This window comes from Pandoraea captiosa, from assembly GCF_902459775.1.
GTDB lineage: Bacteria > Pseudomonadota > Gammaproteobacteria > Burkholderiales > Burkholderiaceae > Pandoraea > Pandoraea captiosa.
The window spans coordinates 1-461373 of record NZ_CABPSQ010000001.1 but is presented as its reverse complement, the minus strand read 5'-3'; the positions used below and the strand labels follow the sequence as shown (position 1 = coordinate 461373).

Below are 461373 nucleotides of genomic sequence, written 5' to 3'. Positions count from 1 at the left end.
TCGGACTTGGATCTGCCGTTTAAAAGGCAGGCGAACTTGTTAGAAGTCCTTTAATTACGCGAGAATAGCAAATCGATTTTTCTGACGAAAATCAGGATTAGCACGAAGAAGGGCCAACGGGTCGCAATGTCGTCTTCCGCTCCGGATGAAACGGACGCCCCCGGCAAAACAAAAAAAGCCGCAGACGATGCTGCGGCAAAGAGGGAACAAGAGGGAACGCTTGTGGTGATCGACTTGCCCTATGCAAGATCGACCGTCCCGGGCCCGGTGTCGCGGCTGTTCAGCGCTTTGCCGTGTCGTCGTCGACTGCGTCGCGGGCCAGATAGGTCTGCGTCACTTGCGGAAGGTGAGCAAGCAACCAGCGCGCCATCTCGATCTCCTGCGGCAAGATCATTTCGCACGTCTTGCGCACGTCGTCACGTCCGCATTGCCTGGCCGCTGCGATGAGCGTCGTATACGCCGCAATTTCGATGTTCTCGAAGACATAGCCCGCCATCGCGCCCTTGACCACTTCGTCAGACGCAAGACCACCACCGAGCGCCTGCCCGAATGCGCCCACACGGGCGGTGAGGTCTTTCATCGTGGATGGACTGCTACCCAGCCCATCAAGGCAGGTCTCCAGCAATTTCTGCTGGTCGACGGTCTCCTCGATGTGCTGCTCGATTCGCACCTTGAGCTCGGGGTAATGCTCAAGCCGCGACGCCTGTGCTTTCAACATGGTTTCGGCGTGCTTCTCCATCGCATATGCGTCCCGAAGCCAGTCGATCAGGTGGTCAAGTGATTCGTTCATGTACCTCTCCGTTTGCGTTGAAAATCGGCAAGTCCGCAAATCCCTCCCGTGATACGGCATACGGCTCACACGCCAGCCGCCGCGATCTCGGAAAGCCATTGCTTGACGCTGCTCAGATGCTCGTTTTCCTGCTTCAGCGCCTCGCCAAATGCCTGCGCCATCTCGGGCACCCCTTCCGCGTTTGCCATCTCGATGAGCAATTCCCAGCCGCATTGATCTGCGGCCTCGACGGCAACCAGCGCCGTGAGCGCCTGAGGAACGTCGGTACGCGGGTCCGACAAGACCTGGATGAACCCCATGCTCATGACACCGCAGACATCAGCCGCTGGGGTCTGCGCCGTGGGATCGGCCCCGAGTTGGTGAATGCAATCGGCGAGCATCGCGAAATGCGCCGCCTCCTCAGCCCGGAAGTGCGCGAGCCGCGCCTGCATTGGCCCATAGTCGTCACCGCAGTTTTCGACTTTACTGATCAGGGCTTCGTACAGGCGCACGCCGCTGCGCTCGAAAGCAAGTCGCTCTCCGAGGCGGTCGAGGAACATCGGTGACGCAGCGGTCGCCGTGACGCTCGTCGATGTGCCTGCAGGCCGCATACCCGAGATGCCATCCGTCGGTATCGACCCGATCGCGTCCGCCTCGGCGGCACATGTGGCGCGCATGTCGGCAATCGATGACGGTGACGCATCGGGATCCGGTGGTTGGGCTTCTGCGAAATCTCGCAACTTGCGGCCGTCGACAGGGTTGAACAGAAACCCGGTTCGATTGACGTTCTCACGGTTGGGAAGGCTCATCTCAATATCCTGGAGGTCCTGGAGGTCCTGGAAGTCTTGTGGGGAAATGACGGTCGCGTCGTCACATCACTCAGCTTTCACACTGAGTTCGGTGCCGGGCGCCCATTGATAGCCAGCGGCCACCGTATCGGTCGGCGACCCTTCGGCGTTCAGTCCATCGCGATAGGCGCGAGACGCTTCCGATGCGTCTGTCGACGGGACATACTCGCTGCCCTTCGCCCCCATCTGCACTTCCGCGTGCAACACGCTCCGCACGAAGTCGCGCTGACTGCGCATGTCCACGGGCTTGGGCAGCGGACCGACAAGGACTTCCGCCGGATCACGCCGCTCGTGTTGCTTGAACAATTCGCACACGAGATTCAGATGCCCCAGCTCGTAATCGAGGAAGCGCTCCCAGATCGCTTTGATGCGCGCATTGGGCTCGTGAACCACGCAGCTGTAATAGGCGTACGCCTCCATCGCCTCGTGGACGAGCCATTTCTCGAGCGGAGACTCGTGCGGATCCGACAGACAGCCGTACTGGGTCACGTGCTGCTCCTCGATGGACGCGATCTCGGCGTAGAGCGCACGCGCGACCGGGTCGGCAAATGTCGGCCCGATCGTCATGTAGTAGTCATGTGTCTGGTACTCGGCGCCCGTGAGCATCGCCGCATGGATTTTTGTGATCAGCGCGGCCTGTTTGCGGTCGTACGGGCGACGAATGTCGTCCTGCGGTGCGCGGTGCTCAACGCGTGTAGGTCGGCCCGGCACGATGTCGGTATAGCCCTGGAGGATGTTGTTGGCATCTTTGCCTTCCACGCGATCGAGCAGCGCCGAATATCGGTAGAGGTGATCGAAATCTTCCAGTAACCCGAAGCGATAGGTCTGCGCCTGATACGGATCGGGTTCGGCTTGCGCGACGGCAGCGGTCACCTCCACCGCCACCTGCTCATAGGCAATGGTGGTCTCGATCGGCGAATGGTCGGCAGAGAGCAGCCAGTTGACCATGGTCGCCTGATGCTGCTCCACACGCCTGACCTGAGCCAGCGGGAGTCGAAGTTCGCCGCACATGCGCGAGAGAATGTGCTTCAGGCGCAGTGCGTCGCTCTCCACGCCATTCATCAGAATGACGCGCACGCGCGTGAAAGCGTCGTCGTCGAGTTTGCTGATCGGCTTGCCGACCATCTCTTTCCACGTGAACCGCTGTCTGTCGAGCGGCGTGCCTTTGGCGTCCAGCAAGTTCGTCAAGCTTTCCATACCCTCTCCTCGTGAGCGATTCGAAGCAACTCGTGCGCAACGGTCGCGCCACGTCTGCGACGCAATTGCCGTGCCACGACCGCCGCCCCGCCGGGGACGCGCACAGGAACGCTCGCGATGGAAAAACTGCACGATTCTGTAGAAAGGGCGACCGCACGACGTTGTGTGCTGCGCAGGAGAGGCGTCGGGGCGGCGACGGCGCGAAGGCCGATGAAGGAAGGAAACTTGCTTACGGCGAGGGGAGCATGACGCCTTCCCCTAGTTCGCGACATCCAAGGAGCAAGCCGTGGCAACCAAGCCGGAGAACGACCAGACCGATCAGGACACGCGCGAAGACACGCTCGGTACGCCCGACGAGTTCGACAGGCTCCCGACGAAAGAGGAGCGCCTGGCGTATCGGCTGCTGCACGAAGATGGAGACGAAGAGACGATCGGCACGCATCACGGGCGCGTCGGCAACGGCTACTGGCCGTCGCACGAAGCGTCGGCGCCACCGATATCGCCTGTTGCCCCCGAACCACTGTCGGATGGCATTTCAACGACGGGAGACGACACCGAAGCCGTCAGGAAGTCCAGAACGAAGCCACGCGGGCAGCGCCCCTCGGATCCGCCGCTACGCCCATCGTCGGAGGGGCTGGATACCGGCAATGCCCCGGCGCCGACAGACGAACCCGAGACTTAATCGGACACCGGGATATAGACCTTCATCGTGTAGCGGGCGTCCGGCATGACGACGAGGCGCGCCTCGACGACATTCATGCCTTCCACGCGCGTTCTGACCGGCAGCACGTAGACGCAATCGAATACGCGCTGCACCACGGGGTCTTCGCCGGAAGCGGGGGCCTGTAGCCGCATGGAACGCAAGCGGTCGAGAATGAACCCGCGCACGTCCTGCTCCGAAGGCGTCTCCACGCCGATGGCGCGCGCGAACTCGTCGTGAGCGAATTTCCGGACGAGATCCACCGTCTCATCGAGGTTTGCCTGAACCGCGACAGTCTTCATAGCTTTCCTGTGTCAACAAACGACGCTGCGTCTCGAAGGTCATCGATTACCACCGGCCATCCACCCAGTCCCTTGCCAGGGTACCGATGGACTCCAGGGCATCCCTCTCCTCATGGAAAATGGCGCCGCCCACCTGGCTCACGGGTTGATCCCGCCCCAGCCCGTCCGCCACCTTCAATATCTCTGCCACGCCACGGACTTTACCATCGGGGGCTGGCATGACCGTACATACGATTCGGAAACCTTTATAAGAGAACGACCTGACCACCGGCATCTGAAATCACTCCTCGCGTACTTCGTGCCGTCGGGCCAATTCTCCAACGTTCAGGGCCCCTGTCCGGCACCGCAATTTGCATAAATCCATGAAAAACGGGCGCAAGAAAACCAACGCCCGACCGTGTCGCCAACAAAAAGATAGGGTAAGTTCGCAGCTTTAAAAGACTGTTTTTTCATACAGCATCGTTGCGCGTGCCGAATGCTGCGGATTGCCGTTGAATCGGGATGGGGGATTGGGGATTGGGATCGCCATGCACCAAAGAAAAAGGCACGAACCCGGCGAACCGGTTCGTGCCTCCTGGATGGCCTGCAATATGGCCTGGCGCAGCTTGCGAGCGGCCGGCACGGCGACTTGCCGCCGCCATGTCAGGCCATCAGGTCATTAAGCCGTCAGACGTGCGAGCAACGTGCGCGGACGCCCGGCACGCGCCTGTGCGGCGAGCGCCGCCTCGCGCCAGCGTGCCGTCGGCACTTCCGACGGCGAGAGCAGGCTGTCGAAGCCGCACGCCCACAACATGGCCAGCTGGTCCGGCAGCAACGGCCCCGCTGCCCGGATAGCGCCCTGGAAATTCCACTTCTCACGCAGGACCTTGGCGAGCGTGAAGCCGCGCCCGTCGCGCGTCTTCGGGAATTCGATCACCACCAGTTCGAGCTGCGGCAACAGCGCCGCGATGCGTGCCGGATCGTCGTGCCCCTGCACGCGAATGCCCGCAGGCGCCACGCCCCGCTCGTTCGCGGCGAGCCATGCGTCCAACGGCAGCACGGTGTCGTGGCGGGCGTCGTTCGCGGCATCGGCCGGGATCTGGGCGTCCGCGGCGAGATAAGTCCAGGTATCGTCGGCCGGCAATCCGTTACGATCAATCAACATGCAAAGCTCCCTTGAATGCTTCGGCACCGACACGTCCGAGCGTGTCGATGAAACGCTCACCTTCGTTGCGCAGTTTCAGATAGCGCTGGAGGATGTTCTCGATCACTTGCGGTACGGCTTCGTATGAGACACCCGGGCCGAGAATCTTGCCCACGGCCGCATTGTCGTCCGCGGAGCCACCCAGCGTGATCTGATAGTTTTCCTTGCCCGCCTTGTCCACGCCGAGAATGCCGATGTGCGCCACGTGGTGATGCGCGCAAGCGTTGATGCAACCCGACACGTTAAGCGTCACCGGTCCGATGTCGCGCTGCTGTTCTTCGGTAAAGCGCAGTGCGATGCGTTGTGCGACCGGCACCGAACGCGCATTCGCGAGCGCGCAGTAGTCGAGACCGGGGCACGCGATGGCGTCGGAAATCAGGCCGATGTTCGGTGTCGCCAGGCCTGCCGAGCGCAGTTGCTTCCACAGCGCATACAACGCGTCGCGCTGCACGTGCGGCAGCACAAGGTTCTGTTCGTGCGTGACACGCAGTTCGCTGAACGAGTATTCGTCGGCCAGATCGGCCAGCACCAGCATCTCCTGCGCACTCGCGTCACCCGGAATACCGCCCGAGGGTTTGAGCGAGACGACCGCGCTGATGTAGCCCGGCACCTTGTGTTCGTGCGTGCACGTGTCGACCCAGTGCTTGAAGTCGATATCGCTCTCGTATGCCTGCGTGAACGCGCTTGACTCGGCCGGCAGCGTCGCAAACTCGGGGACGACGAAACGCTCGCCAATGGCCTTGACGACGTCTTGCGCCAGGGGGCGATGCGTTTGTGCGATGCGTGCGAACTCTTCCTCGATCATCTCGATGAACTTCGCCGGCTGCATTTCCTTGATGAGGATCTTGATGCGCGCCTTGTAGATGTTGTCGCGACGACCCAGTGCGTTGTACACGCGCAGAATCGCCTCGACGAAGCGCAGCAGGTCGGCCTCGGGCAACCACTCGCGCACGAGCGTGCCGACGATCGGCGTGCGGCCCAGACCGCCGCCCGCATAGATCTGGAAGCCGACTTCGCCCTGGTCGTTGGTACGGGCCAGAATGCCGATGTCATGGAAACGCACGGCAGCACGGTCCGTCTGAGCGCCGGTAATGGCGATCTTGAACTTGCGCGGCAGATAGGTGAACTCGGGGTGATCCGTCGACCATTGACGCAGGATTTCGGCGTACACGCGCGGGTCGAGCAGTTCGTCCTTCGCGGCACCGGCGAACTGGTCGGTCGTCACATTACGGATGCAGTTGCCGCTGGTCTGAATGGCATGCAGATCGACGTCGGCAAGCGCCGACAGAATCTGCGGCGAATCGACGAGCGTCGGCCAGTTGAATTGCAGGTTCTGACGCGTGGTGAAGTGACCGTACCCCTTGTCGTAACGGTTCGCGACGTACGCGAGCTGACGCAGTTGAACCGCGCTCAGCGTACCGTAAGGAATCGCCACCCGCAGCATGTAGCCGTGCAATTGCAGGTACAGACCGTTCATCAGACGGTAGACCTTGAAGTCGTCTTCGCTCAGTTCGCCACTCAGACGTCGCGCTACCTGCTGACCGAATTCCTTCGCGCGGTCTTTGAGGTACTCGCGCTCGGACGGATCGTAGCGATAGATGCCCGCATGTTCCGGGGCAACGCTCAGCGCCGGGGCATTGGCCAATGCGGCTTGCACTGCGCCGTCGGACGCCTGCTTGCCGAGATCTTCACGAACCGACGGTCCGCGTGAACGAAGTTGCTCGCGAAAGTCGACCGGCACGGGACCGGCGTCGCCGACTTCGGCAGGACGCGGCACGGGGTCCACGACGAGATTGGCGGCAACGGCGGCCTTGGCGGCGGCCTGGGCCTGATCGAGGCTGTGCTCGTCGAACACATGTGCCTGTGTGAGATCGTCCACCCAGTGATGTTGCTGGTCCAGCCAGACGACCAGACCGTCTTGGAGTCGGTTCGCCGAAATCAGATTGCCTGCATTCATTCGATGCTCTCAATACCTGTCATTTTGGCCGCGAGTTGGTGGGAAACAATTCGCGATTAGAACCGCAGGCTATCAAGACGCGAAGGAATATACGAATATTCACTAGTTATGTCGTCATTACGAGATGTTGTTAGGCGAAAAAATGCTAAGAAATACTGTATTTTTATACAGTGCTCATGCTACATTCCGAAGCATTCAACTTCATCGTGAGCGAGATCATGAGCGACGCCAAATCCATCAAGTTCATCGTCGTGCCGTATCGCAAGAACAAGGACGGCGTGTTGCAACCCGGCGAGCTGCGTCAGGCGAGCACGGAGTTCGGCGCCGTGCGCATCGCGCAGTCGATGGCGTCCGGCTTTGCGGGCATTGCCGCCTACGAAGTCCTGGTCGACGAGGAAGACGGCACGATGGACGCCCCGCGCATTCTCTTTCAGGAAGGGGCGATCCCGGCGATGGCGGAGTGAGGCGCCTGAGCGAAGCCGGCTCGCGCAAGTCGCGAACGGCGGCCGGTGGCGCCTGTCTGTGGCACCTGTCTGTGGCGCCTGTCTATGACACCTTACTCCGGGCGCGACGGGCGGGGAATGCTGTCGAACGTCCGGGTCTGGCGCGGGTGCTGCAGATCCCGCGTGTCGAGCGCCCGGCGCTGCGCGAGCACTTCCTGAACGCTCGGGCCGGTGGCGGGGCCATTACGCTCGCTAGCCGTGCGGTTGATGCTGGCGCTCGCGCTGTGCGCGTCGGTCACCGCGGTGCTCTGGCCGCCGAGCGCCGCCACCGAGGGGCTCACTGCCGGCGTTTGGTTCGATTGCCGGATGCTGCCGAGGTCGCCCGCACCGAGGTACGACTGAGCGCCGGCATGGCCGAATACCAGGGTGCCGGTCAGGCACAGGCAAGCGGCAAAGACGTTGATCCGGTTCATGATGCCCCCCATTTGGCTTGTCAAAGTGCGTATATCCGTGTGGACGACTGAATTCTCTCAGTCGCCCGGCGTCTTGTCGCCCTGCATTAATCACAGTTGACGCTCTCTCCCAGACGCTCGGCTGGCTATCAGATTTAATAGCCCGTTCTGCTACACTTCGCAAAAAAGAGCCGAAGGCTCAAGAGAAGAAAAAGCAATAACGGGGGATCCCATGTCGGACGATGTCAGTTTTCGCCGAGCATCGGACGCGGTTCGGGCCGTGGGGGCCGGGGACGCAGACTGGCTCGACGTCGTACACACCGCGCGCGAGTTCCTCGGTGCGGACGCCGCCACGTTTCTCTGCCACGACAAGCAAAGCCGCTCGGTCCGCTTCGTCGAGCAATCCGGGCACGAAGCGCGTCTGATCGAGGAATACGCGGAGCACTTCTATCAGTACGACGATGCCACCCGACGCTTCTGGCACGCCCCTGCCGGAACCTGGTACGACTCGAACGTCGCGCTCGAACACGAATCCGAAAACGACCGCATATTCTGGAACGAGTTCATGCGCCCGTATCAGCTCCAGCAGTTGGTCGGGGTCGTGATCTGCAATGACGACGACGCCGTCACGGCGCTGAGTATCCAGCGCATGCACATCGTGCAACCCAGCTACGCGCATGCCGCGCGCATCGCAGAGTATGAGCGCCTGCTCTCCGCCGCCTTTGCGGCGCGCCGCGCGAGCACGCGGGCCAGCCTTCATGCGCTAAGCCAGATGCTCGACCCCGCACGCGAGGGCTTTCTCATCGCCTCGCCCGATGGTCGGGCGCTGGAGTTCGCGCCGGGGCTCGAAACACTGCTCGGCAGTCACGACAGCCAACTGATGCTCGTGCAACGGCGCCTGACGCACCGCCAGCCCGAATGGCAAACGCGTTTGCAGGCTGTCTTGCGGCAGGTCAGCGCCAACGGAGAATCGGTGTCGCTGGTCTTGCCGGACTCCTGGGGCCATGCTTACCGGCTGACGTTGCGGGGTTTGGGCAAGCCCATGAATCACGGCCTGCGCGCCGCTGTCGGCGTGCGCATCGAGCGGCGCAGTATCTTCAACGTGCCTGGGGAAACCGCCCTTCGGGAGCACTTCGCACTGACGCACGCCGAAGCGCGCTTGTTTCACCACCTCGTGGCGGGCCTGACCATTGGGGAATGCAGTGAAGTGCTGAACCTGGGGACAAGCACGCTGCGTACCCAGCTATCGGCCATTTTGCGCAAGACGGGGTGCCATCGCCAGGGCGAGTTGCTACGGTTGGCCGCCATGCTGGCACCGTAACGTTGCGCACCGCTATCGGCCGCCCGACACCGTTTCGGACATCGTACGGGCCGTGGCCGCCCCGCTAAGGACAATCGTGCTGATTCGATTCCGCCCGCTTTGCTTGGCGACGTAGAGCTGTTCGTCGGCCGCTTTCAGGATCGCCTCGGCGCTGTCGCATTCGCTGGCGACGCCCGTCGCCGCGCCAACGCTCACGGTCACCATGCCATTGGCGCTGTCGACATGATCGATGTGCAGACGCTCGATGTCGCGGCGCACTTGTTCTGCCATGACGGCCGTCGCGTGCGCGTCGGTATCGGGCAGGATCACCGCGAATTCCTCACCGCCATACCGCGCCGCCATGTCGCTGTCGCGCCGCACATGACCGCCGATATTCTTGGCGACGGCACGCAGCACGTCGTCCCCGATTGCGTGGCCGTAAGCGTCGTTGAAATGCTTGAAGTGGTCGATGTCGACGAACAGGATCGACAACGGCGAGCCGGAACGTTTCGCCCGCCGCCATTCCGCGGCAAGCTTGGCGTCGAGCGCGCGACGGTTGGCCAGCCCCGTGAGGCCGTCGGTCACCGTCAGGCTCGCGAGCCGCGCCGTGGCATTCGCTCGCGCGCGCATCGCGGCCACGAGCAGCCATGAGCCGACAATGAGCGTTGCCGCACAGATGCCTGCAATGACGCTGAACAGCACGGTATGCCGCAACCACTCACGCATGAGCACGTCGGTCGACGGCGTCACCACCACGTACATCGAAACGCCCGGAACCCGCACCGACCGATAATCCGTTGCGCTCATGCCCAGAGGGAACGACAACGCCGTCGCCAGGTCGCCGCGTCTGGCCGCCTCGCCGGGCAACGCCACCAGTTTGCCCGGCCGCGCACCCGCGCATGGGTCGCAGGCCAGCACAGTCCCCTTCTCTTCCACGATGTCGATGGATTGCAGATCGGCCGAATCCACGTCGTTGACCAGTGTGCTCAGATGGTCCAGACGCAATGCCAGCACGGCCACCCCGGCGAACGAACGATCGGGCGCGGCGATGCGCCGTGTGAGCGCCACCGACAGCACGCCCCCGTGCGTGCGCGACGCATAGGGCTGCGAGATATAAAGGCCCAGCGACGGGCTGGATTCGTGTGAGCGGAAATAGTCACGGTCGGCGACATTGACCGAGGGGCGCTGCGACTGATCCAGCGGCGCCGCGATACGCCCGTGCTTGTCGACCACATACGCGTCATCGAGAAAATCGCGGCTCAGCGTCTGTCCGAAGCGCACCCGATCGCGCACGCGCTCGGGAAATAGCGGTGTCGTCGGATCCTCGGCATCGCGCACCATCTCCCTGAGCAACGCGTCGTAGACGGCGATATTCCCGCCAAGACTTGCCGCCACCACCGACGCCACACTCTGTGCGCGCTCCAGCGCATGCGTATATCGCGCCTGACGATCCGCCCGAAGTAACAGCGCCACCCCAACGAGCATCGTCACGGCGACAGCCGTGCCGATGACGCCGACCATCGAAGGGCGTTCGTCGAACCGGTCAAAGCAGGCGCGAAGTCGCTTTGTCATCCAACTCCGAAAATGAGGTACACCCAAACGTGTGGTCATAACGAATGGCCTGACAGGGATACCGACGTGTGAATGCGTGGAGAGGCCTCAGGCGCGTGAATGATCTCAATGGCGCGGATCACGGGAACTACGCGCGCTGTGCGAAAAATCGTCGAGCAACGGCACGATGGCCAACATGACGAGGATGACCGCAAGCGGAATCGTCGAGACGAAACCGAGATGCTTGAAACCCAGCGCCCCCGTGAGCCCGCCCAGAAAGAACATGCTCAGCAACGCGCATAGCAGTCGCAGCTTCTGCCGGTCCCCCGCCACGCGCGGGAGGTCCTGTGCCACACCGGGCCGGTTCCAGTAACCCATCTTGCCCAGCTCGATGCCGATGTCCGTGACCAGCCCGGTGACGTGCGTCGTGCGGATCTCGGCACGTGAAATTTTCGTAATGATGGCGTTCTGCAACCCCATCACGTAGCACAGCAATCCAACGGTGGCGGGTACGTAGAACCAGCGCTGCCCTTCGAGATTGGCGCCCATCATGCCGAAGCTCAGCAACAAAATCGCTTCGAACATGAGCGGCGCCGCGTATTCGCTGTGCGTATGGTGTCGCCGTCCCCAGTGAATCAGCACGGCCGACGTGGCGGCGCCGAACAGAAACGCCAGCAAGGCGCTCAACCCGGCGAGCACGAGTACCAGTTGGCCCAGGACCAGATTGTCGGACAGCGACGCGACGATGCCCGACATGTGAGACGTGTACTGTCCGACAGCCAGAAAGCCGCCCGCGTTCGCCGCGCCGGCCACGAAGGCGAGCGAGCAGCCCAGACGTCGGTTCGCGGCGTCGGTGCGCACTGGCTGGGTGAAACCGCGTAAATAGTTGATCGGCATGGCGCGTGAGGCTCCCGGGCATCGCACTTGGGGTATTCTAATGCGCGTGGACGCAAAGTCGACGCCAATTTCCCGCGACTGCCCTGGCGGTGTCGCGGCGCGGGCACAGTGATATGGGGACCTAACAAAATAATGACAGAGTGTTACGCGTACATCAGCCGTGCCTTGCCCGACCTCGATCCGCTCGCGCTTTCGAAAATCATCGTCCATTCCCGCGGGTTCAACGAGACCCACGGTGTGACCGGCGTGCTGCTCTACGACGGGGCCACTTTCTATCAGTACATCGAAGGTCCGGCCAGCGCCGTGTCGGATGCCCGCGAGCGCATCGAAGCGTCACGTCATCATGACGCGATCCAGGTACTGCTCGACGGCACGCCCCGCAATCCCGGCGCGTTTTCGACGTGGAGCCTCGGCTACCTCATGCTCGACGAACCGGCGCATGCCCTGCATGCGTTCGTCATGCCGGCGGACCACGCACAACTGATCGGCGCCTTCAACGGCCTCGCCGCACAGGCAGATGTGATGTAGACCGTCCGGGCACCGTCGCTTCGCACGCCTTGCATTCCATCGATACCGTGCCGCCCATGCGGCAACTGTCTTGCCAAAGAAAACGCCGGGTCACCCTGAGGTGCCCGGCGTTATTCATGGGGACGGCTCAAGAGACGAGAGGCGCGCGTCGCGCATGACCAATGCATGCGCGCGCCCCTATCTCCGGATTACTGCTCGATCTGGCGGTTCCAGCGCTGATCCCACTGAGCGCGACGCTGGTTGACGGCGTCCCAGTCGACCGTCTTGATGTTACGGGTCAGATCGTCGAGCTTGCCCAGACGCTTTTGCATCGCCGGCGGAATCGTCGCTTGCGGGTTGGTCGGGATATAGGCGCCGGCGGCGGCGGCCAGCGATTGCCCCTTGGCCGACAGCAGATACTGCGCGAGCTTCTGCGCCATGGCGTTATCCGGGCTGTTCTTCACCACGCACAGGTCGACGAGCAACTGCACCGCGCCTTCCTTGGGGGCCACGTAACCGACCTGAATGCCCTTGTCCTGAAGGTCGCTCACCGCCGTCGGGGTCAGCGGGAAGATCGCGGCTTCGCCGGTCTGGATCATTTCCGAGAGCTTGGCCGAGTTCGGGATGTATTCGACCACGTTCGGTCCGACGGTCGTAGCCCACTTCGTGAAGCCGGGCTCGACGTTCGTCTCGCTGCCGCCCCAGATGCGGTTCAGTGCGAGGAAGCCATGCAGGCCGAAGGTGCTGCTCGACGCCGACTGGAACACCACCTTGCCCTTGTACTTGGGATCGGCGAAGTCGGTCCACGAGGTCGGCGCGGCCCAGCCCTTTTCCTTGAAGAGCTTGGTGTTGTAGCCGATGCCGGTCATGCCGAGCTGCACACCGGCGCCCATGTCGTCCTTCACGCGCGCCGACGGCATCAGTTCCTTGAGCACGGGCGAATCGTCGAGCTTCTGACACACGCCCATGCTGATCGCGCGCGCCATCACGCCGTCGTCCAGGAAAACGACGTGCATCTGCGGGCTGTTACGGTTCGCAAGCAGCTTGGCCAGCACGTCCGAGGACGTGCCCGGCACCACCACGACCTTCACATTGTTGGCCTTCTCGAACTCCGGAAAGACCTGGCTCGTGTAAGCCTTTTCCATCGGGCCGCCATTCATGCCGATGTAGAGCGTTTTGGACTGCGACCAGGCCGCGCTGCTCGCGCCCAATGCCAGCGCCGCAGCGCACATGACGACCTTAACGGATAGCTTCATCGTGGTTCTCCTTGCGTTTCCAGGGAATAGAAATGTTGTTGTGGGACGGACTCTGAACGTTTGCGATGCACAGCGGTTTCTCAAGCCTCGACGCCGACCTTGGCGAACCGGTCGACGGCAAAGGCATCGATCGGCGTCGACGTCTCACCGAGGGTGACAAGATCGGCCAGCACTTCGCCGACACCGGGGGCCAGCAGGAAACCGCCGCCCGAGAAACCGAAGGCATGCACCAGACGCGGTGTCGTGCGGCTCATGCCGATGATCGGGTTGTCGTCGGGCGTCTCACCCTCCACACCGCTCCAGGTGCGAATGAGCAGCGCATTGCGCAATGCCGGCAGCAAGGCACAGGCCTCGCGCATGACCGCGCGCGTAGTCTCGGCCGAGGGCTGGGCGTACTCGCCGTCGCCCGTGCCGCGTCCGCCGCCGATCACGCAGTTGCCGCGCTCGACTTGTCTTGCGTAGACACCGCCACCGTAGACGCCGAGGCTATGGCCCACGAACATCGGCAGCGGCTCGGTCACCCACATGTTCGGGTAGATGGCATGCATCGGCACACGCTCGCCGAACGCGCCTGCGATGTGGTTCGCCCACGCGCCGGACGTATTGAGCAACCAGTCGCAACTCACATGCATGGCGTCGCCCTGCTCGGGCTGTGCCGTCAGTTGGAAGCGCACGCCGTCGTGCGCCATCGACGTGATCGGCGTGCGTTCGCGAACGTCCGCGCCGAGGGCGCGCGCCGCACGGGCGAAGGCCGGCGACACGAGACGCGGATTGGCATGCCCGTCGCTCATGCACAGCGACCCGCCCACCGCGCCCGGGCCGAGCCACGGGAATCGCTCGCGGAATTGCGCGCCGCGAAATACCGTGGAGGACAGACCATAATTCGCGGCCATCGCGGCCCACGCATCGAGCGGTTCGAGATCGCTCTCGCGACGCGCGAGACGCAAATGGCCCGAGCGCACGAATTCGCCGTCGGTGCCGATCAGTTCCGGCAAACGGTCCCACACGCGGCGCGCACGCATCGCGAGGGGCAGTTGCGCCTCGGGGCGGCCCTGGCAACGCACGCCGCCGTAGTTGACGCCACTGGCCTGCGCCCCACAGTAGCGTCGTTCGAACAACGCCACCTTCATCCCCCGTGCGGCAAGCTCGCGCGCGGCGGAGGCACCGACGAGTCCGCCCCCGGCGACCACAACGTCGTAATGCATTGGCCTGCTCATCGGCAATGGCTTACTCATCGCGGGCCTCGTCGGGAATGGCCGCCACGTTTTCGTCGAACAGCATCGGTGCAATCGGAATCGGTTTGATCGGGGCCTGCGCACGCAAACGCCCCACTTGCGCGAACGTCTGCCCGCTCGCGTCGGCCAGCACATGGCAAGCCGCTTCGCCGCACATGCGCCCCTGACAGCGTCCCATACCCACCCGGGTCAGCGCCTTGAGGCGATTGATCTCGGTCACGCCGTCCACGCGCACGCACTCGCGCAACGTGCGCGCGCTGACTTCCTCGCAACGGCACACGAGCATGTCGTCCGGCCAGCGCGCGGCGGGGTCTTCGGGCAAGGCAAAAACCTGCTCGATGCCCTCGCGAAAGCGCCGAATGCTCGCGAGCTTGCGCTCCAGGGTCGCGGCGTCGGGCGCGCCCGGCACGCATGGCGAAGCGATGCCGATATCTTCGAGCAAGGCGAGCGCTGCGCGACGACCGGCGAGTTCGGCGGCGTCGGCACCGGCAATCCCCGCACCGTCGCCCGCCAGATAGATGCCGGGTTGCGAACTGCGCCCGGCTGCATCGCGCTCGGGCAGCCAGCAACGGTTCAGGTCGTCGAAGACGAAGCGGCAGCCAGCGAGATCGGCCAGTTGCGTTTCAGGACGCAGGCCGTAACCGAGCCCCACCGCACTGCATTCGAGAGCGTGCCGGCGACCGGCGCGCTGCCAGCGGATCGCACGCACGCCGTTCGTGCCGTCGATCCCTTCGAGCGTCACCCCGTGCTCGATGCGCACGCCTCGCGCCCGCAACCATCCCACGTAGTAAAGCCCCTTGGCGAACGTGGCCGGTTGGTTGAGCAGTCGCGGGGCGGCCTTGGCCTGCGCGGCGAATGCGCTGGTGTCGAGCACGGCCACGACGTTGGCCCCCGCCTTGGCGTATTGGTAAGCCACCAGATACAGCAACGGTCCGGTACCCGCGAACACGACCTGCTCACCGATCGCACACCCCTGAGCTTTGAGCGCGACCTGCGCACCGCCCAACGTGTACACACCCGGCTGGGTCCAGCCCGGCAACGGCAACACGCGATCGGTCGCGCCGCTCGCGATGATCAGATGACTGAACGCGACCGGTATTTCTCGCCCGCCGTGCATGGTATGCAGCCGCTTCGGATCGCACGCCCACACGAGGGTCTCGGGTCGATAGTCGACCTGCGGCAACAGCGCAGCCATTGCGTTGTGCACCGCGTCGGCCTTCGCGGCTTCGAAGCCGTAAAGCGCTTGCTTGCTGCGCGTGAAGCCGGCGTTCTCCGGTGGCTGACGGTAGATCTGACCACCCCAGCGCATATTCTCGTCCAGCACGATCGGGCGCACGCCCGCCGCGACAAGCGTTTGTGCGGCACGAATGCCCGCAGGGCCCGCACCGACGATCACCACGTTGAGATCCCCGGGCGTCATCGGATTCACCAGACTCGGGGCGCGCTCAGCCATGCGGGCCTCCATGGATTTCGTTGATGTCGGCGGCGCGCGTGACGACGCGCATGCCGGGCTGGACGATGGTCGAGCACGCGCGCAACCGCGTGAGTTGCGCGTCGCCGCGATCTTCACCGGCGAGCGCGGTCGTCGGCTCGCAACGCACCCAGCAGTCCTGGCACGCGCCAATCATGCAAAAGCCTGCGCGCGGCGTGCCGCTGAACTCGCTGATGCGCACGTGGCGCTGGTGCGTGAGGATCGCGGTGAGCACCGTGTCACCGGCCAGCGCCTGGACCGGCGCGCCGTCGATGTAGAACGTTACCGGCGCGCGTGCAGTCTCGCTCAGGCGTGTGAGCTGCGCGTGAGCCGCCGGTTGTCCGGGCGCGCGCGCGTCCTGTGAAGCGTATTGGGAGGAACTGGACATAGGAGTCGTTGTGCGCGCGTTCAATGCTGGCCGATCAGAATGCGGTTCAGGCCGTAGATGCGGTCGAGCAGCAGCATCGCGCCGAGCGTCACGGCAATGACGAGCGCCGAGACCGACGCCATCATCGGATCGATCGATTCCGTCGCGTACATGTACATGCGCACCGGCAGCGTGACGGTTTGCGGCGCCGTCAGAAAGACCGACATCGTCAGTTCGTCGAAGCTGTTGATGAACGCCAGCAACCAGCCGCCGGTGATGCCCGGCAGAATCATCGGCATGGTCACGCGACGGAACGTCGTCCACGACCCCGCGCCGAGCGAGGCGGCGGCGTTCTCGACACTGCGGTCGAGCCCGCTGATGGAGGCGAGCACGAGACGCATGATGAACGGCGTCACGATGATCATGTGCGCGAAGATCAGCGCGCCGAACGAGCCGGTCACGCCGAGCATGGCGAAGAAGCGCAACAGCGCAATGCCGAGCACGAGCCCCGGGATCACCAGCGGCGAGAGCAGCAGACCGTTGAGGAAATTGCGTCCCGGGAAACGCGAACGGCCGATGGCCAGCGCGGCGGGCAACGCGATCACGAGCGAGAGCGTGGCCGAAATGAATGCGAGCTTCAGACTGGTGAAGAACGATGCGATGAAGTCGGGGTAGTCGAGAATCGCACGGAACCAGCGCAGCGATATACCGCGCGTGGGCAGCGAGAGCGTTTGCTCGGGCGTGAACGCGACCAGCACCACGATGATCATCGGGGCGAGCACGAAGAGAATGACGAGCGTGTGGAACGCGAGCGCCAGGGGACTGTTTTTACGCATGATGGCGAGTGAGTTCTGTTCTGCGGTGGCCTTAGCCCATGCTTCGCGAATAGCGGCGATCGAGCAGGCGGTAGTACGTGAGCATCACGATCAGGTTGGCCACGAGCAGCAGCACGGCGATGGTCGCGCCCAACGGCCAGTTCAGTGAGCTGAGGAACTGGTCGTACACCGCGGTGGCAGCCACCTTCAGACGACGCCCGCCCAGCAGACTCGGAATCGCAAAGGCGCTCGCCGACAGGCCGAACACCATCAGGCTGCCCGACAGAATGCCGGGCACCAGTTGCGGCAGGACAATGCGACGCAGCGTGGTTGCCGGAGACGCCATGAGCGAGAGCGCTGCGTTTTCCGTCTGCGGGTCGAGGCGCTGGAGCGATGTCCACACCGGAATCACCATGAACGGCAGCATCACGTGCGCCAGCGCCACCACGATGGCGAAGTTCGTGTACTCCATCTTGTACGGCCCCATGCCGATCAGCCCGAACGCCTGATTGATCAGGCCGCCGGAGCTCATCAGCATGCTCCAGCCGAACGCACGGACCACGATGGACACGAGCAGCGGCGAGAGAATCACCAGCAGGAACAGCGAGCGCCACGGATCGCCCATGCGCGAGAGCACGTAGGCCTCGAACGTCCCCACGACCGCGCAAATCACGGTGACGGAGAGCGAGATGCCGAAGGTGCGCAGAAAGATCGTGTGGAAGTACGAGTCGAACAGCACTTCCCGGTAGTTCTCGAACTGGAATGCCGCGATCGGGCCGCTCGCCGGATCGAATTGATAGAACGTGAGCGCGAGCGTCATGAGCAGCGGAATGAGCACCAGCGCCACGAACAGCAGCATGGCCGGCGCACTCATCACCCACATCGGCAAATAGGCGTGCCACGGCGCGCGCGCACCCGGCGCGGCGTCGGTGTGCGGAACTTGCAGCGTCTCAGCCATTGGCGCACGCTCCTGCCGCAACGAAGCGCACGGCTTCCGGATGCCAGTCGAGGCCGACCGGCGCGCCTTCGTCCAGCGGCTCACCGCCTTCGTTCTGGCAGCACACGAGCACTTCGCCCAGCGCGCTGTCCACGCGGTAGAGCCACTGGCTGCCGAGGAAGAAGCGGCTCGTCACAGTGGCAGACAGACGACCGGCCGACGGGGCGCAAAGGCGGACCTTTTCGGGGCGCAGGCACATGGTGATCGCATCGCCCACGGCCATGGCGCGGTCGCGCGGCGAGAGTTCGGTGAGCGCGGCGCGTTGGGTCAGTTGCGCGCCCAGTTCGATATGCAGATGCTCGGCATCGCGCGCGGCCACCCGGCCCGCGAGCATGTTGGCCTTGCCGATGAATTGCGAGACAAACGGGGTTTCCGGACGCTCGTAGGCGCGGTACGGCGTATCGACCTGCGTAATGCGCCCTGCTTCCATGACCACGACCCGATCGCTGATCGACAGGGCCTCGGACTGATCGTGCGTCACCATGATCGTGGTCGTGCCGATCTTGCGCTGGATCGAGCGCAGTTCGAACTGCATGTCCTCGCGCAGTTTGGCGTCGAGGTTGGACATCGGTTCATCGAGGAGCAGCACCGGCGGTGCAATCACCACGGCACGAGCGATGGCCACACGCTGACGCTGGCCACCGGAGAGTTCACGCGGGAAGCGATGGCCGAGGGCATCGAGTCGCACCAGCGCAAGCGCCTCGCGAATGCGCTCCTTGCGTTCTGCCTTATCGACGCCGCGCATTTCCAGGCCGAATCCAACGTTGTCCGCCACCGTCATGTGCGGGAACAGCGCGTAGCTCTGGAACACGATGCCCAGACCGCGCTTGTTCGGACGCATGTGGGTAATGTCGCGCCCGTCGAGCGTAATGCGCCCGGTCGTGGCTTCGACGAAACCCGCGATCATCTGCAACGTGGTGGTTTTGCCGCAGCCCGACGGGCCGAGCAGCGAGACGAACTCGCCCTTCTCCACCGAGAGATTGACGTTCGAGACGGCATTGAGCTCGCCAAACGTCTTGGAAACATCCGTCAAAGTCAGAAAAGACATGGTCACTACCTTTGGGGCACGCATGCGCCACATGAAATGCAATTGCCTCGAACAGTAGCGAGCCAAATTGCATGTCGCAAGATAACGATTCCATGAAATGAGATAAATTTTCAGATTATTTCGTTTGACGGAATATATGCCGCTCGCACGAGCCCATTTCTTTCGCGTCAGCGTCTCGGGATAATCCCTAGGTCATGCCTAAGTTATGGTGATTATTGGTTGTTTTTGCCGGTTTTTCGCTGCATTGGTAGTTTTCAAGCCACAGGGGCTTACGTTAGTATTCCGTTTGACGGAATATTCGAGACCCTGATGAACACCTCCGATTCACTCGGCACGCCCGGCGCGAAGGAAGCGTCTCCTGCGGAATCTGCGGGCGCCGGCATTTTGCAGCGCACCTTCGCCGTGATCCGCGCCCTAGGCGCCGCCAAACCCGAAGGCGAGCGTGTGACCCACATTGCCAAGGCCGTTGGGCTGAGTCAGGCGACCGTGCACCGGATTCTTCATGCGCTCATCGCCGAGCACGTCGTGGAGCAGGACGAAACGTCCAAGCTGTACCGGCTGAGTATCGATTTTTTCGCGATGGCCGCGCAGGCAGGCAACCCCAGCGGCATGCGCACGTTGTGCCGCCCGTCGTTGTTGCGCCTTTGCGCGAGCCTTGGCGACACGATCTTCCTGCTGGTGCGCAGCAGCTTCGATGCCGTGTGCCTCGACATGTGCGAAGGCCCATTCCCCATTCGCTCGTTCACCGGCGATATCGGCGGGCGCGTGGCGCTGGGCGTCGGTCAGGGTAGTCTGGCGATCCTGGCGTTTCTTCCCGAAGCCGAGCGCGAGGAGATCATTCGCTTCAATGTGCCCCGGTTGCGTGGCTACGGCGTGCTCGACGAAGTCTATCTGCGCACGGAAATCGAACGAGTGCGTCAACTGGGCTACGCTGGGAGCAACAGCGGCGTGCTCGACGGCATGGCCGGGGTCGCTGTCCCGGTGTTCGACCGCATGGGCCACGCCGTGGCGGCACTGAGCGTGGGAACGCTCGCCGCACGCCTGTCGCAGGATCGACTGCCGATGGTGGTGGAGTTGCTGCGGCGTCAGGCCGAACTGATCGGCCCTCAGACCAACCCGTTCGACGTGGCGATGCGCCGTCCCATGCACGGCCTCACCCGCGCGCTGACGACGGAACCGCTCGCCTGAGGGCGCCGATGCAGCAGCCATCGAAGGCGCCAGGCACCGGCCGCGTGTCGTCGGAAACCGACCTTCTGATGACCGAAAATGGCCAGCCAGCGCCGTGCCCACCTGCGACAATCGCGCGTGGGCCTGGCGGCAACCGTCATCGTTGCATTCCGTCTTTGCATCCCTCTTTCCCCTTCGGCTGCCGGCCCCAAGTGGAGACCTCTCATGGCATCAGGCGAACACGAGTACCGCGTCAACGTGACGTGGATTGGCAACGAGGGCAGCGGCACCTCGGGTTATCGGACATACGGCCGAAACCATGACATTCGCGTCGACGGCAAACCCACGATTCCCGGCTCCGCCGACCCGGCCTTCCGAGGCGACGCTTCGCGCTGGAATCCGGAAGACCTGCTCGTCGCGTCGGCAAGCGCCTGTCACAAGCTGTGGTATTTGCATCTATGCGCCGAAGCGGGCGTCGTCGTCGAGCAGTACCGGGACGACGCGGTCGGTACGATGATCGACACCGCCACCGAGGGGCGCTTTACCCGAATCGTGCTACGCCCTCACGTCACGATCCGTGCGGGCGGCGACGTTGCGCTGGCCGAGCATCTGCATCACACGGCGCACGAGAAGTGCTACATCGCCAACTCGGTCAACTTTCCGATCGAGTGCGAACCGGTCATCGAGACGATCGACGTCTGACGGGGAACGCGGCGGCACAGTGACGCCCGTCACCGGTCGAGCAGTTGCATCAGGGTCATCGCGTTGCGCTGGCCCTGATCCTCGTAATTGTTGTTGAACACCACATACACGCGCGCCACCACCTTCGCGATCACGCGAATCGGATCGACCAGCGCCGCGAGCTCCGCCTCGCGATAGTCGTAGTTGAAGCGATCGGATGCGGCAGTGCTGTCGCGCACATTCCAGGTTTCGTGGTTACGGCCATGCAGGCGCACAACGGCGGCAAGGGGCGACGTTGTCGTCCAGATTTGCGGAATGCTGTTCGTGAAGCCCTGCGGCTCGTCGACGGTCGTGTTCACCCAGCCCATGTCGCGCAACCACGCCAGTGTGTCGTCGCGACGCGCTCCCTCAAACCACGCCCGGTGCCGAAACTCGGCGGCAATGCCATAGCCCGACATCCGTCGTGCACAGGCCTCGACATGAGCGCGGCTCGCACGGTCGCCATTGAGCCATGGCGGAAACTGGAAGTGCACCAGCCCGAGCTTGCCGGCTTCGCGCAGCGGCTCGATCGCTTCGAGATAGCGCCGCCAGATCTCATCGATGAGCGGCGCGGGCATGTCCTTGTAATAAACATTCGCGCGCGGCCCTGGCGGCAATTCCGATTGCAGATCCTTGGGCAAGGCGACGCGCGGCGTCTGGTGTCCGGTCAGCAGGCGAAATGCCTTGATGTTGAAGACGAACGCATCGGGCGTGCGCGCCGCCCACAGCCGCGCATTGGACCCCGAGGGCATCGCGTAATAACTGCTGTCGACTTCCACCATCGGGAACTGGCTCGCATAAAAGCGCAACCGTGCCTCGGCGGACGTGTGCCCCGGCGGATAGAAGCGCTTGCAGGCGATCAACGACTTGTCCGTCCATGACGCCGTGCCGACGTATACGTTATCCATCCCATCCTCCCGGGCCAGACGCGCTGTGTTGACGCGATTGACGCGATCGACGCGATTGACGCGATTGACGCGACGTCTCCGGGATCAGTATAGGGCGCACGGACGAAGTGCTCGCCTGGGTGACCCTCATGGGTAGCGCTCATGGGTAGCGCTCATGGGGGGCCCGCATGGGGTCTTGCATCGAGTCTGCCAGGGGCGGCCCGAATGTGACCGTAATGGGACCGTACGGGGACCGGACTGGGACGAACGCATGAAATACTGGCCCCACATCTGATCCGGCACGCGCTCCCCGCACCGTGCCGTTTGCGGCCCGCAGCTGACCCTGCGGGCCGCCTTTTTCGGCACGCCACCCACCGCGCTATCATGGCTCGACCGATCCCCACGATGCCCCGCGATTGCCATGACCGAACGCCTGCCTGTCGAATTAGCCAAAGCCTACCGCCTGCTCAACCACGGCCCGACCGTGCTCGTGGGCAGCGCCCACGCCGGACGTCGCAACGTCATGGCCGCCGCCTGGTCGATGCCGGTGGACTTTTCGCCGCCCAAGGTCGCCGTCGTCATCGACCGCAACACCCTCACGCGCGAACTGGTGGACGCCTCGGGCGAGTTCTCGCTGAATGTGCCTTCACGCGCCATCGCGCGTGAAACGCTGTTCGTCGGCTCGGTGTCGGGGCGCGAGACCGACAAGTTCGCCGACGGTAGCGGTGTGAGTGCCTTCGCCGGCTCGCACGTCGCCGCGCCGCTGATCGACGGCTGCCTCGCCTGGCTCGAATGCCGCGTGATTCCGGAACCCCACAATCAGGATCGCTACGACCTGTTCCTTGGCGAAGTGGTCGCGGCCTGGGCCGATTCGCGCGCCTTTCGCGACGGACACTGGCAGCCGGCTCCCGACGCCGGACACGAATGGCGCAGCCTGCACTACATTGCCGGCGGCAACTTCTTCGAGACGGGCGAAGCCTTCGAAGTCAAATCCGACACTGCATCCGACGTCAATTCATGACCCACGCATTGCCTGCGCCTCGCGCCACCGACAACGTCGACGACGCCGCCCGCACCGCCAAAATGGCGCTCGCCCGATGGCTTACCGGCGGGCCGTCCGGGGTTGCGTCGCCGAATTTGCCAAGCGGCGTCGGGCGGGGCAGAATTGACAGCGTTACCGCCGTTTTCGATGGCGAGTCGACGTGGTTGCGTGAGCGCTCGGCGTCAGCAGCGTCGGCGGCGTCGCCTTTGCAGCGCTTAGTGCATCAAGCGTCTTTCGAACATTCCGTGCAGTCGCCGACCTTGCACCCGGAGTCCTCGCCACCGGCACTGCTGTCGTCCACCCCCTGGGCCTTGCCCGACCGTCACGACATGACTGCATCCGATGCCGGCTCTCCCCGCTTCAACGACGCCCGTGCGGGCGAGCGACGTACGCCGAGCTCGCCGCTGGCGCGTACCCCCGATGCGAGTTTCAACGAGGCCGAACGTCTCGCCGCCCTTCGTCGCTACGAAATTCTGGACACTCCCCCAGAACCGGCATTCGAGCGGATCGTGCGGCTCGCGTCTCATGTGCTGGGCGCCCCCATCTCACTGATTTCCCTCATCGACGAATCGCGTCAGTGGTTCAAGTCCAGGCGCGGCATCGAGGCGACGCAGACCCCGCGTTCGATGGCCTTCTGCGCACACGCGATTCTCGGCGACGACGTGCTCGTCGTGCCGGATGCCCGCGCCGACCGTCGCTTTGCCGACAACCCGCTGGTGACCGGCGATCCGAATATCCGCTTCTATGCGGGCGCGCCATTACGCACGCCCGAAGGCCATCGGCTGGGCACATTGTGTGTCATCGATCGCCGTCCCCGCGAGCTCGACAATGAAAAGCGAGATCTGCTTGCGGACCTGTCGGCGCTCGTGGTGGACGAACTCGAATTGCGCCGGGTGAACCGTGTGCTTGGCGATATGGCAATGCGCGATGGCCTGACCGGCTTGCTCAATCGCCGCGCCTTCCTGATGCAGGCCGAGCGCCTGTTCGCAGCCGCACGGGCGCAGCAGCGCCGGCTGTCGGTCCTGATGCTCGACATCGACCATTTCAAAGTCATCAACGATACGTGGGGCCATGCCATCGGCGACCGCGTCATCGTCGAACTGACATTGGTCTTGCGGGCCGCGCTGCGCAAGAGTACTGTGATCGGCCGTCTGGGCGGGGAGGAGTTCGCCGTGCTGCTGCCCGAAGCCGACGCGCAGCGCGCCGTGCAAGCCGCCGAACGCATGCTCGTTGCCATCGGGGGCGCCAGTGTGCCCGGCCCGAACGGTGTCGGCGCGCCGGTGCGCTTTACCGCCAGCGTGGGGGTGGGCAGCCTGAGTCCGGACGATGCCGATTTCGGCGCCCTGCTGCAACGCGCCGATCGGGCGCTCTACGCAGCCAAGCAGGCCGGCCGCAACCGCGTGGCCGTGCTGTGACATCCATCCGGTACTGACAAAGACACAAAGCCATGGGCAAAAGCCGACTCGAAGCGTTCAGCGATGGCGTGATCGCCATCATCATCACGATCATGGTGCTGGAGATGAAAGCGCCTCACGGCAGCGAACTGGCCGACCTGATACCGGTCGCGCCGACCTTTCTCACCTACATCCTGAGTTACGTCTATGTCGGCCTTTACTGGAACAACCACCACCACCTTTTTCAGGTCGTGCAGCGCGTATCCGGCGGCGTACTCTGGGCCAATCTGCATCTGCTGTTCTGGCTGTCGCTGATTCCGTTCGTCACCCACTGGCTCGGGGACAACCACTTCACCGCCTGGCCGACGGCACTGTACGGCGTGGTGCTCTGCATGGCCGCCATTGCCTACTACATTCTTTCGCGCGCCCTGCTGGCCGTTCACGACGGGGGCAACAAGAAGCTCGCGGCCGCACTCGGGCGCGATTACAAGGGAAAGCTATCCGTGGTCGTTTATGCCGTGGCCATCGGGCTGGCCTTCGTGCTCCCGGCGGCGTCGCTCGCCCTGTATGCGCTCATGGCTGCCGTGTGGCTGATCCCGGATCGTCGTCTCGAACACGTGATCGACGGCTGAGACCGGGCGGCTCACCGATTCGGCGGCGCACATCACGGCAGTCGACGCGCATCGGCTTTTTACGTAGTATCCGCTCCACTATGCAAAACGTAACTTTTGAACTGACGGGCGAATTCGTCGCCCTGAACGACCTGCTCAAGCTCACCGGCGTTGTCGATTCCGGCGGTGCGGGCAAGGTGCTGGTGGCCAACGGCGAAGTCACAGTCGACGGCCAGTTGGAGACGCGCAAAACCTGCAAGATCCGCGCAGGCCAGACCGTCGCCGTGGGTGGCGTTCGCATTCGCGTCAAAGCGGCTTGATTCAAAAAACAAAGGCAGCGAAGGCCACCGCCCCTCCTCACTCAATACCGTCAGGCGACCGCTTTTCCCGAGACCGTCCGACCGCCCGGAAGTGCGCTATCGTTGCGACGCGCTCCCGATTTCTCCCATGTGGGCCTGCCTGCGCAGGTCGCTATACTTGAAAGCGATTTTGGCGTGTCAGCCCCAGTCACACCCGACAATGTTCGCAGGACGTCCGAGGAGGCCCTCCCGATGGTCGTGCCCGGTTCACCGTCCGCCACAGGCGCCGCATCGGCTCCCGGGCGCGACGCGCTGCTCGACGCTCTCGATCGCTCACTGGGCATGCTCACGCTCACGCCGGACGGTACCGTTGTCGACGTCAACGACAAGTTCCTGGGGGTTTTCGGTTACACGCGCGACGAACTGATCGGCCAGCGCCATGGCATGTTGTGCGACCCGCTCGACGCCACCTGCGGCGACGCACTCGCCCAGGTCGTGAGCACCGGACGCGCGCACACCGGCCAGGTCCGGCGTCTTCGTCACGACGGCAGCGTCGTGTGGCTCGAAGCCACCTACAATCCGGTGTTCGATGACACAGACAAACTCACGTTCGTGATCAAGTTTGCCGTGGACGTGACCGATCGCGTGGCGCGTCAGGCAGCCGACGACGCGCGCATGCATCTGCTCTCGCTCGGTGTCGACGAAACGGACAACGCGGTGCTCATCACCGACGCACAAGGCAGCGTGCGTTATGTGAACGCAGGCTTCACGCGCATGCTCGGCTACGCGGCGAACGACGTCGTCGGCAAATCGGCGCTCGCACCGTTTGACGACACCTCGCTGGACGAATTCGCCGACGGCAACTCGGCCGTCGACGTCAAACAGGCCCTCTCGGGATGCCTCGTCGCCGCACGCGACGGCCGCAGTTGTCACTGCGAAGTGCTCGTTCGCACAGCACAGCATCAGCCGCTATGGGTCTCCGTGGTGACGAACCCGATTCTCGATGCGCAGGGCAAACTGGTGAACGCCGTGGTGCTGTTTACCGACATCACGCAATCGAAGATTCAGGAAGTGCTGCAACACAAGGCCCTGGCGGCCATGGTGCGCGACGCACCGCTGGTCGAAGTGCTCACGCTCGTGTGTCGCGAACTGGAGCAAATCGCCCCCGAGGTCATGGCGTCCGTTGTCCGCGTGGACGCCGAGGGCAAGTTGCGTCCGCAGGCCGGGCCGAGCTTGCCTGCGGAGTATCACCAGAGTGTGGATGGCGTGGCCATCGGCCCCAGCGTCGGCACCTGCGGCACGGCGGCATTTCTGGCGCGACCGGTGATCGTCACCGACATGGCGAACGATTCGCGCTGGGCCGATTTCCGCGACATGGCCGCGAAGTTCGGGCTGGCCGCGTCGTGGGCAATGCCGATCATCGCGAACGACGGACGCGTACTCGGCGTGCTCGCTTTCTACTACCGAACGGTGCGCGGCCCCAATGCCTTGCACGAGCGTCTCGTGGACGTGTGCGTGCATCTGTGCAAACTCGCCTTCGAGCGCGACGAATCGCGCACGCGCATCCGCCAGCTCGCGTTCTCGGACAGTCTCACCGGCCTGCCCAATCGCAGCATGCTCGGCGTGCTCGCGGCGCAGGCCATCGCCAGCGCGACGGAGTTGGGTACGCGTATGGCCGTCATCTTCATCGATCTCGATCGCTTCAAGCAGGTCAACGATTCGCTCGGCCATCAGGCGGGCGATGTGCTGTTGCGCACGATCGCCCAGCGTTTGCGCCGAGCGCTGCGGGGCGCGGATATCGTGGCGCGACTGTCCGGGGACGAGTTCGTGGCCGTGCTCACCGAGTGCGACCCCGAGCGCCTCGACATCGCCATCGAGCGCATGCGCAGCGCCCTCACCGCGCCATGTCAGATCAATGGCGTGACGCTCGTGCCGTCCGGCAGTTTCGGCATCAGCCTTTATCCGAACCACGGCAGAGAGTTCGACGTCTTGCTGCAACACGCCGACATGGCGATGTACCAGGCGAAGATGACCAGCCCGGGCAGTGTGCGCTTCTACAACGAAGACATGAACATCCACGCGCAGGAGCGGCTGGAACTGGAGACCGCGCTGCGCGACGCCCTGCGTCTTGGCAAGCTCCAGCTGTTCTATCAGCCGCAGATCAACCTGCTCGACGACTCGGTGTACGGCGCGGAAGCACTCACGCGCTGGCGGCATCCGCAATACGGCGACGTACCGCCGTCGCGCTTCATTGCGCTCGCGGAAGAATGTGGCCTCATCGGCGAGTTGGGCACGTGGACGCTGCGCGAGTCGTGCCGCCAGTTGGCGGACTGGCGGCGGCGTGGCGTGGGTATTGGCAACGTATCCGTCAATCTCTCGCCGACCAACTTCCACGACCACGACCTGCCGCACACCATTGCCGAAGCGCTGGCCGACCACGAATTGCCGCCGTCATGCCTGGCGATCGAGATCACGGAGAGCGTGCTGATGGACCACAACCCGAGCACACTGCGCATCATCGAGGAAGTCCACCATATGGGCGTGCGCCTGTCGATGGACGATTTCGGCACCGGCTATTCGAGTCTGGGCTATCTGCGGCGTCTGCCGGTCTCGGAGCTGAAGCTCGACCGAAGTTTCGTGCATGACATCACGCGCGATGAAACAGTGCGTGCGCTGACCAATGCCATCATCAGCATCGGTCGCAATCTGCATCTGACCGTGGTGGCGGAAGGCGTGGAAGACGAAGCGCAGCGCGACCTCCTGGTGGCGCAGGGCTATCGTGTGGCCCAAGGGTATCTGTTCTCCCCTGCGCTCTCGGCGGGCGATCTGGAGCAGTGGCTCGAACAGTGGTCGGCACGACGCCACACGCCTCACCCTGTTCAGACCTGAATCACGGCGCCAGCCCCAATTCCATCTGATGCAGGGCCGTTTCGATGGCCTGACTCTGTTCGCCGTCGAGCGCTTCGGCAGCAACGCTCGTCTCCCGACGGTAGATCATCTCGCCATAGACGTTCGCCAACGCACGCGCAGCCGGGCACAGCGACAGGTTGCTGTCGGCGGCCTGGTGGCTGGTCCAGTAGTTGATCGCCTGTTCGATGTCGGCGATGGAGTAATTGGCTTTCATGGGATATCTTGTCTCGCCGTGGAGTGAAGTACTGTAATTATATACAGTATTCCGAGGTCTGGGCATCGCCCGGTGAAGGCCTGGCAAGGCAGGGGGATTCGACGACGTATAGGGCCATTCTCGGGCGCACGTTTCGGAACTGCAACACTTGACGCGGCACACGTGGCGCCGCACGCCTTCAAGCCGCCCACGATTCCCGCAAAATCATCCACTTAGCGATTCCGGCACGATACTGGCTTCAGGCAGACGGACATGCGGCGCACGCCGCCCATCCCGTTTGCCCCGACGGAGTCCATCATGCCGCCGAGACACGTCATCGCGCACCTCATTGCTCGCGTCATAGCGCATGCGTTGGCGCACGCCCTGTCGCGTCGCACGCGTCAGGCCGCGTCGCCTGTTCGATATGTCGACGACCCCGGCTGGCCGGGCAGGCTCGCATTTGCGCTTGCCCTCGTCATGCTGGGCGTCGCGCCCCGAACGCACGCGCAACTGACATCTCCCGGCCCGACGTCGGTCGATTCGTTCCACCAGCCGTGCGTGGCGGTGAGCGGCATCCCGCGTGCGGCGCCCGGCGACACGCCCCGGCGAATGCAATTTCACGGACAACACGGACAGCACCGAGCGGAAGGATCGAGCGTCGTCGTCGGCAAGGCCGTTCGTAAGCGCTACATCGAACTGGACGACCGATGCGCGTCCGCGCCTGCTTTTGCGCCCACGCGCGACGTCGATTCGACCTCCGTGTGGTACGTCGACACGCCCGCCGGACACGGGTATGCGCTATCGCAGCACGCAGGCAAGCGGACCTTGCCTGGCGTCACCTCGTGAGCGACCCGCCACCACGTTTGCTATGCTGCGGCTTTCGCGTAGCAGACCGGACCGCACCGGCCACCGCTTCGTCAGCGCTTCCCAGGCACATCGTGGTTGCGTCGTTGCTGTGTCGTTGCTGTGTCGTTGCTGTGTCGTTGCTGTGTCGTTGCAGCCTCGTCGCGCTGTTGCCGTCTGGTCCCGCTATGCACCTCGTCTTTTCAAGAATCGTCATGTCCGCCAACACCCCTGAGCCTCAGCACTCCGCCAACCGCAACGCCAAATCGGGCGCTGTCGATGTCACGCCGCCGCCGCCGGGCGCAATCCCGCTCGCGTGGATTGGCCTGCTGGCGGCCGCCGCCTGGGTGCTCAAAAGCCCCAATCCTACGTGGGGTGTCGGCGTACTGTGCCTTTGTGCGGGACTGATTTCCTCGTTCGGGGCACGACGCCGCGGTCGTGCGCCCTGGCCGGCATTCTTCACGGGACTGCTGCCCGTGGGCGTCGCCCTGTTCTTTGCGCTGCTCATGCTGCGTCCGTTGCTTCGGTGACGTTGCTTCCGGAGAGGCACGGCGTCGACGTCGCAATGGACGTGCGTCGTCCCTCAAGAGTTACCCACAGCTTCTGTGGATAACCCACTGGATAACCCGGCAGTACCCCCTCAAAATGCCCGCCAATACAGGTTGTCAAGAGGATTGCCCGTTTCGGCATCAGGATCGGAAAAATTTATTGCGCTTGACGTTTCGCCCCCGCTTCTGTGCGAAATCGTCACGGCGTTGACATGACGTCCCGGCACCGTCGCATGACGGCGAGAACGCGGGTCAGGCGACGATGCGGCGCGCCGGGACGTGGCCGTTATCGCGTGCACCGGAGGGTTCGCAGCGTCGGGGAATCGGCCTATGATGGAGACATGCGATACCTCGCGAAGGAGAACGTCTCGTATGACCCAGTCCGACAAGCCGTCTGTCAGTCCCTCGCCCACCGACGCAAATCGCGCCAGCAGCGCGCCGGTGACGGAAGCGGAACGCGTCCATCTGGACGAACTGCTCGCGCGCCACTCCGTGACGGAGACCGTCGACCGGGCCTCCGTCATCGATCTGATCAACCGATTGCGCGAGCCTGACGTGAAGACGTCCGAAGACCGTGACCGCGTTGTCAAGGAAAGCCGGTTGTGGAAGGAGGTCTCGCATCGCGACACCGCCATGTCCCTGCTCAATTCGCTGGCCCAGATGGCGCCGATCTTCCTGAACCAGATCCACTGGTAACACCCGTCGCGCCGGTCACCGCCGGCGCGCTCTCCTCTGCCTGCTTCCGTTTGCGTCTGCGTGCCGCCGATTGTCATCGATCGTCGCCACGTGCCCTAGCCATCGCGCAGCAAGGTGTCTCGCCATGGACCGGCCTTGTCGGCTAGCGACGCCGATCCGTTGATCTGGGTTAACTTTGTGCGTGGCCGTCAGCCCGCAAACAGGACGGTGTGGTCTGTGTGCCTTACAATGCGGGTCGCCCAAGATTTCCCTGTTGACCCGACATCATGACCACCACGCTGGACACCCCGACTGAATTCAAGAGCTGGATCTGCCTGATTTGCGGCTGGATTTACAACGAAGCCGAAGGCGCACCGGACGACGGCCTGGCCCCCGGCACGCGCTGGGCCGACGTGCCAGCCGACTGGCGGTGCCCGGAGTGCGACGTTTCCAAGGAAGATTTCGCGCTGTCGGAATTCTGAAGACGCCGGGTCGGCCTCACGGGCTGCGCCTGAAGCGACCGACACACCTGCTACGACGTCATGTCCGCCCCACCGCCGGTGCGGCTCAACGGGCATGACGCGTCAGTGATGCCCGCCCCACCCATGGCCACGACCGCGCCACCCGCGACCGTAGCCGCCGCCATAGTAGCCCCCGTAGTAACCGCTCGACACGCCAAACGTCACCACCGGTGCAGGTGCCACGGCATAGCCCGGCGCGTAGTAGCCCGGCGCGTAATCGTATCCGTTGTCATATGTGCCGCCGTAGGCGGGCGCCCCGTAGGGCACCGCGACACAGCCGGCCATCGCCATGGCGACGGCAGCGCCGCCCGCCAGCATGAGAATGCGTTTCACGATGAAGTCTCCCGCACGAATCTTTTGCATCCACCGAATCGGTGAGGCACGAACCGTCGCGCTGGGCTGCATCGCGTTGGGTTGCGTCGCGCTACGTTACGTCTCGCCTCACTTGCTTGATTCGTTAGACATGCGGGTTCCCGCGAAATGCGGTGAAAGGCTGCGCTGATTGGTTACCAAACGTGACATTGGTAACGCGGTGAAATGCGGCGCCGGACGCTCCCTCAGAACACCCAGCAACGATCGCGTCCAGCCCGCTTGGCGCGGTACAACGCCATGTCGGCACGCTCGACCATGTTCATCGGCGAATCCGTGTCCTGCCATTCGGTAATGCCGAAGCTGGCCGAGAATCGCAGCGGCGGTTCACTGCCTTCGAGCGACTCGCGCTTGCAGCGCTCACGAATCCGATCGGCCACCCGCAAGGCATCTCGCTCACTGGCACCCGGCAGCAGGATCGCAAACTCCTCGCCGCCGATACGGCCGATCAGGTCGTCGCCGCGCAGTGTCGACGAACACACGAGCACGAACCGGCACAGCACCTGATCGCCGATCGCGTGCCCGTACGTGTCGTTGATCGATTTGAAGTGATCGAGGTCGGCCACGATGAGGCTCATCGGCTCGTTCCTGCGCTGCGCGGCTTCCAGCAACCGCTCGAAGCGGTGGAAAAAGTAGCGACGTGTGAGACTGCCCGTCAGTTCGTCGTAACTCGCCTCGAACGCGAGTTGATTGTTCGCCGCGCGCAGTTCCTCGTTCGACTGCCGGGTCTCGCGATGCTGCGTGCGCTCACGCCAGTACGTCCAGCCGGCCAGTGTCACGATGATGACCCCGCCCAGATAGAGCAAAAAGCACAGCGCCAGATCCTTCGCGTGCTGACGGGTGAGCGCGTCCCAGGCGTCGACGCTTTCCACGGCGTAGACAATGAGATCGTTGCTTGAACTCGGTCGCGACGTGATGATGAACGGCTTGCGCAGCTCATTGAATTCCGACATCCGGTCGAGCAGTTCCTGGGGAACCCAGGCATTGGCGCGGCCCGGGGCACGCTGGAACTGCGAAATCGGCATCCGTGCGAAATCGTGCCGCTGATACAGCGCGAACCGCTCGGTATCGGAGAGCGACCCGACCTTGCCGTCGAGCATGAATCGATTTTCGAAGCGGGGGTCGTTGGCCATGACGACGACACCGTTGCCGTCCGTGATGAACGACTCGCCGCTGCCGACCCAATGGCGCAGGCGCGTGAGTCCGATCTTCGTCATCACCACGCCGATCAGTACGCCTTCGCGGTACATGGGGGCACTGAAGTAGAGGCCGGGGGCCTGGCGCTCCCAACCTGCGGCATAGCTCTCGAAGCGCTCGCCCAGTAGCGCATGCGTGACATAGGGCATGTTGGCCACCGACTGGCCGACAGGCGACGGCGCATCGCGATAATTGCTAGCCGCCACGCAAACGCCGTTGGCGTCGATCACCCATACGCGATCGACACCAAAGTAGCCTTGCGCACCGCGCAGGAATTCGTTGGCTCGCTGAGTCACTTCCGGCCCGGCGGGTCGAGCGCCGGCGCCTGACAGGACATCACGCAGCAGATCCACTTCAGCCAGCGTCGAGGGAATCGCCCGAACCATCGACAGATCCGTATTGATGGTGTGAACCATGCCGTCGGCAACGCGATCGGCGACCGTCTGCCCCGCGTCGACACTTTGCGCAAGCTTGTCACCCACCAGCGACGTGGCCGTGCGGTCGGCGGCAACCCAGCAGGCGACCAGCACGCCGACCGAGACACAGGCGGCATAAAGCCAATGCCTTATCCTCATCCGAAAATCAAACGCTCGTTCTAATATTTTTCACTTGTTACGTTGGCAAAGTCCTCGCCTCTTTCGAATCGCGTTTCTGTCACTTCCCCGGACAGAACTTCTGGTCGCGACCGGCATTTGTGATGCCAGCGAATGCCCGCCAATTCTGGTCTGCGCGTCAAACACTTTCCCTCGTTTCCGATCCCCGGCTTGTCGCGCCCCGTGCCTACGGATCCTGACTGCCGCACCATTGTCCACCCCGACAATTGCAGGCTGTTGACAGCCATCGTCCACTCTCCGATCTCCTGCCGGTCCGGACATTAGGCCATCTGTTCATGCGATTGGAATACTTCGCGAGAACGAAGTGATTCTATAGTACTCCGACGATGCCGCCGCACGAAAAACATCAAATAATCGATAAATTATGAATGTCCATTTAACGTATTAACTAGCTTCATTTGATGTTTATTATTTGCATCTTTTTATCGGCAAATACCAAAGCGGGCAATTAGCGAATCCAGCTGTTCAATTTCCACCGGACGGGAAAATAGATAGCCTTGCGCACTGAGCGGTACGAAATGCCGCAACCAATCCAGTTGTCGATCGTTTTCCACACCTTCGACAATCAGATCGATACCGAGCGAGCGGGCGATGTTCACGATGTTCGAAATCATGAGACATGAGCGCGACGAATCGGGAATCGATTCGACAAACGAACGATCCACCTTCAGGGTGTCGACGGGAAACCGTGTCAGATAGGACAACGACGAATATCCAGTGCCGAAATCATCCAGCGCAATGCGCAAACCGGCCCGCTTGAACTGCTCGATCTTCATCTCGACGAGCGCCGGATTCTTGACCATCACCGATTCGGTAATTTCCAGTTCGAGACGGTGAGGCTCGATGGCGTACTCCTTGACGAGGCGCTCGACCAGCTCGCCAATGTCGCCGCGCCAGAACTGCACCGACGATACGTTGACCGCCAGTCGGAGCGAACCCAGCGGCGTATCGCGCCAGGCCACCAGTTGACGGCATGCCTGCGTCAGTGCGAATTCGCCGATCGCCACGATCTGCCCGGTCGTCTCTGCCAACGGAATGAATTCCCCGGCACTAAGCACCCCACGCTCCGGGTGACGCCAGCGAATCAGTGCCTCCATGCCGCATACACAATCGCTGCCGAGCGAGATAATCGGCTGGTAAGCGAGAAAGAACTCGCCGTTGGCCAGCGCCTGCTCCATCTGCCGCTCCCAGACGACAAGCTGATGCGCCTGATGCGTCATCTGTTGCGTGTAGACGCGCACCACGCTCTTGCCCGCCTCCTTCGCCGAGTACATCGCCAGATCCGCCTTCTTGATGAGGTCGGCTTCCGTCTCCTCCGGCTTGGTCCAGAACGTCACGCCAATACTGGCGTGCAGGGCGAACGACGTACCGTCGGCGACCATCGGCGCCTTGAGTGCCGAGAGTAGCGTCTCGCCCAACGGCTCAGCTTGCTCCGGCGCGCCGTCACCTTCGAGCAGAACCATGAATTCGTCGCCGGCAAAGCGAGCGAGCATCGCCCCGGCGGGCATGCGCGGAATGAAGCGCTCCGAGACCTGACGGATGATTTCGTCGCCCTGCGTGTGGCCAAGCGTGTCGTTCACGCTCTTGAAGTTGTCCAGATCGATGTGCAGGAGCGCGACTTTTCCCAACTGGTCCGGACTCGACAGGGCCCGCCGCAGGGACTCCATGAGTGCGTAACGATTCGGCAAGCCGGTAAGTGCGTCGAACGAAATCAGTCGGGTGAGTTGCTGATCTCGCCCGATCAGCCGTTGCATAAGATACGCAATGAGGCCGAAGAACACGACCAGCGCCACCGAAATGAACGTGGCCATCGTCAGGTAGACGCGCTCTACGTGGCGGTACTCCGCCAGTTCCTCGTCCAGCGATAATCCGACCTGCACGGCGAGCGGATAGTCCTTCAGATGGCGATACGCGACGACGCGCTCGACGCCATCGATCGGATCGCGCTGCACGCCGGAGCTGCGCTGGTCGGCACTAAATGGCGGCAGTTCACCCGTGCCGGTGATGGCAACGCTCGCCCCTGTGCTGCGCGCGAGCAGTGCTCCGTCGTCCGCAATCACGGCGATCTGGCCGTACTGGCCGAGCACGGCATTCGTATAGAAATCGGAAGTGAAGTAACTCGGCTCCTGAGACACCACGACCACACCCGCGAAGGTCCCGTCGGAGTGGTTCAGACGTCGGCTGAACTGAAGCACCCACTTGCGCGAGACCCGGCCGAAGACCGGATGGCTGATGAAAAGCCCGTCGCTCTCGTCGTCGAGATGCACGCGGAAGTGTTCACGATCCGCAATGTTGACGCCCGCGGTGCCCGGCATCGTGGCAGCGACGATATTGCCGTTGGCATCCGCCACACTGACCAGCACCATGAAACGTTCGGCCACGATGCCCTGGGCTAGCGTCTGCTTCAGATCGAAATCGCTGCGGCGGCGTTCGTATTCATACTTCACGAAACGGGTGATCTGATCGACCTGACGAATCGCACGCAGCGTCTGTTGCTCCAGCGCGGTGGACACCGTGGAGGCCGACGCCGCCGTGTCGCGAAGAATGGCCTTGTGCTCGATGGAGACGCGCCATAGCACGGCCGTCCAGAGGAGGACCAGAATCAGGAGACCGAAAATCAGGATTGCGACGATGGAGCGATAGGAGGTCGCCCAACGTCCGCGCCGCGCTCCCGTCATGCTCGGTTCCGCCATAGGTCGAGATCCTTTCAGCCCTCGCGCCCGCGCGCGATAAGGTCGGTATTGGCCCGTTTATCAGGAGGATCCAGGGGACGTCGCTGACCGACGTCATGATTTCCGGCAAGTGTAAGACAATCCCCGCGGCCCCGGAAGTCGTTCCGCCTTGCCTCAACCGACGGATGTATGAACTTCATCGGGCCAGACGAACGCTAGCCCGCCTCGCAGCGTGCTCTATCTCGGATTACGGAAGTTTCGGCCCCCGCCGCATTAGGAGAATCCCGAAGTCGGCGGATCGTGAGAGGCCATTGGGAAAGCAGCGCAAGGTGCCCACGGGGCCGCGCTCAGGAAGGCTCAGGACTTGAGCAAGTCGATGACGGACTCGATACGGCGGCGCAGGTCGCCCACGTCGAGTGCCGTGTCGTCGGACACGACGCCAGCCGCCTCGCCCCGTTGGGCCGCACCGCCGGCGGCCCCGCGAGTGCCGCGCGGCGTGTCGGCTTCCAGACGATTGCGGGCACCGTTGATGGTGAAGCCCTGCTCATAGAGCAGTTCCCGGATACGCCGGATCAACAGGACTTCATGGTGTTGGTAGTACCGCCGGTTGCCACGTCGCTTGACCGGACGCAGTTGCGTGAACTCTTGCTCCCAATAGCGCAGCACATGCGGCTTGACACCACATAGCTCGCTCACCTCACCGATGGTGAAGTAACGCTTGGCGGGAATCGGCGGCAAGGCAACGTGATCCATCGCGGCGTTAGCGGAATGGGACGACGGTTAAATTGCGGACGAAAAACCAACGGCCGCCACAAAATGCGGCGGCCGGGGAATTACTTGCTCAGTACGCCAGACTCGACCATCGACTTGAGTTTCTGGCTGGCGTGGAAGGTAACGACGCGACGCGCAGCGATCGGAATGGCCTCGCCCGTCTTCGGGTTACGGCCCGGGCGTTGCGGCTTGTCACGCAACTGGAAGTTACCGAAGCCGGACAGCTTGACGCTGTCACCAGATTCAAGCGCGTCGCGAATCGATTCGAAAAACGCCTCGACCATGTCCTTCGCTTCGCGCTTGTTCAGACCGACGTGCTCGAACAGCAACTCGGCCAGTTCGGCCTTGGTCAGCGTTGGCGCCTCGGTCGAGACCTCGTTCACTTCGCTGCGACCCAGCGCGATGCGCTGCGCCGCGAGCATGGCTTCAAATTCACCAGGATTCATTTCGTTCATACGTCCCACGCGATGGCGATGACAGTGCGATAACCCACTCGCACCCGGATTTTTACTGAGCTTTAGGCGCGCAAACGTGCGCCGAACCCTTCTACCCGTTGTACCAGTGCGTTAATGGCGCCCTGGACCGTCTCGTCCTGCAACGTACCCGAGGGGTCTTGCAGAGTAACACGAAACGCCACGCTTTTGTCCTGCGCGCCCAGGGAGCCCGACGCTGCGCCGGCCTTGGGCCGGAACTCGTCGAACAGGCGCACCGATTGCACTACGCTGCATGCCGGATCGTCGTGACGGGCGGCCAGCATGGCATCGAGCAATACCTGCACCGGCTGCGACTGATCGACCACCAGGGCAATGTCACGCGTCACCGGCGGGAACTTGGAGATGTCCTCATAGCTCGCCACGTCACGACCGAACAATGCCTCGGCTTCGATCTCGAACAGCACCGGCGCCTGCGGCAAGTCATACTTCTGCTGCCAGCGCGGATGCAACTCGCCGATGAAGCCGACACGTTTGCCGTCGATTTCGATCGCGGCACTGCGTCCCGGATGCAATGCCGGATGCTCGGCCTTCACGAAGCGTGCCGTACGCGGCGCAAGCAACGCTTCCAGATCGCCCTTCACGTCGAAGAAGTCGACCTGACGTGCCGCGGCGCCCCACTGCTCTTCGAGCACCGGGCCATAGGCCAGCGCTGCGACCGTCAGCGGTTGACGATAACCGCCAACGCTCAGTTCGCCCGACGCCACCGTGTTGTCACGGTGATAGGTGCGACCGATCTCGAACACGCGAACACGCGATGCCTTGCGATTCAGGTTGTAGCGTGCCGTCGCAATCAGGCTACCGATGAGCGTCGAGCGCATCACGGCAAGGTGGCTTGCGATCGGATTGAGCAACTTTATCGGATTGTCGTTGCCCGCAAAGTCGGTTTCCCATTCCACATCGACAAAGCTGAAGCCGACCGTCTCGTGATAATCGCGCGCCGCTACGGCGTGGCGCACGGCGTGTTGCGAGCGACGCCCCTCCTGCGTCGGGCGCATTTCGCTCGCCGCCACCGGCGGATTGGCCGGGATGCGGTCGAAACCGTAGATGCGTGCGACTTCTTCGATCAGGTCTTCTTCGATTTCGATGTCGAAACGATACGACGGGGGCGTGACTTCAAACACGCCGTCACTCAGCGTGAACGGCAGGCCGAGGCGCGTGAAGATCGCACTCATCTCCTGCTCGGAGACAGGCACGCCCAGAATCTTGACGGCTCGTGCCACACGCATCTTCACCGGCTGGCGGGCAGGCAACTTCGCGACCTGATCTTCCAGCGGACCCGCCTGGCCACCGCAGATTTCCAGCACCAGTTGTGTGGCGCGCTCAAGTGCGCGCACGTTACCTGCGAAGTCGACGCCGCGCTCGAAACGGTGCGATGCATCGCTCGTGAAGTTGTACTTGCGGGCGCGCCCCTGAATCGCTTGCGGGAAGAAGAACGCGCCTTCCAGGAAGATGTTCTGCGTTTCCAGTCCGGCCTTCGTCGAGTCGCCGCCCATGATGCCGGCAAGGCCGATCGGGCCGCTCGCGTCGGTGATCGCGAGCGTACTTTCGTCAAGCGTGACGGTTTGCTCGTTGAGCAGTTTGAGCGTTTCACCGGCACGGCCGAAGCGCACGTCGATTCCCCCTTGCAGGCGGTTCAGATCGTAGACGTGCAGGGGCTGGCCCAGTTCGAGCATCACATAGTTGGTGATGTCGACCAGTGCCGAAATGCTGCGCTGGCCGGCGCGCTCCAGGCGCTCCACCATCCAGCGCGGCGACGGCGCTGCGGCATTCACGTTGCGGATGATGCGGCCACCGAAGCGCCCGCAACCGTCCGGCGAGCTGATACGCACGGGCAGCGTGTCCGTGATCGTGGCCGCTTGTGCCCCCTGCCCCGGCAGATCCTTGAGCGGTGCGCCGGTGATGGCTGCGACTTCGCGAGCCACGCCGAGCAGCGACAGGCAGTCCGCCTTGTTCGGCGTGAGCTTCACGACGAATACCGTGTCGTCGAGGTCGAGATACTCGCGAATATTCATGCCGACCGGGGCGTCGTCCGGCAGGATCATCAGGCCGGCGTGGTCGTCAGAGAGCTTGAGCTCGCGTGCCGAGCACAGCATGCCGAAACTCTGCACGCCGCGCAGCTTGCCGATCTTGATCTGGAACGGCGCACCGCCCGCCTCCGCCGGCGGCAACGCCGCGCCCACGGTTGCACACGGCACCTTGATGCCGGGCGCGACGTTCGGGGCACCGCACACGATGGTGAGCGTCTCACCCGTGCCTGCGTCGACCTGGCAGACGTTCAGACGGTCGGCATCCGGGTGACGGGCGACTTCGAGGACCTTGGCCACGACCACACCGGTAAACGGTGGGGCGACCGGATCGGTTTCTTCGACTTCGAGCCCGGACATCGTCAGGGCATGCGCCAACGCGTCCGTCGACAAATCCGGGTCGACCAGGGTACGCAGCCACGATTCAGAGAATTGCATGGATCAGTTCGCTCGCAGTTAAGTCTTCACTTCCGAAGCCCGGCGGCAGCGACTTCGCGCGCCAGCCATGGGCTACCGGCATCGATTACATGAATTGGCGCAGGAAGCGCAGGTCGTTCTCGTAGAACAGGCGCAGATCCTGTACGCCGTAGCGCAACATCGTCAGACGCTCCAGGCCCGAGCCGAAAGCAAAGCCGATATAGCGCTCCGGGTCGAGCCCCATATTGCGGATCACCGTCGGATGCACCTGACCCGAACCCGAAATTTCCAGCCACTTGCCGGCGTTCTTGCCGGTTTCGAACTGCATGTCGATTTCGGCAGAGGGCTCGGTGAACGGGAAGTACGACGGACGGAAACGCACCTGAATATCGTCGCGCTCGAAGAATTTGCGCAGGAAGTCGGTGTACACGCCCTTCAGATCGGCGAAGCTGATGTCTTCGGCGATCCACAACCCTTCGACCTGATGGAACATCGGCGAGTGGGTCGCATCGGAGTCGACGCGATAGGTGCGGCCCGGTGCGATCACCTTGATCGGCGGCTTGTTCATGCGCGCATAGCGCACCTGCATCGGACTCGTGTGCGTGCGCAGCAGCAATGGCTTGCCGGCATCGTCGTTGCCTTCGACGTAGAAGGTGTCCTGCATCGAACGCGCCGGATGGTTTTCCGGGCTATTCAGTGCAGTGAAGTTGAACCAGTCGGTTTCGATCTCGGGGCCGTCGGCCACGTCGAAACCAATGGAACGGAAAATCTGTTCAACGCGCTCCCAGGTCGTGAGCACGGGGTGCAGACTGCCAGCGCCCAGGCCGCGGCCGGGCAGCGTGACGTCGATGGCCTCGGCGGACAGACGCGCATCGAGCAGCGCATCGGCCATGGCCTGACGGCGCGCCTGCAAAGCGCCTTCGATCTGTTGCTTGGCCGCATTGATCCGTGCGCCTTCGGTCTTGCGCGCTTCGGGATCGAGCTTGCCGAGGCCCTTGAGCAACTCGGTCAGCTGGCCGGTCTTGCCAAGAAAGCGGGCTTTCTCGTTTTCCAGCGCGGCGGCGTCGGGAGCGGCGGCGAACGCACGCTGCGCTTCGCTGACGATAAGTTCCAGATCCATATGCTACAGACTCAAGTTAGGCGGTCCGAAGGGCCGCAAATTCAAGCAAAAAGGCAGGCGAAAAACAAAAGGGGGCTCCGATGAGAGCCCCCTCTTGGCGAACGGCGCGCGATAAAAACGCGCTATACGCTAACTACAGCTTAGGCTGCGACGGCGGCTTTCACCTGAGCGACAATCGCGGCAAACGCCGGCTTGTCGTTGATGGCCATGTCGGACAGCACCTTGCGGTCGAGTTCGATCGAGGCCTTCTTCAGACCAGCGATGAACACGCTGTAGGTCATACCGTGCTGACGCACACCTGCATTGATACGCGCAATCCACAAAGCGCGGAACACACGCTTCTTGTTACGGCGATCGCGGTAGGCGTATTGCCCAGCGCGCATGACCGCTTGCTTGGCGATGCGGAAGACGTTATTGCGGCGGCCGCGGAAACCCTTGGCTGCTGCGATGACTTTCTTATGGCGGGCCCGTGCGGTGACCCCACGTTTGACTCGAGGCATGTTTCTCTCCTATCTAAGTCGGGGTTTAAGCGAAGGGCAGCATTGCGCGTACGGAGTTCAGATCAGACTCATGAACGCCGACGGCACCGCGCAGGTGACGCTTATTCTTGGTGGTCTTCTTCGTCAGAATGTGACGCTTGAAGGCCTGACCACGCTTGACGGTACCGCCAGGACGCACGCGAAAGCGCTTCTTGGCACCGCTCTTGGTTTTCATCTTGGGCATGAAAAACTCCAGGGTTTTTAACATGATCACAGGTGTGACGCCAAAATCGCGCCCCTTTTAGAACCCGAGACCACTTATTTTCAGGGCCGAACCGCACCCTGTATCGCTGCCGCACCCCTCACGGGCTACGGCGGCAATGCTGACTGCCCGGCGGCGCCATTCGGCACCGCCACGGCATTATTTCTTCTTCGGCGCGATGACCATGATCATCTGACGGCCTTCCATCTTCGGCATCTGTTCCGGCTGGCCGAACTCTTCGAGATCGGACTTCAGACGTTCCAGCATACGAGCACCGATTTCCTGGTGAGCCATCTCACGGCCGCGGAAACGCAGCGTGATCTTGGTCTTATCGCCGTCTTCGAGGAAACGCTTCAGATTGCGCAGCTTGACGTTGTAGTCACCGTCGTCGGTGCCAGGACGGAATTTGACTTCCTTGATCTGGACAACCTTCTGCTTCAGCTTGTTCTCGTGCGCTTTCTTCTGTTCCGAATACTTGAATTTGCCGTAGTCCATCAGACGGCAAACCGGCGGATTCGCGGTCGGTGCAATTTCCACCAGATCGACATCAGCCTCTTCGGACAGACGGAAAGCCTCTGCCAGTTTCACAATGCCGAGCGGCTCGTTGTCGACGCCATTTAGACGCACTTCGGGCGCAGTAATCTCGCCGTTGATGCGATGCGACTTATCGGTAGCGATGTTGCTTATCCTCGAAAAAAGTCAAAAATTTAGCCGCGCTGTCCGACAGGCGTTATTGGAACGATGCGCATTCCTGCGCAAGGCGTTCGATGAGCGCGTCAACGGGCATCACACCCAGATCTACGCCGCCACGGGCACGCACGGCTACCGTATTCGCCTCCTGCTCTTTGTCCCCAACTACAACGAGATAGGGAACTTTCTGCAAGGAGTGCTCGCGTATTTTATAGCTAATTTTCTCGTTGCGCAAATCGCTCCGAGCCCTAAGCCCTTGTTCTTTCAACTTTTTCGTCACTTCCTGGGCGTAATCGGCCGTTTTTTCCGAGACATTCATCACGATGACCTGCTCCGGCGCGAGCCAGACCGGCAATGCACCAGCATGGTGCTCGATCAAAATGCCGATGAAACGCTCGAGCGAGCCCAGAATCGCGCGGTGAAGCATGACCGGACGCTTGCGACTGTTGTCTTCCGCCACGTATTCGGCATCCAGGCGCTCCGGCATTGAGAAATCGACCTGCATCGTACCGCACTGCCACTGACGGCCAAGGGCGTCCTTGAGCGTGTATTCGATCTTCGGACCGTAAAACGCCCCGTCACCCTCGGCAATCACAAATTCGCAACCCGACCGGCGCAGCGATTCCATCAGCGCGAATTCGGCCTTATCCCAGTTCTCGTCGGAACCGACACGATGCTCAGGGCGCGTGGCGACCTTGTAAATCATGTCCGTGAAGCCAAAATCCTTGTAAACCGAATGCAGCAGCGCCGTGTAATTCACGCACTCGTCGAGAATCTGGTCTTCCGTACAGAAGATATGACCGTCGTCCTGCGTGAAGCCGCGCACGCGCATCAGGCCGTGCAGACCGCCCGACGGCTCGTTGCGATGGCACTGTCCGAATTCTCCGTAGCGCAGCGGCAGATCGCGGTAGCTGTGCAGCGACGAATTGAAAATCAGAACGTGCCCAGGACAGTTCATCGGCTTGAGCGCGTAAGCCCGATTCTCCGACTCCGTCGTGAACATGTTGTCCTTGTAGTTCTCCCAGTGGCCCGACTTTTCCCAGAGCGAGCGGTCGAGAATCTGCGGGCCCTTCACTTCCTGGTAGCCGTTGTTGCGATAGACGCGGCGCATGTACTGCTCGACTTGCTGCCAAAGCGTCCAGCCTTTCGGGTGCCAGAAGATGAGCCCAGGCGCCTCTTCCTGCATATGGAAGAAGTCCAGCGCGCGGCCGAGCTTGCGGTGATCGCGCTTTTCGGCTTCTTCGAGCATGTGCAGGTAGGCGTCCTGGTCTTCCTTCTTCGTCCAGGCCGTGCCGTAAATGCGCTGCAGTTGCTCGTTCTTCGCGTCGCCGCGCCAGTAGGCGCCAGCCACCTTCATGAGTTTGAAGACCTTGAGCTTGCCCGTAGACGGCACGTGCGGGCCGCGGCACAGGTCGACGAACTTGCCTTCACGGTACAGACCGATTTCGTCCGTCGCAGGGATCGATTCGATGATCTCTGCCTTGTACTTCTCCCCCATCGACATGAACAGACGCACGGCGTCGTCACGCGACATCACTTCGCGCGTAACGGGCTCGTCCTTCTTGGCGAGCTCATGCATCTTCTTCTCGATGGCTTCGAGGTCTTCCGGCGTGAAGGCGCGATGGAACGAAAAGTCGTAGTAAAAGCCGTTTTCGATGACCGGGCCGATCGTGACTTGCGCTTCCGGAAACAACTCCTTCACGGCGTAAGCCAGCAAGTGCGCCGTCGAGTGACGGATGACGTCCAGACCGTCGGCGTCCTTATCCGTGACGATCGCGAGACTCACGTCGCGATCGATCAGGTAGGACGTGTCGACCAGCTTGCCGTCAACGCGGCCCGCGAGGGCGGCCTTGGCCAGCCCCGTACCGATCGAGCCGGCAACTTGCGCCACCGTGAGCGGGGCTTCGTACTGGCGTTGCGAACCGTCAGGCAAACGTACCGAAATCATGTCGCACTCCCATGCGCAAAAACGTCACGCGCGGCCCACGCCACGCGGGAAAACCACGAAAAAAAACGGCCTCGACTGTCGTCGAGGCCGTCTCTTCATTCCTTGCATCCAGACGAAAAACACCCTCGACTTAACGTCGCACCTTCACCACTGTGAAAGTTCGGGCAGTCTTCAACATGAGTGTTTTCCAGCGCCTGTGTCTGCGGGGTTTCGCGGACTGTAATGCATTAAATTTCGTTGGTAGGCTCGATTGGATTCGAACCAACGACCCCCACCATGTCAAGGTGGTGCTCTAACCAACTGAGCTACGAGCCTACTGCAAGAGAACGAGATTCTAGCAAGGTTTGGTCACATCGCCAAGCGATTATTGTGCCTGCCGACGAAAAACCGCATCCTTCAAGGCTTTCACGCGTTGTTGCACCGCAGGAACGACGCTGCCCCCCCGCTACCGCCGGACACCGCCGTCCCTCCGCGCCTGCAACTTCGATCCGCTCGTACGCTCGTCTCGTCGCCGCAGTTGCAACGGCCTTAATGCCTTGATGCATTAAGACCTTACCGCCGACGCGACGACACCACGCCCGCCACGCCGGTCAGTTGTGCCAGTGCTCGCTGCAACTGCCCGCCGTCGCGCACTTCTACCGTGAACTGCATGAATGCCTGCGCGCCGCGCGACTGTGTGCTGACACCCGTCACATTGAGCTTCTCCCGCGAGAAGACTTCGGAGATGTCTCGCAGCAGCCCCTGACGGTCGGTCGCCTCGATCTGGATGTCCACGGGATACGCCGCGACGCCCCGGCCTTCGAGCACATCTGACGACCAGGCTGTCTGAATCACCCGTTCCGGCGCACGCGACTTCATCGCCTGGAAACTACTGCAATCCTGACGGTGAATCGACACCCCCTTGCCGCGCGTCACAAATCCCACGATGGGATCCGGCGGCGCGGGCCGGCAGCATTTGGCCAGTTGCGTGAGCAACGCACCGACACCGACCACCAGCACACCGCTCTTGGCGCCTTGCACAACGCTGGTGTCGAGACTCTTCTTCGCGACCAGCGTGTCTTCGTCGCGCGGCTCCGGTCCCGGCGCATTGCCCGACAGCGCCTGCTCCACATGACGCAGGCTGAACTCGTCCTTCGCGATGGACGCGTAAAGATCGTCGGGCGTGCGAAAACCCAGACGCGCGGCCAACTCCTCGAGATTGACCGACGTCTTGCCTTCGCGCTGCAGTGTCTTGTCGATGAGCGTGCGCCCGTGCGCAATCGTCTCCTCGAGATCGATGGCGTTGAACCACTGGCGCACCTTCTGGCGCGCCCTGTGGCTCTGCAGGTACCCCAACTGCGCATTGAGCCAGTCCCGCGAAGGCCCGCCCTGCTTGACCGTCACGATCTCGACCGTCTGCCCGTTCTGCAGTGGCGTGTTGAGCGGCACCATGGCGCCGTCGACCCGCGCACCACGGCAGCGATGCCCCAACTCCGAATGCAGGTGATACGCGAAATCGACCGGCGTCGCCCCCTGGGGCAACGCGATCACGCGGGCCTGCGGCGTGAGGACATAGATGTGATCGTCGATGGTCGCGCGCTTGAGTTGCTCCCACGGCTGCACGGCGCCATCCGCACCGACCGTGTCGGCCACATCGTCCTTCCACGCCAGCAACTGGCGCAACCATGCGATCTTCTCGTCGTAGGCGTCGTTGGCAGAAAATGCGCCGCCATAGCCTCGCTGGCCAGCTTCCTTGTACCGCCAGTGCGCCGCGATGCCGTACTCGGCAAAGTGATGCATTTCATGCGTACGGATCTGCACTTCGAACGCCCGCCCGTCGTCGCCGATCACCACCGTATGCAGTGACTTGTAGCCGTTGGGCTTCGGCCTCGAAATGTAGTCGTCGAACTCTTTCGGAATCGGTTGCCACAGGTTATGGACGATGCCCAGCACCGTGTAGCAATCCTTGATGTCCTCGACGATCACGCGAAACGCACGCACATCGTACAGCTCGGCGAAATCGACGGCCTTACCGCGCATCTTCTTCCAGATGCTGTAAATGTGCTTCGGCCGACCTGACACTTCGGCCTTGACGCCTGCGCGCGCAAGTTCGTCCTGAAGGCGCTGGATCGCCCCTTCGATGAACGTCTGGCGCTCGACGCGCTTCTCCTCGAGCAATTTGGCGATCTGCTTGTAGGTCACTGGCTCCAGGAAGCGGAAGGCGAGATCCTCGAGCTCCCACTTCAGTTGCCAGATACCGAGACGGTTCGCCAGCGGCGCATAGATTTCGAGCACCTCGTGCGGCATATCCGCCGGTGGTGCCTTCTTCTGCGCTGCGTACCACCGCAGGGATTGCAGACGCGAAGCCAGCCGAATCATCACGACACGGATGTCCTGCGCAAACGCGAGCAGCATCTTGCGCAAGCCTTCGACCTGCGACTTTCGCTCGGCAGACGCGTCCCGGTCACGACCATCGGACGGCATCGCCTGCGCGGCGCGCGCGCCCGCACCGGAGAGCCGCTGCAACTTGCGTACGTCAATCACGAGCGCCGCCACTTCCGCGCCGAACTTTTGCGTCAGCGTGGTTTGCGGATCCGGGAGGAATTCGACAGCAGAAAAGAGCGCTGCCGCCTGATGTGTCGCCTCATCGACACGCAGTGTGTCGAGAATGGCGAGCATGCCGCGCGCATGCGCCATGATCGGCTCGCCGGACGACAACGCGTTTTCGCCACACAGGGATGCGGCAAACGCAAGGGCGTCGTCGAGAGAAGCAGGCAGAGGCGCATCACCCACACCCGGCGCCTGTGGCGACTCAGTGGATGTCGGTGCTTGATGTTGGTTCATGTCGGTGCACGGGGCGACTTGCGCCCCGGATGTTGCGGGACGTGCACTCAGCTTTCGCGCTGAGCGGCCACGACCACGATTTCGACGAGCATGGCAGGGTCGGCGAGCAACGCCTGCACGGTGGCGCGGGGGGGCGCATTGCCGGCCGGCACCCATTCGTCCCACACCTGGTTCATTTCACCGAAGTACTTCATGTCGGAAATAAAGATCTGACACGACAGAATCAACGACTTGTCACTATTGGCTTCCGCAAGCAGACGGTCGATGTGCGCGAGCACCTGACGCGTCTGACCTGCCATGTCCTGTGTGCGGTCATCGGGCGTCTGCCCCGCGAGATAGACGGTGCCGTTATGCACAGCCATGTCCGACCAGCGCTTCTCTACGTAAAAACGTTGTACTGCCATGATGTAAAACTCCTCGTGTTCTTATGACTCGGATCTGTCGGCACAGCCGTGGGTCCGTGTCAGTCGGCGTAGCCTTCAAAAAAACGGCGTGCGATCTCGATCTGATCCGCATGCACGAACGTCGGCGCGTGTCCCACGCCGGAAATTTCGACAGCCCGCGCGTGCTGCGCGTGCTTCAACATTTGATCGAGCGTCGTGCGCGAGAGCAGGTCCGACTGCTCGCCCCGCACGATCAACGTGCGCCCCGGGAACGCCGCGAGCGATGCCCAGAGCATGGCTTCACCGGCAGCAATCGCCTCCGGGGAGACCGCGCCGAACGCCGCACCGATGGACGGATCGTAGCGCAGGACATACCCGTCGCCGTCGGCCTTGAGCAGCGGCTCGCTCAATGCAAGCCACTCCTGGCGCGTATGCGGCCCAAACGCCGACGAGATCGACCAGAGGTAATCGGCGCCTTCCTCCAACGTCGCGAAACGCTTCGGAATACCGACATATTGGCCGATGCGCGCGAGTGCGGCCGCATCGATATGCGGGCCGACATCATTGAGCAGCAGGCTCCTGATCGGCGTATCCGGCAGCCCCGCAAGCCCCATGCCGATAAGCCCGCCCATCGACGTTCCGAACCAATCGACGGTGGTCACATCGAGGCGCGCGATGAGCGTCACCATGTCGGAGACATATTGCGGCACCACATAGCCGGCGGGATTGACGAGCCACGACGATTGGCCGCGTCCCACGACATCGGGACACACGACACGGTAGTCGTTTGCAAGCGCACTTGCCAGCGCGTCAAAATCTCGCCCGCTTCGCGTGAGGCCATGAACGCACACCAATACGCGCGGGTTCGCCGGATCGCCCCACTCCGTATAAGCCATCCGATGCAACCCGGACGGACTCAGACACTGAACGTTCGACAGACGCGGCACGTGGCTCGACATGGCAGACTCATCGGATCGGTTTCCAGATCCGAATTCTACCGCGCTTGCCGCAAACCGTACGCTAGAATGAGGTCACTCATGAGCCACATCAAGCCGCACTTTGCGGGCGCGCTCATCGATGAAGATCAACCTGAATGTCGTCCCTCACCCCACGCGCACGGAGACCAAGTGATGCTTAACGGAAAAATCGCCCTCGTGACCGGCTCGACCAGCGGCATCGGCCTGGGCATGGCACAAGCGCTCGCCGCGCAAGGCGCGACGATCGTGACGAACGGATTCGGCGATGCCGAAGCCGCGCGCGAGGCCATTGTCGCTGCGGGCGCGAAAGCCGGTCACGCGGCGACTCGGGTCGGCTATCACGGCGCCGACATGAGCCGCGCGAGCGAGATCGAAGCGATGATGCAGTACGTCGACGCCGAATTCGGCGGCGTCGATATTCTGGTGAACAACGCGGGCATCCAGCACGTGGCCGAAATTCAGGATTTTCCGACGGACAAATGGGACGCGATCATCGCGATCAATCTGACGTCGGCGTTTCATACCACGCGACTCGCCTTGCCCGGGATGCGTGCGCGCAACTGGGGACGCATCATCAACATCGCTTCGGTGCACGGGCTCGTCGGCTCCGTCGGCAAGTCGGCTTACGTGGCTGCGAAACATGGCATCGTCGGCCTCACGAAGGTGACGGCCCTGGAGAACGCGCAGACCGGTATTACGGCCAATGCCATCTGCCCCGGCTTCGTGCTCACGCCGCTGGTGCAAAAACAGGTCGACGATCGCGCCGCTCGCGACAAGCTCTCCGGCGACGAAGCGAAGCGCTCGCTGCTCGGCGAGAAACAGCCATCGGGGGAATTCGTCACGCCGGAGCAACTGGGCGCGCTCGCGGTGTTCCTCTGCAGCGATGCGGCGGCGCAAGTGCGTGGGGCTGCATGGAATATGGACGGAGGATGGGCCGCGCAATAGCCAGGACACGTGCACGATGCGTGAACGGCGGCACGCTGCGCGTTCAGAACGACTCCCAAACGGCGCAATGCAAAACGGGCGGGGAAACACCCCGCCCGTTTTACGTATTACCGTACCACCGTCCTACAGTCCAACATCCAACATCGGTCACCGGGTTCAACGGCCTCGACGACCGTCAGCAAGTCAATGCGGCGCCCGCCGAATCGAATCGAATCGCACGAGCGTCACGTCCTTCACAATCGCTCAGACAGCGCTCGTGTCGAGCGGTGCGCCGGTCTTCTGCGAAATTTCTTCCTTCGTCACGCCCGGCGCCAGTTCCACGACCTTGAGGCCATCCGGCGTGATATCGATCACACCGAGGTCGGTGATGATGCGATTGACCACACCAACGCCGGTGAGCGGCAGATCGCAGGCCTTGAGAATCTTGTGAGCATCGCCCTTGGCAACGTGCTCCATGAGCACGACCACGCGGCCAACACCTGCCACGAGATCCATTGCGCCGCCCATGCCCTTGATCATCTTGCCCGGGATCATCCAGTTCGCGAGATCGCCCTTTTCGCTGACCTGCATCGCCCCGAGAATCGCCAGGTTGATGTGACCGCCGCGAATCATCGCGAACGAGTCGGCCGACGAGAAGATCGACGAGCCCGGCAGCGTCGTGACCGTCTGCTTGCCGGCATTGATCATGTCGGCGTCGACTTCCTCTTCGGTCGGGAACGGGCCGATACCGAGAAGGCCATTTTCCGATTGCAGCCAGACTTCCATACCCTCCGGCACATGGTTCGCCACAAGCGTGGGCAAACCGATGCCGAGGTTCACGTAAAAGCCGTCTTCCAGCTCGCGCGCCGCGCGCGCAGCCATTTCGTCACGATTCCATGCCATGGTTATCTCCTTGATCTCGGCGCTTACTTGGCACGTACCGTGCGCTGTTCGATGCGTTTTTCCGGATGCGCGTTCAGCACGATGCGCTGAACGAATATCCCCGGCAGATGCACATCGTCCGGATCGATCGAACCCGTCTCGACCAGTTCCTCGACTTCGACGATCGTAATCTTGCCGGCCATGGCGGCCATCGGGTTGAAGTTACGCGCCGTGCGATTGAACACGAGATTGCCTGCGCGATCGGCCTTGGCGGCCTTCACCAGCGCAACGTCGGCGCGCAGCGAACGCTCCATGACATAGGTTTCCCCGTCGAACTCGCGGGTTTCCTTGCCTTCGGCCACGACGGTGCCTACGCCCGTCTTCGTGAAGAATGCCGGGATACCGGCCCCGCCGGCGCGCAGCTTTTCGGCCAGCGTGCCTTGCGGCGTGAATTCGAGTTCAAGTTCGCCCGCCAGATACTGGCGCTCGAACTCCTTGTTCTCGCCGACATACGACGAGATCATTTTCTTGATCTGGCGGGTCTCGAGCAGCAAACCGAGGCCGAATCCATCGACGCCGGCATTGTTGCTGATACAGGTAAGGCCCTTGACGCCCGAGTCGCGCAGCGCGGCGATCAGGGCCTCCGGAATGCCACACAGGCCGAAGCCACCGACAGCGAGCGTTTGCCCGTCTGCGACGACACCGGCAAGCGCCTCCTTGGCGCTGGCGTATACCTTGTTCATCGTTTGGCCCTTTCCCTCGGTTGAGAATTGAAATTATGCCGCGCTCTCACGCGTTGCAAGGCTTGCCATGACCCGCGAAACGCCACGACCCACGCACCTCATGCAACCACAGAGCTTACGGTGCCCGTCAAATGGGGCACAATACGTGAAATTACATATCTTCCCGTGCACCGGTCCGCTCACCTGCGACGAACCGGCGCGCAACCTGACCAGTTCCGTACTTCCCCAATGCCGACGTTCGACTACCAGACAGCCTTCCACATCGCCCCCGTCGGTCTGGTCATTTCGCGCCAGCGCATCATCGAGGATTGCAACCGCCAACTCGGCAAGATCTTCGGTTACGACCACGAGACGCTCATCGGTCAGTCTTTCCAGGTCCTGTATCCGTCGCCCAAGGAATTCGAGCGCATTGGTGAGCGCATACCGCCCATCATGAGCGCCCAGGGCGTCTATTCCGATGAGCGCATCATGCGGCGCGCCAGTGGAGAGCTCTTCTGGTGCCACGTCACTGGCCGCTCACTCGACGTCAACGATCCGCATGCCGCAGGTCTCTGGACCTTTGAGGACATCTCCGCTACACGCCGCGTTGCCGTGGCCCTGACGGCCCGCGAGCGGGAGATTGCCGCTCAGCTCGTGCAGGGCAAGACCAGCAAGCAAATCGGCAAGATCCTCGACATCAGCCCGCGTACCGTGGACATCTACCGGGCGCGTCTGATGCAGAAATACGGCGCAGGCACGGCAACGGAACTCGTTCAGCGACTGCTGGGCAACTGACCTACTCCGCATTCACCCCGTTCACCGAGGAAACTGCGCAGGGCTGCGCACCCTGCACATCGCGCGACACGACGCCGCCGTGCGCTACGCCAGCCACTGCAGTTACTACAATTACTTCGATGACTGCGCCGCAAACAGTGTCCGCACCACCTCCGGCAGCGGCACAGACTTCTCGGCCTTGTAGTTCACCCATACGATCTTCGCACCACCCTCGGCGACAAGGATCTCCGGCGTGTCCGCGCGCCGAAGCTCGAAACGCGTATCGACGCTGCTACGCCCGGGTGTGCCAATGAACATGCGGCAATCGATATCGCCCGGATAACGCAACTGACGCAGGAACGTCATATTGGCGTTGACGATGACGGGGCCTTCCCCCGTCGCACTCTCCTCTGACGCGATATTCAACGTTTCCAGCCATGAGATACGCACCTGCTCCATGTACCGGAAATACACGGTGTTATTGACATGACCGAACGCATCCATATCGCCCCAGCGAATCGGCATGCTCATGCGAAACACTTCCTTGAACTCTGACGACACTGCAAATTCCCCGTGATCAAAATCAGCGCCCTGCCGCGAATTGGCGGGCGTCATGGGGCTAAAGTGTAGCGCTTCGGATCGACGAACGTGCGGCACGCCGGGGTGATTTGCCACGAACGGAGGCACTTTCGGAATAACGAGAGACCGCCGCCTCAGAGCATTCCGAGGCAGCCGGAGGAAGCAAGATGGCGTGAAAGGACGCGCGACGCGACACGAAACAGGTGGCAACACGCAGCGCAAGATGAAGCGGGACCCGACGCGCGACGATACGGCCCGGCACGCCTGGCACAGGCAGTATCAGCACGCCGCAGGCACGGTCACTTGCGCACGCCGAGGGGTTGAGCCTTACCCGTCATCGCATCGTCCTTAACGGCGGCTTCAGCCTTCTCGACGAGATCGCGGCCCACCAGCGCCTTCCATTTCGCGTAGACGGGGCGTGTGGCGTCGACAAAGCGCTGACGCTGTTCCGGCGTAAGGCGCGTCACCTTGACGCCGCGCGACTCCAGGTTCTCCCACATGCCCTGCCCCGTGCTTAGCAGATCTTCGCGTGCCAGCGTCACTTCGAAGCGAGCGGCTTCCGTCGCCGCGTCGCGCACGATGTCGCGATCCTGAGGCGACCAGCTGTCCCACACCTGGCGGTTGACCACAAACACGATCGGATCGGCCACGTAATCCCAGACGGTGATGTAACGCTGCCCGGCCGTCTCGAGCTTCGTGTTGTTGAAAATCGTGATTGGATTTTCCTGTCCGTCGATCTTGCGCGCACGTAGAGCGCGAATTGCCTCGCCCCACGTCATCTGGGTCGGCACAGCGCCCAGGGCCGTGAAGATGTCGTTGAAAAGCAATGACCCGACAACACGGAAGCGCAAGCCGCGCATATCCTCGGGCGCACGAATGGCGCGACGCGAATTACTGAGTTGACGAAAACCGTTCTCGCCCCAGGCAAGCGGCACGACGCCCTGCTCTTCGACACGGCGAAACAACTCGCGCCCGACATCGCCTTGCGTGAGCGCATCGACCGAGCGATAGCCGCGCAGAAGAAACGGCAGCGAAAAGACATTGAACTCGGGAATGGCCGAAGACCAGTTGATCGTCGAGCCGACGGCCATGTCGATGACACCCTGACGCAACGCCGTGAACTCGCGCGTCTGATCGCCGCCCATGAGTGTGGCGTTCGGATGCAGCCGGATATTGATGCGCCCGTTCGTCCGTTCGCGCACCATATCGGCCCACAGTTGTGTCCCCTTGCCCCACGGCGTGCCCGTATCGGGCACGATCGACAACGTGTATTCGGCCTTGTAAGGTTGCGCGGCCAGCGGCGGCGCGATTGCGGCGAGGGCAAGCGCGACTCCGACGAGCCCCCGCCAGCCTTGATTACGCATGTTGTCCTCGAGATGATTCGGGATCCGACGTCAACCCGACGCCTTGTTTCCTTGTGTGATTCCCGTAAACGTCCCGAAATTATGCGCTCGTCGTCGTCGCGCTGACTGCCTCGGACAATCCCCGATTGCCGCATTGCAGCGAGCCTGCCCAACTCGGCCCCACCCGAGCACCACCCCGGCACCACCTCGACAAATTCGCTGGGCGTCAACCTCAGGTCTCAGCCCGAGCCACCGCGCGACACCGATCTAACCGACGGCCAGACCGTCGTCGATGGTCATGATCGACCCGTTGATAAATCGGGAATCATCTGAAGCCAGAAGCAGAATCAGCCCATCGAGGTCGCCCGGTTCGCCCACACGCTGTCGCGGCAACATCTGAATCAGCTTGCGGCCGGCTTCGGTCTGCCAATGATCGTGATTGATTTCGGTGTCGATGTATCCGGGACAGAGCGCGTTCACGTTGATGTTGAAGCGCCCCCATTCGAGCGCCATGGCGCGGGTCATATGAATCACGGCCGCCTTGCTCATGCAATAGACACCGAGCATGGAGATCGCGCGCTGTCCGGCAACGGACGCCACGTTAACGATCCGGTGCTGACGCTGCGGGTCGCCCTTGCTTCGACGTATCATCCGTTTGGCCACTTCCTGCGCCACGAAGAAAGCACCACGCGTGTTCGTATCGACGACGTAGTCGAAGTCCTGCGGCGTCACGTCGACAAGCTTCTGCTGTGTCGATACGCCCGAGTTGTTGATGAGAATGTCGATGGCGCCGGCTTCGGTTTCCGCATGCGCGACACCGGCGCGAATGCTGTCGTAATCCGTCACGTCGAGCGGCACGACGTGTGCGGCTCCCCCCTGCGATTCGATTTCCGCGCGCAACTCCTTGAGCCGCTCCACCCGGCGACTCGCCAGCACCACCTTGGCCCCCGCCTGCGCCAGCACCTTGGCGAACTGCATGCCGAGCCCGCTCGACGCGCCCGTCACCATCGCGACCTTGCCTTCCAGATTCAGCGAACGCCCCATCTTCTTCTCCCTCCGGCCCGAACCAGCATTGGACGACGGCGACACTCGAGGGGCCGCCGCTAGAGCTACCTACCTACCAAACCGAACGATCGTGCTATTAATATGCGGTTGCGAGGTGTTCCCCATTCCCGGAAAATGGCCGCACCCACGAATTCTAACGTTTATAACAGGAGCATCAATGGATCCCAAGCTGCTTGAGCAGTACGGCCCGAGGGAGTCGATGGAATATGACGTCGTCATTGTTGGCGGCGGTCCGGCCGGCCTGTCCACGGCTATCCGTTTGAAGCAACGTGCACAGGAAGCAGGCAAGGACATTTCCGTTTGTGTGCTGGAAAAGGGCTCGGAAATCGGCGCCCATATCCTCTCCGGCGCCGTCATGGATCCGCAGGCGCTCACTGAGCTCATCCCTGACTGGAAGGAACGCGGCGCGCCGCTCGACACCCCCGTGGTCGAAGACCGATTCCTGTTCCTGAGCGAGAACGGTGCGACCGCCACGCCGTCGTGGCTGCTTCCCGCCTGCTTCCAGAACCATGGCAACTACGTCATCAGCCTGGGCAACGTCGTGCGTTGGCTCGGCCAGCAGGCCGAAGCGCTGGGCGTCGAGATTTTCCCTGGCTTCCCGGCGGCCGAAGTGCTTTACGACGAAAACGGCGCCGTCATGGGCGTGGCCACGGGCAACATGGGCGTGGGCAAGGACGGCGAGCCGACCGAGAACTTCCAGCTCGGCATGGAGTTGCATGCCAAATACACGATCTTCTCCGAAGGCGCGCGCGGCAGTCTCGGTCGCCAGTTGATGCGCAAGTTCAACCTCGACGAAGGCCGTGACCCGCAGGCTTACGGTCTGGGCATCAAGGAATTGTGGGAAATCGATCCGGCCAAACACAAGGAAGGTCTCGTGATCCACACGGCCGGCTGGCCGCTCGACTCGAACACCTATGGCGGCTCGTTCCTCTACCATCTGCCGAACCATCAGGTCGCCGTGGGCTTTATCGTCGGTCTCGACTACGGCAATCCGTATCTGTCGCCGTTCGAAGAATTCCAGCGCTACAAGACACACCCGTCGATTCGTCATTTCCTCGAAGGCGGCAAGCGCATTTCGTACGGCGCACGTGCCATCACCGCAGGTGGCCTGCTGGCCTTGCCGAAGCTGGTCTTCAAGGGCGGCGCGCTTGTCGGTTGCGAAGCCGGGTTCCTTAACGTGAGCCGCATCAAGGGCAGCCACGCCGCGATCAAGAGCGGCATGATGGCCGCCGATGCCGCGTTCGACGCCCTCGTTGCCGATCGTCAGCGCGACGAACTCACCGCCTACCCCGCCGCATTCGAACAGTCCTGGCTGCATGAAGAACTGAACAAGGCTCGCAATTTCAAGCAGTGGTTCAAGAAGGGGCTGACGGTCGCCACGCTGATGACCGGCATCGAGCAGAAGCTGCTCGGCGGCAAGATGCCGTGGACCATCCATCGCAAGAAGGCCGACCACGAATGCCTGCTTCCGGCGGCGCAATGCCAGCCGATCGTCTATCCGAAGCCGGATGGCAAGCTCACGTTCGATCGTCTGTCGTCGGTGTTCATCTCCAACACCAACCACGAAGAGAATCAGCCCGCGCACCTGACCCTCAAGGATGCGAGCGTTCCTGTCGGTATCAATCTGAGCGAGTACGCGGGTCCGGAACAGCGTTATTGCCCGGCCGGGGTGTACGAGTTCGTGAAGAACGACGACGACTCGGAGCGCTTGCAGATCAACGCGCAGAATTGCGTGCACTGCAAGACGTGCGACATCAAGGATCCCACGCAAAACATCGTGTGGGTCACGCCAGAAGGTGGTGGCGGACCGAACTATCCGAATATGTGATGTTGTATTGCCGCCGGTTCGCCCGGCGGTTTTTGTTTGGGCGACTTGCCCGCCATTCGTGTGTCGAATTCTCTCGAATTCCCTCTGAATTCACGCCGAAAGCAAGGAGGCACGATGTCGAAAGTCACCAAAGGCATCCCGGGAGCATTGCTCGCAGGCGCACTTGCGCTTGCCGGGAGCGCCGCGCAGGCGAAGACGGTGAGCTACCTGTGCGATAACAAGCACGTCGCCGTGGTTGTCTACGACGATCACAATCTCGGTGGCGACGTGACGCTCTATTGGATGGGCAAACGCGAAGTGCTCAAACCAGCCCGTGCGGCGAGCGGCGAAAAGCACGTCGGACGAACGCTCATCTGGTGGAGCAAAGGCTCCGAGGGCACGCTATACACGGCCAAGGGCGAACAACCCATCACGCAATGCCGCGAGTGACGCGAGTGACGCGAATAGTGCGACTAGTGCGAGGAAAGTCCGCCCGGACTCGCTGAGATGCGGCTATCCGGAAACAAAAAACGCCAGGCAGTCTCTGTCTGGCGTTCTGGCTTGATGCGTGGCGTTGGCCCGCCAGTGTCGGCGCGGCGTAATCAGCCCGGTGCGCGTCCCGGAATCACCGGCGTGGTCACATGAACGTCGCCACATTGGGCACGGTGACGCAACGCGTGGTCAATCAGCACGAGCGCCAGCAGCGCCTCGGCAATCGGCGTCGCACGAATGCCGACGCATGGATCGTGACGGCCAAACGTTTCCACCGTCGCCGGTTGCCCCGTTACGTCAATCGACTGACGCGGCGTACGAATGCTCGACGTCGGCTTGATCGCGATGGAGACGTCGATGTCCTGACCGGTCGAAATGCCGCCGAGGATACCGCCGGCGTTATTGCCGATGAAGCCTTGCGGCGTCAGTTCGTCACCATGCTCGGAACCCTTTTGCGTCACGCTGCGGAATCCGGCGCCGATCTCGACGCCCTTGACGGCATTCAGCCCCATCATCGCGTGCGCAATGTCGGCATCCAGCCGGTCGAACAGCGGTTCACCCAGGCCAACCGGCACGCCTGTGGCGATCACGCGAAGCTTCGCACCGACGGAGTCGCCGGCTTTGCGCAGGTCGTCCATGTAGGTTTCCAACTGAGGCACGACGTCCGCGTTCGCCGCAAAAAACGGATTCTGCGACACTTGTGACCAATCGGTCTGCGGAATTTCAATGTCCCCGAGTTGCGTCATGCAGCCGCGAATCTGGACACCGTAGCGCTCAGCCAGCCACTTCTTCGCGACCGCCCCGGCCGCGACGACCGGCGCCGTGAGGCGTGCCGACGAACGGCCACCCCCGCGATAATCGCGCACGCCGTATTTCTGCAAGTAGGTGTAATCGGCATGGCCCGGGCGGAAGGTCTGGACGATGTTGCCGTAATCCTTGCTGCGCTGGTCGGTATTGCGAATGAGCAGCGCAATGGGCGTGCCCGTCGTCACCCCCTCGAACACCCCGGAGAGAATCTCGACGGCGTCCGGTTCGTTACGCTGCGTCACGTGACGCGACGTGCCAGGACGACGGCGATCCAGTTCGATCTGAATGTCGGCTTCCGTAAGCGCCATTCCCGGCGGGCATCCATCGATCACGCAGCCGATGGCCGGGCCATGCGATTCGCCGAAAGTGGTGACGGTAAACAGGGTTCCAAGCGTATTGCCAGACATACGGGATCAAGGTGGGGTGTGACGGAAAGTGACCATTATACCGGCCAGGGGCCGCGAAGCTTGAGCACCTTGTCGCGCAGCGCCTCCGGCGTGGCCTGTGCTGGCGCGACCGGCTCTCCGATCACCAGTTCGAGCCGATTTAGAATGCCGCGCTTGAACGGACGCGTCATCGCTGCTCCGCCGTGTCGCGAGAAAAAACTTCCCCATAGCCCGCGCAACGCCATCGGCACCACCGGCACCGGCGAACGCTCGATAATACGTTGCACCCCTTGCCGGAAAGCCTGCAATTCGCCCGAGGCGGTCAGTTTGCCCTCCGGAAAGATGCACACCACGTCGCCCGCATCGAGCGCCTTGGCGATGTCTCCGTAAGCGCGCTCCAGACCCGCCGCATCCTCATGGGCCGGTGCAATGGGAATGGCCCCAACGGTTCGGAAGAACCAGGACAACACCGGGATTCGAAAAATCCGGTGGTCCATCACGAAGCGAACCGGCCGCCGAATCGACGCACCGATTACCACCGCATCGGCAAAGCTCACGTGATTGCACACCAGCACGCAGGGTCCCTCGCCGGGAATCTGATCGGCGCCTTTAACGTCGATCCGATAGACGGTGTGGAGCATCAGCCACATCACGAACCGGATCAGGAACTCCGGCAATAGCGTGTACAGATAAACCGCCACCAGCGCGTTCAGAATCCCGATCACGAGATACAACTGGTCTATGGTGAATCCCGCTTTGGTGAGCAGCATCGCCATGATGGCGGACACCACCATGAACAGCGCGTTAAGAATATTGTTAGCCGCAATGATGCGCGCACGATGCGATGACTTGCTGCGACTCTGGATCAAGGCATATAACGGCACGCTATAGAATCCGGCGAACATGGCCAGCAGGAACAAATCCCCCAGAACGCGCCAATGTCCTGGTTGCACAACGAATTGCCCGACGCTTTGCAGCGCAGCGCCGCCGACACCGCCCTGGCTCGCAAAATACAGATCGACGGCAAACACGGTCATACCGATCGAGCCGAACGGCACCAGCCCGATTTCTACCTTGCCGCCCGACAAACGCTCGCATAGCAGCGATCCGACGCCGATACCCACGGAGAACATGGCGAGCAGCAGCGTGACGACATCGGGGTTCGCACCGAGCACGTCCCGCGCAAAATTGAAAAACGAGGCGAGGAACGTGGCACCGAGAAACCAGAGCCACGAGATACCGAGCAGACTCTGGAACACTGCACGGTCGGTGCGCGCGATGCGCAGATTTCTCCATGTCTCGGTGAACGGGTTCCAGTTGATCCGCAGATCCGGTTGCGCCGCCGGCGTCTGGGGCACCCACGTCGATATGAGCCGTCCGAGCACGGCCAGCGCGACGCAGACCCCGCCAATCCAGGGCAACGCCCCGCCGCCAAACGCGGCCATCTCTCCACCGATGATCGTGCCGACGAGGATCGCGACAAAGGTGCCCATCTCGACCAGCCCATTGCCGCCCACCAACTCGTGGTTCGCGAGATGCTGAGGCAGATACGCGTACTTCACGGGCCCGAACAACGTCGAATGCAGCCCCATAAGGAAGGTGCACAAGTAGAGCAACGGCGCGCTCGTCCAGACGAATCCGGCCGCACCGACGACCATGATGGCGATCTCGAGCGTTTTGACGAAACGGATCAGGCGCGCCTTGTCCCACTTGTCGGCGATCTGACCGCTGGTCGCCGAAAACAGCAGGAATGGCGCAATGAAAATGGCGGAGATGAGGAACGCCGCGGTCTTGCCGTCGACGTCCTGAAACAACGATGCGTGGTAAGTGACGAGCGACGTGAACGCGATCTTGAACACGTTGTCGTTCATCGCGCCCAGGAACTGCGTCCAGAAGAACGGGGCGAACCGGCGCTCCCTGAGCAGTCGTGATTGATGGCCGTCGCCGCGAGCCTCGCGCTGACCGGCCTCGCTCACTTTACGTTTTCCGCTTCCTCGGCCGGCCAGTCGCGAATGTAGGCCTTGAGCATGCGGTTCTCGAACGATTGCTCTTCGACAACGGCGCGGGCCACATCGTAGAAGGAAATCACGCCCATGAGCGTGCGGCTCTCCATGACCGGCAGATAACGCGCGTGACGCTCGAGCATCATGCGACGCACCTCGTTCACGTCGGTCTCGGGGGTGCAGGTGAGCGGATGATCGTCCATGATCTTGCGAATCGTGGAGGTGCCCACCGTGCCACCATTCTTGCTGATCGTATTGATGATTTCGCGGAACGTGAGCATGCCCACGAGGTCGCCGTACTCCATCACGACGAGTGAGCCGATGTCATGCTCGGCCATCGTGTCGACGGCATCGGCCAGCGAAGTTTCCGGGGTGACGGTGAAAAGGGTGTTGCCCTTTACTTTCAGAATGTCAGACACACGCATGGCACACACTCCTCTTTGTGTTACTCGGGCGAACGTAGCGGAACGCTGCCGCCGAATGTCGCCGAATGCCGCCCGACCTCAGCTTGCGAGACGGAACGCCGATGCGTACGCCCGCTGTCTCCGTGTCAAATGGCGATTGGAACCTGTTCGATGGATGCTATCGGAAAGCGTCCGAAAAGGAAAGGCGAATGGCGCTCCCATGACCGTGCGATGCGGGTTTTCGGCCGATTCTGCGGGTGGCATCGGACAACGCCTTACCTCGGACATCGGACAACACCGCAATTTCCCTGACGGACCTCACAAAGCCTGCCGCCGCGCCCAAGGGTGGTGCTAGGATTGCCGTATACGTAAAGTCTGCATCGTGCATTAGTCGGGCAGGCAGGACCGGCGTTGCTCATGTAGCCACTGCGCGGCCATTGCGCTAAGGACTGCATCAGCGACTGCATTTGCCACTGCATTTGCCACTGCATTAAGGGCCGCATTACCGACTGCAACAGCCACTGCGTGGTAGCCACAGTCACGTGCCGCCAGGGGGCGATGCCTGACGATCATGCGCGCATCGTTCGGATCCACTTCTCACCATCAGCGAGGCCTTCTCCGACATGTCAGTTCCGCACTTCGACACGCTTGCCCTTCACGCCGGGGCGGCTCCCGACCCGGCCACCGGGGCACGTGCCACGCCGATCTATCAGACCACCTCGTTCGTCTTTTCCGATGCCGATCAGGCGGCTGCCCTGTTCAACATGGAGCGTGCCGGGCACGTTTATTCGCGCATCTCCAATCCGACGAACGCGGTCTTCGAGGAGCGCATGGCCGCACTGGAAAACGGTGTTGGCGCGATTGCCACGGCCAGTGGGCAAGCGGCGCTGCATCTGGCAATCGCCACGTTGATGGGCGCGGGTTCGCACATCGTTGCATCGAGCGCGCTGTACGGCGGTTCCCACAACCTCCTCCATTACACGCTGCGCCGATTCGGCATCGAGACGACGTTCGTGCGTCCCGGCGACATCGATGCCTGGCGTGCCGCCGTTCGCCCCGAAACCCGGCTGTTCTTCGGCGAGACGCTCGGCAATCCCGGACTGGATGTGCTCGACATCGCACAGGTCAGCGCCATCGCACACGATGCCGGGGTGCCCTTGCTCGTCGACAGCACCTTCACCACGCCATGGCTCATCCGCCCGTTCGAGCACGGCGCGGACCTCGTGTATCACTCGGCGACCAAGTTCCTGGGCGGGCACGGCACGACCATCGGGGGCGTGTTGGTCGACGGCGGCACATTCGATTTCGAGAAAAGCGGCAAATTTCCCGAACTGACCGAGCCATACGAAGGTTTCCACGGCATGGTCTTCGCCGAGGAAAGCTCCGTCGCGCCGTTCCTGCTGCGTGCGCGCCGCGAAGGACTGCGTGACTTCGGCGCGTGCCTGCATCCGCAGGCGGCATGGCAACTGCTGCAAGGTGTCGAGACGCTGCCGCTGCGCATGGAACGTCACGTGGACAACGCGCGTCGGGTCGTTGAATTTCTGGCGAGTCATGAGGCCGTGGCAAGCGTCGCCTACCCTGAGTTGCCCTCTCACCCCGACTACGCGCTGGCAAAACGCCTGCTGCCGCGCGGCGCGGGTGCCGTATTCAGCTTCAACCTCAAGGGCGACCGTGAAGCCGGTCGACGCTTCATCGAGGCATTGCAGTTGTTCTCACATCTCGCCAACGTGGGGGACGCACGCTCGTTGGTCATTCACCCGGCGTCCACCACGCACTTCCGCATGGACGCCGCCGCCCTCGCGGGCGCGGGCATCGGCGAAGGCACAGTGCGTCTGTCCATCGGACTCGAAGACCCCGACGACCTGATTCAGGATCTCAAGCGGGGCCTGAAAGCCGCAGTCAAACCGGCGTCGAAGGGGCAAGGTCGATGAATTTCGAAATCGCAGGTCAAAACGTCTACGCTTACACCGGCGGAAAACCGTTGCTTCGGACACAGCCGACGGTCGTGTTCCTTCACGGCGCTCAGCACGATCACAGCGTCTGGGCCCTGCAGAGCCGCTATCTGGCGCATCACGGCATGAACGTGCTTGCACTGGACCTGCCCGGTCATCATCGAAGCACCGGCGCACCGCTCACGTCGATTGGCGAGATGGCCGATTGGGTAGTCTCGGTGCTGAACGCGGCGGGCATCGACACCGCCGCATGGGTCGGTCACAGCATGGGCTCGCTGATCGCGCTCGATGCAGCGACGCGGCATGCCGAACGCGTGACGCGCATCGCGCTCGTGGGCACCGCCTACCCGATGAAGGTCTCCGACACATTGCTGGAAGCCGCCGCAGAGCGCGAGCCAAGCGCCATTGCCATGGTGAATGCGTGGTCGCACAGCACGTTGGCGGCCAAGCCGTCGGCGCCGGGGCCGGGATTCTGGACGTGGGGCGGCAATCAACGCTTGATGGAGCGCGTCGCGCAACGCAACCCCGCAAAGGTGTTTCTCACGGATTTTGAAGCGTGCAATGGCTATGACCGGGGCACGGATGTGGCCGCTGGCATTCGGTGCCCGGTGCTTGCCGTACTCGGAAAACGTGATCAGATGACACCGCCACGCGCTGCCCAGGCGCTGCTCGATGCCTTGCGCGAGGCCGGCGTACCGGTGACGACGGCGATCGTCGACGCCGGCCACGCCACCATGTCGGAACAGCCCGACGCGCTGCTCGATGCGCTCAACCGGTTTATGCGAGATTGAGCGAAATGGGGCGAAACGGGGAGAGATGAAGCGAAACTGCGTGAATGTTAGCGCGACTGCCCCCCCGTCGACGTTGCGCCCCGGCAGATAGACAAGGAGGCCTGCCATGAATCAGGGTGAAAGTGAAAAGCGGGATCCCCCGTCGGCCGCGCGAACTTTCGAGCGGTTTGCGGATTTTTACCCGTTCTATCTCGGTGAACACCGGAACGCCACCTGTCGCCGCCTGCATTTCGTCGGCTCGTGGGGTGTCATCGCCTTTCTGGTCACGTTCGCGCTCACGGGTGACGGATGGTGGCTGCTCGCGGCGATCGTTTGTGGTTACGCGTTCGCGTGGGTCGGCCATTTCTTCTTCGAAAAAAACCGACCGGCCACGTTTCGTCACCCGATTTACAGCCTCATGGGCGACTGGGTGATGTTTCGCGATATCTGCGTGGGGCGCATCAAGCTTTAGGGTGTCGTCGGGTCGGACTGCCGGCCCCGGCCGACATTGGCGTTGGCGGACTTGCTGGCCTCGGCGTCGTCATCAGCACCAGCTTCCGCTTCCGTAGCATCCAGCGAAGCGTCGCGGGGCAGCGCATCGGCCAGGGAAACGTCCCACTTCCCTTCACGAAGGATATCGGCCACGTGCGCGCCGTCCAGCGCATGACGCTCCATTTGCCGCGCCAGTTCGTCGACATTGAGCGCGAGTTGGGCAACGAGCGGCGAGAGCGTCGTCGTGCGCGGGTTGGCCAACAACAGCCAGCGTTCGGCGGGTGGTTGCATGGTGAGGCGTCCGACCCAGCCCATGCGTTCGAGCCGGCCCAGCAAGTCGCCGGCATGCTCCAGACTCGTGCGCATCAGACGCGCCAGCTGCTGAGTCGTGTAGCCGCCCCCGCCCGCCTCGCGATCCTGATTGAGCAGATGGATGAGTGTGAGACCGTCGAGCAGATCGCTTCCTGGGAAGCGCGGGTATTGGAAATGCCCCAGGCGCAATGCCGGCAGCACCGACGTAATCGTCGCACCGGCCAGCGCCACGAGCCACGACAGGTAAATCCACAGCAAGAAGATCGGCACCGCGGCGAACGCGCCATAGACAGCGGTATATGTCGGAAACTGACGGATATACAGGCCGAAGCCGCGCTTGGTCAGATCGAAAGCCAGGGCAGCCACTACACCGCCGACGAGCGCGTCACGCCAATCCACTTTGCAGTTCGGCATGTAGACGTACATCAGCATGAATGCCACGCTCGTCAAGGCCAGCGGGATCAGACTCAGCATCGACGCCACAGCCGGGGGCAGCGTGCTCACGAGCGACATCGACTGCGTGAAGATGTACGAACTGATCGAGAGACTCACGCCAAAGAGTAGCGGCCCCAGCGTGAGCAGGCTCCAGTAAATCAATAGCCGCTGGGCCAGCGGGCGCGGACGCGGCACGCGCCAGATCACGTTGAAGGCCGATTCGATCGTCATCAAGGTCAGCACGGCGGTTACCAGCAAACCGATCAAGCCGAACGCCGTCAGGCTCTTCGCCTTCGACGCGAATTGATTGAGATAGCTGAAGATCTGCGCATTGACGCTTTCGGGCATCAAATGCTCGAGCAGGAAGCTCTGCAGCGCGTCGCGAAACGAATTGAAGATCGGAAAGGCCGTGAACAAGGCGAACATCACGGCGAAGAGCGGCACGATCGACAGGATCGACGTAAACGTCAGACTGCCCGCCACTTGCGGAATCCGATCGTCCTGCGCGCGCGCTAGCGCGTACCTCAGCAGTTGGCGAACGTGACTCCAGTTGATGCGGGACAATTTGCGCAAATCGGGCTCCTCGGCGAGAACATGGGTACGACATCGGCGCGACGCGCGGGCGCTGCAAGCGCGGGATCGGCATGCCCCCGGAGTCGGAAGACGACGAGACATGCCGGCAGGCATGAGACGCTTCGCACTTCGCTACGCGTCTTCAAGGCGTCACACCATTAGGAACGCCCTATAATACCCGCACTTTTCGCGGGCTTTTCACTCCGGACACAAGGTTTTGGCGCGTTTGCCGCCCGAGTGCCCGACTTTCGGCCCGCACCTGACCGCTCGAATCACCTTCATGACCGAAATCCTCGTCCTGTACTACAGCCGTCACGGCACGACCGCGCAACTCGCTCAGTGCATCGCCGCGGGTATCGACAGCGTGCCGGGCGCGCAGGCGCGCGTGCGCACCGTGCCGGCGGTGTCCACAGTATGCGAAGCCAGTGCGCCGGACATTCCCGACAGCGGCCCGCCGTATGTGGAATTGCACGATCTCGAAGCGTGCGCCGGTCTCGCCCTGGGCTCGCCCACGCGCTTCGGCAATATGGCCGCAGCCCTGAAGTACTTCCTCGACGGCACGACGCCGCAGTGGTTGTCAGGCGCGCTCGCGGGCAAGCCGGCCTGCGTGTTCACGTCCAGCGCAAGCCTGCACGGCGGGCAGGAAAGCACGCTGCTTTCGATGATGATTCCGCTGTTGCACCATGGCATGTTGCTCATGGGACTGCCGTACACCGAACCCGCGCTGAGCAGCACGCGCACCGGCGGCTCGCCTTATGGCGCAACGCACTTCGCTCATGACGGCAACCCGCTCTCGGCGGACGAACGTCAGCTCGCGACGGCACTCGGCGCGCGACTCGCACGCGCCGCCTGCAAACTGGCAGAATGAGCGTTCATCATGTATCGACGTCCCTGTCGGTCCTGATCGCGTCGACCGTCGGCCCGAATGGGGTGGCGAGTTCCGGACCGGCGCATAGATCGAAGGGGCGCAATGCGTCGTCTTGCGTCAATCCGTTGCCCGCTTTCTGCTCGCCCGTCAGCACGCAGTAACATCGGCCTCAGAACATCGGCCTGAGAATAGCGGCCTGAGAATAACGGCCTGGGAATAGCGGCCTCAGAATTCGGCCTCGGAATACCGACCGGCCCCAGAGACAAGCCAATGACTGTTACACCGCCCGACCCGTCACATGAGGCAGTACGAGACAACACCCATCGACGCAGCGCCGATTCGCGCAACGCTCGATGGCTGCGACAGGTTAGCGTCGCGAGCCTGCTGGCGCTGATTGCGCTGTCGGTCGCGTGGGAGTTGTGGCTGGCGCCGCTGCGCCCGGGCGGTTCCTGGCTCGTACTCAAGGCTGTATTGCTGCTGTTGCCGTTGCGCGGCGTGCTGCGCGGTAATCTCTACACGCTGCAGTGGTCGAGCATGTTCATCCTCCTGTTTCTCGCCGAAGGCGTGGTGCGCGGCATGACCGATACCGGCGCGTCGGCCTCGCTCGCCTGGATCGAAACGCTGCTCTCGCTCGTCTTCTTCCTGGCGACGATCTGCTATTTGCGACCGTTCAAGCGCGCCGCCAAAGCCCGTGCGGCGCAAGCGCGGTAGTCGGACCTGGCGACGCCCATGACGAGCGCCATGCCTTTACCGTCGACCGGGGGCTTCGCGTACGCCCCAAATGCGCCGAACGCCCTGAATGCAACCGTGGCGACGCCTACCCTGCCATGAACGACTCAGCTTTCCTTACCGCCTGTCGCGACTTGCTCGGTCGCGACCATGTACTGCAAGACCACGTTGACACGAGCGGCTACCTCACGGATCAACGCAAACGCTATGTGGGTAACGCCCTCGCCGTGATGCGCCCTGCCGACGCCGCCCAGGTTGCCGCGCTCGTACGACTGTGCGTTGCGCACGGCGTGCCGATGGTGCCGCAAGGCGGCAATACCGGTCTCGCCGGCGGCGCCACGCCCGACGCGAGCGGACGCCAGATCGTCGTCAGTCTGCGACGGCTGGACCGCATCCGTCAGGTGGACGCCGATAACATGACCCTCACCGCCGAGGCCGGCTGCCTGCTGGCCAATGTGCAGGCGGCCGCTGCCGCTCATGAACGCCTTTTCCCGTTGAGCCTCGCCGCCGAAGGCAGTTGCACCATCGGCGGCAATCTCGCCACGAACGCGGGCGGCACGGCGGTGCTGCGTTACGGCAATGCCCGCGAGCTGTGTCTCGGGTTGGAAGTTGTCACGCCGCAAGGCGAGCTGTGGGATGGCCTGCGCGGCTTGCGCAAGGACAACACCGGTTACGATCTGCGTGACATTTTCATCGGCGCGGAAGGCACGCTGGGCCTGATCACGGCGGCGACGCTAAAACTCTTTGCCCAGCCCGTCGCTCGCATGACCGCACTCGCCGCCCTCGACAGCCCGGCACACGCGCTCGCGCTGCTCAATCTCGCCCAACGCATGGCCGGTCCCCTGCTAACGGGCTTCGAACTGATGTCGGATTTCTGCCTGAAGCTCGTGGCGCAGGTTTTCGAACAGCAGCGCTACCCCTTTGCGCAACCCTATGCCCAATCGGTGTTGCTCGAACTGTCGGACAACGAAAGCGAGTCTCACGCGCGCGATCTGCTGGAGCGCATCCTCAATAGCGCCATCGACCAAGGGATCGTGCGCGACGCCATCGTCGCGAACAGTCTCACGCAATCGAACGCGCTCTGGCATTTGCGCGAGAGCATTCCCCTGGCGCAATCCGCAACGGGACTCAACATCAAGCACGATATCGCGGTGCCGGTCTCGCAGGTCCCGGCCTTCATTGCCGCGACCGACCCGATCGTGCAACGCATCGCCCCCGGCGCCCGCATGGTGACATTCGGCCATCTCGGCGACGGCAATCTGCATTACAACGTGATGGCGCCCGAGGGCGTCGATCCCGCCAGCTTTCTCAAGCAACACCAAACGCAGGTGACGGCAGCCGTGCATGACAGCGTGCATGCCCACCGCGGCACGATCAGTGCGGAGCATGGCCTCGGTCAGTTCAAGCGCGAAGCGTCTGCCCGCTACAAATCGCCCGTGGAAATCGCATTGATGCGAGCGATCAAGGCGGCAGTCGATCCGCTCGGGTTGATGAACCCCGGCAAGGTGCTGCCGGACTGACGTCGGCGGACGGCGCGCTCCGCATGGCGATTCGCATTCAAAAATCGCCAAATTTCGGAGAAATGTCGTCAATTTCGCGACAAAACGGCGCAGAACCTGGCCATTTCCTTTACAGACACGCGCCAAATCCCTAAAATCGATGCTTTCCAATTACGACGGAGTTTTCCGTGGGCAGTTGCTCTAGTAGCACGCAAGCGTCGGCAAAGACCGACAACGCGTTGGCCCGGTAACCCGCAGTCGTCACAGACTGCCGCTGCCGGCCCGCAATGCCGCAGCGGTAGTGCATCGATCGCACCGAGTTTCGATGGCGTTCAGGCCATGCAGTACCTCTGGTAGCGATCCGGTTTTCGCGCGTTTTTCGTAGTTTTCGTACTTTTCGCTTTTTCTAGCGTTACGCGCGCTCCCGCATCGACCCGCAGTTCAGCGTTTGTTTGCCGGATGGGCATCCCTCATCCGGCACAAGGCACGCCCAAAGCACCGCAATGCGTCCGACATGTCACCGTCGATCGCCAGCAGTGCCCAGAAGCCTGCCGACGCTTGCGTCGAATTTACGCATCGCACGTGGTTTCGCGCGTTGGTTCCCCCGCCGGGCGATCTGACGTTGCGAGAAGCGACGCGCCATGCACACGCCAAGCCCCGGCATCCGCCGTCTCAGGCCCTTGTTTCAGGAGGACACCATGACGCTGCAATTGCTTATCCCTTCGCTGTTCGACCGTGCGCGCGCACGCCTGTCGACAAAGCCAGCGCCGACGTCGAACTTCGCCGCCTCGAACCGCATCGCGGGGCAGGCGGCCGCCACGCAGACGGCGCAACCGACGCCGCAATACCGCCTGGTAGTACTGACGCTGGCCTCGAAGGCCGACGCAATCGATGCGGCGGTATGCAACGCCTTGCGCACCCAGCGGATCTCGCCCGAGACGGCGACCCGTACCAATCGCTCGGGCGGCTATCTGCTCGAACTCGACTATGTCCTGCGGTGCGACCGGGGCCGCCGCGCCGCACTCGTCCACCTCGTCTCCACGCTAGGCGACACCGCCGGCGTGCGTGCCATTCGCTGGGAAACCGCGACGCAACCGGTTTCGCGCTGAGCCCCCCACACATCGACGCCCTTCGGCCCGGCGATCCCCGACACGCACATGTCGAGGGGCGCCGGGCCGTTCCTTTTTCGCAGGACTCAAACCTGCACGTTCACGTATAGGTTGTGCTATGATCCGGTCATCGTTTGATCGGAGGCACCCCAATGTCCGCAGATCTCGCTCCCGACTCCCCTGCTGCAGGCCCCTCCGATGCACCGGAAGGCGACGCCGCGTTGCTCACCGTCGGCCAGGCGGCTGCCGCCCTTGGCGTCACCGCCCGTACGTTGAAGTATTACGAGGAACTGAATCTCGTCGTTCCCGCACGCAGCGGCGGCCATTACCGCATGTACACGCAAGCCGATCTGGCAACGTTCGGCCGCATTTTGCGTATGCGCTCGCTCGGTTTCTCCATTGCGGCGATCACGGAAATGCTCAAACGCCCCCGCCGGATGGTCGAGGCGGGCAAATCCCGAATGAACGAGGAGGACCTGCAAGCGGTGCGCGAAGCGCTGACCTCCCAGCTCGAAACGCTGCGCGAGCGCACGGCGCAGGTGCGACGTGAATTGCGTGACGCGGAAAAGCTCGAAGCGCAGATCGCGCACGATCTCCAATACATCGAGCAGCGTCTGCGCGGCGTGCCTGCCGATGAACTGCTGGCTGAGCGCGCGGCGAAAGCGCACAAGGCGTCTTCGCGATAACTTGAACTGCCCGCCCCGACTTGGACTCGGCCCCGCTCGCTCTTGAATCATCCCGGCATCGCACCCACCCCATGACATCCGTCGCCCCGCCCACAGACAACGCCACCGCTGCCTCTGCGCCTCCGCGCGGGCCGACATCCGGTGGCACCGGCGGTACCGGTGGCGGTGGCGCCGACCCGCTGCGCCCCATGCGCGTAGAAGCCTATCGCTATGCGCTGGGCCTGATCCCCGGTCTCGAGTTCTTCGAAAACGCACTGCTCGTCTACTTCGCCGTCTACGTGTCAGGCGGCGTCGATGCGTCGCCCAAGGAATTCGTGTGGATGACGACGGCGTACGGAATCGCATCCGTGCTCGCGATTCTTAAACAACAATGGTTCGTCGAGCGCATCGGCTATCGACGCTATCTCAGCGCGTCGTTGCTGCTTTACGCTTGCGGCGCCATGCTCGCCGGCACCAGCGAGGGCGTCACACAACTCGTGATTGCGCGTGCCTTTCAGGGCTTTTGCGCCGGCAGCTGGATGAGTTCGTGCCGCATTCTCGCGCAGGTCAGCGTGCCGGCGGAGCGCCGCGGCAAGGCGATTCAGACGTTCGCCCTGCTACTGTTCACGGGGTCTGCGGCAGCACCATTGATCGGCGGATGGCTTGTGTCCGAATACACGTGGCGCACGCTGTTCCTGTGCACCGCCCCGCCTGCCGTCCTGCTTGCCGGTCTGGCCTGGTTTGCCGTGCCCGACGTCGGCCGTCTGCGCGATCGCGCGGCGGGCGGGCGCTATCCGTTCGCGCCGTTCATGGCCTTCGCGCTCGCCATGGGCGCGTTTCAGGTCGTGCTCCAGGAGATGCGCTACACACTTTGGCTGCAAACGCCCGTTCTCCCGCTGCTGACCGTGGTTGGCGTAGGCGCACTGGTGTGGTTCGGCTACCACCAGTGGCAGCATCCGGCGCCGTTCATTCGTCTGCAGTCGCTGCGCCGGCGCGAGTTTCAGGTGGGGCTGCTGCTCTATGCCGCCTACTACTACCTGGCGAACACGCAGAGCTACCTGATGCCGCGCCTGCTCGAACAGGGCCTCGGTTTTACGGTGCAACACACCGGCCAGTTGCTCGGCTACTCGGCACTACTCACGGTCATGCTTCTGCTCGTCTACTTCCGCATCGCGAAGTTCATCACGCACAAGAAGCTGCTGATCGTGAGCGGCTTTCTGATGACGATCGCGACCAGTCTCTGGCTCGGCGCCATGCCGCCGAATGCAGGCCAGTCGCAGCTCTACGGCGTGCTCGCACTCAAGGCGGTGTTCGGCATCTTTACCGTGCTGCCAGTGGCCAACCTGACGTTTCGCACCTTCGATCACGAGAGTTTCGTCCATGGCTATCGGTTGAAGAACATACTTCGCCAGCTCTCCGGCTCGTTTGCGGTGTCCACCATCGTCGCCTTCGAACAACATCGCGAGGCCCTGCATCGCACCCGGCTCACGGAAGTCGCCAATCCCTACAACCCGATCTTCGCCCAGACGCTGGAGTCGCTGGCCAATGCACTCACCCACGCCGGCGTTACCGCCTCGCAGGCGCATGGGGCCGCGCTCGCGCAAATTGCCCAGATGATTCAACGTCAGGCGTCGTTTCTCTCGTTCATCGACGGCTTTCACTTCATCGCCATCGTGGCGTTGTGCGGCGCGATTTTTGCGGCAATCCAGAAGCAGCTAAATTAGAATCTGTGCGTCATTGCACTCGCATGCACACCGCTCAACCTCGCCCGGCCCAATTTGGCAACGCCTGTCATGCTCAAGACTCTGCTCGCCAGTCTCGGACTCTCCCACCACACCAGGACCATCGACGATGCCGTCTGGCACGAGGTCGTGAGCGCATTGCCGTTTCTCGCCAGACGAAGCGCTGCCGACCTGGCCAAGCTTCGGACATTGGCCGCCGAGTTCCTGGCTGGCAAGCACTTCTCCACCGCACACGATCTGGCGCTGACGGACGCCATGTGCGTCTCCGTGGCCGCGCAGGCCTGCCTGCCGATCCTCAATCTGCCGTCGGCGCTGTACCGGGGGTGGACCGGCATCGTGCTGTATCCGGGCGAATTTCTGATTCGCAAGACGGTGCAGGACGAAGCGGGCGTCGTACACGATGTCGAGCAGGAGGCGAGCGGCGAGGCATGGGACGGCGGTCCCGTCGTGCTGTCGTGGCAGGACGTGCAGGCCAGCGACGTGCTGGCGTACAACGTCGTCATCCACGAGTTCGCGCACAAGATCGATATGGAAGACGGCGAAGCCGACGGCGTGCCGCCCATGTTGCGGCGTCTGCACGGCGATCTGACGACCGGGACATGGTGCGAGGTCTTCGACCCGGCCTACGAGGCGTTCTGCCACCAGGTGGCGAGCGTGCCGGAGGCCGAGTGGGACGCCTTCGCATCGACGTCCCTGATCGATCCGTATGCCACGGAACACGAGTCGGAGTTTTTCGCCGTATGCACCGAAGCCTTCTTCGTCGCCCCAGAGGCCTTTCTCGCCGAATATCCGACCTTGTACGCGCTCTTTTCACGCTATTTCCTGCAAGATCCGGCGGCGCAGCACTCCACGCCGCCCGACGGCCAGGAGCCCCTGCCGCCCGGCGCTGCCGCAACCCCATGAAAACTTTGCGAAAATCGGGATTTTCATGGCATAATGCGCGTTTTCCAAATCCGGAAAGTGGTTGACGCGTTTCCCGTCGCAAGGCGGCGATGGCGTTAGCGGGCAAGGGGCTCGCGCAGACTGGCTACCGACTTAACTCAAGGTCCATCATGAAAGAAGGCATTCACCCGAATTACCGCGAAGTCGTGTTCAAGGACATGACCCCGGGCATCGACTTCCAGTTCATCTCGCGCTCGACGATCCAGACGAAGGAAACCATCGAAGTCGATGGCAAGGAATACCCGCTCGTGAAGCTGGATACGTCGTCGGCATCGCACAACTTCTACACCGGCGAAACCCGCATCATGGATGCTGAAGGTCGCGTCGACAAGTTCAAGAAGAAGTTCGGCGCCCGCGCCGGCGGCAAGGTCGCCTAAGTTTGGCGATACACCGCGCAACGCGATGCGGGGCCTGACAGACGTTTGCAGGCCAGCGCATCAGGGGCAATACCCCCGCGTTGCGAAAAGCTTTGGAAAGGGCAGCTCAGGCTGCCCTTTTTTCTTGGTTCTGCCCTGCGCCACACCACCGGTTACTGTCATACTGTCGGCTTTTCCGGGTACCCCGGGTGCGCCTGTGCGATGACATACCGAGCGTCGCTGCGGGCTTGACCACGAGTTTGCCCGCGCGCCGATTCCGGCCCGCTCCTCAGTTTTCCCGATCCGGCCATCCCGCCGGTCCTGCCGTACTGCCTATGAAACGAGTTCGCATCACCGCCTCCGCTACCAGCGCGCTACCGCGTTCGCTGCTGATCGCCATTTGCGTCATTTATGTGCTGGCGGGGTTGTTTGGTCGCGACCCGTGGAAAAACGAAGACGCTGCCGGGTTCGGCATCATGTGGACGATGGCCCACGGCCATCTGGCAGACTGGCTGCTGCCGAACATTGCCGGCAAGCCGATTTACGACAACGGCCCGCTCGTCTCGTGGCTGGGCGCGCTCGCCATCCGCGCCTTCTCCTGGCTCGATGCTCCCGACGCCGCACGCATCGTCACGGGTCTTTGCTTCTACATTACGTGCACGTTCATCTGGTATGGCACCTATCTGCTCGGCCGCCGCCCGGAAGTCCAACCGTTCAAATACGCCTTCGGCGGGGAACCGGAACCCCGCGACTACGGCCGCACGCTGGCTGACGGCGCGCTGCTGATTCTGCTCGCCTGCTTCGGGCTGGCCGAGCGCGGCCATGAGACGACGGCCACGGTCGGCCAACTCACGCTCATCTCGATGGCGATCTACGGTCTCGTACGGAGCCTCGACAAGCCGCGCCAGGGCGCCGTGTGGTTCGGTCTGGCACTGGGCGGCATGGCGCTCGCGTCGTCGCCATTGATGACGCTCTCGCTGTGGATCGCCGGCGTCGTCGCGGCCATCGTTTGCCGGGCGCTGCCGCTGCGCATGTTGTTGCTGGTCTCCACGCCGATCACACTGCTCATTGCCTGCACCTGGCCGCTTGCCGCACTCAAGTTTGCCGACGGTGCGCGCCGCTGGCTCGGCGAATGGGCCGATATCGGCGTCGACGCTTTCAGTGGCCCGACACTCAGCTCGCTTAGCTACATCGCCAAGAACCTCGCGCTGTTCGCCTGGCCGGCGTGGCCGCTCGCCGCCTGGTCGCTGTATTCGTGGCGCGGCATGCGACGCGCGCCGCACATCGCGATCTCGCTCGTCTTTGCCGTGACCCTGCTGGTGCTGATCGTGTTGCAAGCACATCAGGGCAACCAGCTCTTCATGCTCGTGTTGCCGGCGCTCTCGATCATTGCCGCGTTCGGCCTGCCCACCCTCAAGCGCGGCACGGTCAACGCCATCGACTGGTTCGCCGTGCTGTCTTTTACCGTGCTGGCCGGCTTCGTGTGGATCGTCTGGCTGGCCGGTATTACGGGCTTCCCCGCCTCGACAGCACGCAACCTGCGGCGCCTGGTACCGGGCTTTCAGCCGGAATTCAGCTGGATCACGCTGATCAGCGCCCTCATCGTCACCGGCGCGTGGGTGGCACTGGTGGCGTGGCGGGTGTCGCGCAGCCCCAAGGTGCTGTGGCGCAGTGTGGTGCTCTCATCCGGCGGCACCACCCTCATGTGGGTGCTGCTCATGACGCTTTGGCTGCCGGTCGTGAACTACGGCAGAACGTATCGGGACGTGGCCGCACAAATCACGGCGCATCTGCCGGCCGACTACACCTGCATTCGCACGGCACGGGTGGGCGACGCACAGCTCGCGTCGTTCGCCTACTTCGGCAACATGCGCTTCGGCTCGTCCGACGACGATTGCGACGTGCTGCTGCGTCAGGATTCTCAGGACTACAGCGAACCACTGTCGCTCGCACCGTACGAATGGCGACAGCTGTGGGAGGGCCGCCGTGCGGCTGACCGCGACGAGCGCTTCCGCCTGTATGTGTTGCAAGAACGTCCCTGGCGGCGCGCAGCGCGCCCGCGCTGATTGGCTGCAAACCCTACCGTCCCCACCATGTGGCAAGACATCAAACGCATTGCCGCGCTCGCATGGCCTGTCCTGATCGGTCAGCTCGCCGTCATCGCTTTCGGGGTAATGGACACCGCGATGGTCGGACGTGCCTCGGCATTCGACCTCGCATCGCTCGCGCTCGGCGGCTCGATCTACATCACCGTGTATGTCGGCCTGATGGGCATTCTGGTCGCCCTCTCCCCCATCGCCGCGCAGTTGTACGGCGCCGGCGAGCGCTCGGCTATCGGCGAGGAAGTGCGCCAGACCTTCTGGCTGGCGCTATTCCTCGCGATCCCCGGCATTCTGGTGCTGTCGAACCCACAGTTCATTCTGCGGCTCTCGCAGGCCACGCCGGAACTCGAAGCCCGCGCAAGCGCCTACCTGCATGTGCTTGCCTACGGGCTGCCTGCAGCGATGTTGTTCCGCGTGTATTCGTCGCTTTCGACCGCCGTTGCGCAACCGCGCATCGTGATGGTCATTCAGGTGACGGGGCTCGCGCTCAAGGTGCCGCTCAATCTTGCGCTGATTTACGGCGTCGAACGACTCGGCATTCCGGCGTTGGGCAGTACCGGCTGCGCCATCGCGACGACCGCCATCAACTGGGTGTCATGCGCGCTGGGGCTCGTGCTGATGGCGCGCCATCCGACGCTGCGCGAATTCGGCGTTTTTACGAGATTCTGCTGGCCGCAATGGCAGGCCATCCGCGCACTGCTCAAACTCGGTGTGCCAATGGGGCTGAGTTACCTGATCGAAGTTACGGCCTACTCGTTTATGGCGATCTTCATCGCCCGCCTGGGCGACGTGACGCTTGCCGGTCATCAGATCGCCGCGAACCTCGGTGCGCTCATGTACATGCTGCCCATGTCGATCGGCATCGCGACGGCGACACTCACCGCTCAAGCCATCGGGTCACGTGACTACATTGCGGCGCAATTGGTGGGACGCCGAGGTGTCGAGCTCGCGGGCACGCTGGGGCTGGTGATGGCCGCGGCGATGTGGTGCGGTCGTTCGCTGGTGCTTGCGGCATACACATCCGATCCGCTGGTCGCCGCCGTCACGACGCCACTGCTTGCCATCGTTGCGATTTATCACATCTTCGACGCCCTTCAAGTCAACGCCGTCTTCGTGTTGCGTGCCTGGAAGGTAGCCGTCGTGCCGACCGTCATCTATGCGCTCTCGCTGTGGGGAGTCGGTCTTGGCGGCGGCTATGTACTGGGCTTCGACGTCGGCGGGCTCTCCCCTGCATGGCTGCACGGGGCGACGGGCTTCTGGGCCGCCAACAGCGCGAGCGTGGCCGTGGCCGCCGTCGGGTTGCTGTTGTATTTGCGCTGGGTCGTGCACGTCAAAGCCCGCTGACGACGGCGCCAACGAGGTCGTTGGCCGGCGAATCGCCAATCAGTTGTACGACAACGATGATTGCCCGCCCCCTTCGGTCATTCCGGCAGCCCGCTCAACCCATCTCTTCGTTACCCGGCGTTATGTTCATGCGCAGACGGGTATACCCTCAAAGGCAAGTCAGGGAACTTTCCATAAAATGTTGTCTGACGACATACAACAGTGTCGCATGTCGCAACCACTGACTCCCTTTGGTCTGATCACCGTTCCCTGCCATGAGCCGAACCCCCATCGTCACCGAATTGCGCGTCATTCCCGTCGCGGGTCGCGACAGCATGCTGCTGAACCTGAGCGGCGCGCACGCGCCGTTCTTCACCCGCAACCTTGTCATTCTTCAGGACAGTGCCGGGCATGTCGGCGTTGGAGAAGTCCCCGGCGGAGAATCGATTCGCAAGACGCTGGAAGACGCACACCCCTATGTCGTCGGGCAATCCGTGGCGAACATTCAGGCGATTCTCGGCCAAACACGTCGCGTGTTCGCGGAGCGCGACGCCGGCGGGCGCGGTCTGCAAACCTTCGACCTGCGCACAACGATCCACGCTGTCACCGCGCTCGAAGCCGCGCTGCTCGATCTGCTGGGTCAGCACCTGGAAGTCCCCGTCGCCGCACTGCTCGGCGAAGGCCAGCAGCGCAGCGAGGTCGCGATGCTAGGCTATCTGTTCTTCATCGGTGAGCGTCGCGCCACCGACCTCCCTTACGCCGACAACCGGGACGCGCGCGACGATTGGGAGCGCGTTCGCACCGAAGTGGCCATGACGCCGGATGCCGTGGTGCGCCTCGCCGAAGCTGCCCATGAGCGTTATGGCTTTCACGACTTCAAACTCAAAGGCGGCGTGCTCGATGGCGAAGCGGAGATCGAAGCCGTCACCGCGCTCGCGAAACGCTTCCCGCAAGCACGCATCACGCTCGATCCGAATGGCGCCTGGTCGCTCGCACAAGCGGTGCAGTTGTGCCGCGACAAGCACGACGTGCTGGCCTACGCGGAGGACCCCTGCGGCGCGGAGAACGGCTATTCGGGACGCGAGATCATGGCGGAGTTCCGTCGCGCGACCGGACTACCGACAGCGACCAACATGATCGCGACGGATTGGCGGCAGATGGGCCACGCCATTCAACTGCAATCGGTCGACATTCCGCTGGCGGACCCGCACTTCTGGACCATGCAAGGCTCCGTGCGCGTTGCCCAGATGTGCCATGACTGGGGCCTGACATGGGGCTCCCATTCGAACAATCACTTCGATGTCTCCCTGGCTATGTTCACGCACGTTGCGGCAGCTGCGCCGGGCAGGATTACGGCGATCGATACGCACTGGATCTGGCAGGATGGTCAGTACCTTACGAAGAACCCGCTGCAGATCGTCGGCGGCAACGTACAGGTGCCGACCTCTCCCGGCCTCGGTGTCACGCTCGATATGGATGCCGTGGAAGCGGCGCACGCGCTTTACCTCGAACACGGACTCGGTGCGCGCGACGATAGCGTTGCCATGCAATATCTCATTGCGGACTGGAAATTCGATCCGAAACGCCCGTGTCTTGTGCGCTGACGAACCCAATGCGAAAGTGAATACGGGGGTGTCCGCAGGCCACATACCGGACGCCCCGACATCGCTAATGCGCCATGCGCGCGATGTGCGAATTTCCGACGAAGTACGCGAAAACGCCGCAAGGCAATTCAAGTCACGACGAGGCGGAAAAAATTGGGATATCGATACGCCCGTCAAACCTCATTGCGAGGTGTCGGAATACGGCGTAACGTCCCAAGCGGAAGAGACGATGAGGATAAAAAAAGCCCAGGCGGTTAAGCCTGGGCTTTCTTCGTTTGGCGGAGCGGACGGGGCTCGAACCCGCGACCCCCGGCGTGACAGGCCGGTATTCTAACCAACTGAACTACCGCTCCAAACTTGCTGCAGCATCGTGATGTCACTCACTTTGCTTTCCTGCTAGTTGCCCGGCGTTGCAGCGTTTTCACGCGCAGATCACCGAACTTCGTAGGTTTTGGCGGAGCGGACGGGGCTCGAACCCGCGACCCCCGGCGTGACAGGCCGGTATTCTAACCAACTGAACTACCGCTCCAAAACCGACAAAAAAACCCGCCTAACTTTCAGCGGGCTTTACGCCACCAACTGCTTGGCATTTTCAAACTGATACCGACTCGCTACCGGCACCAATTCTGGCGTCCCCTAGGGGATTCGAACCCCTGTACTCACCGTGAAAGGGTGATGTCCTAGGCCTCTAGACGAAGGGGACAAAATCGTCAAAACTTTGTCTGTTTCGCTAACTGCTTACTGCATTTCGCGAAGAACGCCATTCTAAACAACATTTCTTCGCTTGTGAAGCTTTATTTTCAAGTTTTTTGCATCGTTTTTGCAAGAATCTTGCTCTTTCGACGCAGCCTGAAAATCAAGCCTCGGAATCCGTGGTGGAGGTAAGCGGGATCGAACCGCTGACCTCTTGCATGCCATGCAAGCGCTCTCCCAGCTGAGCTATACCCCCCCGAACAGAGAAATGAGATTCTAATGACAAACCCATTTCCTGTAAATACCCTTCTCGCATTTTTTCCGCATTATTTTGCGAATCCGTGCGAAAGATGAAAAAACGGCGACTCGAATGAGTCGCCGCTTCCTATCGTCCATCGTCGTCCTAGCGTCATCCTTCCACGGCGGCGGCACGCACTCGCGCCGCGCCGGGTGATGACATCTGGACGCCCGTTCTTACTGAGCGTCGCCTTCGCGCTTGACGAGCAGCGAACCGCCCTGCTTCTCTTCTTCGGTCAACGCCTTGTGCGACAGACGCAGGCGACCCTTGTCGTCCTGCTGGATCACCTTCACGCGTACGGCCTGACCTTCCTTGACGTACTCGTTGATGTCCTTGATGCGCTCGTTGGCGATTTCCGAGATGTGCAGCAGACCGTCCTTGCCCGGCAGGACCGAGACGATCGCGCCGAACTCGAGCAGCTTGAGCACGGTGCCGTCGTAGACCTGACCCACTTCGACTTCCACGGTGATCAGTTCGATACGACGCTTCGCTTCGGCAATGCCTTCCGCGCTCGGGCTGGCGATGGTGACCACGCCGTCGTCCGAAATGTCGATGCTCGTGCCGGTCTCTTCCGTCAGCGCGCGAATCACCGAACCGCCCTTGCCGATCACGTCACGGATCTTTTCCGGGTTGATCTTGATGGTGACCATGCGCGGCGCGAATTCCGACAGCTCCGTGCGAACGCCCGACTGGGCTTCCGTCATCTTGGCGAGGATATGCAGACGGCCTTCCTTGGCTTGCGCCAGTGCGACCTGCATGATTTCCTTGGTGATGCCCTGGATCTTGATGTCCATCTGAAGTGCGGTCACGCCGTTGGACGTACCTGCCACCTTGAAGTCCATGTCGCCCAGGTGATCTTCGTCGCCGAGAATGTCGGTCAGCACGGCAAACTTGTTGCCTTCGAGGATCAGGCCCATGGCGATACCGGCGACCGGCGAGGTCAGCGGCACACCGGCGTCCATCATGGCGAGGCTACCGCCGCAGACCGAAGCCATCGACGACGAACCGTTCGATTCCGTGATTTCCGACACCACACGCACCGTATAACCGAAATCGTCGGCGCCCGGCAGGCATGCCACCAGGGCACGCTTGGCCAGACGGCCGTGACCGATTTCGCGACGCTTGGGCGAACCCACGCGACCGGTTTCGCCCGTCGAGAACGGCGGGAAGTTGTAGTGCAGCATGAAGCGATCACGGTACTCGCCTTGCAGCGCGTCGATGATCTGCTCGTCGCTCTTGGTGCCCAGCGTAGCCACCACGAGTGCCTGCGTTTCACCACGCGTGAACAGGGCCGAGCCGTGAGCGCGCGGCAGCACGCCGGTGCGGATAGTGATCGGACGCACCGTGCGCGTGTCGCGGCCGTCGATACGCGGCTCGCCAGCCAGAATCTGGCTACGCACGATCTTGGCTTCCAGGTCGAACAGAATGTTGCCGACTTCGATTTCGTCCGGCGCCGCTTCGCCCTTGGCAGCGGCAGCTTCAGCCAGCTTGGCGATGACGTCCGTGCTCACGGCACGCAGTTGTTGCGTACGAGCTTGCTTTTCACGCGTCTGGTAGGCCGCGCGCAGCGGACCTTCGGCCAGTTCGCTGACTTGCGCGATCAGCGCTTCGTTCTTGGCAGCCGGCGCCCATTCCCACTCGGCCTTGCCACCGTCACGCACCAGGTCGTGAATGGCGTTGATGGCCGTTTGCATCTGTTCGTGACCGAACACCACGGCGCCCAGCATCACATCTTCCGGCAGCTCTTGCGCTTCCGATTCCACCATCAGCACCGCTTGTTCCGTACCGGCAACGACCAGGTCGAGCTTCGACTTGGCGATTTGTTCGCGCGACGGGTTGAGCACGTACTGGCTGTCGACATAGGCCACACGGGCGGCACCGACCGGGCCATTGAACGGCAGACCCGAGATGGCCAGCGCAGCCGAGGCGCCGATGAGGGCCGGGATATCGGCCGGCACTTCCGGATTCAGCGACACGACTTGCACCACGACCTGGACTTCGTTGTAGAAGCCTTCCGGGAACAGCGGGCGAATCGGGCGATCGATCAGGCGCGACGTCAGCGTTTCGTTTTCCGACGGACGGCCTTCACGCTTGAAGAAGCCACCCGGGATCTTGCCGGCGGCGTAAGTCTTTTCCAGATAATCGACCGTCAGCGGGAAGAAATCCTGGCCAGCCTTGGCCTTCTTTGCGCCGACAACCGTGGCGAGCACCACCGTATCGTCCATGTCGACGAGCACGGCACCGGAGGCCTGGCGAGCAATCTCACCCGTCTCCATGCGAACCGTGTTTTGTCCCCACTGGAAAGACTTCACGACTTTATTGAACATTTGCACTCCTATATCGAATCGCGCGAATGCAGCAGCGGCGCGATATCGCTGCCGGGGTGATCCCGACGCCTTACAGGGGGGAGTGTTATGCCATTCCAGCGTAGCCCGCGCAGAAGGCGCATTGGTGCGCCCTCGAGACGACCCTGGAATGACACAAGCCCTGCTTGCCGACGAGGCCCCGTAAATCGGAAAAACCGGAGAAAACCGGAGAAAACCGGAGAAAACCGGAGAAAACCGGAGAAAACCGGAGAAAACCGGGGAAAACCGGGGAAAACCGGTCGGTCGCCCAGCCCATCGAGGCCGGGCGCGTTGCCTGATCGACGTCCAAAGGATTTCAATCAGGTACCGCCCAAAAAACAAAATGCCTGCATCAGCACGCTGATACAGGCATCTCGTCGCAATCGTAATCGCTTACTTACGCAGGCCCAGCTTCTCGATCAGGGCGCGATAGCGGTCTGCATCCTTGCCCTTGAGGTAGTCGAGCAGCTTACGACGACGGCTCACCATGCGCAGCAGACCGCGGCGGCTGTGGTGATCCTTCATGTGTGCCTTGAAGTGCGGGGTCAGTTCGTTGATGCGCGTGGTGAGCAGCGCAACCTGAACTTCGGGCGAGCCGGTGTCATTTGCGGCGCGGGCGAATTGCGCCACGACTTCCGACTTCTTGATATCTGCGTTCGACATTTTCTTTCCTTTGGATACACGCGGTCACGGAAGAATGGCCGTGCCGTGAACTTACGAAAAACATGTACGTTGCCGTACACAAACAAAACTGCAAGTGCGCGATTATACGGGAATTGGGCCTCTACTGCCACTTTTTTCCACACGGCGTCACCCTGAACGGGGCGAAATGGTCCGTGAAAACGTCGGAAACGGGTCGATAACGAGAACAATCCTGAAAAATCGCGCAGATTATCTCGAAATCCGAGATCAATCGTCCCCAGTCGACCGGCCAGCGCCAGGGCCGAAGTCGCGTCAGCGCTGGCGCGCCATGCGGCAGCTGCTGGGTAGGGCAACCTTGTTCGCCGGCAACTCCATCACGGTCCGAAAGCCGTACCCCGATCCCTCGTTGTCGAATTTCACGTTCGGCTCGCCCGCGCGACGCATCACGGAGACATACAGCGGCTCGATCATCTGATGATCGTTGGCACGCATCCACGCATCGGCGGGCGCTTCGCGCACCCGGCGGTTCTCGAGGGCACGCGCCACCGTTGTGACGTCCGTCGTGCCCGCCTGCTCCAGCGCCGAGGCAATCATGTCGATCATCACGCTCATGCGCAGCAGCGGGTAGTCGTCCCGCGCCTCGGGGTAACGCGCCCGGAACGCCTTGTAATACGCGTCCGACGCCTCGCCCCCCACATTCGGGTGCCACTCCGCCACAGCGTACACGCGCCCGACACCCGCATCGCCCAGCGCCGCTGGGGCGCCCAGCGCATTGCCGTAGAAGGTGTAGAACTTGAGTTCCATGCCCTGCTCTCTCGCCGCCTTCACGAGCAAGGTCAGATCGTTCCCCCAGCTGCCGGTCACGACCGTATCCGCGCCCGATGCGCGAATGCGTGCCAGATATGGCGTGAAATCCTTCACCCGACCGACCGGGCTGAACTGCTCGCCAACGATCTGCACGTCCGGACGCTTCGCACTGATCATCTGTCGCGCGAGTCCCGCCACCTGGCGCCCAAAGCTGTAATCCTGATTGAGCAGGTAGATCTTCTGAATGTTGTCGTCTTGTCGGATGGCCTCGCTCAGCGCCTGCATGCGCATCGCGGCGTTGGCATCAAAGGCGAAATGCCAGAAGCTGCACTGCTCGTTGGTCAGCGCCGTGTCGACGGCCGAATAGTTGAAAAACAGCATGCGCTGACCCGGTTCACGCGCGTTTCGCTTGTTGATGGCGTCGATCAGCGCCGAGGCCACGGCCGAGCTGTTGCCCTGCAGAACAAAAGGAATGCCGAGATCGCCCGCCGCCTTGAGTTGGACGAGGCTATCCTCGACCGCGCCCTTGCTATCGAAGACGGTCAGCTCCAGTGGGTGCGCGCCATCACGCAGCTTCACGCCGCCACGTGCGTTCACGCGATCGATCGCGAACCGCAAATTGCGTTCGACCATGGCGCCGGCGTTGCCAAACGGACCGCTCATGCCTTCGATGAGCGCGAAGCGAATCGGCGGGGCCGCATGTGCCACACCAACGACGGCAAGCATGCCGAAAGTACAAAGGACGGTGCAAATTCGCGAAAGCAAGGCTTGAGATTTCATCGAGGCCCCAGTAGTGTCTCGGCGCGCATCATAACGTCCGCGCCCTGGTGCGGCAAGCCAGCACGCCCCCACGAAGCGCAACGGCGGCGGTATCCTACCCAAAAGCGACAGTCGTCCCTTCTCGCGCAATGTTTGCGGAATTCCCCATCATCACGAGGCCCACCATGACGTATCGTTCTCCATCACGCCAGGATACTTTTCAGGCGTCGACGCAAAGGCAGTCCGGCCACCGCGGCGCGCCCCGGTTCATGCAGGCGTCGCGACGGATCGCGCGGGCATCGGCACGCTGGCTGGTGGCCGGCGCGCTGACGGCGACGCTGGCCGCGTGCTACACGGCGCCGTGGCAGACGCTGCCGCCCATGGCGTCGCAAGCGGAAGTGCAGGCGCGGCTGGGCAAACCGAAGGAGGTTTACCCGCTGGCGCCCGGCGTCACACGCTGGCTGTACCCGACGAAGCCGTTCGGCGAGGAAACGATCGCTGCCGACTTCGATGCGCAAGGCCGCATGCTGGCGATGACACAGGTGCTCTCCACGCAGGAATTCAATAAGGTCGAAATCGACAAATGGACGAAAACCGACGTGCTCCATCACTTTGGCGAACCGGTCGAGACTTCGGCATTCCCGTTGATGAAACGTGAAGTCTGGACTTACCGCTTCAAGCAGGATGACGTGTGGTTCTCGATGATGAACTTCTATTTCGACTATGACGGCATCGTCAAGACCACGCAAATCAGCCCGGACCCATTGCACGAGAAGCGGGATAACAATCTGTTCTGAACACAGGAGAGCGCATTATTTCCGCGAATTCGCATTGGGACGCCACGTACCTCGCCCATCTTCGTCGCGATCTGCTGCGATTCGCCCGATTGCAATTGCGAGATGACCATCTGGCCGAAGACGCCGTTCAGGACGCGCTGACGGCAGCCTGTCTGTCGTCGGGCAAATTCGCGGGCGCACGTCCATCTGCTGCGCTGTTCCGGATGCCGTGCCTACGCCTCCCGTCTCGCGACGCTTCGCCTCATCGCGCGGGTAAGCTCAGGTCGGATCGATACGGATTCACGCCCGGAAGACGACCGGTAAAGTTTTTTCCATTGCCGCTGTCATATCCGGCATCTCCGCACGACTAAACGGTGCGATCGGCAGCCAACGTGCAGCACGGTCGAACCTTTTGTCCTTCAGCATTCAGGAGATGCCCACCATGAAGACGTCCATTCTCGCCGTCACGACCCTCGCCATCTCGACCCTGTCGAGCTTCGCCACCGCCGCGCCGATAGGCGAGCGCTCTCGCGCCGAAGTCCGCGCCGAACTTTGGGCTCTGCATGATGTGGGCTACACGTCGGCGAGCGACAACACGCGTTATCCGGCAAATCTTCAGGCGGCCCAGCGCAAGCTGACGCAGCAGGCCATGCCGCCGTCGACGGCACCGATGCATCAGGCCTCGGGCGTGGCAACGGGCGATGCCGCGCCGCTCGACAAGATGGCAAAAACCGCGTCACCGCGGCCTCGATGATGAAGCCTGCCCTTCGGCCCCAGTCGTTCTTCGACGCGACGTTCCGCGGGCAGTAATCCAGTCGCTTCCGACATCCTGACTGTCAGCCGTTCGCGAGTCCAAGGCACCACCCGCGAACGAACTCGCTCCTCAGGCGGGGTGCATTCGGCCACCGGAGCGCAACCGCCGACATCCGATGGAGAGCTTCCCATGCATCTCTTGCAAACGCCTTGCCCGAACGCGCTTCGCCTGGAGCGGCTCGCCTACCATTTCGCGCGCTACGCTGTCGTCGGCGTCTTCGCCGGATATGGCCTCTACAAATTTACAGCGCAGGAAGCTGCCGCCATTTTTCCGCTGGTCAGCAGCCACCCACTCCTGGGCTGGCTCTACCTGATCTTCAGCCCGCAAGCGGTTTCCAATCTGGTTGGCATCCTCGAACTCGCAGCGGCACTTACGCCTTCACGGCCCGGGCCATCCCGCGCTGCGATAACAAAAACGCCCGCCCCTGACGAACAGGGGGCGGGCGCTGTCGCGACACTTCGCGTGCCATCGCACCACCGGGACATTACCGCGGCATCACCGCGATATCACAATGAAATCACAATGAAATCACAGTGAAATCCCGGACGATCACGGCGTGAGTTGCGGGTTCAGCTTCTCGGCCTTCGAGTACAGCTTGTTAAGCGCCGACAGGTACGCCTTGGCCGATGCCGCAACGATGTCCGGGTCCGTGCCCACGCCGTTCACGATACGACCGGCTTTGGACAGACGCACCGTCACTTCCCCTTGCGACTGCGTGCCGGTCGTGATCGCATTGACCGAGTACAGCAGTTGCTCCGCGCCGCTCTTCACCTGCGACTCGATGGCGTTGAGCACCGCATCGACCGGCCCGTTGCCGTCGGACTCGCCCACGAGTTCCTTGCCCTGTGCGGTGAACACCACGCGCGCGCTCGGACGCTCGCCGGTCTCGGAGTGCTGCGCCATCGACACGAGGTAGAAGTGCTCGCCGCCTTCGGCCTGCGCTTCGTTCGAGACGATCGCCAGAATGTCTTCGTCGAAAATCTCGGCCTTCTGATCGGCGAGCTCCTTGAAGCGGGCGAACGCCGCGTTCACGTCCTGCTCCGACTCCATCTCGATACCGAGTTCCTGCAAGCGCTGCTTGAACGCGTTACGGCCCGAGAGTTTGCCCAGCACGATCTTGTTGGCGGTCCAGCCCACATCTTCCGCACGCATGATCTCGTAGGTGTCGCGCGCCTTGAGCACACCATCCTGATGAATACCGGAAGCGTGTGCGAACGCGTTTGCGCCCACGACGGCCTTGTTCGGCTGCACGTTGAAGCCGGTGATTTGCGAGACGAGCTTCGAGGCCGGCACGATCTGTGTGGTATCGATGCCAAGATCGAGGCCGAAGTAGTCCTTGCGGGTCTTGAGCGCCATTACGACTTCTTCGAGCGACGTGTTGCCCGCACGCTCGCCAAGCCCGTTGATCGTGCACTCGATCTGACGCGCACCGCCCAGTTGCACCCCGGCCAGCGAGTTCGCCACGGCCATGCCCAGGTCGTTATGACAGTGCACCGACCAGACGGCCTTGTCCGAGTTCGGCACGCGCTCGCGCAGCGTGCGCACCAGTTGCCCGTAAAGCTCCGGCACGCCGTAGCCCACCGTATCGGCCACGTTGATGGTCGTCGCCCCTTCGTCGATCACGGCTTCGAGCACGCGGCAAAGGAAGTCCAGATCGGAGCGGCTGCCGTCTTCCGGGGAGAATTCGATGTTGTCCGTGAACTGGCGCGCATAACGCACGGCCAGCTTCGCCTGCTCGAACACCTGATCGGGCGTCATGCGCAGCTTCTTCTCCATGTGCAGCGGCGACGTGGCGATGAAGGTGTGGATACGCGACGAATTCGCGCCCTTGAGGGCTTCGGCGGCACGGGCAATGTCGCGGTCGTTGGCGCGCGCGAGCGAGCACACCGTGCTGTCCTTGACAATGCCGGCAATGGCCTGAATCGCTTCGAAATCACCGTTCGAGCTGGCAGCGAAACCGGCTTCGATGACATCCACGCGCAGACGCTCCAGTTGACGGGCGATGCGGATCTTCTCGTCGCGCGTCATCGACGCGCCCGGCGACTGTTCGCCGTCGCGCAGGGTCGTATCGAAAATGATCAGCTTGTCAGCCATGTTTTGCTCCTGTGGGGATCTCGAAGGGGTCGATTTGTTCTTGATTGTCCGGCGGCGGCGCCTGCGCAGGCCGAAGCCCAGGCGGCCATGGCCGACGACGGCGGGCAACTACCGGAAGGGAATCAGCGCGCCACGCGCGCAGGCATGACCGGCCCGAAGGCGGAGAAACGGCATGGCGTTGGCGGTGCGAGAGGAAGGCCCGGTGCCGGAATGGCGCCTGAAATCATGAGCGCCAATATAGTCGCAATCGGGGGTTTTCGCAACGCGATGACCCGGCGGCGAAGCCCGTGGCAATGGGACTCCGGGCGTGCCGACGCCGAAACGAAACAGCCCGGCGCGAGGCCGGGCTGAAGGTCAAACGGAGCGCATCGTTACAGCGGCGGAATCCGCAGTTTCTGGCCCGGATAGATCCTGTCCGGACTGGAGAGCATGGGCTTGTTGGCTTCGAAGATGGCGTTGTACTTGTTGGCGTCGCCGTACTCGGCCTTCGAGATTGCGGAGAGCGTGTCGCCCGACTTGACGGTGTAGTACTTCGCCTCCGGCGACGCCGTCGATACGGACATCTTGTCGTCCACACTCACCACCCCCTTGACGTTGCCGCAGCACAGCAACACCTTTTCCTTGGTCGCCTGATCCGCGGCCACACCGTAGGCGGTCACCGTGCGCGTCGCGCCGTCGAATTCGACGTTCAGCGCGGTCACATCCAGATTTTGGGTCTTGATGTAATTTTCGATGGCCTCACCCGCTGCGCGGTTGGCCGCATCGGCGTCGGGGCCGGGTGCCGGTGGTTCTGCTGCTTGCGCTTTACCCAGAAGCGCTTCGCCTGCCTCTTTCACGAAGTCCAGAATGCCCATGATTTCTCCTTCGTCACGTCGAACTGCGGAAACAGCGCCGGATTCAGCCTGATCGACCACGCCCAACCCGGGCCGCAAGGGGTATTGCAGGGGGTACTTCAGGGTACATCGGGGTACTGCGGTGTCTGCCATCTCCAAGAGTAGAACATCCCGACGATGGCATGCCTGACAACTCTGACAGGCGGATGTGACAAGGGGCGTACCAGGACGCCCCTTGTTCGAACCCATTTATTCGTCGACTTCGCCGAAAATCCGCTGCCGACGGCCCTTCACGAAACGAATTGCCCACAACACGTAGCCCGACATGCTGTAGACACAGAACATGCCGAACAGCGCCAGCGGCGGGTCGGAAGACACCAGGATGAAACCGACCATGAACAGCAGCACCACGCCGAACGACACACGCTGGCGCACGTCGAGCGCCTTGCCACTGTAGAACGGCGCGTTCGAGACCATCGACATCCCGGCGTAGATCGTCAGAAAAAATGCCACCCAGGGCATCCAGTAGACGTTGACCGGCAGCTTGTTGTCGATCGTAATCCAGACGAATCCGGCGATCAGCGCCGCCGCAGCCGGACTGGCCAGTCCCTGAAAGAAGCGCTTGTCGACCACGCCGATGTTGGCATTGAAGCGCGCCAGACGCAGTGCCGCGCCCGCCACGTACACAAAGGCCGCCAGCCAGCCCCACTTGCCGATCTCGTGCAGAATCCATTCGTACATCACCAGCGCCGGCGCCACGCCGAACGAGGTCATGTCGGAAAGCGAATCGTACTGTTCGCCAAAGGCGCTCTGCGTGTTTGTCATGCGGGCAACGCGCCCGTCCATGCCGTCGAGCACCATCGCAAAGAAGATCGCAATGGCAGCCTGCTCGAAGCGGTCGTTCATCGCCTGCACGATGGCGAAAAAGCCGCAGAACAATGCAGCGGTCGTGAACGCGTTGGGCAGCAGATAGATGCCGCGATTGCGCGGGCGCACCGGCACGTCGTCGTCCACACTCGGGTCGTGGTCTTCGTTCATCGATGACTCTGATGGATGCTTGTGACGGCCGAATGGCGAGAGATGCCTGACATTGTTGCGCAAGCGGCCGCGATGGTTTTCCGGCATCTATAACTCCTTGACGATGCTAGGGTCGGTTCACAGACCCCAAGACTGCGGGCGGACCCGCGACGGATCACCGCTATTGGAACGCGAAAAGCGAAAGCAGTTGCAAGCCGCGTCGTCCGACAGGACATGAAGTGACGAACCGGCGGCGCGCGACCATTGTCGCCCTGCCGCCCGCGGCCCCGATGCAAGTTCGGGTGGCTTACAGCTCGGCGAGAATCGTCGAGGTGGCCGACACCTTGTCGCCAATGGCCACGCGCGGACGCGAGCCCAGCGGCAGGTACACGTCTACGCGCGAACCGAAACGGATGAAGCCGTAGCGCTGACCGCGCGTGACGCGATCGCCCGCTTTGACGTAGCACAGAATGCGGCGCGCAATCAGGCCAGCCACCTGCACGCTCGTCACGATCTGACCGCCCACATCGATCACCAGGGCATTGCGCTCGTTCTCGAGCGATGCCTTGTCCAGATCGGCATTGAAGAAACGGCCCGGAAAATATTCCACCTTGGTCACCGTGCCGTCAACCGGGGCACGATTCGAGTGGACATTGAAGACGTTCATGAACACGCTGATCTTCAGTGCTTCACGGCCTGCGTAGGGATCCTGCGTGGTTTCGATGGCCACGATGCGGCCGTCTGCCGGGGAGAGCACGGCGCCGGCCTGTTGCGGCACTTCGCGCGGCGGGTCACGGAAGAATTGCAGTACGAACAGGGCGATCACCCAGAACGGCGCGGCCCAAAACACGCCGGCCACGAAATGCACGACGAGCGCGACGGCGACGGCGATACCCAGGAAGGGCCAGCCCTCGCGGGCAATGATCGGGTGAGGATAATTCATGCGATTGAACTCGCGTCCTTGGTAAAACGGTTGAGTGAGCGGGTTGGCCTGCATTGGGCCAAACCGTGACGTGGCGGCATTGTAGCAATGCGCGCGACGTGGCGACACTTTTTCCCCAATCGACACGCTCGCGTCACTTTCCCGTGACCGGGAAAAATCGGCGATGGCGCGACGCAAACACCCATGAGACGACGCCGGAACCGCACGGGAACGCCAACGCGGCGAGCGCGATCCGGGCGGTGAACAGCAAACGAAAAGGCCGTCCGCCTTGCCGTCGCCTCATCGGCTACGGCAAAACGGACGGCCCGAAGCAACGGCTCACGCGTTACGGGTCGACATGTCGCCATGCGCCCTGCCCGCCATCACCGTCTGCCGCCGCTGCATGTCGCCCGGCATTGCCGAACGCACGCACCGGACGGCACGTCATGGTGACGGCTTAGTTCTTCGACTGGTCGACCAGCTTGTTCTTGGCGATCCACGGCATCATCGCGCGCAGCTTGCCGCCCACTTCCTCGATCTGGTGCTCGGCCGTCAGACGACGACGCGAGATCAGGGTCGGAGCGCCGGCCTTGTTTTCCAGCAGGAACGACTTGGCGTATTCGCCGGTCTGGATGTCCTTCAGGCACTGCTTCATGGCCTTCTTCGTCTCTTCCGTCACAACGCGCGGGCCAGTGACGTATTCGCCGTATTCGGCGTTGTTCGAGATCGAGTAGTTCATGTTGGCGATACCGCCTTCATAGATCAGGTCGACGATCAGCTTGAGTTCGTGCAGGCACTCGAAGTAGGCCATTTCCGGTGCGTAGCCCGCTTCCACCAGCGTTTCGAAACCAGCCTTGATCAGCTCGACGGTACCACCGCACAGCACGGCTTGTTCGCCGAACAGGTCGGTTTCCGTCTCTTCGCGGAAGTTGGTTTCGATGATGCCGGCACGGCCGCCGCCGTTAGCTGCAGCGTACGACAGCGCGATGTCGCGAGCAGCGCCCGACTTGTCCTGCGCCACGGCGATCAGGTGCGGCACGCCGCCGCCTTGCGAGTACGTCGAGCGCACCGTGTGGCCCGGGGCCTTCGGGGCGATCATGATGACGTCGAGGTCGGCGCGCGGGATCACGGCGCCGTAGTGCACGTTGAAGCCGTGAGCGAAGGCCAGGGCTGCGCCTTCCTTGATGTTGGCGTGAACTTCGTTCTTGTACACGTCGGCGATCTGCTCATCCGGCAGCAGCATCATGACGATGTCGGCCGACTTCACGGCTTCCGCCACTTCCTTGGTGTTCAGGCCGGCGTTGACCGCCTTGTTCCACGAAGCGCCGTTCTTGCGCAGACCGACCGTCACGTTCACGCCGCTGTCCTTCAGGTTCTGTGCGTGGGCGTGGCCTTGCGAGCCGTAACCGATGATCGTGACTTGCTTGCCCTTGATGAGGGAGAGGTCGGCGTCTTTGTCGTAGAAAACTTTCATTTGGAGTGTCCCGTATTACCAAAAATAAACTGAAATCAGAATGGATCGAAATCCGCTTACCGCGTTGCCGTTGCCGGTCAGACCTTCAGGATGCGCTCACCGCGTCCGATGCCCGAGCCACCGGTACGAACCGTCTCGAGAATCGCCGTCTGGTCGAGCCCTTCGATGAATGCGTCGAGTTTCGACGAATTTCCGGTGAGCTCGATCGTATAGGTCTTTTCCGTAACGTCAATGATGCGGCCGCGGAAAATATCCGACATCCGCTTCATCTCTTCCCGCTCCTTGCCCACCGCGCGAACCTTGATGAGCATGAGCTCGCGCTCGATGTGCGCGCCCTCGGTCAGATCCACCACCTTCACCACTTCGATGAGTCGGTTCAGGTGCTTGGTGATCTGCTCGATCACGTCATCGGAGCCCGTCGTGACCACCGTCATGCGTGAGAGCGACCGGTCTTCGGTCGGCGCAACGGTGAGGGTCTCGATATTGTAGCCACGTGCCGAAAACAGCCCGACCACGCGCGACAGCGCGCCCGGCTCGTTCTCGAGCAAAACAGAAATAATGTGCCTCATGGTGTATCCCGGATTGTCCTGGTTTGGGACGTCGCGCCCGCACGCCGGTCGAACCGGCATTCGCTGGCAGCGCGAACGTGCCGCGTCGTCTTACAGATCTTCCGAACCGAGCAGCATCTCGCTGATGCCCTTGCCCGCCTGGACCATCGGCCAGACGTTTTCGGTGGGATCCGTTTGGAAATCCATGAATACCGTACGATCCTTCAGGGCCAGTGCTTCGCGCAGTGCCGGCTCGACGTCCGACGACTTTTCGATGCGCATGCCCACATGACCGTACGCCTCGGCGAGCTTCACGAAGTCCGGCAGCGCGTCCATGTACGAACTGGAGTAACGCTTGCTGTATTCGATCTGCTGCCACTGGCGAACCATGCCCAGATAGCGGTTGTTGAGCGACAGAATCTTGACCGGCGTGCGGTATTGCAGGCACGTCGAGAGCTCCTGAATACACATCTGGATCGAGCCTTCGCCGGTGATACAGGCGACTTCGGCATCCGGATGCGCCATCTTCACGCCCATGGCCGCCGGCAGGCCAAAGCCCATCGTGCCCAGACCGCCGGAGTTGATCCAGCGGCGCGGCTTGTTGAAGCGATAGTACTGCGCGGCCCACATCTGGTGCTGACCGACGTCCGAGCACACGAAGGCTTCGCCGTCCGTGAGCTTCCAGTACGTCTCGACCACGTGCTGGGGCTTGATGATCTCGCTCTCGCGGTCGAACGCGAGGCAATCGCGCGAGCGCCATTGCTCGATCTGCTTCCACCAGTCGGCCAGCGCCGCGGCGTCCGGGCCATGCTCGGCCGTTTGCAGATTCTCGATCATCTCGCGCAACACTTCCTTCACGTCGCCGACGATCGGAATGTCGACCTTCACACGCTTGGAAATCGACGACGGGTCGATGTCGATGTGAATGATCTTGCGGGCGTTCGAGGAGAAGTGTTCCGGGTTGCCGATCACGCGGTCGTCGAAGCGCGCACCGATGGCGATGAGCACGTCGCAGTGCTGCATGGCCATGTTGGCTTCATACGTGCCGTGCATGCCCAGCATGCCGAGGAACTTGGGATCGCTCGCACGATACCCGCCCAGGCCCATGAGCGTATTGGTCACCGGATAGCCGAGCAGATCGCAGAACTGGTTCAGTTCCTTCGATGCGTCGGCCAGAATGATGCCGCCACCGGTGTAGATATAGGGGCGCTTGGCCGAGAGCAGCAGGCTCATCGCCTTGCGGATCTGGCCCGAATGGCCCTTCGTCACCGGGTTGTACGAGCGCAGCGCCACCGACTTCGGATACTCGAAGCGGCAACGGGCCTTGGAAACGTCCTTCGGAATATCGACCAGCACCGGGCCCGGACGGCCCGTCTTGGCGATGTAGAAGGCTTTCTTGATCGTGGCGGCGAGATCGCGCACATCCTTCACAAGGAAGTTGTGCTTCACGCACGGACGGGTAATGCCGACCGTGTCGCACTCCTGGAAGGCGTCCTGACCGATCGCGGCCGTGGGCACCTGCCCGGTGATGATGACGAGCGGAATCGAATCCATGTACGCCGTGGCAATCCCGGTGACCGCATTGGTCACGCCGGGGCCGGACGTCACGAGGCACACGCCGACCTTGTCGGTGGAACGCGAATAAGCGTCGGCCGCATGTACGGCTGCCTGCTCATGGCGCACCAGAATGTGCTGGATCTTGTCCTGCTTGTAGAGTTCGTCGTAGATGTAGAGAACCGAACCGCCGGGATAACCCCACAGATGTTCGACCCCTTCTTCCTGAAGCGAGCGCACGAGGATCTCGGCGCCAATCATGTCTTCGGAAGTATTTTGGTGGCGTGTAGCTTCCGCCTCGGAGAATTCCGCGCTTGGCATGTTCATCGTCGACCTTTCAAAGTTTCGGCAAAAATTTTGATCGGGTGCTCTCCCCACGAACTTGTGGTCCGGGCTCAAGCTGCGCGTCTGAATGATGGACACACCGGATAGGCGTGCCGATATTGAGACAATCACAGATATTGCGAACTGGCAACATTACTGGTTTGCAGCAAAATGGTCAAGCAAGTTTATGCATTTGCAGCACAATCGCGAAGTGCGCTTCGCAAAATTCCCACACCCCGCCGCATACCGTCCCATGGTGGTGCACAATCCTCACACGATAGGAACCTGACGAACTTCCCTCTGTGGGAATCGTCAAGCCATGGCACGCAACGCAACACGACGCGACACGACCGAAAGCAAAAGCGGTTACAGGCAAGCGCGTTTTTGGTAGCATCCGCACCGACTACGCGATCTTTACGTAATCTTTACGCTTACACGGCATTTCACAGGCGCAGCGGCAGACGCTGCGTGTACCCCACCGGATGGCATCTGACAAGGAACTGGCGGATTTTCTCGCGGGCATCGAGCGGCGCGCTTTCAAGCAGGCCGTCTATGCCGTACGCGATGACGAGGCCGCCCTCGATATCGTTCAGGATGCAATGATCCGTCTGGCCGAGAAGTACGGCGACAAGCCGCCGGCCGACTTGCCGTTGCTGTTCACGCGCATCCTCCAGAACACCATTCACGACTATTTCCGCCGCCAGAAGGTGCGCAACACCTGGGTGACGCTATTCTCCAATCTCGCCGGTCCGGGAGACGACGAGCGCGACGATTTCGACCCGCTGGAAACCTTGCTGGGCGAAGATGGGTCAGTGCAGACCGAGAGCAGCGAAGACTCGGTTTCACGTGCCGAAATCCTCACGCTTATCGAGGCGGAAATACAGAAACTACCGACACGTCAACGAGAAGCCTTCCTCATGCGTTATTGGGAGGACATGGACGTTGCCGAGACCGCCGCCACGATGGGGTGCTCCGAAGGCAGCGTCAAGACGCACTGTTCGCGTGCCACCCACGCGTTGGCACAGGCGTTGAAGGCAAAAGGGATCAGGTTATGAGTCACGATCTGGAAACGAGGGAAATTCGCTTCGCACATCGCGTGCGTCGGGCATTGGACGAAGCGTCCGATTCGCCGTCGCCGAACATCGCAGCCCGGCTGGCCGCCGCGCGCCAGGAGGCGCTCGCCCGCAAGAAGCCCGAACCGGTCGCCGTCGCGCAACCGGCGCTGGTGCTCGCGGGTGTCGGCACCGTGCAATCGCCGGAGATCGGCGGGCCGCGTCGCGTGTTCGACAAACTCGCGCGTCTGGGCCTGCTCTGGCCGCTCGCCGCTCTGGTCGTCGGTCTGGCGGGCATTGCGTATTGGGAACATCAGCAGCATATTCAGGACCTGGCGGATATCGATGCCGCCGTATTGAGCGATGAACTTCCGCTGTCGGCGTATGCCGATCACGGTTTCAACGCCTACGTGAAGCGTGCCCAGTAGTCCCCCCATCCAAGACCACCCAGTGACGCGACGCAACGTACTTTTTCTGGTCGCCGCGCTGGTCGTCGCCGCAATTGCCGGCACGGCCGCGCTGCGCCGCTCGCCAGCGCCGGAACCGGTATCGGACGTACCGCCGGTGATCGACAGCAGCGCCTCGGCCGGCACTGGTGCGCAAAGCGCATCGTCCGCACCGGTCGGCGCGCTCAGTACCGGTGCATCCTCCGTCAACGCCAGCACGCCCACGGCAGCACTGCCCTCGCCGGGCGGCGCCTGGGCGAAACTCAATGCGGAACAGCAGGAAGCGCTTGCGCCACTCTCCCAGGATTGGAACCGCATGAGCGAGCGTCAACGCGAGAAGTGGATCGAGATTGCCAAGCGTTTCCGCACGCTGTCGCCCGACGCTCGCAAGCGCCTGCACGACCGGATGGCCGACTGGGTGCGTCTGACGCCTGAGCAACGCCAATTGGCGCGTGAGAGCTATCAGAACGCCAAGACCTTGCCGCCGGAGCGCAAGGTGCAGGTGTGGGAGCAGTATCAGCAGCTCACGGAAGAACAGAAAAAACGCCTGGCGGCCGATGACAAGAAGCTGTCCAACCGTCCCAACGTGGTCAGCGCGCCGCCGTCGGGCCGCTCGGGCGTGAAGAATCCTTACGCTGCCGTGCATCGCAAGGACGTCGGCGCGGCCGCCAAGAACGGCGCGTTGCCGGTACCCGCTCCGACAGCCTCGGCGCCAAGCGCCGCTTCCGGCGCCGTGGCCGCCGCCTCGTCGGCGTCCGCCCCGGCACCGGCGGCCGCCAGCAACGGCACGGCGAGCGCCGCGCCGGCCAACGGGGAAAAGAGTGGCGACAAGAGCGGCGACGCCGTCTTCAATTCGGACCTGTACCACCACAACTAACGCACTGCGTCGCACTATGTCGACGCACGACGGCCGCCTTCGGGCGGCCGTTTTCGTTTGCGATGCCCCCCCTGCCTCGGGCTGGCTGGCCCATCCACGCAATCTTCCGCATAATGGGCGACGCGCCCGGCGCGAACACACATCGCACGAGCACAAACGCACTGCCGCACCGCTAGACTTCCGACCATAAGACGCAGACTCGACGCCAGACCACGCCGCGATGACCGACACCGCTACGACTCAGCCCGCCAAGCCGTCCCGCTCTCCTCGTGCGCCTCAGACGTCGGCACCCGCCGAAGGCGCGCCGGCGAGCCATGCCGTCCCGACGCTGCGCCGCCGCGTGCTGTCGATGGTGTACGAGTCCCTATTGCTCTTCGGCGTACTCTTTCTGTCCGGATACCTCTTCAGCGCCCTGACGCAGCAGCGCAGCGGCCTGATGTACCGCCATGCCATGCAGGCGTGGCTGTTTTTCGTCCTCGGTGCGTATTTCGTTTGGTTCTGGACCCACGGCGGACAAACGCTCGCGATGAAGACCTGGAAAATCCGTCTGGTCGACGCGCACGGTCGGCCGGTGCGCGCAGGCCGCGCGCTGCTGCGCTATGTCCTGGCATGGCTCTGGGTACTCCCGGCCATGGCGATCGACTGGATATTCGGGCTGACGGGCTGGAGCAGCGTCGCGCTGCTGGCGGGATGGGTCGCGCTCTGGGCGCTGACCATGCACGTGACGCCGGATCACCAGTTCCTCCATGATCGGCTGGCAGGCACGCGGCTTGTCAGCGTATTGGGCAAATGAGCCGCCGATGAGTCGCCAATGAGCCCTCCGCCGACAGGGTCCCCCCGCCCCGTGCTGCGCGCGTCGCGTCCGCATCTGATCTATGGCGGCATAGAGATCGGGCTGTCGATCATCGTGGCGATCGCGACGTGGTCGGCATGGCATAGCCCGTGGACGACGTTCCTCTGGACGATATTGTGGCTACCGGTCTCGCACGCCATCGGCCTCGCGGCGGGCTTCGTCATGGCGGCCCATGGCGATCCGACGCCCGAGCGCCGCACGCCGGCCACCACGAACGTCGCCATCTGGGCCTACGAGTGTGCCGCGTCCATCCTGCTGCTCGACCTCTACCAGCCCTGGTTCAGCGCCGCCCCGCTCGCGACGCCCCGCGGTCCGGCCCGCCCCGTCGCCGTCTTGCTGCTGCACGGCTACGGTTGCAATCGCGCGTTCTGGCTGCGCTTTTCCCGCCATCTGGCCGACGCCGGCTATCACTGCGACGCGATCAACCTCGCGCCGGTCTTCGGCGACATCGACGATTACGCCGGGACCATTGCCAACGCCGCCCGCGCGCTCGCCGAACGCACGAGACTACCCGTCGTGATCGTGGGCCACAGCATGGGCGGCATCGCGGCACGAGCCTGTTTGCGGCGTTATCCGACGTTGCCCGTCGTTCACACGATCACCCTCGGCTCACCGCACTTCGGCACCCTGCATGCACGGCACGGTATTGGGCTGAATGTGCGTCAGATGGGCCTCGGCAGCGACTGGCTGGTCGCGCTCGCGAGCAGTGAGAAAGATGCCGAGCGTGCGCGCATCACGTCGATCTACACGGCGCACGACAATGTCGTCTATCCGGTGCGCACGTCGATCCTGCCCGGCGCCCACAACATTGCGCTGGACGGACTCGGTCACGTATCGCTCGGCACGCATCCGCGCTCGCGCGCTCTGGTGCTCGAAACGCTTGAGCGGGTCGCGCAGGGGTTGCGCAGCGGCATTTAGGCGCGACGACACCGCGCTGCCACGCATTACGGCCCATGCGCCTCCTTGCGCCCCTTTTCAGCCGCGTCCTTTTCAGCCATGTCCGTCTCATCGACGTTGCCCGTCTGTCGCATCGCCGCGACGCCAAAAGACACTTTCGCGACACGCGCATGACTGTCATCGTCCCTTCATGAAGCCGTGGCGCAATGCACGCATGTTCAACGCGACGTGCGAGCCGCTATGACGACGACCCCTACCCTCGAGTTGCCGATCACCCCACCTGCGGCTCGCGCCGGACACTTCGCAGAAGCCCCGCCGGGCCGTCCCGCCTCCCCGCCCGCCAGTCCTCCCGCCGCACCGCCCTACACCATCGACCTGCCTCCGGACACACCGGATCCGCTTGACCCGCCGCCCGAAGGCATCACCCGCTATCGCACGATCTGGCTCTCGGACATCCATCTGGGCACACAGGGCTGCCAGGCCGACTATTTGCTCGACTTCCTGCGGCATCACGACTCCGACTATCTCTACCTGGTCGGCGACATCATCGACGGCTGGCATTTGCGCAAGGGCTGGCACTGGCCGCAGGCGCACAACGACGTCGTACAGAAGATGTTGCGCCGCGCGCGCAAGGGCACGCAGGTCGTCTACGTGCCGGGCAACCACGACGAGGCGGCGCGCCAGTTCTGCGGACTGGCGTTCGGCGACATTGCCGTGCGCGACGAAGCGTTTCACACCACCCTCGGCGGCAAGCGTCTGTGGATCACCCACGGCGACCTGTTCGATGGCGTGATCCAGCACGCCAAGTGGCTTGCCTACCTGGGCGACTCGCTCTACACGCTCACGCTGCTGCTCAACCGCTGGTTCAATCGCGTGCGTACACGCTTCGGCTTCCCGTACTGGTCGCTCTCACAATACCTGAAGCATCAGGTCAAGAACGCCGTGAACTTCATCTCGGCCTTCGAGCATGTGATGGCCGACGAGGCGCGCCGCCGCGGATGCGACGGCGTGGTCTGCGGTCACATCCACAAGCCGGAAATCCGCGAGATCGACGGCCTGCTCTACTGCAACGACGGCGACTGGGTAGAGAGCCTGTCCGCCCTCGTCGAGACGATGGAAGGCGAGCTCAAGATCATCTACTGGACGCAGAAACGCCGAACGCCCATGCGAGCGAGAGCTACGCCTGTGAGCGCCTGAGAGCGCGAGAGCGCCTTAGAGCGGACTCAGATCGAACCGCGATGGGCGGGCGAGCGGACCGAGGTCGGAGCGAGTTCGCACATTCGCCGACGCAAACGGCGTTGTCCTGGACCGCCAGACCGCCCTTGATCAGAGACCCGTCTGCCTAACGAATCCGACCGGTGCATGAACGGCGGCTGAACGCCGGGCGTGCACGGCTTTACACGCGGCAACGCGTGTCAATTCCACCCGCGCGAGACGCGCGAAGGAGCGCCCGATGAAAATCATGATCATCACCGACGCCTGGGATCCGCAGATCAACGGCGTGGTCCGCACGTTGAAAAACACGCGCGCTCAGCTCGAAGCTTCCGGCCACCGTGTCGAGTTGCTCACCCCGCAGGAATTCCGCACGATCCCGTGCCCAACCTATCCGGAGATCCGCCTCGCCTTCTTCGCCGGTGGACGGGTGTCGCGCCGCATCGAGGCATTCGCCCCGGATGCACTGCACATCGCCACCGAAGGCCCGCTCGGCATGGCCGCACGCAAGTGGGCGTTGCGCCACGATTTTCCGTTCACCACCGCTTATCACACGCGATTCCCGGAGTACGTGCAGGCACGCTTCGGCTTCCCGCTAAGCACCACCTACCGCTTCTTGCGGTGGTTTCACAGGCCGTCACGCGCCGTGATGGCGCCCACGCCGGTCGTCAAGCGCGACCTGGACGCAGCGGGCTTCAACAATGTGGTGTTGTGGACACGCGGCGTCGACCTCGACATCTTCCGTATGCAGGAAGCACATGTGCTAAATTCGGCACATCCGATTTTCCTCTACGTCGGGCGCGTGGCCGTGGAGAAGAACATCGAAGCCTTCCTGAAACTGGATTTACCGGGCTCGAAATGGGTCGCCGGCGAAGGGCCGCAACTCGCAGAACTCCGCTCGCGCTATCCGGACGTGAACTACCTCGGCATGCTCTCGCAGCCGGAACTGGCGAAGGTGTACGCGTCGGCGGACGTGTTCGTCTTCCCCAGCCGCACCGATACGTTCGGACTGGTGCTGCTCGAAGCGATGGCGTGCGGCCTGCCCGTGGCAGCGTTTCCGGTGACCGGTCCGGTCGATGTGCTTGCCGGTTGCCCTGACGGTGAAGGCGGCGCATTGCGTGAAGATTTGCGCGAGGCGTGTCTCGACGCCCTCAAGGTTTCGCGAGCGAGCGCACGCGCCTGGGCCGAGCGCTTCTCGTGGCAGGCGGCCTCCGAGGAGTTCGCCTCGCATCTGCACCCGCGCAAGCCTGAGCCGTCGCTCGCGCCCGCGGTCTGATCCACCTCCAGAGCCCGTTGCGGCGAGGAACCTGACGCTTGTTCATCGATCACCCGCCGCCACGCGACAAACAACCGAATCCGTACAAGGGCAACCGGGGCGTCATGCGCGCATGGCGTGCCCTGAAGTACTCGCTGTCCGGATTCAAGTTCGCCGTTTTCGAAGAAAGCGCCTTCCGCCAGGAACTCGCGCTCGCCGCCATCCTCTTGCCTGCGGCGATCTTTCTGCCGGTCACCGCCGTTGAGCGCGTACTGCTGATCGGCTCCATCCTGCTCGTGCTCATCATCGAGCTGATCAATTCGAGCATCGAGGCAGCCATCGATCGCATTTCGCTGGAGCGTCACGAACTCTCCAAGCGTGCGAAGGATTTCGGCAGCGCTGCCGTGCTCGTCGCACTGGGCCTTTGCCTGCTGACCTGGGCCTCGCTCGCGGGACCGGTCATCGTCGATCTCGTGCGTACGGCGTTTTTCTGATATCGCTCGTCGTGCCCCGTCCCCATGCTTGGCAGTGGTCGGCTGCCGGGTATAATCGGTCGCCGTATACCTGATACTCAACTCATAAACGCAAGCGGAGAACCTCCTTCGCCGAGCTTGCCGCTAACCGGGGCCGACAGACATGGAAGCAAAGCCGCCACGCCGAACCCGCGAACGAATTCTTGAAGTGTCGCTACGACTCTTCAACGAAATCGGCGAACCCAACGTCACCACCACCACGATTGCCGAGGAGATGAAAATCAGCCCGGGCAATCTGTACTACCACTTCCGCAACAAAGACGACATCATCAACAGCATCTTTGCGCAGTTCGAGCAGGAAATCGAACGACGCCTGCGGCTGCCCGACGATCACAAGCCCACGCTCGACGAAGTCTGGACCTATTTGCAATACATGTCCGAATTCCTGTGGCGCTTCCGTTTTCTCTATCGCGACCTGAACGACCTGCTCGCACGCAATCGCACGCTTGAGACACATTTCAAGCAGATCGTGGGCCACAAGAAGCGCTTCGCACGCGAGATGTGCGACTTGCTCGTGGCGGACGGAGAAATGGAGATCACGCCGGAGCAGATCGATGTCGTCACCACCAACATGGTGGTGCTGTCCACGTACTGGTTGTCCTACCAGTTCGTCATGAACCCGCGCAAGTACAACGATCCTGAAGAAATCGGCGCAGGGTTGCATCAATCGAGCTATCACATCCTCTCGCAAATGGCCCCGTATCTGAAGGGCAAATCGCGCGAGCTGTATGACAAGATGGCTCACGAGTCCTCATCCAAGGGAGTGCAGTAAGGCATGTCGTCGGAAGTCAAATCCATTTGTATTTACTGCGGCGCCGCCACCGGTGTGCGGCCCGCGTATGCGGAAGCGGCCCGTGAACTGGGTCGTCGCATGGCCGAAGCCGGAATCCGCCTCGTGTACGGCGGCGGCAAGGTCGGCCTGATGGGCATCATCGCCGATGCCGTGCTCGCGCACGGCGGTCAGGCCGTGGGCATCATCCCGAAAGCCTTGATGGAAAAGGAAGTCGGTCATACCGGACTGACGGAATTGCATGTCGTCGAGAACATGCACCAGCGCAAGCAGATGATGGCCGACCTCTCGGACGCCTTCATCGCCATGCCCGGCGGCATCGGCACGTGCGAGGAGTTATTCGAAGTCTTCACCTGGCTGCAAATCGGCTATCACGCAAAACCGATCGGCCTGCTCAACGTCGAACAGTATTACGACCCGTTGATGGTGTTCCTCAAGTCGATGGTGACGGAGCAGTTCCTCAAGGCGCCGCAACTGGACCAGTTGCAGATCGCCGCGTCGCCGGAAGCCTTGCTCGACACGATGCGTCACTTCAAGCCGGCGCAAATCGATCGTTGGGCACACCAACGCACGCAAATCTAAGCGTCGCACCGGAGCGCTGCGTGGGGTGGCTTGGCGTGGCCTAGCCTGGTGTGAGCGCCGCGCCGCGGCCTCCCCCAACCGCACAGCTCCGCTTCACCACGCCGGCCGGTGCCCCGGCGGCAACGCGACGGCATCTTGGCACGCCGCTACGTCGCACGCCTTGCGTGGCACACCCGCCGGAAGATTCCACGACATCCCGCGACTCGTGCCGCAATCGTCTGCCGACTGCGCCTCGATCACTCTTGGATCGCCCCTCAATCACGCCTGGGTCGCCCCTCAGTCGCCGCCAATCGCTGCCGATCGTGCGTCAATCGTCTGGATATTCCCGCGAATATCGGGAAACGTCCGTCTTTGCGACATCATTGAACTCTTGCCCCGCACGACACTCAGACATCCGTAGCATGCGGACCATCGCATGCACGCCCGCCCCATGCCCGCCTGGGTTCATCTCCTTCGACGAGCAACCTGTCCATGATGTTAAAGATGCTTCGCCCCATGCGGCTGCTGCGCTCGCGCTGGTTGCGCCCACATGCCGGTCTGCTGTTGCGCCGTAGTCTGTGGCAGGCCACACCGAGAGGTGTCGCGGTCGGGTTGGCGTGCGGCGTTTTCTTCGGCATCTTGATCCCGGTCGCGCAAATGCCGGTGGCCATTCTCGTGGCGGCCTTGCTGCGCGGAAATCTCTTTCTGGCGACGATGGGCACACTGATCACGAACCCATTGACGGTGCCCTTCGTCTATCTGGGCGCACATCACGTCGGACGATGGCTGCTCGACTGGTCACCCAAGGCGGAGATCGAAGCGACCGTCGTCGCCGCCGGTCAGGTCGGCGAGAGCTTCTGGGTACAAATGACGAACTTCGACTTCGGCGCTGCGACCCTGCATCTCGGCGCCGGCCTCGCGACGTTTGCCATCGTTGGTGGCGGGCTCGCGTATGTGCTCGGCTTCTTCGCCATCCGCTGGCAGCAGCACCGGCGTGCGGCCCCCATGCGGACTACGCCACCCGCCTGATCTCCCCCGAACCGACGAACCGGGATGACGAAACCGATACGTCAAACGCAGAACCCGCTCAGAAAGACGATCCTGGCTGCTTCAGAAACGCAAGCTCCTCGGGCGTGGATTCGCGGCCCAACGCCGCGTTGCGATGGGGATAGCGCCCGAACCGCTCAATGATGACCGCATGCTTACGGGCGTAGTCGAGGTTATCGACGAGGCCGAACGTCTGCGCCAGTTGCTCGTACAAGGCCAGCGAAACGTGCTGGCTTTCCAACGATTCATCGTGCTCGAACGGCAGATACGCGAAGACCCGATGCTGCGCGGTCGGCAGCCGCTGGTCGTCCCCGGCATCGACCAGTTGACGCGCGATGGCCAACGCCTGCGCATCGCCAGCGAACGCCTGCGCCTGATGCCGGAACAGGTTTCGGGAAAACTGGTCGAGCACCACAATCAGCGCACAGGCGCCGAGCGGCGTGCGCGTCCAATGGCTCAACTCCCCCGCCACCGCCTGCGCGTGCAATGCGCCGAAACGGACGCGAATTTCCTCATCGAACGCATCCGACTTACGGAACCACTCGGCACGCGCCATCCCGTACACGTCGGAGCCGGGCTTGCCAAACCAGAAGTCGAGCACCGCCTGCCAGGGTTGCAACGGTTGCGCGTGCGAAGGAATCTCTGCTGCCGACATCGCCATCGATAGTCCTCAAGGGAAGATTGGGGGATGGCGCGATGATGCCAGACTCAGGCGAAAGCCAACACCACGCGGCGCGTACGCGACGTTTTCTTTTCGATCTTTGCCACGCGCAACGCCCCGATCTCCGAGGTGTTGCCCACATGCGTGCCGCCGCAGGGCTGCAAATCGATACCTTCGATACGCACCAGCCGCACGCGCCCCAGCCCGACCGGCGGCTTCACGCTCATTGTGCGCACGAGTTCCGGGCGCGCCGCCATTTCCTCGTCGCTGATGCTGTCGATTGCCACCGGGCGGGCCGCTGCGACCAACGCTGCCAGACCGGCTTCCACCGTCTCGCGCTCAATCGGTTCATTCGTCACGAAATCGAGCCGGGCGTATTCGGTGGTGATGCTGCATCCGTCCACCGGATGCGGCAGTACGGCACACATCAGGTGCGACGCGGTATGAAATCGCATATGTCGAAAGCGCCGCTCCCAATCGATTTCGGCGCGCACGACGTCTCCCACCACAAGCCCCGCCAGCACCTCGGCCTGGCCGTCGGCCGGCACATGCACAGCGTCGTCGGGCGTCGCGCCCTCATGTTTGGACTTACGCGTATCGGCTATGGCAAGACGCGCGCCGTTCGCCAGGACGAACGCCCCCGCGTCGCCAGCCTGTCCCCCACCGAGTGGATAGAAAACCGTGCGATCGAGCATGATGCCCGTCTCGTCGATATGCGTGATGCGCGCCTCGCATTGGCGCAGATAGGCGTCTTGTCGGAACAGCGCTTCGGTGGCCATGTCGTCTCCTGTGGGAACGCGTCATGTTCGCGCGACTCCCCGGCGATGACAAGGCACAATCCGGCGCCTCGATGCCGGTACGGTCTTGCCCGGCGCGCACGGCCCACGGTTCCCCGTCCGTGTCCCAACGGAAACCGCTTTGCGCCAATACGCCCCCAATCCCTTAGGTTGCGCCCCAACCCAACGCAATCTGCGCGAATTCTCGACACCGTTTGTCTTGGCGCAAAAGCCGTCAATTTGTGGGGACCGCACATTACGTGGCGATCGCACCTATGCGGTCGAACGTCGAATTCGCAAGGAAAGACATCATGACAAGACCCTCCGTAGCGCGACAGCAAGCTGTCGATACGGGCGCGCGCTCACACCCGCCGTCGCGTCCCATGGCGACGTACGTGCGCGCCCCGGCCATCAACGGACCGATCGACCACCGAACGCTTGCGCATGCGTACGCGCTGCATGCCCGCAACGATCTCGAAGGCGCCGCATGTGCGCTTGCGCAAATATGTCGCAGGCTTCCCGCCGGTGCCGAGGCATACCGCGCCTTCGGCTACGTGCTGTGCCAGCTCGGCGACTACGCGAATGCCATCGCGCCGCTGATGATGGCCGTGGCCCGCGAGTACGGTGATCCGGAGCCGTTGTACTTCGCCGCATGCTGCATGCAGCAGATGGGCGACACGCAGACAGCGCGCGAGATGGCCACCGATGCCATGGACATGGTGCGGTGTTCGAATCGTTATCCGGACCTGCATCTCAGGCTCACGCGCCTGATCGACTCGCTCTGATGTCCTTCGCCGACGTGCTTTGCCGACATGCTTCGCTGATGTCCCGGCTGACGTCGCCGCTTCCCTCGCTTCCCTCGCTTCCCTCGCTTCCCTCGCTTCCCCCGCTTCCCCCGCTTCCCCCTTTTTTCACTTCCCCCCATGACGCACACTCGCTTCACCCCCGCAGCCGCCGCTTCGCACTCGTTTGCCGCCAGCAACGCAACGCCGCACGCTGACAACAACCCGATCGGGACCGACGCAGCCAAAGCGCTTCAGGCATTGGCGGGAAACCACGGCGGCCCGCGCACATTTGGCTCCCATGGCTCCCACGGCTCCGTCAGTTCCCTCGGCTCTCTTCGGGGTCTCGCGCCGTCGCCCCCGAGCGTCGGCCGATTTGCCGCGTTGATCCATCATCTGAACAACTTCGCACTCAGCGCCAGCGCACTGGGCGTCGCAAGCCTGAGCGCCATCAAGGAAACGTACGACACCAGCGCGCTATCGAGCGCGCACAAGATCACGCTGACGACCGCCACGGCGGCGTCGCTCTCGAGTCTGATGGATCTGGCCGTCGCCGTCGGCAAGTACTGCAATCCCTCGTCCACGAGTTCCCAGATCCAGAACACCGCCTGGCTCGCCTCCACGGGCAAGCTGCTAGGGTCAAAACATCTGGAGACGTATGGCGGCAAGTATCAGTCGACCTTGCTTGGCACATCGATGATGCTGTTCGTCAACGGCGCCGGGCAGATCGCCGGTGGCCACGGCGCCCGGCACGACCACGAAGGCACAGCGCACGCCACGGCGACGCCCGACACGCTGGGCTTGCCGTCCCCGTCGAGCGCACCTGAGACCGGGTCACACGATCTGGACGCGCTGGAGAGTTGTATCGGCTTCGCCGCGCTGGCGTATCGCGCGTTCGGCGATGCTGCCACGACGGCAGTGATCGACTGGATGAACGCCAAGGAAGCGCGCCGGAACATGGATGTCGTGGAACGGCATCTTTCGTACGAGGCGCCCTATGGCACGGAGGGGACATTCAAGCTCAGAGACCCCGAGCTTGATATCGACGCTTCGGATGACAGCGGTGTGGACGACCGTTCGCTGAGCAGCGTGTCGTCGAGCGTGCCACATGTCATGAACGTTTGATGTTGCCGGAGAGGCGGGCGGATAGGGTGGGCCTCAGGCCATATTCCGACGTCAGCCCGCCTTGTTGCGCATCCAGTCCGCCGTGCCGTAAAAGGCCTGCATCAGACGCTCCTGCAACGTCGCTTCCACGCCAATGTCCTGCATGGCCAGCGCCATGCAGCGCAGCCACTGATCGCGCTCGCTCGACGCAATCGGGAACGGTAGATGGCGGGCACGCAACATCGGATGCCCGAAGCGTTCGATGTAATGGTTAGGGCCGCCGAGCCAACCGCACAGGAACCAGAAGAGTTTGTCGCGCGACCCGTCGAGCGAGGCCGGATGCATGCCACGGATGCCCGCGAACTCCGGCTCCAGATCCATCAGGTCGTAGAAACGGTCGACAAGCTCGCGTACGCGCGCTTCGCCACCCAGCAGGGAAAAGGCGGTCGGCTGGGCAGGTGCGTCCTGCACGTCGTCATCCGCCGCCGCGTTTTGAGAGGTATTTTCAGTCGTCATGACCGATATTGTGCACGACGGGCGGCAGGTCTGCCACGATCCGGGTTCGCGAGGAACGCGCAAGGCGTGGGGGACATGCCTGCGCTCAGACGTCGCGCAGCGTGCGCAGGGCCGACTGCCGCAGGACCGCTCGCAGGCCGCTCCAGCCACCGATCAGCGCGCAAAGCACGCCCGCGCCAATGCCGAGCACCGGCAACCACGGATTGAACGTCAACGCGAATTCGAAGACGTACCGCGCCAGCGCCCAGCCGAGTGCTCCGGCCCCGAGCGAAGCGAGCAGCCCGGCCAGTGCCCCCACCGTCACCAGTTCGGCCAGATGGACATCGCGAAGCTGTCGCGACGACGCGCCCAATGCACGCAGAATGCCGCTCTCGCGCATCCGTTCGTCTCGCGTACCAGCGAGCGCTGTGTATAGGACCAGCACGCCGGCGGCCAGCGTGAAGAGGAACAGCGCCTGCACCGCGTCGATCACCTGCGACAGAATTTGCTGGATCTGCGCGAGCAGCGCGCCCGTGTCAATCACCGTGACGTTCGGGAACTGACGCACGAGCGCATCGGCCACGCCTTGCTGTTGCGCTTCGAGATGGAACGAGGTGATCCAGGTCATCGGGAAATCGCGCAAGGCAGCAGGCGGCATCACCACGAAGAAATTCACGCGCATCGATCCCCAGTCCAGCTTGCGCAAGCTCGTGATCGGCGCATCGATGGTCTGTCCGGTGACTTCGAATCGCAGCACGTCGCCGAGCTTGAGCCCCAACGTTTTCGCAATGCCTTCCTCCATGGAAATCTGCGGTTGGCTGGCGTTGCCGTACCACTGACCTGCCGTCACCCGGTTTCCCTCGGGCAACGCCGAGGTATATGACAGGTTGAACTCGCGCTCGGCAAGACGTCGCGCGCGCTCGTCTGTATAGCTCTCGCCCGTCACCGGCTTGTCGTTGATTGCCGTCAGACGCGCGCGAATCATTGGTGAGAGCTGCACATCGGGCAGCCCGGCCGCACGAAGTTGCGTCAGCACCGGCGCGTCCTGCCCCGGCTGAATATCGATGACGAACCGGTTGGGCGCATCCGGCGGCGTCGAGTGACGCCATCCGGCCACCAGATCGTTACGCGTGACCGCGAGCAACAGCAAGGCCATCAGGCCGAGGCCCAGGGCCACGACCTGCAACGCGCTTCCCAGGCCGCGACGTCGCAGCCCTGCCACCGCATAGCGCCATCCGATGCCGCCCATCGCACCGCCCGACGATCCATACCGACGCGCCCACGCGGCAAGCCCGCGGATCGCCAACCACGCCAATACGCCGAACACGAGCGCGCCGGCCACGAACCCGCCCGCGACCATCGCGCCGAGGCGCAGATCCCGCGCGGCAAAGAGCAGCAGCGCCCCGAAGGCCATTGCACTGGCGCCGTAGGCAAGCCAGCCCTGCCGGCGCGCGCCGCCGACAACGTCCCGACGCAGTACATGCAGCGGCGCGACTTCGGAGAGCGGCAACAGGGGCGGCAGCGCAAAGCCGAGGAGCATCACCAGCGAGCTGGCCAGCCCGAACACGGCCGGACGCCACGTCGGCGCGGGCAGCCCCGCAGGAATCACATCGCCGAGTTGCGCGAGCAATACCCAGTGCGCGGCGTAGCCGAGTGCGACCCCCAGCACGCCACCGATGAGTCCGAGACCGATGAATTCGAGGGTCACCATGCCGCGCAATGCACGACGCGGCAGGCCCAGACAACGCATGACCGCACAGGCATCGAGATGACGCTCGCTGTAGCGACGTGACGCAATCCCCACGGCGACGGCCGCCAGCACGGCGGCGAGCAACGCCACCAATGAGAGGAAGCGCTCGGCGCGGTCGAGCGTCTGGCGCACCTGCGGCTGGCCGTCTTCGAGCGATTCGATGTGCACGCCGCGCGCCTGCTCGGCGGCCGGACGCGCCCACGCGGCGAATCGGGCGACCTGCGCGTCCGTGCCCGCCACCAGCAGGCGATAGGTGATACGACTGCCGAACTGCACAAGGCCGGTGGACGGCAATTCGTCGAAACGCATCATCACGCGCGGTGCGAGCGAGCCGAAGCCGTAGCCGCGATCCATCTCGCGGGTAATCACAGCCGCAATGCGCAGCGAGCGATTGCCCACCCGGATCGCATCTCCTGGTTTGACGTGCAGCGCATCGAGCAAGGCGGCGTCGACCCACACCGTGCCCGGCGCCGGAATGTCGGAGGCGGGGATATCCGGCGTGTCTGCACCGGCATTGGGGGTGGCGTTCGGAGTGGCATTGGGGGCGGCATTGGGGACAATGCGCACGCGTCCACGCAACGGATACCCGTCGCTCACGGCCTTGAGCGACGTCAGACGGCTTGCGCTCGGCGCGTCCCCGGGCGGGGCGGCCCGACCGCTCCCATCGCCCGCCGCTTTTCCGCCGCCCATCGCACTCGCCATGCTCGGGAAATTGGCAATGACGGCGGTTGCCAGCCCCTCGGACTGCGCCCGGCGCGCGAATTCGGGTGCGAGGGGAGCGTCGCTGCGAACGACGAGATCGGCGGCCAGCATCTGGCGGGCATCGCGCTCAAGCCCGCCCTGCATCCGGTCGGAGAGGAAACCTACGCTGGAGAGTGCGCCCACCGCCAGCAACAGCGCAACGAGCAGCAGATGCAATTCACCTGCGCGCCAATCGCGCAGGAACATCCGCCATGCCTGGCGGGCAACTTCAGTGAACCCCATCGTTCCTCAATCCTTTGACTCGCGCCAATACCGAGCGCCATCCACGCCACACGCGCGGCAACCACCACCACGCCAGCACGACGAACACCAACAACATCACGAGAAAGACAGCAGGAAGGAAGAACGCAAGCGCCAGTCCACCTACCGTGGAGACATCTTCGCCGGCTGAGGCCGCGACATTCGAGAAAGGTTCCGGCGACGTATTGATCAGCGCGCGACTGCCCGCTTTGGCCAGATGCGCCGTGCCGGCGAGCGCGCCGCCGGCCAGACCGGCCAGCACCGTGACCGTCGGATCCATCTGCCCGAGCGCCGCCGCGCCCAACACGATCCCGGCAGGAATGCGGATGAACGTGTGCACGGCGTCCCACGCACTGTCGACGAAGGGGATCTTGTCCGCGAAGAATTCGATGGCGGCCAGCACGCCGGCCGTGGCAATGACCCAGGTCGACCCCAGCACGACGAGCGAAGGCGGCAGATGCAACCAGCCCAGCCGCGCAGCAAGCCCGGCACAGAACACCGTCAGGTACAACCGCAGGCCGCTGCCCCAGGACAGCCCTGCGCCGAGTGCAATCGATTCAAGCATGGTGACCTCGCTGCCGCCGACATGACGGCGTCGCACGATCACGCGTCTCCTACCACCGACGCGGCAACAGCCACCTGACACACAGCCCGGGTTCCGGTATTGTCCGGTATCCGGCAAAACGTTGCCCGGCAGGTAACTCGGCTGCTACCGCGTCATTATGCCGCGCGATGCGGCAACGCACCACCCGTCACCCTACGGGGCAAACGACCGGGATATTTGTCGCCGAAACTGTCGCTGAAACTGTCGCGGATTTGGCGCGGAATTGCCGGTGTATTCGCCGCCATCAGGCGGCGGTAAGCTTCAGCCCGACCAGACCCGCGAGAATCAGCGTGACGCTGGCGATGCGCGCGGCCGATGCCGACTCCCCGAAGAGCACGATGCCGAGCACGAATGCCCCGACTGCGCCAATGCCTGTCCAGATGGCATAGGCGGTGCCCAACGGCAGCGTTCGTACCGCGAGCGCCAGCAGCCAGACACTGCCGACCATCGACACGATGGTGAAAACGGAGGGGATGAGACGCGAAAATCCTTGCGTGTACTTGAGGCCGACGGCCCAAGCCACTTCGAGCAGACCGGCGAAAACCAGCAGAATCCAGGCCATGGCAGACTTCGATGAGAAAGACGGGGTCGTCCCCGGGAAGCGATGCGGTACCCGCACGAACCGATGGCCGGGTCGTCCCGGCAACGGTCTCCCATCGAACGTCGAATGAATGGCGGAGTGCCGGACGCTGCACAGGGAGCAGCGCGATTTTAGCAAAGCCGCCCGTTCGCCGTGCCGCCGCCGATTTTATCCTCGTTGCCAGCAGGGCCTTTTGACGTTTCCCCTTCGTGCACCGTTTCAGCCTGCGGCGTCGACCTCGAGCCGATAGCCCACCCCGGTCTCCGTGAGAATGTGTTGGGGCTGCGCCGGGTCGGCTTCCAGCTTCTGGCGCAGGTGGCCCATGTAGATGCGCAGGTAGTGATTGCTCTCGACGTGCGACGGCCCCCACACCTCCTTGAGCAACTGACGATGCGTGAGCACGCGCCCGGCATGCCGCACGAGCGTGACGAGCAGGCGGTACTCGATGGGCGTAAGGTGCACCGGTTCCCCGCTGCGTGTGACCTTGCGACGCGCCAGATCGATGTGGATGTCCCCGAACGAAAACGCTTCGTCGAGCGTCTCCGAGTTGCCGCCCCGGTGATGGCGGCGCAATTGCGCGCGAATGCGTGCGAGCAACTCCGACACACCGAACGGCTTGGTCAGATAGTCGTCCGCCCCCACGTCGAGTGCGACGACCTTCTCCGCTTCTTCGTTGCGCGCTGACAGTACGATGATCGGCATGTCGGTCCAGCTACGGACTTCGCGAATGACTTCTACGCCATCAATGTCCGGCAATCCCAAATCGACGATCAGCAGGTCAGGTTTGCGCGTTGCCGCCTCGACCATGCCCTGTCGGCCAGCTTCCGCCTCATGCACGACCATGCCTTCGGCTTCCAGCGACGTGCGCAGAAACCGTCGGATCTGGCGCTCGTCTTCAATCACCACAATGTTGATGGTCGGTTCACTCATGTGGCTCACTCATGTCGTTGTATCGCGTTTGCGTCGGTGTCCCGAAGGGGCGGTTCGGGGATGTCCTCCGCGGCGTCCGGGGCGGCCGGCGGGGTCTCCACCGGCAGCGTAAAGATGAAGCGAGCACCGTGTCCATCGGTCACGTTGGTCGCGTGAATCTTACCGCCGTGCGCTTCCACGATGGCACGGCAAATCGCCAGGCCGAGCCCGATCCCCGGCTTGGCGGACTCCTTCTCGCCGCGCATGAATTTCTCGAAGATCCGGCCTTCCATGCCGGGCGGCAGACCGGGGCCATCGTCGCTCACGCTCACCTCCACGTCCTCGCCGGCCACGCGGGCCGCGATCTCGATGTGCGACCCGACCGGCGAATACTTCGCGGCATTTTCCAGCAGGTTCGTGAAAAGACGTTCGAGCAGCACGGCGTCCACGCGCAACAGCGGCAGATCGGCGGGCAGCCGGGTCGTGACTTCATGACCGCCGAGCATGCGTCGGCACGCACGCAGCGATGTGCCGACCACCTCTTCGAGCATCTGCCACTGACGATTGAGCTGCACACCGCCCGCCTGCAACTTCGCCATGTCGAGCAGATTCGTGACGAGACCGGTCATGCGCTGCGCCTCCTCGTGGATCGCGTCGACGAGTTCGAGACGCAGCGGCCCGGGCGTCTGCGCATTGCGGCTGAGCATGCTGGCGAATCCGACGATGGACGTCAGCGGCGTGCGCAGGTCGTGCGAGATTGCGGAGAGCAGCGAATTGCGAAGACGCTCGGACTCCATCGTCACCAGCGCGTCCTGTGCGATTTCCACGTAATGCACCCGCTCCAGCGCCAGCGCGATCTGGGCGGCGAACGTATCGAGCAGGCGCTGCTGTTCGGGCGTGCCGATCATGCCGCCGTCCGATCGCTCCTCGGTGCGATCGACCACGTCGGGCGCGACTACCAACACGCCGCGTGTGCGCATCGGCGCGCGCAGCGGAAGATAGTAGGCGTTGGAGCCGGGCAGCGTGTTGGTGCCGCGCCCTGCCGCCTGCTGACGGTCGTACACCCATTGCGCGACGTCGGTATCGATGTGCTCGGGCATCGTTTCGGCCCGCGCATTTTCCACCGGCTGGCGCACGCTGCCCTGGCTATCCGGCAACAGCAACGCCACACGCGCCTGAAACACCTCGCGCACGTGACGGGAGCCGATCTCCACGATCTGGGGCGTGGTGAGCGCCGCCGCCAGTTCGCGGGCCATCGCATATACCGCCCCCGTGCGCCGTTCGCGCCATGTGGCCAGCCGCGCCTGAAAGCGCAGACTCGTCGTCAGATGGCTGATGACCAGCGCCACGGTCAGCATGACCGCAAACGTGAGCAAGTACTGCGTGTCGGAGACCGACAACGACATCGTCGGCGGCACGAAGAAGAAGTCGAATGCGACCACCGAGAGAAACGAGGCCAGCACGCCCGGCCCGCGTCCCAACCGCATCGCCGCGACGATCACGCCGAGCAGATACAGCATCGCGATGTTGGCCAGATCGAGAAACGTGGTCAGCTCCGCCGCCGCGAGCGACACGACCCCGCAAATGCCGACGGCCCAGGCATAGGCCCGCCATGGCCGACCGACGAGTCCCAACTCCGGCGCCGTATCGAACCAGTCGCGCCAGTCACCCCGCACCACACGCTTGTCGGCCGACGTATCCCCGGCAGCGGGGCCGATGAGCACGACGTCCACGCCGCGCGCGAGCCGCACCAGCTGCTCATGCAGCGGGGTCCGGGCCGTCCACCAGCGTCGCGCGCCGCTCGCGCCCACCACCAGCTTGGACACGTTACGCATTTGTGCATAGGCCAGCAGTGTGGTGGCGGCCTGCGCGCCGTCCAATGTCAGCGTTTCCGCCCCAAGCTCATGGGCCAGCTTGAGCGTGGCATACACGCTCTCGCGACGCGCCGTCGACTGCCGCAATATCGCCGGTGTCTCCACATGCACGGCAAGCCAGTCGGCGCGCAGACTCGCCGCGAGCCGCGCGGCCGCGCGCACCAGCGCCACGCCCTCCGGCCCCGGCCCGATGGCGACGAGCAACCGTTCGCGCGCCTGCCAGACCTGACTGATCGACTGGTCCGCGCGGTATTCGCGCATTTGCGCATCGACCCGGTCGGCGGTGCGACGCAGCGCCAGCTCGCGCAACGCGATCAGATTGCCTTTTCGGAAAAAGTTGCGCACGGCGCGCTCAGCCTGCGCCGGCATGTACACCTTGCCCTCGCGCATGCGTTCGAGCAGTTCGTCCGGCGGCAAGTCGACGAGCTTGACCTCATCGGCCAGATCGAACACGCGGTCGGGAATCGTCTCCCACACGCGAATGCCGGTGATCTGACCGACGACGTCGTTGAGTCGTTCGAGATGCTGCACGTTGAGCGTGGTGTACACATCGATGCCCGCATCGAGCAATTCGTGCACGTCCTGCCAACGCTTGAGATGCCGCTCTCCGGCAACGTTCGCATGGGCCAGTTCGTCTACGAGCGCTACGGCGGGTTTGCGCGCAAGCATGCCGTCGAGATCGAATTCGTGCAGCACACGTCCGCGATATTCGACCGACTTTTGCGGCAGCACTTCAAGCCCGTCGAGCAGGCGCGCCGTCTCTTCCCGGCCGTGCGTCTCCAGCACACCGACCACGACGTCGGTGCCCTCCTCGCACAGCTTGCGTGCCGCCTGCAACATGGCAAAGGTCTTGCCCACACCGGCAGACGCGCCGAAGAAAATCTTCAGACGGCCACGCCGCTCGCGCGCTTCGTCGCGTTGCAGCTTGCCGAGCAGTTCGTCGGGATCAGGGCGTTCGATGCCAGCCATCGGGTCAGTCCACTATGAAGACGCGAGCCACGTCAGTACAAAAAAACGCGGCACGCGCCGGGCGTGCCGCCAATCTACCGCAGGCCGACGAGCAAAACCAGCGATTCCCGGGTCTGCCCTGCCTGCGGTGCCGTCTTTCAGACGGCGCCTCGTGCCAATCCATCCAACGCGAGGTTGAGCTTCAGAACATTCACCCGCGGCTCTCCGAAAATTCCCCATTGACGGCCCTGTGTGCTGCGCGCCACCAGCTCACGCACCGCGTCCGTGCTCAGCCCGCGCGCCTTGGCAACGCGCGCGACCTGATACTCGGCCGCCGCCGGGCTGATGTCGGGATCGAGGCCGCTGCCCGAAGCCGTCACCAGGTCGGCCGGTACCGGCAGTTGCGCTGACGGGTCGGCATCGCGCAGCGCCGCGATGCGTGCCTTCACGGCATCCGTCAACGCCGGGTTGAGCGGGCCGAAGTTCGAGCCACCCGACGCGGTAGCGTTGTTCGGATTCGGCGACGTCGCCGACAGGCGGCCCCAGAAGTATTTCGGTTCGTCGAAGTTCTGACCGATCAACGACGAGCCAACCGCTTTGCCGTCCTTGTAGATCAGGCTGCCGGCGGCTTCGCGCGAGAACGCGGTCCGGCCAATGCCGGTCACGACCAGCGGATACACCAGCCCGGTGATGACCGAGAGCACGACAAACAGGCTCAGCATCGGGCGCAGAAGGGTTTTCATGACATCGATTCCTTAGAGTGTCAGCAGTGTGGTCCGAGCGCGCCGCGGCGTGGCCGCCGCGCCCGGATACCGCGCTTATCAGGCCCAGCCCAGCGCGGCGATGATCATGTCGATGACCTTGATACCGACGAACGGCACCAGAATCCCGCCAAGACCGTAGACGAAGAGGTTGCGGCGCAGCAGCGTGGCCGCCCCCAACGGGCGGTACTTCACGCCCTTGAGCGCCAGCGGAATCAGCACCACGATGATCAGCGCGTTGAAGATCACCGCCGACAAAATGGCCGACGACGGACTCGCCAGTCGCATGACGTTGAGCGCATCGAGCTGCGGATAAGTTGTGGCGAACGCCGCCGGAATGATCGCGAAGTACTTCGCCACGTCGTTCGCAATCGAGAACGTCGTGAGACTGCCGCGTGTCATCAGCATCTGCTTGCCGATCTCCACGATCTCGATGAGCTTGGTCGGGTTCGAGTCCAGATCGACCATGTTGCCCGCTTCCTTCGCCGCCTGCGTGCCGGAGTTCATCGCCACGGCGACGTCGGCCTGCGCAAGCGCGGGCGCGTCGTTCGTGCCGTCGCCGGTCATCGCCACGAGCTTGCCTTCGGCCTGATACTTGCGGATCGTCGCGAGCTTCTCCTCCGGCGTGGCTTCCGCGAGGAAGTCGTCCACCCCGGCTTCCGCCGCGATCGCCGCTGCGGTCAGGCGGTTGTCGCCCGTGACCATCAGCGTGGTGATGCCCATCTGACGCAATTCGGCGAAGCGTTCCTTGATACCGCCCTTGACCACGTCCTTGAGTTCGATCACACCCAGGGCGCGAGCGCCATTGGCGTCGTGCTCTGCCACGACCAGCGGCGTGCTGCCGCGACGGGCGATGTCGTCCACCGAGGCTGCAAGCGCGACCGGCCACGTGCCGCCGGCCGCTTCGACGTAACGCTTCACCGCCTCGGCCGCCCCCTTGCGGATCTGTTTGTCGGCAAGGTCCACGCCGCTCATGCGCGTTTGCGCCGTGAACGGGATAAAGAGCGCGTTCAGACCGCTCATCTCGCGCTCGCGCAGATTGAATCGTTGCTTGGCGAGCACCGCGATACTGCGGCCTTCCGGCGTCTCGTCAGCCAGCGATGCGAGCTGCGCGGCATCGGCCAGTGCGCGCTCGTCCACGCCCGGCGCGGGCACGAACTGGGACGCCTGACGATTACCCAGCGTGATGGTGCCGGTCTTGTCGAGCAGCAGCACGTCGACGTCCCCAGCCGCTTCCACCGCGCGCCCTGACGTGGCGATCACGTTCGACTGCATCATGCGGCTCATACCGGCCACGCCGATGGCCGAGAGCAGCCCGCCGATGGTCGTCGGAATCAGACAGACCAGCAGCGCGACGAGGACGGTAATGGTGACCGGATTGCCTGCGTGGGTGACGAACACACTGTAGATCGAATACGGCAACAGCGTGGCCGTCGCGAGCAGCAGCACCAGCGTGAGCGCCACGAGCAGAATCGTGAGGGCGATCTCGTTCGGCGTCTTCTGGCGCTTCGCGCCTTCCACCATCGCGATCATGCGATCGAGGAACGCTTCGCCCGGATTGACCGTCACCTTCATGATGATCCAGTCGGAGAGCACGCGCGTGCCGCCGGTCACGGCCGAGAAGTCGCCGCCGGACTCGCGGATCACCGGCGCGGATTCGCCCGTGATGGCCGATTCGTCGACCGACGCCACGCCTTCGACCACCTCGCCGTCGGCGGGGATGACGTCGCCGGCTTCGACCAGCACGAAGTCGCCCCGACGCAGACTGGCGCTGTCGATGACAAGGCATTGCGCGTCGCGGCGCGCCGAGCGCAGTTGCTTGGCGGGCACGTTTTTCTTCGCCTGACGCAACGACGCGGCCTGGGCCTTGCTGCGGCCTTCGGCCAGCGCTTCGGCGAAGTTCGCGAACAACACCGTGAACCACAGCCACAGCGTGATCGCGAGGATAAAGGGCGCGCTCGCCTCGGCATGCCCCGCCACGGCCATGCCGAACAGCACGGTCGTGAGCAGGCTGCCGACGTACACCACGAACATCACCGGGTTCTTGGCCTGGGTGAGCGGGTGCAGCTTGCGAAACGAGTCCACGATGGCCGGCTTCACGATGGCGGGGTCGAACATCGACTTCGTTGCCGATGTATGCCCCTCGCCCAGTTGCCGGGTGACGGTATTTCCTGAGGGTTGATTCATGAGTGCCTCGAATGCCTCATTTCATTATTCAATGCGCACCGATCATCGCCAGATGTTCGGCGACCGGACCAAGCGCGAGGGCCGGCACGTAGGTGAGCGCGCCCACCAGCAGCACCGTGCCGAGCAGCAGCACGACGAACAGCGGACCGTGCGTGGGCAACGTGCCCGAGGTCGCCGCGATACGCTTCTTGCGCGCCAGCGCGCCGGCAATCGCCAGCACCGGCACGATCACCCAGAAGCGGCCGAACCACATCGCGATACCCAGCGTGGTGTTGTAGAACGGCGTGTTGGCCGACAGACCCGCGAAGGCGCTGCCGTTGTTGTTTGCGGCCGAGCTGTACGCGTAGAGGATTTCCGAGAATCCGTGGGTGGCCGGGTTCGCCACACCGGCCTGCCCGGCGGGCACCAGCACGGCGAGCGCTGTGCCGAGCAACACCAGCAGCGGCGTCATCAGCACGGCCACGGCGACCATCTTCATCTCGTAAGCTTCGATCTTCTTGCCCAGATATTCCGGCGTGCGGCCGATCATCAGGCCGGCGACGAATACCGCGAGCATGGCAAAAACGAGCATGCCGTACAGGCCGGAACCCACACCGCCGAAAATCACTTCGCCCAGCTGCATCAACAGCATCGGCACCAGTCCGCCCAGCGGCGTGAGCGAGTCGTGCATCGCATTGACCGCACCGCAGGAAGCCGCGGTCGTGACGGTGGCGAAAATGCCCGAAGCCACGATGCCGAAGCGCGTTTCCTTGCCTTCCATGTTGCCGCCCGACTGTGCGGCGCTCACCTGCTGATCGACGCCAAGTGTTGCGAGTGTCGGATTGCCCGCCTGTTCGGCCGATACCGTGGCGACGGTCGCGATCGAGAACGCAATCGTCATCGCGGCAAGAATCGCCAGTCCCTGACGACGGTCGCCGACCATGCGCCCGAACGTATGGCACAGCGCCGCCGGAATCAGGAAGATCGCGAGGATTTCCAGGAAGTTGGCGAGCGGCGTGGGGTTCTCGTACGGGTGAGCCGAGTTCGCGTTGAAGAAGCCGCCACCGTTGGTGCCGAGCATCTTGATCGCTTCCTGTGAGGCCACCGGGCCCATCGGCAACGTTTGCGTTTGCGTCTGTGCCGGCGTGGTCACCGGCTTGCCGGCAGCGTCGAGCTTCGGCTGACCGTCCGGGCCCAGGACCGGATTGTCGTAGTGCGTGACCTGCAGCGTCGTCACGTCCTTGTACGCGTCGAAGTTCTGGATCACGCCCTGGCTCATGAGGCAGGCGGCGAGAACGACCGACAGCGGCACCAGGATGTAGAGCGTAATGCGGGTCATGTCGACCCAGAAGTTGCCGATGGTCTGCGCCGTGTGACGGGCGAAACCGCGAATCAGCGCGACGACGACAGCAATACCGGTCGCGGCCGACAGGAAGTTCTGCACGGCGAGTCCGAGCATCTGCGTGAGATAGCTCATCGTCGATTCCCCGGCGTAGCCCTGCCAGTTCGTGTTGGCGACGAAGCTCACCGCCGTGTTCATCGACGAATCGGGCGTGATGTTGCCGAACGCCTGCGGGTTGAGCGGCAGCCAGACTTGCCAGCGCTGAAGGGCGTAGACGAAGAACGCACCGACAGCGTTAAAGCCGACGAGTGCGATGGCGTACGTGCGCCAGTGCATTTCCTGTTCGGGACGCACTCCGCACAGGCGGTAAAGGCCGCGTTCGAGCGGTGCGAACCAGCGATTGACACGCGATTCGCCGGCAAGCACATCGGCCATGAAGCGGCCCAGCGGGCGCGCGAGTACGAGCAGCACGACGAGGAACACGCCGAGCTGGATCCAGGCATTGAGTGTCATGCTAGATCCTCCGGCTTGAACAGCGCGTAGACGAGATAAGCGAGCAGCGCGAGCGTGAGTCCGCCGCTCAGCCAGTACATGGCTGTCATTGCTGCCCCCCTACCGACGCGCAGAACGCGACAAAGCCGACGGTCGTGGCAACGAACGCCACGATCACGCCGAGATATAACCAGTCCATGACAACTCCCTATCGTGTGGCGGCCGGCACGCCACGGGCGCGACGCGCCCTCGCATGCGCATGCCAGCCGTGCCCTGAACGATACGTAGGGGCGCGTAAAGACGGGGACAAAAGGGGTAAAGGGGGTGTAAACAACGCGTAAACGCGGAGCACAAACGTGTAAACGACAGCGCCCGCCGATATCGCTATCGGCGGGCGCTTTGCCTTGTCTCGCAGGGCGTTGCGGGGGTGTCCCCGCACGGGCTTCAGTCGGACGTCATTCGGTCACTTGCGAGCCCTTGTGCCAGACCTCGATCACTTCCTTGCTCGGTTCGAGGTTCAGGTTCACGTTACGCGGCGGAATCGGCTGCTGGAACCACTTGCGCTGGATGCGACGGATGTCGCCCGAGGTATAGACGTGAGCCAGCGTGGTATCCACAAAGCGCTTGAATTGCTGATCGTCGCGACGCAACATCAGGGCGTTGAGTTCGGTCTCCAGCGGTGCACCGACGATGGCGAACGACTCCGGATCGCGGGCGTTGGCGCGAAAACCTGCGAGCAGCACGTCGTCCAGCGCGAACGCCTTGGCGCGTCCGGTTTCCAGCGTCATCATCGACTCGCCGTGATCGCGCGCCGGAATCACGCGATAACCGATCTTCTCGGCTTGCATGCGGGCCAGGCGCTCACCGGTCGAACCGGCCGACGCCACCAGATTCTGGCCCTTCAAATCCTCCAATCCCCGGATGTTGTCCTTCTTGTTGACTAGCAGGCGCACTTCCGAGACGTAATACGGATTGCTGAAGCCGACCTGCTCCGCGCGCTCCGGCGTGATGGTGTTCGGCGCGCAATCGAGGTCGACGGTGCCGTTCTTCACGAGCGGGATGCGGTTCTGCGGCGTAATCGACATTTCGCGCACGCGCAGATTCGGCAGGTTCAGCGCCGTCTTCACGGCGTCGACCACTGCGTAGCACAGGTCCATCGTATAACCGACCGGTTTGCCCTTGTCGTTCACGTAAGAGAACGGAATGGCGGCCTCGCGATAACCGAGCGTGATCAGCCCCGTGTCGTGAATCTTCTTGAGCGTGCCGGTCAACTCGCCGCTCACGGTCGGCAGCGCGACCACAGCGCCAGACTTCGCCTGGGCGGACGGTGCGGCCGTTGCCGTCATCACACCTGCCTGCGCGGCAAACCACACGGACAGCCCAAGCGCGACGCGCCGGGCAGCGATTTTCCAGGTGGCTTCCTTGGCACCCATCACAGCTTTCACAACTTTCACAGCAAATTCCTATCGGATTAACAGCACGATAGGAATTTACAGACTTACCCCGTTTCGCACAAAGAAACCTTTGTCATTAGCTTATGCGTCATGCCGCATCACGATCCGGGCTGCGGGGACGTTGCCGCAGGCTCCCGCCCGGCGCGCTTGCCGCTGCTTCCATCTTCACTCGCATCTTCACTCGCATCTTCACTCGCATCTTCATTCGCATCTGCATGCGCATCTACTTCGCGGGCGCCGTTCTCCCATAGCGCCAGCACTTCGGCAGAGGGCTCGACCGCCAGAGGGTGTCCGTGGGGCGGCACCGCCGCCTGAAACCACTCGCGCTGGAGCCGTGCCATCTCGCCGCTACGAAACATGGACGCGAGCACGGCATCGACTTGCGCCTTGAACGCCGGATCGTCCCGGGGCAGCACCAGCGCGTAGTGCTCGGGCGAATCGGAGGAATCGGAGGAACTGGAGAGGGGCGCACCGACGATACGGTAAGCGTTCGGCGTTTTGCTCCTCGCCCTCAGGCCTTCGAGCAATACGTCGTCCAACGCCAGCGCTTGCGCACGTCGTTCGCGCAGCATGCGAAACGCGTCGTCGTAGTCACGGGCCATCAGCAGCTGAAACCCCGTGCGGGCGTGTCGGGCACGCACGATCCGCTCGGCGGTCGTGCCCTGCACCACGACCAGTCGCAGCCCGCGCATGTCGTCGAGGGATTCGATGCCCGTTGCCTGTCGCACCATCAGCCGGATATGCGCCGCGTAATACGGCAAGCTGAACGACACACGTTGTGCCCGCTCGGCCGTCACCGTCGATGGGGCGCAGTCGATGTCGATGGCATCGCCCTTGATGAGCGGTCCGCGCATCTGCTCGATCACCCGCACGGGTGTGCTGCGCAATTCGGGCATCGCCATGGTCCGCTGCAATGCCGTGACAATGCGCTGGCACAGCGCCCACGACAGTCCCATCGGCTGATCGCTGGCATCGACATAGGAAAACGGAATGGCCGCCTGACGGTAGCCCAGGAGGATGCGGCCGCGCTCGCGGATGCGCGCGATCGTGGGCGCCTCGTCTGTGGGCGAATCGGGGACTGAAGCGCTTTCACCGGAAAACGATGTCGTGACCGGTGCGGTTGCCACCACCGCGCTCAGACGCGGCAGGCCTGGCATGGGTGGGCTACCCGCGTAGGTCGCTGGCGAAGCGGACACAATCGCCGTAGCGATCAGTGAGGTAATAACGCGGCGAGGCCAATCTCGGGAATAGGCGCGTGAAGACAGAAGGTCCATGGTCGGGGCTCGAACGAGAAGGGAAACGCCCGTACCTTAGTCATCGCCGTCCACGGGATTTTCGCCCTGCCCCACGATTCGGAAAAATCCCTCCGCCTCTGCGTCCCTACGTCTCTCCGTCTCCGCGTCTCAACGGGTGTGCGCTAACAGCGTCTGCAACAACTGTTCATCGTCCTCCGGTGTCGGCGACGTATTGTCGAAACGCACAAGCCCCGGAAATGCCGCGGCGGGCGGCAGGTAACGCCGCACCCGGTACTCGTCCCAATGTTCGAGCTTGTAGGCGTCGTTCGGATTGCCCCGGCTCACGATGCGCTCCTTCGCGCTGGCTTCGTCGAGATCGACCCACACGACGTGCACGCCCACGTCGTCGTCGACGTCGAGCCAGGCACGGTCGAACAGGAGCCCTTCGCGCAACTCGCGCGACAAGGGGCCGACGACCAGCACATTCACGCCCAGACGCAGATTCTCGCGTGCCGTCTCGAGCAAGCCGGCGTACTCCGGCTCGCGCAGCGTCTGCAAGTACAGCGGGCTGTCGCGGTCGTTCGGATTGCCGGTCAGCGCGCCCATGACCGACGCACTGTACGCACCGTACAGGGTGTCCTTGTCGAGCAGGCAAAAGGCCTCGCCGCTGCGCGCGATCAGCGGGCGAATGAGGCGCTTGGCAAGCGTTGTCTTGCCTGCCCCGGCATGGCCGCAGAAGAAGATGAGGCGTGTCATGCGGCCGCCTTGCGCTCGAACATCACGAAGTGTTTGCGCACCGGCTCCACGACTTCGAAGACCCCTTCGAAGCCCGCCGGGATCACGCAGGCGTCGCCCGGCCCGAACTCGGAGGCGTTGCCCTCGAGATCGCTGATCCGGATACGCCCTTCGATGACCGAGAAATACTCCTGACGATGGGCGCCGAATGCAATGCGCCACGCGCCGGGTTCGCACGTCCATTCGCCGCAGTCGAATTCACCGAGCGCATCGGTATAGAACGTACGCGTCATCCGTTGGGGATTGCCGCTCACACGGCGCGCCTGCGCCGGATGATCGAATACGGGCTCGCCCGCCTGATCGGGAGCGAAGGTGATAAGAGAAGGTGCAGAAGATGTCGTCATGGGTCAGGTCGGAAGTCGGGAAGAAATGCGTCGCTCAATTGAGCGCCGCGCTGAGCTTGCGCCGCCATGCGGCGACGGTCGCCGGGTCGCGCTCGGCCAACGCGTCGAAGATGGCGAGCATCGACTTGCGGGCAGCATCGTCGCCAAACGACCGGTCGCGCTGCACGATATCGAGCAGCGTCTGCAAAGCGGGCTCATAGGCCCGGTCCGCCAGATAACGGTTGGCGAGATCGAGACGCGCCTGCAAATTCTCGGGTTCGGCGTTCACACGATCGAGCAATTGTGCCGCCGGCGGCAGTTGGCTCGCCTGTTCGGCGGCTTCGATGCGCGTGGTCAGGGCGGCAATGCGCGCGTCGCCGCTGGCGGCCGTGCGCGGGGACAACAGGGTCAGTTCCGTGCGTGCTGCTTGCGTGTCGCCCATGCCGAGCAGCACATCGACCAGATCCAGACGCACATCGTCGTGCGCGGGATCGAGGGCCAATGCGGCCTGCAGGGCATCGCGGGCCACCGTCGGCTGCCCGTCGGCCAGCGCCGTGCGCGCCACCTTGCGCGCCATCTCCGCCGGATTCGGCACGATGCGGTCGATGAACGCACGCAGTTGCCCCTCCGGCAGCGCACCGACGAACTGATCGACCGGTTCGCCGTCGACGAAAGCGACGACCGTGGGCAAGCTGCGCACGCCATAGTCGGCGCAAAGTTGCGCGTTCTCGTCGGCATTGATCTTGACGAGCCGGATGCGCCCCTGCGCTTCGGCTTCCAGCTTTTCGAGCATTGGCCCGAGGGTGTTGCACGGGCCGCACCACGGCGCCCAGAAGTCGGCCAGCACGGGCACCTGATGCGAGACGGCCAGAACGTCGGTATCGAAGCTGGCGAGATTGGTATCGATCATAGGTTCTGTCGAGCGTGGTAAATTGCGTGAATGGCGGCCGTAGCACTTGAAAAGTCATGGCACACGGCCGTCCGCTTGAAGCATGGTAATCGCAAAACTGGGCAAAACGGTACGGACGCGCGCCAGCGCCCCGGGTTCCCGCCTCGGCCACGCGTCTCATCACATGCCCCGAACCGTCCGGCGCCCGTCGGACATCCGGCAGGGAGACACATGCACGCAGGCCACGGCACGGCGATTTTCTTCACGCAACTACTTTTGCTGGTTCTCGTCGGTCGCCTGCTCGGCGAGGTCATGCAGCGACTGCGTCAACCCGCGGTCATGGGCCAACTGCTCGCCGGCGTGCTGCTCGGCCCCTCCATCTTCGGTGCGATCCTGCCTGCCTGGCAACACGCCGTCTTCCCCGACAACGAAGCGCAGAAAAAGATGCTCGACGCCGTCTCGGAGCTGGGCGTGCTGCTGCTTCTGCTCTCGACGGGGCTGGAAACGGATCTTGGCCTCGTGCGCCGAATGAAGCGCATGGCCATCTTCGCCTCGGCGGGCGGCATGATGATTCCGTTCGTGTGCGGCTTTGCCCTCGGGTGGCATCTTCCTGACAAACTGCTGCCGCATCCGGAAGCGCGACTCGTCACCTCGCTGTTTCTCGGCACGGCGCTGTCGATTTCGTCGGTCAAGGTCGTGGCCATGGTCATTCGCGAAGTCGACTATTTGCGGCGCAACATTGGCCAGATCATCCTCGCTGCCGCCATTCTCGACGACACCACCGGCTGGATCATCATTGCGGCAATCGCGGGCCTTGGTGCAAGCGGCTCCATCGACCTGGGGCATCTCTCAATCAGTCTGGGCGGCACACTTCTGTTCATCGTGCTGTGCTTTACGGTGGGCAAACGTGCCGTTGCGGTGGCGATTCGCTGGACGAACGATCGCTTCACCATCGAGATGCCCGTGCTCAGCGCGATTCTCGTGATGACTTTCGTGCTGGCCCTGGCCACGGACAAGCTCGGCGTGCACACCGCGCTCGGCGCGTTCATGGCGGGGGTCATGATCGGACAGTCCCCCATATTGTCGGAAAAGATCGAAGCGCAACTGCGGGGACTGATCGTCGCCCTCTTCGCACCGGTGTTCTTTGGTGTGGCGGGCTTGTCTGTCGATCTGACCATTCTGCTCGACTGGCGCATGCTCGGTCTCGTTGCGGGACTGATTCTGATCGCCAGCGTGGGCAAGTTCGCCGGTTGCTTCATCGGCGGGCGTCTGGGCGGCATGTCCTCGGCCGAAGCGCTGGCCCTGGCCACCGGGATGAACGCGCGCGGCTCGACCGAAATCATCGTGGCGAGCATCGGTTTGTCGCTCGGTGTGCTGAGCAAGGACCTTTTTACGATGATCGTCATCATGGCGCTCATCACCACGCTGATCATGCCGCCGGTACTTCGCCGCGCGCTGGTTCGCATTCCGCTCTCGGACGAGGAAAAGGCGCGACTGGAGAAGGAAGCCGCAGAGGAAAAGGACTTCCTGCCGAACGTCGAACGCATTCTGGTGGCAGTGGACGGCAGCGCCAACGGACGCTTCGCCGCATGGATCGCCGGACTGACCGCCGGCGTGCGCGGCACCCTCACGACCGTGCTTGCGCCCACACCGACGCCGACCGATGGCGGAAAGGCAGCCCGCGAGGTGCGCGAGGCCGAGGAGATCGAGGAGATTGAGGAGGCCGCGCCGTCGAAGCCGCGTGCGACCGCACCGCCCTCGGCAGACGGACGGCGCAAGTCTCTCGATGATGGAGATGGCGGCAATAAGGCGGAGGACGCCTCTCGCGTCAGTGACGACGAGGGCGCGAGCCGCGACGCTTACGACATCGCCGTCGCCGCCGCGAAGCGCGCCATCGGCCGGGCACCCGCAACGCCGGGCGTCGAGGAGGACAAGCCCGTCGACAAGGCCCGCGAGGCGGCGCGTCTGGTGCTGCGGGAACGCACGGGCAAAGCGCCTCAGAAAACGCCCGAATTGCCGCATGGCCCCATCAAGGACGACACACATGACACCTCGGGCGACGACAAGTCACCGGCGTCGGGCGCGCCCGCTCCGAAACATGAACCCGTGGGCGAAGCGCATGACGACAAGCGCGTGAGCGAAGCCAGGGAAGAAGGCGAATTCGTGGCGAGCGACCCATCGGATGCCGCACGCGAGCAGGAGGCGGAACAACCCGACAGCAGCCATGAAGCGACGCGCATCTCGGACGAAATCGCCAAGGGGTACGGTTTCGTGATCGCTGGGTTCGACGCCCCCGGCGAAGAATCCGACTCCGACGTCCCGCCGTTGCCGCTTCCCACGGGCGTGCTACCGCTTACCAAGGCGTTCGACGGGGCGATCGCCATCGTGCTCGCGCACGGTGAGCACGTGCGCAGACCGGATGCGCCGCTCGACATCCTCGTGCCGGTCTCAGGAACCGACTACTCGCGTCACGCCGCCGAACTGGCCATTACCCTGGCGCGGGCCGCCGACGCGTCGGTGACGGCGCTGCACGTCTCGGCACGCGTGGCGCCGGGCATGCTGCACCGCCAATGGCGTGCGCGCGTGCTGCGCCCGGACGCCGCCGAAGCCGCCATGATGGACAACCTGCATGCACTGGCCGAGCGCAACGGCGTGAAACTTCGTACGCGGCTGCTCGCCGGTGGCAAGATCGAGGAGGCCGTGCTCCATCAGATCCATCACGGCAAACACAATCTGCTCGTGCTTGGCGTGCAGCCGCGCTTCGGCGACCGCCTGAACTTCGGCGCCGTATCGCATCGCCTGCTCGAAGCGCGGCATTGCTCGGTCATCGTGCTGAGCGCCTGAGGCGCGCCGGGGCTCAGTTTGCCGACGGCTTGCGCTCCGGCAACGGAATCCATTCCGTCTCGCCCGGCACCTTACCCATTTCCTGCGCGGTCCATGCGGCTTTTGCCTGATCGATGCGCTCACGGCTCGACGATACGAAGTTCCAGAAGATGAAGCGCTCGCCATCGAGCGGTGCACCGCCCAGCAGCATCAGCCGGACCGGCTTGTCGCCCGCCACGATGCGCACGTCGCCGCCCTGCACGAGTACCCCCATACGGTGCTCCGGCAGCGTCTCGTCATTGACCGTCACCTCACCCTGCACCGTGTAGACCGCACGCTCCGCATATTCGGGCGGCAACACGAACGCCGCGCACGGCTCCATGTCCACAGCCAGATAGAAGATCGGTGAGAACACCTTCACCGGCGCCTTCTCGCCGAACGCTTCCCCCAGAATCAGACGCATGTGAACGCCCGGCAGAAAGATGTCGGGCAACGACGCCGCTTCATGATGCGAAAACGACGGCTCGGTCTCTTCGTCCGCCTGCGGCAACGCCACCCACGTCTGGATGCCGTGCACGTCGCCGCCTCGCTCGCGCACGTCGTGCGGGGTGCGCTCGGAGTGCACGATACCGCGCCCGGCAGTCATCCAGTTCACTGCCCCCGGCGTGATGCGCTGATCGCTGCCGAGGCTGTCGCGGTGCCAGATTTCACCGTCGAACAGATAGGTGACGGTCGCCAGTCCGATGTGCGGATGCGGCCGCACGTCCATACCCTGCCCGGGTGAAAGCGTGGCCGGGCCCATATGGTCGAAGAAAATGAACGGGCCGACGGTCTTGAACGCCAGACTCGGCAGGCTGCGTTGCACGGTGAAAGCGCCGATGTCGCTCAGGTGCGGCTTGAGCACGGCAAGGAAGGGACTCGTGGAATCAGTCATGGCGCGGTTCTCCTGCGGTCTGCGTGTTTGTCGTGGTCGTCATCATCGCGTGGGGCTTTCCGCCCGATTGTAGAGGACATTCACGGCGCACTCCATGACACCTGTGCATGATTGCGCTGGCGCCAATGTGGCACCGGGTGCGCATGCACATGTGGGCGCGCCATCGCTTCTATAATGCAAGGATTGTGAAACGCTTCTGACGCGCGTGCGACGCGTGCATCGACTTATGAACAAGGCCTTCGTCAAGGAAGATAACGGCGACGACGATGACGATCTCGACGCCGGCGCCCCGGAGATTCCGGCAGGCACCAAGAATTACATTACGCCCGCGGGCTATCGTCGGCTGAAGGACGAACTGCTCGATCTCATCGACAACCAACGTCCCGAAGTGGTGAAGATCGTGTCCTGGGCGGCGTCCAACGGCGACCGCTCTGAGAATGGCGACTACATCTACGGCAAGCGGCGGCTGCGTGAAATCGATCGTCGCATTCGCTTTCTGACGCGACGTCTGGATAACGCCGAAGTGGTCGACACGCGTCGTCAGGAAAACGTCGATCAGGTGTTTTTCGGCGCGCAGGTGACCTATGCCGACGGCAAGGGCGACGAGCATACGATCATGATCGTCGGGATCGACGAGGTCGATCTGGAACGCGGGCATGTCAGTTGGATTTCGCCGATCGCCCGGGCCATTACCAAATCGAAGATCGGCGACACCGTACCGCTGCGCACGCCGGCCGGACTCGATCAGATCGAGATTCTCGACGTGCGCTACCCCCCCTCGGAGTAGCGAGAAGGTCTCGCCTCGGCGCACGTCCTCGCGTCGCGCTCAACGAAAACGCCTCCCGAGGGAGGCGTTTGACGTGGTATCTGCCCGCAACGGCGGTCAATAATTACCGCGCTCTCGCGCGACTCGCATGGCGTGGATCTCTTCCTGATGCCGCTCACTCGGGCGCTCGCGCGCCACGCGCATCACGTCCGGATTCACGCGGATACGGCGCATCACGTTCGCGAGATGCACACGGTCGCTCACCTGGATCAGGAAGCGCAGCGTCGCCGATTCGTCCGGCACCACTTCGTCCATGCCGATGTGCACGATGTTGGCATCGGAAGCCGTAATGTCGGCCGCCACGCGCGAGAATACCCCCCGGTTGTGATGCACGAGCACCTTGATGCCGACGTCGAACAAACGGCCCGGTTGCGGTGCCCACGCCACGTCGATCCACCGGGTCGGATCCTTGCGATGAACGCGACGCGCGACCGGGCAGTCCGTCGTGTGAATCGCCATGCCGAGGCCAATGCCGATGTACCCCATGATGGCGTCGCCGGGAATCGGGCGGCAACACGCCGAGAACTGCACCGACATGCCTTCCGTGCCGGTGATGAGCACCGGCGGCCCGACGTTCTCGTCGCCCGGACGCGGTGAATCCGGATCGTCCGGACTATCGTCGTTCTCGCCTTCCTTGCCCGACGAGAGCACCGCAAGGCGCTTGGCCATGACGGCCGCCACGCGACGCCCCAGCCCGATGTCCGCGAAGATGTCCTGACGATCCTTGTTGCCGGTCCACTGCGCGAGCTTGTCCCACGTCTCCGGCGAAATCTCGCTCATCGTCAGGCCATAGCCCTTGAGCGCCTGCTCGACCAGACGCTCGCCGAGCTGCACCGACTCGGCGAAACGCATCGTCTTGAGGTAATGGCGAATGGCCGAGCGCGCCTTGCCGGTGCGCACGAAACCGAGCCATACCGGGTTCGGTTTCGAATACGGCGCGGTAATGACTTCCACGATGTCGCCGTTCTTCAACTCGGTGCGAAGCGGCAGCAGTTCGTTGTTGATCTTGACGGCCACGCACTGGTTACCAAGATCGCTGTGGACCGAATAGGCGAAGTCGAGCGCCGTCGCGCCGCGTGGCAGCGCCATGATGCGCGCTTTCGGCGTGAAGACATAGACGGCGTCGGGGAACAGGTCGATCTTGACGTGTTCGAGGAATTCCGTGGAGTCGCCCGTCTCGCTCTGGATGTCGAGCAGCGACTGGAGCCATTGATGCGCGTGCTTCTGCACATCGTTCATGTCCGCACCGCCATTCTTGTACAGCCAGTGCGCGGCCACGCCCGCTTCCGCAATCTCGTGCATGCGCCGCGTGCGAATCTGAAATTCGATCGGTGTGCCGAAGGGGCCGACGAGCGTCGTGTGCAACGACTGATAGCCGTTGACCTTCGGAATGGCGATGTAATCCTTGAACTTGCCGGGCACCGGCTTGTAGAGGGCGTGCAGCACACCGAGCGCGAGGTAGCACTGTGCGTTCGATTCGACGACGACACGGAAACCGTACACGTCCAGCACCTGCGAGAACGACAGCTGCTTTTCCTGCATCTTGGTGTAGATGCTGAAGAGCGTCTTCTCGCGGCCGAAGACGTCGGCGCTCACCTCACCGTCTTTGAGCGCTTTCTCGACCGCGTCGAGAATCTTGCCGACCACTTCGCGCCGGTTGCCGCGCGCGGCCTTCACGGCCTTGTCGAGCACGGCATAACGGCGCGGGTGGTAATTCGCGAAGCTCAGATCCTGAAGCTCGCGATACGTATTGTTCAGACCGAGACGATGCGCGATGGGCGCGTAGATGTCGAGCGTTTCACGCGCCACACGGCGCTGCTTTTCCGTCGACGTGACCCCCAGCGTGCGCATGTTGTGCAGGCGGTCTGCCAGCTTGACGAGAATGACGCGCACATCGCGCGCCATCGCCAGCAACATTTTGCGAAAGCTCTCGGCTTGCGCTTCTTCCCGGCTTCGAAACTCCATCTTGTCGAGTTTCGACAAGCCGTCGACCAGTTCCGCAACCTTCGGTCCGAATCGCTCGGCGAGTTCGGCTTTGGTCACCCCCTGGTCTTCCATCACGTCGTGCAGCAACGCGGCCATGATCGACTGGGCGTCGAGCTTCCACTCGGCACAGATCTCGGCAACGGCGACGGGATGGGTAATGTAAGGTTGTCCGCTCTGACGATATTGGCCCAGATGGGCTTCGTCGCTGAACTGGAAGGCTTCCTTGATTTGCGCGAGGTCGCTTTCCTTGAGGTATTCCCCAAGCATGCCCTTGAGACGGGCGATCGAGACGACCTCGTGCTTGCGCGGCTGCTCGGGCGTTGCCGTCGGACCGAAGAGGTGCCGATAGGACTGCTCTAGCAGCGCATCGATGTACTGTCGCGTGGCGCTCTCGCCCTTTTTTTTCTTGCGCTCGGGCTTGGGCTCCCCCGCTTTGGGTTCATCCGCAGCGATGGACGCGGCCGGTGATTTCGCATGACTCATACGTGTACCTGCATCGTCGAGCGGCCCGGAACGTCACATCGCATCAGTGCAGTCTCCCGATCAGAGCGGCACTTTCTTGAGCATCTCGATGCCAACCTGACCGGCCGCGATTTCGCGCAGCGCGACGACAGTCGGCTTGTCCTTGTTGTTCTCGAGCTTCGGCGTATGACCTTGCGCCAGTTGTCGGGCGCGGTAGGTCGCAGCGAGGGCGAGCTCGAAGCGATTCGGAATTTGTTTCAGGCAATCTTCAACGGTAATTCGGGCCATAAGGAGGTTCCTTCTCAATATAAGGCGTATTCTATCGCAGCCGGCGTGCACTCGCGCAAAACACAAGCGTCGTCGGGGAATGCAACGGTGTTACTCGTGTTCGTTCGGTGCGTGGATGTCCAGATCGGTGAACAGCGTCTTGTGACGTGCGTACTGCGAAGCAAAGCGCAGGCGCACTGCCGTGAACACCGATTGCAGCTGGTCGAGCGCACGCTGGAATTCGTCATTGATGATGATGAAATCCGCTTCCGGCGCATGCGCGATCTCGCCACCGGCAGCGAGCAGGCGTCGCGCAATAACCTTCGGCTCGTCAGTGCCACGCTTTTTCAACCGTTCTTCGAGCGCTTCGATGGACGGCGGCAGAATGAAAATTCCGACCGCATTCGAGAAGCGCTTGCGCACCTGCTGCGCACCTTGCCAGTCGATTTCCAGCAAGACGTCGCGGCCTTCGCGCATCTGTTCTTCGATCCACACGCGCGAGGTGCCGTAATAGTTGCCGTGGACTTCGGCGCTCTCCAGAAACTCGCCGCGCTTGCGACGCTCCAGAAACTCCTCGACCGAGATGAAGTTGTAATGCACGCCCTCTTCTTCGTTCGCCCGCGGCGCACGCGTGGTGCAGGAGATCGACAGGCGAACGTCGCGATCCTGCGCGAGCAGCGCGTTCACCAGCGTGGACTTGCCCGCGCCCGAGGGGGCGACCACCATGAACAGATTGCCGGGATACTCGGCATGCAGGGGGGGCTGCGGGGGGTGTGGTTGCGAGGACATACGACTTACTCCAGGTTCTGCACTTGCTCGCGCATCTGTTCGATGTAGAGCTTGAGCTCCATCGACGCATCGGCGAGTTCCTTCGAGGCCGCTTTCGAGCCGAGCGTATTCGCTTCGCGATTGAGCTCCTGCATCATGAAGTCGAGCCGTTTGCCCACCAATCCTCCCTTGTCGAGGATATGGCGGGTTTCCTTCAGGTGGGCATCGAGACGCGTGAGTTCTTCCGCCACGTCGATGCGCACGCCATACATCGTCACTTCCTGACGAATACGTTCTGCAATTTCTTCCTTGCCAGGGGCGGCCGAGCCCTCCGGCACGACGATGCCCAGCGCTTCCTGCAGACGGTCCACGATTTTCTGCTGATGACGCGCGATCAGCTCCGGCACGAGCGGCTGCAGGCCCGTGAGAATCGTCTCCATCTTTTCGATGCGCTCGATCAGGCTCGCCTTGAGCTGCGCGCCTTCGCGCTTACGCACGTCGACGAGATCGCCGATGGCGGCGCGACCGGCGTCGATCACGGCATCGCGCAGCGCTTCTGCCGTCACCGACTCCTCGCCGAGCACGCCCGGCCAGCGCAGAATCTCGCCCGTGCGCATGCGTTCGGCATCGGGGAAGATCGCAAGCACCTGCTGCTCCAGATCGGCGAGTTGTTTGACGGCCTCGAGATTGAGCGCGCCGTTGGTGCCGCTCTCGGGACGTTGGACGTTGATGCGGATATCGACCTTGCCGCGCGAGAGTTTGGCGGTGAGCGCTTCACGCAGCACCGGCTCGCACGCACGCGCTTCTTCTGGCATGCGAAACGCCAGATCCAGAAAGCGTGAATTGACCGTACGCAATTCGACCGACACGCTCGCGCCTGCGGCTCCATCGGCATGCGCAATGTCGCGCGTGACGCTGGCGTAGCCGGTCATACTGTAGATGTTGTTGTCTTTCATCGGGGTGACCGGTACCACAGCGCCGTGACAGTTTTTCAGCGGGGCCGTGCAGCAACCGGTTTCGCATGCAATGGATGAAAAGCGATTATCGCATTTTCCGGCCCGGCGCTCCCGAATCCGCGCGCCGAGCCGGCGCGCTGCCCGCATGCCAGGGACGTTTAGCGATACCATTCGGGTATTGCCGCATAAATTCACCTCGCAGGACACTCACTCATGACCCAAATCACCCGCCCGGACGGCCGTGCGCAAGACGCATTGCGCCCCGTGCGCATCACCCGCCAATACACCCGCTACGCCGAAGGATCCGTGCTGATCGAATGCGGCGAAACCAAGGTCATCTGTACGGCCAGCGTCGAAGAAAAAGTGCCGGGTTTTCTGCGCGATTCGGGCCAGGGCTGGCTGACCGCCGAGTACGGCATGCTGCCGCGCGCCACGCACACGCGCGGCGATCGTGAAGCCGCCCGTGGCAAGCAAAGCGGACGCACGCAGGAAATTCAGCGCCTGATCGGCCGCTCGCTGCGCGCCGTCTTCGATCTCGAAAAGTTCGGTGCGCGCACCATCCAGATCGACTGCGACGTCATCCAGGCCGATGGCGGCACGCGATGCGCGTCGATTACCGGCGCGTTCGTGGCGGCGCACGACGCGGTCTCGAAGCTCATCGCCGACGGCAAGCTCGACGCGTCCCCGATCCGCGCCCATGTCGCCGCGGTCTCCGTCGGTCTGTATCAGGGCCAGCCGGTGCTCGACCTGAATTACGCCGAAGACTCGGCGTGCGACACCGACATGAATGTCATCATGACGAGCGAAGGCGGTTTCGTCGAAATTCAGGGCACGGCCGAAGGCGAACCGTTCACGCGTGCGCAAAGCAATGTGCTGCTCGATCTGGCCGACGCCGGCATCCGCCAGCTGATCGACGCGCAAAAGCGCGCCCTCGGAGTCTGACGATGGCCATGCAGAAAATCGTGCTGGCCTCGAACAACCCGGGCAAGCTGCGCGAGTTTGCCTCGTTGTTCGAACCGCTCGGCATCGAACTCGTGCCGCAGGGCATGCTCGGCGTGTCCGAGGCCGATGAGCCTCACGTCACCTTCATCGAAAACGCGCTGACCAAGGCCCGGCATGCGGCCGCGGCCACCGGCCTGCCCGCGCTCGCCGACGACTCCGGGCTGTGCGTGCCGATCCTGGGCGGCGCGCCCGGCGTCTATTCGGCGCGTTACGCCGCACGTGCCGGACGCGAGAAGTCGGACGCCGCAAACAACCGTCACCTGATCGAACAGCTCGCGCCGCACGCGGATACGCCCGGCTATCGCGACGCCTACTACTTCGCCGCGCTCGTCCTCGTGCGTCACGCACAGGACCCGCAGCCGATCATCGCGGAAGGCCGCTGGGACGGCGAGATCGTCGACGACGCACGCGGCGCGCATGGCTTCGGCTACGACCCGCACTTCCTCATCCGCTCGTTGAATCAGACGGCCGCCGAACTCGACCCCGCCGTGAAGAACGCTCACAGCCATCGGGCGCGCGCGTTGCGTGTGCTGCTCGACAAGCTGGGGCGGGAGGCGTAAGCGGTATGAGTCAGTCAGCGCTGCCCGTGCAGAACTTTCTGCGGCCCGGCAAGATCAGCCTGCCGGCGTTGCCGCCGATGTCGCTGTACGTGCACTTTCCGTGGTGCGTACGCAAGTGCCCGTATTGCGACTTCAATTCGCATGAGTGGCGTGGAGAAGGGGGCGCGCAAGCGTTCCCCGAGCAGGCGTATCTGGATGCACTGCGGCAAGATCTCGAACAGGCCATGCCACTCGTTTGGGGACGTCCGGTGCACACCGTTTTCATCGGTGGCGGCACCCCGAGCCTGTTGTCGGCGGCAGGGCTGGATCGATTGTTGTCCGATCTGCGCGCCCTGCTGCCGCTCGACGCCGACGCCGAAATCACGATGGAAGCCAACCCCGGCACGTTCGAGGCGGACAAGTTCCGAAGCTTCCGCGCGAGCGGCATCAACCGGTTGTCGATCGGCATTCAGAGTTTCAACAGCGAGCATCTGAAAGCGCTCGGGCGCATTCACGATGGCAACGAAGCCCGTCATGCGATCGAGATTGCACAGGCGAACTTCGAGAACTTCAACCTCGACCTGATGTTCGCGCTGCCCAACCAGACGCTGGCGCAGTGTCAGCAGGACGTGGAAACGGCGATCTCGTTCGCCCCGCCCCATTTGTCGCTGTACCACCTCACGCTCGAGCCGAACACGCAATTCCACAAGTACCCGCCCACCGTGCCGGACGACGACACCGCCGCCGATATGCAGGACTGGATTGCGCAGCGCACGGCCGCAGCCGGTTACGGGCACTACGAGGTGTCCGCCTACGCGCAGCCGCACAGGCGCGCGAAGCACAACCTGAACTACTGGGAATTCGGCGACTACCTTGGCATTGGCGCGGGGGCGCACAGCAAGATTTCGTTTCCGCATCGCGTGCTGCGTCAGGTGCGTCACAAGCATCCGCAGCGATACATGGAGACGGCGACCGAGGGCAATGCGATTCAGGAAGAACGCGAGGTCGATGCCCGCGATCTGCCATTCGAGTTCATGCTCAACGCCCTGCGTCTGACCGATGGCGTGAAGAGCGAACTATTCGCCGATCGCACGGGTTTGCCGATGGCGAAAATCGCCAGGGCGCTTGCGGCCGGCGTCGAAAAGGGCCTGCTCGTCGACGACCCGCAACGCATCGCCCCCACGGAGTTGGGGCAACGCTTTCTCAACGACTTGCAAGGGATGTTTCTGGAGCGCGACGGCAAGTAGGCGTCGGGCAACGGCACGAACCAGAACGGCGGGACATCTTCACCGAGGATGTCCCGCCGTCTGATTTTGATGACGCACAGACCATGTCCGCTGCATCTCACCCCAGCGCCGTTCCCATCTCCCTGAGCGCCTTGCGGATGATCTTGCCGGTCACCGTCATCGGAAGCTCCGGCAGGAAGACCACCTTGCGCGGGTATTCGTGCGCGGCCAGACGGCTCTTCACGAACGTCTGGATCTCCCTGGCAAGCGCGTCGGACGGCTCGTGCCCTTCACGCAGCACGACGAACGCTTTGACGATCTCCGTGCGCAATTCGTCTGGCTCGCCGATGACGGCGGCGAACTGCACCGACGGATGTCGGATCAGGCAGTCCTCGATGGGACCCGGGCCGATACGATAGCCGGCGCTGGTGATCACATCGTCCGAGCGTCCCGTGAAGGTGATGTACCCGTTCTCGTCGACGAAACCCGAGTCTCCCGTGAGCAGAAAGTCGCCGCGATACTTCTCCATCGTCGCGTCGGGGTTATGCCAGTAGCCGAGGAACATGACCGGATTCGGTCGCGCAATGGCGATGTTACCGACTGCGCCGGTCGGCAACGGCGTGCCGTCGTCGTCCACGATGGTCACGGCGTGTCCGCGTACGGCACGCCCGATCGCGCCCGGCAATGCGGGAAATTCCGCCGCGCAGGAGGACACGACCATATTGCATTCCGTCTGCCCGTAGAACTCGTTGATGTCGACGCCGAGATGCTCGCGCCCCCACGCCAGCAACTCCGGGCCGAGCGATTCGCCGCCGCTGGCGACCGAGCGCAATTGCAACGGCCAGTGCTCGCGCGGCGACGGCACGGTGCGCAACATCTTGAGGGCCGTCGGTGGCAGGAAGGTGTTGCGCACACCGTGGCGCGCCATCAGATCGAACGCTGCGACCGGGTCGAACTTTTCGAAGCGTCTGGACAGCACGGGCACGCCGTGATGCAGCGCCGGCAGCAGTACGTCGAGCAGTCCGCCGATCCAGGCCCAGTCGGCAGGTGTCCAGATCAGGTCGCCTTCCCGAGGGAATCCGTTATGCGACGTCTCGACGCCGGGCAAATGGCCGAGCAACACCCGATGCGCGTGCAAGGCCCCTTTGGGTTTGCCGGTGGTGCCGGAGGTGTAGATGATCAGCGCGGGGGCATCCGCACGTGTCTGAACGGGTTCGAAATGCGCGTCGCGTGACGCGATGGCAGGCCACAGCGCGAGCAGTCCGTCCTCGGCGACACCCCAGTCCTGATCGTCCGCCACATGGTGGTGCGCTTCGGGCAAGTCGTCATGGACCACATACACGAGGCGCAGGTCGGGCAACTCGGCACGAATGTCGTCGATCTTGCCAATGCTGGCCAGATCGGTCACAAGCACGGCGGCGCCTGAGTTTTGCAGGCGATAGGCGAGCGCTTCGGGACCGAAGAGCGTGAATAGCGGCACGGCGATGGCGCCGAGCTTGTAGGCGGCGACGTGCGCGACGAGCGTGGCGGGCGACTGGGGCAGAAAGATGCCGATGCGGTCCCCGGCTTTCACGCCCTGGGCGCGCCATTCGTTGGCGAGCTGATTGGAGAGTTGTTTCAGGACATCGAACGTGAGGCGCACATGCGAGCCGTCTGCGCTCTCGTGCACGAGCGCGAGCCGGTTGGTCCCGTCGGCCCATTTGTCGCAAACGTCGACGCCGATGTTGTAGAGCGTGGGAATCTGCCAGGAAAATGCGTTGGCAGTGGGGGCGCCGTCGGTTGGGGCGAGTGCCTTGCGCTCGCCACCGGCGTCATTTGACGTCTCTTGGGCGGGGGCGCGGGAGGTGTCGGCATCCATGCGGTTGTCTCCGGGTCATGTCTGGCCTCGCACGGTAACGCCGGGGGCGTACACCGCACGTCATTCGGGAATGATGCATGCCGGAACGGGACAAGACAAGGGGTGACGGGGGAAACACTAGCAAATTAGCGGGGTGTGAGGCGATTTCGATGCACACATGGCTTCACATCATGGCATGAGCAGGTATAATGCGCGCTGCCGTGCGGTACTGGCCTGCGCCGGAGCGCCAGCGATTCCGACGCCGATTCTCCCGGACCGCACGCATCTCAATGCTGTCATCACGACAGCATCCTGAGCCACGACCTTGCGTCGTGCGCAACGCCCCGGAGGCGTGCCAGAGTGGTTTAATGGACCGGTCTTGAAAACCGGCGAAGGGGTAACCCTTCCGTGAGTTCGAATCTCACCGCCTCCGCCAGAATTTCGAAAACCCCGACTAGACCCCAAACCAGCACCGAAACGCCGCCGCGATCAGTAGCCCGCAGCCGATCCGTCGCCGCGCGCGTCCGACGCACCGCGTAGCACGCCGGTTCACGATTCGACCTGAATCGCGCCCGCGTGCCCCATGGTATCGGTGAACGCCGCGCGAAAAAAGCCTCCAACGACGCGGGCTCGGGCAAAGCGCTGTTCGCGGCGTTTTGCGCCTCACATTTCCCAACGATAAAACTTGCCGGCGCCACCTGCCTCACGCGCAGCTTTCAGCAGCGCCTGCGTTGTGGGACGGCTCTCTCGTGTAAACGCATAGAACCTGGCGAACGGAAGCGCCGGCATGCCGTCGTGTTCGGTCAGTTCCCGGAGTCCGCTTCGCATCTGGCTTTGTGCAATGGGTGCGACGGCAAAACCGGATCGCGCCGCAGAAATACAGCCCGCCATGCTGCTGCTCTCCAGCGCTACCCGCCACGGACGCGCAGCCGCACCCAGCGCCGCGATCGCCGATTCCCGGTAGATACAAGGCTCGGGAAAGACCGCCAGGGGCACCGTGACATCCTGAGTGAAGGGAGCGTGTGCGGCGTATGCCCAAACCAAGGGCTCCTCCCAAAGCAACTCACCCGCGGTGTCGGACAACGCGCAGCGTTTGCCGAAGACGAGATCGATTTTTCCGCGCGCCTGCTGCTTGAGAAGGTCCGTTGTGATGCCGACCTTCAACTCGATCGATGCCTGTGGATGCCAGCGCTGGAAGGCGTGCAGAACGCCCGGCAACCACGCGCCTGCGAAGTCTTCGGAAGCGCCGACGCGAATCCGGCCCGAAATGGGGTCGCCCTTCAGGCGGGCGACCGCTTCGCGCTCAAGGTCAACGATGTTCCTGGCATATGCCAGCAGGGTCTCGCCCGCCAGGGTGACCTGAAGACGCCGGGTGGTGCGTTCGAGGAGGCGCGCTCCGACCATGCCTTCCAGTCGCCGAATGTGGCCGCTAACGGCCGAGGGCGTCAACGCCAGCCGCTCACCAGCCTGCGCAAAGCCACGAGACTCCACAACGAACAAGAAAGTCCGTAGCAAAACGATGTCGAGTCGGGCTGACGACGATGATGTGTCGGTCATGGCAGATCTTCAATTAGACACGAATTGCGCATTATAGGCGCCAATTAATCACTAATCGTCACTAGCTGGATGACTACGATGGGCTCGTCAATCTCAACGAGGAGCGGTAATGAGCTCATACCAGTTCGTCCAGACGTCGAAACTGACGGTCGGCTACCTTGAATGGAATGCTGCGGGAAAACGCACCGCAGTCCTGATGCACGGTTGGCCAGACAGCCCCGAGACGTGGCGGATAGTGGCGCACACACTCGTCGCCGCTGGCTTCAGGGTGTTGGCACCGGCTTTGCGCGGGTTCGCCCCCACGCGATTCTCCGACGCAACTAGTGTGCGCAGCGGACAATTGTCTGCCATCGGACGCGATCTTCTGGAGTTTATTGACGCACTGCGCATCGTTGATCCCGTCCTGGTCGGACATGACTGGGGCGCCCGCGCTGCCGCAAATGCCTGCGGCCTGCGCGCGGATGTGGCGTCTCATCTGGTGTTGTTGTCCGTGGGATATGGGACGAACGACCCAAATCAAAGTATTTCACTGCTACAGGCGCGCAACTACTGGTACCACTGGCTACTTGCAACGCCACGCGGCGAGCAGCTCATCAGAGAGGAACGCCGCGCTTTCACCCGAGAAATGTGGGACACGTGGGCCCCGGGCAAGTGGTATCCCGCAGAAGCCTTTGAGGAGGCTTACAACGCGTTCATCGGCCCGGACTGGGCAGACGTGGTGCTGCATTCCTATCGGCATCGATGGGGCTTTGCCGAGGGAGATCCTCAGTACGACGATGACGAAGCGCGTCTGAATCCGCCACCGGTGCTGTCATTGCCGACGCTGGTACTCCACGGCGGCGCCGACACTTGCAATCATCCGGAGACGTCCGCTGGCCGGGCACATTTTTTCGCTGGGGCTTACGAGCGGGTTGTATTCGACGCGGTAGGGCATTTTCCGCAACGGGAAGCCCCTGCGCGTGTTGCCCACGAAATCCTGCGCTTCATTTCGCAGTACTCATAAATCGTTCCGCATACGGCAATGCCATTGAGCGGCTTGCTCGAGCGCATTTTCAGGAGCGCTCTCCTGCGACACAGCAAGCGCCCGTTAGATCTATGGTTGACCGGCTTCGGTACCGAACCAACATCGCTAAACGCCATGTACAAGTCAAAAATCGACACGTGGACAATGATTGTTCTGGCCGGCACCGTCGGCACGTCTGCCTACGCCAGCTACCAGATACTTCTTGCGCAGCCAGCCTCGGCACTATGTCAATTGATTCCGATCGCGGGGCTAGGCGTTCTGCTTCCCTTATGGATCCTGCTTGACACCCGATACCTATTGACGTCCGACGAATTGCGCATACACTGCGGCCCGCTCAGATGGCAGATTCCCATCCAGGACATCATCTATATTTCGGCGACACGCAGCCTGTTCGCCAGCCCGGCGTTATCCCTTGATCGGCTTCGCATCGACTATCGCGATGGGCGAATGGTGATGGTATCGCCACGCGACAAGGAGCCGTTTATCGCCGCGATCAAACTATTGGCCATGCCGCGAGCGTAATGGGCGCCTGGGACACGCGGCGGCACCGGCAGGAACATTAACGCCGTGTCCGGGATGGGTCGACCGCTGTACGCCGACCCAGGCGCGCATAGCGGTCCCAGCGATAGGGAGCGAGGTCGATGGCCGGGGTGCGTTCGAGGATGAGATCCGTCACGATACGCGCGGAACCGCACGCCATCGTCCAGCCCATTGCGCCGTGACCGCAGTTGAGCCACAGATTCTTATGGCCGGACGCACCGAGAAATGGCAGGTTGTCGGGCGTCATCGGCCGTTGCCCGACCCACGGCGACGGTGTCGCGTCCCGAATTTCCGGATACACGTCGCTGGCGAACCGGCTCAACGCACGCAACCGTGCAGTTGCCTTGGCGGGCCCCGGAACGCCAATATCGGCGAAACCCGTGAACCGTACCGTGTCATCACCGAACGCCGCCCACGCCACCTTGTCCGGAATTGACACGGCACCCACGCGCGGACGCGCAGACGAACTCACGCGATACGACAGCGAGTAACCCGTGACCGGATAGATCGGCAGCGAATAACCCACCGGGGCCAGGAGCTTGCGAGACGCCAGCCCCGCCGTGACGACGACGGCGTCGGCCTTGTAGACGCCTCGCTCCGTCTCGACGCCAGACACGACGTCTCCCTTCAGATCGAGACGAAGCACCTTTTCACCGAAGTGTGCCGTCGCACCGAGTTGTATCGCTCGCTCGAGCGCCGCGGCGGCGTAACGCGCGGCATCGCCCGTACCGTCGCTCGGACAAAACACGCCGCGCGCAAACTTCACCGAAGCGGATCGCAGCATCGGCTCACGTTCGAGCAGCATGTCGTAGGTCAAGCGCTCGAAAGGCTCTTTTGCGTGATCAAGCAATGCTTCGTCGTACGGACCTGGGATGTCGTTCTCGCCGTAAAGATAAAGAATGCCGTCGTGGCGGCCACCGTAGGCGTCAAGTGCAATGTCCGTATCGCCGAACAGCACGTCGCGCGAGAAGGCAGATAGCGCGAGCGCCGCCTTCGAATTCAGGAGCCAGCGCTCGCGTGTGCCTTCTCGCGCGAAAAGCGTCCCCCACCGCAGCAGCGACGGCGTCCAGGGCGGACAAATACCGATACCGTCGCCCTGCCCCAGCAACGACCTGAGCGCAACGCCCACGATGCCCGGCTCGGCCCAACTAAAGCAATGCCCCGGCGAAATCAATCCGGCATTGGCGCGACTGGCGCCCCGCGCAGCCTGCGCCGCACTATCGATAATGTCGACTTTACATCCCGCCCGCGAAAGCGCCAGCGCAGTCACCGTCCCTGCGATACCGGCACCGATGACCACAACCCTCATCTCGGCTCATCCTCGTGAAAACGTATACTCACATGCGTACGCGCAAAAAAGTTGCCAGCCAGTGCGCTGAGCGACACCTTAACATATTTTGCGTTTACGCAAAATTTCTCGCATAGCCCACGGTGTTTCGCGCAAAGCTCCGGAGGCGCGAGTCCCTCGAACAACACCACTTCGCCGCAAGGACATACGGTTCGTGAAAGCCATACCGATGAACGAAAAACAGCCGGGTACGGCCCTGTCGCCAATCGAATTGGGGCAACGTCTGCGCACCGCCAGGAAGCGTCTGGGCTGGACGCTGACGCAACTTGCCGAGAAGTGCGATGTTTCGATCACGACAATCTCCCGGGCCGAGCGCGGCCAGCTTGCGCTCGGCTATGAGAACCTCACCGCGCTGGGACGCGCATTGGGCATCGACCTCGGCTCGCTCTTATCGCACCACACAGAAGACGCCCAACCCACGACAGGTCCTGTCGTGACGCGAGCCGGTGAAGGCGCGGCATACCGCGGCCTGTCGTTTACCTACGAGTTTCTCGCACCCAACACCGCGGGAAAGCCTTTCGAGCCCGTCTTGGGTACGGTTCACGCGCGCGAGTTCGGCGGGCCACAAGACTACGCCAGACACGACGGTCACGAGTTCGTCTATGTGCTGACGGGCGAAATTGACGTGTACTTCGAGACCGGCGACAAGGTGACGCTGCGCAAAGGAGACAGCCTCTACTTCGACAGCCGCATCGGCCACGCCTACGTCACGGTAAGCAAGCAATTGGCAAAGGTGGTCGGCGCCATTACCGACGAAAGCGAGCACATCGCGTTCGCTCGCCAGGGACACCCGCAAATCCCATCGTGACGCGCCTCCGAAGCTAGCGCCCCATCAACCGTTCGCCCCCCTCACCAGCACGCCGCCCGCGCCACACAAGCAGCCAGCGCCGCACCCTGGCGTCGCCCCAGCCATTTGCATACCCGCAAAAAACCGCACTCCCAGCTGGCAGCGGTGTTTACCATTATTTGCGTATACGCAAATTTTCTATGTAATTCACCTCGCAACCCGATCGCATCGGTTTTGCCCACTGACACCCGGCCATTCACGGAGCTAGCTCACGCCATGACGTCGAAGGATTCCAAACTACTTAGTACCCGCCAGTTGTCATTCATGGCACTGGGCATGGCCATCGGAGTCGGGCTTTTTCTCGGCTCGGCCTCCGCGATCAAGGCCGCGGGCCCCGGCGTATTGTTCGTGTATTGCCTGTGCGGCGGCGTGATCTTTCTCGTAATGCGAGCGCTGGGTGAATTGACGGTTCGCAATCCTTCGCAGGGATCGTTCGCGGCATACGCGCACAACTATCTCGGGCCGTTTGCCGGATACCTGGTTGGATGGAATTACTGGATCACGATGGTTGGCGTCGGAATCGCGGAATCGACCGCTGTCGCCGTCTACATGAAGATGTGGTACCCGGATGTTCCACAGTGGATATGGGTGTTCAGCGCGATTGCGAGCATCGGACTATTGAATCTTCTCGCGGTAAAGGTTTATGGCGAGATCGAATTCTGGTTCTCGTTGATCAAGGTCGTCGCCATCCTGGCGTTGATCGCTTGCGGCACGACGATCATCGCCTTTGGCTGGGGAAATCAGGGCGTGCCGCTTGGTTTGTCGAATCTGTGGCGTCATGGCGGATGGTTGCCGCACGGCGTGACCGGTCTGCTCAATGCGATTCCTATCGTCGCCTACTCGTTTGCGGGAATTGAGATGATTGCCATCGCGTCGGCAGAGGCCCGGGATCCCCAAACGACCATCCCTCGCTCCATCAATTCCGTGATCTGGCGCATCTTGTTGTTCTACGTGCTTGCGCTCGGGGTCATCCTTGCGATCTATCCCTGGAATCAGATCGGTCTGGATGGCAGTCCGTTTGTCGTGACATTCGAGCGCATCGGCATCGCGCATGCTGCAGGGATCGTCAACTTTGTCATTCTGACAGCGGCGCTATCGAGTTTTAACTGCATTCTCTTTAGCGGCGCACGGATTCTGCGCAATCTTGCGCTACAGGATCAGGCCCCCGGGGTATTTCGTGCGCGCTTCGCGAACGGCATTCCAGGTCGGGCCGTGCTGGCAACACTGGCATGCACGGCGCTTGGCGTCATCCTGAACTACGTCATTCCGGACAAAGCCTTCGGCGCAATGATGTCGATCCTCGCGTTCAACGTGATCTTCAATTGGGTCTTTATCGTCCTGACACATGTGGGTTTTCGACGCGCCGTGCCGAAAGCTCAGCGCAACACTGGATTTGTATTGCCTGCGCCGAATGTGTCCGCCGTCGTTTCGCTGGCATTTTGCGGATTCGTGCTTTACATGCTGGGCGACGATCCGGACTCGCGCATTTCGATTTACGCGGGTGTGGCGTGGACGGTTCTCGCCGCCGGGGCGTACTACGTGAGGTCGCGCGCACGCGCATCCGCAAACGTTCGCATCGAAGCTCGCCCAGGCCTGGAGGCATCACGCGACGTTCGGTGACCGGTGGGGCTCCCGGTACGGGAGCCCGCCACTCAGATTCGCCGCGCGTGGCTCATCGGGCGCGTCGCGCCTCCCAAATTCACTGGCAAATGCTCATCAGGGTGGCGCGACCAACGACGCGCATTGATTACTCGCTTGCGATTCCCTCAATGGGGCACTGTGGTGTCCCGATTTTTTTCCGCGTCAATGCTTCGACTGCCAGTCTCGCCCCATCAGGGTCTTCGACCCATTTTTTGTAGAAAGCGAACGGACAGTCAGCCACGCCTTTTTCCCCCTCCCCGGAATTGACAAGCCCGGTGTATCCGCGATGCAGTAGCTTGAACAAGTGATTGTTCGACTGCTGGTGCTCGCGCGCATCCCGAATGAGACTTATTGAGAGTTCGGCATATTGGATGCCCATCTCTTCGCTCCCGCATTCGCCGAGCGTTCGTCCATCGAACCCAATCAGCGACGATCCTCCGAAGTAAGAATAGACACCATCGAAGCCCGTGGCATTGGCAACTGCTACATAGGTGTTGTTCATCCAGGCCATTGTCTTTGCCACCATCATTTGCTGGTCGCGGGCGGGATACATATAGCCCTGACAACGAACGACCAACTCCGCCCCACGCATCGTGCAGTCACGCCAGATCTCCGGGTAGTTGCCGTCGTCGCAGATGATCAGACTGATCATGAGACCTTTCGGTCCCTCCGATACATAGGTCCGGTCTCCGGGATACCAGCCTTCAATCGGCACCCACGGCATGATCTTTCGATACTTCTGCACGATCTCGCCCTGGTTATTCATCAGAATGAGCGTGTTGTACGGCATCTTGTGCGGATGCGCTTCGTGCCGCTCCCCCGTCAGCGAGAAAATCCCCCAGACATTGGCGCGTCGGCACGCCGCAGCGAAGATCTCCGTTTCCGCCCCCGGAATACACGAGGCGGTATCCAGCATTTCCTGACGGTCATACATGATCCCGTGGGTCGAATACTCGGGAAAAACGACCAGATCCATACCCGGCAGGCCCTGTTTCATCCCCACCAGCATCTCGCCAATTTTTCGCGCGTTGGCCAAAACGTCTTCCGTTGTGTGCAAACGGGGCATCTTGTAGTTCACTACCGCCACGCCAACCGTATCGCGGGTACTACCGATATCACCATGTCGCATTTCGTTTCTCGCATTGGTCAGTCGATTGAGATGACGTCATTTCAAGCCGAGCTTGCTCAGCACGCCCCAGATGGCCAGGGCGCTGAGGACGGCGCCAAAAATGACGTAGTAGCTTGGGGACAAAGGATCGTGGGTGATGGAACTCAATCCGGTAAGGACGAACGGTGCGAAGCCGCCAAAGAGGGTCACGCCGACGCTGTAGCTCAGCGAAAGCCCACTCGTGCGAATTCTTGCCGGGAAGATGTCCGCCATCAGGGCAGGCAAAGGCGCGAAGTAAAGTGCAATCACAACCCCCAACGCGCCTTGTAACGTGACGAGCGTCGAGAGGTCCGGCGAATTTTGCAACGCCGCGAATGCGGGATGCGCCAGAAGTCCTGCAGCGGCTACCGCCAAAATCATCGTCCTGGTCCTGCCGATCTCGTCAGAGAGCCAACCGATTACCGGCGATAGAACGAAGATGATGCCGCCCGTCACGACGGGCCCCATGAATGCCGTGGTCGCATCCATGTGGAATTGCTTGCTCGCATACGTCGGCATGAAAACCGACATCCAGATAGTGATGGTGGCGAGAATGATAAGACCCGTCGAAATGAGCAACCGTGTCTTCTCGTGTTTGAGCATTTCCAACATGGGTTGCTTCTCGGCGCGTGTCTGAACGAACTCTGCGGATTCGTCAGTGCCGCGACGAATGTACATGCCCACCGGCCCGAGGATGGCGCCAAACAGAAACGGAATACGCCAACCCCAGCTCTGGAACTGCTCCGGGCTCAGCGACCATGTGAGAAATGCGCCAAAGGCAGAAGCCATCATCATCGCCAACCCTTGTGTCGCCGCCTGCCAGCTTGCGATGAACCCGCGCCGATGCGGGTTGTGTTCGGCCAGCAGCGCCGTAGCGCTGCCGTACTCGCCGCCGGCGGAAAACCCTTGCAGCATGCGTCCGCCAACCACGAGCACGGGAGCGAGCACGCCGATGGTGGCGTATGTCGGTGCAAGCGCAATGACCAGCATGCCCACTGTCATCATGAGCAACGAGACACTCATCACCTGTTTGCGGCCAATCTTGTCCCCGAGGTTACCCAGATAGATGGCACCAAGCGGCCTCATGAAAAACGTCACACCGAACGTGCCCAAAAACAGGAGGAGCGATGCCACCTCGTTCGAGGAAGGAAAGTACAGCTTGGCGATCGTGCCCGCCATGATTCCGTATATGTACAGGTCAAAACATTCAAAAACGTTACCGAGCGTCGCGGCGACGATGGTTCCTCGAGAGCGGCTCGCGGTACGACCCATATCCGTGCGGCCGATGGTGACTTCTGTCATGTCATCTCTCCTACTGGACACACCACATGGATACCCGTGGGACGTGGCTGTGACCAACTTACGATGCGATTGCCCGTGGTGGTGAGCATGGGGACTGTGGCCCGAGCGCTTTCACGGGGCTACGAACAGGCAGGCACGAGCGAGGCCCCGCAGGGAAAAGGCGGCGCCTCGCTTCGTGTGGTCAGTCAGTGAGTTCCGGGGCGAACATGCCGGGACGGTCGTGATTCACTACCGTCTCGCCGGCGCCAACGCGAACGAAGACGTAGTGGACGTCGTTGCCCCCTTCCAGGATTTGGCAGCGATGGATTGCGCGGCGAGGAAAGTACGCGTAGTCGCCCTTGCCAATTTCAAAAGACTGCTCGCCGTTCTCGCCAAAGTCGACACGGATTCGGCCGGAGAGCATGAACATGACGCTGTCGAATTCCTTATGGTGGTGCCACTGGCTCGGCGTATCGAGCGCCGTCACGTGACACTGCCCCACCCACAACTCCCCCGCCTCCAGCGCTTTCTTGCGCACCTGGCCGGGTGTCTGCGGTCCCATCTGCAGATCGTTGGCTTTGACGTAGCCGATTTCCTTAAAGAGTCCTGTGCTCATTTTCTTCACCGTTCTGTGGTTGAAATAGTTCCGTGTTGAGGATGGAACGGCTTCAGATTAGACTGGTAAAAAAAAGACAACCTGCCAAGTTATGTCGCCAATCAGACATCGCAAAGAACCGACTTACGAGACAGCCGCACGTCCTATCGTGGGCTTTTCCTACGACTATCCTCCGGGAATGGTGTCGGGCTTTCACAGCCACAAGCGAGCGCAACTGCTCTATGCCATTTCAGGCGTAATGCATGTGGACACGTCCGACGCGAGTTTTGTCGTCCCACCGACGACGGCGCTTTTTTTGCCGGCGAACGCACGCCACTGTGTGAGCATGGACGGGCCGGTGGCGATGCGGGAACTGTTTCTGCGCGAGGACGCGGCAAGGATGGTCAGCGCTGAACCGAAAGTCATCAGCGTGTCAGGCCTGCTGCGAGAAGTGATCGTCGCGACTTGCCAGGAACCACTGGAGTGGGACCCGCTCGGTCGGGTACATCATCTGGCTGCGCTTGCACTCGACGAAATCGGGAAATCGTCGGCGCTGCCACTGAGACTCCCGTTGCCCAAAGACGCACGTCTGAGCAACCTTGTGAAGGCATTGAGGCAACGTCCGGACGACCCGAGAACGCTGGAGGAGTGGAGCGAACTTGCCAACGCCTCCAGCCGGACACTGGCGCGCAAATTCCGCGCAGAGACCGGTCTCAGTTTTCGCCAATGGCGCCAGCAAGCACGACTCACCGAGGCGCTCAGTGCGCTAACCATGGGAACTACGCCGGCCAAAGCCGCGTCGATCGCCGGCTTCAAGAGTGTGCCCGCCTTCGGTGCGGCATTTCGCTCGCTGTTCGGGATAACGCCGGGACAAGCGCGGAATCTGGGAGGCGCGGACGCTGAGAAACACAGCTAGTTTTTCCTTGCGTCAACCACGCGGCGCGCCAACACCATGGCCTCGCGCTGGATCTGCGTGCATGTGCGCGGCTGCTAGCCAATCCGTCACGCGCGCGTCACCTAATCCGCCGCCCCTCATCATCAACAACGACCTCCCCGTCTTCCTTCACGAACGATCGCTTCTGGGCGGCCGGCAAAATTTCGAGCACGACCTCGGAGGGACGGCACAGGCGCACGCCAAGCGGTGTCACCACGAACGGGCGATTGATCAGAATGGGATGCGCGAGCATGGCATCGAGAAGCCGGTCGTCGCTGAGCGACGAATCATCCAGCCCCAGTTCGGCGTAAGGCGTGCCCTTCTCGCGAATCGCTTCACGGACCGAGAGACCCGCGTCCTGAATCAGACGTTGCAATGTCGCGCGGTCCGGCGGCGACCGCAGGTATTCGACGATCGTCGGCTCGATACCGGCATTGCGAATCATGGCGAGCGTATTGCGCGATGTACCGCAATCCGGGTTGTGATAAATCGTGACGGACATTGGGTCTCCTTAACGCGATTCGTACCACCGTTGCGATCGGTTCACCACGCCGACGACCACCAGCATAATGGGCACTTCGATCAACACGCCCACCACGGTGGCGAGCGCAGCACCGGACTGAAAGCCGAAAAGGCTAATGGCCGTTGCCACCGCCAACTCGAAGAAGTTGCTCGCCCCGATGAGGGCAGACGGCCCTGCGACACAGTGGGCCACGCCCAGCTTGCGATTGAGCCAATAGGCCAATCCAGCGTTGAGCGACACTTGAATCAGGATCGGAACGGCCAACAGCAGGATGATCAGCGGTTGGTCCACGATGGCACGTCCCTGGAAGCCGAAGAGCAGCACCAGGGTGGCAAGCAGCGCCGTGATGGAATACGGTCCCACCGCAGCGACAACTCGTTGGTAGGTTGCATCGCCACGCGCCAGCAAGGCCCGACGAATTGCCTGCGCAATCACGACCGGCACGATGATGTACAAACCTACGGAGGCAATCAGCGTGTCCCACGGCACCGCGATTGACGACAACCCGAGCAGCAGCGCAACAACCGGCGCAAACGCCACGACCATGATGGCGTCGTTGAGGGCGACTTGCGACAACGTGAAGTATGGATCGCCTTTGCACAACTGCGACCACACGAAGACCATCGCCGTACACGGCGCCGCCGCCAGCAGGATCAGGCCGGCAACGTAGCTGTCGAGCTGATCGGCCGGAAGCCAGGCGGCAAACAGGTGACGAATGAACACCCAACCCAGCAACGCCATCGAAAAAGGTTTGACGAACCAGTTGACGAACAACGTCACACCGATGCCCCGCCAATGCCCCGTGACCTGCCCCATTGCAGCGAAGTCAATCTTGATCAGCATCGGGATGATCATCACCCAGATCAGCAAGCCGACAGGCAAATTGACCTGAGCGACTTCCATGTTGCCAACCACTCGGAACAGCCCGGGGAGCCACTGACCGAGCAAAACCCCTGCGACGATGCACAACGCCACCCACACGCTCAGGTATCGCTCGAAGAAGTTGATTGCGTCAGATTGCGGCACGGACGCCACGGCTTGCTTCAGGCCCATCGATGTTCCCCGTCAGGTGTAGTGGCAAAGCGATCAACGGCAATGGGCCGTCGGGGAACAGCACGGCGTCCCCATGCGCGCCTCGGATGCGTCGGTCGATTGAGCAGGAGCGCAACACGCCGCATTTTCCGACATGCGATGACGGGACTCGCCATAGGTCGGAGCGCTATCCAGCGTATGAAATGTCTCCCATGCGACGCCTTGCGGATCGACAGACCAGTGCTTGTTTGAAGTCACGTAGCAGCAATGGGCGTCGGACTGCGATTGCATCGGAAGTCCTGCGGCAACCATTCGGTCGCGCAAATCACCAAGCTCCGTCGCCGTGTCGGCCTGAATTCCCAAGTGATCGACACCAAGCGACTCAGTGCGATTCGAGATCGCGAAATTCACCCGCGGATCGTCGAGCACCCATTTCGCATAATCGTTTCGAACAATGTCCGGCGCCGAATGAAACAGCGCAGAGTAAAAACGAATGCTGGTGGGCAGGTCGGCCACACTAACGTGAACGTGAAAGCGCTTCATGATCAAGACTCCGAGATTGCCGCGAGCGGGTTGAGCACATCGTTGTTTCCATATTTCCAATTTAATAGAAATATTGAAACGTCGCAAATGAAGTTTTTGAGACAGTCATTGATGAGTGTGCTTGGAGACGCGCGCCGACGTGGAGCGCCCTTTCAGCCGACGACGACGCTAACGTTGCGAACTGCGTCGGTCGTCGGCGGGCCTTGATGGGGCCTGGGGCCCGGGATCCGGGGCCTTGTTGGGCCCTTGTTGGGCCCTTGTTGAGCCTTTTGGGCCTGGGGTCCTAGCGACCGTCAGCTTTGCGCGACGCCACGGCCACCGTGCTCGGCGAATCGGCCAGCGGCACGAACTTGCGCGTGGCACCGTCGAGAGCGTCGATACCCCCGGTGCCGATGTCGTAGACCCAACCGTGCAGGTTCATACGCCCCTGCTCCAGCGCAAGCGCCACCGAAGGGTGGGTGCGCAGATTTGCCAGTTGCGCAATGACGTTCTCGCGCACCAGTCCATCGAGCTTTGCCTCCGGCGTATCGAACGAATGCGCGGCATTGATCGCCTTGGCGGCATCGGCGTGACGCAGCCAGTTGGCAACCGCCGGCATATGGTCCAGGCACGTGCAACGGGAGATGGCCCCCATGGCCCCGCAGTCGGAATGACCACAAATGACGATGTCCTGCACGCCCAATACCGCCACCGCATACTCGACCGTGGCGGACACGCCGCCCGGCTCGGGGCCATAAGACGGCACGATGTTGCCGGCGTTGCGAATGACGAACAGCTCACCGGGTTCACGCTGCGTCAGCAGTTCCGGCACGACGCGACTGTCCGAACAGGTCACGAACAGCGCCTTGGGGTTTTGGCTGGTAGCGAGCCGTTTGAAAAGCTCGACACGCTGAGGAAAAGCTTCGCGCTGGAATCGCAGGAAGCCATCGATGATGTCACGCATAGCGAATCTCTGAGTTAAGACGCCGACACTGGCGCGCCCCATGGTGCAAGCCACGCCCTGATTGCCGGTCGCTCATTATCTCTTACCTTTGCCACGCCAGCCCAGCTGTTTCACCGGACACTGACGGCAGCATCAGCGTACGGGTTCGGTCGGCGCGTCGTCACTGTCTTGCAGCGCAAATTCCACTGCCGCAAGCGCGTGCAGCGTGGTCGTGTCGAGCAACGGCAGCGCGCTGTCCCCGGCGTTGACCAGCAGGGTGATTTCCGTACAACCGAGCACGATGGCCTGCGCACCCGCCGACGCCAGCTTTGCCATGATCTTCCGATAGGCGTCTCGCGATGCTTCACGAATGACACCGACGCAAAGCTCGTCGTAAATAATGCGATGAACGATCTCGCGATCCTGCGGTTCCGGCACGATGACGTCCAGACCGAACGTCTGCCTGAGCCGCGCCTTCATGAAATCCTGCTCCATGGTGAAGGCCGTCCCCAACAACCCGATGCGCTCGATGCGAGCTGCCCGCGCTGCCTCGCCCACCGGATCCGCAATATGAATGAACGGGACCGTGACCGCCGCCTCGATCTGCGCGGCCAGCTTGTGCATGGTGTTTGTACACAGCACCACGCATTGCGCGCCGCCCGCTTGCAAATGCCTTGCCGCTTCGGCCAGCAAGACACCGGCGTCGTGCCATCGCCCTTCGTGCTGGGCACGCTCGATCGGGCCGAAATCGACGCTGTGCATCAGCGTTTGCGCGGATCGCAGCGGCCCCAGTCTCGATTGAACGGCCTGGTTGATTATGCGATAGTACTCGGCACTGGATTGCCAGCTCATTCCCCCGATAAGACCAATCGTTCGCATAAAGTCTCCTGTCGTCGAATGTGTCGATGCGCTGCAATTTGCCCGCATTGGCAATGGTGGTCTATCACGAAATTTCCGTGCCGGGCCGCTGCGCCGGGCGCACGCTCAGGAACGACGCATGACGGCAAGCGTGACCAGGAAGGCACTGGCGGGACGCGTTACGGTCCGGCTGCTCCCGGCCGTCCCCTACAGCGTGAGCGATCCGAGCGAATGCGAGACCCTCGGCATTTCGCTAACCCGCCAGTGCGGGGTCCATGCCATCAACTCCGATCGTCGTTCGGATTTCGATACACCGCCGGCCATGCTGGCGTACGCGCCGGCGGGCACCGATGTATTCTCGGAGTCAGGCGAAGGCGGTGAATATCTCGTGATGCGGTGGTCGCCCGGAACCGACGTCGGCGCCCGAATGCAAGTGGGCAACCGCATCGAAGTCCCGGGGCAGCGCCAGGCGCTGACGCTGGCCTTCGCGATACGACGCCAACTCCTTGCCCCGGCGCCCGATCCTTTACAGTCCGATTTGCAGCCCGATTTACAGCTCGACGAAGTCGTCCTGCGATTTCTCGCCACGTCGCCAGCGTTGGCGGCGCAGGAAAGAACGACATGCCGTGAAACGGCGGTTGTGCCGAGCACAATTCTGAGCAAAATCCACGACGAATTCTCGCGACCGCTCGCGCTTGCCGAACTCGCGGCCGAGGCGGGCCAGACCGAACTCCAGTTTCTGCGGCAGTTCACGCGGGCGACCGGCATCACTCCACACGCCTATCTCATGGAAATCCGGCTGCAAGCAGCGCGCAGGATGGTCGCAAGCACCGACGCGCCGCTTGCCGGCATCGCTACCGAGTGCGGATTCTCCCATCAATCCCACATGGGACGCGTGTTCCGCGCCTCGCTGGGCCTCACGCCGCAGCAATATCGCCGGACGCATCGCCGCCAATGACAGCCTGACGCCCCCGGCATCGCCGAAGCGACTGCATGCGTCACCGATGCCGACAACGCGCGTGTCTGGCCTGATCCGGCCTCATGCCCCTCGCAGCATCCGCCCCCATGATCGACACATCTTTATCACACAAGTCTTATATAAGACATAAGACATTTGACCTTACCTGCCATAGGGACTAAAATCTCCGCAAAAGCAGTACTGGAACAAGCCTCGGAGGCCTCAAAACCTCCCCCGAAACGCAACATCAGCAGGTCTCCTCATGCTTGAAAACTATCGTGCTCACGTGGCCGCCCGCGCCGCGCTTGGTATTCCTCCCCTGCCGCTGACGGCTCAGCAGACCGCCGAACTGGTCGAAATGCTGACGAACCCGCCCGCCGGCGAAGAAGCCACCCTGGTCGATCTCATCACCAACCGCGTGCCCGCCGGCGTGGACGAAGCCGCCCGCGTGAAGGCCGGTTTCCTGGCTGCCGTGGCCAAGGGTGAGACGGCTTGCGCGCTGATCTCGCGTGCCCGCGCCACCGAACTCCTCGGCACGATGCTGGGCGGCTATAACATCGCCCCGCTCATCGAACTGCTGTCGGACGCCGAAGTCGGCGCCGTCGCCGCCGATGCACTCAAGAAAACCCTGTTGATGTTCGACCAGTTCCATGACGTCAAGGAACTCGCCGACAAGGGCAACGCCAACGCGCGCGCCGTGCTGCAAAGCTGGGCCGACGCCGAATGGTTCACGAGCCGCCCGGAAGTGCCGGAAAGCCTGACCATCACCGTATTCAAGGTCACGGGCGAGACCAACACCGACGACCTGTCGCCGGCACCGGACGCCACGACCCGCCCGGACATTCCGCTGCACGCCCTGGCAATGCTCAAGAACGCACGCCCCGGCATCACGCCGGAAGAAGACGGCAAGCGTGGTCCGGTCAAGTTCATCGAATCGCTCAAGGAAAAGGGCCACCTGGTGGCTTACGTCGGTGACGTGGTCGGCACGGGCTCCTCGCGCAAGTCGGCCACCAACTCGGTGCTGTGGTTCACGGGCGAAGACATCCCGTTCATTCCGAACAAGCGCTTCGGCGGCGTGTGCCTGGGCAGCAAGATTGCCCCGATCTTCTACAACACGATGGAAGACGCCGGCGCCCTGCCGATCGAGCTCGATGTGTCGCAGATGGAAATGGGCGACGTGGTCGAACTGCGTCCGTACGAAGGCAAGGCACTGAAGAACGGCGCCGTCATCGCCGAATTCCAGGTCAAGTCCGACGTTCTGTTCGACGAAGTGCGCGCCGGTGGCCGCATTCCGCTGATCATCGGCCGCGGCCTGACGGCCAAGGCGCGTGAAGCCCTTGGCCTGCCCCCGTCGACGCTGTTCCGTCTGGCGCAGCAACCGGCCGACAACGGCCGCGGTTTCTCGCTGGCGCAGAAGATGGTGGGTCGCGCATGCGGCCTGCCGGAAGGCCAGGGCATCCGCCCGGGCACGTACTGCGAACCGAAAATGACCTCGGTCGGCTCGCAGGACACGACCGGCCCGATGACCCGCGACGAACTCAAGGATCTGGCTTGCCTGGGCTTCTCGGCCGACCTCGTCATGCAGTCGTTCTGCCACACCGCCGCCTATCCGAAGCCGGTGGACGTGAAGACGCACCAGACCCTGCCGAACTTCATCAGCAACCGCGGCGGCATCGCACTGCGTCCGGGCGACGGCGTGATCCACTCGTGGCTGAACCGCATGCTGCTGCCCGACACCGTGGGCACCGGCGGCGACTCGCACACCCGTTTCCCGATCGGCATCAGCTTCCCGGCAGGTTCGGGACTGGTCGCCTTCGCCGCCGCCACCGGTACGATGCCGCTGGACATGCCGGAATCGGTGCTGGTTCGCTTCAAGGGCAAGATGCAGCCGGGCGTCACCCTGCGTGACCTCGTGAACGCCATTCCGCTGTATGCCATCAAGCAAGGCATGCTGACGGTGGCCAAGCAAGGCAAGAAGAACATCTTCTCGGGCCGCATTCTGGAAATCGAAGGGCTGCCCGACCTGAAGGTCGAGCAGGCGTTCGAGCTCTCGGATGCCTCCGCTGAGCGTTCGGCTGCCGGTTGCACGGTGCATCTGAACAAGGAACCGATCATCGAGTACCTGAACAGCAACGTCACGCTGCTCAAGTGGATGATTGCCCAGGGCTATCAGGACCCGCGCAGCCTGCAACGCCGTATCACGGCGATGGAGCAATGGCTGGCCGATCCGCAACTGTTGTCTCCGGACGCAGATGCCGAATACGCAGCCGTGATCGAAATCGATCTGGCCGATATCCACGAGCCGATCGTGGCCTGCCCGAATGATCCGGACGACGTGAAGACGCTGTCGGACGTGGCGGGTGCGACCATCGACGAAGTGTTCATCGGTTCGTGCATGACGAACATCGGTCACTTCCGTGCCGCATCGAAGCTGCTCGAAGGCAAGCGCGACATTCCGGTTAAGCTGTGGGTCGCGCCGCCGACCAAGATGGACCAGAAGCAACTGACGGAAGAAGGTCACTACGGCGTGTTCGGCACGGCGGGTGCCCGTACCGAAATGCCGGGCTGCTCGCTGTGCATGGGTAACCAGGCACAAGTGCGCGAAGGCGCGACGGTGATGTCGACGTCGACCCGTAACTTCCCGAACCGTCTGGGCAAGAATACGAACGTGTATCTCGGCTCGGCGGAACTGGCAGCGATCTGCTCGCGTCTGGGCAAGATCCCGACCAAGGAAGAGTACATGGCCGACATGGGCGTGCTCGCCAGCAACGGCGACAAGATCTACAAGTACATGAACTTCGACCAGATCGAAGACTTCAAGGAAGTCGCCGACACCGTCCAGGTGTAAGGCCTGTTCGGATGACGGTGTGAAGGCTGCGCCGTCGATCGGAAAAAAGCGCCGCGAGCTCAGGTTCGCGGCGTTTTTTTTGCGCCTGCGCCAACCTACCGTGCGCCAGCGCGGGCCCCCTCCCGACGGGTCAATATCCGATGTAGCCTGTCGGCCACCTCGTCGATTTCACCCTCGCGGGTAAGCGCGTGCGCGCTGATCCTGAGTACGTTGCCGTCGGCATCGCCCTGGTCGCTCAATGGCGCATATCGGCGTGCCACACAAGCCACGTTGACGCCGACATCCCGAAGACCGTCCGCAAGATATCGCGCAGTGGCATCGCGAAACACGGCGCAGAGCATGCCGCTTTGCGGTGCGTCCGACCAGACGACTGACGCAGACTCACGCAGGTGCCCATGCAATCGCCCGATCAGACTGGCCGAGCGCGCATGAATGCGCTCGACGCCGATGGCTTCGACGATCCCTATCGCCGCAAGCAGCCCCAGCCGCAATCCCGGATTGTGTTCATAGATCTGAAAGCGTCGTGCGGTATCGTCAACGGCAAGCGTCGGCGTGGCATGCACGTCGCACCGCAGGCCCGCCCCAAACACATCGACCAGTGCCGGGGTTTCGAATTGCGTGAGCGCCCGTGGCGAGAGACACAGCACCCCGATCCCGCGCGGCCCGCGCAGCCATTTGCGTGACGGGAACACCAGAACGTCCGCGCCGAGCGCCGTCGCATCCACAGGCATCTGCCCGACAGCTTGGCTGGCGTCGACGAATAACCAGCCGCCCGCTTCATGGACGACCGACGCCACCCCCGCCAGCGCGTGAATTTCCCCCGACGCCGCGCCGATGAGCGGCAGCGACACCACCGGGATGGCGCGTGGGTCGCGGCGCGTCAACGCCTCGTCGATCAACGTCTTCCAACAGGCACCGGGACGACCGTCGACACGACGCAATGAAGCGCGCGGATGCGCGATGACATTCATCACATTGCCGCCCCACTCCTGCGGTCCGACAAATACCTGAAGCGGGCGCTCACGCGAAACGGCTCCCAACGCCAGCGCCCAGCCCCGCGACGCCGATTCCGTCAGCGCCACCTGCCCGGCGTGCACGCCCACGAGCGCCCCCAACGCTTCGGGCAACGCTTCCAACGCCTCGGCAACACGCTCGTAGGCGCGATGGGGACCGACGCTCGCTTCGAGCGCAAGATACCGTTGCTGCGCATCGAACACCGACTGGTCGGCGAGACTGGCCGACGCGTGATTCAGATGCACGGCAGCCTCCGCCGCAGGCGTCGTGCGGCGCAGACGGAGCACCTCCTCGGCGTCCATCGCGTGCGCATGTCGACGATATGTGTCCGCCATCTCAGGCCCTTATCGCAACGACGAGGTCCACTTCCACCGGTGCACGGCGCGGCAGCGCCGCCACACCAATGGACGTCCGACTATGACGACCTCGCTCGCCCAGCCAGTCAACGAGCACTGCCGAGGCGGCATCCATGACGTCTGCATGGTCGTGAAACCCGGGCGCGCTCACCACATAGCCCGTCATCCGGCAAATCCGGACCACGCGATCCAACCCGCCCAATGCCTGATTCAGCACCGCCAGACAATTCGCCGCGCACAGCGCTGCCGCGCGCCGGGCCGCTTCGATGTCGACGTCAAGACCGACCACGCCCTGCACGGCGAGGACACCGTCGGCGCGAGGCAATTGACCCGACACGAACGCCAGACCGCCCTGAATGACGACCGACTGGTAGTGACCGGTCGGAGAAAACGGGGGCGGCAAATCCCCCGATCCATGCCCTCTGTCCGCCTTCGCCACCGTCGCCTCCTTCATACCGCCTCCAGCACATCGATTCCGTCCTGCGGGCGCAACGCCGGCGGACGAAACGCCAGTCGGCGCAGATCGTTCGCCAACGCCTCGCGCTGCGGCGCCGAAAGCGGCATGAGCGGCGGACGCACACGCGTCAGCGCTTCGTCGTCGAACGCGTCGGCCAGCACCGCCTTCAGGGCCGGGATCAACGGATAGCGAGTAAGCGCGGTGCGAATGTCGTTGGCGCGCGCCTGTTTCTCACGCGCTTCGTGCGCGCCGACGCTGCCATAAGTCTCGACCAGTTCGACGAGCCCGGCAGGGTTCACGTTTGCCGTGGCGCTGATGCAGCCCGCTGCTCCCGCCTCCATGAACGTTACGAGCGCCGTTTCATTGCCGGGAAACACGTCGAACGATGCCCCCGCGTAGCGCGTGAGCAGCGTGTGCGTAAAGCCCGCGTCGCCGCCGGTGTCCTTGATCCCGCGAATGACGGGCGCAAACGCCTCGAGCAGGCGGTCGATCAGCGCGAGCGAGAAGCCCACGCTCGCAACGCCAGAGATGTGATAGAGGTAGATCGACGGCGCCCGCGCTCCGCTAGCTGCGACAACTTCCGCAAAAAACCGAAACAGCCCGTCGTCGCTCGGCGACTTGTAGTAGAACGGCGGCAACATGAGTACGCCGCCGCAGCCGAGCGCCGTGGCGGCGCGGGTCATGGCGGCAGCATCGGTCAACGAGCATGCTCCCGTGCCCGCCAGCACACGGTGCATCGGCAATCCTGCTGCGGCCATCGCCTCCAGCAGGTCGATGCGCTCGGACACGCTTAGCGAATTGCCCTCGGAATTCGTGCCGAACACCGCGAGGCCCACGTCATTCGACAGCAACCAGCGACACTGGCGCAGGAACCTCGGCACGTCCGGATCGAGCGATGGCGTAAAGGGGGTGATGACCGGACTGAGAATCCCGCCGAGCCGGGGCGATGAGAGAGTTTGCGCTGCCATACGTCACCTGAATATCGAAGAATCGTCGAGCGTTCAGTATGGAAGCAATACCGCGCAGGAACGTTGCGGGTATGTCGAGGCACAATGCGCAACTCGCAACGCCCTGGCCGTCGGCAGGAACGACGCGTAACCTAAGCAGGCAGGGGCAGGTGCGGTGACACGCCGATGGGCGCGCGCCCTCTTGCGCCCCCATATTCGTCGTTCAGATAGTCCCAGAAGGCTTCGGCACAGTCGCTCATGGCCGTGGAGCGACGGGCAATCGTGATGTGCATCGCGATATCGAGATGACGGGATGTCGCGCTCACGAGCCGTCTGGCGACGAGATCGTCCGCAATGAGACGATGCGGCAACCATGCCACGCCAAGTCCGGCAAGCGCCATGCTGCGCAGCCCGTCCGCCAGCGAATTCTCGTGATGGCGCTTGAATGTCGGCAACGCCGGCGTCGCGCGCAAACTTGCCTCCAATATCCAGGACAAGGAGCATTCGTCGCTATATCCGAGCAACGACACGGCGCGCGTCCTATCGCCGTCAAGCGAGTGCACTGCACGCCCGCGTGCATCGGCGACACAGACCGGTGTCAGCGACTCGTGTCCCATCGTGAGCAGGCGGAAGCCCCCACGCTCGAACACCGGTTGCAGGCGGCTGAAAACGCCGTTCGCCTCATCTGCAAGAAACACGAGGAAATCCTCCTCCCCCGCTTCCAACGACGCCGCGCAGGCATCGAGATGATCCGAGGTGACGGAAAACCGTGTCGACTGAAAACGCGCGCCCAGCAAGGGAAACCATGCCGAGAAAAACAGCGCCGACATGATGTGCGGGGCCGCAAAGCGGATCTGCTCGCGCCGCACCGACGTCTCGGCATGCACCGCGCGCCGCACGCTGTCGAGCGCCGCCACCGCGTCGGCCGACACGGCCAGCAGTCGCTCCCCGGCGGCCGTCAGTTCGATGCCCGCGCCGGAGCGCACGAGCACCGGCGCGCCGAGCCAGACTTCCAGCGACTGAATGCGCCGGCTCAGCCCTGACGTGGACACATGACAGCGCTCCGCGGCGCGGCCGAAATGCTTGAGTTGCGCAAGCACATGGAAATCTTTCAGACATTGGATATCCAGCATGATCCTCACCCGTTTCGCTGCGGTCATTCCGTCGCCGTCGACGGTTCCGATTCTACTGCCGTGTGCACCGCCTATCCGTGCGGGCACGCGAATCGCCAATGCGGGTTTGGCAACGCCGTGAATATTTTTCGCAACGCCCGTGCTCGCCTCGCCGCCAATAATCGGTTCCCGACGCGCATAACCCCGGCCAAGGTCGGTGTTCGCGTCGAACGCGTCGCGCCCCGAGCCTGTCGGGACGTCGCGCGCCCCGAACCGATCAGGAGACAAGATGGACACTGCAACGCACTACCCCGCCGCTCGGCCCGCGCCACGCCGTGCGCGCCTGAGCCTCGCCTGGCAAATCGCGATCGGCTTGCTGATCGGCATCGCGACCGGCCTCGTTTTGCATCAGACACCGGCACATTTCCGGGAGATGGCCGTCTCGGGCCTGCTTCAACCCGCCGGTGACATCTTCGTCAAACTGGTGAAGATGGTGGTCGTGCCCGTCGTTTTCACCAGCATGGTGATCGGCGTCGCGGGGGTCGGCGACGGCAAGACGCTCGGGCGCATTGGCCTGAAAACGCTGATTTACTTCGAAGTCATCACGACCATCGCCATCGTGATCGGACTGATCGTCGGCAATGTCATGCAACCTGGGGCGGGCACCGACATGTCGCAACTCGGGCATGCGGACCTTACCGCCATCGCGCAATCGACGAAGACATTCTCCGAGCACAGCGGCGTGATGAAGATTCTCACCGGGATCATCCCCGATAACATCTTTGCCGCAATGGCGAAAGGCGACTTGCTGCCGGTCATCTTCTTCTCGATTCTGTTCGGACTGGGTTTGCAAACGCTTCCCGCCGCCATGGGGCAGCCCGTGATCCACACCCTGAAGGGAATCTCGGACGCGATGTTCAAAGTGACGAACATCGTCATGCATTACGCGCCGATCGGGGTCTTCGCACTCATCGCCGTGACCGTCTCGACGTTCGGATTCGAATCCCTGCTGCCGTTGTTCAAACTGGTCGTCATCACCTATATCGCGCTGATCTTCTTCGCGCTCGTGGTGCTCGGCATCGCCGCCCGGTTGTTCGGTTTGCGCATCACCCGACTCATTCGCCACATCAAGGACGAACTGATCATCGCGTTTTCGTCATGCAGTTCCGCCTCGGTACTGCCCCAGATCATGAAGAAGGTCGAGGACATGGGGGTGCCGAAAAGCGTCAGCACGTTCGTGTTGCCAACGGGCTACAGCTTCAATCTGGACGGCGCGTCCATCTATCTGGGCATTGGCACGCTGTTCATCGCGCAGCTCTATGGCATTCACCTCGGCTTGCAGGAACAGATCGTGCTCACACTGACCATGACGCTCACATCCAAGGGCACGGCCGGCGTGCCGGGATTCATGCTCGTCATTTTGCTGGTCACGCTCTCGACGGCGGGCCTGCCTATCGAAGGGCTGGCCTTTATCGCGGGTGTCGATCGCCTGATGGACATGGGGCGAACCGCGCTCAACGTGCTGGGCAATGCACTCGCACCGCTGATCATCGCGAAGTGGGAGGGGGTGTATGAGGGTAGCGTGCATGCACATGGCGGCGACGGCAACGGTAGCAACAATGGCGAAGATAGTCTGCGAAGCCATGTAGAATCCCGGGTTGATTCCTAACCCATCCTCGTGTCGTCTGCCGGGCGACAACCCCTGAGAAGCGGCATGCAGACAGTAGCGATCCTCGACTTTGAAACCACCGGTCTGTCGCCCGCGCAAGGCGATCGGGCAACGGAAATTGCCGTCATTCTGTGGCGTGACGGCCAGATCGTGGATCGTTACCAAAGCCTGATGAATGCCGGGCGCCGCATTCCCGCCGACGTCGCGGCGTTGACCGGCATCACGAACGACATGATCGCCTCGGCGCCGCCCGTCGCTCAGGTCATGCGCGAGGCGGCGGCATTTGTCGGCAACTGCCCGGTCGTCGCCCATAACGCGGGTTTCGACAAACGCTTCTGGCAGGCAGAGCTCGCCATGCTGGGCTCACGTGCCGATCACGCCTTCGCCTGCACGATGCTCAGCGCACGGCGGCTTTACCCGCATGCACCGAATCACCGGCTCTCGAGCCTTGCGCAAATGCTCCAGCTCCCGCAAACCGGCCGCGCCCACCGGGCAATGGTGGATGCTGAAATGACGGTGCATCTCTGGCATCGCATGCACGACGACATCACACGCACCTACGGCCTGAAACGGGTAGATCACGCGCTCATGTCACGCGTGCAAGTCACCAGCAAGGACAAGGTGCCGACCTTGCTCAGATCGCTCGCGCAAGCCCACTGACGCCCGTCACGCAATGCCCACACGCCGCCTGAAACTCGCACCCGACTCGCCGGTACCGCTCTATACCCAGATCAAGGACATGCTGCGCACCGGCATCCTCGACGGGCACTACGCGCCGCTCAGCCGCATGCCCTCGGAGAGCGAGTTGCAAGCCATGTTCGACGTGAGCCGGATCACCATCCGGCAAGCCCTTGGCGACTTGCAGAAGGAGGGACTGATCTTCAAGGTGCACGGCAAGGGATCGTTCGTTTCCCAGCCGAAGGCATTCCAGAACGTGACGTCGCTCCAGGGCTTTGCCGAAGCCATGTCGCGCCAAGGCCATGAAATCGTCAACCGTGTGGTGCACTTCCGGTTCGTTCCTGCGCCGGCCAATGTCGCTCTTCGGCTGGACGTCACGGAAGGCGAAACCGTCACGGAAATCCATCGTGTACGGTTGCTCAACCGCGCACCGGTGTCCTACGAAATCACCTATCTGCCCGAAGCCCTCGGACGACAGTTGCAGCGGGCCGATCTCGTAACCCGCGATATCTTTCTCATTCTCGAGAACGACTGCGCCGTGCCGTTAGGGTCGGCCGACCTGAGCATCGACGCCGTGCAGGCCGATGCGGCGCTCGCCAGCGCACTGAGCACCACCGAAGGCGCGCCCCTGCTGCGCATCGAGCGGCTGACCCACGATCGGCAAGGCCACCCCATCGATTTCGAGTTCCTCTATTTCCGGGGCGACACGTTTCAATACCGGCTGCGCGTTGACCGCGAGCATGCCGCCGCGCCCAAGCCATCTCGCGCGCGCCGCTAGACACGGCCAGCCGACCCCTGGTGAAGCCGCTGAACCCCGTAATGTGGCTAATGGGGCAAATGCGGCTGATGGGGCTGATGGGGCTGAAGCATTCGACGCGCTCAATGCGCTCAATGCACTCAATGCAGCCAAGCGCCGCAGTCCGCGCCCCCGAAGGCTTATCACCCTCCGGCGAAAGCTAAGCAAAAACAATTCATTTGTCTGCGCTGGGCCTCCTCCTACAATCAGGTCCTTACTTGTTATAACAAGTTGCCGAAAACGATCCGTTGCTGCGACACCGGCGGCGGTGCAAGGCTCAAGGCCCAAGGACCATGCAGACCCACGAACTCGAATACGACATCGTCGTGATCGGCGGCGGCACCGCCGGACCGATGGCGGCCGTCAAGGCCAAGCAGCGCAACCCCAACCTTCGCGTGCTGCTGCTCGACAAGGCACACGTCAAACGTAGCGGCGCCATCTCGATGGGTATGGATGGCCTGAACAACGCCATCATTCCCGGCCACGCCACGCCCGAGCAGTACACCAAGGAAATTACCGTCGCCAACGACGGCATCGTCAATCAGGCGACGGTGCTGGCCTACGCGCGCCACAGCTTTCAGACCATCGAGGAGCTCGATCGTTGGGGCGTGAAGTTCGAGAAGGACGAGACCGGCGATTACGCGGTGCGCAAGGTCCACCACATGGGCGCGTATGTCTTGCCCATGCCCGAGGGGCACGACGTCAAGAAGATCCTTTACCGCCAGCTCAAGCGTGCGCGCGTCGACATCACCAATCGCGTCGTGGCAACGCGTCTGCTGACCGGCGCGGCGGGCGAAATCGCTGGCGTAATGGGTTTCGATTGCCGTACGGCCGACTTCTATGTCATTCGAGCCAAGGCAGTCATTCTGTGCTGCGGCGCCGCCGGCCGTCTCGGCCTGCCCGCCTCGGGGTATCTGATGGGTACCTACGAAAACCCGACCAATGCGGGCGACGGCTATGCGATGGCTTATCACGCCGGCGCCGAGCTCTCCAATCTCGAGTGCTTCCAGATCAATCCGCTCATCAAGGACTACAACGGCCCGGCCTGCGCGTATGTGACCGGGCCGCTCGGCGGATACACCGCCAACGGCAGCGGAGAGCGCTTCATCGAGTGCGATTACTGGAGCGGTCAGATGATGTGGGAGTTCTATCAGGAACTGCAAAGCGGCAACGGGCCGGTGTTCCTGAAGCTCGACCACCTCGCCGAAGAAACCATTCAGACGATCGAGACGATTCTGCACACGAACGAGCGACCCAGCCGAGGCCGCTTCCATGCGCGACGCGGCAACGACTACCGCACCCGCATGATCGAGATGCACATCTCGGAAATCGGTTTTTGCAGCGGTCACAGCGCGTCCGGCGTGTGGGTCGACGAGCACGGCGCCACGTCGGTGCCCGGCCTGTATAGCGCGGGCGACATGGCTGCCGTGCCGCACAACTACATGCTGGGCGCCTTCACGTATGGCTGGTTTGCCGGCGAACACGCCGCCGAGCGCGTTGCGGGTGCCGACTTCGCCGCGCTCGATGCGGCGCAGGTCGACGCCGAGCGCACGCGCATCTTTGCACCGCTGCATCGCGCCCACGGACTTCCTCCGGCGCAGGTCGAGTACAAGCTACGACGCTTCGTCAACGATTACCTGCAACCGCCGAAGGTCACGCGCCGCATGGAGATCGGCCTGCAGCGCTTCGACGAGATCCGCGAAGATATCGAGCAGCTCAGCGCCGGCAATCCGCACGAACTGATGCGCGCGGCCGAGGTGGCCGCCATTCGGGATTGCGCCGAAATGGCGGCACGCGCCTCGTTGTTCCGCACGGAGAGCCGCTGGGGCCTGTATCACCACCGTGTCGACTTTCCGCAGCGTAATGATGCCGAGTGGTTCTGCCACGCGCATCTGAAGAAGGGGGACGACGGCGCCATGACCTCGTTCAAGAAGCCGGTCGAGCCGTACCTCATCGCACTCGACGACACGGAGCGCACCGCCTACTCACGCCTGCGCGTTGCAAGCGCGCCGGCAACGCCACCCGCTGCCGCACAGGCCGCCACCGTCTAGGACACGCATATGGCTTTCGTTCCCCGCGAGGCGCAATTGCGCTCGAGCGTTCCCGTCACGATCGATGAAGAAAAGTGCATCGCCGACAAGGGCTGCACCGTGTGCATCGACGTCTGTCCCATGGACCTACTCGCCATCGATCCCGAGACGGGCAAGGCGTTCATGAAATTCGACGAGTGCTGGTACTGCATGCCGTGCGAGAAGGACTGTCCGACCGGCGCGGTACACGTCGCCATTCCCTACCTGCTTCGCTGACAAGACAGCGTGCCGCAAAGGCACGCGCACATCCCACCACACAATAAGGATGACCCGATGAACCGCCTTCACCTCAGCATCTTCGCGCTCGCGGCACTGCTCGCCGTCGGGGCTCACGCCGAAACCGTCCGTGTGGCGATCGGCACACAGGACACCACGATCAACACCGCCACGGGCGGCGCATTGATCCGCGAACTGAAACTGCTCGAAAAGTACCTGCCGCACGACGGTAAATACGCGGGCGTGACGTATGACGTGCAATGGAAGAACTTCACCAGCGGCGCACCGATCACCAACGAGATGGTCGCAGGCAAGCTGGACTTCGGATCGATGGCTGACTTCCCCGGGGTGAACAACATCGTCGCCACAACCAAAGCGGGCAAGCCCACCGTCTTCATCAATGTGCTTTCGGGCAGCGTGCGCGGCAGCGGCAACGGTATCGTGGTGCCGACCGACTCGCCGGCGCAGTCGCTCGCCGATCTCAAAGGCAAAACCATTTCCGTACCGTTCGCATCGACCGCCCACGGCATGCTGCTGCGCGCCGTCGCAGCGCAGGGCTGGGACCCGGATAAAGACGTGAACATCATCACGCAAGCCCCGGAAGTCGCCGGCCCGGCGTTGCAGGCGCGAAAGATCGAGGCGCACGCCGACTTCGTCCCCTTCGCCGAGTTGTTTCCCTATCGCGGATTCGCCCGCAAGATTTACGACGGCGCTCAGGCCAATGCGCCGACACTGCATGGCACCCTCGTGGAAAAGGCGTACGCCGAGCGTTATCCCGAGATCGTGGTCGCGTACCTTCGCGCCGTGATCGAGGCGAATCGCCTGATCGACGCCGAGCCGGAAAAATACAGCGAGCTGATCGCCAGAGTCACCGGCGTGGAGCCTGAGGTCGATTACCTGTTCCACGGCCCGCTCGGACTGCAAACGCGCGAGCTCACGTGGAAGCCCGAGTATCGCAAGGCCGTCCAGACGTCGTTCGACACCCTCAAGTTGCTCAATCGTACCGATGGCAACTTCGACGCCAACGCCGTCATCGACGATCGCTACGTGCGCGCCGCGTTCAAGGCCGAAAAGCTCGACTACGACGCCGCACTGCGCAACTACGCCCAGTTGCCCCTCAAGGCCAACGATGCCGCGACGGGCAAGGCGATTACCCAGGTCGAGCGCGTCGCCCAGATCTGGGTGCGCGGCGAGCCGAAGGTGCGCAGCTACGCGTCGCCTGAAGCGGCCTTCGAGGCACTCGCCAAGCTGTCGCACGACAACAAGCCGGTGCGGGCCTTCTACGTGCAGGATCGCGACTCCGGCATCAAACTGCTGGGCGATCAGGCGTGGTTCGCCCGTGACAAGCAGGGTCGATTGAGCGCCTTTTTGCTCAAACAGCAAGCGCAGGCCTGGGCCGACAAGCATGGTGCGCAGGTCGTCGACTTCGCAGGTGCGCGCCAGCCTGCGCCGCTCGCCGCACGCTAAGGGGCACGTCATGACATCGAACCTGATATCCGACATCGCGCTCGCGCGCGCGGCCCCCAGTGGCCGAGCCCGCATCGGCGGCCGGTCATTCAGGGTGGCGCTGCAAGGGATATCGCTCGCGCTGTGCGTGGTGTTCTGGCATTGGGTGACGACGCATCGGATCCATCTGGGCATCGTGAACTTCGAGAACGTCCCCTCGCCTTCGCAGACGCTGGACGCCGCCTGGTCGCTGCTGCAATCGCCGAAGCTCGCGCGTCATCTCGCGAGCAGTCTCCAGCGCGTGGCCTGGGGATATCTGATCGCGGCGGCCACGGGCATCGTGTGCGGCCTGGCCATCGGACGCTCGTCGTGGGCACGCATTGCGCTGTTGCCGCCGCTCGAGGTCTTGCGCCCGATTCCCGCGGTCGCATGGATTCCGCTGGCGATCCTGATGTTTCCGTCCGCCGAACTGCCGATGATCTTCATCACGTTCACCGGCGCGTTCTTTCCGATCCTGCTGGGCACCATTCACGGTACCGAATCGGTGGATGCCCGTCTCGTCGCGTCGGCGCGCAGTCTGGGCGCCGGGCGCTGGGGCGTGCTGCGCGAGGTTGTACTTCCCGGCGCCACGCCCGGCATCGTCACGGGACTGGCCATCGGCATGGGCACCTCGTGGTTCTGCCTCGTGACCGCAGAGATGATCTCCGGGCAGTTCGGCATCGGTTACTACACATGGGAGTCCTACACTGTGCAGCGCTACCCCGATATCGTGGTCGGCATGCTCGTCATCGGCTTGCTCGGCATGGGCAGCAGCGCAGTGGTCAAAGTCATCGGCGAGCGCCTCACGCCCTGGCGCCATCCGAGTGGAGAGCGTCGATGAATTCGCTTCGCTCAGATCGCATTGGCGGGCATGTCGCCATCGAGAACGTTCGTATTACGCTGGGCGACGGCGAGCGTCGTTTCGTGGCCGTCCAGGATGTCAGCATCGACATCGCGCCGGGCGAGTTCGTCTGCCTGCTGGGCCCGTCGGGATGCGGAAAATCCACCCTGCTCGGCGTGCTGGCCGGACACATCGCCCCGAGTCATGGCCGTGCGACGCTCGACGGCGCCTCCATCGACGGGCCTCGGCCCGAGCGCGGCATGGTGTTCCAGCACCACACGCTGTTTCCCTGGCGCAAGACGCTCGATAACGTGGCGTTCGGCCTGAAGATGCAGGGCGTGAACAAACCCGAACGTCACCGGCTCGCGGCCGAATGGCTTGAACGGGTGGGGCTCGGCAACTTTGCACAGCGCTATCCGTCGCAGCTCTCCGGCGGCATGCAGCAACGGGCGGAAATCGCCCGCGCGATGATTACGGGGCCGCGTGTCCTGCTCATGGACGAGCCCTTCGGTGCGTTGGACGCACAAACGCGAGCCATGATGCAGGCGCTGCTGCTCGACGTGTGGAGCGTGCAACGCCCCACCGTCGTGTTCGTGACCCATGACATCGACGAAGCGCTCTTTCTCGGGGATCGCGTGCTCGTGATGAGTCCCGGGCCGGGCACGATCATCGACGATATTCGCGTGCCATTCGCCCGACCGCGCCTGCGCGACGACGAACAGGATCTCGTGACGCAACCCGAATTCGTGGCACTCAAACGCCATCTGCTCACACGACTGCGCCATCAGCGCAGCGCTCTGCCCGCTCCGCGACTCGACCCGCTGGGCGATCTTCGATCCTCCTCCGCCTCTCTTGCCTCATGACGTCTTCCCTTGCGTCTCGCGACGCCCTCGACTTCGATACTGCTGACGACACCGACGCCGGGTTGCTGGCACGCCTGTCTCACGATGACGCCACCGTGCGACGCCTCGCCATTCTCGACGTCGCCGAACTGGAGGACGATGCGTGGCTGCCGCAGCTTGTCGAACGGCTTCGCCACGACCCCGATGCCCATGTGCGCCGCACCGCCGCCGAGCGCCTTGCCGGATGGGAGACCGTCGACGTGGTGGCCGCACTGTGCGACGCGCTGCACGACGCCGACGACACCACACGCGCCGGCGCCGCCGAGAGCCTGTCCGCGCTCAAGCAGGCCGATCTCGGCGCAGCGCTGGTACAACGCCTGCACGCGGAGCACGACACCTTTGCGCGCACGGCGTTGCTGCGAGGATTGCGCGAACTGCGCCTTCCCGAAAGCGCATCACCGGCACTCGACGCCCTGCACGATACGTCGCCTGCCGTGCGTCGCGAAGCGGTGGGCGTGCTGGGATGGTTGCGACACGCGGCGGCTCTGCCCGCGCTCGCCGCACTGGTACGCACGGATCCCGCGCCGGAGGTGCGTAAGGCGGCGGCGGGGGCGCTGGGGTTCGCCGCCGACGACAGCGTGTTGAACACGCTGATCGGCGCGCTGCAAGATGGGGAATGGCAGGTCCGCGAAGAGGCCGCGGCGACACTGGGCAAACTGCGATTGACTGCTGCGCGCGACGCGCTAGCCTTCGCGCTCGACGACGACTACTGGCAGGTCACGTTACAGGCCGCTCGGGCGCTCGGCAAGCTGAAGCTGCCGGCGAGCATCGCCTCGGTGAGCGCGCTGCTCACGTTCCCGATCAGCAACGTGCGCAAGGAAGCCGCACTGGCGCTCGGCGAAATCGGCGACAGCGAAGCCCTGCCGGTACTGACGGCCGCACTGGCAGACGCCGACCCCGAAGTGCGCAAGGCCGCACGCATTGCCATCGCGCAAATCGGGGCCGCATGAGCTGTCATGCCGCGGCGACGGCGACGACCTACCGCCAATGATCGACGATCCCCGGCATCACGAGCAGGACGATGCCGGGGGAACCAACGATTGGCGCGCGGTACGTCGACACACATCGACAAACAGAGCTACGGCCGAAGGTTCGGCCCGAGGTGACGTTCGAGCAAGTCGATATCGTCGCGCAACAGTTTCAGCACGCCTGCGGCGCTCTGTTCTGTGAGCTGCCGCCCGGCATCCTGCTCCACCGAACGCAGCGCCATGTCGGCGATCTGCGCCGCAATTTCCTCCGCGTTTCGCGAGCCCGCCGGCGTGAACCACCACGCGGTCCAGTTGCACATGCCGATGATCGAGAAGGCGGCGACCTTCGGATCCATCACGCGAAACTGCCCCTGCTCGATACCCAGTTCGATCGCATGACGAAACTGCGCCAGCACGGCGCGCCGCGATTGCCCGGCCAGTTCGCGCTGCTCTGGCGGCAGATTCTCTTCGTTACGCTCCACCACCCGGAATTGCAGCGCATGCGTGAGGATCAGATGCGCATGCCGAAGCACCAGGTGGCGCAGCATGGCACGCGGCTGCCGAAGATTTTCCGGTAACGGCTCCGAGACCAGGTCTCCGGCAGCTCGCGTCACCACCACTGTCAGCACCTCAAGAATCGCTTCCTTGCTCTTGAAGTAGTAGTACAGCGCGGGACGCGTCACGCCCACCACGTCCGCGATGTCGTTGAAGCTCGTGCCGTCGAATCCCCGTTCGATGAACAGTTTCGTTGCAACGTCCAGAATATTCTCGCGCAATGCGTCGCTTTTGGTCTGCGTTTTGCTCATGGCCAATATCCACCTGCCTTTTTGACGCCGGCGTCAGAAAACCCCAACGATAACCAATTTCGCTCACCCGGAAAAGCTCGCTGCGATTGCGATCTCCGGGTTTTTACGTATTCGTCAAATTTTTTCAAAAATGTTTACTACTTTGTAAAAATTTGAACTAGGATGTCAAAAAAAGGAGGTGCAGAGATGAGTCATCAGCAACAAGGCGCGACGGCAGGATTCCTCAATACGGACTGGAATCCGCGAGACCTGCCATTGGGCACGACAACACGCAATGTCGTGCTTCGTACGAAGGACGGGGCGGCCACGAGTGGTTCGCTCTATGGCGCGGGCACGGCAGATACGGTGGTGTGCATCATGCACCCGCGCGAATTCATGGCGTGCCACTACCTGATTCCGGATATCGTCGGCGCGGGCTTTGCCGCCTGGACGCAGGCGCCGCGCGCCGTGGGCAACGACATGCGGCTGGAGCACGAACTGGCGCTCTTCGACGTTGCCGCCGGCATGCAATTCCTGCGCGAGGCGGGTTTCAGGAAGATTGTCTTGCTCGGCAATTCGGGCGGCAGTGGCCTGTATGCGCTTTACGTCCAGCAGTCGGGCCTGCCACCGGCCGAGCGCATCGCGCGCACGCCGGGCGGTCGCCCGACGCAGCTGGCGTCACTCGACATGCCGCAGATCGACGGCGTCGTCTTCGTCGCGCCCCACCCGGGGCAAGGCGCGCTGCTGCAAATGTGCATCGATCCGTCGGTGACCGACGAGTCGGACGCGCTGAGCGTCGATCCGTCGCTCGATCCCTTCGACGCCGCCAACGGCTACGTGACGCGGGACAAGGCGCGGGACAAGGAAAACCCAGCGGCGCTCACTCGCTACGACGCCGACTTCGTCACCCGCTATCGCGCCGCGCAGGCAGCACGGGTTGCCCGCCTGGACGCCATCGCGCGTGAGTTGATCGCCGTGCGTCAGGACGCCCGCGAGCGCCTGAAGCGCGCGTCTTCCCATGCAATCAGCGTTGGCGGACAGCTTCGCCGCACCGCCGCGCATACGCCGCTCATGACGGTGTGGCGCACCGACGCGGACCTGCGCTGCTTCGATCTGACGCTCGATCCGTCCGACCGGCGCTACGGGTCCTTGTGGGGCAGCGATCCCTTCACGTCGAACTATGGCTCCGTCGGTTTCGCTCGCGTGTGCTCCCCGGAGGCGTGGCTGTCCACATGGTCCGGACTGTCGTCGAACGCGCTGCTCTCGAAGACGGCCCCTGCCATCGAGCAGCCCACGCTGTTGATCGAGTACACCGGCGACCAGGCGTGCTTCCCGAGCGTGATCGCCGACCTCTTCGCGAGTCTCGGATCGACACGAAAGTCGCATCGACGCGTGCGCGGCGATCACCACGGCCGCGCGCTGGCCGATGGCGAGGAACCCGGCCGCTACATCGCCGCACGACTGCTCCAGGACTGGCTGCGCGAGACCTTTGCGTGATGCCCCGGCCCGTCAGATGCCTTGAGGCATCTCGTTGTCCCCCTTGATCCCCTCGGTTCCATTGAATACCGCATTGAGACTCCGCCATGAAACTGAATGACATTCCCGCCGCCAACCTCGCCTTGCGACTGCACGGCGTCGATCACACGGCGCGGCCCACGTGGCGCCTGCGCGAGACCGTCGAGTTTTACCGCGATGTGCTCGGTCTGCCGCTCATCCACACGATTTCCGCGCGAGGCTGGGGCCCGGCAACGCATCCGGACTTCCTGCACTTCTTCTTCGATAGCGGCAACGGCAGCACGATTGCGTTCTTCTACTACCTCGGCGCGGCCGAACCCGAATCGCTTGCGACGCGCCCCGGGCGCGCTCCCTGGCCCGAAGATCACGTGTTCGACGCCACGCACACCGCCTGGCTCGTCGACACGCAGGAAGACCTCCACGCGTGGAAGACGCGGCTGGAAGCGCGCGGCGTCGACGTGTCCGCCGAGACGGCGCACGAGGTGATCGAGTCGATCTACTTCCGCGATCCGAACGGCTATTTCATCGAGATTACGCGCAAGCTGCGCGCGCTGTCGGCCATCGACGCCCGAGACGCCGCCCTCACCCTCGAAGCGGCCATGGAAATCGAAGACGAAGCGATCGCCAGCGGCCAGCCGAACACCCGCATCGACAACGTGTGGCTGCGCAAGGCGCAACGCCATGGTCTGCCCTTGTCGTCGGAGCGTCAGTCATGAAAGCCACCGCATTGCATATCTTTGTATTGAACGTGCCCGAATTCGCCTCGCTGACGCACGCGGCGCGACAGATACCGACGTGCCGGGTCGAGGACACCGGCGATTACACCGTGATTTCCAGCGACGCCCCGGTGGCCTTCGAGCGCCGTGCGCTCGGTCTGAAACCAGCTGTCTGGTACGGACTTTTCACCGGCGGACTCGACGGCCGGATCGAACAGTTCGAGCGAGATGTCGTGCGGATCGCCCCACGCGCCTGACCTGAGACCAGAAATCCGAAAGCAGGCTTGAGACGCCAGTTCAAACAAGACGTGCAGGAGACAACATGAGCGGTATTCATCATCCTATCGACGGCGTGACGTACTGCCCGCCCGCGCTGGCGCAACGGTACTTTGCGTCCGGTGCGTGGCATGACGCCACGCTCGGCGATGCGCTGCGCGCCACGGCCGCGCGCGTGCCGGAGCGCCCGGCTTACCTCAGCGACGAAGCCTCGATCACCTTCGCGAGTCTGGACGAGCGCAGCGAGCGACTCGGCGCCGCGCTCGTCGAGCTTGGGCTTCGCCCCGGCGAGCGCGCCATTTTTCAGATGGGAACGACCGTCGACACGGTGGTTGCCCTGATGGGCGCTTACAAGGCCGGCGTCGTGCCGGTATGCGCCGTGCCGCAATACCGCGAGGTGGAAATCGGGCAACTCGCAGCGCTATCTGACGCCCGCGCCTACTTCGTGCAGGCCGACGTTTCGGCGTTCGATCTCGTCGGCTTCGCCCGTCAGATGATGGACCGTCATCCCGCCATCGCGCATTTGCTCGTGGCGCGCGGCACGTCAGCGCACGCGGCCATCGCCGGACATTGCGCCATCGAGGCCCTGATCGATGCGATGCCCCTGCAGCGCGCGCGCAGCGTGCTCGCCGGCGTTCGCATCGGCAGCGAAGACGTCCTGAGCTTCCAGTTGTCCGGCGGCACCACGGGCGTGCCCAAGATCATTCCGCGCTTTCACGCCGAATACATCGGCCATTCGCTGGCCTGGATGCGGCACCTGGGCATGACCGAACACAGCCGCATGATCTGGTCGTTGCCGCTGCTGCACAACGCCGGTCAGCTCTATGCGCTCGCCTCGAGCGTGAGCACCGGCATGACGACCGTGCTGATGCCGCGCGTCGACATTGCCCGGATGCTCACGCTCATCGAGATGCACCGTGTCACCCACGGTCTGTCGATCGGCCCCGTCGCGCCACAGATGATCGCGTACAAGGACGTTGCGAAGCACGACCTGTCGTCGCTGCAACTCTTCGGCACCATGAGCCGGGCCGACTCGCTCGAAGCGCATCTCGGCGTGCCCTGCTTCAACCTGTACGGCACGACCGAAGGCCTGCTGATGGGCTCAGGGCCGACGCTGCCTGCCGCGCTGCGGCATCACACACAAGGTCTTTCCGGCTGCGAAGACGACGAAATCCGTGTTCTGTTTCCAGACAGCGAACCCGGTGCTACGCGCGGCATGCCCGTCGAGCCCGGCACCCCGGGCGAGCTTTGCTTCCGAGGGCCATCGAGCCTGCGTGGCTACTACAAGGCGCCCGAGGCGACGGCCCATACGCTTACGGCCGACGGTTTCGTACGCACGGGCGACATGGTCACGGAACGAATCATCGACGGCGTGCGCTGTTTCGCCTTCGAGGGGCGCTTGCGCGACAACATCAATCGCGGTGGCGAGAAGATCGGCTGCGAAGAAGTCGAAGCGTTCGTCAGTCACCACCCGGCGGTCGCCGACGCCAAGCTCGTCGCCATGCCCGATCCGGTTTATGGCGAGCGCGGCTGCATCTACCTGATTTTGCGCCCGGGGCACCGGGCGCCGTCGGTCACCGAACTCGTGGCATTTCTGGTCGGCCACGGACTGGCGAAGTTCAAATGTCCGGAACGCGTCGAGGTCATCGACGAGTTCCCTGTGACACGCGTAGGCAAGGTCGACAAGGCGTCGCTGCGCGCCGCCATCGCCGGGCGGCTCGCCACGGAGTCGGCTGTCCCCAGCGCCGCCCCTGCCACCACTGCCACCACGGCCACCACTGCCGAGCGTACAACACACGCCGCCCCGTCATTTTCCGGAGAGTGACCTCATGACCCAACGCCCATTTCGCATCGGCCAGATCGTGCCCAGTTCGAACACCACGATGGAGACCGAAATCCCCGCGATGCTTCGCGCTCGCGAACAGATCCTGCCTGAGCGCTTCACGTTCCATTCCAGCCGCATGCGCATGCATCGGGTGGTGAAGGAAGAACTGGAAGCGATGAATCGTCAGGGCCTGCGCTGCGCCGCAGAGCTGGCCGACGCCCGCGTGGACGTCATGAGCACCGCGTGCCTCGTGGCCATCATGGCGATGGGACCGGGCTATCACCGCCAGGTCGAGGAAGACCTTCGACAGGTGGCCCGCGAGAATCATTGCGAGGCCGCCGTCATGACGTCTGCCGGCGCGCTCGTGGCCGGTCTCAAGACACTCGGCGCACGCAAAATCGCGCTCATGGCGCCCTATATGAAGCCGCTCACGCAGGCCGTGGTCGATTACATCGAACATGAGGGCATCGAAGTGCTGGACGCCCTGTCCTTCGAGATTCCTGACAACCTGGCTGTCGGCCGGCGCGACCCCATGCAGTTGCTCGAAGACGTCGGGCGCCTGAACACCGCCAACGCGGACGTCGTGGTGCTCTCCGCCTGCGTGCAGATGCCGTCGCTCCCCGCCATTGCGCTGGCCCAGGAGCGCATCGGCCTGCCGGTGACCTCCACCGCCGTGAGCACGGTGCGCCAGATGCTCGATCACCTCGGACTCGCGCCGGTGGTGCCCAACGCGGGCGCGCTGCTCGGCCAGACGCCGCGGCAGCCGGACGCGCAATCGAGCGCGCAAGCAAGCGTGCAAGCGAGCCCGCAACCGAGCGCCCAATTCGCCTGAAGTTCGCTTGACTATGGCGGATGCCGAGCGCAACGCCCTACCCCCACACAAGGAGACCATCATGAAAATCGCCGTCATCGGTGGCGGGCCAGCGGGCCTGTATTTCTCGTTGCTCATGAAGCAGCGCCACCCGAAAGACGAGATCGTCGTCCATGAACGCAACCCGGCGAATGCGACTTACGGCTGGGGCGTCGTGTTCTCAGACATCGCCCTCGCCTTCCTGAAGGAAGCCGACGAAGCGTTCTTCAAGAAATTCACCGCGCACCATACCCGCTGCGATTACATGGAGATCGTGCATCAGGGTGTGCCCGTGCGTCTGAGCAACAACCACTTCTCCCGCACCTCACGCATCGACATGCTGCGCGTGCTTCAGCAAGCTTGTGAAGACGCCGGTGTCGACGTGCGCTATCAGAGCCACGTGACGGATCCTGCGCAGCTACCCGACGCCGATGTCATCGTCGCCGCCGACGGGGTGAACAGCGAGGTGCGCACCCGCATGGCGGCGCAGTTCATGCCGAGTTTCGACGAGCGGCGCAACAAGTTCGCGTGGTACGGCACGTCGCAGCGGTTTCATCCCGTCTCGCTGATCTTCCGCGAAACGCCACACGGTGTGTTCATGGCGCATGCCTATCAGTACAGTCCCGAGCACTCGACCTTCCTCGTCGAAGTCGATCCCGACACATGGGCGCGCTGCGGGCTGGACACCGCATCGGAGGCGCAAAGCCGGGCGTTCTGTGAACAGATCTTCGCAGACGATCTGGGCGGCCACCCATTGCTCACGAACCGCTCGCACTGGTTCCAGGCGCGCGTGGTGAGCAACGCGCGGTGGTCCCACGGCAATGTCGTGCTGCTCGGCGACGCGCTGCGCAGTGTTCACTTCTCGCTCGGCTCGGGCACCCGCATGGCCATGCAGGACGCCATCGCCCTGTTCGAGGCGCTTTGTGCGAATCGCGCGGACGTCCCGGCCGCGTTCGCCGAATTCGAACAGCGCCGGCGTACCGCGTCGGACCGCTTTCAGGACGCCGCACGCCGCAGTCTCGACTGGTACGAGTCCGTCGACACGCGTATGCACCTCGACCCGGTGAGCTTCGCCTACGACTACATGATGCGCACCGGCCGCGTAAGTCACGAAGCGCTGCGTGAGCGCGATCCCGCGTTCATTGCACGGGTCGAGGCGAACGACGCCGCCCCACTGCACGGGCATGCGGCATGACGCTACATAACGCTACATAACGCGGCCGCTACTTGGCATATCCCCCGAAAGGCGCGACATAAGCCCCTATAAAAGCGCCTGCTAAAAAATGCGCGCCCTGACAGCGCCAACCCAGACAGGCGACAGTTTCATGGACCAGCCTACCAGCAGGCCGCCGTCGGTCGACGTGCGGGACTTCATCAACGCGAGCCCCGTCTCGCGCTTCCAGATCATGATCAGCGTGATGTGCTTCCTGATCGTGGCGCTCGACGGCTTCGACATCGCCATCATCGGCTTCATCGCGCCGCACATCCGCAGCGAGTGGCAGTTGTCGATGGTCTCGTTGGGACCGCTATTTAGCGCCGGCCTGCTCGGCCTGATGGTCGGCGCCTTTTGCAGCGGCCCGCTGGCGGACCGGGTCGGCCGCCGCCTCGTGCTGATTCTTTCGGTGGCCGCCTTTGGCGCGGCGAGCATCGGCGCGGCACTGGCCCCCAACGTCGAATGGCTGATCGCCATGCGCTTTCTCACCGGGCTTGGCCTCGGTGGCGCGATGCCCAACGCCATCACGCTCACCTCGGAGTTCAGCCCCGAGCGACGCCGTGGCACGTTGCTCACGCTGATGTTCTGCGGCTTCTCGCTGGGATCGGCGCTAGGTGGCGTGGTCACGGCCTATCTCGTGGCGGGCATCGGCTGGCGCGGCTTGCTCGCGCTGGGTGGCGTGTTGCCGCTCGCGCTCGTGCCCGTACTCTGGTTCACGCTACCGGAATCGGTGAGATTCCTCGCCATTCGGGGCGGCACGCAGGCGCAGATCGTCCGGATTCTGTCGCGGGTGGCGCCCGGGCGTGCAGACGCCACGCGGCACTATGTCGCCAGCGACGACCGGCTGCCGTCGTCGCCCGTGGTGCAACTGTTTCACCGCGACTACCGGCGCGGCACGTTGCTGCTCTGGCTGGCGTTCTTCATGAGCCTCCTGCTGCTGTACCTGCTCATCAACTGGCTGCCGATTCTGGCGCAACGCAGCGGACTGACGCTCAAGCAGGCCTCGATGTTCGCGGGCCTGCTCCAGGGCGGCGGCGTGCTCGGCGCCATCGTGCTGGGTGTGCTGATCGATCGCTGGCATCCGTACAAGGTCGTCGCGGCCGCGTATCTGCTGGGCGCCGTGGCGCTCGCGTCGCTAGCCGTGGCAAACACCGCGGCGTGGCTTGCGATCGGCATTTTCGTGACGGGCTTCTGTGTCAGCGGATCGCAGGTGTGCGCCAACGTCATTGCGTCGGCCTATTACCCCACGTCGAACCGGGCAACCGGCGTGGCATGGGCGCTGGGCATCGGCCGGATCGGCGCCGTGGCCGGTTCCTTCGGCGGGGCGCTGTTGCTGGGCGCGGGCTGGAGCAACGCAGGGCTCTTCACGCTGCTGGCGATTCCCGCAATGCTCGCTGCGCTGGGGATCCTGCTGGCCGGCACCCGGCACGCGCGTGCGGCGGCCGTCGGCCTGCCCGTTGGGGCGGCCATCGATGCGCCCACCAATGCACCCATCAATACGCCCCTCGGTGTGCCCGCCACTGTGGAGTCACCCGCCGGACTATCGAAGGTCTGAGCATCTCGCGTGACGAGACCCGGCCAGACCGGCCGGGACGCGAAAGGTCCTCCCAAAAACAGAAGGCGCGCGGATGGCGTTGCACCGCGCGCCTGGCTGTCGCAGGCTGAACCGGACTCAGTCGTACGCCCGCGCGTCTTCCACCAGCTTGCCATCGGTCGGCAACGATCCGGCCGCCACGAAATCGACTTCGCCGCGCAGTCGGGTCACGTCGCGCAACGTCTCCTGCACACGGGCGGCCAACCCTTCGGGCGGGACGTCCGTCGTCTCGCACAGCAAACGCATCCGGTCGTCCCCGACACGCCCCTCCACGCGCAAACGCACGCGGACCAGTTCCGGATAGCGTCTGCCGATCTCACCGATCTGCCCCGGGTGCACGAACATGCCGCGCACCTTGACGGTCTGATCGGCACGTCCCAGCCACCCTTTGAGCCGCATGTTCGTGCGCCCGCACGGGCTGATACCGGCCTCGACGGCCGACAGATCCCCCGTGGCAAAACGAATCAGCGGGTAGTCCGGATTGAAGTTCGTCACGACGACTTCGCCGACTTCCCCCTCCGCGACCGGTTTCGTGCCGCCCGGCTCCACCAGTTCGACCAGAACATTCTCGTCGACGATCAGTCCGGCTTGCGCGTCGCTCTCGAACGCAATCAGCCCGAGGTCAGCCGTACCGTACAACTGCCGTGCGGTGATACCTTTGCCGTTGAACCACGCGCGCAACGATGGCGGCAGCGCCTCGCCGGAGAGGGTCGCGCGCCGAATGCTGCTGATGTCCGCCCCCGCCGCCTCGCTCTTCTCGATGAGAATCTTGAGGAACGACGGCGTTCCGGCATAAGCCACCGGACGCAGGTGACGAATGGCTTCCAGTTGCAGCTCCGTCTGTCCTACGCCGGCGGGAAACACGCAGCAGCCGAGCCGCGCCGCGCCCGTCTCGATCATCATGCCGGCGGGCGTGAAGTGATAGGAGTAGGTGTTGTAGACCAGGTCCCCTGCCCGCAGGCCCGCAGCGAACATGGCGCGGGCAAAGCGCCACCAGTCGCTGCCACGGCCGTCCGGCTCGTAGATCGGCCCCGGAGACTGATAGACATGGGCCAGCCCGCTCACCGGCGTGGCGTTCAGACCGCCCAGCGGCGGATTGCGCCGCTGAAACGCCGCCAGATCCGACTTGCGGGTGACGGGCAATTCCGCCAGCGCGTCGCGCGAACCGATCTCGCCGGCGTCGACATCCTCAAGCGCTTCGGCAAAGTAGGCGGCGTGCGTGCGCGCATGTGCGACCTGTCCCGGCAGGGCGGCAAGCAAGGCTTGCTCGCGAAGCGCCGGTGCACGGGTTTCCAGCGTATCGAAGTATTCGTTCATGGCAACGGAGAAGCGATCGGGATTGAGGTGCAATGGGACGATGTGCCAACTCAGGCGATCCAGCGCTTGCGCCGTCGATAGCTCTTGACGTTGCGGAAGCTCCCCGCACTGCTCGCGCCATCCTTGGCGATACCGAGATAGAACTCCTTCACATCCTCGTTATCGCGCAGCACGCTCGCGTCGCCGTCCATCACCACACGCCCGTTCTCCAGGATGTAGCCATAGTCGGCATAACGCAGCGCCGCCATCGTGTTCTGTTCGGCCAGCAGAAAGCTCACATTCTCCCGTTGGTTGAGATCGCGCACGATGGTGAAGATCTCTTCGACGATCTGCGGCGCGAGGCCCATCGAAGGCTCATCGAGCAGAATCATCGAAGGCTGCGCCATCATCGCGCGCCCGATCGCGCACATTTGTTGCTCGCCACCGGAGGTGTAACCCGCCTGGGATTTGCGGCGCGTCTTGAGGCGCGGGAAATAGGCGTAAATGCGCTCGAGGGCATGCTGCTGGGCACTGCGCGATGCGTGCCTGACATAGCCGCCCGTGAGCAGATTCTCCTCGATGGTCAGATGGCCGAAACAGTGACGCCCCTCCATCACCTGAATCACCCCCCGCTTGACCAGACCATTGGGCGTGAGCTTCTCGACACGCTCGCCCCGATAGTCGATCGTGCCCTTCGTCACCTCACCGCGCTCGGCGTGCAGCAAGTTCGAGATGGCCTTGAGCGTCGTACTTTTGCCCGCACCGTTGGCCCCGAGCAATGCCACGATCTTGCCGTCCGGCACGATCAGGGACACACCCTTGAGCACCAGAATGACGTGGTCGTAAATGACTTCGATATTGTTGACGCGCAAACTCGCTTCCATGCGTGACTCCGGAATCGATGCTGCCGGGATCGCTGACCGGCGTTCAATCGTCAGATGACTTCACGTCCGGCGCCCCTCGCGAAGCGCCGCAGAGCGCATCGCGAGAGAAAACCGTTCGTCATGTTCATCAATTTCGTCAGCCCTTGAAGCAGGCGGGCGTAATGCCCTTCTCCTTGGCGTACTGCTTGGCTGATGCCTCGAACAACGGGTGAATCAGACGGCGATTGCCTTCGATCCAGTCCGAGACCATGACCCACTTGGCGCCGTCCCATTGCTGGATACGGACCTTGCCCGATCCCTCGTGGTCTTCGCAGCTGGTCTTGATGTCAGGCAACAGCCCCGTCGCGCCGAGCGCCTTGAGACGCGCCGCATCGATGTTCAGGTTCTCGAGCCCCCAACGCACCTGCACCGGCGTCGACACTTTGCCCTTGCCGAACTTGTTCTGGGCCGTGTTGAGCGCCTCGACCGTTGCCACTGCAGCGGACACGCCACGGTTGTAGAGCACCGAGCCCACCTTCGACGGATCCTGCATATTCCCCTTGCCCGCGCCGTAGACCACCTTTTCGATGTCGGCGATGAGCGGCACCTGCTTGCCCGCCACGTTCCACGTCGCGCTCATGTAACCCTTGGCCGCCGGGCCTGCCGGGATCGTGTCCTCCTCCGATCCGGCCCACCAGCTGCCGACGATCTTCTCGCGCGGATAGCCGACCTTTTGCGCGGCCTTGAGCGCCGTCTGGTTCATCACGCCCCAGCCCCAGAACACCACGTAGTCCGGGTTTTCCTGACGGATGCGCAGCCACTGCGCGCCCTGTTCGTTGCCCGGGTGAGCCACCGGAATTTCGATCAGGTTGAACTTGTGAATCTTCGACTCGGCCTGCATGGCGACGATCGGCTCCTTGCCGTACGCGGAGTCGTGGTAAAGGAACACGATCTTCTTGCCGTTGAGCGAGCCGCCGTTCTTGTCGGCGAGAAACTTGATGATCGCGGAGGCCTGCATCTGATACGTGGTCACCAGCGGGAAGGCCCACGGGAACACGGTGCCGTCCACCGCGTCGGTACGGCCGTAACCCATCATGACGAGCGGCACCTGATCGGTCGCTGTCTTGTCGATGAGCGCGTAGGAGATCCCCGTGGCCATCGTGTGGTACGCGGTGCCCTTGGTCACCGGATTCTTGCCCTTGAGACGCTCGTAGCATTCCACGCCCTTGGCGTTGTTGTACTCCGTCTCGCACTCCTCCCACGTGAGCTTGACGCCATTCACCCCGCCCTGCTTCAGGTTCACGTACTGGAGGTAATCGATGAACCCACCGTAGAACGACTGCCCGTTCGCCCCGTACGGCCCGACGCGATAGTCAGCCAGTGCAATGAACTGATCGTTCGACTGCGCGAACGCCGAATTCGTCGCCCCCGTGCCGAGCGCGAGCGCCAGACCCAACGATGCCGCCAACTGTTTCGTGTTCATGCTGTGTCTCCATCTGTGGTTTTGTGTGTGACCGAACTTGCACCGGCGGTGCGCGCCGGCTTGGCTAACCTCAATGCGGGAAGGGCCAGATGCGCAACTTCTCCTTGGCTATCTGCCAGAGCCGCGCCAGCCCATGCGGTTCGGCAATCAGGAAAAAGATGATGAGACCGCCGAATACCATCAACTGAATGTGCGAGACGGTGGCGTTGGTGAACGGCAGATGCAGGAACGTCGCAATCGTGGGCAACGTGCTGTCGAGCAGGATCGGCAGCAGCAGAATGAAGGCGGCGCCCAGAAAACTACCGAGAATGCTGCCGACCCCGCCGATGATGATCATGAACAGAATGCGAAACGACAGATCGAGCGAGAAGCCGTCCGGCTCGACCGAGCCGAGGTAACAGTAGGCGTAGAGCGCGCCGGCCACCCCGCAGTAAAAGGAACTGACGGCGAACGCGAGCAGCTTCACGCGCATGAGCGGAATCCCGATGACCTCGGCCGCCACGTCCATGTCGCGCACCGCCATCCAGGCGCGACCGATGTGCGAGCGCACCAGGTTCTTCGCGACGAGCGCCATCACGCTCACCACGCCGAGCACGAACAGGTACTTGCGCACCGGCGTATCGACGTCCACACCGAACAACGAGATTTTCTGCGCGGTGATCACGCCGGACGAGCTGTTGTTCGACAGCCACGGGAACTTGGTTAGCACCCACAGCACGAAGAACTGTGCGGCGAGCGTGGCCACCGCCAGATAAAACCCCTTGATGCGCAACGACGGCAAGCCGAACGCAATGCCGACCATCGCAGCACACACGCCGCCGAGCGCAAACGACGCCAGAATCGGCATCCCGTCGATGCGAAGCTGGAAGTTGTATGAGGCATAGGCCCCCACGGCCATGAATGCGGCCGTACCCAGCGACAACTGCCCGGCGTATCCCGTGAGCAGATTCAGTCCGAGCGCCGCCAGCGAAAAGACCAGAAACGGCACGAGGATGGCGGTGAGCCAGTACTCCGAGGCGACCCACGGCAACACGCCGAACGCCACGACGAGCACGGTTCCTACGGCGATCCGATCCTGCCGGATCGGGAAAATCTGACTGTCGGCGACGTAGGACGTCTTGAACTGCCCGGCTTCGCGATAGAACATGGATGGCCTCTGCGATGGATGCTTGCGCGTATGTTCGGGTTGAGTTTCGGTTCGAGGGCGAGTCGCTCAGACGCGGTCGATGTGCCGCTCGCCGAAGAGCCCCTCCGGGCGCACCAGCAGGAACAGCAGCGCAAACACATAGGGGAACCAGCCTTCGATGCCGCCGAAATTTCCGCCGAAGTGCGCCTGGAGCAACTGCGGCACGTAGATCTCCGCGAGCTTTTCGGCGGCCCCGATGATCAGCCCGCCCACGATGGCGCCCGGAATGGAGGTGAAGCCGCCCAGAATCAGCACGGGCAGCGCCTTGAGCGCGGTCATCGTCAGCGCGAACTGCACGCCGTTGCGCGAGCCCCAGAGCATGCCGGCCACGAGCGCCACGAATCCGGAAACGCTCCACACGACCACCCAGATACGCTGCAACGGAATCCCGAGCGAGAGCGCCGCCTGATGGTCGTCCGCCACTGCGCGCAAGGCGCGGCCAATGCTCGTCGCCTTGAAGAACAGCGCCAGCAGCGCCACGAGCACCGCCGCAATGCCGGCTGCCGCGAGGTCGAAGCTGCTCACCAGCACGCCCGTCGACGCCATGATCGATTCGATGGGTTCATCCACAATGCCGAGCGACAACGGGCGTACCTCGTTGCCCCACAGCAGCGGCGCCAGGCCTTCGAGAAAGAACGACAACCCGATGGTCGCCATGAATAACGTGATCGGCGACTGATTCACGAGCTTGCGCAGCACGAAGCGCTCCGTGGCCACACTCACCAGCACCATGACCACGAACGCCCCGATGGCCGCTGCCCACAGCGGCAAGCCACGCTCCATCAGGCCGACAACGGACAATGCCGCGAAGTACACCATCGCGCCCTGCGCGAAGTTGAACACCCCGGACGCCTTGAAGATCAGCACGAAGCCAAGCGCCACGAGCGAATACATCACGCCCGAGAGCAGGCCGCCGATCAGGATTTCGAAGAAGAACTGCATCGATGTCTCCAGGTTGTCAACGCGTCGCCAACGGTCCTGCGCTGTCTTTGCACCGTCGTTGCGATGTCATGCCGCCGCCGGCACGCCGTGTGCCGCACCGAGATAGGCGCGGATCACTTCGGGGTCGCCGCGCACTTCGTCCGGCGTGCCGTCGCCGATCTTCTTGCCGTAGTCGAGCACCACGACACGATCGGAGATATCCATGACCACCCCCATGTCGTGTTCGATGAGCACGATCGTTGTGCCGAACTCTTCGTTCACTTCGAGAATGAAGCGACACATATCGCGCTTTTCTTCCAGGTTCATGCCGGCCATCGGCTCGTCGAGCAGCAGCAATTCCGGCTCGGCCGCCAGCGCGCGCGCCAGTTCGACACGCTTTTGCAGGCCGTACGGCAGACGCCCGACCGGTGTCTTGCGGATGTGCTGGATTTCGAGGAAGTCGATGATCTCTTCGACCTTGGCGCGATTGGTCATCTCCTCCTGGCGTGCCTTGCCCCACCAGAGCGCGCTCGCGAGCAACCCGGAGCGCATGCGGGTATTGCGCCCGGTCATGATGTTATCGAGCACGGACATGCCCTTGAACAGGGCGATGTTCTGAAACGTGCGCGCCACGCCCTGGCGCGCCGCAGCCGTCGGATGCATGCGCTGACGGACTTCGCCGCGAAAGACGATGGTCCCCTGCTGCGGGTGGTAAACGCCGTTGATGACGTTGAGCATCGAGCTCTTGCCTGCGCCGTTGGGGCCGATGATGGCGCGAATCTCGTGCTCCATCACGTTGAACGAGATGTCCGTCAGCGCTTTCACCCCGCCGAACGACAGGCTGATGTGCTGCAAATCGAGTAAAACGTCGCCAGTCTTGCGGTGCTCACTCATACCTTCTCCTGCGGCAGTGCCGGGCTGAGGTCAGTTCGTCGTCGCAGCGTCTTCTGCGGTCTCCACGCGTGCATGGTGCGCATGGCCTTGTCTTCGCTCATGTCGCGCATGTCGCGCATGTCACTCGTATTGCCTATGCCGCACAGCGAAATTTCGCAGGCGCAGGGTCGTCGACGGGAGCGCGCACGCCAACCACGCGCGCCGGATGAATCGTTAGTGTGGCGCTCACGCTGCCCTCCCGTCCGTCTTCGAACTTCACACGCGTCTCGATGAACTGCGTGGACTTGCCCGTGTAGAACGCATCGATCAGCTCGCTGTACTTCTGCGCGATATAGGCACGGCGCACCTTGCGCGTGCGCGTGAGTTCGTCGTCGTCCGGATCGAGCTCCTTGTGGAGAATCACAAAGCGCTGGATCTGCGCGGCGGCGAACGCCGACTCGCGGGCGAGATCCGCGTTGACCTGCTCGATGCAACCGAGAATCAGCTCGGCCACAAGCGGGTTGCCCGCAAGATCGATGTATCCGGCGTAGGCGAGGTTTTGCCGCTCTGCCCAGTTGCCCACGGCATCCATGTCGATATTGATGAAGGCGCACACGCCGTCGCGACCGTCGCCGAACGCCACGGCTTCCTTGATATACGAGAAGAACTTGAGCTTGTTCTCGATGTACTTCGGTGCGAACAGCGATCCGCAGGCAAGTTTGCCGACGTCCTTGGCGCGGTCGATGATGCGCAGGTGCCCGTCGGCATCGATGATGCCGGCGTCGCCCGTGCGGAAGTAGCCGGCTTCGTCGAGCGCTTCGCGTGTGGCCTCGGGGCGCTTGTAGTACTCCTTGAGCAAACCGACACCGCGCACCAGCACCTCGCCGTTCTCCGCGATCTTGATTTCCATGCCCGGGGCCACCGGCCCCACGCTGTCGAACCGCACCTGACGATCGGGCTGCAGGCAGACGTAAGCGCAGGTCTCCGTCTGTCCGTAGAACTGTTTGAGGTTGATGCCGATGGCGCGGTAAAACCGGAACAGATCCGGACCGATGGCCTCTCCGGCGGTATAGGCCGTGCGAATGCGGCTCATGCCGAGCGTGTTGCGCAGCGGCCCGTACACGCAGAGGTTGCCGAGCGCGTATTGCAGGCGATCGAGCAGCGGCACGGGACGGCCGTCAAGCACTGCGGCACCGCAGCGGTTCGCTACATTCATGAAATGCGCGAACATTTTCCGCTTCAGACGGTTGGCGTCTTCCATGCGGATCATGACTTGCGTGAGCACATTCTCGTACACGCGCGGCGGTGCGAAGTAATACGTCGGGCCGATCTCGCGCATGTCCGTGGCGATCGTGTCCGGCGATTCCGGGCAGTTGACGGTGAAGCCGGCGACCAGCGCCTGGGCGTAGGAAAAAAGATGGTCGCCGACCCATGCCATGGGGAGATACGACAGCACCTCGTCGCCCGGGCCAAGCCGGTCGAACTGGCTGCCGTGATAGGCCGCGCCGATCAGCCCGGCGTGCGAGTGACACACGCCCTTGGGCTTGCCGGTCGTGCCGGAGGTATAGAGGATAGTGGCGGTGTCGTCGGGATCGACGCCAGCCACCGCTTCGTCGAAATAGCGCGGATGCTGCGCATCGAACGTGCGCCCCTGCTCCAGCGCCGACGCGTAGGATTGCAGGCCGGGCGCGTCGTAGTTGCGCAGGCCGCGCGGGTCTTCATAGATGATGTGGGACAGGCGCGGTACCTGTGCGCGCAGTTCCAGCAGTTTGTCGACCTGCTCCTGGTCTTCGACGATGGCGAAATCGATTTCCGCGTCTTCGAGCACGTGCGCCATCTCGGCGGCCACGGCGTCCTGATACAACGGCACCGCAACGCCACCGAGTGCCTGCGCGGCCGTCATCGCCCAGTACAAGCGCACGCGGTTGTTGCCGACGATGGCCAGATTGTCGCCCCGCCGGAAGCCGGCCGCCGCGAGCGCGCAGGCGAGCATGCGCACCTCGTGCGCGGCCTCCTGCCAGCTCCAGCTTTGCCAGATCCCGAGATCCTTTTCCCGATACGCCGTACGGGCGCCCCGTGTCGCGGCATGTGCCAACAACAACCGCGGGAAAGTAGTCCGCTCCTGCATGCCAGTCTCCTGTGTCTCGCCACCTGTCGACATTCGTCGAGGGGGAAGTGGCGTGGCTCGGTCGGCGCACGTGCTTGCGGCACGCTCCTTGTGGCTCGCAGCGTCTTCGCATGACGCTATTTTTGTTTGGAATACGATCTTACGAATGCAAATCGATGGCGACAACACCTGCCTGCGGCCAACGACCAGGGTGACTACGGCGACTACCGATATGCCTGGCAAGGCTCAGCTTCTATACTTGTGTTTCGGCGTCGTGCAAGACCACCGTGTGTGCTTGTCTCGCTTACCAGGCAAGGCGAAGATACCTCATGGCTCACGGCGGGTTTGTCACCAGGATGACAATCAAGGGAAAGTCCCTATATGTCGCTCGAAACCTTGTTGCAGCGCAGCGTATGGGCGCAGGGATTGACGCCTGAGCAACGCGCGCGTGTCGTCGCGGAAATTCAGGTGCGCCCGGTGGAAAACGGCGGTTACGTGTGCCGCAAGGGCGACCCTACGCATGCGTGGTTCGGCGTCATCGAAGGATTGGTCAAGATCACGACGGCTTCGGCCAACGGAAAATCCGTCACCTTCACGGGCGTTCCTGCCGGTGCGTGGTTCGGGGAAGGGTCGGTGCTCAAGCACGAGATCCGGAAGTACGACGTGATGGCGTTGCGTGATTCCGTTCTCGCACACATGCCGATCGCCACGTTCGACTGGCTGCTCGACACCAGTATCCCGTTCAATCGTTTTCTCACGCTTCAGCTCAATGAACGACTGGGGCAGTTCATTGCCGCCGTGGAGCATGAGCGTCTGCTCGACACCGACGCCCGGGTCGCGCGCTCGCTGTCGTCGATGTTCAATCCAACCCTCTATCCTTCGGACGACAACACCGTGCAGATTTCGCAGGAGGAATTGAGCTATCTCGCCGGCGTGTCTCGCCAGCGAGTGAATCTTGCGTTGAAGGTGCTTGAGCAGGCGGGACTGGTGAAAGTCGACTACGGCGTGCTGACGATTCTCGACCTGGAGGGATTGCGGGAGTTCGGGATGTGAGCGCAGAATCGTGCGTTTGCAGCCCCCTTCCGCCACGAGTCCCCCCCATGCCCACGAACCCGACCCCGGCCGTCGATTTCCGGCCGACACTGCGCGGCAGCAGCGTAGCACTCCTTCCTCTCGAACGTCATCATGCGCCGGACCTCGTCGCGGCGGCTGCGGACGGCGAACTCTGGAATCTGAAGGTGACGGTCGTACCGAACGCCGACACCGTAGACGCCTACATCGACAGGGCACTGAAGGGGCGCGACGAGGGCACTGTGATCCCGTTCGTGCTCGTCGCGCGCGCCACCGGCAAGGTCGTCGGCCACACGCGCTTCTGGAAGGTGGACCGGGCGAACCGAAAGCTGGAAATCGGCCATACGTGGGTAAGTGCATCGGCGCAGCGCTCCAGCATCAATACGGAGGCCAAGTCGTTGCTTCTGACGTATGCCTTCGAGACGATGCACTGCGTTCGCGTGCAATTTACGACGGACGAACTCAACGAGAAGTCGCGTGCCGCCATCCTGCGCATTGGGGCGAAGCAAGAAGGGATCGTGCGCCACGAGCGCATCATGCCCGACGGCCGCAAGCGCAACTCCGTCCGGTTCAGCATCATCGACGACGAATGGCCGGAGGTGAAAGCGGCGCTTGCGCAGCGATTGGCACGCGGCACGTCGGCGTGAACCGATGGCCAATGACGTTTTGGACGGTGGGTCGGATGGCCTGTCGAATGGCGGATCGAATGAAGTGAGCCGAGGCGAACGGGTCGGAAGACCCGAGAGCGGCCAATCTTCTCGGCGCGCCGAGGGCCCCCCGGTCAGGCCACGGCGCTCACCGATCCCAACGGCCCGGCCGAGTACAGGACCAGACAGGGACAGACCATGCGTCTCGCAATATCGAGCGCTTCGGTTTTCGTCTCCAGGAAAGACGCCTCCCACGGGTTCCTGACGTGGTCGCTCACATAGACGTTCAGTTTCTTGTCGTAATGGGCGCCGAAGAATTCGTTGCGGAAGTAGAACCAGACTACATATCCGCGTCGCGGCAACTTTTCGGGCAGCGGATGCACCGGATATTCATTGGCGGGCACCCGTCGTCTGAGCGATATCCAACGCTGATAGTCCACACGCGTCGCATTCATCTTCATCCTCCTTTGGCGAAAAGCCCCGGACCGGAGCGATTCGTCATGATGGGGAAGAACACGCGACAAGAGTTACGGAAACTTCCGAATCACCGCGACGCGCGATACGTCAACCAAAAGACGCGCGACCGGAATCGACAATTCATTGGGCTTTGGCACGCGGAGCGGGTGGGCTCGAGGCTGTCCACCTGCCCAACGTCCACACGGATCTGTCCGCCAGGGGGCACGCATCCCGGCCAACGCACTCACCACGGTGCGTATTGCTCGAAGATGGTCTGGCGCTCGAAAGCGATCAGCACCGCGCGCTTGTGAGGGAAATCGAATTCGCGCAGCCGCGCCGCCCCCTGCCCCTGCATGTAGGCGATCCAACGGTCGTGATCGATGCGCGGTTCACCCACGATACGCTGGGTGCGGGGATCGTCCAGGAAGATGTAGTGGATGATGGAGCGCAGCCACGCCTCCGTGCGCCCCGGCGAGCGAAAGCGCGTGGAGCCTACGAGCAGATGAAATCCGCGATCATAGTCTGCGGCGTCGCAAAACGGCGCAATGCGGTCCTCCTTCGCCCAGTACACCTCGAAGTAGGCGAACGGTTCGTCGTCGAAACAGGCGAACAGCGTGACAGTATGCGGGTCGTCGTGCATCTTCTTCAGATACTCGGCGTGCTCCTCCAGCGTGCCCGTCTGCTCCCAGAAGTGCGCCACGCTGTCGAGATTCATCCACTCGTGAAAGCGCTCGACGTCGCCGGGCTGGTCGATGGCCCGCAGGCTGAATTGCGTGCCGAGGCGCGCGATGTGGCGTCGATACACCTCGCCCACCGGCTTGGGCGCGCGCAGCGGATGGCGTTTTCCCTGCGTCACGACATACTGCTGCGCCATGCCGGCCGACGACGGACCTCGCAACCACAGCGCCGGATGCTGCCAGAACGTCTGGCGCGACACATGCAGCACTTGCGCACCGTCGACCTGCGAGAAGCGTTCGCCGACACCCTCGCGCACCGCGCCGACCAGCCATGTCGTGTGCAACGCATCGGACTGCGCGGCAGTCCACACCACACTCGCGTGACGGCAGGCCTTGTGGTGGCAGAAGACGGCGGCCAGCACCGGTAGCAATGCCTGCACCGGAAGGTGCCCGTCGTGGGGAGCCTTTGCCTGCAACATCATGCCGTCGTCGGCCTCGCTCACGCGAAAGACCGCGACGGGGCGCGCATCGCACCAAAGGGTCAGCTCCTGACCTGCACGCGCGACCGCGTCGTCGGGCCCGCTCGCGTGATAACGACGGCCATCGGGCAGTGTGAGCGCGTAGGGAATATCGGGGGCTTCAGGGGTATCCAGCGCCGCCGGGGGCACCGTCGCGTTCGACGTTTGGGCATGCGCCGTCATGGCAATTGACACGATTCGATCTCCTCAGGACAAGCCGGACGCCGCCATGGCATCCGTCAGAATTCACTCACCGACTTCAGGCACAACCTCATACCCGGCTTCAGGCCCAGCTTCGCGCTTCGCTTTCACGTCGGCTCGATGTAGCGAGCGCGGCACGTGCACGCATGGCCGGCGCCATCGACGTGAACGCGGCGCCCACGAGGCCGGTAATCCGGTCGAGCGACACCGGGCCGCCAAACCCCCACGACGGCGGCAGGAATGCCACGCGGGCGTCCCGCACGGCCGGTAGCGCGCGCCAGACGGGCAACTGGTAGGCAGGCGCCGCGCCGTTATCGACGACGATCAGCGACCATTCGGGGTGCCGCGCCAGATCGCCGAGCGACAGGTTCACCATCGATTGACGCGCGTCGAGCCAGCCCAACGCGTTGCGTGCGCCGAGATGCCCGATCAGCGCGCCGATCATGTCCTTGTTGTCGTAGGCCCAGAAGTTGCCCCCGCCTGCGTTCGCATTGAGCAGCGCAATCGGCGCGTCGCGAAATCCGTCACGCAGCGCCAAGTCGCGCGCCACGGCGATACGCGCCTCGCTATCGGCAACGACTTGCGCGGCCGCCTGCGCACGCCCCGTCATCCCGCCAATGGCGCGGAAGATGGCGAGCATCCGGTCGAGCGCATCGCCCTCGCCCTGCGCGGGCTGCACATTGAAGACGACCGTCGGCGCGATGCGCGAGAGCGCGTCGAACAGGCGCTCATGCCGATAGGCGTAGGCGACGATCAGATCGGGACGCAATGCGGCGATCGCTTCGAGATTCGGTTGCTCGCGCGTGCCGACAGACGCCCCGGCTTCGATCCGGTCCGCCCGGTACCTGACCCATTGCGCATAGCCACGCGGATCGGCCACGCCCACCGGCGTGACGTCAAGCGCGAGCAGCGATTCGGTAAACAGGAATTCCAGCGAAACGACCCGTTTTGCATGGGTCGGCAATTCAGGCGATGCGCGGTTGAACAGCCCGCGGTAGTGCTGCGCATGCGCGTCGAGCGGCGCAACGCCGAGCGCCATCGCCGCACCGGCAACGAGAGATTTCAGACAGTGGCGGCGCCCCGGGCGACACGGCACGCCCGCCGTCGGATTAGCCGGCATGTGCATGCGACCTCAGGAAAGTTCGGGAAAGCAGCCAGAGGAACAGTGGCGTGCCGACGGCAGCCGTCACGATGCCCAGCGGCAAGTCGAGCGGCGCAAACAGCGTTCGCCCGAACAGATCGGCCACCCCCAGCAACAGGGCGCCCGCCAGCACCGCAATCACGAGCCGGTCGCGGGTGCCGGCCAGCGGCAGCGCGCGCAACGCGTTAGGGACGATCAGGCCGACATAGGCCACCGGCCCCACCGTCGCCACCGCCGCTGCCGCCATCGCGCTGGCCAACACCAGCAAGCCCAGACGCACGCGCACCACCGGCACCCCCAGCGCCTCGGCCGTCTCGTCGCCAAGGCTCAGCAGGTCCAGCCATCGCGACGCATACACGGCCAACGGCAGACAGATCGCCAGCCACGGCAGCAACGCCCGCACGCCATGCCAGGACTGCCCGTTGCTGCTCCCCACGAGCCAGACCAGCGCCTGCGTTGCATGCACGTGGAATTGCAGCACCAGCAGATTGGCTAACGCAGCGAGCAATCCGGCCAGCGCCATCCCCGTCAGGATCACGCGCATCGGGGCCAGCCCCCAGCGTGCATTCACGCCCAGCACGATGGCCAGCACCGTGGCGCTCGCCGCCCACGCCGCAGGCATCGACCAGCGTGCCGCAGCTTCGGGCGAGACAAGCAACAGCGCGAGCACGGCGAGCCCCGCCGCCTGATTGACGCCAAGCAGCTCCGGCCCGCCAAGCGGATTACGGCAAGCACCCTGTAACAACACCCCGCTGCCCGCGAGCAACGCCCCCGCGCCCATCGCAATCAGACTGCGCGGCAGGCGCAGGTCCACCAGCATCCCCACAGCCGTATGCGGATCGAACACATCGCGCCATTGCCATGCGGAGGGCCAAGGCAACACGCCCATCGCGAGCGTCACCCCGGCAGTCGCCGCCAGCGCCACCACCACCAGCGCAACGATCAGCGCGAGCGGGCGCCGGCTCGATGCTCGGCTGAGCGCCGACATCGGGGCGGTCATCTCGGCAGTGCTTGCGGGCAACCCGTATCGCAACAACAGCAACAGAACCGGCGCGCCGATGACAGCGCTCATGACGCCGACAGGCAGCGCGCCGAAGCTCACCAGTGCACGGGCGACGGCGTCGGTCACGATGAGCATGGCGCCGCCCCACAACGCCGAGAGCGGAATCATCCATGCCGGTCGATGCACGCCCATGAGGCGCACGAGGTTCGGCGCGGCCAGCCCGACGAAACCTACCGGGCCCGCCAGCGCAATGGCGATCGCCGACAACACCGCCGCGAGCAGAATCGCGCCGAACCGCACCGCGCCCACGCGCTGCCCCAGCGCTAACGCCTGCGCCTGCCCAAAACGCGCCAGACCGAGCGGATGCAGCAGCGCCACGAGAGCGACCGCCGCAGGCAGCAGCAGCCACATCGCCTCACCGGCGCCGCGCTTGCCGAACTGCTGCAGCGAGCCCGTACTCCATTGCACGACACCCACGGCAGCACGCGTATATAACGTCAGCGCGACCATGCACAACGCCGACAGGGCGAGCGCGTTGGCCGCACCGGCGAGCGTCAGGCGCAACGGCGTGGTGCGCGTGCCCCCGGCCAACGCGAACGTGCACAGCGCCGCCAGCACACCGCCCGCGAGCATCATCGGCAGCACGGCGAGCCCCGGCACGAGCAGCGCCACGATCAAGCCCATTTGCGCACCGGCCGACACGCCGAGCAATTCGCCGGACGCCAAGGGGTTCTGCGTGATCGTTTGCAGCAGCGCCCCCGCCAGCCCGAGGCATGCGCCCGCCGCCAGCCCGGCGCGCACCTGTGGCAGCCACGCATCGACGAAAAGAAGCCAGCCGAGCGACGCGTCATTCGTTGCTTGCATCGCTGGCGTCGCTGGCGTCGCAAGCGCGCGCACGACCGCGCCGAAGCCCGGCCATGCATCGCTCGCCCACGCGTGCACCACGACCGCCAGCGCCAGCGCCAGCCATCCGCCCCAGAGCGCGCGCGTGCGACGCCCGTACTGCTGGGGCGCGGCGTGGGCAGGCACCGTCAGTCGGCGCGTGAGATTCAGGGTTGCCATGGTGCGCTCAGCGTGCATGCTCACCGCCACCTGCCCCGTCCACGCCATACCCGCTGCCCGCCCCGCCCGCACGTTCCAATATGGGCAGACACATCGGCAAGCCCTGGAAGTCGATGCGCTGCATCGGCGTGGCGAACACGTCCATCAGGCGGTCCGGGTGCATGGTTTCGTCCGGCGTGCCGGAGAAGACGAGCCTGCCCTCGCGCATGAGGAGCATGGCGTCGGAGAACGCCGCCGCCTGGTTCAGGTCGTGCAGCACCCAGACGACCGTCATGCCGGTTTCCCGGTTGAGCTCACGAATACGCGCGAGGATGTCGATCTGATGACGCACGTCGAGATAGGTCGTGGGTTCGTCGAGCAGCAGCACGCTGCCCTGCTGCGCGAGCGCCATCGCGATGAACGCCCGCTGGCGCTCGCCACCGGACAACGCGCTCACGTCGCGCGTGGATAACGTCTCCAACTCCATCAGATGCAGGGCACGCTCGATGGCGAAGTTGTCCTGGTCGCCGAGCCGTCCGCCCATGCCGGTGTGGCTGTAACGGCCGCAGGCAACGAGTTCGGCGACGGTCATGCCGAACGGCATGCCCGGCGTCTGCGCGAGCAGGGCGATGCGTCGCGCACGCTCGCGCGGGCGCAGCGTGTCGAGCGGCGTGTCGTCGAGCCAGACGCGACCGGCCGCAGGCCTGAGCAAGCCGCCGAGGGTGCGCAGCAAGGTGCTTTTGCCGCAGCCGTTCGGGCCGCATAGGGCGCTCACGCGACCGGCGGCGAACGTGACGTCGACCTGTGTCAGCACGTTTCGCGCACCTACGGCGACGTGGAGGCCTTGCGCGCGCAGCGATGCGCCTGCGCCGTGAGTCGGAGATTCGGTCATAGGGGAAGCCGGCCTGGCGATGGCTGGGCCGGTCGAAATACGGGTATCGGGCATAGGAGGTCCGGGGCTCCGGAGGGTCCGGAAGGTGGCGGGGCCGCAAGCGCACCGTCGCTCGCCTAAACACCGGAACGGGTGGTTCGTCGCTCAAGAGACGTATCACCAACCGGCATATTTACCCATGTCCCGATCGCATCTGCCGTCCCGCCTGCGCGCTGCCCGCGCTGCTTGCAGCACCCTAGCCGCCCTAGCCGTCCTAACCACGTCCGATGCCTCGCATGCTGCCGACGCCGCCAGTGCGCCCGATGCAGGTTACTCGGCGGTCCTGCGTCGCACGACCGACGGCACCGCCCACGTCCGCGCGAACGACTGGGGCGGTCTGGGCTATGGCTTCGGCTACGCCCAGGCACAGGACAATCTCTGCACGCTCGCCGAGAGCCTGGTGACGTTTCGCGGCGAGCGATCACTCACGTTCGGGGCAGACAACCGCGTCGCCCAACGCACGACCTTCGGCCAGCCGAACAATCTCGATGCCGACACCTTCTTTCGTCTGACGTTCGATGCGCCCACCATGGCGCGATATCGTGCGGCACAGTCCGCGCGCAGTCGTGCGCTTGCACAGGGCTTCGCGGCAGGCATCAACCGCTATCTGCATGACGTGCGACAGGGCGCGGACCCGGGCCGACACGCCGCCTGCCGCCATACCGGCTGGTTGCGCACGCTGGGCGCCGTCACGGAAGACGACGTCTATCGGCGGCTCTACGCGGCCACGTTGGCGGCCGGCGCCGCCACGCAAGTCACCGCCATCGCGACCGCCCAGCCTCCGACGGCCAGCGCGGCAACGACCATTCCCGGTCCCGTGTCGACACAACGTGCGGCCCCGTCCATCACCTTGCGTTCGCTCGGTGACGCAGGCCTCGGGAGCAACGCAATCGCCGTCGGGGCCGCACTCACCGCCACGGGCCAGTCGATCCTCTACGGCAGCCCTCACTGGTACTGGGAAGGCCCCGACCGGCTCTACCCGGCGCGCCTGACCATTCCGGGCCAATTGGACGTGTCCGGCGTCGCCATGCTCGGTGCGCCGTTCATCATGATCGGCTTCACTCGGAACGTCGCCTGGACACACACGGTGTCGAGCGCCCGGCGCTTCGGCCTGATGGCCCTGACGCTCGATCCGTCCGATCCCACCCGTTACCGGCTCGACGACCGTACCGAAGCCATGCAGCGCGTGCGCATCGAGGTGCCGGTGCGCGACGCGCAGGGCACCCCGTCCGTCGTCTCCCGAATCCGCTATCGCACTGCCGACGGGCCGCTCGTCGACCTCTCCGCCCTGTCCCCGGCGCTTGGCTGGACGACGCATCAGGCGATGGTGCTGCGCGACGCGAATGCCGGAAACTTCGGCCTGCTCGACCACTACCTGCGCATGGCGCAGGCCAGCTCGCTCGACGCGTTCGCCGCGGGCATGCGCGTCGACGCCGCCAATCCCTGGGTCAATACGCTCGCCATCGGCCGGGGGGATCCACGCGTATGGTTCGGCGACATCGGTCCGGTGCCGGGCGTGCCCGACACGCTGGCGGCGGCATGCGCGGCAAGGCCCGCAGGAGACGCCTTCGCCAAGCTGGCGCCGGGCCTTCCGGTGCTCGATGGCAGCCGCAGCGCGTGCGCCTGGCAAACGTCGCCGGACAGCCCGCTGCCCGGCACGCTGGGGCGTCGCGAGATGCCGGACATCATGAGCACCACGGTCGTCGCCAATATGAACGACAGTGCGTGGCTCGCCGCGCCCGACGCCCCCGACCTTGCATCACGCCCGCTTGCCGGTGTGCTTGGTCGCCGCGACGCGCCGCTCTCGCTGCGCACGCGCGAGGGTCTGCGTCGCATTGCCGCCCTTCGCGCCGCCGGCCCCATCACGACGCAGGCCGTGCGTGAGACGGTGCTGCGGGCCGATCCGCTGTCGGCGCGACTCGCGCGTGAGTCGCTGCTGGCGCAGGTCTGTAGCGGAGCCGACGAGCCAACCCGTCGCATCGAGGTGCCCCTCACGGTCGACCCGCTCGACCACAAACCGCTCGACCTCAAGCCGCTCGCGCCGGACCAGAGCGTGGGCCTGAGCGTGGGCCTGAGCGTGGATATCGCACCGGCGTGCCGCGTGCTGGCCGCATGGGACGGCACCGGCGAGCGCGGCGCACGGGGCGCCAATCTGTGGGATGCCGTCTGGATCCGGCTCACGGGCGTCGATGTCACGGGACGTCGCGCATTTGCCGACGCCTTCGTGCCCTCGCAGGCCGCCACGTCTCCCAGTCAACTTGCAGGCGAGCGCACCACGCTCTCGCAGGCCCTCGGCGCCGCCGTGCTGGAACTGCAACGCATGGGGCTCGCGCTCGACAGCCGCCGCGACGAAGCGCTTTTCGCCACGCGCGGCGGGCGGCGCATCGGGCTTGGCGGGGGATGCGACATCGCAGGCTACTTCTCCATCGTTTGCGCCGACGCTCGTATGGGACCGGGGCGTTACGCCATGGACGCCACGCCGCGCGGCGACACCTATCTGCAGGTCGTCTCCTTCCCGGCCGCGCCCGAGCGCGGCATCGACGCCACGACACTCGATGCGTCCGGCCCCGCCGACGAGCGTACCGATCCGCGCAACGGCGCCGCGCTTCAGGCCTGGGCGGACAAGCGTTGGCAAACGGCGCCGTTCGATGCGGGGGATGAGACAGATGAAGCCCGCGACACACCCGGCGTGCAGCACTTGTTCCAATCGCTCCCGGCATCCCCCTCGTCGCCCTCGTCGCCATCGTCCACTTCAGCCCGGTAAGGGCGCACTACGATGCACGCGCCCTTAAATATCCGTCGCCATGGTTCGTCCACTACTCGATAGGTGCCGTCGCCCGGGGAAACGAGTGCGCGCGTCGCCTCAGTTTCCGAAAAACACCAGGAGTCTCAAATGAAGCACTACGGGAGCGTCCATGGCCGGGGGGCCAGTCGCCAGCGATCGATGCATCGTTCGATCCGCCCAATCCACCGTCATATCGCCATGGCCGCCGGTCTGGCGTTCGCACCGCTGACGTTTGGTGGCGGGGCGTGGGCGCAGACGGTTGCACAGACGGCCGGCGCGTCGGGCGACGTCGCCCTCGCCCCCACGCAAGTGAATGCGGAGCGCGCCGAGGAAAACGGTGCCGGTCCGGTTGACGGGATCGTCGCCAAGCGCAGCACCACGGGCACCAAGACCGACACGCCGCTCATCGAGAACCCGCAGTCGGTGTCGGTCATTCCGAAGGAGATGATTCAGGATCTGGGGGCACAGTCGGTCAGTCAGGCCATGCGTTACAGCGCCGGCGTGCTGCCCGACAACGCCGGCTTCGAAACCCGTTTCGACTGGATCAACATTCGCGGCTTTTCGGCGTCGACGCTGGGCATGTACATGGACGGCACGCGTCTGCAATCGGCCACCGAGTATCAACTGGACCCTTACGGACTGGAGCGCATCGAAATTCTGCGCGGTCCGTCCTCGGTGCTCTACGGGCAGAACACCCCCGGCGGCCTGATCAACATGGTCACGAAAAAGCCGCTCGAAACCCCGCTTCACGAAATCCAGCTCTCGGCTGGATCCTTCAGGAACAAGCAGGCCGCGTTCGACTTCAGCGGCCCGCTCGATGCCGACGGCAAGGTGCTCTACCGCCTCGTCGGTCTGTTCCGCGACAGCAACACCCAGGTCGATGACACGCCCAACGACCGCATCTACATCGCACCGTCGCTCACGTGGAAAGCCACGGACAAGACCACCATCACGTTCGAGGCGAGCTATCAGCGCGACAAGCTCGGCTTCGGCCAGTTCCTGCCCGCGTCGGGCACGGTGCTGCCCAATCCGAACGGCCAGATTCCGGTCGGCCGTTTCGTGGGCGACCCGAACTACGACAACATCAAGCGCGAACAAGTCTTCGCAGGCTATCAGCTCGAACACCGCTTCAACGATCAGGTCACGTTCAGACAGGCCACGCGCTATTCGTACTTCGACTACAAGGTCGACACGGATGCCTACGGACTGGGGTACGCGCCGGGCAGTACCCGGATGATCAACCGCCTGCCGTTCGCCGACTATCGTCAGACGGACGTGGTCACGATCGATAACCAGTTGCAGACGAAGTTCCAGACCGGGCCGCTCTCGCACGTGGCGCTGTTCGGCTTCGATTATTACTACTACAACGAGCATCGCAGCATGCGTCAGGGCGTCGCCAGCGCGGCCAACCAGCTCGACGTCTTCGCGCCGAACTATGGCGCGGCGGTGTTCGGTCTGACGCGTCAGGCGGCAGACACCGACTCGCGCTACACCCAGGGCGGGCTCTACTTCCAGGACCAGATCAAGTACGACAAGTGGTTGCTCACGCTCGGCGTGCGTCAGGACTGGGCGGCGCAGAATGTCTACAACCGCCTGACGAACCGCTCGTCGAGTCAGGCCGATTCGCAAGCCACGTATCGCGCCGGCCTGACGTATCTGTTCGACATGGGACTGGCCCCCTACTTCAGTTATTCCGAGTCGTTCCAGCCGAACGTCGGCGTGGACCGCTTCGGCAACCAGTTCAATCCGTCGAAGGGCAAACAGTATGAAATCGGCGTGAAGTACCAGCCCAAGGGTTACAACAGCTTCGTCACGCTCTCGTTGTTCGACATCCGCATGACGAACGTGCTCACACCGGACCCGGCCAACACGGCATTCTCGGTCACGACGGGCGAGCAGCATTCCAAGGGCTTCGAACTGGAAGCCGTCGGGGAAATCACCGACAACCTGAAGGTGATCGGCTCATACACGAACACCAACATCGTCAACTCGAAGACCAACGATCCGACGCTGCTCGACAAGGTTCCGCCGCAGCAGCCGCGCACCGCTGCGGCGCTGTGGGCGGATTACACGTTCCACACCGGCGTGCTCAAGGGATTCGGGTTCAATGGCGGTGTCCGTTATGTCGGCCCCACCTACATCGACGCCACCAATACCGCCGGACAGGCGCCCTCGCGCACGCTGGTCGATCTTGGCCTGCACTATCAATACGACAAGCACTGGCGCTTCCAGCTCGACGGCAGCAACATCTTCGACAAGACCTACGTCGTGTGTGTGACGACCTCGCAATGCGCCTACGGCGCCCGTCGCACGATCCTGGGAACGGCAAAGTACAGTTGGTAAGTCAGTCGGTGAGTCGGTCATCGGCTCGATGCGCTGAGCCAGACTGAATCAGTGAGCGTTGGGCACGCCGCCCGCCACGCGTTTTCAATGCGTGGCGGGCGGACGGCAACCCCACCTTCAAGACGCGAGCCGCCAGGCCCCGCCTGCTCCCCCGGGAGTACTCACTTCGCGCAATGCACGCGCAACGTCCTCGATCCACGGCTTCGCGCGCGGCAGTTGCATGTGACTCGACGCCACCGTTGCCTCGTAGGCCGGGGGTGCACCGACCGCACGTGCGAGCCGCGCGCGATCGACCAAAGCTCGCTGCTCGACCCACCACACATGCACGGGCACGCCAGCCGGACGCATCCGATGCGCATCGGCCAGCGCGCGCAGATGGGCTGTGACACGAAACATGTGGGCAAGCTCGTCACGGCCGAGCGACGCGTAGTCTGCCCCGGCGCCCGGCGCCTCCTCTTGCTCGCGCCGATGCATCGTCAGCGCAGCATCGACGGCAGCGGCGAGCACGCCCTCGTCGAGCGGCTTGCCCGCATGCGGCGCCAGCGATTCGCGCAGCCTTTGCGCATCGACCTGCGGCAAGATCGTGACCAGATAGTCGAGCAAGTCGCCCGTCCAGTCGCGCGACGATGGTGATGGCGATGGTGATGACGATATAGCCGCGTCATCCTCCTTCGGCACGAACGCGTCGGCCAGTCCGAGAAATGCGACGGTCTCGCCATCAGCACGCAGGCGTTCGGCCATCGACAGCGCAATCGGGCCGCCCAGCGACCATCCGAGCAGGTGGTATGGACCCTGCGGTTGTGCGGCACGAACGGCGTCGACGTAACACGCGGCCATCGCGTCGAGCGACGAGTCCGACCATGCCGGATCGAGCAGCATGCGCGACTGAATACCCATGACGGGTCGCTGCCCGACGAGCGCCTGCGCCAGTGGCCGGTAATCGAACACCGTTCCCACTGCCGGATGCACACAGAACAACGCAGGCGCCGCCGACGCGCTGTCATTCAGGCGCACCAGCAGGCGCACCAGCAGATCGCGACTCGCCTCGGGCGTGGCATCCGACGGCGACAGCGCCGCGGCCAGCTTCGCGACGGTGCCGTGCTGCATCAGCTCACGCAACGTGATCTTGAGCGCCGGCGTGCCGCGTTTGAGGCGAGCGATCACTTGCAACGCGAGGATGGAATCGCCGCCGATTTCGAAGAAGTTGGCCTCACGGTTCACGTGCTCGGCCTTGAGCACCGTCTTCCAGACGTCGGCGATATGCGCTTCGAGCGCGTTGCCCGGCGCAGCCTGCGCCACGGCTTCGGCGCGGGAAGATTCCACGGTCGCCGCCACCGTCGTCAGCAATGCGCGGCGATCGACCTTGCCGTTCGGGGTCAGCGGGAAGGCGTCCAGACGTACGAGGCGCGACGGCACCCACGCAGCGGGCAGCGACGTGGCAAGCGCAGCCTTCACCTCGGCCTCCGTTGCCACCCCCGTGAAGCAACCCAGAAGCTGCGGTTGCCCACGGGCGTCGCGCTCCACGAGCACAAGCGCGTCGCGTACACCGGCCAGCGCACGCACCGCGTGTGCGACCTCGCCCGGCTCCACGCGATAGCCACGAATCTTGACCTGATCGTCCGCACGGCCCAGATAGACGATCTCGCCATCCACCCGACGTTTCACGCGGTCGCCCGTGCGATACATCCGCGCACCGGGACGCCACGGGTCCGGCACGAACCGCTCCGCCGTCCTGGCCGGTTCGCCAAGATACCCACGCGCGAGCGCGACACCACCGATATACAGCTCGCCACTCACGCCGGGCAGCACCGCGTTGAGATCGTCATCCAGTACGTAGGCGCTCACGTTCGGCAATGGCGCGCCCACCGGCAGCGGGGCATCCTGCGACACGCCGCGATGCGTGAGCACGCCCACGGTCGTCTCCGTGGGGCCATAGTGGTTGAGCACACGCAGCGACGGTCGATGCGTGTGCAACAGCGAAAGCAGTTCCGCGTCGGCTGCCTCGCCACCGATGATCAGCCATTCGCGCGGCAGCACATCCGGCCCGGCGGCGAGCAGCAGTCCCTTGAGATGGCTCGGCACGATCTTCATCACACCGATATCACGCACGCGCATCCATTGCGCGAAGCGGCCTGCATCGAAGGCATCGTCCTGCGGCATGAGATACAGGGGTCGCCCCATGGCGAGCGCACCGAACAATACGGTGTGCCCGAGGTCGGCAGCAACGGTCGAGACCATCGCCATGCCTGCGTTCTCCGGCAGATCGCTCAGGCATGACGCTACGCCCTGCACGTAGTTATGCAATGCCCCACGCCCGACGACGACGCCCTTCGGATGTCCCGTCGACCCCGACGTGTAGATGACGTATGCCGCCTGCGACGGGTGCGCGTTGCGGTGGATACCGCCGCCGTCTGCCGCCGAGAGCAACGCCCCGATGGGCAGCGTCTCACAACCCTCGACCTGCGGCAACGAGGCCAGCCCCGGCGCGACGATGAGCACCTTGGCGCCACTGGCGTCGATCAGTTGTTCAAGGCGCGCGCGCGGCTGTGTCGGGTCCAGCGGAACATACGCTGCGCCGAGCTTCCAGACGCCAAGCATCGCCGCCACCCACCCCGCGCTGCGCGGCATGAGCAGCGCCACGCGATCTTCCGCGCCCACACCCCGCGTCGACAAGGCGTGTGCCACGCGATTGGCATGCGCGTCGAGCGTGCGCCGCGACCAGACACCATCCTCGCCATCGATGGCGAGCGCATCGCCGTCCTGGGCAACGCGCGATGCCCAGACGGCCATCCAGTCCCCGGTCTCCCATGCACGACGCTCTCCTTCCAGCACGGCAAGTGCCTGTTCCCCTAACGACACATCCGCCAGACGCTCGCCAGGCGAGCGCGAGAGTTGATCGAGCAGACCATGGAACGCGCGGGCGAGCGGCTCGACGGTCGTCGCGTCGAACAGATCCGTCGCGTAGGTCACTGCGATCTGCAACGTGTCGCCGCGCTCCAGCGTATCGAGCGAGAGATCGAAGTGCGAGCTTTGCCCCGCCACGGCAATTGGTTCGACGCGAAGCCCTGCCATCTCCGGCATCGCGTCGCGCGCGATCTCGTGATTGAACTTGGCCTGAAACAGCGCGTTGACGGCGGCGTCGCGGGCCGGTTGCAGCGCTTCGACGAGCTTGTCGAACGGCACGTCCGCGTGCGCCTGCGCTTCGATGGCCTGCGCGCGCATGGTGGCGACGAGACCGGTGAACGTCGCCACCGGATCGACCGGCACGCGCATGACCTGCGTGTTGACGAAAAAGCCGATGAGCGGCTCCGTTTCCAGCTTCGCGCGCCCCGCCACCGGCACACCGACGCAGACGTTGCGCACGCCCGACAGGCGCGCGAGCCAGACACCGTAGGCGGCGAGCAACACCGTGTAGAGCGTGGTATTGCCAGTGCGTGCCAGATCGCGCAAGCGCGCGGTCAATGCGGCGTCGACTTGCACGACATAAGTCGCCCCTCGGCCGCTCGGCACGGCAGGACGTGCGCGATCGAGCGGCAATGGCAGCACCGGATGCTCGTCCCCCAGCAGTCCTCGCCAGTAATCCAACTGGCGCGCCAGTTCGCCGGCTTCGAGCCATCCGCGTTGCCATATCGCGTAATCGGCGTACTGAATGGGCAGCGCGGGCAGCGGCCCGGCGTGAGCGCCGGCGGCACCTAACGCGTCGCAAAAATGCGCATAGGCGCGCGTGCAGGCTTCGACGAGACGCGTCATCGACCACGCGTCCGCCACGATGTGATGCAACGTGAGCAACAGCACGTGCTCATCGGCGGCCAGACGCATCAGGCGCGCGCGCATCAAGGGCGCCGCGTCCAGCGCGAACGGGCGCAGCGCCTCGTCGCGGGCGCACGCCTGCACGCGCGCGTCCTGCTCGGCCCGGGTCCCGGCAGCGCCCTGCCAGTCCTCGTAGTCGATGGCGAACGGCACGTCGGCATGCACGCGTTGCACCGCGCCGTCCGGACCGTCGTGGAAACTGGTGCGCAGCGCTTCGTGCCGCGCGACGATGGCGGCAAAGGCCTGCGAGAGGGCGTCAACATCGAGCTTGCCACGCAGGCGCACCGCCGCCGGAATGTTGTACGCGCCCGTGCCCGGCGAGAGTTGTTCCACGACCCACAGGCGCTGCTGTGCGTACGACAGCGGTGCGTCGCTGCCCTCACGCAAACCGCCGGGAATCGGCAGACTGGCCAGATCGATACCTTGTTCACGGGCGCGTGTCTGAAACACACGGCGCTTGTCGGCCGGCAAGGCGAGAAAGCGTCGCATCAATGCCGAATCGTCGGCGTTGGGGGAATTGGCCAGAGACATTGCGAGATCCTTCTGTCGAACCACTACCTATCGAAATTGAGAAGATCTCGCGTCGCCCGTTGTCGAGCGAGCAACGCGAGACCGTGCCCTGTCAGGCCGCGTCCGCCTCGAGATCGCCTAACAGATCGTCGAGCCGGTGCCGGGCGCTCGCATCGAGCGCCGCCGGGGCGGCAGCCGACCACGTCGCGCAGAAGTCCGAGAGCACCGGCGTCTCGAATAACTGGCGCAACGCCACGGGGCGCCCCGACACCGCTTGCAGACGCGCCACCATCTGGGTGGCGAGCAACGAATGCCCGCCCAGCGCAAAGAAGTTGTCGTAACGACCGACACGCGCCACGCCCAGCACCGTCTGCCAAATCCGGGCGACATCAGTCTCCACCCCGTCGGCGGGCGGCACGAAGCGGGTGCCCGCCGCCTGCGGGGCGGGCAGCGCGCGGCGATCGAGCTTGCCGTTGGGGGTGAGCGGCAACGCGTCCAGCCGTAGCCACTGCCCCGGCAGCATGAATACCGGCACGCGGGTGGCGAGGTGATCGCGCAGACGCGCCCAGAGGCCTTCGTCATCGGCGTCTGTCACGACATACGCCACCAGTTGTTCGCCGAGCCCGTCGTCGCGTACCAGCACGGCGGCGTCGCTTACCTGTGCATGAGCGAGCAGGTGGGCCTCGATCTCGCCGGGTTCGATACGGAAGCCGCGCAACTTCACTTGCTGATCGCCGCGCCCCAGATAGTCGAGGGTGCCGTCGGGCAGCCATCGGACACGATCGCCCGTCTGGTACATGCGCGCCCCGGCTGGCCCCCACGGATCGGGGACGAAGCGCTCGGCACTGAGCGCCGGACGCCCCAGATAGCCGCGTGCCAGCCCCTGCCCACCGACGTAGAGGTCGCCCGGTACACCCACGGGCACCGCCGCGAGCGATGCGTCGAGCACGCGCCACGCGATGTCGGGCAACGCCTCGCCAATCGGCGATTGGCCGATCCCGGGTTCGGGCGATACCACGCCGAAGCTCACATAGACGGTCGTCTCCGTGGGGCCGTACATGTTGACGATGCGGGTCTGTCCGCCAAAGCGAGACCACCACGGCGCAAGCCGGCGCGGCGCGAGCGCTTCGCCCGCCAGCACAATGTGGCGCAACGTCGTATGCGACGCGGACGCCGGCAACGCGGCGAGAAGCTGATAGAACGCCGACGGCGTCTGGCACAGCACCGTCACCCGCTGCTGCTCGATCATTTGCCACAGCGCCTGCGGCTCGCGGCTGGTGTAGTACGGCACGACAACGAGTCGTCCGCCATGTGAGAGCGCGCCGAAGATTTCCCACACCGAGACGTCGAACGCGTAGGAGTGGAACATCGTCCAGACGTCATGCACGCCGAAACCGAACCAGTCTTCCGTCGCAAGCAGCAGCCGCATCAACTGACGATGCGCGACCTGCACGCCCTTGGGCCGTCCGGTCGACCCGGAGGTGTAGATGACGTAAGCCAGCTGGTCCACGTGAATCGGCACGTCCGGCGATGTTTGCGGCAACGTCGCGTCGCGCGCCAGCACGTCGATTCTCACACTGTCCTGCGGCAGCCAGACGGGTGCGCCGAGCGCGGCATCGGTAACGACAACCCTGATGCCGGCGTCTTCGACCACGTAGCCCAGCCGCTCGTCCGGATAGGCGGGATCGAGCGGCACGTACGCAGCCCCCGCCTTCATCACCCCGAGAATGGCGACGATCAACTCCACCCGCCGCGTCAGCGCAATGCCAACGCGATCCTCGCTCGCGACGCCCCGGCGCAACAACGCATGGGCCACGCGATTCGCCTGCGCTTCGAGTTCGGCGTACGTCAGCGAATGCTCACCGTCGGTCACCGCAATGGCCTCCGGCTGCGTATGCGCGAAGGCGGCGATGATCCGGTCGACGGTCGTCGTCACCTCGAAGGTGTGGCGGGGGCCAAGTGGCGACTCGCCTGCCGGATCGTGCGCATGCAGAACAATGTCGGCAACGCGCTGGTTCGCCGCGCTCGGCGGCGCACAAAGCTGGCGCAGCAGGTCGCGCAGCTGGCTCCAGAGGCGCTCGATGGCACCGTCGTCGAAGTGTTGCCGGTCGTAGCTCATGCGGACATCGATGGTCTCGCCCGACGCAATACCCACGGTGAGCGGGTAATGGGTCGTCTCCACGTTCACGATGTCGCCGAAACGCAGCGCCTGCGCGCCCTGCGCGCGTAGCGCCCGGTCCACCGGGTAGTTCTCGAAGACGATGAGCGAGTCGAACAGCGCCTGCCCCGGCCAGCCGACCCAACGCTGAATGTCGTAGAGCGGGGTGCTCTCGGCTTCGCGCAGCGCGAGATTGTCTTCCTGCAAGCGGTGCAGCCAGTCGTCGAGCCCGTCGGAGGGTCCGGGGCCCTGCACCACGGGCAACGTGTTGATGAAGAGTCCCATCATGCGCTCGGCGCCGGGAAGCTCGGCGGGACGCCCCGAGACGGTCACGCCGAAGCAGACGTCCCGCTTGCCGGTATAGCGCTGGAGCAGCAGCGTCCATGCGCCCTGCACCAGCGTATTGAGCGTCAAACGTCGGGTTCTCGCCGCGCGCTGCCACGCCTGAGCGTCTGCGGCCTCGATGCGGAAGGTGCGCTCGCCGTGCCCCTGCGCCGGCGGCAGCGTGCGCAGCACGGCCTCATGCAATTGCGTCGGCGATTCGAAGGCGGCCAGTCGCTCGCGCCAGAACGACTCACCGTTCTGCGGCGCATGAGCGGCCAGCCATGCGATGTAGTCGCGGAATCGGGGGACGTTCCCATGCACCTCTGGCATGCCGGACGTACGCACGCTGTCCGACGAATCCGAAGTGCCCGACACGGCTGCCAGATAGGCCTGAAGAATTTCGCCGATCAGCTGGGCGCTGCTCCAACCGTCAAGCAACACGTGATGCAGTGTCCAGATCAGTTGCCACGTGCCCCCGGCAGCGTCGCTCACGTGCACCAGCGCCACACGTTGCAAGGGTGCGCTGGCGAGATCGAATCCTTGCGCACGCTCCGCTTCGGCGAGCGTCGTCAGTACGCCTTCCCCCTCCTGCGCCACGCGTGCACGCCAGTCCAGTACGCGCAGCGCCTGCGGCACCTCGCGTTGCACCAGTTGCAGAGGTGGGGCGCCCTCACGCCAGACGAAGCTCGTGCGCAGAATCGCGTGACGCCGCACCGCCGCTTGCCATGCTGCGGCAAAGGCATCGGCTTGCAGGCCTTCGAGGCGGATCTGAAGCTGGTTGACGTACGAGGCGCTACCCGGCGCCAGACGCGCGTGAAACACCATGCCCTGCTGCATGGGCGACAGGGGATAGACGTCCTCCAGATTGGCGGCGGGCACGGGCAGAGCGGCCAGCGTGTCCTCCGTGAGATTGGCCAACGGGAAATCGGCCGCACTCGTGAACTGCGCGTCGGGGCTTGCGCTCGAGGACTCCACAAGCGCCACCAGCGACTTGAGCGCCGTCTGCATGCGAGCGGCGAGCGCGGCAATCGTTGCCTCGTGAAAGCGCTCACGCGAGAAACGCCATTGCAGTCGCAGGCAGCCGTCGGCAATGGCGCCGTCAACCGACAGCCAGTTGCCCAGCGGCGCCGACGCATCCCGGGCATCGCCCGCCGGCGCGTCGCTCGGGGCAAACCGCCCGTCACCGAAACCCGCGTCGATACGTCCGAGGTAGTTGAACGTAATGCGCCCGTGTGGCAACGCGGCCAACGTCCGCCGCGCCTCGGCGTCGCCGTGATACCTGAGCGCCCCGAACCCGAGCCCGGCGCGCGGGACGGCGCGCCACATTCGCTTGAGCGCGAACAGCGTCTCACGCGGGGACGCCGACACGTCCACCGCCACCGGATACAACGACGTGAACCAGCCGAGCGTGCGCGTAAGATCGAAGGCCTCCATGCCCGGCAACGCGTCGCGACCATGGCCTTCCACCCACAGGGCAACACGCGACGCTCCGGTCCATTCGCCAACGGCTTGTGCAAGCGCGGCGACGAGCAACTCATGGATGCGCGCCCGTTCGTTGGCGGCGTCCAGCAGACGACGCGTTGCGTTCGCGTCGAGCGTCACGCTCACCTCGGTGGCTTCGGCCTGCCGGTCGCCGTTCAAGGGTGTCGCATCGACCGGAAGCGTGTCGTGTGCGCCTTGCAGGGACGCCATCCAGAACTCCACTTCCTTCGCCGCTTCGGGCGACGCGGCCCAATCGCGCCAGTACGTCGCCCATGCGCCGTATGCCGAACCGTTTTCCGCAAGGACGATGGGTTGCCCGGCGTCTCGCTGCGCGAGCGCACGCTGCAAGTCACCGAGCAGGATGCGCCACGAGACCCCGTCGATGGCGATGTGGTGACACACGAGCAGCAATCGCTGCCCGCCGCTCGCGAGATTGATCAGCGCGGCGCGCAGCAAGGGGCCGTCCGACAACGACAGTCCGCGTTGCGCTCGCTGCGCGGCCGCAAGGGCCTGCGTCTCATCCTCCGCATCGACGATCTCCAGCCCGACGAGCGCTATATTGTCCGACTCGTCCGACGACTCATCTTGCCGCCACTGCCGCCATTCACCGCCGGTTTGCCGATATCGCATTTGCAGCGCCTCATGGTGCCTGGCGACCGCGTGCAGCGCGTCGCGAAGCGTCGCCCCGTCCAGCGCACGGCCGACATCGCAAACGTCAACCTGCACCCACTGATTCCAGTGATCGCGATGCGTGACGGGTTCAGCGAAGAACCACGACTGAATCGGCAGCAGAGGCGCGTCCGGGTCGATAGCGGGGTCGCTAGCGGGGCGGTTGTCGGGGTCGACGCCAGGTGTATCCACAGACGTCACGGATGGCGTGGCCTTCGCCACGACAGCGGCAGCAGCGAGTTCGGCAAGCGTCTGGTGCCTGAACACGTCGCGCACCGTGATACGCCAGCCCGATTCGCGGGCACGGCTCACCAATTGGAGCGCGATGATGGAGTCGCCCCCGAGCGCGAAGAAGTTGTCGCCCCGGCCGACCTGCCCTGCACCGAGCAGTTGCCCCCAAATGACGGCCAGCTCAGCCTCGGCGCCCACATGGGGCGCTTCGGCGCTCGCGCTTTGCCACACCGGCTCGGGCAATTGTCTGCGGTCGAGCTTGCCGTTGACGAGCTTGGGCAGCGCGTCGAGGACCAGGACCTGCGCGGGCACCAGATAGGCGGGCAAGCGCGCGGCGAGTGCCTGACGCAGTCCTTCGCCGAATTCGGACGCAGCGACACCGGTAGGCGGCGTCGCGCTCACGTGGGCCACGAGTTGTACACCCGCCGGCCCTTGCGCCGTGCCAACCACCGCTTCACGCACGCCCGTGAGCGCGAGCAACTGGGCCTCGACTTCCCCCGGCTCGATGCGGAACCCGCGCACCTTGAGCTGCTGGTCACGGCGTCCGAGGTATTCGAGCGTACCGTCGCTCAGCCACCGCACGCGATCGCCCGTGCGATACATGCGCGCCCCCGGCGCTCCCCAGGGATCGGGCACGAAGCGCTCACCGGTCTGTGCGGCGCGTCCGAGGTATCCGCGCGCCACGCCTTCGCCGCCAAGGTACAACTCGCCTGCCACGCCGACCGGCACCGGTTGCAGGCGTGTGTCGAGCACATAGCCGCGACGCTGCCCCACCAGCGTGCCGATCGGCGCGTACGGGGTCGGGCTTTGCGTGCCCGCATGCGCCGTCCAGTTCACGGGCGTGACGACGGTTTCCGTCGGCCCGTAGCCGTTGAGCAGGCGCACCGGTTGCAGCGTGCGCATGACGAGGGCGAGCGTGTCGCGCGAGAGCGCCTCGCCGCCGCAGGAGTAGATCAATCCCGGCGGCACCGCACCCGGATGCGCCTCGACCCACTGTGCGACGTGGCGCAACAACGCCGTCGGCAGCCCGGCGTTCGTGACGCGTCGCGCGACGATCTGTTCGCAGATTTCCTCGGGCGTCCACTGGCGCGGCCCGCGCAGCACGACGCAGGCGCCGTGCGAGAGTAACGTCAGCCAGCGCTCATGCGCGCCGTCGAACGAGAGCGACGCCACATGCAGTTCGCGAAACGCCGGCGTCATGCCAAAGAGACCGGCGATCGCACGGCAATGCATGGCGATGGGACCGTGCGGGACGGCAACGCCCTTGGGCCGCCCCGTGGAGCCGGACGTGAAGATCACATAGGCAAGTTGTGCGGGATGCAACACGGGCAGCACTGCGGCGGGCGCACCGGTCGATGCAATGATCGCCACGTCAAATCCTTTGACACCCAGGGGCAGGCGAGCCATGCCGTCAGCGTCGGTGATCACGTACGCAATGTCGGCATCCGCGCACAGCTCGGCCACGCGCTCGTCCGGATGGTCGACGTCCAGTGGCACATAGGCCCCGCCGGCGCGCAGCACGCCCAGCATGGCCACAAGCGCATTGACCGAGCGCGCAAGGCGAACACCGACACGCGTTTCGGATCGCCACTGTCCCGCGAGCAGGTGTGCTGCGACGGTGTCCGCGCGACGCAGCAGTTCGCCGTAGGTCAGTACCTCGCCGTCACACTCGATGGCGTGCGCGTCCGGCTGCTGCGCCGCATGCGATGCAATCATCCCGGGCAGTAGACGGTCGTCGGTCGGGGGCATGGCCTCCGGCGCCCCCCAACGCACGATGGCCGCGCGCTCGGCGGCGTCTGCAAGCGGCAAGTCATACAGCGGTGCTGACGGCTGGCCGATCTGTGCCGCAAGGAGCGTTTGCCAGTGCGCGCAGATGCGTTGCGCCGTCTGCGGGGAAATGACGTCGGTGGCATATCCCAGCCCGCCCGCGAGCGTGCCGTCCGGCAATTCGACGATCCCCAGATCGAGGTCGAACTTTGCCTGTGTCGTTTCGGCCTCGAGCACCGTGGCCGTCACCCCGGGCAATTGCAGCGCCGCAGCCGCCTGACGCCGCTGATGGTTCACCATGACCTGAAACAGCGGGCTGTGACTCAGACTCCGGGCCGGGGACAGACGCTCGACGACCTGTTCGAACGGCACGTCGGCGTGACGCTGTGCGTCGAGCAGCGTGTCGCGCACTTGCGTGAGCAACGCCGCAAATCCGGCCGTCAGATCCACCTGCGTGCGCACCACGACCGTGTTGACGAAACAACCGACTACGCGCTCGAGCGCCGTACGGCTGCGGTGACTGACCGGCACGCCGACACGAACGTCGACGGTGTCAGGAGAGACATCGTTCGCGTCATGCGTGTCCCGGTGATTCTGCCCGGCGGCGTAGCGCGCGAGCAATGCCTGAAACGATGCCAGCAGCACCGCAAACGGCGTTGTCCGTGCCTCGCGCGCCATGGCTCGCACACGTTGCGCGAGCGGTTCGGGCAACGTGAAAGCCACGCGCCCGCCCTCGCCTTCGCGTTGGGCCGGTCGCTGTCGGTCCAGCGGCAAGGCCAGCAGATCGTCGGCGCCGGCCAGTTGGGTCGCCCAGTAGTCGAGTTGCCCGGCGAGCGCGTCGCCGCCCAGACGCAGGCGTTGCCAGATCGCGTAATCGCCGTAGGTCGGCCCGCTCGCCTGCGCGACCGGGGTCTGGCCGTTGCGCACGAGCGCGTAGTCGCGGGCGATCTCGTCGATCAGCACCTCCAGCGACCCGCCGTCGGCAATGAGGTGATGCAGCGTGAGCACCAGCACGCGGCGATCGGGTGCCGTGCGCAGCAGCGTCGTGCGCACCAGCGGCCCGCGCGTCAGGTCGAACGCTTCACGGCTGACCTTCGCGAGCGCCTCGCTTACGTCAGCCTCGTCAGCCTCGTCGGCCTCGTCGGCGCGGTCAGCCTCGCTCGCGCCGTCAGCGCCGTCGGACAGGGACACGACATCGAGCGGCACGTCGACGTGTGCATGCACGTGCTGCATGAGCTTGCCGTCCTCAAGCGAGAACGTCGTGCGTAGTGCGGCATGGCGGGCGACGGCAGCGGCGAAGGCCTCCGCCAGCGCCGTCGTATCGAGTGCGCCGTCCAGTTGCACGGCGCCGGTGATGTGATAAGTGTCGTGTCGCGCGTCCAATTGCAGCAACGTCCACATGCGCTGCTGCGCGAACGAAGCGATGGCCCGCTCGCCGTCCTGCCCTGCGGCGGCTGATACCCACCCTTCAAGCGGCAGGTGTTCGCGCACGGCCACGCCCTTGCGCTCGAGCAGCGCGATCATCGCCTGCCGTTGCGCGGGGGCGAGGCGTGCGAGCGTCGTTTGAATATCGTCCATGTCTATCGTGCCTCCGAACCGAGCAGCGCTTGCAGCGCCTCGGGGGAAAGGGATTCCATTTCGCGCAGCGCGGCTTGCAGCGCATCGCCGGTGGCGTCTGCGAGGTCCGCCGCAGCGCTGATATCGGAATGCGACGCCGATGGGCGTGCCTGCGCCACCAGCCCATCCAGTATTTCGGCGAGTGCGCTCAGGCGGCTGGCTTCGAACAGCGTGCGCAGCGGCACATCGAGCGACAGCGCGTCTCGCAGCCGCGAAGCGACCTGCGTGGCAAGCAGGGAGTGGCCGCCCAGCGTGAAAAAGTCGTCGTGGCGACTGACACGCGGCACACCCAGCACGTCCTGCCAGATCGAGGCAATCAGTTGCTCGCTGCCCTCGTGCGGGTCTTCGAAACGCGTCGCAGCGACGGCCTCCGGCACCGGCAGCGCCCGGCGATCGAGCTTGCCGTTGGGGGTGAGCGGGAGTGCGTCCAGAGGCGTCCACAACCCGGGCACCATGTACGTCGGCAACTGTCCTCCCAGGTGGCTGCGCAGACGCGGCCACAGTTCGGACGCGTCCACCGGCGACACCACGTACGCCACCAGTTGCTCGCCCGCACCGTCGTCGCGCACGACGACGGCCGCATCGGTCACGTCGTCGTGACGCAGCAGGTGTGCCTCGATCTCGCCCGGTTCGATACGGAAGCCGCGCAACTTGACCTGCGCGTCGCCGCGACCGAGGTAATCGAGCGTGCCGTCGGCAAGACGCCGCGCACGGTCCCCACTGCGGTACATGCGCTCGCCGGGTGCGCCGTAGGGATCCGGCACGAAGCGCTCGGCCGTGAGCCCCGCCTGCCCGAGATAACCGCGCGCCAGTCCCTCGCCACAGACGTACAAGTCACCCGCGACACCAGGCGGCACGTCGTTCAGACCCGCGTCGAGCACGCGCCAGTCGAGGTCGGCAATCGGCTCGCCGATGGGGGAACCGGCGGTGTCGTCGGCCCGCAATACGCGCTGACTCACATGCACCGTCGTCTCGGTGATGCCGTACATGTTGGTCAGGCGTGTCGCGTCGCCAAAGCGTTGCCACCACGCAGCAAGCCGCGCCGGGGTGAGCGCTTCGCCGCCGAAGACGATATGGCGCAAGGTCGTCGTGACCACGTCGTCGGGCATGGCGCCGAGCCATTGGTAGAACGCCGAGGGGGTCTGGTTGAGCACCGTCACGCCCTCACGGGCGACGAGCGACCACATCGCGACCGGGTCGCGTGCCGTGTCCTGCGAGACGACGACCAGCCGCGCACCGTGCACCAGCGCACCGAAGATCTCCCAGACGGAGAAGTCGAATGCGTACGAGTGGAACATCGTCCAGACGTCATCGGCATCGAACGCAAAGTCGCGCGACGTGCCGAGCAGCAGCCGCATCAGGTTCCGATGCGTGAGCTGCGCCCCCTTGGGCCGGCCCGTCGAACCCGACGTGTAGATTACGTAAGCGAGTTGATCGACGTGCACGTCGCGAGCGGGCGGGCTCGTGGGCAGCGTGCTATCCGATAGCAGCGACTCGATCGTATGCGCGCCCGGCGGCAACCATGTGGCATGCGCCAGCGACACTTGCGTGATCGCATGGGTGACGCCAGCGTCCGCCACCATGTAACGCAGCCGGTCCGCCGGATAGGCCGGATCGAGCGGCACATAAGCCGCCCCCGCCTTGAGGATGCCCAGCATCGCAACGATCAGGTCCGTGCCACGCGACATGGCCAGCCCCACACGAGCTTCCGGTGCAACGCCCGCGCGGATCAGCGCGTGGGCGACGCGGTTGGCGCGCGATACGAGTTCGGCGTAGGTCAATTGCGATTGGCCGTCGTTCACAGCAATGGCATCGCTACGCGCGGCGGCCTGCGCATCGATAGTCAGATGGACCGGCATCGGCACGGCCACCTTCGTGCGCGGGTGGCGACGGGACGGCGGCGCGGCGTGATGCTCGCACATGGCCAGACGCGCCACAGGGACTTGCGCCTGTGCCATGGCAACGTCGAGCAGCACCAGCCACTGATCGCCCAGGCGGCGCACCGTTGCGGCATCGAAGACATCGCAGGCATACGTTAGCCAGCCGCGCAAGGCGCCGGTATCGTCCTCCTCGGTGTCGAGCGCGAGGTCGACCTGCGCGTGATGCGCGCGACGCTCGATGGCCTGCATCGTCAGGCCCGCCAGATCGCTCAATGGGGCGAAGGCGCGCTTCTGGTGATTGAGCGACACCTGGAACAGCGGATGACGCGAAACGCTGCGCACCGGTGCGAGATGCTCCACCAACCGCTCGAACGGCACATCCGCATGCTGTTGCGCCGCCAGCAACCCATCGCGAATCTGCGCGACGAGCGACGCAAACGTCGTGGGCGTGTCGATCTGCGAGCGCAGCACCTGTGTGTTGACGAAGAAGCCCACGACCGGCTCGACCGACTCGTGCGAGCGCCCGGCGACCGGCAGGCCCGTTCGGATGTCGGCGTCGCCGGTGACGCGATGCAGGAGCAGGTGGAACGCGGCGGCCATGACCATGAAGCGGGTCACGCCGTGCTCACGCGCGAAGCGGTCCAGCCGCGCAGGCAAGTCGGGCGATACCGTCAGGTCGATGCTCGCCCCCGCGCCGTCACGCGTCGCCGGACGTGCCCGATCGAACGGCAGCGCCAATTCGGGGTGTGTCGTGCCGAGTTGCGCACGCCAGTACGCCAGTTGCTCCGCCTGCGCGGGACTCGCCAGTTGCTCACGCTGCCACACCGCGTAATCGCCGTAGCGCACCTGCGGTGCCGGGGCGCCCACCGACGCACGCGCTGGCGACACGCCACTCGCATGGGCGCGATAGGCGTGTGCCAGATCGCGAATCAACAGGTTCATCGACCAGCCGTCCGAGATCAGGTGATGCATGACCAGCATCAGCGCATGCGAGTGCTGGCCCAGCGGCATCAGATGCACGCGCCAGAGCGGCCCGGCCACCAGATCGAACGGTGCCCGCGTGAGGGCATCGAGACGCGCTTGGACGGCGGCGTCGCCGGCGCCCGGGGGAATGTCGGCGTCGCGAGTGAACGCGACCGGCAGCGTGGCATGTACGCATTGCTGCGGCTCGCCGTCGACATCGTTGACCACGATAGTGGTGCGCAAGGCGTCGTGCCATGCCGACAGCGTGTGCAGCGCGCCTTCCAGCGCATGCGCCTGCAATGGCCCTTCCAGACGCAGCGCGCCGGCAATGTGATACGCGCCCTCCCGCGGCGCCAATTGCGTCTCCAGCCAAACGCGGCGCTGCGACGACGACAACGGGAATCGGGTGCGATGCGCATCGCCGCGCGTGGGGCCTGGCGACCCGACCTGAACGGGCGTCGCGTCAGACGATGCCGCAGCGGGGACCGGGGCGGCGAGCGTCGCAAGTCTGGCAATCGTCGGATGCGACGCCAGGTGCTGCGGACCGATCTTGAGACCGCGCTTGCGCAGGCGTGCAATGACCTGCAGCGCAAGAATGGAGTCACCGCCGATGTCGAAGAAAGCGTCGTGGCGTCCCACCCGATCGCGTTTGAGGATCTGACACCAGATAGATGCGATCTCGGCTTCCATGCCGTCGTGCGGTAATTCGTTCGTGGCTTCGCCTCGCTCGGCGAGCGTGGCTAGCGCAGCCAGTGCGGCCAGTGCGCGACGATCCAACTTGCCGTTCGGGGTGAGGGGCAACTGCTCCACGCCGTCGAGTCGCGCGGGGACCCACGCGGCCGGTAACGCCGCGTTCAGCGCCGCGCGCACGACGTCCGTCGTCGCCCCGCCCGTATAGACACCGTGCAACCACGCGCCCCCCGGCCCGTCATGACGCGCCACCACGGCTGCGTCCGTCACCCCCGGCACCCGACGCATCGCCTGCGCCACTTCGGCCGGTTCCACGCGATAACCGCGAATCTTGACCTGATCGTCCATGCGGCCGAGATAGACGAACGCGCCGTCGGCACGTTGCACCGCCCGGTCACCGGTGCGATACAGCCGCTCCCCGGTGCGCCAGGGGTCCGGTACGAATCGTTCGGCCGTCTGCCCCGGCGCACCGAGATAGCCTCGCGCAAGCCCCGCCCCACCGAGATAGAGCTCGCCGGCAACGCCCGGCGGTACAGGGTTGAGGTCGGCGTCGAGCAGATACGCGTGGAGGTTGGCAAGCGGATGTCCGACAGGCACCGACGTCTTCAATGCGACCGGCGCCACCGCATACGTGAGCGCGCCGACGGTCGTCTCCGTCGGCCCATAGTGGTTGAGCACCGCAAGCGACGGGCGAGCCGCCCGAATCTGCGCGACGAAAGCCGAATCGAGCGACTCGCCGCCCGTCACCAGAACGACGCGTGGCAATACCGATTCGCCCGCCGCGTCGAGCAGACCTTTCAGATGGCCCGGCACAATCTTGAGCACGTCGATGGGACGCGCGGCGCACCATTGCGCAAATCGCTGCGCATCGAATGCACACGCCTGCGGCACGAGGTACACGGGACGCCCCAGCGCCAGTGCGCCGAATAGCGTTGTGTGGCCCAGATCGGCGGCCACGGTCGATGCCATGGCGAAACCACCCGTCGGCGGATCGCCCGCGCTCAGCCCGCACTCGGACAAGCGCGCTGCCACGGCCTGCACGTAGTTATGCAGCGCACCGCGACTGACCACGACGCCCTTCGGTTCGCCCGTCGATCCCGAGGTGTAGATGACGTAAGCGGCTTGCAGTGCATGGGTTCGAACGGGTCTGGGCGCGACTGAGGCATTCGGGGTGGCGGTGGACGTCAGCGCGTGCCATCGGATCGTCGGCGCGTGCGCGATCTCGGGCGCATGCTCGTCGACGATCACGGCCTTCGCACCGCTGGCGCTCAAGAGCCGGTTAAGCCGCTCGACAGGCTGCGCGGGATCGAGCGGCACGTACGCCGCCCCCGCCTTCCAGATGCCCAGAATCGCGCCCACCCATGCGGCGCTGCGTGGCAGACACACGGCGACACGATCTTCCGGTCCGATGCCACGGCCCTGAAGCGCCGCAGCCAGACGATTCGCCAAATCATCGAGTTCGGCACGCCGTAAAGCGCCATCCTCGCCCTCGGCCGCCAGAGCGTGGCCGTCGCGCGCCACATGGGCCTGCCATACCTCCAGCAAATCCTGCGTCGGCCAGGCCACGGCACTCGTGGCCCGCGCTGCGGTGTCCCCCAGCCCGATACGGCCCAACGGGCCGTCGATGCCCGACGCCAGCGCGCCCAGCAAGGCCACGAACTGTTCGCCGAGCATGCGCACGGCAGCCTCGTCGAATCGCTCGCGGGCAAAGGCGAGTACGAGGCGCAGACCGTCATGCTGCTCGACGATGAGCGAGAGCGGATAGTTGTTGCGCGCCTGTGGCTCACGTTCCAGTAACGACAGACGCAGGCCGTCGTCGCGCTGGCCAAGCAGTGCTGCGTCGAGCGGGTAATTCTCGAAGACGACGATGCTCTCGAACAATGCGCCGTCGGCGCCCTCGCCTTCGCGTTGCGCTTCACGGGTAATGGCAGACAGCGCGACATGCTCGTGTTCGCGCGATTGCGCCGTCTGCGTCTGCAAGTCTCGCAACCACTGCGCGACCGTGCGGTGCGCTTCGAGTTTGGCGCGCACGGGCAAGGTGTTGATGAAGAGTCCCGCCATCCGTTCGATGCCGGGCATGGCAGCCGAGCGTCCCGAGGCCGTCACGCCGAACACCACATCGCGCAAACCGGCGTGACGCGCCAGCAGCATCGCCCACGCCCCCTGACACAGAGTGCCCGGCGTCACCCCTGCGCGACGCGCCGCGTCGCTCCATGCCTCCCATTGCCCGGGCGCGAGCGTCCACACTGCCTCGCCATGGCGCGACGTGGGCGTCTGTCGCGTCGTGTCTTGTGCCGTCTCTTGTGTCGTCTCTTGTAGCGCGTCCTGTACCGCCGTGTGCGCTGCGGGCAATGGCGTCGGCGCACCCACGCCATCGAGCAGCCGACGCCAGTGCGCCAACGACACGGTGACGTCGCGCTCGCGTTGCCAGACGGCAAACTCGGCGAACGACGGGGCCACCTCCAAGTCGGCCTGCGTCAACACGCCGCCACGTGCGCACACGGTATATCGCGCCATGACGTCACTCAGGACCAACCCGGTGCTCCAGCCGTCGAGCGCGACGTGGTGACTGCTCCAGAGCAGCCACCAGCGGGTCTGCGCGACACGCACCAGCGTCAGACGCACACGATGCGCCTGCGCGAATGAAAACCCTGCGGCGCGCTCGGCCGCGAAACGCGCATCGAGACGACCATGCTGTTCGGCGAGCGTGAGGCCACGCCAGTCCTCCTGCGGCAGGCACCCGGCGCCCGACGTGACCGTTTCCTTCGCATATACCAACAGCAGCGGCTGCTCGCCCACGTCGGTCGCATAAGCGGTGCGCAGCGCCGCATGGCGCGCGATGGTGTCGCGCCATGCCTGCGCGAACGCGTCGACATCGAGTTCGCCCTCGATGACGAAGCCCTTCTGATAGAAATACGGGTCGGCCGTACCTTGCTGCTGCGCGTGAAAGAGCAGGCCCTGCTGCATCGACGTGGCCGGGACTACGGCTTCGAGCTGTTGCGCAGGCGCGGGCAGCGCCGCCAGTTGTTCGCCGGTCAGCCCTGCGTGCGGGAAATCCTCGGCGACGATCGGCTCGTTGTCAGGCAGCGTCTGCGCAAATGCACGGAGCGTCGCGCCGATGTCGTCGATCAACGTCCGCACGTCGTCACCGACCAGACGCGACCGGTCGTAGCGGCAAACGACGTGCAGCGCGTCGTTGCGCTGCCAGACGTCGAACGTCAGCCAATTGGGAGGCGCCACCTCGGGCGCGTGCGAAAGCCCGCCGTCGACAATGCCGACCACGCCCTCCTCAGCCTCATGGCTGACGCTGCGTCCCAGGAAGTTCACGGTGACGAGACCCTGCGGCAGCGCCGCCAGCGTTTGCTGCGCAACCGGCGTGCCGAGATAGCGGAGTGCGCCATAGCTCGCGCCCGCCTGCGGCGCGTGTCGCCAGGCCGCGCGCGTGGCGGCCAACGTCGCGTGAGGCGTGGCCCCAACGTCGACGGCGAGCGGCCAGGCGGCGGTAAACCAGCCCAGCGTGCGGGACAGATCGCCCGCGCCGTCGCCCCCGCGACCGTGACCCTCCACGTGAACGACATAGCGCGCGGCACCGATGCGCTTACCCAGCGTATGGGCCACGGCGGCACCGAGCACCTCATGCAGGCGAACGCGACGCAATGCCGTCAGTGGCTGTGCAATGTCCGCGCGCCACGTCTGTTCGATCTCGCCAGTGCCCCGGTCGACAAGGTTGTCCTTCGCGATGTCGATCGTGTCGCGCGCCCCTTGCAGCGATTGCTGCCAGACGCCGAGCGCCGCCTGCGCCGCCTCGCTGTGCGTCCAGTCATGCCAGCGCTGCGCCCAGGCGCGCATCGACTCGCCCACGGCAGGCAACCTGCCGTCATGGTCCGGCGCGTGCTTGCGCTGATCGAGCGCCGTCTGAAGATCGGCAAGCAAAATGCGCCACGACACCCCGTCGATCACCAGATGGTGCGCCACGAGGAAGCAACGCAGTCGTCCGTCCTCGGTGCGCACCAGCAGCGCACGCAACAGCGGGCCGTCGGCGAGCGACAGGCTCCGCTGGGCTTGCGCGAGCCGCTCGGCCAGTTGCGCTTCGTCGCACACGGCGGCATGCCAGAGCAGATCGTCGGCCGCGTGCGGCGCGACGTACCGCGCATGCCAACGGCCGTCGCGCTCGGTGAAGCGCAGTCTCAACGCGTCGTGATGAGTCACCACGCGCGCCAGCGCCTGGCGAAGCGTCGTCACGTCCGTCCCGTCCGTACCATCCGTTCCATCCGTTCCATCCGTTCCATCCGTTCCATGAGGCAACCGCACTTCGATCCATTGGTTCCAGTGATCGCGACTCGCCACGTCCTGCCGGAAAAACCATGCCTGCACGGGCGTAAGCGGAACGTCGCCCTGCATCGGTTCCGGCGTGGGGGTTTCATCCCCAGCGCTGTGCGTGGGAAGCGCCTGGGCGGCCACGCGCGCCAGCGTCTGATGACGGAAAACCTCCTGCGCACCGATTTGCCAGCCCCTCTGACGCGCACGGCTGACCATCTGCAAGGCAACGATGGAGTCCCCGCCCAGCGCGAAAAAGTTATCGTCGCGACTGACTGCGGGCACGTGCAGCAACGTCTGCCAGATGGCCGCGAGCGCAGCCTCCGCCTCGCCCTGCGGCGCTTGTCCGCCCGCACTGCCCCACACCGGCGCCGGCAATGCGGCGCGGTCCCGCTTGCCATTGGGCAGCTTCGGCAGCGTGTCCAGCACGATCACGAGCGACGGCACGAGATAGTCCGGCAGCCGGTTCGCCAGCGCCATGCGCAGCGCTTCGCCATCGAGGCCCTTGCCTGCAACGTATGCCACGAGCTGATCGCCCGTCGGCCCGGCCGCCACAACGGCCAGCGCATCGTCGACGCCCGCTTCGCGCAGCAACTGGGTCTCGACTTCACCGGGTTCGATGCGAAAGCCACGCACCTTCACCTGCTGATCGAAACGCCCGAGATACACGAGCGTGCCGTCGGCCAGACGTCGCACACGGTCACCGGTGCGGTACATGCGCGCGCCCGGCTCGCCGCGCGGGTCCGGCACGAAGCGCTCGGCGCTCAACCCGGGACGTCCCAGGTAGCCTCGCGCGATGCCTTCACCGCCGAGATACAGCTCACCGGCGGCGCCGAGCGGCACTTCACCCAGCCACGGATCCAGCACCCACGCCCGACGGTGGCCCACGGGCACACCGATCGGGGCATAGGCCTGCGCGGTGCGTTGCACCGCCGGCTGGGCGTCGAGATCGCCATCGATGGACCATGCGACCGGCGTCATCACGGTTTCGGTCGGGCCATACCCATTGATCGTCTGTGCCGGACGAAACATCGCCTGCGCCGCGCGCAGCGCGGGCCACGGCATCGCTTCGCCGCCGAACGACAGCAGCCGCAGCGCCGGCGCGCCGGTGGCGGCACTGGTGGCCAGACGGCTCAGGTAAGCGCTTGGGAAGCCGGCGTTGGTCACGCCATGACGGCGCATGGCGTCGACCATCGCCTGCGGCGCCCAATGCCTTTCGTCGGCGATGAACAGCGACGCGCCGCAGATCAACGGCGCCATCCACCGTTCATGCGCGCCGTCGAAGTTGATCGACAGCACGTGCAACTCGCAGACGTCCGGCGTGAGACGATACTGCGCCCCGGTGGCCACGCAGTGCATGGCGAGGGGCCCATGCGCGACCGCCACGCCTTTGGGAACGCCGGTCGAGCCGGACGTATAGATCAGATAGGCGAGTTGGTCGGGATGCAGGGCCAATGGCGGCGTATCGCCCGATAGCGTGCGCTCGGCAACGATGTCGGTCAGGGCGGCATGGCGCATTGGCATCCATGGCGCATCCATCAGCGAAGTCTCGGTGAGCACCAGCGAAATCCCGGCGTCTTCGATGATTTGCGTGAGCCGCTGCGCGGGATAGGACGGGTCGAGCGGCACGAAGGCACAGCCCGCCTTCATGATGCCGAGCAGGCCGGCAATCATGGCCGTCTGACGCGACATCGCCAGACCGATGCGCGCCTCGGGCGTCGCGCCCTGCGCCAGCAGCCATTGCGCGACGCGATTGGCCGCGCACACCAGCTCGGCATAGGTCAGCGTGGCCGTCTCGTCGCGCAGCGCAATGGCCGACGGCTGCTGCCGGGCCCGGGCATCGACGAGTGCGGGCACACTTTGGAACGCCGCCGGCCGGTCGCACGGCGACACCTCCTGCGCTGCCGTGCGACCGTTCGGCGGGGCGGCAAACGCCACGTCGAGCGCCGCAAGCGGCCGCGTCGGCATCGCCAGCAATGTCGCCAGCCCGGCGCACCAGTCCGCACCCAGTCGTTCGATGGTCTCGACGTCGAACAGGTCGGTCGGGAATGTCAGTCGGGCACGCAGCCTCACGCCGTCGAGCGGATCGGTGCTCGCGTCGTTCGGGCCAAGTGCGCCGGCGCCCCCTTCGCGCAACTCGTCGATGTCCAGCGCGAGATCGTATTGCGCCCCGCCGGTCAGCGGCTCGGCGACGACACTCAGCCCGGTCGGCCAACCGGTCGCGACGCGCGACGATGCGGCATTGACCACATGGTGATTGAGCATCACCTGGAAGAGCGGCGACTGCCCAAGGCTGCGCTGCGGTGCGATACGCTCCACCACGCGCTCGAACGGGGCGTCGCGATGCGCCTGTGCGTCCAGCGCACCATCGCGCACCTGCGCGACCAGCCGGTCGAAGTCCGCCGTCGGGTCCACCACCGTCCGCCAGACCTGCGTATTGACGAGACAGCCGAGCATACGCTCGAGCCCCGCGATATCGCGCTGCGCGATCGGCACGCCAACCCGAATGTCCGTCTCGCCCGCGTAGCGATGCAACAGCCATTGGAATGCGGCGGCCAGCACGATGAAAGGCGTGGCCTTGCGTTGCGCGGCATACGTCAGCACGTCGCGCGTGAGGCCACGCGAGAGTTCGAACGCCAGCGTGCGGCCCGCCCCGCTGCGTAACGCACCGGCCCCGCGCGCACGGTCGAACGGCAGAGTGAGGACCGGCGACGGTTCGGGCAGGCGTGCCTGCCACCAATCGAGCTGACGCTCGAGCGCGGCACCGCCAATGTGCGCCTGCTGCCAGTGCGCGTGATCGCCCGGCTGCACCGGAACGGCTTCGAAATCGGGCGTCGCGCCATTCGCACAGGCGCGGTAAGCGTGTGCGAGTTCATCGACGAGCAAGGTCATCGACCAGGCGTCGGTCAGCAAGTGGTGCAGGACGAAGACGATCCGGTGCCCATCGTACTCATCGTACTCATCGTGCTGATCGTGCTGATCGTGCACGACATCGCGCGACATGCGCAACGATGCCACGCGCCAGGGCGGCGCCGACTCGGGCGCGAAGGGTTCGGCGAGCAGCGCACGCGTGAGGGATGCGGCGGCCGCTTCGCGATTCGGATCGCCCGTCAGGTCGTGCACGGTGAGCGCGATATCGGCGCGCCTGTGGACGATCTGAACCGCAACGCCGTCGCGCTCGTCGAATGTGGTGCGTAGTGCGTCGTGACGCGCAGTGACGATGTCCAGCGCCTGCGCGAACGCGGCTTCATCGAAACGCCCGCTGATGCGCAACTGGCCGCCGACGTGATAAGCCGCACTGTTGGCCGGATCGAGGCGATGGACGAACCACAATCGCGATTGCGCGAACGACTGACGAAACACCTGCACGTCCGCCGTCTGTGCCGTCTCAGCCAGCGGTGTCGCGCTCGGAATGCTGCGAGAAGCGGTGGCGTCTTGCGTCTCCGAGCCGGGAGGCACCTTCGCCAGCTCACGCACCCACTCGCCCAGGCGCGCATGGTCGTAAAGCGACGCCGGCGTCGCTTTGCGTCCGAGGCGTTCGTGCACGCGCGCCAGCATCTGCATGGCAAGCAACGAACTGCCGCCGCAAAGGAAGAAATGGTCGCCCACCCCAATTGACTTCCGGCCAAGCACCTCGCACCAGATGCCGGCGACGGTCTCGTAGAGGGTGTCGTGCCCGACGGCAGACGTTGGCGGCGTCTGTGTATCCTTGCCCGCGATCACGCCGTGCTGCCAGGTCGCCCATGCGTCGAGTGTCCCGTCACGCCAACCCTTCGCACACGCGCTGCGCTGCAACTTGCCGCTGGACGTCTTCGGCAGCGCCCCCGGGTTAAGCAAGATCACGACGGCAGCAGCTTGCTGGCAGACATCGGCGACCGCCACGGCAATCGCTTCCGCCAGGGTTTGCGCAGGCACCATTTTCTGAACGCCGCGCCCCACTTCCGCCGCGACGCCGATCCCCGGCTCGCCGTCGATGTCCACGGCGAAGGCCGTTACACGGCCCTTGCGCACGAGTTCGACGTCGGCCTCGATGGCCTTCTCCAGATCCTGCGGGTAAAGATTGTGGCCGCGCACGATGATGACGTCCTTGCAACGGCCCGTGATGTAGAGCTGCCCATCGTGAACGAAGCCGAGGTCGCCGGTGCGCAACCAGCGCCTGCCGCCCGCTCCGCTCTCCTCACTTTCCCCACTCTCCCCACTCGCCTGAATGAACGTGCGAGCGCTCGCCTCCTCGTTGCGCCAGTAGCCTTGCGCCACGCTCGGGCCGCTCACCCAGATCTCGCCGACTTCCCCCTGCGCCACGGGCGACGGCGCGACGTCGGGCGAATCGCTCCACGTCATGAGGCGCACCTCGTGGTCGAGTGGCACGGTGCCGCAACCCACAAGCGTCGTCCCTTCGTCGCGACACGTGTCGGCGCGTTGCCGGGCCAGCGCGCCGCGGTCGAATTCGGCGGCGGTCATACCATCGCCGCGACGCCCCCCCGTGACGAACAACGTCGCCTCGGCCAGGCCATAGCAGGGATACACCGCTTTCGAATCGAACCCCGCCGGAGCGAAAGCCTCACAGAAGTCGACCAGCGTGTCGTGACGCACCGGCTCCGAGCCGGAGAACGCGAGACGCCATCCGCGAAGATCCAGCGTGCCGATGGTGGCCGCGTCGATGCGCTGGGCGCATAGGCGATACGCAAAATCGGGGCCACCGCTGACGGTGCCGCCGAACTTGTCTATGGCGCGCAACCAACGCACCGGTCGCTCGAGAAAGAACTGCGGCGACATCAGTACCAGACGCGCCCCGCGATAAATCGGCGACAGCAGCCCACCGATCAGCCCCATGTCGTGGTAGAGCGGCAACCAGCTCACCATGGTGTCGTCGCGCGTCATGCCCAGCCCCGCCACGATGGCCGCTTCGTTGGCCATCAGGTTCGCATGACTGACCATCACGCCCTTCGGTGTCGATGTCGATCCGGAGGTGTATTGCAGGAAGGCCAGGTCGGAACGTGAGATGCTCGTCTCCTGCCATTGGGCGGCGAGCGCATCGTCGATCTCATCGATCACCACGATCTCCACCCCCTGCAACTCCGGCACCGCGTCGCCGAACGCCAGCATGGCGTCGCGATGCCGACGGTCGGTCAGCACGAAGCGCGCGTTTGCATCGGACAGGATCGAACGCACGCGGGCGAGATGTTGCGCACGGGCCGACTCCGGCGGAAACGCCGGTACCGCAATCGCCCCCGCGTAGAGACAGCCGAAGAACCCCGCCACGTAGTCCAGGCCCGTGGGCAAGAGCAACAGTCCGCGCTCGCCATGCGCGTGGCCCGCCGAGAGACGTTGCAGCGTGGCTGCGACCGCTCGGGCACGGGTGTCGAGCCCCGCGCAGGTCAGTACCTGCCCGTCGCCATCGTCGCTGGAGAGCGCCCGCAAAGCCTCGCGCTCCGGTTCGAGACGAGCGCGTGCGCGCAGCAGGTCGACCATATGTTCGATGGGGCCGATCGATTCGACCGCGGCACCGGACGAAGCGGCCATGGACGGGACGAAACCAAAGGGGACGGGCAAGCGAAGAGCGTCGTTCATGACGGTAGCGACTCACGAAGCGGGAACGAAATCAAAGGACTGGCGCGGGCTGCGCCATCGGCAAAGGCGCCGGGGCACGATCGGGGATGCCGGCGATGTCAGGCGGCACCTGCGATCGGCACCATCGACCGAAATCAACGATCGGCGCCGTGCGCCTGTGCCATTGCCACGATCACCTTGCGCGGCCCCTTGAAGGGCGAACGCGCGTGCGCGGCGAGCATGTTGTCGAGCATCAGCACGTCGCCGTTGCGCCACGGGAAGCTGATCTTCTCGGACTCCAGCACCTGACGGATCGTCGCCAGGGCGTCTTCCTCGATGGGACTACCGTCGCCGTAGTACACGTTGCGCGGCAGATCCTCCTCGCCGACGACATCTAGCAACGTCTCGCGCACGTCGGGCGCCAGATTCGAGATGTGGAACAGATGCGCCTGATTGAACCAGACCCAGTCGCCCGTCACCGGATGCTGCGCGACCGCCTGACAGAGTTGACGCGTGCGCAACTCGCCATCGTCCTTCCACTCGCATGCAATGCGATGCGCCCGGCAATAGGCTTCCACCTCGGCACGATCTTCCGTGTTGAAGACCTGCGTCCATGGCACATCGAAGCCATTGCCGAAGTTGCGCACGTACATCAGGCCCTTGCTGGCGAAACGCTCGCGAATCGCCAGCGGCACACGCGCATAGATGCGACGGCTGTCGGCAATCGGCGTTTCACCGCCCTCATGCGCCGTCAGCACACTGTAAAACCAGATTTTCATCGGCCAATCGCGCGTGTACGATTGTTCGTTATGCAAAGGAATGTGCTGATGCGGCGGATATTCGGTCGACGTGTAGACGCCTTGCGAGACCTTGCTGCGCGGCGTGGAGCCGAATTCATAGGTCAACAGCGAGTGACCGAACGACGCGGCGAACTCGCGGAACGCCGCATCGCCATCGACGCGAAAGCCGCGAAAGAGCACGCCGCCGCGAGTCGGGAGATATTCGTCCACCAGCGCGTGCAGCGCACTGGCGGCGGCCTCGATCGGCACACCGGCATCTCGCGGTTCGACCACCATCGGGAGGTCGCCATCCGTGCGCAGGGCGCGCACATCGAGCATCGTATCGAGCATGGTTGGATCCTCAACGAAACCGCGGCGCCACACGCGCCGCACTTTCATTGACGATCCTCGTGCCCGCAATTTAAGGGGTTTACGCGGACGACTGCGGTTTTTCTCCATGCGCCTCGGCATGGACAGTCGGAGGCGGCGCGACGCCCGATTCGCCGTCGGCGATCAACTGGCCGTTCTCCATCTTCACCAGCCGGTCGGCGAGTCCGAAATAGCGGTCGTCGTGCGAAATCACGAGCACGGTCTTTCCCTGCGCCTTGAGCTCGGGAAGGATCTCGCGATAGAAGACCTCCTTGAACACCGGGTCCTGATCGGCGGCCCATTCGTCGAACACGAGAAACGGACGATCCTCCACGCACGCAGCCACGAGGGCAAGACGCTTGCGCTGCCCCTGCGAGAGATCGCGCGTGGAGAAGGCACCGTTCGTCACGCTCACCTTGTGTTGCAGATGAAGACGCGCGAGCCAGCGCGCGGCGAACGCGTCGATCCGGGCAGGGTCGGTTTGCGCATCGTCAGCCCCGAGCAGGGTTTCGAACAGATGGAAGTCGAAGAAAATCGCCGAAAACAACTGACGGTACCGATCGCGATTCGTAAGGTCGACCGACTGACCGTTCCACACGATCTCGCCGCTCTCCGGCACGTACAGGCCCGTGAGCAGTTTCGCAAGCGACGTCTTGCCACTGCCGTTGCCGCCGATCAGGAACGTGATCTCGCCCGGGCGGAACGTCAGATCGATCGGCCCCATGCGGAAAATCTCGTCCTGCTGCTCGTGGTAATAGCTGTGCGTGATGCCGTGCAGACGCACCAGCGGCGCGCCGTTCCTCGACACATCGGTCGACGTGGCTTCATCGCTGCGCATCGACGCCGTCACCTTCTGAATGCGCTCGCTCGCCACACGCGCCATCGTCAGCAACGGAATGTTGTTGAGCATCGCTTCGAGCGGCGTGACCATGTACAGAAAGACGATGGCATAGCCGGTCGCGACATGGGTGCTGCCCGAGGTCGCGCCGACCATCACGAACAGCACGAGGCCGATCAGCGCAAAAAACAGGAAACGCACCCAGCTGACCGAGAAGATGAACAGCGTCAGACCGCGCGAACGGTTCTCCCGCACAGCTTCGATGGCAGAACCCAGCACGCGCGCGAGGAACGCATCCGCACGACGACGATTGAGCTTGAGCTCCTTGGCGCCCGAGGCCAGTGTCTGAAAATGCCCGAACAGTTCGTCCTGACGTTGCCCCGCGGTGCGCAGATAGCGAATCACTTTGGTATGGCTGATGTGATATCCCACCGCGCCGAGACCGATCGCAACACATGCCATCAGGAAAATCGGCCATGACAGAATCGCCAGATACAGGAAGCAGCCGGTAACGATGGCGCCGTTCATGACGAGCGTGGGCAGACCGATGAAAAAGTTGGCGACGTGGTTGGCGTCGTCGGCCAGCACCGATTGCACGCGAGCGCCGCCCGTGGACTCGACCACGCGCAGCGGCGCGTTGACGATGATGCGCGACACGTGGCGACGCAGTTCGGCCAGCGTGCGCTGCCCCAGCCGGGTGAACAGCGCCCCGGCACACATCTGCGCGAGCATGGACAGCACGGCAAGCGCGGCGAAGCGCCAGGCCAGCGCGCCAAGTTCGGCCGCCGGGGCGCCGAGCGCCCGATTGATCGACGCAATCAGCATGACGTTTGCCACGCCGCAGGCGAGCGAGGCGACCACCGCAGCCGCGAGTAGCCAGCGTGAAGCGCGCAACAGGAACAGAAACAGGAACACGGGACTCTCCGCGGTTGACCCGCCGTCGCCCGGCGGACCTCGATGAAGGAACAAGGGAACCCTTGCGCGCCACGACATGGCACAACATGGCACGATACGGTTCGATACGGTTCGATACGGTTCGATACCGCACGACATACGGCGACCCAGCGCCGCATTTTGGGCTCCACCGCTCAAAGACGATTCAGGACACGGAAAGTTTTCGGGGTGCGGCCCCTCGGCCGCTACCGCCATCGGCAAGGGGTAAATTTCGCGAAAAGCTCATCGTCTTCTGGGAAACGGATGCTTTGTACGCATTCCCCCCGATTCCGGATCCGGATGACTTTGCCGGATGACCTTGCCGAGGCCCTCATGCACGCAAGTACAGAACCGTCCACGACGACGCCCGCCCTCGCCGACGCGCCAACCCACGACCTGATTGGCGTCGGCTTCGGCCCGTCCAATCTCGCACTCGCCATTGCGCTCGAAGAACACTGCGGTCAGCGGCTCGGGCCGACGCGCTTTCTGTTTCTGGAAAAGCAGCCCGAGTTCACCTGGCACGGCAATATGCTGCTCTCGAACAGTCGCATGCAGATCGCCTACCTCAAGGATCTGGCGACGCTGCGCAACCCCCGCAGCCGCTTTACGTTCATCAACTACCTGCACGAAAAGGCGCGCCTGTCGGCCTTCATCAACCTGCAAAGCCACTACCCGACGCGCCGAGAGTACAACGACTACCTGCGCTGGGCAGCGGCGCACTTCCACGGGCAATGCGCCTACGGCGAGACCGTGACGGGCATCGAACCGGTGATCGAGCGCGATCAGGTCGTCGCCCTTCATGTGCATTCGCGCAACGCGCAGGGCGAGGCGCAGTCGCGCCGCACGCGCAACGTGATTTTGGGCGCCGGCGGCACCCCGCATGTGCCGCCCGTGTTTGCCTCGCTCCATCGCGACGGGCACGCCCGACTGTTTCATTCCTCCGAGTATCTCGCGCGTGTCGCCGCGCTCACCGCCCCCACCGGCCCCACCGCCCCCACCGACAGGCAGCCGCGCAGGGTCGCAGTCGTGGGCGGCGGGCAAAGCGCCGCCGAAATATTCCTCGATCTGGCAGAGCAGTGGCCGCAAGCGCAGGTGGATCTCGTCATGCGCGGCCGGGCGCTCAAACCCGCCGACAGCAGCCCTTTCGTCAACGAGATCTTCGATCCCCAATTCACCGACTTCATCTACGCGCAGCCGGTGGAACAGCGCGAGCGGATTCTGGACGAGTTTCGCAACACCAACTATGCCGTGGTGGACGACGATCTGATTGCCCGCATCTACGATGTGCTGTACCAGCAACGCGTGGGCGGTCACGGGCATCACGCGCTGCTCTCGTGCCACGACATTCAGGAGGCGCGCGCGCATGGCGATCAAGTCACGCTGCATATGCACGAGCGCCTTTCGGGACGCGCCGTGACGCAGCATTACGACGTCGTCGTGCTGGCGACCGGCTACGAGCGTCGCACGCATGAGGCTTTGCTCGCGGGCGTCGCCCCCTGGCTCGATGGTTTCGAAGGCGAGCGCGACTATCGGTTGCGCACGCAGGACAACTTCCAGCCCGGCATCTATCTGCAAGGCTATTGCGAGCCGACGCATGGGCTGTCCGACACCCTGCTCTCGATTCTGGCCACGCGCTCATCCGAAATCGCCGCCTCGCTCCTTGCGCGTGGGCCCTCGCAGCACGACACGTGCGCACAGGCAACATCCGGCGCTCGCGTCGCCGCGCTGGCGGGATGATCGGGACACAGGCATGCACGCGGTAAAACGCGATAAAACGCGATAAAAAAAATTCGGCACCCGCAGCGTAGCTGCGGTGCCGTTTTCGTGCGGGTCCTAATAGGCTTAATGGTCGTAACGGTGTCTGTCGGCCGGATTCACTGCGGCGCGCCCCCGGCCTGCATGGCACGTTGGCGCTGAAGTTGCTGCGGCGTCATCGTCAGGAGCAAGGGACAGGCCCCGCACAGCAATGCCTCGTCGCATCGGGTGCCCTTGCCCGCCAGCTGATAACGCAGGCAGCACACACGCCGCGCGCGCATGGGCGCGGCAATGGTGGCAATGGCGGCAGAAGGCGGGTTCACGTAGCGCACCGTGCGATACAGGGGATTGTCCGCCGGTTGACCGAATCCGGCATCGCCATCGAAGAGCCACGTGTAATCGCTTGACGCGCGCGAGGCCAGCGACGGCACCTTGCGCATCTGCGCGACGATGAACTCCAGCAGGTTGCCTGCATTGCTCCAGAGCACCCGCTGCGAAACGCCCGAAGCACGGTGCATGGCCAGAATCGCTGCCGGGAGATGAACGTGAATCAGCGACGCGAAACGCTCGGATGCCGGGGGCACGTCGGACGCATCGTCGCCGGGCGACGGCGGCACCCAACTGTCCGGCGCAAAGCGCACCCTTACCGGCAAACCATCTCGCAGCACGATGCCACAGGCCGCCGGATCCAGCGTCAACGTCCGCCCGTGCACGATGGCGATCGCCAGCGCGGCCGGGGCAATTGCACGAAAGTAGAACTTGCTCCACTGCGACATGAGCGCGCGCGGCTCAACGCCGGGGACGATGCGGCGTACGCCGTCGAACAACGCGGGCACATACGCATCGATGTCGGTCAGACCGATTGTCGTGTCCCCGTCGCGAAGCGCTCCGCTCATCGGCTCGCCAAATACCAGTGAGGCACACAGCGGCCCGAGCTCGCCACGCACGGCCATCGGCAGACTGGCCGCCAGGTCGAAATGCGCGGCGTCGGGCGAATTCGAAGGGGCTTCGCGCTCAATCATTGGACCGCCGCAGGCGCACGCGACGCACGGGTGGCCGGCGCGAGCGTACCGGCGATCACCGCCAGCAGATGTGCGGGATCGTCGCGAACGAAGAAATGGTCGCCGTCGAAATCGGTACGGGTGTACGTGCGGCTTGTCTCACATCGCCAGTCGTCGAGCACTTCCGGGGGGAAGCTGTCGCGGCGACCGGCCAGCGCATGGATGGGCACACTCAGTGGCCCACGGGTTTGCGGCGAGGCACGCCGGTAATGACCGCAAAGCTGAAAATCCGCCTTGATGACGGGCAACACCATCGCCATCAGTTCAGGCTCGGCAAGCAGCGCTTGAGGCGTGCCGCCCAGCGCACGCATTTCGGCAAGCACGTCGGCATCGTCGACCAGCGCCGCATATCGGCTGTCGTCGCGCGTGGCGGGCGGACGGCTCGCCGCCACGAACAACGCAGCCGGCGCGTGGCCGCGCGCATGCAGGCGATGGGCGATCTCGAAGGCCAGCAGGCCACCCAGGCTATGGCCGAACAACGCGAAGCGCACGCCCACCCCACCCTGCGCGATATGCTGGCGCAAACACTCCTCGGCCAACTGGTCCGCCAGCAAGTGCGGGTCGCGTTGCAGCGGTTCGTGATGGCGCGTGCCGCGCCCCGGCAATTCGACCGGTCGCACCGTCAGCCAGGACGGCGCGACCTGTGCCCAACGGGCGTACACCGTCGCACTACCTCCCGCGCAAGGCAGACACAGCAGGCGGCAGGCCTCAAACGCCATTGCGCCCGTCACCCTGCGTGTCCAGATGCTCGCGCAAGCTGCGCGGACGCATGTCGGTCCACACCGTTTCGATATGCGCGAGGCAGGTCGCCTTGTTGCCGCTCACGCCAACTTCGCGCCAGCCGGCAGGCACCGGCCGATAGTCCGGCCAGATGGCATGTTGCGCTTCGTCGTTGATGACCACTCGGAACACGCCGTTCTCGTCGTCGAAACTCATCGATCACTCCTGTAAGCGTTCTGACTTCCGGACAGCGCGATCTGCGCCCTCCTCTGGCTGACAGACGGTCCAGCCGCGACGCAATTTACCCTCCCGGCAACCAAGCCAATGCAGCGGCATACCCCGGCGGCGCGGGCAGCAGACGCAACTCCATCGCGCGCAACGCACGCGCCAGTCCCGGCTCGTCCGATCGCCACGCGATGGGCTGTCCCACAGGCGCCGCGCTGAACATGTCGTGGAACTTGCCGTTGACGGCCCTCGCAGCGAGCGACACGGCGTCGACATCCAGACTCAGTGCCGTCAGATGGTCCTGCACGCCGCTGCCCAACGCTTTGAGCGCCGCCTCCTTGAGCGCCCAGACCCAGTGGAAGATGGCGGGTGCGCCGCCGCCCTGTCCGGCGAGCCGCAAGCTCAGCATCAGCAGCGCGCGCTGTTCTTCCGGGTGCAAACACACGCCCCACAGGCTGCGCGGGTCCCCCACGGCATCGAGTCGCTCGATGTCGACGCCCACGCGCACGTCCGGCGAGTGTGCGAGCAGCCCCCATTGCCCCGCATGGCTGACGTTGAAGTCGGGCGGACCGCCCCCCGCCAGGTGCGGCCGCCCGTTGGCGTCGGTTTCGAAGGCCACATCGCCCGGCGGCACCGCCAGCACCTTGCCGAGCGCCTCGCGAAGCGATGCCCGCATGACCGCAAAGCGCGCGCGGTCCGCCTCTCTATGAAAGCGGGCCATACGGAAATGCTCGTCCGGCGACAGGCGGGCGAGCACGCGCGCCGGATTCCGGAAGCCGTCAGCGACGCTGACGAATTGCAAAGCAAGGCTCGTTGGCATAACGAAATGAAAGGTGCATCAATCGGAAGACGTATCGCATATCAAAATATTAATTGCAAACCATTCTCATTTTCACTATTGTTTACGACAAATTTGCTGCGCGACCTGCGCAATTTGATAGGCGCACCGGCCTGGCCCCGGGGCGGAGCGCCCACGCGGTCGAAGCACCAGAAGTTCTGCAGTCCTGTCTTTTCTCCCTGCACTGTTGTGTCGGAATGCGCCATGTGCGTCGTTCCCGGCGGCGTTCGTCCGTCACTTTGTCATCGGCCGCGGCGGCGCCCTTGCGGGCACGCCGGTGTGGCGCCAAAGTGACGACGCCATGCTTCGCCGCACAGCCGTGCGATAGATGCCGATCCGGAGGCAAAAAGCATGAGCGAGCAGTTAAGTTACGCCGGGTGTCCCGGCTGGACACCTGCGGGCGACGACACGCAGGACGGCGTCGTCGGGCAGGTTTTCGTGACCCATCGACGCGCGCTGGTCGGCCTGGCGATGCGCATTCTCGGGTGTCCGTGTCGCGCCGAGGACGTGGTACAGGACGCTTACATCAAATTATGTGACGCACGCAGCACATGCCCGGTCCGGCATCCGGCCAGCTATGTGATGCAGGTGGTGCGCAACCTCGCGCTGGATGGCTATCGCCGTCAGCAGATCGAGAACCGCGTGTTCACGGTCGAGGACGAAGCTATCGACATGCCCGATCGTGGGGCGTCGCCCGAAGCCCAGGCGACCGCACGCCAGATGATCGGCGGCATGCTCGACCGGCTCAAGACATTGCCCGAGCGCACCCGTACAGTCTTTGAAATGTACTACTTCCAGGATTGCACGCAACGCGAAATCGCCCAGTCGCTGGGCGTGTCGACCACGCTCGTGAACTTCATGATGCAGGACGCCCGTCAGGCGCTCACGCCGTGGATCAGCGGCACCTGCGAAGACACGGCCTGAATCCGCACCGCTTCCATGACACGTGCGGCGCGCCGCTAGCGCAACGCCACGCCCTCGAAGCCGGGCTCGGTGTCGGCGATCACGATCCGGTCCTTGCCCGAGCGTTTCGCCGTGTACAACGCATGATCGGCCACGGCGAGCCACGCGGTAGGCGAAATCAAGTCGACCGAATAGCTTGCGATCCCGACGCTCAAGGTCACACTGCGTGACGAATCCAGTCCCTCGGTCGCGTGCGAAAACACGCCGCAGACTCTCTCCAGCTTGCGACGCGCCTTTTCGGCGGATTGTCCGTCGAACAATACGCAGAACTCATCGCCCCCGTACCGCCCCACCACGTCATGAGCGCCCAGTTCGGTCGAGAGCACGTCCGACAGAATCCGGATGAGCGAGTCGCCCTGAAGGTGACCGTGCAAGTCGTTGATTTCCTTGAAGCCGTCGATGTCGATGAGCGCAATGCTCGCCGGGCCGGAGCGGCCCGGCCGCTTGTCGGCAAAACAGCGGGTGAGCGAGCGCATCCACGAGCGACGGTTGAGCAGCGAGGTCAGATCGTCCTGATCGCTGATCCGGCGCAATGTCCGCTCGCTTTTCGACAGGCGCTTTGCCAGACGGAAGCTCGTCAGGCCGACGAGCGTCGGATAGATCAGCAGTAACGGCAGACTGGCGACGAGCTCGCGGAATTCGATTGTCGTCTCGAAGGTAAAGCCCAGCACCGCGCCGACCAGCAACCCACCGACGATCAACGCCAGCACGCCGTCGCGCAGCAGCCGATACCCGCCGGCGGACGCGTTGTGCATCAGCAGCACCGAGACCAGCACAGCGCATGGCACGCCGCTGAAGTGCATCGCCACCACCCAGCCGCCGCCGAACGCGGAGTCGCACACCAGATTGCGCCGCTCCGCCGCCACGGGATCGGCCGACGCCATGGCGATGGCGTGAGCGAACGCCGGCCAGAGAAATGCGTTGAGCGCCCAGACCCCGTAGCTGAAATGAGAGGCGCCGGCATGTTGAATCGCCGTGAATACCGCGATGGCGCTCAGCGCACATCCGAGGCTGCGCAGCCCCAGCACGCGGCGCGAGAAGTCACGCCCCTTCTGGGCTTGCGTACGCGCGTTGTGGTCTGTCGAAGGATCCGTCATGTCGGCCGAAAATGCGGCGTATGCATTGTCGAATTTGCGAGCGCGTCCGTTTGCGCACGCTTTGGCGCATTCGCTGCAAGGATTCGCTGGAAAATCGAGGCGGCTTGACCGGCATGACGCCGCACTGCGTCCACCCGGTCAGCTCACGGATTATGCCTGTTGACGAGAGCTTTCCGGCGCCTGCACGGGTATTGAATGCCCGCATTAAATTCACCAGTGCATTTAGTGCATCTTTCGCATTCGGTGCAGTCCAGGCTATTCAGGGTATGCGCGCTGCGCACGCCGTCCTGCTGCGCGCAGGGATTGGAAATCGACGGACGTAAAAAAGCCCGCGATCATTCGCGGGCTCAGGGCCTTTCCTGCCATCACCAGACGACAGAACGCTCGCCGGTTACTTTGCCGCGGCGATGACGGCGATTTCGACGAGCAGGTCCGGCGCGGCCAGACGCGACTCCACGGTCGCGCGCGTGGGGGTGTTGCCCGGGCTCGTCCAGGTATCCCACACGGCATTCATGCCGGCGAAATCCGATTCGATGTCCTTGAGCCACACCTGTGCCGAGAGCAAACGCGACTTGTCGATACCGGCATCCTTGAGATACCCGTCGATCTTCGCCAGCACTTGCTGCGTCTGCCCGGTGATGTCCTGGCTGCGGTCGTCGGCCGTCTGGCCGCCGATATAGACCGTTCCGTTATGCACCACAACACGGCTCATCCGAGCATTCGTGTGATGACGTTGAATATCGCTCATTACCACGTCTCCAAAGGGAATAAAAAAGAGTAGATGGGAGTCACTGACCGTCTCACCTACTTGGGGAAACCTGCGCGTTCACTCAGAAATTCGGGCGCCTCGATGGCCGACGCGAGTTCGCCCAGCGTGACCGGTTTGATCGGCGGACGAATGCGGTAGTAGCCCACTTCCGGCACCGAGCATCCCTGCGCCTGCGCGAGCAGTTCCGCGACCGTCATGCCGCAAAAGCGGCCCTGACACGGTCCCATGCCGCAACGCGAAAAGCTTTTCGTCTGATTCGGTCCGATACAGCCGAGGTCGGCCATGCGGCGCACGTCGCCTGCCGTGACTTCCTCACAACGGCACACGATGGTGCTGTCGTCGGCCGGGGCGCGAAAACCGTCGGCCGGACGGTAAAGCGCATCGAGAAAGGGACGAATCGAGGTGTGCGACGCCAGTTCGCGACGCAGCGACAGCGCACGCGAGTCGCGCCGCGCGGCATCGATCTTGCCAAGCGTCGCGGCGGCCTGCACGGCGGCGAGGCGCCCGGACGGCTCGGCCGCAAGCGCGCCGCCGATACCGGCGCCGTCGCCGGCCACGAAAATGCCCGGCACACTGGTTTCACCCCAGCTGTCGGTCTTCGGACGCCAGCACAACTGCGCTTCGTCCCACACGTGATCGCATCCGATCGAGCGCGTGACCTGCGTGTTCGGAATCACCCCCTGATGCAACAGCACCAGCGCCGTGTCGATACGCCGTGTCTTGCCCTGCGCCACATACTCGATGGCTTGCGCCTGCGTTTTGCCGAGCACCCGCAACGACGAGACATGCTTGACGTGTTGCACGCCCGCCGCGCGAATCGCACGCAGGAGCCTGAAGCCTTTGAGCAGATAGGACGGTGCGCGCAGCGCCCCACCCGCATGGCGCAACGCCTCGCGACGGGCGCCCGGTTCTGCCGTGTCGAGAATGGCACGCACCGGCACCCCCGCATTGATGAGCTGCCAGGCGAACAGGTACAGCAACGGTCCGCAACCGGCAAGCACGGCCGGCGTATCCGGCACCAGTGCAGAGGCTTTGAGCAGCGTCTGCGCCGCCCCGACGCCCATGACACCGGGCAGCGTCCAGCCCGGAATCGGGAACGGACGCTCCTGCGCCCCGCCTGCGAGCACAATCGCGCCGGCTTCGAGTTGCAAGGTGCCGCCGCCTGCCCTTTCCCCAGCCTGCCGGGTCACGGAAACCCGCCTGTCCGCGCCGATCTGCCACGCCAGCGTTTGTGGCCAATAGTCGATGTTGGCCTCAGTGAAGGCATCCACCAACGCGCGCCCGCGCAGGTAGTCCGGCCCGAGCACGCCCGGATCGGCAAGCGGCGAGCGGCTGACGCTGCGATAAATCTGCCCGCCGGGCAGCATGTTTTCATCGACGACGAGCGGCGTCAGCCCGTGTCGCTTCGCTTCGAGCGCCGCCGCGAGCCCTGCGGGACCGGCACCGACGATCAACAAATCCACGCGCTTCGTACTCATGCCACGCTCCTTGCGCCGTCCATGCGGCGCACCTGCATTCCCTCGCGCACGGGCGTCATGCACCCCTGCCGGTTCGGTGCGCCATCGATCTCCACCAGGCAATCGAAGCACACGCCCATCATGCAGAACGGCGCGCGATCGCTGCCGGTCACGGGCGTCGTGCGGCATGCCGTCACGCCCGCGAACAGCAGTGCTGCGGCCACATTCATATCCGCCGGCACATCGACCGGCGCTCCCTCGATAAACATCCGCACTGTCGCGCCATCCTTGCGCGCCAGCGACTTAAGCAGCGAAACGTTTGGCATAGAAATGATCCAGAAGCGCGGGGCGTTCTGCGCCGAGAATCCACGGCGCGATGGTTTCACAATGCGCGGCGGCAAGCGTCACGCCGCTGTGACAGGTCGCGAGGAATGCGCCGGGACAGGCTTGCGACTCCTCGTAGATCGGCAGGCCGTCAGCCGTCATGACGCGCAACGCGCCCCAGGCACGCACCACGCGCACGTTCTTCAGAATCGGGAACGGCGCGATGCCGCGGCGCGCAATGTCCGCCAGCACGTCGGGCGTGACGCCGTCGTTGAAGCCCACATCTTCGGCCGAATCGCCGAGCATCACCGACCCTTCGACGGTCTGACGTACATATATCGTTGGGTAATCGAGGAACGGCCTGACGCGCTCCGTCACCACGATCTGGCCACGCAACGGCTTGACCGGCGCATCGAGCCCCACCATCGGCGCGAGATCGCGATTGCCCAGACCGGCGGCCAGCACCACGCGTCCGGCCTCGAACGACATGTCGCCCATGCTCACACGAAAGGCATTGCCCAGATGGCGAATGTCGGTCACGCGAAGGTTCGGCGCATACTCGCCGCCCGCCTGCTCGAACGCCGCGAACAATGCGCGCAACGTGTACAGGGGGCTGACGTGACCGTCGTTGGGCGAATAGATGCCGCCGTACACTTCGGGACCGATGGCCGGCAGGCGCTGCGCGAGTGCTGCATGGTCGAGCACTTCGTAGACCAGCGCGGGCTCGGCCTCCTTGAGCTTGCGCATGCTCTCGACCTTGACGGCGAGTTCATCGGCCGTCTGCGCAATGTTGAAGCCGCCCGGCCGTTGAAAGCCGACGTTCACGCCGGTGCGGGCGAGCAGTTCGTCGGCCATGTGCTGCCACGTGTTCGCGGAGTGCAGCGACCAGCGCGCATAGTCAGTGCAGGTACCTCCCTTGCCCTGCACCCAGACCAACCCGAAGTTGCCGCGAGCGGCACGCAGCGAGTTGTCTTCGCCATCGCAAACGACGACGCGTTGTCCGCGCTTGGCAAGCCCATAGGCGATCGCCATGCCGACGAGGCCACCGCCGATCACGGCGATATCGTATGTCTTTTGCATGTTTTAGTGATTTCCAACCAGAACCTTGTTCAATCCGTAAATGCGATCGAGCACCAGCATCACGGCCAGCGTCAGCCCGATGAGCAGCGTCGAAATCGCCGCCACGCTCGGATCGACCGTCTCGCTCATGTTCATGTAGATGCGCACCGGCAGCGTGATCGTCTCGGGCGAGGTGACGAAGATCGTCGCGGTCAGCTCGTCGAAACTGTTGATGAAGGCGAGCACCCAGCCCCCCGCCACCCCCGGCAGGATGGCCGGCAACGTGATGCGGCGAAACGTCGTCCAGCGCCCGGCGCCCAGTGAGCGCGCCGCACGCTCGCCTTCGTCCGCCTGCCCAACGAGCGCCGCCATGATCAGCCGCAGCGCATACGGGAAAATCAGCAGCGCGTGGCACGCCACGAGACTTTCGAACGAGCCGCCCATGTCGAGCAACGTGAACAGCCGCAAAAACGCAATGCCCAGGACTACCGGCGGAATCATCAGCGGCGAGAGCAGGAACGCGTTGATCGCGTCGCGCCCCGGAAACCGGTAGCGCGCCAGCCCCATCGCCGTGGGCACGGCCAGCGCCGTCGAGACGGTGGCCGACATCACGCCGAGCCACAGGCTCGTGCGCAAGGCCGACTGGAAGTCCTCGTCGCCCATGAGCGAGCGGAACCAGCGCAGCGAGAAGTGCTGCGTCGGAATCGAGAGGAAGTTGTCGGGTGTGAACGCCACCAGACACACGACCACCAGCGGCGCGAGAATGAAGACGAGGAACACCGCGTGAAACGCGAGTGCGCCGAAGCCGTTGCGATCGTACCGGGAATCCTGCGAAGTCATGTGATCGTCTCCCGTCAACCGAGACGGCGCGTAAAGCGCTTCTCGAGGGCACGGTTATACCCGCTGATGATAAGCACGTTGACGACGAGCAGGACAATCGCGATGGCTGCGCCCAGCGGCCAGTTAAGCGTGCCGAGGAATTCGTCGTACGCCGTCGTCGCCACGACCTTGAGGCGCCGCCCGCCGATCAGCGCCGGTGTGGCGAAAGCGCTCGCCGTGAGTGCAAACACGATCAGGCTGCCCGACAGAACGCCCGGCGTGATTTGCGGCAACACGACACGCCACATCACCGTGGTGCGCCCTGCACCGAGCGAGCGCGCCGCGTGCGCCACGGCCGGGTCGAGCCGCGTGAGCGAAGTCCACACCGAGAGCACCATCAGCGGCACGAGCACGTGCACCAGCGCCACCGTGACAGCGCCCATCGTGAACAACATCTGCAACGGATGGTCGATCAGGCCGAGCCGGGTGAGCACGGTATTGACGAGGCCTTCACGGCCGAGCAGGATCGACCAGCCCAGCGTGCGCACGACTACCGAGATGAGCAGCGGACCGAGCACGAGCACCAGACACAGCGAACGCCACGGATCGCGCATGCGAAACAGGAAGATCGCCTCCGGCACGCCGACAAGCACGCAGAGCAACGTCACACCGACCGACAACAGCAGCGTGCGCAGGAAGATCTCGTAGAAGTAACTGTCGGTGACGATGTCCAGATAATGGTGCAACGACACCGTCGGCAAGATGCCGCCCGAGTTGGGGTCGAAGCCGTGCAGGCTCAGCACGAAAGTGAGCACAAGCGGCACGGCAAGCAACACGAGGAAATACAGGGTCGCCGGCAGGACCAGCATCCAGGCCGCGCGCCGCTGGCCGACGACTTCCGGCGACAGCGCGGACGTTTGCCGGGCCGGTGGCACAGAGGACACGCCCGGTGGCGTCGACGTTGCGGCGTTCATGCGCTCTCCTGAACCAGACGCAGCGCGTCGTCGGCCCAATCGAGCCCGACCGCGTCGCCATCGTTGGCGGCGACCACGCCGTCGTTCGACACCAGCACGCGCAAGTCGCCCAATGCCGTGCTGACCGTCAGCACCCAGTGGTTGCCGTGAAAGCTGCGTTGCGCTACCCGGCCCGCCACGCGCCCGGTCGTGGCCGAGGTGAGGCGAATGCGCTCGGGACGCAGGCAGAACGTGACGGCGGCATTGGCCGCTTGCGTCGACGCAAGTCCCGCTTGTGCGGGCGACACGACGAGCCGCAGCCCCTGCACTTCGAGCAGCGCCACGCCACCGCGAACGTCGAGCTGGCCGGTGATGAGATTGGTCTGCCCGATGAAGTTCGCGGCGAACGTGGCGCGCGGGTCTTCGTACACTTCGTGCGGGGTGTCGATGCGCACTACCCGTCCGGCATTGAGCAGGACCACACGGTCGCTGATCGCGAGCGCCTCGGCCTGGTCGTGCGTGACCATGATCGTCGTCGTGCCGACCTTGCGCTGAATGGCGCGCAGTTCGTCCTGCATCTGTTCGCGCAGCTTCGCGTCGAGGTTGGAGAGCGGTTCGTCGAGCAGCAGCACGGGCGGTGCTATGACCATGGCGCGCGCGAGCGCCACGCGTTGACGTTGTCCGCCCGAGAGCTCGCGCGGGTAGCGTTGCGCATGCTGACCGAGATGCACCAGTTCCAGCGCGTCTTTTACACGGCGTTGCTTTTCGCCGGGATCGACGCGGCGCATATCCAGACCAAACGCGACGTTCTGCGCCACGGTCATGTGCGGGAACAACGCGTAGCTCTGAAAGACGATGCCGAGCCCGCGCTTTTCCGGCGGCACCGGCGTCAGATCGCGGCCTTCGAGCAGAATCCGGCCGGACGTCGGGGCGACGAAACCGGCGATCATCTGCAACGTGGTGGTCTTGCCGCAACCGGACGGGCCGAGCAGCGAGATGAATTCGCCCTGTGCAATCGAGAGATCGACGCCCTCGACGGCGACGGTGTCTCCAAAGCGTTTGCCGAGTTGTTCGACGCGTAGATATGGGGTGCTGGTGCTCATGACGCCTGTGGTCTCCTGGCTGCTCAACTTCGGGCTGAACGGTGGCGATGCCGGCGTCCGTCACGACGCCGGCATCGACTTAGCGCTCGATCTGACGATTCCAGCGTTGGGTCCACTCGGCGCGCTTTGCGTTGACCACATCCCAGTCGACGCGCACGAGCTTGTCGATCTGCGCGGGCGACGGCACGCGCGCGGCCACGGCCAGCGACAGTTGCGTCTTCTTGTTGGAAGGCGCAACGCCCTGGCTCTCAGCGAGCACGGCCTGCGTCTGCGGCGAGAGAATCATCTGGATGAACTTTTGCGCGAGCGCGTCGTTGGCGGACTTGTCGACGGCGCACATGCCCATGCCGAGCGCGACCGCGCCTTCCTTCGGATAGACGAATTCGACCGGAATGCCCTGCTGGCGCAGCGCCTGCACGCGACCATTGCCCCACACGGCGAGCGCCACTTCGTCAGCCTGGAACAGCTCGGCGATCTTGCCGGGCGACGGGTCGAACGACAGCACGTTCGGTGCGATCTTCTCCATCTCCTTGAAACCCGGGTCGATGTTGGCGTCGGACCCGCCGTTAAGCTTCGATTCGACGAGCAATGCGTGCAGGCCGTAAGTGTTCTTGATGCTCGGCATCACCAGCTTGCCCTTGTACTTCGGGTCGGACAGTTCCTTCCACGAGGTGGGCGCCGGCCAGCCTTTGGCCTGGAACAGGCGGGTGTTGTAGGCGATACCGGTCGCGATCAGGCCGGCTGCCACCGCATTGCCGTTCTTGAATTTCGCGATGTCGTAGAGATCCTGATAGACCGGTGCGTCGGCAAGCTTGCCGCAGAAACCCATTTGAATGGCCTGATACATCGGACCATCGTCGAGAAAGACCACGTCCATGCCCGCTTTGCCTTTTTGCGCCTGGAGCTTCGCGAGTGTCGTCGTCGAGTCGCCCGGCACGATCACGACCTTGGTGCCCGGGTTGGCTCGCTCGAAGCCGGGAATCACGTCCTTCTTGAGCATCTGCTCGAACGAGCCGCCGTACGCGCCCACGTAAAGCGTGGTGTCGGCGTGCGAAGCGCTCGCGCCAAAGGTCAGCCCGAGCACCATGGAAATTGCGGCGGCTCGGCCCAGTTTGCGAAGCGTGGGAGGAACGACAGTCTTCATCGGGAAGCTCCTTGCGTGATGCAGTGTTATGTGATGTTATGGCCCGGCATTACGAGAAAAAATCAAACTATTGCGTAGTTTTCGTAGGGTCATTTTCGACACACCTACGGTCAAATCACATTTTTTTGCTCAGCCATACGCAAATGTTATGGGCTGGATAGTGAGGCTTCGATGAAGATCCGGCAGTTGGAGGCATTTCGTGCGCTGATCCTGCGCCAGACGGTCACTCGCGCGGCCGACATGCTTCATATTTCTCAACCGGCCGTCACCCGGCTGATCAACGATCTGGAGGCCGACGTAGGGTTTTCCTTATTCGATCGAAGCAACGGTCGCCTCAACCCCACGCCAGAGGCGATGGTGTTGTTCGAGGAAGTGGAACGCTCGTTCGCCGGCATCGATCGCATTGCGCAGACCGCCGAGCAGATCAAATCGCTGCGGCGCGGCTCGCTCCACATTGCCGGCGCGCCGGCGCTGGCGCTGGAGTTCTTGCCGACCACGCTCACCGGCTTCATGCGAGAGCATCCGGGGGTCAGCACGACGCTGCTGATTCATGCGTCGAGCATCGTGGTCGACATGGTCGTGGGCAGACGCTGCGACGTGGGGTTCATCGCGCACCCGCTCACCCATGCGGGCGTGAATGTGGAGACCCTGCACCGTGCACCGATGCGCTGCATCCTGCCCATCGGACACCGGCTGGCGGATCGCGACGTGATTCGTCCCGAAGACCTGCGCGACGAATCGTTCATCTCGTATCCGAAGGAATTCGATAACCGGATGTACATCGACCGGCTCTTCGCCGAACGTCAGATCGACCGCGTGATGAGCGCGGAGTCGCAACTCTCGGCGGCGATCTGCGTGCTGGTGCAGCACGGCGCGGGCGTGGCGATCATCGATCAGGTCACGGCGCGCTATGCCGCGGGGCGTGTGGTCGTCAAACCCTTCGAGCCCGTCGTCATGTCGGGCTTCTCGCTGGTCACCTCGACGCAGCATCCGCCCTCGCGGCTCGCGCAGGCGTTCGTCGAGTACACGAAGCAGCGCATGGACGAACTGCTCGAAGACTGATTCGGGCGGTGGCAACCCGGCGCCATCGCAAATCGGCGTCACTCGACGTTGAGCACGGCTCAGCAGGTGTGCATTTGTCGGTATGGGGTACGAGGTGTTCGTCTTCCGGGCTGCTGCCCGGTCATATCCCGATGCTCAACAGCCTGATGCAAATTGTTCAAGTTTCCTTTTGCGCCCTGAAGCGTTTTATGGATGACAACGCGATTCCCGACATCGTCTTTCTCGGGCACGCCAGGACATGAACGACCGGATTCGGGTTCGGCAACGGGAGCATGAAGTGAATTTTGCAGTTTTGACGTCAAACGGCGCGCTCGAAGACGCGCCGCGTAGCAACGACCGGATGGAAGTCGGCGTGTATCAGCTCGACCGCCGCCGCGAGACAGTAGCCATGAATGGCATCGAAGTCGAATTGACGGCCCGCGAGTTCGCCCTCGCGTGGCTGATGTTCAGCGCGCCGGACACGCGCGTTAGTCGTGCGCGCATCGCCACCCTGATCTGGCGCAGCGACGAGGCGTCGGCCGCACGCAGCATCGAGCAGCACATCTATTTGTTGCGCAATCGTCTGGGCCTGCGTGGCGAACACGGATTCGTGCTTCGCGCGGTGTACGGCGGTGGCTATTGCCTCGGCGCACGCCCCGCGCCCGGCACCGCGCGCAAGGGCCTTGCCTGACGTCAAGGGCAGTTGATATGCTCTCGCCCGGCCCGCCGTCAGCCAATCCCCCGCAGTCGCGGGTTCCCGGCGCCAAGGCCGCGTAGACGCATAACTCTACGCGGTGTACGACACGGAAGCGGCGTCGCATATCGACCAGTGAACCCACGAGAACGGGCGGGACCGGACGAACGAAACGGCATCCCGGCGCCGACCTTGACAGGCATGGCCCCTATGCGCGGCAAGCGCTGGTGCATGGGCACATGGGAAGGGGTAAACGTTAGTTCCTCCCAGCAATAGAGAAGGTGTCAAACGCTCCTAATTGTGCATTTTTGTCGGGCACTACCATGACTTCACCGTGAACAGTGTTTGCGGGCCGACCGACAAAAATTCTCAGGAGACATGGCATGCTTCACGACCTTCCCGCACGTCCCGACACGGTGCATTGGGGCTATTTCAACGCGACGCAGACCCCGGCGTTGACCGTCAAGAGTGGCGATTTCATTCGTGCCGAAGCGCTCACGCACCACGCGGGCGACGCGCCCGATCTGATGATGGATGCCGGTGTGCGCGCCGTCTTCGATGCGATTCCTCACGAGGACCGCACCCCCGGCGTTCACATCATGACCGGGCCGATCTATGTCGAAGGCGCCAAGCCGGGCGACATGCTCGAAGTGCGCTACCTCCAGATGATTCCGCGCTTTCGCTTCGGCGCCAACGTTGCGGCGCATTGGGGGCAGCTCTACGACGACTTCCAGAAAGAACGCGTCACCATCTACGAACTCGACGACAGTTCGAACACCGCTCACGCCCTGTACGCCTACGACTATCCGGGCAAGCTCACCACGCCGGGCAAGATCGTCGACCATCGCGAATGCTGCAAGCAGCCTGCGCTCGCCGGCGTGCGCGTGCCCGTGCGCCCGCACCTCGGCACGGCAGGTGTCGCCCCCGACAAACAAGGTCGCGTGAGCACGGTCGAACCGGGCCTGCACGGCGGCAACATCGACAACTGGCGTATCGGTGCGGGCGCCACCATGTACTACAAGGTGCAGGTCGACGGCGGCCTCTTCTCCATTGGCGATCCACACATCTCGCAAGGGGATGGCGAGATCAGCGGCACGGCCATCGAAGCCTCGCTCAATGTGCTGTTCCAGGTCGTACTGCGCAAGGATTTCGAGTTCCCGTCGCCCCTGCTGGAAACACCCGACTGCTGGATCGTCCACGGCTTCCACGAGGATCTGGACGAAGCGGGCAAGAATGCCGCGCGCGACATGATCCGGCTGCTCACGGACCAGCAAGGCCTGTCGCGCGACGACGCCTATTCGCTCATGAGCGTGGCGGCCGACTTCGGGGTCACGCAGGTCGTGGACGGCACCCAAGGGGTGCACTGCACCATGCCGCGCGGCATGTTCCCGCCCAAGGCGACGAAGTCATAGGAGACTCGCTCATGCAATACGTCTATGTCGGGCGCAACGAACTTGTCGCCCTGATCGTCGGTTTGGTGACGGGCACGCTGTACTCGTGGCTCAATCTGCCGATTCCCGCACCGAACGTGCTCGGCGGCATCTTCGCCATCATCTTCACGTTTCTCGGCTATCTGATCGTGAACGCGTGGCGTCGGTCGGTCACGTTCGGCCGCCCGCCTGCGGACAGCTCGCTGGGCGCCGGTTCATCACGCCCCACCCGCTCGGCCAGTCAGTCCTGAGGAGCCCATCATGGTAGAAATCACTCTCGGCGCGACCGAGTTGCAGGCGGCGGCGGTCGGACTCGTCACCGGTGTGCTCTACACCAGCGTGCGGGCGCCGATCCCTGCGCCCAACGTCCTTGGCGGCATCTTCGCCATCGTCGGCACGTTCGTCGGCTTCGCGTTCGTGGCGGCGATGCGCGGCCAGTTACACTTCGGCTAGCGCATTGACGTTTCGATGTCGGCACACGCGCGGCAGTCCCCTTCGACTGCCGCGCGCGTGGCCCTCATGGTCATTTTCGAAGGAGGCCGGGTTTTGGATCGCGCGCACTTTTCCACCGAATCCTACGCTCAGGACCAGCGCGGGCCTGCATGGCAAGCCCGACTTCTCGACGCACGCCTGCATTTTCGTTCCCCCTCGGACACGCAACCGCTGCACGGCACGCTGCTCACGCATCGCACGCCGGGCGGTATCGAGTTGTCGGTGATTTCGTCTACGCCGCAGACCGTGTCGGCCCGCGCGGGCGGCGAGCGTGGCTTTTTACTCGTCATGCTGCTCGACGGTCAGGCAGAGCTGGCGGGCACGGGCACGTTGGGCGGCGAGACGCTCGGTGCAGGCGATATCGCCTGCATCCCCGGCAGCCAAAGCGCCGATCTCATCGCCCGAACACCATTTCGGCTGATCTCGGTGCATGTGCGTCACGCGACGATCGCGCCTCGCCTGGGCGCGGCACCGCCTTCGCATGCCTGCAAGCTGCCGGAGCGTGTGGCGCGGTTGTTCGGCGGGTTGCTCGGCGCACTGGCCGTGCAACTGGAGACGATGACCGAAGCCGATCCGCACGCCCTGGAACCCGTCGAAAGCGTCATTCTGGAGTGCCTTGCGTCGGCGCTCACCGCCGTCAAACCGCAGGCGGCCTCCCATCTTTCGACGTCACGCACGATCGTATTTTCGCGCATCTGTCATCGGATTCAGGCGCGTCTGGCCGAACCGAATCTGTCGCTATCGGTCATCGCAAACGACGAACACGTGTCCGAGCGCTACCTGCGAAAGCTCTTCGAGGACGCCGGGCAGAGCTTCTCGTCTTACCTGCGCAACAGCCGGTTGCAACGTTGTCACGCCGATTTGCAGAACCCCGCATACGACCAGTTGTCGGTTTCCGACATTTGCTACCGCTGGGGCTTCAACGATCCGTCGTACTTCAGCCAGGCATTTCGCGAGCGCTTCGGCGTATCGCCCAAAGCGAGCCGCGACCAGGCGTTGCGCACGCGCGCCCTGCCGGAGCGCTCGCGTATCTCGCGCGGACACCCCGACGTGCCCGCCAGACTTTCCGGTCTCGCGTCTCGCGTGGCGAACGCTGCGCACGCGGCCCCGGGAACACACGACGCCGTGCTCGGCGACGCCGCGTTGCGCCACGCGCTGCCCCACACGCCGGGCAAGCATCATTACCTTCGCGCGACCTGCGATTCCGTCCATTGGGGCTATCTTAGCCACGACATCCCCCCGGTACTGAGCGTGGCATCCGGTGACACGGTGACCATCGAGACGCTGACGCAACATGCCACCGACGATTGGGAGCGCATGGTCAAGGGCGATCCGGGCGCCGAGAGCGTGTTTCACTGGACGTCGACGCAAAAGAACGTCGATCGACGCGGCGCGGGGCCCATGGACGCCTCGGTCTATGGGCGCGGCGCCGGCGAGGGCTTCGGCGTGCACATCTGCACCGGGCCCATCGCCGTCGAAGACGCCATGCCGGGTGACGTACTGGAGGTTCGGATTCTGGACCTGCATCCGCGACCGAGCGCCAACCCGGACTTTGCGGGCAAGGCATTCGGCAGCCACGCGTCGACGTGGTGGGGCTTCCACTATCAGGACATGCTGACGCTGCCGCGCGAGCGCGAAGTGGTGACGGTGTTCGAAATCGACTGCCACGATGGCAAGCCCAACGAAGACGACGGCAGCGATGTCGCACGCGCCATCTACAGTTTCCGGTGGACGCCGCAGGAAGACCCGTTCGGCGTGGTGCATCCGACCATCGATTACCCCGGCGTGCCCGTCGATCACTCGCGTATCACCAAGAACTACCGTACGCTCAAGCACGTCGAGATTCCGCTGCGGCCCCACTTTGGGGTGCTGGCCGTGGCCCCGGCGCAGGACGGCCTGATCGACTCCATTCCCCCGTCGAGCTATGCCGGAAATCTCGACAACTGGCGCGTGACACGCGGGGCGAGCGTCTTCCTCAAGGTTGCGGTGCCCGGCGCCCTGCTGTCCATCGGCGATCCGCATGCCGCGCAAGGCGACGCCGAACTCGGCGGCACGGCCATCGAATGCTCGCTCACCGGCGAGATTCAGTTGATCCTTCACAAGAAGGCGACCATCGAGGCGACTGCGCCGTACGCCGATCTGACGTATCCGCTGGTCGAGACGGCAACCGAGTGGATCGTCCACGGCTTCAGCTCGCCGAATCATCTCGCCGAGCTGGGGCAGAAGGCGCAAAGTCAGATCTACATGAAATCCACGCTCGACAGCGCGTTGCGCGACGCCTTCCTGAAGGCCCGCCGCTTTCTCATGCAGGTCAAACGCCTGACCGAAGACGAAGCCACGGCGATCCTGTCGGTCTCGGTCGACTTTGGAGTGACGCAGGTCGTCAACGGCAACTGGGGCGTTCACGCGATCATCCGCAAGGGGATGTTCAACGATTGACCGGCCGCCTGACGACGTAAGAGGCAAGACGCGCGAGGCGTGAGGCCAGACGCGCAGAGCAAGGCAAGGACAAGGCAAGGACAAGGCGACGACTCGGGTACATTATTCGCAAAATCGGCAAAGCGCCGGTCGATACATTGGCGTCCAAGGAGCGCAAATGAAACCCGAGACCCGTCTTCGCTACGCCCAACGTATGGAGCCTGTGCTGCGCTGGCTGGCCAGTCATCCGGAAAGTACGCCGGACCTCTACCACCTCGCAGAGCTGGCGTGCCTGTCGCCGTACCACTTTCACCGCGTCTACCGCGCGCTGCTCGGTGAGACGGTGAACGGCACGGTGCAGCGCCTTCGCATGCATCGTGCGGCCATCGCGCTGGCGGAATCGGAGGATTCGATGCGTGTTGTGGCGTCGCGGGCCGGCTATGCGTCGGACGCGACGTTCAACCGGGCCTTCGGTGCCTTCTTCGGCATGCCGCCGGGACGCTACCGGGATTCCCGCTCCGAGCCCATCGACCCTCAGGAGCCCAACATGTACCCGATCTCGGTTGAATCTTTTCCCGCCACCACCCTTGCCGTGCTCAAGCACAGCGGCGACTATCAGCACATCGGCACCGCCTTCGCGCGCGTCTTCATGCTTGCCGCCGCGCACGGGCTGGCCCGGCCGGATTCCATCGGCTTCGGCATTTACTTCGACGATCCGGAACAGGTGCCCGTCGCGCAGTTGCGCTCGCTCGCCGGGGTATCGGTTGCCCACGACGCCCCCATCGGCGGCGATCTGGAACGCTTCGAGATCCCGGCCGGGCGCTGCGCGGTGCTGACCTACACCGGCCCGTACAACGAGATGAGCCAGCCGTACCAATGGCTGTTTTCCGAATGGCTGCCCGGCAGCGGGCTCGAACCGGCCGACTTCCCGATGTTCGAGCAGTACCTCAACGATCCGCGTTCGACCCCGCCGGCGCAACTTCAGACGAAGATCTGTCTGCCGCTGAAGTGAGCGCAAGCAGGGCCTGCGCCTGTGTGCGCAGGTCTTGCGCCACCGGGTGAAACGCGAACGGCAGCGCCGTCGACAATCCCTGCAACATCCTGCGCGAGCTGCGCGTGTACGCCGGATCGTAGTGACGCGTGATCAGCGCCTGCGAGAGCGCGCGCTGCTCGCCGCCGTCGAGCAAGCTCAGCCATTGATCGACGACCGCCTTGCCATGCAGCGGCACGAGGCGCAGCAGTTGCGTTCTGAAGTGGTCCGGCTGTGCCAACAGATGGCCGTACTCCTGCATCAGCAACTCGACACGCTCGTCGACAGGCACGCGCACTTCAACGCAGCGCGCCGCGCCGCGTATCGACGTCATCAGCGACTCGGGCAGCGTCACGAGCCCGATGCGTCGGCTCTCGGCCTCCACGAACACCGGGCGAGTCGGATCGAGCCCGCGCAATGCGCCGATGAGCGCCGTATCGAACGACTTTTGCGAGGGTTGCGGTGCATCAGGCATGTCGCCCAGCAGTGAGCCGCGATGCACCGCGAGCCCTTCGAGGTCGAGCGTTTGCGCGCCCTCCTGCGCCAGTGCGTGCAGCAACCGTGTCTTGCCGCTGCCCGTATGACCGGCCAGCACCACGAAGTCGAACCTGGGCGGCAACGTTCCGAGCGCAGCCACCACGTCGGTGCGGTACGTCTTGTAGCCGCCGTCGAGCTGACGGGCGCGCCAGCCGATCATGTTCATCATCAGCGTCATCGATGCCGAGCGCATGCCGCCGCGCCAGCAGTACACGAGCGGGCGCCAGTTGCGCGGTCGATCGGCAAAGACCGTCTCGAGATGCCGGGCAATGTTGCGCGCAACCATGGCGGCGCCTTCACGCGAGGCGTCGAAGGGCGACACCTGCTTGTACATCGTGCCGATCGTCACGCGCTCCTCGTTGCTGAGCACGGGCGCGTTGATCGCGCCGGGGATGTGGTCGTCGGCAAATTCGAGCGGCGTACGGACGTCGATGATTTCATCGAACTCGCCCACGCTGGCGAGCGGTACCCTCAGATGATTCATTGCGCCCCCGCTGCCAGTTGTCCGCAGTGGGCGCCATAAGGCGTGCGGGATGTGGGCGGCGTGGGCTTGCCATGTGCATCGCCAACGAGACCGGCGCGCACCTTGGCGGCACGATCGATGATTCGCGTTGCGGCTTCGGCGTCGCCCGCACCCCCTAGCGCCAGCGCGTAGTCGTCGAGCAGTTCGGCGTAGGCGTACGGCGCTTTACGGGCGGCTTCCAGACGATCGAGCGTGCCGAGCGCACGTCCGAAGTATCTGGCCGACGCGTCGTATTGCCGCTGTACCAGCGCGAGACGTGCCAGTTCCACCAGCGCGGGATAGCGATAGCGCGCCGTCAGGATGTCGAGATCGTAGGCCTGACTGAGCTCGCGCTCGGCTTCGGCGTAATAGCAGGTCACGCCGAGCGCACGCCCGTAGTCGAAGTGGATGGCGGCCCGTTGCGCCGCCGGCCAGCCCGACTGGTCCGCCACGAGCGCCGCCTGCCCGAAGGCCCGCCGTGCGGTGTCCCAGTCGCCGCGCACTTCGGCGGCACCGCCTTGTGCCGCGTAATCGGGGCCGAGTGGCCTCGGTGGGGTTGTCGTGCACCCGGCAGCGAGCATCACGCCGCCCCACGCAAACGCCCTCACCCACCACGTTGAAGATCGAATCATCGGAAAAGGAAAACCGCCGGAAATTAGCTGTCGCGGGGCACCTGCGCCCCGCGCTCGCCCGACAGGATACCTCGTCGCACCTGCACCCCCCAACGCTGGCGCCCCGTGAGGAAGTGCCCCCACCCCATGGCGGCGCCGGCGTGACGCATCAACTGGAACGAGAACGGCTCGAGGATGGCGGCAACGAACGCCAGTCCGAAGCTGCTGCCGGTGCGGTGTCCGGTCCAGCGGCGATAGGCGTGCACGGACCACAAGTGGAAGCCGAGATCGATCACGATCTTGCCCAGAATGATGCCCGAGACCGGCAGCACCACACCGTAGTGCCCTTCGCACACGAAGGTCACGAGCAACGCGAAGGCGGTCAGACCGTAGATCGGTTGCAGCGTGTCGAAGGCCTTGACCGGCAGCATCCAGCGACCGAGGTTGCCATATCGACCGTTGCCGACCATGTCGCGATACCAGTATTGCGTCTGGAGGAAACCGGCGAACCAGCGACGACGTTGACGCAGGAAGCTCGCGACCGTGCCCGGCGCATCGGTGAGCGCCTGTGCTGCGCCGACCACACGCACCTCCCAGTGCAGCGCATGGGCGACCGAGTAGCGACGCAGACGGTGGATCAGCTCATAGTCCTCGACCAGACAGGCGGGGTCGAACCCGCCAACGGCCAGCACGGCTTGGCGACGGAAGCACGCGAAGGCGCCGGAGATCAGCAACAGGCCGTCGGCGCGCATCCAGGCAAAGCGCGAGATGAAGTTGCGGATGTACTCGTAGGTCTGGAAAAACTGCAAGATACGTGCGCCCGCGGTGTTGCCGCAAACCGGGGTCAGCACGCCGGTTGCCGCGACCAGACGCGCTCGCCGGACAAATGCGTCGTGCATGGCCGCACACGCCCCGGTGTCGAGCAAGGTGTCCGCATCGACCGTCATCACGATATCGGTGTCCATGCCAACGAGCGCGGCGTTCAGCGCTCGGGCCTTGCCACCATGCGGCAGGCGAAGCCACCGCAGGTTCGGATAGCGGGTGCTCGGCGCACTCAGCGCGCCGATGCCGGGGTCCACCAGCCCGTATTCGCCGGTGAGCAACGCGACGGTGTCGTCATGCGAGCCGTCGTCTGCAATGACGATCGCGTCCGGCACGCGACGTCCGCCCATCAGCGCACGCAGCGTCACGGGCAAGGCTGCCGCTTCGTTGTGCGCTGCGACCACGACGCCCAGCGTGAGATCCGCGCACGCCCTGCCCCGCGAATCGTCGGCACCACCGACATCACCCACATCACCGAAATGACCGACCGGCCCGGCGCTCGCGCACATCTCCTCCGGATCGGGTCGCATCAACCGCCATGCCTGCCAGAAGACGAACGCCAGCAGCACGGTGTCGTACACGACATAAGCCACGCCGGTTCCCCAAGCAAAAACGCCCTTGAGGAAGAACGCCTGCGCGAACAACAGGCACCACAGGACGGCCACGCCACTGTGCACGAGCCAGCTGGCGAGTGGCGTGGGCGGCAGCGTGAAGCGCGGCGAATGCTCGGTGCGCAAGGTTTCCAGTCGCGCAACGTCCGTCTCGATTTCCCGGCTCATGGTCGCGCTCATGGTGGCGCTCATGGTGGCGCTCACGGTCGCGCTCACGGGAGCATCCGCCGGATCACCGGGTGACGGTCGATCCACTGATGCTTGAGTGCACCACCGACGTGCAGGGCCAGCAGCAAGTAGAGGGTGTAGGCGCAATAGGTGTGAACGTCGCCAAGCACGCCGTGCCAGAAGTCCTTGTCCGCCTCGCTCATTGCCATCAGGAAGCCGATGCGCGGAAACGGAATGCTGCCGAACAGCACCAGCGGATGCGTCGAAGCGGCAACCCACGCCGAGTCGTGCGCCCAGCCAGAGAGCGGAATCGCGAAGATCAGCACGTACAGCAACCAATGCACCAGATGCGCTGCGGCGCGCTCCCACGACGCGAAGACATGCGACAACGCGGGCGGGCGATGCGTCACGCGCCAAAGCACCCGCAGGATTGCGAGGCCCAGCACCGAGATGCCGACGGACTTGTGCAGGTCGATCCAGAAGCGTACGTCGATCTTTTCGAGCGTCGCGTCGGACAACAAGGCAATGGTCTGGCCGATCGCCACGTTGCCGAGCATCAGCAATGCGACGGCCCAATGCAACAGCATGGCCACGCGGGTGTATTTCGGATCTTCGTACAGGGCCACGGGCGGCTTGCCGGCCAGAGCGGATGGAGGAAGAGAATTCACGTTGGACGTCCTGAGAATACGCGGGAAGATGATGGCATAACGCCCATTGAAGCGCGCTTATTCCCGCATTGCCGCAAAAAAGTTGTTACCGCGCATTACGAGGTTTTCCCGGGTGCCGGGCGCGCTCGTTTTTTGCAAAAACCGTATCGCGGTCGCCTTTACGCCAAACCCGCGCCTCGCGCACCCGGGCGTTGCCTTGCAGGCCTGGCGCAAAACCGCGATGATCGGGCATTGCGCGTGCAGCATGCGATGCACGACGCCCCCTTCAGGAGACACACCATGCCTCGCAGCACCGCCGAAAAACGTGCCGCATTTCGCGAACTCCACCTTGCCGGTTGCTTCGTGATCCCCAATCCGTGGGACGCCGGCAGCGCCCGGTATCTCGAACATGCCGGTTTCCAGGCGATTGCTTCCACGAGTTCCGGCTTCGCCTGGTCGACGGGGCGTCCCGACAATGGCGTCACGCGTGACACCGTACTTGCCCACCTGCGTACATTGGTCGATGCCACGGACTTGCCCGTCAATGCCGACTTCGAAAGCGGCTTCGGCGACACGCCGGAGGACGTGGCGCGCAGCGTCAAGATGGCGGTGGCGACCGGCGTCGCCGGCCTGTCCATCGAAGATTCGACCGGCAACGATCTCGAACCGCTCTTCCCCCTCGAAGTGGCGGTCGCCCGCCTGAAGGCTGCGCGCCGCGCCATCGACGAGACCGGCGGCGACACGCTGCTGGTCGGGCGCGCCGAAAACTTCTTCGCCGGTGTGCCCGATCTCGATGACACGATCAAGCGCCTTCAGGCGTACGCCGAAGCCGGTGCCGATTGTCTCTATGCGCCGGGCATCGCGTCGGCCGAACAGATCAGCGCCGTGGTCTCGGCGGTCGCGCCGAAGCCGGTCAACGTGCTCATCGGCGCCACTTCGCCGTTCACCTTGCAGACGCTGGCGAACCTCGGCGTGCGGCGTGTGAGCGTTGGCGGTGCGCTCGCCCGCGCCGCGTGGGGCGGCTTCATGCACGCCGCGCGGGCGCTCGCAGAGGGACGCTTCGATGGCTTCGACGGCGCGGCAAGCGGCGCCACGCTCAATGGCTTGTTCCGTCAGGGTGAGTGATAGGCGCGATGAGCAGTGAATAGCCATTGACTTTTCGTCGATAGACGTTGCCGTGGCGGCGCGGGGAGAATGCGTTGCAAGCCCATTCCCACGGAGCGCCCCGCATGCATTCCCCGCACGACGCCTTTGCCATTCCCACACCGCTCGGCGCGCCGCTGCCCAAGCCTCAGGTCTTCGATAACGTGGCGCACGAGCGCGCCGACCGTAAACTACGCCTGGCGGTGGCGTTCCGGATCTTTGCCCGCTTCGGTCTCGCGGAAGGCATCGCCGGGCACATCACCGTACGCGACCCGGAATTTCACGACCGGTTCTGGGTGAACCGATACGCGCAGCACTTCTCGTCGATCCATCCCGACGATCTGATTCTGGTCGATGAAGCCGGACGCCTGCACCACGGCGATGGCCCCGTCAACGCCGCCGCCATGGCGATCCACGCCGGCATTCACGCCACCCTGCCCCACGTCACGGCCGCCGCCCACACGCACACGACTCACGGACGGGCGTTCTCCGCGCGCACGCGCGAACTCGCGCCGATCAATCAGGAGGCATGCCTGTTCTTCGAGGACCACGTGCTGTTCCGTGGCGACGTGCTCGTGCTCGGGGCGGACGAGGGGCGTCGCATCGCTTTGGCGATGGGCCACAAACGCGCAGCCGTGTTACTGAACCACGGGTTGCTCACGGTCGGTTCGTCGGTCGACGCTGCCGCCTATCGCTTTCTCGCGATGGAGCGGTGCGCACAGGTTCAGTTACTGGCCGAAGCGGCCGGGCCGCTCGAAGTCCTCTCCGACGCCGAAGCCCGTGAAGTCTTCCGCCTGCTCGGTTCGGACTACGTGGCATGGCTGGGGTATCAGGGACTCTACGAACAGGTGCTGCGCGAGTGTCCCGAGCTCAGGTCCGCTCGCTGAGATACGTGTCGACCGCACCCCGTAGCCAGGCGTCGAACTGCCGCAACGGCGCCCAGTCGCGGCGCTGCGCCGGATATGAAAAATAGATGGTCTGCGGATTGGCGAGTGTATGCGGATGCGCTTGCACCAGCGCACCGCTGGCCAGTTCGCGCTCGATCAGCACACGCGGCAGCAACGCCACCCCCAGGCCGGCGACGGCCGCATTGATCGCCATGATGAACATGTCGTAGCGCTGTGCGCTGCGCTGCGGCCTGATTTCCCCGCCCTGCCCCGGCGCCGGCGTCGGCCCCGTCAGTCCTTGAGAAGCGAACCAGTCGTCCCATGCGCGTGGCAGATCGCGCGCGCAGATCCATGACTGTGCCGCGATCTGTTCGAGTGTCATCGATGCCCCTTGCACGTGCTGCTCGAGCAGCCGGGGCGCGGCGACGAGCCAAAGCGAATCGTCGGTGATGAGCGCAGTGCCCGGCATGCCCGGCCAGCGGCGCGTGCTGAAGTAGATCGTGGCGTCGAACGCCGAATCGTCGAAAAAGACCGGTTGATCGCGCCCCAGAATATGCAGGCGAACGTCGCGAGTATTGGCGTAAAAGTCGTCGAGCCGCGGGATCAGCCATTGCGCGGCGAACGTCACACCGACCGCGATTTCGAGTTCCGTCTCTCGTCCTTGCTGCACCACATCGAGCGTGTCGCGCCGAATCTGATCGAGATGCACGCGAATGCGTTTGGCGTATTCCGCGCCCGCAGGCGTGAGCACGAGGCGTTGCCTGACGCGCTCGAACAATGCCACCCCAAGATGCTTCTCGAGCTCACCCACACGTTTGCATACCGCGCCGTGCGTGAGCGCAAGTTCCTGCGCGGCGCTTGCGAAGTTCTGATGACGGGCGCTGGCCTCGAAGGCCTGCAACGCCGAGAGGCTGGGAACGCCCAGACGCATGGTGGCTCCTGCGGGAATACGATGTCGCCCGACAGTCTATGCGATGCGTCGCACCGTCACCAGACGGCCCGTCGTGCCGGAGCAGCGACGAGCCGCAAGCGCCTGGGTCGGAAACGAATGCGCAGGATGCGCGCAATCACTCCACGTGCGCCACACCGCCGGCGAGCACCGCGCCGCCGGTCACTTCGCGGGGCAGCGCCCACGACATCCAGCGCGTGCGAAGCGCGACGACCAGCACGAAGGCGAGCGCCGCCAGCGCGCCGAACGTGGCGAAGCCCATCTGATAGCTGCCCGTCGACTCCTTGGCCATGCCCATGATCACCGGCAAGTAGAAGCCACCGATCCCGCCGGCCGCGCCGATGATGCCCGACATCAGGCCCGTCTTGCCTTGCCAGCGTTGCGGCACCAGTTGGAAGGTCGCCCCGTTGCCCAGACCAAAGCACATGTAGACGAGCACGAGCAGCGCGATGCCGGCGCCTTGCGGGGGCATCCATGCGGCGAACACGAAGTCGATCGCGGAGATGGCGGCGAGCAGCAGCACGAGCGCGCGCACGCCGGAGATGCGATCGGCCACGAGACCGCCGATAGGCCGCACCAGTGCACCAAGGAAGGCGAGCAACGACATGAACAGGCCGGCTTCGAGACGTGGCATGCCGTACAGCGAGATCAGCAGCGTGGTCACGTACGAGGACATCCCCACGAAGCCCCCGAACGTAATGCTGTAGACGAGCATGATGACCCAGGTGTCACGCTCGCCCAGCACGCCGCGATAATGGCGCGGCAGCACGGCAATCGCGAGCAATGCCCCCAGCACGGGAAGCAGCAGAATGCCTGCCTTGCCCTCGCCGAACGCACCGGCGTGCACACACAGCACGAGGGCAATCAGCCCGAACACCGTGATGAAGAAGCTCGAGAATGCGCGCGGCGCACTGCCCGACTTCACGCCCTGATCCTTCGCCCAGAACACGAGCGCCAGCGCCGTGATTGCAAGCAACGGCAGCGCGGCGCCGGCGGCATGCGCCCAGCCATAGTGCTCGGCCAGTCCAGGGAACATGAAGCCGTCGAGCACCGCGCCCACGTTGCCCGCCGCTGCCAGCCCCAGCACCAGACCCTGGACCTTCGGTGGATAGTTGCTGCCAGCCATCGGCAACGCGACCGCAAAGCTTGCACCGCCGACGCCCAGGAACACGCCGAGCACGAGCAGCAGCGTGTACGACGGTGTGCCCGGCATCAGCAGCAACACGACCGAGGGAATTGCCGAGAGCGTGAGCCCCATCAAGGCAATCTTTCGGCCATCGCAGGCCTGATACAGATTCCCCAGCGTGACGCGAAGAATGGCCGCGCCCAGCACCGGCACCGCCACGAGAAAGCCGGTCTGCGCGGGCGTCATCGCAATGTCCTTGCCGATGAACGGTGCCAGCGGTCCCAGCATGACCCAGACGGTAAAGCCGGTGTCGAAGTAGAGAAAACACGCAACCAGCGCGCGCCAGTTGCCACTTTTCAACGATTGCGTGAGCGTGCTCATGGATACCCTCGTGTTCGTATGCCAAAAAAAAGGCGTCCCGAAGCCGTGGGTCCGATATCAGACCCGTGGCTTCGGGACGCCGTTGCCCCGAAATCCCCCGCTCAGGCGAGGTACTGCATGCGGTGCAGAAAATTCGCTTGTCTTCACTCGGCCGCCATTGGCCTTATGCCAGAGTTAGCAAGTGGCGTGCCAAGTCGGTAGCGCGTCGGAAGGCGAACGGGGCGCAGGCCCCACGCAGCATGGCTCTGGGGGCAGTGCGATACCTTGTCGGCGACGGTTCGATCCGCAACGCCGCCGCCTCACGGCGTGCCGCTTCATGACATCGCAACGGGCACAATGCCGCATCGCGATGCGGCGGCGCACCATTAGCGTGCGTCGGACGCGGTGCCAATGCCGCTCCCCTGCTGTCGCGATACTGTTGCGGCCCTGTCGCCCTGACCGCCGCAGCGCCCGAGGACTTCCTCGACGCAGCACAACGTTTCTCGATAGCCGTGCACGCTACAGTTCGGGCACGCTCCGGTCGTTAAGCCAAACTGGCGGACTGCCGAGCCTCGCTGCGGCCGTCGGCGACAACAACATTCCGGGAAATCTCGCGTGCATCGCATTCTTTTTCGTCTCGCGCTGGCCGCCGTCGGCCTCGTGTGCCTCGCCCATGCCTTCGCGGCACCGACCACAGGCTCCCCAGCCGACCCACTGCTCAGTCAGGAGGCCATGACCGCACAGGTCGACGCCGCGTCGCTTGCCAAATATCGCGAGATCGTGGGCACGTTCAACGCAGCGGTACGCGCCCGCCCGAACGACTCGGCGCTGGCCCTCGCCCGCTGCCGATTCATGCAGAACTACTCGTGGTCGGACGATCTGCGCTGGGCCGAGCAGGCGCAATCGGACCTGAACGCCTGTCAAAAAGCACTCAAGGACCATTTCGGCGACATACCGGAAGTGGCGCTGTACGCACTTCAGAGCACCTATGGCAAGGCCGCCATCGAGCAGGGACTGGCGCTGTTCCCGAAGGCGAACGCCTGGCCTGCGGCTGATCGTGCCCTTCTGCACGCCGCCCTCGCCAATGCCTACGAAGCCACGCAGGACAGGCGGAATGCCGGAATCCAGGCCGTGCAGGCCGCCGAGCTGTTACCCGACACGCCCGTGCTGCTGCTCGCCGTTCGCCATCTCGCATTGACCGGGGAAAAAACGAAAGCGCGACGCCTGTTGATGGATGCGCCGGTGCCGAAGACGCCTTGGCAAGCGAACGCCCGAATCAATACGGCGCACGACGTTTTACCCGGCACCGTGGCACGCGATCTGGTGTTGCGCATGCAACAGGCGGGGCTGAAGATCGATCCGTACACGAGCGCCCGCGCCTTCCTGCAAGCGGGAGACGCACCCGGCGCACAGCGCGCCCTCGCGTACGTCAAGCCCGATGCCCCGGAGAGCGCCCAGAACCGTGCGCTGCGAGTCTCGGTCGCGCTTGCCGCCGGGAATGGCGAAGCCGCCTCGGCCGCCATCCGCGCGTCGCTCGAACATGACACGAACAACCGCTGGCCACTTGCCCAGTCGTATGCCGTGCTGCTGAGCATCGATCCGGCAGCCGCCATGCGACCGGCCTTCGCCTCGCTGATGCTCACGTTGCTTATGGCGGGTTTGTCCATCGTATTGCTGCCCGGCCTGCTGATGTTTCCCGCGCACTATGTCGGCACGGTGCGGGCGCGCAAGGGTCGTCCGACGATCGCCGTTTTCGAGGGCATCGGCTTGCGTCATGCATGGTACGGACTGGCCGCATTCTGCCTGGCGACCTGGATCATTCCTGCGTTGCTGATCGGCCAGCTTGCCCTCATGCGCACCGGTGTGAGCGCCGAATTGCAGATATTGCAGCCGAAACTTGCGATAGCGCACGTCGTCACGCTGGGTGTCGTCTCGGTCCTGCTCGCACACACCGTGTGGAAGTTCGGATGGCGTCAGTGGCCCGGTTACGGGAACTGGAAAGCCCGGTGGTTCGTCTGGCCCGCCATTTTGCTCGCCGTGGCAGCGATCAGCGCGTGGGTGATGGCCCGTCACGCAGTGCCCGGCGTGCCCGCCGACAGTCCGCTGTGGAACGAAGTCATCGTGCATGGCGCCGCGCAACTGGGAGGCCCCGGCCTCGCATTACTGCTCATCGCGGTGGCGGTGCCGATCGTCGAAGAATTCGTGTTCCGTGGGTGCCTTCTCGGCGGACTGACGCGCCACATGAGTTTCGCCGCCGCCAACGTCTGGCAGGCCTTGATCTTTGCGTCGGTGCACTTCGACGCAAAGCACTTCCTTTTCTTCGTGGTGTTCGGTCTGACCACAGGCTGGCTGGCGAAGAAGACGCACGGACTCGCGGTGCCCATCGCGATCCACGCGATCAACAACGCGATCTTCGTCGCGATGGTGCTCTCGCGATAGGCTTCCCCGCGCGATCGCGATCGCACAGGGGGGCCGGACACGTGGCGCCGTGCGACGCCGCTGCGCGGCGGTGTGAGCGATAATCGACGCACCCGCTGGCCTGCATCGTCCGGAACTCACCCATGAACGCCAAGCTTTTCCCGCATCTCGTTCGCTTCCACCCACGGCTTCTCATCGCCATCGTGATCGGCGTGCTCGCGGGCATGTTCGTGCAGGTGTTCATCAAGGGCGAGTTCACCACGATCACCCGGATACTGATCGGCTGGAACGCGGGCGCCTGGTCCTATCTCGCCATGATCTGGCTGATGATGGTCACCGCCCCCAAACGCAGCATCGAGCAATTTGCGGAACAGGAGGACCAGAGTGCAGTTCTCGTGCTGACGCTGGTCAGCCTGTCGGCCATTGCCAGCGTCGCGGCCATCATTCACGTGCTCGCGAGTGCCAAATCCGGGGGATCGACCCACGCGTCGGAGCACGTGCTGTTCGCTGCCGCCACGCTCATCGCCGGGTGGTTTCTCGTGCCGACGATCTACACACTGCACTACGCCCGGCTTTACTTCACCGATACCGAATCGCCCTACGCACTGGCATGGCCGGACCGCGATTGCGATCCCGACTACTGGGACTTCCTGTACTTCTCCTTCACCATCGCCGTCGCATCGCAAACCGCCGACATTGCACTGAAGTCTCGCCGCATGCGGCGCGCCACGCTCGCACAGGCCATCCTCTCGTTCTTCTTCAATCTGGCGGTGCTCGGTCTGTCGATCAACATCGGCGCCGGACTCCTCAGCTAGCCGACGGCCCGCCTGCCCGCCTGTGCAGCATCACGTGTGACATGACGTCGCACGGCCTGCCGACATCATCTGCTTTAAAAACATACATTTAGCACGATCCGGCGTGAGCGGTCGTGCCGCGTCAATGCGCCACATGTGACGACTTGTCACGCGTGCTGCGACGCAGCATTACCTAATATGCATGCAAACGAAGGGTGGAATCCATGGATTATCACCCTACAAGACAGGGTTTAATTGCATACATAGAGTGCATCATGACTGCCGTTCCGGAAGCTCTCGACCTGGCGCGCCTGCAATTTGCGTTCACGGTCTCGTTTCACATCGTTTTCCCCGCCGTGTCCATCGGTCTGGCGAGCTTCATTGCCGTGCTCGAAGGCCTCTGGCTCAAGACGCGCCAGCAGCACTACCTGGACCTGTGTCGCTTCTGGTCGAAGGCGTTCGCGGTCTGCTTCGGCATGGGCGTGGTCTCGGGCGTGGTGATGGCCTATCAGTTCGGCACGAACTGGTCGGGCTTCTCCAGTTTCGCCGGTGCGGTCACCGGCCCCCTGCTCACCTACGAGGTGATGACCGCCTTCTTCCTCGAAGCCGGCTTCCTGGGCATCATGCTCTTCGGCTGGAACCGCGTGAGCCCGCGCGCGCACTTCGCGGCGACCTTGTGTGTGGCGATCGGCACGCTCATTTCCACGTTCTGGATTCTCGCGTCGAATAGTTGGATGCAAACGCCGCAGGGCTACGAGATCGTCGACGGGCGTGTCGTCGTGCTGTCCTGGTGGGATGTCATCTTCAACCCCTCGTTCCCCTATCGCCTCGCCCATATGAGCATCGCGGCGTTCGTGGTTGCGGCGCTCGTCGTCGCCGGTACCGGGGCATGGCACCTGCTGCGCGGACGCCGCGACCCGGCCGTCAGGACGATGTTCTCGATGGCGCTGTGGCTGCTGCTCATCTTTGCGCCCCTGCAAGCGTTCGTGGGCGACCTGCACGGTCTGAACACGCGCGAGCATCAGCCCGCGAAACTCGCCGCCATGGAGGGGTTGTGGGAGACGAAGACCGGCGGCACACCGCTCAACCTGTTTGGCTGGCCCGACATGGAGGCCGAGACGACGCGCTACGCACTCGAAGTGCCGCATCTGGGCAGCCTGATCCTCACACATAGCTGGGACGGTGAAGTGCGGGGCCTGAAGGAATTTCCGAAGGACGAGCGCCCTAACGTTCCGCTGGTGTTCTGGAGCTTTCGCGTCATGGTCGGCCTCGGCCTCGCCATGATCGGTGCAGCACTCGCGGCGCTGTGGCTGCGCCGTCGCGGCAGACTGTTTTCCTCGCGCAACTTCGCACGGATCGTGCTCGCCCTCTCGCCGACCGGGTTCATCGCGCTGCTCGCCGGGTGGGTGACGACCGAAGCGGGACGTCAACCGTGGGTCGTGTACGGCGTGATGCGCACGGCAAACGCCGTGTCGCCCGTGAGTGCGCAACAAGTGCAGGTCTCGTTGCTGGTGCTCGTGCTCGCCTACTTCCTCGTGTTCGGCACCGGTGTCTACTACCTACTCAAGATCCTGCGCAGCGGACCAGTACTTTCCGGGCCGTCGAACGGTTCGCCCGCTTGTGAGACCGGCCGTGAGACCGGCCATGCGACGGACCACTTAACACCGCAGGCAGTGCCCGCGATGTCCGGCATGCCCGGTCGCGTAGACACCGAGCGCGCGCACGCGAGCTGATTTCCCCGACACCGATTAATTCGAGAGTTCTCATGGACCTGACCTTAGCCTGGGCCGCCATCATTGCGCTCGGCCTGTTTCTGTACGTGGTGCTCGATGGCTTCGACCTCGGCATCGGCATTCTCTTTCCTTTCTTCCCCGCCGCGCACGAGCGCGACACGATGATGAACTCCGTCGCGCCTGTCTGGGACGGCAACGAGACATGGCTCGTGCTGGGCGGCGCGGGCCTGCTTGCGGCCTTTCCGATGGTCTACTCGGTGCTGCTCTCAGCGCTGTATCTGCCGCTCGTGCTCATGCTCGTCTGTCTGATTTTTCGCGGTGTGGCGTTCGAGATTCGCGGCAAATCGCGTCGCACGCGTCAGTGGTGGGACCTCGCCTTCATCGGCGGGTCGGCCGGTGCGACGTTCTTTCAGGGCGTGGCGCTCGGCGCCTATCTGTCGGGCATTCCGGTCGAGAACGGGCAATTCGCAGGCGATGCGTTCGCGTGGGTCACGGCGTTCAATCTGTTCACCGGGCTCGGTCTGCTCGTCACGTACGCGTTGCTCGGCGCTTGCTGGCTCATCGGCAAAACCGAAGGCGACCTGCAACGTCGCCTGCGCGTGCTGGCGTGGCCGCTGACGATCGCGCTGGTGGTCACGATGGCCATCGTCTCGCTGTGGACACCGCTGCGCTTGCCGCTCGTGGCCGAGCGCTGGTTCGACGACCAGTGGTTCTGGCGCTGTCTGCCGGTGCCGTTCGTGGTGGCGGGGGCAACGTTCGCCATGCGACGGGGGTTACAGCGCGCGCATGACGGCACTCCCTTCTGGCTTGCGATCGGCCTCGTCTTTCTCGGCTATAGCGGGCTGCTCATCAGCGCCTATCCGTATGCGATTCTGCCGGGCGTTACGTTATGGGATGCCGCCGCACCGCACTCGAGCCTGTCATTCACGATGTGGGGCGCAGCCTTCATCATTCCTGTGATCCTCGCCTACACGATGCTGGCGTACTGGGTCTTTCGCGGCAAGGTGACACACGATGCGCACTATCACTGATCTGGTCCGGCCCGGCGTGCGCCGGCAACAGGCACGTGCGGCGCGCGCGCCGTGGCAACAGATGTTGATTCGCTGGGGATGGTTCGTCGCGCTGTGGTGCGCGGGTGTGGCGGGCACGGCGTTGCTTGCACTACCATTCAAACTCATCATTGCAACGGCCAAATAGGAGACATGCGATGCATCGGCTTTCCTTTCCGGACGTGAAGCGTCTGGGCAGTGCAGCGCTCGTTGGCATGACACTCGTCGCCGCTGTTGGTGTCGCACACGCACAAGGCATGAGCGTTTCGTCCCGCTGATGGTCGCTGATGGTCGCTTGGCGGCGTGAACACGAGAAACGAAAACGCCAGCGTCCTGCCGCTGGCGTTTCGCTGTTCCGGCGATGAGATTTTTACCGCACGATCACTTGTCCCGCGCAAGCGCGAGGAACTCCGTGCGCAACGCCAGGTTGGGTTGCAGTTCACCGAGCATGGCAGAGGTCACCGTCTCCTCGCCTGCCGTGCGAATGCCCCGGCTCTCCATACACATGTGACGGCATGACACCACCACGCCGACCGCTTTCGGTTGCAGGTGCGTCATCAGCGCTTCGGCGACTTGTGTCGTGAGACGCTCCTGCACCTGCAAGCGACGCGCGAAGCAATCGACCAGACGCGTGAGCTTCGACAGCCCGACGATCTTGCCGTTGGGCAGATAGCCGATGGTCGCTTTGCCGAAGAACGGTGCGAGATGATGCTCGCAATGGCTATACACGGGAATACCGCGGACCACGATCAGTTCGTTGTATTGCTCTGCCCCGTCTTCGAAGACCTTCAGGACCTCCGCCGGATCCTGGTCGTAACCTGCCGTCCATTGACGCCACGCTTTTTGCACCCGCGCCGGCGTTTCATGCAGTCCGGGACGGTTCGGATCTTCGCCGATGTGTTTCAGGAATCGCTTCCAGTCGTTTTCGTCGAACGTGTCGTGAGACATATCAATCAAGCTCCATTGCATTGGATCCGTAGCGCTGCGTCGCTCGTACTCGCGCATCCCCGCGCCCACGGACATGTGCGCACAATAACAGAGAGTCTCGCCGACCGCATGAAGCCCCTTCAGGGTGTCGGCTAAGGCATCCGCCTGAATGTCGGCTCGGGTATCCACGCGGGTAGCTGCCCTCGCGCGCCCTCGGGAACGGGTTCAGATCCGTGCGGCCGCTTCATTCGCGAGGCATTTCATCAAGGTGTCGACCGCTGCCCGCTTGAGCGCCGACTGACGCACCAGCACGCCCAGTTCGCGCGTGAGCGGCGCGCCGGTCAACGGCAGTATCCGAACGCCATGGACGCCTGCGGTGCCGCCCGCTCTCGATGACTTGCCGGTTGCAGCCTTCGCCTCGACGGGCAAGCCGATGAGCGTGGCCGGCACGATGGACCAGCCCAGTCCCGCGCGCACCATGCGCAGAATGACCTCGGGTTCGTCCAGTTCCACCCCTTCGCGCACCCAGAGCCGGTGGCGCCGCAGATACCGGTCGACGAGATCGCCCCCATACGAGCGCCGGTTGTATCGCACGAACGGCAACGTCGAGGCCCAGTCAGCCACCTCGCCACGCATGCCCTTCGGGGCAATCGCCACGTACGGCTCGTTCATGAGCGTGAGCCACTTCATGTCCGCCGGCACCCCGATCCGTGGCCGGATCATGACGGCAAGATCGAGTTCTTTGGCGTCGAGTTGTGCGAGCAACTGCACCGACATGCCCGGCACGATGTTCAGGTGAGGCATCGCGCCGAGCGCCGTCCACCGGCGTACTGCGCCGGGCAACAGACCGAGTTGCACGGTCAGAATGGCGCCCACGTGAATGGGCGCGAGCGCCGCCTGCCCGCCGAACGCCGCGGTGTCGCCCCGCATCGCCTGATACCCCGCGATGACGGTTTGCGCCTGAACAAGCAGGCGGCGCCCGTCATCGGACAAGGTCACCGCACGCCCGGTGCGCTCGAACAACTGCACGCCGAGATCGTCTTCCAGACGCTGAATCTGGGCGCTCACAGCCGACTGTGTCAAACCCAGGCGCGCGCCGGCCGCCGAGAACGACGCCGTTTCGGCAGCCGTGACGAAGGTTTTCAGGTAGCGGATCATGTATCGAAAATTTTGTGTCTGAGCGGTCGAAATATTCGTTTTTCATTATTTTTATCGATGGATAGAATTTACAGCAAATCTGCGCCCTCATCGGCGCACACAGGATCGCTCAACCCCACATGACCCCGGAGACTTCCATGGCCACGCCGCTTTTCCACCTCGCCTTTCCCGTTCACGACCTCGCCGCCGCCCGCCAGTTCTACGGCAACGTCATGGGCTGCGCCGAAGGTCGCAGCTCGGAGCATTGGATCGACTTCGATTTCTTCGGACATCAACTCGTCGCGCATCTCTCGCCGGACGAAGCGGGCAAGCGCATCACCAACCCGGTTGACGGCGACGACGTTCCCGTTCCGCATTTCGGCGTTATCCTTGACATGCCCGCATGGCATGCCCTGGCCGAGCGGCTGCGCGCCGCAGGCACGCGCTTCGTGATCGAGCCGCATATTCGGTTTGCCGGGCAAGTGGGCGAGCAGGCCACGCTGTTCTTCTACGACCCGTCGGGCAATGCGCTGGAGTTCAAGGCGTTTGCCGACATGTCGCAGGTCTTTGCCAAGTAAGTGGCAGTCCGCTGGCAACGGGACACGTTCCCGCAGTCCAGCGACTGATGTTGATTCGTGCTTGTCGTCGATATTCGTTTTACATCCGCCGAGAGTTTTCTCATGAGCCAATTCGTTATTTCGGCCCCGCCTCAGGCGTCGGTCGCCGTCGCCGGCAGCGACGCCCGCTTCCCCGTTCGCCGCGTGTTCTGCGTTGGCCGCAACTACGCCGCGCATGCCCGCGAGATGGGCAGCAACCCGGACCGCGAGCCGCCTTTCTTCTTCATGAAACCGGCGGACGCCGTGGTGGCCGCCGAAGGCGTGCTGCCTTACCCGCCGCTCACGAGCGAGTTGCATCACGAGATCGAACTGGTCGTCGCCATCGGCGCCGACGGCGAGAATGTGGACGCGCGCGATGCGCTGTCGCTGGTGTGGGGGTATGGCGTTGGCGTGGATCTGACGCGTCGGGATCTTCAGCAGCAAGCCAAGGACACGCGACGCCCATGGGATTGGGGTAAGGCTTTCGACGCCTCGGCGCCCTGCGGCCCGCTGCACGCCGTGGCAGAAGTCGGTCATCCGAAGGAAGGCCGCGTGTGGCTCGACGTCAACGGGGAAACGCGGCAGACCGGCGACCTCAACGAACTGATCTGGTCGGTGCCCGATCTGATCGCCGAGATTTCTCGCAGCGTCAAACTCGCCGCCGGTGACCTGATCTTCACCGGCACGCCGGCTGGTGTCGGCCCGCTGGAACCCGGCGACAAGGTCAGCGCAGGGGTGGCAGGCGTTGGCGAAATCGCCTTCACCGTCGGCAAGAAACCCGCCGCCTGACCGAAGCCTGTCCGGGCGAGGGTGACGATTGGACAAGTCACCCTCGCCGCCTGCCTGTTCCCTACCTGTCCTGCCTACCCCTTGCGTGACGGCAAGGATATCCACAGCAACTGTTGATAACCCTTTGCATAAGTCGCATGTCGACGTCGCAATCGCCCGTCGGCATTGACTGTCAAGTGCCCTGCCTAATTTGCCGTCAATTTGGCTGTCATTCGTGTCATTGACGCGCGAGAGCCGTGGCAACGACGACAGTCGTTTGCTGGCTACACCGCAGCCCATCCCTCGTGACGACGGGAATACCGCCACGCGACATCTGCGACTCGCCTGCCCTTGCGCTCGCCCTGCATTCGATCGCGCTTTCAAACCTGAAACGTTTTTCGCCACGTGGCGGAAGCGCCCCCGTTTCGATTAACGAACTTCCTTGTCGATTCAATGAGTTGCGCGCATTGGCATGCTTCTCGCATCAGGGAAGAGGCAAGCCGTCCGCACTCGGGGAAGTCTCTTCGCCAGGCCGACCGCCTCGGGAATCACGCCATGCACGCCACATGGCCCCGGCACGCCCGATGCCTATCCCCTTGCCGGGAGCGCCCCGAGTGTGGACGGATTTGCACCAGTCATCGCGCACGACATCTGCGACGCGATGCGCCTGGATGAGGGGAAGTCTACGGGGAGAGGATCATGCAAATGCGCCGCACCGGGCCTTGCGCCCTAAGTCCCTGCGTCAGGTCGCTCGCTCCGGCGAGTCCGGCCAAGTCGGCCCGTCGGCATCCGCGCGAGCGGTGCGCCAGCTGGCGGCACCGCCGGCACGACGCCATCGGTGACCGCCGTCATGTCGCGCCCGGGCGGGCGTTGCGCTGAAATCTCCCTCGTCAGGCGACTTCAGCATTTCTCGGTCGAGCACGCGGATATCGGTCAGATCGGACCGATGTCCGCGCTCAACTATCTTCAGCCCACGCCTTCGCGGCGCGCACTGCGCGTTGCCACCCGCCGACCGCGCGACTGACATCGCTCTCGGAGAGCTGGCGCGCGAAGCGCCGCTGCAACTGCCACTGACGTTGCAACGTGTCGATGTCCGGCCAGTACCCCACTGCCAGCCCCGCCAGATAGGCGGCCCCGGCAGCGGTCGTCTCGATCACCCGGGGACGCACGACGTCTGCGCCAAGCAGATCGGCCTGCCATTGCATGAGCAGATCGTTGGCGGCAGCGCCCCCGTCCACGCGCAACTCCGAGACGTGCAGACCGGCATCGGCTTCCATGGCGCGCAGCACGTCGAGTGTCTGGAACGCGATGCTGTCGAGCGCGGCGCGCGCGACATGCGCGGCGGTCGTGCCGCGTGTGGCGCCGAACAGCGTGCCGCGCGCGTGCGGCTGCCAGTGCGGCGCGCCGAGTCCGGCAAAGGCCGGCACCAGCACCACGCCGTCGGCGTCGGGCACGCTCGTGGCGAGCGCTTCGACGTCGCGCGAATGGCGAATGATGCCCAGCCCGTCACGCAACCACTGGACCACCGCACCGCCAATGAAAATACTGCCCTCCAGGGCGTAATCGACACGATTGCCGATTTTCCATGCCACGGTCGTGAGCAGATTGTGGCTGGATGCCTGTGGCTTGTCGCCGGTGTTCATCACCATGAAGCAGCCGGTGCCGTACGTGTTCTTCACCATGCCCGGCGAGAGGCACATCTGCCCGAACAGCGCGGCCTGCTGATCGCCCGCGATGCCTGCAATCGGTACCGGGGCGGAGAATAGCGGCGTGGCGGTGTGCCCATACACTTCGCTCGACGAACGCACTTCGGGGAGCATCACACGCGGCACGTCGAGGAGCGCGAGCAGTTCGTCGTCCCAGTCGAGCGAGTGGATGTTGAAGAGCATTGTGCGCGAGGCGTTCGACACGTCCGTCACATGAAGCTTGCCGCCCGTGAGATGCCACACGAGCCAGCTATCGACCGTGCCGAACGCGAGATGTCCTGCCTGGGCCGCCTCGCGTGCGCCGTCGACGTGATCGAGAATCCAGCGGATTTTGCTGCCGGAAAAATAGGAGTCGATACGAAGACCGGTGCGGCTCGCGACCAGCGCTTCATTACCCTGCGCGCGCAGCTGCTCGCAGAAATCGGCCATGCGACGGTCTTGCCACACGATGGCGTTGTACACCGGCTCCCCCGTGCGGCGATCCCAGACGATGGTGGTCTCGCGCTGATTCGTGATGCCGATGGCAGCGATGTCCGTGCCGCCGATACCGGCGTGCGTCAGCGCTTCGGCGGCCACGCCGGCCTGCGTCGCCCAGATCTCACGTGGATCGTGTTCGACCCACCCCGGGTGCGGGTAAATCTGGCGAAACTCCTTTTGTGCGGTCGACACCACATGACCATCACGATCGAACAGCAGCGCTCGCGAGCTGGTCGTGCCCTGGTCGAACGCGAGGATGTACGCGCCTGCTGACATTGCCTTCGTCTCCTTGGTTCCTTATGGTTTTGTGCGCCGCTCACTATGAGGACAGTGCGACACAGCGCGACGATGATGCGACGACGATGCGACCACACTGCGACTGCCGCACGGTGGCTGCCGTGTGACAGGCGCTCAGGCCGCCATTTCCAGATGCTGCGCGAACCACCTCGCCACCGCCGCCTCGCCTTCCTTGCCGACGTGCAGACCGAGCTTGGTCCGGCGCCACAGCACGTCCTGTGCGGTGCGTGCCCACTCATACTGGACCAGATAGCGCAGTTCGGCCTCGTAAAGATCGCCGCAGATGCGTTGGCCGAGACCGTCGAGCGAGTCGGCGTCGCCCACCAGCACATGGGTGCGCGTGCCATAAGTATGGGCGTAGCGATGCGCCAGCGACGCCGGCAGCCACGGCATTTGCGCACGCAGCGAGGTCTCGAAGACGCCCGCGTCCGGCTCAGCCATATCGCCGCCCGGCAACGGCGCACCCGCCGTCCAGTCGCCATGCGTGAAGCCGAGCGCGCCATGCAGGTGAGACATGGCTTCTTCCGCAAGACGGCGGTAAGTCGTGATCTTGCCGCCGAACACCGACAGCAGCGGCGCGCGCGTGCCGGGCGCATCGAGTTCGAGCTTGTAATCGCGCGTGACCGCCGACGGGTTGGAGACGTCCTCCTCCATCAGCGGGCGCACCCCCGCATACGTCCACACGACATCGCTTTGCGTAATCGGCCGGGTGAAGTATTCGCTGGCCGATTTGCACAGATAAGCCACTTCGTCATCGTTGATCGCCACATTGCCCGGATCGCCGAGATACTCGATATCGGTCGTGCCGATCAGCGTGAAATCGCGCTCGTACGGAATGGCGAAGATGATGCGTTTGTCGGGGTTCTGGAAGATGTACGCGTGGTCGTGATCGAACAGCTTGCGCGTGACGATATGGCTGCCCTTCACGTTGCGGATGCGATGCGTCGCGCTCTGACGCAGCACGTCTCCGAGCAAATGCCCCACCCAGGGCCCGGCCGCGTTGACGATGGCGCGCGCGCGAACCGTCTGCTGCTGGCCCGTTGTCGTCTCCAGTTGCGCAGTCCAGGAATGCTCACCACGCTGCGCCCCGACGAGACGCGTGCGCGTGAGAATCGTGGCACCGCGCTCGGCGGCGTCTTGGGCGTTGAGCACCACCAGACGGGCATCCTGCACCCAGCCGTCAGAGTAGACGAAGCCACGGGTCAGATCGCGCCGCAGCGGCGCGCCCGCCGGGTGCTCGCGCAGATCGATGCCGCGCGAACCCGGCAGAATTTCGCGCCGGGCCAGGTGATCGTAGAGAAACAGGCCTGCGCGAATCATCCACGCCGGACGCAGATTCGGCATGTGGGGCATGACGAAGCGCAGCGGCCACATGATGTGCGGCGCGGCTCGCAGCAGCACTTCACGTTCTTGCAGCGCCTTGCGTACCAGCCCGAATTCGTAATATTCGAGGTAGCGCAGACCGCCGTGAATCAGCTTGGTACTGGCAGACGAGGTGTGCGACGCCAGATCGTCCTGCTCGACGAGCAACACCCGTAGACCGCGTCCGGCGGCGTCGCGCGCAATACCCGTCCCGTTGATCCCGCCGCCCACGACCAGCAGATCATAGGGGGCCGACGGAACGGCAGCGCTCGACGAGGCAGAAGGGCCGGCCTGCGCTTGAGCGGCCAGTCCGAGGGGCGAAGACGATTGGGCGGATGTCTGCACGACGCTACTCCGAGCGATGTGGGTCAAATCAGGAAAGTTCGGAAATGTTCGTTTTTGACGAATGATTGTTCGTTTACGAACATTGATCTTCGAATTCTAACAGATCACGAAAAATGAGTTTCGAATTCGCACATTTCATTGGGCCGATGTGCGAATTCGCGTGATTCAGTGTGCCCTCTCCTTCCTGTGCACCGCCCGCGGGCGTTCGGCACTCGCCGAATGACCCGACGAATGACCGACCGAATAATCCGGTCGGTCAGTGCGCCACGTGCACCAGCGTGCCCGCCTCCTCGATCACGGCCTGCATGGCGGGAGGCACGGGGCGGTCGGTAAATAGCGCGTCGATTTGCGACAGATGCCCGAGCCGCACGAGCGCCGGGCGTCCGAACTTGCTATGGTCGGCCGCGAGAAACACCGTGCGGGACTGCGCGATGATGGCTTCGGCGACCCGCACTTCGCGGTAGTCGAAGTCGCGCAGCGTGCCGTCGGCGTCGATGGCGGATATGCCGACGATGCCGAAGTCGACCTTGAACTGGCGGATGAAATCGAGCGTCGCCTCGCCAGTGACCCCCTGATCGCGGGCGCGCACCACGCCACCGGTGATGATGACCTCCGCGTCGGCGTAGCCGCTCATCATGGCCGCCACGTGCAGGTTGTTCGTGATGACGCGCAAGCCCCGATGACGCGATAACGCCCGCGCCACGGCCTCCGTCGTGGTGCCCAGGTTGATGAACAGCGAGGCGTGATCGGGAATCTGCTCGGCAAGGCGCACGGCGATGCGACGTTTTTCGTCGGCCAGTTGCGTCTGGCGCGCGTCGTAGGCCTCGTTCTCGGCGCCGCCCGGCAGGCCGACACCGCCGTGGTAACGGCGCACCCACCTGCGTTCGGCGAGGAAGTTGATGTCGCGGCGGATCGTTTGCGGCGTGACGTCGAAGCGAACGGCCAGTTCGTCGACCGTCAGAAAGCCGTCGCGGCGAACGGCATCGAAGAGCGACTGCTGTCGCGCATTGAGCGAGGTCTGAGCAGCGTCAGCGGATTCGACAGATTCTGCGGGTTCGAGTGAGTCAGCGGATTCGGTATGGGACATCGGCACGCACGCGGATAAAAGCTCTCGCGCAGCCGGGTGGCCGCGCGTTCGCCGTCATGATACTCCGCCGTTGTATGACGCCACAGTGACAGCAGCATGACGGCGGTGCGCGGCGAAGCCCGAGCCCGTGGGGCCTGCGGGAAGGGGTGCAGAATGGCCCGCATCGACGGAATCGAACAAATGAACCGACCGGCCGACCTACGCGAGGCGGGAACGCCTTGCCTCAGAGGCACTGACGCACGGCGTCTGCGAGCGATTGCGGTCCGGTCGAGCCGAGGTAGAGCGCCCCTTCGCTGCCCGGTTTGTGTGGCGCAAGATCGAGAATGGCGAGGATGCCGTCGTCGTTCGACGACAGTTCGAGCGTCTGGCCGGTGCCCGCTTTCGTCCGCTGAAGACGCGCGTACGGCAACTGCTTCTTCCAAAGCCGTGCCGTGCAGGCACTGACCCGCACGAGTGTCTTCTTCGAGGAGCCCTGCCAGACCGCGCCGTTGTTACGGGCGTCGTCGACCGTGTCGCGATACGCGGGCAGCGTCTCGACTTTTACGTTTTCCGGTGCAACGTCGGCGACGCTGCCCACAGGCGGATCGTCGGGCGACGCCACGACGGGGGCCCGTTGTGCACACCCGGCGAGCAGCACGACCAGCACGACCAGCGTTAAGCCGGCGAGCGCCGTCGCACGTGCGAACCCACGCTGCGCCCCACGTTGTGCCTTACGCATAGCGTCGGAATTCGTCATGATGCCCCGGTCCATGGCCCCGCTCCACACTGGCAAATCGTTGTCGCACGCCTCAGCCCGGCATCGCCCGCAGCCATGACGGGCGGGGCGTTCGGGTGATCTCATGCGGAATCTGATCGAGGCGCGCCATGCCCGACGACCTGGAGGATGTCTTGATGCACCCATGCCGGGCCGTCACACGCGCCGTGTTGTTCATTGATATTGACTGGCGCGCCGTCGCCTCCGCTTGCGCTCGCCGGGGCTCGCCAGCGAAACGAACCCCACGCAACGCAGCCTATCGGGCGACGTACTGCCAGTAGGCGCTCATCTTACTCGTGTTATTCATAGCATGGCAATTCACGCAATGCGCGCAGGCCCGAATCGCGTATATTGCTGGTTTCTGTCACACTGCGCCGCACCGCCTCGCGTCCCACCCATTGCGAGCCGACGTGCGCCCCGCTCACCGGAGACCGGACTCACCGTCCGACCGGCACGCCATAAGCGAAAACCACAAGCGGAACGAGTTCGCCTCGCAGCGCACGTGAACCCTGCCAACCCGTATCACTTTTTGCGACTGTCCCGATTTCCATGTCCAGCAATGCGCAAGCCCCGATCATCGTCATCGCTCCCGATTCGTTCAAAGGTTCGCTCAGTGCCCCCGAAGTGGCGCAAGCCATTGCGTCCGGCATCGCGCGCGTGTTGCCGCAGGCCGATCTGCGCCTGCGTCCGATGGCCGACGGTGGGGAAGGCACGCTCGACGCGCTGCTCTCCGCCGGCGGACGCCGCGTGCCCTTGTCGGTGCGCGGTGCGGGCAATGCTTCGGTGACGGCCGAGTACGGGATCATGCCGGATGGCACGGGCGTGCTGGAAAGCGCCAATGTCGTGAGCATCACCGATCCGGTCGGCATGCAGACACCGGTGGCCGAACGCTCGACGTTGGGGCTGGGCGAGTTGCTGCGCGCGTTGCTCGACACGGGTGCACGCCGCGTGCTGATCGGTCTGGGCGGGAGCAGCACGAACGATGGGGGTGCGGGGCTGCTCGTCGGGCTCGGCGCCCGTCTGCTCGATGAAGCCGGCGCTGAAGTCCAACCGGTGCCGGCTGCACTGCATCGCGTGGCATCGATCGATCTGAACGGACTCGACGCCCGCCTGAAGGATTGCGAACTGATCGCCATGTCGGACGTGAACAATCCGCTCAACGGCAAGCAAGGCGCGACAGCCATCTTCGGGCCGCAAAAGGGCGTGAGCGAAGCGCAGGTCGAACCGCTCGACCGCGCCATCGCGCATTTCGCCGGCCATGCGCATCGTGCGTTCAACGCCAGTGAAGCCGCGAGCCGCGCAGGCGCCGGCGCGGCGGGCGGGCTGGGTTTCGCGCTGCATCTGCTCGGCGCGCAGTTCCGCTCCGGTGCGGAAGTGGTGGCCGAACGTGTGGGCCTGCCGCAAGCCGTGCAAGGCGCCGACTGGCTGATTACCGGCGAAGGTCGCAGCGATGGGCAGACGCTGTCGGGTAAAACGCCGATGATCGCCGCGCAGGTCGCCATCAAGGCCGGCGCCACGGCGTCGCTGCTCTCGGGCGCGATCGACCGCAGCGCACTGGAGAGCCTCTCACGCGTGTTCTCCGGATGCTTCTCGCTGACGTTCGGCCCGATCACGCTGGAAAAGGCCATTGCCGACGCCGCCGGTCTGCTCGCCGACAGCGCGGAACAGATGACGCGTCTGCGCTATACGCACAAGGGTTGACGCGCAGGCGGTAACGCATGATGTTGTGTGACCTCGGGTCAGGCGAACCTATCCCCGTTGTAAATCACCGGCATCTGGTACCGCCACCGGCACCAGATGTCGTCGCGCGTCATTAGATCGGCCATAAAGTGTGCGACATTGATGCGGCTGGTCTTGCCCGCGTCGAATATCGCGTTGCGCATTGGCGAAGGATGCGTCTCGTACGCGGTGACCTCAGGCTCGTCGGTCAGACTGTCCGGGCGCACCACCACCCATTCGACTCTCGGATCGTGATGACCGATCACGGTGCGCAGAAAGTCGGCGGCCTGTTCGTTGTCCGCATGCGGTGGTACCAGCGCCCGCACCATGCCGAGGGCCCATCGGTGTGCCAGCGATACCGGCTCGGCGAGATCCCGGTTGCGAATTCTGCCGTATTCATCAACACGAACCGTACCGGCAACGTGCGTCCACGTGCTTCGATCACCTGGCAAAGCCGCCGCGTCGTCTCGGTGACGAGCCTGCGCGGCTCACCGTATATGCCCCGAAACGTCGGGTTGTGGCCAAGGCACGATGCGAGCGCTTCACAGCCGTCAACCTGCGTTGCCAGGACCTCATCGCTCAGATCGAGCACGCTGCCCTGCATTAGCGTCAGTCGCGGATCGGCGGCAAGCGTCTCCAGCCCCGCCGGCGAACGCACGATTGCCCGCACGCGCCAACCGCGGCCAAGCAGTTCGTGCACCAGCCTTCGGCCGGTCGCGCCGCTAGCGCCGACGACCAGTGCCGTGCGGATCATATGCGCGGATGTCACACGTGTCGGCGTGTCATACCATCAGGTCGACAAACTGATGCACAGGCATCGCTTCGAGCCGCTGCCGGTCCAGAGCCACATCGAGAATCCGGGCCTGGGCGCGCGCAGCGAAGCGCCGCGCGAGATTCGTCCGGAACTTCTCCACGAGCAACGGAATCCCCTCGTCGCGGCGCCGCTTGTGACCGATCGGATATTCGACGAGCACTTCGTCGAGCGTGGTGCCGTCGGCAAGCGTGACGCTCAGGCCATTGGCAATCGAGCGCTTGTCGGGATCGTGATAGTCGCGCGTGAACTGCGGATCTTCCTCGCATACGATCTTCGCGCGCAAGGCGTCGATACGCGGGTCGGCGGCCACATCGTCCTCGTAGTCCGCCGCCGTCAATCGGCCAAACAGCAACGGCACGGCCACCATGTACTGAATGCAGTGATCGCGATCGGCCGGATTGGCGAGCGGCCCCTGCTTGTCGATGATGCGAATCGCCGCCGCGTGCGTGCGAATCTTCACCGAACGGATGTCCTGCGCGCTACGTCCCATCGCCGCCAGTTGACGGTGCAACGTCATCGCCGCCTCGGCCGCCGTCTGCGCATGAAACTCGGCGGGAAACGCGATCTTGAACAGCACGTTCTCCATCACATACGACCCGTAAGGACGCTGGAACACGAAAGGCTTGCCTTTGAAGAGCACGTCGTAGAAGCCCCACGTCCTGGCCGTCAACACCGACGGATAGCCCATCTCGCCCGCGCGCGCCATGAGCGCCAGACGCACCGCGCGACTCGTGGCGTCGCCCGCCGCCCACGACTTTCGGCTGCCGGTGTTCGGTGCATGCCGATAGGTCCGCAGGCTTTGACCGTCGACGAAGGCCAGCGAAAGCGCGTTGATCAGTTCGTCGCGCGACAACCCCAGCATCTCGCCGACGACCGCCGTCGACGCGACCTTGACCAGCACCACATGATCGAGGCCGACCTGATTGAACGAATTCTCCAACGCCAGGCAGCCCTGAATTTCATGCGCCTTGATCATTGCCGCGAGCACATGACGCATCGTCAGCGGCGGCTGTCCCTGCGCAATTGCCGTGCGCGAGAGCCAGTCGGCCGTCATGAGAATGCCGCCGAGGTTATCCGACGGATGCCCCCATTCGGCGGCAAGCCACGTGTCGTTGAAATCCAGCCAGCGGATCATCGCCCCCAGACTGAACGCCGCCTGCACCGGATCGAGCTGATACGGCGTGCCGGGCACCTTCGCGCCGTTCGGAACGATGGTGCCCGGCACGATCGGACCGAGCAGCTTGGTACACGCGGGATACGACAGCGCTTCGAAACCGCATCCGAGCGTGTCGATGAGACAGTGGCGTGCGGTCTCGAAGGCGAGATCGCTGCGGATCTCGTACGTCAGAACGTAGTCGGCGATATCGGTCAGCACCGCGTCAGGGGGAGGCGGCCCATTCCATTGCCCTGAAGGGCTGGATGGGCCGGATGGATTCGAATGACCTGCGGACATCGACGACCTCCTGTGACGCGGAACCGTTGACGATCAGAAGGCGTCTGCGGGAATGCGAACCCAGCCTTCCATCAGCACACGGGCGCTGCGGCTCATGATGGCCTTGGTGACCGTCCATTCGCCGCCGTCTTCCTTCGCTTGCGCGCCCACGCGCAGCGTTCCCGACGGATGACCGAAGCGCACCGCGTTGCGCTCGCCGCCGCCTGCCGCCAGATTCACGAGCGTGCCCGGAATCGACGCGGCCGCGCCAATACAAACCGCAGCCGTACCCATCATCGCATGATGCAGCTTGCCCATCGACAGCGCCCGCACCAGCAGGTCGACATCGTCTGCGTTCACGGCCTTGCCGCTCGACGCCGTATACGCCGCGGGCTTCGCCACGAAAGCCACCTTGGGGGTGTGCTGTCGCGTCGCCGCTTCCGACACGTCCTTGATCAGACCCATGCGGATCGCGCCGTACGCCCGGATCGTCTCGAACATTGCGAGCGCCTTGGGGTCGCTGTTGATGGCGTCCTGCAACTCGGTGCCCCTATAGCCGATGTCCTCCGCATTGAGGAAGATGGTCGGAATGCCGGCATTGATGAGTGTCGCCTTGAACGTGCCCACGCCGGGCACTTCCAGGTCGTCGATCAGGTTGCCGGTCGGGAACATGGCCCCGCCGCCCTCACCGTCCTCCTCGGCGGCCGGATCGAGGAATTCGAGCTGCACTTCGGCGGCGGGAAACGTCACGCCGTCGAGCTCGAAGTCGCCCGTCTCCTGCACCGCACCGTCCGTCATCGGCACGTGAGCGATGATGGTCTTGCCGATGTTCGCTTGCCAGATCCGCACGACCGCCACGCCATCGCGCGGCACGCGCGCCGGGTCCACGAGACCATTGCTGATCGCGAAGGGACCGACGGCCGCCGACAGATTGCCGCAATTGCCGCTCCAGTCGACGAACTTCTGGTCGATGGACACTTGCCCGAACAGATAGTCCACATCGTGCTCCGGTCGCTCGCTGCGGGCGATGATGACCGTCTTGCTGGTGCTCGACGTGGCCCCGCCCATGCCGTCGATCTGCTTGCCATACGGGTCGGGGCTGCCGATGACACGCATGAGCAGCGCGTCGCGCGCGGCGCCCGGTGTCTGCGCGGCCTCGGGCAGGTCCTGCAAGCGGAAGAACACGCCCTTGCTCGTGCCGCCACGCATATACGTGGCGGGAATACGGATTTGTGGCTGATGCGCCATCACGTCTCTCCTCAGGCAGCGGCCTGCGACGATTCCAGAAAGTCCTGCGCGAAGCGCTGCAACACCCCACCCGCCTCATAGATCGACACCTCTTCGGCCGTATCGAGACGGCAGGTCACGGGCACGTCGACGCGCTCGCCATTTTTCCGGTGAATGACCAGTGTGAGATCGGCACGCGGCGTACGCTCGCCGACGACGTCGAACGTCTCGCTGCCATCGATGCCGAGCGTCTTGCGATTCGTGCCCGGCTTGAATTCCAGCGGCAAAACGCCCATGCCGACCAGATTGGTGCGGTGAATCCGCTCGAAGCCTTCCGCGACGATGGCCTCGGTCCCCGCCAGACGCACGCCCTTGGCCGCCCAGTCGCGCGACGAGCCCTGACCGTAGTCGGCCCCGGCGATCACGATCAGCGGCTGCTTGCGCGCCATGTACGTCTCGATGGCTTCCCACATGCGGGTGATCTTGCCCTCCGGCTCGATGCGCGCGAGCGATCCGGCCTTGACCTGTCCGTCGACCACGACCATCTCGTTTTTGAGCGTCGGGTTGGCGAACGTGGCGCGTTGCGCCGTCAGATGGTCGCCGCGATGGGTCGCATACGAATTGAAGTCCTCTTCGGGCAGCCCCATCTTCGCGAGATATTCGCCCGCTGCGCTATCGGCCATGATGGCGTTCGACGGCGACAGATGGTCGGTCGTGATGTTGTCGCCGAGCACCGCCAGCGCGCGCATGCCGCGCAACGTGCGCTCACCGGCCAGCGCGCCTTCCCAGTACGGCGGGCGGCGGATATACGTGCTCTTCTCGCGCCACTCGTACAGCGGTTCGGCGCGCTCGCCATGCTCGACGGACGCGGCAAACATCGGTTCGTACACGCGGCGGAACTGCTCCGGCTTGACGCTGCTCGCGATGATCGCGTCGATTTCCTCGTCGCTCGGCCACAGGTCGGCGAGTTTCACCGGTTTGCCGCTCGCGTCCACGCCGAGCACATCCTTTTCGATATCGAAACGGATCGTCCCGGCGATCGCATAGGCCACCACCAGTGGCGGCGAGGCGAGGAACGCCTGCTTGGCATACGGATGGATGCGACCGTCGAAGTTGCGGTTGCCCGAGAGCACGGCCGTGGCATACAGATCGCGTTCGACGACTTCCTTCTGAATCACCGGATCGAGCGCCCCCGACATGCCGTTGCACGATGTGCACGCGTACGCCACCACGCCAAAACCGAGCTTTTCGAGTTCCGGCAGCAGGCCGGCGGCCTCCAGATACAACGTCACGGCTTTCGAGCCCGGGGCGAGCGAGCTCTTGACCCACGGCTTGCGCACGAGGCCAGCCCGGTTGGCATTGCGCGCGAACAGGCCCGCTGCAATCATGTTGCGCGGGTTATTGGTGTTCGTGCAGCTCGTGATGGCCGCAATGATGACGGCGCCGTCGGGCATGCGGCCCGGCTCGTTCTCGACTTTGCCGCTAATGCCGCGCGCGGCCAGTTCGCTCGTCGGCACGCGCTTGTGCGGGTTCGACGGGCCTGCGATGTTGCGCACCACACTCGACAGGTCGAACCGGAGCACGCGCTCGTACTCGACCTTCGTCAGACTGTCGGCCCACAGGCCCGTGTGCTTCGCGTAGGTTTCGACCAGCGCGACGAGGCTATCGTCACGGCCGGTGAGCTTCAGATACTTGATGGTCTGGTCGTCGATGGAGAACATCGCTGCCGTCGCGCCAAATTCCGGCGCCATGTTCGAGATCGTCGCGCGATCGCCCAGCGTAAGGTTCGCCGCGCCTTCGCCGAAGAACTCCAGATAGGCGGAGACGACCTTTTCCTTGCGCAGGAACTCGGTGAGCGCCAGCACGATGTCCGTTGCCGTAATGCCCGGCTGCGGCTTGCCCGTGAGCTCGACGCCGACGATATCGGGCAGACGCATCCAGGACGCCCGACCGAGCATCACGCTCTCCGCTTCGAGTCCGCCGACGCCAATGGCGATCACGCCCAGCGCGTCGACCATCGGCGTGTGCGAGTCGGTGCCCACGAGCGTGTCGGGATAGGCCACGCCGTCCGTGACCTGAATCACCGGGCTCATGCGCTCCAGGTTGATCTGGTGCAGGATGCCGTTGCCCGGCGGAATGACGTCGACATTGCGAAACGCCTTCTTCGTCCAGTTGATGAAGTCGAAGCGGTCTTCGTTGCGACGATCTTCGATCGCACGGTTCTTCGCGAAGGCATCCGGATCGAAGCCGCCGCATTCGACGGCCAGCGAGTGATCCACGACGAGTTGCGTCGGCACCACCGGGTTGACCAGCGCCGGATCGCCGCCTTGCGCCGCGATGGCGTCGCGCAGACCGGCGAGATCGACCAGCGCTGTCTGACCGAGAATGTCGTGGCACACCACACGGGCGGGAAACCACGGGAAATCGAGATCGCGGCGTCGCTCGATCAGTTGCCTGAGCGAATCGGTGAGCGTGGCCGGATCGCAGCGGCGCACGAGGTTTTCCGCGAGCACGCGCGAGGTGTACGGCAGCGTGTCGTACGCGCCCGGCGCGATGGCGTCGACGGCAGCGCGGGCGTCGAAGTAGTCGAGCGACGTCCCGGGCAGGGATTTGCGGTATTCGGTATTCATCATGTGAGGAAGGTGTCGGCCCGGCCGGTTGCGGTGTGGCGCGAAAGGAAGATGGCGCATCGCGCCCGGGAGTCGGGCGTCAGCGGGAATCCCACCGCCGACGCGTCGAGCTCACCGGGTAGGCGCGCGGTACAAGCTCGGTACAAGCGCTGTAACAGCTTAGCGCTTCTCGATCGGCACGAACTGCTGATCTTCCGGACCGGTGTAGTTGGCGCTCGGGCGAATGATCTTGTTGTCGATGCGCTGCTCGATGATGTGCGCGCTCCAGCCCGACGTGCGGGCGATCACGAACAGCGGCGTGAACATCGCAGTCGGCACCCCCATCATGTGGTAGCTCACGGCGCTGAACCAGTCGAGGTTCGGGAACATCTTCTTGACGTCCCACATGACCGATTCGAGCCGCTCGGCAATGTCGTACATCGCCGTGTTCTGCTGTGCCTTCGACAACTCGTGGGCCACTTCCTTGATGACCTTGTTGCGCGGATCGCTCACGGTGTAGACGGGATGACCGAAGCCGATGATCACTTCCTTGTTTTCCACGCGCCGACGGATGTCCGCTTCAGCCTCGTCCGGCGAGTTGTAGCGCTTCTGTACTTCGAACGCCACTTCGTTCGCGCCGCCATGCTTCGGGCCGCGCAGTGCGCCGATGGCGCCGGTGATTGCGGAATGGATGTCGGAACCGGTACCGGCGATCACGCGCGCCGTGAAGGTCGACGCGTTGAACTCGTGCTCCGCGTACAGAATCAGCGAGGTGTGCATGGCGCGCACCCACTGCTCCGACGGCTTTTCGCCGTGCAGCAGATGCAGGAAGTGGCCGCCGATGCTGTCGTCGTCCGTTTCCACATCGATGCGCACGCCGTTCTGGCTGTAGTGATACCAGTAGAGCAGCATCGAACCCAGGCTTGCCATGAGGCGGTCGGCGATGTCGCGCGCGCCCGGAATGTTGTGGTCGTCCTTCTCCGGCAGCACGGTGCCGAGCACCGACACGCCCGTGCGCATCACGTCCATCGGATGCGCGGCGGCGGGCACGGCTTCCAGGGCGTCCTTCACGGCGGCGGGCAGACCGCGCAGCGACTTGAGCTTGGCCTTGTAGCCACGCAGTTCGGCCACCGTGGGCAGCTTGCCGTAGACCAGCAGATACGCGATCTCTTCGAATTCCGAAGCCTGTGCCAGATCCAGAATGTCGTAACCGCGATAGTGCAGATCGTTGCCCGAACGGCCCACGGTACACAGGGCCGTGTTGCCCGCAGTCACTCCCGACAGGGCAACGGATTTCTTCGGCTTGAAGCCAGTGGCAGTCGTCTCGCTCATGCTCATTCCTCCAGGATCAGGGGTTCGTTATTTCTGTTGCGCGAACAGGGCGTCGAGCTTCTGTTCGTACGCGTGGTAGCCAATGCTCTCGTAGAGTTCGGCACGTGTTTGCATCGTATCGAGCACCGCCTTTTGCGTGCCGTCGCGACGAATCGTGTGATAGACGTTTTCCGCCGCCTTGTTCATGGCGCGGAACGCCGACAGCGGATAGAGCACCAGTCCGACCTGTGCGCTCTTGAGTTCTTCGACGGTGAACAGCGGCGTCGAGCCGAACTCGGTGATGTTGGCGAGTACGGGGACCTTCACTGCGTCGGCGAACTGCCGGTACATGGGCAGTTCGGTCATTGCCTCCGGGAAGATCATGTCGGCACCGGCTTCGACGCACGCGCAGGCCCGGTCGATGGCCGCCTGCAATCCCTCGACGGCCAGCGCGTCGGTGCGCGCCATGATGACGAAGTTCTCGTCGGTACGTGCATCGACAGCCGCCTTGATGCGGTCGACCATCTCCTGCTGCGTCACGATGGCCTTGCCCGGACGATGGCCGCAACGCTTCGCGCCGACCTGATCCTCGATATGCATCGCGCCTGCGCCGAACTTGATCAGCGACTGTACCGTGCGGGCAATGTTGAAGGCCGACGGGCCGAAACCGGTGTCGACGTCGACGAGCAACGGCAGGTCGCACACGTCGGTGATGCGACGCACGTCGGTCAGCACGTCGTCGAGGGTCGAAATACCCAGATCGGGCAGGCCGAGCGAGCCGGCGGCGACGCCCCCGCCCGACAGATAGATCGCCTTGAAACCGGCTGCCTTGGCCAGCAGGGCATGGTTGGCGTTGATCGCACCGACAACCTGCAGCGGTTGCTCGGTTTTGACGGCCTCGCGGAAGGCGGCGCCGGCCGAACGAATGGTTTGCGTCACTTGAGTCCCTCGGTCGTGTCTTGCGTAACTCGCCGGCGCATGCCGACGGTCTCGCGTGGGTTGAGTCGCGATGCGTTGCGATGGGTATTGATTAGCAGCAAGTCGCGGTCACTTCATTAGCAATGCGCGTGCCAGCGTTAGCGGCCCCCGTAGCGCGCGCGCCGCCGCCCGCTGCTAGTGCCTTCATTTCACGAGAGAAATTCTTTGCCCGTGTGACGTTTACGTCAAGGTCGACCTCACGCCACCGACAGGCGTGGAGCGTCTCCCGGGCTCAATTCGTTTCATTTTGAAACTAAAAATGAAACGTTTTATTGCAACATGCTACGATGCGACGTCATCCAGCGAAATCCGCCACGCCGTCATGCCGAATTCGATGCCGTCAGAATTGCTACCCCACCGTCAGGACTTCCCGGCGTTGCCAGCGCGACCCGCTATCGGCGCACGCGCAAGCGCCATGCCTGCCATGCGCAAACCGGTCATCTGGGCGGTCGGCATCAGCAAGCTCGGCGAGCTGTACCGCGATATCGTGCCCGACTACGCCGCCCAAGCCGACGTGCACATCGTCGACAAGGGTTACGAGGCGGTCATCGAAGCGCTTGAACGCCTGCCCGCGGGGAGCGTTGACGGCATCGTTGCCGCCGGTTCGAACGGCGACTTCCTGCGCGAGCGCCTCGCGTTGCCCGTGGTGCTGGTGAAGGTCACAGGCTCGGACGTCATGCATGCGCTCGCCCGCGCGCGCCGGGCGTTGCCGGCGTCCTCTTCCGACTCGCGCATCGCGCTGGTGTCGTATGCGCGCCCGGTGCCGGAGTTCGAGCGCTTCAAAAGCGCCTTTCACATCGATATCCCCCAGCACACCTATGTCGACGCGCAGAATGCCGAAGATCTCGTGCACCGGCTGCGCGACGAAGGCATGGAAGTGATCGTCGGCCCGGGCCTCGTCACGCAACTGACCGAGCGCGCCGGGCTCACCGGCATCTTCCTGTACTCGCAAGACTCGGTGCGCGCGGCATTCGACACAGCATTGGAAGTGGCGCGTCTCGGGCGCATCGAAGCCCAACGTCGGGAACGTCTCGACACAGTGCTTCGTCATCTGCACGAGGGCGTGGCCGCCGTCGACCTGAACGGGCGCATCGAAGCGATCAACGCCTCGATGGCGGGCATGCTTGGCGTGACGGTGGCAGACGCCGTCGGGCGTGCGCTCGACGCCATTGCGCCGGCCCTCGACATTGCGCGAACGCTCGAGAGCGCGAGCACCGAGCTGGAAACCATTGTGTCGATGGCGGGTAAAACGTGGGTCATCAACCGCATTCCGCTGCTCGATCAGGGCACACTCACCGGCGCGCTGCTCACCTGCCAGGACTCGCAGTCGTTCTCGCGTGTCGATCGTTCGCTGCGCTCGCGTCATCGTCCGCGACATCTCGTGGCGCGTTATCGGCTCGACGACCTGATCGGCGATTCGGCAGCCATGACGCAGGTTCGCGCGCTGGCCCGACGCTACGCGCAGACGGATTCGACCGTGCTCGTGCACGGTGAGAGCGGCACCGGCAAGGAACTGCTCGCGCAAGGCATTCACAATGCCAGTCGACGACGCGACTATCCATTCGTCGCGATCAACTGCGCGGCATTTCCCGAGACGCTGCTCGAGAGCGAACTGTTCGGCTATGAAGATGGCGCGTTTTCCGGGGCGCGGCGCGGCGGCAAGGCCGGGCTGTTTGAGACAGCGCACAACGGCACCATCTTCCTCGATGAAATCGGCGAGATGCCGATGCCGCCGCAAACGCGTCTTCTGCGCGTATTGCAGGAACGCGAAGTCCTGCGCCTGGGCGCCAACGAACCCATACCATGCGACGTGCGCGTGATTGCCGCGACACACCGGGACCTGCGCCAGCAAGTCGCCGCCGGACTGTTTCGCGAAGACCTTTACTACCGCCTGAACATCCTGCGCATGGTGCTGCCGCCGTTGCGCGAGCGCATGGAAGACCTGCCGCGACTCACGCCGCTATTTCTGGAGCGCGCCCTCGCTCGCGCAGGCGCGCGCATGAGTGTCGATGCCCTGCAGGCGTCGCTGCTGCCACTGCTCGCCACCTACCGCTGGCCGGGAAATGTCAGGGAACTTGAAAACCTGCTGGAGCGCATCGCAGTCGTTTGCGCGGATGTGGTCGACGCCCGGGAAATCAGCCGGGCTCGACTCATCGAGATTGCGCCGGAATTGGGAATGCCACGCCAAGCCGCCGCGGCAGATGTTTCAAAAACGAACGCGGAACGACAAACCGGCATGACGCCGACGGACGACGTATCGCGCGACGCGCCGCTCACCGGCCGCGCGCGACGCACCGCTGAAGAGCTCGCGCGCATTCATTCGACGTTGGCAGCCTGCGGTGGCGACCGTCACGCCGCATGCGAAGCCCTCGGGATCAGCCGCTCCACCCTGTGGCGAAAGCTTCGCGCGGGCGGCTGATCGTCGCGCGCAGGCGCGTCTCGACCAAGCACTAGAGTAAGGCCCCATCCGGCTCAGTGCTGATGGCGAATGCGCTCCCACATCTCGTGCCAGTCGAGCCGCTTGTGCCGGGATGGCTCGTCGTGATGCGTCACCCAGAAATGATCGAAGAGCATGCCAATGGCGAAGCCGACGAACAGCGCAACGAGCATCATCGAAACGTTGATCATGGACATGGCGGCCTCCCGTCGATAGGAATCACGCTTCCATTCTAGTCAAACCGTTGGGTTCCGGCGCCACGGTATCCCGGCGCGACGGGCGTAAAAAAACCGGGGTCGAAACCCCGGTTTCCCTTTGACAACGAACGATGCGCACAACGCGCACCGATGTCCGGTTTGTCGATGGCGGATGGCCGATTACCACGTCGCAATCAGGGCGCCCTTGAACTGGGCATCGATGAATTGCTTCACTTCGTCCGAGTGGTAAGCGTCGACCAGTTGCTTGACCCAGGGCTTGTTCAGGTCTTGAGTGCGCACGGCGATCAGGTTCGCGTAAGGCCCCTTCAGGTCTTCGATGGCGATGGCGTCACGCTTGGGCACCAGACCGGCCTGCGCGGCGAAGTTGGTGTTGATCGACGCCGCATCCAGATCCGGCAGGGCGCGCGGCAATTGCGCAGCTTCAAGTTCGCGGATCTTCAGCTTTTTCGGGTTTTCCGCGATGTCCAGCGGCGTGGCGTTCTTGCCTTCCAGACCGGCTTTCAGCTTGATCAGGCCTTCCTTCTGGAGCAGCAGCAGGGCGCGATTGCCGTTCGACGGGTCGTTCTGGATACCGACTTGGGCACCGTTGGGCAGATCCTTGAGCGACTTGTACTTCTTCGAGTAGAAGCCCAGCGGCGACACGTAGGTCAGGCCGGCCGTGGCGATCTTGTAGCCGCGATCCTTGATCTGGCTGTCGAGAAACGGCTTGTGCTGGAAGCCGTTGGCATCCAGATCGCCGGCGTCGAGCGCGGCGTTCGGCTGTGCATAGTCACTGAACTCGACGATCTTGATGAACAGGCCGCGCTTTTCGGCAACCTTTTTCACGACTTCGAAGATCTGCGCGTCCGAGCCGGCCATGGTGCCGACCTTCAGGGGCTTGTCGGCGGTCTGGGCCGACGCGCCGAGGGATGCCAGCGCAAACGTTGCGCCGAGGAACGCGTTGATCAGTTGACGGGACAGCATGTGCGAATTCTCCTTGTACTTGTCGATGCCGACGCCTGTTGAGCGCCTGTGCGAGTAAGTGCGAACCTGATGGATCCGCTACGGCCGCGCGGCGGACAGCCAGGGTGCGCGACCGGAATCGGGATGCTGCCACAAATGCGGGTTTACGCGAAATACATAATCGGCATTTCCATATCCCCGGTTCGCTTCGATAGGCGGTGCAAATCAAAAAAACGCCCCCTCGGATCACCGAAGGGGCGCTTCGCCGGGAGAACAGCCTGATCACGGGCCGGGGGGGGTGGCACGGCCGACGGCAGAGCCGTCAGCCGGTCGCGTCAGGAACCGACGAATAACCTGCGAGACGCATGACGTTCTCGACATGCCAAGGGCCAGTGCCTGCATGCGCTGTGCCGAACGCATGCAGGCCCTCACCCACCACTGGCTCAGGGGCAGGGCTCCTCGCCCGCCTGGCCGTTCATGTTGCATCCGCTGCCCCCGCCCGCACCAAAGCCGCCGGGACCGCCGAATGCCGCTAATCCGTTGCCACCCGCAGCGCCGCCGATGCCGCGACCGCCGGGGCCACCGACGCCGACACCGCCACCACCACCGCTGCTGGCGCCCACGCCACCGCCGGTGCCACCACCACTGCCACCGCCAGTGCCGCCGCCACCGCCACCACCACTGTGACCGCCGCAACCGCAGCCGCCTGCGCCGCCGATTCCACCGATACCTACACCGCCGCCCGGACCGCCAGGGCCACCGAATGCGCCCAAACCGCCAGCGCCGCCCGCACCGCCAAAGCCGATGCCGCCTCCACCACCACGCCCTCCGCCACCGCCACCGGCGGCGTACGACGCGTTAATCGAAATGCCACAAAGCATCGCCGTTGCGGCAGCTGCCACCAAAGTCGCCTTGAACCCGTTCATGGTCCCCTCCCCGCGCACGCGCACACATTTCCTTCGGTTCACACGTCGAACCCCGCCATAAGGTTCGGCGTCACGGCGAAAGCGCATTTGCGGAAAACGCGGGCAACAGGCATCCCGCCCGTGCATCGATGCACAGGAAATCTGCGACCAACAGCCTGCGGAGAATCCGGGTTGGTGCTTCGCCATACACGATTCACATACGCGAATTCCGTGCCAGACGATTCAACCCATTGATTTGAAAGAAATTAATAGCTCAACTTGCGAGAGATCGAAGCGCGACGCGGCGAAAATGTATCGTTCATGAAACGCTTACAACGCAGGCTACGCGACGGCCGAACGTCGATATGGCGATACGGAGATACGGAGATACGTCGGCGCACCAACGCCTGGTTTCATGCACGCATGCGCTCGCGCGCTTCGCGCACCAATGCCTGCGGCGGCTTGCCGAGCGTGCGCACGAAGGCCCGGCGCATCCGCTCTTCGTCTCCGAATCCGGTGACATTCGCCACCCGCGCGATCGAGGCCTCGCCCGCTTCGAGGAGTGCCTGAGCGGCCTCGAGCCGTAATTTCTCGATCGCCTTGGCCGGTGTCAGTCCGGTCTGCAACGTGAACTCGCGACTGAAATGCCGGGCGCTCCAATGGACCTGTGCCGCCAGTTGCTCGACCGAGAGCGGTTCGCGCAAATGCTCGCGCGCATAGGCCAGTGCGGCGCGCACCCGGTCCGAACTGGGCTCCAGTGTGGAGAGCGTCGAGAACTGCGATTGCCCACCGGTGCGCCGGTAGTGCACCACCAGCAAACGAGATGTCTCGCGGGCGATCTCGCTGCCGTAATCGGCCTCGACCAAGGCAAGCGCCAGATCGATGCCCGCCGTCATGCCCGCCGACGTCCAGACCGCGCCGTCGTTGACGTAAATGCGGTCGTCCTCCACCACGACATCGGGATGCTGCTGTTGCAACGCGCTGGCCTGGCCCCAATGGGTGGTGGCGCGCCGCCCTTGCAACAAGCCTGCATCGGCGAGCACGAATGCGCCCGAGCAAATGCTCCCGATGCGTCGCACCCTGGGTGCAAGACGTTTGAGCGCAGCGACCAGATCGGGCTCGGTCGGCACCACGTACGTCGCACCGGCCACCAGCAACGTGTCGTAGTGGCTTCGCCCGATGACTTCCGTTGCGACAGAAATGCCTGCGGAGTCCTTCACCAATCCGCCTTCGACGGAGACAGTCAGCACCTCGTAGAGCGGTGCGTCGCGTCCGAAATTGGCGATCTCGAACACCGACATCGCGGCCAGCGAAATCATTTGAAAGCCCGGGTAGACCACCAACGCAATACGTTTCGTCATGACGGAGTCAGGCACAAAGGCCACAGCTTGGGGGGATGGCGACGCAATCGAGCAATAGCACCGCGCCTCATTCGGGCGCGGCCCGCGACCGATGTGTCGATTGTAGTGAACGAGATCGACAGGTGTCGGACAACCTTGTCCGAAAAAGTGGTTTTCCAGTCATTTGAGACATTGGCATTGTCGACCACACTGCATGTCATGGGACGGCGCAACTTGCCCCGCCCGAGACGCTTTGAACACCCGTTGAACGTCACTAAACAGGAACCGAAATTGCCATGAGCGAAATCCCTCAAGCCACGCCGGGCACTGCCCTCATCACGGGCGCCTCGTCCGGCATCGGCGCGATTTACGCCGACCGTCTCGCCCGCCGGGGTCATGACCTCATTCTGGTCGCGCGCAATACCGCCCGTTTGCGCGACGTCGCCGCGCGCCTGCAGGCCGAGACCGGCCGCAAGGTCGACATCCTCAGCGCGGACCTCGCAACCCGCGAAGGTCAGGCCCTCGTCGAGACGCGTCTGCGCGAAGACGCCACCATCGACACGCTGGTGAACAACGCCGGCTTCGGTGCGGTCGCGCCGCTCCTGCAAGCCGACGTGGACCACATGACCGACATGATCGAGGTCAACGTGACGGCGCTCACCCGCCTGACGTACGCAGCCGTTCCCGGATTCGTGGCGCGCCGGCGTGGCACCGTGATCAACATCGCGTCGATCGTCGCGATTGCGCCGGAACTGCTCAACGATGTGTACGGCGGCTCGAAAGCCTTCGTGCTGGCGTTCTCGCAATCGCTGCAACACCAGTTGGCCGAGACCGGCGTACGGGTTCAGGCCGTGCTGCCGGGCGCAACGGTGACCGAGTTTTGGGATGTGGCGGGCAAGTCGCACCAGGAATTGCCGCCAGAGTGGTTGATGACGTCCGCCGATCTTGTCGATGCCGCCCTGTCCGGTCTCGACCAGGGCGAAGCCGTGACGATCCCGCCGCTCCAGGACGGCGACGAGTGGACGTCGTACGACGCGTTGCGTCGCAAGATGTCGCAGGGTCTGAGCCATCGTGCACCGGGCAAGCGCTATGGCGTACCGGCGGGCGCAGAGAATACGAAGGCGGCCTGATCGGAGACATCCGTGCGCGCCGCCGCCTTCATGGCGGCGCGCATGGACATTGCTTAGTTCCGGTAATCGAGCTCACGTGCGAGCGTCGCGCAGCGCTGCTCGCGCGGCAAGGCGCTTGTCGACGGCAGATTGCGGCGACGCTCGAAGGCGTTGAGCCACTCGTCGCTGCCCAGATCCGGGCCGTGGCCCTGCGCGTCGCCAACGCTCGCGTAGTGCGTCTCCAGATAAGCGAACCATTCGGCGGTGCAAGGGCGACGCGAAGGGTTGTCCAGTGCCGACGGCAGCGGTTTCGTTGCGGGCGACGTCGCAGGCAAAGTTACCGGCTTCGGGGCGGGCTGCGGTACTGGCTGCGGTTGAATCACGGGCTTCGGTTCCGGCGACGTCGCAGGCAACGTCACCGGCTTCGGTGCGCTCACAGGTATCGCGCAACCCGTCGCGACGACGAGGGTCGCTGCCAGCGCACAGGCACGCAACGTCCATGCGACAGAAGCAACAGCGACAGGGGAATGCAGATTCACTATGGGACCTCCGGGTCGAATGTGTGAACGGCCCAGTCTAGGCACACCTGCGCGGGACATTTCCCAACATCCCAGACGCATCAACGCGGCCCGAAGTCGCCCAAGTCCCCTCCCCCCCGCGTCTCGCTTTCTCCCTTCCTCCCTTCCCATTCTGCCCAGCCCTGCGGCACATGCATGCCCGTTCAGTTCGCGTCGATCAACTCCGCCGACGACTCTCGCAGGCACTCGGCGAACAACTGCGCCGCAGGCGTCGTGGTGTCTTCCCGCCAGTACAGAATCGCCTCACCGAGCGGTCCCAAGGGCGGCAGCGGCAGCACTCGCATGCTGCCGCGCTGCACATAGCGTCGGGCCAGCGATAGCGGCAGAATCGAGACGAAGTCGCCGCTGCGCAGCAACGACAGATTCAGCGCCAGCGAACTCGATTCGATCGCCGGACGCTGCAACGTCACACCGTGCTCGGCCAGGATCTCGGCCATCGTCGTGAACGCGGGCGAGCCACGCATCGGTGTGATCCAACGCACCTCGTGCAGATCGCACCAGTCGACACTCGCTTGCGCAGCACCCAACGGATGATGCGCGCCGACGACAAAGACGAACGGCTCGTGATGCAACGATTCGTGCCGCATCACCGACAAATTCCCCGTGACGCGATTGCGCCCGAGCGCCAGATCGAGATTGCCTTCGTCCATCATCTTGAGCAGCCGGTCCAGCGTGGCTTCCACGAACGAGAACGACGCGTTCGGCGCGCGCCGGGTGAACAACTCGACCGCATGTGCGATCAGCGGCTGAGGGATCGTCACCACGGCGCCAAAGCGCACGTGACCGGCCGTCCCCGCAGTAAGCGCACTGACGTCCCGGCGCGCCAGTTCGATTTGCCGCAATATCTCGCGCCCGCGCTCGACGAGCACACGACCGATCCCGGTCAACTCCACGGCGTTGCCGACCCGACGCACCACCGGCGCGCCCAGCGCCTCCTCGATTTCCGCGATCTGCTTGGAGATGGCCGGCTGCGTGACGTGAAACGCCGCAGCCACGCGCGTGACCTGACGCAGTTCCCCCAGAGACACCAGGATGCGCAGATGGCCGAGCTTCAGCCCGCTACGGAAAAAGCGTTCCATTGAATTGTCGGTCGTTGTCATGACGTTCGGAAAATAGGGGGACACGCGCTGCCGACGCGGGCTGAATCGCCGACATCATAACCAAATGGTAATGCCGTGCGCGCAAAGTGTGATTTGCCGTTGTGCACGCACTCCCCTTACCCTTCGAACGAGCAGCACTGGCGCGTAGGGATGTGCGCAACTTTCCAGGGCGGTCATGGCGATATCCTTCCCTGGCGCCGTTACCGCCGACGCCAAAAGCGCATAACCGGACATCGCCATGTTCCATACGCGCCGCGCTGCCCAATAACTCGACGTGCCCCACGGCACGCACCTCGGAGACAACACCCATGAGCACGTCCCTTTCCGGCGGCGCGCAGCCGCATGCCGCCAACGCCACGCTGGATCCGGCGCAGCGCGATGCGCTGTATCGCAAGCTGACCTGGCACATCATTCCCTTCCTGTTCCTCTCGTTCATCGTCGCGTACATCGATCGTGTGAACGTGAGCTTCGCCAAGCTGGAGATGCTCTCCGACCTGTCGCTCTCCGAGACTGTCTACGGCGCCGGCGCGGGCGTGTTCTTCCTCGGTTACTTCCTCTTCGAGGTGCCGAGCAACCTGATCCTGCACCGCGTGGGCGCCCGCATGTGGATCGCGCGCATCATGGTCACCTGGTCGATCATCTCCTGCCTGACGATGTTCACACAGGGGCCGGCGTCGTTTTATGTGCTGCGCTTCCTGCTCGGCGTGGCCGAGGCGGGCTTCTTCCCGGGCATCGTGCTGTATCTGTCCTCGTGGTTTCCGTCGAACAAGCGCTCGCAGATCATTGCGCTCTTCATGGTCGCGATCCCGGTGTCGGGCGCCATCGGCGGCCCGCTTTCGGGCTGGATCATGCAGCACTTCGGCGGCATGCACGGCTATGCGGGATGGCAGTGGCTGTTCCTGATCGAAGGTATCGCGTCGCTGCTCGTGGGGATCGCGGCGTTCTTCGTCCTGCAGGACAAGATCGAAACGGTGAAGTGGCTGAGTGCGCACGAGAAGCGCCTGCTTGCTCAGGACCTCGCCGCCGACGGCAACACGCGCGCGAACCACAGCGTGCGCGAAGTGTTCGGCAGCGCGAAGGTATGGATGCTCGGCCTGCTGTACTTCTGTATCGCCATGGGCAACTACGGCCTTGTCTTCTGGCTGCCGACGATGATCCGCGCGGCAGGGGTCGCCAACCTCGGCAATATCGGACTGCTCTCGGCCGTGCCGTCGCTGGTGAGCGCGGTCGCGATGATCCTGATTGCGCGTCACGCCGATCGTCACAACGAACGTCGCAAGCATGTGGCCGTGTGCTGTCTGCTCGGCGCGTTCGGCATGCTTGCCTCCGTGCTGCTGGCCGATCATCTGTGGTGGTCGATGGCAGCGCTCATCGTCGCGGCGATCGGCATCAACTCGATTGCACCGGTCTTCTGGGGCATTCCCACGGCGATGATGGGCGGGGCCGGCGCGGCCGCCGCCATCGCGCTGATCAACTCGACCGGCAACCTCGCTGGCTTCGTGAGCCCGTATGTCATCGGCTTTCTCAAGGACAGCACCGGGCGACTGCTGCCGGGCATGATCGTGCTGGCCTGTGCGCTGGTCGCCGGCGCTTGCATCGTGATGTCGCTCAAGCCGCAACGGAGTCACGCATGAGTGCTCCCGTTTGCCTTGTGACCGGCGCCGCGACCGGCATCGGTGCGGCCACTGCCGTGCGTTTTGCGCGGGACGGCTGGGCCGTCGCCATCAATAACTTCGACGACAGCACGCGTGCGGCGGCCGAATCCGTCGCGGCGCAATGCCGTGACGCCGGCGCGCACACGCTCGTCTTCGACGCCGACGTGGGCGACGACGGCGCCTGTCGACGCATGGTCGATGCCGTGCGCAGCCAATGGGGCCGACTCGACGCCCTGGTCAATAGCGCAGGCACCACGCGCGTGATTGCACACGGCGACCTCGAAGCCATCGACGCCGCCGAGTTCGAGCGCGTCTATCGTGTGAACCTCATCGGCATGTTTCAGATGACGCGCGCCGCCGCACCGTTGTTGCGTGAACGCCCGGCGGGGACGGCGGCCGCTTCCGTCGTGAACGTGTCGTCGCTGGCGTCGCTCAACGGCACGGGATCGTCGATCGCGTACGCGGCGTCCAAAGGCGCGGTCAATTCGCTCACCCTCTCGCTCGCCCGCAATCTCGCCCCGCATGTGCGCGTGAACGCCGTCGCCCCCGGAATGGTCGACGATGGCCTGCTGCGCCGCGTGCTCGGCGACGACGCCTACGGGCGTGTCGTCGAGGGCATGCGGGAGAACGCGCCGCTCAAGCGTGTCTCGCAACCGGCCGAGATCGCCGAACTGGTCTGGTTCCTCGCGGCCCGCGCGCCTGCGATGACCGGTCAGGTGCTCGCCATCGAGAACGGTCTGCTGCTCAACACCTGAGACTGCGGCCCTGCCAAAAATGCAAAAGGAAGTCCCCATGACAGATCTGCACAAGCATCGCTCCCGCACCGTCACCGAGGGCGTCACCCGCACGCCGCACCGCGCGTTCCTGCGCGCCACCGGCCTCGACGATGCGGCCATCGACAAGCCGTTCGTCGCCATCGTCGATACGTTCGGCGAGAACACACCCTGCTCCATGTCGCTCAACCAGATCTCGGACAACGTGCGTCTGGGCGTGGCTGCGGGTGGCGGTGTGCCGATTCGCGGCTCCGCCATCTCGGTCTCGGACGGCACGTCGATGAACCACTCGGGCATGCGCTTTTCGCTCGTCTCGCGCGAGACCATTGCCGACAGCGTGGAACTGTTCGTGCGCGCGCACTGCTACGACGCGCTCGTGGGCGTGGCCGGTTGCGACAAGACGCTGCCCGGCATTCTGATGGGCATGGTGCGCGTGAACGTGCCCGGCGTGTTCCTGTTCGGCGGTGCGATGCTGCCGGGTGTGGCGCCGGACGGCTCGCAAGCCACGATCCTCACCGCGATCGAGGCAGTCGGTACGGCGCAGCGCGGCGACATGTCCGCCGAGACGCTGCGCGGCATCGAAAAGCGCTGCACGCCGACGGCCGGCTCCTGCCCCGGCCAGTTCACGGCGAACACGATGGCGATGGTCGCGGAAGTGCTCGGGCTCGCGCCGCTGGGCTCTGCGATGGTGCCTGCGGTGTACAGCGAACGCATCGCGATTGCGCGTCGCGCGGGCGAGAACGTGATGCGCGCGCTGCGCAACGGCGGGCCGCTGCCGCGCGATCTCGTCACCCGCAAGAGCCTGGAAAATGCCTGCGCGGCCGTGGCGGCCACCGGCGGCTCGACCAACGCCATGCTGCACATTCCGGCGATTGCGCATGAGGCCGGCATCGAATTCACGCTCGACGACGTCTCCGAAGTCCTCGCCCGCACCCCGCTTATCGGCGACATGCAGCCAGGGGGACGCTATCTGGCCGTCGATCTGCATCACGTGGGCGGCGTGCCCGCGGTACTCAATGCGCTGCTCGCCGGCGGGCACATCCACGGCGACACCCTCACGCAAAGCGGCGAGACGCTGGCAGACGCCCTGCGCGCCTTCCCCGGCCCGGACGGGCGTGTCGTCAGGCCGCACACCGAGCCGCTCTCGCCCAACGCCGGGCTGGTCGTGCTGCGCGGCAACCTTGCCCCGGACGGTGCGGCGCTCAAGACCGCCGGTCTCGGACAATTGACGTTTACGGGCACCGCGCGCGTGTTCGAGACGGAGGAAGACTGTATGGCCGTGGTCTCGGCGCAGCGCTATCGCGAGGGCGACGTGCTGGTCATTCGCAACGAAGGCCCCAAGGGCGGCCCCGGCATGCGCGAGATGCTGAGCGTGACCGCTGCGATCTACGGGCAAGGCATGGGCGAGAAGGTTGCGCTGCTTACCGACGGCCGGTTCTCGGGCGCAACGCGCGGCATGTGCATTGGATACGTGGGGCCGGAAGCGGCCGCCGGTGGCCCGATTCGTCTGCTTCGTGACGGCGATATCATCCACATCGACGCAATCAAGGGTAAGCTCGACGTCGAACTCTCCGACGAAGCGCTCGCTGCGCGGGCCGCCGAGGCCAAACCGTTCGTGCGGGGCCGGCTGGGCGGCGTGCTGGAAAAGTACGAAGCGCTGGTGCGGCCTGCCAAACTGGGCGCGGTGACCCACTCAGGGGCCGTGCCATGGCCCTACGAGGCCTCGATCGGGGAGACGCCAACTCACGAGGACCCGAATTGATGACAACCCCACGCGTAGGCTTTTGCGGCATCGGCCGCATGGGCGAACCGATGACGCAGCGGCTGCTGGCCGCCGGACACGATGTCGCCGTATGGAACCGTTCTGCCGCCAAGCTCGGCGCACTGACCGATGCCGGCGCCCTCGCCTGCGTCACGCCGCAGGCGCTCGGTGAATGCGTCGATATCGCGTTGCTGTGTCTGGGCGACGGCAAGGCCGTCGAAGACGTGGTATTCGGTGAGCACGGACTGGTGCATGCCGCCACACCCCCGCGCTTTCTCGTCGACCATTCGACGCTGTCTCCCGCACTTACGCGCAACCTCGCCCGACGTTGGCAGGAAGCCACCGGCAGCGTCTGGATCGACGCGCCGGTGTCCGGCGGCACGGGCGGCGCGCAGGCCGGGACGCTCGCCATCATGGCGGGTGGCCCACCGGATGCCATCGAGGCGGTGACGCCGGTGCTGCGCGCGTTTTCGTCGCGCGTGACGCGCATGGGCGACATCGGGGCGGGTCAGACGACGAAGCTCGCCAATCAGGCCATCGTCGCCACGACACTCGCTGGACTGGCCGAAGCCTTCGTGCTCGCCAAGCGCGCCGGCATCGATACGGGCGCGGTGCCGCAAGCGCTGCAAGGCGGCTGGGCCGATTCCGTACTGATGCAAACGCTGTGGCCGCGCATGGTGACGCCGCCCGACTTTGCCACCGGCACAGTGCGCGTGATCCTGAAAGATCTCGATGCGATCGCGGAACTCGCGCACACCACCGCAACGGTGCAGCGCGTGCTGCCCGAGGTGCGCCGTCTGCTCAAGGACGCCGCCGAGCGCGGCATGGCGGACTGGGACCTGTCGCAAGTCTTCCGTATCGGGGAAGCGGAGAGCGCGCCGGACGCCTGACGGTGCGCTGCGCTCGCTCACAAAAAAGCCATGCCCCGTGACGGGCATGGCTTTTTGTCATTCGGACAGCGTGGTGCTGTGCCGCGGCGCTTGCGTCACAACGAACTACTTCACACCGACCTTCGAGAAGTCCTGACGACCGAACGGGCTGACCTGATAGCCCGTCACATCGGCACGCGTGATGACCGAGGCGATCGGATGCGCCAGCGGAATCCACAGCGCCTCGTCCTTGATCGTCTTCTGTGCGGCCTGATACTTCGCCGTGCGCGCGGCGATGTCATGCGTGCGCTTGCCGTCGCTGATCAGCTTGTCGAGGTTGGCGTCGCAAAAGCGCGCGAAGTTCGTGCCGGACGTGACTGCCGCGCAACTGAATTGCGGCGTGAGGAAGTTGTCAGGATCGCCGTTATCGCCCGACCAGCCCATGAACAGCAGATCGTGCTCGCCCGCCTTGCCGCGACGAATCAGCTCGCCCCACTCCACCGTCTTGATCTGCGCCTTCACACCGATCTTCGCCAGATCGCTTTGCAGCATCTCGGCGCCCACGCGCGGATTCGGATTGAGCAGGCTGCCGGCCGGACGCGTCCAGATCGTCGTCTCGAAGCCTTGCGGGAACCCGGCATCGGCCAGCAGTTTCTTTGCCTTGTCGATGTTATGCGGATAGTCCGCGACATTCTTTGCGTAGCTCCAGGTGTTGGGCGGATACACGTTGACCGCCGGTGTCGCAGTGCCTTCGAATACCTGCTTCACATAGCTCGGCTTGTCGAACGCGAGGTTCAGCGCCTGACGCACGCGCACGTCATTTAACGGCTTGTGCTGCGTGTTGATGGCCACGAACGCGGTCATGAACGCAGGCGTCTCGACCACCTTGAGCGCCTTGTCGCCACGTGCGGCCTGCACGTCGAGCGGCTTGGGCGACAGCGCAATCTGGCACTCGCCGACCTTGACCTTCTGCGCACGCACTGCGGCGTCCGGCACGATGGTATAGATCAGGCGGTCGGCCACCGGCGCGCCGCCGAAGTACGACTTGTTCGCGTCGAAACGCACGACGCTGTCCTTCTGATAGCTGCGAAAGACGAACGGTCCCGTACCGATCGGGCGCGCATTGAGTTCATCCGTCTTGTTCGCGGCGACCAGCTTGTCCGCATATTCCGCCGAATAGATCGACGCGAAGGCCATCGACAGCATCGACAGGAACACGGCGTCCGGCTCGGCGAGCGTGAAGCGCACGGTGTTGTCGTCGACCTTCTGCACCGACTTGATCAGCTTGCCCAGCGAGAGCGACTGCGCGTGCGGGAACCCCGACGGCGTGAGCTTGTGCCACGGCGCGTTGTCGTTGAGCATGCGATCGAACGTGAAGACCACGTCGTCGGCGTTGAACGCGCGCGTCGGCTTGAAGAGATCGTTGCTGTGGAAACTGACGTTCGGGCGCAGCGTGAACGTGTAGGTCAGACCGTCCGGACTGACCTCCCATCGGGTCGCCAGGCTCGGCACGACCTTGGCCTGCGCCGCGTCGAACTCCACCAGACGGTTGAACACCGGGTCGGCAGACGCGTTGGTGGTAGTGAGCGAGTTGTAACGCACCACGTCAAACCCTTCCGGGCTGGCTTCGGTGCAAACGGTGAGCGGCTTGGCCTGGGCCGCGAGCGGAACCAGCGGCAGGGCGAGCGCAGTAAGTGCGGCGGCGAGAGTGTGACGCGAGGCAAGCGAGCGACGGCGCATGAGCTTCTTCTCCAGGAAGTCGATGACGGGTGGGATGGGTGGGATGGCTGCTGACATGGCTGCTGACGAAACAACGGGCCAGAATAGCGCAAATTCGCCCCGCCCGCCTTTACGCCGCAGCATATGCATATATGCGCAGTGCCAAATGTTGCCAAATGCCGAAAGCGAACGTCAGTTCTGCCAACCGAACGCGCGCATCCGATGGACGATGCTGTCGCGCGCCACCACAACGGTCAGTCGCGAACTGACGGACATATCGTAGAGATAGCGCGTGCGCCCCGCGTACGGCACGCTCACGTAAGGATGCGCGAGGAGCGGCACGTCCGCGCCGCAGGCCAGCGCGTCGCCTTCGCCAGCCAGCCGTGCAAGACATAGCCGATGCGCCGCGTCGCGCGCGACGGCAAAGGGATCGGCCGCGCCCAGCGATGCACTGAGCGATGCACCGCGGGAGGCGCCGGAATGCGCGAGCGCGGATACACCATCGTCCGGCCCGACCGGCGTGGGGGCGTGCGCAGCCAGCGCGACCGGCCCCTGCCCCATGGCGACGAAAAGCCACAGGCCGGCGTGCGCCATGTCGATCCAGACCTTGCCGTGCGGACCGTCACAGGCCAGCGATGCGACGCCCGGCGTCGCGACCGGCACCGGCGCCTGCGCGGGCGTGCAGCGGAACCAGCGGCCGAATATCCAGCGCAGCGCAATGCGCTCCGAGAGGAAGCGGTGGCGCATCTGCGTACGGGGCAAGCGTCTGGCCAGCGCGTGTTCCGCAGCGCTGAGCCAGGTCGCGCCGTCGTCCGGCCCGCCCGCCGCCGCACCCGTCGCGCCGAAGGGACGCCCGGCCAGCAGGAAGCGCCACAGCCAGAGTTCGTCGCTGCCGCATTGCGGCGACGGCAAAGCCGTAGCGCGATCCCGACCGGCGTCCTGCCGGGTCGCATCGATGTCGCTGCTCGCCAGCGCGCGGTTCTGCGCGCCTCCCGTGAGCTTGCGGTCGCCCTGTCCAAACAGCCCAAGCGGCACGTAAGTCATGGAAGGTGTCGGAATCGATGCGACGCGCGGTGTCGAATCGACCGTTCGTTTCAACATCAACAATTACGACCTCCACGAACATGACCGCCGCCGACGCCGCTCGCTACACGTAACCACATCGCGTCACAACATCGCGTAGCCACACCGCAACGACGTCACTACGTGGTCACACACGGATTCGCGCACGGGTGCGTGCACGGGTGCGTGCACGGGTGCGTGCACGGGGTTCATGCACTTGGCCGCGCCATTGGCGATCATTCATTTGATAATGAGAATCATTATCAAATGATAACACAAGCGTCTACGCTAAAGGAGTGACAAATGCATGGGAAATGGCTTGTTTGCGCGAGATGACGGCGAAGCCCGGACCAGGCCGCCCTCAGCCGCGGACGCGGCTGAGGCCTACCGTCAGCAGATTGGGAAATGTCTGCCCGCCGGGTGAATCGCCGGATGAATCGTCATGCGTCCGCAGGCAGCGGCGCACGGTAACCCAGAGCGTAGCTTGCCGCCATCGCTTCGCGACGCACGGCTTCCCCGATGGGGCTGTCCATGCGCGCGTCGAAACCGCCGGTCGCACCGAGCGCCGTAATGACACCGACGAGCCGCCCGTCGTAATTGAACACAGGCGCGGCAATTGCGCTGATGCCGGTCAGGTTGGTGTCGCGCACGCAAGCCCCCTGCGCGGTGCGCACCGATGCTCGCAGCGCGCCGATCGGGTCGGCGGCGTCGAGTTGCGCGCGGTGCTCAGGGCTTGCCTGCGTCCACTCGCTCTCGGCCATGGCCAGCACTTGCGGATCGTCCAGCAGCCCGAGGAATACGCGACCGGCAGCGGACCAGAGCACGGACATCACGGACCCGATCCTCACGTTGATCGTGACCGGCAGACCCGGTTCTTCGAAACGCACGATGGTCGGGCCCTTGTTGCCCATGACGGCGATGAAGCACGTGACGTCGAACGCCTCGCGCAAACGCACCAGCGCCGGCTCCGCTGCGCGCACCGGGTCGGCCTGCCGCATGGCGGCAACGCCGATGAGCATCGCTTCGAGGCCAAGGTAGTAGTGTTGCGAGTCGGCGTCCTGCGCCACGAGGCCCTCTTCCACAAGACTCATCAGATAGCGGTGAACCTTGGCAGGGCTCTGCTGCACGTGCAGTGCGAGCGCAGTCAGGCTCGCGCGTCCGCCGAGCCGGGCCAGTCCTTTGAGCACCACCATGCCGGTCTCGGCCGACTGCACGCGCTGCCGGCGGCCGCGCTCGCGGGGCGCGTCGATGGTTTCGAGGGCATCGGTGCCATCGACGACGGCTCCGGTGGCATCGGCGGCTTCGATCGCGTACTCATGGGCAGCCGCGCCGGGGGCGCCCGGCGTGCGGGAAAGCGTCGCCGCGCTTCGCGGGCGGCCTGCGGTGGGTCGTTTGCTTGTCGTCATCGGCGAGATTTTAAGATGCAAATCGGCATCGCCCCGTGGCGACACGTCTAGAGGTTAACCCCAGTCTACGAATTTACGCAATGCGTATTATATTTACGCTTAACAGACATCATGAATGTGAGAGCGCTTTGGGCTAACACTCGCCATCGCGTCACATCACATCGAACCGAGGAGACGTCCCGCCCGACGTTGGGGGCCATCGCCGGATATCGTCCGACGCGCGCTACCCGGATGGCAACGCTCCTCTACACTTGATTCATGATGTGCACCGCCCGGGTTCGGCGAATCCTGCCATGGCCGTCGGTGCGTCAACATAGATAAGCACACAGATCAGCAAACAAGCCTCAGAGAGCGAGCGGATGAGCCAGTCGACTTCCCCCACCCCGAACACCGCGGCCGCCGCCGGCTGCCCGTTTCATCAGATGGCGGCGCAGAACGCAGCCGAAACGTCCACTGAGAAGGCGCCGAACGGCTGCCCTGTCAGCGCGCGCGCAGCCGAGTTCGATCCGTTCGAAGACGGGTATCAGCAAGATCCCCCGGAGTACGTTCGCTGGGCGCGTGAGCAAGAACCGGTGTTCTACAGCCCGAAGCTGGGCTACTGGGTCGTGACGCGCTATGACGACATCAAGGCCATCTTCCGCGACAACATCACGTTCAGTCCGTCGATTGCGCTCGAGAAGATTACCCCCACAGGGCCGGAAGCCAATGCCGTGCTCGCTTCGTACGGCTTCGCACTGAACCGCACGCTGGTCAACGAAGACGAACCGGCGCACATGCCGCGCCGTCGCGTGTTGATGGAGCCGTTCACGCCCGAGCATCTCAAGCACCACGAACCGCTGGTGCGCCAGTTGGCGCGGGAATACGTCGACCGTTTCGTCAACGACGGCCGCGCCGATCTCGTCGACCAGATGCTGTGGGAAGTCCCCCTGACCGTGGCGCTGCACTTCCTCGGCGTCCCCGAGGAGGACATGGACAAGCTGCGCGAATACTCGATTGCGCACACCGTGAACACGTGGGGACGACCGAAGCCCGAGGAGCAGGTGGCCGTGGCGCACGCCGTGGGCAATTTCTGGCAACTTGCGGGCAAGATTCTCGACAAGATGCGGCAGAACCCGGATGGTCCGGGCTGGATGCAATACGGCATTCGCAAGCAAAAGGAGTACCCCGAAGTCGTCACCGACTCGTACCTGCACTCGATGATGATGGCGGGTATCGTCGCCGCACACGAGACGACCGCCAATGCCACGGCCAATGCGATGAAGCTGCTGCTCTCGCACCCCGACGTGTGGCGCGAGATCTGCGAAGACCCGTCGTTGATCCCGAACGCCGTCGAAGAGTGTCTGCGTCATAACGGCTCGGTAGCAGCGTGGCGACGTCTCGCAACGAAAGACGTCAACATCGGCGGCATCGAGATCGCGGCCGGATCGAAGCTGCTGATCGTGACGTCGTCCGCCAATCACGACGAAGGGCATTTCGCCGACGCCGATCTGTTCGACATCCGCCGTGAGAACGCCAGCGATCAGCTGACGTTCGGCTACGGCTCGCATCAGTGCATGGGCAAGAATCTCGCCCGCATGGAGATGCAGATCTTCCTTGAAGAGTTCACGCGCCGCCTGCCGCACATGAAGCTGGCGGAGCAGAAGTTCACGTACGTGCCGAATACGTCGTTCCGGGGGCCGGAGCATCTCTTCGTCGAATGGGATCCGGCGCAGAATCCGGAGCGTCGCGATCCGGGCGTGCTCACGCGTCATGCGCCGGTGCGCATCGGCGAGCCGTCGGGGCACAGTGTCACGCGCCCCGTGGTGGTCGAGTCCGTGACGCCGGTCGCGCAGGGCATCGTCAAGCTTCGGCTGGTCGCCCCGGACGGTCGCGCGATGCCGCGCTGGGCGCCGGGTTCGCACATCGATATCGAGTGTGGCGAGACGGGGTTGTCGCGTCAGTACTCCTTGTGCGGCGATCCGGCGGACGCCGGCGCGCTGGAAATTGCCGTGCTGCACGAGCCGGAGGGTCGCGGCGGTTCGAACTGGGTGCACACGCAGTTGCGCGTGGGCGATCGCCTGCGCATTCGCGGGCCGCGCAATCACTTCCGTCTGGACGAAACCACGCCGCGCGCGATTTTCGTCGCCGGCGGCATCGGCGTGACGCCGATTGCGGCGATGGCGCGTCGGGCCAAAGCGCTGGGCATGGATTACGAGGTTCACTACAGCGGTCGCAGCCGTCGCACGATGGCGCTGATCGACGAGCTCCAGGCGCTGCACGGCGAGCGTCTGCGTCTGTGGATCAAGGACGAGGGGCAGCGCGCCGACTACGCGAGCCTGTTGGCGACGCCGCAAACCGGCACGCAGGTGTACGCGTGCGGCCCGGTGCGCATGCTCGACGCCCTGGCGCAATGCTGCGCGCAGTGGCCCGAAGACACGCTTCGCGTGGAACATTTCCAGTCGCAGCTCGGCACGCTCGATCCGGAGAAGGAGCATGCGTTCGAAGTCGTACTCAAGGACTCGGGCATTACGGTAACGGTACCGGCAGACCGGACGCTGCTCACGGCGTTGCGCGCCGCGAACATCGACGTGCAGAGCGACTGCGAGGAAGGGCTGTGCGGCTCGTGTGAAGTGCAGGTGCTCGAAGGCGACGTGGACCACCGCGACGTGGTCCTCACGCGCGCCGAGCGCGATGCCAATACGAAGATGATGTCGTGCTGCTCACGCGCCTGCGGCAAGAAGCTGGTGTTGGCGTTGTAAGGCGCGACGTACGAAAGCACGTTTGCTGAATCAGAAAGGGGCGCTGCGGCGCCCCTTCTTGTGTTTTCGGTCTTTGCTCGCGCGTCGGCAATTGCGACCGTCTGACGACGGGCCGTTGGCTCGTCATGCCGGATCGATCGCTTAACGCGCGCCTTGCGGCGCCCGCAACATCGTGACCAGCGCCACGAACGCCAGGACGGCGAAACCGCACATGACCGTCACGAGCGGGCGCGGCGAACCGTCGTTGAGCAGACCGAGCAATCCCCCCGCCGCGAATCCGAAGCCATATTGCACGCTGCCCACGAGCGCCGCCGCAGCACCTGCGCGCGTCGGATGATTCGCCAGCGCCCCGGCCACCGAATTCGCCGTGATGATGCCGCGCAGGGACATGAACAGGAACAGCATCACGACCATCAGCGGCAGCAATGCAAAGCCGAGCCACACCGTCGCGCACAACACTGTCGTGACGATCGCGCATCCGACGATACCCGTTCGCATGAGCCGGTAAGGCCCGATCTGCCCGACACGGCGCGAGTTGAACATCGTCATGGCCGCCATGCCCACGATGTTGATGCCGAACAGCACGCCGAAGAACTGCGGCGAGACGTGGAAGTACTCCATGTACACGAGCGGCGTGCCGGTAATGTAGGTGAACGACGCACCGAACACGGCCCCGCCCGCGACCATGTAGCCCACGAAATGCGGGTCGCGCAGCAACTGCCAGTACGACCCCAGAATCGCACGCGGGCCGCCCGCCTGACGGCCATTCATCGCGCCCGTCTCCGGCAAGCGCCACAACGCCAGCAACGCCACGACACCGAACACCGCCAGAATGCCGAAGATCACGCGCCATGTCGTAAACCGCAGCATCTGCCCGCCCACCAGCGGTGCGACGATCGGCGCCACGCTCATGACCAGCAGCATGATCGAGAACGCGCGGGCGCTGTTGCGCGGGCCATAGACGTCGCGCACGATGGCCTGCGCGATCACCGGCATCGCACATCCGCCGAGCGCCTGCACGAATCGCCACATCATCATGTGGTCGATGCTGTCGGCGAACGCACAGCCGATGCTGCCGAAGACGTACAACACGATACCGGCGGCCATCGGCTTGCGACGCCCGAACCGGTCGGCGAGTGGCCCCCAGAACAGTTGCCCGAAGGCGAAGCCGAGGAAGAAGTACGACAGCGTCAGTTGCGTGGCCGCAGCACTCGCGCCCAGTTCGTGGCGCATGGTGGGCAGCCCGGGCAAGTACATGTCGGTGGACGCCGGCGCGATCATCATGAACAGACCGAGAATGCCAAGCAGCACTCGTTCGGAAGGCAAGGCGGGAGAGAGTTCGGACGTCGTGGTCATTTATCGTTCTGATTTTTCGGTGCGAATCCTGCCGCGTCGCGCGAAGCACCGCAAAAAACGACGACGCCCGCCATGATAACGCTGGCGGGCGTCGTATTTTCATACTCGATGGTTATCGCAAACCTAACCGCTGCTTATGCCGTGATTGACCGCCGGCGGATGCACCGATTTGTCATGCGCCGATATCCATCGTCATGCGGCCATCAGCTCGCCGTGGCGGCGCGCAGATTGCCACCGTCACCGCGCTGCGTGCGGGCAATGGCCAGCACACCGATCAGCGAGACGCATGCCGGCACGGCTGCGGCCAGAAACAACGACGACGATGACCATTGCAGATGCATCAGTGCGCCACCCAGCACCGGCCCGAGCACGGAACCGATGCGCCCGATACCGAGGCTCCAGCCGATGCCCGTCGAGCGCAACGACGTCGGATAGTAGGTCGCGGCCAGGGCGTTGAGCGCCGGCTGACCGCCGATGATCGAGAAGCCTGCGAAGAAGATCGCGATGAACACCGCCACCATCGAGACCATCACCACCGGGTTGCCGATGGTCGCCGTTGCCGCAATCGCGATCAGGAACGTGACGGCCAGCACACTCGTGAAGCCCACACGGTCGATCACGCGGCCGAGCAGCAGCGTGCCGATCACGCCGCCCGCCCACAATGCGGTGCCCGCCATCACGGCCACTTGCGTGGAATAACCGGCGTCGCGAATCACCGTCGGCAGCCAGTTCGACAGGAAGTACATGTCGAGCAGATTGGCGAAGTTGATGACCCACAGCAACAGCGTCACGCGCGCGCGGCCGTCCTTGAAGAGTTCGATGAACGGCACGCCCTTGGCCTTTTGCTCATCGAGCACGAAGCGGGCATCTGCCGGCACGTTGGCAAGCGGCGCCACACGCAGCAATTGCTTGCGAATGCGCGAGGTGTCGCTCTTCTTGAACATGAGGAACTGGATCGATTCGGGCAGCGAGAGCCACATCAGCACGCCCAGCACCAGCGGAATGGCGCCGCCGATGTAGAACACTGCGCGCCAGCCGAGGCTCGGGATGATGGCGGCGGTAATAAGCCCGCCCACCACGCCGCCCAGCGTGAAGCCGCAGGACACGATCATCATGAGCGAGACGCGAATGCGACGCGGACTGTATTCACCGGCGAGGGCCATGGCGTTGGGCATGATGCAGCCCAGCCCCAGACCGGCAGCAAAGCGCCAGACGACCAGTTCCGTGATCGTGTTCGCAAAACCGGTGACGATCATGCACACCGAAAAGAACAGCGTGGCGCCGATCAGCACCGGACGGCGCCCCAGTTTGTCTGCGAGGGCGGAGAACGTGAGCGAGCCGACCAGCATGCCGAACAGCCCGGCGCCGAAGACCGGCGAGAGCGTTTCCTTGGCAATGCCCCACTCGCGAATGACCACCGGGGCCACATAGCCCATGGCCTGAACGTCGAAACCGTCGACCACCAGGCACATCGCACACAATGCGATCACCCACCACTGATAGGCGCCCAGACGACTCTCGTCGATCAGTGCACCCACATTCACTTCTGCTGCTTTCATGCTGTCTCCAAACGTTCTCGCAACTTCGTGGTATTGCGTTCCGGTCGAGGCGCCGGTTTGTCGTGACGTTGCCTCGCAGGCGCCGCGTCGCCCCGGTTCGGGCGGCGCAGCATTCGATGCCGAGGGCCGTCGCACGAACAGCGTGGCGAATCCCGGCACTAAATTACGCTTTGCGGAAGTTTATATCTCCCAACGTAAATCAATGCTCAGTGTAAACACTTAGACGCGCGAGCGATTCCCATGGATTGGCTGGACCGTGGGAACGCCGTCGATTCCCGACCCGACGCGGGAATCTCACCCTGCCTTGGCAAACGTCACGTCACTTTGTGGTTTTTCTCCATACCGGTCATGGGACGATGCCTTGGATGTGTGCCGTTCGGCCCTGCGGGGCGGGGAATCGGGCGATTACCCCATCAAAAAGCGGCGAATTGTCGCAGATGTGGTTTTTCTACAGATTTTTTTGACAAAGGTTTACCCGTCTAGGGATTTCCCTGATATAGTTGCACCTGTCTCCTCCACCTCCTCCTGGTGGATTTCACGGCCAGCAACGCGCTGGCCGTTTTTTTTGCCTGTCGAAAACGCGAAGGCCAGGCGATGGCCTGGGCTGAGCATCGCCAGGCATTCCCGTGCATCCGCCCGAGCATTAACGTGACGTAAGGAAGTCCTGCGGGTGTCGCGCGAGTCGCCATGCGGAAGATGGCATCGCCTGAGCTACACTCGACGCCATGAAAATCGCGCCGCTCACCACCCTGCTTTGTGTTTTGCCGCTCGCCGGCTGTTATGTCGTGCAGTACCCGGGCGGCGCGCTCACGCTCTCGCCAACGCCCGCTGCACCGCAGGCGATGCGCGCCGCGCCGGGTTCGGTCGGCAGTGCGGACAGTTCGGCGCCGACGCTCACGCCGATTCCAACACCGAATGTCGCGGCCACGCCGGTCCGCCCGGCAGCGCCGCGGTCTTCACCGCCCTCGCCACCGTACCCCGGTAACTCTCCCGTGCCACCCGACTTCCAGCCGGGCAATGGCTCGCCGGTCCCACCGGATTACCGCCCGTCGGCGCCACCTGCCGGAACGTCCCCTTCCGGCTATCCGACCTACCCGAACGGCTCCCCCGTTCCGCCGGACTATGTGCCGTCGCGCACCTCGCAAAATCCGGCAGGCGGCCCCGCCTATCAGGGTTCGGCTTCGGGTTTGCCAACTTACGCCGCTTACCCCACTTACCCCACTTACCCCACTTACCCCGCATATCCCGCATATCCCGTGTACGCGGCATATCCCGTGTACGCGCCGATCTACCCGGCATTCGCGCCGTCGCCGTGGCTCGGCAACGTGTCGTTCTCCGTGTCGTGGGGGCGGGGCTGGGGCGGGTGGGGAGGTCGTTGCTGCGGCCGCTGGCGCTAACGGGCATTCAGGGCGCGTGTTCGATGCGAGCGGTGCCATCGGAACCTGTGGCATCCGCGGCGTGCGAAGGTGACGAGCGCCGGACAAGGCGCTCGGTAATTCAGTGCGACGTCTGACTTTCTTTCGCGACGCGATCCTCGATGCGTAACTCGATACGTTTTCGAATCTGGGCGGCAGCCGAGGACGCACAATCGGCGTCGATGCTCGAGAACTCGCAACGGCCGATGTAGGCACCCTCGCAGTAGGCGTCGACGGCGCCATCGAAGCGCTTGTCGGCGCGCGGCGTAATCGCGCCCGCCAGGTCGAACGGACGTCCCGGTGGCGTATGACTGACGTAACGCCAGCTGAATTTGTACGAATCTGTCATAAGTCCCCTTTCTTTCAAACGCCAGCTACGGGTCCGCGAAAACCCGATGCTGTTTTTTGGAGGAATCGTAACATGTTCACGAATTCCGACTCCCGTTCGAAAAAAAAAGCGGCTCGCCAGGGCGGCGAGCCGGACAGTCCGTGGAGGTCGGGGGCACATCAGGACCACGGTGATTTCACTGTAGTCCCGAATCGTTGTCGTTATTCTCGGTAATTTGCCTGATGCGACGGCAGGAATACACCTACCCCTGCGCGTGCGCTGCGGCAGTCGCGGCGTCGCCCCTCGCAACATCGACCCCGGGCATCAGATCCTCGGCGGCCACTGCTTTGCCGAAAAGCCAGCCCTGCCCGATGGCGTCGGGATGAATCGTGAGCATGTAGTCGGCCTGCGCCTGCGTCTCCAGGCCTTCGACGATGACGTCCACGTGAAGCAGGGTCGCCATCTTGCAGATCTGATCGACGATCGCGCTACCCACGGTGTCTTTTCCGATGGCCTGCGTGAACATGCGGTCGATCTTGAGGGCGTCGACATTGAGCGTCGACAGATACGCGAGGTTGGAAAAACCCGTCCCGAAATCGTCGATGTGAATCTGATAGCCGTCCACCCGCAGACGGTCGAGTGCTTCGCGCAGCCGGGTCATGTTGTCCGTGGAGCGCTCCGTGACTTCCAGTGCGATCTGCGCCCGAGGCACGCGCAGCGACGCCGCAATGTGATTCAGGTACGTATGAAAGGTCTGATCGACGACATCCGTGGCCGCAAGATTGATGCTGACGTGGAACTCCGGATCGGCCAGCACGCGCGCGTGCATTTCGACCAGCGCCTTGCGGGCGACCTGGCGGGTGATCAGCCCGATCACGCCGCGACGCTCGGCAATGGGGATGAAGATGTCGGGCGAAATCGGATTACCGGCGCTGTCGTTCAGGCGGGCGAGCGCTTCGACACCGATCATCTTGCCGTCGCGCAAACGGACCAGCGGCTGATACACGAGATGAATACCGCCCGATTCCGCTGCCTGCTGCGTGACCCAGTCGATCGACATGCGATAGCGGCGACGCGAGCGCCACGACTGCCCTACCGCCCCACCGACCACGGCACCGATCGAAAGCGCCATGAACAGTCCCCATGGGTTGGTCAGAATGCGTGAGGAGGTATAAATGGCCGAAGCGCAGACATCAACACTGTCCGAGCAAAGCGCGAACTGACGTAAGGGTCCGATGTCGAGCCAGCGAGACGTCTTCCCCAACATGATGCGCTGCTGGTCCTCGAACTTGCCCGCGCGCCAGAACTGGAAGCGCATGTCGCTCGTGGACGCCACCGACGCAAACCCGGCGCCCGGCATGCTCAGACGCGCCGGCAGCACCGGCGGGCTGAAGACCACCACGTCTCCAAGACCAATGGCATTGACCTGCACGCCCGGCGTCACGATGCCCGTGATCGTGTGCCAGAGCTTCACGCCCGTTCGCGTCTCATGACTGGGCGGGGGCAACGCCGGCTCCGGATCGAACCGCCCGACCACCGCGGAACATAGCAGGCGGGAATCGTGAACGCGGGCGATGTCGTGAAAGTAAGGGCTGCGCATGGCGACGCGGCGCAGCGCGAGAATGTCCGCGTCGGTACATGGCACGGCGCCGCTGTACATCGCGTCGTGTAATGCGCTACGGCTCGAGAGCGACGCATCGCCCATGAAACCCATGATGTCCTGCACGTAGGCACGCAGACGAAAGTCATCCACGCGTGTTTGCGCGATCTGCCCTATGAACAACATGACCAGCATGCCCGCGATAGCGCCGATGAGCACTGGCAACCAGCGGGTCAGCCTTCTGAGCGTTTGCATGGGAAGTGGTGTCCACGGTGGTGCCCCGTGGCGGGGCGTGAGCGCAGTGTAGCGCACTCGACATGCCCGACGAGGGCCTGCGGGTCGCCGTGTGCGGAAGTGGGACGATTTGGGGTCGACGCCGAGATATTTTGCCGACTTCCGCACTCTCCCCACGATCTCGCCATGGCCCTCAAATTTCGCAATCCGGCGAACGCAGACGTCATCGAGATTTCGTACCTGTCCTGCATTGCGGCATTTTTCCTCGGGCCGCTCTACCTGCTCGCTTATGGATTTGCGTGGCACGCCCTGCTCTGGGCACTGCTCGCCATTGGCCCGGCGCTCATCTGGAAAGAGTCGCTGCTGGCGCTCTCGCTGCCCGCAACGTGCCTGTTATATGCGGTGATGATCCATCCGTTGCTCACCGGCAGGCTGCGCGCCAACGGCTGGGAGCCCACCGGGGACGATGCCCTGCCCGGCCCGCGTCAACGCGGCTATCACTGATCCGTCGGCGCCCCGTGCGAGGGCATCATCGCAATGAAACGGTCGAGCGCGGCCGAGCCGTGATCCGCGCGATATGCGAGACTGATCGGCGCTAACGGCATCTCGCCCTGCGGCGCGTCGATTGGCCAGAACCCCATGCCAGGGGTACGGATCTGGCTGACGGACGCCGGCACCAGCGACACCCCGAATCCCGCCGCGACCATCGGCACGATGGACGTGATTTGCGGCGCTTCCTGTCCCAGCTTCGGTCGAAAGCCCGCCGCCTCGCAGGCGGCGATCGTGCGGTCGTACAACGCGGGACTGATGTCGCGCGGCAGCAGAATGAACTCGTCGTGCGCCAGCGCCGCCAGCGGCACCCGCTCGCGTGAGCACATCGGGTGCCCCAACGGCAGGACCAGCACCATGGGTTCATCGACGACCAAGACACTGACGATGCCCTCGGGCACTTCGAACGGCGTGCGGATGAACGCCGCATCGACCGACTCCTCGGCGAGGGCCGTCAACAGACTTGCGGTGTTGCTCTGCTGCGGATGGAGTTGCACCTCCGGATACCGCGCCCGGAAGTCGCGAATCCAGGCGGGAATGCACGGCTCGAAATACGTCGCGCCGGCAAAGCCGATACGGATATGCCCCGCCTCGCCGCGCGAAATCTGCTGCATGCGGCGCTTGGTGCGCGCGACACGCTCCAGAATTTGCCGCGCTTCCGGCAAGAACGCCTCGCCCAGTTCCGTCAACACCACGTCTCGCGGCAGGCGTACGAACAACGGCCCGCCCAGTTCCGCTTCGAGCTGCCGGATCTGCAAGCTCAACGGGGGCTGCTGGATCCCCACACGCGCTGCGGCACGCGTGAAATGACGTTCTTCCGCGACAGCAATGAAATATTGCAGATGTCGCAATTCCATCGGTACGCCTCCGTCAGCCCGCTGCTACCGGGCTCTCCGATATTGATACATAAAAAATATGAAAACAACTTGTTCAATATATTGGAAATGTGACCGATGGGTCAATACACTTCGAGTCAAGCGCAAACCGGCTCATCCATAGCGGGGGCGCCAAGAATTCAAGAGATTCGAAGAAGAGAGACGAGGAGCCTCACGATGTATGAAGACCGCATCCGCCTGGCGTCGCTGCGCGACCGGGTGATGAGCGCTGACGACGCCGCCAGGCTCGTGAGCGACGGCATGGTGGTCGGCATGAGCGGATTCACCCGTGCCGGCGACGCCAAGGACATGCCGATTGCGCTGGCCAGGCGCGCGAAAGCCAACCCGATGAAAATCACGCTGATTACCGGGGCATCGCTGGGGCACGATTCCGACAAGACGCTCACGGAAGCCGGCGTACTCGCCAAGCGCTTGCCGTTCCAGGTCGACACCACCTTGCGCAGCGCGATCAATCGCGGCGAAGTGATGTTCGTCGACCAGCACTTGTCCGAGACGGTCGAATTCCTGCGCACCGGTCAGTTCGGCAAGCTGGACGTGGCTGTGATCGAAGCGGTCGCCATCACGGAAGACGGGGGCCTCGTGCCGAGCTCGTCAGTCGGCAATTCGGCGAGCTTTGCGATCCTCGCAGAAAAGGTGATCGTGGAAATCAACCTCGCGCAGCCTCTCGCTTTCGAAGGCATGCACGACATCTGGATTCCGGGGCAACGCCCGCACCGCGCGCCGCTGCCGATCGTGGACGTGCGCGACCGCGTCGGCACGAACGTCGTGAAGATTGCGCCGGAGAAGATCGCAGCCATCGTCATCACGGATACGCCGGATAGCGCGTCCAATGCGCTGCCGCCCGACGCCGACACGCAACGCATTGCCGGGCACCTGATCGAATTCTTCCAGCACGAAGTCTCGCGCGGTCGGCTGCCGCGCGCGCTGCCCGCAATTCAGTCGGGCATCGGCACCATCGCCAACGCCGTGCTCACGGGCTTCATCGAATCGCCATTCGAAGACCTGACGATGTACTCGGAGGTGCTTCAGGACTCGACCTTCGATCTGATGGACGCCGGCAAGATGGTATTCGCCTCGGGTTCGTCGATCACCGTATCGCAGGCCGTGCAGGACCGCGTATTCAAGCATCTGGAGCGTTATCGCGACAAGCTGGTGCTGCGTCCTCAGGAAGTCAGCAACCATCCGGAAGTCATCCGGCGTTTGGGGCTGATTGCGCTGAACACCGCCCTTGAGGTCGACATCTACGGCAACGTGAACTCGACGCACGTCGGCGGGACGCACATGATGAACGGCATTGGCGGATCGGGCGACTTCGCCCGCAACGCCCGCATGGCGATCTTCGCCACCAAGTCCATCGCCAAGGACGGCAAGATTTCGAGCATCGTGCCGATGGTGCCGCACGTCGACCATAACGAGCACGACGTCGACATCATCGTGACCGAACAGGGCCTGGCCGATCTGCGAACGCTTGCACCGCGCGAGCGGGTGAATCTCGTCATCGACAACTGCGCACATCCGAGCTACCGCGACTTGCTGCGCGAGTACTACCGCGACGCCCAGCGCTACGGCGGTCAAACGCCGCACGCGCTGGAGCGCGCTTTCGACCTGCACGTCAATTTGCGCGAGCGCGGCTCGATGCTGTTGGGTAAGTGAGGTAACCGACATCGGCGCCGCACGCCATCGCCGGGGGGCGGGCGAGCGGACGCCGATTGGCCGGCACCGACGCACGCCGTCGGTGCCGAGAAGAACGTGAGACGCATGCGGTCTCATGGGCCGAACGCTGGTGAGAGCGTTGCGGCATTCGCGGCTCGCCGGCGTTCGCGGGCGAGCCGTTTTTTACGTGACGCTCACGCCGGTTTGCCGCGCCTGCGCCCACGCCCCGCTCCGGCGTCGCCCGGACTCACGCAATCAGCCGCTGTGCCCGATTCGCCGCTTGATGGGCGGCCCCCTCCGCTGCCTCGATACGGAAGATCGACACCAGCTCACGCAAGCCACTCGATTGCGCAGCCATCGATTGCGCCGCAGCCGACGCCTCCTCGACGAGCGCTGCGTTCTGCTGCGTCACGGTATCCATCTGCATGACCGCCTGATTGACCTGCTCGATACCTGTGCGCTGCTCGGTCGACGCTGCGGCAATCTCCGCCATCAGATCGGTCACCCGTTTGACGGCGCGCACCACTTCGTCCATGGTTCCCCCGGCCTCGCTGACCAGCTTCGCCCCTTCGCCGACCTGACGCGTCGACGCATCGATCAACTCCTTGATCTCCTTTGCAGCGTTGGCGCTGCGCTGCGCGAGGGTGCGCACCTCGCCCGCAACGACGGCGAAGCCGCGTCCCTGCTCGCCCGCACGCGCGGCTTCGACCGCCGCGTTGAGCGCGAGGATGTTGGTCTGGAAGGCAATGCCCTCGATCACGCTCGTGATGTCCGCCACGCGCGCGGAGCCGTCGGAAATCTCACGCATCGTCTCGACCACCTGACGTACCACTTCACCACCACGCTGGGCGATGTGCGACGCGTTCGACGCGAGCACGTTGCCCTGCTCGGCGTTATCGGCATTCTGTTTGACGGTGGTCGTGAGTTCTTCCATGCTTGCCGCCGTTTCCTCCAACGACGCCGCCTGTTGTTCGGTACGCGAGGAAAGATCGGTGTTGCCCGCCGCGATTTGCGCCGAACCGGTGGCAATGCTCTCGCTGGTCGTGCGCACCTGTCCCACGACCTGCGCGAGCTTCGTGTTCATGTCCTTGAGCGAGCCGAGCAATTGGGCGAGTTCGTCGCGACCTTCCACGTCGATGCGCGAACTGAGGTCGCCACGCGCGACGGTCTGCGCAATGTCGACACAGCGGCCGATCGGCACGGTGATCGAGCGCGTAATGAGCCACGCGATGACCGTTGCGACGGCAAGCGCCAACAAGATCAACACGATGGCAGCGATAAACGCGGCGTGATAGTTGGCAGCCGCGGCGTCGGTTGCGGCCATGGCCCCCTGGCGATTGACCGCTACGTGAGCGGCGATCCGCTCGCTGAGCGAGGCGAAGCTCTTGACGGCATCCGTGGTGAGCAATGCGCGCGCCTGGGCCTTCGCGCTGTCGTCGCCCTGATCGAGCGACGCCACCCGATTGTCGATGGCGACATAGTCGGCCCACGCCGCCTTGACCGCATCGTAAGCGCGGCGGTCTTCGTCGGAGGCGATCATGCGGGCGTAGCCGTCGAGCGTCTTGCTCATCAGATCGATGGCGGCCTGGCGCTTGGTGGCCTCTTCCCGATGCGAATTCTCGTCAGCGGCGAGCAGCATGGCGAGCGATGCGCGACGCGCCGAGTTGGCGGCGACCTGCGCGGTGCCGAGTGTCTGCACGCTCGGCAGCCAGTTATCAGCGAGGTCACGCGTGCCCGCATAGATACGCGACGCCTGAAACACGGCCATACCACCCACAACACACAACAGCACCAACGTAATGGCAAACCCTAAGGTCAGCCGGGTGCCGATTTTCAGACGACTCAAGAACTTCATGCCCGCTCCATGTGCGACAAAACGATAACAATCGCATGCCATAACGGGCGACCATTCAAGAAACTTGAGCCAATAATCACGCGATTCTCACGTTATGGCTTTTGAAATGTGCCGATTTCGTGGAATGAATCCCATTACACCCAACATCGTCTACGCCGGCTTTATGGAACAAGCCTGAAATCACGCGGAGTTTTTAATATTTTTAATCATATATTTTTTAATCTATCGAGTGAATATCGTTCGGCTGGCCACATCGCCGAACTGACGTGGCGACGTGGTGACCGGTCCGTCGGTCCGTTCACCGAGCGTCGCGTCTAACGACTCGCGCCGTCAACGGGCGTCGGATGCACCGTATCCAGATCGATGCCGTCAATGCAGCGCACGTTGACGGCCGCCATTTTTGCGCCGTCGGGCATTTGACCGAACGCGAATGCTTCAACGCCGCAATTCGGACAGAACTGATGACGTATCACGTGCTTGTTGAAAAGATATTCGCGCGCTTTTCCTTCACCGGCCGTTTGCGAAAACTCAGCAATCGGCGCGAAGGCGAGAATCAATCCGCGCTTTTTGCAGATAGAACAATTGCACGTAATTGTTTTGGACAAATCAATATTTGCCGTAAAGCGCAAATCGCCACAGTGGCAACCGCCTGAGTATTGCTGATTCGCCATGACGTATCTCCTCCGGGATAAGGATTTCGCCGACAACGCGCGAACGGCTTGTTTGGGGATTGTTCGGGGAATATAGGGGGCGCCGCCGGCGTGCGCTCCATTGTGCGACAAAATCCGGCGCTCGGGCAGCGACCGGCGGCAGTGCGCCGGTCGTGACGTAGAAGGTTCGTTGAGGTGAATGCAGATCAACGCAGGGGAGCGTCACGCGCAGATCACGTGACGTGCGGCACCGACATCTCAGGCGGCCAATGCCGGTTCGTCGCGTTGTGCGGGGCGTACGCCGGAGGTGCCCTGCGACGCGTGCATGACGGTGACGCCATGACGGCTGTGCTCACGCAACTGGAAGAGCGCCACCGTGGCGGCCAGATTGCGGGCCTGCTCGCTGAGCATGGCCGACGCCGCGGCAGACTCTTCGACCAGCGCTGCGTTTTGCTGTGTCGACTGGTCCATCTCGGCCACACTGCGATCGATCTGGCTGATGCCCGTGCTTTGTTCGGTCATCGCTGTGTGGATTTCGCCGATCAAGCGGCGCACGCGCGAAATACCATCGACGATCTCGCCCATCGTGTCGCCTGCCGCCTGCACACGTTGCGTGCCGCTCCTGACGTTTTGCACCGACGCTTCAATCAGCGTCTTGATTTCCTGCGCGGCAGCGGCGCTGCGTTGCGCCAGCGTACGCACCTCGCCCGCAACGACGGCGAAGCCACGTCCCTGTTCACCGGCACGTGCCGCTTCCACCGCCGCATTGAGCGCCAGAATGTTGGTCTGGAACGCAATGCCGTCGATCACACTGATGATCTCGGTAATGCGCTCGGACGACTGCGCAATCTCGCTCATCGTCGTCACCGCGCCGGTGACGACGTCGCCCCCGCGCGCAGCGGCGTCGCTCGCGTCGTTGGCAAGGCGTGTGGCGTGCTCGGCAGCCTCTGCCGTCTGCTTGACGCTCGCGGTCAGTTCGGTGAGCGCCGCCGACGTTTCCTGCAACGTGCCGGCGGACGCCTCGGTGCGTTGCGACAGATCGCGGTTGCCCATTTCAATTTCGCTCGTGGCGGACGTCATGCCATGAACGCCCGAGCGCACGTCGAGCATGACCGTGCTGATCTTGTCCACGAACGCGTTGAACGACTTCGAGATCTGCGCGACTTCATCGTGACCGATGACGTCCAGACGGCGCGTCAGATCGCCACCGCCCGAACCGATGGTGTCCATCGCGTCGCGCACCTGCGACAGGCGGCGAAATGCCTGCGATGTGAAGAAGCTGGCGATGCCAATGGCACACAGCGTCAGGACGATCAGCGAGACCACCGTGGCGCTGAGTACGCTCGACAGACCCGCAGTCGCCTCCGCCTTGTCGAGGGCCACGACGAAGAGCCAGTCGGTGCCCGGCACCGGCTGCGCCTTGACGAGCTTTGCTACGCCGCCGAGTTCGACCTGCGTCGGCTGCGTGGCGTTCTCCATCTTGCCGAGGGCATCGGACGTGAGCGCAGGCGCGAGATCGCTCGATTGCTTGAGCATGAGCTTTTCGTCCGGGTGCGCGATCACGAGACCGTCACGCGAAACGACGAAGGCAAGGCTCGACGGCGTGGGATGCACGGCTTTCACGACCTCCTGCACGGCGTCGAGCGGCACCGCACCGCTCACCGCGCCGAGCGTCTGACCGTCACGCAAGATGGGCGCCGCGAACGACACATACAGCTTGCCCGACGCAATGTCGGCGTACGGCTTGACGACGGTCAGCTTGCCCGCGGCAGTCGCGCCCTTGTACCAGGGGCGCGCCGTGGGATCGTAATCGGGCGGCGTGGGGCCGCTCGAGAAATAGGACTTGTCGCTCCAGCCGATGCTCGATATCGGGAAGCCATTGGTAGCGCCGAGCAATTTCGTGAGCGCCACGCCCTGCTCACCCTTTTCGACGGCAGCCGCTGTGCCCACGACCGACTGGCCCTTGGCAGCGGCCCAGCGTTCGACCGCCAGCGTGTTGCCACGCGCTACGGCGTCGAGCGTATCGGATATGGTGGACATCATGCTGTTGCGCACGATGAGGTAAGTGGTAATGCCGGAGAGGATCAGTGCACCAATGACGGTGGCACACGCGATCAGAATGATGCGTGTTCTAAGGGAAGAGACTGTCATGCTGTCGAGGCAGGCCTGCGGCTAGGGGGGTCGAAGACAGGAGACCGGCACCCAGGCTACCGGCTCCACGAGGTGGGAGATTCCACTTCAGAAGTTACGGCAGGCAACGGGAAAACTTTAGGTGTTAACCCGGAATCAGCCCCAACACCTTCACCCTTCGTTATGGATAGCGAAACGTCAGGGGTACGAACAGCCCGGCGTGAGGTGTGATCGAGATCGACCGACACCGCGAAGCACGCTTGCCGCTGAACGCGGACGTCAGGCGTTCGCTGCGGCTTGCGCCTCACTCTGCTCGATGGCCTTGACGATGATGCGCAGCGTGGCGTCGAGATGGGCTTCCGTATGCTTGCGTGCAGCGGCAACGTCGCGGGCGCGGTATTCGTCGAGCATCTTGCTGTGCTCCTGATTACTGACGTCCACGTGGACAGGCCGCATGTAAAGCGACAAGGCGATGTAAGGTCCCGACGCGTCGCGCAAGGTCTTGATCAGGTGTGCCAGACGCGAATCGTCCTGCGAGGCCCACAACGCCGCGTGGAACGCCTGATTCAACTCGGTCCATTTGACGACGTCCGTCGTGGCGAGCATCTCGGCATGCAGCGCTTGTGCGTGCGCGATGTCCTCCTCGCGGATCGTCGCCATGGCCTGCTCGGCCATCATCGGCTCCAGCGTCATGCGAAGCCGGTACAACTCATTGACGTCGTCGATCGTCAGGCCACGCACCACCGCGCCTCGATGCACGTCGAAAAACACGAGCCCCTCGGAGACCAGCGTGCGCAACGCTTCACGCACGGGCGTGGTCGACATGTCGAGCCGACGCGCCAGATCGTCCTGACGCAGCCTGTCCCCCGCCTTTAACCGGCCCTGCAGAATCTCGGTGCGCAAAGTCTCGATGGCGTACTGATACGCCGTGAGCCGGCGGCGGCCGGCGGTGCCGGTCACCGAAGCGGATGCGGGGGACGTGCTTTTCAAAGGAAGGCCGTGTGTAGATTTATCGACGCGTGAGTTTACTCCAATTTGCCAGTGCTTCCCCGAGGTCGGCAGCGGCCGTGCCCGAGGCCAAAAGCGCGGTCACGAGCAGGCGTGACTTGAGCGGCGACAACCAGCCCGACAAGTGGGCGCCACGTCGCGCCAGGTCGATTTCGGAACCCACGTAGCCATAGGTCTGCGAGGCCGTCGAACCTGCGCCAGCCCGACTGGCGATCACGATCGGCACCTGCGCGGTCAAGGTACCGATGCGCTGCGCGAATCCGAACGACACGTGTCCGGCCCCCTGCGCTGCAATCACGACCGCCTCGTAGCCGGCCTTTACCGCCATCTCGGCGAGTTCGCCATCGTCCCCCAGTACCGCAGTCACGAGCGCCACTTTCGGCCAGGCGCGCACCGGACGCGCCAGCGGCCGAGCACGTGCCGGGCTGGCATGAAAGTACGTCGGCCTCCCTTCGACCAGACGTGCCGCAACCCCACCGTCGATCGAGGTGAACGCCTGCACCGCCAGCGCATCGCTCTTGCTGACCCAGCGTGCGTGATGGACGGTGTCGTTCATTACGACGAGCACTCCGCGCCCCACACTCTCGGGATGACACGCCGTGCGCACCGCAGCGAGCAGATTCGCCGGACCGTCCGCACCGGCGGCCTGCGGCGCGCGCATCGCCCCTGTGATCACGAGCGGTGCGGGCAACGTCCAGAAAAGGTCGAGCAGGAAGGCCGTCTCCTCCAGCGTGTCGGTGCCCTGCGTGAGCACCACGCCGCTCGCGCCTGCTTCGATCTGTTGCTCTGCCCAGGCGAGCGCGGCCATCAGGTCGTCATAGCCGAGCGAAGCGCTCGGCAACTGGCGCAACGATTCGGTCCGGATCTCCGCCACTTCGGACAGGCCGGGCACTGAACGGGCCAGTTGCGTGGCGTCGAGTGTGGGGACCACGCCGCCGCTCGCGTCCGAGGGCGTCATGCTGATCGTGCCACCGAGCGAGGCGACAGCGACCACGGGCGATCGGGCATGCGGCAGGGGCGTGCCCTCAACGCCGGTCGGCGTGGGCGCGATGGAGGCCGTGGAGACAGGAGGCGTAGTGGAACCGACGGGGGATTGCGTCATGGTGGGCGAATTTTTGATTTCAGTTGATATGCATTGTGCATTATATATAATCGACAATCGTTTGCGAAGGGCATTACCGCTATTCCCCCTTCGTACTCACCCCCAAAGCACAATCAACGTTCAGGAGATGTCATGCACCCAACCGCTACGGGCCATCCGGCCGCTGGCGCGACCCGTTATCGATTCGCGGTCTTTGCGCTGATCGTGGTGATCGCCCTCGTCAATTACATCGACCGGGGCGCGATTTCCTATTCAGCCGCCCAGATCACCTCGGAGTACGGTTTCGACCGGGCCGGTTGGGGCGCAGTCCTTGGCTACTTCGGTTACGGATACATGTTCGGGGCGCTGTTCGGCGGCGCGCTGGCCGACCGGTTAGGCGCCAAGAAAGTCTGGGTGATTGCGGGCATTGCGTGGTCGGCATTCGCCATCGCCATGATCTGGGCGGGCGACATCGGCATCGCCCTGTTCGGCGGCTCCGCGCTCACCGGCTTCGCCACGATTCGCGTGCTGTTCGGGTTTGCCGAAGGACCGGCCTACTCCATCATCAACAAGACGATGTCGGCATGGGCCTCGCCGTCGGAGCGCGGCTTTGCGGTGTCGATCGGGTTGCTGAGCACGCCACTGGGTGCATTGCTCACCGCGCCGGTGGCCGTCGGCTTGCTGCTGCTGACCGACAGTTGGCGCACGATGTATATCGTGCTTGGCGTAGCAGGCTTCGTCTTGATTGCATTGTTCGCGCGCGTTTATACGAACCGCCCCGAAGACAACCCCCGCGTGAATGCGGCGGAGGTAGCGCTGATTCAGGCGGGACGTCCGGCTCAGCATCCGTCGTCGGCGGCGGCCGCGGGTGAAATGCCGTGGTGGAGCTTCTTCAAGAGCCGCACGCTGGTATTCAACTCGATCGGATATTTCGCGTTCATTTACGTCAACTTCATGTTGTTGACCTGGACGCCGAAGTATCTGGCGGACGAGTTTCACTTCACGTTGTCGTCGCTGTGGTACATCGGCATGATTCCCTGGACGGGCGCGTGCGTGACGGTGCTGCTCGGCGGGCGCATTTCCGACTGGCTGTACCGCAAGACGGGCAAGCTGGTGATTGCGCGCAGTTGGTTCGCGGCGGCATCGCTTACATGCACGACCTTGTGCTTCCTGATGGTGTCGCAGGCGCAAAGCGTGTGGGCAGTCATTGCGCTGATGACGCTGGGCAACGCGCTCAATGCGCTGCCGAACTCGGTGTACTGGGCGGTGGTGATCGATACGGCGCCGACGCGCGTGGGCACATTCAGCGGATTGATGCATTTCATTGCGAACATTGCTTCGGTGCTTGCGCCGACGCTGGCCGGCATTCTGTCGGCGAAATACGGCTATTCGTCGATGTTCGTTGCGACGGCGGTGGCGACGGCCGTCGGCGTTTTCGCCATGTTGCAGGTCAAGCCCGGCGTCGGCCCGAAAGTCGGGCGTTCCGAAGCGGAGACGGTGACGGTTTGATGCCGGTACCTGCGATGCCCTATGCCCGATGTCCAGCGCTGGGGGGCCCGCCGCCCTCTGGCGTTCCGGGAGGCCAGGAAATCAGGAGATTCAGGCGCTAGTCGGCCATGGCGCGAAGGCAATGGGCGTGGTCGATAGCGCCCGTGAGGCCGTTCACCAGCAGCGGCAGCTTTCGCGTCATGTTGAGCATGACGAGCTTGCCGATGCCATCGGGTGCGGCACGCACCGTATCGCCCACCGCGAGGCGCACCGAAGCGGCCTGCTGCCCCGGCTGCCGCAGCAGTTCGAACACCGAGCAACTTCCCGATCCGAAGCGCACAACGAATCGCCCCCGTGGCTCGTCGAGGACATCGACCACGCCATCTTCTACTGTCATGCATCCTTCTCCATACCTGCCTGCATGATGGCAACGTGACACATCATGCCCGGCGTTCGTTCTCGTTCGTTTGACACGCGCACGACGTGTCGGGCGCCCGCCAGGCCACCCCCAGAATCAATCCCAGGAGAAGACCGAAAATGGCCGACTCAAATATTTGGTGGACGAATCCCAGCAAAAGCAACTCAACGAATGAAAAGAACAGCGCTGCCTCTGCTACTGGCACCCTGCCGGCCCAAAGGAGGGAGAAACTTCCAAGGGCGCGCCGTCGGAATACCGTCATGGCGTACGTAATGATGGAAAAAAACATCGCCATTCCGACAATGCCCGTCTCTGCCAAATTGCCGATATACCCGTGCGCAGAGAGGCTGTACGCGTATTTTTGAATATTCTCTTGCCAAACGGCGGTATAGCCAGCGCCGAAGACTGGTGCCTTCGCCAGATTCTGAAGGGCGGTGTAGGTGGTGAGGCGCCGAGCAAAATCGATGCGTTGCTCTGGCGGGAGCTTAAATTCTCCCGGAACGTCTTCGACGTCAAAACTTGTCCCGGACGTCAACCTTCCTAGGTCGATACGCGGTTCCGAACCGTAAATGAGTATCGGCAGCAGCGCGGCCAGCACGGCGATCGGAACGGCGAATTTCGCATATGCGAGAAATTGCTGCCGCCGATAGACGTACAACATGACAGCCGCGACAGGGATGGTGAGTAGCACTACGGATCGCGACTCTCGCATTGCATATAAGGCCGCCAAAAGCAATATGGCGCCGAACCATTTCGCCCCTTTTGACCCTGCAAGCCAATTGGCCATCAGCATGGGCGTGGATACGCAAAGGAGAATCGCAAACACCGTGCGTATCGACGAGCCCTCTCGATAGAGCATCGCATCACCGCCCTGGTAGAAATTGACGACGGCCATTGCGAGAAACGTCACGATCAGCAATGCGAAGCCATTCGGCAATCGATCCAGAACGTTGTGCCTGCCCAGGAGGATTCCGAGGCTTAGCGCGGGCAACACCGATAGCACCGCGTAGGCCGCGTACTCGACGCCGAACCGTGGATTGGAGGTCCACAGCGCAGACAGTGCCATGTAGACATACAGTGGCAGAACGATCAGGGCGCCCTTTCCGATGGCAGCGACGTCCTGAAATTGCCAGCCTGAGAGCTGGAAAACAAGAAGAACAGCGATGAAAAAGCAGATCAGCAGCAGTCGATACCAATTGCCGTAGATCGAAAGAACGTATCCAGCACTGATCAAAAAGAATGCAAGCTCACAACGAGAGAAGCGCCCCATAGCGTCACTTTATTCTTGCAGAATTTTTTCCGAAGTCAGCGTAACGGACGTAACCAGACAATCATAGTGAAAACTTGAAAGCAAATGTGACGCGAGATGGCACCGGATGCTGCCCCGGGCCTCCTCGCCGATACATGGAATCGTCGGCTACATCAGCGGTCCGTCGCAGGCGGAACGCCTGATTCATCGCCCTACTGTGCGCAAATCTCAAGGACCCGCAAGTATTCCATCGTCGAATTCCGGGTCGACAGAACGCAAAAAGCCCCTGACGTCACCGTCAGGGCTTATCTACTTCTCTGGTAGGTAGTGCTGGGTTCGAACCAGCGACTAAGGGATTATGAGTCTTACGGCCTGAAAATATGTCAAAGAGAAAGTGCAGTCACATCAACGACCTTCAGTGACAGCCATACTCCAGTCGACTGCATTTTCTCATCTTTATCCCCCTTTCACAGCTACTGTGGACGTGTTTTGGTCATACGAGTCGAAAGCACATACGCCGGGATTCGGAAGTGGGTTTGGTTATAAGTTGTGTACAATCGCTTCGCACCGCCGCAGCGTACTCACACATACACAAATACACCATGACCAATCAGGAAAATTACACACAGCTTCTGCTCGCGCGTCTCGCCGAAGCGCAAGCTGATCTGCGTACTCGCTGGGCCAATCCAAATGGCACGAAGACTCACCATTTCGTGCTTGATTCGGTATTCCCGGATGAGCTTTGCGAGAAGATTTACAACGCTTTTCCAAAAGATGGCAACGGATTTTTTGACCGTGAGTCGTTTCGCGAAAAGAAGCGCACGTCTGCAAATCTGGATGCTTACGATCCGATACTTGCCGACGTCACTTACGCGTTCCAGGACCCACGCGTCGTTGCACTGATTGCTGACATTTGTGGCATGAGCGACGAGAAGATTGAGCCGGACCCTAAACTCTATGCCGGTGGCCTGTCGATGATGTTCAAGGGAGACTTCTTGAATCCGCACATCGATAATAGCCACGACGCCGGCCGCGGTCGTTATCGTCGGCTGAATGTACTCTACTATCCGGCGCCAGAATGGAAGCTGGAAAATGGCGGAAACTTCGAGCTTTGGAACGAAGATAAGACCGTCCCGAAAACGCTTGTTGCCGCGACGAACCGCCTGGTGGTAATGGAGACCAACAAGGACAGTTGGCACTCAGTGAGCCCAGTGACGGTCGATCGCCCGCGATGCTGCGTATCGAACTATTACTTCTCGGAAATCTCACCGGACAAGACGGACTATTTCCACGTCACGTCTTTCACCGGGCGCCCGGAAGAGAAGATGAAGCGCGCGCTGGGAACCGTCGACAACGCACTTCGAAATGTGGTCTCCCGAGCCCTCAAGATTGGGCGCGGCAAGAACGAAATGAACGACGAGTAATCAGCCCCGGCGCCAATGAAGAGCCCCGCTTCGGCGGGGCTTTGTATTTCACAAGCCAAGCATAAATCCAAGCAGCCCGGCCAATAGTATGAAGGGCAAAACGCCCCACCCCGATACCTCCTCCGTAGGGAGGTCCCTGAACTCCTGATTATTCATTTTTTCCCCGGATGTCCAAGATGCGCACGCTTATGCGGCGATCGCGCTCTCGGGATTTTATGCTTTTTCCGGCGTTTGTGGCAGCGGTAAATTCGCCTGTCTCGCGCGCACCTCAACAGCCATCCGGCGGCGCAAATAGCGATGCTCCCAGGCATGGCCGAGGACGAGGCCGAGCACCAATCCGAACACGACCGATTCCATGATCTGGTGAAAAGCTCCCAGCATCAGCAGGACGATGTAGGACAGGAATAATGCGGTCTGCGCCACAGGAACTTTCCCGCCAAGCATCAGCCGGAACTTCGGCACGACGTAACGTCGGTATTGCCTGTAGGCGTACATAACGATCAACGCGAATATCGACATCCCCGCAATGCCGAGTTCACCGATATTGCCCGTGTACCCATGTGCCGAAATGTTCAGCTTGTAGTTGTCCATGTTGGCCTGCCACACGCCCGTGTAACCGGCGGCGAACCACGGAGACTCCTCGAACTTTTGCAGTGCGGTGTAAGTGGTAAGACGCCTGTCGAAGTCGATTCGCTGTTCAGGAGGCAATGCAAAATCGTTCAACACCTCGCTGATGTCGAGATTCGTCTCTGACGTGAGACGCCCCAGGTCGAGCGGCGGCTCACCACCATTGAGAATGAGCGGAGATATGATCGCCGCAATGATTGCCGCCGACACCGCCAGTATGCCGCCGATGATAAACAGACGACGTCGGTAGGCAAACATCATGAACAGGACGATGGGCGCAACCAGCAAAAGGACAGATCGCGAATCGCGCATGGCGTACATTCCCCACGCAAACGCAAGTAGCGCAACCCATTTTGAACGGCCGGAAGTGGACAGCCATTTACCAATCAGGAACGGTGTTGCAACGCAGAAGATGATCGCGAACACCGTGCGAATCGATCCGAACGCAGTAAGCATGGGATCGCCGGTGAGTTGCTGATTGACGAGCGTCAACGCAAGAAAAGTAAGAACCAGCGTCTGGAATGCCGCCATGAACTTCTCGGTGCTGCTTCGCATGCCCAGCAGTACGCCAAGCATCAGGGCTGGCATTACCGTCACAAGTGCGTATGTCGCGTATTCAAAGCCCAGCGCAGGATCAGGCGTGAATGTCGCGGACAATTCCATGTACGCATATAGCGGCAGGACGATCATGACCGCTTTGCATATGGCCTTCAGCTCGCGAATGGACGGCCCTCGCCAGATGAAGACGAAAGCGATCGCTGCTGCGAAGCAAAGCAGAAGGAGTTTGAACAGATTCCCGTATAAGGACAGGACGTAGCCGGCGCTCACCAAAAAGAACGAGACGCCAGCGGCATATTTGCTTTTCATCACGCCGAGTTCCCAAAATTTGGCGTAAGGATAGCAGATTGCAGGATGCCCCTATTTTGCGGTGCCGGCCATCATTTTGTTCGAGAGCCGCTCGCAGGCGAGTCGCTATCGATTGGCAGTGTCTGCAGCTTTTGCCAAGATTCCCGCGCGCTCGTCAACCAACCTGAGCCGCACGTAAGTCTTGGAGCGACGAAAAGAAAACTTGTATCCGAACACGACAACGGCCGACATTGCCCAATTGCTGGGGCGTCCGGTTTCGCAGATCTATTGCACCGCAGCGCGACTCGGTTTGAAGAAAAGCGCAGACTTCTTCGCGAGCCCGGCGTCCAGACGAACCGACGGTGCAAGCGGCAAGTCCAGCAGCTTCGTAAAGGGGCAGACATCCTGGAGCAAGGGTGTCACCGGGATCTATGGGACGCATCCGAACAGCCGTCGTACTCAGTTCAAGAGAGGCGAAATGCACGGAGCGGCGCAGCACAATTACGTCCCGATCGACTCGCACCATGTCAGTAGGACGGATATCTCTAGCGCAAAGTGAATGACGATCATCCGATGCCCGCGCGCCGTTGGGCGGCCGTTCATTGCCTGGGATAGGAAGACGCGGGGATCGATTCCCTCTGGCCACGCGATCTGCTTTCTTCCGGGACGCAGATCCACCGAGTCTGAGTCAATTACGATCGACGCCCTTGAGCTCGGGAGTCGAGCCGAACTCGTACGACGTAACCATCCACGTTCCCATTCGCCAGGGTTGCCCGGGCTAGTGCAACTCAAAGGCGCGATCACTCGTCAAGTCAACCGCATTGCCCGCGAGCCAAAGGAAAGCCAATCATGAGCAACAACATCTCGACCGTCCGCCAGGCGCTGCTCGACACCTTGGCAGACCTTCTGAACCGGGACAACACCATGGAGATCGAGCGCGCTCGCGCAGTTGCCGACATAGCTCGCGTCATTGTCGATAGCGCCAAGGTCGAGCCCAACTACCTGAAGGTTACCGGCCAGAGTGAAACGCCCCTCCTCGATCACCCCGACTCACCGCCGGCGCTGCCCAACGGCATAACCGGAAGTCGACAACACAAGCTGCGATGACCACCCACCTGCCACGGCCGAAGCACTGAACTGTCAGAGGTACATCATGCTGATCCAGCCAGAGAACAAGGCACGTTATCCGGCCAACTGGAAGCAGATCCACGCGCAGGTGCTGAAGCGGGTGCAGCCCAAGTGCGAGCAATGCGGCGTGGCGGACCGGTCGCGCATCGTGCGCGGAACTGGTCCGGATACTGACACGTACATGACCCACGATGCTGAAGTCTGCAATTCCGACACCGGCGAATACCTCGGTCTGCTCCGCATGAGTGATTGCCACTGCAACGGCAACGGAACCGACATAGTTCTGACCATCGCACATTTCGACTACCAACCCGAGAACTGCGCCCTAAAGAACCTGCGTGCGTGGTGTCAGTGCTGTCACCTGCGGTACGACGCCCAGCACCACGCCGCGAATGAAGCAGCCACGCGTCGAGCGCGGACGCCAGCAGCAGAACTGTTGTGACGACGACCGATGAACGAGCGGCCAGCCAGGCCGAAGCACTGAAAGAAATTTTGCGGGTAACTGCGAGAGATTGGGGAGTGAGCGAGGGAAACGACTCTCACTTTGCAACAGGTCGCTGAACACCTGCAAATGTCGTACAGCATCATATTTGCAATTCGGCATCAGATCGGCTTTCGCCTGCCGGACCCCGTGTTTGGGGCGTCTGTCCGGACCAACTTGCCGATTTCGTGAAAACCGAAACAATCTGACCCGGCTGTCACTGCGGGTCGATGGAGAAAACGAATACCCATCTGCAAAAACACAGGTTCCGGCATCTGGTGGATTGATATCCGTGGTAAAGGCTTGCCGCGAATTGGACGCTCTGCTGGCACAACCGACCGCCAAGCGGCGCAGGAATACCACGACAGCGTAGAGGCTGAGTTGTCGCGCAGCGCGAAATTCGGGGAGGAGCCGGATCACACCTTTGACGAAGCGGCCCTGGCGTCCTGAAGCTTGCCGAGGGGCAGCGTAACTACGACGCAAAGCTCCGACATGGGAAGTACTGGCGCGCCGCCCTTGGCGAGAACACGCCAATTCGCTCTTTAACGGCTGGAAAGATCACGCAGTTTTTGCCGACGCATACGACGAATCAGCATCGCAAGGCCGCCACCTAGAGCCCGCGACGAAGCATCGTTATATCGCGACAATCAAGCGAAATTCTGAACTGGTCCATGCACTGGGATGTACCGCTTAACGCCGATGCCGTGCCGGTTTTGTCTCGGCGAATCGAAGGTGCCAGGGAGTACGTTTTCGAGCGACCGTCCATCGACGGCAAGATCCGCAAAATCAGCCAAATCGCCACACGCGGGCCAGTTGGCATGCCCGGAACGGAACGCCGCTCATGGTGTTCAATGGCTTGGGCGGATGGGAGACTGTAGAGACGGTTAAGAGGTATGCCCATCTCGCGCCGTCCGTCTCGCACGCCACGCGCAAGCGGTCACGTTTTGGTCACGGTAGACGCAGGAAAGAAAAACGCCGCTGGTCAGAGCGGCGTAAGGTACTAAAACAACAGCATTTTTTGGTAGGCCGTGCTGGGTTCGAACCAGCGACCAAGGGATTATGAGTCCCCTGCTCTAACCGCTGAGCTAACGGCCCTCAACTACCGGCGCTCGCTCAGCAGCAATCAATTGCCTTCGAGGAACGACTTGAGCTTGTCGGAACGGCTCGGGTGACGCAGCTTGCGCAGCGCCTTGGCTTCGATCTGACGAATACGCTCACGCGTCACGTCAAACTGCTTGCCCACTTCCTCGAGCGTGTGGTCCGTGCTCATCTCGATACCGAAACGCATGCGCAGCACCTTGGCTTCACGCGGCGTCAGCGAATCGAGCACGTCCTTCACGACGTCGCGCATACTACCATGCAATGCCGCGTCGGCAGGGGCTACCGTGCCAGTATCTTCAATGAAGTCGCCCAAATGCGAATCGTCGTCGTCACCGATCGGCGTTTCCATGGAGATCGGCTCCTTCGCGATCTTCATGATCTTGCGGATCTTGTCCTCCGGCATTTCCATCTTCTCGGCCAACGTTGCCGGATCCGGCTCGACACCGGTTTCCTGCAAGATCTGACGCGAGATCCGGTTCATCTTGTTGATCGTCTCGATCATGTGGACCGGAATACGGATGGTACGCGCCTGGTCCGCGATCGAACGCGTGATGGCCTGACGGATCCACCACGTCGCGTACGTCGAGAACTTGTAACCACGACGGTATTCGAACTTGTCCACCGCCTTCATCAGGCCAATGTTGCCTTCCTGAATCAGGTCGAGGAATTGCAGACCGCGGTTCGTGTATTTCTTCGCAATCGAAATCACCAGACGCAGGTTCGCCTCGGTCATCTCGCGCTTGGCCTTGCGGGCACGGCGCTCGCCTTCCGACATCTTGCGATTGACGTCCTTGAGCTCCGCCAGCGGCAATACCACGCGCGCCTGCAGGTCAATCAACTTCTGTTGCAGTTCCTGCACGGCCGGCACGTTACGCTCAACCACCGAGCTGTAAGCCTTGTTATCGGCGACCACCGTGTAGATCCAGTCGAGATTGGTTTCATTGCCCGGGAAACGCGATACGAAATCCGCGCGCGGCATGCCGCACTTGTCGACCACGATGTTCAGGATCGCACGCTCGATGTTGCGCACTTCGTCCACTTGCGAACGCAGCGTGTCGCACAGACGCTCAACCGTACGCGCCGTGAAGCGAATCGTCATCAGCTCGGCCTGGATCGACTCACCAGCCTTCACGTACGGCTTCGACTGGTAGCCTTCCTTCTCGAACGCACGACGCATCTTGCCGAACCAGTCGGCGATCACGGCGAACTTGGCGAGGGAGTCGCGCTTGAGCTGCTCGACCTGCGCTGCCGAAGCACCGCCGCCGCTGCCGCCGCTATCCTCTTCCTCGTCGCCTTCTTCCTCTTCCTCTTCTTCCTCGTCTTCTTCCGCATCGGCGTCGAAGTCTTCGTCTTCGGAGGCTGCGGCAGCCGCATTGGCTTCCGCGTTAGGATCGATCAGGCCGTCGACCACCTCGTCGATACGCATTTCTTCGCGCTCGACCTTCTCGGCCATCGCGAGGATCTCGGCGATCGTCGTCGGGCATGCGGAGATGGCCTGCACCATGTGCTTGAGGCCTTCCTCGATGCGCTTCGCGATCTCGATTTCGCCTTCGCGCGTCAGCAGCTCGACAGTCCCCATCTCGCGCATGTACATACGCACCGGGTCAGTCGTGCGACCGAACTCGGAGTCGACGGTCGACAGGGCCGCTTCCGCTTGCTCCTCGACCTCGTCGTCCGTGGCTGCATTCGGCGCATTGTCGTTGAGCAGCAGCGTTTCGGCATCCGGCGCCTGCTCATACACGGCAACGCCCATGTCGTTAAACGTTGCGATCACGCCTTCCAGCGCGTCGCCTTCCACCACGTCGTCGGGGAGGTGGTCGTTGATCTCTGCAAAGGTCAGGAAGCCTCGTTCCTTGCCCAGCTTGATCAGTGTCCGCAGCTTGCCGCGACGTTCCTCAAGTTCCTCGGCCGTACCGGGCTGGTGCGAGGAAAATGCGTCCTTGAGCAGTGCTTTCTCTTTTGCCCGGCGATCACGCGCCTTCTGCTTTTCCACTTTGGTCTGATCTTCGTTCACGGGTTGATCATTAGTATTCGCTGCGACGTTCTGCTCCACCGGGGCCTTGGTCTTCGCGGCCCTGCCGCGTGCTTTAGGCACGACCGGCTCAACTGCTGCCGGCGTAACCTCCACCACTGCCTCCGGTTTGCTGGAAGCCCCGGTCTTGCGTGGGGCTTTCGTCGCAGGTGTACTGCGGCCCGCCAGGCTCGAAGCCTTGGCGGTAGTTGCGCTCTTCGCGCTTTTTTCAGCGGGTTGTCGGGCCTGCGGTTTCCCGCCTGCCGTCGCCTTCGTGGCCGTTGCCGCTCGGGTCGCCTTGACCTTGACGGGCGGCTCGGACTTCACCGTCGGCCTGGCTGCCTTCGCAGCCCCCACCGTCGTGGCGGTCGCACTCTTGCGCTTGGTGACATCGGTCACCTTCGCAGCCGTCTTGCCGGTCGCCTTCGTGGCACCGGCAGCTGCCTTGGTTTGCGTAGTACGTTTCGCCGAACTTGCCTGGCTGGCTGTCTTCCTGGCTTGCGACGCCGCACCGGCCTTTGCTGCAACGACACTTTTCGCGGACCGAGACGCCCCCTTCCCACCAGATGCCGCCGCCGCACTTGTCGTGCGCTTTGCCTTCGGTGAAGGGGTTACCGCCTTTTTTCCGCTGGTCGTTGTCATCTTTGCCATAGCGATCTCGCTTGCCAGAAAACAGCCCACTGAAAACCTTCTATTGTAGCACGCGGGCTTACCTCAACTTCGCGTGCCTCCTGTGCCGGCCGTAGCCAGCCACCGCTTCAATTCGTCGCGTTCCCGCGACAGCGCCTGAGCGTGGCGCAATTCATCGGGCGTCAACGACGTCCGCTTGAAAATCGTCTCCAGTTCCTCGCACAACCGGTCGTAGTGCAGGCGCTGGATCGCGCTGCGCAACTCGGTGAGCCGCAAGGCGATCTGCTCCTCGCGACGCTCGACCTGTGCCTCGTCTTCCGGGTCGAACAGCATCAAATCGCGTGCATTTTCCTCGAACGAGAGGATTTCGCGGATGATGTCGTCAAAACTCGCCCAATTCGGCGAAATCTTCAGCCGGTCGGACAGATAGCGAAAGTCGGCCTGCTCGCCCATTTCGCGGCAAAGCGTCAACACTTCCGAGAAAATCTCGCCGTGATGACTCATTTCGCGCAAAATCTTGGTCTCTTCTTCCGTCAATTCGTTTCCAAGCGCCGGGAACATCAGCAAATTCTGCAATGCCCGGTGCTCGGTGCCCACCACGCGACGCTTCTCGCGCTTGGCCGGCGCCTTGTCCCACGGGTTCTGACGGCGTGCTGCGCCGATATGCAACTCGCACAGTTCCGCCACCTCTTCGACCGAACTGCCCACGCGCTCGGCGAGCGCATGGATGATCTGCCCGCGAAGCGCATTCGCCGGCATTTGTTGCAATAGCGGCTTGGCTTCGAACAACGCGCGTGCACGCCCCTCCGGCTGATGCATTTCCTTACCTGCGGTCACCTCGCCGATCAGAAATTGGGACATCGGCATAGCCCGCGAGACTTCGTCTGCAAACGCTTGCGTGCCGTGCTCGCGCACATAGCTGTCCGGATCGTGCTCGCTCGGCAAAAACAGAAACTTGAAGCTTCGGTTGTCGTCGGCGTGCGGCAAACAGGCTTCGAGGGCGCGGCGCGCGGCGCGTCGGCCTGCAGCGTCACCATCGAAGCTGAACACCACCGTTTCGGTCTGACGCAACAGCTTTTGCACATGCGTCGGCGTGCATGCGGTGCCCAGCGTGGCCACTGCCTGCGGAAAGCCTAGCTGCGCGAGCGCCACGACGTCCATATATCCTTCGACGACCAGCACGTACCCCGCATCGCGAATCCCGAGGCGCGCTTCGAACAGTCCGTACAACTCACTCCCCTTGCTAAAGAGCGGCGTTTCCGGGGAGTTCAGGTACTTGGGCTCGCCTTTGTCCAGCACGCGTCCGCCAAAGGCAATCACCTGGCCTTTCGTATTGCGGATCGGGAACATGATCCGATCACGGAAACGGTCGTAGCGTCTTCTCGCGCTGCCCGCCTCTCCCTTTTCGCTCTCGATGACAAGTCCGGCATCGAGCAACTGGTCGTCGCGGTAGTTCTCGAACGCGGCCTCCAGGTTCTGCCATGCATCGGGGGCATAGCCCAAACCGAAATGCGCGGCGATTTCGCCCGTCAATCCGCGTCGCTTCAAATACTCGATCGCCACCGGCGAGCCGCGCAGTTGCTTGCGATAGTAGTCGCAGGCACGCGTCATGACATCCACCAGTCCGAGCGTTTGCGCACGCTGCGCAGCAGGTGCCGGCGCGCCCGGCATCGGCGCCTCACGCGGCACATCGAGCCCGACGTTGCGGGCCAAATCCTCGACGGCTTCGACGAAACCGAGTCCGGCATGCTCCATCAGGAAGCTGATCGCGCTGCCGTGCGCGCCGCACCCGAAGCAGTGGTAGAACTGTTTGGTGGGACTTACCGTAAATGAGGGCGACTTCTCATTATGAAAGGGGCACAGCCCCATGAAGTTCGCCCCGCCCTTCTTCAACTGAACGTAACGACCCACCACCTCGACAATATCGACGCGGTTTAGCAGGTCCTGCAAAAACGACTGGGGAATCACTGGATCGGTGCCATCGCAGCGCGGTGCCGACCCATCGCATGCACGACGGCCCGGTACCGCACCACCGGATTACGCAGCCAACGCCGCCTTCACTTGCGCCGACACGACAGTCATGTCGGCGCGACCGGCCAGCAGGCCCTTGAGCACGCCCATCACCTTGCCCATGTCCTGCGGCCCGGCTGCGCCCGTTTGTGCCACTGCCGCCTTGACGGCCTGCGCGACTTCGTCTGCCGAGAGCTGCTGCGGCATGTAGACCTTGAGCACTTCGAGTTCAGCGGCCTCCTTGTCGGCCAGATCGGTGCGGCCGGCAGCCTGGAACTGACTGATGGAATCCTTGCGTTGTTTGATCAGCTTGTCGACGATGGCGACGGTCGCGGCATCGTCAAGCTCGATGCGCTCGTCGACTTCCTTTTGTTTGATTGCCGCAAGCAACAGACGGATGGTCCCCAGTTTATCGGCGGCCTTGGCACGCATGGCCGTCTTCATGTCTTCGTTGATGCGTTCTTTCAGACTCATGAGCAGGGATTCCGGAATTCGATTACGTTTCAGTGTAGTGCATGCCGCCCCAAAGAAAAGGACGACGACGGTGCGCCTCTTGCCGCCCCGAAACCGCCGCCGCTGCACAGGCGCAGGATTGAGCGAGGCACAAAGCACAAAAACCCGCTTGGGGAGACGATCACGAACGTGATCACAAGCGGGCTCGCCGGAGACTTGGGCCGGCCCGGCCGAACGCCGGGTCGTCGCAGCGTCGCGCCTGTCACCCTTGACGCGTCGGACGCCAGATGCTCCATAGTACGTCGGAGCCGTCACCGACAGGTCTACGAACAAGCGCTGAAACGATACTGCTGCCGATTTGGCGTCGTCTCCACGAAGGGGAGAGCGTAGCATAGCCGTCGAGTGGCCGTCTATGCCAGCGCGTCGCCTTCTCACCGCCCGCCCAACGCTCGAAGCTCGGCGCCCGCCCTCAGGCCTTACGTGGCAGCGCCGCCATTTGCCTGCGCCGACTGAATGCCATCGGCCATGGCGTGTGCACACGCCACTGCCGACGCCCATGCCCACTGGAAGTTATAGCCGCCGAGCCAGCCCGTGACGTCGACCACCTCGCCAACGAAGTGCAGACCGGGTTGCGACCGTGCTTCCAGCGTGGCCGACGACAACGCCCGAGTGTCGACACCTCCGCGCGTCACCTCCGCCTTGCGCCAGCCTTCCGAACCGCAGGGCTTGAGGGTCCAGCCGGAGAACGCTTGCGCTAGCGCACGCAACGCCTTGTCGGGCAACTCCTGCACCCGGGCTTGCGGCGACAGGCCGCTATTGGCGACCCACGCATCCGCCAGGCGCGCCGGCACCCATTGCGCCAGCAAGTTGCTCAATTGACGTTTGGACGTCCCCTTGGCATCAAGCAATGCAGCTTCGATGTCCGACGAAGGCGCAAGATCGAGCGTAATTGGCTGTCCGGGCGTCCAGAAGCTGGATATCTGAAGAATCGCAGGCCCCGAAAGTCCACGATGCGTGAACAGCAAGTCTTCGAGAAAACGCCCGGCGTCCTTGCCCTTGCCCGTGCTCACCTCGACCTCGAGCGACAACCCCGACAAGCCCGCGAAAGGCGCCCAGGTCGAGGCGTCGAACATCAATGGCACGAGCGCCGGACGCGGCTCCACGATGTCGAGTCCGAACTGCCGCGCGATGCGATAGCCCCAGTCCGTTGCGCCGATTTTCGGAATCGATAGCCCACCGGTCGCAATCACGAGACGTTTGGCTGCGATATGCCCCGCATCTGTCGTCAAGTGATAGCGATGCAGCCCACCCGCCTCTGTATAGGCCACGGTATGGACCGCACAGGGCATGCGCCAGTGCACATGCCCGGCAGCACACTCCTTTCGCAGCATTTCAATGATGTCTTCGGCGCTTTCGTCGCAGAACAGCTGTCCGCGATGCTTTTCGTGCCAGGCGATGCGGTGACGCTTGAGCAGATCGAGAAAATCGCGCGGCGTATAGCGCGCCAGTGCCGAGCGGCAGAAACGGGGGTTTTCCGACAGATAATTCGCCGGTCCCGCGTTGATATTGGTGAAATTGCAGCGACCACCGCCTGAAATTCGAATTTTCTCCGCCAGACGTGTCGCATGATCGATGAGCACCACGCGCAGCCCAAGCTGCCCGGCCACGGCCGCGCACATCAAGCCGGCTGCGCCAGCCCCCACAATCGCTACATCGAACTTTTCCATGGCGCGCATTGTAACCGGCGGCCGACAGGGTCGACTGGTATACTTCCCGGTTCTCCCCATTCATGACGCCACGCGCATCCCCTCCCGCCATGCTGGTTTTAGGCATTGAAAGCTCCTGCGACGAAACCGGGCTCGCCCTCTATGACACCGAGGCCGGGCTGCTCTCGCACGCGCTGCATTCGCAGATTGCCATGCATCGCGAGTATGGCGGCGTGGTGCCCGAGCTCGCGTCGCGCGACCATATCCGTCGCGCTCTGCCGCTCGCCGAGGAAGTCCTCACACAAGCCGGCAAGCCGCTAAGCGCCGTGGACGCCATCGCCTACACCCAGGGCCCCGGCCTCGCGGGAGCGTTGCTGGTCGGCGCAAGCGTTGCCAATGCCCTCGCGTTTGCGCTGGATCGCCCGGTCGTCGGCGTGCACCACCTTGAAGGTCATCTGCTGTCGCCGCTACTGGCACCGGACGCCCCCGACTTCCCGTTCGTCGCCCTCCTGGTCTCCGGCGGCCACACGCAGTTGATGGAGGTTCGCGCCTTCGGCCAATACGCCATGCTCGGCGAGACGCTCGACGACGCGGCCGGCGAAGCCTTCGACAAGACGGCCAAATTGCTGGGACTCGGCTATCCGGGCGGCCCGGCGGTCTCCCGACTGGCCGAATTCGGCACCCCGGGGCGTTACGACCTGCCGCGACCGATGAAGCATTCGGGCAACCTCGATTTCAGCTTCAGCGGCCTGAAGACCGCAGTGCTCACCCAAGTGCGCAATCTCGGCGGTAACGTCTGCGAGCAGGAAAAGGCCGATCTCGCCCGAGGCTTTGTCGACGCCATTGTCGAAGTGCTCGTCGCCAAGTCGATGGCGGCACTCAAGCAGACCGGCATGAAGACACTGGTCGTGGCGGGCGGCGTAGGCGCCAACGCGCAGTTACGCGCCGGATTGAACGAGGCGGCGCGACGTCGCGGCTATCGGGTGCATTACCCGGACCTCGCTTTCTGCACCGACAATGGCGCGATGATCGCTTTTGCCGGGGCGATGCGGCTCAAACACTGGCCGGACGAGGCCGACAGCGAGTACGCATACACTGTTCGGCCCCGCTGGGATCTTGCCGATATCGTGCGAAGCGCTTGAAGTTGACGTAGAGCGCCACCCATAAAAAAACCGCTCCGAAGAGCGGTTTTTTTTGCGAACGACGCGTCGTCTGCGCCGAATCAGGCACCAAGTCGCTTATCGCGCTCGATCACGGCGTAAGCGCTGTGATTATGGATCGACTCGAAGTTTTCGGCCTGGAGCACATATGCCACGATACGCGGCTCGTGGTCGAGACGCGTCGCCACGTCACGTACCAGATCCTCCACGAATTTCGGATTCTCATAGGCGCGCTCGGTCACGTACTTCTCGTCCGGGCGCTTGAGCAATCCCCACAGTTCGCACGACGCTTCTTCCTCCGCCATGCGCACCAACGCCTCGACAGCGATGTCGCCCGCGATCTCGGCGTCGATCGTGATGTGCGAGCGCTGGTTGTGCGCACCGTACTGCGAAATCTTCTTCGAGCACGGGCACAGGCTCGTGACCGGCACAAGCACCTTGAGCCACACGCGCGTCTCGCCGTTGCGCACGTCGCCCGTAAGCGTTACCTCATAGTCCATCAAACTCTGAACGCCGGAGACCGGCGCCGTCTTGTTGATGAAATACGGGAACGTGACCTCGATCCGACCGGCCTCGGCCTCCAGCTTCTCGAGCATGCTGCCGAGCATCGTGCGAAAACCGGCGACGTCCAGCGGCGCACGGTTGGCTTCGAGCAACGCCACGAAACGCGACATGTGCGTGCCCTTCTGATCGGCAGGCAGATGTACGTCGAGATTGAACAGGCCGACCGTTGCCTGCACATCGCCGTCGGTCAAGCGTACCGACAATGGATGACGGACACCGCGCACACCAACGCGCTGAATCGGAATCTGCCGGGTATCGACGGTGCTCTGCACATCCGGCATGACGAAAGCGGGGTTCATCTGGTTCATCTAGTTTCCTTCTTTGCCGGCAAACCGACTGGGGGGGGCAATGGGCAAAAACGTACCCGATACGCGACTTGCGCGCCTGCGCGAGTGCCACCGGGAATGTGCCGGCGAACCCCGGCACGGGATGGGGATGCGCTATGCAAAACGAAACGATCCGGCGCGCGAGCCGGATCGTTTGAACACTCAGGACTGCCGGACGGATCAGGCGACGAGTTTCGTCGTCTTGCCAGCAGCCTGCGCAGCGTCGACGGGCTGGAGATCGAAGCGCTCGCAGATCGACCTGGCGATACCCTCGGCGTCGAGACCCACACCCGAGAGCAGCAGTGCCGGGTCGCCGTGATCGATGAAACGATCAGGCAGGCCCAATTGTAGTACGGGTCGATTACCCCCGCCGGCGAGCAGGGATTCCGCGACGGCCGAGCCTGCGCCACCCATGATGCTGCCCTCTTCGACCGTCACGAGGTAGTCATGCGTCTTCGCCAGACGCGCGATCAGTTCGTCGTCGATCGGCTTGACGAAGCGCATGTCGGCCACTGTGGCGTCGAGCGTCTGCGCCGCTGCCAGCGACGGCGCCACCATGCTGCCGAAGGCGAGAATGGCGACACGGCGTCCAGCTTGCGCCTGACTCTCACGACGCACGATGCCCTTGCCGATCGGCAGTGCAGTCATCGTCTGCTCGATCGCGGCGCCAGTTCCTGCGCCGCGCGGATAGCGTACGGCCGACGGTCCGTCGATCTGCACACCCGTGTAGAGCATCTGACGGCATTCGTTCTCATCCGAAGGGGCCATGATGACCATGTTCGGGATGCAACGCAGGAACGGAATGTCATAGGCCCCGGCGTGCGTCGCACCGTCTGCGCCCACGAGCCCCGAGCGATCCAGTGCAAAGACGACCGGCAGATTTTGCAGGGCGACGTCGTGGATCAGTTGGTCGTAGCCGCGTTGCAGAAACGTCGAGTAGATGGCGACGATGGGCTTCAGACCTTCCGTTGCCATACCGCCCGCGAACGTCACCGCGTGCTGCTCGGCGATGCCGACATCGTAGTAACGATCGGGAAAACGCTTTTCGAATTCGACGAGGCCGGAGCCTTCGCGCATGGCCGGGGTAATGCCCACGATACGCTTGTCGACGGCCGCGATGTCGCAGAGCCATTCTCCGAACACCTGCGTATAGGTCTTCTTGCTGCTCGTGCTCGGCTTGATACCTTCGGCCGGATTGAACTTGCCTGGACCGTGGTACAGCACCGGATCCGCCTCGGCGAGCTTGTAACCGTAACCCTTGCGCGTGACGACGTGCAGGAACTGCGGCCCCTTGAGATTCTTGATGTTCTCGAGCGTCGGAATCAGCGAATCGAGGTCATGGCCGTCGATGGGGCCGATGTAGTTGAAGCCGAACTCCTCGAACATCGTGGCCGGCACGACCATGCCTTTCGCATGCTCTTCGAACTTGCGGGCCAGTTCCAGCACCGGCGGCGCCACGCTCAGCACCTTCTCCACACCCTTCTTCGCGGCCGCGTAGAAACGACCCGACATCAGGCGGGCCAGATAGCGATTGAGCGCGCCGACCGGCGGCGAAATCGACATGTCGTTGTCGTTCAGGATGACCAGCAGCGGCACATCTTCATGTACGCCGGCGTTGTTCATCGCTTCGAACGCCATACCGGCCGTCATCGAACCATCGCCGATCACGGCGATACCGAAGCGATTCTCACCCTTCGTGCGTGCGCCGAGCGCCATACCGAGCGCCGCCGAGATCGACGTGCTCGAATGCGCCGTGCCGAACGTATCGTACGGTGATTCGTCGCGCTTCGGAAAGCCGGAGATGCCGCCCAGCTGACGCAGCGAGCCCATCGCGTCGCGACGACCGGTCAGGATCTTATGCGGATAGCTCTGGTGGCCCACATCCCAGACAATGCGATCTTCCGGCGTGTTGAAGACGTAGTGCAGCGCGATGGTCAGCTCGACCGTGCCGAGATTGGACGACAGGTGGCCGCCCGTACGCGACACGCTCTCGAGCACGAAAGCACGCAGCTCCTCGGCCAGCGGCGCGAGTTGGCGACGCTCCAGACGCCGCAGATCGGCCGGGTCATCGATAGTATTTAGAAGTTCGTACATCGTCGTTCCATATATAGGCGTTCTTTACCGGGCAGCGCCCCCTGTGAGCTGTCCCCGATCTCCTGCCGGTGCGTTCTGTGGGGAGATCGCGCCGACCCTCCATGCCCCTTGCATATTTCTGTTGCATGCGGCCCCGCAAACGCGTTGCGGCCAGTCTGCCGGGACCGTTCAGAACCTCACTTCAACCGTCATCGCATCCGTACATCTGCGAACAGGCGGCTTACTTCCAGCGGCTAACTTCTCTTACTTGCCACACTCAATTAATGCGATCGACCACGTAATCGGCCAGCGCTCGCAGTCGGTCGGCGTTGCCGAGCGACGCACTTGCCGCATGGGCGTCCGCACGCAGTTTTTCGGCATAGTCACGCGCGCCTTCGAGGCCCATGAGCGACACGTAGGTCGGCTTGTCGTTGGCGGCATCCTTGCCTGCCGTCTTGCCCAACGTGGCCGAGTCGGCGGTCGTGTCGAGAATGTCGTCCACCACCTGGAAGGCGAGTCCTACCGCAGCGGCGTAGGCATCGAGCGCGACGGTTTCGTCGTCCGACAGCGCGCGGCCGCAAATCGCCCCCATGCGCAGCGAAGCCCGCAGCAGGGCCCCCGTCTTCAGGCGATGCATGTTTTCCAGTTGCGACTGCGTCAGCTTGATGCCAACGCTTTCCAGATCGATTGCCTGACCACCGGCCATGCCCAATGCGCCCGAAGCCACCGCCAGTTCGCGCACCAGCGCCAGCGATTGCGCAGCGCTCAGATCGCTCGTGGCTTCGCCCAGCAGGGCGAACGCCTGCGTTTGCAGCCCGTCGCCGGCCAGCAGTCCGGTCGCTTCGTCATACTGCACGTGCACGGTCGGCTTGCCGCGACGCAGATCGTCGTCGTCCATGCACGGCAGATCGTCGTGCACCAGCGAATAGGCATGGATCATCTCGACAGCGCATGCCGCACGATCCAATGCCGCCTCGCTTGCCTGCGTCACTTCACCGGCGGCGAAGCAGAGCAGCGGGCGCACCCGCTTGCCGCCGCCGAGCACGGCGTAACGCATCGATTCGTTGAGTCGCGCCGAGCCGCCATCGGTCGCCTTGGGCAGCGCAGCGTCGAGCGCCTGTTCCACACGGGCCTGTACTGCCTGCATCCAGGCTTTGATATTCTGATCCGCCATCGTCTTCGTCCTGCACGCGCCCCTCGGGCCGTGCGTGTTAGTACGCGTTGGTGCGCGTTAGTGCGCGTTAGTGCGCATTAGCGCGCAATAGAGCGCGTTATTGCACGTTATTGCGTGTTAGTGCACGTAGTGCGTGTCAGGTCGCATTATCGAATGCGCCCCGGCATCGCAGAACGCCCTGGGTCGCGGGTTGTCTTCCGGCATTGCCAAAACGCGAGATCGGGCCCGAGCCTCAGAACTCGTCGCGTGCAACATCGAGCGGCTTGAGCGTCTCGCCTTCGAGCACCTTTACCTGCTGCTCCACCTTTTCGAGCAGACCCTGACAGTACTTCACCAGCACAGCGCCACGACGGTACGCGCCCAGCGACTCCTCGAGTCCCAGCTCGCCACCCTCCATGCGCCCGACGAGCTTTTCCAGCTCGGCCAGCGCAGCCTCATAGGTCTCGGGCAGATCTTGCGGCACGTCGGGTGCCGCGTCTTGCGACTTTGCAGTCTTGGCCATAAACGCAAAATTCGGGTCGAATGTTCCATTTTACGGCAAAAGCACACTAGCTCGCAGAGCGTAAATTGCCTCAAAACCGGTCGGGATGACATTTTTCGGACATTATTTAACGTAAATCATGGACTTAGCAGCCCCCGAATGTCTAGACCGGGTATAATCGTCGGTTCCCCTAAATCGATTTTTCGATGGTTGGGTTGTTCACTGCTTTCAAGCTAGACGGGAGTGGGAATGTCCAATCTAAGCAGCGCTTTGCAACTCAAACCGGCCTCGAGCCAACTGCCGGTCTACACGTATTTCGATGAGGCGCTCCTCGCCCGCGAGCGTGAAGTCCTCTTTAAGCACGGCCCGCGCTACGTGGGCCACGAACTGATGGTGCCGGAAGCCGGCGATTATTTCGCCCTCCCGGCCGAGCAGGAAGGCCGCATGCTGGTGCGCAACGGCGCTGGCGAGCATAACGGCATCGAACTGCTCTCGAACGTCTGTCGTCACCGCCAGGCGGTCATGCTCAATGGTCGCGGCAATACGCCCAACATTGTGTGCCCGCTTCACCGCTGGACTTACGACACGAAGGGCGAACTGCTCGGCGCGCCGCATTTCCCGGAAAAACCGTGCCTCAATCTCGGCAAGTTCCCGCTGCAACGCTGGAATGGGTTGCTGTTCGAAGCCGAAGGCCGCGATGTACAGGCCGATCTCGCACGCCTTGGCGTGAAGCACCATCTCGACTTTTCGAACTTCATGTTCGATCACGTCGAAGTGCATGAATGTAATTACAACTGGAAGACGTTCATCGAGGTTTACCTCGAGGACTACCACGTCGTGCCGTTCCACCCCGGCTTGGGCAGCTTCGTTTCGTGCGAAGACCTCAGTTGGGAATTCGGCGACTGGTACAGCGTGCAGACCGTGGGCGTTCATGAAGGTCTCGCCAAGCCGGGCAGCCCGATCTACCGTCAGTGGCACGACGTGCTGCTACGCTACCGGGAAGGCGTGCCGCCGGACTTCGGCGCGATCTGGATGGTGTACTACCCGCACCTGATGATCGAGTGGTATCCGCACGTGCTGGTGGTGTCGTGGCTGATTCCGCGCGGGCCCCAGAAGACGACGAATATCGTCGAATTCTATTATCCGGAGGAAATCGCGCTTTTCGAACGCGAATTCATCGAGGCCGAGCGTGCTGCCTACATGGAAACGGCCCGTGAGGACGACGAGATCGCCGAACGCATGGACGCCGGGCGTCGCGCCCTGTTCGAGCGCGGTGTTTCGGAGGTCGGCCCATACCAGAGTCCGATGGAAGACGGCATGCAGCACTTCCACGAGTTCCTGCGTCGACAGATGGGAGACTTCTGAACGAAGGGCTGGGCCCGACTCTCACCGAATGAGAAACGCCTCAAGCACCCCCAACGGGTAACTGCGGCGGCGGTGGAACTGAATTAAATATTTGCCGAAAAATTCGCGAAACGGCGGGCCATGTGCCCGCCGTTTTCGTTAGAATCGTCGCCATGCTTTCGATATGACCGTGCACCACGTATTTGTGCTGCACGAGTCGCCCGCGTTCAGCACGAAACGCGCCAAGTTCGTCTCCTCGCCGTTATTCGGCCACCACTCGCCATGCAATCGCTCTGGATGTTGGTCTCCGCCTTCATGTTCACGTTGATGGGGCTCTTCATCAAACTGGCGGCAAACGAATACAACACCGGCGAAATCGTCCTCTATCGCAGCCTGATCGGCGTGATCGTCCTCCTGGCGATTTCGTTCATGCGAGGCCAGACGATCCGCACGCGTCACTTCGGCGCTCACGTCAAACGCAGTACCGCCGGCGTCATCTCGCTCGGCCTGTGGTTCTATTCCCTCACGCAATTGCCGCTTTCGACGGCGATGACCCTCAATTACATGTCGCCGATCTGGATTTCGCTGATCGTGATGGGCACGGCGGCGATGCGTGGCAGTCTGCGCACCGACTTCCGCCTCGTCGCTGCGATTTTCGCGGGGTTCGTCGGCGTTGCACTGCTTTTGCAGCCGACTATCGACAGTCAAGCCTGGGGAGGTGGCGTCGCGGGCGTGGTCTCAGGGGTGTTCTCCGCCGTGGCCTATATGCAGGTCAAGGAATTGGGCGCCGCAGGGGAGCCCGACTGGCGCATCGTCTTTTACTTCTCGCTCGGCGGGGTATTGCTGGGTCTCGGATGGGTCGCTATCGAGGGCATGCACGCCATGACATGGCGTGGTACCGGTCTGATGTTGGGTGTTGGCCTTGCGGCGCTTATCGCCCAGACCGCGCTCACACGGGCGTTTAGCCTGGGCAACACGCTCGTCACTGCGAATCTCCAATACTCGGGCGTAATCTTCGCTACACTGATCAGCATGCTTGTCTGGGGCGACTGGCCTGCGCTGGCCGGCTGGATCGGCATGCTGCTCATCGTGGCGAGCGGCATGACCGCGCTGCGCCGACCGTCACCCTCCGCCTGATCGCCGCCGGACGATTCATCCCCCACGCCCGTCTGCGGAGACGTCATGATTCACACCCACTTCACCACGCTCATCAGTCCGCAAAATCTCGATGCGCTGATGCAAACCGCCGCCGGTGGCGGCGCCCCGGTGGTCATTTTCGACTGCCGATTCGATCTCGCCAATCCGGCGGCAGGCGAAGCCGCCTACGTGGATGGCCACATTTTCGGCGCCTTCTACGCACACCTCGACCGCGATCTTTCCGGCAAGACGACCGGCAAGAACGGCCGTCATCCGCTGCCCGATCGCGACACCCTCGTGCGTCACCTCGCGGCTTGCGGTCTGTCGAAGGGTCAGCAGGTCGTCGCGTACGATGCACAGGGCGGCGTGTACGCGGCCCGTCTCTGGTGGCTGTTGCGTTGGCTCGGACACGAGTCGGTCGCCGTACTCGACGGCGGACTGCAAGCGTGGGAAGCCGCCGGCTTCAAACTCGACGCCGCACCGCCCGAAGAACCGCCGCCCGGCGACTTTGCGCCGGGGGAACCGCTGGCGACCACGGCCGATGCCGCCGCCATCGAGCGCAATCTCACCTCGCATGAGCGTCTGGTCATCGATGCCCGTGCTCCCGATCGCTACCGCGGCGAAAACGAGACGCTCGACCCTGTCGGCGGCCATATCCCCGGGGCAGTCAATCGTTTCTTCAAGGACAACCTCGGTGCCGACGGCCGTTTCAAGCCAGCGGCGACGCTTCGCGAGGAAATCACACAGATCATCGGCCACGAACGCCAGCCCGAGCGCGTGATCGCCCAGTGCGGCTCAGGCGTGACGGCTTGCCATAACCTGCTGGCCATGGAGGTCGCCGGTCTGCACGGCGCCAGTCTCTATGCGGGATCGTGGAGCGAATGGTGCGCCGACAAGCGTCGCCCGGTGGCGACGGGGGCTCAGCCCTGAGCCGGCATGCATTGCGGTAGCGCGCCCTTGTCCTTGTCGGCGCGCGTCACCTGGCCAGCGCTACCGATGAGCGTTGGCGGAGACAGGTGCAATGTCCTATCGAGATGCCCCGTCTCCTGCCACGCTCGCGAGCGCACTGCCACGCTCATCGTGGCCGTGACCATGATCGTGGTCATGGTCGTGACCGTTTAGCCAGACGACCAACGCCAATCCCACAGCGATCAGCAAAATCTGCGGCAACGCGTCGCGCGGCGACGTGCGGCGCTGCATCTGCGGCATCAGGTCCGACACTGCAATGTAGATGAAGCTGCTCGCCGCCAATGCCAGCAGATAGGGGATCAGGCTCTGCAGACGGTCGAGCATGAAATACCCGAGCACACCACCCAGTAATGCCGTGAGGCTCGACGCCAGCGTCAGAACCAGCGCCTTGCGGCGCTTGAGCCCGGCGTTCAGCAACACCATGAAGTCGCCCAACTTGTGCGCGACTTCGTGCACCGTAATCGACACCGTTGCCGCCACACCCAGGCGCGGATCGGTAAGGAACGCGGCGGCGATCACCACACCATCGGCGAAATTGTGAATGGCGCTGCCGACCAGAATCATCCACCCGCCCCTGCCTGCCTCATGCGCGTCGTGGCCATGTTCGTGATGATGCCCGTCGCCCTCATGGTGATGGCTGTGACGCAGCAACGCGAGCTTTTCCAGCAGGAAGAAACCCAGTAACCCGCCAAGCAGCCAGCGCGTAATGACATGGGCGTCGACATGCGACTCAAGACTCTCGGGCAGCAGATGCAGCAGCGCCGTGCCGAGCAGCACGCCTGCCGAGAAGCTGACCATCTTGTCGATGAGCTTCGAGAGCAGGCCGAGCGACAGCGATGCTGCGCCGAACAGGCTCAGCACGCCGGAAGCCAGCGTGGCAATGACGATGAAAAGAAAGATGGCGTCGATGGTGTTTCTCCCGCAGGCAAGCCGGCGATTTAACCAGCTTTTACCGTGACAGGCAAACCGTCATGCCGCCTGACACGATGATGTGTACAACGCCACTGCCTCAGGCCAAGTGATGGGCACCGACGACTGCGCGTCAGGCAGCCATCGGTGACTCGCCCGAACGTCGGCCTCTCAGGCCACGCCGTGCTTACGGAACCAGTCTTGCGCGAGGGCCCAGCCCTGCTTCGCGTCCGCCTCGACGTAGCTCGCGCGGTAGTCCGCGAAGAACGCATGCCCCGAGTTCGGGAACACCTTCAGCTCGGAGGCCTTCGATGCAGCGTCGCCCTTGGCCAGCGCCTCGCGCGCCTGCTCGACGCTCGCGACCGGAATGCCCGTGTCCTTGCCGCCATACAGGCCGAGCAACGGTCCGTGCAACTTTCCGGCGATATCGATCGGATTACGCGGGAAGTTCTCGCTCTTGTCGCCGACGATGCGCCCATACCACGCGACTGCCGCCTTGACCTTCGGATTGTGGGCGTCGTACAGCCATGCCACGCGCCCGCCCCAGCAAAAGCCGGTAATGCCAAGACGATTGTCGTCGCCGCCGTTCGCCGCCGCCCACTTCACGGTCGCGTCGATATCGCTCATGACCTGCTGATCCGGGGTCTTGGCGACGATTTGCGACTGAATCTCGGCAATCGTCCCCAGCGACTGCGGATCGCCCGCACGCGCGAACAACTCCGGCGCCACCGCCAGATAACCGAGCTTTGCGAAACGTCGGCAAATGTCGGCAATGTGCTGGTGCACGCCAAAAATTTCCGAAACGACGACAATCGTCGGCAAATGGGTCTTTCCCGCCGGCTTCGCGTAGTACACCGGCATTTTGATGCCGGGCACGTCGAGCAGGTGTTCGCCTGCGTCCAACCCTTGCGTGTCAGTCGTGATCGTTTCGGCTGCCACCGGCAGCACCGCCAGCGCAAATGCCGAACCGACCGCCGTCTTCAGAAAATCACGCCGGTTACGCGGCGCTACCTCAGGCACGAGACTATCCAGATCCGCTTGCGACATGTCGCACTCCAGGTGAAAACGTCGAGAAGAGAACAAAAAGAGAACGTCGGAGAAAAGCCGGGAAACCGTCAATCGGACGGCAAGACACGCCGTCGACCGAGGCCGGACGTTCGGATATTACTCGAGAGGGCACGCACTTGCACTCGGACGCCCGTCCAACCGCACTCGGATCATTCCGAATCGACCTGGCAACACGACCGGTGAGAGACGAAAACCTGAGACACGAGGCAGGACGCGCGCGCAGCATCGTCGCGCGACCGGCCCCACATCGCGATATCAATGCAGCTTCACGCGCGGCACGGTGGAGCGCCGCAGACGGTTCGCGACCGTGTCGAGCATCATGCGCCAGACGCCATGCAGCGCCGCCACGTGCATACGATAGAGCGACGTGTACATGACGCGAGCGAACAACCCTTCGATAAACATGCTGCCGCCAATAAGCCCCCCCATCAGATTGCCGACCGCGCTGAACTTGCCCAGCGAGACGAGCGAGCCGAAGTCACGATAGGTGAACGTCGGCAGGCTTTGCCCCTTCAGACGCGCATCGATAGCCTTGACGAGAAAACTGGCCTGTTGGTGCGCCGCCTGCGCCCGCGGCGGCACGAAACCATGCTCGGGCCACTCGCAACTCGCACAATCCCCGAACGCGAAGATGTCGGGATCGGTCTTGCTTTGCAGCGTGGGCAACACTTCGATCTGATTCAGCCGGTTGACCGCCAGCCCCAGCTTGCCCAGCACGGGCGGCGCCGTAATGCCCGCCGACCAGACCGTAATGTCGGCCGGCAGCACCTTGCCGCTCGTGGTCGTCACTTCGTTCGGACGCACCTCCGCCACCGAGTCGCCGCAAAGAATGTCGACGTCGAGCTTCGTGAGCAAGCCGGCGACCGCGCCCGAGACGCGCTCGGGCAATGCCTTCAGAATGCGCGGGCTGGATTCGATGATGGTGATGCGCACGTCCTTGCGCGGGTCGAGTTTCAGCCCGTACGAGCGCAGCACTTCCGCCGTATTGCGCAACTCGGCCGAAAGCTCCACGCCCGTCGCCCCCGCCCCCACGATCACGAGGTTCACCTTGTGACGCTGTGCCTTCGGCGGCGACAACAACGCGCCGGCGGGTGCGTCCGGTGCCTCGGAGGGGACAGCTGCGTCCGCCGCATCCACTGTGTCCGCTAGGGTCGCCTGAAGCGGCGTCTCGGCGGCATTCTGCGCACGAACGCACGCCGCCATCAACCGACGGCGGAAGCGCTCGGCCTGCTCGACCGTATCGAGTGCGATGGTGTGTTCCTGCGCCCCCGGCACACCGAAGAAGTTGGTGGTGCTGCCGATGGCGAGCACCAATGTGTCGTAAGGCAAGGTGCGCTCTGGCAGCAAATCGCCCTCGCCTTCGTCGGCCGCCGCAGGCACGGCCGCAAGCCGGATGGTCTTGGCCGCGCGATCGAGTCCGATCATCTCACCGGTCGCGAACTCGAAGTGATGCCAGTTCGCCTGAGCGACGTAAGAGAGCTGATGGGTCGCCGTATCCATGACACCGGCCGCGACTTCATGCAGCAACGGCTTCCAGATGTGCGACAGCGAACGGTCGACCAACGTAATCTGGACGTCCTTTCCCCGCCCGTACTTATCGCCCAGGCGGGTGACAAGTTCGAGACCGCCGGCGCCGCCGCCGACCACAACGATACGATGCACACTCACGATAACTCCCCGTGCTTGGAAAACCGTCCGGCCGGTCGGCAAACTGCCAGACCGGCGATACCGATCACCTTACCGCAGAGTACGGACTTCGGGTATTCCGGCCGCCCTATTCCCGCTATTGCGTGATCCAGATCGTCGTGCCATCGGACGTGTGCGACACACCGTTGCAGCATACGCCGCGCAGCTTCAGTGCGCCTGCTCCCAGTTCTCGCCCACGCCGACTTCGGCCACGAGCGGGACCTTGAGTTTCGCCACGCCGCACATCAACTCGGGCAGGCGCTTGCGCACCTCGGCCAGTTCGTGGTCAGGCACTTCGAGCACCAGTTCGTCGTGCACCTGCATGATCTGACGCGTCTGCAAGCCGCTATCGTCGAGCCAGCGCTGCACGGCAATCATGGAAAGCTTGATGAGGTCCGCAGCCGTGCCCTGCATCGGCGCGTTGATGGCGGCGCGCTCGGCGGCCTGACGGCGTGGCCCGTTGCCGCCATTGATATCCGGCAACCACAGACGACGGCCGAACACCGTCTCGACGTAGCCGCGCGCCTTGGCGCTCTTGCGCGTCTCGTCCATGTAGCGCGCCACACCGGGGTAGCGCATGAAGTAGCGGTCGATGTACTGCTTGGCGGCGTCGCGCTCGATGCCGAGGTTCGCCGCCAGACCGAACGCGCTCATGCCGTAGATCAGACCGAAGTTGATGACCTTGGCGTAGCGCCGTTGCTCGGACGAGACTTCCAGCGGCGTCACGGCAAAGATCTCCGCCGCCGTCGCACGGTGAATGTCTTCGCCGTTCGCAAACGCGCGCAGCAGGCTTTCGTCGCCCGAAATATGGGCCATGATGCGCAGTTCGATCTGCGAGTAGTCAGCCGATACCAGTTGGCTGCCCGGCGGCGCAATGAACGCTTCGCGAATGCGGCGGCCTTCGGCCGTGCGCACCGGAATGTTCTGCAGGTTCGGATCGTTCGACGCCAGTCGCCCCGTGATCGCCACTGCCTGCGCGTAGTTCGTATGCACGCGGCCCGTCGCCGGATCGACCATCTTCGGCAGCTTGTCGGTATACGTCGACTTCAGCTTGGCCAGCCCCCGATACTCAAGCAACACCTTCGGCAGCGGGTAGTCCTCCGCAAGCTTTTGCAGGACTTCCTCATCGGTCGACGGCGCACCGCTCGCCGTCTTCTTGACGACGGGCAGTTGCAACTGCGTGAAGAAAATATCGCCGATCTGCTTGGGCGAATTCAGGTTGAATTGCTGCCCCGCCAGCGCATAGGCCTCGTTCTCGAGCGTGATCAGCTTGCGACCGATTTCGTCGCTTTGCGCCGCCAGCCGCGCCGTATCCACGAGCACACCGTTACGCTCCATACGCTGGAGTACACGCGCGGTCGGCATTTCGACATCGCGATAAACGAATTCGAGCGTGGCCTCGCGCGCCACGTCCGGATACAACGCACGGTGCAGACGCAACGTGATGTCGGCGTCTTCCGCCGCATACTCGGTGGCCCGCTCGATCGTGACCTCATCGAAGCCGATCTGCTTCGCGCCCTTGCCGCACACATCCTCGTACTTCACTGTCGTCACACCCAGATGGCGCGACGCGAGGCTGTCCATGTCGTGACTGCGGTGCGATTCGAGCACATACGACTGAAGCAGTGTGTCGTGGGCGATGCCGCCCAGCGCGATGCCGTAGTTCTCGAGCACATGCGCGTCGTACTTCAGGTTCTGCCCGACCTTCTTGTGGTCAGGGCTCTCGAGCCAGTGCTTCAGGCGCGCCAGCACTTCGTCGCGCGGCAACTGTTCCACTTCGCCCGGCGCGCGGTGCGCGACCGGAATGTATGCGGCACGCCCCGGCTCGCATGAGAACGACAGGCCGACGAGTTGTGCCTGCATCGCGTCGAGCGACGTCGTCTCCGTATCGAACGCCGTCAGCTCGGCAGCCTCGATGGTCTTCAGCCACGCGTCGAATTGCTCCCACGTCAGCACAGCCTCGTAATGGCGCTCGATGGTGTCGGCCACCGGCGCCGGCGCTTCTTCTCCGGCTTGCGATGCCACGGCCGCTTCTGCTTCGCGCAGCAATGTCTTGAAGCCGTGGCGCGAGAAGAAATCGCGCAGTACTTCGGCGTCTTCGGGCTGGGTTTGCAGACTGGCTTCGATGGAGGTGACCTGAGGACCGAGATCGCAGTCGAGCGCCACCGTGACGAGCTTGCGCCCCATGGGCAGCCAGTCGAGTGCGCGACGCAGGTTCTCGCCGACGGCGCCCTTCACTTCCGCCGCGTGCGCGACGAGGTTATCCAGATCGCCGTATTGCGTGAGCCATTTGACGGCCGTCTTCGGACCGCACTTTTCGACGCCCGGCACATTGTCGACAGTGTCGCCCACCAGCGTCAGGTAGTCGACGATGCGCTCGGGCGGCACGCCGAACTTCGCGGTGACAGCGGGGGCGTCGAGCGTTTCGTTGGTCATCGTGTTGACGAGCGTCACACGGTCGTTCACGAGTTGCGCCAGATCCTTGTCGCCGGTCGAGACGACCACGCGCATGCCGCGCTCGGCCGCCTGCTTCGCGAGTGTGCCGATGACATCATCCGCTTCCACGCCGTCGATCATGAGAAGCGGCCAGCCCATCGCGCGCACGGCTTCGTGAATCGGTTCGATCTGCGCGCGCAGATCGTCGGGCATCGACGGACGGTTCGCCTTGTACTCGGGATACCAGTCGTCGCGAAACGTCTTGCCCTTTGCATCGAAAACGCAAGCGCTGTACTCTGCATGAACGTCTTTACGCATGCGGCGCAGCATATTGACGATGCCGTGCAGCGCGCCCGTAGGTTCGCCGCTGGGCCCGCGCAAATCCGGCAGGGCGTGATAGGCTCGATAAAGATAACTCGAACCATCGACCAATAAGAGCGTCTTACCTTCCAGACTTTGCTGTTCCGACATATGACTAAGAGAAGAAAAGAGATACCGAGTCTGCGCATGTTGGCAGACCATGAGCGCGCCACGGCCAAGAAGGCGCGCGCGTCGTGGCAGATGTTCACGATTATGGCAGAGTTCATCGAGGCGACCGAGTACCTGTCCGAGATCCGGCCGGCCGTGAGCATCTACGGAAGCGCGCGCATCAAGCCCAAGTCGCCGTTCTACAAGTTGACGATGACCATCGCGCGCAAGTTTTCGGACAACGGCTTCGCCGTCATCTCCGGCGGCGGCCCCGGCATCATGGAAGCGGCCAACAAGGGCGCGCACGGCGGCGCGTCGCCGACCGTCGGACTGAACATCGAACTGCCGCATGAGCAGAAAGGCAATCAGTGGCAGGACATCTCGCTGCGCTTTCGTCACTTCTTCACGCGCAAGGTCACGTTCGTGAAGAACTCGGACGCCTTCGTCATCATGCCGGGCGGCTTCGGCACCCTCGATGAACTGTCCGAAGTGCTCACGCTCATCCAGACGCAGAAGTCGCGTCACGTACCGGTGATTCTCGTCGGTTCCGAGTTCTGGAAAGGCTTGCTTGACTGGGTGCGAACGTCGATGCTGCCGATGGGCCTGATCAGCGAGAAGGACCTCGATCTCGTGCAGGTGATCGACGATCCGGACGAAATTCTCAAGGCGGTATTCGCGTTCTATGACGGTCACATCGAGCCTGAGACGGAGACCAGCGAAAAGATGTTCTATCTGTAATCGCTGACGCCGGAGCCAAGGTCCGGGAACATCGAAATACATCGGTCACGTCTTTGGCGATGCCCGGATCGACGCAAAAACGGCGCTGCGACTTCATCGCAAGCGCCGTTTTTGCATCGACCAGCTGCGACTGGCCGCGACTGGCTGCGACCGGGTGCGATCAGATACGTACCGTCGGCCGATACCGGATGAACCGAACCGGTTCAGCAGCCGCTCTCGCGCGGCGTAGTTTCGACTTCCAGCCCGAAGAACGGACGCAGGCGCGTGCCGAATACGTTGCCGAAGAACGCCGCCACCAGCCACAGCCAGCCATGCAGGCTGCCCGAAATGATGCCGCTGAAGTACGCCCCGATATTGCAGCCGTAGGCCAGCCGTGCGCCGTAACCGAGCAATAGGCCGCCGACCACCGCGGCGAGGAGCGAACGCGCGGGAATCTTCCACACCGGCGCGAATTTGCCCGCCAGCGAGGCGGCGACCAGTGCGCCGAGAATGATGCCGAGGTCCATGACCGTGGTCACGTCCTGCGCGACCGGTGCATTGAGCACGTTGACCTGCTTGGCCCAGTACGGCCACGAGGCAACGTCGATACCCAACGCCATGAAGGCCTTGGCGCCCCAGAGCGCGAACGCCGAGGTCACACCCCACGGACGACCTGCCAGTGCGAGCGTCGCATAGTTGAGCAGCACCAGCGCCAAGGCGCCCCACAGCAGCGGCCACGGTCCGCGCAGCAAGGCCGGCGCGCCCTTGGCGCTACGCGTCATCGGCACACCGACGACACGGCCGTGACGGCGCTTCTCCGCCCACAACGTGAACGCACCGATCGCCGCAAACAAAGCAAGATTGGCAATCAGTGCGGGCCACAGCCCCCACACTTTGACCAGCGAGACGGGCTTGATGTGGGGCAGCGACTCCCACCACGGCATGTGTGCGGTCGCGACCACGGAACCGACGATGAACGCCGCGAGCGTGACGAGCATGCGCGTGTTGCCTCCGCCCGCCGTGTACAGGGTGCCCGAGGCACATCCACCGCCGAGCTGCATGCCGATACCGAAAATGAATGCGCCGAATGCCACCGAGACACCAACCGGCGAGACGAGACCGACCACCTTGTTGCCGAACAGCGTGCCATCGGCCAGCGCCGGGAAAAACAAAGCGACACCAACGGCCAGCATCACCATCTGTGCGCGCAATCCCGCGCCACGACGATCCGCAATGAACACGCGCCATGCCGACGTAAAGCCGAAGGCAGCGTGATAAAGCGCGAGACCGAGCAATGCGCCAACGCCCGCGAGCGCCGCCTGCCTGGGCCCGACGGTCGCCTGCAGATAGCCGATGCCCGCGACGATGAGCAGCAGCGCGACCGTGAGCGGCCGGGCGTTGTACGACGAAGGGGAAGAAGGGGTCGGCGGTGCCGTTTTGACGGCGGCCGGGGCGGCGGAAGACGACATGACTTTCTGACTCCAGAATGCAGATGGGTGGCACGTGGCCACCCATCGAGACAATGTAGCAGGGTGCCAGAACACGATGCCGGTGAAAACTACCGTTTGGTGATTTTCTTATTACCGCAAGAAATATGAGAATGCCGTCGCTGTCCATTCCAAGCCAACGAATTCAGACGACCGCCCTGTCACGAAACGTCATTTGGGGACAGCCACCTGCCTCGCAGGCAAGTCGCTACGCCGCGTTCCGCGAGATTCCACAATGCGAAGCGGAACACGTTTGATAGAATGGACGTATTGGAACCCGCTGCGTCGGCCCGGCATGCCTGCCCGTCACAGACGCGTTCCCGCCCTCGGAGAATAATGATGAAAACGCGCTTTTCCCGTGCCCTGCCCCTGTTGATCGGTGCCGGCCTGCTGCTCGCCGGCCAGGCGTTTGCCCAGGACGGCAAGGAAACCGCCGCACAAGCCGCCAAGCGCGAGGCCGACGCCCGCGCAGCCGCTACCAGCACCCAGTCGGTCGACGTCAATCAGGAGCGCAAGCCGAGCTATTACGTGAACGATCAGGGCACCACCGTGACCGAGTACCGCGATCGCGGCAAGCCGACGGAAATCGACGTCCACTCCCGCTTCGGCACCAATTATCAATTGACCACGCCGCCGGACAATTCACCGCGCACGCGCGACAATACGTCGCAAAACGACCGTCTGCCGTCCGTCGGACTGAAGTTCTGACGTCTCTGGTAATCTGATGCCTTCGCGTGCCGGTTTGCGGCGCGCACGCTTCCTGTCTGTCTCGAACCAGCGGCCCGCTGCACACGCACGGGCCGTTTGTCTGAGTCTTATCCACTCAACGCACGCATGGCCGTTTTTACTTCCGTCTCGCCCGAGCAGCTTGAACAGTGGCTGCAACGCTACGATTTGGGGAAAGTTCTCGACTTCCGGGGCATCAGCTCGGGCATCGAGAACACCAATTACTTCCTGACGACCGAGCGCGGCGAGTTCGTGCTGACGCTGTTCGAGAAGCTCACGGCCACGCAGTTGCCGTTTTACCTCCAGTTGATGGGGCATCTGGCCCATCACAGTGTGCCGGTCCCCGATCCGATTCCGGATCGCACGGGCGAGATTCTGGGCGAGCTCAACGGCAAGCCCGCCACCATCGTCACCAAACTGGCAGGTCGCTCGGAACTCGCCACCACGCCCGAGCATTGTGCACACGTCGGGGCGATGCTCGCCCGCATGCATCTGGCCGGACGCGACTTCACGCTGGAGCAGGCCAACCTGCGCAGCCTGCCATGGTGGCGCGAAGCAACGCCCGCCGTGCTGCCGTTCCTGAGCGACGCCGAGCGGACACTGCTAGAGAGCGAGATGGCGCATCAGGAAACATTTTTCGCGTCGGACGATTACCGGACGATGCAAGCCGGCCCATGCCATTGCGACCTGTTCCGCGATAACGTGCTGTTCGACAAGGCCGAAGACGGCACGCCCCGACTGGGCGGCTTTTTCGACTTCTACTTCGCCGGCTGCGACAAGTGGCTCTTCGATCTCGCCGTGACGGTCAACGACTGGTGTTGCGACCTCGCGACCGGTACGCTCGACGATGCGCGCGTGCACGCGATGCTGCGCGCCTACGAGACGGTGCGTCCGCTCACGGATATCGAGGCGGCGCACTGGCGCGACATGCTGCGCGCCGGCGCACTGCGATTCTGGCTATCGCGCCTGTATGATTTTCACTTGCCGCGCGCGGCGGAAATGCTCAAGCCGCACGATCCGGGGCATTTCGAACGAATCCTGCGCAAACGCATCGAAGCCGTTTCCATTCCCTGGCTGTAACCCGGCGCTCCATCGGAGTCATTCGAACCCTATGCAATTGCTTGAAGTCCCGCCGAAGAGTGGTTATGTGTGGCTGCGCCAGGGGATCTGGCTATTCCGCAAGAACCCGCTCGCCATCATGAGCCTGCTGTTCGCGTATCTGTTCGGCACGTTGGTCATCTCGCTCGTCCCAGTCGTTGGCAGCCTTGTGTCGCTGGTGCTCGTCCCGGGTCTGTCGGTCGGCTTCATGGCCGCGTGCCGCGACATCATCAAGAACAAGCAGGTGTTGCCGCAGGTGCTGCTCGACGGTTTTCGGGGGCACGGCAAAGAAGTGGCACGCCGCCTGCTGGTGCTCGGCGCTTACTACATGGGCGCGACGGTCATCGCGTATCTGGTGTCGTCGCTGTTCAACGGCAGCGACCTGATCAACAAGGTACTGTTCGAAGGGAACGTGAATCGCGACGAGGTCATGAACAGCACCGCAGGGCTGGTGGCGGCCATGGCATTCGCGGTTGCGTACGTTCCCGTGGCCATGTTGTTCTGGTTTGCACCGGTGCTCGTGGCATGGCACGACATCACGCCGGTCAAAGCGATCTTTTTCAGTTGGACCGCCTGCACCCGCAACTTCCGCGCGTTCGTCGTCTATGGCCTGTGCGTGATGCTGCTTGCGATGGTGTCGTCGATGATCCTCGTGATCATCATGGCCGCGCTTGGCGTCTTCCAGTACGCGATGTTGCTGTTGTGGCCACTGTCGCTGCTGTTCGCCGCCATCGTCTATTGCTCGTTCTACGCGAGCTATCGTGGTTGCTTCGGCGTGCAGGAGATCGGCGCCATCGACCCGAACGTCGCCCCGCCCGACGGGGCATAAGCCGCCGCACGGGCGCGGCGGCGCGATGTGCCCCGACGTGGCGCGATGTGGCGATCCTGCGATGTCGCAATGCGCCATGTCGCACATCAACGAGAAAGGCACCCGCGGGGGCGCCTTTTTTTTATGCGCAGGGTTGGCGGATTCCCCGCCCACAATGCCCCGTCAGCCGATCACTCGATGGGTTGCAGCTTGGCGACGGCCAACGCGAGCCATTTCTCGCCATGACGGCCGAACTTGACGTGCGCCCGCGCCTCGTCGCCCGTGCCTTCGAGCCCGATGATCTTGCCCTCGCCAAACTTCGTGTGAAACACGCCTTGCCCGAGCTTGAAGCCGGTCTCCGACGCCCGCGAACGATCGGCAAGCGCCTTTTCGGACTTCGTCGCCGCCCACTCATCCTTCGGCGCGCTCACTTGCGGACGGGCAAACCAGTCGCGCCCCCACGCCGGCTCGGCTTGTGCCAGACGCGCGCCCGGTTGCGCTCGCGGCGTGAGGAACTTCAGCACCGATTCGGGGATTTCGTCGAAGAAGCGCGATCGTACGTTGTAGCGCGTCTGGCCGTGCAGCATGCGACTTTGCGTGAACGACAGGTACAAACGCTCCTTTGCGCGGGTGATGGCCACGTACATCAGGCGACGCTCTTCCTCTAGCCCGTCGAGCTCCATCGCGCTGTTTTCATGCGGGAACAGACCTTCCTCCAGACCGGTGACGAACACGGCCGTGAACTCCAGCCCCTTGGCGGCGTGCACCGTCATCAGTTGCACGGCGTCCTGCCCTGCCTCGGCCTGATTGTCCCCCGCTTCGAGCGACGCATGCGACAGGAAGCCCGCCAATGGCGTCATCTCGACCGGCGTATCGGCGTCCACCACGCCATCGGGCGACGCCAGCACGTCGGGCGCACCGGGAAGCGCCGGGCGCATGGCGATGAGACGCGCCGGGGCCTCGAGCCCGTAGCCCTCCTCGGCAATGAAGGCCGTCGCGGCGTGCACCAGTTCCTGCAAGTTCTCGATGCGGTCCTGGCCTTCCTTCTCGGTCTGGTAGTGCGCAATCAGGCCGCTCGCCTCGATCACGTGCGTGACGACCTCCGGCAGCGTGAGACGCTCGGTGTCATGGCGCGTCTGCTCGATCAGCCGCACGAACGCCAGCAAATTCGTCCCGGCCTTGCCCGTCATATAAGGCACTGCGGCGTACATCGAGCAGTTGTAAAGGCGGGCCGCATCGGCCAGTTGCTCCAGCGAGCGCGCACCGATCCCGCGCGTGGGGAAGTTGACGACGCGCGCAAACGCCGTGTCGTCGTTCGGATTTTCGATCAGACGCAGGTACGCCAGTGCGTGCTTGACTTCCTGACGCTCGAAAAAGCGCAGACCGCCGTACACACGATAGGCGATCCCCGCGCCCACTAGGGCATGCTCCATGACACGCGACTGGGCATTGCTGCGGTAAAGGATGGCGATATCCTGACGCGACAGCCCTTGCGCGACCAGCGCCTTGATTTCCTCGACGAGCCAGCTCGCCTCCTGCAGATCCGTCGCGGCTTCGTACACGCGAATCGGCTCACCGTGCCCGGCGTCTGTTCGGAGATTCTTGCCCAGACGTCGCGCGTTGTTCGAGATCAGCGCATTGGCCGCGTCGAGAATATTGCCGTGCGAGCGGTAGTTCTGCTCCAGCTTGATGAGATGACGAACCCGAAATTCACGCTCGAAGTCGGCCATATTGCCGACGTTGGCACCACGAAACGCGTAGATGCTCTGATCGTCGTCACCCACAGCGAACACCGCGCCGTTCGCGCCGGCGAGCATCTTCAGCCAGGCGTACTGCAGCTTGTTGGTGTCCTGGAACTCATCGACCAGAATGTGGCGAAAGCGCGTCTGGTAGTGCACCCGCAGCGGTTCGTTATGCTTGAGCAACTCGAAACAGCGCAGCAGCAGTTCGGCGAAGTCCACCACGCCCTCGCGCTGGCACTGTTCCTGGTAGCTCGCGTAGAGTTCGACGAACTTCTGGTTGAAAGCGTCGTTGGCCTCGACCTCGTGCGGACGAAGACCCTGCTCCTTGGCGTTATTGATGAAATACTGGAGATTCTTGGGCGGGAATTTCTCATCGTCCACATTCGCCGCTTTCATCATCCGTTTGATCGCGGAGAGCTGGTCGGCCTGGTCCAGAATCTGAAAGCTCTGCGGCAGCCCCGCGTCACGGAAGTGCGCGCGCAGCATGCGGTTGCACAGACCGTGGAAGGTGCCGATCCACATGGCGCGCGTGCTGATCGGCAGCATGGCGCCCAGCCGGGCCTGCATTTCCTTGGCGGCCTTGTTGGTGAAGGTCACGGCCAGAATGCCCGCCGGGCCGACGTGGCCCTGCTGGATCAGCCAGGCGATACGGGTGGTGAGCACGCGCGTCTTGCCGGAACCCGCGCCCGCGAGAATGAGGGCCGGTTCGTCCGGAAGGGTGACGGCGGCCAGTTGTTCGGGGTTCAGGTTGGCGAGCAGATCGGGCATGTCGGATACGAATTTCGAGTGAAGCCCGATTATAAATCCTGCTGCGGCGCGGAAATGGCACCGAATCTTTTATAATTCAGGGTTTCACGCATTACACGGTCCATCAATCCATGAGCGACAGCGACAATACGCTTGCCAAGAGCTTCGAGCCGCAGGACGTCGAAGCCCACTGGGGCCCCGAATGGGAGCGCCGCGGCTATGCCCGGCCGACTTTCGACGACGCCCGCGAAGATTTCAGCATCCAGTTGCCGCCGCCGAACGTTACCGGCACGCTGCACATGGGTCACGCGTTCAACCAGACGATCATGGATGGTCTGACGCGCTACCACCGCATGAAGGGCGCGAACACCCTGTGGGTGCCGGGCACCGACCATGCGGGCATCGCCACCCAGATCGTCGTCGAGCGTCAGATGGACGCCGAGAAGGTCTCGCGCCATGACCTCGGTCGCGAGAAGTTCGTCGAGCGCGTGTGGGAATGGAAGGAGCAGTCGGGCAGCACGATCACGCGCCAGATTCGCCGCCTCGGAGCTTCCATCGATTGGAGCCGCGAGTACTTCACGATGGACGAGAAGATGTCCCGTGCGGTGCGCGACGTGTTCGTCACGCTCTACGAGCAAGGCCTGATCTATCGCGGCAAGCGTCTCGTGAACTGGGAATCGGTCCTGCTCACCGCCGTGTCCGACCTGGAAGTGGTCAGCGAGGAGGAAGACGGCTCGCTGTGGCACATTCGCTATCCGCTCACCGACGGTTCGGGCACGCTCACGGTCGCCACCACGCGTCCCGAAACGATGCTCGGCGACACGGCGCTGATGGTGCATCCGGAAGACGAGCGCTACAAGCATCTGATCGGCAAGACGGCCATGCTGCCGCTGTCCGATCGTGAAATCCCGATCATTGCCGACGAATACGTCGATCGCGAGTTCGGCACCGGCGTGGTGAAGGTCACGCCCGCGCACGACTTCAACGACTACGCCGTCGGTCAGCGCCACAACCTGCCGCAGATCAACATCCTCACGCTTGACGCGAAAATCAACGAGAACGCCCCGGAAAAGTACCGTGGCCTCGATCGTTTCGACGCCCGCAAGCAGATCGTGGCCGACCTGGAAGCCCTCGGCCTGCTCGAATCGGTCAAGCCGCACAAGCTGATGGTGCCGCGCAGCGACCGTACCGGCACGGTCATCGAGCCGATGCTCACGGACCAGTGGTTCGTGGCGATGAGCAAGCCGGCGCCGGAAGGCACGTTCCATCCCGGCAAGTCGATTACCGAAACCGCACTCGACGTGGTGCGCAGCGGTGAAATCAAGTTCGTGCCGGAGAACTGGACGACGACCTACAACCAGTGGCTCGAAAACATTCAGGACTGGTGTATCTCCCGCCAGCTCTGGTGGGGCCATCAGATTCCCGCGTGGTATGACGACGCCGGCAACGTGTTCGTCGCCCGCTCGGAAGCGGAAGCCATCGAAAAGGCACGTGCTGCCGGCTCGACCGGTCCGCTCAAGCGCGACGAAGACGTGCTCGACACGTGGTTCTCGTCGGCGCTCGTGCCGTTCTCGTCGCTCGGCTGGCCGCAGGAAACGCCCGAACTGAAGCATTTCCTGCCCTCGTCGGTGCTCGTGTCGGGCTTCGACATCATCTTCTTCTGGGTGGCGCGCATGGTCATGATGACCACGCACTTCACCGGCAAGGTGCCGTTCAGAACCGTGTACATGCACGGCCTGGTGCGCGACGCCGAAGGCCAGAAGATGTCGAAGTCGAAGGGCAACACCCTCGATCCGATCGATATCGTCGACGGCGTGTCGCTCGAGGCCCTGGTCGCCAAGCGCACCACGGGGCTGATGAACCCGAAGCAAGCGGCCAGCATCGAGAAGAAGACACGCAAGGAGTTCCCGGAGGGCATTGCGCCTTTCGGCACCGACGCGCTTCGCTTCACGTTCGCCTCGATGGCCACGCTGGGTCGCAACATCAACTTCGATCTGGCGCGCTGCGAAGGCTATCGCAACTTCTGCAACAAGCTGTGGAATGCCACGCGCTTCGTGCTGATGAACTGCGAAGGCCAGGACTGCGGACTTGCACCGTGCGTGGGCGATTGCGGCCCGGACGGGCAACTCGACTTCTCGCGCGCCGACCGCTGGATCGTGTCGCTGCTCCAGCGCGTGGAAGCCGATGTCGCCAAGGGCTTCGCCGACTATCGCTTCGATAACATCGCCAGCGCCATCTACAAGTTCGTGTGGGACGAGTACTGCGACTGGTACGTCGAGCTGGCCAAGTGGCAGATTCAGAACGGCACACCGGCACAGCAGCGCGCCACGCGTCGCACGCTGCTGCGCGTGCTCGAAACGGTGCTCCGTCTGGCCCACCCGATCATCCCGTTCATTACCGAAGCCCTGTGGCAGAAAGTTGCCCCGCTGGCCGGTCGCTATCCGACGGACAAGGCGCCGGGCGAAGCCAGTATCATGGTGCAACCTTATCCGGTGGCCGATACGAGCAAGATCGACGAGGGTGACGAAGCGTGGATGCAGCAGCTCAAGGCCGCTGTGGACGCCTGCCGTAACCTGCGCGGGGAAATGAACCTGTCGCCGGCGCAGCGCGTGCCGTTGCTGGTGGCGGGCGACGTGCCGTTCCTGACGTCCATCGCACCGTATCTGCAAACGCTTGCCAAGCTCTCCGAAGTGCAGGTCCTGGCAGACGAAGCGACGCTCGACGCGCAAGCGGCGGGCGCTCCGCTCGCCGTCGTGGGGGCGAACAAGCTGGCGCTGAAGGTGGAAATCGACGTCGCCGCGGAGCGTGAGCGCCTCGGCAAGGAAGTGAAGCGTCTCGAAGGCGAGATCGCGAAATGCCATGGCAAGCTGTCCAACGAGAGCTTTGTGGCGCGCGCGCCCGCCAACGTGGTGGAACTTGAGAAGCAACGACTGGTCGACTTTGAAGCGGTTCTCGGCAAATTGCAGGCACAGCTCGCCCGCCTGCCCGGCTGAGACGCTCTATATCCATCAGGGAGAAACCAATGAAAACCGTTGTGACGAAAGCCGTGTTCCCGGTCGCGGGCCTCGGCACCCGGTTCCTGCCGGCGACCAAGGCGAGCCCGAAGGAAATGCTGCCGGTCGTGGACAAGCCACTGATTCAGTACGCGGTGGAGGAAGCGGCTGCGGCGGGCATCACGGAGATGATTTTCGTGACGGGCCGCAATAAGCGCGCCATCGAAGATCACTTCGATACGGCCTTCGAGCTCGAAGCCGAACTCGAAGCGAAAAACAAGCAGGCGCTGCTCGACGTCGTGCACTCCATCAAGCCTGCGCACATCGATTGCTTCTACGTGCGTCAGCCGAAGGCGCTGGGCTTGGGTCACGCGGTGCTGTGCGCCGAGAAACTCGTTGGCGACGAGCCGTTCGCGGTGATTCTTGCCGACGACTTGCTCGACGGTCAGCCCCCTGTGCTCAAGCAGATGGTCGACCTGTACAACCAGTATCACAACTCGATCATCGGCGTGGAAGAGATCCCCATCGAGCAAAGCCGCTCGTACGGGATCGTCAAGGGCACCGACTGGGGTGAGAAGGCCATCGTCAAGCTCACGGATATCGTGGAGAAGCCGGCGCCGGAAAATGCGCCGTCGAATCTGGGTGTCGTAGGCCGTTACGTGCTGCGTCCGCGCATTTTCGATTGCATTCGCGAGATCGACCCGGGTTCGGGCGGTGAAATTCAGCTCACCGACGCCATTCAGAAGCTCATGCAGGACGAAGTCGTGCTCGCCTATCGTTACGACGGCAAGCGCTTCGATTGCGGCAGCAAGTTGGGTTATCTGAAGGCGACGGTGGAGTTCGCGCTGCGCCACCCGGAGCTCAAGGACGCCTTCCGCCAGTATCTGCGAGACGAGGTGCACGGCGACCTGGCCTGAGCACCGGTGCGGCGTTGCGTGATCAAGTCACGCAACGCCAAATAAAAAACCGACGGCATGTCCGTCGGTTTTTTTACGCCTGCCGTCACGCGAGTCGGTGTCGGTGTCGGTCGCAAGCGGCGATGCGCAGCGATCAGGGGTTGCAATCAGCGACGGCGCATCCAGAAGTGGAACGTCTTGCCCTCTTCGCGCGTCTGGATCAGTTCGTTGCCGGTCTGCTTGGCGAAGGCGCTGAAGTCACGCCCGGAGCCGGGATCGGTAGCGATGATGTGCAACACTTCACCGCTTTGCATTTCGGCCAGCGCCTTCTTTGCGCGCAGGATCGGCAGCGGGCAATTCAGGCCGCTCGCGTCGACTTCTTTCTGGAATTCCATGCTCATGTCCCTCACTTCGGTCTCGTTCGAATCTTTGAACGGGGTGGCCCCGCAAGCTGCGATTCTACCGTAGTCGCCAGGCCACGCCGTCACCCGGCAATTGAAAGTCGCGCGGACTCGACGTATTCGACCGGCAGATTCCGCCGTCGCAGCCACTCGGCCACGGCATGCCCCGTGCCCGCGCGCCACGGCCGTACGTGATGCGGCGCCACCAGACGGAACTCGGCCAACTCCTCGGACAGACGAATATCGCCGTCGCACACCGCGTGGTAGGCGATGATCAGTTCGTTCTTGCGCATGAATTCGTACACGCCCAGCAGCGAAATCGCATCGGTCTCGAGATTCGTTTCCTCCTTGATCTCGCGCCGGATGCCGTCTTCCGGTGTCTCGTCGCGCTCGAGAAAGCCGGTGATGAGCGCAAACATGCCCTCCGTCCATGCGGCATTACGTGCCAGCAAAATCTGACCCCGATACTCCACCAGTCCGGCCACCACCGGCAGCGGATTATCCCAGTGGACGAAACCGCAGACATCGTCGGGGCACGCCCGGCGTGTTCGACCGGCAACCTCACGCGAGTCGAGGGGGGAAGCACAGCGAGGACAAAAGATTAGGTCGTTCATGATCGTTCTTCAGCGAATTCGAACATCTTAAATGAACTCGCCAGGCGCTGCATATTCGGCGAATTCCGAGACCGACTCGGACCAAGCCCACCAAGGCTCGCGCGTATAATCGACAGACGTCTTCCAAATTTCGCTCACGGCCCGTGTCTGATATTCCGCCGAACGCTGCGCAGCCCCACGACGCACCGCCTCCCGCGTCTGCGCCGCCCTCCGACGCCTCCAGGATCCCCACGCCTGCCCGGCCCGCCCGCTTCTCGACGCGACTGACGCAGCGCGGCATGCGCCGCTCCCGCCGCCTTTGGCACAACTACGGGGTATTCTGGCTCGGTGCCGTGCTCGTGGGCCTCGTCTCGGTGGCCTACGCCAAACTGGTGGATTTCGGCTTCGAGTTGTTCCAGCGCCTGTTGTCGCATGGCTTCTGGCTCCCGCTCATCGTCACACCGCTGGGCGCCGCGCTCGCGATCTGGCTGACGCAGAAATTCTTCCGTGGCGCCGAAGGCAGCGGCATTCCGCAGGTGATTGCAACGCTGCAGGACTCACGACTGTCGAAGTCGTTGCTCACGCTGCGCATCATGGTCGGCAAGATCGCGATCTCGTTTCTCGGCATTCTGTGCGGATTCACGATTGGACGCGAAGGGCCGACAGTACAGATCGGGGCGTCCCTCATGTACGCCATGCGACGCGGCTATCGGCGCAGCAGCGTGCACATCGAACGTCAACTGACGCTCGCCGGCGCCGCGGCGGGATTGGCCGCCGCATTCAACACACCGCTTGCCGGCGTCGTCTTCGCCATTGAGGAACTCAGTCGCAGTTTTGTTGCGCGCAACAGCGGCACGCTCATTACGGCGATCATTTTTTCCGGGATCGTGGCGCTCGGGTTGCAGGGCAATTACCTGTATTTCGGCCAGATCAAGGCAATCGGCGACTTTCACTGGACGCTCGTGCCCGTCGTCATCGCGGCGAGCCTGCTGACCGGGGTGGCCGGAGGCGCCTTCGGCTGGCTGATGCTCAACGTGCCGCGCTGGATGCCCGCAAGGCTCGTCGATCTGCGCCGCGCGCATCCGGTGCGCTTCGCTTTTCTGTGCGGCGTGGCCATCGCGGTGATCGGCATCGTGTCCGGCGGCACCACGTTCGGCAGCGGCTATGCGGAAGCTCGCGGGCTGCTCGAATCTCACACGGCGCTCTCGCCGTTCTACGCCGTGCTGAAATTTGCGGCGTTGAGCGTGTCGTACCTGTCGGGCATTCCCGGCGGCATCTTCGCGCCGTCGCTCGCGATCGGCGCCGGACTGGGCAACGTCATGGCCCACGTCACGTCGGTCGTGCCGCTGCCGGCGCTCGCTGCACTTTGCATGGTCGGCTATCTGGCGGCGGTGACGCAGTCGCCAATCACCTCGTTCGTGATCGTCATGGAAATGATCGACGGCCATCAGATGGTGATTCCGCTCATGGCCGTCGCCTTGCTTTCGACGCAAGTCTCACGGACCCTCGCGCCGTCGTTCTACCACACCCTGGCGCACCGCTTTTTGACGCCTACGGTCCCGGCACCGCGGCAAGGTTGATGTGACTGAGCGCGCATGGTCGCCGGAAAACTCGCGGCGCAGGCGGCACGTCGCTCAGGCGCTCAGGCGCTGGGGCGCTGGGGCGCTGGGGCGCTAAGGCGCCAACGCGTTCAAGCGTTCAGGAATTCAAGCGCTTGAGCATTCAGGCCTTCACGCTTAGCTCGCGAATGTCGGCGGCCAGACGCTCCACCGTTTCCACGCGCGTGTCCCAGGCGCACATGAAACGGCAACCGCCCGCACCGATAAACGTGTAGAAGCGCCACCCTTTTGCACGCAGCGCTTCGATCACGTAGGGCGGCAACTCGGCAAACACACCATTGGCTTGCGTCTCGAACATGACGGATACCCCTGGTACGTCACGAATGCGCTTCGCAAGCAGTTGCGCCATATCGTTCGCATGGCGCGCATGACGCAGCCACGTATCGTTCTCGAGCATGCCGAGCCAGGGTGCCGAGATAAACCGCATCTTTGACGCCAGTTGCCCTGCCTGCTTTACGCGATAAGCGAAATCTTCCGCCAGTGCACGGTTGAAGAACACCACGGCCTCGCCCACCGGCAGGCCGTTTTTCGTTCCCCCGAAGCACAGCACGTCCACGCCCGCACGCCAGGTCACGTCGCCGGGGTGGCAGCCCAGCGTTGCCACTGCGTTCGCGAATCGCGCTCCGTCCATATGCACGCGAAGATTGCGACGCTTCGCCACGGCGGAAATCGCCTTGATTTCGTCCACGGTATAGACCGTGCCGACTTCCGTCGCTTGCGTGAGCGTGACGACCTTGGGTTTCGGAAAGTGAATATCCGAACGACGGTTGATCACGGACTCCACCGCTTCGGGCGTGAGCTTGCCGTTGTTTTCCCGACCGCGCGCCGTGAGCAGCTTCGCGCCGTTGGAGAAGAATTCCGGGCCGCCGCATTCGTCCGTCTCGACGTGCGCGAGTTCGTGGCAAATGACGGAGTGATACGACTGCGACAGCGAAGCCAGCGCCAGCGAATTGGCCGCCGTGCCGTTGAAGACGAAGAAGACCTCGCAATCCGTATCGAACAACTGACGAATACCGTCGCAAACGCGCTGCGTCCACGTATCGTCGCCGTAGGAAACTTCATGGCCGCTGGCGTTCGCCTCGACGAGATAGCGCATCGCTTCGGGGCAAATACCGGCATAGTTGTCCGACGCGAAGTGTTGCGGCGTTTGCAGCATTTGCAGCGTTTGCGGCGCATCGACAGCAGCAGGCGCTGGAGATCCGGCGCTCGCGTTGGCGGGAATATTCGATACGGAGGGGACTTGCGACATGACGACCTCTTCAATACGGCGGGGCCTCGTGGAAACACCCCGCCTCAGACGCTCCGGCCACGGCCGGCCTAACTGAACGCCACTGACCGGCTACCGACTCAGCGCGAATCCGACCAGAGCGTGCCGCCCGTGGACCAGTTCTCCCGCTTCACGTCGGTGATGATGATATCGACGGATTCCGGCGTACACCCGATTGTCTCGACAGCGGCCTGCGTGACGGCTTTGACGAACGCACGCTTTTGCTCGACGGTGCGCCCCTCGAACATCTCGACATGAAATGTTGGCATTGCGATGAATCTCCAGATGTCGTTATTGGAATTGATTGGCATTGATTGGCATTGGCAACGCCGTCGCCACGCCACGCGCAAAGGCATGATCCGCTGCGCTACCGCACGCTCCGCCCGCCTGCCCGCCGGGAAGCCCACCGGGCCGTCAATCGCGAAACGAGGGATCTATTCTATCGAGTTTGCGCAACAGCGCGGGCCACTCCATCACGCCTTCTATCGCACCCCCGTCTTCCAGCTGGATCGCGGTCTTGTCCTGCACCGCCGGGCTGGGCAGCGATGGCGTCACCCCACCGGCGAGCGCCTGCAACTGGATCTCGCACGCCTTGACGAGCGTGGCCATGAGCACGAACGCTTCAGCCACCGTGCGCCCGACCGTCAACGTACCGTGATTGCGCAGCAGCATGGCCGGATGCGTGCCGAGCGATGTCACCAGCCGCTCCCCCTCCGACGGCGAGAATGCCAGCCCTTCATAGTCGTGGTAGCCGATTCGCTCATGAAAACGCAGCGCGTGTTGAGAGATCGGCAACAACCCGTGAGGCTGAATCGACACGGCGATGCCCGCCGTATTGTGCAGATGCATGACGCACACGGCATCGGACCGCGCCGCGTGCACCGCGCCATGCAGCGCAAAACCCGTGACATTGACCGGATGCTCGCTCTCGCCCACGATTTCGCCACGCATCGTGATCTTCACCAGATTCGAGGCGGTGACTTCATCGAACGACAGGCCGAACGGATTGATGAGGAAGTGCCCCGGCTCGCCCGGCACCATGGCGGAGATATGGGTATAGATGAGATCGTCCCAGCCGTTGAGCGCAACGAGACGGTAGCAAGCGGCGAGATCGGTGCGCATCCGGCGCTCCTCGTCGCTGACTGCGGTGGCGGCTTTTCTGCCCGCCTTCAGGGTAAAGGACATACGCGCTAGTCTTGGGAAAGTCCGCGAACGGAGATGTCTGGATATGGCGGAATCGTCCGGCAGGGATGCCGTGCGCCGTGAGGGCCCCGGATCAGGGCGCGCGTTCGAGTGAGCGTCGCCAATCCCACACGAAACCGATCGCGCCGAGCACGAGTACGCCGCTTGCACACAGCAAGGCCGTTGTGAAGCCGCCGGTGGCAGCCACGAGCGGCGCGGCCACCAGCGGTCCGACGATCTGCCCGATCCCGTAGGATGCCGTCACGAGACCGATCAGACCATTGGCATTGTCCCCACGCAAGCGCCTGCACTCCCGTACCGCGTACACCGTAATCGCCGTGAACGGCAATCCGACCAGCACGCTTCCAACAGCGAAACCTGCCACGTTCGGCACGACGATACCGATGCCGACACCCAGCCCCTGCATCACATAGCAAGCGGCCAGCAACAGACGGTTATCCCAGGTGATCGGCGCACGCGCGCCGACGATGGCGCCCGGAATCACCATAAGACCGAGCAACGGGAAGAAGAGATCGGGCCACGGCGAACCCGGGAGTGCCTGGCGTGCGATCACGGGCAGGAACGTCGCCGTAATGATGTAGCCGAAGCCTGCCAGGCCATAGAGAATCGTCACGGGAATCACGCTCTCGCCACTGCCATGATTGACGGCAGGCGCGGCAGCCGGTTTGGCGGCTTCACCCGACTCCCCTGCCTTCGACGGCTCGGCCGCAAACGTGCGCCAGATGACGGCAAGCAGCACGAGGGCAAGCACACCGCAAAGCAGCCAGCCGCCGCGCGCGGGCCACGCGAGCCGCTCGTTGAGGCTGGCGAGCAGCCCCGTCACGACAATGCCTGCGCCAGGCCCGGCAAACATCACGCCGCCAAGGCTCGGCATGCGCAGTTCGGCCAGCCGCCGAAAGCCCCATCCTGCCGAGAACACCATCGCCCAGGCGCTCATCACGCCAGCAAGCGTGCGCACGACCGCCCAGACGGCGAACGACTCGAACACGCCCATGGCCAGCGTCAGTACGACCGTGGCAGTGAGCGCGAACCGAATAATGAACGTCGGTGTGAGGCGCAGCCACATGCACATCAGCGCGCCGACGAAGTACCCCGCATAGTTCAGCGACGCGAGCCAGCTGCCGTGCTGAATGTCGGTGAGATGTTCGTGCAGCATGAGCGGCAACATCGGCGTGAACGCGAAGCGGCCGATGCCCATGGCGATCGACAACGCAAGCATGCACGACAACGCAATGCGCCATGCCGCGCGCTCGGGCGATGGTGAACGAGACGAAACGGTGCTGTCGGTACTGGCGACGGTGGCTGGCATGGCAATGGATGGCCCGTTGGGAGGGAGAAGCGAAGGTAATGCATCGACGTAATGCGTCGACACAACGCATCGCCGCAACGCAAGGTCTAAGGCAAGCTTGCGGCGGGATGCGCTCACGCGACGCGAATCACATGCGGAATACTTTACATGCAAACCATTGCGCACAGCGATGGTTCCCCCTGGCGACGCAGGGCAATACACCGAATCTTCGTCAGGCAACCGTCCATCAGCACCCGCGCGCGAAACAGTCCCGCCATTCGCCCCCCTATCCTTTCGGATATGGAAACCGTACCGTCTGCACGCCAGGCCAGATGAGGCACGGCGTCGATGTCTGGTGGGTACGTCGTCGGCATGGCGTTGGCGATTGGTCACCGGCAGTTGCGCGGCAGTCAATCGACGTTCTGGCGCCTGAAATGCAAAACGCGCACCGAAGTGCGCGTTTGGTCTTTCCAGCCGATCGTCCGAGGGTGGCGCAACCGCCACGCCACGCCTCATCTCATCATCTCATCCACGGAACGCTTACAGCTTGCCGGCCACCCAGCCTTGCACGCCGGCAAGCGCCTGCGGCAATTGCGACGGATCGGTACCACCGGCCTGCGCCATATCGGGACGACCGCCCCCCTTGCCACCGACCTGCTGCGCCACGAAATTGACGAGTTCGCCCGCCTTGACCTTGGCCGTCGCGTCCGCCGTCACGCCGGCAATCAGCGTGACCTTGCCACCGTCGACAGCGGCCAGCACGATAGCGGCGCTGCGCAGCTTGTCCTTGAGCTTGTCCATCGTCTCACGCAGCGTCTTCACGTCGGCGCCTTCGAGCTGCGCGGCCAGCACCTTCAGGCCGTTCACATCGACAGCCTTCTCGACGAGTTCATCGCCCTGACTCGACGCCAGCTTCGACTTGAGCGCCGCCAGTTCCTTCTCCAGCGACTTGACCTGCTCCTGCACCTGCACGATACGCGGCGTCAGTTCGGCAGGCTGCGTCTTAAGCGAGGCAGCGGCTTCGTTGATCTGATCGTCGAGTTTCTGGACGAAGCGCACCGAGTTATCGCCGGTGATTGCTTCCACGCGTCGGATACCGGCAGCAACGCCGCCTTCCATCACGATCTTGAACAGACCGATATCGCCCGTACGCGACACGTGCGTACCGCCGCACAATTCACGCGACGTGCCGATGTCGAGCACGCGCACTTCGTCGCCGTACTTCTCACCGAACAGCGCCATGGCGCCGCCCTTCACGGCGTCGTCAAACGACATCAGTGCGGCTTGCGTCGGCGCGTTGGCCAGCACTTCGGCGTTCACGATGTCTTCCACGCGACGGATTTCATCGGCCGTCATCGCGGCGTTGTGTGCGAAGTCGAAGCGGGTCTTGTCGGCGTCGACGAGCGAACCCTTTTGCTGCACGTGGCCACCGAGCACTTCGCGCAATGCCTTGTGCATCAGGTGAGTCGCCGAGTGATTGCGCACGGTGCGCGCACGACGCACGGCATCGACCTGCGCCGTCACGGTCTCGCCAACCTTGAGTTCACCCGATTCCAGCGTGCCATAGTGACCGAACACGTCGGCCTGAATCTTCTGCGTGTCCGAGACACCGAAACGAGCGCCGGCGGTGACCAGCAGCCCCTGATCGCCCACCTGACCGCCCGACTCGGCATAGAACGGCGTGGTGTCGAGCACCACGATGCCCTGCTGGCCCGCGACGAGCTTGCCCACGCTGGTGCCGTCAACGTAGAGAGCCGTCACCTTCGCGCCTTCGAGCGCGAGCTGGTCGTAGCCCTGGAAACGTGTCTTGTCACCCGTGTATTCGAGCGCCGTAGCCATCTTGAACTTGCCGGCGGCACGCGCCTGTTCGCGCTGACGCGCCATCGCAGCGTCGAAGCCGGCTTCGTCGACCGAGATGCTGCGCTCGCGGCACACGTCGGCCGTCAGATCGAGCGGGAAGCCATACGTATCGTGCAGCTTGAATGCCAGTTCGCCGTCGAGCGTGGTCACACCACGCTTGGCCAGATCGGCGAGTGCGCCTTCGAGAATCTCCATGCCGTTCTCGATGGTTTCGCCAAAGCGCTCCTCTTCCTGCTTGAGCACGTCCGTCACGCGTTGCTGCGCCTGTGGCAGTTCCGGATAAGCGACGCCCATTTCAGCGACGAGATCCGGCACGAGCTTGTAGAAGAACGGCTTCTTGCAGCCGAGCTTGTAACCGTGGCGAATGGCGCGACGGATGATACGGCGCAGCACGTAACCACGGCCTTCGTTACCCGGGATCACGCCATCGACGATCAGGAACGAGCAGGCACGGATGTGATCGGCAATCACCTTGAGCGAGTTCGCGGTGAGATCGGTCACTCCCGTCTCGCGCCCGGCGGCCTTGATCAGGTGCTGGAACAGATCGATTTCGTAATTGCTGTGCACGTGCTGCAGCACGGCCGCGATACGCTCCAGGCCCATGCCGGTATCGACGCAAGGCTTGGGCAGCGGCGTCATGTTGCCCTGCTCGTCGCGGTTGAACTGCATGAACACGAGGTTCCAGATCTCGATGTAGCGGTCCCCGTCTTCTTCCGGCGATCCCGGCGGACCGCCCCACACGTCTTCACCGTGATCGAAGAAGATCTCCGAGCACGGGCCGCACGGGCCGGTGTCGGCCATCTGCCAGAAGTTGTCCGATGCGTAGCGCGCGCCCTTGTTGTCACCGATGCGGATGATGCGCTCCGTGGGGACACCCACTTCCTTGGCCCAGATGTCGTAAGCCTCGTCGTCTTCCTGATAGACCGTGACCCAGAGCTTCTCCTTGGGCAGCTTGTAGACCGTCGTCAGCAGTTCCCACGCGTACTGAATCGCTTCGCGCTTGAAGTAGTCGCCAAACGAGAAGTTGCCGAGCATTTCGAAGAACGTGTGGTGACGGGCGGTGTAGCCCACGTTCTCCAGGTCGTTGTGCTTGCCGCCGGCGCGCACGCTGCGCTGAGCCGTGGTCGCGCGCTTGTAGGGGCGCGTTTCGAGCCCGAGGAAGACGTCCTTGAACTGCACCATGCCGGAGTTCGTGAACAGCAGCGTGGGGTCATTGGACGGCACGAGACTCGACGAGCGCACGATGGTGTGCCCCTTCGACTCGAAGAAGTTAAGGAATTTTTCCCGAATGTCTGCGACTTTCATAGCGTGCGTTGGAAGCGTGGGGACCGGGCAAGCTAAGCCTGGCGGGTATTTTGCAAACTTTTGATTATACGGGAAATCGGTCTGGCCACAGCGTCCCGGCGTCAACCGCAGTGCGAAACGACGCTGGTCAGGCGCGGATTGCCCGACGTAGACTTCCGCCCACAAGTTCCGCATTGCAAAACAATGTTTCACACATGCCATATGACTGCACATGCAGCATGACGAATTCGCAAACGACGACACCAAAGGAGAAGAGCGAACGATGGGCGCGCTAAGTCATATTCGGGTGCTGGACCTCTCGCGCGTGCTGGCGGGCCCGTGGGCCACGCAGAATCTGGCCGATCTGGGCGCTGACGTCATCAAGGTCGAGCGCCCCGGCGCTGGGGACGACACGCGCCGGTGGGGGCCGCCCTATCAACGTGACGCCGAGGGGCGCGACACGGCGGAGGCCGCCTACTACCTCGCGGCGAACCGCAACAAGCGTTCGTTGACGCTCGACATCTCCTGCGCCGAAGGTCAGGCCATCGTCAAGGCGCTCGCCGCGCAGAGCGACGTCGTCGTGGAGAACTACAAAGTCGGCCAACTGGCGAAGTACGGGCTCGATTACGCGTCGCTGCGCGAGATCAAACCGGACCTCGTTTATTGCTCGGTCACGGGCTTCGGTCAGGATGGGCCCTATGCGTCGCGCGCCGGATACGACTTCATCGTGCAGGGCATCGGCGGCTTCATGAGCGTTACCGGCGAGCGCGACGGCCTGCCCGGCGGCGGGCCGCAGAAGGCTGGCGTGGCCATTGCCGACCTGATGACCGGCATGTACGCAACCGTCGCCATCATGGCCGCGCTCACGCATCGCGACCGCACGGGCGTGGGCCAGTACATCGACATGGCGCTGCTCGACACGCAGGTGGCCATGCTCGCCAACATGAACACGAACTATCTCGCGAGCGGCGAGGCGCCGGTGCGCTGGGGCAATGCGCATCCGAACATCGTGCCCTACCAGACGTTTCAGACCGGCGACGACGGCTGGATCATCGTGGCAGTCGGCAACGACGGCCAGTTCCGCAAGTTTGTCGAAGCCGGAGGCGAACCGGCGCTGGCAGACGACGAACGCTTCGCGACCAATCCGCAACGGGTGCGCCATCGCGACGCACTGGTGCCGTTGCTCGCGCAGATGGTGCGCAAGTTCGGCAAAGATGACTGGATCGCCAGGCTCGAAGCGTCAAGCGTGCCATGCGGCCCGATCAACACCTTGCCCGAGGTATTTGCGCACCCGCAGGTGAAAGCCCGTCGCATGGAGGTCGCTTTGCCGCATGCGTCGGGTGGCATCGCGAAAGTCGTGGCCAGCCCGATGAAGATGAGCGAGACGCCACCGCTGGCGCGCACCGCGCCGCCGACGCTCGGCCAGCACAGCGACGACATTCTGCGCGAACGTCTGGGCTTCGACGACGCGAAGATTGCGCAACTGCGCGCCGACGGTGTCGTTTGAGCGCGGCGGCACCGCGGCACCGAAAATCGCATCAACCCTCTACGCAATCTGAGGACTAATCCCAAATATCGGTCCGTCGGCACGCCGCCACCTGCGTTGTGATTACCATGCACAGCGCCTTTCGCCGTGCGCTGACGCTCTGTCTGGCGCGTGATCTGCCAATGCAGTGCAGCCCTGCAGTCCATCTCTGCAGTCCATCCATTGAGTTTCGTGCGGCCGGGGCGGCACCTTATTCATTGGAGAAAATCATGTTCAGACGATTGTTGGCTGAGGGATTCGGCACGTTTTGGCTCGTCTTCGGCGGCTGCGGCAGCGCGGTTCTCGCCGCGGCGTTCCCTGCGTTGGGCATCGGTTTCGTCGGCGTAGCCCTTGCCTTTGGCCTTGCCGTGCTCACGATGGCCTATGCGGTCGGCCACATTTCCGGCGGGCATTTCAACCCGGCGGTCACCATCGGGCAATACGCGGGCGGCTTGTTCCCCGCAAAAGATGTCGCGCCCTATCTGGCGGCGCAGGTCGCAGGCGGTGTTGCGGCCGGGGCCGTGTTATACGCCGTCGCCAGCGGTGCGGCGGATTTCTCGGCAACGGCTTCGGGATTCGCGTCGAACGGATACGGAGAACACTCGCCCGGCGGATATTCGTTGCTGGCAGGTATCACGATCGAGTTCGTCCTGACGGCGATGTTTGTCGTGATCATCAATAACGTCGCGTCGCGCCCGGCGCTGAGCGGGTTTGCCCCCATCGCCATCGGACTCGCGCTCACGCTGATCCATCTCGTGTCGATTCCGGTGACGAACACCTCGGTCAATCCGGCCCGCAGCACCGGTGTCGCGCTGTTCCAGGGCGGATGGGCCATCGAACAGTTGTGGATGTTCTGGCTGGTGCCGATCGTCGGCGGTGCGGTCGGCGGCATCGTGTCTCGCGCGCTGCGCACGCCAGCCTGACGACCGCCCTCCCCCCGGCGCCATCACCATCGCCATGGACATCGTCAAACGACCATGGTGTAGACCATCACGGCCACCGAGACGGTCATCAGGGCGGTCGCAACCCATCCGCCAATCGAGACGGCACGCGAGTTGGTCATCTTGCCCACGACCGCCTCGCGCGACGACAGCAGCATGACGATCACCATGCAAGGCACGGCCACCACACCGTTGATGACCGCGCTCCAGTAGAGCGCCTTGATCGGATTGATCGGACTGAAACACACGATCGCCCCCAGCACCGTACAAAGCCCGATCACGGCGTAGAACGTGCCTGCCGTGCGTGGCGTCTTGCTCATGCCGCTGGGCAGCTTGAGCGCCCCGGTGAGCGCATACGCCGCGCTGCCCGTGAGCGAGGGAATGGCCAGCATGCCGCAGCCGATCAGCCCGAGCGAAAACAACAGCGTCGCGGCTTTCCCCGCCACGGGTGTCAGGGCGCTGGCGGCCTGACTCGTCGATTCGACATTGTGCACACCGTGTACGAAAAAGGCAGCGGCGGCCGTCATCATGATGCACAGGGCCACGACGTTGGACGTAAGCATGCCGATCCACGTGTCGGCGAGGATTCGCGTCTCCTGCGCCTTGCGCTGATTCGCGGCTTGCTTGATGGGCTGCTCGCTGTCGCGCGCCTCGATTTCTTCGACCTCCAGCGCGGACTGCCAGACGAAGAGATACGGACTGATGGTCGTGCCCAGAATCGCAACGAGCGTGGTGGCATATTCCTTCGTTGGTGTAATCGTCGGCCAGACGACCGCGTGCAGGGCCGTGGGCCAGTCGGTATGCAGCACGAAGAGGTTGGCGATGTACGCGAACAGCGCCAGTGTCAGCCATTTCAGATATCGTGCGTAAGCCTCGTATTTCAGACGTATCTGAAGCGTGAGCGTAATGGCCGCGAAGAGCACGGCGTACCAGTAGTTCGCACCGCCGAGGAGTATCGACGCCGCATCTCCCATGGCTGCCAGATCGGCTCCTACGTTGATGACGTTTGCGAGAATGATCAGTACCGCCATCGTCGTGGCGATTTTTCGCGAGTAGTGCCTTCTGACCTCGGCGAGAATGCCGCGCCCCGCCCCTCGACCGATGTGCGCCGACGCGACCTGAATGCACACCATCAATGGCACGGTCACGACGGCCGACCACAGCACGTGATAGCCGAATTGCGAACCGGCTTGCGTGTAAGTGCCGATGCCGCTCGGATCGTCGTCCGCCACGCCGGTCAGCAGACCCGGCCCAAGCCTGCGAAGCAGGGAGCGGGGACGCTCGTCGGGTTGCGTCGTCGTGGTCTCTCCAGATGCCGCCTGCGTTGTTTTCATTCGTGTTGTTTTCATTGAGCCCTCTCCCGGTTACCGGGACTTGCCAGCAAATTTCGGGCCAGCGAGGGCGGCACGGTAATTGCGTTCCTTCATGCCTGACGCAGTCCCCCGTCAACCTCCGCAGGAGAGAAATATGGCAGCCAGCAAGAAGCAACCCAACGATCACGGCCTTCAAGAGCTTTTGTTTCAGGCGTACGAGACTGAACTGGGTGGAGAAAAGGTCTACGAGGCGGCCTTGAAGTGTGTAAAAAATACAGACCTCAAGAAAGAATGGAACGAATACCTTGAACAGACGAGACATCACCAGCAGGTGTTGCTCGACGTGTTTTCGGCGTTAGGACTCGATCCCGATGCCCGCACACCGGGGCGCGAGGTCGTTGCGCACCATGGGGCGTCGCTCGTCAAGGCGATCGAATTGGCCGGCCAGGCCGGCGATCCAGCACTCGCGGAAATTGCGGCGGCCGAGTGCGTGGTGCTGGCGGAGACCAAGGACCATCAGAATTGGGAGCTGCTCGCCACCGTAGCGGAGAAGTCCACCGGTGAACTCAGCAAGGCGCTGCAAGACGCGGTGTCCGCCGTCGAGACACAGGAAGACCACCACCTCTATCACACGATGGGATGGGCCAGAGAGCTTTGGATCGATACGTTGGGGTTCCCGGCGGTGCTGCCGCCGCCGGAGGAGCGAAAGCACGTCGAATCCGCCATCGGCGCCGCCCGAGCAGAACAGGCCCGCGACAGCATGGTGCAAAAACGCCACTGAGTCACTGGTGCTGGAATGTGATGCCGGTTTGATGCCGGTTTGATGTCGATTGCCGGGGCCGTCGCGCCCCGGTCATCGATGCAGGAAGGTCGGGGTTACGGCGCGTGTGGCAGACGTTGTGCGTCGCTGCGCGCGCGTGAGTCATTTCGGTAGCGCACGCAGCGCATCAACTCTTCGGCATACGGCAACGCGGCGAACAGCACTGCAGCGACGACCACCGCCCCGATGTAGGCCAACGGGACGTGGCTGGTCGTCAGCGCGAAATGCCGCGGCCCGTGGCCGAGAATGGCGTTTCGTATCGGCTCCAGGTTCGCCCCGATGATCAGCGTTACCGCGCAAATGGGAAGCAACTCCAGAAAACTGTGGATGTGCTGCTCGACGGCGGTGATTTCGCGCCGTTGGCGCGCGTAGCTCACGTCCCACAAGGCGGTAGCCTCGTGAAGGACCAACCCGGCGACCATGATCAGAATGACGCTCAAATTGATCTCGAAGATCAGCGCGACCATCAGCGGAACGCCGACTTCCAACATCTGGGCGATGTGCATGACCGACTCTTTGGTACCCGCGTTGGCTTCGATGTGCGTGCGCCGGTGGCAGAGCCAGTCGGCGAACCCCGCCACGAGCCATACGGGAATGATCCCGTAGCGGATATACATGTCGATGAAATCGGCGACTCCCATTACGTCCTCCGCCATCTCTTGCGTCATCCGGCGGTCAATCGTCCGACGACCGCCTCTCGACCATCGATCAGTTGCCGATCAGCCATCGATCAACCGTCGATCAATCGTCGATACGCAATCGGCAAACCACGTCCGTCACGCCATGAATTGCACGCAATTTGTCGACGAGTCCGTCACGAATGTCGGGATGCATGACCCATCCGTCGAGCGTGACGATGCCGTCGTCGTCGATGGTGAATGTCACGAACGCATAACGGCCGTCCGTCGGGTCGCGCAGCGTTTCACCGACCTTGCTTTGCAGGCGTCCGGCGACGGGGCTGCCCTGCCCGCCGGGGCCAATGTCTGCGTCGCTTTCCTGCGATGACGAGTGGGGCATGGGCGTCGGCCCCTGGCTATCGGACGCTGTCGTGTTCGGCGGGTCGGCGGGTTCGTCCTGAAGGAGATAGCCCTTCTTTTTGGGGTTGGTCATGGGTGTCTGTCGTGTCGGGCCTGCTATGGCTCGTTACGCCGCGAGTCGAACTCGGCGTTACCGCAATGCGGGCATTTGGGTATGACGTGTCCTTTGGTCACATGCGTGGTGCGATGGCAACGGGCACATCGGAAATCCCCTGACTTTTCGGCGCGTTCACCGGCGGTGGCGGACATGGTTGCGCTCCGCTCATCGATTCGGTTCCGAGGGCGTGGACACCTCGCTCACCATCTTGCCGCACGTGGCGTCGTCAGCGGCCTTCGTGGCGATATCGCCCATCGAGACCATGCCGACGAGTTTCTTTTCGTCGTCGACGACAGGCAAGCGGCGAATTTGCTCGCTGCACATGGTGTCGCAGGCGTCCTCTACGGAGTCGTCTTCGCTGCACCAGTGGGCGCCTTCCGACATGGCGTCGCCGACTTTCGAGTCGGGACCCTTGCCGGCGGCAACGCAGCGTACCGAGATGTCCCGGTCGGTGATCATGCCTTCGAGATGACCGTTTTCACAGACGGGGAGCGCACCGACGTTCAGGTCCGCCATCAATTTGGCCGCGTGTTGAATCGTGTCACCGTTGCGCACGAAGGCAGGGTCGCGTGTCATGACGTCACGCAGGCGCTGATTCGATGGCGCGTGGGAATGATGCGATGCGTGTTGCTGCATGGTGGAACCTCCTAAGGATCAATGGGTGGGATGCGTGGGACGCGCTGGATTCATGCGAACCCGGTACGGACCTGCATTGGCCCGCCTCCCAATCGGAGGCATGCAGGTTGTATGCCATCGCCCGGAAGCGACTGCGCAGGCAGCGCAAGCAGCCGGGAGATGCGGAATTTGCACCGCGTTGCAGATTTTGCGTGGGATGGTGGCGGGGACGCGTTGCGAAAGGTCTTCGTCACGCATGCATGCGCAGGAATGCCGCGGAGCGAGGGCAAGCCGCCCGATTTCCTATCTGCATGCGGCACACGCGTCGTCACGGGAGCAGTTTTTGCTATACTCTTGCGCTCGCGAGCCCGGAACGACGCTTCGTGCCGGAGCGCGTCACCGTCCGGTAGATAACGGAGCAGCGGCGACGCGAAATGGCGGCTAGCGGAACGATCCGGAGTGATACGTTAGGGGTATCACAACATCCCGGAAAGCCCCGTGGAATAAGGCGATGCCCTTGATTTCAAAGGACATCGCGCTACTGGATAGAATCCAGTCTCTCCCTGTAGTTCAATGGATAGAACGAGTGCCTCCTAAGCGCTAGATACAGGTTCGATTCCTGTCGGGGGGACCAAGTCCATCGCGTCCTCAGGCGTACTCCTTGAACGCCGTCAAACATCAAAAGCCCCGTTCAGCCAACGCCGACGGGGCTTTTTGTTTTCCACCGCGCTACCGCCCATCTCCCCGCCATCAAACGATCACCGCCAGATACGCATAACGCATCGGTCTCAGCGACATGGCCAAACCGCAAGATCATGGTTTTCCCCTAGTCTTTACCTAAGACCAAACAAAGAACCCACCTAATCCGTTCGTAATCCCCACTAAATTTGATAGGGTATCCGCAATTTACGCACGTGCTAGCATGCGGCGCGGAATGTTCTTACGGAGCATTTCAGCATAGGAGTCCTATCGTAATTTGATTCTTAGTCCTGCTTTTTTGGACTCCTGGCGTTAGGCGGCGTCACCGACTCGGCTGCAACCCGCTCAGAAGCGGGCTGCGGCAGCGCCGCCAATTTCCAGAACAACATTCTAAAGAACTAGGAAAATGGCACACCATCTCGTAAAAATCTCCGGACTGCTGCTTGCAGCCGGCATCATGGCCGGTTGCTCGACCATGAATCAGGGGAGCAGCAGCGCCAAGACGGCAGCCACCGGTTCGGCCAGCGGCGCAAACTCGGAAAACGCGAATGCGTCGCTCGAAAAGTGCGACCGCCCGCTCGGTACGATCGCCGTGATCGAAGACACGACCGCCCCCTGGTACGGCGTGCTCACCGGCCAATACAAGCTCGGCTCGACCGTCCCGGTCCTCAAGCTGCTCGTTCAGCAATCCAATTGCTTCGTCGTGGTCGACCGCGGCCGCGGCATGAACACCATCATGGGCGAACGCGCCCTGCAGGAGTCCGGCGAACTGCGCGCCAAGTCGAATTTCGGCAAGGGCAAGATGGTGTCCGCCGATTACGCCATCAGCCCGTCGATCACCTTCACGAACAACAACGCAGGCGGCGCCGGCGCCAGCCTTGCCGGCCTTCTGCCCGGTGGTATCGGCACAGCCATCGGCGCACTCGCAGGCAGCATGAACTCGAAAGAGGCCAGCACCCTGCTGACGGTCATCGATAACCGCTCCAGCGTGCAGATCGCCGCCGCCGAAGGCAGTGCCACGGCAATGGACTTCGGCGCGCTCGGCCGCATCGTGGGCAGCTCGGCCGGCGGCTCGCTCGGCGGCTACTCGAATACCGCCGAAGGCAAGGTCATCGTGGCCGCGTTCACCGACTCGTATAACAACGTCGTGCGCGCCGTGAAGAACTACAAGCAGCAAACCGTTGCCGGCGGCCTCGGCACCGGTGGCCAACTCGCCGTTCAGGACGACGACGCACCGGCGCCCGCCAAAAAGACGACCCGCAAGAAGAAGTAAGTCACTATCACCGACGGTCGTTTCCGCAGCCGTTTCGGCAAACGCACCGCCCCCCCGCCTCGAATCCGGGCCCGGCCACGGTTCGAGGCGGGGAATCGAGTGGCGCCCCCTCCGGCCACCCGCCCCGTCTGCGCGCATCGCACATCGCGCGTCAAATATTTTGCCGCCGAGCAAACGAATCCGCCTCGCCGGCAAAGGCACCACCCCGTCCTCGCGTCCCGGCTCCTCTATCATCTCGACGTGCCTCCCCCCTGCACGCCTCAGGTTTTCCTAGGCCTTGATTCGCCGCGCCAGCCGTTGCGCGCCGCGATCCCACCATTGCCCATTTCTTCCCGACGCCAGGATTCGTATGACGAAGCCTTTGCAGCGCGCCGTGCCGTCTATTTCGTCTGCCCGCAGCGACGCCGTCGCAGCCAACGCCATTGCTCACGCATGGGCTCAGGTCGACGCGGCCCTCAGCCCTTACCCGGACTGCCCGCTACCTGACTGGAGCGGCGGCGGCGACACGTTTCATCAGCATCTTCTGATCCTGGGCAGCGGCGACGACAACGATCTCGTGAGCCAACTCCGTCACCTGGACACCGCGTCAGCCCGTTTCGGCAAGGTCGGCTTCGTCGGACCCGCCAGCACGCGCCGCCTGGTCGAATGGTCGATGGGGGAACGCGTGGTCGTCCTCTCGCGCATGCCGCGCGACGTGTCGGACTGGGATTTGCGATGCCCCCTCGGGTCGCTGGCGCGAGCACTGGGCCCGCAAGCCACGCATGCGCATGCCGGACGACCGTTCCTGCGCGTGAACACGGCCTCCGCCCGACATTGGCGCGATCGGCTCGCCGCCGCCGCGCAACACGGTTTTTGCGTCGGCCTGGCAGGGCTCGACATGCTCGACGACGTCGGATCGACAGCGCTGACGAGCCGTGCCACCAGCCTCGTGACGCTTGCCCCGCTGCTGCGCGTGCCCGGTGTCTCGTGGATACCGCTCGGCAAACCGGCAAGCGGACCAGACGGCGCTCAGGCCATGGCCCCGGATTCGGTTGACTGGATCGACTGGAGAACGGATTGCGACGATCTGGCCGACGAGGCGTCGCTCATCGACAATCTCGATCTGGTGATTGCGCTGGATGCCGCCCACGCGGATCTGGCGGCAGGACTCGGCGTGCCAGTGTGGCGATTGGGGGCGGCATGCCACGTCGAATCGCCTCATGGACGAGGCGATTCCCAATGGCATTCAACACCACAGGCCGAACCGGCCGAACCGATTGATTGGAATGCTTCCCGATTGCCAGCGACAGAGGAAGATTGGCCCCGCGCCGCGAATACGGCAGCTCAGGCCCTGAAGGCGATGGCAAACGAATTCCAGGGATGGACGCGCTGACGCACCACAGCCGGCTCAAACGGACGCGCGCACACGGGCTCGGCCGGGCCATCGGCCCGTGTGCAGCGCTCGCGAAGGGTCAGGCCGCCCAGCGATCGCCGACTTGCGCCGTCTTGACCCACTCCATGAACGCCGCCGCCTCAGGGGTGTCCGCCGGCGCCGACCAGCTTGCGTAGTCCGCCTCGACGAACGGACGATAAGGTCCGTGTTTCACTTCGAAAATCACGGCGCCCGGGTCCAGCGACAACACGGTATGGTGCGTGCCCAGCGGACTCTCGATGACGCTGGTGTCCTCGCCCAGCACCTTGCGATCGATGACGACACCCGCCTCATCGAAGGTGAGCACGACAAAGCGGCCGCGCAACGCGGTCAGCAATTCCCACGTATGGTGGTGCAGATGCGGACGGATATAGGTCGCCGGCTCCATCGCAATGGCCAGTCGCTGAATGGAATCGTCCAGCGATTCATGCAGATTCTGGTTCATGCGGGCGCGAGGCGATTGCGCGGCCTGCCCGGTCAGTGCGTCGAGCGCAGCAAAGGTCAACGTTTTCATGGAAATTTTGTGGGGAATAAGGAGAATGAGGCGCTTGCCGACGGCAATAGCCACGAGTTTAGCAAATCGATGCGCCAGTGCTGCCCATAAAAAAAACCCGCCGTTCGGCGGGTTTTTCGACTTCGCACTACATTGCGCACAGATGGCGCAACGGCGTGCTTAGTACATCTTCTTCTTCAGGGTCTGGCTGCGCAGACGCTTACGCAGACGGGCCACGGCAGCGGCCTTCTTGCGCTTGCGCTCAGCCGTCGGCTTTTCGTAGGCAGCGCGTGCCTTGACTTCCTTGATCAGGCCCGTGCCGTCGATGGCGCGACGGAAACGACGCAGTGCGACTTCAACGGGTTCGTTGTCTTTGATAACGATCTTGGTCATGCAATATCTCGAATAGTGATTCGGCCCCATCGGAGCCGTAAATTTGATTTACCGCGCAAAGACACCATTCCCCGCCCCGCAGGAGATCCTCCAGCCAGGCGCGACGAACGGACTTGCAACGGACTGCACTACACCACATCCGGCGGGACCGCGACTCACCTCCTCTGCGATCTCCCGATTGGCATTCGACACCCGGCTCACCCCAGGGGGAACCTCGTATCGCGCCTTCCAGACTGGCTGAACGGTTGATTTTGCGAAGCGGCAGACTCATCGTTCGTCAGTGAGTCCCGCTTCCCGCAATGCCCGAATTTTGGACAAGGTCGTGATTATACACATAAAGGGCGTCGAATGCACACGATTTGACTCCCCTCGATGTGAGACGGGCCCCGCCAATCCCTCGCGGAGCCCGTTTTTGGGGCCGGAGGCGGGCGGGCATCCATCCCCCCGCCCCGTCCCAATCTGTTCCGATTCGGACGGAATCGCCGGATTCCGCCCGAATCGCAGCTTAGAACTTGTGACGCACGCCGGCGATCACGGCGATCTGCGACTGAGCGCCGGTGCCGGTCGGGCCGCCAACGTTGTCGATGGCCGCGACCACTGCGTCACCCGTGGCGCGCTGGTACACACCGTTCAGGTACGTTTCGGTGCGCTTGCTGAACGCGTAGGTCGTACCCGCGTTGACCTGGAACCAGCGCGGCTTGGTGCCCTTGGTGATTCCCGACAATGCCGTGGCGCCGCTCACGCTTCCGTCGCTGTAGATGAACGCCAGGCCACCCAGCAGGTTCGGGGCGATCTGGTACTTGCCGTTGAGCTCGAACGTATTCACGCGGATCGACGACTGGTTGACGTAGTTGATCTTGGCATAGCTATACACAAAGCCGAGGGTAGCCGCCTGGATTTGATACGAAATGCCTGCCGCAGCGATGTCGTGCTTGTCGACGGCGCTCGTGTAGAAGATGTCGGTCGCGCTGGCGTAATCGTTCGATACTGCGCCGCTGCCGTTTGCCGTGCCGGGGCTTGCCAGATGCATGTACGCTGCGGCGGCCGTAAGCGGGCCGTTGGCGTACGATGCGCCGACGCTGAACGCATTGTTGTGCGAGAAGCCCGTGCCGTTACCGGTATTCGGTTCGTTGCTGAAACCGTACAGGGCGCCGAACGAGAAGCCACTGTAGTTCGCGCTCGTGTACTTGACCGAGTTGTTGACGCGGAACGAGTTGTACAGGTTGTCGATGTCGCCAATGTGCGCACCGTACTGCGTGGCCCATTGCTTGGCCGACGTCAGCGGGCTCACGAAGTCCACCACGGAGTCGTACTGACGACCGATGGTGACGCTACCCGCTTGGGCGCTTTGCAGCCCGACGTAGGCCTGGCGACCGAACATACGGCTGTTTTGCAGCATCGTGCCGTTCATCAGGTTGAAGCCGTTTTCCAGCACGAACACCGCCTTCAGACCGCTCCCCAGATCTTCCGAACCCTTCAGGCCCCAGCGGTTGCCCTGGCCGATACCGCTCACGGCCTGGAAGTTGTGGGCACCCTTGGCGTTCAAACCGCTGGCGACGTTGTTGACGTAGGCAACGCCCGCGTCGATCACACCGTACAGCGTGACGTTGGTCGTCGAGGTCTGGGCCATAGCGGGGGCGGCAACGGCAAAGCTGGCGGCGGCCAGCGCCGTGAGTCGGAAGCGCTTCATCTTTATCCTCTTTGTTAGTGGTCTTATATTCTTTTGACTTGCGCAGACATGTGCCCATTGGCGATGCGCAGGCCACCTCGGCCGGTCTGCAGCGGATCCCTCGTCGGTTCACAGATGATCCGCCCTGGATGCTGCAACCGCATATGCAATGGAGTACTTACCAAATGACTAGCGGTGCTTTTCTTATTCAGAAATAGCACCGCCGGTTCTCCGCAAGCGGGTGCATTCTGACACGTTAGTCACACGCGTCGCACGCGAGTGGTGCATTTGCAACACATGAAATACCGGACATATAGGCGGTATTCGCAGCACTCGCAAAGAGCGATTCGTTGAACGTAATGACGTGCATCAGCGTTCAACGATGCAATGAGAGGCAACACAATGAAAAACGGCGCTCCGTCCGCGAGACGTGCGCCGTCATGTATGCCTGCAGGTATTCCGAGTGCGCCCTGAATCGATATCGAGAGCGCCGCCGCGTGGCATGTCAGACGTCGGCCGGATGCGCTACTGCGCTCCGCCGCCTTTGCCTACTATCCACTACCCACTAAGCGGATTTCGTAACGATACGCGTGGAAGCCGTGCGAACCGGCTTGCGCCCTTCGGCGCGCAACGGTTTGGTCGCCAGCTTCGCGCGCTTGCGTGCGGCAATCGAGACACGCGACGATCCGCCCGATGCAGCGCCATTCGCCGCGCCCGCAACGGCACCGTTCAACGCTTTCGTTGATGCGGCGGTTTTGATGGCGTCAACCGATGATTTTGCTTTCTCGCCCTTGAGCGCCTTCGCGTGCTTTTCTTCGCGCCTTTCTTCGCGCTTTTGGGGGCCCTTCTCCGTGCCTTTACCTGTGCCTTTCCCGGCCTTCGCAGACTTCTCTACCTTTGCCGCCTTTCCAGCATTCGCCGATTTCGCATCGACGGCAGGCACCGAGCCCGCCTTCGCGGCCGCAGCCAGTTCGAGGTCGATGGTGTGCTTGAGGCCGGCGATCACCGGCGCCGCAAGATCGTCTGCAAAATGATCGAACCAGCGTTTCGCCTGCAAGAGCTTTTTTCCGCCGAGGCGTCGCTTGTGATCCTCGTCGCTCGCGATCACCTTGGCGGACAACCGTGCGCGGCCCTTCGAGAGACGTTCGAGAACGGTAATGATGGTGAACCCGCGATGCAACGTCTTTTGCTCTGCAGACATACTGGCCTCCTGAAGTCCCATCTCTCGACGGGTCCGGATTGGATAGAAGCCACGATCTGAATCACGTGGATGCGATCGATCCTACCACGCCGCAATGAACGTACATAACGGGCTAACGGGCATAACGGGCATAACGGGCATGCGGCATTCAGGCGGCGGCCTTGGGTTTGGCCGAAGACGCCACCTCAGGCGGTTCGGGCGCCTGCGCGAAATACTGCACGCTTGCCGGTATGGCGAAACGAATGTCTTCCGCCAGGAATGCGCGCATGAGTGCGAGGTTGATGTCCTGCTGCAAGTCCATGTAGAGGTTGTAGTCGGGACTGAGCACGAAATAGACGACTTCGAAGTCGAGCGAACTCGCCCCGAACTGCTTGAAATGGGCACGATCGAAGCGCGTCTTGCCGGAGGCTTCCACCGCCTGCCTCACCATCGCCGGCACCTTTGCCAGTTTGTCCGGCACGGTGTGGTAAGTCACGCTGAACGTGAACACGATGCGCCGCTCGGACATGCGTTTGTAGTTATGCAGCGTGTTCTTGAGCAATTCGGTGTTGCCGCACACGATCTCTTCGCCGCTAAGACTGCGGATGCGCGTTGTCTTGAGGCCAATGCGCTCGATGGTGCCGGACACGTCGCTGAACACGACGAAGTCACCGACCTCGAACGGCTTGTCCAGCCCGATGGCCAGCGAAGCGAACAGGTCGCTCAACACATTTTGTACGGCCAGCGCGACCGCCACACCGCCAATACCGAGGCTCGCGACGAAGGCGGTAATGTTCACGCCGAAATTCGCGAGCATGACCAGCAGCAACACTGCCCATGCCAGCACCCGTGCTGTCCAGGCAGTCATGGTGACAATGACGGGGTTGTCCGGCGCACTCTCGCGGTGCTGCATGCGGCGTGTCGACCACACACTCACGGCCCGATTGACCCAAAGCGCCAGTTGGAGGCAGAACAGCACCGTCCAGCCATGGACGATGGCGGTGTCCCATCGGGCGCCGAGGTCGAGAATCTTGAGGCCGATGAGCAATGCGGCGAAGAACAGTACGAAGTGGCGCGTCGCGCCCAGCACCTCGGCCAGCATGCCCGCCGCCGGCGAGCGCAACCGCCTGGACAGCGCCCCGAAGCGTCCGAGCACGAGACGCAACACGCCGGTCAGAATGCCGTAGCTTAACAACATGGCAATCGCAGCAAATGCCCAGTCGGCGGGCGCGATTCCCTCGAAGGCCTTTAGCGATGTGAGCGCGCTGAAGTGCAAGCGAGTCCTCCCTGCGTCGTGGTCGAAACCTTTTCCTTAGCAAGGCCCGTGCCTGCTCGCGAGCGGCCGTCTGGCCGACCGGACGGCGCAAGTTCGCACCGGTCGCCATACCCGATCTTTCAATGGAGGGAAAAAACGACATGAATGCGCGCAGCTTGGGCTGCCGTCTGCCCTGCCATCTGCCCTGCCATCTGCCCTGCCATCTGCCCTACCGTCTGCCCTGCCGTCCCGCGAAAGTCGCGCAGAAATGAAAAGGCGGCACAACGGACCGACCGTTGTACCGCCCTGAACGGCTACGTCTTGAATGGCGACGCGTTACTTCGCCGTCGGCATCGCGAACTCGGCACCCTTTTCGGTGCTTTCCGGCCAGCGCTGCATGATCGACTTCTGCTTGGTGTAGAAGCGCACGCCTTCTTCACCGTATGCGTGCATATCGCCGAACAGGCTGCGCTTCCAGCCACCGAAGCCGTGCCAGGCCATCGGCACCGGAATCGGCACATTGATACCGACCATGCCGACCTCGATACGGCGGCCGAATTCGCGCGCGACGTGGCCGTCTCGCGTATAGCAGGCCACACCGTTGCCGAACTCGTGCGCGTTGATGAGGTCCACGGCTTCCGTGAAGTCCTTCACGCGCACGCACGAGAGCACCGGCCCGAAGATTTCTTCCTTATAGATGCGCATGTCCGGCGTCACGTGATCGAACAGCGTACCGCCGGTGAAGAAGCCTTCTTCATGGCCCGGCACCTTCAGACCGCGACCGTCGACCACCAGCTTCGCGCCCTCTTCCACGCCCAGCGCGATGTAGCTCTCGATGCGCTCCAGCGATTGACGGGTCACGATCGGGCCCATTTCGGCGTCCGGTTCCATGCCGTTCTTGACGATCAGGGTGCGGGCACGCTCGGCCAGACGATCCATGATCTTGTCTGCCACGTCGCCGACGAGCACCGCCACCGAAATGGCCATGCAACGCTCGCCTGCCGAGCCATAACCCGCGCCGACCAGCGCGTCGATCGCCTGATCGAGATCGGCGTCCGGCATCACGACCATGTGATTCTTCGCGCCGCCCAGTGCTTGCACGCGCTTGCCATGCTTGGCGCCGGTTTCATAGATGTAGTTTGCAATCGGGGTCGAACCGACGAAGCTGATCGCCTTGACGTCCGCGTGCGTGAGCAGTGCATCGACAACGACCTTGTCACCCTGCACGACGTTGAAAACGCCGTCCGGCAGCCCGGCCTGCTTGAGCAGATCGGCCATGAACAACGATGCCGACGGATCGCGCTCGCTGGGCTTGAGAATGAACGTGTTGCCCGCAGCGATGGCCACCGGGAACATCCAGCACGGCACCATGCACGGGAAATTGAACGGCGTGATACCGGCCACGACGCCCAGCGCCTGACGCGTCGTCCAGTTGTCGATGCCGGTGGAGACCTGCTCCGTGTAGTCGCCCTTGAGCAGTTGCGGAATGCCGCAGGCGAATTCGATCACGTCGATGCCGCGCGTCACTTCCCCCTGGGCGTCGGAGAACACCTTGCCGTGTTCTGCGGTAATGATCGCGGCCAGTTCGTCGCGATGCTTGTTCATGAGTTCGAGGAACTTGAGCATGACGCGCGCGCGCCGGATCGGCGGCGTGTCGCTCCATGCGGGAAACGCTGCCTTGGCGCTCGCGACCGCCGCATCGACGTCAGCGACACTGCCCAGCACGAGTTGGCGAGCACGCTTGCCCGTCGCCGGATTGAAAATCGGCTGAGTCCGCTGGGCGTCGCCCTTCACGCGTTGACCATGGATGTAATGGACGACGTCGGCGGTATCGTTGAACGCTTGCATTGCAATTCCTCATGATGGATGAACGATCCATGCAGTGTATGAATCACCGCGCACCACGCCTAGGCGTTATTATTGAATTTATTGTTTACAAATGCGAACAATCGATCCATGGATTCGGAAAAAATTGAAGGCCTGTGGACGCACCTGCATTGGCTCACGGTACTCGCCGAGCAGGGAAGCTTTACCGCCGCAGCAACCCGCCTGGGCGTGAGCAAAGCGGCGATGAGTCAGCGCATCGCCGAACTGGAGCGCGCGGCAGGTGTGTCGTTGGTGCAGCGCACAACGCGCAGCGTGCGGTTTACGGAGGCCGGTCAGCAACTCGTCGACGACACCCGGGGGCAGTACGCGCAAATCGCGACGAGCTTCTCGAACCTGCGGGATCAGGCCGGGGTAGCGCGAGGATTGATTCGTGTAACGGCGCCGGTGGCGCTCGGCAGGCAGCAGGTCATCCCGAGGTTGTCGGGCTTTTTGCGCGCACATCCTGAAGTTCGGGTGCAACTGGACCTGTCGGATCGGCTAAGTTCGATCGCCTCGGAAGGCTTCGACCTCGCGATCCGTCACAGCACGAACGCTCCGGAAACGCACGTGGCGTGGAAACTTTGCGACACGCGCTCGCTTATCGTGGCGACGCGAGCCTATCTCAAGCGACGTGGCACGCCAGTATCCCCCGCTGATCTGGCCGAGCACGATTGCCTTGCGTATCCGCGTGCCCAGGTGTCGACTACCTGGTCGTTCGAGCCCACCGGCCCTCGGAAATCGGCCACGGGGCCGGTGACGATCAACGCCAACGGTCCGGTGACGGCGAACAACAGTGAAGCGTTGCGCGACGCGGCGCTCGACGATCTGGGCATCGCACTGGTGCCCGATTTCACGGCGCAGGCTGCGGTGAAGTCCGGCAAGCTGGTGGTACTGCTGCCTGAATGGCGTCCGGTCGGCGCCTTTGCGGAACGGATTTACGTGGTGCGCCCTTACACGTCGCATGTGCCGCAGGCCGTGCGACTGTTCGTGGATTACTTGCGCGAGGCGTTCGCCGGAGGATTTCCGTGCTAGGGGGCGGATGCCGATTCAGTCGGATCACTTTGTCCGCGCATCGCCCGCGCTTCTCGCAGCGCGATCTGCATGACATCGCCCGCAGCCAGAATATGCGCCTTCGTCAGACGCTTGGCCGTGCGACGGTCGCGCGCCACCACGGCCTCCAGTATCGCAACGTGTTCCGCGAAAGACACATCCTGATAGCGTTCCAGTTGCCACACCAGCCGTAGATAGCGATCTGTCTTGCGCCAGATCGCTTCGAGCGTCTCCATCAAATGACGCCTGCCGCTGGCCTGATAGATCGCCCGGTGAAACGCCCAGTTGTCGACCGACCAGGCGTCCACGTCCGGCGCTGTTTCATCGTTGCGCAGGATCTCGCGCACCGCTGCTTCGTCGCTCGGGCCGAAGGCGTCGATGGCGGCGTCCAGGGCGAGCAGTTCCAGCGCCACGCGCATTTCCGTCAGTTCCGACGCCTCGAACGTCGTCATCGCCGAAACGAACGCCCCGCGATTGGGCACGATCGTCACAAATCCACTCGCCTGCAGTTGCACGAAAGCCTCCCGAACCGGGATATGGCTCGTGCCGAACGCCTTCGCGATCGCGTCCTGACGCAGTTGTGTCCCGGGCGCCCACCGTCCGTCCGCAATTCGCTCACGCAACTGGTCCGCCAACGACACGGAAGAAAGCTTGCTATCTGCTGATTTTTTCATTTTAATATATTAAAACATTTACGGAGGTCCATGTGACGGTATCAAGATTGCAAAAAATCCCCGGCATTGGCGTAGATCGAATCGGCGACGCAGCGGACGCTTTGGCGGATCCCGACATGCTGCGGCTCGAGAATCTCGACACGGACCTTCGCCCGCCGGCCGCCGCCCTCATGCGCACGCACCAGGCGATAGACGACGATGCGGCCAACAGCTACCTCCCCTTTACGGGGCTGCGATCGCTGCGCGAGGCGGCCGCCGAACGTGTCGGGCGCTCCGCAGGCACCCGTTACGACCCGGCGACCGAGTGCATCGTATCCGCTGGCGGCCTCGCGGGCATTCTGAACGTGCTGCTGTCGATCATCGAACCGGGCGACGAGGTCGTGCTCACCGATCCAACATATGCGGGGCTGATCAATCGCGTCCATCTGAGCGGTGGTGTTCCGAAGTTTGCCCGCCTGATACCGGACCCGGACGGCTGGAGTCTCGATCTCGACAGTCTTGCCGCCGCCGTCGGGCCACGCACGAAGGCGCTGTTGATCATGTCGCCGTCGATGCCGAGCGGCTACGTCCCCACGCCGGACGAGTGGCAGGCCATCGCAGCGCATTGCGAGACGCGCGGGATCTGGCTCGTCTATGACGCGGCGATGGAGCGGCTGCTGTTTGGTGGACGCCGCGTCATTCACCCGGCGTCGCTGCCCGGCATGCGAGAGCGCACGATCACGGTCGGCGCGGTGTCGAAGGAGTATCGAATGATCGGATGGCGTGTGGGCTGGATCGTCGGTCCCGAATCGATCATGAACGATGTGCGGCTCGTCAGTCTGTCCAACGTGGTCTGTCAGGTCGGGATCGCCATGGACGGCGCGACTGCGGCGCTGACCACCGCGCAAGACGGCGTGGCCGCGGCCGTTGCCGAATGGGAGCGCCGCAGCGACTTTCTGATCGAAGCCCTGTCCGATCTGCCGGTGATTCGTCCCCATGGCGGCTGGTCGATGCTGATCGACACCCGACGACTGGGCATCGAACCGCCCGAAGCGTCGCGGCAACTGCTGGCGCTAGGTAAGGTGGCGGCCACCCCGATGACCGGCTGGGGCCCCGAAGCAGATCGCTACCTGCGCTTCGTCTTTGCCAACGAACCCGTGCACCGCCTGCAGGACATTCGCGAGCGGGTGCGGCGTGCCTGGGGGGTGTGATGTGGGGCGATGTCTTTGATGTGGTAGGAATGGTGAGGCGACGTCGCCGCTGTGAATGGCGGCAATTGGCCAGTTTCACCCATCGGCGTCTCCGCAAGTTTGTCATTCGAGCAGCGACTTCCGTCTCAAGCTTGCCAGAGCGCAGGGGGGTTCTACGTAGCACGATTGGCGCGATCGGAATTGATCGTGGCGCGTTATGCTAGTGCGCCCAATGGTTCGAACGCCTACCATCTGCCTATTCAATCGAACCAAGGAGCAGTCATGAACCTTTCAACTGCGCTTATCACTGGTGCTTCGAACGGCATTGGTCTGGAGCTGGCACGCATCCATGCAAGCAAACGCGGCGATGTCGTTTTAGTTGCGCGTTCGCGCGACAAGCTCGAATCCATCAAGCAAGAATTCGAGACGAAATACGGCGTGAAGGCGTACGTCCTTACCGAGGACCTCGCCGACCCCGCTTCCGCGGATCGAATTTTCGCTGCGACAGAGTCGCTGGGACTCTCTATTGATGTGCTGATCAACAACGCCGGCTTTGGCGGCCACGGGAAGTTTGTCGAACGCGATCTCAAAGCCGAGCAGGCGATGATGCAGGTCAATATGGCGACGCTGACCAACCTGACGCATCACTACCTGAAGGGCATGGTGGCCCGCCGGCGCGGACGTATCCTCAATGTTTCGTCGACTGCATCGTTTATGCCGGGTCCGCTGCAGGCCGTGTATTACGCGACCAAAGCTTACGTTACCTCGTTCACTCAGGCTATCGCAGAAGAAGTGCGCGAATACGGCGTGACTGTCACGGCTTTGTGCCCGGGAGCAGTCGCTACCGGTTTCGTTGCCGCCGGCGACCTACAAGGCGTGGACGTCTGGAAGAATGCCAAGTCGGCCGAATCCGTGGCGCGCTGCGGCTACGAGGCGATGGTGCGCGGTGACCTGGTCGCGTTCAACGAACAGAAGCTTCGGATTATGCTCGACTGGATTGTACCGTTGCTGCCGCGCAAGATGGCGCTGAAGATGTCGCGACAGGCGATGGAAAAGGCCGCTTGATGAAGCATGCAACCCAATTCACGTTACATCCCGGCTGGAAACTGATCGTCTTCGATCTCGGGGTCGCTCCCGGCGACTTGTTGGCGCTGGCGGAGTTGCCTGCGGATCTGTTCGGCCGCAAGGATGCCGTCCTGACGCCTGCCCAGTATTTTCGATTCTTTCTGGGCCTCGAAAAATTGGTCGGGGACGCAGAATTGCCGGTGCGGCTCGGCGGAGGCATCTCGGTCGAGGCTTTTGATGCTGCGCTGTTCGCCTGCCTGTGCAGTCCGAATCTCAACGTCGCGTTCACCCGGCTCGCCGCATACAAGCGCCTGTGTGGACCATTGTCACTGGACGTCTGCATCGGCGAGAACTACACCGAGGTAATCATCGAATGCTACGGCCATGACGGCCCGCTGCCATGCAGCTTATGCGCGACGGAATTGGCTTTTTTCACGCAGTTGGCGCGCCTTGCAACACGACAAGCCATCAGCCCGATCGAGGCCGAATTAACGGTGCTGCCGAGTCAGGTCGGCCCATGCGAAAATTTTCTCGGCTGTCGCTTAGAACAGGGCAGCTCCAACCGCATTCGATTCTCGACAGAAGACGCAAAGCGTCCCTTCTTGACAGAGAACCTTGCCATGTGGCGCTTCTTCGAGCCGGAACTTCGGGCGCGTCTCTCGAAGCTCGACGCCGAAGCAAGCACACGCGAACGTGTGCGCAGCGCGCTACTTGACATGCTCCCGAGTGGTCAGAGCAGCATCGACGATATTTCGAGTCGCCTGGCAATGAGCAAGCGATCGTTGCAGCGTCATCTCGCCGACGAGGCCATCAGCTATCAGGACGTGCTTAACGGCACACGACAAGAGTTGGCTAGTTATTACCTCGCCCACTCGACAATCTCGCCTGGCGAGATCGCCTTTTTGATCGGCTTTCAGGACACCAACTCGTTCTTGCGCGCGTTCAAGGCCTGGACGGGGGTTACGCCGGGGGAATACCGCAATTTGCACGCGCATCCGGCTTGATGCCGACACACCACCGATCCGGAAAAAGCCGCCAATGCCGCAATCACCGTGGCTCGCGCGGCACCGCTCATCCGGTGCCGACGCATCTCGTATCCCACTTACCAAGGCTGTTTCGCGGGGCCGACGGTGAACTCGTTGATCGTCGTGTCATCGGGCTGATCGATCGCGAAGGCGACGACGTTGGCAATCCGGTCCGGCGAAATGCCGTAGGTGTTGTAGAGGCCCTGCATTTGGTCAAGCGATTGCTTGTCGCTGATGGTCGACAGCAATTCAGTATTGATGGCCGCCGGGTAGATCGTCGCAGTGCGAATGTTGGTGCCTTCCATGGCAGACTCGATACGCAGCACTTCCATGAAGTCGCGCACGAACCATTTCGTGCCGCCATAGACGGCGCTGCCTGGATAGGCTTTGAGGCCCGCCACCGAAGAGGTGGCGATCACGTGGCCGGACTTCTGCGCAAGGAACTCGGGCAGCACCGCTGCCACCCCATTGAGCACGCCCTTGACGTTCACATCGACCATCTGGTGCCAATCGTCGGTCTTCAGCGCCGAAAGCGGCGAAGTCGGCATCAGGCCGGCATTGAGAAAAATAGCATCCACGCGGCCAAACCTATCCTTGGCAAGTTTGACAATGGCGTCGTTGTGGGCCTGCTGCGTGACGTCCAATTCCTGATAGACGGCCTGGCCGCCTTGCTGCTCGATTTCATCGACGATCCGCTTCAGGTTGTCTGCACGACGCGCGCCAAGCACAACCTTGGCGCCTTTACTGGCGAGCAGCTTGGCCGTCGCCTCGCCTATTCCGGACGACGCACCGGTGATGATGATGACTTTGTCTTTGATCATGATGGTCTTTGCCTTGATTTGTTCGAGAGGACTACTGCTTGCCGGCATCGAGCATTCCGAGATGCCGATCCAGCGCACCGATGGCACGGCGGGACATGTCGGCATCCACGCGCGACGAGAGCACCTGAGTGAGCTGACGCAACTGACCGGCCGAGATGCCGACGTTCATGCTGATGCGCATGTGCGCCTGCAATTGCGGCTCGGCGCCGGGCAGCGCCGAAAGCATGGCCACGGTTGCTAACTCCCGGCTTTGCCAGTCCAGGTTGTCGCGCTCGAAGATGTCGCCGAACAGGTGCGTGCGCAGGTATTCGTTCGCAATGGGCGCGAAATCGAACAGCGGCCCTTGCACCGTTCCGCCCGAGAGCTTGGTCTGGTTGGCCGTGCCTGCGGCCAGCAGTGCGTCGCCCGTGGGGATGGGACGGCTGGGTTCTCGGCCCGGCGCATCCTCGATGCCACGCTGTTTGCGCGCCTCCAGCACCTTCATTAATTCGCCTAGTGCATTGAGGCTGCGCGGGAAGCCTGCGTAGGCGTAGAGCTGCACCAGGATTTCACGGGCGTCGCTCACCGTCATGCCGGCATCCAACCCTTGGACTAGCGCAGCGTTCAGCTTGTCCATGTCGCCCGCAGCGGCAAAGGCCGCGATGGGCACAATGCCCTGCTGGCGCGCGTTCAAGGTTTCGGAGGTACTTGGTGTTGTCATTTGAGCTTGAGTCATGGGTTTGATGTCCTTTTCGTTCGCTGCGTGCCCCAGTGTGGCGACCAGACTCAGGGCCACGGCCAACGCGCCACCATGACGCCAGATAAAACGCGTCTTAGCGGGCGTTATCAACGCTGTCGCGCACAAACCAAGTCGGAGCGCTGAGTGCATGGATTTCCTTTGTCGATGCCGAAACGGCTCAGCCGCGCGGCGGGCCGGCAAGATACTGTTCGTCGGTGACGTGCTCCATCCAATCGACGTTCCTGCCGTCCAGCGCCTCCTGGATGGCGATGTGGGTCATCGCGGTGGTGGGCGTTGCACCGTGCCAGTGCTTGTGCCCAGGCGGGCACCAGATGACATCACCCGCACGGATTTCGACGATGGCTTCGCCATCGCACTGCGTCCAGCCGCAGCCGGCGGTGACGATCAGCGTCTGTCCCAGTGGATGGGTGTGCCATGCCGTGCGTGCGCCCGGCTCGAAGGTGACGGCCGCACATGACACACGCGCCGGCGCTGGCGGGGTGTTCAGCGGGTCGATACGGACCGTGCCGGTGAACCATTCGGCGGACCCTTTCATGGAGGGTTGACATCCAGCGCGTTTGATTTCCATGTTCATGGACGCAGTTCCTTCATTGAGTGTCGCCAAGCTTGGCGTGCACCACGGGTCCGGGCCTGTTTCGCACTCCTTCACGCCAACGATAAACCCGAAAACTCGTCGTCGTCGACGGGTGAGATTCCGTATGAACTGTATGGCGCTCTCAATTGGTTGAGAAGACCCCAAAAATGATATACGTTGGTGCAAAGGATTCACCAATGACAAAAGAGAACCTTAACGACCTGCAAGCCTTCGTGGCCGTTGCCCGCGAGCGCAGCTTCACTCGCGCGGCCGCCCAGCTCGGCCTGTCACGCTCGGCGCTGAGCCACGCGATGCTGGCATTGGAAGCCCGGCTGGGAGTGCGCCTGCTCACGCGCACCACCCGCAGCGTCTCCACCACCGAGGCCGGAGCGCGGCTGCTGGACGCTGTGGCGCCGCGGCTCGACGAGATCGAACTGGAATTGGGCTCGTTGACTGCACTGCGCGACAAACCAGCCGGCACGGTGCGCATCACGGCACACGACCACGCCATCACCACCGTGCTTTGGCCACGGCTGGTACCGCTGCTGCAGACGTACCCTGACGTACACGTCGAATTCAGCGTGGACTATGCGTTCACGGATATTGCGGCGCGCCGCTTCGACGCAGGCGTGCGCGTAGGGGATCGCGTGGATAAGGACATGATCGCTGTGCGTCTGACGCCGGAGTTACGCATGGCCGTGGCCGCGTCGCCGCGTTACCTCGCGGGAAAGCCGGTTCCCAAGACGCCCCACGACCTGACCGAGCATCGCTGCGTCAATCTGCGACTGCCTACACACGGCGGCCTGTATGCCTGGGACTTCGAAAAAGATGGACAGTCCCTCAATGTGCGCGTGAGTGGCCAGACCACGTTTAACAATACCTTCCTGATGCTCCAGGCAGCGCTCGATGGAATGGGATTGGCGTTCGTGCCGCTGGATATCATGCAGCCGCATATCGAGGCAGGTCGGTTAATACCTGTGCTGCAAGACTGGTGGCCAACCTTCCCGGGCTATCACCTGTATTACGCCAATCGCAAGCAAATCGCGCCGGCGCTGGCCTTAGTGATCGAGGCATTGCGTTGGCGTGCCGTCACGCCCACCAAATAGCACAATGTTTCGAGCAGCAGCCCGCAGGACAGGCCTCCAAAAGCCGTTCGGATTGGAGTGTCTGTTTTGAAAAAAAAGCAAAAATGGACGATCCGTCAATGGAGGCGACACCGGAACCACCAACGGCCCCTCAGGACCTGCCACTGCATTTTCCGCAATCGCTCACGTGCCCCGATACCCGGACCACGCGGCGAGGAGCAACGATGCCCCCACCACGGCGGCACCGCAGATCCAGTAAAGCGTCGCTTCGGTGCCGAGCGTTAGCCATTGGGGCAGCAGGAAAATCACGATCCCGAACAGCCCCGTCAGGACAGTCGTGATCGCCTGCACTCGTCCGATCAGGTGCGGATCGACGACCTCCAACAAACGTCCATTTGCGGCAGAACGAGCGAGACTCCAGGCCGCCCCGGAGATGCTGTACAGGACAAGCGCGGCGAGACCCGTGCGGGAAAATGAAAATACGACGAGCGAGAGACCGGCACAGGCGAGCAACGCCAGAGGGCGCCGCTCGATCCGCTTCGCAATGGCTCGAAGGCTTGCGGTGGCAACGGCAACCGTGCCAACAATGGCCGCCACCATTTCAAGTGTGCCAAACAGTGCGCTATCGCCCCGGAGCGTATCCACCACGAAGCCGGGAAGTAAAAGATTGGTCGTCTTGATGACGGCAAACGACACACCTACCGTGATCGAGGCGATCAGACTGGCAGGGTTTGCTGCCAGATAACGTGCAGCCTCCCCAATGCCCGCCGCCACACCGGACTTCGCCGAGACTGTCCGATCCGCACCGCCCCGGACAAGCCATTCGAGACCTGCGCAGGCGAGCGCGATTGCTGCGAGTGCAAATGCCGACACGGCGCTTCCAACCCAGTCGATCGACACGCCGGCAATGCCGGTGCCGATGGCGATGCCGATCTGGCGAGCGACCGATAGCCGCATGAAGAACGACACCCGCTCGTTGACCGGGATGATCGATTGCAATCGTCCGGAAAACGCGCCGTTATGCAGTGTGAATCCCACTGCACCCACGGCACTGCCAAACATGAGGACGACCGCACCGGCATCGGTCGGGAGATGCTGGCTCGATCCGACCAGCAAGAAACCCACTGCCCTGACCGTTTGGCCCCTGATACCGGTAAGTCGCCGGTCCGTCCGGTCGACAATGTGGCCAGCCAATGGGGCAAACAAAAGGCCGGCCAGGCTCGACGATAACAGCACTAACCCGACAAGTTTCGACCCGCCAAGCTGGAACGCTATCCACGACGGCAGAACAATGCCTGTCCCCACCAGAAAGAAGGAGAGCAAGGAGATTGCGGCCAGCGTCCAACGATCTCGGGACATGTCGGATCGGGAAGATAAACGTATCGTGGCAGGCGCCCTGAGTCCGGCAAGCGGACTTCGTCAGTATTCCATAGAAGTCCGTGGCCGATCAGGAAAACGCCAGTCATAGGCTTCTCGATCCTGGGATCAGCGCTAACAGTCGGGCAGTCTGGCGGCCAGCGGCTCGCCCTCAGGAACCCACGCATATGCGGGGGACGACAGAGCCCTGTCTCAGCACCGCAATGCACGACGCCAGCACTACACGACGCGTTACCTATCGACCATCAAATACCGAATGATGAGCGCCGGGTCGGCGACGTCGAGGATGAGACGACGGAAAATCCGCTTTCGCATGTGTTCCTCGTCGAGCAGCCATGGGGAGCCTTTCTCGCTGAGATATTGAACGATGGCCTCGTGCTGATCGGCATGCGCGGGAAGATTCAGCCGGGTCGCGAGCAGCCCGGCGATCACGTCGTCGATCTCGATATCGAGCGGTCTCGCATCGATGATGAGTTTCAGTTGCATGGCCCTCACCGAAACAAAAACGGCGCGACATGCGGAAAACCGCAGGCCGCGCCGAACGGAACGGAAGAACGGAACCAACGTCAGCCCTGCCAGCCCCGGCAGCCACGCTGACCGGTGAATGGCAGATCCGACCATTCAGCCTCAGTAGTCGAGCTCCGGCGCGGGCACCTGCGCGGATTTCTCATCCTTCGGCGCTTCGGCGACCGTCGCGTCCGTGGTGAGAATCAGCCCGGCGATGGACGCCGCGTTCTGCAGCGCCGTGCGGGTAACCTTGGTCGGATCGACCACGCCGATTTCGACCAGATCGCCATAGTCGCCAGTGGCCGCGTTGTAGCCGAAGTTGCCCTTGCCATCACGCACCTTCGCGATCACGACCGACGGCTCGTCGCCCGCGTTCGACGCGATCACGCGCAACGGCGCCTCAAGCGCACGCAGCACGATCTGGATACCCGCGTCCTGATCGGCATTCGCGCCCTTCAGATTCGACACGGCAGACCGCGCACGCAGCAGCGCAACACCGCCACCCGGCACGATCCCCTCCTCGACGGCCGCGCGCGTGGCGTGCAACGCGTCGTCCACGCGATCCCGCTTCTCCTTCATCTCGACTTCGGTCGCCGCACCGACCTTGATCACCGCAACACCACCCGCGAGTTTCGCGACACGTTCCTGCAGCTTTTCACGGTCGTAGTCGGACGTCGCCTCGTCGATCTGAACGCGGATCTGTTTCACGCGCGCCTCGATGCGCTTCGCGTCGCCCGCGCCATCGATGATGATGGTGTCTTCCTTGCGCACCTCCACGCGCTTCGCGCTGCCAAGATCGTCGAGCGTGGCCTTTTCGAGCTGTTTGCCCGTCTCCTCGGAAATCACGGTTGCGCCGGTCAGAATCGCAATGTCTTCGAGCATCGCCTTGCGACGGTCGCCGAAGCCCGGCGCCTTGACCGCGACGACCTTCAGGATGCCGCGCATCGCGTTGACCACGAGCGTGGCGAGCGCTTCGCCTTCGATGTCCTCGGCGACGATCAACAGCGGCTTGCCCGCTTTCGCAGCCGCCTCGAGAATCGGCAACAGGTCGCGGATCGCGGAAATCTTTTTGTCGTGCAGCAGGATCAACGCATCGTCGAGATACGCCGCCTGCTTTTCCGGATCGTTGATGAAGTATGGGCTCAGATAGCCGCGATCGAACTGCATGCCCTCGACGACGTCGAGTTCGTTCTCGAGCGACTTACCATCCTCGACCGTGATCACGCCTTCCTTGCCGACCTTCTCCATGGCGTCGGCAATGATCTTGCCGATCGCCTCATCCGAGTTCGCGGAGATCGAACCCACTTGCGCGATTTCCTTGTTGGTCGAAATCGGCTTCGACAGCTTGCGCAGCTCTTCGAGCACGGCAGCCACCGCCTTGTCGATGCCACGCTTGAGATCCATCGGGTTCATGCCTGCAGCGACGTGCTTCATGCCTTCCTGCACGATCGCCTGGGCGAGGACGGTGGCCGTCGTGGTGCCGTCGCCGGCCACGTCGGCGGTCTTCGACGCGACTTGCTTGACCACCTGCGCCCCCATGTTCTCGAAACGATCCTTCAGTTCGATTTCCTTCGCAACGGACACACCGTCCTTCGTGATGGTCGGCGCGCCAAAGCTGCGCTCGATCAGCACGTTGCGACCTTTCGGGCCGAGGGTCACCTTCACCGCGTCGGCCAGCACGTTCACGCCCTTGACGATTCGGCTGCGGGCGCTGTCATGGAATTTGACGTCTTTTGCACTCATGTCGTAGCTCCGGGAAAAGTCATTGACTCAACGCGTCGCGAAGCACCGATGCATGGGGTAACGAGGATGTTCGCGACCGTTCGGGATGTCAGGCGGCCTTGCGCTCGGCGCCCTGATTGGCTTCGAGCACGCCCATCACGTCTTCTTCGCGCATGACGAGCAGTTCCTCGCCATCGACCTTGACGGCCTGGCCGGCATACTTGCCGAAGATCACCTGGTCACCGACTTTGAGCTGAAGCGCGCGCTGGGTGCCGTCCTGCAGCAACCGACCATTGCCGACGGCGATGACTTCGCCCTGTTCGGGCTTTTCCGCGGCGGAATCGGGAATCACAATACCGGAGGCCGTCGTGCGCTGCTGTTCGATTCGCTTGACGATAACCCGGTCGTAGAGGGGACGAATCTGCATTTCCATCTCCTAAGCGATAGATCACCAAAAGGGAATCCAGCCTCGCGCCGCAGCGACAACACAGTGCGTTGCCACGGCGCGCAGGCCGTGCCAATGTCTGGCGAGAAGCAAAATAGAGGCGCGGCGCGCGCGCTTCAAGAGGCCGCAAAACGATGAATTTGTAACAAAATGTTTCAGCGCAGCAGGATGCGCCGAACAGCCCCCAACCGGTAGACGGTGCGCCCCGACACGCCCGGCCGACGCGGTTTCGGCGGCACCGGACAAGGCAACGGGCGGCCGCCATCGGCGTCGAGCGTGTCGTCCGGCTCGTCGAGCGTTCGCCAGATGCCGCCCTTGACCGGACGGAACAACCACCGCAGGTAGCCCTTGCGCGCGGCAAGTTGCATGAGGGCTTCGCGCTCGGGCGCGGCGTCGATCAGGTGCTGATCCGCAGGGCCATCGTCAACACGGTCCCCGTAATCGCCGAATGCCTGGCGACAGGCGAGCGCTTCGGCGGCGGACGCACCGATCACGGTACAGGCACGCCGCTCGATGCGCTCGACTTCCCACGCGCCGAGTCGCCATGCGGCGTCGAGGAGTTCCGCTTCGACGGTCTCGAAGCGATGCCAGGGTTCCGTCAACTGGAGGGCGGAGCCCGGCACCGGCCGTGCGGGAATCTCGACGCCGGGCAACCTGAGCGGCGTCGCTCGTCGGAATCCGTGCCAGTGAAGGATGGTGACAAGCGGGGTATTGACCCGCGCCACGGCGGTGACGGTCACCGCATAAAGCGGCAGTTTCACGGTATCCATCTGCTCGTGCAGAGTCTCGAAAAAATTCATGAAGCCTCCTTGCAACAACCTGCATTGCTACCTCTTGAAATTTCCGTGCGCTGACCTATTTTAGTTCTCGCTCAGGCAGTCGCGGTTCACGCGCTGCGTGTTTCGATTTGTCAGTCTGCGGTCTGTTGCGGACGGGTGAACTGGAGCGCGTAGTCCGGTTCGACCTCCGTACAGGCCCCTGTAAGGAGCCAGCCATGAGTGATCTCTTTTTCGGTACCGATCTGCTGGGCGAACTCAACCGCCTGCAACGGCAGATGGACAGTCTTTTCACGGGTTTCCCGGCCAGCCTGCGCGCCACGCGCACCGGCCTGTTCCCGCCCATCAATATCGGCAGCACCGACGACTCGATCGAGATCGTCGCGTTCGCGCCGGGGCTCGATCCCGAGCGCCTCGACGTGTCGATCGACAAGGGGCTGCTCACCATCAGCGGTGAGCGCAAGGCGCCGGAACGCGAGACGTCCGACGACGTGAAAGTGTATGCCGCCGAACGTTTCACGGGCGCGTTCCGGCGCGTGATCGAGTTGCCATCGCACGCAGACCCGGACAACGTGAAAGCCCGATACGTGAACGGCTGCCTGAAGATCAGCATCGGGCGCTCGGAGGCGTCGAAGCCTCGCGCAATCACCGTGCAGTGAACCCATCACAGGTATCGAGGCTAACGGGCATGACGCCCGCCCAATGAATCACGGAGGACATCATGAACAGCAACACCGAACTGAGCGTGCCGACGAAAGACACCGGCGCAGCGACTGCCAAGCACGATAGCGGGCAGGCCAGCGAATCGCGCACTCGTCTCGCGCCCGCGGTCGACATCTTCGAGGACAGCCACGGCATCACCCTATATGCAGATCTGCCGGGCGTGGCGCGTGAGACGCTGGACGTGCGCGTACAGGACGGGAATCTGAGCATCGAAGCGCAGGCGGTCGTGCCCGCGCCAACGGGTCTGCGACTCCACCACGGGGAAATTCGCAACCCGCACTTCGCGCGCGCGTTCACGCTGAGCTCGGATTTCGACGTGTCGCGCATCGACGCCCAACTGCGTGAAGGCGTCCTGAAGCTGACGATTCCGCGTCGCGACGAGGCAAGACCCCGGCGGATCGAGATTACGGCAGGTTAAGGGTCATTGAGATGGAGCGAACGGGCGGCGAGCCACGCCTGGCCGCCCTGCTCGCCTGGAATCGCAATTTTCCTGACGGTGTGGTCGGAGGCCACACGCTTGATTTTTTTGTACCGAGCCCCCGGTGATGGCTTGTTTTCTACTGGGTTAAGACGATGCTAAGTCCACACGAATTTGCCACTTTGATGCTGGTCCGGCATGCGCCCGAACAGATCGACATGAACCGCGCAGAGCTTGATGCGTTGCTCGAACGACAACTGGTGATGCTCGAGCAATCCGCCGAGGGTCGGCGCCACCCGCAGCTGACCGACAGGGGACGATCTGTACTGAAGGCGCTCAGTGCCGGAAGTTGACCGGAGAGGCGGTCGGCGTCCATCGGCGGGCGCCGAGCGCCACCACAAATCGTCATCGTTCATCGTCCGCGCAATCGTCACCGGCATTGCGTCTGGCGCTCATGAAATCGACAAAGGCTCTTGCCTGCGGGGACAGCGAGTCATACCGTTTGAATACGAGCATCAGATGGCGGGCCGCCCAGTCGTCCGACAACGGAATGATCCTCAACTGCAAGCGAGACCGATAGACCTCGGCGACTTTCGTCGGCATGATGCATATGCCCGCCCTGGCCGCCACCAGGCTGCAAGCCGAATCGAAACTCGACACACGAATCCGGTAAGTCAGCGAGCGGCCGAGTTCGCCAGCCTTCATGGCAACAATTTGTCCCAGCGCACTCCCTTCCGAAAACCCGATATGCACGTGGTCGAGTGTCTCGCTAAAGCGAATCGCCTCACGGTTCGCCAACGGATGCCCGGATCCCGCGACCAACGCGAAGACTTCCTGACGATAAGGCACCGTCGAGAGTCTGCATCCTTCATCGACGACATGCGTAATGCCGACATCTGCAACCTCATCCCCAATACCGCGAATGATCCCGGCGCTCAATCGCTCCTCGAAACTGACGACGACATCGGGATACGTCTGCTCCAACGCCACAAGATCGCGAGGCACGAACTGGACCATGGAAGATAGGTTGGCGAGCACGCGAACGGTGCCGTAGACGCTGGCGTCGACGTGCGCGATTTCCGCGATCATGCGCTGCAGATCAACATCGATTTTCATCGCGTAGGTCAGCACGACCTCGCCCGCACGCGTGAGTCGCGTCCCCGACGCGTCGCGAAACATCAGCTTGGTGCCCAGCGCACTCTCCAGTTCCGAGATACGTCGACTGATGGCGGACGGCGCGATATGCTCGGCCGTCGCCGCCCTTACGACCCCGCCCTCCGCCTGAACGGCCCTGAACAGTCGAAGCGAGGTCAAATCGAGTTGTTTGATCGTTTGTGGCATGGCAGCTTTCTCGAAACGCATCCCCACGACAGGGCACGAACCGAAGGGTGTTCTCGATCCGGCAAGAGAGGCGTCGACATTTGGCAATGGCCCGTGCAGAGACCTACAGCGATACTAATCCTAAGTCTGCTCCCCGAGAAATTTCGGGGAAAACATGGACAATACAGGAGACAAAATGCTGCAAAGCGTCAGCCACGCTCGCGACTCGTTTCATGTCGGTTCGAGCGCTCACCCCATGTATGTCGAGCGTTGGGGCGCCTCGTCCGGTGCATCGGCGCACCCGCCCGTCGTCCTGATTCACGGCGGAGGTCACACAGGCTCGTGCTATCGCCATACGCCGGATGGTCGTCCGGGCTGGGCCTCCCTATTCGTTCAGCACGGATATACGGCCTACGTCATTGACTGGCCGGGCCATGGCCGGTCGCCTTCGCTTGCCGACTTTGCGAGCCTGTCGATGCATGCCGTCATCGCCTCACTCGTCGACTTGTTGGACCAGATCGGGCCAGCGACGCTGGTTGCCCATAGCGCCGGCGGGACCATCGCGTGGGCTGTGGCCGATCAGCGGCCGGACAGTGTCTGCGCGATCCTGGGTATTGCGCCCGGGCCGCCCGGCAATCTGCTTCCTGCGCTGCCATCCGATCCCGTCGAATTTGAGGCACTCGCCGCCCGCGAAGATTTGGGCCACCCTGTTTATCACCCGGAAACAGCCCCGGTGTATTTCACGAGCGAATTCATTCGGCGCTACTGGGCCAACAGCAAGCACTTTCCCGTCGAAGCGATCGAGGCCTACGAGAAAACGATCGTGCCCGAAAGCCCGCGAATTCTGAACGAACGATTCAACATCGGGGGCTGTTCACCACGGGTCTCATCGCCGGAACGCATTCGACGCATCAGAAGCCTCGTAGTGACCGGCAGCGACGATCCACGACATCCAAGAAGCATCGATGAAGCCGTGGCGCAATATGTGGGCGCCACCCATCTGTGGCTTCCGGATATCGGCATCGAAGGCAACGGACATAGCCTGATGATCGAACGTAACAGCAGCGAAATTTTCGATGCGATCCATCAATGGCTGGCTGCCGATGAAAATCGGCCAGTTCGGAAGGAGGCTTAACAAGGCTTAACGGAGCGAGGCGGCCAAAGCAATGAGGCGGATTTCCGCAAATCCGGGCGTCGTCCTTTCCGGCTTGGCCGACCGGGGTCCGTGACACGCCGCCTCCCACCCGCCCCTGCTGAAATCCGCACAGCCGTTCAACAGATTGTTCATTTTTGCGCTCCCGGCCACCGGGCAGCGATGCCGGCGCGCTCGCGCCATGACGCATCAGTCAAAAAATTCCATTAAAAAATAACGACTTGCACCACATCCTGGTTGTGCATATGCAAACCATTTTTGCTTCGTAGTAGCCGCGCGGCGACGAGGTTTTAATACTCCCTGGAAATCGCGACTCAGAAAGTCACGCATCGAACCGGAACCGAAACGCGTCACGTCCGCTATTGACGCCCGGCACTCGGTAACAAGCGACTGACGCAGCCGCCTCTGGCTGAAAAAACGAGCGCTACCCCACGCGACGTATCTCCTTGCCCACGCTACCCTGTTTTCGGAGTCATACATGAAGCTTTCGCTCGTCCTGCGCACCGCCCTCGCCCCGCTGGCTGCCCTCGTGATGCTCAACGCCAGCGCCGCCGACAAACTGCGCATCGGTGTCGTACCCGGCGCTTACGGCGACTCCGTTGCCGTCGCCGCCAAGGAAGCCAAGCGTCAGGGCATCGACGTGGACGTCGTTGAATTCACCGACTGGACGACCCCGAACATTGCCCTGAATTCGGGCGATCTGGACATCAATTACTTCCAGCATCAGCCCTTTCTGAACAACGCGATTCAGAAGAACGGCTTCACGCTCGCCAGCGCCGGCACCGGTGTGCTCGCCAACGTGGGTCTGTATTCGCTCAAGCACAAGACCATCGCCGAAGTGCCGGAGCGCGGCACAGTCGGCATCGCCAACGATCCGGTCAATCAGGGACGCGGGCTGCTTCTGCTGCAGAAGGTCGGCCTCATCAAGCTCAAGAGCGGTGTCGGTTTCCTCGGCACGCTCAATGACATTGTCGACAACCCGAAGAAGCTCCGTTTCGTCGAAGTCGAAGGCCCTCAGCTCGTGCGCATCACGGGCGACGTGGACCTCGCACAGGGCTACCCGCACTTCATCGTCGCCGCCAAGGCGTTCGACCCGTCCAGCGGACTGGCCTACTCCGGCATCGAAGACGCACAGTTCTCGATCCAGTTCGTCGTGAAGGCGAACCGCGTCAAGGACCCCGTGATCCAGAAGTTCATCCGCATCTATCAGAACTCGGACGCCGTCAAGACGACCGTCAATCAGGCGTTCAACAACGACAAGCGGCTGTACTCGCTGTCGTGGATCAAACAATGACGCGCGTCGCTGCGAAAGGAGCCTGCCCATGCGCGTGACGGCGACCGCAAGACAAACGCTGACCGAACCCGCCGGAACACCCGGCGTTCGCGCGGCAGCCGGCCGCCCGCCACAGCCCGTGGCGGCACCCGCCCCGCACGATCCCACACACGCGGCACATCCCAGGGGCACCGTGGCGTTTCGCAACGTGACGAAGACCTACGTGTCGAGCGCCGGTCCCGTGACGGCGCTCGACGCCATCGATCTCGACATTCGCCCCGGCGGCATCTTCGGCATCATCGGGCGCAGCGGTGCCGGCAAATCGAGCCTGCTGCGCACGATCAACCGGCTGGAGCGGCCTACCAGCGGACAAGTGCTGGTCGACGGGGTCGACATCGCCACGCTCAACGACGCGCAACTCGTGCAACTGCGCCGGCGCATCGGCATGATCTTCCAGCACTTCAACCTGCTCTCGGCCAAGACCGTGTACGACAACGTGGCGTTGCCGCTTCGCGTCGCCGGTGTGCCGAAGGCACAGGTCGATGCGCGCGTACGCGAGCTGCTCGCGCTCGTGGGCCTGTCGGACAAGGCAGGCACGTACCCCGGGCGCCTGTCCGGCGGGCAAAAGCAACGCGTGGGCATCGCCCGGGCGCTTGCGACCGGGCCGGAGATATTGCTGTGCGACGAAGCGACGTCGGCCCTCGACCCGGAAACGACACACGCGATTCTGCGGCTGCTTCGCGACATCAATCGCAAGCTGGGCATCACCATCGTGCTCATCACGCACGAGATGCGCGTGATTCGCGAGATTGCCGATCAGGTGCTGGTCCTGGAGCAAGGTCGCATCGCCGAACTCGACGACGTCTGGCGCGTGTTCGGTGCGCCCCGGCACGACGCCACGCGCGCCCTGCTCGCGCCGTTGCAATACGACATGCCCGACGATCTCCAGCAAGCGCTGCTGCCCGAGCGCCCTGCAACGCCCTGCGTGCAAATCCTTCAACTGACGTATCGCGGCACCGACGGACTGGCGCCCGACTTTCCGCGCATTGCGCAGGCACTGGGAGGAAACGTGCGGTTGCTGCATGGCGGCGTGGATCGCATTCAGGGTCACTCGCAAGGGCAATTGCTGATCTCGCTCAAACCCGCGCAAGACGGACATGGCACACAGGGCACACAGGGCACACAGGACACACAGGGCACGCAAGGCACCCAAGGCACTGTGGGCGATGTCCCCCAACCGGATTGGCAAACTCTCACGCGCGGGCCTAACGCCATCGCGCATGACATCGAGGTACTGGGATATGTCGCTGACACTGTCCATCTCCATTGATCGCTACTGGAACGCGCTCGTCGACACGCTGATGATGGTCGGAGTGTCCGGCGCCATTGCCTTTGTCGCCGGCATTCCGCTGGCCGTGCTGCTCATCATCACGGCCCCGGACGGCTTCCTCGCCTGGCCGCGCGTGAATCGCGTGGTCGGCAGCATGATCAACGGGTTTCGCGCGACGCCGTTCATCGTGCTGCTCGTGGCGCTGATTCCCATCACGCGCATCGTTGCGGGCACCACCATCGGTGTGTGGGCCGCCATCGTGCCGCTCGCCGTCAGTGCGACGCCCTTCTTCGCCCGCATCGTCGAGGTCAGCCTGCGCGAGGTCGACCCCGGCCTGATCGAGGCGGCGCAGGCCATGGGGTGCGAGAAGTGGGACATCGTGCGTCACGTCTATCTGCCCGAAGCCCTGCCGGGCGTGATCGGCGGCTTCACCATTACGCTCGTGGCGCTCATCAGCGCGTCCGCCATGGCGGGCGCCGTCGGCGCCGGCGGGCTGGGCGATCTGGCCATCCGCTACGGCTATCAACGATTCGACACACAGGTCATGGTGATCGTGATCGCCGTGCTGATTCTGCTCGTCACGCTGGTGCAGACAGCGGGCGACCGCTACGTGCGCTGGTTGCGCAGCCGCTGAACGCGACGCGCGAAGCCATCGCATATCGAGAAAACCCATGAATCATCCCGACTTCAAGCGCTCGGAGCCCGCCGCTCCCACGCCCCACCCGCGTGCGCTCACGCGCGTGCCGTTGCCACCACGCGAGCCGTATCGCATTGCGAGCGAGGCCGAAGCGCTGACGATCGCGCAAACGCTGGCCGACACCTTCCGCGCCAGCGCCGCCGAGCGCGACCGCGAACGTCGCCTGCCCTGGGACGAGATCGAGCAATACACGGCAAGCGGCCTGTGGGCCATCACCATTCCCCGCCGGTACGGCGGCCTCGGCGCGTCATACGTCACGCTGGCCCAGCTGTTCGTCACGATCTGCGCGGCCGACCCATCGCTCGGACAAATTCCGCAAAATCACTTTGCCGTGCTGCAGAACCTCTCGGACATGGGCGACGAAGGGCAGCGGCAACGCTGGTTCGCCGACGTCCTTGGCGGGCAGCGAATCGGCAACGCCGGTCCGGAACGTAAAGCGAAAGCCGCCCAACTATCCTCGCCGACCGCTCATCTCGCACGCGACGCCGACGGTCGGTTACGCGTGAGCGGCACACGCCACTACTCGACGGGCTCCGCGTTCGCGCATTGGATTCCGTTTCGCGCGGTCGACGATCAGGGCCGCCCGGTTCAGGTGTGGGTGCGACGCGACGCCCCGGGCGTGACCATCCTCGACGACTGGGACGCCTTCGGCCAGCGCACGACGGCCAGCGGCAGCGTGATTTTCGAGAACGTCCCCATCGGCGAGAACGATGTCGTTCCCATCTGGCGCTTCGAGAAAGTGCCCACGCTCTCCGGGCCGGTGTCCCAATTGATTCAGGCCGCCATCGACGCGGGTATCGCGCAAGGCGCACTGCGCGACGCGATCGACTTCGTGCGCGACAAAAGCCGCCCATGGATCGATTCGGGCGTGAATCAGGCGAGCGACGACCCCTACATCATTCACGAAATCGGCCAGTTGCAGATCGAGGTCGACGCCGCGCACGCCGTGCTGCTCGACGCCGCGCGCTGTCTGGACACGCTCGCACTCGGTCCGATCGACGACGCGATCTGCGCGAGCGCATCGGTCGCCGTCGCCCACGCCAAGATCCTCACGACCGAAGCGGCGCTCAACGTCAGCGAGCAGTTGTTCGCGCTCGCCGGCTCGGCATCGAGTCGCGCCGGATACCACCTGGATCGTCACTGGCGCAATGCCCGCGTTCACACGCTGCATGACCCGGTACGCTGGAAATATCACTTGCTCGGCAATTACGTGCTCAACGGTGCGCTTCCAAAGCGTCATCAGTGGAACTGACCGGCCGGCATCCGCCCCACATCCCCGACATGACACATGCCTCGACACCGGTGCGCCCTTCGGCGGACGCGCCGCACTTCCCTTCCGCCCCGGTGCGCGCGTCGCGACAGCCGGATCGGCCCGCGCCCGCGCCGACCCCGCAACGGCGGGCGGACCTGATTCTCGACGATGCACACGCGCTCGAAGTCGCGAACGCATTCGCCAGCGATCTGGCGCCCGGCGCGCGGCAACGCGATCACGAACGCCGTCTCCCCTGGCACGAAGTGGACCGATTCAGTCAATCCGGCCTGTGGGGCATCACGATACCGAAGGCATACGGCGGCGCCGAGGTCAGCACCGATACGCTGACCAAAGTGGTGAGCGTCATCGCCGCCGCGGACGGCAGCTTCGGGCATATTCCGCAAAACCACTACTACTCCCTCGAAGTGCTGCGCGTTGGCGGCACCCACGAGCAAAAGACGTTTTTCTACGACCGGGTATTGCGCGGCGAGCGCCTGGGCAACGCGCTGGCCGAAGTGGGTCAGCGTGACTTCAAGCGTCGCACCGAACTGCGGCGAGAAGCGCGCGGCTGGTTCGTGCAGGGCGCGAAGTTCTATTGCACCGGGGCTGTGTACGCGCACTGGATACCCACGCTTGCCGTCGCGCAGGAAGATGCGCAGGAAGGCGCCGCCCAGCGCGCCTATCTGGTGTTCATTCCCCGCAACGCGCCGGGTGTGACAGTGACGGACGACTGGGACGGTTTCGGACAGCGTGTGACCGGCAGCGGATCGGTGCAGTTCGAGCATGTTCGTGTCGAACCGGAATGGATCGTGCCCTTCACCGCATCGTTCGAGCGCGCGACCACGATCGGTCCGTTCGCGCAGATCATTCATGCCGCGCTCGACGCCGGCATCGGTCATGGCGCCTTGCAGGCCGCGCTGCCGTTTATCCGCGAGCATGCCCGGCCGTGGATCGACTCGGGCGTGCAGCGCGCGGCGGACGACCCGCTGCTGCTCGAACAGATCGGCAACGTTGCCCTGCGCCTGCACGCCGCCGACGCGCTCATCGCCCGCGCCGCACGTGCCGTCGACGCGGCACAACGCGCACCGGACGACGACAGTGTGGCCGCTGCCTCGATTGCCGTCGCGCAGGCCAAGGCACTCAGCACAAGCGCCAGTCTGCTCGCCGGCACCAAACTGTTCGAGCTCGGCGGCACCAGCGCAACATCGGTGGCGCTCGGTCTCGATCGCTTCTGGCGCAATGCCCGCACCCATACGCTGCACGACCCGGTGCGCTGGAAATACCACGCAGTGGGCAACTATGTCCTCAACGGCGTGCGTCCGCCGCGCCACGGCGCGATCTGACGCCAGGAATCTCGCCATGACACAAGCCAAGCGGCACATTCACGTCAACGCCTTCAACATGAACTGCGTCGGCCACATTCACCATGGCCTGTGGACGCACCCGCGCGACCAGTCGACGCAATACCACTCGCTCCAGTACTGGACCCACATCGCACAAGTGCTGGAGCGCGGATTGTTCGACGGCCTCTTCATTGCCGACGTCATCGGTTACTACGACGTCTACCAGGGCAGCGTGGATCTGACGCTGCGCGAAGGCATCCAGTTGCCGGTCAACAACCCGTGGCTGATCGTCTCTGCCATGGCGGCGGCCACGAAGCACCTTGGCTTCGGGCTTACCGCGATGGTCGGTGCACACAACCCATACACCTTTGCGCGCGACGTCACCACGCTCGACCAGCTCACCGGCGGGCGCATCGGCTGGAACATCGTCACGGGGTATGTGGATAGCGGCGCGCGCGGTCTGGGCCAGAACGGGCTGGCCGAGCACGATAGCCGCTATGACCGCGCCGAGGACTTTCTCGAACTCAGCTACAAGCTGTGGGAAGGGAGCTGGGACGACGGTGCCGTTATCGCCGACAAGGCGCGGCGCATTCATACGCTGCCCGACAGGGTCCGTCCCGTGACACACGACGGGCCGTTTTACCGCGCCCATGCCATCCACATGAGCGCGCCATCGCCGCAGCGAACACCGGTCCTGTTTCAGGCGGGCACTTCGTCGCGCGGGCTGCGCTTTGCCGGACGCCACGCCGAAGGCGTCTTCATTGGCGCGAACTCGCCGCAAGCCGCACGTTCGGCATCGCGCAAGCTGCGACAGGCTGCCGTGGAAGCCGGTCGTCGCCCGGAGGACATCAAGATTTACGCCGGGATCGCCGTGGTGCCCGGGCGCACACAGGCCGAGGCCCGTGACAAGCACGCCGAGTATCTGGCCCATGCCAGTGCCGAGAGCGGCCTGGCGCACTTTGCCGCCAGCACCGGGGTCGACTTCGCCCGATTCGCGCTGGACGAGCCGATCCAGTTCGGCAACGCCAACGCCATTCAGTCCGCCACGCAGACCGCCCAGCAACAAGGCTGGACCACGCGACGCAAGTTGCTTGAGCAATTTGCCCTGGGTAGCCGGTACCACACCATCGTGGGCGACGCCGCTCAAGTCGCAGACGAACTGGAGCGATGGATCGATATCGGCGAGATCGACGGCTTCAACCTGACGCGCATCGTGGTGCCGGAGACGTGGGAAGACTTCACCGATCTCATCGTCCCCGAGCTGCAAAACCGTGGACGCTACCGGACGCAGTACGGCAACACCTCCGGTCCGGAAACGTTCCGCCAGCGGCTCTTCGGTCGCGGCGACCGCCTGCCCGCACATCACGCAGGAGCAAGTTTCCGTCACGTGCCCGAGAGCGCGCCGGACACCTCTGGTCCCCGTGCCAGTAGCGCCCGAAGTGCATGAAGCGCGCGGGAATTGTCGGTCAACGCCCCCCCATACGCCCCAACACCCCTACCTCGCTCCCGACTCGTCCCATGACATCGACGTCAGCCTTTTCCTCAGCGACGCCCTCGCCTCGCGGCGACGCATTGCAACGTGCACAGACCCTGGCGACGCGCTTTGCCGAGACCGCCGTCGCCCGCGACGCCGCCGGCGGCACGCCCAAAGCCGAGCGCGACACGTTGCGTCAAAGCGGCCTGCTCTCCCTGTCCATTCCGGCAGACTACGGCGGTCAGGGCGCGCAGTGGGCGCAGACGCTGGAGACCGTGCGAATCCTGGCGCAGGCCGACAGCTCGCTCGCCCACGTCTACGGTTTTCACCACCTGCTGCTCGCGACCGTTCAGCTGTTCTCGAAGCCCGAACAGTGGGTACCGTGGGTCGAACAAACCGCACGCAATCACTGGTTCTGGGGCAATGCCCTCAATCCGCTGGACGAGCGAACCGTCGTGCGACGCATGCACGATACGCAGGAATGGTTCGAGTTCTCCGGCAAGAAGAGCTTCTGCTCCGGGGCGCTGGACTCGGAAATGCTGATTGCCTCCGGCAAGGACGAGCGCAGCGGCAAGTTGCTCATCGCCGCCATACCGACAGCCCGCGCAGGGATCACGATCAACAGCGACTGGAATTGCTTCGGTCAGCGTCAGACCGACAGCGGCAGCGCCCTGTTCGAACGCGTGCGGGTCGACACTGCCGAAATGCTGCTCGACCCCGGGCCGCTGACCACGCCGCGCGCGTCGCTGCGTCCGTTGCTCGCGCAACTGGTGTTCGTGCACATGTTCCTCGGGCTGGCGCAAGGTGCACTGGCCGAAGCGAAGCACTATACCTTGCACGAAGCACGCCCCTGGTTCCGTTCGGGCGTCGAAAACGCCAGCGACGATCCCTACACCCTCGCCCACTACGGCGAGTTTCACGTGGGGCTGGAAAGTGTTCGGCTGTTAGCGCGGCAGGCGGCGACGCTATTCGACGAGGCGTGGCAGCAAGGCGATTCGCTCGACGCCGACGCGCGCGGCCGTGTCGCGGTGGCCGTCGCCACGGCAAAGGTGGCCGCCTCGCGCCACGGCCTCGACGTCGCCAGCCGACTGTTCGAGACGACCGGCGCGCGCGCCACCCACGGCGCGCTGCGCCTCGATCGCTACTGGCGAAACCTGCGCGTGCAAACGCTGCACGATCCGGTGGATTACAAGCTTCAGGACATCGGGAACTGGGTGCTCAACGCTCAGGCACCGGCGCCGTCCTTCTATTCCTGAGGTCCCCGTATGGCAACCCTGCCGGTATGGCCACCGCTACCTCAGCGCTCGCAACTTGGGGGCGCGGCCGACCACGCGTCCCGGGACAGTGCCGCCGACTGGATTTTCGTCGATCCGCGCTCACGCGAATTGCTCGCGGAGGTCGAACAGGTGGCGCCCAGCGATGCGAGCATTCTCATCACCGGCGAGACAGGCACCGGCAAGGAACTGATCGCCCGGCACATTCACGGTTCCAGCCCGCGCCGTGCCGGACCGTTCGTGAAGGTCAGTTGCGGAGCGTTCTCCGAGTCGCTCGTCGATGCCGAACTGTTCGGCTATGAAAACGGCGCGTTTGCCGGCGCGTTTGGCGCTCAGGCGGGCTGGTTCGAGCAGGCCAACGGCGGCACCATCTTTCTCGACGAGATCAACGACCTGCCGCTGTCGGTGCAGAACAAGCTCCTGCGCGTGTTGCAGGAGCGCGAAGTGAGCCGCCTGGGCGGGCGACAGTCGTTGCCGGTCGATGTGCGCGTGCTGGCCGCCGCCTCGACCGATCTCGAACGGCTCGTGAGCGAGAAACGCTTTCGCAAGGACCTGTATTACCGCCTGAACGTCATCAGCCTGAATGTGCTCACGCTCCGCGAGCGCCCGGGCGACATCGTGCCGCTCGCACGCTACTTCATTGAAACCTATAGCAAGCGGCTCGGTTACCGGAAGCTCGCGCTCGCGCCCGATGCCGAGCAAAAGCTGATGCAGGCGCCATGGCACGGCAACGTGCGCGAACTGGAGAACGTCATCCATCGCACGCTGCTGCTGTGCGAGCAAAGCGAAATCGACGCGGCGAGCCTTCGACTACCGGCTGCCCCTTCCGCCGCCCCTTCCACCGCCCCTTCGTCCGCCCCTTCCACCGCCTCCTTTGCCGCCTCGTCCTCAGCCGCGTCGATTGCCCAGGCATCGCCAGCCACAGACCAGTACAACGGCGCCGCAAGCGGCTCGCGCCCTGGGCCGGACGAGGACATGGCGGCACTGCACCGCGCCCTCTTGCGGTTGTGCGAATCGCGCGGCGCGAATCTGCATCAGATCGTGGAAGACGCCCTGCTGCGCGAGGCCTTCCGCGTGAGTCACTACAGCCAGAGCGAAACCGCCCGTCTGCTGGGCATCAGCCGCAACGTCGTGCGTGCCCGCCTGATCCGTCTCGGCGAGATTGGCCCGCCGCGCAAGAGCGCATGCGAGGTCTCCCACACCGACACACCTTCCGATATCGAAACGCGAAAACTGCAATGAACCCCGACATCTTCTGGTTTCTGCCCACCTCGGGCGACACACGTTATCTCGGCAAGTCCGATTTCGGACGCCCTGCCACCAACGCCTACATGCGCCAGATCGCGGAAACGGCCGAGCGACTGGGATTCGACGGCCTGCTCATTCCTACCGGCAGTTCGTGTCTGGATCCGTGGGTGACGGCCGCCAGCCTGATTCCCGTCACGCAACGCATCAAGCTGCTCGTGGCGCTGCGCACGTCGCTGGGCAACCCGACGGCGTCGGCCCGGCAGGCGGCAACGCTGGACCAGGCACTCGGTGCGGGGCGCCTGCTACTCAATGTCGTGCCCGGGGGCGACGCGACCGAGCTCGCGGCGGACGGCGTGTTCTACTCGCACGACGAGCGCTACACGGCGGGCGACGAGTTCCTGAGCGTGTGGCGCCGCCTGTTGCAAGGCGAGAAAGTCGACTTCGAAGGCCAGCATCTGAAAGTGACCGGCGCGCAGAATTTCTTCGAACCGGCCACGCAGCCTCATCCCCCGCTGTACTTCGGCGGGTCGTCACCGGCCGCCCACGAACTGGCGGCCAGACACGTGGATGCCTATCTCAGTTGGGGGGAACCGCCCGACGCCGTGGCCGCCAAGATCGCCGATGTTCGCGCCCGTGCGCAGCGGCATGGCCGCACGCTGCGCTTCGGCGTGCGGCTGCACGTCATCGTGCGCGAGACGAGCGACGAGGCGTGGGCGGATGCCGACCGTCTGATCAGCCATCTGACGGACGACGACATCGCCGCGGCTCAGCGCAATTACGCAGGCATGGACTCGGTGGGGCAGGCGCGCATGGCGTCGCTGCATGGAGGACGCCGCGACAAACTCGTCGTCGGCCCCAACCTGTGGGCCGGGGTGGGACTCGTTCGCGGCGGCGCGGGCACCGCGCTGGTCGGCAATGCCGAAGAGGTCGCCGCGCGCCTGAAGGAGTATGTCGACATCGGCGTCGACACCTTCGTGCTCTCGGGCTACCCGCATCTCGAAGAAGCGATCCGCTTCGCCGAACTGGTATTCCCGTTGCTGCCGGGCAAGGCGCCCGTCACCCTGCGCGACCGCGCGCTGACCGGCGGCGCATTCGACGTGCGGGCAGGTCGCACGTCGTGATTCGTGATTCGTGACATTGGCGTCGTTCGGCAATCCGCTTCGTCACGGTCCCGGCCTGACGAAGCGAAGCCAACGGGAGAACAACTACCCCGCCGTCACCTCAATCTGCATGGGCAGCTCCGGTGCACTGCCCCATTCCCCGAGCGATGCGTCGTAAAGGCGCACGTCCGGGTGCGCGAGCTTCATGAGCGCAAAAACCACGAGACTCGCCGACACTCCGCCGCCGCAGTAAGCAATGACGGACGTCTCGTCGTCGACGCCCGCTGCCGCGAAGCGTGCGCGCAGCGTGTCGTCATCGAGAAAACGCCCGCTGTCGGCGTCGAGCAGGCTGGCGGCCGGAATATTGAGGCTCCCGGGGATATGGCCGGCCCGCCCCTTGCGCGGCAGTTCCTCGCCGCTGTACTGCGCGGGACGAAGCGCGTTGATCAAACGCGTCGCGCCGTCGCCGTTCACGACACGTTCGACGTCTTCGCGCTGCGCAACATAGGGCTGTATCGGCGCCGGCGTGAATTCGACGCCTGCTGCGTTTTCGGGGTCGGCGCCCGCGCCGACCTCGACCGCACGCCCCTCGGCAATCCATCGCGACCAACCGCCGTCGAGCACGTGCGCGTTCGTGAACCCGTACGTTCGCAGCATCCACCACACGCGCGTCGCCCACCAGATCGAGCCGGTGCTGTAGATCACGACCAGACTGTCGTTGCCGATACCCAGCGCTTCGACGGCTGCCTTGAAAGCCGCCGGCGGCGGCAGCATCAAATGGAACCGATGGTGCCGGTCAGAGAGCTGCGCATCGATATCGATGAACCGGGCGCCCGGGATATGACCGGCCTCGAAGGCGGCGCGCTCCGGTTGCACACGCTGCTTGATCACCGGATCGACCACCATCGTGGCGCTGCAATCGAACAGACGCAATTCCGGTCGGTGCAGATTTTCCGACAACCATTGTGTCGAGACCAGGAACCCCGGAACGATCCCGGCCGAAGAGGTGTCATGCGACATCGAAAACTCCAGTAGTGCAGCCCGCCCCGGCACTCATGCCTCGGCCCAGGCTGCGAAGCGGCGCTGCACGCGGGCAATCCCCGCATCGGCCAGATAACCGACGAGCATCGTGACCAGCACGTAGGCGTACACCTGCGCCGATTGAAAGTAGCGCTGCGCCTGCACGATCGCTTCGCCCAACCCGCCGCCGGTGACCATCTCGGCGGTGAATACGGTAATCAGGCCGATCGGCAAGGCAATGCGAACGCCCGAGAGCAAGGCCGGTACTGTCGCGGGCAAGATCACGTGACGGAACAGCGCGTCCTTTCGGGTGCCCAGGGACTGGGCAGCCCATCGCAACTTTGGGGAGACCAGCGATGCCCCCGACTCGGCGGCCACGATGAACGGGAACACGCATGTGGCGAACACGAGCGCGATCTTCGACAGACTGTCCATGCCGAGCCAGACGGTAAACACCGGGATCAGTGCAATCTTGGGCAGCGGGAAGCCGAACGCCACATAGGGCGAGAGCAACCAGCGGCAAACGCGAAATTCGGCCATGGCGAATCCGAGCGGAATTCCCACGATGCCCGCCGCCACAACACCGACCATTGCGCGCAGCACGCTCGTGCCCAATGTCGACCACAGCTCGCCCGAGATGACGAGATGCGCGAGCGTCGCGAACACGACGCCGGGTGACGGCAGGAAAACCGCGCGAACCCACTCTTGGGCAGTCGCGAGATGCCATCCGGCAAGCACCGTGAGCAACACCAGCCAGGGCTGCGACAGGCGCCACAGTCGACGCGCCATTGTGCGCGCGCTGCGCGCCCCCGGGGAGACGGGGACTTCCGTGAATTCGAGCGTGTCAGCCATGCCGCCCTCCCTGTCGTTCTCGTTGTCCGGATTCGTGCCAGCGCAACAGTGTGCTGCTCGACCAGCGCAGCGAGGCGTCAAGCGCGTACGCCACGACGGTCGTGACGAACAGTGCCGCGAACAGATAGTCGTAACTGCCCTGATCGCCGTATTGGCCGATCAACTTCCCGATGCCCTGATTCGCGACGATCATTTCACATGAAATGGCCACCAGCAGCGTGAACCCCAGGGCGACGCGTACGCCAGTGAGGATCTGGGGCAACGCCGCGGGCAACACCACACGCCATAGCACGCCCGCCCGCGACGTGCCCAGCGAGCGAGCGCTCCACAGCAAAACCCGCGGCGCTTCGCGCGCGCCACGCAGCGAATAGACGATCAGCGGCAACGCTGCGGTGATGGCGATGACGATGACGTTGGTCGCGCCGCCCACGCCGAACCACAGCACCAGCAGCGGAATCAGCGTCGTTTTCGGCAACGCATACGTGCAGCGCACGACGGGCGTGACAATGCGATCGAAGACCGGCAGCAACGCCATCGACAGGCCAAGCGGCACGCCTGTGAGAATGCCGGCGGCAAGCCCCCATGCACCGGCACGCAGTGTCGCCATGAGGTTGACGCCGATCTCGCCCGTGCCGACCAGATGTTTCGTCGCACGCCAGATGTCGGCCAGCGATGGGACAAAACCGTCGGCCAGCCAATGCGCCGACGCGGCAGCCTGCCACGCGCCGAACAACGCGGCCACGGCCAGCAAACCGGTCAGCGCGGGCAGACAGCGTTGCCCTGTCGCAAGCGCGGATGTCATGACGGCTCCTCCGTGGGTATGCCCTTCACCTGCTCGCGCACCGATAGCCAGACGTCGTTGCGCAGTTCGGAAAAGCGAGGCGACAGCATGGTCGCCTCACGCCCGAGCGTGCGATCCAGATCGACGTCCACGCGTTTGACGATTCGTCCGGGCCGCCGTGACATGACGTAGATCGTGTCGGACAGATAGACCGCCTCGTCGATGTCGTGCGTGACGAGCAGGGCCGTCTTGCCCGAACGCTCGAACAGGCGCAGCAATTCGTCCTGCATGAACTCGCGCGTTTGCGCATCGAGCGCGCCGAACGGTTCGTCGAGCAGGAGAATTTTCGGATCGCTCGCGAAGGTGCGTGCGAGCGCGACACGCTGACGCATGCCCCCCGACAGTTCGCGCGGATAACGTCGCTCGAAGCCCTTGAGATGTATCAGATCGACATAGCGCGCGACCGTACGTTCGATCTCGTCGCGGCGCGTGCCCTTGCGGCGCAGGCCGTACGCGATGTTCTCCGCGACGGTGAGCCATGGGAACAGCGCGTATTCCTGAAAGACCACCCCACGGTCGACACCCGGCCCCGTAATCCGCTCGCCAAAGGTTGCGCACACGCCGTGAGAGGCTTCGACGAACCCGCCGAGGATGTAGAGCAGCGTGCTCTTGCCGCAACCGGACGGACCGACGAGCGAGACCAGTTTGCCTGCCGGGACATCCAGCGCGATGTTGTCCAGCGCGACGACACGCTCGCCGTCCTTGTCGAAAACCTTCGACAGACCGGCGACATGGATGGCCGTGGCAGTGTCTTGCAGGGTGCTCATCGTCAGCCCCGGCGCGGGAGGTACGACGCGTCCACGTTCGCCGCAATCTTGACGGGCTTGGGCAACAGCCCCAGTTGCGCCATCGCGTCGATGGGCGGCTGGAGGCTCGCGGCGGAGATCGTCGCGTTCGGGTCGCGATAGAAGTCCTTGGGCGTGAGGAAATACTCGTCGAGCGACGCGGCGGGCGTTTTGGCAAGTTCCGCCGTCAACGCCACCACCTGCTTGCGATTGGCCGGATCGTAAATCCAGCGTTGCGCGTCGACGTAATCGGCCAGCCATGCACGGACGGCCGCGGACTTTTCCGTGAGGAAGCGAGTACGCGCGCTCTGGAACAGGACGGGATAAGGCGGCACGACACCGACGGCGTCGAACACCGTACGAATGCCGCCCTTCTTCGCTTCGTCGACCTGAAACGGCATGGCGAGCACGCCCACATCGATACGCTTTTGGCGCAGCGCCGGTCCGATATTGCCGAACGGCATCTCGACCACCCGGACATCCTTGCGTGGATCGAGGCCATGCTTTTGCAGCGCGATGCGCAGAATGATGTCGACGCTGCCGTTAAAGGCATTCACTGCCACGCTCTTGCCCTTGAGGTCGGCAATGGTGCGCACCGGGCTGTCCGTGAGCACGACGAACGGGTTGGACGCATAGCCCTGCACCGCGTCGCGATGGATTTCGGCAATGGCAGTCACGCCGCCCGGGACTGCGTCCTGCGCGACGGCGGTCGCCAGACTGGTGAACGCCAGCGTACCGATGTCGGCCTGCTCGGCGGCGAGCAACGTCGCCACGCCGGGCGTGCCGCGCGCGGTCGTCGTCTCGATCACGTACTCCTTGCCATGACGCTTGAGTACGTTGGCCTTGAACCAGTCGCTGGTAATGACGGTTTCGAGCTCACCGGGACCGACCACGCCGGCCGTCGCATAGCGAATCAGCGGTGGCGCGGCGCGCGCGATCATGGGAAACGACAGGGCGGTTGCCACCGCTGCGCTTTGCTTGATGAATTGGCGGCGCGAGTGCCGCTGGGTGTCGTCGTGTGCCATGAGATGTTGTCGTGCGAGAAGCTTGAATTGGCGGCGCGTTCAGATCGCCGTTCAGATTGCCATTCGGGTCGCCGTGCCTTGCGACGGGTCATCCGTTCAGTGCGACGGGCGGGCAATGCCGAGGTGATCGCGCAGCGTGTCGCCCGCGTACTCCCGTCGAAAAACGCCTCGCGACTGAAGCTCGGGAATGACCAGGCGCACGAAGTCTTCGACACCCCCCGGCAGATAGGGCATCTGCACCATGAAGCCGTCGCAGGCACGTGCGTCGAACCATTGCTGCATGACCTCGGCGACCGCGCCCCCGGCGCCATTGAAGTCGCGCAGCGGCCCGATCCCGTAGCGCTTGCCGATCTCGCGCAGCGACAGGCCCTGCTTGCGCGTGAGTTCCGCCACTTCCTTGTAATGGCCCTGCACGCCGCCGACCTCCAGATCCGGCAGTACGCCGTCCTGAGGGAATGGCGACAGATCGATGTCGAGCTGGTAAGAGAGGGTCGAGAGACCCGCCTCGGGATCGCAGAGATCGTCGAGCAGCGCCTGCTTGTCGCGCGCAATCGCATCGGTTTCGCCGACGACCGGCACCATGCCTAGCAGAATCTTCACGTCGTCCGGGTTGCGGCCGTGATGTGCAGCCCGGGCCTTGATGTCGTGATAGAAGGTCTGCGCCGAGTCCTGCGACGAGTGCGTGACGAAGATGACGTCGGCCCACTTTGCCGCGAAGTCGCGTCCACGACTCGATGCGCCGGCCTGAATGAAGACGGGTCTGCCCTGCGGCGGACGGCTGACGTTGAGCGGGCCCTCCACATTGAACCACTTGCCCCGGTGCGAGATAGGACTCACTTGTGCGGGATCGGCAAACTGGGGCGTTTCACGGTCGAGCGTGAGGGCGCCGTCGCGCCAACTGTTCCACAGCTTGCACGCGACTTCGACGAACTCGTCCGCGCGGTCATAGCGGTCTTCGCGCGAGAGTTGTTCGTCAAGCCCGAAGTTGCGGGCTTCCGCGTCCTGAAACGAGGTGACGATATTCCACGCGACGCGCCCGGCGCTCAGATGATCGAGCGACGCGAGCGCGCGCGCCACGTGAAACGGTGTGAAGTAGGAGGTCGAGATCGTTGCGGCGAGCCCCAGATGATGCGTGCTTCCGGCCAGCGCGGAGAGTACGACGATGGGGTCGAGACGCAACGCGCCGAGTGCGCCATGACGCAATTGTGAGTCGAGGCTGTCGCCCAGTCGGCGTGGCAGCGCCTGGATATCGGGCAGGAAGAGCATGTCGAAGCGTCCGGCTTCGAGCAAACGACCGATTTCCTGATAGAAGCGCACCGACAGAATGTCATGCTGCGCGGAAGGGTAGCGCCAGCCGCCGTGATGGCCGGAAACCGGGCCGGCCATCACATAGGCGGCCAGATGCATTTGACGCGAGGAGGCGTTCGACATACTGCAATATCCGAAAAGACGTGTTCGACAATCGGCGCGCGGAAGAGCCTTGGGCTACGCCTGTCTCAGTCTTCCCGAAGCACTGCCAATACTTTGCGGCAGCACCACAGATCGGTGCCGCCCGTTCGAAAACAGTATATGGGTGCCTGACGTGTTAACAAATTCGAATCGCTGCTAAGCAAATACTGAAAACGGATGCCGCGTCATGTCGTCGCGACGCGGGCCGCGATCGATGCCATCTATGCCATCGATGCGATCGCCTAGACGGTCTGCATTCCCCAGCGCCGCACGGTCACCCGGGCAAGCGTGTCGAAGACGAGATGCTCGACGATCAGGCCGATGAGAATGACCGTCAGCAGCCCGGCGAAGACCTTGTCGGTGTAGAGCTCGTTGCGGTTCTGATAGATGTACCAGCCTAGTCCGCCAGCGCCGGTGTTCGCGCCGAACACGAGCTCCGCAGCAATCAATGTGCGCCAGGCAAAGGCCCACCCGACGCGCAGCCCCGAGAGTACCGAGGGCAGCGCCGCCGGCGTGAGAATCCACACGACCTGACGCAGTCCCGAGAGACCGTAGTTGCGTCCGATCATGCGAAGCGTGGGCGACACGGCATCGAATCCGGAAGCGACGCTCAGCGCCAGCGGCCACAGCACCGCATGCACGAGTACGAACAGCAGGCTGCCGGTGCCCAGACCGAACCACAGGAGTGCGAGCGGCAGCAGCGCAATCGACGGCAACGGATTGAACATGCCCGTGAGCAGTGACAGCAGGTCTCGCCCGACGGCAGTCGTCATGGCGAGCGACGTGAGCACGAACGCGCAGAGCACGCCCAGTGCATAGCCACGCAACAGCACCCAAAGGGAAGTGGCCGTGCGAGCGACGAGTTCGCCATTGAGCAAACTGCTCCACCACGCGTGTGCCGTCGCCGCGGCGCCCGGCAACAGCAGGTCGTTGTCCACCCAGCGTGCGGCCAGCTCCCATATCAGAATCAGGACGATGCCGATGGCGAGCTTGCGCCAGAAGGTCGGCGTGCCGCGCCACGCGCTTGTCACGTCGTCGCTCCGGGACACTTGCGCCGTCTTCGGCGTATCGGCGTCCCTGCGTGGCGCGGGCGGAAAAATGCGCTCCGGGCGTCGCGGCGATCCCTGGCGAACACTGAGTCTGGCGACTTCCGTCGATGGTCGATTCACTTGAGGTTCCTCGGTCTCACGCCGTTTCATGCTCGCCGAAGAGCAGGTCGTGAATGCGCTCGCCAGCACGTCTGAATTCGGCAGACGCGACGTCACCCGGGGCGAAGTCGCCGGCGTCCAATTCTGCGCGCAATCGTCCGGGTTGACCGTCCAGCAGCACGATACGGCTGCCCACGATGAGCGCCTCTTCGATCGAATGCGTGACGAACAGCAGCGTGACGTGCGTGTCGTCCCACAGCCGAAGCAATTCCTCCTGCATGCGCAGGCGAGTGAGCGCGTCGAGCGCGGCGAACGGTTCGTCCATGAGCAGCACACGTGGTCGCACGGCGAGCGCCCGCGCGATGGCCACGCGTTGCTTCATGCCGCCCGAGAGCGTGTGCGGATAGGCATCGGCAAACCGGGACAGCCCCACTTTGTCCAGGGTCTCTCTCGCACGCTCACGCGCCTCGTGACGCGACAGCCCCCTCGCGACGCGCAGCGGAAACATCACGTTTTGCAGCACCGTTTTCCACGGGGCCAGTTGATCGAACTCCTGGAACACGAACATCCGGTCGATGCCCGGTCCGCTCACCGTCTGCGCATCGAGCGAGATCTCGCCGCGCACCGGTTTGACGAAGCCGCCGATCGCCTTGAGCAGCGTTGATTTACCGCAGCCGGACGGGCCGAGCAATACGAAACGGTCGGCGTTGTAGACATCGAACGATATGTCGTTCAACACGGGTACGAGACGCCCGCGATGCCGGAACTCGATGCCGAGGTCGCGCACTTCAAGCACGCGCGAACTGCCGAGCCCGTCCGCATGCGCGCATGGTCCGACGTCGGTGACGTGGTCGGCAGCGAGCGCGTGTGTCTGCGCGGCTGCGTCGATATCGGTGAGATCGGCAAGATCCGCGCGCGCCAGCGACCGGGCGCTCGACGTCCCCATCTCAACTCCCCTGCCCCAGCGCGGGCTCGTCGAAGAAATAGTCCTTCCACGACGTCGCCTTGTGACGGACGGCGCCCACACGTTGCATGAACTGGGCAAGACCCAGCGTGTTCTGCGGCGCAATCGAGAAGTTGACCTTGGGGTCAGTGATGATGCTCACCAGCAGCTTTTTGTCAGTCTTCGACTGATTGACGCGAAGGTAGGTATCGGCGGCCGCCTCGGGTTGGCGTTTGACGAAATCGGCTGCGCGCGCGAGCGCCAGCACGAAGGCTCGATAGGTTTTCGGGTTGTCGTTGCGGAATTTTTCCGTCGTGTAGAGCACCGTGGCAGAACTTGGTCCGCCCAGCACCTCGTAGGAATCGAGCACGATGTGCGCGTTGGGGTTAGCGGCGAGTTCCTGTTCCTGGAACGGCGGGGTGCCGAAGTGTCCCGTGATCTCCGTGCCACCGGCGATGATGGCTGCCGCGGCGTCGGGATGCGCCATCGTCTGGGTCCATTTGTCCAGACGATCGAATGAAGCGTCTCCCCATTGCCGGGCGGCGGCGTATTGCAGCACGCGGGACTGCACCGACACACCCACCGCGGGCAGCGCAATACGATCCTTCTCCGTGAAGTCGGCGATGGTGCGCACCTTCGGATTGTTGCTCACGAGGTAATACGGCAGGCTGCCCAGTGACGCTACGCCGCGCACGTTCTGGCGACCGTATGTACGATCCCAGACGGTGATGAGCGGGCCGACGCCTGCACCGGCGATGTCGATGGCCCCGGACAGCAGCGCGTCGTTGATCGCGGCGCCACCGGACAGGCGCGCCCAGTCGACTTTCACCTCGACGCCGAGCTTACGGCCCTCCTGCTCGATCAATTGCTGGTCGCGCACGACGTTGAGCAACAGGTAGACGATGCCGAACTGCTCCGCGATCCGGATCCGTCCCTCCGCATGCGCTGCGGGCACGGCCATCGCGAACGAAAGACTCACGACCAGCAGGCGAACCGGTGAAAGCAGAGAGAGCAGCGAGTCACGAGCGAAGCGCATGGCGAGCATGACCTTTGAAGGACAAAGAAGCGAAGTTAGCGACGCCCCTCTCGAAGGTCAACGAAGCAAATCACACAAGGTTATGCCCGCACATGCTTATGCAGCGTCCTTTCGACGTCTCGCTTTCGGCGGGCGTGCCGTGCGCTCCCCCAGCCCGACCTCCTGCAGCGCCCGTGCGTAAATTGTCAGCCCTCGAACTACGGCGTCGCGTTCCGCTTCGCTCATATGGTCCAGCGCGCCACTGACCTGACGTCTTCCGAAGGCATGAATCGCGGCAAGCGTGCGTCTGCCGCGCGGCGTCAACGACAACAGCTTTTCGCGGGCGTCGTCGCGACTGGGCGTCTCCTTCAACTCCCCTGCAATCAGCAGCTTTCGCACCATTCGGCTAACGCTCGACTTGTCCAGCATCAGGTGGTCGCCCAGATGAGCGGATGTCGCCGAGCGTCGCGCGCCGATTTCCATGATCGCGTGAACCGCCGACGCGGAATACCCCGTATCCGCAAGCGTCGCCTGCATGAATCCCAGCTCGCGCACCATTTGCCGCGAGGCTGCCCGAATGCTGTCGAGCAGTTCGATGTCGTATTTTGGCATGGTTGATATCTCGGATTAATGTTGTACGATACAACTAATATCTCGCCCCTGTCGAAATCTCGCAATTGCGGAAAGTCGGAATTCGCACAGATGGGAACCTGAAGACTCAGGCGAGCGCCTACAGCCCGGAGGCACTATGCAGTCCGAAAAACGTGGTTCTCGACGTGCGCGCATGCTGGGACAGGTGGGTCTGGTCACGGGTGGCGGCAGTGGTATCGGTCGCGCGACGGCGATCCAAATGGCCGCCGAGGGCGCTTCGGCCGTGGTCATCGCCGGGCGGCGCGAGGAGGAAGGGGACGCCGTGGCAGCGGAGTGCCGGGCGTTGGGGGGCGAGGCCATTTTCGTGAAAACGGATGTGACGCGTGAGGAGGACATCGCGCATCTCATCCAAACTGTCACGACCCGATTCGGGCAACTGGACGTTGCGTTCAACAATGCCGGCTTTCAGGAACGACGCGCCCCCATCGATTCGCAGGACGCTTCGGTGTACGCCAGCGTATTCGATACCAACGTGCGATCGGTCTTTCTTTGCCTGAAGCACCAAATCCCGGCGATGGAAAAAAGCGGGGGCGGACGCGTCGTCATCAATGCCTCTGTCAGCGGCTTGAGAAATCCCAATCCCGGTCTGGCGCTTTACTCGGCCTCCAAGGCAGCCGTCATCTCGTTGATGCGCTCGGCCGCGATGGAGTGCGCGCCACGGGGTATCCGGATCAATGCCGTCGCGCCGGGACGCGTGGTCACGGACATGATGCTGGCATCCGGCATCGCCGACATGTCGAGCGTTGCCGCTGCGCTGCCGTTACGACGGATGGGCCAACCGGAAGAAGTCGCCGAAGCGGTCATCTGGCTGGCGTCGGATGAGGCTTCGTATATCGTCGGCCACGTGCTGGCGGCCGATGGCGGGTTTCTGGCGTCTTAGGCGTCGGGGAGTTCTGTGGGGGGGTGATTATTTTGACCCTCTCCAAAGAGAAGGAAAAAATGCCCAGAAAGCCAGTAACCACGCGGCTAGGCACTGTATAGAATCTGGAACGAACAGGTGCAAAAAGGCGATCAAAAACGGCGCAATCTTTAGCAGATTTGCGACATTTTTGGCACGACATTGAGAAAAAAGCCCCCGATTCTTAGCAACATGCTGGCAGAAGGACGGCTCGTTCGCGGCGACGGGCGGAAATTTGGCCGGATCGACCACTCCCACCGTCGCAAGCCCCCGGACGGACTGGGATTCCCTTAGAGCATCGTCCAGCAAGCGCTTGAGGGCTATCTTGGTAGCCTCTTCCTGGTGCAATGCTGATGCTCTGCCATAGCAAAGCGCCAGCTTACTAGCAAACTTCGATCTTATGCGGCGAGAGCGCGAAGCATCCGCGCCATTTCATCTGGGTTTGCCCCTTTGGCAAGATAGTCGTACAGGACCGCAACGATGTCCGCCTTCCTCGCAGGAGGAAGGTCTATGGCTTTCTGCTGCAGCCACTCTTCCAGCGCCGCAGAAGCGACTCGGAGCAAGTCCACGTCGACAGCCGCCGGCCCAGGTCTTTTAACTTCGCCAAGCTTTGCGCCCTTGGCAACACCATCGGGATTCCAGTACGTCTCAGGAATCCGATACATCCGTCGCACCCCTCCAAGCCCTTTTCTCTCCTCGAAGTACCAGCCCTCGGCAGATGCGCGCGCCAGTATTGCTGGCTTGGACGTAGGTAGGCCGGGTAGGCCAAGCGCCGCAATCTCTTTCGCGGAGTAAAGCTTCCTCACCGAACACTCTCGCATCGATTAGTGTTTCGAAAGAAAAACACTTTAGTGTCGCAATTTTTCGCCATATTTTTCATATTAATCAATGACATATTAGAAATTCACGGGGCGAAAAAAGAATTCACAAGTGTTTCGTTCGAAATCATGCTTTACAAAACACTTCAATTCACTTAGCATTCGTTAAAACTGACCTTCGGGACTAACAACGCCTCAAAAAATCGGCCTTGGCCGGTTGGGGTAACGGAGCAGCAATGACGACCGATGCGCGCCAGGGATGGCACAAAGAGGACATCAAAGCGGCAATTCGCAAGCGCGGAATCACCATGAACGACCTCGCGAAGCAACACGAACTGCCCACTTCCAACATCCGCAACGCACTTGTTCGCCCCGTGTATTCGGGCGAAGTGGCAATTAGCAAGTTCCTCGGGGTGCCCGCTCATGAGCTGTGGCCCGATCGCTGGACGTCCGACGGCCGCCGCATTCGACCCCGTTACGCCCATAAGTATATCGGTACCGCCACGGCGGACAACGTTAAAGCGTAGGCAATCCGCTACAAAACGCTTGCCACTTCACTTCACTTAATCCCCCCCTTGAGGAGCTGCTCATGGCAAACAAACGACAGCGCGCCGAGACGTCGAGCGTCGACGTTCGCCAGCTCGCGCTGAATTTCGAGGTGTTCGCAGTCGAGACGCCGACCGGTATCGTGGCCGTCCAGGGCGAGAACCGCTTCGACGCGGCTATTCGGCAGGCCCTAGTCGTGATGCTGGAGACCGCATTCCAGCAAGGCCAGTCGCGCGACCGCGTAGCCGACCAAATTGGCGAGTTGCTGGGCCGGCCGGTATCGAAAGCAAATCTCGACCTTTGGACAGCACCGAGTCAGGCAGATCGCCGGATTCCGGTGGATGCCTTGCTCGCCATCATGACCGTTTGTCAGAACGTAGGGCCGCTCGAATGGATGGCGCACCTGTTTAAGCGCCGTCTGCTGACCGAGGATGAGGCCCTTTGTGCTGAGTTGGGTGCCATGGCCGTCCTAGACCGGCACATCAAGGCGAAGCAGAAAGCGATTGAAGGAAAAATGGACGAGAAGGTGCTTGGCGCCGTCATGCACCGCATTAAGAAGGCGTCCCCCCAATGAGCGCCGTCCTTAAATCTCACTACACGGCCGCTGAGTTGCTGGCGTTGAAGCTGTCCGGTTTACCTACGTCAAAGGCTGCTTTGATTGCTAAAGCGGATCGGGAGTGCTGGCCATACCTCGTGACGACTGGCGTCGGTGGAACGCGACGAGAATATGCCCCACCGGTGTCCGTTGTCGAGTCCATCCGCGTAAAGCTGACAGAGGAACTGGTGCGTTCCGGCTTGCCCGCGAAGGTCGTTCGCCGGGAGGAACAGATGCCTCTGATCGAGACCGACGAGCAGGCGCTCAAGGCTGATGCGCGAAAAGGCGTCCTGAACGCGCTTGAACTCCTTATGAACCGCTCCGGCTACCCCATGAAGAAGGCCGCGACGGTCCTCTTGGACACTGCGCGCGTCGGCACCGCAAGCGAACAACTCGTCGCCATGCTCAAGATGGCGCGGGACGAGCGCGGTCGAAAGAGCCCGGACGGATTGCCGAGCGTTCGTAGCGTGCTTCGTTTCGTCGAATACGAGCGAGCTGGCATGTTGGCTCCAAAGCGCCGCGAGCGCGACATGGCAGTGCCGCAATGGGCTCCCTTCTTCATGGGCTTTTATCAGCGCCCTGAGAAGCCGACCGTCGAGCATGCGTACAGCCTGTTTCGTCGCGACTGGCTTGACTCGCATCCCACCATGGATTTGCCGAGCATTTGGCAAGTACGCCGATTTTTACAGAAGGTCGGTACTGTGTCGCGCGAAATCGGGCGTATGGGCGAGCGCGAACTGAAGACGCTCAAACCTTTCATCCGGCGCGGCTTCGAGCATCTACTGCCGGGCGACATTTACAGCGCGGACGGCCACACGTTCGATGCCGAGGTGCAGCACCCTTTGCACGGCCGCCCGTTTCGGCCTGAAATCACGACCGTTGTCGACATCGCCACCCGCCGCGTGGTCGGCTGGTCGGTCGGGCTGGCCGAGTCTGCGCTGGCAGTGCTCGACGCGCTGCGCTATGCGTGCCTCAACGGCGGGATCTGTGCCGTTTTCTATGTGGATAACGGCTCCGGCTACAAGAACGAGATGATGACTGACGTGGCCACCGGTTTCATGGGCCGCCTCGGTATCGAGATGGTAAATAGCCTGCCGTACAACTCGCAAGCGCGCGGCGTGATCGAAAAGCTACACCAGACCATCTGGGTGAAGGCTGCTAAGGAACTGCCCGGCTACATCGGCCACGACATGGATCGTGAGGCGAAGCTACTGACGTTCAAGTTGTCCCGCAGAGCGATTGCTAGGCCAGGCGAAGTGATGACGATGCCGCTGATGGCTTGGTCGGTGTTCGTGGCCTTTTGCGAGCAGAAGGTGGCCGAGTACAACAATCGTCCCCATCGCAGCCTGCCCAAGCTCACCGATCCGCAGACCGGGCGCCGTCGCCACATGACACCCAACGAAAAGTGGGCGCAGCACGTCGCGCAAGGTTTCGAGCCCCATCGCGTGGCCGACGACGAAGCCCGTCCGCTGTTCCGCCCGCAGGTGCTGCGCACGGTGCGCCGCTGCGAGCTGGAGGTGTTCGGCAACCGGTATTTTGCCCGCGCCCTGGAAGAGTTCCACGGCACCCAACTGCGCGTCGGCTATGACATCCACGACCCGCAGATCGTGTGGGTGTACGACGAGGACGGCCGGTTCCTCTGCACCGCCGAGCTGGATGCCAACAAGCGCGACTACATGCCGAAGTCAGTCATCGAGCGCGCCCGCGAGAAGCGTGCCGCCGGCCGCGAGAAACGCCTGGAAGCCAAGCTGGTTGAGGTGCGCGAAGAGTTGCGCGGCGCCCCCGTGCTGGAGCACAGCGACACCGTCACCATCCCCGGCTTCATGACGATCAACCGCGAGCAGCTCGCCCAGCGGGCGCGTGAAGTCAAGGCCAGCGAGCCGGTGTCAATGGTCGCGCCACGCCCGGTGGCGGAGGTGATGCCCGCGCCAATCACGGAAACGACGGCCTGGGGCGTGCCCACCACGCCGGAAGCGCGTTGGGCCGAATGGCTGCGCCTGAATCAACTGAACGAGGAGGAAATCGACGACGAGAAAGCAAGGAAATGGCGGCACACCTATCAGGCGACCGCCGAATTTCGGACTTACCAACGGAAAACCGCATAACGATGCCGCACCGCTGCAACGGCAAGGCACCCACAACAAGAGGAACCTGAATGATGACGCAACAACAACCGATGGTCAATCGCGTGGCCCACATCGCCAACCTCGACCTGGTCGCCGTGGCGGCCGAAAAGCTGCTGTCCCGCGTGGACGGGCTGCCCGGCATCGGCGTGATGTACGGTGAGGCCGGCCGGGGCAAGACCATCGCGTGCAGTGCGCTCGCCAACCAGACGCGCGGCTACTACGTGCAGATGCGCAGCGCCTGGAGTCGCAAGACGCTGCTGGAAAAAATCCTGTTCGAGATGGGCATCAAGCCGGCCGGCACCATCCCGTACCTGCTCGACCAGGTGTGCGAGCAACTGGCCGCCAGCCGCCGGCCGCTCATCGTCGACGAGTTCGACTTCTGCCTGCGCTCCGATAGCCTGATCGAGCTGGTGCGCGACATCTACGAAGGCAGCCAGGGCACGCTGCTGCTGGTCGGCGAAGAGACGATCCCGCAGAAGCTCAAGCGCTGGGAGCGTTTCCACAGCCGCGTGATGGCCTGGATTCCAGCGCTGCCGGTGTCGGTGGCCGATGCGCGTAAGCTCGCGCCGATCTACAGCCCGCAAGTGAGCATTGCCGAAGACCTGTTGGCGCACGTGGTCGAGCTGGCGCACGGTTCCGTCCGACGGGTTTGCGTGAACCTGACGCGCATCCACGAAGAGGCCATGATCCTGGCCGAGTCCGAGATGACGCTGGCCAAGTGGGGCGAGCGCGACCTTTACACCGGCGACGCGCCCAAGCGGCGCACTGCGTAAGGGGACGAGCATGGCGAAACACCCCAATCGACGCCCGGTAGAGATGGAAATGGTCGGCGGCAAAGGCTCGCGCCAGCGCATCTGGGAAACGATCCGCACGCTGCGCGACGGTTTCACCCGCTATACGCTGTCGCGCCGCGCCAAGGTCGACGATGCTACTGCGCGGACCTATCTACTGTCGCTGGAGAAAGGCGGCTTCATCGCCCAGGCCAACGACGCCGGCCGCTGCGAAGAAAAGCACTACCGGCTCGTCAAGGACTGCGGGCTGGAAGCGCCCCGGCTCAATCGCGCCGGTGAGCCGGTCACCCAAGGCCGGGGGCAGGAGCAGATGTGGCGCACGATGCGCATCCTCGGCGCGGACTTCACCTACCTGGAGTTGGCCGGGTTCGCGTCAACGGCGGACGCCGAAGTGTCGCCCACCGCCGCCCGGGACTATTTGAAGCATCTCGCGAAGGCGGGCTATGTCCTGGTCGTCAGCAAAGGCCAGGGACGCGGCAAAGGCGGTATTCCGAGCCGTTACCGCTTGGCGCCGGGCAAATACACCGGGCCGCGTCCGCCGATGGTGCAGCGAACCAAGGCCCTGTACGACCCGAACCTGGGCAAGGTGGTGTGGCATGAGGAGATCAACGATGACGATCTCTGAGCCGCGCTGGCTCGTACTGCTGCGTGCCGAGGCCGGGCGGACCAGCATCCAGGCCGTCGCGACGCGCATCGGCTACTCGCGCACCGGCGTCAGTTTGGTGCTCGCCGGCAAGTACCCCGGCAAGACCGATCGCATTGCGAAGGCTGCGTTACAGGCATTGGAAGAGGCCGTCGACTGCCCGTATCTCGGTCAGCCGCTGGCCGGCCACGAGTGCCGCGCCAACGCCATGGCCAAGACCCCAACGCACAACCCGATGAAATTGTCGCTCTGGCGAGCTTGCCAGCAGTGCATCCATAACCCGAAATTTGGAGGCAGCAATGCTTAACGTTCAACCTCAAATCGCACAGGCGCCCCGTCCTCGAATCAACGAGGAAATGATGCGCGGCGCCATGCGCATCGCCCTGACCATCGAACAGTTGACGCAGGAAGGCTTTGTGGTCATCGGTATCGAGTACTCGGGCGGCGCGAAGCCCACCGTCCAGGTGCAAACGTGCCCCCTGTGCCGCGCGCTAGTCGAGCGCGGCGAGGCGACGTACTACCGCAGCGGCCGAGGTGAGCGCGGCCACTACCGCACAGGCCAATTTCAGCGCAACGGGTGCCGTGTGCTGTGGACCGAGCAAGGCCACTGACGGGAGGCGCAATGAAAGTCAAATGTCCTGCCTGCGGAGCGGTCGCCAGCCTCGATGCTCTGATCGGGCACGACGGCGCGCGCGAAGCCGTATTGACCGCTCTCCAGATGCCCGCACCGCTCGCGAAGCTGCTGATCCAGTACGTGGGCCTGTTCCGACCGGCTACGCGGGAACTGTCATTCGACCGGCTCGCCAAGCTGCTCGGTGAACTGCTGCCCGACGTCAATGCACAGCGCATCGAACGCGGTGGCCAGGTGTTCGATGCGCCGATCGAAGCATGGATCGAGGCGTTGGGTCAGGTGCTGGCCGCGCGCGAGTCGGGGCGGCTCAAAGTGCCGCTGAAAAGTCACGGCTATCTCTACGAGGTACTGGCGGGGACGCGCGTCTCGTCGACCTCGGTGATGACGGCGGAGCCGCCGACCGCTCCACGCCAAATGGGCAAGGTCGCTGCCGGCCTGGCGGCACTTGAGCAATTCAAGCATGGCTAACGATCTCGCGTGGCTGCGCGCCGAAGTCGGTACGGGTCTGCAAAAGCTGGTCCTGCTGCGCCTGCCGGGCGCGCCGTCGGCCGAGCTGCTTGCAGCGACCGCTGCGGTGTGGCTTGAAGCGCTGGAGAGCATGCCCGTGGCATGGGACGAAGCGGCAGACGCACTGCGCGTGCGCGGTGGCTTTACGCGATTGCTCCGCACGATCGATCGCTGGCCCGCGCCGATCCATCTGATTGCACAGCTCGGTAATCGCGACCCGCCGAAGCGGTTGCCTGCCCCATCGATGACGGCAGAGGAGAAGGCTCGAAACAGCGAACGCATGGCCCAGGTTAAGGCCGTGATCGGCAAGAAGGTTATCGGAAACCGTAGCAAAGAGGACTCATATGAACGCGATTCCCGCAGGGTATAAAAAGGACACGAAGGGGCGACTGATCCCCGTGGAGGCAATTAAGCCCATCGACATGGCTCGTGACGAGCTGGTGCTGGAGATTGTCGAAAAGGCGCGTGCGCAAAGCGCAAGTCTCTCGGCATTCAAGGCCAAGGTATTTGACGACATTGGCGCTTTCGTCCAACTGTCGGCCGAACGCTATGGCGCCAAGGTCGGTGGCCAGAAAGGCAACATAACGCTCGTGAGCTTCGACGGTCGCTACAAGGTCATTCGCGCGAACCAGGACACGCTCACCTTCGACGAAGGGCTGCAAGCGGCCAAAGCGCTTATCGATGAGTGCGTACATGAGTGGACCGAGGGCGCGCGCAGCGAGATTCGCGCGCTGATTAACGACGCGTTTAACGTCGATCGGGAAGGCAACATCTCCACCGGCCGCATTCTCAGCCTGCGTCGTCTGGACATTACCGACGCGAAGTGGAAGCGCGCCATGGATGCGCTCAACGACTCGGTGCGAGTGCAATGCTCGAAGAGCTATGTCCGCGTGTATGAGCGCGTGGGCGACACCGACAAGTACGAGCCTATTCCGCTTGATGTTTCGGGAGCCTGACATGGCGACACGGAAACCCGGCCGGAGCAAGCCTGTTTGTGTTCTTCAGATTGGATACATCGCGCTCGTCATCGATGCTGACAAGGGTATGCAGGTGATGCGGCTTCTTGGTGAGTCCGTCCTTTGTGAGCGTGAATTCTCAGTCAGGAAGGAGACATATGTTGTCACCAAGCCGCCTGAACTGAGCATAAGGATCATCGACGCCGACAGTGTGAGAGCGGCCACGAATAACGACGCGAAGGGTTTGCTCATCGAGTAGCAGTTCCGCATGCGAAACCGCCGCGAGGCGGTCTGCCCGGCGTGGTGGTCGGGTACTGATGAGCAGCCGAGGAGAACGCATGCCGTTGAACAAAGATCAATTGGAACGCCTGGAACGCGCGCTGCAAGTGCCGTTCGGGCGTGTAGAGGTGCCTTTGTTTTTGGATGCCGCAAAGACCTGCGCCGGATGATAGGGAGCAAACGATGATCTCACGCGCGACGATGGCGAAGATCCACATTGCACGCCAGCAGCTCGGCATGGACGACGGTAGCTACCGCGCGATGCTCCGATCAGTCGGTGGCGTGGAAAGCTCAAAAGACCTGACGCCCATGGGCGCGGCAAAGGTGCTTCGTCACCTGGAACGCTGCGGCTTTGTACCGAAGCCGAGCCACGGGCGGCGACCGGTCGTGGCTCGGGGCCGCGATCGCCAGATGCGCAAGATCGAGGCCCTGCTCGCGGAAGCGGGGCGGCCGTGGACGTACCTGGCTGGCATGGTGAAGCGCATCTGCAAGGTCGATGCCATCGAGTTCTGCGACGAGGGAATGCTGGCCAAGCTGATCGCCGCACTCCAGATCGACGCGAAGCGCAACGGGAGAGCCTGATGAAACTCGAGAACGTGACGCATCTGTTGCCCGAAGCCGCACAGACCATCGTGCGCGTGGTTGGCCTGGTCGGGGCTGCCCGCTTAATTGAGCAGCTCGGCGGCACGACGTTTCCGGTCGCGCTGCGAAAGTCCCGCCTGGGCGAAATCCGATACGAGATGCTGGCCGAAGTGGTCGGCACAGAAGCGGCCGACGCTATGACCGAGCACTTCGGCGGCGATACGCTTTACATCCCACGATGCACGCAAGCGATGCGTGAGCTGATGCACCGTGAGATTCGCCGGGAGTTCGACCGGCTCACCGGCGACGGCACATCGGCGCTTCAGGCGGTAGCACGCCTGGCTGTCAAATTCAAGCTGGCGGACCGAACCATTTGGCGCGTACTGAAACGCCCTGACGCCGAGGCGATGTCGGTCGGCCAAACGTCTCTGTTCTAAGAGGAATCGTTAATTTAACGGTTCCTCATTACTGGTGACAGCAGTGCGCGCCCTGTGTAGCATCATGATTCAATCGAGATCAACGGGGAGCATTATGAAGCGCGCGCTGTTGTGCATGTTGGCCGTGATTGCCGTGGCGGCGTGCGGCAAGTCCGAGCAGGCAGTCCCGAAGTCGCTGGCCGACGCAAATCTGGAGGGGCGGCAATGGAACGAAGACGACTTCAGACTGGCCGCACACGTTTCAATGAAACAGGCCGCAGACCTACAACCTGTCTTTGTTGATTACTGGAAGCGAGGCGACGCGACAGGGGCGGTTAACGCCAGCGATCCGCTGCTGGTCACTCTGCAGGCATGGAACGATCAACATGATTCACGATATGCCGAACGATTCCGTCCCTGCAAACTCGCTGTATCGTATGCGATGGAGCAGGCTATCGCGACCTATCACGGGTACGGATTCGATACCGCAACGTCACGTTTCGAGGAGAACCGTAAAGCCTGCCTCGCACTCTAACGATGCGGTAGCATACTGAACGACCCCGCCCCGGCGGGGTTTGTTGTTTCTACTGACACGTATCCACTCAAGCCTCGCGCGCGCCGCCAATAAAGTCGAGCCATCGATTCATCACTCTGACGGGGTGTGCGGTGGCACGAATTTCCGAAGCAAAGGCAGGCGGCAAGCAGGTCATCGCGTTTCTTGACACGATCGCCGTTGCGGAGATCGGGGACTGGCTGCTGGCCCACAGCGACGACGGGTACAACATCCTCGTCGGCTCGACGCCGCCGCAGCGTACCAAGACCGGGATCGTTCCCGCAAACCTGATGGTGTTCGAGGGCTACACAGCGCATCCGAACATCTACCACGCCGCAACGGACTCCACTGCCGCCGGCCGCTATCAACTGCTCGGCAAGTACTACCCGCCGTATGCTAAGCAGCTCGGCCTGAAAGACTTCTCGCCCGAGTCGCAAGACGCGATTGCCATTCAGCAGATCAAGGAGTGCCGCGCGTTGCCGTTGATTCAGGCTGGCCACTTCGCCATGGCGGTGAAGCTCTGTGCGCGCATCTGGGCATCGTTCCCCGGCAACACCTACGACCAGCACCCAAAGTCCATCGAGTTCCTGACCCAGGTATTCAAGGACAAGGGCGGCCAGGTCGCCGTCGGATAAGGAGCGCGCATGCGTCGCCTGATCCTGCCCATTCTCGCCGCCGTCACGCGCTCGATCACCAGCTTGTGCCCGATGCGTCAAGCGGCCATCAAGTCCCATATCACGCACCCCGCCGCATCGAGCGTCGGGCCGTCGGGTGTGCGCGCGGCGAAGCGAGCTGCCGCCAAGCGGCGTAACCGTCGCCGGAGCCGATGATGACGTGGCGCGATCTTGTAACCGGCGTCGACGGTCGGCTTTCACACACGAAGCTCTGGCCAAACATCGCGTCGGCCGTGGCTACCGGCATGTTCATCTACCAGGGTGTCAAGGGCACGCTCACTAACGACACCTGGCTTATCTATCTCGGTTGCGTCGGCGGCTACTCGGCAGTCATTACTGCCATCGTGGCGCGCGGTGGCCGTGTTGCCAAAGAGGGTTCCGAGTGATGGAGACAATCGACAAATACGCCAAGGTGCTCGTGGGCATCGTGGGCCTGGTGCTGTACGCGGCGAGTCTGACGATGGCCTACGAGCACGGTTTGACCGTCGCCCAGGCCAAGGGCGACAGGGCGCTGTCTGAGTTGCAGCGCCAACAGGCCCAGGCTTCTGTGTCCGCGCTGAGCGGCACCTTCCAGGGGTACGTCGCCAACGTCGCCCGTGGCCAGCAGGCCGAAGGCAAGTTTGTCCTCGCGGTGTCCGCGAGCGATACGCAGAAGTCCATTCTGAAAGGAGCTATCGATGCAGTCAGCCAGCCACGCCATGAGCGGCAACCGGTCGCCAGTGATCGCATTGAGTATCGCTGCGTGTTTTCTAACGGCTTTGTCCGGCTGTGGAACGCCGCAGCCGGTCTCGACGCCGGTCATGGCGGTCTGCCGGATTCCGCCCCTGTCGCCGGCACTGAGCACGATTCCGGCGAAGACGCCGCCATTGACAGCGGGGTATCACAAGCCGACCTCCTCGACTGGTTCGTCGACTACAGCAACCGCGCCCGGCACGTCGAAAGCCAACTGAATGGCGTGATCGACGCCTACCCGAACGAGGAGTAATCGGCGCATGGATGACTTTGATCGCGCGACCGAGCTGGAGGAGAAGTTTCGCCAGGCGGCAATCGATGCAACGTTGACGCCACGCACATACAAGCCGGGCGAGTCGACGGCAGTCTGCCAGAACGAAGCGTGTGGGGAGCCGATCCCGGACGCGCGGCGTAAGGCGATACCCGGTTGCCGGTTCTGCGTCGAGTGTCAAAACCGACGCGAGCGTGCCATCGAGCGGAGGCGACATGCAGGCATCCTTTGACGGTGCGACTCTCGTGATCGCGTTGGTGACGGCCTTGTGGGGCATCTGCACCACGCTCGTTGTCGCCCACGCCAAGCGAATGCGCGACGACGCGAGACGCGATCGTGAGGCGCTCGAAGAACTTCAGCGGGCACTCGCGAAGTTTCGGGAGCAGGTCGCAAAAGAGTGCGTGAGCCGTGACGAAGTGAAGGATGACCGACAGGCTACACGAGAGGCCATCGTGCGCCTGGAAGCGAAAGTGGACGACCTCCGAAACCTACTCGTTCAAGCGAACGTAAAACAATGACCGACAAAACCAACGTGATCAGCGGTACGAAGGCTCCCGAATCGGAGGAACTGGCACTGCTGCGCAAGATCGACAGCAACGTCGACGAACTGCGCGCCGGCATCAAGGATGCGCAGCGGCTGGCCGCGCGTAACGGCGCCGTGGCCGGCGCGATCGCAGGCGCGGCGAGCGGCGGCATTGTCGCGCTCGGCATCGCTTTCGCCCGCGCAAAGCTCGGTATCTGACCCATGGCACACCCCAAGGAAATTCGGGACAAGGTTCGGCGTCACTATGTGTTCGATCGGCTGTCGCTCGAAGTCGCGGCCGTAAGCGCCGGCGTCGCATATGGCACAGCGCGTCGGTGGAAGACCGACGCCGCAGCCGCCGGCGACGACTGGGACAAGGCGCAGGCAGCGCAGCTCCTGGCCGGCAACGGCATCGAGGAGATTGCGCGCCAGGCGCTGGCCGGGCTGGTCACGCAGTACAAGGCGACCATGGACGAATTGCAGGTGAACACCGAAGTCTCGGCCGGCGACAAGGTGCAGATGCTGGCGAGTCTCGCGGATGCCTACAACAAGACCATTTCCGCATCGAAACGGATTCTCCCCGAGACCAACGAGCTGGCCGTGGCCATGGGTGTGGTGCAGCGCCTCGCCGCGTTCATCAAGGAGAACCACCCCAAGCACGTCGCGGCCTTTGCCGAGGTGCTTGGCCCTTTTGGCGACGAACTGGCACGAGCATATGGTTAACTGGTGGACGCTGGGCGCTTCTGTGAAGCGGATGGGGACGGCATTCGAAACGCCGTCCCGAATCGTCATTTGTGCCGAGCCTGGGCAAGCCTTGCCCGAGGGGCACGACTGCAAAATGAACGGTTGCGGCACGCTCCATGTACTGGCGCGTCTTCCGAAGCCGGATAACCCGAGCGAGGACTGACATGTCCGCGAAGTTCACCGAAAAGGACTTTCACAAAGAGATTGCGGAGCTGGCCGCCGAGCTGCGCAAGGACATCGAGGCGCACGCGACAGGGCTGGACCCGTCGCCTGAGAAGCGGCTGGAGCGACGTAAGCGTGTACTGGTCGATGGCGATTACCGCTTCTTCGCATACACCTATTTCCCGCATCACATCCGGGGCGAACCGTCGCTGTTCCAGGCGCACTTCTGTGACCGCTTCCCGAAGCTGCTGCGCCAGCCTGGCGGCACGCGCGAATGGTGGGTGGCCCCACGCGGTGAGGCGAAGTCGTCGCTGGCCACCAAGATCGGGCCGACTTACCTCGCCGTGCAAGGTCTGCTGCAGCGCGAGGACATCCGGCGCGAGGTCGGATGGACCGGCGCCCTGCCGCCGTTTCTGGACTACGTGATTCTGCTCGGTGCGGAAACGACGCTCCCCACGAAGCTGGTGGAGGTCGTTAAAGCCGAGCTGACCGCTAACGCTGCCCTGGCGCTCGACTTCCCCGAAGTATGTGGCAGGGGGCCGGTCTGGAAGGTTGGCGAGATCGTTACGCGCACCGGCATCAAGGTCGAGCCGTTTGGCGCGGAACAGGCCATTCGGGGCACGTTCCACGGCGCGAGCCGGCCGAAGGTGCTGTTCGGCGACGACCTCATCACCGACGCGGAAGCGAAAAGCACGACCGAGCGCCAGAACCGATGGACGTGGCTGGAGAAGGCCATCGACTATCTGGGCCCGCCCGACGGATCGGTGAAGTACGTCGGCGTGGGCACGGTGCTGGACAAGGACGACCCCATCTCGCGCGCCAAGAAGACGATCGGGCACGTGGTGCACCACTTCCGTGCGATCGCACAGCTCCCCGAAAACCTCGACCTGTGGGCCGAGTGCGAAGCGCTGATGCTCAACGACGACAAGCGAGCGACCGAAGAAGCGGCCGAGCGTGGCGAAGTCGTCGACGACACGGGGCTGCCGTCGCACCGGTTCTACCTTGAGCACAAAGCGGAAATGGACGCGGGCGCTGTGATCTCATGGCCCGCCGTTCGCTCGCTCTACTGGCTTATGCGGCAGCGCGCGAAGGCGCCGCGCGCCTTTGCCACCGAAATGCAGGGTGACCCGCGAGCAGACGAAGACAAGGTGTTCGGCAACATCACGTATTGGGTCAAGCGTGTCCCGAGCTGGCTCATCTTCGGGGCCTGTGACCCGTCGATGGGCAAAGGGGAAAAGTCGGACCCGTCCTCGCTCGTCGTCGGTGGACTGGACGTGGTGTCCCGCAAGCTGCACGTTATCTATGAGTCTCGGAAGCGACGCGTGCCGTCCAAGCTCGAAGCCGACCTGATTGCGATGCAGCGCGAATTCAAGTGCCAGGTCATCGGCTTCGAGAACAACAATGCCTACGAGCACTCGCGCCAGACGTTCATTGCGGCCGGCCGCCGGCAAGGCGTTCCGCTGCCGCTCGTCGGCGTGACGGCGACCGTCGCGCCCGAGGTGCGCATCGATTCGCTGGAACCGTTCATTACCGACCGCTTCGAGCCGAGCATCCTGTTCCACCAGAGTCTAACGGGCTTGCTCTCGGAGCTGGACACGTGGCCCGAACCGCAAGGCGCACACCACTATGACAGCTTGACGGCGTTGCACATCCTGTGGGTGATCGCCAGCAGCCGCGGTTATGCCATCACGGACGGCTTCACGGCCGCGCCTTCGCGCGAGTCCGACGCATACGACGATAACGATTTTGACGACGGCGCTTACTCGCGCTTTCGTGATTGATGAGAGGTAAAGCGATGGTGCAAATTCTCGATGCGAACGGCAACCCGATCGAGCGCGCGGCCCTCTCCGAGCCGCAGACCGCGAAGCTCGGGTGGATCACGCGTGATTTCGCTGGGCACCCGTCGCGCGGGCTGACGCCCAAACGCCTGCACGCGATCTTGCAGCAGGCCGAGCGCGGCGACCTTGAGGCCCAGGCCGACCTGTTCCTGGACATGGAGGAGCGCGACGCGCACCTGTTCGCGGAGATGAGCAAGCGCAAACGCGCGCTGCTCACGCTCGACTGGCGCATCGTACCGCCCGCTAACGCCAGTGAGGCGGAGAAGAAGCAAGCCGCGCAGTTGAAGGAGTGGTTCGACAGCTTGCCGAACCTCGACGACGTGCTGCTCGACTGCATGGACGCGATCGGCCATGGCTTCTCCGCGCAGGAGATCACCTGGGAACGTCTGGGCAAGACGTGGTTTCCGAAGGCGATCGAGCATCGGCCGCAACGGTGGTTCCGCACGCCGTACCACGACGGTAACGACTTGCGCCTGCGCGATAGTTCCGCCGATGGTCAACCGCTCTGGTCGTTCGGCTGGCTGGTTCATAAGCACCGCGCCAAGAGCGGGTACCTGACGCGCTCGGGCTTGCACCGGGTCTTGGTGTGGCCGTATCTTTTCAAGCACTACGCCGTTGCCGATCTCGCCGAGTTTCTTGAAATCTACGGTTTGCCGCTGCGCATCGGCACTTACTCGACCGGCGCCACCAAGGACGAAAAGAGCGCGCTGCTGAAGGCCGTGGTAGATGTCGGTCACAACGCTGCCGGCATTATTCCGGAAGGCATGGAAATTGACTTCAAGACCGCCGCGCAAGGGACGAACGAGCCTTTCGACGCGATGATCTCGTGGGCCGAAAAAAGCCAGTCCAAGGCGGTGCTCGGCGGCACGCTCACGTCCCAGGCCGATGGGCGGACCTCGACTAACGCGCTTGGCAACACGCACAACGAAGTCCGTCATGACCTGCTCGTGTCCGACGCTCGCCAAGTGTCTGGGACGCTAACCGGGTTCGGCTACATGCTACTCGCCCTAAACGGCGCCGCTACCGATCCGCGCCGTGCTCCACGGGTCGAGTTTGACACCCGCGAGCCGGACGACATGAAGCTGTATGCGGAGTCGCTTCCGAAGCTGATCGGCGCCGGCTTTAAGGTGCCCCGCGCCTGGGCCCAGGAAAAGCTGATGATCCCGGAACCCGCCGAGGGCGAAGAGGTGCTGACGATTCCGAAGTCGGATATGGTGCTTCCGCCCGAGGAGCGCCCGCGCCAGGCGACAGCCTCGACGCGGTACGTTGCGGTGCTGAAGAACGACACGGGGGAACTCGTCTACGCGGATCAACACGCGCTGGACCAAACCATTGACCAGACCCCCGTCGAGGCCGTTGACGCGGCGATGGGCAAGATGCTCGCGCCGGTGATTGCGGCGCTGCGCAGCGGCACGTCGCCCGATGACGCCATGGAGCTGCTGCTCGAGTCGCACGCCGACATGGACGAGGCCGAGCTGGCCGAGCTACTGGGTCGTTGCGTGTTCGTAGCCGACGTGTGGGGACGCATCAATGGCCGTTGATCTGGGCTACGCGATCGGCCTGCCTCCCGAGAAGGCCATCGAATACTTCCAGTCCAAGGGGTATCAGATCGGCTTTCGGTGGCAGGACGTAGCGGCTGAAGCGCACGCTCGAGCGTTCACGGTGGCGGGCGTGATGAAGGTCGATATCCTGCAGGACATTCGCCAGGCGCTCGACGATGCGTTAAAAAAGGGCAGCAGCTTCGACGAGTTCAAGCGCCAGATCACGCCGATGCTGGAGCGCAAAGGCTGGTTCGGCAAAGGGCTGGTGACGGACGAAGAGACGGGCGAGGTACACGGAAAGCGCATCATGCCCCGTCGTCTCGACACCATCTTTCGCACCAACATGCAGGCGGCATACATGGCCGGCCGGTATGCGACCCAACTGGAGCAGGTCGACACCCACCCATATTGGGAGTATGTCGCGGTGCTGGATAGTCGAACGCGGCCGGCGCATCGGGCGCTGTCTGGTGCTGTGTACCGGTGGGACGACCCGTTCTGGCAGACGTTCTATCCGCCCAACGGCTACCGCTGCCGCTGCCGCGTGCGCACGCGCACCGAGAGCTACATTAAGCGCAACGAGATCCCGGTGCGCTCCAGCGCGGACCAGCTCGAAGAGGTCGAGCAAGTCGTGGGGCGGGCTGGTGATACGCAGCCGGCGATCGCATACAAGGATCCGGCGACCGGCCAGCGCGTGCTGCCCGACCTGGGCTTCGGCAGCAATCCCGGCGCGCAGTGGATGAAGCCGTTTACGCCGCCGCCACTGGACGACCTGCCGACGACTTTTCCGCATGGCGTTGACTTGCCGCCGCTGCCGCCCGCATCCCGTGTGAAGGCCGACGCGATGTTGGCGCCGGATTTGTCCCCCCAGCAGTACGCCCAGGCGTTCCTGGAAAAATTCGGCGGCGGCGTCGGGAGGCCAGTGACATATGTGGATGTGACGGGCGAGCGTGTCCTGGTCAACGAATGGCTTTTCCAAACTAGCGGAGGCCAGTGGAAAGCGGACAAGTTCGCGCGCGGGCCTTATATGGGGCTGCTGGCGGACGCGGTAACAAATCCTGACGAGATTTGGCTCGGGTGGGCAAAGATCGACGGAGCGTGGTCGCTGCGCCGCCGCTACATCCGCGCGTTGGAGACCGAGGACGGGGATTGGGGACTGGCGATCTTCGAGCAGGGAAAGGACGGCTGGACGGGGGTCACCGCGTTCCCGCCCAAGGTGGGGAAGTCGGCCGAGGCCCGGCGCAAGTACCTCGATAAGCAGCGCGGCACATTCCTGCGGTATCGCCGGCCGCAGAAATAGGAATGGCCGCTCTCGCTCGCGGCCATTAGTCCCGCAGCCCTTCACCGATCCAGAAGCGAGTCTGGGATATACGGCTGCGTTGCATAGGAGTATAGCGCATGCAGGAGCTGTTGCAGACGAACGACGAATACGCCGAGAAGCTCAATCGGCTGTATCGATTCCTGAAGGCGCCACGCTCCCTGATGGGGTTGGTTGCCGGCTTGCTGGCTGATGCGGTCGAAGAGAACTTCGAGTCTGAGGGGCGCCCGAAATGGCTGGGCCTGAGCAAGAGGACGCTCCGAAGCCGACGTGAAGCGGCCGGGACCGGGAAGATTCTCCAGCGCAGCGGCCGGCTGGCTTCCAGCATCGTGCAATCGCACGATGATGAAAGCGCGCGCGTTGGCACAAACGTCGTTTACGCGGCGATCCACCAATTCGGCGGCACGATTCAGCGCCACCCGATGTCCGGTATGGTGCGGCTGCGCAAGGACAAAAACGGGATGCTGCTACGCCAGGCGGATCATCCGCACCTGGCCGTGTTCGCCAAGAACGGGCACAAGCGGGTCAAGGTCGTGAAGTGGACCCGCAGCCAGGGATGGACGATCAAGATACCGGCCCGACCTTTCCTCGCCCTCACCGAAGGCGATAGTTCGGCCATCGAGGAGGAGGTTTCCCGATACCTTCAGCGCCTGATCGACGATTGAACTGCGAGCGCCTGGAAGCCCATTTTTGTCCCCAGGGTATCCCGTTGTAGCGGCTCGTATGGTTGACGGCCGTTAAACCCCCGTTAGAATCGATCCTTGGGCAATCCGTTTCCCGCCCGTTTCCCCGCTCCCCTCCCTTGCCGGTGGTACTGACACCGGTCGGCTAATTTTTCATCGCGTCGGCCGCCACCATGGCGGCATGGCAAAACACATCCACATCGCTGCGCTTTCGGCGCTTGAATTCGACCCTGCCTCGCGAGCGCTGAAGCTGCTCCCGGCCGGAGCGTTTCGCGCCCGCGACGGTCGCCCGACCGACTGCCCGGCCTGGCACATGGATGGTGAGATTGCCCAAGCGTTGATTGCCGCTGCCGCTAACCGCGCGGTCCCGTACTGCATCGATTACGAGCACCAATCGCTCAATGCGGCGAAGAACGGCCAGCCGGCGCCGGCCGCTGGCTGGTTCAAGACCCTGGAGTGGCGCGAGGGCGACGGACTGTACGCGATCGACCCCGACTGGACCGAGCGTGCCGCCGCCTGGATCGCCGCCAAGGAATACCGGTTCCTGTCCCCGGTGTTCGGCTACGACGACGACGGCAACGTGACGTTCCTTTTGAATGTCGCGCTGACCAACAACCCCGCCCTCGACTGCCTCGACGAAGTCCAGCTCGCCGCCGCGACGGTGATGCTTGCCTCCCTTTCTGCCACGGCGGGGGCGTTGCCCGCCGACCCCACTCAAGAGGAATCTGCCATGGATGAATTGCTGGAACAGTTGCGCTGGCTGCTGAACATGCCGGTCGGCTCGACCGCCGAGGACGTGCAAGCGCAGCTTAAGAAGCTGATCGATGCCCTGAGCGAGGGCAAGGGCGTCGCCGCCGCGAGCGTGAACCTGCCCCAACTGCTGGAGAACCAGCGCCAGAGCATCGCAGCCCTGTCGGCCAATCAGCTCAATCTCGCTACGCACGCCCCCATCGCAATCGTCGACGACCTTCGCCAGCAGCTCGCGGCCGCTAACGCCAAGCTGGTCGGCACCGAGGTCAACGACCTGGTCGTCGCCGCGCTCGCTGACGGGCGTCTGCTGCAATCCCAAGAAGCTTGGGCGCGTGAGCTGGGTGCGAGCAACGTGGACCGGCTCAAGAAATATCTCGAAACCGCCCAGCCGATCGCCGCGCTGACGACGACCCAGACCGGCGGCAAGCCGCCGGCCGGCGCCAAGGCGGCGGACACTGGGCTGGACGCCGCCCAGCTCGCCGTCTGCACGGCGATGGGGATCGCGCCCGAAGACTTCGCCAGAACGAACGCCTTGGCGGGCTAACCCCCCGTCAAGCGCCATTCCGACCGACTTCAGGAGAACAGCATGACCGCATTGACCGCTGACCGCGACACCCCGCGCCGCGAAGGCGTTGACGCCGCATACCCCGTGAAGGCGGGCGTGCGCATCTTCGTCGGCGCCATCGTCGCCATCGACACGGCCACCGGCCTCGCGACCAAGGGCGCCACCTCGACGACGCTCAAGGCCGTGGGTATCGCCCAAGAGCAGGTGGACAACACGGCCGGCGCGGACGGCGACGCGATGGTACCGGTTCGCCGTGGCACCTATCGCCTGGCCAACTCGTCAGGCGCCGACCAGCTCACGCTCAAGGACGTGAACGGCACCGCTTACATCGTTGACGACCAGACCGTGGCCAAAACCGACGCAGGTGGTACGCGCTCGGTGGCGGGAACCGTCGTGGACGTCGACACGGTGGGCGTCTGGATCAAGTTCTAACGAAGCGCGCAGCACAGCCCTTTATTTATAGGAGCAGCAATGGAAATCAATCGCGCAAACCTGCGAGCATTGTTCCAGGGTTACAACACGGTGTTTCAAAACGCCTTCAATGGCACACCGGCCACCTGGAACCAAGTCGCGATGCGAGTGCCGTCCACGACGTCCCAGGAGGTCTACCCCTGGCTCGGCCAAACCACCAAGTTCCGTGAGTGGATCGGGGACCGCGTCGTGCAGAACCTGACGACGCACGACTTCACCATCCGCAACAAGTCGTTCGAGAACACCATCGGTGTCGACCGTGACGCGATCGAAGACGACACCTACGGTGTCTATTCGCCGATGATCGCCCAGCTCGGCCAGGACGCCCGCGAGCACCCCGACGAACTGGTGTACGGGCTGCTGCGCGCCGGCTTCACCAGCAAGTGCTACGACGGTCAGTATTTCTTCGATACGGACCATCCCGTGGTGCAAGCCAATGGCACGGTCGGCTCGGTGTCGAACGTCCAGGCCGGTTCCGGCCCGACCTGGTATCTCCTGGATACGACGCGCATCGTCAAGCCGATCATCTACCAGGACCGCAAGCCGTACAACTTCGTCGCCATGGACAAGGACGACGACGAAAACGTGTTCAACCGCAAGGAATACCGCTACGGCGTGGACGCGCGATCGAACGTCGGCTTCGGCCTGTGGCAACTCGCTTACGCGTCGAGCGCAGAGCTGACCGAGGACAGCTACGAAGCTGCTCGCGCGGCCATGCAGGAGCAGCGTGGCGACAACGGTCGGCCGTTGAACATCCGCCCGAACCTGATCGTCGCGCCGCCGTCGCTGGAAGGTCGTGCCCGCAAGATCACCAACGCGGACGCGAACGCGTACGGAGCGACGAACGTCTGGAAGGGCTCGGCCAACGTGCTGACCACCGCCTGGATCGCATAACACCCCGGCGAAAAATGGCCGCGCGAAGCCGATAGCGCGGAGGAAGCGCGCCCCGGAGCCTCGGCACAGGAATGGTTCCGGCGTCTCACTCGAAATCCCAGGAGCATTTGATGAGCAAGCAACTTCATCCCGCCGTCCAAGTGGCCGCTGCCACGGAAGGGTTTCGTCGCGCCGGCCGAGTGTTTGGCCGTGATCCGCAAACGATCCCGTTGGGCGAACTTTCTGCGAACGAGCATGCTGCGATCGTCGCGGACCGGTCTCTGGTCGTCATGCACACCGCAGTCCATCTCGAAGCCGACCAGATCGCGGCGCTTCCGCATCGCGATGCGGAGCACGTGAAGAAGGCAAAGATCGACGCGATCGAACCGGCTGTCTCGGTCGATCAAGGCCGCCTTGCCTCAGACTTGGCCGCGATGCAAGCGTACTTGGCAAGCGTGGAAGCTGACCTGAATCGCCGTGCCGAGGAACTGGACCGCATCGCGGCCGAGCAGTCGGCGCGCGAAACGAGCCTGAACGAGCGTGCCGCCGAGCTGGAGCGCCGAGCCCAGGAGCTGGCGCGCCAGGCCGACGAGCTGGACAAGACCTCGGGTGCGGCGGGCAAGACTGGCAATCAGTCATCCAAGAAGTAACAGGCCATGTACGCGACCGTCGACATGATGACCGCCAAGTTCGGCCTCACCGAAGTGATCGCGCTTTCGGATCGCGATCGCACCGGTGAACCGAACGAAGCGGTGCTCGCGGAGGCTCTGGACGCGGCGACGAGTGAAATTGAAGCGTACCTTGCTGGCCGGTACGCGCTGCCGCTGGCGTCCGTGCCGAAGGTCGTGGCCGGCTTTTGCTGCGACATCGCACGCTTCCAGTTGTGCGGCCACGGGACGTCGATGACCGACGAGATTCGCAAGCGCTACGACGCCGCCATCGGCTTCTTCAAGTTGGTGGCAGATGGCAAGGTGACGCTCGGCGTTGCGCCGGCCGGTGACGTGCCCCAATCCGACAACGCGGTTCATTTCGTGCCAGGCGCCCGCGTGTTTGGCCGAGACGTTCGCTAATCGCTATGACCCATATCCCGATCATTACTGCGATCGAGCTGGGCATCGTCGACCGGCTGACGCGCGGTCTCGGCCGCATGGTGTCGGAGGTCAAGACCTACGGCGGCGAGTTCGATGACGACGAGCTGGACGAAGTGGTGCGCCGCTTCCCTGCCGCATGGGTCACTTTTGGTGGCGTTAAACGTACCGACCCGCACGGAACCAGCAAGGGGAAGTGGAAGGCCGAAGCGGTGTTTGTCGTGATGGTCGGCGCTCGCAGTGTCCGTAGCGAAGAGGCAAGCCGGCATGGCGGCGCCAGTCAGGTGGAAGTCGGCACCAACCTCCTGATCGCGTCGGTTCGCAAGTTGCTGACGATGCAGGATCTGGGGCTGCCCATTCGAGAGTTGGAACCCGGTTCGGTTCGAACGTTGTTCAACACGCAAGTGCGGCGCGAGGCGATGTCCGTATTCGCCCTCGAATTCCGGACGGCATGGATGGAGGAGAGCCTCTTTCTCGGCGCGTATCCCCAGGGCGCTGTGGAAGACCCGAACGGTCTGGGAGCGGTTTTCGAGCAGTACGGTGGCAAGCTCGATCCGCCGACACCGGACTGGAAAACCACGGTGCTCAAGTACTACTTGCAGCCCAAGGACAGCGGCACCCAAGGCGAACCGGATGCCGAGGACAGAGTGTAGATGAAAGAGGAGTGACCCATGCTGGTGAAAGCACGAACCGGCCTGCGCGTGCCGAAAGAACGCGCTTCGCGCGAGTACATCACGGATACGGATGCAATTGAGGTGCCGGATACCGTGTATTACCGCCGTCGAGTTGCGGAAGGCGATCTGGTCATCCAGGGCGCCGAAGGTGCCGTTGTGACGCCGGCCACGGCCGACGGCAAGAAGTCCACTAAGGGAGCGTAATCCATGGCAAGCCCTAACGTCAGTTTTGACACCATCCCGTCCGGTCTGCGCAAGCCGGGACAGTACGTCGAGTACAACACGCGGCTCGCGGTCCGCAACCTTCCGACCAACGAGCAGACTGTGCTCATCGTCGGCCAACGTTTGGCTGGTGGCGCAACGCCGGCCTTGACGCCGATCGACATTTTCTCCGGGGATCAAGCCGCCAGCGCATTCGGTGCCGGTTCACTCGCCCATCGAGCCGCAGTCGCCGCCATCAAGGCCAACAAGTATGTGACGCTGACGGTGATTGCTGTCGACGACGCGGCGGCGGGCCAACCGGCCAAGGGGACGGTCGAGTTCGCGGGCACGGCAACGGCCGACGGCGCATTCGCGTTGTATGTCGCAAATGACCGCGTGGACGTTGCGACCTATGCGGACGATACCGCCGCAACGATCGCCGCTCGCCTGGTCGACACGATTACGCAGACCGAAGCGCTGCCGGTGACTGCGACGCTGGCGGACGCGATGGTCACCATCACGGCCAAGAACAAGGGCGAGATGGGCAACGCGATCAAGCTCGACCAGCTCAACCGGTCGGCGGGCGTCACCGCTACCGTCACCGCCATGGCAGGCGGTCTGAACGATCCGGACATCTCGCCCGCCCTCGACGCGGTCTTCGGGGCGACGTACAACATCTACGTGTCGTGCTGGAACACGCAAGCGACGCTCACGAAGCTGCGGGATCACCTGAAGACCATTTCCAACGCGATCGAAAAGCGCTCCGCGATCGGCGTCGTGGGCACGCCCGACACGCTCGCGACCGGTACGACGTTGGCCGGGGCGCTCAACGCCGAGCGCATTACCATCGGATGGCTTCGCGGGTCGGTGTGTTTGCCGACCGAGATTGCGGCTGGCTATGCAGCCGTGATCGCGAGCGAGACCGACCCGGCGCGCCCGCTGAACACGCTCGTCATCGAGGGGCTGGATGTCACGCCGGTGACGATGCGGCCGAGTCGCACCGAGCAGGAAAAGGCGCTTCACAACGGCGTGACACCACTCGAGATCGGTCCGGGCGACACGGTGCAGATTGTTCGTTCGATCACCACCTACACGAAAAACAGTACTGGCGCTGACGACCCCGCACTGTTGGACCTGACCACGATTCGCACGCTGGACTACTTCCGCAAGGCCGTCGTGCAGCGAGTCGCGCTGCGCTTTCCGCGCGACAAGCTGTCCACCCGTACTCCGCCGAAAGTGCGAAGCGAGATCCTCGACGTGGCCATCAAGTGCGAGGAACTGGAAATCCTCGAAAACGTGGACGCGCACAAGGGCATGTTGATCGTTGAAAAGGACTCGCAGGACGCCAATACGCTGAACGCGGCGATCCCCGCCGACATCGTCAACGGGCTGCACATTTTCGCTGGCCGCATCGACCTGATCTTGTAAGCACGCCCAGGCCGATCAATCTCACGCAACTAAGGAGCCAACCATGGCATTGGAAGAATACGTCGGCGCCATCGTGCTGGAAGTTGATGGCGTCGAAGCCGAAGTGGTGTCGATGAGCGTCGATTCCCAGACCGGCAAGAAGCCGGTCAAGACGATGAACCGCACCGGCAAGGTGAAAGGTTTCGCCAAGGGTATCGAAACGCACGAAATCAAGTGCACGGTCGTCATTCCGGCCGGGTCCGAGAGCATCGACTGGTTCAACCTTCAGGGGGCGAAGCTGACCGAGTATCCGGTCACCCCTGGTGGCAAGCGCACGTCCTACCGGGACTGCACGACGATCTCGTGCAGCGAACAGTACACGGCCGACAACGAAGCACGCCGTGACCTCACCCTCTTTGCAACGGGCAAGGTGACCGAATGATGACCGAACAAGGATCGCTCGAATACGGCGTCGAGTACCCGGAAGGCAGCGGCGAACGCCACTACGACTTCGAAGTGCGGCTGGCCACCGTCGCCGACAACATCGCGGTGTACGAAGACCCGGCCATCCTGGGCGGCGGCGTGTCGAACATGCGCGTCAACGCTGAGAACCTAGCTCGCTGCCTGGTCACGCTCGGCACGATCCCGAAAGAGTCGATCACCGGCGAGCTGATCGGCAAGCTGATCGACAGCGATTACGACGTGCTGATGCTGGCTCAGGAGGCACTGAAAAAAAAGCTGAAGCGGCCGAGCGCGGCCGCCGCCACTTCCGACTCGCCGAAATCGTCCTCGCCGGCCACGGCATCACCGGGGAGCGATTCGCCCGCCTGACCGAACCCGAGCTGGACGGATACCTTGCCGCCGTCATGACGATGCGCGGCAAGCCGTCCGGCGGCGGACCTGTTGAGATGACCGAGACGAGACGCGTGCAAAGCATGCGACGCAAGCGTCCGCAACCGAGAGGAAAGTAATGTCATCGCGTGACCTCGAAGTCGGCCTGACAGTCCGGTGGAAAGATCAGGCGTCGGCCCCTGCGCAGCAGACCGAGCGCAACGTGCAACGCGTTGTGCGTGAGACGAGTCAGGCTTACGCCGACACGTCTCGCGTTGCGATTGCGTCGAGCCGCGCGCTCTACAGCCTGCGCATGGGCGAATCCGCCCGCACCGAGCAGGCCGTGCAGCGCGACGTTCAGTCGACCGAAGCGGCATACGTTCGGGCGCACCGCAATATCCTCACCTCCTCGCAGCGACTCGCGACCGCGCGCCAGCAGCTCGACACGCGCACGGATCAAGCCATCCGCCGCGAGATCGATCAAACGGTCGCCGCGTACAACCGGTTGTACCGAGCGGGATTCGCGTCGGCCAACGAGCAGGCCCGCGCGTTTCGGGCGTTGACTCAGCGACTGGCCGAACTGAACAGGGAGCTGCGCAATGTCGAGCAGACCGAGGGGCGATTGGCTCGTGGCGGCCGTGCCATGGCGAACCTGTGGCGTGCGGGTAGCGCGCTGGCCGGAGGCGCGGCCGGCGCGATGGTGGTTGCTCCGGCCGTGCGCGAAACGATGGCGTACGACCGGCGCTTGGCGATGATGGCCAATACGGCGTTTTCCGACCGGGACGTGGCGGGTCGCCGGGCCGGGATGACGGAGCTGAATAACGCGATTGTCTCCGCCGTCCGCCAAGGCGGCGGGACGCGGGAGCAAGCGGCCGACACATTGGACAATCTGCTGGCGTCCGGTGCCGTGAGCGACAAAACGGCGATGCAGCTCCTGCCGACGCTTCAGAAGTTCTCGACGGCGACCGGTGCCGACCCGAACGAGCTGGGCAACATCGCCATTCGCGCGATGCAGAATTTCAACATCAAAGAGGCGGACATCCCGCGAGCGTTGGATATGGCCCTCAAGGGGGGCCAGGCTGGCGGCTTCGAGCTGAAGGATATGTCCAAGTGGCTGCCGCAGCAGATGGCGCTGGCCAAGACGGCCGGCATGTCGGGGCTGTCTGACTTCGGCAAGCTGGTCGTGGCCAACCAGGCGGCGGTTATCACGGCCGGCACCAAGGATGAGGCCGGCAACAACATCGTCAATTTGCTGGAGAAGCTGAACTCGGCCGATACGCAGCTCAAAGCGAAGAAGCTCGGCATCGACCTGACCGGCAGTCTGGCATCGTCTCGCGAGAAAGGCGTGAACGCGCTCGACGCGTTCGTGGGCATCGTCGAGAACGTGATGGCGAAAGACAAGCGCTATCAGCAGAACCAGGCGAGGCTGGCCAGCGCGCCGGAGGGCGAGCGTAAGGCCATTCTTGAGAGTCAACAGAGCCTGCTGGAAGGCACCGCGATCGGCAAACTGATCCACGATCGCCAGGCGCTCGGCGGCCTCGTCGCGTATATGGGGCAAAAAGACTACCGCAAGCAGGTCGAGGCGCAGGTGTTTGACCCGAAATCGGCGGTCGAAGGAAATTTCGATCTCATTGCCAGTACCAACAGCTTCAAGATGGAGAAAAAGCGAAACGAAGACGTCATAGCCATGCAAGAGGCTCTCGGTGGCCTGAATAACGCAATTGGTGACGTAGCTGAGAAGATGACCAACTACGCCCGCCGATACCCTGAACTCGCGGCGGCCATCGAGGGAACGACCTTGGGCCTCAAAGCGGCCACAGCTTCTCTCGGCGTGTTCGCTGCGGCAGCGTTATTGCGGGGCGGCACGGGCGCAGGGGCTGCTGGAGCCGCATCGCAGGCCGGGGCGGCAGCCGCCGGCGCACTCGGCGCTGGCTCAACGTTTGGCGCGCGCTTCGCCAGTATCGGCAAAACGGTGGGCAAGATCGGGGCGCCGCTGGCCATCGCGGCTGGTGGTCTCGAAGCGTACATGATCGCCAAGGACGATTCCAAAACGGCTGATGAGAAGAAGGCCGGTTATGTGGGTGTGGCCGGTGGCGTGATCGGCGGCTTGGGCGGTGCGGCTGCAGGCGCTGCGGCCGGAGCGGCCGTGGGCTCCGTCGTGCCTGGTGTGGGCACGGCGGTCGGACTGATCGGCGGTGCGATTGCCGGGTACTTCGGCCACGATTGGGGCGAGAAGCTCGGCAAGTCTGTTGGCGAAGCCATCTTCGCGCAGAAGAAAGACGAAAAGCCGCCCGTCGTCGAGTCCCATGTCGCGCTGTATCTCGACGGCGCTCAGATTGCGGAAGCCCTGGCCCTCTCGGGACAGAAAGAGGCGCGGAGAAACTGATATGGCTTGGAAAGACACGCTTCAGGACGCGGCCTATCGCGGCGTGAAATTCGATTGCCTACGGGCCAGCGACTCCATCGAAAAGGACGTGGCGCGCTACGCGTACCCGAACGTCGATGGCGAAGATATCGTGGACATGGGGCTGAAGGCTCGCGAAACCACGATGACAGCGGTGTTCTTCGGCGATGACTACGAAGAGCGCATGAAAGCCTTTCTCAGCGCGCTTGCCGAGCGCGGCGCGGCCGAACTGATTCATCCGGTGTTCGGCAGCATGCCGAACATGCAGTTTCTCGGCGGCCATGTCGGTCACGACGCCGATAACCCGGATGCGTGTACCGTTGAACTGCGCTTCGCACCGAGCACGCCGAGCAATCCGTTTTTCGTCGAGCAGAAGGCCGGCCAGAAGGCGGACGCGACTGCACAGGTGGCGAATGGTGCCAAGGAGAGCGGTGCCAGTGCCTTCGAGACGGCGCTCGGCGCGCTCAAGGACGCCAAAGCCGGGATCCGCCGTATCAACGCGTTACGCGACGTATTGTCGAACACATTGGGGCCGATCAAGAATCTGGTCACCGGCTTTCAGGGCACGGCGCTCGATCTGCTCAACTTTCCCCGTGCGTTCACGTCGGACCTGATCGGGTTGGTAAGCGGCATCACCGACTTCCGGTCGTTCGATCCCGGCATGGTCATGTCGGATTGGGGCGGCATGTTCGACCAGATGTCCTCGGTGGTGAAGCTGCCGGGGGCCGCAGCCAAAGGCCAATCGATAACGATTCCAGGCACCGACGTAGCGTCGAGCACGGTGCCGTCTGCACCTGGTGCTCCCGGTCTACCGAGCCCTCCGAGTCAGCCCTATGCGCCATCGCTGCCGAGTGTCGTGGCGGCGAACGCAAGCGATGTGCAGCTCGTGACGAGCGTCGTCAAGACGGTGGTGGCCACGACCGTCGCGGAAGTCGCATCGGACGTGCTGGCCAACGAGGTCGACGAGCCAGTGCTTACGCCCGATGAAATCGAAAAGATCACGAACGACACCCGCGAGCTGATCCAGGACGCCATCGACGAGACCCACGCGGCGCTCCCGCTCGACCAGAGCCGACCGGTTGTGGAGGCGCTTAAGGATACTGCGCTCGCGGTGCAAGAGCTGGCAAAGACCGTGATCGACGCCCGCCCGCCGATCATGACGCGCACGGTCGATGCACCGTGCAATCTGGCCTTGCTCGCCTTTCGGTGGTACGGCGACTACACGCGCTCGGCCGAGTTACTCCGGTTGAATCCGGCCGTGCGTAATCCAAACTTCATCGCACAGGGAGAGGTGCTACGTGGCTTCGCACGATGACGATGTGTCGTTGCTCGTGGGCGGGAAGGCGCACAAGCAATGGACGGGGTACTCGATCGACTCAGACCTGCTGATTCCGGCGGATGCCTGGGAAGTTCGCCTGGCGCGGTCGGAAGGCCGCATGCCGGCGACGGTGCGTGCTGGAGCGGCAGTCCAAGTGCAGATCGGCGGCGAGACGGTGCTCAGCGGGTATGTCGATAACGTCCGCCGTCGCACGTCCAAGACCGAGAAGTCCCTGGCCATTAACGGCCGCGACCTCGCCGCTATTCTTCGCGATTGCTCTGCACCAATCTTCACGGCCAAACAGGTCACGCTGACCGAGGTGGTGACAAATATCGTGAAACCGCTCGGTATCACCAGGGTGCGGGTAGATGCGTCGCGTAGCACGGGAGCCTGGGACAAAATCAGCGTCGATCCCGGCGACACTGCCTGGGACGCGCTGGTACACGCCGCCGAGGGTGAAGGGCTGTGGCCCTGGTTCGAGCCCGACGGAACGCTGGTTGTCGGTGGCCCCGATTACAACGCCGCGCCGGTGGCCAGTCTGATTCTGCGCGAGAGCGGGAAAGACACAAACGTCGAGTGGTTTGACGAAGACGTTTCGATCGCGGAGCGGTATTCGGAAGTCACAGTGCTCGGGCAGGCACATGGCACGCGCTTCGACTCTGGAAAAAATGCCATACGTGCGACCGTTCGTGATAACCAAGTACCGGTCTATCGGCCGAAGATATACGTCGATCACGACGCACCGAACCTTGCGGCCGTGGAAGCGCGGGCAAGGAAAATCATCTCCGATTCCCGGCTTCAAGCGCACACCATGCGAGCGAGCGTGAAAGGCCATCGAACGAGCGATGGTGTGCTGTGGAAGCCGGGGCAACGTGTACATGTCGTGTGGGAGGAGTACGGCATCGACGCCGTGTACTTTCTGATGGGGCGGAAGTTCAATCGCGATCGCACCGGAGCGCGTACGACGCTGACGCTGAAGGAAGACGGAGTGTGGATTCTCGACGCGCATCCGCATTCGGGCAGAAAGCACCGACGCCACAAGGAAGACGGCCCGCTCTCGATCGTTACCACCGATGCGTCGGGCAACACCACGGTGAGCCGATGATGGACCCGCGTACAATCAAGGCCATGGTGGCTCGCGCCATGAATACGGTGCGACTCGCATTCCGCAGCGTTATCGGGGCGACGGACAGTGGCGGCTCCGTTCAGCTCGTATCGGGTGAAGCCCTCGCCGGTGAGAACCTGCCCGATGCCGAATACTTCCAGCATTACGGTCTCACCAGTAACCCGCCGGCCGGCACGATGGCGATTGTCGTACCGCTGGGCGGCGCTACAAGCCACTCGGTCATCGTCGCGACCGAACACGGCTCGTATCGCCTCAAGGAGCTGAAGCCGGGCGAGGTGGCTCTGTATACGGACGAAGGCGACTCGTTCGTATTCATGCGTGGGCGCGTTACCCACCTCAAGACGCGGGTGTTCACCGTTGACGCCGAAGAGGCGGTGAACTTCAACACGCCCAACGTTAACATATCGCACCAGCTCAACGTTACTCAGGCGATCACGGGCATGGGCGGCATGCAAGTATCCGGTGGCGACGGCGTTAGCGTTGAAGGAAAGATGACGGTGTCCGAAGACGTCATTGCAGGCGGCGTGAGCACAGGCCATCACAAGCACCCTGGCGATTCAGGTGGTACCACCGGTGAACCTATCGCGTCATGACGCTGCGATGCCGTCGCGGCTACTGACAGGCACCACCTCCCGACACCATCCATGTAGCACCGAGAATCGGTCGCATGGATGCGCTTATATCCCCCTCGACTCGCGACTATGCCGGCGTCACGACCATGACGCTGGCAAACGCCGTCTATCTGCGGCTGGAGACGCCTCTGGGCTCCTGGTGGGCGGATCCCACCCTTGGCTCCAAGCTGCATACGCTACAGCGGGAAAAAGACACGCCGCGCGTTCGCACCTTGGCCGTTCAGTACGTCGAGCAAGCGCTGGCACCGATTGTCGCGGATGGCCGCGCGACCAGCGTTGCAGTCACATCCGTGACGGGCGAACAGGGATGGCTCGTCCTGCTGATTGAGGTTGTCGACGCATCCGGCGCACGACAACACTTTAAGCATCCGGTGAAGGTGTCCTAATGCCATATACGCCGCTCACCGCTTCCGACATCCTCGCGGCCATCCTGCGAGATCGCAAGAACCTCCGACCCGAGGACGACATCTCTGTCGACTCAGACAACTACGTCCGCGCGGCCGGAACCGCGAGCGCGATCGAAGGGCTTTACCAACGCCTGCTGTGGGTCACGAAGCAAATCTTTCCGGACTCGGCTGATCCGGACATGCTGCTCCTGCATGCGCGCAAGTACAACATGAACCTCAAGCCGGCTTCGCTCGCGTCGGGCAAGGCGGCGTTCACCGGTATCGTCGGCAAGGTGGTGCCGAGCGGACTTTCGCTCAAGTTCAATGATGGTACGGCCTATGTGACGACCGGGAGCGGTGAAATTGGCATGGGCGGAGCGGTCGAGATTCCGTGTCAGGCCGTAGTGGCTGGAGTCGCAGGAAACCGCTTCAGCGGTGACGTGCTGACGGTCACGGTGCCACCGAGTGGCGTGAATGCGGCGACTACCGTCGTCAGCATGAATGGCGGGGCCGATGTGGAGAGCTACGCGAGCCTATTGGCTCGACTTCTGGTGCGTATTCGCCATCCCCCGGCCGGCGGCAACAAGTACGACTATTGGCAGTGGGCAATGGAGGTCTCGGGTGTCAGCGCGGCTTACGTGTATCCAATGCGCCGTGAGGTGGGGACGGTCGACGTGGTTGTGGTAAGCCCTGGCGGTTTGCCGTCTGAAGCCGTTCTCGCGGCCGTGCAGGCTCACGTCGACGACCAACGCCCGGTGACAGCGAAGAACTTTGCCGCTATCGCGCCTATTGTCCGCCCTTACGATGTGATCGCTCAGGTTGACCTTTCGGGCATTACGCTGGACGCCGCGAAGTCGGCGTTGACGACGGCCATTCAAGCCTACGATGCCGCGCTGGTGCCGGGCGACGCGGCCGTACGCACGCGAATCGGCGCTGTCATCAGTGACACGGCCGGTATTGCCGACTACGTGCTGCTTCAACCGACTGGCAATGTGGTTCCGACAGTCGATGCGACCGCTGTCGAGTGGTGTCGCCTGCGCAACGTCGATATTTCGCTGATGCCATGAGCGATCACGCCGACCTCTTGGCACGATTGCTGCCACCAGTTGCTTATGACCCGGCCGCACCTTCGGTCAATGCTGATTTGGTGGCGGAAGGCAAAGCGCTCGACCGATTCCTTGCCGATGCGGACATGATGTTGGCGGGTGTGGTGCCGTCATTTTCAGCGATTCAGTTGCTGCCCGATTGGGAGCGCTTGTTTGCCATCACGCCAGCGGCCGATGCGACGCTTCAGCAGCGCATGGCCAAGGTGGAGGCGAAGATGAATGAGACGGGGGGCTTGTCGATTCCGTACTTCATCAATCTCGCCAAGAGCCTCGGGTACACGATCGAGATTCAGGAGCCGCAGCCTTTCCGAGTTGACGAGAGCCGCATTGGAGATGAGCTTTATGTGGAAGACGTGATCTACCAGTGGCTGGTCGTCGTCGAAGGCGCCCCCAACCTTGCCTACTACTTTCGGGTAGGCGAAAGCGCCATCGGAGAGCGGCTTCTCGACTTCTCGGACCCGATGCTGGAAGAAGTGATCCAGGACCTCAAGCCAGCGCACACTTTTGTCTACTTTGCATATCAAGGGTAACGACTATGCGGCGGATTAACACCGAGGACGGGCGCTATCACGCGGGCGATCCGTCAAAAGGCACCAAAGGCACAATCGTCACGATGGACGCGATGAACGCCCTGCAAGAAGAGATCGCGGGCTTTATTGAGAGCGCAGGGCTTGAGCTCGACGCCACAGACGACGGCCAATTGCTAAAGGCGCTGTTGCTGATTCTCAAGAATCTGAGAACGGTCAACGCGTACTCGATCACAGCGTTGCCCCAGCAGAATGTGGGCCCGATCGTTGTGCTTGAAGCTTCCGAGGTGTGGCTGTGGAATACGAGCGCGTATTTCACCGGCTACCGATCGCCGCTGTGCGGCCGCCCGCTCGATGGCCATACCGTCGCGCCGCTCATCAGCGAGGTCGATGCCGTCGGCGGGACGTTGAGCAAAACGGCCTACGCCGGCTTGTGGGGCTACGCTCAAGAGAACGGCTTGGTCATCGCATCGGGATCGTGGGCGGCCGGCATGCACAAGTTCGTTGACCTAGGCGGCGACAATTTCCGCATCCCGGACCTGCGCAATCAGTTCCGCCGGTACACCGGCACTGACGCTGACACTGCAAATGC

At 63.5% G+C, this 461373-nt stretch carries 405 protein-coding genes, 9 tRNA genes, 1 other RNA gene and 3 pseudogenes; 197 read left to right on the top strand and 221 right to left on the bottom strand.

Features of this window, described 5'->3' with window-relative positions; genetic code table 11:
* Positions 1 to 280: 280 nt before the first annotated feature.
* The 3 genes from PCA31118_RS02075 to PCA31118_RS02065 all read right to left on the bottom strand — a co-directional run bounded on the left by PCA31118_RS02075 (position 281) and on the right by PCA31118_RS02065 (position 2814).
* Complete coding sequence (locus tag PCA31118_RS02075) at positions 281 to 790, bottom strand: ferritin-like domain-containing protein (RefSeq protein ID WP_150622501.1); 510 nt, start codon at positions 788 to 790, stop codon at positions 281 to 283.
* Between the two features lie 65 nt (positions 791 to 855).
* Positions 856 to 1578, bottom strand: a complete 723-nt coding sequence (locus tag PCA31118_RS02070) for a DUF892 family protein (RefSeq protein WP_150622499.1) — start codon at positions 1576 to 1578, stop codon at positions 856 to 858.
* 66 nt (positions 1579 to 1644) lie between these two features.
* Positions 1645 to 2814, bottom strand: a complete 1170-nt coding sequence (locus PCA31118_RS02065; RefSeq protein ID WP_150622497.1) for a hypothetical protein — start codon at positions 2812 to 2814, stop codon at positions 1645 to 1647.
* 286 nt (positions 2815 to 3100) lie between these two features.
* On the opposite strand from PCA31118_RS02065, the gene PCA31118_RS02060 reads away from it, so the two are divergent.
* A complete protein-coding gene (locus tag PCA31118_RS02060) occupies positions 3101 to 3496 on the top strand; it encodes a hypothetical protein (RefSeq protein WP_150622495.1) in 396 nt (131 codons plus the stop codon).
* Here PCA31118_RS02060 and PCA31118_RS02055 read toward each other — a convergent pair.
* The 3 genes from PCA31118_RS02055 to PCA31118_RS02045 all read right to left on the bottom strand — a co-directional run bounded on the left by PCA31118_RS02055 (position 3493) and on the right by PCA31118_RS02045 (position 6956).
* Entirely contained in the window at positions 3493 to 3816 is a 324-nt protein-coding gene (locus tag PCA31118_RS02055) for a hypothetical protein (protein ID WP_150622493.1), read from the bottom strand. The genes PCA31118_RS02060 and PCA31118_RS02055 overlap by 4 nt on opposite strands.
* Positions 3817 to 4474: 658 nt before the next feature.
* Positions 4475 to 4960, bottom strand: a complete 486-nt coding sequence (locus PCA31118_RS02050) for a DUF934 domain-containing protein (protein ID WP_150622491.1) — start codon at positions 4958 to 4960, stop codon at positions 4475 to 4477.
* Positions 4950 to 6956 carry a DUF2849 domain-containing protein gene (locus PCA31118_RS02045; protein WP_150622489.1) on the bottom strand — a complete coding sequence of 669 codons (2007 nt, stop codon included), beginning with the start codon at positions 6954 to 6956 and terminating at the stop codon, positions 4950 to 4952. The genes PCA31118_RS02050 and PCA31118_RS02045 overlap by 11 nt, the downstream gene beginning before the upstream one ends.
* Positions 6957 to 7174: 218 nt before the next feature.
* On the opposite strand from PCA31118_RS02045, the gene PCA31118_RS02040 reads away from it, so the two are divergent.
* Positions 7175 to 7420: a hypothetical protein gene (locus PCA31118_RS02040; protein ID WP_010806015.1), complete on the top strand. Its 246-nt coding sequence runs from the start codon at positions 7175 to 7177 to the stop codon at positions 7418 to 7420.
* 92 nt (positions 7421 to 7512) lie between these two features.
* Here the strand turns inward: PCA31118_RS02040 and PCA31118_RS02035 are convergent, their stop codons facing one another.
* On the bottom strand, positions 7513 to 7872 hold the full coding sequence (locus tag PCA31118_RS02035; protein ID WP_150622487.1) for a hypothetical protein: 360 nt from the start codon (positions 7870 to 7872) through the stop codon (positions 7513 to 7515).
* Positions 7873 to 8083: 211 nt separating this feature from the next.
* On the opposite strand from PCA31118_RS02035, the gene PCA31118_RS02030 reads away from it, so the two are divergent.
* On the top strand, positions 8084 to 9172 hold the full coding sequence (locus tag PCA31118_RS02030; protein WP_150622485.1) for a helix-turn-helix transcriptional regulator: 1089 nt from the start codon (positions 8084 to 8086) through the stop codon (positions 9170 to 9172).
* Between the two features lie 12 nt (positions 9173 to 9184).
* Here PCA31118_RS02030 and PCA31118_RS02025 read toward each other — a convergent pair whose 3' ends face one another.
* Both PCA31118_RS02025 and PCA31118_RS02020 read right to left on the bottom strand, forming a co-directional pair.
* Positions 9185 to 10723: a GGDEF domain-containing protein gene (locus PCA31118_RS02025; RefSeq protein WP_174990298.1), complete on the bottom strand. Its 1539-nt coding sequence runs from the start codon at positions 10721 to 10723 to the stop codon at positions 9185 to 9187.
* Positions 10724 to 10828: 105 nt separating this feature from the next.
* Positions 10829 to 11599, bottom strand: coding sequence for a YoaK family protein (locus PCA31118_RS02020; RefSeq protein ID WP_150622481.1), 771 nt, complete (start codon positions 11597 to 11599; stop codon positions 10829 to 10831).
* Between the two features lie 132 nt (positions 11600 to 11731).
* Between PCA31118_RS02020 and PCA31118_RS02015 the strand changes: the two genes are divergently transcribed.
* Complete coding sequence (locus PCA31118_RS02015; RefSeq protein ID WP_150622479.1) at positions 11732 to 12127, top strand: BLUF domain-containing protein; 396 nt, start codon at positions 11732 to 11734, stop codon at positions 12125 to 12127.
* 188 nt (positions 12128 to 12315) lie between these two features.
* On the opposite strand, the gene PCA31118_RS02010 is transcribed toward PCA31118_RS02015, so the two are convergent.
* From PCA31118_RS02010 to PCA31118_RS01980, 8 genes and pseudogenes are all read right to left on the bottom strand, one after another.
* Complete coding sequence (locus PCA31118_RS02010; protein WP_044456129.1) at positions 12316 to 13362, bottom strand: ABC transporter substrate-binding protein; 1047 nt, start codon at positions 13360 to 13362, stop codon at positions 12316 to 12318.
* A gap of 80 nt (positions 13363 to 13442) precedes the next feature.
* Positions 13443 to 14579: an NAD(P)/FAD-dependent oxidoreductase gene (locus tag PCA31118_RS02005; protein ID WP_150623658.1), complete on the bottom strand. Its 1137-nt coding sequence runs from the start codon at positions 14577 to 14579 to the stop codon at positions 13443 to 13445.
* A gap of 10 nt (positions 14580 to 14589) precedes the next feature.
* Positions 14590 to 16050, bottom strand: coding sequence for an FAD/NAD(P)-dependent oxidoreductase (locus tag PCA31118_RS02000; RefSeq protein ID WP_246190013.1), 1461 nt, complete (start codon positions 16048 to 16050; stop codon positions 14590 to 14592).
* The gene (locus PCA31118_RS01995; protein WP_150622477.1) at positions 16043 to 16456 is read right to left on the bottom strand and encodes a (2Fe-2S)-binding protein; all 414 of its coding nucleotides are present in this window, start codon (positions 16454 to 16456) and stop codon (positions 16043 to 16045) included. Before PCA31118_RS01995 ends, PCA31118_RS02000 begins: the two co-directional genes overlap by 8 nt.
* A gap of 20 nt (positions 16457 to 16476) precedes the next feature.
* Positions 16477 to 17271, bottom strand: a complete 795-nt coding sequence (locus tag PCA31118_RS01990) for an ABC transporter permease (RefSeq protein ID WP_150622475.1) — start codon at positions 17269 to 17271, stop codon at positions 16477 to 16479.
* Between the two features lie 31 nt (positions 17272 to 17302).
* The gene (locus tag PCA31118_RS01985) at positions 17303 to 18208 is read right to left on the bottom strand and encodes an ABC transporter permease (RefSeq protein ID WP_150622473.1); all 906 of its coding nucleotides are present in this window, start codon (positions 18206 to 18208) and stop codon (positions 17303 to 17305) included.
* A pseudogene (locus PCA31118_RS27575) lies at positions 18201 to 18476 on the bottom strand (TOBE domain-containing protein); the annotation flags it as partial. The gene PCA31118_RS01985 and the pseudogene PCA31118_RS27575, both read right to left, overlap by 8 nt.
* 92 nt (positions 18477 to 18568) lie before the next feature.
* Positions 18569 to 19295 (bottom strand): annotated as a pseudogene (locus tag PCA31118_RS01980) (ABC transporter ATP-binding protein); the annotation flags it as partial.
* Positions 19296 to 19604: 309 nt separating this feature from the next.
* Between PCA31118_RS01980 and PCA31118_RS01975 the strand changes: the two are divergent.
* Both PCA31118_RS01975 and PCA31118_RS01970 read left to right on the top strand, forming a co-directional pair.
* A complete protein-coding gene (locus PCA31118_RS01975; RefSeq protein WP_150622469.1) occupies positions 19605 to 20483 on the top strand; it encodes an IclR family transcriptional regulator in 879 nt (292 codons plus the stop codon).
* A 204-nt stretch (positions 20484 to 20687) separates the two neighbouring features.
* The gene (locus PCA31118_RS01970) at positions 20688 to 21164 is read left to right on the top strand and encodes an OsmC family protein (protein WP_150622467.1); all 477 of its coding nucleotides are present in this window, start codon (positions 20688 to 20690) and stop codon (positions 21162 to 21164) included.
* Between the two features lie 29 nt (positions 21165 to 21193).
* On the opposite strand, the gene PCA31118_RS01965 is transcribed toward PCA31118_RS01970, so the two are convergent.
* Positions 21194 to 22090, bottom strand: a complete 897-nt coding sequence (locus tag PCA31118_RS01965) for a DUF72 domain-containing protein (RefSeq protein WP_150622465.1) — start codon at positions 22088 to 22090, stop codon at positions 21194 to 21196.
* A gap of 400 nt (positions 22091 to 22490) precedes the next feature.
* Here PCA31118_RS01965 and PCA31118_RS01960 point away from each other — a divergent pair, with 400 nt between their 5' ends.
* The 5 genes from PCA31118_RS01960 to PCA31118_RS01940 all read left to right on the top strand — a co-directional run bounded on the left by PCA31118_RS01960 (position 22491) and on the right by PCA31118_RS01940 (position 28304).
* Positions 22491 to 23090, top strand: coding sequence for a flavin reductase family protein (locus PCA31118_RS01960; protein WP_150622463.1), 600 nt, complete (start codon positions 22491 to 22493; stop codon positions 23088 to 23090).
* Positions 23087 to 24526, top strand: coding sequence for a GGDEF domain-containing protein (locus tag PCA31118_RS01955; protein ID WP_246190012.1), 1440 nt, complete (start codon positions 23087 to 23089; stop codon positions 24524 to 24526). Before PCA31118_RS01960 ends, PCA31118_RS01955 begins: the two co-directional genes overlap by 4 nt.
* Positions 24527 to 24558: 32 nt before the next feature.
* Positions 24559 to 25137, top strand: coding sequence for a TMEM175 family protein (locus PCA31118_RS01950; protein WP_150622461.1), 579 nt, complete (start codon positions 24559 to 24561; stop codon positions 25135 to 25137).
* An 80-nt stretch (positions 25138 to 25217) separates the two neighbouring features.
* Positions 25218 to 25436, top strand: coding sequence for an RNA-binding S4 domain-containing protein (locus PCA31118_RS01945; protein WP_150622459.1), 219 nt, complete (start codon positions 25218 to 25220; stop codon positions 25434 to 25436).
* Positions 25437 to 25667: 231 nt separating this feature from the next.
* Entirely contained in the window at positions 25668 to 28304 is a 2637-nt protein-coding gene (locus PCA31118_RS01940) for a sensor domain-containing protein (protein ID WP_150622457.1), read from the top strand.
* A 1-nt stretch (position 28305) separates the two neighbouring features.
* Here PCA31118_RS01940 and PCA31118_RS01935 read toward each other — a convergent pair whose 3' ends face one another.
* A complete protein-coding gene (locus PCA31118_RS01935) occupies positions 28306 to 28539 on the bottom strand; it encodes a DUF3717 domain-containing protein (protein WP_150622455.1) in 234 nt (77 codons plus the stop codon).
* A gap of 297 nt (positions 28540 to 28836) precedes the next feature.
* On the opposite strand from PCA31118_RS01935, the gene PCA31118_RS01930 reads away from it, so the two are divergent.
* The 4 genes from PCA31118_RS01930 (at position 28837) to PCA31118_RS01915 (ending at position 31066) form a co-directional block, all read left to right on the top strand.
* On the top strand, positions 28837 to 29364 hold the full coding sequence (locus tag PCA31118_RS01930) for a hypothetical protein (RefSeq protein WP_150622453.1): 528 nt from the start codon (positions 28837 to 28839) through the stop codon (positions 29362 to 29364).
* A 212-nt stretch (positions 29365 to 29576) separates the two neighbouring features.
* Positions 29577 to 29891 carry a hypothetical protein gene (locus PCA31118_RS01925; RefSeq protein WP_150622451.1) on the top strand — a complete coding sequence of 105 codons (315 nt, stop codon included), beginning with the start codon at positions 29577 to 29579 and terminating at the stop codon, positions 29889 to 29891.
* A 390-nt stretch (positions 29892 to 30281) separates the two neighbouring features.
* Entirely contained in the window at positions 30282 to 30605 is a 324-nt protein-coding gene (locus tag PCA31118_RS01920) for a hypothetical protein (protein WP_150622449.1), read from the top strand.
* A gap of 266 nt (positions 30606 to 30871) precedes the next feature.
* Complete coding sequence (locus tag PCA31118_RS01915) at positions 30872 to 31066, top strand: rubredoxin (protein WP_039397716.1); 195 nt, start codon at positions 30872 to 30874, stop codon at positions 31064 to 31066.
* Between the two features lie 102 nt (positions 31067 to 31168).
* Here PCA31118_RS01915 and PCA31118_RS01910 read toward each other — a convergent pair whose 3' ends face one another.
* The 15 genes from PCA31118_RS01910 to PCA31118_RS01840 form a co-directional block, all read right to left on the bottom strand.
* On the bottom strand, positions 31169 to 31438 hold the full coding sequence (locus tag PCA31118_RS01910; protein WP_246190011.1) for a hypothetical protein: 270 nt from the start codon (positions 31436 to 31438) through the stop codon (positions 31169 to 31171).
* Between the two features lie 224 nt (positions 31439 to 31662).
* On the bottom strand, positions 31663 to 33246 hold the full coding sequence (locus tag PCA31118_RS01905) for a sensor domain-containing diguanylate cyclase (RefSeq protein ID WP_150622448.1): 1584 nt from the start codon (positions 33244 to 33246) through the stop codon (positions 31663 to 31665).
* Positions 33247 to 33707: 461 nt separating this feature from the next.
* Positions 33708 to 35978 carry a bifunctional diguanylate cyclase/phosphodiesterase gene (locus PCA31118_RS01900; protein ID WP_246190010.1) on the bottom strand — a complete coding sequence of 757 codons (2271 nt, stop codon included), beginning with the start codon at positions 35976 to 35978 and terminating at the stop codon, positions 33708 to 33710.
* A gap of 336 nt (positions 35979 to 36314) precedes the next feature.
* Positions 36315 to 36710, bottom strand: a complete 396-nt coding sequence (locus tag PCA31118_RS01895; protein ID WP_150622446.1) for a MerR family transcriptional regulator — start codon at positions 36708 to 36710, stop codon at positions 36315 to 36317.
* A gap of 80 nt (positions 36711 to 36790) precedes the next feature.
* On the bottom strand, positions 36791 to 37183 hold the full coding sequence (locus PCA31118_RS01890; protein WP_044456146.1) for an integration host factor subunit alpha: 393 nt from the start codon (positions 37181 to 37183) through the stop codon (positions 36791 to 36793).
* 62 nt (positions 37184 to 37245) lie between these two features.
* Positions 37246 to 39684, bottom strand: coding sequence for a phenylalanine--tRNA ligase subunit beta (gene pheT / locus PCA31118_RS01885; RefSeq protein ID WP_150622444.1), 2439 nt, complete (start codon positions 39682 to 39684; stop codon positions 37246 to 37248).
* Between the two features lie 85 nt (positions 39685 to 39769).
* Positions 39770 to 40783 carry a phenylalanine--tRNA ligase subunit alpha gene (gene pheS / locus PCA31118_RS01880; RefSeq protein ID WP_047905070.1) on the bottom strand — a complete coding sequence of 338 codons (1014 nt, stop codon included), beginning with the start codon at positions 40781 to 40783 and terminating at the stop codon, positions 39770 to 39772.
* Between the two features lie 140 nt (positions 40784 to 40923).
* Entirely contained in the window at positions 40924 to 41283 is a 360-nt protein-coding gene (rplT, locus tag PCA31118_RS01875; protein WP_010806048.1) for a 50S ribosomal protein L20, read from the bottom strand.
* 25 nt (positions 41284 to 41308) lie between these two features.
* A complete protein-coding gene (rpmI, locus tag PCA31118_RS01870; RefSeq protein ID WP_010806049.1) occupies positions 41309 to 41506 on the bottom strand; it encodes a 50S ribosomal protein L35 in 198 nt (65 codons plus the stop codon).
* A 177-nt stretch (positions 41507 to 41683) separates the two neighbouring features.
* Positions 41684 to 42202: a translation initiation factor IF-3 gene (gene infC, locus PCA31118_RS01865; RefSeq protein WP_072617484.1), complete on the bottom strand. Its 519-nt coding sequence runs from the start codon at positions 42200 to 42202 to the stop codon at positions 41684 to 41686.
* Between the two features lie 52 nt (positions 42203 to 42254).
* On the bottom strand, positions 42255 to 44162 hold the full coding sequence (gene thrS, locus PCA31118_RS01860) for a threonine--tRNA ligase (RefSeq protein WP_150622442.1): 1908 nt from the start codon (positions 44160 to 44162) through the stop codon (positions 42255 to 42257).
* Between the two features lie 238 nt (positions 44163 to 44400).
* Positions 44401 to 44477: transfer RNA gene (locus PCA31118_RS01855), tRNA-Val, on the bottom strand.
* A gap of 237 nt (positions 44478 to 44714) precedes the next feature.
* Positions 44715 to 46985 carry a RelA/SpoT family protein gene (locus PCA31118_RS01850; RefSeq protein WP_246190009.1) on the bottom strand — a complete coding sequence of 757 codons (2271 nt, stop codon included), beginning with the start codon at positions 46983 to 46985 and terminating at the stop codon, positions 44715 to 44717.
* Between the two features lie 47 nt (positions 46986 to 47032).
* Positions 47033 to 47389, bottom strand: a complete 357-nt coding sequence (locus PCA31118_RS01845; protein ID WP_044456152.1) for a RidA family protein — start codon at positions 47387 to 47389, stop codon at positions 47033 to 47035.
* A gap of 59 nt (positions 47390 to 47448) precedes the next feature.
* Complete coding sequence (locus PCA31118_RS01840; protein ID WP_150622440.1) at positions 47449 to 48327, bottom strand: alpha/beta fold hydrolase; 879 nt, start codon at positions 48325 to 48327, stop codon at positions 47449 to 47451.
* Between the two features lie 171 nt (positions 48328 to 48498).
* Here PCA31118_RS01840 and PCA31118_RS01835 point away from each other — a divergent pair, with 171 nt between their 5' ends.
* A complete protein-coding gene (locus tag PCA31118_RS01835) occupies positions 48499 to 49290 on the top strand; it encodes a 3-hydroxybutyrate dehydrogenase (RefSeq protein WP_150622438.1) in 792 nt (263 codons plus the stop codon).
* Positions 49291 to 49533: 243 nt separating this feature from the next.
* On the opposite strand, the gene PCA31118_RS01830 is transcribed toward PCA31118_RS01835, so the two are convergent.
* The gene (locus tag PCA31118_RS01830) at positions 49534 to 50172 is read right to left on the bottom strand and encodes a CoA transferase subunit B (protein WP_044456155.1); all 639 of its coding nucleotides are present in this window, start codon (positions 50170 to 50172) and stop codon (positions 49534 to 49536) included.
* A gap of 23 nt (positions 50173 to 50195) precedes the next feature.
* Positions 50196 to 50894 (bottom strand): CoA transferase subunit A, encoded by a 699-nt coding sequence (locus PCA31118_RS01825; RefSeq protein ID WP_044456157.1) that lies wholly within the window; start codon positions 50892 to 50894, stop codon positions 50196 to 50198.
* 228 nt (positions 50895 to 51122) lie between these two features.
* Between PCA31118_RS01825 and PCA31118_RS01820 the strand changes: the two genes are divergently transcribed.
* Complete coding sequence (locus PCA31118_RS01820; protein ID WP_150622436.1) at positions 51123 to 51668, top strand: PAS and helix-turn-helix domain-containing protein; 546 nt, start codon at positions 51123 to 51125, stop codon at positions 51666 to 51668.
* Between the two features lie 111 nt (positions 51669 to 51779).
* Here PCA31118_RS01820 and PCA31118_RS01815 read toward each other — a convergent pair whose 3' ends face one another.
* The 3 genes from PCA31118_RS01815 to PCA31118_RS01805 form a co-directional block, all read right to left on the bottom strand.
* The gene (locus PCA31118_RS01815; protein WP_150622434.1) at positions 51780 to 52262 is read right to left on the bottom strand and encodes an acyl-CoA thioesterase; all 483 of its coding nucleotides are present in this window, start codon (positions 52260 to 52262) and stop codon (positions 51780 to 51782) included.
* A gap of 263 nt (positions 52263 to 52525) precedes the next feature.
* Positions 52526 to 53590: a DctP family TRAP transporter solute-binding subunit gene (locus PCA31118_RS01810; protein ID WP_150622432.1), complete on the bottom strand. Its 1065-nt coding sequence runs from the start codon at positions 53588 to 53590 to the stop codon at positions 52526 to 52528.
* 246 nt (positions 53591 to 53836) lie between these two features.
* Positions 53837 to 54613, bottom strand: a complete 777-nt coding sequence (locus PCA31118_RS01805) for an SDR family oxidoreductase (protein WP_150622430.1) — start codon at positions 54611 to 54613, stop codon at positions 53837 to 53839.
* A gap of 178 nt (positions 54614 to 54791) precedes the next feature.
* Between PCA31118_RS01805 and PCA31118_RS01800 the strand changes: the two genes are divergently transcribed.
* Complete coding sequence (locus tag PCA31118_RS01800) at positions 54792 to 56462, top strand: electron transfer flavoprotein-ubiquinone oxidoreductase (protein WP_150622428.1); 1671 nt, start codon at positions 54792 to 54794, stop codon at positions 56460 to 56462.
* 114 nt (positions 56463 to 56576) lie between these two features.
* The gene (locus PCA31118_RS01795) at positions 56577 to 56891 is read left to right on the top strand and encodes an MliC family protein (protein WP_150622426.1); all 315 of its coding nucleotides are present in this window, start codon (positions 56577 to 56579) and stop codon (positions 56889 to 56891) included.
* 152 nt (positions 56892 to 57043) lie between these two features.
* Here the strand turns inward: PCA31118_RS01795 and aroC are convergent, their stop codons facing one another.
* From aroC to PCA31118_RS01780, 3 genes are read right to left on the bottom strand one after another with little or no spacing between them, the layout of a single operon-like run.
* Positions 57044 to 58147: a chorismate synthase gene (gene aroC, locus PCA31118_RS01790; RefSeq protein WP_150622424.1), complete on the bottom strand. Its 1104-nt coding sequence runs from the start codon at positions 58145 to 58147 to the stop codon at positions 57044 to 57046.
* Between the two features lie 35 nt (positions 58148 to 58182).
* On the bottom strand, positions 58183 to 60102 hold the full coding sequence (locus tag PCA31118_RS01785) for an MFS transporter (protein WP_150622422.1): 1920 nt from the start codon (positions 60100 to 60102) through the stop codon (positions 58183 to 58185).
* Entirely contained in the window at positions 60099 to 60554 is a 456-nt protein-coding gene (locus PCA31118_RS01780) for a CBS domain-containing protein (RefSeq protein WP_150622420.1), read from the bottom strand. Before PCA31118_RS01780 ends, PCA31118_RS01785 begins: the two co-directional genes overlap by 4 nt.
* Before the next feature lie 602 nt (positions 60555 to 61156).
* Here PCA31118_RS01780 and PCA31118_RS01775 point away from each other — a divergent pair.
* From PCA31118_RS01775 to PCA31118_RS01765, 3 genes are all read left to right on the top strand, one after another.
* Entirely contained in the window at positions 61157 to 62464 is a 1308-nt protein-coding gene (locus PCA31118_RS01775; protein WP_150622418.1) for an O-acetylhomoserine aminocarboxypropyltransferase, read from the top strand.
* The gene (locus tag PCA31118_RS01770) at positions 62461 to 63276 is read left to right on the top strand and encodes an alpha/beta fold hydrolase (protein ID WP_150622416.1); all 816 of its coding nucleotides are present in this window, start codon (positions 62461 to 62463) and stop codon (positions 63274 to 63276) included. Before PCA31118_RS01775 ends, PCA31118_RS01770 begins: the two co-directional genes overlap by 4 nt.
* A gap of 106 nt (positions 63277 to 63382) precedes the next feature.
* Positions 63383 to 63727: an Mpo1-like protein gene (locus PCA31118_RS01765; protein ID WP_150622414.1), complete on the top strand. Its 345-nt coding sequence runs from the start codon at positions 63383 to 63385 to the stop codon at positions 63725 to 63727.
* Here PCA31118_RS01765 and PCA31118_RS01760 read toward each other — a convergent pair.
* The gene (locus PCA31118_RS01760) at positions 63724 to 65067 is read right to left on the bottom strand and encodes a YihY family inner membrane protein (protein ID WP_246190007.1); all 1344 of its coding nucleotides are present in this window, start codon (positions 65065 to 65067) and stop codon (positions 63724 to 63726) included. The two genes, PCA31118_RS01765 and PCA31118_RS01760, sit on opposite strands and share 4 nt — an antisense overlap.
* Positions 65068 to 65347: 280 nt before the next feature.
* On the opposite strand from PCA31118_RS01760, the gene wrbA reads away from it, so the two are divergent.
* The 11 genes from wrbA (at position 65348) to gudD (ending at position 78006) form a co-directional block, all read left to right on the top strand.
* On the top strand, positions 65348 to 65935 hold the full coding sequence (gene wrbA / locus PCA31118_RS01755) for an NAD(P)H:quinone oxidoreductase (protein WP_150622412.1): 588 nt from the start codon (positions 65348 to 65350) through the stop codon (positions 65933 to 65935).
* A gap of 270 nt (positions 65936 to 66205) precedes the next feature.
* Complete coding sequence (locus PCA31118_RS01750; RefSeq protein ID WP_150622410.1) at positions 66206 to 66646, top strand: DUF2069 domain-containing protein; 441 nt, start codon at positions 66206 to 66208, stop codon at positions 66644 to 66646.
* 116 nt (positions 66647 to 66762) lie between these two features.
* Positions 66763 to 68184, top strand: coding sequence for an FAD-binding oxidoreductase (locus tag PCA31118_RS01745; RefSeq protein ID WP_150622408.1), 1422 nt, complete (start codon positions 66763 to 66765; stop codon positions 68182 to 68184).
* 677 nt (positions 68185 to 68861) lie between these two features.
* Positions 68862 to 69272, top strand: a complete 411-nt coding sequence (locus tag PCA31118_RS01740; RefSeq protein WP_150622406.1) for a hypothetical protein — start codon at positions 68862 to 68864, stop codon at positions 69270 to 69272.
* A 152-nt stretch (positions 69273 to 69424) separates the two neighbouring features.
* Positions 69425 to 69958, top strand: a complete 534-nt coding sequence (locus tag PCA31118_RS01735) for a MerR family transcriptional regulator (RefSeq protein WP_150622404.1) — start codon at positions 69425 to 69427, stop codon at positions 69956 to 69958.
* Positions 69959 to 70029: 71 nt separating this feature from the next.
* Entirely contained in the window at positions 70030 to 71661 is a 1632-nt protein-coding gene (locus PCA31118_RS01730) for an MFS transporter (RefSeq protein ID WP_150622401.1), read from the top strand.
* Positions 71662 to 71730: 69 nt separating this feature from the next.
* Entirely contained in the window at positions 71731 to 72582 is an 852-nt protein-coding gene (locus PCA31118_RS01725) for a M90 family metallopeptidase (protein ID WP_150622399.1), read from the top strand.
* Between the two features lie 149 nt (positions 72583 to 72731).
* Positions 72732 to 72998 carry a type B 50S ribosomal protein L31 gene (locus PCA31118_RS01720; protein WP_044456172.1) on the top strand — a complete coding sequence of 89 codons (267 nt, stop codon included), beginning with the start codon at positions 72732 to 72734 and terminating at the stop codon, positions 72996 to 72998.
* Positions 72999 to 73312: 314 nt separating this feature from the next.
* Positions 73313 to 75043: an ArnT family glycosyltransferase gene (locus PCA31118_RS01715; RefSeq protein WP_150622397.1), complete on the top strand. Its 1731-nt coding sequence runs from the start codon at positions 73313 to 73315 to the stop codon at positions 75041 to 75043.
* Positions 75044 to 75070: 27 nt separating this feature from the next.
* On the top strand, positions 75071 to 76423 hold the full coding sequence (locus PCA31118_RS01710; RefSeq protein ID WP_150622395.1) for an MATE family efflux transporter: 1353 nt from the start codon (positions 75071 to 75073) through the stop codon (positions 76421 to 76423).
* 254 nt (positions 76424 to 76677) lie between these two features.
* Positions 76678 to 78006 (top strand): glucarate dehydratase, encoded by a 1329-nt coding sequence (gene gudD / locus PCA31118_RS01705; RefSeq protein WP_150622393.1) that lies wholly within the window; start codon positions 76678 to 76680, stop codon positions 78004 to 78006.
* A gap of 276 nt (positions 78007 to 78282) precedes the next feature.
* On the opposite strand, the gene PCA31118_RS01700 is transcribed toward gudD, so the two are convergent.
* The 7 genes from PCA31118_RS01700 to PCA31118_RS01670 all read right to left on the bottom strand — a co-directional run bounded on the left by PCA31118_RS01700 (position 78283) and on the right by PCA31118_RS01670 (position 83517).
* A tRNA-Asp gene (locus tag PCA31118_RS01700) sits at positions 78283 to 78359 on the bottom strand.
* 99 nt (positions 78360 to 78458) lie between these two features.
* Positions 78459 to 78535: transfer RNA gene (locus PCA31118_RS01695), tRNA-Asp, on the bottom strand.
* A 98-nt stretch (positions 78536 to 78633) separates the two neighbouring features.
* Positions 78634 to 78709 (bottom strand) — tRNA-Glu (locus PCA31118_RS01690).
* A gap of 170 nt (positions 78710 to 78879) precedes the next feature.
* Positions 78880 to 78955, bottom strand: a tRNA-Ala gene (locus PCA31118_RS01685).
* A 218-nt stretch (positions 78956 to 79173) separates the two neighbouring features.
* Complete coding sequence (pnp, locus tag PCA31118_RS01680; RefSeq protein ID WP_150622391.1) at positions 79174 to 81330, bottom strand: polyribonucleotide nucleotidyltransferase; 2157 nt, start codon at positions 81328 to 81330, stop codon at positions 79174 to 79176.
* Between the two features lie 405 nt (positions 81331 to 81735).
* On the bottom strand, positions 81736 to 82005 hold the full coding sequence (rpsO, locus tag PCA31118_RS01675) for a 30S ribosomal protein S15 (protein WP_044456177.1): 270 nt from the start codon (positions 82003 to 82005) through the stop codon (positions 81736 to 81738).
* Between the two features lie 291 nt (positions 82006 to 82296).
* The gene (locus tag PCA31118_RS01670; protein ID WP_150622389.1) at positions 82297 to 83517 is read right to left on the bottom strand and encodes a branched-chain amino acid ABC transporter substrate-binding protein; all 1221 of its coding nucleotides are present in this window, start codon (positions 83515 to 83517) and stop codon (positions 82297 to 82299) included.
* 302 nt (positions 83518 to 83819) lie between these two features.
* Between PCA31118_RS01670 and PCA31118_RS01665 the strand changes: the two genes are divergently transcribed.
* From PCA31118_RS01665 to PCA31118_RS01650, 4 genes and pseudogenes are all read left to right on the top strand, one after another.
* Positions 83820 to 84347 carry a hypothetical protein gene (locus PCA31118_RS01665; RefSeq protein WP_150623646.1) on the top strand — a complete coding sequence of 176 codons (528 nt, stop codon included), beginning with the start codon at positions 83820 to 83822 and terminating at the stop codon, positions 84345 to 84347.
* A gap of 14 nt (positions 84348 to 84361) precedes the next feature.
* A pseudogene (locus PCA31118_RS27265) lies at positions 84362 to 84523 on the top strand (RNA polymerase subunit sigma); the annotation flags it as partial.
* A 245-nt stretch (positions 84524 to 84768) separates the two neighbouring features.
* Positions 84769 to 85080 carry a DUF4148 domain-containing protein gene (locus tag PCA31118_RS01655; protein WP_174990296.1) on the top strand — a complete coding sequence of 104 codons (312 nt, stop codon included), beginning with the start codon at positions 84769 to 84771 and terminating at the stop codon, positions 85078 to 85080.
* Between the two features lie 189 nt (positions 85081 to 85269).
* Positions 85270 to 85677 (top strand): DUF417 family protein, encoded by a 408-nt coding sequence (locus PCA31118_RS01650; RefSeq protein WP_150622385.1) that lies wholly within the window; start codon positions 85270 to 85272, stop codon positions 85675 to 85677.
* A 12-nt stretch (positions 85678 to 85689) separates the two neighbouring features.
* Here the strand turns inward: PCA31118_RS01650 and PCA31118_RS01645 are convergent, their stop codons facing one another.
* The 7 genes from PCA31118_RS01645 to PCA31118_RS01615 all read right to left on the bottom strand — a co-directional run bounded on the left by PCA31118_RS01645 (position 85690) and on the right by PCA31118_RS01615 (position 93909).
* Positions 85690 to 87234, bottom strand: coding sequence for a 2-isopropylmalate synthase (locus PCA31118_RS01645; protein ID WP_044456180.1), 1545 nt, complete (start codon positions 87232 to 87234; stop codon positions 85690 to 85692).
* A gap of 371 nt (positions 87235 to 87605) precedes the next feature.
* On the bottom strand, positions 87606 to 88088 hold the full coding sequence (gene lysM, locus PCA31118_RS01640) for a peptidoglycan-binding protein LysM (protein ID WP_150622383.1): 483 nt from the start codon (positions 88086 to 88088) through the stop codon (positions 87606 to 87608).
* Positions 88089 to 88316: 228 nt separating this feature from the next.
* On the bottom strand, positions 88317 to 89192 hold the full coding sequence (pssA, locus tag PCA31118_RS01635) for a CDP-diacylglycerol--serine O-phosphatidyltransferase (RefSeq protein ID WP_044456182.1): 876 nt from the start codon (positions 89190 to 89192) through the stop codon (positions 88317 to 88319).
* Positions 89193 to 89391: 199 nt separating this feature from the next.
* The gene (locus tag PCA31118_RS01630) at positions 89392 to 90027 is read right to left on the bottom strand and encodes a phosphatidylserine decarboxylase (RefSeq protein ID WP_044458230.1); all 636 of its coding nucleotides are present in this window, start codon (positions 90025 to 90027) and stop codon (positions 89392 to 89394) included.
* 436 nt (positions 90028 to 90463) lie between these two features.
* Positions 90464 to 91480 carry a ketol-acid reductoisomerase gene (gene ilvC, locus PCA31118_RS01625; protein ID WP_044456183.1) on the bottom strand — a complete coding sequence of 339 codons (1017 nt, stop codon included), beginning with the start codon at positions 91478 to 91480 and terminating at the stop codon, positions 90464 to 90466.
* Positions 91481 to 91557: 77 nt separating this feature from the next.
* Positions 91558 to 92049: an acetolactate synthase small subunit gene (gene ilvN, locus PCA31118_RS01620; protein ID WP_039397629.1), complete on the bottom strand. Its 492-nt coding sequence runs from the start codon at positions 92047 to 92049 to the stop codon at positions 91558 to 91560.
* A gap of 90 nt (positions 92050 to 92139) precedes the next feature.
* Positions 92140 to 93909, bottom strand: a complete 1770-nt coding sequence (locus PCA31118_RS01615; protein ID WP_044456184.1) for an acetolactate synthase 3 catalytic subunit — start codon at positions 93907 to 93909, stop codon at positions 92140 to 92142.
* A 479-nt stretch (positions 93910 to 94388) separates the two neighbouring features.
* Between PCA31118_RS01615 and PCA31118_RS01610 the strand changes: the two genes are divergently transcribed.
* From PCA31118_RS01610 to PCA31118_RS01560, 11 genes are all read left to right on the top strand, one after another.
* The gene (locus PCA31118_RS01610) at positions 94389 to 94961 is read left to right on the top strand and encodes an RNA polymerase sigma factor (RefSeq protein WP_044456185.1); all 573 of its coding nucleotides are present in this window, start codon (positions 94389 to 94391) and stop codon (positions 94959 to 94961) included.
* Positions 94958 to 95386, top strand: a complete 429-nt coding sequence (locus PCA31118_RS01605) for a DUF3619 family protein (protein WP_150622381.1) — start codon at positions 94958 to 94960, stop codon at positions 95384 to 95386. Before PCA31118_RS01610 ends, PCA31118_RS01605 begins: the two co-directional genes overlap by 4 nt.
* Before the next feature lie 22 nt (positions 95387 to 95408).
* A complete protein-coding gene (locus tag PCA31118_RS01600; RefSeq protein WP_174990295.1) occupies positions 95409 to 96281 on the top strand; it encodes a DUF3106 domain-containing protein in 873 nt (290 codons plus the stop codon).
* A gap of 220 nt (positions 96282 to 96501) precedes the next feature.
* Positions 96502 to 97074 (top strand): RDD family protein, encoded by a 573-nt coding sequence (locus tag PCA31118_RS01595; protein ID WP_150622377.1) that lies wholly within the window; start codon positions 96502 to 96504, stop codon positions 97072 to 97074.
* A gap of 18 nt (positions 97075 to 97092) precedes the next feature.
* The gene (locus PCA31118_RS01590; RefSeq protein WP_150622375.1) at positions 97093 to 98052 is read left to right on the top strand and encodes an esterase/lipase family protein; all 960 of its coding nucleotides are present in this window, start codon (positions 97093 to 97095) and stop codon (positions 98050 to 98052) included.
* 219 nt (positions 98053 to 98271) lie between these two features.
* The gene (locus tag PCA31118_RS01585; protein ID WP_425495308.1) at positions 98272 to 99228 is read left to right on the top strand and encodes a UDP-2,3-diacylglucosamine diphosphatase; all 957 of its coding nucleotides are present in this window, start codon (positions 98272 to 98274) and stop codon (positions 99226 to 99228) included.
* 256 nt (positions 99229 to 99484) lie between these two features.
* Entirely contained in the window at positions 99485 to 100519 is a 1035-nt protein-coding gene (locus PCA31118_RS01580; RefSeq protein ID WP_150622371.1) for a glycosyltransferase family 4 protein, read from the top strand.
* A 38-nt stretch (positions 100520 to 100557) separates the two neighbouring features.
* Positions 100558 to 100992 carry a diacylglycerol kinase gene (locus tag PCA31118_RS01575; protein ID WP_044456189.1) on the top strand — a complete coding sequence of 145 codons (435 nt, stop codon included), beginning with the start codon at positions 100558 to 100560 and terminating at the stop codon, positions 100990 to 100992.
* 142 nt (positions 100993 to 101134) lie between these two features.
* Complete coding sequence (locus tag PCA31118_RS01570; protein ID WP_150622369.1) at positions 101135 to 101803, top strand: TetR/AcrR family transcriptional regulator; 669 nt, start codon at positions 101135 to 101137, stop codon at positions 101801 to 101803.
* A gap of 3 nt (positions 101804 to 101806) precedes the next feature.
* Positions 101807 to 102403, top strand: coding sequence for an LOG family protein (locus PCA31118_RS01565; protein WP_150622367.1), 597 nt, complete (start codon positions 101807 to 101809; stop codon positions 102401 to 102403).
* Positions 102404 to 102874: 471 nt separating this feature from the next.
* Positions 102875 to 103411 (top strand): DUF2062 domain-containing protein, encoded by a 537-nt coding sequence (locus tag PCA31118_RS01560; RefSeq protein ID WP_150622365.1) that lies wholly within the window; start codon positions 102875 to 102877, stop codon positions 103409 to 103411.
* Between the two features lie 58 nt (positions 103412 to 103469).
* On the opposite strand, the gene PCA31118_RS01555 is transcribed toward PCA31118_RS01560, so the two are convergent.
* Complete coding sequence (locus PCA31118_RS01555; protein ID WP_174990294.1) at positions 103470 to 104090, bottom strand: DUF924 family protein; 621 nt, start codon at positions 104088 to 104090, stop codon at positions 103470 to 103472.
* Positions 104091 to 104137: 47 nt separating this feature from the next.
* A complete protein-coding gene (locus PCA31118_RS01550) occupies positions 104138 to 104869 on the bottom strand; it encodes an alanyl-tRNA editing protein (protein WP_150622363.1) in 732 nt (243 codons plus the stop codon).
* 308 nt (positions 104870 to 105177) lie between these two features.
* On the opposite strand from PCA31118_RS01550, the gene PCA31118_RS01545 reads away from it, so the two are divergent.
* The gene (locus tag PCA31118_RS01545; RefSeq protein ID WP_150622361.1) at positions 105178 to 105651 is read left to right on the top strand and encodes a hypothetical protein; all 474 of its coding nucleotides are present in this window, start codon (positions 105178 to 105180) and stop codon (positions 105649 to 105651) included.
* A gap of 138 nt (positions 105652 to 105789) precedes the next feature.
* Positions 105790 to 106773, top strand: coding sequence for a hypothetical protein (locus PCA31118_RS01540; RefSeq protein ID WP_150622359.1), 984 nt, complete (start codon positions 105790 to 105792; stop codon positions 106771 to 106773).
* Positions 106774 to 106824: 51 nt separating this feature from the next.
* Here the strand turns inward: PCA31118_RS01540 and PCA31118_RS01535 are convergent, their stop codons facing one another.
* The 15 genes from PCA31118_RS01535 to trxA all read right to left on the bottom strand — a co-directional run bounded on the left by PCA31118_RS01535 (position 106825) and on the right by trxA (position 124389).
* Entirely contained in the window at positions 106825 to 107268 is a 444-nt protein-coding gene (locus tag PCA31118_RS01535) for a group II truncated hemoglobin (RefSeq protein ID WP_150622357.1), read from the bottom strand.
* 85 nt (positions 107269 to 107353) lie between these two features.
* On the bottom strand, positions 107354 to 109981 hold the full coding sequence (locus tag PCA31118_RS01530) for an ABC transporter permease (RefSeq protein ID WP_246190005.1): 2628 nt from the start codon (positions 109979 to 109981) through the stop codon (positions 107354 to 107356).
* A complete protein-coding gene (locus PCA31118_RS01525) occupies positions 109968 to 110564 on the bottom strand; it encodes a DUF4126 domain-containing protein (RefSeq protein WP_044458235.1) in 597 nt (198 codons plus the stop codon). Before PCA31118_RS01525 ends, PCA31118_RS01530 begins: the two co-directional genes overlap by 14 nt.
* A 283-nt stretch (positions 110565 to 110847) precedes the next feature.
* The gene (gene sugE, locus PCA31118_RS01520) at positions 110848 to 111165 is read right to left on the bottom strand and encodes a quaternary ammonium compound efflux SMR transporter SugE (protein WP_150622355.1); all 318 of its coding nucleotides are present in this window, start codon (positions 111163 to 111165) and stop codon (positions 110848 to 110850) included.
* A 237-nt stretch (positions 111166 to 111402) separates the two neighbouring features.
* Complete coding sequence (gene kdpE / locus PCA31118_RS01515) at positions 111403 to 112113, bottom strand: two-component system response regulator KdpE (RefSeq protein WP_150622353.1); 711 nt, start codon at positions 112111 to 112113, stop codon at positions 111403 to 111405.
* Positions 112114 to 112118: 5 nt separating this feature from the next.
* Positions 112119 to 114926 carry a sensor histidine kinase gene (locus PCA31118_RS01510; protein WP_150623640.1) on the bottom strand — a complete coding sequence of 936 codons (2808 nt, stop codon included), beginning with the start codon at positions 114924 to 114926 and terminating at the stop codon, positions 112119 to 112121.
* Positions 114927 to 115072: 146 nt separating this feature from the next.
* A complete protein-coding gene (kdpC, locus tag PCA31118_RS01505) occupies positions 115073 to 115657 on the bottom strand; it encodes a potassium-transporting ATPase subunit KdpC (RefSeq protein WP_150622351.1) in 585 nt (194 codons plus the stop codon).
* A gap of 78 nt (positions 115658 to 115735) precedes the next feature.
* On the bottom strand, positions 115736 to 117862 hold the full coding sequence (gene kdpB / locus PCA31118_RS01500) for a potassium-transporting ATPase subunit KdpB (RefSeq protein WP_150622348.1): 2127 nt from the start codon (positions 117860 to 117862) through the stop codon (positions 115736 to 115738).
* 28 nt (positions 117863 to 117890) lie between these two features.
* Complete coding sequence (gene kdpA, locus PCA31118_RS01495; protein WP_150622346.1) at positions 117891 to 119696, bottom strand: potassium-transporting ATPase subunit KdpA; 1806 nt, start codon at positions 119694 to 119696, stop codon at positions 117891 to 117893.
* Entirely contained in the window at positions 119693 to 119785 is a 93-nt protein-coding gene (gene kdpF / locus PCA31118_RS01490; RefSeq protein ID WP_063389843.1) for a K(+)-transporting ATPase subunit F, read from the bottom strand. The genes kdpA and kdpF overlap by 4 nt, the downstream gene beginning before the upstream one ends.
* Before the next feature lie 345 nt (positions 119786 to 120130).
* Complete coding sequence (locus tag PCA31118_RS01485) at positions 120131 to 121129, bottom strand: transporter substrate-binding domain-containing protein (protein ID WP_246190004.1); 999 nt, start codon at positions 121127 to 121129, stop codon at positions 120131 to 120133.
* Between the two features lie 98 nt (positions 121130 to 121227).
* The gene (locus tag PCA31118_RS01480; RefSeq protein ID WP_174990293.1) at positions 121228 to 122286 is read right to left on the bottom strand and encodes an amino acid ABC transporter substrate-binding protein; all 1059 of its coding nucleotides are present in this window, start codon (positions 122284 to 122286) and stop codon (positions 121228 to 121230) included.
* Positions 122287 to 122532: 246 nt separating this feature from the next.
* The gene (locus PCA31118_RS01475; RefSeq protein ID WP_150622342.1) at positions 122533 to 123120 is read right to left on the bottom strand and encodes a P-loop nucleotide/nucleoside kinase family protein; all 588 of its coding nucleotides are present in this window, start codon (positions 123118 to 123120) and stop codon (positions 122533 to 122535) included.
* On the bottom strand, positions 123117 to 123503 hold the full coding sequence (locus tag PCA31118_RS01470; protein ID WP_150622340.1) for a cupin domain-containing protein: 387 nt from the start codon (positions 123501 to 123503) through the stop codon (positions 123117 to 123119). The genes PCA31118_RS01475 and PCA31118_RS01470 overlap by 4 nt, the downstream gene beginning before the upstream one ends.
* 34 nt (positions 123504 to 123537) lie before the next feature.
* A complete protein-coding gene (trxA, locus tag PCA31118_RS01465) occupies positions 123538 to 124389 on the bottom strand; it encodes a thioredoxin (protein WP_150623636.1) in 852 nt (283 codons plus the stop codon).
* A gap of 213 nt (positions 124390 to 124602) precedes the next feature.
* Between trxA and PCA31118_RS01460 the strand changes: the two genes are divergently transcribed.
* Positions 124603 to 127215, top strand: a complete 2613-nt coding sequence (locus tag PCA31118_RS01460; protein WP_150622338.1) for a cation:proton antiporter domain-containing protein — start codon at positions 124603 to 124605, stop codon at positions 127213 to 127215.
* 13 nt (positions 127216 to 127228) lie between these two features.
* On the opposite strand, the gene PCA31118_RS01455 is transcribed toward PCA31118_RS01460, so the two are convergent.
* Complete coding sequence (locus tag PCA31118_RS01455) at positions 127229 to 128128, bottom strand: pirin family protein (protein WP_150622336.1); 900 nt, start codon at positions 128126 to 128128, stop codon at positions 127229 to 127231.
* A 226-nt stretch (positions 128129 to 128354) separates the two neighbouring features.
* Between PCA31118_RS01455 and greB the strand changes: the two genes are divergently transcribed.
* Positions 128355 to 128915, top strand: coding sequence for a transcription elongation factor GreB (greB, locus tag PCA31118_RS01450; protein ID WP_150622334.1), 561 nt, complete (start codon positions 128355 to 128357; stop codon positions 128913 to 128915).
* A 96-nt stretch (positions 128916 to 129011) separates the two neighbouring features.
* On the opposite strand, the gene PCA31118_RS01445 is transcribed toward greB, so the two are convergent.
* The 4 genes from PCA31118_RS01445 to PCA31118_RS01430 all read right to left on the bottom strand — a co-directional run bounded on the left by PCA31118_RS01445 (position 129012) and on the right by PCA31118_RS01430 (position 133393).
* The gene (locus PCA31118_RS01445) at positions 129012 to 131423 is read right to left on the bottom strand and encodes a RelA/SpoT family protein (RefSeq protein WP_150622332.1); all 2412 of its coding nucleotides are present in this window, start codon (positions 131421 to 131423) and stop codon (positions 129012 to 129014) included.
* Between the two features lie 60 nt (positions 131424 to 131483).
* Complete coding sequence (gene rpoZ / locus PCA31118_RS01440) at positions 131484 to 131690, bottom strand: DNA-directed RNA polymerase subunit omega (protein WP_039397582.1); 207 nt, start codon at positions 131688 to 131690, stop codon at positions 131484 to 131486.
* Positions 131691 to 131780: 90 nt separating this feature from the next.
* The gene (gene gmk, locus PCA31118_RS01435; protein ID WP_150622329.1) at positions 131781 to 132458 is read right to left on the bottom strand and encodes a guanylate kinase; all 678 of its coding nucleotides are present in this window, start codon (positions 132456 to 132458) and stop codon (positions 131781 to 131783) included.
* A 5-nt stretch (positions 132459 to 132463) separates the two neighbouring features.
* Positions 132464 to 133393 carry a YicC/YloC family endoribonuclease gene (locus PCA31118_RS01430; RefSeq protein ID WP_174990292.1) on the bottom strand — a complete coding sequence of 310 codons (930 nt, stop codon included), beginning with the start codon at positions 133391 to 133393 and terminating at the stop codon, positions 132464 to 132466.
* A 213-nt stretch (positions 133394 to 133606) separates the two neighbouring features.
* Here PCA31118_RS01430 and rph point away from each other — a divergent pair, with 213 nt between their 5' ends.
* Genes rph through hemW form a run of 3 tightly spaced genes read left to right on the top strand, consistent with a single transcriptional unit; the run spans position 133607 to position 136181 of the window.
* Positions 133607 to 134335 (top strand): ribonuclease PH, encoded by a 729-nt coding sequence (rph, locus tag PCA31118_RS01425; RefSeq protein ID WP_150622327.1) that lies wholly within the window; start codon positions 133607 to 133609, stop codon positions 134333 to 134335.
* A 2-nt stretch (positions 134336 to 134337) separates the two neighbouring features.
* Entirely contained in the window at positions 134338 to 134955 is a 618-nt protein-coding gene (gene rdgB / locus PCA31118_RS01420; RefSeq protein WP_150622325.1) for an RdgB/HAM1 family non-canonical purine NTP pyrophosphatase, read from the top strand.
* A 5-nt stretch (positions 134956 to 134960) separates the two neighbouring features.
* The gene (gene hemW / locus PCA31118_RS01415; RefSeq protein WP_150622323.1) at positions 134961 to 136181 is read left to right on the top strand and encodes a radical SAM family heme chaperone HemW; all 1221 of its coding nucleotides are present in this window, start codon (positions 134961 to 134963) and stop codon (positions 136179 to 136181) included.
* Positions 136182 to 136278: 97 nt separating this feature from the next.
* On the opposite strand, the gene PCA31118_RS01410 is transcribed toward hemW, so the two are convergent.
* Positions 136279 to 138018 (bottom strand): acyl-CoA synthetase, encoded by a 1740-nt coding sequence (locus PCA31118_RS01410; protein WP_150622321.1) that lies wholly within the window; start codon positions 138016 to 138018, stop codon positions 136279 to 136281.
* 325 nt (positions 138019 to 138343) lie between these two features.
* Here PCA31118_RS01410 and PCA31118_RS01405 point away from each other — a divergent pair.
* Positions 138344 to 138433 (top strand) — tRNA-Ser (locus tag PCA31118_RS01405).
* Between the two features lie 227 nt (positions 138434 to 138660).
* Here the strand turns inward: PCA31118_RS01405 and PCA31118_RS01400 are convergent.
* Positions 138661 to 139554, bottom strand: a complete 894-nt coding sequence (locus tag PCA31118_RS01400) for a LysR family transcriptional regulator (protein ID WP_150622319.1) — start codon at positions 139552 to 139554, stop codon at positions 138661 to 138663.
* A gap of 109 nt (positions 139555 to 139663) precedes the next feature.
* On the opposite strand from PCA31118_RS01400, the gene PCA31118_RS01395 reads away from it, so the two are divergent.
* The gene (locus PCA31118_RS01395; RefSeq protein ID WP_150622317.1) at positions 139664 to 140557 is read left to right on the top strand and encodes an alpha/beta fold hydrolase; all 894 of its coding nucleotides are present in this window, start codon (positions 139664 to 139666) and stop codon (positions 140555 to 140557) included.
* Positions 140558 to 140692: 135 nt separating this feature from the next.
* The gene (locus tag PCA31118_RS01390) at positions 140693 to 141100 is read left to right on the top strand and encodes a PH domain-containing protein (RefSeq protein WP_174990291.1); all 408 of its coding nucleotides are present in this window, start codon (positions 140693 to 140695) and stop codon (positions 141098 to 141100) included.
* Positions 141101 to 141137: 37 nt separating this feature from the next.
* Here PCA31118_RS01390 and PCA31118_RS01385 read toward each other — a convergent pair whose 3' ends face one another.
* Positions 141138 to 142427: an FAD-dependent oxidoreductase gene (locus PCA31118_RS01385; protein ID WP_150622313.1), complete on the bottom strand. Its 1290-nt coding sequence runs from the start codon at positions 142425 to 142427 to the stop codon at positions 141138 to 141140.
* 193 nt (positions 142428 to 142620) lie between these two features.
* On the opposite strand from PCA31118_RS01385, the gene PCA31118_RS01380 reads away from it, so the two are divergent.
* The gene (locus PCA31118_RS01380) at positions 142621 to 143274 is read left to right on the top strand and encodes a helix-turn-helix domain-containing protein (protein ID WP_343043241.1); all 654 of its coding nucleotides are present in this window, start codon (positions 142621 to 142623) and stop codon (positions 143272 to 143274) included.
* Between the two features lie 255 nt (positions 143275 to 143529).
* A complete protein-coding gene (locus PCA31118_RS01375; RefSeq protein ID WP_150622311.1) occupies positions 143530 to 144933 on the top strand; it encodes an amino acid permease in 1404 nt (467 codons plus the stop codon).
* Between the two features lie 127 nt (positions 144934 to 145060).
* On the opposite strand, the gene PCA31118_RS01370 is transcribed toward PCA31118_RS01375, so the two are convergent.
* The 3 genes from PCA31118_RS01370 to PCA31118_RS01360 all read right to left on the bottom strand — a co-directional run bounded on the left by PCA31118_RS01370 (position 145061) and on the right by PCA31118_RS01360 (position 147998).
* Positions 145061 to 146083 carry an aliphatic amidase gene (locus PCA31118_RS01370; RefSeq protein ID WP_150622309.1) on the bottom strand — a complete coding sequence of 341 codons (1023 nt, stop codon included), beginning with the start codon at positions 146081 to 146083 and terminating at the stop codon, positions 145061 to 145063.
* Positions 146084 to 146119: 36 nt separating this feature from the next.
* Entirely contained in the window at positions 146120 to 147403 is a 1284-nt protein-coding gene (locus PCA31118_RS01365) for an MFS transporter (protein WP_246190003.1), read from the bottom strand.
* Positions 147404 to 147584: 181 nt separating this feature from the next.
* Positions 147585 to 147998 carry a cupin domain-containing protein gene (locus tag PCA31118_RS01360; RefSeq protein WP_150622307.1) on the bottom strand — a complete coding sequence of 138 codons (414 nt, stop codon included), beginning with the start codon at positions 147996 to 147998 and terminating at the stop codon, positions 147585 to 147587.
* A gap of 91 nt (positions 147999 to 148089) precedes the next feature.
* Here PCA31118_RS01360 and PCA31118_RS01355 point away from each other — a divergent pair, with 91 nt between their 5' ends.
* Positions 148090 to 148893: an AraC family transcriptional regulator gene (locus tag PCA31118_RS01355; RefSeq protein WP_150622305.1), complete on the top strand. Its 804-nt coding sequence runs from the start codon at positions 148090 to 148092 to the stop codon at positions 148891 to 148893.
* Between the two features lie 97 nt (positions 148894 to 148990).
* On the opposite strand, the gene arsC is transcribed toward PCA31118_RS01355, so the two are convergent.
* The 5 genes from arsC to PCA31118_RS01330 all read right to left on the bottom strand — a co-directional run bounded on the left by arsC (position 148991) and on the right by PCA31118_RS01330 (position 152810).
* Positions 148991 to 149413: an arsenate reductase (glutaredoxin) gene (gene arsC, locus PCA31118_RS01350; RefSeq protein WP_150622302.1), complete on the bottom strand. Its 423-nt coding sequence runs from the start codon at positions 149411 to 149413 to the stop codon at positions 148991 to 148993.
* Positions 149414 to 149422: 9 nt separating this feature from the next.
* Positions 149423 to 150487, bottom strand: a complete 1065-nt coding sequence (arsB, locus tag PCA31118_RS01345; RefSeq protein ID WP_150622300.1) for an ACR3 family arsenite efflux transporter — start codon at positions 150485 to 150487, stop codon at positions 149423 to 149425.
* Between the two features lie 33 nt (positions 150488 to 150520).
* Positions 150521 to 151009, bottom strand: coding sequence for an ArsI/CadI family heavy metal resistance metalloenzyme (locus PCA31118_RS01340; RefSeq protein WP_150622298.1), 489 nt, complete (start codon positions 151007 to 151009; stop codon positions 150521 to 150523).
* Positions 151010 to 151292: 283 nt separating this feature from the next.
* The gene (locus PCA31118_RS01335; protein ID WP_150622296.1) at positions 151293 to 151952 is read right to left on the bottom strand and encodes a carbonic anhydrase; all 660 of its coding nucleotides are present in this window, start codon (positions 151950 to 151952) and stop codon (positions 151293 to 151295) included.
* Between the two features lie 132 nt (positions 151953 to 152084).
* Positions 152085 to 152810, bottom strand: coding sequence for an aspartate/glutamate racemase family protein (locus PCA31118_RS01330; RefSeq protein ID WP_150622294.1), 726 nt, complete (start codon positions 152808 to 152810; stop codon positions 152085 to 152087).
* A gap of 118 nt (positions 152811 to 152928) precedes the next feature.
* Here PCA31118_RS01330 and PCA31118_RS01325 point away from each other — a divergent pair, with 118 nt between their 5' ends.
* The gene (locus tag PCA31118_RS01325; RefSeq protein WP_150622292.1) at positions 152929 to 153747 is read left to right on the top strand and encodes a helix-turn-helix domain-containing protein; all 819 of its coding nucleotides are present in this window, start codon (positions 152929 to 152931) and stop codon (positions 153745 to 153747) included.
* Positions 153748 to 154009: 262 nt separating this feature from the next.
* The gene (gene acnB / locus PCA31118_RS01320) at positions 154010 to 156595 is read left to right on the top strand and encodes a bifunctional aconitate hydratase 2/2-methylisocitrate dehydratase (RefSeq protein ID WP_044456228.1); all 2586 of its coding nucleotides are present in this window, start codon (positions 154010 to 154012) and stop codon (positions 156593 to 156595) included.
* Positions 156596 to 156690: 95 nt separating this feature from the next.
* Here acnB and PCA31118_RS01315 read toward each other — a convergent pair whose 3' ends face one another.
* The 4 genes from PCA31118_RS01315 to PCA31118_RS01300 all read right to left on the bottom strand — a co-directional run bounded on the left by PCA31118_RS01315 (position 156691) and on the right by PCA31118_RS01300 (position 160502).
* Positions 156691 to 157944 (bottom strand): aminotransferase class V-fold PLP-dependent enzyme, encoded by a 1254-nt coding sequence (locus PCA31118_RS01315; RefSeq protein WP_150622290.1) that lies wholly within the window; start codon positions 157942 to 157944, stop codon positions 156691 to 156693.
* Position 157945: 1 nt separating this feature from the next.
* Positions 157946 to 158419 carry a RidA family protein gene (locus tag PCA31118_RS01310; RefSeq protein ID WP_150622288.1) on the bottom strand — a complete coding sequence of 158 codons (474 nt, stop codon included), beginning with the start codon at positions 158417 to 158419 and terminating at the stop codon, positions 157946 to 157948.
* Positions 158416 to 159390: a dihydrodipicolinate synthase family protein gene (locus PCA31118_RS01305; RefSeq protein WP_150622287.1), complete on the bottom strand. Its 975-nt coding sequence runs from the start codon at positions 159388 to 159390 to the stop codon at positions 158416 to 158418. The genes PCA31118_RS01310 and PCA31118_RS01305 overlap by 4 nt, the downstream gene beginning before the upstream one ends.
* Before the next feature lie 131 nt (positions 159391 to 159521).
* Positions 159522 to 160502, bottom strand: coding sequence for a LysR family transcriptional regulator (locus PCA31118_RS01300; protein WP_174990290.1), 981 nt, complete (start codon positions 160500 to 160502; stop codon positions 159522 to 159524).
* 268 nt (positions 160503 to 160770) lie between these two features.
* Between PCA31118_RS01300 and PCA31118_RS01295 the strand changes: the two genes are divergently transcribed.
* The 9 genes from PCA31118_RS01295 to PCA31118_RS01255 all read left to right on the top strand — a co-directional run bounded on the left by PCA31118_RS01295 (position 160771) and on the right by PCA31118_RS01255 (position 170108).
* Positions 160771 to 162150 carry a cation:dicarboxylate symporter family transporter gene (locus PCA31118_RS01295; RefSeq protein ID WP_150622283.1) on the top strand — a complete coding sequence of 460 codons (1380 nt, stop codon included), beginning with the start codon at positions 160771 to 160773 and terminating at the stop codon, positions 162148 to 162150.
* 45 nt (positions 162151 to 162195) lie between these two features.
* Positions 162196 to 162810: a 3'-5' exonuclease gene (locus tag PCA31118_RS01290; RefSeq protein WP_150622281.1), complete on the top strand. Its 615-nt coding sequence runs from the start codon at positions 162196 to 162198 to the stop codon at positions 162808 to 162810.
* Positions 162811 to 162823: 13 nt separating this feature from the next.
* Entirely contained in the window at positions 162824 to 163606 is a 783-nt protein-coding gene (locus PCA31118_RS01285; RefSeq protein ID WP_150622280.1) for a GntR family transcriptional regulator, read from the top strand.
* 311 nt (positions 163607 to 163917) lie between these two features.
* Entirely contained in the window at positions 163918 to 165675 is a 1758-nt protein-coding gene (locus PCA31118_RS01280) for a fumarate reductase/succinate dehydrogenase flavoprotein subunit (RefSeq protein ID WP_150622278.1), read from the top strand.
* 9 nt (positions 165676 to 165684) lie between these two features.
* Positions 165685 to 165930 carry a 4Fe-4S dicluster domain-containing protein gene (locus PCA31118_RS01275; RefSeq protein ID WP_044456232.1) on the top strand — a complete coding sequence of 82 codons (246 nt, stop codon included), beginning with the start codon at positions 165685 to 165687 and terminating at the stop codon, positions 165928 to 165930.
* A 57-nt stretch (positions 165931 to 165987) separates the two neighbouring features.
* On the top strand, positions 165988 to 167397 hold the full coding sequence (locus tag PCA31118_RS01270) for an ABC transporter substrate-binding protein (protein WP_150622276.1): 1410 nt from the start codon (positions 165988 to 165990) through the stop codon (positions 167395 to 167397).
* A 10-nt stretch (positions 167398 to 167407) separates the two neighbouring features.
* Positions 167408 to 168256: an ABC transporter permease gene (locus PCA31118_RS01265; RefSeq protein WP_150622274.1), complete on the top strand. Its 849-nt coding sequence runs from the start codon at positions 167408 to 167410 to the stop codon at positions 168254 to 168256.
* On the top strand, positions 168253 to 169119 hold the full coding sequence (locus tag PCA31118_RS01260) for an ABC transporter ATP-binding protein (RefSeq protein ID WP_150622272.1): 867 nt from the start codon (positions 168253 to 168255) through the stop codon (positions 169117 to 169119). Before PCA31118_RS01265 ends, PCA31118_RS01260 begins: the two co-directional genes overlap by 4 nt.
* Positions 169116 to 170108: a HEAT repeat domain-containing protein gene (locus tag PCA31118_RS01255; RefSeq protein ID WP_150622270.1), complete on the top strand. Its 993-nt coding sequence runs from the start codon at positions 169116 to 169118 to the stop codon at positions 170106 to 170108. The genes PCA31118_RS01260 and PCA31118_RS01255 overlap by 4 nt, the downstream gene beginning before the upstream one ends.
* 128 nt (positions 170109 to 170236) lie before the next feature.
* On the opposite strand, the gene PCA31118_RS01250 is transcribed toward PCA31118_RS01255, so the two are convergent.
* Positions 170237 to 170932 carry a TetR/AcrR family transcriptional regulator gene (locus PCA31118_RS01250; protein WP_150622268.1) on the bottom strand — a complete coding sequence of 232 codons (696 nt, stop codon included), beginning with the start codon at positions 170930 to 170932 and terminating at the stop codon, positions 170237 to 170239.
* 186 nt (positions 170933 to 171118) lie between these two features.
* Between PCA31118_RS01250 and PCA31118_RS01245 the strand changes: the two genes are divergently transcribed.
* The 7 genes from PCA31118_RS01245 (at position 171119) to PCA31118_RS01220 (ending at position 178861) form a co-directional block, all read left to right on the top strand.
* Positions 171119 to 172408: an alpha/beta fold hydrolase gene (locus PCA31118_RS01245; RefSeq protein WP_150622266.1), complete on the top strand. Its 1290-nt coding sequence runs from the start codon at positions 171119 to 171121 to the stop codon at positions 172406 to 172408.
* An 86-nt stretch (positions 172409 to 172494) separates the two neighbouring features.
* A complete protein-coding gene (locus tag PCA31118_RS01240) occupies positions 172495 to 173142 on the top strand; it encodes a VOC family protein (protein ID WP_246190001.1) in 648 nt (215 codons plus the stop codon).
* On the top strand, positions 173139 to 173399 hold the full coding sequence (locus PCA31118_RS27260; protein ID WP_246190000.1) for a hypothetical protein: 261 nt from the start codon (positions 173139 to 173141) through the stop codon (positions 173397 to 173399). Before PCA31118_RS01240 ends, PCA31118_RS27260 begins: the two co-directional genes overlap by 4 nt.
* A gap of 65 nt (positions 173400 to 173464) precedes the next feature.
* Positions 173465 to 175243: an AMP-binding protein gene (locus tag PCA31118_RS01235; RefSeq protein ID WP_150622264.1), complete on the top strand. Its 1779-nt coding sequence runs from the start codon at positions 173465 to 173467 to the stop codon at positions 175241 to 175243.
* Between the two features lie 4 nt (positions 175244 to 175247).
* Positions 175248 to 176075, top strand: a complete 828-nt coding sequence (locus PCA31118_RS01230; RefSeq protein ID WP_246189999.1) for a maleate cis-trans isomerase family protein — start codon at positions 175248 to 175250, stop codon at positions 176073 to 176075.
* Positions 176076 to 176136: 61 nt separating this feature from the next.
* Positions 176137 to 177288 carry an FAD-dependent monooxygenase gene (locus PCA31118_RS01225; RefSeq protein WP_150622261.1) on the top strand — a complete coding sequence of 384 codons (1152 nt, stop codon included), beginning with the start codon at positions 176137 to 176139 and terminating at the stop codon, positions 177286 to 177288.
* Between the two features lie 130 nt (positions 177289 to 177418).
* Positions 177419 to 178861, top strand: coding sequence for an MFS transporter (locus PCA31118_RS01220; RefSeq protein ID WP_150622259.1), 1443 nt, complete (start codon positions 177419 to 177421; stop codon positions 178859 to 178861).
* A 117-nt stretch (positions 178862 to 178978) separates the two neighbouring features.
* Here PCA31118_RS01220 and PCA31118_RS01215 read toward each other — a convergent pair whose 3' ends face one another.
* The 7 genes from PCA31118_RS01215 to PCA31118_RS01185 all read right to left on the bottom strand — a co-directional run bounded on the left by PCA31118_RS01215 (position 178979) and on the right by PCA31118_RS01185 (position 187650).
* Complete coding sequence (locus PCA31118_RS01215) at positions 178979 to 180217, bottom strand: phenylacetate--CoA ligase family protein (protein ID WP_150622257.1); 1239 nt, start codon at positions 180215 to 180217, stop codon at positions 178979 to 178981.
* A 50-nt stretch (positions 180218 to 180267) separates the two neighbouring features.
* A complete protein-coding gene (locus PCA31118_RS01210; RefSeq protein WP_150622255.1) occupies positions 180268 to 181080 on the bottom strand; it encodes an ABC transporter ATP-binding protein in 813 nt (270 codons plus the stop codon).
* A gap of 136 nt (positions 181081 to 181216) precedes the next feature.
* Positions 181217 to 182542 carry an ABC transporter substrate-binding protein gene (locus PCA31118_RS01205; RefSeq protein ID WP_150622253.1) on the bottom strand — a complete coding sequence of 442 codons (1326 nt, stop codon included), beginning with the start codon at positions 182540 to 182542 and terminating at the stop codon, positions 181217 to 181219.
* Positions 182543 to 182612: 70 nt separating this feature from the next.
* Entirely contained in the window at positions 182613 to 183689 is a 1077-nt protein-coding gene (locus PCA31118_RS01200) for a branched-chain amino acid ABC transporter permease (protein WP_044456239.1), read from the bottom strand.
* Positions 183690 to 183755: 66 nt separating this feature from the next.
* Positions 183756 to 184670 (bottom strand): branched-chain amino acid ABC transporter permease, encoded by a 915-nt coding sequence (locus tag PCA31118_RS01195; RefSeq protein ID WP_044456240.1) that lies wholly within the window; start codon positions 184668 to 184670, stop codon positions 183756 to 183758.
* A 66-nt stretch (positions 184671 to 184736) separates the two neighbouring features.
* Positions 184737 to 185543 carry an ABC transporter ATP-binding protein gene (locus tag PCA31118_RS01190; protein ID WP_150622251.1) on the bottom strand — a complete coding sequence of 269 codons (807 nt, stop codon included), beginning with the start codon at positions 185541 to 185543 and terminating at the stop codon, positions 184737 to 184739.
* A 133-nt stretch (positions 185544 to 185676) separates the two neighbouring features.
* Positions 185677 to 187650 carry an AMP-dependent synthetase/ligase gene (locus tag PCA31118_RS01185; protein ID WP_150622249.1) on the bottom strand — a complete coding sequence of 658 codons (1974 nt, stop codon included), beginning with the start codon at positions 187648 to 187650 and terminating at the stop codon, positions 185677 to 185679.
* A 360-nt stretch (positions 187651 to 188010) separates the two neighbouring features.
* Between PCA31118_RS01185 and panV the strand changes: the two genes are divergently transcribed.
* Complete coding sequence (panV, locus tag PCA31118_RS01180) at positions 188011 to 188682, top strand: pandorabactin biosynthesis transcriptional regulator PanV (protein ID WP_150622247.1); 672 nt, start codon at positions 188011 to 188013, stop codon at positions 188680 to 188682.
* Positions 188683 to 188729: 47 nt separating this feature from the next.
* Positions 188730 to 189347, top strand: coding sequence for a GNAT family N-acetyltransferase (locus PCA31118_RS01175; protein ID WP_150622245.1), 618 nt, complete (start codon positions 188730 to 188732; stop codon positions 189345 to 189347).
* Positions 189348 to 189481: 134 nt separating this feature from the next.
* On the opposite strand, the gene PCA31118_RS01170 is transcribed toward PCA31118_RS01175, so the two are convergent.
* The 5 genes from PCA31118_RS01170 to PCA31118_RS01150 form a co-directional block, all read right to left on the bottom strand.
* Positions 189482 to 189802, bottom strand: coding sequence for a hypothetical protein (locus PCA31118_RS01170; protein ID WP_150622243.1), 321 nt, complete (start codon positions 189800 to 189802; stop codon positions 189482 to 189484).
* A 245-nt stretch (positions 189803 to 190047) separates the two neighbouring features.
* Positions 190048 to 191193 carry a GNAT family N-acetyltransferase gene (locus tag PCA31118_RS01165; protein ID WP_217431227.1) on the bottom strand — a complete coding sequence of 382 codons (1146 nt, stop codon included), beginning with the start codon at positions 191191 to 191193 and terminating at the stop codon, positions 190048 to 190050.
* Positions 191194 to 191281: 88 nt separating this feature from the next.
* Positions 191282 to 192319 carry an ABC transporter substrate-binding protein gene (locus PCA31118_RS01160; protein WP_484549321.1) on the bottom strand — a complete coding sequence of 346 codons (1038 nt, stop codon included), beginning with the start codon at positions 192317 to 192319 and terminating at the stop codon, positions 191282 to 191284.
* On the bottom strand, positions 192309 to 194423 hold the full coding sequence (locus PCA31118_RS01155) for an iron ABC transporter permease (protein WP_484549320.1): 2115 nt from the start codon (positions 194421 to 194423) through the stop codon (positions 192309 to 192311). Before PCA31118_RS01155 ends, PCA31118_RS01160 begins: the two co-directional genes overlap by 11 nt.
* Complete coding sequence (locus PCA31118_RS01150) at positions 194413 to 195276, bottom strand: ABC transporter ATP-binding protein (protein ID WP_150622238.1); 864 nt, start codon at positions 195274 to 195276, stop codon at positions 194413 to 194415. The genes PCA31118_RS01155 and PCA31118_RS01150 overlap by 11 nt, the downstream gene beginning before the upstream one ends.
* A gap of 178 nt (positions 195277 to 195454) precedes the next feature.
* On the opposite strand from PCA31118_RS01150, the gene PCA31118_RS01145 reads away from it, so the two are divergent.
* Both PCA31118_RS01145 and PCA31118_RS01140 read left to right on the top strand, forming a co-directional pair.
* Positions 195455 to 198079 (top strand): penicillin acylase family protein, encoded by a 2625-nt coding sequence (locus PCA31118_RS01145; protein ID WP_174990288.1) that lies wholly within the window; start codon positions 195455 to 195457, stop codon positions 198077 to 198079.
* Positions 198080 to 198208: 129 nt separating this feature from the next.
* A complete protein-coding gene (locus PCA31118_RS01140; RefSeq protein WP_150622234.1) occupies positions 198209 to 200443 on the top strand; it encodes a TonB-dependent siderophore receptor in 2235 nt (744 codons plus the stop codon).
* A 117-nt stretch (positions 200444 to 200560) separates the two neighbouring features.
* Here the strand turns inward: PCA31118_RS01140 and PCA31118_RS01135 are convergent, their stop codons facing one another.
* From PCA31118_RS01135 to PCA31118_RS01115, 5 genes are all read right to left on the bottom strand, one after another.
* Positions 200561 to 204784 carry an amino acid adenylation domain-containing protein gene (locus PCA31118_RS01135; RefSeq protein WP_150622232.1) on the bottom strand — a complete coding sequence of 1408 codons (4224 nt, stop codon included), beginning with the start codon at positions 204782 to 204784 and terminating at the stop codon, positions 200561 to 200563.
* A gap of 91 nt (positions 204785 to 204875) precedes the next feature.
* Positions 204876 to 212972: a non-ribosomal peptide synthetase gene (locus tag PCA31118_RS01130; RefSeq protein ID WP_150622230.1), complete on the bottom strand. Its 8097-nt coding sequence runs from the start codon at positions 212970 to 212972 to the stop codon at positions 204876 to 204878.
* A gap of 2 nt (positions 212973 to 212974) precedes the next feature.
* Complete coding sequence (locus PCA31118_RS01125) at positions 212975 to 226432, bottom strand: non-ribosomal peptide synthetase (RefSeq protein WP_150622228.1); 13458 nt, start codon at positions 226430 to 226432, stop codon at positions 212975 to 212977.
* 134 nt (positions 226433 to 226566) lie between these two features.
* On the bottom strand, positions 226567 to 227541 hold the full coding sequence (panH, locus tag PCA31118_RS01120; RefSeq protein WP_150622226.1) for a pandorabactin biosynthesis dioxygenase PanH: 975 nt from the start codon (positions 227539 to 227541) through the stop codon (positions 226567 to 226569).
* Positions 227542 to 227620: 79 nt separating this feature from the next.
* Positions 227621 to 229312, bottom strand: a complete 1692-nt coding sequence (locus tag PCA31118_RS01115; protein ID WP_150622224.1) for a cyclic peptide export ABC transporter — start codon at positions 229310 to 229312, stop codon at positions 227621 to 227623.
* 351 nt (positions 229313 to 229663) lie between these two features.
* Here PCA31118_RS01115 and PCA31118_RS01110 point away from each other — a divergent pair, with 351 nt between their 5' ends.
* Positions 229664 to 231067: a lysine N(6)-hydroxylase/L-ornithine N(5)-oxygenase family protein gene (locus PCA31118_RS01110; RefSeq protein ID WP_150622222.1), complete on the top strand. Its 1404-nt coding sequence runs from the start codon at positions 229664 to 229666 to the stop codon at positions 231065 to 231067.
* Positions 231068 to 231204: 137 nt separating this feature from the next.
* Here PCA31118_RS01110 and fhuF read toward each other — a convergent pair whose 3' ends face one another.
* The 4 genes from fhuF to PCA31118_RS01090 all read right to left on the bottom strand — a co-directional run bounded on the left by fhuF (position 231205) and on the right by PCA31118_RS01090 (position 233893).
* A complete protein-coding gene (fhuF, locus tag PCA31118_RS01105) occupies positions 231205 to 232107 on the bottom strand; it encodes a siderophore-iron reductase FhuF (RefSeq protein ID WP_150622219.1) in 903 nt (300 codons plus the stop codon).
* Positions 232104 to 232865, bottom strand: coding sequence for a thioesterase II family protein (locus tag PCA31118_RS01100; protein WP_150622217.1), 762 nt, complete (start codon positions 232863 to 232865; stop codon positions 232104 to 232106). The genes fhuF and PCA31118_RS01100 overlap by 4 nt, the downstream gene beginning before the upstream one ends.
* A complete protein-coding gene (locus PCA31118_RS01095; RefSeq protein WP_150622215.1) occupies positions 232855 to 233082 on the bottom strand; it encodes an MbtH family protein in 228 nt (75 codons plus the stop codon). The genes PCA31118_RS01100 and PCA31118_RS01095 overlap by 11 nt, the downstream gene beginning before the upstream one ends.
* 85 nt (positions 233083 to 233167) lie before the next feature.
* Positions 233168 to 233893 carry a 4'-phosphopantetheinyl transferase family protein gene (locus PCA31118_RS01090; protein WP_174990287.1) on the bottom strand — a complete coding sequence of 242 codons (726 nt, stop codon included), beginning with the start codon at positions 233891 to 233893 and terminating at the stop codon, positions 233168 to 233170.
* 387 nt (positions 233894 to 234280) lie between these two features.
* On the opposite strand from PCA31118_RS01090, the gene panA reads away from it, so the two are divergent.
* Positions 234281 to 234853 (top strand): pandorabactin biosynthesis sigma factor PanA, encoded by a 573-nt coding sequence (gene panA / locus PCA31118_RS01085; RefSeq protein ID WP_150622212.1) that lies wholly within the window; start codon positions 234281 to 234283, stop codon positions 234851 to 234853.
* 35 nt (positions 234854 to 234888) lie between these two features.
* Here panA and PCA31118_RS01080 read toward each other — a convergent pair whose 3' ends face one another.
* The 9 genes from PCA31118_RS01080 to PCA31118_RS01040 all read right to left on the bottom strand — a co-directional run bounded on the left by PCA31118_RS01080 (position 234889) and on the right by PCA31118_RS01040 (position 243617).
* A complete protein-coding gene (locus PCA31118_RS01080; RefSeq protein WP_150622210.1) occupies positions 234889 to 235989 on the bottom strand; it encodes a diguanylate cyclase in 1101 nt (366 codons plus the stop codon).
* A gap of 391 nt (positions 235990 to 236380) precedes the next feature.
* Positions 236381 to 236737, bottom strand: coding sequence for a RidA family protein (locus PCA31118_RS01075; protein WP_150622207.1), 357 nt, complete (start codon positions 236735 to 236737; stop codon positions 236381 to 236383).
* A gap of 56 nt (positions 236738 to 236793) precedes the next feature.
* A complete protein-coding gene (locus PCA31118_RS01070; RefSeq protein ID WP_150622205.1) occupies positions 236794 to 238236 on the bottom strand; it encodes an FAD/NAD(P)-dependent oxidoreductase in 1443 nt (480 codons plus the stop codon).
* Positions 238233 to 238541, bottom strand: a complete 309-nt coding sequence (locus tag PCA31118_RS01065; RefSeq protein WP_150622203.1) for a (2Fe-2S)-binding protein — start codon at positions 238539 to 238541, stop codon at positions 238233 to 238235. Before PCA31118_RS01065 ends, PCA31118_RS01070 begins: the two co-directional genes overlap by 4 nt.
* The gene (locus PCA31118_RS01060) at positions 238519 to 239619 is read right to left on the bottom strand and encodes an NAD(P)/FAD-dependent oxidoreductase (protein ID WP_150622201.1); all 1101 of its coding nucleotides are present in this window, start codon (positions 239617 to 239619) and stop codon (positions 238519 to 238521) included. Before PCA31118_RS01060 ends, PCA31118_RS01065 begins: the two co-directional genes overlap by 23 nt.
* A 3-nt stretch (positions 239620 to 239622) precedes the next feature.
* Positions 239623 to 240438, bottom strand: a complete 816-nt coding sequence (locus PCA31118_RS01055) for an ABC transporter permease (protein WP_150622199.1) — start codon at positions 240436 to 240438, stop codon at positions 239623 to 239625.
* Between the two features lie 14 nt (positions 240439 to 240452).
* Complete coding sequence (locus PCA31118_RS01050; RefSeq protein WP_150622197.1) at positions 240453 to 241391, bottom strand: ABC transporter permease; 939 nt, start codon at positions 241389 to 241391, stop codon at positions 240453 to 240455.
* The gene (locus tag PCA31118_RS01045) at positions 241388 to 242473 is read right to left on the bottom strand and encodes an ABC transporter ATP-binding protein (protein ID WP_150622195.1); all 1086 of its coding nucleotides are present in this window, start codon (positions 242471 to 242473) and stop codon (positions 241388 to 241390) included. Before PCA31118_RS01045 ends, PCA31118_RS01050 begins: the two co-directional genes overlap by 4 nt.
* A gap of 79 nt (positions 242474 to 242552) precedes the next feature.
* The gene (locus PCA31118_RS01040; protein ID WP_150622193.1) at positions 242553 to 243617 is read right to left on the bottom strand and encodes an ABC transporter substrate-binding protein; all 1065 of its coding nucleotides are present in this window, start codon (positions 243615 to 243617) and stop codon (positions 242553 to 242555) included.
* A gap of 171 nt (positions 243618 to 243788) precedes the next feature.
* Here PCA31118_RS01040 and PCA31118_RS01035 point away from each other — a divergent pair, with 171 nt between their 5' ends.
* From PCA31118_RS01035 to PCA31118_RS01005, 7 genes are all read left to right on the top strand, one after another.
* The gene (locus PCA31118_RS01035; protein WP_150622191.1) at positions 243789 to 244679 is read left to right on the top strand and encodes a LysR substrate-binding domain-containing protein; all 891 of its coding nucleotides are present in this window, start codon (positions 243789 to 243791) and stop codon (positions 244677 to 244679) included.
* 277 nt (positions 244680 to 244956) lie between these two features.
* Positions 244957 to 245349, top strand: a complete 393-nt coding sequence (locus tag PCA31118_RS01030; protein WP_174990286.1) for a winged helix-turn-helix domain-containing protein — start codon at positions 244957 to 244959, stop codon at positions 245347 to 245349.
* Between the two features lie 386 nt (positions 245350 to 245735).
* Entirely contained in the window at positions 245736 to 246764 is a 1029-nt protein-coding gene (locus PCA31118_RS01025; RefSeq protein WP_150622187.1) for an acetamidase/formamidase family protein, read from the top strand.
* 11 nt (positions 246765 to 246775) lie between these two features.
* Positions 246776 to 247033, top strand: coding sequence for a XapX domain-containing protein (locus PCA31118_RS01020; protein WP_150622185.1), 258 nt, complete (start codon positions 246776 to 246778; stop codon positions 247031 to 247033).
* A gap of 10 nt (positions 247034 to 247043) precedes the next feature.
* A complete protein-coding gene (locus PCA31118_RS01015; RefSeq protein WP_044456262.1) occupies positions 247044 to 247235 on the top strand; it encodes a DUF1427 family protein in 192 nt (63 codons plus the stop codon).
* A gap of 93 nt (positions 247236 to 247328) precedes the next feature.
* The gene (locus tag PCA31118_RS01010) at positions 247329 to 249713 is read left to right on the top strand and encodes an acetamidase/formamidase family protein (RefSeq protein ID WP_246189998.1); all 2385 of its coding nucleotides are present in this window, start codon (positions 247329 to 247331) and stop codon (positions 249711 to 249713) included.
* A 157-nt stretch (positions 249714 to 249870) separates the two neighbouring features.
* On the top strand, positions 249871 to 250704 hold the full coding sequence (locus PCA31118_RS01005; protein ID WP_150622181.1) for an AraC family transcriptional regulator: 834 nt from the start codon (positions 249871 to 249873) through the stop codon (positions 250702 to 250704).
* On the opposite strand, the gene mnmH is transcribed toward PCA31118_RS01005, so the two are convergent.
* The 4 genes from mnmH to PCA31118_RS00985 are packed head-to-tail and all read right to left on the bottom strand — an operon-like array spanning position 250640 to position 254641.
* Positions 250640 to 251743 carry a tRNA 2-selenouridine(34) synthase MnmH gene (mnmH, locus tag PCA31118_RS01000; RefSeq protein ID WP_150622179.1) on the bottom strand — a complete coding sequence of 368 codons (1104 nt, stop codon included), beginning with the start codon at positions 251741 to 251743 and terminating at the stop codon, positions 250640 to 250642. The genes PCA31118_RS01005 and mnmH overlap by 65 nt on opposite strands.
* Positions 251740 to 252393, bottom strand: a complete 654-nt coding sequence (locus PCA31118_RS00995) for a tetratricopeptide repeat protein (RefSeq protein ID WP_150622177.1) — start codon at positions 252391 to 252393, stop codon at positions 251740 to 251742. The genes mnmH and PCA31118_RS00995 overlap by 4 nt, the downstream gene beginning before the upstream one ends.
* A gap of 23 nt (positions 252394 to 252416) precedes the next feature.
* Complete coding sequence (locus PCA31118_RS00990) at positions 252417 to 253973, bottom strand: glycosyltransferase family 2 protein (RefSeq protein ID WP_150623626.1); 1557 nt, start codon at positions 253971 to 253973, stop codon at positions 252417 to 252419.
* Between the two features lie 44 nt (positions 253974 to 254017).
* A complete protein-coding gene (locus tag PCA31118_RS00985) occupies positions 254018 to 254641 on the bottom strand; it encodes a cytochrome b (RefSeq protein WP_425495307.1) in 624 nt (207 codons plus the stop codon).
* Between the two features lie 279 nt (positions 254642 to 254920).
* Here PCA31118_RS00985 and PCA31118_RS00980 point away from each other — a divergent pair, with 279 nt between their 5' ends.
* Positions 254921 to 255745, top strand: a complete 825-nt coding sequence (locus PCA31118_RS00980; RefSeq protein WP_150622175.1) for an isocitrate lyase/PEP mutase family protein — start codon at positions 254921 to 254923, stop codon at positions 255743 to 255745.
* A gap of 104 nt (positions 255746 to 255849) precedes the next feature.
* A complete protein-coding gene (locus tag PCA31118_RS00975; protein WP_150622173.1) occupies positions 255850 to 256650 on the top strand; it encodes a class II aldolase/adducin family protein in 801 nt (266 codons plus the stop codon).
* Here the strand turns inward: PCA31118_RS00975 and PCA31118_RS00970 are convergent.
* Complete coding sequence (locus PCA31118_RS00970; protein WP_150622171.1) at positions 256634 to 257581, bottom strand: LysR substrate-binding domain-containing protein; 948 nt, start codon at positions 257579 to 257581, stop codon at positions 256634 to 256636. The genes PCA31118_RS00975 and PCA31118_RS00970 overlap by 17 nt on opposite strands.
* 136 nt (positions 257582 to 257717) lie before the next feature.
* The gene (locus PCA31118_RS00965; protein WP_150622169.1) at positions 257718 to 259106 is read right to left on the bottom strand and encodes an MFS transporter; all 1389 of its coding nucleotides are present in this window, start codon (positions 259104 to 259106) and stop codon (positions 257718 to 257720) included.
* Positions 259107 to 259700: 594 nt separating this feature from the next.
* On the opposite strand from PCA31118_RS00965, the gene PCA31118_RS00960 reads away from it, so the two are divergent.
* From PCA31118_RS00960 to PCA31118_RS00940, 5 genes are all read left to right on the top strand, one after another.
* A complete protein-coding gene (locus PCA31118_RS00960; protein WP_150622167.1) occupies positions 259701 to 261524 on the top strand; it encodes a CPBP family intramembrane glutamic endopeptidase in 1824 nt (607 codons plus the stop codon).
* 122 nt (positions 261525 to 261646) lie between these two features.
* Positions 261647 to 262318, top strand: a complete 672-nt coding sequence (locus PCA31118_RS00955; RefSeq protein WP_150622165.1) for a DUF1345 domain-containing protein — start codon at positions 261647 to 261649, stop codon at positions 262316 to 262318.
* 254 nt (positions 262319 to 262572) lie between these two features.
* Positions 262573 to 264030 carry a cytochrome ubiquinol oxidase subunit I gene (locus PCA31118_RS00950; protein WP_150622163.1) on the top strand — a complete coding sequence of 486 codons (1458 nt, stop codon included), beginning with the start codon at positions 262573 to 262575 and terminating at the stop codon, positions 264028 to 264030.
* Positions 264031 to 264062: 32 nt separating this feature from the next.
* Entirely contained in the window at positions 264063 to 265061 is a 999-nt protein-coding gene (gene cydB / locus PCA31118_RS00945) for a cytochrome d ubiquinol oxidase subunit II (RefSeq protein WP_150622162.1), read from the top strand.
* Entirely contained in the window at positions 265045 to 265227 is a 183-nt protein-coding gene (locus tag PCA31118_RS00940) for a hypothetical protein (protein WP_150622160.1), read from the top strand. Before cydB ends, PCA31118_RS00940 begins: the two co-directional genes overlap by 17 nt.
* 233 nt (positions 265228 to 265460) lie before the next feature.
* Here PCA31118_RS00940 and folE read toward each other — a convergent pair whose 3' ends face one another.
* Both folE and PCA31118_RS00930 read right to left on the bottom strand, forming a co-directional pair.
* Positions 265461 to 266027 (bottom strand): GTP cyclohydrolase I FolE, encoded by a 567-nt coding sequence (gene folE / locus PCA31118_RS00935; RefSeq protein ID WP_044458260.1) that lies wholly within the window; start codon positions 266025 to 266027, stop codon positions 265461 to 265463.
* 204 nt (positions 266028 to 266231) lie between these two features.
* Positions 266232 to 267164: a LysR family transcriptional regulator gene (locus tag PCA31118_RS00930; RefSeq protein WP_150622158.1), complete on the bottom strand. Its 933-nt coding sequence runs from the start codon at positions 267162 to 267164 to the stop codon at positions 266232 to 266234.
* A gap of 137 nt (positions 267165 to 267301) precedes the next feature.
* Here PCA31118_RS00930 and PCA31118_RS00925 point away from each other — a divergent pair, with 137 nt between their 5' ends.
* Together PCA31118_RS00925 and PCA31118_RS00920 are read left to right on the top strand one after the other, a co-directional pair.
* Positions 267302 to 267721: a VOC family protein gene (locus PCA31118_RS00925; RefSeq protein ID WP_150622156.1), complete on the top strand. Its 420-nt coding sequence runs from the start codon at positions 267302 to 267304 to the stop codon at positions 267719 to 267721.
* A gap of 102 nt (positions 267722 to 267823) precedes the next feature.
* Positions 267824 to 268528 carry a fumarylacetoacetate hydrolase family protein gene (locus PCA31118_RS00920; protein ID WP_150622154.1) on the top strand — a complete coding sequence of 235 codons (705 nt, stop codon included), beginning with the start codon at positions 267824 to 267826 and terminating at the stop codon, positions 268526 to 268528.
* Positions 268529 to 269463: 935 nt separating this feature from the next.
* Here PCA31118_RS00920 and glpK read toward each other — a convergent pair.
* From glpK to PCA31118_RS00900, 4 genes are all read right to left on the bottom strand, one after another.
* Positions 269464 to 270966, bottom strand: a complete 1503-nt coding sequence (gene glpK / locus PCA31118_RS00915) for a glycerol kinase GlpK (protein WP_150622152.1) — start codon at positions 270964 to 270966, stop codon at positions 269464 to 269466.
* Between the two features lie 135 nt (positions 270967 to 271101).
* A complete protein-coding gene (gene glpD / locus PCA31118_RS00910) occupies positions 271102 to 272589 on the bottom strand; it encodes a glycerol-3-phosphate dehydrogenase (protein WP_150623621.1) in 1488 nt (495 codons plus the stop codon).
* Positions 272590 to 272950: 361 nt separating this feature from the next.
* On the bottom strand, positions 272951 to 273781 hold the full coding sequence (locus PCA31118_RS00905; RefSeq protein ID WP_150622150.1) for a DeoR/GlpR family DNA-binding transcription regulator: 831 nt from the start codon (positions 273779 to 273781) through the stop codon (positions 272951 to 272953).
* A 223-nt stretch (positions 273782 to 274004) separates the two neighbouring features.
* Positions 274005 to 274517: a hypothetical protein gene (locus PCA31118_RS00900; protein ID WP_150622148.1), complete on the bottom strand. Its 513-nt coding sequence runs from the start codon at positions 274515 to 274517 to the stop codon at positions 274005 to 274007.
* A 567-nt stretch (positions 274518 to 275084) separates the two neighbouring features.
* On the opposite strand from PCA31118_RS00900, the gene PCA31118_RS00895 reads away from it, so the two are divergent.
* Entirely contained in the window at positions 275085 to 276236 is a 1152-nt protein-coding gene (locus PCA31118_RS00895; protein ID WP_150622146.1) for a glycerate kinase, read from the top strand.
* Between the two features lie 38 nt (positions 276237 to 276274).
* Here the strand turns inward: PCA31118_RS00895 and PCA31118_RS27470 are convergent, their stop codons facing one another.
* From PCA31118_RS27470 to prpB, 7 genes are all read right to left on the bottom strand, one after another.
* A complete protein-coding gene (locus PCA31118_RS27470; protein WP_217431225.1) occupies positions 276275 to 276583 on the bottom strand; it encodes an NAD(P)H-binding protein in 309 nt (102 codons plus the stop codon).
* Entirely contained in the window at positions 276517 to 277008 is a 492-nt protein-coding gene (locus tag PCA31118_RS27570) for an NAD(P)-dependent oxidoreductase (RefSeq protein WP_425495318.1), read from the bottom strand. The genes PCA31118_RS27470 and PCA31118_RS27570 overlap by 67 nt, the downstream gene beginning before the upstream one ends.
* Positions 277009 to 277036: 28 nt before the next feature.
* Positions 277037 to 278521 carry a bifunctional 2-methylcitrate dehydratase/aconitate hydratase gene (locus PCA31118_RS00885; protein WP_150622144.1) on the bottom strand — a complete coding sequence of 495 codons (1485 nt, stop codon included), beginning with the start codon at positions 278519 to 278521 and terminating at the stop codon, positions 277037 to 277039.
* A gap of 33 nt (positions 278522 to 278554) precedes the next feature.
* Positions 278555 to 279748 carry a 2-methylaconitate cis-trans isomerase PrpF gene (prpF, locus tag PCA31118_RS00880; RefSeq protein WP_150622142.1) on the bottom strand — a complete coding sequence of 398 codons (1194 nt, stop codon included), beginning with the start codon at positions 279746 to 279748 and terminating at the stop codon, positions 278555 to 278557.
* A gap of 11 nt (positions 279749 to 279759) precedes the next feature.
* Positions 279760 to 282360, bottom strand: coding sequence for a Fe/S-dependent 2-methylisocitrate dehydratase AcnD (gene acnD, locus PCA31118_RS00875; protein ID WP_150622140.1), 2601 nt, complete (start codon positions 282358 to 282360; stop codon positions 279760 to 279762).
* A 156-nt stretch (positions 282361 to 282516) separates the two neighbouring features.
* Positions 282517 to 283668, bottom strand: a complete 1152-nt coding sequence (gene prpC / locus PCA31118_RS00870; RefSeq protein WP_150622138.1) for a bifunctional 2-methylcitrate synthase/citrate synthase — start codon at positions 283666 to 283668, stop codon at positions 282517 to 282519.
* Between the two features lie 27 nt (positions 283669 to 283695).
* On the bottom strand, positions 283696 to 284586 hold the full coding sequence (prpB, locus tag PCA31118_RS00865) for a methylisocitrate lyase (protein WP_044456286.1): 891 nt from the start codon (positions 284584 to 284586) through the stop codon (positions 283696 to 283698).
* Between the two features lie 454 nt (positions 284587 to 285040).
* On the opposite strand from prpB, the gene prpR reads away from it, so the two are divergent.
* Complete coding sequence (gene prpR / locus PCA31118_RS00860) at positions 285041 to 287044, top strand: propionate catabolism operon regulatory protein PrpR (protein ID WP_174990337.1); 2004 nt, start codon at positions 285041 to 285043, stop codon at positions 287042 to 287044.
* Between the two features lie 53 nt (positions 287045 to 287097).
* On the opposite strand, the gene PCA31118_RS26925 is transcribed toward prpR, so the two are convergent.
* The 4 genes from PCA31118_RS26925 to PCA31118_RS00845 all read right to left on the bottom strand — a co-directional run bounded on the left by PCA31118_RS26925 (position 287098) and on the right by PCA31118_RS00845 (position 290488).
* On the bottom strand, positions 287098 to 287259 hold the full coding sequence (locus PCA31118_RS26925) for a hypothetical protein (protein ID WP_157123210.1): 162 nt from the start codon (positions 287257 to 287259) through the stop codon (positions 287098 to 287100).
* Between the two features lie 180 nt (positions 287260 to 287439).
* Positions 287440 to 288243 carry a MetQ/NlpA family ABC transporter substrate-binding protein gene (locus tag PCA31118_RS00855; RefSeq protein WP_150622136.1) on the bottom strand — a complete coding sequence of 268 codons (804 nt, stop codon included), beginning with the start codon at positions 288241 to 288243 and terminating at the stop codon, positions 287440 to 287442.
* A gap of 422 nt (positions 288244 to 288665) precedes the next feature.
* Positions 288666 to 289148: a hypothetical protein gene (locus PCA31118_RS26920; RefSeq protein ID WP_174990285.1), complete on the bottom strand. Its 483-nt coding sequence runs from the start codon at positions 289146 to 289148 to the stop codon at positions 288666 to 288668.
* Between the two features lie 392 nt (positions 289149 to 289540).
* Positions 289541 to 290488, bottom strand: a complete 948-nt coding sequence (locus PCA31118_RS00845) for a GlxA family transcriptional regulator (RefSeq protein ID WP_150622134.1) — start codon at positions 290486 to 290488, stop codon at positions 289541 to 289543.
* Positions 290489 to 290763: 275 nt separating this feature from the next.
* Between PCA31118_RS00845 and PCA31118_RS00840 the strand changes: the two genes are divergently transcribed.
* Positions 290764 to 291597, top strand: coding sequence for an SDR family NAD(P)-dependent oxidoreductase (locus PCA31118_RS00840; RefSeq protein ID WP_150622132.1), 834 nt, complete (start codon positions 290764 to 290766; stop codon positions 291595 to 291597).
* Between the two features lie 53 nt (positions 291598 to 291650).
* Here PCA31118_RS00840 and PCA31118_RS00835 read toward each other — a convergent pair whose 3' ends face one another.
* Together PCA31118_RS00835 and PCA31118_RS00830 are read right to left on the bottom strand one after the other, a co-directional pair.
* A complete protein-coding gene (locus PCA31118_RS00835; protein ID WP_150622131.1) occupies positions 291651 to 292115 on the bottom strand; it encodes a hypothetical protein in 465 nt (154 codons plus the stop codon).
* A gap of 182 nt (positions 292116 to 292297) precedes the next feature.
* Positions 292298 to 293233, bottom strand: a complete 936-nt coding sequence (locus PCA31118_RS00830) for a LysR family transcriptional regulator (RefSeq protein WP_246189997.1) — start codon at positions 293231 to 293233, stop codon at positions 292298 to 292300.
* Positions 293234 to 293562: 329 nt separating this feature from the next.
* Here PCA31118_RS00830 and PCA31118_RS00825 point away from each other — a divergent pair, with 329 nt between their 5' ends.
* From PCA31118_RS00825 to PCA31118_RS00810, 4 genes are read left to right on the top strand one after another with little or no spacing between them, the layout of a single operon-like run.
* Positions 293563 to 294888: an MFS transporter gene (locus PCA31118_RS00825; protein WP_150622127.1), complete on the top strand. Its 1326-nt coding sequence runs from the start codon at positions 293563 to 293565 to the stop codon at positions 294886 to 294888.
* Positions 294885 to 295664 carry an SDR family NAD(P)-dependent oxidoreductase gene (locus PCA31118_RS00820; protein WP_150622125.1) on the top strand — a complete coding sequence of 260 codons (780 nt, stop codon included), beginning with the start codon at positions 294885 to 294887 and terminating at the stop codon, positions 295662 to 295664. The genes PCA31118_RS00825 and PCA31118_RS00820 overlap by 4 nt, the downstream gene beginning before the upstream one ends.
* A gap of 37 nt (positions 295665 to 295701) precedes the next feature.
* Positions 295702 to 297444, top strand: a complete 1743-nt coding sequence (gene ilvD, locus PCA31118_RS00815) for a dihydroxy-acid dehydratase (protein WP_150622123.1) — start codon at positions 295702 to 295704, stop codon at positions 297442 to 297444.
* A complete protein-coding gene (locus PCA31118_RS00810) occupies positions 297444 to 298334 on the top strand; it encodes an NAD(P)-dependent oxidoreductase (protein ID WP_150622121.1) in 891 nt (296 codons plus the stop codon). The genes ilvD and PCA31118_RS00810 overlap by 1 nt, the downstream gene beginning before the upstream one ends.
* A gap of 105 nt (positions 298335 to 298439) precedes the next feature.
* Here PCA31118_RS00810 and PCA31118_RS00805 read toward each other — a convergent pair whose 3' ends face one another.
* The 3 genes from PCA31118_RS00805 to PCA31118_RS00795 all read right to left on the bottom strand — a co-directional run bounded on the left by PCA31118_RS00805 (position 298440) and on the right by PCA31118_RS00795 (position 302500).
* Positions 298440 to 300053 (bottom strand): ABC transporter substrate-binding protein, encoded by a 1614-nt coding sequence (locus tag PCA31118_RS00805; protein ID WP_150623617.1) that lies wholly within the window; start codon positions 300051 to 300053, stop codon positions 298440 to 298442.
* Between the two features lie 171 nt (positions 300054 to 300224).
* On the bottom strand, positions 300225 to 301076 hold the full coding sequence (locus PCA31118_RS00800; protein WP_150622119.1) for a 4'-phosphopantetheinyl transferase family protein: 852 nt from the start codon (positions 301074 to 301076) through the stop codon (positions 300225 to 300227).
* Positions 301077 to 301534: 458 nt separating this feature from the next.
* Complete coding sequence (locus PCA31118_RS00795) at positions 301535 to 302500, bottom strand: IclR family transcriptional regulator (RefSeq protein ID WP_246189996.1); 966 nt, start codon at positions 302498 to 302500, stop codon at positions 301535 to 301537.
* A gap of 359 nt (positions 302501 to 302859) precedes the next feature.
* On the opposite strand from PCA31118_RS00795, the gene PCA31118_RS00790 reads away from it, so the two are divergent.
* Complete coding sequence (locus PCA31118_RS00790) at positions 302860 to 305238, top strand: cytochrome P450/oxidoreductase (protein ID WP_174990284.1); 2379 nt, start codon at positions 302860 to 302862, stop codon at positions 305236 to 305238.
* A 141-nt stretch (positions 305239 to 305379) separates the two neighbouring features.
* On the opposite strand, the gene PCA31118_RS00785 is transcribed toward PCA31118_RS00790, so the two are convergent.
* A complete protein-coding gene (locus PCA31118_RS00785; protein ID WP_150622117.1) occupies positions 305380 to 306594 on the bottom strand; it encodes a Bcr/CflA family multidrug efflux MFS transporter in 1215 nt (404 codons plus the stop codon).
* Between the two features lie 203 nt (positions 306595 to 306797).
* Positions 306798 to 308153, bottom strand: coding sequence for an MFS transporter (locus PCA31118_RS00780; protein ID WP_150622116.1), 1356 nt, complete (start codon positions 308151 to 308153; stop codon positions 306798 to 306800).
* A 725-nt stretch (positions 308154 to 308878) separates the two neighbouring features.
* Between PCA31118_RS00780 and PCA31118_RS27465 the strand changes: the two genes are divergently transcribed.
* Positions 308879 to 309550: a hypothetical protein gene (locus PCA31118_RS27465; protein WP_150622114.1), complete on the top strand. Its 672-nt coding sequence runs from the start codon at positions 308879 to 308881 to the stop codon at positions 309548 to 309550.
* Between the two features lie 100 nt (positions 309551 to 309650).
* On the opposite strand, the gene PCA31118_RS00770 is transcribed toward PCA31118_RS27465, so the two are convergent.
* Complete coding sequence (locus PCA31118_RS00770; protein WP_150622112.1) at positions 309651 to 309917, bottom strand: hypothetical protein; 267 nt, start codon at positions 309915 to 309917, stop codon at positions 309651 to 309653.
* A 241-nt stretch (positions 309918 to 310158) separates the two neighbouring features.
* Positions 310159 to 311751: an EAL domain-containing protein gene (locus PCA31118_RS00765; RefSeq protein WP_150622110.1), complete on the bottom strand. Its 1593-nt coding sequence runs from the start codon at positions 311749 to 311751 to the stop codon at positions 310159 to 310161.
* A 165-nt stretch (positions 311752 to 311916) separates the two neighbouring features.
* On the opposite strand from PCA31118_RS00765, the gene PCA31118_RS00760 reads away from it, so the two are divergent.
* The gene (locus PCA31118_RS00760) at positions 311917 to 312234 is read left to right on the top strand and encodes a hypothetical protein (RefSeq protein WP_150622108.1); all 318 of its coding nucleotides are present in this window, start codon (positions 311917 to 311919) and stop codon (positions 312232 to 312234) included.
* On the opposite strand, the gene PCA31118_RS00755 is transcribed toward PCA31118_RS00760, so the two are convergent.
* Positions 312228 to 313136, bottom strand: a complete 909-nt coding sequence (locus PCA31118_RS00755; RefSeq protein ID WP_150622106.1) for a LysR substrate-binding domain-containing protein — start codon at positions 313134 to 313136, stop codon at positions 312228 to 312230. The two genes, PCA31118_RS00760 and PCA31118_RS00755, sit on opposite strands and share 7 nt — an antisense overlap.
* A gap of 195 nt (positions 313137 to 313331) precedes the next feature.
* Between PCA31118_RS00755 and scpC the strand changes: the two genes are divergently transcribed.
* Positions 313332 to 314828 (top strand): succinyl-CoA:acetate CoA-transferase ScpC, encoded by a 1497-nt coding sequence (scpC, locus tag PCA31118_RS00750; protein WP_150622104.1) that lies wholly within the window; start codon positions 313332 to 313334, stop codon positions 314826 to 314828.
* Positions 314829 to 315075: 247 nt separating this feature from the next.
* On the opposite strand, the gene PCA31118_RS00745 is transcribed toward scpC, so the two are convergent.
* The 5 genes from PCA31118_RS00745 to PCA31118_RS00725 form a co-directional block, all read right to left on the bottom strand.
* Complete coding sequence (locus PCA31118_RS00745) at positions 315076 to 316683, bottom strand: methyl-accepting chemotaxis protein (protein WP_150622102.1); 1608 nt, start codon at positions 316681 to 316683, stop codon at positions 315076 to 315078.
* A 314-nt stretch (positions 316684 to 316997) separates the two neighbouring features.
* Positions 316998 to 317354 carry a GFA family protein gene (locus PCA31118_RS00740; RefSeq protein ID WP_150622100.1) on the bottom strand — a complete coding sequence of 119 codons (357 nt, stop codon included), beginning with the start codon at positions 317352 to 317354 and terminating at the stop codon, positions 316998 to 317000.
* A gap of 237 nt (positions 317355 to 317591) precedes the next feature.
* On the bottom strand, positions 317592 to 319484 hold the full coding sequence (locus PCA31118_RS00735; protein WP_150622098.1) for a methyl-accepting chemotaxis protein: 1893 nt from the start codon (positions 319482 to 319484) through the stop codon (positions 317592 to 317594).
* A 258-nt stretch (positions 319485 to 319742) separates the two neighbouring features.
* Complete coding sequence (locus tag PCA31118_RS00730) at positions 319743 to 320453, bottom strand: GntR family transcriptional regulator (protein WP_150622096.1); 711 nt, start codon at positions 320451 to 320453, stop codon at positions 319743 to 319745.
* Positions 320454 to 320472: 19 nt separating this feature from the next.
* Positions 320473 to 321573, bottom strand: a complete 1101-nt coding sequence (locus tag PCA31118_RS00725; RefSeq protein WP_150622094.1) for an asparaginase — start codon at positions 321571 to 321573, stop codon at positions 320473 to 320475.
* Positions 321574 to 321705: 132 nt separating this feature from the next.
* On the opposite strand from PCA31118_RS00725, the gene PCA31118_RS00720 reads away from it, so the two are divergent.
* A complete protein-coding gene (locus PCA31118_RS00720; protein WP_150622092.1) occupies positions 321706 to 323061 on the top strand; it encodes an MFS transporter in 1356 nt (451 codons plus the stop codon).
* 97 nt (positions 323062 to 323158) lie between these two features.
* Here PCA31118_RS00720 and PCA31118_RS00715 read toward each other — a convergent pair whose 3' ends face one another.
* The 3 genes from PCA31118_RS00715 to PCA31118_RS00705 form a co-directional block, all read right to left on the bottom strand.
* Positions 323159 to 323437, bottom strand: a complete 279-nt coding sequence (locus tag PCA31118_RS00715) for a hypothetical protein (protein WP_150622090.1) — start codon at positions 323435 to 323437, stop codon at positions 323159 to 323161.
* Positions 323438 to 323480: 43 nt separating this feature from the next.
* Positions 323481 to 324728: an O-antigen ligase family protein gene (locus PCA31118_RS00710; RefSeq protein WP_150622088.1), complete on the bottom strand. Its 1248-nt coding sequence runs from the start codon at positions 324726 to 324728 to the stop codon at positions 323481 to 323483.
* A 297-nt stretch (positions 324729 to 325025) separates the two neighbouring features.
* Positions 325026 to 325122: transfer RNA gene (locus PCA31118_RS00705), tRNA-Ser, on the bottom strand.
* 187 nt (positions 325123 to 325309) lie between these two features.
* Between PCA31118_RS00705 and PCA31118_RS00700 the strand changes: the two genes are divergently transcribed.
* A complete protein-coding gene (locus PCA31118_RS00700) occupies positions 325310 to 326131 on the top strand; it encodes a 2OG-Fe(II) oxygenase (RefSeq protein ID WP_150622087.1) in 822 nt (273 codons plus the stop codon).
* 213 nt (positions 326132 to 326344) lie between these two features.
* Here the strand turns inward: PCA31118_RS00700 and PCA31118_RS00695 are convergent, their stop codons facing one another.
* On the bottom strand, positions 326345 to 327628 hold the full coding sequence (locus PCA31118_RS00695; RefSeq protein WP_150622085.1) for a hypothetical protein: 1284 nt from the start codon (positions 327626 to 327628) through the stop codon (positions 326345 to 326347).
* An 825-nt stretch (positions 327629 to 328453) separates the two neighbouring features.
* Here PCA31118_RS00695 and PCA31118_RS00685 point away from each other — a divergent pair.
* Both PCA31118_RS00685 and PCA31118_RS00680 read left to right on the top strand, forming a co-directional pair.
* Positions 328454 to 328711 carry a hypothetical protein gene (locus PCA31118_RS00685; RefSeq protein ID WP_150622083.1) on the top strand — a complete coding sequence of 86 codons (258 nt, stop codon included), beginning with the start codon at positions 328454 to 328456 and terminating at the stop codon, positions 328709 to 328711.
* Between the two features lie 46 nt (positions 328712 to 328757).
* On the top strand, positions 328758 to 329174 hold the full coding sequence (locus PCA31118_RS00680) for a hypothetical protein (protein ID WP_150622081.1): 417 nt from the start codon (positions 328758 to 328760) through the stop codon (positions 329172 to 329174).
* Between the two features lie 1058 nt (positions 329175 to 330232).
* Here the strand turns inward: PCA31118_RS00680 and PCA31118_RS00670 are convergent.
* A tRNA-Ile gene (locus PCA31118_RS00670) sits at positions 330233 to 330308 on the bottom strand.
* 28 nt (positions 330309 to 330336) lie between these two features.
* Positions 330337 to 332442 carry an RNA polymerase sigma factor RpoD gene (gene rpoD, locus PCA31118_RS00665; protein ID WP_217431221.1) on the bottom strand — a complete coding sequence of 702 codons (2106 nt, stop codon included), beginning with the start codon at positions 332440 to 332442 and terminating at the stop codon, positions 330337 to 330339.
* Positions 332443 to 332473: 31 nt separating this feature from the next.
* On the opposite strand from rpoD, the gene PCA31118_RS27175 reads away from it, so the two are divergent.
* A complete protein-coding gene (locus PCA31118_RS27175) occupies positions 332474 to 333025 on the top strand; it encodes a hypothetical protein (protein ID WP_217431219.1) in 552 nt (183 codons plus the stop codon).
* A 14-nt stretch (positions 333026 to 333039) separates the two neighbouring features.
* Here the strand turns inward: PCA31118_RS27175 and dnaG are convergent, their stop codons facing one another.
* The 3 genes from dnaG to PCA31118_RS00650 form a co-directional block, all read right to left on the bottom strand.
* Positions 333040 to 334923, bottom strand: coding sequence for a DNA primase (gene dnaG / locus PCA31118_RS00660; protein WP_150622076.1), 1884 nt, complete (start codon positions 334921 to 334923; stop codon positions 333040 to 333042).
* A 69-nt stretch (positions 334924 to 334992) separates the two neighbouring features.
* Entirely contained in the window at positions 334993 to 335439 is a 447-nt protein-coding gene (locus tag PCA31118_RS00655) for a GatB/YqeY domain-containing protein (RefSeq protein WP_044456313.1), read from the bottom strand.
* Positions 335440 to 335894: 455 nt separating this feature from the next.
* A complete protein-coding gene (locus PCA31118_RS00650) occupies positions 335895 to 337145 on the bottom strand; it encodes a BaiN/RdsA family NAD(P)/FAD-dependent oxidoreductase (protein ID WP_150622074.1) in 1251 nt (416 codons plus the stop codon).
* An 89-nt stretch (positions 337146 to 337234) separates the two neighbouring features.
* Here PCA31118_RS00650 and tsaD point away from each other — a divergent pair, with 89 nt between their 5' ends.
* A complete protein-coding gene (tsaD, locus tag PCA31118_RS00645) occupies positions 337235 to 338266 on the top strand; it encodes a tRNA (adenosine(37)-N6)-threonylcarbamoyltransferase complex transferase subunit TsaD (RefSeq protein WP_150623611.1) in 1032 nt (343 codons plus the stop codon).
* A gap of 80 nt (positions 338267 to 338346) precedes the next feature.
* Here the strand turns inward: tsaD and folE2 are convergent, their stop codons facing one another.
* The 4 genes from folE2 to PCA31118_RS00625 all read right to left on the bottom strand — a co-directional run bounded on the left by folE2 (position 338347) and on the right by PCA31118_RS00625 (position 342923).
* A complete protein-coding gene (folE2, locus tag PCA31118_RS00640; protein WP_150622071.1) occupies positions 338347 to 339156 on the bottom strand; it encodes a GTP cyclohydrolase FolE2 in 810 nt (269 codons plus the stop codon).
* Positions 339157 to 339354: 198 nt separating this feature from the next.
* The gene (dxs, locus tag PCA31118_RS00635) at positions 339355 to 341268 is read right to left on the bottom strand and encodes a 1-deoxy-D-xylulose-5-phosphate synthase (RefSeq protein WP_150622069.1); all 1914 of its coding nucleotides are present in this window, start codon (positions 341266 to 341268) and stop codon (positions 339355 to 339357) included.
* A 256-nt stretch (positions 341269 to 341524) separates the two neighbouring features.
* Positions 341525 to 342421, bottom strand: coding sequence for a polyprenyl synthetase family protein (locus PCA31118_RS00630; protein WP_150622066.1), 897 nt, complete (start codon positions 342419 to 342421; stop codon positions 341525 to 341527).
* A gap of 232 nt (positions 342422 to 342653) precedes the next feature.
* Positions 342654 to 342923, bottom strand: coding sequence for an exodeoxyribonuclease VII small subunit (locus PCA31118_RS00625; protein WP_150622064.1), 270 nt, complete (start codon positions 342921 to 342923; stop codon positions 342654 to 342656).
* A 228-nt stretch (positions 342924 to 343151) separates the two neighbouring features.
* Between PCA31118_RS00625 and PCA31118_RS00620 the strand changes: the two genes are divergently transcribed.
* The 3 genes from PCA31118_RS00620 to PCA31118_RS00610 all read left to right on the top strand — a co-directional run bounded on the left by PCA31118_RS00620 (position 343152) and on the right by PCA31118_RS00610 (position 346313).
* A complete protein-coding gene (locus PCA31118_RS00620; RefSeq protein WP_150622062.1) occupies positions 343152 to 344267 on the top strand; it encodes an aromatic ring-hydroxylating oxygenase subunit alpha in 1116 nt (371 codons plus the stop codon).
* 261 nt (positions 344268 to 344528) lie between these two features.
* On the top strand, positions 344529 to 345383 hold the full coding sequence (locus PCA31118_RS00615) for a DMT family transporter (RefSeq protein ID WP_150622061.1): 855 nt from the start codon (positions 344529 to 344531) through the stop codon (positions 345381 to 345383).
* Between the two features lie 45 nt (positions 345384 to 345428).
* A complete protein-coding gene (locus tag PCA31118_RS00610; RefSeq protein ID WP_150622059.1) occupies positions 345429 to 346313 on the top strand; it encodes a sulfurtransferase in 885 nt (294 codons plus the stop codon).
* A gap of 96 nt (positions 346314 to 346409) precedes the next feature.
* Here the strand turns inward: PCA31118_RS00610 and PCA31118_RS00605 are convergent, their stop codons facing one another.
* The 4 genes from PCA31118_RS00605 to polA form a co-directional block, all read right to left on the bottom strand.
* On the bottom strand, positions 346410 to 347261 hold the full coding sequence (locus PCA31118_RS00605) for a ZIP family metal transporter (RefSeq protein ID WP_425495317.1): 852 nt from the start codon (positions 347259 to 347261) through the stop codon (positions 346410 to 346412).
* Between the two features lie 171 nt (positions 347262 to 347432).
* Positions 347433 to 348308 (bottom strand): dienelactone hydrolase family protein, encoded by an 876-nt coding sequence (locus tag PCA31118_RS00600; RefSeq protein ID WP_150622055.1) that lies wholly within the window; start codon positions 348306 to 348308, stop codon positions 347433 to 347435.
* Positions 348309 to 348584: 276 nt separating this feature from the next.
* Positions 348585 to 349991, bottom strand: coding sequence for an NAD(P)/FAD-dependent oxidoreductase (locus PCA31118_RS00595; protein WP_150623609.1), 1407 nt, complete (start codon positions 349989 to 349991; stop codon positions 348585 to 348587).
* A gap of 192 nt (positions 349992 to 350183) precedes the next feature.
* A complete protein-coding gene (gene polA / locus PCA31118_RS00590) occupies positions 350184 to 352922 on the bottom strand; it encodes a DNA polymerase I (RefSeq protein WP_150622053.1) in 2739 nt (912 codons plus the stop codon).
* On the opposite strand from polA, the gene PCA31118_RS00585 reads away from it, so the two are divergent.
* Positions 352923 to 353657 carry an LOG family protein gene (locus PCA31118_RS00585; protein ID WP_047905259.1) on the top strand — a complete coding sequence of 245 codons (735 nt, stop codon included), beginning with the start codon at positions 352923 to 352925 and terminating at the stop codon, positions 353655 to 353657.
* Positions 353658 to 353860: 203 nt separating this feature from the next.
* Here PCA31118_RS00585 and PCA31118_RS00580 read toward each other — a convergent pair whose 3' ends face one another.
* Positions 353861 to 355105 carry a YeeE/YedE family protein gene (locus PCA31118_RS00580; protein WP_150622051.1) on the bottom strand — a complete coding sequence of 415 codons (1245 nt, stop codon included), beginning with the start codon at positions 355103 to 355105 and terminating at the stop codon, positions 353861 to 353863.
* Between the two features lie 354 nt (positions 355106 to 355459).
* Here PCA31118_RS00580 and PCA31118_RS00575 point away from each other — a divergent pair, with 354 nt between their 5' ends.
* From PCA31118_RS00575 to PCA31118_RS00565, 3 genes are all read left to right on the top strand, one after another.
* Positions 355460 to 355831: a hypothetical protein gene (locus PCA31118_RS00575; RefSeq protein WP_150622049.1), complete on the top strand. Its 372-nt coding sequence runs from the start codon at positions 355460 to 355462 to the stop codon at positions 355829 to 355831.
* A 126-nt stretch (positions 355832 to 355957) separates the two neighbouring features.
* Entirely contained in the window at positions 355958 to 356929 is a 972-nt protein-coding gene (locus PCA31118_RS00570) for a homoserine kinase (protein WP_150622047.1), read from the top strand.
* Between the two features lie 31 nt (positions 356930 to 356960).
* The gene (locus tag PCA31118_RS00565; RefSeq protein WP_150622045.1) at positions 356961 to 357776 is read left to right on the top strand and encodes a BPSS1780 family membrane protein; all 816 of its coding nucleotides are present in this window, start codon (positions 356961 to 356963) and stop codon (positions 357774 to 357776) included.
* A 170-nt stretch (positions 357777 to 357946) separates the two neighbouring features.
* Here PCA31118_RS00565 and PCA31118_RS00560 read toward each other — a convergent pair whose 3' ends face one another.
* Positions 357947 to 360265 (bottom strand): UvrD-helicase domain-containing protein, encoded by a 2319-nt coding sequence (locus tag PCA31118_RS00560; RefSeq protein WP_150622043.1) that lies wholly within the window; start codon positions 360263 to 360265, stop codon positions 357947 to 357949.
* 110 nt (positions 360266 to 360375) lie between these two features.
* On the opposite strand from PCA31118_RS00560, the gene PCA31118_RS00555 reads away from it, so the two are divergent.
* Both PCA31118_RS00555 and galU read left to right on the top strand, forming a co-directional pair.
* Positions 360376 to 363237 carry a valine--tRNA ligase gene (locus tag PCA31118_RS00555; RefSeq protein WP_150622041.1) on the top strand — a complete coding sequence of 954 codons (2862 nt, stop codon included), beginning with the start codon at positions 360376 to 360378 and terminating at the stop codon, positions 363235 to 363237.
* Between the two features lie 29 nt (positions 363238 to 363266).
* Positions 363267 to 364154 carry a UTP--glucose-1-phosphate uridylyltransferase GalU gene (gene galU, locus PCA31118_RS00550; protein WP_150622039.1) on the top strand — a complete coding sequence of 296 codons (888 nt, stop codon included), beginning with the start codon at positions 363267 to 363269 and terminating at the stop codon, positions 364152 to 364154.
* Positions 364155 to 364300: 146 nt separating this feature from the next.
* Here the strand turns inward: galU and PCA31118_RS00545 are convergent, their stop codons facing one another.
* Positions 364301 to 364528, bottom strand: a complete 228-nt coding sequence (locus tag PCA31118_RS00545; RefSeq protein ID WP_044458273.1) for a sulfurtransferase TusA family protein — start codon at positions 364526 to 364528, stop codon at positions 364301 to 364303.
* An 89-nt stretch (positions 364529 to 364617) separates the two neighbouring features.
* Positions 364618 to 365148 (bottom strand): NUDIX domain-containing protein, encoded by a 531-nt coding sequence (locus PCA31118_RS00540; RefSeq protein WP_150622037.1) that lies wholly within the window; start codon positions 365146 to 365148, stop codon positions 364618 to 364620.
* A 278-nt stretch (positions 365149 to 365426) separates the two neighbouring features.
* On the opposite strand from PCA31118_RS00540, the gene PCA31118_RS00535 reads away from it, so the two are divergent.
* Positions 365427 to 366707 (top strand): chloride channel protein, encoded by a 1281-nt coding sequence (locus tag PCA31118_RS00535; RefSeq protein WP_150622035.1) that lies wholly within the window; start codon positions 365427 to 365429, stop codon positions 366705 to 366707.
* A 142-nt stretch (positions 366708 to 366849) separates the two neighbouring features.
* Here the strand turns inward: PCA31118_RS00535 and PCA31118_RS00530 are convergent, their stop codons facing one another.
* The 5 genes from PCA31118_RS00530 to alaS all read right to left on the bottom strand — a co-directional run bounded on the left by PCA31118_RS00530 (position 366850) and on the right by alaS (position 373669).
* Positions 366850 to 367902, bottom strand: a complete 1053-nt coding sequence (locus PCA31118_RS00530; protein ID WP_150623607.1) for a threonine aldolase family protein — start codon at positions 367900 to 367902, stop codon at positions 366850 to 366852.
* Positions 367903 to 368093: 191 nt separating this feature from the next.
* Positions 368094 to 368282, bottom strand: a complete 189-nt coding sequence (locus PCA31118_RS00525; protein ID WP_150622033.1) for a 4-oxalocrotonate tautomerase — start codon at positions 368280 to 368282, stop codon at positions 368094 to 368096.
* Positions 368283 to 368427: 145 nt separating this feature from the next.
* Complete coding sequence (locus PCA31118_RS00520; protein ID WP_150622031.1) at positions 368428 to 369198, bottom strand: class II aldolase/adducin family protein; 771 nt, start codon at positions 369196 to 369198, stop codon at positions 368428 to 368430.
* A gap of 91 nt (positions 369199 to 369289) precedes the next feature.
* Entirely contained in the window at positions 369290 to 370525 is a 1236-nt protein-coding gene (locus tag PCA31118_RS00515; protein WP_150622029.1) for a YbfB/YjiJ family MFS transporter, read from the bottom strand.
* Positions 370526 to 371044: 519 nt separating this feature from the next.
* The gene (alaS, locus tag PCA31118_RS00510) at positions 371045 to 373669 is read right to left on the bottom strand and encodes an alanine--tRNA ligase (protein WP_150622028.1); all 2625 of its coding nucleotides are present in this window, start codon (positions 373667 to 373669) and stop codon (positions 371045 to 371047) included.
* A gap of 262 nt (positions 373670 to 373931) precedes the next feature.
* On the opposite strand from alaS, the gene PCA31118_RS00505 reads away from it, so the two are divergent.
* Positions 373932 to 375155: a CaiB/BaiF CoA transferase family protein gene (locus PCA31118_RS00505; RefSeq protein ID WP_150623605.1), complete on the top strand. Its 1224-nt coding sequence runs from the start codon at positions 373932 to 373934 to the stop codon at positions 375153 to 375155.
* Between the two features lie 248 nt (positions 375156 to 375403).
* Positions 375404 to 376096, top strand: a complete 693-nt coding sequence (gene aqpZ, locus PCA31118_RS00500; RefSeq protein ID WP_150622026.1) for an aquaporin Z — start codon at positions 375404 to 375406, stop codon at positions 376094 to 376096.
* Between the two features lie 44 nt (positions 376097 to 376140).
* Here the strand turns inward: aqpZ and PCA31118_RS00495 are convergent, their stop codons facing one another.
* A complete protein-coding gene (locus tag PCA31118_RS00495; protein ID WP_150622025.1) occupies positions 376141 to 377448 on the bottom strand; it encodes an Nramp family divalent metal transporter in 1308 nt (435 codons plus the stop codon).
* A 133-nt stretch (positions 377449 to 377581) separates the two neighbouring features.
* Between PCA31118_RS00495 and PCA31118_RS00490 the strand changes: the two genes are divergently transcribed.
* Positions 377582 to 378208: a hypothetical protein gene (locus PCA31118_RS00490; RefSeq protein WP_150622024.1), complete on the top strand. Its 627-nt coding sequence runs from the start codon at positions 377582 to 377584 to the stop codon at positions 378206 to 378208.
* 95 nt (positions 378209 to 378303) lie between these two features.
* Here the strand turns inward: PCA31118_RS00490 and PCA31118_RS00485 are convergent, their stop codons facing one another.
* From PCA31118_RS00485 to PCA31118_RS00470, 4 genes are all read right to left on the bottom strand, one after another.
* Positions 378304 to 378888 (bottom strand): diguanylate cyclase, encoded by a 585-nt coding sequence (locus PCA31118_RS00485; protein WP_217431217.1) that lies wholly within the window; start codon positions 378886 to 378888, stop codon positions 378304 to 378306.
* Between the two features lie 100 nt (positions 378889 to 378988).
* Complete coding sequence (locus PCA31118_RS00480; protein ID WP_150622022.1) at positions 378989 to 379357, bottom strand: BON domain-containing protein; 369 nt, start codon at positions 379355 to 379357, stop codon at positions 378989 to 378991.
* A 23-nt stretch (positions 379358 to 379380) separates the two neighbouring features.
* Positions 379381 to 379533, bottom strand: coding sequence for a zinc ribbon-containing protein (locus tag PCA31118_RS00475; RefSeq protein WP_150622021.1), 153 nt, complete (start codon positions 379531 to 379533; stop codon positions 379381 to 379383).
* Positions 379534 to 379546: 13 nt separating this feature from the next.
* On the bottom strand, positions 379547 to 380017 hold the full coding sequence (locus PCA31118_RS00470; RefSeq protein ID WP_150622019.1) for a CBS domain-containing protein: 471 nt from the start codon (positions 380015 to 380017) through the stop codon (positions 379547 to 379549).
* Between the two features lie 538 nt (positions 380018 to 380555).
* Between PCA31118_RS00470 and PCA31118_RS00465 the strand changes: the two genes are divergently transcribed.
* The 3 genes from PCA31118_RS00465 to PCA31118_RS00455 all read left to right on the top strand — a co-directional run bounded on the left by PCA31118_RS00465 (position 380556) and on the right by PCA31118_RS00455 (position 383340).
* Positions 380556 to 380630: transfer RNA gene (locus PCA31118_RS00465), tRNA-Arg, on the top strand.
* A gap of 471 nt (positions 380631 to 381101) precedes the next feature.
* Positions 381102 to 381968 (top strand): CsgG/HfaB family protein, encoded by an 867-nt coding sequence (locus PCA31118_RS26915; protein WP_174990282.1) that lies wholly within the window; start codon positions 381102 to 381104, stop codon positions 381966 to 381968.
* A 349-nt stretch (positions 381969 to 382317) separates the two neighbouring features.
* The gene (locus PCA31118_RS00455) at positions 382318 to 383340 is read left to right on the top strand and encodes a hypothetical protein (RefSeq protein WP_150622017.1); all 1023 of its coding nucleotides are present in this window, start codon (positions 382318 to 382320) and stop codon (positions 383338 to 383340) included.
* 79 nt (positions 383341 to 383419) lie between these two features.
* Here PCA31118_RS00455 and PCA31118_RS00450 read toward each other — a convergent pair whose 3' ends face one another.
* From PCA31118_RS00450 to PCA31118_RS00425, 6 genes are all read right to left on the bottom strand, one after another.
* On the bottom strand, positions 383420 to 383893 hold the full coding sequence (locus tag PCA31118_RS00450) for a WbuC family cupin fold metalloprotein (RefSeq protein ID WP_150622015.1): 474 nt from the start codon (positions 383891 to 383893) through the stop codon (positions 383420 to 383422).
* Positions 383894 to 384052: 159 nt separating this feature from the next.
* The gene (gene rpsU / locus PCA31118_RS00445; RefSeq protein ID WP_044456352.1) at positions 384053 to 384265 is read right to left on the bottom strand and encodes a 30S ribosomal protein S21; all 213 of its coding nucleotides are present in this window, start codon (positions 384263 to 384265) and stop codon (positions 384053 to 384055) included.
* 505 nt (positions 384266 to 384770) lie between these two features.
* Positions 384771 to 385955 (bottom strand): porin, encoded by a 1185-nt coding sequence (locus PCA31118_RS00440; RefSeq protein WP_150622013.1) that lies wholly within the window; start codon positions 385953 to 385955, stop codon positions 384771 to 384773.
* Between the two features lie 544 nt (positions 385956 to 386499).
* Positions 386500 to 387135 (bottom strand): hypothetical protein, encoded by a 636-nt coding sequence (locus PCA31118_RS00435; protein ID WP_150622011.1) that lies wholly within the window; start codon positions 387133 to 387135, stop codon positions 386500 to 386502.
* A 148-nt stretch (positions 387136 to 387283) separates the two neighbouring features.
* Complete coding sequence (locus PCA31118_RS00430; protein ID WP_150622009.1) at positions 387284 to 388312, bottom strand: mechanosensitive ion channel family protein; 1029 nt, start codon at positions 388310 to 388312, stop codon at positions 387284 to 387286.
* Between the two features lie 393 nt (positions 388313 to 388705).
* Positions 388706 to 390217, bottom strand: coding sequence for a CoA-acylating methylmalonate-semialdehyde dehydrogenase (locus PCA31118_RS00425; RefSeq protein ID WP_150622007.1), 1512 nt, complete (start codon positions 390215 to 390217; stop codon positions 388706 to 388708).
* A 108-nt stretch (positions 390218 to 390325) separates the two neighbouring features.
* On the opposite strand from PCA31118_RS00425, the gene PCA31118_RS00420 reads away from it, so the two are divergent.
* Positions 390326 to 391267, top strand: coding sequence for a LysR family transcriptional regulator (locus PCA31118_RS00420; RefSeq protein ID WP_150622005.1), 942 nt, complete (start codon positions 390326 to 390328; stop codon positions 391265 to 391267).
* Here PCA31118_RS00420 and PCA31118_RS00415 read toward each other — a convergent pair.
* Complete coding sequence (locus tag PCA31118_RS00415) at positions 391264 to 391959, bottom strand: GntR family transcriptional regulator (RefSeq protein WP_150622003.1); 696 nt, start codon at positions 391957 to 391959, stop codon at positions 391264 to 391266. The genes PCA31118_RS00420 and PCA31118_RS00415 overlap by 4 nt on opposite strands.
* A 32-nt stretch (positions 391960 to 391991) precedes the next feature.
* On the opposite strand from PCA31118_RS00415, the gene PCA31118_RS00410 reads away from it, so the two are divergent.
* The 3 genes from PCA31118_RS00410 to PCA31118_RS00400 all read left to right on the top strand — a co-directional run bounded on the left by PCA31118_RS00410 (position 391992) and on the right by PCA31118_RS00400 (position 395197).
* Positions 391992 to 393149 carry a pyridoxal phosphate-dependent aminotransferase gene (locus PCA31118_RS00410; protein ID WP_150622001.1) on the top strand — a complete coding sequence of 386 codons (1158 nt, stop codon included), beginning with the start codon at positions 391992 to 391994 and terminating at the stop codon, positions 393147 to 393149.
* Between the two features lie 261 nt (positions 393150 to 393410).
* Positions 393411 to 394193 (top strand): SDR family NAD(P)-dependent oxidoreductase, encoded by a 783-nt coding sequence (locus PCA31118_RS00405; RefSeq protein ID WP_150621999.1) that lies wholly within the window; start codon positions 393411 to 393413, stop codon positions 394191 to 394193.
* A complete protein-coding gene (locus tag PCA31118_RS00400; protein ID WP_150621997.1) occupies positions 394193 to 395197 on the top strand; it encodes an AraC family transcriptional regulator in 1005 nt (334 codons plus the stop codon). The genes PCA31118_RS00405 and PCA31118_RS00400 overlap by 1 nt, the downstream gene beginning before the upstream one ends.
* 98 nt (positions 395198 to 395295) lie before the next feature.
* On the opposite strand, the gene PCA31118_RS00395 is transcribed toward PCA31118_RS00400, so the two are convergent.
* From PCA31118_RS00395 to PCA31118_RS00385, 3 genes are all read right to left on the bottom strand, one after another.
* Entirely contained in the window at positions 395296 to 396039 is a 744-nt protein-coding gene (locus PCA31118_RS00395; protein ID WP_150621995.1) for an SDR family oxidoreductase, read from the bottom strand.
* 31 nt (positions 396040 to 396070) lie between these two features.
* Complete coding sequence (locus PCA31118_RS00390) at positions 396071 to 396754, bottom strand: carboxymuconolactone decarboxylase family protein (protein WP_246189994.1); 684 nt, start codon at positions 396752 to 396754, stop codon at positions 396071 to 396073.
* 181 nt (positions 396755 to 396935) lie between these two features.
* Complete coding sequence (locus PCA31118_RS00385; protein ID WP_150623597.1) at positions 396936 to 397346, bottom strand: (R)-mandelonitrile lyase; 411 nt, start codon at positions 397344 to 397346, stop codon at positions 396936 to 396938.
* Positions 397347 to 397549: 203 nt separating this feature from the next.
* Between PCA31118_RS00385 and PCA31118_RS00380 the strand changes: the two genes are divergently transcribed.
* Positions 397550 to 398458: a LysR family transcriptional regulator gene (locus PCA31118_RS00380; protein WP_150621993.1), complete on the top strand. Its 909-nt coding sequence runs from the start codon at positions 397550 to 397552 to the stop codon at positions 398456 to 398458.
* A 162-nt stretch (positions 398459 to 398620) separates the two neighbouring features.
* Here PCA31118_RS00380 and PCA31118_RS00375 read toward each other — a convergent pair whose 3' ends face one another.
* From PCA31118_RS00375 to PCA31118_RS00355, 5 genes are all read right to left on the bottom strand, one after another.
* Positions 398621 to 399796, bottom strand: coding sequence for an MFS transporter (locus PCA31118_RS00375; RefSeq protein WP_150621991.1), 1176 nt, complete (start codon positions 399794 to 399796; stop codon positions 398621 to 398623).
* Positions 399797 to 400045: 249 nt separating this feature from the next.
* The gene (locus tag PCA31118_RS00370) at positions 400046 to 400300 is read right to left on the bottom strand and encodes a hypothetical protein (RefSeq protein WP_150621989.1); all 255 of its coding nucleotides are present in this window, start codon (positions 400298 to 400300) and stop codon (positions 400046 to 400048) included.
* Between the two features lie 141 nt (positions 400301 to 400441).
* Positions 400442 to 402064 (bottom strand): chaperonin GroEL, encoded by a 1623-nt coding sequence (groL, locus tag PCA31118_RS00365; RefSeq protein ID WP_150621987.1) that lies wholly within the window; start codon positions 402062 to 402064, stop codon positions 400442 to 400444.
* Positions 402065 to 402152: 88 nt separating this feature from the next.
* Positions 402153 to 402470 (bottom strand): co-chaperone GroES, encoded by a 318-nt coding sequence (locus PCA31118_RS00360; protein WP_044456367.1) that lies wholly within the window; start codon positions 402468 to 402470, stop codon positions 402153 to 402155.
* A gap of 173 nt (positions 402471 to 402643) precedes the next feature.
* Positions 402644 to 403288, bottom strand: a complete 645-nt coding sequence (locus PCA31118_RS00355) for a diguanylate cyclase (protein ID WP_150621985.1) — start codon at positions 403286 to 403288, stop codon at positions 402644 to 402646.
* A gap of 194 nt (positions 403289 to 403482) precedes the next feature.
* Between PCA31118_RS00355 and PCA31118_RS00350 the strand changes: the two genes are divergently transcribed.
* The 3 genes from PCA31118_RS00350 (at position 403483) to PCA31118_RS00340 (ending at position 404758) form a co-directional block, all read left to right on the top strand.
* Complete coding sequence (locus PCA31118_RS00350; RefSeq protein WP_150621983.1) at positions 403483 to 403923, top strand: Hsp20/alpha crystallin family protein; 441 nt, start codon at positions 403483 to 403485, stop codon at positions 403921 to 403923.
* Between the two features lie 62 nt (positions 403924 to 403985).
* Positions 403986 to 404405 (top strand): Hsp20/alpha crystallin family protein, encoded by a 420-nt coding sequence (locus PCA31118_RS00345; RefSeq protein WP_150621981.1) that lies wholly within the window; start codon positions 403986 to 403988, stop codon positions 404403 to 404405.
* 155 nt (positions 404406 to 404560) lie between these two features.
* Entirely contained in the window at positions 404561 to 404758 is a 198-nt protein-coding gene (locus PCA31118_RS00340; protein WP_150621979.1) for a hypothetical protein, read from the top strand.
* A 52-nt stretch (positions 404759 to 404810) separates the two neighbouring features.
* On the opposite strand, the gene PCA31118_RS00335 is transcribed toward PCA31118_RS00340, so the two are convergent.
* Entirely contained in the window at positions 404811 to 405746 is a 936-nt protein-coding gene (locus tag PCA31118_RS00335; protein ID WP_174990281.1) for a LysR substrate-binding domain-containing protein, read from the bottom strand.
* Positions 405747 to 405921: 175 nt separating this feature from the next.
* On the opposite strand from PCA31118_RS00335, the gene PCA31118_RS00330 reads away from it, so the two are divergent.
* The 10 genes from PCA31118_RS00330 to ssuD all read left to right on the top strand — a co-directional run bounded on the left by PCA31118_RS00330 (position 405922) and on the right by ssuD (position 417890).
* A complete protein-coding gene (locus PCA31118_RS00330) occupies positions 405922 to 406860 on the top strand; it encodes an alpha/beta fold hydrolase (protein WP_150621975.1) in 939 nt (312 codons plus the stop codon).
* Positions 406861 to 407356: 496 nt separating this feature from the next.
* Positions 407357 to 408172, top strand: coding sequence for a MetQ/NlpA family ABC transporter substrate-binding protein (locus PCA31118_RS00325; protein WP_150621973.1), 816 nt, complete (start codon positions 407357 to 407359; stop codon positions 408170 to 408172).
* 28 nt (positions 408173 to 408200) lie between these two features.
* On the top strand, positions 408201 to 409481 hold the full coding sequence (locus tag PCA31118_RS00320) for a methionine ABC transporter ATP-binding protein (protein ID WP_150621971.1): 1281 nt from the start codon (positions 408201 to 408203) through the stop codon (positions 409479 to 409481).
* Positions 409453 to 410115, top strand: a complete 663-nt coding sequence (locus tag PCA31118_RS00315) for a methionine ABC transporter permease (RefSeq protein ID WP_150621969.1) — start codon at positions 409453 to 409455, stop codon at positions 410113 to 410115. The genes PCA31118_RS00320 and PCA31118_RS00315 overlap by 29 nt, the downstream gene beginning before the upstream one ends.
* 37 nt (positions 410116 to 410152) lie before the next feature.
* Positions 410153 to 411430: an SfnB family sulfur acquisition oxidoreductase gene (locus tag PCA31118_RS00310; RefSeq protein WP_150621967.1), complete on the top strand. Its 1278-nt coding sequence runs from the start codon at positions 410153 to 410155 to the stop codon at positions 411428 to 411430.
* 29 nt (positions 411431 to 411459) lie between these two features.
* Positions 411460 to 412773 (top strand): SfnB family sulfur acquisition oxidoreductase, encoded by a 1314-nt coding sequence (locus PCA31118_RS00305; RefSeq protein ID WP_150621966.1) that lies wholly within the window; start codon positions 411460 to 411462, stop codon positions 412771 to 412773.
* A 16-nt stretch (positions 412774 to 412789) separates the two neighbouring features.
* A complete protein-coding gene (locus PCA31118_RS00300; RefSeq protein WP_150621964.1) occupies positions 412790 to 414220 on the top strand; it encodes an LLM class flavin-dependent oxidoreductase in 1431 nt (476 codons plus the stop codon).
* Between the two features lie 71 nt (positions 414221 to 414291).
* Positions 414292 to 415503: an acyl-CoA dehydrogenase family protein gene (locus PCA31118_RS00295; RefSeq protein ID WP_150621962.1), complete on the top strand. Its 1212-nt coding sequence runs from the start codon at positions 414292 to 414294 to the stop codon at positions 415501 to 415503.
* Between the two features lie 9 nt (positions 415504 to 415512).
* Entirely contained in the window at positions 415513 to 416763 is a 1251-nt protein-coding gene (locus tag PCA31118_RS27460) for a sigma 54-interacting transcriptional regulator (protein ID WP_150621960.1), read from the top strand.
* The gene (gene ssuD, locus PCA31118_RS00285; RefSeq protein ID WP_044456378.1) at positions 416760 to 417890 is read left to right on the top strand and encodes an FMNH2-dependent alkanesulfonate monooxygenase; all 1131 of its coding nucleotides are present in this window, start codon (positions 416760 to 416762) and stop codon (positions 417888 to 417890) included. The genes PCA31118_RS27460 and ssuD overlap by 4 nt, the downstream gene beginning before the upstream one ends.
* 84 nt (positions 417891 to 417974) lie before the next feature.
* On the opposite strand, the gene PCA31118_RS00280 is transcribed toward ssuD, so the two are convergent.
* The 10 genes from PCA31118_RS00280 to PCA31118_RS00235 form a co-directional block, all read right to left on the bottom strand.
* Positions 417975 to 418889, bottom strand: a complete 915-nt coding sequence (locus PCA31118_RS00280) for a sulfurtransferase (protein WP_150621958.1) — start codon at positions 418887 to 418889, stop codon at positions 417975 to 417977.
* Between the two features lie 33 nt (positions 418890 to 418922).
* The gene (locus tag PCA31118_RS00275) at positions 418923 to 419741 is read right to left on the bottom strand and encodes an ABC transporter permease (RefSeq protein WP_150621956.1); all 819 of its coding nucleotides are present in this window, start codon (positions 419739 to 419741) and stop codon (positions 418923 to 418925) included.
* Positions 419734 to 420543, bottom strand: coding sequence for an ABC transporter permease (locus tag PCA31118_RS00270; protein ID WP_150621953.1), 810 nt, complete (start codon positions 420541 to 420543; stop codon positions 419734 to 419736). The genes PCA31118_RS00275 and PCA31118_RS00270 overlap by 8 nt, the downstream gene beginning before the upstream one ends.
* Positions 420540 to 421349: an ABC transporter ATP-binding protein gene (locus PCA31118_RS00265; RefSeq protein WP_150621952.1), complete on the bottom strand. Its 810-nt coding sequence runs from the start codon at positions 421347 to 421349 to the stop codon at positions 420540 to 420542. The genes PCA31118_RS00270 and PCA31118_RS00265 overlap by 4 nt, the downstream gene beginning before the upstream one ends.
* Before the next feature lie 2 nt (positions 421350 to 421351).
* Positions 421352 to 422392 (bottom strand): ABC transporter substrate-binding protein, encoded by a 1041-nt coding sequence (locus PCA31118_RS00260; RefSeq protein WP_150621950.1) that lies wholly within the window; start codon positions 422390 to 422392, stop codon positions 421352 to 421354.
* 96 nt (positions 422393 to 422488) lie between these two features.
* Positions 422489 to 423823: an LLM class flavin-dependent oxidoreductase gene (locus PCA31118_RS00255; protein WP_217431215.1), complete on the bottom strand. Its 1335-nt coding sequence runs from the start codon at positions 423821 to 423823 to the stop codon at positions 422489 to 422491.
* Between the two features lie 260 nt (positions 423824 to 424083).
* Positions 424084 to 424890, bottom strand: a complete 807-nt coding sequence (locus PCA31118_RS00250) for an ABC transporter permease (protein WP_246190069.1) — start codon at positions 424888 to 424890, stop codon at positions 424084 to 424086.
* 136 nt (positions 424891 to 425026) lie between these two features.
* Positions 425027 to 425935 carry an ABC transporter ATP-binding protein gene (locus tag PCA31118_RS00245; protein ID WP_150621945.1) on the bottom strand — a complete coding sequence of 303 codons (909 nt, stop codon included), beginning with the start codon at positions 425933 to 425935 and terminating at the stop codon, positions 425027 to 425029.
* Between the two features lies 1 nt (position 425936).
* Positions 425937 to 426977 (bottom strand): ABC transporter substrate-binding protein, encoded by a 1041-nt coding sequence (locus PCA31118_RS00240; RefSeq protein WP_150621942.1) that lies wholly within the window; start codon positions 426975 to 426977, stop codon positions 425937 to 425939.
* A gap of 87 nt (positions 426978 to 427064) precedes the next feature.
* Positions 427065 to 427559, bottom strand: a complete 495-nt coding sequence (locus PCA31118_RS00235; protein ID WP_150621940.1) for a MarR family winged helix-turn-helix transcriptional regulator — start codon at positions 427557 to 427559, stop codon at positions 427065 to 427067.
* Between the two features lie 136 nt (positions 427560 to 427695).
* On the opposite strand from PCA31118_RS00235, the gene PCA31118_RS00230 reads away from it, so the two are divergent.
* The gene (locus PCA31118_RS00230; RefSeq protein WP_246189991.1) at positions 427696 to 428478 is read left to right on the top strand and encodes an SDR family NAD(P)-dependent oxidoreductase; all 783 of its coding nucleotides are present in this window, start codon (positions 427696 to 427698) and stop codon (positions 428476 to 428478) included.
* A 416-nt stretch (positions 428479 to 428894) separates the two neighbouring features.
* Here the strand turns inward: PCA31118_RS00230 and PCA31118_RS00225 are convergent, their stop codons facing one another.
* Positions 428895 to 429302: a MerR family transcriptional regulator gene (locus PCA31118_RS00225; protein WP_174990280.1), complete on the bottom strand. Its 408-nt coding sequence runs from the start codon at positions 429300 to 429302 to the stop codon at positions 428895 to 428897.
* A gap of 248 nt (positions 429303 to 429550) precedes the next feature.
* Between PCA31118_RS00225 and PCA31118_RS00220 the strand changes: the two genes are divergently transcribed.
* From PCA31118_RS00220 to PCA31118_RS27230, 44 genes are all read left to right on the top strand, one after another.
* Positions 429551 to 429841 carry a helix-turn-helix domain-containing protein gene (locus PCA31118_RS00220; RefSeq protein ID WP_150621936.1) on the top strand — a complete coding sequence of 97 codons (291 nt, stop codon included), beginning with the start codon at positions 429551 to 429553 and terminating at the stop codon, positions 429839 to 429841.
* 62 nt (positions 429842 to 429903) lie between these two features.
* Positions 429904 to 430434 carry a hypothetical protein gene (locus PCA31118_RS00215; RefSeq protein WP_150621934.1) on the top strand — a complete coding sequence of 177 codons (531 nt, stop codon included), beginning with the start codon at positions 429904 to 429906 and terminating at the stop codon, positions 430432 to 430434.
* Positions 430431 to 432560: a Mu transposase C-terminal domain-containing protein gene (locus tag PCA31118_RS00210; protein ID WP_150621932.1), complete on the top strand. Its 2130-nt coding sequence runs from the start codon at positions 430431 to 430433 to the stop codon at positions 432558 to 432560. Before PCA31118_RS00215 ends, PCA31118_RS00210 begins: the two co-directional genes overlap by 4 nt.
* 50 nt (positions 432561 to 432610) lie before the next feature.
* Positions 432611 to 433354, top strand: a complete 744-nt coding sequence (locus PCA31118_RS00205) for an AAA family ATPase (RefSeq protein ID WP_246189990.1) — start codon at positions 432611 to 432613, stop codon at positions 433352 to 433354.
* 10 nt (positions 433355 to 433364) lie between these two features.
* The gene (locus PCA31118_RS00200) at positions 433365 to 433997 is read left to right on the top strand and encodes a hypothetical protein (protein WP_150621930.1); all 633 of its coding nucleotides are present in this window, start codon (positions 433365 to 433367) and stop codon (positions 433995 to 433997) included.
* Positions 433984 to 434322, top strand: coding sequence for an XRE family transcriptional regulator (locus tag PCA31118_RS00195; protein WP_150621929.1), 339 nt, complete (start codon positions 433984 to 433986; stop codon positions 434320 to 434322). The genes PCA31118_RS00200 and PCA31118_RS00195 overlap by 14 nt, the downstream gene beginning before the upstream one ends.
* Positions 434315 to 434626 (top strand): WbqC family protein, encoded by a 312-nt coding sequence (locus PCA31118_RS00190; protein WP_150621927.1) that lies wholly within the window; start codon positions 434315 to 434317, stop codon positions 434624 to 434626. Before PCA31118_RS00195 ends, PCA31118_RS00190 begins: the two co-directional genes overlap by 8 nt.
* An 11-nt stretch (positions 434627 to 434637) precedes the next feature.
* Complete coding sequence (locus PCA31118_RS00185) at positions 434638 to 435114, top strand: hypothetical protein (protein ID WP_150621925.1); 477 nt, start codon at positions 434638 to 434640, stop codon at positions 435112 to 435114.
* Complete coding sequence (locus PCA31118_RS00180; protein ID WP_150621923.1) at positions 435107 to 435523, top strand: hypothetical protein; 417 nt, start codon at positions 435107 to 435109, stop codon at positions 435521 to 435523. Before PCA31118_RS00185 ends, PCA31118_RS00180 begins: the two co-directional genes overlap by 8 nt.
* Entirely contained in the window at positions 435498 to 436109 is a 612-nt protein-coding gene (locus tag PCA31118_RS00175) for a DUF3164 family protein (protein WP_150621921.1), read from the top strand. Before PCA31118_RS00180 ends, PCA31118_RS00175 begins: the two co-directional genes overlap by 26 nt.
* Before the next feature lie 268 nt (positions 436110 to 436377).
* An RNA gene (locus PCA31118_RS00170) (hammerhead ribozyme type II) lies at positions 436378 to 436440 on the top strand.
* A 149-nt stretch (positions 436441 to 436589) separates the two neighbouring features.
* On the top strand, positions 436590 to 436970 hold the full coding sequence (locus PCA31118_RS00165; RefSeq protein WP_246189989.1) for a gp16 family protein: 381 nt from the start codon (positions 436590 to 436592) through the stop codon (positions 436968 to 436970).
* Positions 436970 to 437407, top strand: coding sequence for a Mor transcription activator family protein (locus tag PCA31118_RS00160; protein WP_150621917.1), 438 nt, complete (start codon positions 436970 to 436972; stop codon positions 437405 to 437407). Before PCA31118_RS00165 ends, PCA31118_RS00160 begins: the two co-directional genes overlap by 1 nt.
* A 94-nt stretch (positions 437408 to 437501) precedes the next feature.
* The gene (locus tag PCA31118_RS00155) at positions 437502 to 437921 is read left to right on the top strand and encodes a hypothetical protein (protein ID WP_150621915.1); all 420 of its coding nucleotides are present in this window, start codon (positions 437502 to 437504) and stop codon (positions 437919 to 437921) included.
* Between the two features lie 131 nt (positions 437922 to 438052).
* Positions 438053 to 438574: a glycoside hydrolase family 24 protein gene (locus PCA31118_RS00150; protein WP_150621913.1), complete on the top strand. Its 522-nt coding sequence runs from the start codon at positions 438053 to 438055 to the stop codon at positions 438572 to 438574.
* Positions 438575 to 438583: 9 nt separating this feature from the next.
* Positions 438584 to 438769: a hypothetical protein gene (locus PCA31118_RS00145; protein ID WP_150621911.1), complete on the top strand. Its 186-nt coding sequence runs from the start codon at positions 438584 to 438586 to the stop codon at positions 438767 to 438769.
* An 89-nt stretch (positions 438770 to 438858) separates the two neighbouring features.
* Positions 438859 to 438999 carry a hypothetical protein gene (locus tag PCA31118_RS27235; protein ID WP_246189988.1) on the top strand — a complete coding sequence of 47 codons (141 nt, stop codon included), beginning with the start codon at positions 438859 to 438861 and terminating at the stop codon, positions 438997 to 438999.
* Positions 438999 to 439598: a hypothetical protein gene (locus PCA31118_RS00135; protein WP_150621909.1), complete on the top strand. Its 600-nt coding sequence runs from the start codon at positions 438999 to 439001 to the stop codon at positions 439596 to 439598. Before PCA31118_RS27235 ends, PCA31118_RS00135 begins: the two co-directional genes overlap by 1 nt.
* Positions 439599 to 439605: 7 nt before the next feature.
* The gene (locus PCA31118_RS00130; RefSeq protein ID WP_150621907.1) at positions 439606 to 439848 is read left to right on the top strand and encodes a TraR/DksA family transcriptional regulator; all 243 of its coding nucleotides are present in this window, start codon (positions 439606 to 439608) and stop codon (positions 439846 to 439848) included.
* The gene (locus PCA31118_RS00125; RefSeq protein WP_150621905.1) at positions 439832 to 440134 is read left to right on the top strand and encodes a hypothetical protein; all 303 of its coding nucleotides are present in this window, start codon (positions 439832 to 439834) and stop codon (positions 440132 to 440134) included. Before PCA31118_RS00130 ends, PCA31118_RS00125 begins: the two co-directional genes overlap by 17 nt.
* Positions 440131 to 440358, top strand: coding sequence for a hypothetical protein (locus PCA31118_RS00120; RefSeq protein ID WP_150621903.1), 228 nt, complete (start codon positions 440131 to 440133; stop codon positions 440356 to 440358). Before PCA31118_RS00125 ends, PCA31118_RS00120 begins: the two co-directional genes overlap by 4 nt.
* 3 nt (positions 440359 to 440361) lie before the next feature.
* Positions 440362 to 440862, top strand: coding sequence for a DUF1804 family protein (locus PCA31118_RS00115; RefSeq protein WP_150621901.1), 501 nt, complete (start codon positions 440362 to 440364; stop codon positions 440860 to 440862).
* A 185-nt stretch (positions 440863 to 441047) separates the two neighbouring features.
* Positions 441048 to 442826 carry a hypothetical protein gene (locus PCA31118_RS00110; protein ID WP_150621899.1) on the top strand — a complete coding sequence of 593 codons (1779 nt, stop codon included), beginning with the start codon at positions 441048 to 441050 and terminating at the stop codon, positions 442824 to 442826.
* Between the two features lie 14 nt (positions 442827 to 442840).
* Complete coding sequence (locus PCA31118_RS00105; protein WP_150621898.1) at positions 442841 to 444424, top strand: DUF935 domain-containing protein; 1584 nt, start codon at positions 442841 to 442843, stop codon at positions 444422 to 444424.
* A complete protein-coding gene (locus PCA31118_RS00100; RefSeq protein WP_150621897.1) occupies positions 444414 to 445721 on the top strand; it encodes a phage minor head protein in 1308 nt (435 codons plus the stop codon). Before PCA31118_RS00105 ends, PCA31118_RS00100 begins: the two co-directional genes overlap by 11 nt.
* Before the next feature lie 98 nt (positions 445722 to 445819).
* On the top strand, positions 445820 to 446404 hold the full coding sequence (locus PCA31118_RS00095) for a phage virion morphogenesis protein (protein ID WP_150621895.1): 585 nt from the start codon (positions 445820 to 445822) through the stop codon (positions 446402 to 446404).
* A 199-nt stretch (positions 446405 to 446603) separates the two neighbouring features.
* Positions 446604 to 447716: a phage protease gene (locus PCA31118_RS00090; protein ID WP_150621894.1), complete on the top strand. Its 1113-nt coding sequence runs from the start codon at positions 446604 to 446606 to the stop codon at positions 447714 to 447716.
* 42 nt (positions 447717 to 447758) lie between these two features.
* Positions 447759 to 448169 carry a hypothetical protein gene (locus PCA31118_RS00085; protein WP_150621892.1) on the top strand — a complete coding sequence of 137 codons (411 nt, stop codon included), beginning with the start codon at positions 447759 to 447761 and terminating at the stop codon, positions 448167 to 448169.
* Positions 448170 to 448208: 39 nt separating this feature from the next.
* A complete protein-coding gene (locus tag PCA31118_RS00080) occupies positions 448209 to 449102 on the top strand; it encodes a Mu-like prophage major head subunit gpT family protein (protein WP_150621890.1) in 894 nt (297 codons plus the stop codon).
* Positions 449103 to 449212: 110 nt separating this feature from the next.
* Positions 449213 to 449731, top strand: coding sequence for a hypothetical protein (locus tag PCA31118_RS00075; protein ID WP_150621888.1), 519 nt, complete (start codon positions 449213 to 449215; stop codon positions 449729 to 449731).
* Between the two features lie 6 nt (positions 449732 to 449737).
* Positions 449738 to 450151, top strand: coding sequence for a gp436 family protein (locus PCA31118_RS00070; RefSeq protein ID WP_150621887.1), 414 nt, complete (start codon positions 449738 to 449740; stop codon positions 450149 to 450151).
* 5 nt (positions 450152 to 450156) lie between these two features.
* The gene (locus PCA31118_RS00065) at positions 450157 to 450822 is read left to right on the top strand and encodes a DUF1834 family protein (protein ID WP_150554740.1); all 666 of its coding nucleotides are present in this window, start codon (positions 450157 to 450159) and stop codon (positions 450820 to 450822) included.
* An 18-nt stretch (positions 450823 to 450840) separates the two neighbouring features.
* A complete protein-coding gene (locus PCA31118_RS00060; RefSeq protein WP_150554739.1) occupies positions 450841 to 451047 on the top strand; it encodes a DUF2635 domain-containing protein in 207 nt (68 codons plus the stop codon).
* A 3-nt stretch (positions 451048 to 451050) separates the two neighbouring features.
* Complete coding sequence (locus PCA31118_RS00055; RefSeq protein ID WP_150621885.1) at positions 451051 to 452472, top strand: phage tail sheath subtilisin-like domain-containing protein; 1422 nt, start codon at positions 451051 to 451053, stop codon at positions 452470 to 452472.
* A gap of 43 nt (positions 452473 to 452515) precedes the next feature.
* The gene (locus PCA31118_RS00050; RefSeq protein WP_150621884.1) at positions 452516 to 452893 is read left to right on the top strand and encodes a phage tail protein; all 378 of its coding nucleotides are present in this window, start codon (positions 452516 to 452518) and stop codon (positions 452891 to 452893) included.
* A complete protein-coding gene (locus tag PCA31118_RS00045) occupies positions 452890 to 453282 on the top strand; it encodes a hypothetical protein (protein WP_150621883.1) in 393 nt (130 codons plus the stop codon). The genes PCA31118_RS00050 and PCA31118_RS00045 overlap by 4 nt, the downstream gene beginning before the upstream one ends.
* Positions 453283 to 453421: 139 nt before the next feature.
* Positions 453422 to 455668: a phage tail tape measure protein gene (locus PCA31118_RS00040; RefSeq protein WP_150621881.1), complete on the top strand. Its 2247-nt coding sequence runs from the start codon at positions 453422 to 453424 to the stop codon at positions 455666 to 455668.
* Between the two features lies 1 nt (position 455669).
* Positions 455670 to 457001: a DNA circularization protein gene (locus PCA31118_RS00035; RefSeq protein WP_150621879.1), complete on the top strand. Its 1332-nt coding sequence runs from the start codon at positions 455670 to 455672 to the stop codon at positions 456999 to 457001.
* Positions 457002 to 457005: 4 nt separating this feature from the next.
* A complete protein-coding gene (locus PCA31118_RS00030) occupies positions 457006 to 458109 on the top strand; it encodes a phage baseplate assembly protein (protein ID WP_246189987.1) in 1104 nt (367 codons plus the stop codon).
* Entirely contained in the window at positions 458106 to 458723 is a 618-nt protein-coding gene (locus PCA31118_RS00025; protein WP_150621875.1) for a phage baseplate assembly protein V, read from the top strand. Before PCA31118_RS00030 ends, PCA31118_RS00025 begins: the two co-directional genes overlap by 4 nt.
* A gap of 74 nt (positions 458724 to 458797) precedes the next feature.
* On the top strand, positions 458798 to 459148 hold the full coding sequence (locus PCA31118_RS00020) for a phage GP46 family protein (protein ID WP_150621873.1): 351 nt from the start codon (positions 458798 to 458800) through the stop codon (positions 459146 to 459148).
* Positions 459148 to 460215 carry a baseplate J/gp47 family protein gene (locus PCA31118_RS00015; RefSeq protein WP_150621871.1) on the top strand — a complete coding sequence of 356 codons (1068 nt, stop codon included), beginning with the start codon at positions 459148 to 459150 and terminating at the stop codon, positions 460213 to 460215. Before PCA31118_RS00020 ends, PCA31118_RS00015 begins: the two co-directional genes overlap by 1 nt.
* Entirely contained in the window at positions 460212 to 460784 is a 573-nt protein-coding gene (locus tag PCA31118_RS00010) for a YmfQ family protein (RefSeq protein ID WP_150621869.1), read from the top strand. Before PCA31118_RS00015 ends, PCA31118_RS00010 begins: the two co-directional genes overlap by 4 nt.
* 5 nt (positions 460785 to 460789) lie before the next feature.
* Positions 460790 to 461373, top strand: a 584-nt coding sequence (locus PCA31118_RS27230) for a phage tail protein (RefSeq protein WP_246189986.1), incomplete at its 3' end; no start/stop codon positions are given.

Bases quoted from the DNA above. Each gene is read 5' to 3' on its own strand.
- PCA31118_RS02075 (WP_150622501.1), bottom strand. From the start codon at position 790: ATGAACGAATCACTTGACCACCTGATCGACTGGCTTCGGGACGCATAT.
- PCA31118_RS02070 (WP_150622499.1), bottom strand. From the start codon at position 1,578: ATGAGCCTTCCCAACCGTGAGAACGTCAATCGAACCGGGTTTCTGTTC.
- PCA31118_RS02065 (WP_150622497.1), bottom strand. From the start codon at position 2,814: ATGGAAAGCTTGACGAACTTGCTGGACGCCAAAGGCACGCCGCTCGAC.
- PCA31118_RS02055 (WP_150622493.1), bottom strand. From the start codon at position 3,816: ATGAAGACTGTCGCGGTTCAGGCAAACCTCGATGAGACGGTGGATCTC.
- PCA31118_RS02050 (WP_150622491.1), bottom strand. From the start codon at position 4,960: ATGTTGATTGATCGTAACGGATTGCCGGCCGACGATACCTGGACTTAT.
- PCA31118_RS02045 (WP_150622489.1), bottom strand. From the start codon at position 6,956: ATGAATGCAGGCAATCTGATTTCGGCGAACCGACTCCAAGACGGTCTG.
- PCA31118_RS02040 (WP_010806015.1), top strand. From the start codon at position 7,175: ATGAGCGACGCCAAATCCATCAAGTTCATCGTCGTGCCGTATCGCAAG.
- PCA31118_RS02035 (WP_150622487.1), bottom strand. From the start codon at position 7,872: ATGAACCGGATCAACGTCTTTGCCGCTTGCCTGTGCCTGACCGGCACC.
- PCA31118_RS02030 (WP_150622485.1), top strand. From the start codon at position 8,084: ATGTCGGACGATGTCAGTTTTCGCCGAGCATCGGACGCGGTTCGGGCC.
- PCA31118_RS02025 (WP_174990298.1), bottom strand. From the start codon at position 10,723: ATGACAAAGCGACTTCGCGCCTGCTTTGACCGGTTCGACGAACGCCCT.
- PCA31118_RS02020 (WP_150622481.1), bottom strand. From the start codon at position 11,599: ATGCCGATCAACTATTTACGCGGTTTCACCCAGCCAGTGCGCACCGAC.
- PCA31118_RS02015 (WP_150622479.1), top strand. From the start codon at position 11,732: ATGACAGAGTGTTACGCGTACATCAGCCGTGCCTTGCCCGACCTCGAT.
- PCA31118_RS02010 (WP_044456129.1), bottom strand. From the start codon at position 13,362: ATGAAGCTATCCGTTAAGGTCGTCATGTGCGCTGCGGCGCTGGCATTG.
- PCA31118_RS02005 (WP_150623658.1), bottom strand. From the start codon at position 14,579: ATGAGCAGGCCAATGCATTACGACGTTGTGGTCGCCGGGGGCGGACTC.
- PCA31118_RS02000 (WP_246190013.1), bottom strand. From the start codon at position 16,050: ATGGCTGAGCGCGCCCCGAGTCTGGTGAATCCGATGACGCCCGGGGAT.
- PCA31118_RS01995 (WP_150622477.1), bottom strand. From the start codon at position 16,456: ATGTCCAGTTCCTCCCAATACGCTTCACAGGACGCGCGCGCGCCCGGA.
- PCA31118_RS01990 (WP_150622475.1), bottom strand. From the start codon at position 17,271: ATGCGTAAAAACAGTCCCCTGGCGCTCGCGTTCCACACGCTCGTCATT.
- PCA31118_RS01985 (WP_150622473.1), bottom strand. From the start codon at position 18,208: ATGGCTGAGACGCTGCAAGTTCCGCACACCGACGCCGCGCCGGGTGCG.
- PCA31118_RS01975 (WP_150622469.1), top strand. From the start codon at position 19,605: ATGAACACCTCCGATTCACTCGGCACGCCCGGCGCGAAGGAAGCGTCT.
- PCA31118_RS01970 (WP_150622467.1), top strand. From the start codon at position 20,688: ATGGCATCAGGCGAACACGAGTACCGCGTCAACGTGACGTGGATTGGC.
- PCA31118_RS01965 (WP_150622465.1), bottom strand. From the start codon at position 22,090: ATGGATAACGTATACGTCGGCACGGCGTCATGGACGGACAAGTCGTTG.
- PCA31118_RS01960 (WP_150622463.1), top strand. From the start codon at position 22,491: ATGACCGAACGCCTGCCTGTCGAATTAGCCAAAGCCTACCGCCTGCTC.
- PCA31118_RS01955 (WP_246190012.1), top strand. From the start codon at position 23,087: ATGACCCACGCATTGCCTGCGCCTCGCGCCACCGACAACGTCGACGAC.
- PCA31118_RS01950 (WP_150622461.1), top strand. From the start codon at position 24,559: ATGGGCAAAAGCCGACTCGAAGCGTTCAGCGATGGCGTGATCGCCATC.
- PCA31118_RS01945 (WP_150622459.1), top strand. From the start codon at position 25,218: ATGCAAAACGTAACTTTTGAACTGACGGGCGAATTCGTCGCCCTGAAC.
- PCA31118_RS01940 (WP_150622457.1), top strand. From the start codon at position 25,668: ATGGTCGTGCCCGGTTCACCGTCCGCCACAGGCGCCGCATCGGCTCCC.
- PCA31118_RS01935 (WP_150622455.1), bottom strand. From the start codon at position 28,539: ATGAAAGCCAATTACTCCATCGCCGACATCGAACAGGCGATCAACTAC.
- PCA31118_RS01930 (WP_150622453.1), top strand. From the start codon at position 28,837: ATGCCGCCGAGACACGTCATCGCGCACCTCATTGCTCGCGTCATAGCG.
- PCA31118_RS01925 (WP_150622451.1), top strand. From the start codon at position 29,577: ATGTCCGCCAACACCCCTGAGCCTCAGCACTCCGCCAACCGCAACGCC.
- PCA31118_RS01920 (WP_150622449.1), top strand. From the start codon at position 30,282: ATGACCCAGTCCGACAAGCCGTCTGTCAGTCCCTCGCCCACCGACGCA.
- PCA31118_RS01915 (WP_039397716.1), top strand. From the start codon at position 30,872: ATGACCACCACGCTGGACACCCCGACTGAATTCAAGAGCTGGATCTGC.
- PCA31118_RS01905 (WP_150622448.1), bottom strand. From the start codon at position 33,246: ATGAGGATAAGGCATTGGCTTTATGCCGCCTGTGTCTCGGTCGGCGTG.
- PCA31118_RS01900 (WP_246190010.1), bottom strand. From the start codon at position 35,978: ATGGCGGAACCGAGCATGACGGGAGCGCGGCGCGGACGTTGGGCGACC.
- PCA31118_RS01895 (WP_150622446.1), bottom strand. From the start codon at position 36,710: ATGGATCACGTTGCCTTGCCGCCGATTCCCGCCAAGCGTTACTTCACC.
- PCA31118_RS01890 (WP_044456146.1), bottom strand. From the start codon at position 37,183: ATGAACGAAATGAATCCTGGTGAATTTGAAGCCATGCTCGCGGCGCAG.
- pheT (WP_150622444.1), bottom strand. From the start codon at position 39,684: ATGCAATTCTCTGAATCGTGGCTGCGTACCCTGGTCGACCCGGATTTG.
- pheS (WP_047905070.1), bottom strand. From the start codon at position 40,783: ATGGATCTGGAACTTATCGTCAGCGAAGCGCAGCGTGCGTTCGCCGCC.
- rplT (WP_010806048.1), bottom strand. From the start codon at position 41,283: ATGCCTCGAGTCAAACGTGGGGTCACCGCACGGGCCCGCCATAAGAAA.
- rpmI (WP_010806049.1), bottom strand. From the start codon at position 41,506: ATGCCCAAGATGAAAACCAAGAGCGGTGCCAAGAAGCGCTTTCGCGTG.
- thrS (WP_150622442.1), bottom strand. From the start codon at position 44,162: ATGATTTCGGTACGTTTGCCTGACGGTTCGCAACGCCAGTACGAAGCC.
- PCA31118_RS01850 (WP_246190009.1), bottom strand. From the start codon at position 46,985: ATGAACCAACATCAAGCACCGACATCCACTGAGTCGCCACAGGCGCCG.
- PCA31118_RS01845 (WP_044456152.1), bottom strand. From the start codon at position 47,389: ATGGCAGTACAACGTTTTTACGTAGAGAAGCGCTGGTCGGACATGGCT.
- PCA31118_RS01840 (WP_150622440.1), bottom strand. From the start codon at position 48,327: ATGTCGAGCCACGTGCCGCGTCTGTCGAACGTTCAGTGTCTGAGTCCG.
- PCA31118_RS01835 (WP_150622438.1), top strand. From the start codon at position 48,499: ATGCTTAACGGAAAAATCGCCCTCGTGACCGGCTCGACCAGCGGCATC.
- PCA31118_RS01830 (WP_044456155.1), bottom strand. From the start codon at position 50,172: ATGGCATGGAATCGTGACGAAATGGCTGCGCGCGCGGCGCGCGAGCTG.
- PCA31118_RS01825 (WP_044456157.1), bottom strand. From the start codon at position 50,894: ATGAACAAGGTATACGCCAGCGCCAAGGAGGCGCTTGCCGGTGTCGTC.
- PCA31118_RS01820 (WP_150622436.1), top strand. From the start codon at position 51,123: ATGCCGACGTTCGACTACCAGACAGCCTTCCACATCGCCCCCGTCGGT.
- PCA31118_RS01815 (WP_150622434.1), bottom strand. From the start codon at position 52,262: ATGACGCCCGCCAATTCGCGGCAGGGCGCTGATTTTGATCACGGGGAA.
- PCA31118_RS01810 (WP_150622432.1), bottom strand. From the start codon at position 53,590: ATGCGTAATCAAGGCTGGCGGGGGCTCGTCGGAGTCGCGCTTGCCCTC.
- PCA31118_RS01805 (WP_150622430.1), bottom strand. From the start codon at position 54,613: ATGGGGCGTTCGCTGAATCTGGAAGGCAAGGTCGCGATGGTGACGGGC.
- PCA31118_RS01800 (WP_150622428.1), top strand. From the start codon at position 54,792: ATGGATCCCAAGCTGCTTGAGCAGTACGGCCCGAGGGAGTCGATGGAA.
- PCA31118_RS01795 (WP_150622426.1), top strand. From the start codon at position 56,577: ATGTCGAAAGTCACCAAAGGCATCCCGGGAGCATTGCTCGCAGGCGCA.
- aroC (WP_150622424.1), bottom strand. From the start codon at position 58,147: ATGTCTGGCAATACGCTTGGAACCCTGTTTACCGTCACCACTTTCGGC.
- PCA31118_RS01780 (WP_150622420.1), bottom strand. From the start codon at position 60,554: ATGCGTGTGTCTGACATTCTGAAAGTAAAGGGCAACACCCTTTTCACC.
- PCA31118_RS01775 (WP_150622418.1), top strand. From the start codon at position 61,157: ATGTCAGTTCCGCACTTCGACACGCTTGCCCTTCACGCCGGGGCGGCT.
- PCA31118_RS01770 (WP_150622416.1), top strand. From the start codon at position 62,461: ATGAATTTCGAAATCGCAGGTCAAAACGTCTACGCTTACACCGGCGGA.
- PCA31118_RS01765 (WP_150622414.1), top strand. From the start codon at position 63,383: ATGAATCAGGGTGAAAGTGAAAAGCGGGATCCCCCGTCGGCCGCGCGA.
- wrbA (WP_150622412.1), top strand. From the start codon at position 65,348: ATGACCGAAATCCTCGTCCTGTACTACAGCCGTCACGGCACGACCGCG.
- PCA31118_RS01750 (WP_150622410.1), top strand. From the start codon at position 66,206: ATGACTGTTACACCGCCCGACCCGTCACATGAGGCAGTACGAGACAAC.
- PCA31118_RS01745 (WP_150622408.1), top strand. From the start codon at position 66,763: ATGAACGACTCAGCTTTCCTTACCGCCTGTCGCGACTTGCTCGGTCGC.
- PCA31118_RS01740 (WP_150622406.1), top strand. From the start codon at position 68,862: ATGACGCTGCAATTGCTTATCCCTTCGCTGTTCGACCGTGCGCGCGCA.
- PCA31118_RS01735 (WP_150622404.1), top strand. From the start codon at position 69,425: ATGTCCGCAGATCTCGCTCCCGACTCCCCTGCTGCAGGCCCCTCCGAT.
- PCA31118_RS01730 (WP_150622401.1), top strand. From the start codon at position 70,030: ATGACATCCGTCGCCCCGCCCACAGACAACGCCACCGCTGCCTCTGCG.
- PCA31118_RS01725 (WP_150622399.1), top strand. From the start codon at position 71,731: ATGCTCAAGACTCTGCTCGCCAGTCTCGGACTCTCCCACCACACCAGG.
- PCA31118_RS01720 (WP_044456172.1), top strand. From the start codon at position 72,732: ATGAAAGAAGGCATTCACCCGAATTACCGCGAAGTCGTGTTCAAGGAC.
- PCA31118_RS01715 (WP_150622397.1), top strand. From the start codon at position 73,313: ATGAAACGAGTTCGCATCACCGCCTCCGCTACCAGCGCGCTACCGCGT.
- PCA31118_RS01710 (WP_150622395.1), top strand. From the start codon at position 75,071: ATGTGGCAAGACATCAAACGCATTGCCGCGCTCGCATGGCCTGTCCTG.
- gudD (WP_150622393.1), top strand. From the start codon at position 76,678: ATGAGCCGAACCCCCATCGTCACCGAATTGCGCGTCATTCCCGTCGCG.
- rpsO (WP_044456177.1), bottom strand. From the start codon at position 82,005: ATGTCGAACGCAGATATCAAGAAGTCGGAAGTCGTGGCGCAATTCGCC.
- PCA31118_RS01670 (WP_150622389.1), bottom strand. From the start codon at position 83,517: ATGCTTGCCGTCGTTGGTGTGGCACATGCGGCCCCGCCGATTCGCTTC.
- PCA31118_RS01665 (WP_150623646.1), top strand. From the start codon at position 83,820: ATGCAGGCGTCGCGACGGATCGCGCGGGCATCGGCACGCTGGCTGGTG.
- PCA31118_RS01655 (WP_174990296.1), top strand. From the start codon at position 84,769: ATGAAGACGTCCATTCTCGCCGTCACGACCCTCGCCATCTCGACCCTG.
- PCA31118_RS01650 (WP_150622385.1), top strand. From the start codon at position 85,270: ATGCATCTCTTGCAAACGCCTTGCCCGAACGCGCTTCGCCTGGAGCGG.
- PCA31118_RS01645 (WP_044456180.1), bottom strand. From the start codon at position 87,234: ATGGCTGACAAGCTGATCATTTTCGATACGACCCTGCGCGACGGCGAA.
- lysM (WP_150622383.1), bottom strand. From the start codon at position 88,088: ATGGGCATTCTGGACTTCGTGAAAGAGGCAGGCGAAGCGCTTCTGGGT.
- pssA (WP_044456182.1), bottom strand. From the start codon at position 89,192: ATGCCGGAAAACCATCGCGGCCGCTTGCGCAACAATGTCAGGCATCTC.
- PCA31118_RS01630 (WP_044458230.1), bottom strand. From the start codon at position 90,027: ATGAATTATCCTCACCCGATCATTGCCCGCGAGGGCTGGCCCTTCCTG.
- ilvC (WP_044456183.1), bottom strand. From the start codon at position 91,480: ATGAAAGTTTTCTACGACAAAGACGCCGACCTCTCCCTCATCAAGGGC.
- ilvN (WP_039397629.1), bottom strand. From the start codon at position 92,049: ATGAGGCACATTATTTCTGTTTTGCTCGAGAACGAGCCGGGCGCGCTG.
- PCA31118_RS01615 (WP_044456184.1), bottom strand. From the start codon at position 93,909: ATGAACATGCCAAGCGCGGAATTCTCCGAGGCGGAAGCTACACGCCAC.
- PCA31118_RS01610 (WP_044456185.1), top strand. From the start codon at position 94,389: ATGGCATCTGACAAGGAACTGGCGGATTTTCTCGCGGGCATCGAGCGG.
- PCA31118_RS01605 (WP_150622381.1), top strand. From the start codon at position 94,958: ATGAGTCACGATCTGGAAACGAGGGAAATTCGCTTCGCACATCGCGTG.
- PCA31118_RS01595 (WP_150622377.1), top strand. From the start codon at position 96,502: ATGACCGACACCGCTACGACTCAGCCCGCCAAGCCGTCCCGCTCTCCT.
- PCA31118_RS01590 (WP_150622375.1), top strand. From the start codon at position 97,093: ATGAGCCCTCCGCCGACAGGGTCCCCCCGCCCCGTGCTGCGCGCGTCG.
- PCA31118_RS01585 (WP_425495308.1), top strand. From the start codon at position 98,272: ATGACGACGACCCCTACCCTCGAGTTGCCGATCACCCCACCTGCGGCT.
- PCA31118_RS01580 (WP_150622371.1), top strand. From the start codon at position 99,485: ATGAAAATCATGATCATCACCGACGCCTGGGATCCGCAGATCAACGGC.
- PCA31118_RS01570 (WP_150622369.1), top strand. From the start codon at position 101,135: ATGGAAGCAAAGCCGCCACGCCGAACCCGCGAACGAATTCTTGAAGTG.
- PCA31118_RS01565 (WP_150622367.1), top strand. From the start codon at position 101,807: ATGTCGTCGGAAGTCAAATCCATTTGTATTTACTGCGGCGCCGCCACC.
- PCA31118_RS01560 (WP_150622365.1), top strand. From the start codon at position 102,875: ATGATGTTAAAGATGCTTCGCCCCATGCGGCTGCTGCGCTCGCGCTGG.
- PCA31118_RS01555 (WP_174990294.1), bottom strand. From the start codon at position 104,090: ATGGCGATGTCGGCAGCAGAGATTCCTTCGCACGCGCAACCGTTGCAA.
- PCA31118_RS01550 (WP_150622363.1), bottom strand. From the start codon at position 104,869: ATGGCCACCGAAGCGCTGTTCCGACAAGACGCCTATCTGCGCCAATGC.
- PCA31118_RS01545 (WP_150622361.1), top strand. From the start codon at position 105,178: ATGACAAGACCCTCCGTAGCGCGACAGCAAGCTGTCGATACGGGCGCG.
- PCA31118_RS01540 (WP_150622359.1), top strand. From the start codon at position 105,790: ATGACGCACACTCGCTTCACCCCCGCAGCCGCCGCTTCGCACTCGTTT.
- PCA31118_RS01535 (WP_150622357.1), bottom strand. From the start codon at position 107,268: ATGACGACTGAAAATACCTCTCAAAACGCGGCGGCGGATGACGACGTG.
- PCA31118_RS01530 (WP_246190005.1), bottom strand. From the start codon at position 109,981: ATGGGGTTCACTGAAGTTGCCCGCCAGGCATGGCGGATGTTCCTGCGC.
- PCA31118_RS01525 (WP_044458235.1), bottom strand. From the start codon at position 110,564: ATGCTTGAATCGATTGCACTCGGCGCAGGGCTGTCCTGGGGCAGCGGC.
- sugE (WP_150622355.1), bottom strand. From the start codon at position 111,165: ATGGCCTGGATTCTGCTGGTTTTCGCCGGTCTGCTCGAAGTGGCTTGG.
- kdpE (WP_150622353.1), bottom strand. From the start codon at position 112,113: ATGAGTGAACCGACCATCAACATTGTGGTGATTGAAGACGAGCGCCAG.
- kdpC (WP_150622351.1), bottom strand. From the start codon at position 115,657: ATGAAAACCCTTCTGCGCCCGATGCTGAGCCTGTTTGTCGTGCTCTCG.
- kdpB (WP_150622348.1), bottom strand. From the start codon at position 117,862: ATGAATCAACCCTCAGGAAATACCGTCACCCGGCAACTGGGCGAGGGG.
- kdpA (WP_150622346.1), bottom strand. From the start codon at position 119,696: ATGACACTCAATGCCTGGATCCAGCTCGGCGTGTTCCTCGTCGTGCTG.
- kdpF (WP_063389843.1), bottom strand. From the start codon at position 119,785: ATGACAGCCATGTACTGGCTGAGCGGCGGACTCACGCTCGCGCTGCTC.
- PCA31118_RS01480 (WP_174990293.1), bottom strand. From the start codon at position 122,286: ATGCCAGGCCTGCCGCGTCTGAGCGCGGTGGTGGCAACCGCACCGGTC.
- PCA31118_RS01475 (WP_150622342.1), bottom strand. From the start codon at position 123,120: ATGACACGCCTCATCTTCTTCTGCGGCCATGCCGGGGCAGGCAAGACA.
- PCA31118_RS01470 (WP_150622340.1), bottom strand. From the start codon at position 123,503: ATGACGACATCTTCTGCACCTTCTCTTATCACCTTCGCTCCCGATCAG.
- PCA31118_RS01460 (WP_150622338.1), top strand. From the start codon at position 124,603: ATGCACGCAGGCCACGGCACGGCGATTTTCTTCACGCAACTACTTTTG.
- PCA31118_RS01455 (WP_150622336.1), bottom strand. From the start codon at position 128,128: ATGACTGATTCCACGAGTCCCTTCCTTGCCGTGCTCAAGCCGCACCTG.
- greB (WP_150622334.1), top strand. From the start codon at position 128,355: ATGAACAAGGCCTTCGTCAAGGAAGATAACGGCGACGACGATGACGAT.
- PCA31118_RS01445 (WP_150622332.1), bottom strand. From the start codon at position 131,423: ATGAGTCATGCGAAATCACCGGCCGCGTCCATCGCTGCGGATGAACCC.
- rpoZ (WP_039397582.1), bottom strand. From the start codon at position 131,690: ATGGCCCGAATTACCGTTGAAGATTGCCTGAAACAAATTCCGAATCGC.
- gmk (WP_150622329.1), bottom strand. From the start codon at position 132,458: ATGTCCTCGCAACCACACCCCCCGCAGCCCCCCCTGCATGCCGAGTAT.
- PCA31118_RS01430 (WP_174990292.1), bottom strand. From the start codon at position 133,393: ATGAAAGACAACAACATCTACAGTATGACCGGCTACGCCAGCGTCACG.
- rph (WP_150622327.1), top strand. From the start codon at position 133,607: ATGACCCAAATCACCCGCCCGGACGGCCGTGCGCAAGACGCATTGCGC.
- rdgB (WP_150622325.1), top strand. From the start codon at position 134,338: ATGGCCATGCAGAAAATCGTGCTGGCCTCGAACAACCCGGGCAAGCTG.
- hemW (WP_150622323.1), top strand. From the start codon at position 134,961: ATGAGTCAGTCAGCGCTGCCCGTGCAGAACTTTCTGCGGCCCGGCAAG.
- PCA31118_RS01410 (WP_150622321.1), bottom strand. From the start codon at position 138,018: ATGGATGCCGACACCTCCCGCGCCCCCGCCCAAGAGACGTCAAATGAC.
- PCA31118_RS01400 (WP_150622319.1), bottom strand. From the start codon at position 139,554: ATGACCGACACATCATCGTCGTCAGCCCGACTCGACATCGTTTTGCTA.
- PCA31118_RS01395 (WP_150622317.1), top strand. From the start codon at position 139,664: ATGAGCTCATACCAGTTCGTCCAGACGTCGAAACTGACGGTCGGCTAC.
- PCA31118_RS01390 (WP_174990291.1), top strand. From the start codon at position 140,693: ATGTACAAGTCAAAAATCGACACGTGGACAATGATTGTTCTGGCCGGC.
- PCA31118_RS01385 (WP_150622313.1), bottom strand. From the start codon at position 142,427: ATGAGGGTTGTGGTCATCGGTGCCGGTATCGCAGGGACGGTGACTGCG.
- PCA31118_RS01375 (WP_150622311.1), top strand. From the start codon at position 143,530: ATGACGTCGAAGGATTCCAAACTACTTAGTACCCGCCAGTTGTCATTC.
- PCA31118_RS01370 (WP_150622309.1), bottom strand. From the start codon at position 146,083: ATGCGACATGGTGATATCGGTAGTACCCGCGATACGGTTGGCGTGGCG.
- PCA31118_RS01365 (WP_246190003.1), bottom strand. From the start codon at position 147,403: ATGACAGAAGTCACCATCGGCCGCACGGATATGGGTCGTACCGCGAGC.
- PCA31118_RS01360 (WP_150622307.1), bottom strand. From the start codon at position 147,998: ATGAGCACAGGACTCTTTAAGGAAATCGGCTACGTCAAAGCCAACGAT.
- PCA31118_RS01355 (WP_150622305.1), top strand. From the start codon at position 148,090: ATGTCGCCAATCAGACATCGCAAAGAACCGACTTACGAGACAGCCGCA.
- arsC (WP_150622302.1), bottom strand. From the start codon at position 149,413: ATGTCCGTCACGATTTATCACAACCCGGATTGCGGTACATCGCGCAAT.
- arsB (WP_150622300.1), bottom strand. From the start codon at position 150,487: ATGGGCCTGAAGCAAGCCGTGGCGTCCGTGCCGCAATCTGACGCAATC.
- PCA31118_RS01340 (WP_150622298.1), bottom strand. From the start codon at position 151,009: ATGAAGCGCTTTCACGTTCACGTTAGTGTGGCCGACCTGCCCACCAGC.
- PCA31118_RS01335 (WP_150622296.1), bottom strand. From the start codon at position 151,952: ATGCGTGACATCATCGATGGCTTCCTGCGATTCCAGCGCGAAGCTTTT.
- PCA31118_RS01330 (WP_150622294.1), bottom strand. From the start codon at position 152,810: ATGCGAACGATTGGTCTTATCGGGGGAATGAGCTGGCAATCCAGTGCC.
- PCA31118_RS01325 (WP_150622292.1), top strand. From the start codon at position 152,929: ATGACGGCAAGCGTGACCAGGAAGGCACTGGCGGGACGCGTTACGGTC.
- acnB (WP_044456228.1), top strand. From the start codon at position 154,010: ATGCTTGAAAACTATCGTGCTCACGTGGCCGCCCGCGCCGCGCTTGGT.
- PCA31118_RS01315 (WP_150622290.1), bottom strand. From the start codon at position 157,944: ATGGCGGACACATATCGTCGACATGCGCACGCGATGGACGCCGAGGAG.
- PCA31118_RS01310 (WP_150622288.1), bottom strand. From the start codon at position 158,419: ATGAAGGAGGCGACGGTGGCGAAGGCGGACAGAGGGCATGGATCGGGG.
- PCA31118_RS01305 (WP_150622287.1), bottom strand. From the start codon at position 159,390: ATGGCAGCGCAAACTCTCTCATCGCCCCGGCTCGGCGGGATTCTCAGT.
- PCA31118_RS01300 (WP_174990290.1), bottom strand. From the start codon at position 160,502: ATGCTGGATATCCAATGTCTGAAAGATTTCCATGTGCTTGCGCAACTC.
- PCA31118_RS01295 (WP_150622283.1), top strand. From the start codon at position 160,771: ATGGACACTGCAACGCACTACCCCGCCGCTCGGCCCGCGCCACGCCGT.
- PCA31118_RS01290 (WP_150622281.1), top strand. From the start codon at position 162,196: ATGCAGACAGTAGCGATCCTCGACTTTGAAACCACCGGTCTGTCGCCC.
- PCA31118_RS01285 (WP_150622280.1), top strand. From the start codon at position 162,824: ATGCCCACACGCCGCCTGAAACTCGCACCCGACTCGCCGGTACCGCTC.
- PCA31118_RS01280 (WP_150622278.1), top strand. From the start codon at position 163,918: ATGCAGACCCACGAACTCGAATACGACATCGTCGTGATCGGCGGCGGC.
- PCA31118_RS01275 (WP_044456232.1), top strand. From the start codon at position 165,685: ATGGCTTTCGTTCCCCGCGAGGCGCAATTGCGCTCGAGCGTTCCCGTC.
- PCA31118_RS01270 (WP_150622276.1), top strand. From the start codon at position 165,988: ATGAACCGCCTTCACCTCAGCATCTTCGCGCTCGCGGCACTGCTCGCC.
- PCA31118_RS01265 (WP_150622274.1), top strand. From the start codon at position 167,408: ATGACATCGAACCTGATATCCGACATCGCGCTCGCGCGCGCGGCCCCC.
- PCA31118_RS01260 (WP_150622272.1), top strand. From the start codon at position 168,253: ATGAATTCGCTTCGCTCAGATCGCATTGGCGGGCATGTCGCCATCGAG.
- PCA31118_RS01255 (WP_150622270.1), top strand. From the start codon at position 169,116: ATGACGTCTTCCCTTGCGTCTCGCGACGCCCTCGACTTCGATACTGCT.
- PCA31118_RS01250 (WP_150622268.1), bottom strand. From the start codon at position 170,932: ATGAGCAAAACGCAGACCAAAAGCGACGCATTGCGCGAGAATATTCTG.
- PCA31118_RS01245 (WP_150622266.1), top strand. From the start codon at position 171,119: ATGAGTCATCAGCAACAAGGCGCGACGGCAGGATTCCTCAATACGGAC.
- PCA31118_RS01240 (WP_246190001.1), top strand. From the start codon at position 172,495: ATGAAACTGAATGACATTCCCGCCGCCAACCTCGCCTTGCGACTGCAC.
- PCA31118_RS27260 (WP_246190000.1), top strand. From the start codon at position 173,139: ATGAAAGCCACCGCATTGCATATCTTTGTATTGAACGTGCCCGAATTC.
- PCA31118_RS01235 (WP_150622264.1), top strand. From the start codon at position 173,465: ATGAGCGGTATTCATCATCCTATCGACGGCGTGACGTACTGCCCGCCC.
- PCA31118_RS01230 (WP_246189999.1), top strand. From the start codon at position 175,248: ATGACCCAACGCCCATTTCGCATCGGCCAGATCGTGCCCAGTTCGAAC.
- PCA31118_RS01225 (WP_150622261.1), top strand. From the start codon at position 176,137: ATGAAAATCGCCGTCATCGGTGGCGGGCCAGCGGGCCTGTATTTCTCG.
- PCA31118_RS01220 (WP_150622259.1), top strand. From the start codon at position 177,419: ATGGACCAGCCTACCAGCAGGCCGCCGTCGGTCGACGTGCGGGACTTC.
- PCA31118_RS01215 (WP_150622257.1), bottom strand. From the start codon at position 180,217: ATGAACGAATACTTCGATACGCTGGAAACCCGTGCACCGGCGCTTCGC.
- PCA31118_RS01210 (WP_150622255.1), bottom strand. From the start codon at position 181,080: ATGGAAGCGAGTTTGCGCGTCAACAATATCGAAGTCATTTACGACCAC.
- PCA31118_RS01205 (WP_150622253.1), bottom strand. From the start codon at position 182,542: ATGAACACGAAACAGTTGGCGGCATCGTTGGGTCTGGCGCTCGCGCTC.
- PCA31118_RS01200 (WP_044456239.1), bottom strand. From the start codon at position 183,689: ATGTTCTATCGCGAAGCCGGGCAGTTCAAGACGTCCTACGTCGCCGAC.
- PCA31118_RS01195 (WP_044456240.1), bottom strand. From the start codon at position 184,670: ATGCAGTTCTTCTTCGAAATCCTGATCGGCGGCCTGCTCTCGGGCGTG.
- PCA31118_RS01190 (WP_150622251.1), bottom strand. From the start codon at position 185,543: ATGAGTGAGCACCGCAAGACTGGCGACGTTTTACTCGATTTGCAGCAC.
- PCA31118_RS01185 (WP_150622249.1), bottom strand. From the start codon at position 187,650: ATGCAGGAGCGGACTACTTTCCCGCGGTTGTTGTTGGCACATGCCGCG.
- panV (WP_150622247.1), top strand. From the start codon at position 188,011: ATGTCGCTCGAAACCTTGTTGCAGCGCAGCGTATGGGCGCAGGGATTG.
- PCA31118_RS01175 (WP_150622245.1), top strand. From the start codon at position 188,730: ATGCCCACGAACCCGACCCCGGCCGTCGATTTCCGGCCGACACTGCGC.
- PCA31118_RS01170 (WP_150622243.1), bottom strand. From the start codon at position 189,802: ATGAATGCGACGCGTGTGGACTATCAGCGTTGGATATCGCTCAGACGA.
- PCA31118_RS01160 (WP_484549321.1), bottom strand. From the start codon at position 192,319: ATGCCGGCTAATCCGACGGCGGGCGTGCCGTGTCGCCCGGGGCGCCGC.
- PCA31118_RS01155 (WP_484549320.1), bottom strand. From the start codon at position 194,423: ATGCACGCTGAGCGCACCATGGCAACCCTGAATCTCACGCGCCGACTG.
- PCA31118_RS01150 (WP_150622238.1), bottom strand. From the start codon at position 195,276: ATGACCGAATCTCCGACTCACGGCGCAGGCGCATCGCTGCGCGCGCAA.
- PCA31118_RS01145 (WP_174990288.1), top strand. From the start codon at position 195,455: ATGTCCCGATCGCATCTGCCGTCCCGCCTGCGCGCTGCCCGCGCTGCT.
- PCA31118_RS01140 (WP_150622234.1), top strand. From the start codon at position 198,209: ATGAAGCACTACGGGAGCGTCCATGGCCGGGGGGCCAGTCGCCAGCGA.
- PCA31118_RS01135 (WP_150622232.1), bottom strand. From the start codon at position 204,784: ATGTCTCTGGCCAATTCCCCCAACGCCGACGATTCGGCATTGATGCGA.
- PCA31118_RS01130 (WP_150622230.1), bottom strand. From the start codon at position 212,972: ATGGACGATATTCAAACGACGCTCGCACGCCTCGCCCCCGCGCAACGG.
- PCA31118_RS01125 (WP_150622228.1), bottom strand. From the start codon at position 226,432: ATGAACGACGCTCTTCGCTTGCCCGTCCCCTTTGGTTTCGTCCCGTCC.
- panH (WP_150622226.1), bottom strand. From the start codon at position 227,541: ATGCTCGATACGATGCTCGATGTGCGCGCCCTGCGCACGGATGGCGAC.
- PCA31118_RS01110 (WP_150622222.1), top strand. From the start codon at position 229,664: ATGCACGCAAGTACAGAACCGTCCACGACGACGCCCGCCCTCGCCGAC.
- fhuF (WP_150622219.1), bottom strand. From the start codon at position 232,107: ATGATTGAGCGCGAAGCCCCTTCGAATTCGCCCGACGCCGCGCATTTC.
- PCA31118_RS01100 (WP_150622217.1), bottom strand. From the start codon at position 232,865: ATGGCGTTTGAGGCCTGCCGCCTGCTGTGTCTGCCTTGCGCGGGAGGT.
- PCA31118_RS01095 (WP_150622215.1), bottom strand. From the start codon at position 233,082: ATGAGTTTCGACGACGAGAACGGCGTGTTCCGAGTGGTCATCAACGAC.
- panA (WP_150622212.1), top strand. From the start codon at position 234,281: ATGAGCGAGCAGTTAAGTTACGCCGGGTGTCCCGGCTGGACACCTGCG.
- PCA31118_RS01080 (WP_150622210.1), bottom strand. From the start codon at position 235,989: ATGACGGATCCTTCGACAGACCACAACGCGCGTACGCAAGCCCAGAAG.
- PCA31118_RS01075 (WP_150622207.1), bottom strand. From the start codon at position 236,737: ATGAGCGATATTCAACGTCATCACACGAATGCTCGGATGAGCCGTGTT.
- PCA31118_RS01070 (WP_150622205.1), bottom strand. From the start codon at position 238,236: ATGAGTACGAAGCGCGTGGATTTGTTGATCGTCGGTGCCGGTCCCGCA.
- PCA31118_RS01065 (WP_150622203.1), bottom strand. From the start codon at position 238,541: ATGCCAAACGTTTCGCTGCTTAAGTCGCTGGCGCGCAAGGATGGCGCG.
- PCA31118_RS01060 (WP_150622201.1), bottom strand. From the start codon at position 239,619: ATGCAAAAGACATACGATATCGCCGTGATCGGCGGTGGCCTCGTCGGC.
- PCA31118_RS01055 (WP_150622199.1), bottom strand. From the start codon at position 240,438: ATGACTTCGCAGGATTCCCGGTACGATCGCAACGGCTTCGGCGCACTC.
- PCA31118_RS01050 (WP_150622197.1), bottom strand. From the start codon at position 241,391: ATGAACGCCGCAACGTCGACGCCACCGGGCGTGTCCTCTGTGCCACCG.
- PCA31118_RS01045 (WP_150622195.1), bottom strand. From the start codon at position 242,473: ATGAGCACCAGCACCCCATATCTACGCGTCGAACAACTCGGCAAACGC.
- PCA31118_RS01040 (WP_150622193.1), bottom strand. From the start codon at position 243,617: ATGAAGACTGTCGTTCCTCCCACGCTTCGCAAACTGGGCCGAGCCGCC.
- PCA31118_RS01035 (WP_150622191.1), top strand. From the start codon at position 243,789: ATGAAGATCCGGCAGTTGGAGGCATTTCGTGCGCTGATCCTGCGCCAG.
- PCA31118_RS01025 (WP_150622187.1), top strand. From the start codon at position 245,736: ATGCTTCACGACCTTCCCGCACGTCCCGACACGGTGCATTGGGGCTAT.
- PCA31118_RS01020 (WP_150622185.1), top strand. From the start codon at position 246,776: ATGCAATACGTCTATGTCGGGCGCAACGAACTTGTCGCCCTGATCGTC.
- PCA31118_RS01015 (WP_044456262.1), top strand. From the start codon at position 247,044: ATGGTAGAAATCACTCTCGGCGCGACCGAGTTGCAGGCGGCGGCGGTC.
- PCA31118_RS01005 (WP_150622181.1), top strand. From the start codon at position 249,871: ATGAAACCCGAGACCCGTCTTCGCTACGCCCAACGTATGGAGCCTGTG.
- mnmH (WP_150622179.1), bottom strand. From the start codon at position 251,743: ATGAATCATCTGAGGGTACCGCTCGCCAGCGTGGGCGAGTTCGATGAA.
- PCA31118_RS00995 (WP_150622177.1), bottom strand. From the start codon at position 252,393: ATGATTCGATCTTCAACGTGGTGGGTGAGGGCGTTTGCGTGGGGCGGC.
- PCA31118_RS00990 (WP_150623626.1), bottom strand. From the start codon at position 253,973: ATGAGCCGGGAAATCGAGACGGACGTTGCGCGACTGGAAACCTTGCGC.
- PCA31118_RS00980 (WP_150622175.1), top strand. From the start codon at position 254,921: ATGCCTCGCAGCACCGCCGAAAAACGTGCCGCATTTCGCGAACTCCAC.
- PCA31118_RS00975 (WP_150622173.1), top strand. From the start codon at position 255,850: ATGCATTCCCCGCACGACGCCTTTGCCATTCCCACACCGCTCGGCGCG.
- PCA31118_RS00970 (WP_150622171.1), bottom strand. From the start codon at position 257,581: ATGCGTCTGGGCGTTCCCAGCCTCTCGGCGTTGCAGGCCTTCGAGGCC.
- PCA31118_RS00965 (WP_150622169.1), bottom strand. From the start codon at position 259,106: ATGAGCACGCTCACGCAATCGTTGAAAAGTGGCAACTGGCGCGCGCTG.
- PCA31118_RS00955 (WP_150622165.1), top strand. From the start codon at position 261,647: ATGAACGCCAAGCTTTTCCCGCATCTCGTTCGCTTCCACCCACGGCTT.
- PCA31118_RS00950 (WP_150622163.1), top strand. From the start codon at position 262,573: ATGACTGCCGTTCCGGAAGCTCTCGACCTGGCGCGCCTGCAATTTGCG.
- cydB (WP_150622162.1), top strand. From the start codon at position 264,063: ATGGACCTGACCTTAGCCTGGGCCGCCATCATTGCGCTCGGCCTGTTT.
- PCA31118_RS00940 (WP_150622160.1), top strand. From the start codon at position 265,045: ATGCGCACTATCACTGATCTGGTCCGGCCCGGCGTGCGCCGGCAACAG.
- folE (WP_044458260.1), bottom strand. From the start codon at position 266,027: ATGTCTCACGACACGTTCGACGAAAACGACTGGAAGCGATTCCTGAAA.
- PCA31118_RS00930 (WP_150622158.1), bottom strand. From the start codon at position 267,164: ATGATCCGCTACCTGAAAACCTTCGTCACGGCTGCCGAAACGGCGTCG.
- PCA31118_RS00925 (WP_150622156.1), top strand. From the start codon at position 267,302: ATGGCCACGCCGCTTTTCCACCTCGCCTTTCCCGTTCACGACCTCGCC.
- PCA31118_RS00920 (WP_150622154.1), top strand. From the start codon at position 267,824: ATGAGCCAATTCGTTATTTCGGCCCCGCCTCAGGCGTCGGTCGCCGTC.
- glpK (WP_150622152.1), bottom strand. From the start codon at position 270,966: ATGTCAGCAGGCGCGTACATCCTCGCGTTCGACCAGGGCACGACCAGC.
- PCA31118_RS00905 (WP_150622150.1), bottom strand. From the start codon at position 273,781: ATGTCCCATACCGAATCCGCTGACTCACTCGAACCCGCAGAATCTGTC.
- PCA31118_RS00900 (WP_150622148.1), bottom strand. From the start codon at position 274,517: ATGACGAATTCCGACGCTATGCGTAAGGCACAACGTGGGGCGCAGCGT.
- PCA31118_RS00895 (WP_150622146.1), top strand. From the start codon at position 275,085: ATGTCCAGCAATGCGCAAGCCCCGATCATCGTCATCGCTCCCGATTCG.
- PCA31118_RS27470 (WP_217431225.1), bottom strand. From the start codon at position 276,583: ATGGTGCGGGCGCTGGTACCACCGCATGCGGACAACGAACAGGCCGCC.
- PCA31118_RS27570 (WP_425495318.1), bottom strand. From the start codon at position 277,008: ATGATCCGCACGGCACTGGTCGTCGGCGCTAGCGGCGCGACCGGCCGA.
- PCA31118_RS00885 (WP_150622144.1), bottom strand. From the start codon at position 278,521: ATGTCCGCAGGTCATTCGAATCCATCCGGCCCATCCAGCCCTTCAGGG.
- prpF (WP_150622142.1), bottom strand. From the start codon at position 279,748: ATGGCGCATCAGCCACAAATCCGTATTCCCGCCACGTATATGCGTGGC.
- acnD (WP_150622140.1), bottom strand. From the start codon at position 282,360: ATGATGAATACCGAATACCGCAAATCCCTGCCCGGGACGTCGCTCGAC.
- prpC (WP_150622138.1), bottom strand. From the start codon at position 283,668: ATGAGCGAGACGACTGCCACTGGCTTCAAGCCGAAGAAATCCGTTGCC.
- prpR (WP_174990337.1), top strand. From the start codon at position 285,041: ATGCCTGCCATGCGCAAACCGGTCATCTGGGCGGTCGGCATCAGCAAG.
- PCA31118_RS26925 (WP_157123210.1), bottom strand. From the start codon at position 287,259: ATGTCCATGATCAACGTTTCGATGATGCTCGTTGCGCTGTTCGTCGGC.
- PCA31118_RS00855 (WP_150622136.1), bottom strand. From the start codon at position 288,243: ATGCTGTCCCGTCAACTGATCAACGCGTTCCTCGGCGCAACGTTTGCG.
- PCA31118_RS26920 (WP_174990285.1), bottom strand. From the start codon at position 289,148: ATGAACGGGTTCAAGGCGACTTTGGTGGCAGCTGCCGCAACGGCGATG.
- PCA31118_RS00845 (WP_150622134.1), bottom strand. From the start codon at position 290,488: ATGACGAAACGTATTGCGTTGGTGGTCTACCCGGGCTTTCAAATGATT.
- PCA31118_RS00840 (WP_150622132.1), top strand. From the start codon at position 290,764: ATGAGCGAAATCCCTCAAGCCACGCCGGGCACTGCCCTCATCACGGGC.
- PCA31118_RS00830 (WP_246189997.1), bottom strand. From the start codon at position 293,233: ATGGAACGCTTTTTCCGTAGCGGGCTGAAGCTCGGCCATCTGCGCATC.
- PCA31118_RS00825 (WP_150622127.1), top strand. From the start codon at position 293,563: ATGAGCACGTCCCTTTCCGGCGGCGCGCAGCCGCATGCCGCCAACGCC.
- PCA31118_RS00820 (WP_150622125.1), top strand. From the start codon at position 294,885: ATGAGTGCTCCCGTTTGCCTTGTGACCGGCGCCGCGACCGGCATCGGT.
- ilvD (WP_150622123.1), top strand. From the start codon at position 295,702: ATGACAGATCTGCACAAGCATCGCTCCCGCACCGTCACCGAGGGCGTC.
- PCA31118_RS00810 (WP_150622121.1), top strand. From the start codon at position 297,444: ATGACAACCCCACGCGTAGGCTTTTGCGGCATCGGCCGCATGGGCGAA.
- PCA31118_RS00805 (WP_150623617.1), bottom strand. From the start codon at position 300,053: ATGCGCCGTCGCTCGCTTGCCTCGCGTCACACTCTCGCCGCCGCACTT.
- PCA31118_RS00800 (WP_150622119.1), bottom strand. From the start codon at position 301,076: ATGACTTACGTGCCGCTTGGGCTGTTTGGACAGGGCGACCGCAAGCTC.
- PCA31118_RS00795 (WP_246189996.1), bottom strand. From the start codon at position 302,500: ATGACGACAAGCAAACGACCCACCGCAGGCCGCCCGCGAAGCGCGGCG.
- PCA31118_RS00790 (WP_174990284.1), top strand. From the start codon at position 302,860: ATGAGCCAGTCGACTTCCCCCACCCCGAACACCGCGGCCGCCGCCGGC.
- PCA31118_RS00785 (WP_150622117.1), bottom strand. From the start codon at position 306,594: ATGACCACGACGTCCGAACTCTCTCCCGCCTTGCCTTCCGAACGAGTG.
- PCA31118_RS00780 (WP_150622116.1), bottom strand. From the start codon at position 308,153: ATGAAAGCAGCAGAAGTGAATGTGGGTGCACTGATCGACGAGAGTCGT.
- PCA31118_RS27465 (WP_150622114.1), top strand. From the start codon at position 308,879: ATGAAAATCGCGCCGCTCACCACCCTGCTTTGTGTTTTGCCGCTCGCC.
- PCA31118_RS00770 (WP_150622112.1), bottom strand. From the start codon at position 309,917: ATGACAGATTCGTACAAATTCAGCTGGCGTTACGTCAGTCATACGCCA.
- PCA31118_RS00765 (WP_150622110.1), bottom strand. From the start codon at position 311,751: ATGCAAACGCTCAGAAGGCTGACCCGCTGGTTGCCAGTGCTCATCGGC.
- PCA31118_RS00760 (WP_150622108.1), top strand. From the start codon at position 311,917: ATGGCCCTCAAATTTCGCAATCCGGCGAACGCAGACGTCATCGAGATT.
- PCA31118_RS00755 (WP_150622106.1), bottom strand. From the start codon at position 313,136: ATGGAATTGCGACATCTGCAATATTTCATTGCTGTCGCGGAAGAACGT.
- scpC (WP_150622104.1), top strand. From the start codon at position 313,332: ATGTATGAAGACCGCATCCGCCTGGCGTCGCTGCGCGACCGGGTGATG.
- PCA31118_RS00745 (WP_150622102.1), bottom strand. From the start codon at position 316,683: ATGAAGTTCTTGAGTCGTCTGAAAATCGGCACCCGGCTGACCTTAGGG.
- PCA31118_RS00740 (WP_150622100.1), bottom strand. From the start codon at position 317,354: ATGGCGAATCAGCAATACTCAGGCGGTTGCCACTGTGGCGATTTGCGC.
- PCA31118_RS00735 (WP_150622098.1), bottom strand. From the start codon at position 319,484: ATGACAGTCTCTTCCCTTAGAACACGCATCATTCTGATCGCGTGTGCC.
- PCA31118_RS00725 (WP_150622094.1), bottom strand. From the start codon at position 321,573: ATGACGCAATCCCCCGTCGGTTCCACTACGCCTCCTGTCTCCACGGCC.
- PCA31118_RS00720 (WP_150622092.1), top strand. From the start codon at position 321,706: ATGCACCCAACCGCTACGGGCCATCCGGCCGCTGGCGCGACCCGTTAT.
- PCA31118_RS00715 (WP_150622090.1), bottom strand. From the start codon at position 323,437: ATGACAGTAGAAGATGGCGTGGTCGATGTCCTCGACGAGCCACGGGGG.
- PCA31118_RS00710 (WP_150622088.1), bottom strand. From the start codon at position 324,728: ATGGGGCGCTTCTCTCGTTGTGAGCTTGCATTCTTTTTGATCAGTGCT.
- PCA31118_RS00700 (WP_150622087.1), top strand. From the start codon at position 325,310: ATGACCAATCAGGAAAATTACACACAGCTTCTGCTCGCGCGTCTCGCC.
- PCA31118_RS00685 (WP_150622083.1), top strand. From the start codon at position 328,454: ATGAGCAACAACATCTCGACCGTCCGCCAGGCGCTGCTCGACACCTTG.
- PCA31118_RS00680 (WP_150622081.1), top strand. From the start codon at position 328,758: ATGCTGATCCAGCCAGAGAACAAGGCACGTTATCCGGCCAACTGGAAG.
- PCA31118_RS00655 (WP_044456313.1), bottom strand. From the start codon at position 335,439: ATGAGTCTGAAAGAACGCATCAACGAAGACATGAAGACGGCCATGCGT.
- PCA31118_RS00650 (WP_150622074.1), bottom strand. From the start codon at position 337,145: ATGGAAAAGTTCGATGTAGCGATTGTGGGGGCTGGCGCAGCCGGCTTG.
- tsaD (WP_150623611.1), top strand. From the start codon at position 337,235: ATGCTGGTTTTAGGCATTGAAAGCTCCTGCGACGAAACCGGGCTCGCC.
- folE2 (WP_150622071.1), bottom strand. From the start codon at position 339,156: ATGAACCAGATGAACCCCGCTTTCGTCATGCCGGATGTGCAGAGCACC.
- dxs (WP_150622069.1), bottom strand. From the start codon at position 341,268: ATGTACGAACTTCTAAATACTATCGATGACCCGGCCGATCTGCGGCGT.
- PCA31118_RS00630 (WP_150622066.1), bottom strand. From the start codon at position 342,421: ATGGCGGATCAGAATATCAAAGCCTGGATGCAGGCAGTACAGGCCCGT.
- PCA31118_RS00625 (WP_150622064.1), bottom strand. From the start codon at position 342,923: ATGGCCAAGACTGCAAAGTCGCAAGACGCGGCACCCGACGTGCCGCAA.
- PCA31118_RS00620 (WP_150622062.1), top strand. From the start codon at position 343,152: ATGTCCAATCTAAGCAGCGCTTTGCAACTCAAACCGGCCTCGAGCCAA.
- PCA31118_RS00615 (WP_150622061.1), top strand. From the start codon at position 344,529: ATGCAATCGCTCTGGATGTTGGTCTCCGCCTTCATGTTCACGTTGATG.
- PCA31118_RS00610 (WP_150622059.1), top strand. From the start codon at position 345,429: ATGATTCACACCCACTTCACCACGCTCATCAGTCCGCAAAATCTCGAT.
- PCA31118_RS00600 (WP_150622055.1), bottom strand. From the start codon at position 348,308: ATGTCGCAAGCGGATCTGGATAGTCTCGTGCCTGAGGTAGCGCCGCGT.
- polA (WP_150622053.1), bottom strand. From the start codon at position 352,922: ATGTCGGAACAGCAAAGTCTGGAAGGTAAGACGCTCTTATTGGTCGAT.
- PCA31118_RS00585 (WP_047905259.1), top strand. From the start codon at position 352,923: ATGACTAAGAGAAGAAAAGAGATACCGAGTCTGCGCATGTTGGCAGAC.
- PCA31118_RS00580 (WP_150622051.1), bottom strand. From the start codon at position 355,105: ATGTCGTCTTCCGCCGCCCCGGCCGCCGTCAAAACGGCACCGCCGACC.
- PCA31118_RS00575 (WP_150622049.1), top strand. From the start codon at position 355,460: ATGATGAAAACGCGCTTTTCCCGTGCCCTGCCCCTGTTGATCGGTGCC.
- PCA31118_RS00570 (WP_150622047.1), top strand. From the start codon at position 355,958: ATGGCCGTTTTTACTTCCGTCTCGCCCGAGCAGCTTGAACAGTGGCTG.
- PCA31118_RS00565 (WP_150622045.1), top strand. From the start codon at position 356,961: ATGCAATTGCTTGAAGTCCCGCCGAAGAGTGGTTATGTGTGGCTGCGC.
- PCA31118_RS00560 (WP_150622043.1), bottom strand. From the start codon at position 360,265: ATGCCCGATCTGCTCGCCAACCTGAACCCCGAACAACTGGCCGCCGTC.
- PCA31118_RS00555 (WP_150622041.1), top strand. From the start codon at position 360,376: ATGAGCGACAGCGACAATACGCTTGCCAAGAGCTTCGAGCCGCAGGAC.
- galU (WP_150622039.1), top strand. From the start codon at position 363,267: ATGAAAACCGTTGTGACGAAAGCCGTGTTCCCGGTCGCGGGCCTCGGC.
- PCA31118_RS00545 (WP_044458273.1), bottom strand. From the start codon at position 364,528: ATGGAATTCCAGAAAGAAGTCGACGCGAGCGGCCTGAATTGCCCGCTG.
- PCA31118_RS00540 (WP_150622037.1), bottom strand. From the start codon at position 365,148: ATGAACGACCTAATCTTTTGTCCTCGCTGTGCTTCCCCCCTCGACTCG.
- PCA31118_RS00535 (WP_150622035.1), top strand. From the start codon at position 365,427: ATGCGCCGCTCCCGCCGCCTTTGGCACAACTACGGGGTATTCTGGCTC.
- PCA31118_RS00530 (WP_150623607.1), bottom strand. From the start codon at position 367,902: ATGCTGCAAACGCCGCAACACTTCGCGTCGGACAACTATGCCGGTATT.
- PCA31118_RS00525 (WP_150622033.1), bottom strand. From the start codon at position 368,282: ATGCCAACATTTCATGTCGAGATGTTCGAGGGGCGCACCGTCGAGCAA.
- PCA31118_RS00520 (WP_150622031.1), bottom strand. From the start codon at position 369,198: ATGTCCTTTACCCTGAAGGCGGGCAGAAAAGCCGCCACCGCAGTCAGC.
- PCA31118_RS00515 (WP_150622029.1), bottom strand. From the start codon at position 370,525: ATGCCAGCCACCGTCGCCAGTACCGACAGCACCGTTTCGTCTCGTTCA.
- alaS (WP_150622028.1), bottom strand. From the start codon at position 373,669: ATGAAAGTCGCAGACATTCGGGAAAAATTCCTTAACTTCTTCGAGTCG.
- PCA31118_RS00505 (WP_150623605.1), top strand. From the start codon at position 373,932: ATGGGCGCGCTAAGTCATATTCGGGTGCTGGACCTCTCGCGCGTGCTG.
- aqpZ (WP_150622026.1), top strand. From the start codon at position 375,404: ATGTTCAGACGATTGTTGGCTGAGGGATTCGGCACGTTTTGGCTCGTC.
- PCA31118_RS00495 (WP_150622025.1), bottom strand. From the start codon at position 377,448: ATGAAAACAACGCAGGCGGCATCTGGAGAGACCACGACGACGCAACCC.
- PCA31118_RS00490 (WP_150622024.1), top strand. From the start codon at position 377,582: ATGGCAGCCAGCAAGAAGCAACCCAACGATCACGGCCTTCAAGAGCTT.
- PCA31118_RS00485 (WP_217431217.1), bottom strand. From the start codon at position 378,888: ATGGGAGTCGCCGATTTCATCGACATGTATATCCGCTACGGGATCATT.
- PCA31118_RS00480 (WP_150622022.1), bottom strand. From the start codon at position 379,357: ATGACCAACCCCAAAAAGAAGGGCTATCTCCTTCAGGACGAACCCGCC.
- PCA31118_RS00475 (WP_150622021.1), bottom strand. From the start codon at position 379,533: ATGTCCGCCACCGCCGGTGAACGCGCCGAAAAGTCAGGGGATTTCCGA.
- PCA31118_RS00470 (WP_150622019.1), bottom strand. From the start codon at position 380,017: ATGCAGCAACACGCATCGCATCATTCCCACGCGCCATCGAATCAGCGC.
- PCA31118_RS26915 (WP_174990282.1), top strand. From the start codon at position 381,102: ATGGCACACCATCTCGTAAAAATCTCCGGACTGCTGCTTGCAGCCGGC.
- PCA31118_RS00455 (WP_150622017.1), top strand. From the start codon at position 382,318: ATGACGAAGCCTTTGCAGCGCGCCGTGCCGTCTATTTCGTCTGCCCGC.
- PCA31118_RS00450 (WP_150622015.1), bottom strand. From the start codon at position 383,893: ATGAAAACGTTGACCTTTGCTGCGCTCGACGCACTGACCGGGCAGGCC.
- rpsU (WP_044456352.1), bottom strand. From the start codon at position 384,265: ATGACCAAGATCGTTATCAAAGACAACGAACCCGTTGAAGTCGCACTG.
- PCA31118_RS00440 (WP_150622013.1), bottom strand. From the start codon at position 385,955: ATGAAGCGCTTCCGACTCACGGCGCTGGCCGCCGCCAGCTTTGCCGTT.
- PCA31118_RS00435 (WP_150622011.1), bottom strand. From the start codon at position 387,135: ATGTCTGCAGAGCAAAAGACGTTGCATCGCGGGTTCACCATCATTACC.
- PCA31118_RS00430 (WP_150622009.1), bottom strand. From the start codon at position 388,312: ATGTTGTTAAGCTACGGCATTCTGACCGGCGTGTTGCGTCTCGTGCTC.
- PCA31118_RS00425 (WP_150622007.1), bottom strand. From the start codon at position 390,217: ATGCAAGCGTTCAACGATACCGCCGACGTCGTCCATTACATCCATGGT.
- PCA31118_RS00420 (WP_150622005.1), top strand. From the start codon at position 390,326: ATGGATTCGGAAAAAATTGAAGGCCTGTGGACGCACCTGCATTGGCTC.
- PCA31118_RS00415 (WP_150622003.1), bottom strand. From the start codon at position 391,959: ATGAAAAAATCAGCAGATAGCAAGCTTTCTTCCGTGTCGTTGGCGGAC.
- PCA31118_RS00405 (WP_150621999.1), top strand. From the start codon at position 393,411: ATGAACCTTTCAACTGCGCTTATCACTGGTGCTTCGAACGGCATTGGT.
- PCA31118_RS00400 (WP_150621997.1), top strand. From the start codon at position 394,193: ATGAAGCATGCAACCCAATTCACGTTACATCCCGGCTGGAAACTGATC.
- PCA31118_RS00395 (WP_150621995.1), bottom strand. From the start codon at position 396,039: ATGATCAAAGACAAAGTCATCATCATCACCGGTGCGTCGTCCGGAATA.
- PCA31118_RS00390 (WP_246189994.1), bottom strand. From the start codon at position 396,754: ATGACTCAAGCTCAAATGACAACACCAAGTACCTCCGAAACCTTGAAC.
- PCA31118_RS00385 (WP_150623597.1), bottom strand. From the start codon at position 397,346: ATGGAAATCAAACGCGCTGGATGTCAACCCTCCATGAAAGGGTCCGCC.
- PCA31118_RS00380 (WP_150621993.1), top strand. From the start codon at position 397,550: ATGACAAAAGAGAACCTTAACGACCTGCAAGCCTTCGTGGCCGTTGCC.
- PCA31118_RS00375 (WP_150621991.1), bottom strand. From the start codon at position 399,796: ATGTCCCGAGATCGTTGGACGCTGGCCGCAATCTCCTTGCTCTCCTTC.
- PCA31118_RS00370 (WP_150621989.1), bottom strand. From the start codon at position 400,300: ATGCAACTGAAACTCATCATCGATGCGAGACCGCTCGATATCGAGATC.
- groL (WP_150621987.1), bottom strand. From the start codon at position 402,064: ATGAGTGCAAAAGACGTCAAATTCCATGACAGCGCCCGCAGCCGAATC.
- PCA31118_RS00360 (WP_044456367.1), bottom strand. From the start codon at position 402,470: ATGCAGATTCGTCCCCTCTACGACCGGGTTATCGTCAAGCGAATCGAA.
- PCA31118_RS00355 (WP_150621985.1), bottom strand. From the start codon at position 403,288: ATGAATTTTTTCGAGACTCTGCACGAGCAGATGGATACCGTGAAACTG.
- PCA31118_RS00350 (WP_150621983.1), top strand. From the start codon at position 403,483: ATGAGTGATCTCTTTTTCGGTACCGATCTGCTGGGCGAACTCAACCGC.
- PCA31118_RS00345 (WP_150621981.1), top strand. From the start codon at position 403,986: ATGAACAGCAACACCGAACTGAGCGTGCCGACGAAAGACACCGGCGCA.
- PCA31118_RS00340 (WP_150621979.1), top strand. From the start codon at position 404,561: ATGCTAAGTCCACACGAATTTGCCACTTTGATGCTGGTCCGGCATGCG.
- PCA31118_RS00335 (WP_174990281.1), bottom strand. From the start codon at position 405,746: ATGCCACAAACGATCAAACAACTCGATTTGACCTCGCTTCGACTGTTC.
- PCA31118_RS00330 (WP_150621975.1), top strand. From the start codon at position 405,922: ATGCTGCAAAGCGTCAGCCACGCTCGCGACTCGTTTCATGTCGGTTCG.
- PCA31118_RS00325 (WP_150621973.1), top strand. From the start codon at position 407,357: ATGAAGCTTTCGCTCGTCCTGCGCACCGCCCTCGCCCCGCTGGCTGCC.
- PCA31118_RS00320 (WP_150621971.1), top strand. From the start codon at position 408,201: ATGCGCGTGACGGCGACCGCAAGACAAACGCTGACCGAACCCGCCGGA.
- PCA31118_RS00315 (WP_150621969.1), top strand. From the start codon at position 409,453: ATGTCGCTGACACTGTCCATCTCCATTGATCGCTACTGGAACGCGCTC.
- PCA31118_RS00310 (WP_150621967.1), top strand. From the start codon at position 410,153: ATGAATCATCCCGACTTCAAGCGCTCGGAGCCCGCCGCTCCCACGCCC.
- PCA31118_RS00305 (WP_150621966.1), top strand. From the start codon at position 411,460: ATGACACATGCCTCGACACCGGTGCGCCCTTCGGCGGACGCGCCGCAC.
- PCA31118_RS00300 (WP_150621964.1), top strand. From the start codon at position 412,790: ATGACACAAGCCAAGCGGCACATTCACGTCAACGCCTTCAACATGAAC.
- PCA31118_RS00295 (WP_150621962.1), top strand. From the start codon at position 414,292: ATGACATCGACGTCAGCCTTTTCCTCAGCGACGCCCTCGCCTCGCGGC.
- PCA31118_RS27460 (WP_150621960.1), top strand. From the start codon at position 415,513: ATGGCAACCCTGCCGGTATGGCCACCGCTACCTCAGCGCTCGCAACTT.
- ssuD (WP_044456378.1), top strand. From the start codon at position 416,760: ATGAACCCCGACATCTTCTGGTTTCTGCCCACCTCGGGCGACACACGT.
- PCA31118_RS00280 (WP_150621958.1), bottom strand. From the start codon at position 418,889: ATGTCGCATGACACCTCTTCGGCCGGGATCGTTCCGGGGTTCCTGGTC.
- PCA31118_RS00275 (WP_150621956.1), bottom strand. From the start codon at position 419,741: ATGGCTGACACGCTCGAATTCACGGAAGTCCCCGTCTCCCCGGGGGCG.
- PCA31118_RS00270 (WP_150621953.1), bottom strand. From the start codon at position 420,543: ATGACATCCGCGCTTGCGACAGGGCAACGCTGTCTGCCCGCGCTGACC.
- PCA31118_RS00265 (WP_150621952.1), bottom strand. From the start codon at position 421,349: ATGAGCACCCTGCAAGACACTGCCACGGCCATCCATGTCGCCGGTCTG.
- PCA31118_RS00260 (WP_150621950.1), bottom strand. From the start codon at position 422,392: ATGGCACACGACGACACCCAGCGGCACTCGCGCCGCCAATTCATCAAG.
- PCA31118_RS00255 (WP_217431215.1), bottom strand. From the start codon at position 423,823: ATGTCGAACGCCTCCTCGCGTCAAATGCATCTGGCCGCCTATGTGATG.
- PCA31118_RS00245 (WP_150621945.1), bottom strand. From the start codon at position 425,935: ATGGGGACGTCGAGCGCCCGGTCGCTGGCGCGCGCGGATCTTGCCGAT.
- PCA31118_RS00240 (WP_150621942.1), bottom strand. From the start codon at position 426,977: ATGCTCGCCATGCGCTTCGCTCGTGACTCGCTGCTCTCTCTGCTTTCA.
- PCA31118_RS00235 (WP_150621940.1), bottom strand. From the start codon at position 427,559: ATGCCAAAATACGACATCGAACTGCTCGACAGCATTCGGGCAGCCTCG.
- PCA31118_RS00230 (WP_246189991.1), top strand. From the start codon at position 427,696: ATGCAGTCCGAAAAACGTGGTTCTCGACGTGCGCGCATGCTGGGACAG.
- PCA31118_RS00220 (WP_150621936.1), top strand. From the start codon at position 429,551: ATGACGACCGATGCGCGCCAGGGATGGCACAAAGAGGACATCAAAGCG.
- PCA31118_RS00215 (WP_150621934.1), top strand. From the start codon at position 429,904: ATGGCAAACAAACGACAGCGCGCCGAGACGTCGAGCGTCGACGTTCGC.
- PCA31118_RS00210 (WP_150621932.1), top strand. From the start codon at position 430,431: ATGAGCGCCGTCCTTAAATCTCACTACACGGCCGCTGAGTTGCTGGCG.
- PCA31118_RS00205 (WP_246189990.1), top strand. From the start codon at position 432,611: ATGATGACGCAACAACAACCGATGGTCAATCGCGTGGCCCACATCGCC.
- PCA31118_RS00200 (WP_150621930.1), top strand. From the start codon at position 433,365: ATGGCGAAACACCCCAATCGACGCCCGGTAGAGATGGAAATGGTCGGC.
- PCA31118_RS00195 (WP_150621929.1), top strand. From the start codon at position 433,984: ATGACGATCTCTGAGCCGCGCTGGCTCGTACTGCTGCGTGCCGAGGCC.
- PCA31118_RS00190 (WP_150621927.1), top strand. From the start codon at position 434,315: ATGCTTAACGTTCAACCTCAAATCGCACAGGCGCCCCGTCCTCGAATC.
- PCA31118_RS00185 (WP_150621925.1), top strand. From the start codon at position 434,638: ATGAAAGTCAAATGTCCTGCCTGCGGAGCGGTCGCCAGCCTCGATGCT.
- PCA31118_RS00180 (WP_150621923.1), top strand. From the start codon at position 435,107: ATGGCTAACGATCTCGCGTGGCTGCGCGCCGAAGTCGGTACGGGTCTG.
- PCA31118_RS00175 (WP_150621921.1), top strand. From the start codon at position 435,498: ATGAACGCGATTCCCGCAGGGTATAAAAAGGACACGAAGGGGCGACTG.
- PCA31118_RS00165 (WP_246189989.1), top strand. From the start codon at position 436,590: ATGGCGAAGATCCACATTGCACGCCAGCAGCTCGGCATGGACGACGGT.
- PCA31118_RS00160 (WP_150621917.1), top strand. From the start codon at position 436,970: ATGAAACTCGAGAACGTGACGCATCTGTTGCCCGAAGCCGCACAGACC.
- PCA31118_RS00155 (WP_150621915.1), top strand. From the start codon at position 437,502: ATGAAGCGCGCGCTGTTGTGCATGTTGGCCGTGATTGCCGTGGCGGCG.
- PCA31118_RS00145 (WP_150621911.1), top strand. From the start codon at position 438,584: ATGCGTCGCCTGATCCTGCCCATTCTCGCCGCCGTCACGCGCTCGATC.
- PCA31118_RS27235 (WP_246189988.1), top strand. From the start codon at position 438,859: ATGTTCATCTACCAGGGTGTCAAGGGCACGCTCACTAACGACACCTGG.
- PCA31118_RS00135 (WP_150621909.1), top strand. From the start codon at position 438,999: ATGGAGACAATCGACAAATACGCCAAGGTGCTCGTGGGCATCGTGGGC.
- PCA31118_RS00130 (WP_150621907.1), top strand. From the start codon at position 439,606: ATGGATGACTTTGATCGCGCGACCGAGCTGGAGGAGAAGTTTCGCCAG.
- PCA31118_RS00125 (WP_150621905.1), top strand. From the start codon at position 439,832: ATGCAGGCATCCTTTGACGGTGCGACTCTCGTGATCGCGTTGGTGACG.
- PCA31118_RS00120 (WP_150621903.1), top strand. From the start codon at position 440,131: ATGACCGACAAAACCAACGTGATCAGCGGTACGAAGGCTCCCGAATCG.
- PCA31118_RS00115 (WP_150621901.1), top strand. From the start codon at position 440,362: ATGGCACACCCCAAGGAAATTCGGGACAAGGTTCGGCGTCACTATGTG.
- PCA31118_RS00110 (WP_150621899.1), top strand. From the start codon at position 441,048: ATGTCCGCGAAGTTCACCGAAAAGGACTTTCACAAAGAGATTGCGGAG.
- PCA31118_RS00105 (WP_150621898.1), top strand. From the start codon at position 442,841: ATGGTGCAAATTCTCGATGCGAACGGCAACCCGATCGAGCGCGCGGCC.
- PCA31118_RS00100 (WP_150621897.1), top strand. From the start codon at position 444,414: ATGGCCGTTGATCTGGGCTACGCGATCGGCCTGCCTCCCGAGAAGGCC.
- PCA31118_RS00095 (WP_150621895.1), top strand. From the start codon at position 445,820: ATGCAGGAGCTGTTGCAGACGAACGACGAATACGCCGAGAAGCTCAAT.
- PCA31118_RS00090 (WP_150621894.1), top strand. From the start codon at position 446,604: ATGGCAAAACACATCCACATCGCTGCGCTTTCGGCGCTTGAATTCGAC.
- PCA31118_RS00085 (WP_150621892.1), top strand. From the start codon at position 447,759: ATGACCGCATTGACCGCTGACCGCGACACCCCGCGCCGCGAAGGCGTT.
- PCA31118_RS00080 (WP_150621890.1), top strand. From the start codon at position 448,209: ATGGAAATCAATCGCGCAAACCTGCGAGCATTGTTCCAGGGTTACAAC.
- PCA31118_RS00075 (WP_150621888.1), top strand. From the start codon at position 449,213: ATGAGCAAGCAACTTCATCCCGCCGTCCAAGTGGCCGCTGCCACGGAA.
- PCA31118_RS00070 (WP_150621887.1), top strand. From the start codon at position 449,738: ATGTACGCGACCGTCGACATGATGACCGCCAAGTTCGGCCTCACCGAA.
- PCA31118_RS00065 (WP_150554740.1), top strand. From the start codon at position 450,157: ATGACCCATATCCCGATCATTACTGCGATCGAGCTGGGCATCGTCGAC.
- PCA31118_RS00060 (WP_150554739.1), top strand. From the start codon at position 450,841: ATGCTGGTGAAAGCACGAACCGGCCTGCGCGTGCCGAAAGAACGCGCT.
- PCA31118_RS00055 (WP_150621885.1), top strand. From the start codon at position 451,051: ATGGCAAGCCCTAACGTCAGTTTTGACACCATCCCGTCCGGTCTGCGC.
- PCA31118_RS00050 (WP_150621884.1), top strand. From the start codon at position 452,516: ATGGCATTGGAAGAATACGTCGGCGCCATCGTGCTGGAAGTTGATGGC.
- PCA31118_RS00045 (WP_150621883.1), top strand. From the start codon at position 452,890: ATGATGACCGAACAAGGATCGCTCGAATACGGCGTCGAGTACCCGGAA.
- PCA31118_RS00040 (WP_150621881.1), top strand. From the start codon at position 453,422: ATGTCATCGCGTGACCTCGAAGTCGGCCTGACAGTCCGGTGGAAAGAT.
- PCA31118_RS00035 (WP_150621879.1), top strand. From the start codon at position 455,670: ATGGCTTGGAAAGACACGCTTCAGGACGCGGCCTATCGCGGCGTGAAA.
- PCA31118_RS00025 (WP_150621875.1), top strand. From the start codon at position 458,106: ATGATGGACCCGCGTACAATCAAGGCCATGGTGGCTCGCGCCATGAAT.
- PCA31118_RS00020 (WP_150621873.1), top strand. From the start codon at position 458,798: ATGGATGCGCTTATATCCCCCTCGACTCGCGACTATGCCGGCGTCACG.
- PCA31118_RS00015 (WP_150621871.1), top strand. From the start codon at position 459,148: ATGCCATATACGCCGCTCACCGCTTCCGACATCCTCGCGGCCATCCTG.
- PCA31118_RS00010 (WP_150621869.1), top strand. From the start codon at position 460,212: ATGAGCGATCACGCCGACCTCTTGGCACGATTGCTGCCACCAGTTGCT.